Consider the following 456,025-nt stretch of genomic DNA (forward strand, 5'->3'; position numbering starts at 1 on the left):
TCGTTTACCAGGTGCGCGAGCACGTCGTGCACCGTCCACCCCGTGCAGAGGGAGGGGGTCGCCCATGCGGTGTCGTCGAGCCGCTCGAGGTCCGCGATGAGCGCCTCGCGCTCCGCGTGCACGACGCTCCAGGGTGCTCCCGATCGACTCACGTGCACGACGCTACCGCCTCGGCGAGCTCCCGGCGAGCCGCAGATGCGGCTGGGAAGTCAACCCCGCGCGGCGCAGAGGCGCCGGTCCGTAGCCTCGGGGCGAACCCCAGGGATCTCCGGGCGCCCGCTCGAGGCAGGCGCCCGTTCTCCCGCGAAGAGAGGAATCCTCATGCGCGCACTCACCTGGCAGTCGACCGGCAAGGTCACCGTCGAGACGGTCCCGAAGCCCCTGATCCAAGAGACGGGGGACGCGATCATCCGCGTCACCTCGGCCGCGATCTGCGGCTCCGACCTGCACCTGTACAGCGTCTTCGGACCGTTCCTCGCGAAGGGCGACATCCTCGGCCACGAGACGATGGGCATCGTCGAGGAGGTCGGCGACGGGGTGACGAAGCTCAGCGTCGGCGACCGGGTGGTCGTGCCGTTCGTGATCGCCTGCGGCGACTGCGTCGCCTGTCATTCCGGCCTCTCCACCCAGTGCGAGGTGACGCAGAACACCGATCAGGGCACCGGTGCCGAGCTGTACGGCTACACGGAGCTCTACGGATCGGTGCCAGGCGGGCAGGCGGAGTACCTGCGCGTGCGCCTCGCCGACAACAACGCCATCAAGGTCGGCCACGAGCTGTCCGACGAACGGTACCTGTTCCTCAGCGACATCCTCCCCACGGCCTGGCAGGGCGTCCAGTACGCGAACGTCCCGGCGGGCGGAACCCTCGCGGTCCTCGGGCTCGGACCGGTTGGCCAGTTCGCGGCACGCATCGGGAAGCACCTCGGCTACCGGGTGCTGGGGGTCGACCCGGTGCCCGAGCGTCGCGCGCTCGCGGAGCGCTACGGGGTCGAGGTCTTCGACTACGACTCGCAGACCGCTGAGGCCCTCCGCGCCGCGACCGAGGGGCGAGGACCGGACTCGGTGGTGGATGCGGTCGGGCTCGAGGCGCACGGTGCCGGTGACGGCAGCGGGATCGCAGAGATCGCGCAGAAGGGCGCCGGGCTGCTCCCGGATGCGCTCGCCAAGAAGGTCATCGAGACGGTCGGCGTCGACCGACTCTCCGCCGTCATGCTGGCCATCGACGCGGTGCGCCGCGGCGGGACGGTCTCGCTCAGCGGCGTGTACGCGGGAACGGCCGACCCGATGCCGCTCATGACGATGTTCGACAAGCAGCTGACGCTGCGCATGGGCCAGTGCAACGTGCAGCGGTGGATCCCCGAGCTGCTTCCGCTCGTCGAGGACCGCAGCGATCCGCTCGGCACCGAGGACCTCGTCACGCACCGCATGCCGCTCGAGGACGCGCCCCGCATGTACGAGGTGTTCCAGAAGAAGACGGATGGGTGCATCAAGATCGTCCTGAAGCCCCGAGGCTGACGCGCGACGGCTGAACCCGTGCGGCTGATGCACCGAGGCTGATGCACCACGGCTGGCGGATGACGGGCTGGCAGATCATGGGCTGGCAGAGATCATGGGCTGCCAGCCGTTGCGCGTCTCGCAGGGCCGACCAGGCGTCCCATGCGGGCGCCTGGTCGGCACGCGGAAGATCTCCCTCGCGCGCTGCAGCGCTTGACCTGTCAGCGAGCGACGTGCCTGGCGAGGTTCTCGAGAGCCTGGGTCCAGCCGTCGTAGACGTTGTCATCACCCGGCTCGCCCGCGATGCCTCGCACTTGCAGCGCGACCTCGGTCTCGTCGCCGCTCGCGGTGACGTCGACGGTCACGACAGGGGACTCCGCGGGGTCGTCGTCGGGGGAGCCCCACGTGAAGACGAGCCGGTCGGGTTCCGAGACGAGGAGGTAGGTGCCCGCCGTCGGATACTCCTCACCATCCACGTCGTTCACCATCGTGTACCGGTAGGTGCCGCCCTCGCGCACGTCGACGGCGATGGAGTCCCGCGGCGTCGAGACCCCGGCCGGGTGATGCCAGAGGGTGAGCTCGTCTGGGTCGGTCCACGCACGCCAGACCCGCTCGCGGGGAGCCCCGACGCTGCGGTGCAGGGTGAATTCGGGTTGGGCGACGGCTTCCGGACTGGTCATGGCGTCTCTCCTCTGCCTCTGTCGACTCGAGGGCAGCTGCAGTTTCGTCAGCGTGCGAGCCGAGCTGGCAGCAGGCTAGGTGCCACGGTTTGGAGTCGCCTCGGAGCATCCGGAGCATCCGGAGCATCCGGAGCATCCGGAGCATCCGGAGCGTCCGGAGTGCCCGGGTCGGTCAGGTCGTCCGGGCCGGTCGGAGCGGCTGCAGGGTGCGATCAGAAGAGCGGCCAGGGGGCGGCGGGCATGTCGCCTTCAGGGGCGGGGAACTCACCGTCCTGAACCAGTCGGTCGACGCGCGCTGCGAGCTCGTGGAGCTCGACGTCGGACAGCAGCTCGGACAACCGCGCCCCGAGCCCGGAGTCGCCGTTGTCGTCGAGTGCCGCCCGGAGCTTCCGGACGCTTGCCAGCTCCTCGCCCGTGAACCCCTCGCCGACCCAGCCCCAGAGCACGGTGCGCAGTTTCGGTTCGGCGTGGAAGGAGAGGCCGTGGTCGACGCCGTAGCGGTGGCCGTCGGCCATGGCGAGGACGTGTCCGCCCTTGCGGTCGGCGTTGTTGACGATGGCGTCGAAGATCGCCATGTGGCGCATGGTCTGGGAGTCCTCGTGCACGAGGACGACCTCGCGACCGGTCTCGTCCTCGCCCGTGAGCACGGTCCGCCATCCGGTGTCGGGCACCTCGGAGGCGTCGACGAGGTCGACGGCATCCTGAGATTCGTCGATGTCCTGCCACAGCTGCAGCATGCCTGGCCCGAACTGGCCGTCGCCGAGCCAGGTGCGGGGCACGATGTTCCAGCCGAGGCACTCGGAGACGAGGTAGGCGGCGACCTCTCGCTTGGCGAGGTCGTTGTTCGGGAAGTCCCACAGCGGGCGTTCGCCCTGTGAGGGCTTGTAGACGACTTCGACGGGTTCCTCACCGGGCACCGTGTAGTTCCCGACGAAGGAGGCGTTGGAGGCGCCCATCAGCCTCGCGGTGAGCTCGAGGGTCGGCCCGTTCGGCGTCTCGACCGACGAGGTCCCGTCGTCGGGTGTGTCATCGTGCGCCACGTCAGTGTTCGGTTCTGTGTTCGGTGCTGGGTCGGTCACAGGCCGTCGTCGGCCGGGCAGTCGTGGCCTTCGGGGTCCTTGGGGAGGCCGCAGCGCGGGCAGAGCGATCGGCCGGCGCCCACGATCTCGAGGGTGCGCTTCGCGAAAGCTCGGGCCGAGCCGACGGGGATGCGGACGCGCAGCAGCTCTTCCGGCTCGACGGCTTCGACGAGCTCGTCGAGGCCCGCCATGCGGGCGAGCTCGGCCTCGAGGGCCTCGGTGTCCGCATCCGCGTCGATCTCGAGTTCGACTTCGACCACGGGGATCACCTCGAGGATGACCTGCGCGGTCGCCGGCTCCCAGCCGAGGCCGATGGTTCCCACGCGGAAGCGCCCGTCGACGGGCGTGTCGAGCGGTTCCTCGTCGATGAGCTCGATGGGGGTCGAGCTGGGCACGCTGTAGCGGTTCCCGTCCTCGAGCATCAGCTGGTCGAGGATCTCGTCGACCTTCTCGGCGAGCAGGGCCGACTGCTCCTTCTCGAGGATGACGCTGATGACGCGGGCGCCGTCGCGGGCTTGCAGGTAGAAGGTGCGCTCGCCGGGCTTGCCGAGCGTGCCGACGATGAATCGGTCCGGCCAGTCGAATTCGTGCACGAGGGTCGTCATGGTCTCAAGCCTATGCTCAGGACGCTCTGCCCGCGCCGCCGCCGACGGTCGCGTCGCCCGAGTGGGACGCGCCATCCGGGGAAGTCTGGGCCGGGACGAGCCAGTCGAGGTCGCCAGCATCGGAGTTGATGATGGGGACGCTCGGGCGCGCCTTGCCGTAGCTGATGATCGAGGTGGAGGCGGGGCCGACTGCGAGGCGCTGGAACAGGTCGAGGTGCATGCCGAGGGCGTCGGCGAGGATCGACTTGATGATGTCGCCGTGGCTCACGGCGACCCACACGGCGCCGGGTCCGAACTCGCGCTCGACCTCCGCGTCGTGGCGGCGAACGGCGGCGACTGCCCGGGACTGCATGGTCGCCATCGACTCCCCGTCGGGGAAGGTGACGGCGGAGGGCTGCGTCTGCACGCTCGCCCACAGCTCCTCCTTGGCGAGATCGGCGAGCTTCCGGTTCTGCCAGGCCCCGTAGCCGCACTCGGTGAGGTCGTCGTCGACGAGGTCGAGGGCCGGCTCCAGGTGCGCATCCGCGAACGGTGCGGTCGGCTGCTGGGCGCGAATGGCTGCAGCTGTCTCGAGGCAGCGCTCGAGGGGGCTCGTGACGAGCCGTGCTAGGGGCACCGCGGCGAGGCGAGCCCCGGTCGCTGCGGCCTGTGCGCGGCCGGTCTCGTCGAGGAGGACTCCTGGGGTGCGTCCCGCGAGCAGCCCGCTCGCGTTCGCAGTGGTGCGTCCGTGTCGGACGAGGATGACGGTGGCCATGCGGCACAGCCTAGGACGTGCGCAGCGGCGGGAGCCGTGCGGGCGTCCAGGTCCGAGCCGTGCGCGTCGGGAGGCTCTGTCGTCGGGAGGCTCTGCTGTCGGAGGCTCCTGCGTTCGGAGGCTCCCGGGTGCGCGGCCGCGACGGTCACCGTTCCGTGAGCTGACCGCCCTCGACGTGCCAGGCGCGGTTCAGCTGCACGGTCTCGAGCATCCGCCGGTCGTGCGTGACGAGGAGGAGGGTGCCCTCGTAGCTCTCGAGGGCCTGCTCGAGCTGCTCGATGGCGACGAGGTCGAGGTGGTTGGTCGGCTCGTCGAGCACCAGCAGGTTGACGCCCCGGGCTTGGAGGAGCGCGAGCCCTGCCCGGGTTCGTTCGCCGGGGGAGAGCTCGTCGGCGCGGCGTCGCACGTGGTCCGCCTTGAGGCCGAATTTGGCGAGCAGGGTGCGCACCTCGGCGGTTGGCCAGTCGGGCACCTGGGCTTCGAACTGCTCCGCGAGCGGCGCTGGCCCGGTGAGGGCGGCCCGTGCCTGGTCGATCTCACCGAGGGCGACGCTGGAGCCGAGGCTCGCGGTTCCCGAGTCCGGCTGGATGTGCCCGAGCAGTAGGCGGAGGAGCGTCGACTTTCCTGCGCCGTTCGGGCCGGTGATGCCGATGCGGTCACCGGCGTCGACCTGCACGGAGACGGGCCCGAACGTGAAGGTCCCGAGGTGCAGTTCGGCGCGGGACAGCGTCGAGACCACGGAGCTGGAACGTGGAGCCGTGCCGATCGTGAACTGCAGCTGCCACTCCTTGCGCGGCTCCTCGACCTCGTCGAGGCGCGCGATCCGGCTCTCCATCTGACGCACCTTCTGCGCCTGCTTCTCGCTCGACTCCGTGGCCGCTTTCCGCCGGATCTTGTCGTTGTCCGGGGCTTTGCGCATGGCGTTGCGCACGCCCTGGCTCGACCATTCGCGCTGCGTCCTGGCTCGCCCGACGAGGTCCGCCTTCTTGTCCGCGAACTCCTCGTACTCCTCGCGCGCGTGGCGTTTCGCGGTTGCCCGCTCCTCGAGGAACGCCTCGTACCCGCCGCCGTACACGTGGTTGCTGTGCTGGGCGAGGTCGAGTTCCAGCACGCGGGTGACGCTCCTGGCGAGGAACTCGCGGTCGTGGCTCACGAGGACGACGCCACCGCGGAGGCCCTGGATGAAGGCCTCGAGCCGTTCGAGCCCATCGAGGTCGAGGTCGTTGGTCGGCTCGTCGAGAAGCACGATGTCGAAACGGGAGAGCAGGAGGGCGGCGAGGCCGACTCGCGCTGCCTGCCCGCCGGAGAGCGAGGTCATGAGGGCGTCGGCGTTCAGCTCGAGTCCGAGCTCTGCGAGGACGACCGGGAGGCGCTCTTCGAGGTCGGCAGCTCCGCTCGCGAGCCAGCGCTCGAGGGCGACGGCGTACACGTCGCCGGGGTCCGGGGCGCCTGGCTTCGCCTCCTCGGCGAGGGCCTCGGCTGCCGCATCCATCTCCGCGGTGGCCTCGGTGGTGCCGGTGCGGCGGCCGACGTACTGGGCCACGGTCTCTCCGTCGACGCGCTCGTGCTCCTGGGGGAGCCAGCCGATGAAGGCATCGGCCGGCGCGAGCGACACGCTGCCCTCCATGGGCTCGTCGATGCCGGCGAGGAGGCGCAGCAGCGTCGACTTGCCCGCGCCGTTCGCGCCCACGACGCCGACCACGTCGCCGGGGGCGACGACGAGGTCGAGGGACGAGAAGAGCGTGCGGTGGTCGTGGCCACCCGCGAGGTCCTTGGCGACGAGGGTTGCGGTCATTGCTCTATGTTCGCGCACTCTGGGAGCCCGTGCAGACGGCTCGCGGGCTCACGCACCTCCGTTGCGTTTGGCAGTGACTACTTGACCGGGTGCGGGGCCGGGTCGACACTGAACTCGCAGCCGACATACCTTCGCTGGCTGCGTTGCCGCTCGTCTCCGGATGCTTCCGGCTCGCGGGCCGTGGAAGAAGGTTCGGGAGAGGACAGCCAGTGGCAGAGACGCCGTCGAACCCGCCGCAGGAGCCTCCGCGGCGATGGGTGCTGAGGTCTCCTGACCTGGGCGGCGCAGCGTCACGCTCACGCTCACGCTCACGCTCACGCTCACGCTCACGCTCGCGCTCACCGAGGCGAGTCGTCGCGTTCGTCGTGACGGGGGCGCTCGCGGTCGCCGCGGTTCTCCTCGGTGCCGAGGTGCTGCGGGTGAGCGGCGACACCATCGAGCAGGGGAATCTCGCTGCGTTCTACGTGCAGCCGGACGGGGACGTCCCCTCAGAGCCAGGGACGCTGGTGCGCAGCGAGCAGCTGCTCGGGACCCCGATCGGCTCGCAGGCGTGGCGCATCCTGTACTCGTCGACCGACCTCGACGGGGCTCCGGTGCTCGTGTCCGGGGTCGTCATCGTCCCGGACGGCGAAGCCCCCGCAGACGGGCGGACGGTACTCGCGTGGGGTCATCCGACGACCGGCACGGATCCATCGTGTGCGCCGTCTCGGGCCTTCGATCCGTTCATCGGCATCGAGGGGATGCGCCTCATGCTCGACCGGGGCTACGCGGTCGTCGCTACCGACTACCTCGGCATGGGGGTCACCACTGCGGACGGAGCGCAGGCGGGGCAGGACTCCTACCTCGTGGGGGAGACGGCAGCGCGCAGCATGCTCGACTCGGTGCGAGCCGCTCAACAGATCGACCCAGTGCAGGCAGGCGACGACGTCGTGCTCTGGGGGCACTCGCAGGGCGGTCAGGCTGCGCTCTTCGCGGCGCAGGAGGCGCCGAGCTATGCGCCGGAGCTCACGATCGCCGCGGTGGCCGTCGCGGCACCCGCCGCTGACCTCACGAGGCTCATGGGGTCGCACCTGGACGACATCTCCGGGGTCACGATCGGCTCGTACGCGTTCCCGGCGTTCGCCGAGGTGTACGCGAGTGTGCCGGGCGCGGAGCTGTCGAGCATCCTCACCCCGGCCGCGATCGACAGGGCTCCGCAGATGAACTCGCTGTGCCTGATGAGCAGCCTCACCGAGCTGCACGACATCGGGCAGCCGCTCGTCGGCGAGTTCACGCTGAGCGACCCCACTACGGCGGAGCCGTGGGCAACTCTCCTGCGCGACAACTCGGCCGGGAGCAAGGGAATCGATGCGCCTCTCTTCGTCGCGCAGGGAAGCGCCGACGAGCTTGTGCTCCCGGCCGACACGGCTGCGTTCGTCGCCCACGAGGAATCGATCGGGATCGAAGTTCACGCCGTGACCGTGCCCGGAGCGAGCCACGGAACTATCGCCTACGAGGCGCTCCCCGAGCTCGAGCGCTGGCTCGAGTGGCACGTGCCCACCAACGGAGGTCCCTGATGCTCGAGTTCCCACGCCCCGCATCCGTCGGTCTTGCGTTCGCCGCGACAATCGGGCTTGCTGTCGCCGTGAGCGGATGTTCGACGCAACCCACAGCGACGTGTACTGCCCGTGGTCCGCGAAGATCACCGAGATCGAGGTGCTCGAGGAGCGGCCATAAGGGGGCGGCACGCCCAGATGGTGGCGTCCCCGGGTGGGTGGCGGGGTTTCGAGCGGTGTTGACTGACTCGCCGGGCGGATTGACCGGCCCCGTCTGATGGGCCCGCCGGTGCTGTCGTGGCACCTGGCCGGTTGCGCGGATCCGGGGCGAGTCCACGTCTCGCGTGCACGCCGTTCGGAGCCTCGAGTGCTTCCCTGGGGTGAGTGGGGCGGCAGTCAGTCGCCCGCGAGGATCCGAGCGCAGTGAGGCGGCGAAGATCATGGGAGTCACCAACATCGAAGAGGGAGTTCCCGAGGGCGAGGAGAGGTGGCGAGACGAAGGCGGCTCCGGTGAGAGCACGCACTTCCACGCACACGGCTGGCGTCCCGACCCCGTGGTGCCGAACTCGGCGCCGTCAGCGGTGGCGGCACCCGATGGAGTGACGCCGCCCGCCCCGGTGCCGACCGGATCGGACGAACAGGCCCGCTAGCTCAGGGCCGCTCGCTGACAGTGGGACTCGAGGTCGCGCAGGAGGAGACGTGTCCGAGATCGCGTCCGGCACGACGCTGAGCGGGGCAGCCCTGGACTGGAGCGCTCGGTATGACGCAGCCGCACGGGGCAGCCCAGCTGGGTGCGCCGGTTTTGCGGCTGGGCCGCTAGCCGGACGCACCTGAAATCCTGATGCGCCCGCTTGCGGCTGGGCCCGCCATCCGGACGCACCGCTGTGCAGATGAGCCCGCTGTCCGGATGCACCCACTGTGCAGATGTGCCCGCTCTGCAGCTGGTCAGGCCATCTGGCTGGTTCCGCTATCCGGCTGTGCGGGCGTTGGCGGGCGCGCGGCGTCCGGTCCGGCGGCGCCGGGGACGTGCCGCCGCGACGTCCGTCTGGTCGTGCTCGACGGGGAAGAGCGCCTCGGAGAGGGCTTCCTGGGCTTCGTCGAGCGTCCCGTAGTCGCCGATGCTCTGTCCCTGGGGGCCCTGGAGGGTGTGCAGTCCGGTGTCTGCGATCGTGATGAAGCCAGCGAACTCGTCGCTGATGGTTGCCGCGTACACGTCGTCGTCGGCTTGTCGCCAAGAGACTCGAGGTGCGGGCAGGGTGAATGGTATTGCGAGTGTGATGCGATTCTTCGTTTCGTTGCGGCGCAACCCGCCAGCGTTGGCGGGGCGCGTTCTTTCAAGCATGTGTGCGCCGCTGTGGGCGCCTGCTGGTCAGCCGACTCGTGCTCGTGAGCAGGGTGGGCGTCTCGGACTTGGGTCCTGGTGGCCACGGATCCGGTGGCGCGGATGGCGACAGGCAGGATCTGGAATGTCCGCGAGAAGCGGGGTGACCATGCGTCGACTCAACCACTATACGGCACGAAGCCTGAATGAGAGGGTTTTCTCATAAGCGATGACATCGACGGCAGCGTCTGCGGGCCGCCTCTTTCGCTGACCGTGCTGCTAGTCGGTGGCGACCGGGTCGAGCGTCGGGTACTTCGGCGTGCGCGAGTCACCTGACGACTTGCCGGTGAGCCGACGGCCGATCCAGGGAAGCACGTACTCACGCCAGTACTCGGAGTTGCGGGGTCGCTGGATGCTGGGGGTCTGGGGCCCGAAGTCAGGTGCTGGCACGTCGAGGGCGGTGAGGACGTTCGCGGCGACCCTCCGGTGGCCGCTCACCCCCATGTGGAGGCGGTCGCGCGACCAGTAGCCGAGGTGGCGCAGCTCAGGGTCCGCCCAGTTGTCGACGAAGGTGATGCCGGGTTGCGGCGGCATCTTGGCGTGCACCGCGGCGGCGAGCGCGTCTCCGCGCGCGGCGATGCGCTTACCCATGGGGAGGTGGTCCGAGGGGTTCGCGCCCGAGAGGAGGATGACGTGGATGCCGGCGTCGAGTGCCTGCTTGGCGCCGTCGACGAGCCGCTGGGCGACGTCATCGATGGAGACGCGGGGGCGGAGGATGTCGTTGCCGCCGCCGTTGAGGCTCATGAGCTGCGGCTTGAGGGCAATTGCGGCGGGGAGCTGCTCTTCGAGGATCGCGTCGAGAAGTCGCCCCCGGATGGCGAGGTTCGCGTAGGTGACCGGCTCCGGTGACGAGACAGCGAGACCCTGCGCGACGAGGTCGGCCCAGCCGCGCACCCGGCCATCCGGCAGCTCATCGCCCACGCCCTCGGTGAAGCTGTCACCTACGGCGACGAAACTCGTGAATCCCATGGGGAGAGTCCATCACACCGGAGCACCCGCGCCGCTCAGGAGCGGAGACGCGCGCCGGGGCCAACTCGCGCTCTTCCTGCAGACTCGGCGGCGGGGGAGTTCAGAGCAGAGCTGCTGTGCGGGACGCAGCCCTGCTCTGCTCTGCTCTGCCCTGCTCTGCTCAGATCAGGCAGGCGTCGCCCTCGCAGGCGATGCCTGCGTCCCCCAGCATCGTGAAGCCGCCTGCCTGAACGGAGCCCGGAGCGGCGTCCGAGTTTGCGTCCACTGCAGCTGGCGTCACGCCTGAAGCGCTCAGAGTGCCCGTGCTCACGCTCGAAGTGCCAGTGCCAGTGCCAGTGCCAGTGCCAGTGCCCGTGCCCGAGCCCGCAGTCGCGGCCGCATCCGCAGTTGCACCTGGAGTCGCCGTCGCCGTCTCCGGAGCCGCCGCAGCTGGATCCACGGCCGCAGCAGTAGTGGGGGCGTCGGTCGTGGCGGTGGCGGACTCGTTCACGCCGTCGGTCAAGTGGTCGGTCACGCGGTCGTGTTGTCGCGGTCGGTGGTGACCTTGTTCAGGACATCCGCGAAGGTCGCCGCCTCCTGGGCCCCGGAGACGCCGTACTTGCCGTCGATGACGAAGAACGGGACGCCTTGGATGCCGTACGCCTGCGCCTGCTGCTGGTCGGCGAGGACATCGTCGTGGTGGACTCGCTCTTCGAGCGCGTGCACGGCAGCGGCGCGGTCGAGGCCGAGCTCTTCGGCGAGGTCGGCGAGCACTGCGATGTCGCTGAGGTCGCGTCCTTCGACGAAGTAGGCCTTGAGGAGGCGCTCCTTCGCGTCGAGCTGGCGACCGTTGGCCTTCGCGAAGTGGATGAGCTCGTGCGCGCGCACGGTGTTGACATGCTGGACGGAGTCGAAGTCGTAGTCGAGGCCGACGTCCTTCGCGATGCCGGTGACGCGGTCGAGCATCTGCTCGACCTGCACGACGGGGAGCCCCTTGCGCTCGGCGAGGTACTCGGTGGTCGAGCCGTGGAAGTCGATGGGCGTATCGGGGGACAGCTCGTAGCTGTGGTATTCGATCTCCACGGCCGGGGCGTCACCCGACGCGGAGAACTGCTCGATGCCGCTCTCCAGTTTCCGCTTGCCGATGTAGCACCAGGGGCAGGCGATGTCCGACCAGATGTCGATGCGAATCGGAGCCTGGGTCGATGCGGCCTGAGATGTGTTCTGCGCTGCTGTCGTCACACGCAATGCAACAGGGCCCCTTTCTCGCCTATTCCCGGGTAAAGCCGGCGGGCCGACGGCCCAGGCGGCACGCCGACGGACCCCTTCCTCAACCCTCGAGTGGAGTCGAGTCAGAACGGTGGCTCCGCAGGGGCACTGGGTGCCGCGGGCGGGGGATCCTCGTCTCGTTCGCGGGGCGGTTTGCCGCCTCGCCGCCAGGGCAGTTGGTCGGTGGGTGTGAAGGTGGGGCCGTGGGGTTCGGGGTGGTCTGTGTAGGTTTTTCCGCTTGGGGTGGTCCATTCGAGGGTGCCGCCGTCGTGTTGGGTGACGGTCCAGGCGGTGTGGTGCTTGATGATGTGGTGGTTTTTGCAGAAGTCGCTGAGGTTCCAGGTGGCGGTTGTGCCGCCGTATTGGTGGTCGATGGTGTGGTCGAGTTCGCAGTTCGTGGCGGGTTGGCGGCAGCCGATGAAGCGGCAGTGGATGTCGCGGGCTTTCAGGAAGGCGCGCATGGCCGCGGTGGGGGTGTAGGAGTCGACGGTTTGGAGTGCTCCGGTGATGGGGTGGGTGAGGAGGCGGATGAAGGCGGGTGCGGTCGCGGCGAGGTGTTTCGCGTCTTCGATGGGCATAGGGGACATGCCCTCGAGCAGCGCCGGGGCGCGTGCAGGCCTGGCCGGGTCGGGGAGGAGTGTCGTGATGGGGATGCTGAGCTGCACGGTGGCTTGAATGCCCTTCGCGGCGCTCGAGACGGTGGGGTCGCTGGTGAGGAGCAGGTCGGCGATCACGTCGGACATGACCTGGTCGAGGGTGCGCTCGTCGAGCGCTGCCGCGTCTCCGATCTCGCTGCTCTCGGGGGTCTGCATGCTGGGCTTTGGGCGGGCTCTGATGATGGCTTTGCTCTGCTTGCGCGCGCGGTCGCGGATCGCGTGCGCGACGAACGAGCTCATGAGTACCCGCAGGATGCTCATGCCGTCGCCGAGGTCCTCGACGCTCACGCGGCGCCGTTGCTTGGCGCGTTCGTGGCGTTGCTCGATGGACTCCCCGGTGAGCTCTTCCGCGACGCGCTCGGCCGCGTGCTGCAGCGCTGCCGGCGGGAGCGGCTCGCGGCGCACGCGCTGCAGCATGACCTGGACGAACTCGCCCCGCCGGTGGGTCTGCTCGGCCGGGTCGTCGTGGTTGATCTTCAGGCCGGTCTCGACGAGCTTGTGCACCTGCGCGGGCGTCGCAGCATTGCTCTCGAGCGCGAGGGCGAGGGCCGGGAACTCGCGCAGCGTCACCGATGCTGACGCGAGGTGTCCCTGGGCGGTGCCGGCGGCGAGCTTCACGAGCAGGCCGACCTCGTTCGCGATCGATCGCACGTGCATGGCCGATTCCGCGCATCCCTCGGCGACATCGAGGGCGTGCCCGAAGTCGTAGGCGGCGGCGTGGGCTCGCAGTTGCAGGGCGGTGCCGGCCGCGAGCATCGCCGCGGCTGCTTCCTCCATCGCGAGGATCTCCGAGCGTCGAGCCGCGACAGAAGCCGGGTCCGAAGGGTCGAACCCCGGATCCGGAACCGGGCTCGGCCCTGTGCCCAACCCCTCGTGTCTGTCGCGCTGCTGCATGCCCAAAGTCTACGAACGACCACCGGCATTCGAGAGGGTGGTGGATAACTTTCTCGGAGCACTTGGGGTGCGGCTGGCGGTTCAGTGAGTCTGTCCCCAGATACGACGCGCACTTCATTCAGCAGTTGTTGGTACATGTGTTCTATCCAGCGAGCTAAAAACAAGAATTCACGTTAACCGAGAACTGCGCTACTCACTCCGCCTTGACGACCGCCAGCTCGTCCCAGTGGGTGGTTGCGCGGGGTGAGACCATGTCGCGGCGCATGGTCCAGCTCCGCCCGCTACGGAGGCCGGCGATGCCGAGCCCAAGCGATTCCTGGCCGAACTTCGCGGCGACGGCGTCGAGGGCCTCGCCCACGCGCCTGTCTTCGCCGCGCTCGTCGAAGATGTCGAGCGCCGCGTACGAGTCTCGCGCGACGAACTCGAAGAGCGAGACGCCGACGCGCACGTACTTCAGCTCGGCTCGCAGCTGCGGGCCGAGGGCGGTGGCGGCTGCGCGGAAGAGCACGACCGGGTCGTCGGTGGGTTCCGGGAAGGCGACGGACACGGCGTGCGACTCGTGCCCTTCGCGGAAGGGGGAGGTCGCCGCGTAGCAGCTCATGGCCCGCGTGAGCGAGCCTTGCGCGCGGAGCCGGGCGGAGGCGCGCTGCGTGTACACGGAGAGCACCTCCTCGAGCTCCTGCACCGTCGAGATGGGCACTGCGAAGGAGCGGGAGAACTGGATCTGCTCGCGCTCCGACGGGACCTCGTCGATGGGGAGGCAGTCGATGCCGCGCAGCTCCTGGACGACGCGCTCCTGGACGACGCCGTAGCGGCGGCGGATGGCGGTGGGCGAGGACTCGCGGAGGTCGAGGGCGGTGCGGATGCCGAGGCCCACGTATTTCGCGGCCATCTTGCGCCCGACGCCCCAGACGTCGCCGATGTCGATGGTGCTGAGGATCCCGCTGAGCTGCTCGCGCCCGTAGGCGCCGAGATGGCAGACGCCGCCGAGCGATGGTTCGGATTTGGAGCCGCGGTTGGCGAGCTTGGCGAGCGTCTTGCTCGGGGCGATCCCGATGCTGACGGGAATGCCGATGAGCTTCCGCATCGCCACCCTGATCTCGCGGGCGACGGCGAGGGCCTCCCGGCGGTCGCCTGGCAGCCGGATGAAGCTCTCGTCGATCGAGTACACCTCCTGCGATGGCGTGTAGCGGCCGAGGAGCTCGATGGTGCGGGCGTTGATGTCGCCGTAGAGCTCGTAGTTGCTGGAGCGGGCGACGACGCCCTTCATCGCGGCTTCCGGGGCGATGGCCTGCCAGGGGGCGCCCATCGGGATGCCGACGGCTTTCGCCTCCTCGGAGCGCGCGATGACGCATCCGTCGTTGTTGGAGAGCACGACGATGGGCTTGCCTTCGAGGCTGGGGTCGAAGATGCGCTCGCAGGATGCGTAGAAGTTGTTGGCGTCGACGATGGCGATCGCGGGCTGCCGGAGCGCCAGCGGCGAGGCCTGGGTCGAGTCGCGCGTCGCGTCCGTCATCTCAGACACGGTGGAGGCATCTCGTGACGACGCCCCACACGGTGAGCTCGCTGAGCTCTTCGAGCACGATGTCGGCGTACGCGGGGTTCTCGGGCGCGAGGCGCACGCGGCCGTGCTCGAAGCGCAGGCGCTTGACGGTGAGCTCGCCGTCGACGACGGCGATGACGACGTTGCCGTCGTGCGGTTCGAGGGAGCGGTCGACGATGATCTCGTCGCCGTCGAAGATGCCGGCCCCGATCATGCTGTCGCCGCTGACGCGGACGATGAAGGTCGCGGCGGGGTCGTTGATGAGGTGCCGGTTGAGGTCGACGGGGCCGGAGTAGTAGCCCTGGGCGGGTGAGGGGAAGCCGGCTGGGACTGCTTCGTCCGCGCGTTCCGGGAGCTGCGCATTGGGCGTGCTGCCGGATTCGACCTCTTCCGGGTGCCCGAGGGGAGCGAGGATCTCGACGCCTGCATCGCTCACGGTCGGCACCCTGTCCTTCGTCTCGGCGGAGAGAGCGGGGTGTGGTCCCGCTCGATCACGCGTGTGTTCGAGCCCCAATTGTCGCGGATGAACCTTCGGGATGCGTGACGGGTGCATCCGCCGAGTGGTGGCGACCGATGGGCACCATGAGCGGCCGGCCGGAGACGGGGTCCTGCACCACTAGGCTCTCGAGTCCGAAGACGGCGCGCACCGTGTCGACCGTGAGGACGTCGCCGGGCTCGCCCGCTGCGTGCAGTCCGCCGTCGGCGAGCGCGATGAGGTGGTCGGCGTAGCGCGCTGCGAGGTTGAGGTCGTGGAGCACCATGACGATGGTCGTGCCGCGGGCATGGTTGAGGTCGGTGAGGAGGTCGAGCACCTCGATCTGGTGGCTGACGTCGAGGAAGGTCGTCGGCTCGTCGAGCAGCAGCAGGTCGGTCTGCTGGGCGAGGGCCATCGCGATCCACACTCGCTGCCGCTGCCCGCCGGAGAGTTCGTCGACGTGGCGGTCGGCGAGAGCCGTCGTCTCGGTCGCTTCGAGGGCGGCGGCGACGGCGAGGTCGTCGTCGTGGCTCCACCTGGAGAGGATGCTCTGGTGCGGGTGGCGACCGCGGCCGACGAGGTCGGCGACCGTGATGCCCTCGGGGGCGATCGGGGATTGGGGGAGGAGCCCGAGGATGCGAGCGAGCTGCTTCGCGGGTGTCCTGTGCACCTCCTTGCCGTCGAGGAGGACGTGCCCGTCGCGAGGCGTGAGGAGCCGCGACATGGAGCGCAGCAGCGTGGACTTGCCGCACGCGTTCGCACCGACGATCGCCGTGACCTTGCCTGGCGGCACAAGGAGGTCGAGCTCGTCGATGACGACTCGGTCGCCGTAGCCCAGGCTGAGCTGCTCGACGATGAGGGTGTGGTCTGCGGTCATAGCGAGCCTCCCGCGCGGTTCGTGCGGATGATCAGGTAGATGAGGAACGGCGCACCGAGCACGCCGGTCACGACGCCGACGGGGTAGCGGGTGCCGAGGAGGAACTGGCCGACGAGGTCGGCGACGAGCACGAGGAGGGCTCCGACGAGGCCGGCGGGGATGAGGAGTGATCCGCCTCCGCCGAAGAGCCGGGCGGCGATGGGTCCGGCGAGGAACGCGACGAAGGCGATGGGGCCCGCGGCGGCTGTCGCGAACGAGAGCACGCCGACGGCGGTGACGATGACGATGAGCCTCGTGCGGTTGACGCGCACCCCGAGGGCCGCTGCGGTGTCGTCGCCGAGCTGCGTTGCCGAGAGGCTGCGGCTCTGGGCGAGGAGGATCGGGACGAGCGCGACGATCGAGATCGCGACCGGGAGGATGGCGTTCCAGGATGCGCCGTTGAGGCTGCCGTTGAGCCAGCGCAGCGCTTCCTGGAGGTCCCACTGGGCGGCCTGCGAGAGCACGTAGTTGGTGATGCTGTCGAGCATGGCGGCGATGCCGATGCCGATCAGGATGAGGCGCGTTCCCGTGACGCCGCCCTTGAACGACAGGACGTAGATGAGGATGGCGACGCCGAGGCCGACGAAGATCGCGAAGAAGGACACCTCGCTCGCGCCAAGCGAGAGCGTGACGATGCCGAAGGCCGCGGCCGCGCTGGCGCCGGAGGAGATGCCGATGATGTCGGGGCTCGCGAGCGGGTTGCGCAGCATCGTCTGGAAGGTGACGCCGGCGAGGCCGAACGCGAGGCCGGCGAGGATCGCGAGTACGGCACGCGGGAGTCGGAGCCGCCCGACCGTGAAGGTCGCGCCCTGCACGTCCTGGCCGAGGACGACGGCGATGACCTGGTCGAGGCCGTAGAAGGTCTGTCCGACCATGAGCGAGACGACGAAGACGACGAGGATGAGAGCGACGAGCACCAGCATCAGCAGTCGGCGTCGCGCGCTGCGTCGGCCGCGGCTGCGCGCGACGGCGCGGGCTGTCGCCTCGATGACGGAGTTCGGGGAGGCCGGGGCGAGCGAGGTCGGCGAGGAGGCTGGCGCGGCAGAGCCCGAAGGGCGGGTCGCGGTCATAGGGCGCGCACTTTCGAGCGGCGGACGATCCAGATGAAGATGGGGGCTCCGATGATGGCCGTGATGATGCCCACGTCGATCTCGGACGGGCGGGTGAGGATGCGGCCGAGCACATCCGCCCCCGTCAGCAGGGAGGCGCCGACGACGGCGGAGAAGGGCAGCACCCAGCGGTGGTCGACGCCGAACATGAGGCGGCAGGCGTGCGGCACGACGAGGCCGACGAACGCGATGGGGCCCGTGACGGCGGTGGCGGCGCCGCAGAGCACGACGGCGCCGAGGGCCGCCGCGCCGCGCGTCAGCGCGACGCGTTCGCCGAGCCCAGCGGCGAGATCGTCGCCCAGGGCAAGCGAGTTGAGGCCCTTCGCGGAGGCGAGGCTGACGAGGAAGCCGACGATGAGGAACGGCAGGACCTGCGAGATGCTGTCCCAGGTGCCTCCGCCGACGCCGCCGATCTGCCACGACCTGGCGCTCTGACTGATGTCGCCCCGGGGCAGGATGATGGCGGTCACGAACGACGCGAGCGCGGCCGACGTCGCCGCGCCGGCGAGGGCGAGCTTGAGCGGCGTCGCCCCGCCCCGCCCGAGCGAGCCGACGACGTACACGAAGACGGCCGCGAGGGCCGCGCCGGAGATGGCGACCCAGATGAAGCTCGACGCGGAGGACAGGCCGAAGTAGGCGATTCCCGTCACGACGGCGAGGGATGCGCCCATGTTGACGCCGAGGATGCCCGGGTCTGCGAGCGGGTTCCTGGTGACGCCCTGCATGACGGCGCCCGAGACGCCGAGGGCGGCCCCGACGGCGACGGCGAGGAAGGTGCGGGGGATGCGCTTCGCGACGGCCGCCTCGTCGAAGCCGTTCGTCGATCCGCCGAGGGCTGCCACCGCATCCGCCCAGCTCACGTCGCGCGATCCGATCATGACGGACACCACGATGAGCGCGCCGAGCGAGGAGATCGCGAGGAGGAACCACAACGCCCGCAGCCGCCGGGGGCGTCGCACGATGGCGACACCCCCGGCGGCTACGGGAGGAGCGGTCTGGGTCACTTGACCTGTTCTGCTGCCTGCGAGAGGAGCGCGACGTAGTCGTCGAGGATCCACGAGATGGACAGCGGCGTGGGGTTCGCGGCCGTGCCGAGTGGCTCCGTGCCTGGCAGGTTGACGATCGAGCCGTTGGCGACGGCGGGGATCTGCGAGAGCACGGGGTCGCCCTGGAGGGTCTGGACGAGCTCCTCGCCACCGTAGGTGACGATGATCTCGACGTCGGCGAGCGTGTCGCTCTGCTCGGCGCTGATGGTCTGCGAGAACTGGTCGGTCGATGCCGACGCGTCGACGAGGCTCTGCGGGAACGTCATGCCGAGGTCCTCGAAGAAGGCACTGCGGGTGTCGTGCGTCGTGTAAAAGCTGACCTGGCTGAGGTCGGTCTCGTCGACGTGGGTGAGGAACATGGTCTTCTTGCCCTGAATGGCCGGGTACTTGGCCGCCGTCGCCTCGATCTCACCCTCGAGCTCGGTGATGAGTGCGTCGCCTTCGGCCTCGAGGCCCATGCCCTGGCTGTTGAGGCGGATCATGTCGCGCCACGAGGTCGCCCAGGCCGTCTCCGGGTAGGCGACGACCGGTGCGATCTCGGAGAGGGTGTCGTAGTCCTCCTGCGTCAGGCCCGAGTAGGCGGCGAGGATGACGTCGGGGTTCGTGTCCGCGACGGCCTCGAAGTCGACGCCGTCGGTCTCGTCGAAGAGCACTGGGGTCTCGCCGCCGAGCTCTTCGAGCTTCTCGCTCACCCAGGGGAGGATGCCGTCGCCGTTGTCGTCCCCGAAGTCGGCCCTGGCCATGCCGACGGGCACGACGCCGAGGGCGAGGGGCACTTCCTGGTTGGCCCAGTTGACCGTGGCGATGCGCTCGGGCTTCTCGGTGATCTCCGTCGTGCCGAGGGCGTGCTCGATGGTGATCGGCGTGAAGTCGCCGTTCGCTGCGCCCGGCTCCGCGTTCGTGCCGGCGGAGGGGGTGGTCGAGCAGGCGGCGAGGCCTGCCGTGAGCAGCGCTGTCGCGGCGAGGGCGACGAGCTTGGAAGCGCGGGGCATGGTGTCCTTTCGAGGGGGGAGCTGAGCCTTTTGCGCACGCCGATGAACGCCGTCTGGCGGTGGAGAGGCGGGGTGCGGTGTCGAAGTCAGCGGCAGCCGTGCAGGGCCGAGAGCTTGCCCTGTTAGGAGTGCCTTACCAAAGCTAAGCGACGCGCGTCGCGTTTGCAATCGAGGCGAACCGACACATTTCTTTGCGAAACGGACACCGTGTGGTGCGTGTGGTCGCGATCGGCGGCTGCTTCAGCCCGCCAGGGCTACTGAGCCCGGAACCGCCCCGGACTCATCCCCGTGACCCGCCGGAACGCGGTGCCGAAGGCGCTCGCCGACCGGAACCCCGTGGCGACCGCAACGTCGTCGATGCTCTCTCCGTCAGTGAGGAGCACGATGGCGCGCTGGATGCGAGCCGTTGCGACCCAGCGGCTGAAGCCCAGGCCGGTCTCCGACTGGAACTGCCGTGTGATCGTGCGGGCGCTCACACCCAGCTCGACCGACCACTCCTCGAGTGTGCCAGCGTCGCGGACATCCGCCCTGACCGCGTCGACGATGGGAGCGAGCAGGGGAGAGTCGGGGATGCGCAGCAGCAGTTCATGCGGGGAGGGGGCGAGCACGTCGAGCACCATCGCCTCGGTCGTCGCCCTGGACGCGTCGTCGAGTCCGGGCTCCGCGAGACGGTCGAGCAGCAGGCGCAGCAGGTCGGTGACGTCGACCGCGACAGGTTCGTCGGCGATGGGGGCCGTCGTTTGCACGCTGAACATCGCCGTCCGGTACCAGGTGCCGGCCGGCGTCCACGCCGTGTGCCTGACCCCGGCGGGGATCCAGAGGCCGACGGCCGGCGTGATCGTCCACGTGCGTGGGCCGACGGTCAGCGAGGACGCGCCGCGCGTGTTCCAGATGAGCTCGTGCGTGGGGTGGGAGTGCTCCTCCCAGAACGTGTTGCGCTCGATCGCCTCGTTCATGCCGTCGATGACATACGGCACGTCGATGGAGCCTGCCTCATAGAGGGGCAGGCTCCTCCGGTCGACCTCCGGAGCGCCGAACGTGCTCATGGCACCAGCCTACGGAGCCGAGCGGATGTCGCCCGCACGGCGGTCGTCGTTCAGCTGTGCTCGGCCTTCAGCCAGTCACCGGACGTCGGCGTCCACCCGTAGGCGTCCCGCGCGTACTGCCCGGTCGCGGCCTGGTCCTGCAGGAGCGCGTCGGCGAAGGGGGCGCCGAGCCGCTCGCGGCTCGCATCCGGTGTCTCCTCGACGAGCTCGACCGTGCCGTGCCCCGACGAGGCGATCTCGCGAACCGTGGGGTTCTCTCCGCTGGCCGCGATCACGTAGCCGACGGCGGCACCCTTCTCGAGGACCCGGACGTACAGCTCGGCGAGGTCGTCGACGTGGACGAGTGTCCACCGCTGCCTGCCGTCGCCGACGAGGGACACGGGGCCGGACCCGTCACCAGCGAGGAGCTGGGTGACGCCGCCCTGCCCGCCGTAGACCACCGCGGGTGCGATGATCGCGGTGTTGACGTTGCTGTTGATGACCTGGCGGTCGATGGGGACGCGCCACGACACGATCTCGGGTGCGTCGGGTTCGGACTCCTCCGTGATGGACGAGTTGTCGCCGAACAGCCAGATGCCGCTCGTGTGCACGAACTGCGTCGGGGAGTGCACCAGCTCGTTGAGCACGTTGGGCACGAAGCTGGGGTCGACGTCTTGCGCCGATGCGGTGTGGATGACGCCCTCCGCCTGGCGGAGCAGCGGGGCGAGCGCCGCTCGGTCGGTGAGGTCGACGACAACCGCCTTCGCGCCGGTCTCTCGAACGAGCGCCGCCTTCTCCTCGCTGCGCACCGCGGCGGTCACGGCGTGGCCGTTCGCGAGGAGCGCGCGCAGGACTGCCGAGCCGATGTAGCCGGTCGCTCCGGTCAGGAACACCTTCATGTTGTCGCCTTCCGCTGTGTCGAACTGGACACTGGGGTGCAACCGAGGCGGGGTCGGAGTCATTCCGGGCGGTTGCACCCGCCGACCGGATACTCAGCTTTCGTCCGGCCCCGACGTGCGGGCGCGGGTGCCCTGCTCGACGGGCGTCGGGTTGTGCTCGTAGGAGTGCTCGTCGAGTGAGCCACCGGACTTCAGCACCCGCAGCTCCTCGGTCTGCACCCGGAGTGCGGGGGCGGCCGCCAGGTTCGACGGCTGCTCCGGGGTGCCGGGGAGCCACACGTTGAAGAAGAGGTTCAGGACCACCGAGACGATCGCCGCCGCGCTGATGCCCGAGTCGAAGATCGTCACGAACCAGTCGGGGAACGCGTGCCAGAACTGCGTCGAGACGACCGGGATGAGCCCGAAGGCCAGCGACGAGGCAACGATGATCATGTTGTTGTTGCCGGTGTAGTCGACCTTCGAGAGGGTGCGCACGCCGCTGGCCGCGACGCTGCCGAAGAGCACGATGCCCACGCCGCCCAGCACGGGGCTCGGGATGACGCTGAAGACGGCGGCGGCCATGGGGGAGAGGCCGAGGAGGACCAGCAGCCCGCCTCCGGCCGCGACGGCGAAGCGGCTCTTGATGCCGGTCAGTGCGACGAGTCCGACGTTCTGCGCGAAGGCGGTCGCGGGGAACGAGTTGAAGACGGGGGCGATGAGCGAGGACAGCATGTCGGCGCGCAGCCCGTCGCCGACGCGGCGCGAGTCGACTTTCGTTCCGACGACCTCTCCGACGGCCAGCACGTCTGCCGTCGTCTCGACCATGATGACGAGGATCACGATCGTCATGGAGACGATGGCGCCGATCTCGAAGATCGGCATGCCGAAGGCGAAGGGCTGCGGGAACGCGAAGATCGACGCGGACCCGACGGCGTCGAAGTCGGCCTGGCCGAGGATGAGCGCGAAGACCGTGCCGATCGCGAGGCCCAGCAGCACGGCGAGCCGGGAGAGGGCGCGGATCTTGCTCAGGATGAGCACCACCGCGAAGGTGAGCAGGGCGAGGCCGATCTTGTCGGCGGATGCGAATCCCTCGGCGGTCGGGTCGGAGCCCGTCACCCAGCGTCCCGCGACCGGCATCAGGGAGAGGCCGATGACGGTGATGATCGATCCGGTCACGACGGGAGGGAAGAACCGCACGATCCTGGCAAAGAACGGGGCCACGATGAGGCCGATGGCGCTCGCGACGATGACGGCGCCGAACACGGTCTGGAGTCCGGTCTCCCCGTTGCTGCCGATGATGGCGAGCATGGTCGAGACGGCCGCGAACGAGATGCCCTGCACGAGGGGGAGCCTCGAGCCGAAGTACGGCACCCCGATGGTCTGCAGCACGGTCGCCGCGCCGCTGACGAAGAGCGCGCAGGCGACGAGCAGCGCCTTCTGGCCGACGTCGAGGCCGGCGGCGCCACCCACGATGAGGGGAACGGCGATGACGCCGCCGAACATCGCGAGGATGTGCTGGACGCCGTAGCCGACGGTCTTGCCCGGGCTGAGCCGTTCGTCCTCCGGGCGAGCATCCGGTGACGGTGATGCGGACGCTGACGGAGGAGTCGAGGGCGCTTGGCTTCTGCGGGAATCGGGAGACATGAGCTGACCTCTCTTGGGGTCGTCAAGCAGCGCTGCCACGCGGGAGCTGGGCGGAGCGCTGAGCTGAGGGTGTGCGGAGAACGCCGGCTCGCTGGCCGGCAGGACCCTAGATGAACCCGGGCGTGTCTGCCCAGGCCTCGGGCGCCGGTGCGACGCCGTCTCGGATGACGGTTCCCTCGATGAGGCCGTAGGGGCGGTCGGCTGCGAAGAACACCTCGCCGGGGTTGTCGAGGTCGAACGGGGAGAGGTCGACGAGGAAATGGTGCTTGTTCGGCATCGCGAAGCGGACCTCCGCGATCTCGGGGAACTGCTCGATCGCGGCCTTGCCCATCTGCCACAGGGTCTGCTGCAGTGCGAGGGAGTGGACGGTCGCGAAGGTCGAGATCAGGACCGCGGAGATCGCCTCGTAGAGGGCGTTGTAGTCGGGCTCCGCATCCACGGCCTCTGGCGTGTAGCGCCAGCGCGCCGTGACGGAGGTCGCGAGGATGCGGTCGGTCGCCTCCGCGAGGGTCGTGTACTTGTCTCGCGGGAAGCCGTGGAACTCGCTGCCCGTCGATTTGAGCACCGTCAGGTCCTTGAGCCCGGCCGTGACGTGGGTCGCGCCGTCGATCTTCTGCACGGTCGCGAGCCGGGTCGCCTGGCCTTTGCGCACGAAAGCATGGTCGTGCTCGGCGCCGTCCACGCGGATGCGCTCCCACTCGAACTGCTCGGCCTGCCACAGGCCGCCCTCGATCCACTCGAACGCCTCGACGAAGTGCGAGCCGAGCTTGAGGAGGAAGCTCTCGGGGGAGCCGACGCCGTGTTCGCGGGCGAACGCGAAAATCGTGTTCTTCTGCGTGTCGGTGGCGACGACGAGCGAGTTGTCGCCGTCCAGGTAGGACCCGGCGAGGGCCGCTCCGCGCAGCTGGCTGGTGATGTTGAGGTCTTCGATCTCGTGGCGATCGGTGTCGCGGGTGATCCTGACGAGGCGGTTCTCCGCCTTGCCGTACTTATTCGCGCCGAGACTCACGGTGACGTCGGTCATGGTCAGGTCCCCCTGTAGGTCGAGTAGGCGAATGGGCTCAGCAGCAGTGGCACGTGGCAATGCGGCGGGTCGCCGTCGCCGGGCGTGCCTGGTGCGCTCGCGACGGTGAACGCCACCGTGATGTGCGGGTAGAAGGTCGCGACGCCGCGCTCGGCGAAGTACGCGCCCGTCTCGAAGACGAGCTCGTAGGAGCCGGCGGGGAGGGCCTCCGGGCCGAGGTCGGTGACGCGGCCGTCCGCATCCGTGACCGCCTGCGCCAGCTCCCGGCCGTCGAGTGTCCGGAGGCGGATGCGCACACCCGCGGCGGCCAGTCCGACAGAGCTGTCGAGCACGTGGCTCGTGATGTGGCTGGTCATTCGGTCACCGATTCGTCGAGGCGGAGGAGGGTGATGTCGCGGAGTTCCGAGGCGACGACGGCGAGCTCCGCGTCGTCGTCGTTCTCGAGGCGCGCCTCGAGCTGCTCCAGGATCTCGGCGGGGGAGCGGCCCGCCGCCCTGACGAGGAAGATGCGGTCGAAGCGCGCCTCGTAGCGGCGGTTGCCTTCGGCGATGCGCTCGCGGAGCTCATCGCCCGCGGTGGCGACTGCCCCCTGCTCCCTGGCGGAGTGCCCGGCGCCCGGTTCGGCGGCGCTGGCCCGCTCGCCGATGCGCGGGTGGCCGGACAGCGCGAGCTGCACCTCAGCCTGGCTCCAGGCGGACGCCGCCTCGGCGGCGCGCTCTCGCATGGCGGCCTTCGAGGCGAACGGTCGCGATCGAACCATCGTGGTCGTGAAGGTGGGTATTGCGACGAGCGTCGCGGCGAAGTCGGCTGCATCGGCGTCGCTGAGCCGATTGAAGTCGCTGATGAGCACAGGCAGATCCCTCCGTGGCGGATAACCGTAAAGCTATCCCTTCACGCCCCGTGGGAGATTTCAGCGAGGTAAAAGAGAGGTTTCGATGCGTTTCGAGAACACCGCCGACGAGCTCACCTCAGCGCCGACGAGCCCGCCTCAGCGGAGGGGTGAGCTGCCGTCAGCTGCGCGCGGTGTGCGACTCGGAGAACAGCGGATCGCTCGGGTCGGAGTGCGGGGCCCTTGCGATGACCCAGTTCGCGACGCACGGCTCCGGCGAGCGGTTGCTCACACGGTGCGGTGTCTCCGAGGAGTACGTGATGGAATCGCCGGCACGCAGGGTCACGGTGTCGCCATGCACCTCGACGGTGAGCTCGCCGGAGATGACGACCCCTGACTCGACGCCCGTGTGGGTCGCGAACGAGCTCGCGTCGCCCGCAGAGGCGGAGGTCATGGGCGGGAAGGTCGACTCGAAATGGTCGATGCCGGAGGTGCGCGAACCGGAGAGGCGGCGGTAGATCACGCCGTTCTCGAGCACCACGGGAGCGATCTCGCCCTGCCGGAGCAGGCTGTAGCTGCCGAAGCTCGAACGCTCGGCATGCGCGCCAGTGCCGCCCGCGAAGACATCCGTGATGGAGGCACCCAGCTCGCCGACGATCGCGATCAGCCGATTCACGCTCGGCCGCATGACGCCACGCTCGATCTGGGAGACGGCGCTGGCGGAGATGTCGAGGCGCCTCGCCAGCTCTCTGAGGGAGAGGCCCGCCTCCTCACGGAGCACCCGGAGTCGGGCACCCAGCTCGGCGGCGTCGCCCGCCTGATCGGCGAGCGTCGAAGCAACGGCGATCTCCGCGTCGGACCTGGGGGTGACGGTCTCTGGTTCTGGCACTGGTCACGCGCCTCTCGGCTCTGGGAACCCACAGAGTAGCAAGCGCGAGCTTCACACCGCCGGTAGCCGAAGCTCCGGCGGTGTGAAGGACAAGCTACGCCGTCGTCGGTCCCAGGTCCGGGTCGGTGGCCTCCGCGGCGGGCGCAGGCGCGACGACGTCGCTCTTCGGCACGCCGTCGGTGTCAGCCGAGCTGCCCGCACGGTCGGTGGAGTCCGGGCCGCGGCGCTCGACGCCGACCGTCACCTGCGTCACGAGCGCTGCGATCGCACCCACCGCGACGAGCACCGGGGCGAGCGCCGCGGCGACGACGGTGACGGCGAGGCCAGCGGTCAGGGGGATCTCGAGGAGTGTCGTGCCGTCGTCGTTCTTGATGAACACGCGACGCACGTTGCCCTCGTGGATGAGCTCCTTGACCTTGCCGAGGAGGTTCTCCCCGGAGACCTTGAACTCTTCGTATCCGCTCTTCTTTTCCGTCATGTGGTGCATCCCTTTCGTCGGTGATCTTGCGTTTCGGTGGAACTGGGTCAGGCCATCTTGGAGGAGTCGGGCAGCTCCTGGATGGACCAGGAATTGCCGTCAGGGTCGGCGAAGGAGATGAAGCGCCCCCACGCCTGCTCGTCGATGTCGCTCACGGCGACGCCTCGGCTCTCGAGGTCGGCGTGCGCCTCCTCGATGGACGCGACGACGCACTGGAGCGCGCGCAGGGAACCTGCAGGCATGTCGCTGATGCCCATGCCGAACGCGATCGAGCATGCGGAGCCCGGAGGAGTCACCTGCACGAACCGGATCTCGTCGCTCACCACCTGGTCGTGGTCGACCGGCCACCCCAGCGTCTCGCCGTAGAAGGCGCGCGAGCGGTCGACGTCGGCGACGGGAACGCCGACGAGTTCGATGCGGTACTCAACCATGATGATGCCCCTGGTTCCCCTCGTGTGCCGTTCGGCCGCGACCGGTGGATGCCGGTCCGTCGACGGCGCAACGTGCGGGCAATCTAGCACCGGCCGCCGACAGTTCCCGGAGGTGCTTTGGACGGGTCGCCCTCGGGTGTCAGCGAACCTCGCGCCAGGCGGCGAGGGCGGCTTCCCGCCCTTCCTTCAGCCCCACGATGGGTTCCGGGTACTCGTCGCTGCCGGCCTCGGGGACCCATCGCTGCACGTACGCCCCGTGCGGGTCGAAGCGCTCGGCCTGGCGCTCCGGGTTGAAGACCCGGAAGTAGGGCGCGGCATCCACACCGGAGCCTGCGACCCACTGCCAGTTGAAGGGGTTGGAAGCCTGATCGGCGTCGACGAGCGTGTCCCAGAACCACTCCTCGCCACGACGCCAGTCGGTGAGCAGGTGCTTGGTGAGGAAGGAGGCGGTGACCATGCGGATGCGGTTGTGCATGCTGCCCGTGCGCCAGAGCTCGCGCATGCCGGCATCCACGATGGGGACCCCGGTGCTGCCGCGCTGCCACGCGTCGAGCGCATCGCGGTCGAGCTCGGGCCACGGGAAGTCCTCGTAGGCGGCTCGCCAGGGCCGCGTGTGCAGCTCAGGGAAGCTGTAGAGCGTGTGCCAGGCGAACTCCCGCCAGAGCAGCTCGCGACGGAAGGTCGCCGCCCCCTCGCCCGTGCGGCCCTCGAGGGCGTGCCAGGCCTGGGCGGAGGAGATCTCGCCCCAGCGCAGGTGCGGGCTGAGCCGGCTCGTGCCCTCGAGGTCTGGCCGGTCGCGATCGGCCTTGTAGTCGCCGACGACCCCGTCGAGGAACGCCTCGAGACGCTCGTGGGCGCCGTGCTCACCGGGGGTCCACTCCTCGCGGAGGCCCTCGGCCCAGTCAGGTCGTGTGGGGAGCAGCTCCCAGGAGTCGAGGGGGTCGGAGTCGAGCGAGCTCGCCTTCGAGCCGCGGGGCAGCGCATCCGGGGCCTCGAGCGGCACGCGGGGCGGCTCGTGCTGGAAGCGGCTCTGGCAGGCGTTCGCGAAGGGCGTGTACACGCGGTAGGCCTCACCCTGGCCGGTCTGGATCTGCCAGGGCTCCGTGAGGAGCGACCCGGGGAGGCTATGCGCCTCGATCCCACCGTCGACGAGGCCCTGCTTGATGCGAGCGTCGATCTCGCGCTCTGCCCCGCCGTAGCGCCGGTTCCAGACGACGAGCTCGGCGCCCGCGTCCTCGGCGACTGCTGGCACGATCTCCTCGGCCTGGCCGCGGCGCAGCACGAGCGCCCCGCCGATCTCCTCGAGGCGCTCGCGCAGGGCGAGCAGGCTGTGGTGCAGCCACCACTTCGCGGCGCCCCCGAGCGCGCGCACGCCTGGGGATTCCTCGTCGAGCACGAACAGGGCGATGACGGGCCCACCGCGCTCGAGCGCGACGTGGAGGGCCGGGTGATCGTGGATGCGCAGGTCGTCACGGAACCAGACGAGCGTTGGGGAGGCCATGCGGCAAGGCTATTGGGCGAACCTCGTTCGCTGGCTGGACGTGAGGCTCGCCCGTGTCATCCCAGAGGAGCATGCGGCCGCGACCTGGGGTGGACGCGACCCAGCGGGGCGCGTCCGTAGCGTCGATGACATGAACACCACACCCCCACTTGTCGCGAGCGTCGTCGACGTTCGGAAGATCTACGGCACCCACGGCAGCGTCGCCGCCCTCGACGGCGTGAGCCTCGGCATCAGAAGCGGTGAGTTCACGGCCATCATGGGCCCGAGCGGCTCTGGCAAGTCGACGCTCATGCACGTCATGGCAGGCCTCGACGGTGCCTCGTCCGGGCGCGTGTTCCTCGGCGACACCGAGATCACGGGCATGAACGACGGCGAGCTGACGGTGCTGCGGCGCCGAGCGGTCGGCTTCATCTTCCAGGCCTTCAACCTCGTGCCCACACTGGATGTGCGCGGCAACATCATGCTGCCGTTCGACCTCGATGGCCGGACCGTCTCGCGCGACGAGGAAGCCTGGATCTCGCACCTCATCCAGACGCTCGGGCTCTCGCAGCGTCTCGCCCACCGCCCGTACGAGCTGTCCGGCGGGCAGCAGCAGCGGGTCGCCATCGCCCGGGCCCTCGGGACCCGGCCGAAGCTCATCTTCGCCGACGAGCCCACGGGAAACCTCGACTCCAAGACCGGCCGCGAGGTCCTCTCGCTGCTCTCGACGGCGAGCAGCCAGTACGGGCAGTCGATCGCCATGGTGACGCACGACCCGATCGCCGCGAGCCACGCCGACCGCGTCGTGTTCCTCGCCGACGGCAAGGTGGTCGCCGATCGTCCGCGCACGAGCGCCGCCGAGATCGCGAACCTCATGCTCTCCATGGAGACGGCAGCATGAGTGCCACGAGCACCGCACCTGCGGCGCAGGCCAGCAGCGCCGCCAAGGCGCAGCGCGCCCCTGAGTCCCAGCAGAGCAGCGGAGGCGCTGCCGTCGTGCTCGTCTCCGCCCTCTCGGCGGCCTTCGGCACGGTGCTGATCATGATCGTCGCCGACCTGGCCGCGTACTTCGACGCGATGGGCCTCAGCGAGATCGGCGCCCTCGCCAGCGTGCTCGGCACGGTTGCCGCCCTGTTCTTCGCGATCGCGCTCTTCGTGGGCGCCGTCGTCACGTCGAACTCGGTCGCCACCGTCATCGCCGGACGCACCAAGGAGATCGCGCTGCTGCGCCTGATCGGCGCGTCTGGTCGGTCGCTGCGCCGGCGCACCGTCCGCGAAGGGCTCGTCCAGGGCGCCTCGGGTGCCGTTGCTGGGGCCTCCCTCGGTGTCGGGCTGACGGCCCTCGGCGCGCAGCTCGCCATCACGAACGGTGCGCTCGACCCGTTCCCGTTCCCGATCGTGCACCCCGCGATCCTGGCACCCGTCATCGCCGTCACGGCGGCGACCATCATCGCGTCCTGGGTCGGCTCGCGACGGGTGCTCACGGTCTCGCCGATCGCGGCGACCTCGTCCAGCGCAGAGCCCACGATGCAGGAGCTTCGCGCCGGTCGCGGGCGCAGCGTCACGGCGACGATCCTCATCGCCCTCGGCATCGCCATGCTCATCGGTGGCGTGTTCTTCGGCCTGCAGAGCCCGAGCGGCGTGCTCGTGAGCCTCGGCGGTGGCATGCTCTCGTTCGTCGGCGTCATCATCGGCGCTCCCGTCATCCTCCCGCCCCTCATGAGCCTCGTGGGCAGCGCCCTCGGTCGCGGCCCGGTGCCGCGCCTCGCCGCCGCCAACGCCGTGCGCAACCCCGCGCGAAGCAGCCGCGCCGTCATCGGCCTCGTGATCGGCATCACGCTCGTCACGATGTTCGCGGTCGCCAGCGAGACCTTCCGCGCCATCACCCTCCAGTTCGGGCAGATGGAGCCCGAGATGTACGCCGCCTTCGAGCAGGTCATCGACGTCACGACCGCCATCATGAGCGTGCTCCTCGGCTTCTCCGTGCTGCTCGCCGCCGTCGGCATGGTCAACACGCTCTCCCTGAGCGTCATGCAGCGCCGGCGGGAGCTCGGGCTGCTGCGAGCGCTCGGCTTCACCGTCGGCCAGGTGCGGCGGATGATCGTGACCGAGGCGGTCGCCATGATCGCCTCATCCGCGCTCTTCGGTCTGCTTCTCGGGGTGTTCTACGGGTGGGTCGGCGCCCAGGCCACCTTCGGGTCGCTCGTCGGTCAGCTCGTCCCGCCCAGCATTCCGTGGGTGACCGTCGCCGCCGTGCTCCTCGTGACGCTGCTCATCACCGTCGCCTCCTCACTGCTGCCGGCTCGTCGAGCCACCCGAGTCTCGCCCGTCGCGGCGCTCGCCGTCGACTGAGGCGCTGGCGCCGGTTGCGAGGAGCCGGCGCTGTGCACCGCGGGCACGGCCGCCCGCCCGCAGAGTTGTGGCCCGGTGCTGCTCCCGAGATCGGGAGCAGCACCGGGCCACAACTCTGCACTCAAGCAGGCTCAAGCAGGCTCAAGCAGGCTCAAGCAGGCTCAAGCAGGCTCAAGCAGGCTCAAGCAGGCTCGGGAGCGTGCCGACGCTACGGCAGCGTGTGGCCGGCCGCAGTGAAGATGCGGTAGTACTCCTCGCGCGTCAGGTGCACGTCCGAGCCCGCGGCCGACTCGGCGACGCGCGACGGGGTCGTCGTGCCGAGCACCACCTGGATGTTCGCGGGGTGACGCGTGATCCAGGCCGTCGCGATGCCCATCGGCGTGACGCCGTACTTGTCGGCAAGCGCCTCCAGCACGTCGTTGAGCTCGGCGAAGTGCTCGCGGTCGCCGAGGAAGACGCCGTCGAAGAACCCCTTCTGGAACGGCGACCACGCCTGCAGGGTGATGCCGTTGAGGCGCGCGTAGTCCAGCATGCCGTTGTCGCGGTCGATGGACTGGTCGAGGCCGACCATGTTGGCCGCGATCCCTGACGCAATGATCGGAGCGTGGGTGATGCTGAGCTGCACCTGGTTGATGATGAGGGGCTGCGCGACCACCGACTTCAGCAGCTCGACCTGACCGGGCGTGTGGTTGGAGACGCCGAAGTGGCGGACCTTGCCGCGGCTGTGGAGCTCGTTGAACGCCGTCGCCACCTCCTCCGGCTCGACGAGGGTGTCGGGACGGTGCAGCAGGAGCACGTCGAGGTACTCGGTGCCGAGGGCCTCGAGCGACTCGTCGACCGTGCGCAGGATGTGCTCGGCCGAGAAGTCGAAGTAGCCCTCGCGGATGCCCACCTTCGACTGGATCAGCACCTGCTCGCGCTCGGCAGGTGACAGGCGGATGGCCTCGCCGAAGCGACGCTCGCAGGCGTGGCGCTCGCCGCCGTAGATGTCGGCGTGGTCGAGGACGCTGACGCCAGCGTCGAGGGCCGTGCCCACGAGGGTGCGCAGCTGCTCGTCGTCGAGGTCCATGATGCGCATGAGACCGAGGACGATGCTCGAGGCACGCACGTCGGTCTGGGGGAGAGTGAAGGTCTTCATGCTGGCATCATCTCAAGCCACCTCCCGCCGAACCTGGTCGTCGCGGAGCGTCACAGTCGTTCCCCTTTGGGCCGCACGCGCCTACCCTTTCGGCACAGCATCCGCTGCCACCCCGGGGCTGGCTTCGCTTGAAGCCGTCGCCGAGGTCACCCCCGGAAGACGGAGCATCATGTCGGCACAGACTCGCATCGACCCACGCGGGCCGCGGTTCGGGGCAGCGATCACGGCTGTCCTGCTCCTCGTCACCGTCTTCCTCGGCCTCGTCGCCCCGGCGGCGGAAACGCTGGCGGGCAGGCTCGTGCAGCCCGGCTTCCTCCTCCTTGCCGCCCTGACGGCGCTCTTCGCGTGGGGCGCGTTCGCGGGCATCCAGCGGCACCCCTACGGGCGATTCTTCGCCGCGGTGATCCGTCCGCGGCTCGCGCCACCCGCCGAGACGGAGGAGGCGGCGCCGCCGACGTTCGCTCAGGGAGTCGGGTTCGCGGTGACCCTCATCGGCGTCGTGCTGCACGTGCTCGGTGTTCCGCTCGCCGTGCCTGTGGCCGCGGGGGCGGCCTTCATCGCGGCCTTCCTGAACGCCGCCTTCGGCTACTGCCTCGGCTGCCAGCTGTACGTCGTGCTCCTTCGGGTCGGCGTCATCCGCCCGCGCGGCGTGCAGGCCTGAGGGAGTCGCCCGTGGATGCTTCGCTCGCCGTCATGGTGCTCGTGGGACTCGTCGTCGTCGCCAGCGTGATCGGCGTCGTTCTGCAGCGGACGAACGGTCGCCTGAAGGCCTCGCGTGACCCAGCCGGTGCAGCAGCGGAGGCTACGGACCTGCACCTCCTCGGGGCCGGCGTCGAGCCGGGGGACAGCGCCACGATCATCCTCTTCTCCACGGAGTTCTGCGCGAGGTGCCCCGCCACGAAGCGGATGCTCGACCAGCTCGCCTCGACGGCCCCCGGCGTCGTCGTGGCCGAGGTCGACCTCACCGACCGTCAGGACCTGGCCAGGAGCTACGACGTGCGGCAGACGCCGACCGTGCTGGTGCTCGATGCCGACGGCAAGCGGGTCGCACGCATCGGCGGCCCTCCGAGACGAGCTGAGCTCGAGGCGCAGCTCCTGCAGCTCAGCTCGTGACGCGAACGCCCGCGGACCTGACCTCCGAACCCCCGAGTATGGGAGGCTGAGCGCGTGGACGGATCAGTGGTGTTGCTCGTGATCATGGCGCTTGTGCTCATCGTCGCCGTCGTCGGGTGGGTCGCGCGACGAGGGGTGAGCCGCTTCGACGGCGAAGGCGAGCCCGAGCCCGAGCAGTCCGAGATCGACCTCGAGCTCCTGCCCGAGGACGTGCTGCCCGGCCGCCGCGCGACGATCGTGCTCTTCACCGCCCCCGACAGCGCGGAGTGCGCCGCCACGAGGTGGATGCTGCAGGACGTCGCGGCGACCTCGGCGGGGGTTGTGCTCGCGGAAGTCGACACGAGCATCCGGCCCGAACTCGTGCTGCCCTACGACATCGTGGTGACCCCCACGGTGCTGCTCCTCGACGCCGACGGGAACCGCGCCGGTCGCTTCGACGGGTCCCCGCTGCGTGAGTCGGTCGAGGCGCAGCTCATCGAGCTCAGCGTGCGCTGACGGCGGTCTTGGTGGCAACCCGCGCCGGCACCGGCGCCGTCAGGTGTTGAACGGCCAGAAGTCGAAGCTCGCCGAATGCGCGAGCGCGTCTCTGAGCAGGAAGAAGCCGACGATGGCGATGATCCAGGCTGTGTTCTCCGCGGCGTTGCGGCTCAGCCAGTCGGCGAGCCGACGCAGGCGCGGCTCGACCGCGCGTCGAGCGGCGACGCGGCCGAGGAGCAGCAGCAGCGCCGGCGCGACCATGACCACGCAGTAGGCGGCGAGGAGCGGAGCCGAACCGGCGATGCCGAGCCCCGAGCCCGTGAGGAGGCCGACCGCCGCCAGGTACGGGATCATCGTCGCGAGCTCGATGAGCCCCGCCGCCAGCGCGAGCGCGATGACGGTCACGGGTGGGCCATCTCCGAGGGCGCGGTCGCGCCAGCGGGAGAGCCTGCCCTTGGCGGGCTTCGCCGGCTCCCCGGGGCGTGCCGGCAGCGCTCTCCCGTCCTGGGCGGCCCCGGCCCCGGCCGCGACCCGGTCCCGCTTCTTGGTCGGCATGCAGATGCCCACAACAAGCAGTCCGCCGCCGACCACCAGCTGAACGGCGTAGGCCGCAGGGGTCTCGAGCACGGCAGCCGCGTTCTCCAGGAAGGCGGATGCGCCGGCCGTGAGGGCGAGCCCGACGAGGAAGTAGAAGCCGGCGATCGTCCCCAGGTAGGTGAGGATGCGTCCGAAGCGGACGCGGCCGGTCGCGAGCAGGAAGAAGATCGGGATGAGGAGCGTGCCCGCGCTCAGGCTGTCGACGAGCGCGAGACCGAGGAGCGAGAGCAGGAGTTCAGTGGACATGCCGCAACCCTCCTGCGCGCCGGCTCCCGGCCGCATCCGCTGAAAGATGCCAGCCGCGGTGCTCGCGTACATCGTTCGGGTGACCGCGCGTTGGCGTCCGTGTGCTGGGATGGTGCCATGACCGAACCGCAGAGCGCCGTCGCGCCGGGAACCCGGCACCTCCGCGCCGGTTGGCGGCCCGACGAGGACGCGACGACCACGCTCTTCGCGATCGCGGCTGCCGTCCTGCTGGCGCTCTTCGACTCGCCCCAGCACATCGCGCTGAGCCTCGGTGCGGTTGCGCTCGGCGGGCTGGCGCTCACTCAGAAGCGGCGCTTCCCCGTGCTGGTGCTGCTCATCTGCGTGACCATTTCGGTGTCCGCCTTCGTGCTCGTCGGCGTCATCGGCGGGGCCGTTCTGGTGCTGGATGCCCTCTATATCGTCGGCCGGTACAGCCCGCCGGCGGCGCTGCGAGCGGTGCAGGTGCTCGTCGCGGTGGCCGTGGTGGCGGCTTTCGCCGTGCCCGTGCTGCTTGGCGAGGCGCTGCGGCAGGGCGTGTTCTTCGGACTGCAGGCCCTCGCGATCTTCGGCACGCCGCTCTGGTGGGCGAGTTCGGTGCGTCAGAGCGCGGAACTCGCGCGAGTGCAGGAAGCGCGCGCGGACGACGCCGAGCGTCTGCTCGTGCTGGAGCGGGAGGAGGCGGTGCGCGACGAGCGGGAGCGCATGGCCCGCGACCTCCATGACGTTGTAGCGGCCAACCTCTCGGCGATCGCCATCACCTCGGAGGCGGCCCTCGCGGGGTCCGGGGTTCGAGGCCGGGAGGCGGGGGCGCTGCAGGCGATCCGCGACTCGGCCCTCGACGGGCTCGACGAGATGCGGTCGATGATCCTCATCCTCCGAAGCGGTGCCGGCGACGGGGAGGTCGCGGCGCCGCCGAGGCTGGCTCAGGTCGCGGAGCTCGTGGCCTCGGCGGAGTCGGTCGAGGCGAGGATCGTCGGGGAGGTGCCGAGTGCATCTGCCGCCACTGAGCAGGCCCTCGCCCGTGTGGTGGCCGAGGCCGTCTCGAACGCCGGGCGGCACTCGCCGGGTGCGGTCGTCGAGGTGCGCTTCGAGGAGCGGGCGGACTGGCTCTCCGTCGTCGTGACCTCGACGGGCGGCACCCGGATGGAGGCAGCGCCGGGCACCGGCAACGGGCTCGGTCTCATCCGCGAGCGGGCGGAGCGCCTCGGCGGACGCCTCGAAGCCGGGCCGACGCCAGAGAGCGCTGGGTGGCGAGTCGCAGCGACGGTGCCGCGCACCGCGGGCTCGAGGGCGCAGACCACTGAACGACCCGAGGGGAGCGCATCGTGACCGAGGAGATCGACGGCCCCATCCGTGTGCTCGTCGCCGACGACCACGCCGCGATCCGGGCCGGGCTGCGGCTGCTGCTCGAGGCCCACGGCGTCGAGGTCGTGGGCGAGGCCGGCGACGGGGCCGCGGCGATCAGGAACGCGCGCGCCCTGCGACCCGACGTCGTGCTCATGGACGTCCGCATGCCGGGGACCGACGGCATCGAGGCCACGCGAGCCATCGTCGCCGACTCGCTCGCGCAGGTGCTGGTGCTCACCACCTTCGACCTCGACGAGTACGTGTTCGGCGCCGTGCGGGCAGGGGCCGCCGGGTTCCTGCTGAAGACGACGTCGGGGCCGGCCCTCCAGGCCGCAGTCGAGGCGGTGGCTCGGGGCGAGGGAGCCCTGTCGCCGGAGGTGACACGGCGTCTCCTTGATCGCTTCGCGCAGACGGGTGACGGCGCTCCGACGCCGACTCCGGAGGTGCCCGGACTCGCCGAGCTCACGGCGCGAGAGCGGGAGGTGCTCTCCGCACTGGGCGAGGGGCTGTCGAACTCCGGCATCGGCCAGCGGATGCACATCAGCGCCTCCACGGCGAAGACCCACGTCTCGCGGGTGCTCGCGAAGCTCGGCGTCGTGTCCAGGATGGAGGCCGCCGTGCTCGCGCGTCGGGCCGGGCTCAGCGACTGACGCGCGCCCGCATCCGCGAGACGCGGCTCACCCGGCGACGTCGAAGGACTGCTCCGTCTTGCCATTCGAGAAGGACTCCTGCTCGACGCGCGGAGCCCTCGCGGTGCGCGCGGCGCCCGGCTAGGGTTTTTCCGTGACGACTGAACGGGTGCGGTGGGGAATTCTCGGGGCTGGCAACATCGCGAGGACCTTCGTGGGCGACCTCGTGGCGCAGGGCCTTGAGGTGGCGGCAGTCGCCTCTCGGGAGGCGACGCGCGCCGCCGAGTTCGCCGCCGAGCTGTCGATTCCGACCTCCTACGGCAGCTATGAGGCCCTGGTCGCCGACCCCGGCGTCGACGTCATCTACATCGCGACGCCGCAGGCGTTCCACGCCGAGCAGGCGCTGCTCGCGATCGACGGCGGGAAGCCGGTGCTCGTGGAGAAGTCGTTCACGAACGACGCCCCAGAAGCCGAGCGGGTCGTCGCGGCGGCCCGCGCCAAGGGCGTGTTCGCGATGGAGGCCATGTGGACGCGCTTCCTGCCGACGGCCGACGCGATCGGCGACGTCCTCGAGCGCGGCTCGATCGGCGAGCTCGTGAGCGTCTCGAGCTCGCACTTCCAGAACCTCGACGTGGCTCCGACGAGCCGCCACGGGAACCCACAGCTCGGCGGCGGCGTCATGGCCGACCTCGGCGTCTACGGCATCTCGTTCGCCTCGAGGTACCTCGGCGAGCCCACCTCGATGCTCGTCGACGGCGAGGCCTCGGAGCTCGGGGTCGACCTCTCGGCCTCCGTGCTCCTGCGTCATGGTGCCGGCCGCACCTCGGCGACCCTCACGCGCATGGATGCGCCCGGCTCGAACCGCGCGGCCATCGTCGGCTCGGACGGCTGGATCGACATCGACTCGGTCTTCTACGCGTCGACCTCGTTCACGGTCTACGACGGCGGACGAGGGCAGCGGGAGCTCTTGCGCTTCGACAAGCCGCAGCACGTGGGTCGGGGCATGCAGTTCCAGGCGCTCGAGGTCGAACGGTGCCTCAGCGCCGGCGAGCTCGAGAGCCCGCGCATGCCGCTCGACGAGTCGATCGCCATCATGCGAACGCTCGACGAGGTGCGGGCGCGCATCGCGGCCGCTCGTTCCAGCTCGGTCTCGCGCTAGGAGCTCGACCAGACCCCGAGCTCGTTGCCCGCCGGGTCGGTGAAGTGGAAGCGGCGGCCACCGGGGAACTCGTAGGGCCCGCTCACGACCTCGCCGCCGGCCGCGCGCACCTGCGCGACGCTCGCCTCGAGGTCGTCGGAGTAGAGCAGCACGAGCGCCCCGCCTGGCGTGACCTGGGGGTCGAGTCGGAAGCCGCCCACCTCGTCGGTCGCGTCACCGCCGGGTCGCCGGATGCCGACGTAGTTGGGGCCGGGGCCGTAGTCGTTGAAACTCCACCCGAAGGCATCGCCGTAGAACTGCTTGGCCACGGCGAGGTCGGTGACTCCGAACTCGAGGTAGTCGATGGAATGGTGGGCGCGGGCTGCTGGTTCCGTCATGCCAACCAGTCTGCCCGCAGCCACCGACATTTCACCGTCGCCTGGCAGGAGATCAGCTTGCCGCGGCGAGCTCCGCGAGCACCTCGCCAGCGGCGATGGGGCTCCCCGCCTCGGCGCGCTGGCGGAGGACGCCAGCGGCCGTGACCTGAACGGGCGTCTCCATCTTCATGGCCTCGACGACGGCGACGGCGGTCCCCGCCTCGACCTCGGCGCCGTCCTCCACGAGCCAGCGCAGGAGCGTGCCGGCCATCGGTGCGGTGACCGACGAAGCTGACGCGCCGCCCGCATCCGCCGACTCGACCCCACCCGCCGCGTCGAGCGGTGACGCCCCGGGGCCAGAGCCTCCGGCGGCGAAGAGCGTCGCAGGGAGCCGGAGGGCGACGCGGCGGCCGTCGAGCTCGACCCACGTCGAGACCACGGAGGGGTCGCTCGGCTCGACGGCGAGCGCCTGCTCGGGGACCCGCTCGGCGAAGGTCGTCTCGATCCACTGCGTGTGCACGCCGAAGCCGCGGACGCCCTCGGCGCTCTCGCTGCCGACGAAGTCCGGGTCGTCGAGCACCGCACGGTGGAAGGGCAGCACCGTCGGCACGCCTTCGACCTCGAACTCGGCGAGGGCGCGGCGCGCGCGGCGCAGCGCCTCCTCGCGGGTCGCGCCGGTGACGATGAGCTTCGCGAGCATGGAGTCGAACTGGCCGGAGACCACGGAGCCGGTCTCGACGCCCGAGTCGACGCGGACGCCCGGTCCGGACGGTGCGCGGAACAGCGAGATGGTGCCCGGCCCCGGGAGGAAGCCGCGCGCCGGATCCTCGGCGTTGATGCGGAACTCGAGCGAGTGCCCGCGGGGCGTGAACTCGGCTGCCTCGAGCGTGAGCCCGTCGGCGATGCGGAGCTGCTCGACGACGAGGTCGACACCAGCGGTCTCCTCGGTGACGGGGTGCTCGACCTGCAGGCGCGTGTTGACCTCGAGGAACGAGATGACGCCGTTCGCGTCGAGGAGGAACTCGACGGTGCCAGCGCTGCGGTAGCCGGCGGCCGCGCAGATGTCGCGGGCCGAGGTGTGGATGCGCTCCCGCTGCTCCGCGGTCAGGAAGGGGGCAGGTGCCTCCTCGACGAGCTTCTGGTTGCGGCGCTGCAGCGAGCAGTCGCGGGTGCCGACGACGACGACGTTGCCGTGCTCGTCGGCGAGCACCTGCGCCTCGATGTGGCGCGGCGACTCGAGGAACTGCTCGACGAAGCACTCGCCCCGGCCGAAGGCGGCGACGGCTTCTCGCCCGGCGGCGGCGAAGAGCTCCTCGACTTCGTCGAGGCGGCGCGCGACGCGGAGGCCGCGGCCACCGCCCCCGAACGCGGCCTTGATCGCGATGGGGAGGCCGTGCTCCTCCGCGAAGGCGCTCGCCTCTGCGGGGGAGTCGACGGGGCCGCTGGTTCCGGCGACGAGCGGCGCGCCGACCTGCTCGGCGAGGCGGCGGGCCGAGATCTTGTCGCCGAGCAGTTCGATCGCCTCGGGTGACGGGCCGATCCAGACGAGCCCCGCCCCCTCGACGGCGCGCGCGAACTCGGCGTTCTCGGAGAGGAAGCCGTAGCCCGGGTGCACGGCGTCGGCGCCCGTCGACGTCGCGGCAGCAATCAGCTTCTCGGCATCGAGGTATGTGTCCCGCGAGGTCGTGCCGTCGAGCGGCACCGCCTCGCCGGCGAGGCGCACGTGGAGCGCATCGGCGTCGCCGTCGGCGTACACGGCGACGGAGGCGACCCCGTAGTCGGCGCAGGCGCGGGCGACGCGCACGGCGATCTCGCCGCGGTTCGCGATGAGGACCTTGGCGATGCGGGTCATCGGAGTTCTCCTGGAGTCTGGGTGCGTGGGGTGTGGGTGCGTGGTGCCACGATGCGGAATCGCACGGCGGCGCCGACGGGCAGCTGGCCCGCGAGGGGCAGGTCATCGGTGATGACGGCCCCGAGCACGGGGTAGCCGCCAGTGAGGGGGTGGTCGGCGAGGAAGAGCACCGGCTGCCCGTTCGGGGGCATCTGGATCGCCCCGCTGACGCAGCCCTCGCTGGGCAGCTCGCCGCTCTTCGCTCGGGTGAGGGCGTCGCCGTCGAGTCGCACGCCGACCCGGTTCGATTGTGGCGTCACGTGCCAGTCCTGGCTCGTGAAACGCTCGATCTCCTCGGCGGAGAACCAGTCGTCGCGGGGGCCGAGCACGATGCGCAGCTCGACGGTGTCGCCGCCGGCCCGGGGAAGCTCGCGCGGCTGGGCATCCGCGACGGGGCTCGCAGCGACGAGGGTGGCGTGCGGCGCGAGAACGCCGAGCACGTCGCCGGCTTGCAGCGCGTCGGGGCCGAGCCCCGCGAGGAGGTCGGTCGCGAGGCTCTCGAGCACCGGGGGCGCGTCGAACCCGCCGCGCACCGCGAGGTAGCTGCGTACTCCGGCGGCAGGGGAGCCGAGCTGCAGCTCGTCTCCGTCGTCCAGCGCGAACGCCGCTCCGAACGGGGCGGTGCGGGGAAGGGTGCCGGAGACGGTCAGGGGCACCTCGGCACCCGTCACCGCCACGACCTGCGGGCCGCGCGCCCGCAGCACGAGCCCGCCGTAGGCGACCTCGAGGGTGGGGGCTGCCGCAGCGTTCCCGACGAGGCGGTTCGCCTGGCGGTGGGCTGGCGCATCCAGTGCCCCGGAGGCGGAGACGCCCATGCCGGCGTAGCCGTCGCGTCCGAGGTCCTGGAACAGGGTCTGCAGGCCTGGGGAGACCACCTCGAGGGCGGACCCGCGGTCGGCGTTGCCCCTGGGATGCTCGACTTCAGCCTCCCGGGGCGCGTTCGCCCTGGCAGCGCTCAGGGTCGAGCGCGCCCGCTCGGTCGCGGCGGTGACGCTGAACGTGACGAGGTCTCCCGGCGCCATGAACGCGGCCGGGTCGCGGTCGAGATCCCACATGGGCACCTCGGTGGTGCCGATGAGCTGCCACCCGCCGGGGCTCTCGCGCGGGTAGACGCCGCTGTACGTGCCTGCCAGCGCGACGGAGCCCGCGGGGATGCGCGTGCGGGGCGTCGACCGGCGCGGCACGTCGAGCACGGGGTCGTCGCCCGTCAGGTACGCGAAGCCGGGCGCGAAGCCCACGAACCCGACCGTGAAGGTCGAGCTCGTGTGGCGGCGCACGACCTCGTCGGCGGAGATGCCGAGGAGCTCGGCGACCTCCGCGAGGTCCTCACCGTCGTACCGCGTCGGGATCTCGAGGCGCCTCGGCTCTCCCGTGCGCACGCCGCTGAGGTCGGCTGCCGCCGCGGCGGCCTCGATCTCCTCGGCGGTGACCCGGGCTGGCCGGAACGGGACGAGCAGGGTGCGCGCACCCGGCACCATCTCGCCGACACCGGGGATGCGCAGTGCGGTCAGGGCGTCGAAGAGCGCGATCGTCTCGTCGAGGCTGCTGCACTCGATGAGGACCGCATCGTCGCGGGCGGTGAGGACTCTCATGGGGTCAGGCCAGCTTTCCGGCGGCTGCCGGCGCGGCTGCGAACGGGCGCAGCTCGACGCCGGCCTCCGTGAGCGCGAGCCGCACCTGCTTCGCCATGTCGGTGGCCCCAGGGCTGTCGCCGTGCACGCAGATCGAGTCGGCCCGCAGCTCGAGCGTGCTGCCGTCGATCGCCTCCAGCAGGCCCTCGGTCGCGAGGCGCACCATGCGCTTCGCGACCTCGTCGACGTCGTGCAGCACGGCGCCGGGCTCCCGGCGGGAGACGAGCGTGCCCTGCGGCGTGTAGGCGCGGTCGGCGAACGCCTCCATCGCGGTGGGGATGCCTGCCTCGGTGGCGAGGCGGAGCACGGCCGAGCCCGGCATGCCGAGGAGCACGAGGCTCGGGTCGACGAGGCGAACGGCCTCGACGACGTCCGCCGCCTGCCGCTCGTCGTGCACGATCGTGTTGTAGAGGGCGCCGTGCGGCTTGACGTAGCGCACGCTGGTCCCCTCGGCGGCGGCGAGTGCCTGCAGGGCGCCGATCTGGTAGACCACATCGGCGACGAGGTCGTCGGAGGCGACGTCGATGTTGCGACGACCGAAGCCGGCCAGGTCGCGGTAGCCGACGTGCGCGCCGATCGCGACCCCCGCATCCGCTGCTCCCTTGACGGTGGCGCGGATGGCGCGCGGGTCGCCGGCGTGGAAGCCGCAGGCGACGTTCGCGCTCGTGACGATGCCGAGCATCTCCTGGTCGTCGCCGAGGGTCCAGCGGCCGAAGCCCTCGCCGAGGTCGCTGTTGAGGTCGATGGAGCGTGCGTTCATGTGGTCAGCCTTTCGCTCGGGATACGGATCAGGTGTTGAGGAGGTCGAAGATCGGTCCGACCGCGTTGACGGCCATGTACCAGGTGATGAGCGTCGCGAGCGTGCCGATGATGAGCAGCCACTTCGGGTACTTCGCGCCGCCCAGCTTCGACGGGCGGAACCAGCCGATGTACATGAACAGGGTGAGGCCGATCGGCAGGATGAGGCCGTTGAAGCCGCCGACGAACACGAGGAGCGTCGCGGGCGGGGTGCCGATCGACAGGTAGATGGCCAGCGAGAAGAGGATGAAGCCGACGGTCCAGAAGTCGGCGGTGCGACCGGCGATGCGCTTCGAGAAGACCGGCAGGAACGACACCGAGGTGTAGGCGGCGCCGATGATGCTCGTGAGGGCGGCGAGCCAGAAGATGGCGCCGAAGATACGGAAGCCAGCCTCGCCGGCTGCTGCCTGGAAGGCGTCTGCTGCCGGGTTGAGGGTCGTGTCGAGCACGACGCCGCTCGCGACGACGCCGAGGATGGCGAGGAACAGCACGTAGCGCATGATGCCCGTGATGAGGATGCCGGTCACGGCCGCGCGGTTGACTTCCTTGATGTGCTCAGGTCCGGCGTTGCCGGAGTCGAGCAGCTTGTGCGCCCCCGAGTAGACGATGTACCCGCCGACGGTGCCGCCGACGATCGTCGTGATGGTCGCGAAGTCGATGGTGTCGGGGAGGACGGTCTGGCGGAGTGCGTCGCCGATGGGCGGCTGCGCGACGATGGCGACGATGACGGTGAGCAGGATCATCGCGACGCCGGCCACGATGACGACCCGGTCCATGACGATGCCGGCGCGCTTGATGAGGAAGATGGCGATCGCGATGGCGGCGCTGATGACGGCGCCGACCTTGACGTCGAGGCCGAGCAGCACGTTCAGGCCGAGCCCGGCGCCGCCGATGTTGCCGATGTTGAAGACGAGGCCGCCGATGACGATGAGCACGGCGAGCACATAGCCGCTGCCGGGGAGGGCGTCGTTGGCGAGGGCGCTCGCGCGCTTCCCGGAGAGCGTGATCATGCGCCAGATGTTGAGCTGGACGGCGAGGTCGATGAGTACCGAGATGAGGATGCCGAAGGCGAACGCGGCGCCGAGCTGCTGGGTGAAGGTCGCCGTCTGGGTGATGAAGCCGGGGCCGATGGCCGAGGTGGCCATGAGGAAGAGCGCGCCGACCAGCGAGGTGCGACGGGCTTTGGCGTACTGCTTGAGCTTCTCGGGGGTGCTCGCCTCGTCGGCGGCAGAAGAGCCGGACGCTGGGGACGCCGGGGAAGCGGGAGGAGGTGTGGAGGTCATGACTCGTTCCAGTTCGGTAGGGGAGCAGCGAGTGATTGCGGCAACCCTACGGTTGTTCAACGCTGAGCAACAGATTGTTCAACGATAGACGCGTAAATGTCTTGTTACAAGATGTATCGGGGGTATTTCGCGGAACGGGTCGACGCGGAGTGCCGCCGGTAGAGTGCGAAGCGTGAACGCAGCCGACGAGACCCTCGACAGGGCGGAACGGGCGGCCTCGAGCCTCCGCCAGATGATCGTCACGGGCGAGATCGTGCCAGGGCAGCGCCTCTCGGAGAGCGCCATGACCGAGCGACTCGACGTCTCGCGCAACACCCTCCGCGAGGCCTTCCGCATGCTCACGGCGGAGCGACTGCTCACCCGGCGCCCCAACGCGGGCGTCTTCGTCGCCATCCCCTCACTGGCCTCGATCCTCGACATCTACCGGGTCCGACGCATGATCGAGGTGCAGGCCCTGCGCGCCGCCCCGGGGCGGCACCCGGCCGGGGCGCGGATGCGCGAGGCCGTCGAGCACGCCATCCGAGGGCGAGAGGCCGGCGACTGGGCGGCGGTCGGCACCGCCAATATGGCGTTCCACACGGCGATCGTCGCGCTCGCGGACAGCGAGCGCCTCGACCGCGTCTACGCGAACGTCTCGGCGGAGCTGCGGCTCGCGTTCGGCTTCCTCGAGGATCTCGAGTACCTGCACGCGCCCTACATCGAGCTCAATCAGCGCGTGTTGGAGCTCCACCTCGCCGGAGACACGGACGAGGCGGCGGCGGCGCTCGACGAGTACCTCGTGCGCTCCGAGCGCACCGTGCTCGCCGCCTACGCGCGCCTCGCCCCGGCGCCGACGCTCTGACCCGACGCGCTGACTCAACGCCCTGCCCCGACGCCCGACTCGTCGCCTCGAGTCGCACCCAACCCCAAGGAGCCCGCCGTGTCCCTCACCGCTCTGGTCGTCCGCCACGTCGTCTTCGAGGACCTCGGGCTGCTTCGTGACGTGCTCACGGAGCGCGGCTACAACATCCGCTACCTCGAGGCCGGGCAGGACGAGATCACTGCCGAGCTGCTCGTCGATGCCGACCTCGTCGTGGTGCTCGGCGGGCCGATCGGGGTGGGGGATGCGGAGCGGTACCCGTTCCTGACCCCCGAGATCGCCGCCATCAGGGCTCGCGTCGAAAGAGACCGGCCCACGCTGGGCGTCTGCCTCGGGGCCCAGCTCATGGCGGCAGCCATGGGGGCGGCGGTCGCGCCGACGGGGCGCGTGGAGATCGGCTTCTCGCCGCTCACGTTCACCCCGGATGGGGCAGCTTCGGTGCTGGGCGGCCTCGCCGACGTGCCGGTGCTGCACTGGCACGGCGACCAGTTCGAGATCCCCGCAGGAGCCGAGCGACTCGCCGAGACCCCCGGCTTCCCGAACCAGGCGTTCGCCGCGGGCCGGAACCTGCTCGGCCTGCAGTTCCACCTCGAGGTCGACCCGCGGATGGTCGAGACCTGGCTCATCGCGAACGCCTACGAGCTGGCCATCCACGAGCTCGACCCGCGGGAGATCCGCGCGGATGCGCTCGCGATCACGCCACGACTCACGGCCGCCGCGAGGACCGTCGTCGGTGGCTGGCTCGACGCGCTCGATCCCCTCGACGCCAGCGTGACTGAATCCGGCGGGAACGACGCCAGCGGGAACTAGGCGGGGGAGCCCCCGGCCGCCCGTGAGCTCTCCGTCGAGCGAGGGTAGGGCATCCCGCGCGGCACGACGAGCGGCCCGCCCGTGATGGGGTCCTCGATGACGACGTTCGGCAGGCCGTAGATCTCCTCGACCCGTTCGCTCGTCACGACGTCGCGGGGTGTGCCGGAGGCGAGGATGCGCCCGTCGCGCATCGCGATGATGTGATCGGCGTAGCGCGCGGCGTGGTTGAGGTCGTGCAGCACGGCGACGACCGTGCGGCCCTGCCGGTTGAGGTGCGCGAAGAGCTCCATGAGCTCGACCTGGTGCGCGATGTCGAGGAACGTCGTCGGCTCGTCGAGCAGGAGGAGCTCGGTCTCCTGCGCGAGGACCATCGCGACCCAGACCCGCTGGCGCTGGCCGCCGGAGAGCTCGTCGACGCGTCTCGACGCCAACGGCAGGGTGCCCGTCGCGTCGAGGGCATCGCGGACCGCTCGCTCGTCGGACTCGGACCATTGGCGCAGGAGACGCTGGTGCGCGAACCTGCCGCGGCCGACGAGGTCGGCGACGGTGATGCCATCCGGGGCCAGGGCCGACTGCGGCAGCAGGCCGAGGCGACGGGCGACGTCCTTCGCCCGCATGCTCGTGATGGCCTTCCCGTCCAGCACGACCCGGCCGGCGTCCGGCGCGAGCAGGCGGGACAGGCCGCGCAGCAGGGTGGACTTGCCGCACGCGTTCGGGCCGATGATGACAGTGAAGGAGCCGTCGGGGATCTCGGCGCTCAGGTGCTCGATGATCCGTCTGCCGTCGTAGCCGAGGGTGATGTCCTCGGCGACGAGGCGCGACGAGGCGGGGAGCTTGGCACGCTCTCGGGTCGTGCGGGCGGTGGGTGGTGGCTGGTGCTCAGGCACGGCGGCGGATCTCCTGGACGATGGTGACGACGAGGTAGAGGCCGCCGACGGAGACCGTCACGACCCCAACCGGCAGTGTGACGGGAAGGACGTGCTGGGCGATGAGGTCGGAGGCGAGGAGGAGCAGGGCCCCGACCAGCGCTGCGAGCGGCAGCGACAGGTACGGGGTGCGCGCGATGCGGCGCGCGATCTGGGGAGCCGCCAGGGCGATGAAGGCGACGGGGCCGATGACGGCGGTCGAGATCGACACGAGGCCGACCGCGGCGAGCAGGACAAGCGCGCGCACGAGCTGCGGCCTGGCGCCGGTCGCGGCGGCCACGTCGTCGCCGAGGTCGAGCTGACGCAGCTGCGGGGCGAGGAAGAGCAGCACGGCGAACAGCGGGATGCCGCAGGCGATCGCGCCGGCGAGGGGCGGGCCGGTCACGCCGTTGAGGGTGCCGGCGCCCCACGCGGAGGCGAACATGGCGGTCTCGAGCTCGACCTCGAGCAGCATCCACGTGTTCGCGGAGGCGAGCATGGCCGAGACGCCGATGCCGATCACGATGAGGCGGAACCCCTGCGCGCCACCGCGATGCGCGAACGCCCAGATCACGAGGGCCGTGAGGAGGCCGCCGATCACCGCGCCGGCGGTCATGAGCGGCCAGGAGGCGGAGAACACGACGACGCTCACGAGCATGCCCGTGAAGGCGCCGTTGGAGAGGCCGAGGATGTCGGGGCTCGCGAGCGGGTTCCTCGTGACCGTCTGGAAGAGGGCGCCGGCAACGGCGAGGAAGGCGCCGAGGGTGATGGCCGCGATGACCCGAGCGAGTCGCCACTCGTAGACGACGGTGCGGTCGAGTGCGTCCCCGCCGCCGAGCAGGGCGCGGACGACGGCATCGGGGCTGAGCGGATACGTGCCGAGCCCCAGGCCCAGGATTCCGAGGACCAGCACGGCCGCGGCCACGGCCGCACCGACGATGGCGCTGCGCAGGCGGACGGAGACGGCGATGGGGCCGGCCCCGAGGCGGAGCTGCCGGTAGCCGAGGTCGACGGGCTCGAGGCGGTCCTCGGTGGGGGTCGGGGTGCGGGTCGCTGTCATGAGAGGGTGCTCGCCTTCCGCTGTCTGGCGAGGGCGATCAGGATCGGGGCTCCGACGAACGCCGTGACGATCCCGACGGGGATCTCGGCGGGCGCGATGAGCACGCGGCCGAGCACGTCCGAGAGGAGCACGATGACGGGGGCGAGGACCACGGAGATGACGAGGATGACCCGCTGGTCGACGCCGAACAGCCACCGTGCGACGTGCGGCACCATGAGGCCGATGAACGAGATGGGGCCGGCCAGTGCGGTCGCGGTTCCCGCGAGCACGGTGACGGCGAGGATGACGCCGACTCGGATCGCGCCCACGTTGGCACCCTGGGAGCGGGCAACGTCCTCCCCGAGGGCGAGGGCGTTGAGGCCGGGGGCGAGCAGGAGCGCCCCGAGCACTGCGAGCGCGATGAAGGGGAGCACGGGCAGCAGGACGTCGAAGCCGCGGCCGAGCAGCGAGCCGGCGTTCCAGGACCGCATCCGCTCGAAGGCATCCGGGTTGCTGAGGGTCATGCCGGTGGTCATCCCCGAGAACACGGCGCCGAGGGCCACCCCGGCCAGGGTGAGGCGGATGGGGTCGGCGGGGCCGCGGCCGGAGGAGCCGATGAGGTACACGGCGACGGTCACGATGAGGGCGCCGAGGAACCCCAGCCACACGAACGACGAGATGTCTCGCAGCCCGAGGAACGCCACTCCGATGGCGATCGCGAATGCGGCCCCGGCGTTGACGCCGAGGATGCCGGGGTCGGCGAGCGGGTTGCGGGTGAAGGCCTGGATGAGGGATCCGGCGACGCCGAGGGCGACGCCGACGACGATGCCCGTGACCGTGCGCGGCACCCGGAGCTCGGCGACGACGTAGCGCGCTTCGGAGGAGCCGCCGCCCCGCAGCACGTCGAGCACGACGTGCGGCGGGAGCGCGTTGGAGCCGAGCATGAGGGAGAGTGCCACTGCGGTCACGAGCAGGGCGAGGAGCACGAGGGCGCCGATGGTTGCGCGCGCTCGTGACCCCGCCCTGAGTCGAGCCGGGGTGCGATCGGTGTGGAGGAGCGTCACCGCTGGGTTTCGAGGAAGCGCTCGATGTCGTCGAGCACGAGCGCGCCGCCCTTGGGGCCGACGCCGGACACCCAGTAGCTGGTGTCGACGAGGGTCACCGAGGGGAACTCGGCGGCGTTCTGGGTGATCGCGGCGGGGACGGTCGATGCGTCGTCGACGTCGGCGGTCGTCACGAACACGTAGTCGGCCTTGGCGTCGAGGATGTTCTCGGGGGAGAGGTCGGCCTGGAGTCCGTCTTCCCATTCCTGCTCGGGGATGGTGAGGCCGGCGCATTCGAGCGCGCCGCCGGCGAACGAGGTCGGACCGTAGAGGCTGAGCGTGGTCTCGTCGCGGGGGCGGATGAGGTTGGCGGTCTTGCCGTCGACGCCCAACTCGGTCTTGATCTCCTCGCAGCGGTCGTTGAAGCCGGTCAGCAGCTCCTGTGCCTCGTCCTGCTGCCCGAGGGCTTCGCCGATGAGGAGGACGTTCTCCTGCCACGGGTCGGCCTGGCTCGCCATGAAGACGGTGGGGGCGATGGCTCCGAGCTGCTCGTAGAGCTTCGAGTGCCGCGACTCCGTTCCGAGGATGAGGTCGGGCTTGAGGGCGGCGATGGCCTCGAGGTCGGGCTCCGGCACCGTTCCGACGGGTTCGACGCCCTCGACGCCCAGGTACTCGGGCACGCCGGCGACGTTGCTCGCGACTGCTGCCCCCACTGGGGTGACGCCGAGGGCCACGGCAGTGTCGAGCTCCACGGGTTCGAGGACGACGACGCGCTGGGGGTCGGTCGGGACCTCAGCCGTGCCGCGGGCGTGCTCGACGGACCGGGTCCCGGATGCGGTGCCGTCCGCGTCTCCCGCGGTCGGGGCGTCCGCGGCTCCGGCCGAGCATCCGGCGAGCAGCAGGCCCGTGAGGGCTGCGGAGGCGATGAGCGTTGCGGCTCTGCGTGTGGTGCGTGTGTGCATGGTGAACGACTTCCGTGGGGTGGGATGGGGAGGGGGATGCGCTGCGGCGAGTGCTTACCGGTAGTAGACGGCGAGCGGGTAGTCGCCGTCGTGGCGCACCTGGATGGGGGTGCCGAAGACCTGCTCGAGCGTCTCGGTGGTCATGAGCTCGCTCGGGCTGCCGGAGTGCGCGAGCTGGCCGTCGGTGAGGGCGACGATGTTGTCGGCGTAGGCGGCCGCGAAGTTGATGTCGTGGATGACGATGACGAACGTCTTCCCGAGCTCGTCGGCGGCGCGGCGAAGCTGGCCCATCATGGCGACGGCGTGCTTCATGTCGAGGTTGTTGAGGGGCTCGTCGAGGAGGATGTAGTCGGTGTCCTGGGCGAGCACCATGGCGACGTAGGCGCGCTGGCGCTGCCCGCCGGAGAGCTGGTCGAGGTAGCGGTCCTCGAGTGCCGCCAGGTCGAGGAACTCGATGGCCCGGTCGATGTGCACCTTGTCGTCGGCGGTGAGGCGCCCCTGCGAGTGGGGGAAGCGGCCGAAGCCGACGAGCTCGCGCACCGTGAGCCGGGTGACGAAGTGGTTCTCCTGGCGGAGGATCGAGACGACCTTCGCGAGGTCGCGGCTCTTGGCCTTCGTGACGTCGTGTCCGCCAACGGTGACGGTGCCGGTGCTCGCATCCGTCAGCCTGCCGACGATCGTGAGGAGCGTCGACTTGCCTGCGCCGTTCGGCCCGACGAGCGCCGTGATGCCGCCAGCCGGGATGTCGAGGGTCACGGGGCCGAGCACGGTGGTCTTGCCGTAGGTCTTGGTGACGTTCGAGAGCGAGATCACAGTGCACCCTTTCGGAGGAGGTAGCCAGTCGGAGTCACAGTGCACCTTTGCGGAGCAGGTAGACGATGAAGAACAGGCCACCGACGAACTCGATGATGATCGAGAGGGACCCGGCCGCGTAGAACACGTGGCGCAGCACGAAGTAGCCGCCGAGCAGCGTCAGCATGCCGAGCAGCATCGCGAACGGGATGACGTGCTTGTGCAGGGAGGAGCCCGTCAGCTGGTAGGCGAGGGTCGCGACGATGAACCCGAAGAACGTCATGGGGCCGACGAGGGTGGTCGAGATGGAGATGAGCACGGCCGTCAGGATGAGGAGCACCGTGACCTTGCGCTTGTAGGCGACGCCGAGGTTGACGGCGGTGTCGCGGCCGAGGGCGAGCACGTCGAGGGTGTTCCGGGTGCGCCAGATGAAGGCGAGCACGACCGCGATGATGAGCGCAGCCCACGGCAGGTACTCGGGGTTCGAGTTGCTGAGGTTGCCGAAGAGCTTCGCGGAGAGCACGTCGAACTCGCTCGGGGTGAGGAGGCGCTGCATGAAGGTGGAGAGCGAGCCGAAGCCCACCCCGAAGACGACGCCGATGAGCAGCATGATGTGCAGGTTGCCGCGTTTGCCGGAGAACAGCCACGTGTAGAGCAGCGTCGCGAAGCCCACCATGAGGAAGCTCTGCAGGAACACCTTGGGCAGGCCGTCGGTGGAGGCGAGGGCGGCGCCGCCGAGGAAGAACACGAGCGCGGTCTGGAAGACGACGTAGATCGCGTCGAACCCCATGATCGAGGGGGTGAGGATGCGGTTGCCGGTCGCGGTGTGGAACAGCACGGTCGCGACGGCCTGGCAGGCGGCGACGACGATGACGGTCGCGACGGTCACGACGCGCAGGTTCACGGCGAGCCAGAAGCCGCGGCTGCCGGGCTCCATGGCGATGTCGTAGGTGAGGACGCCGACGGCGGCGAGGATGACGAGGGCGCCGAGGATGCTGAAGCGCAGCCACAGTCGGGGAGCCTTCGCGGGGCGGCTGGCGTCGCTGACCTGGTCGCCGATGCGACGGGACGTGGATCTCGGGGAGCGGGGCACGGTCTCAGCCATTGCGGCGCATCCGGAGCAGGAGGGTGATGAAGACGGCGGCGCCGACCATGCCGAGGATCATGGAGACGGGCAGCTCGAAGGGCATGCGGATGACGCGGCCGATGATGTCGCAGACGATGATGATGCCGACGCCGAGCACGCACACCCAGGGCAGGTTCGATCTGAGGTTGTCGCCGCGCGCCATGGAGACGAGGTTCGGCACGATGAGCCCGAGGAAGGGCAGGAAGCCGACCACGACGGTGGTGACGCCGGTGGCGATGGCGACCAGGGCCGTGCCGATGAACATGACGAGGGTGTAGTTGAGCCCGAAGTTCGTGGCGATGTCCTTGCCGAGGCCCGCGACGGTGAAGCGGTCGGCGACGAAGTACGCGATGACGACGATGACGGCGACGATCCACAGCACCTCGTAGCGGCCGCGGACGACGCTCGTGAAGCTGCCCATGAACCAGGTGCCGAGCATCTGCAGGTAGTTCGTCTCGATGGCGAGCCAGGTCGTGAAGGCGGAGACGACGGCGCCGAGCATGATGCCGATGAGGGGCACGATGAGGGCGGAGCGGAGGGCGACGCGGCGCAGCACGGCGAGGAACACCATGGTGCCGATGAAGGCGGACACGCTGGCCATGACCATTCGGGTCGTGAGGCCGGCCGCCGGGGCGACGATGTAGCTCACGAGCAGGCCGAGGGCCGACCACTCGGTGGTGCCGGTCGTCGTGGGCTCCACGAAGCGGTTCTGGGTGAGCAGCTGCAGGATGAGGCCGGAGACGCTCATCGCGCAGCCCGCGAGCACGAGCGAGACGGTGCGGGGAACCCGGGAGATCCAGATCATCTCGCCGCCGAACTCGTTGCCGGCGATGTCGTAGGCGCCGACGAAGAGCGACAGGACGGCGAGACCGGCGACGGTGACGATGCCGATGGGGAGCGCCCCTCGCCGGTTGAGGAGCGGCACGTGCGGCTTCGGCGCGGCTCGGGACGCCGGCGCTGCTGGGGGTGGGGCTGTTGCTGTCATTCGCTCGCTGTCGTGGGTGACGTGCGGAGGGGTGCCGTGCGGAAGGGGGCCGTGCGGAGGAATGCCGTGCGGCAGTCGCGGCTTGCGCGGCTGTCGCGGCGGGAGACCCCGGGAAGCCCGGGGCCGGTTCGTGCCCCGTCGCTCGGGTGCCGCGGGGGCACCAGGGGAGCGGCGGGGCACGAGGCCCGGAGCGTGGCTAGCTGCTCGCGCCGGAGAACGCCGCTGCGACGTCCGTGTACAGGCCCGTGTAGGCCTGGATGCCCTCGTCGAGGTAGAAGGACGGGTCGAGGTAGACGATCTGGTTCTTCTGCACGGCTGGCACGTTCTGCAGGGCCTCGGCGCCGGCGATCAGCTCGGCTGCTGCCGTCGCGCCCTCTTCGCCGGTGCCGGCGTCGCGGTCGAGCACGATCATCCACTCGGGGTTGGCCTGGGCGATGGCCTCGACGCTGATGTCGTCGCCGTGGGAGGCGTCTTCAGCGGCCTGGTCGATGGCGGGGGTGAGGCCGATCGTGGGGAAGAGCTGGCCGACACCGCGTCCCTCGCCGGGTGCCGCGTAGGCGATCTCGCCGCCGGAGGTGATGAGCCCGACGACCGTGTCGGTGCCGTTGTAGGCGCTCTTGGCGTCGGCGATGGCGGTGTCGAACGCGGCGACCGTCTCGGCGGCTTCCGCTTCCTTGTCGAAGATCTGGCCGAGGATCTCGACCTGGCGCTTCAGCTCGCTCGTGGCCTCTTCGCCGTCGCGGGGGTTGATCTCGATGGTCTTGGGCTGGATGCCCTTGAGGTCCTCGTAGTAGTCCTGGAAGCGGTAGCCGCCGATGATGAGGTCGGGCTCGGCTTCGATGACGGCCTCGAGGTCTGGCTCGCGGTGGAGGCCGACGTCGAGCACCTCGTCGCCGCCAGCGAGGTCGGGCCAGACGCTCTCCATGAGCGGCTTGGGGGCTGCGACGACGTTGATGCCCCAGTCGCTGAGGGTCTGGAACGTCGTGTTGTCGAGGGCGATCACGCGCTCGGGGTTGACGGGAACCTCGATCTCACCGTGGTTGTCGGTGATGGTGACGGTTCCGGATGCAGCGGCGGTCTCTTCGGGCGCGGCGCCGGTGGCCGCTGGGGCGCATCCGGCGAGGAGGAGCGCGGAGATGGCGAGCAGGCCGGCACCCTGGATGCGGGCGGCCGTGCGCCGCGTGGAAGTCGTGAGCGTTTCGGGCATGGCGGATCCTCGGTTCGGGGATGTGCTGTGCTGCGCGCACAGAGAGTGGAGCCGTTGCAGGGGCCGCACGGGCGCTTTGGTGGCGGACGGGCCAAGCCTGCGCGTCGCGCTGAACGTCCAACGCGACTCGGCTTTGAGTAAGGCGAGCCTATCTTAAGTTCGGGGACGTGGTCAGGGGTGGCAGACGGGGAGAAGTCCCCAGGGCGGGGAGATAATGGCGCAATGCCTTTTTCCCGACACGAGCTGATTCCTGGCTGGCGCGACCTCGTGACGATGGGGCCCTACCGACGTGACCACTGGGTGGCGCTGCGGGTTGCGCTGGCGATCGGCGCGCCACTGGTGCTCCTGTGGGCGACCGGATCCATGCAGCTGGCGATCTTCGCCGTGTTCGGCGCATTCACGAGCGTCTACGGTCGCGGGCTGGACGTCTTCGCTCGCCTCCGGCTGCAGTCGATCGCCGCGGGGGCGCTGCTCGTCTCCGTCGGGGTGGGTGCGCTCATCTCCTTGTCGCCCGAGCGCGGCCTGCTCGTGCTGCCCATCGCCGCCGCATGGGCGTTCCTCATGTCCCTCCTCGGCGACCGGGTGCGGTGGGCGCCTCCCGGCCCCATGTTCCAGATCTTCGCCCTCGCCGCGATCGCGGCGCTCGCGGTGGACGGGGCGGTGCTGCTGCGTGGTCTCGGCGTGGCCGTCGTGACGGCCGTGTGGTCGCTGCTCCTCGGGCTCGCGTTCGGCGGGGTCGGTGAGCTCGTGGACAGGGGCCGCGCGGCGCGAGCTGCGGCCGGCGGGGCCGGTGCTCCTGCTCAGGCTCCGGGGCCAGCCGCAGCGGGGGCCTCCGCTACGGGTGCACCCGCCTCGGGGGCCGCCGCCTCGGGTTCGCTGTCGACGGGGTCGATCAGGTCGGTTCGCCCGGCGAGGTCGACGCCGCTGGGGCGTGCGTGGATGTTCGCGGTCGGCACGCTGGTGGCTGGGGCGATTCCGCTGCTGATCGGCATCGGGCATCCGTACTGGGCGATGGTGTCCGCGATCGCCGGTCTGTCGGCGGCGACGGGGTTCCATCGAGTGCTGCGGGCGACGCATCGGCTTGTGGGGACGGTGCTCGGCCTCGGGGCGGCGGCCGTGCTGATGGCGTTCGAGCCGAGCGGCCTGGTCGTGGTGCTGCTGGTGATCGCCCTGCAAGGTGGGGTCGAGCTGTTCATCGTGCGCAACTACACGCTGGGGCTGCTGTTCCTGACGCCGCTTGTGCTGGTCATGGGGCGCCTCGCGGGGGATGTCTCGGCCGGCCAGCTGCTGCTCGAGCGGGGTGTGGAGACGCTCATCGGGGTGGCTGTCGCGGTGGCAATCGCGGTGGTTCTCGAGCGCCTGCCTGCCTCTTCCAAGTTATAAATCACCAGGGGGCTTGCCGCAAGGCCCCGTCGAGGCACCAGAATGAGCGATCGTGACATCTTCTGCTGAAGTCTTTGCCCTCCCGCCCCACCTTTCTTTCAAGTCCGACCCGGAACTGGTGGGTGCTGATGCTGAGCAGTTCGCTGCGGTCGCTGAGGCGCTGGCCCTGCAGAAGGGCGAGCTCGCGGCGCGGCTCGCCGAGCTGCGGCTGACGGAGGGCGGCGCGGGGCAGCAGGCGCTTGATCGGGATACGGAGATCCATCGCCTGTCGCGTCAGCTGCGTGGCCTGGAGCGCTTCGGGGTCGATGCGTGCTTGGGGCGCATGACGCCGGCGGATGGTTCGCCCGACGTGTACGTCGGCCGGTTCGGTCTCGCCGACGAGGCCGGGCGTCGACTGCTCATCGACTGGCGTGTGCCGGCGGCTGAGCCCTTCTTCGCGGCGACGCACGCGAATCCGCTCGGCCTGGCGAGTCGCCGCCGGTACCGCTGGAACGTGGAGCGGGTCGTCGACTACTGGGATGAGGTGTTCGTGCCCGGAGATCTCGTCGGCCGTGTGGCGCTGGACGACCAGTCGTCGTTCATCGCGAGTCTCGGGTCGGCGAGGTCGGGGGAGATGCGGGACGTGCTCGGCACGATCCAGGCCGATCAGGACGCGATCATCCGTGCCCCTTCGCGGGGCGCGCTGGTCGTGGATGGCGGGCCCGGCACCGGCAAGACGGTTGTGGCGCTGCACCGCACGGCGTTCCTGCTGTACTCGGACCCCCGCTTCAAGCAGGGGCGCGGCGGGGTGCTGTTCGTGGGCCCGAGCCGCCCGTACCTGAACTATGTGGCGAACGTGCTGCCGAGCCTCGGCGAGGACAGCGTGCAGCTGTGCACGCTCCGCGACCTGCTCCCGGAAGGGGCCGACGCGCGGGAGGAGACCGATGCATCCGTCGCCCGGCTGAAGTCGTCGCTCGACCTGGTGCGGGCCGTCGGCAAGGCGGTGCGGTACCACCAGCGTCCACCGCGGGTGCCGTTCTCGGTGACGACGACGGACTCGCAGGAGCTGACCCTGGACGCCCGCGACTGGGCGGAGGCGTTCGTGGCGTACGAGCCTGGGCTCACGCACAACGAGGCTCGTGAGCAGGTGTGGGAGGAGGTGCTGCGGCTCCTCGTCGACAAGCGCTCGCCGCAGGCTTCGGAGCACGCGGTGCGGGCGTCGCTGGTGCGTGACGAGCGGTTGCGGGCCGCGTTCGCGAAGGCGTGGCCGCTGCTCGACCCGGCTTCCGTGATCGCCGACCTCTGGTCGGTGCCGGCGTACCTGCAGTGGTGCGCTCCTGAGCTGAGCGCTGAACAGGTGCGGGCGCTGCAGCGGGCGGATGCTCGCTCGTGGACCGTCTCGGATCTCCCGCTCATCGACGCGGCGAGGCGACTCACGGGCGACCCGAACGAGTTCCGGCAGCGGGCCCGGCGGGCCGAGGCACTGGTGTCGCAGCAGGAGAACATGTCGCACGTGGTCGACAACCTCGTCGAGGGCGACGACGACGGCGAGGGTGTCGTCACGATGCTCCGGGTCGAGGATGCGCAGCACTCGCTCATCGACGAGGATTCCCTGCCCCCGGTCGACTTCGACGAGCTGGCTGGCCCCTTCGCGCACGTGGTGATCGACGAGGCGCAGGAGCTCACCGATGCCGAGTGGGCGATGCTGCTTGCGCGGTGCCCCTCGCGCAGCTTCACGGTCGTCGGCGACCGGGCGCAGGCGAGGCACGGCTTCCGCGAGACGTGGGAGGAGCGTCTGCGAGGCATCGGCCTGCCGAAGGTAGAGGTGGCGCAGCTCACGATCAACTACCGCACGCCGGAGGAGGTCATGGCTGAGGCTGCGCCCGTCATCCTGGCGGCGCTGCCGGATGCCAACGTTCCGGTGTCGGTGCGCAGCAGCGGGCTGCCCGTCGTGCACGGATCGGTCGCTGACCTCCAGCAGGTGCTGGATGCGTGGCTGGACGAGAACCTCGAGGGAATCGCCTGCGTCATCACGGCCGTCGGGAGCGAGAGCGGTGGCGGTGATGGCCCGAGCGGAGTCGAGTTCGACAACCGAGGCCGGGTGCGCTCGCTCACTCCGGAGACGGCGAAGGGCCTCGAGTTCGACCTGGTCGTGCTCGTGGATCCCGAGCAGTTCGGGACCGGGATCGAGGGTGCCGTCGACCGGTACGTCGCCATGACCCGGGCCACGCAGCGCCTCGTGGTGCTGACCACCGACTGACTCGGCGGACCGTGTCGCCGCTGCGGTTGCTGTGGCTGCCGCGGTTCGTCTCGCCGCCACGGTTCGTGTGACCTCTGTCGACAGCCTCGGAGGGAGCGTGAGCATCGGTCACGCCGCCACGGCGAAGTACTCGGCCTTGTCGAAGTGGCGCACGCCCTCGCGCGACGCGAGGAGCTGCGCGCGCACGGAGAGCTCGCGCACCTCGCACGCGATGCCGAGCGCGGCTGCCCACAGCCGCTCGTCTGGCGTGGAGTCGCCAGGGCCTGGCCGCTCCCACGTGAGGATGATGCTCGCGGCCCGCAGCTCGGCGACCATCTCGGCGATGGCGCCCGCGATCTTCTCGAGGTGCGGATACGTGGGCCTGTTCGGGTAGGCCTCGATCGGCATGAGCACTGGGAGGGCGAGGTCGTCGGCGTCGAGGAACATGAGCCAGAGCTGGCGCCGATAGGCCTCTCCGACGAGGCCGGTCACGTGACGGAGCACCTCCTCGTCGGTGATGATGGGCTCGGTCATCGGGGCTGGGATCGCTGTCATGCGACGAGTGTGCGCGCGACGAACGGGCCGTTACCGCGCTGCCCTCGCGCCTGTGGAAGGGATGCGTCCACAGGCCGCGCGTCTGCGGAGTCGCCTCTCGCCCGCACGGTCCATGCGAGAGCATCTGTTACGCCCGTCTGGCTGGGCTCTTGGCAGCGGAGCCGCGCCGTGTGAAGCTGGCGGGGTGACGACTTCCCCCGCCGGCAACCAGGTTTCGCGCCGCCTGCTGCATGGGCCGCGCGATCCCGGCGACGCGTGGGTGTACTCCGAGACCGGACAGCGCTACTGGGGCAGGTTCGGTGCCGCAGGGCTTGTGGCCGTCGACCCGCAGCGCGGCATCCTGCTCCAGCATCGCGCCGAGTGGAGCCATCACGGCGGCACGTGGGGCATCCCGGGCGGGGCGCTGCACGAGGGCGAATCCCCGGCCGTCGGCGCCCTCCGCGAGGCCGCAGAGGAAGCGGGTGTGCCGTGCGGCTCCGTCTCGCCGCTCTTCACGAGCGTGCTGGAGCTGGGCTTCTGGCGGTACACGACGCTCGTCGCTCGCGTCGTCGAGCCGTTCGATCCCGTCATCGCCGACGCGGAGAGCCTCGAGCTGCGCTGGGTTCCCATCGACGAGGTGGACACGCTGCCGCTGCACCACGGCTTCGCAGCCTCCTGGCCTGCGCTGCGGGCCGCCCTCGAGGTGCGTCCGGCGGTTGTCGTCGACGCGGCGAACGTGGTCGGCTCGGTCCCCGACGGTTGGTGGCGGGACCGTGCGGGCGCAGCTGAGCGGCTGCTGTCGAAGGTCGAGGCCTTCGCTCGAGCCGGAGCGGCCTCGCCTGTGTCGTCCGGATCCACGTCGGTGACGTCCGGCGTCTCGGCCGAAGATCTGGGGCTGGGTGGCACGAGCTGGTTCCCGGAGTTCGCGGTTGTCGTCGAGGGCGCCGCGCGGGAGATCCGCGGCCCGTCGGACGACGAGGCACAGCACGCCCAGGTTCGAGTGGTGCGCGCGAGTGCGTCAGGGGACGACGCGATCGTCGATGAGGCACGTCGCCGGGTCGATGGGGGCGAGACCGTGACGGTCGCCACGAGCGATCGCGAGCTCAGCGAACGCGTCGCGGCGGTCGGCGCGACCGTGAAGGGTGTCGGCTGGCTGCGCGAGCTGATCGGCTACGGCGCTCGCCGCTAGAGCACACGCCTTTCGTCTCGCTCCCAGGCGCCGCGCCGGGAGTGCACGGCGGGCATCCGGGAGACACGAGGGGGATTCGGAGGCCCCGTGCGTACGTTCGCCGGGTCCCGTCAGCGGGAGCGCCCGACGACGGGCGCGACGACGCGCACGATCTGATCCCCCGAGGAGCAACACATGACCGACCACACGACGCACGACGGCCACGGAACCCACTCGAACGCTTCGCATGCCGACGAGGTTGCGAAGATCGCGAAGCTCGTCAAGGAGTTCCGCTTCGCCATGCTCACGACGATCGAGGGCTCGGGGTCGCTGGTCGCGCATCCGCTCACGATTCAGGAGGCGGAGTTCGACGGCGACCTGTGGTTCCTCATCCAGAAGGACTCGACGACGGTCCGCAACCTCGCAGCGGATGCTCGCGCCGGGGTCTCACTGAGCTCGAACGACTCGTGGGTCTCGCTCTCCGGGACGGCGGGGGTCGTGGATGCGCCGGAGAAGCTGCGCGAGCTCTGGAACCCTGCGGCCGAGGCGTGGTTCCCTGACGGCCCCGAGGACCCGAACGTGGGCGTCCTGAAGTTCACGGCGAGCGGTGGCGAGTACTGGGACACCCCGGGCGGCCGCATCGCGACGGTCTTCAGCTTCATCAAGTCGAAGGTCTCCGGCGAGCCCATCGAGGGGGACAGCGGCAAGGTCCAGCTCTAAGCGGCGCGGAGTCGGCTCGGAGCCGGACTCCTCTGACGCCCTCGACCATGAGCACCACGCGGTGCGGTTCATGGTCGGGGGCGTTTGCCGTGGCCGCGACGCATCGATCGCCTCTGGCACGTGAGAGTGTCAACATCCACGCCGCATTCAGTTAGATCGTTTAGCTTCTTTGCATGTCCTCCGATCTTCTCCGCCGTCTGTTCGTGACCGTCTCCGGAATCCTCTGCGTCGTCGGGACCCTCTACGGGGTGGGTCTCTTCGGCGGCACTGAGGTCAATCAATCGTCGAGCGGCAACCTCTCCGCCGACGCAACGCTCATCGCCCCGGCCGGCACGGCCTTCTCGATCTGGTCGGTCATCTACCTCGGCCTGTTCGCCTACGTCGTCTGGCAGTGGCTGCCGAAGCAGGCCACGTCGGCCAAGGCTCGCTCCACGGGCTGGCTGGCCGCGCTGTCGATGCTCCTGAACGCCGGATGGCTCCTTGTCACTCAGTTCGGCCTGATCTGGGTGAGCGTCGTCGTCATCGTCGCGCTGCTCGCCGTGTGCATCGCGCTGGTGAGCCGCATCGCCGCGCGCCCTGCCGAGAACTGGGGCGAGCGCCTCGCGGTCGACACGACCTTCGGCCTCTACCTCGGCTGGGTGTCGGTTGCGACCCTCGCGAACCTCGGGGCGGCCATCGTCTCGATCGGGGTGGCTGCGGAGAGCACGCTCGGCGAGATCTCGACCACCGCGGCCCTCGTCGCCGTCCTCGGACTCGCGACGTTCTACGTGTGGCGATGGAAGAACCTCGCCGTGTCGGCGGCCATCATCTGGGGTGTCGCCTGGGTTGGCTTCGGGCGGCTCGCGGATGCACCCGAGTCGACGCTCGTCGGCGTCGTCGCCCTTGCGGTCGCGATCCTCATCGCCGTCACGGGGGTGCTCGCCAAGTCGATCGACTCGCGCAACGCGAGCAACCAGCAGGCCGCCCTGGCCTAGGTCCCTGCCTCGAATGGCCCAGTCACCGCTTCCGCGGTGGCTGGGCCATTCTGCATGCCATGTGCTGCGCTCCCGCGGGACACGATGTCGCTAGCATTCGAGTATGGAAGCTACCGATGGAGCCCTTCTTCGAGACGAGACGTGTGCTCCAGCCCGCGGCGAGCGCTGGATGCGAGTCCCACGATGAGGGTCGCGCTCCACTCGGAGATCAAGCCGGGATCGATCGAGGGGTACCGCGCGACCCACGCCGTCGTGCCTGACGAGCTCATGGCCGCGTTCGACCGGGTCGGCATCCGTAGCTGGACGATATTCCGCTCCGGGCATCGGCTCTTCCACGACGTGATCTGCGATGACTGGGATGCGGCCATCGCCGCGCTCGACGTCGATCCCGCGAATGTGAGCTGGCAGGAGGACATCGGACGCTTCGTCGAGTTGTATCGAGACTCCGATGGTGAGGAGGGCTTCTCCCCGCTCGAGCTCGTATGGGATCTCGAGGCGCAGAAACACGGCGGCTGACGCGCGGAATGCGCCGGTTCTCTCATCCGTTCTCGGCGTTTCCAACTTGCTCCCGGAACGATCATGGGCTTACACTCGAATCCTTGGGGGATGCGTTCTTGAGACGCCTTGTCTGGTGCAATTCCAGAGTCCTCCACCAATCTTTTCTGGTGAGTTTTCCTCTCACTGGATCTAGGCTCTGGCCATGAGCGGTATCGAAGGCGATTCCCCAACTGCCGGGCCATCCCTTGAGCGCGGTCTCAGCAACCGACACATTCAGCTGATCGCTATCGGCGGTGCGATCGGAACGGGACTCTTCCTGGGTTCCGGCATCGGCATCCATAAGGCTGGCCCGTCGATTCTGCTCGTGTATGTCGTCGTCGGGGCGATGCTGTTCGTGATGATGCGGGCGATGGGGGAGCTGCTGCTCTCGAATCTCGGCTATCGCACCTTCCAGGACTTCGCCGCCGACTATCTCGGTGAATGGGCGCGCTTCTTCATCGGCTGGACGTATTGGCTGTGTCTCATCTCGATCGCGACGGCTGACATGGTGGGAGTGCAGACGTATGCGAGGTTCTGGTGGCCGGATCTTCCCGGTTGGGTGCCGATGATCATCGCGGTCGCGTTTGTGCTGGCGTTGAATCTCATCGCCGTGAAGGCGTTCGGAGAGGCCGAGTTCTGGTTCGCGCTCATCAAGGTGGTCACGATTCTCGGGCTGATCGTGGTCGGCATCTTCCTCATCGCGACGGCGTTCACGGCTCCGAACGGGGATACGGCGAGCGTCACGCATCTGTGGGACGACGGCGGCTTCTTCCCGAACGGTCTCATCGGGTTCCTTGGCGGCTTCCAGATCGCGATCTTCGCGTTCGCGGGTATCGAGCTCGTCGGCACGACGGCGGCCGAGGCGAAGGATCCTGAGAAGAACCTGCCGAAGGCGATCAACCAGGTGCCGATGCGCATCCTCTTCTTCTACGTGCTCGCGCTCGGCGTCATCATGTGCGTGACGCCGTGGAGCGAGATCGACCCGAGCGAGAGCCCATTCGTGGCGCTCTTCCTGCTCATCGGTCTCGGTGGGGCGGCAGCCCTCATCAACGCCGTGGTGATGACGTCGGCGGTGTCAGCCGCGAACAGCGGCTTCTTCTCCTCGAGTCGTATGGCCTACGGCCTCGCGACGAGGAGGCAGGCTCCCGCGATGTTCGGGAAGCTGACACGGTCAGCCGTGCCTGGCCGTGCCCTGCTGCTGTCGTGTGGGGTCGTGCTGCTGGGCGGATCGCTCGGGTTGATCTTCGACGACGCGTTCCAGCTCGTCACGGCGGTTTCGTCGATTCTCTTCATCTTCGTGTGGTCGATGATCCTCGCGTCGTACCTCGTGTACCGGCGCCGCCGTCCCGAGCTGCATGCCGCATCCGCCTACCGGCTGCGTTTCGGGGTGCCGCTCTCGTGGGTGGTGCTCGGGTTCTTCGTCTTCATGCTCGTGGTCCTCGGCATGTTCGACGACACTCGGGGGCCACTGCTGCTGACCCCGGTGTGGTTCGTCGTTCTCGGCATCGCGTGGATGCTCGTGAGGCGTCGGGTGGGGCGGGTTGCGGAAGCGCGTGACGCTGAGGGGTCGGCCCGCCCCTAGCTGTCGCTCGTGAGCGTGGTGGCCGAAGGCTGGCGGGAGCTCGTTCAGGTGCCGGTGGAGAGTCCGAGCACGGGGTAGAGCACGTCGAAGCCCTCGGTGAGGCCGCCGCTGACGGCGTCGCCGCCGTGGTCGGCGCCCTGCACGAGGAACAGGGTTGTGGCGATGCCGACTGCCTCGGCGGCTTGCGAGACGGCCGTTGCCGCCGCGGCGAACGTGGGGTCTTCGCTGCCGGCGGTGAAGATCGCGGTCATACCGGAGTAGCTGCCGGCGGGGGCAGCCTTCATGATGTTGATGGGCTTGGAGGCTTCGAAAGCGGTCGTGTCACCGCCGTAGATGTCGGCGGTCGCAGCATCCGCGCCCTCGGAACCGGGGAACTCCTCGCCCGAGACGCTGATGACGTTCTTGAAGAGGTCGGGGTGCTTTGCGCCGTATTTCGCGGCGCATCCGCCGCCGTTCGAGTAGCCGGCGATGGTCCAGTACTTGGGGTCTTTGATGACGTTGAGGTTCGTGTTCGCCCAGTTGACGACGTCCGTCGTGATGTAGGTCTCGGCGTTCCCGTATATTGCGGAGTCGGCGCAGGCCGGGTCCTGGACGCCGGCGGCGCCGAGTTGGTCGGCGATGATGACGATCGGCGCGAGGCCGTTGTTCTTGGCGGCGAACTCGTCGAGCACGTCGCTGATGATGGTGCCGTCGGGGTTTCCCGGGTATCCCATCATCATGATGACCACGGGGAGAGCGGGGGCGTTGTCGACCAGAGCAGCCGGGGGCAGGTAGATGCCCGCGTCTCGCGCCACGAAGCCGGATTCGGTCCCGGGGATGGGGGCCGAGCCGCGCTCGCCGACGGAGGGCATGTTGCTTGGCGCCTGCCAGGTTGCCGCGAGGGGCTGAGCGGGTGCGGCCCGGTTGTCTGGGTTGGAGTCCGGGAGTGAGATCTGCGCTTCTTCGACGTCGCCGAAGACGGAGCCGAGGGTGGGGTTGAGGCCGTAGAACGCGTTGATGCCGGCTGCCCCCGCGAGGAGGTAGGCGAGGATGGCGACGCTCGCGACGACCTTGCGCCACGGCTTCGCGTCCGGGAAGGAGGCGATGGCGAGGCCTACGCCCGCGAACATGGCGGTCGTCCACACGCCCACCATGAGGGGCAGGTTCACGCCGAAGAGGTCGAGCAGGTTGCCGGCGAAGTAGATGCCCATGCCGAGCAGCGCTCCCGCGACGGCGCCGATGGAGGCGCGCACGAACCACTTCGGGTCGGGGTCCCGCACGAGCAGCGTGATCGTGAGGGCAACTGCGACGAGGTAGATGATCCACATCGCGGGTGAGTTGACGATGGGCAGCTCGAGAATGGCGCTCATGCGCGCGCGGGGAACGACATCTGGTGCTCCTTCGTACGAAGCGCTACGGGGATTCTGGTGAATCTCGGGTGCCGGTGGACTCAACTTCTCACACGGGGTGAGAGAAAGCTACACGCGAAGGCGGAGCGAATTGCTGGGTGGCGATGGGTGGATGCGGGGCTGAGATCACGCACAAGCGCTCGGCCGGGACCGCGGGTCGCCGCGGAGGCTTCCGAGTCGGCGGCATCGGCGCTACGTTTCGTAGGGTGAGCACCCCAAGAGAGGTCGATGAGCCCGCCGACGAGCGCCAGCGCGACGTGCCGCTCGGCGTCGTCATGGTGGGCATGGCGGCGGTCGCCTGGTGGCCGGCGTTCACTCTCGGAGCGTGGGGAGAGGTGTTCTTCGACGACATCCTCGGGTTCTGGGCGGCATCGACAGCCGCGTTCGTGTTCGTGCTCCTCGAACGGCGGAGGGTGTGGGGCAGGCTGTGGCGCGCGGGGCTGCTGCTCGTGCCGACGATGTGGCTGGTCCTCAACTTCCTCGTCGACGACGACTCGGGCAACCTCGGTGTCGCCTTCGTAGACCTCGCCGCGATCCTCGTCGTGCTCGTGTGCGTGCCCTTCACCCTCTGGGTGCTGCTGCGCATCGTGTGGCCCGACTTCGTCGACCGCACCTCACGGCGTCGGCGTTGGTTGATCGTCGCCGTGGTCTGCGGCATCGTCGTGGTGGCCTACGCGCTCGGCCTCAACCAGGCGCACTTCCTCACCTGCGACGACTTCGCCATCAGCGGGAACTCGCTGCCACCGGGGTGCGTGCAGGGTAGCTGACTTGTTTTCCCGCCCTCACGCGAGGACCAGTCGCCTCTATGGTTGGAAGCTGATCGCTGCGCGGGGGAGAAACTTGATGACGTCGATCTATGTCAACCGTCAGCGCAGTATCGAAGCTGACCCGCAGGCACGAAAAGCCCTCGAGACGTTCGTCAGGCGGATGCTCGAATTCGGTGCGGATTCCGCGCCCGGGTTTGAGCGTGTTCCCGGGGCAACAGACTCGCGGGCGCGACTGGTGGCTCTCGATGGCGGATATTCGGCGCTGGTCTTCGTGCTCGAGGTGTCGCCGGCTTCGAGCGCCGCGGTAATCGCCGGGATATGGCCTGCAGTTATCGCCCGAGAGAAGGCACGCACTTTGGTGCTGCAGCTGAACCCGGTCAACGGTCTGCCTGAACTCGAGCAGGCGGCGAGCGCCGAGGCCGCAATCGAACGCCGCGCTGAGATGCAGCGCATGATGCGTTCGGACGCTGAGCGGTGTTCTGAGCACTTTGCGCCATTGAGCGAAGAGGAACAATCGGAGCCGGGGAACGCCCCAGAGCTCACAGACAAATCTGAAGCCTCGGACGACGCTGACGCTCAGTGGAGGGCAGCCACCGAACGAGTGATGGTGGAAGCTGCAGCCAAGGGGGATCCAATTGATGAGGCCCTTGGGGAGTGGATCGGTTCGCGAACGCAGAGCGGCGAGGTGACGGCCGTGTTCGTGACGTTCGAGCAGATGCGTGCCTTCGAGCGGGGGCAGCAAGACCAGAATGTGGATGGCTTCGAAGGTATCCATGGTCGTTTCCCGCCCATGGACGTCGAGCGGCGAATCGGTTTGCCTCGAGAACTCTTCGCGCGTGCATGGGATGCACGGACCCAGAGCGCCTTCGACGCGGTTGTCGACTCCTGCGAGAACGAATGGCAACGTCTCGTGTTGACTCGCATGCTTGTGCAGCCGACGGTCGACGACGTTCTGGCCGAGTTCTCTCTCGAGATTCAGGTGGTGCCGTCGGACCCGGAGCCCACGGCAGAGCAGTGGGATTCTTACTTGGGAGCTGTCGAAGCTACCCGAGAGCGCTGGGACGCGGGCCAATTCGTCGACGAGCCTGAGGTGCCGGGGCCGCCGAACCTCGTGGAGCTCGGTCTCCCCGCATCAGACGCTGAGATCATTGCGTCCTTCGAGCATCCGACTGCTCGACTGCAGTTTCAACGCTCTTGCTCTTGAGCCGCTGTTGGTTCGAGGCTCGGTGACGATTTGGCTATTCGCAGCCGATGCCGTCACCGTCACGGTCGAGGTGTGGGCCGTAACCAGGATCCCCGGAGTAGACGGGTGCTGCGCCTGCGTCGCGGGCCGCGGTGCAGTTCTTGTAGTAAACGTTTGACGGCTGCTCGACGGGTTCCGCGGCGAGCGGCACTGGCGCCGTTTCGGGTTCAGGTGCGGGCTCCGGCGCCGCGGGCGCCGCTTCGGGAACGCTGAATTCTTCAGCTGGGACGACAACTTCAGGGGTCGCTGTGACGGTGACTGTCACCGTCTCGACGGGAAGCGTGGCCGTCGCCGTGACGGTGACCGTTGGGGCTGGCTCGGCGACTGGCTCGCTCGCGGACGCGCATCCACTGAGCACTCCGAACGCGACGATCGAAAGGGCCGCTGCCGCAGCCAAGAGGGTGTGGCGGGGCAGGCGCGACTTAGGGGCGCGAGGGGAGTGCACGATGAGGGGCTCCAGAGATGGGGGAGAGCGAGGAAGACCGGGCGAGCATATGCGACCAGAGTTCATGTCGTGAAATGCCCGGGTGCTGGGGAATTGGGTGCTCAGCTCTGAGCGGAGAGGGAGAACGCGCGTGTGGCTTGAACTCGACGCACCCGCGAGCTTTTCCTCGTGCACGGCTATCGCTAGTCTAGAAACGTGGATTTCCCCTGGCCCATACGCATCGGTGAGACCCTTCGGCGACGCCGAATCCACGAGATGCTGGGCGGGCAACAACAGCAGGGAATATCGACTCCCCGTGGAAACCCGAATATCCTCATCTTCACGGACCCCAAGAAGGGGCAGCGATATGGGTACGACCTCCACGAAGGCCTCCGCGCCGACGGAATTTACGCGTATACGGGTGAAGGAACCCTCGGTAATCAGCAGTTTCTTCGCGGAAACGCAGCCATCATGTCCTCTGTGCAAGATGGTCGACTGATCAGGCTCTTCACAGTGCGGGGAGTTGATGCCACCTACGTCGGCGCTTTCACTCTTGCTGACCCGGCGTTCGAGTACCAGGAGATACCGGACGTAGAGGGGGGATCCCGGCGCGGCATCATCTTCCTACTCGCTCCGGTCGACGCGGACGTGGCGCGGCTCATGCCGAGTGGCGCACCCGAGGCTGAACAAGTCGTCGTCGCTGATTGGGTCATGCCCGAATGGGGAGGCTTCACTGTCGAGCTGCAGCCTCGCGAACTGGAGATATCGAGGGTCGAATTCAATCTCCAGGCAGCATTCGGAACCTGGCTGAAGTCAAAGAACCATGTGGTTCAGTCCATGTCGCTGACAGTCGGAAACACTCGGATCCGTCCAGACTTCTACGACAGCACTGCGGGCGAAGTCATCGAGGCGAAGAAATCCACCGCTCGCTCGTACGTTCGCACGGCCATTGGGCAGTCGCTCGACTACGCGCACAATGCGCGGCGAGCCGGCTACCCCGTGAAACCGGCGATCCTCATGCCAGGTCGCATGGAAGACGACCTCTCAGAGCTCTGTCGCGAGCTCAACGTTCGGGTCCACACGCGCGTGGGAGAGGGTTTCGTCGAAAGCGACTGGTGAACGGGGCGTTCCGGCTCAGTCGACGCTCCGTATGAGTGCCCCCACAGTTGGAAGATCTGGTTTCGCCCATTCGAGAGCCGCGAGCTGGCTAATCGGGACCCAGCGCAGAAGATCGTGGTCCGTGCTGCTGCTGGGCTCAGTTTCAAGAGCCTCGACGAAATAGCAGCTGAGGTCGATGGTCACATCTTGCAGCGTCGTCCTCGAACGATCGACGAGTTCTAGAACGTTGACCTGGATGGAAAGTTCCTCCGAAATCTCCCGAGCAAGCGCCACCTCGTGTGTCTCGCCAGGTTCCACTTTGCCACCGGGGAACTCCCATGATCCGGCCCCACTTTTGTCCGAGCCTCGTCTGCAAGCGAGCACGTTTCCATCTTGAAGAAAAACGCCCGCGACGACTGTAATCGTTGTCTCGTGTCCCATAGCCACGCCAGACAGTCTGGTCCAAGCTACGCGCGACGGCTAGTTGTAATGCTCAGGCAGTTGGTTGGTGGGTGACGATTCGCTGTAGGCAAGGAATGAGAGTGAGGACCTCTCGGTGCTTCGTGCCGCTGCTACCACTCCGCGCTGCACCAGAGAGGTCCTTGCTCGCTTGAATCGGCCCTCGCATGTTGATGTTCGGACAGTGGAACCAGTCCGCCGCTACGAGCCCGACCGTCCGAGCGCGGAGATCCACGACGGTGAGAAAGTCGCCACGGCGCTTGGGGTGCGAAAACGAAACCACGCGTCGTTCATGACTGCCGGACTGCATCCTCGCATACGGTCATCACCGGCTCGATACCGGAGTTGGGATCGAGAGAGACAAGAGGACGGCTGTGAGTGCATCCCGCGAACGAGCGCTCAGGGGCTTTGCGGGCGCCCTCACGGTCGCCGCAGCAATGATGCCGCGGAGCACGAGTACTTCTTTGTGCACGCTCCAGGCGAGGCCGGGTTGCACACCCAAGAGAATCAGTGGCAGCAGGGACGCGAAACCGCGGCGTGCTTCGAGATGATTTCCAGCGTTCCACGCATCAAGGACAGGTCTGAGGACATCGACGAATTCGCTCGCAGGCATGGTGCCCGTCGCGCCACGAGCGTATTCCTCGAGGCAGAGCTGTGCGTTGTTCCCACCCAGAACGGTGAACTCGGGTGTAGCGCAGCTCGCGGCGACAGTGTCGATCTTCTCTGCCGTCGGCGGTGCCTCGACTTTCACCGATGAGATAGCCGTGACTCGGCTCAGCTCCACGATGGTGTCGACTGGGAACTGCACTCCGGTCGGGCCGGGAGCATCCTGCAGCATGACCTCGGAACCCAACTCGCTGCAGGTGTTCGCGACTTCGCCGTAGAAGTCGAGAAGTTGCGGTGGGGTGGGTTTCACCATGAACGGCGGAAGGACCATCAGTACATCGGCGCCCTGCTCGGAGGAGTCTCTCGCCTGTTCGACGGCAGTAACTGTCGACATGGCGTTCACTCCCGCTACGACAGGAACGGCGCCGTCAGTCACGGCGCGAACTTCTTCGAGAACCAAGCGCCGCTCCGATGCTGTGAGCGCGAAGGCCTCGCTCGCGTTGCCGTTGACAGCGACTCCGTCGACTCCGCTTTCCAAGCAGAACTCAGTAAGTCTGCGGAGGCTGGGGAGATCGAGCGTGCCGTCGGGATTGAACGGCGTCGCGAGAATGGGAATGAGGCCTTGGGGGGCTGGCATCAGCTGTGTTCCTTTGCGAGTTGGCGGATGTGTGGTTCGTCGATGTCGATTCCCAGGCCGGGGCCGTTCGGTATCCGGAAGCTCGCCCCGTCCGGGAGGAGCGAGGTGGTCAGGATTGATTGGCCGATCTCGGTGCTCGTCGGCTGGTATTCGAAAGCGAGAAGGTCGGGGATTGCGGCGCTGAAGTGGATGCCAGCGGCAAGGAGCACGCCGAGGCCCACTGAATGGTGGGGCGCGGTCGGCAAGTGGCGGGCTGAGCAGACTTCGGCGATGCTGAGAGCCTCGGTGAGGCCCGTGCGCCCGACGTCAGGTTGCGCGAGGTCGAGTGCACGCTGTGCGGTCCAGCGTTCGAACTCGAATCGGTTGCGTAGCGTTTCTCCGACGGCGATGGGGATGGGGCTGCGCCGAACAAGCTCGCGATGGGCTTGCTCGTCCTCGGGAACAAGCGGAGCTTCGAGGAACCAGCCGCCGAGTGCGCTGAGCCCTTCCGCGAGGCGCAGGCCGTCGTGGGGCGAATAAGCCCAATGGGCGTCGACGGCGATCCGCAGCTGAGGCGCTGCCTCGTGGACTGCCGCGACGGTCGCCAGATCGTGGTCAACACCCAGGCCGAGGTGCAGTTTTACGGACCTCATGCCCGCGTCCTGCCATTCGCGGGCGAGTAGCGCGCGGTCGGCGTCGGTTGAGCGTGGGAGGCCGGAGACGTACACGGGAACTTCTTCGCGGAAGGCTCCACCGAGCAGCTCGACGAGCGGAACGTCGTGGAGACGGGCTGCGAGGTCCCAGAGGGCTATGTCTATCGCTGCGAGCGCGTCAGCCTGGTGGCCCACGAGGTGTCCTCGCTCACGCATGAGAGAAGTCGTGCGGTTCCAGGCTGGTCGTGGTGCGACGGCACTCATGCCTATGAGTTGCGGCGCAATGAGCCGCCGAATGATCATGGCCAGAATCTCCGGGCCAACTGGTGCGAGCCCTTCTCCCCATCCGGCTGTGCCGTCATTGGCGGTGATCTTGACGAGCACTGTCTCGAAAAGTGGGGAGTACAGGCTCCGCCACGGTTCACGAACGTGGTAGCCAGCGGGCACGCTGGCTCCACCCTGCAAGGCCCCGAGGTAGTTCTCCCGGTGCTGCAGCTTGAGGACGAAGACCTCTACGGACGCAATTCGCATGCATATATCCAATCAGTGGTTGCAGTCATGCACTGTGCGGATTACGCTATCCATTATTGTCGAGGTTGTCTAGCGATGGGAGAAGTCATGGCAGCAGATGGAGCCAATCAGGGGCTTGAGCGGGCTGCATCCGTTCTAGAAGCGATAACCCGCTGCGGGCCTTCCCGGGTCGCGGACATCGTGACGGAGACAGGATTGGGACAGTCCACGGTTTCCCGGCTCCTGACCTCGCTCGAGCTGCTCGACTACGTCGTGCGCGATCCGGAATCCGGCACGTATCGTCTCGGGTTGATCTTCCTGGCGATGGCCGGTGCCGCGCTCAACGAGCAGTCCGTTTTTCGGCACGCGAGGCAACCCGGTCAGCACCTCGCGGCGTCGCTGGGGCTAGGCGTGAACGTCGCCATCCGTCGGGGTGGGGAGCTCTACTACCTCTCGAATTTCGAGGGTGCGCTCGCGCCGAAGAGCTTCACACTCATGGGGCATCGCAGTCCTCTGCATTCGACGGCTCTCGGAAAATGCTTGCTCGCAGGGCTATCCGGCGACGAGCGCCGTGCATTGCTGCCTGATCTCGAACCGTTCACCGTGCACACCATCGTCGACCATGAGCGTCTTGATGAGGCAGTCGCGTCCGTGCACCGCAGCGGCTACTCGACGGAACGCGAGGAGTTGGCCCTGGGGCGATCCTGCGTTGCCGCCCCCATCCGCAACTCCGAAGGAGGCATTGTGGCCGCGATTTCGATTTCAGGACCCCTCAGCGCGCTTGACCTGACTACTCGCGAGTCGGAGATCGCCCAGCGGGCAATCGAGGTTGCCGATTCCATCAGCACAGCGATGGGCTATCTGGGTCCCCGCGCTTCGACCCAACACCCGCACCGCGCATAGCTGGCTCAGCAATCATCCCCACCTCAGCACACAAGGAAGTGTCGCAGCATGCAACGAACCCGAAGAAACAGCATCCTCTCCCTCACAGCGATCACCGTTCTCGGACTGACCGCCTGCGGCTCCGGTGACACCCCGGATGCCACGGGGTCGATCACCCTGGAGTTCCCGAGTTGGCAGGCCGAAGACCCTGCATTCGGCGCTTGGTGGAGCGAGGTGATCACCGAATACGAAGCCCAACACTCCGACGTTGACATCGACTTCTACCAGGTCCCGTTCGGCAGCTACGTTGACCAGTTGACGACTCGGTTCGCCGCGAACGACCAACCGGAGATTGTGCACCTGCCTGCGCGCAACGCGTCTGAGTTTGCGAGCCGGGGTTGGCTCGCTCCGTTGGATGCGCACCTTGACGGCACCGACATCCCGGAAACGTGGACGCCGCTGCAAACGGAGATGGAGTGGGAAGACCAGTCGTACGGAGTGCTGCTCCTGGGCTATGGCTACACGCTCTACTACAACGCGGATCTGTTGGAGCAGGCCGGCCTACCCGTACCGACTACGGGCGAAGAGGTTGTCGCCGCCGCGGAAGCGATAACTGGCAACGGCGTCTACGGATTCGGTGCAACAACCCAGCAGAGTCCAGACAACTACACCGAGCTGATGTCGTTCATCACCGGCAACGGGGGTGCGCTCGCAAACGGGAGCGTGTTTACGGTCGACACTCCTGAGGCTATCGCCGGAATGGAGCAGTATAGGGCCGCGCTGGCGCAGGCACCGGCGGGTATCCAGACGCAGCAGCGCAACGAGCTGTTTCTCAACGGCAACATCGCGATGCTGTTGGACGGGCCCTTTTTTGTTGCAGAGCTCGACGGAGCCGCAGAGAGTGTCGCTGGTTCGCTGAAGACGGCGGCTGCGCCATTCGAGACCATCCCAGGCGGGGTGAGCAACAGCATCCACTTGCCGGCGGGCTTGGATGAGCGGACCGAGCAGGCGGCGTGGGAGTTCATCGAGCTCGCGTCGAGCGCTGAGTGGCAGGAACGCTACACGGAGCTCGCGGCGGTGCCTGCACCGCGCACTGGTTCGATCACCGAAGAAGCCCTAACCGACCGGCCGGAGTTGGAGCTCTTCCAGGAGCTCGCGGATGAGGCTGTGAGCATCTACCCGCAGGATGCGCAGCAGCGTGAAGAGTTCACAAGGCTCAGTCAGATCGTGTCGGAGGCGGCCATCACGCTCACGACCACAGACACACCCACGCCTGAGGTCGCAGCTTCCCTGCAGGAACAGTTGGTGCGCGAATTCGGGAGCGGCTCGTGACTGATGTACGCGAACGGGAGAGCGTGAACGTAGCTTCTGACCGGCAACCGCGGTCGCGACCCGCGACGAAGACTGGTCGGCAGGCTTCTCCGACTCGTCGACGGGATGGACTGTTTGCTTACTCGACGCTGACGCCAACGCTGGTCGTGGTTGGCCTGCTTATGGCGTATCCGTTCTACGTCGCCATCGACCTGTCGTTCAGGGGCGGCCGCGTGCAGTCGTTGGATGAGGTCGGCTCCTTGCCGTTGACGTTCGATAATTACGTGCAGATCCTTACCGATCCTCAACTGCTCGGCGACCTCGGACGGTCCGTCGTCTACACGCTTGGAGTGCTCATCCCGGCGTTCCTCATCGGACTCGCATTGGCGCTCCTGTTGAATCGCAGTTTCCCGGGGCGCAGGATCTTCCGGCCGCTCGTGCTGCTGCCGTGGGCCGTGCCTGGCATCGCAGTCAGCGCGGCATTCGCATGGATGCTGGACGCGTCGTACGGCATCGTGAACGCTATCCTCCGCAATCTGGGCATCATTCAGGAGAACATTGCCTGGTTGGCCGACCCGGATTCGGCAATGCTGGCGGTTATCATTCCGACTGTCTGGAAGTACTACCCGTTCTTCACTCTCGTGTTGCTGGCCGCGCTGCAGAGCGTGCCGGGTGAGCTGTACGAGGCTGCGCAACTCGATGGTGCGAAGGCCAGGCAGCAATTTCGCTACGTCACTTGGCCTGCCGTGCGCACTGCGTCGGCGCTTTCCATCGTCATCACGGCTATCGGCATCTTCCGGGAGTTCGATTTCATCTACCCGCTGACCGGGGGCGGGCCGAACAACGCCACGCAGACGTTGGCGATACGCATCTACAACGAGGCATTTCAGTACTTCCAGCTCGGGCTCGCTGCGGCCCTTGGGGTCATCACGATGCTCATCGCTACGGCAGTGCTCGCATTCTTCATGCGCTCGCTGCGCACTCAGAGTTAGGAACGAAGCATGCGTCAACTTTCACGCCCTCAGCAGTACGGGCTGCTTGCGATCGCTCTCGTCGCGAGCGGGATCCTACTGTTTCCCATCTACTGGATGGTCATGACGTCCCTCGTGCCGTCTCGAAGTCTCCTGACGGAGAACCCGCCACTTTTCCCTGCGTTGGACGAGGTCTCGTTCGACGCGTATACGGAGGTCATCACGGGCCGCCCGATCTTGACGTGGCTCGGGAACTCCGCGCTGTCGACGCTCGGCGCCGCCGTCGTGTCCACCGTCGTGAGCACGCTGGGCGGATACAGCCTGTCGCGATTCCGCACGCGAGGGCAGCAGGCTATGGGGTTCAGTCTTCTCGTGAGCCGGGTGCTGCCGGGCACCCTGCTTATTATTCCGTTGTTCATGGTTTTCGCCACGACACATCTCATCAACAACCTGTGGTCGGTCATCCTCGTGAATATCGCGGCGACGGTGCCATTCACGACTTGGCTTATGAAGGGCTTCATCGATTCGGTCCCGGTTGAAATCGAGCAGGCTGCCATGATCGACGGATGCTCGAGGCTCGAAGCGCTCCGGCTCGTCGTCCTTCCCGTGCTCCTGCCCGGCATCGCCGCAACATTCACCTACGCCGCAATCCTGACCTGGGGCGACTTCTTGTTCGCGCGCACATTGATGTCAAACCCTGACGGATGGACCATCACAGTCGGTATCGCTTCATTCATCGGCGAGTTCAGCGTCGACTGGTCCGGCCTCATGGCAACTGGCCTTCTGTCGACAATCCCGATGGTCATCCTCTTTCTCTTCCTCGAACCCTTCCTCGCGAAAGGTATGACAGCCGGAGCCGTCAAGGGCTAGATGGCTTCGCAACTTATGTGACGGTGACGGAGGCGACGTGCTCAAATGTGTTTTCACCCACGGACGCTTCCCGCAAAGTGTGGCGCGGGTGTGGGCACGTCGGGCCAACGCAGCAACGGCATTGTGGGCGGGAGGATCGGGGCGCACTCGATGAAACTGCCGGTGCACGCGGGTACTCGTCAATTCGAGTGGCGCTCGGGAGCAGGGGCTGAAACCGTGATGAGTGAAAGCGTCCTAGCTGTGCTGCGACAGCGGGAACGTCTGATCCGCCCCACTCCAGGTCGTTGACCTCCTCGACGGAAGCCCACCGAAAGGGATCGTGGGACGGTGCTGCTTTGCCGATCTACGTCCTGAGCCGTGACCAGGTCACAGGCGAGATCGATGGCGACATCGTCAAACGCGGTCTTCGAGCCATCGACCAGCTCCGCTGCGTCTGTGCGAGTTGCGCGCTGCCATAGCTAGCTTTCGGACAACCGAGAGCTAGGACTTTCCCGATCTACTCCTCACGCCCCGAGGTTCACCCGCGACAGGAACTCCACCGTCTCGGGCCGCTGCGGGTTGGTGAAGAACTGCTCAGGCGCGGCGCGTTCGATGAGCACGCCGTCCTTGAGGAACACGATCTGGTCGGCGACGCGGCGCGCGAAGCTCATCTCGTGCGTCGCCATCAGAATCGTCGCGCCCTGCTCCTTCAACTCGAGCACCACATCCAGCACCTCGCCCACCAACTGCGGGTCGAGCGCGCTCGTGATCTCATCCAGCAGCAGCACCTTGGGCTCCGTCATGATGGCCCGCGCGATCGCCACCCGCTGCTGCTGACCACCAGACAGGCGATCCGGGTAACTCGTCGCATGCGCACCCAGGCCCACGCGCTCCAGGATGGCCGTGCCCCGCGCCGCCGCCTCAGCCCGCGGCGTCTTGTGCACCTTCCGGGCAGCGAGCGTCACGTTGTCGAGCACCGTCATGTGCGGGAACAGGTTGAAATGCTGAAACACCACACCGATGCGGCTCCGCACCGCGTCCGCATTCGCGCGCGGGTCGGAGATGTCCTCGCCATCGAGGAAGATCTGCCCGTCATCGACCCGCTCGATCAGGTTGATCGTCTTCAGCAGCGTCGACTTGCCCGAACCGCTCGACCCCACCAGCACGATCACCTGATGCGGCAGCACGGAAAGATCGATGCCGCGCAGCACCTGCACGTCACCGAACTGCTTGTGCACGCCCTGAACCTCCAGGACCGGCTTCAGGTCACCGGTGGTGCCAGCGGATGCAGCAGCGCCCGCGGCGGCAGGCTCGTCGTCGTACGCGTACACGTCGCTCATACCGTGCCCCCGATCTGCTCGCGCTTCTGCGCCCGAGCCGTGTACCAATCCGTGAGACGGATCATCGGCAGGCTGATCAGCACGAACAGCAGACCCGCGACCACGTACGGCGTGTAGTTGTAGGTGAGCGCCGTCTCGATCTGCGCTGCCCGCACCGCATCCACCGCACCCAGGATCGAGATGAGACCGACGTCCTTCTGCATGGAGATGAAGTCGTTCATGAGGGCCGGCGTCACCTTCCGCACACCCTGCGGCATCACCACCAGGCGCAACGTGGCAGCGTGCGAGAGGCCAAGCGAACGTGCGGCCACGCGCTGCGTCGGATGCACCGACTCCATACCCGCCCGCAGCACCTCGGCGACATACGCCGAGTACACGAGCACAAGCGCGAGGGTGCCCCAGACGGCCGCATCCACGCGAGGGAAGATGCCCAATGCCGGAACGCCGATACCCACGAGGTAGAGCACGATGATGATCGGCATGCCCCGGAACAGGTCCGTGTACACCGTCGCGACGGCACGCAACGGGAAGAAGACCGGTCCGCGCAGCGTGCGGATGACTGCCAGCAGCGTCGCGAAGATCGCGACCCCCACCACGGCGACGGCCAGCACGCGGATGTTCAACCACAGACCCTCGAGCACCGTCGGCAGCACCTCGATCGCGTAGTCGAGATCGAAGAACGTCTCCGACACCGCCGCCCAGCCAGGCGTGTTGATGAGCGTCGCCCAGACGATGACCGCGAACGCGAGCGTCGAGACGAGCGCCACCAGCACCGAACGCTGCGACTGGCGTCGCCGGAACGCGCGCCGCTCGAGCTCGATCGCACTCGGCGACCACGGCTCGGCGGCCGCGGCGCTCGCCGACACGTCGGCGGGAGGGGGAGGGACCTGCGACACGAGCTACTTCAGCGTCGGAACGTCAACCGACGTCTCGAGCCACTCGGTCTCGAGCTCGCCGAGCTTGCCGTTGTCACGCAGCGCATCCACGGCGGCCGCGACCGGCGCCGTCAGCGCCGAGTCCTTCGGCAGCACGATGCCGAACTCGTCGCCACCCTCGGTCGAGTCGAACTGGCCGATGATCTTGCCATCCTCGAGCTCCACCCCGGTGAGGTAGAACGCCGTCGGCAGGTCGGTGACCAGTGCGTCGATCTGGCCGCTCTTCAGCGCCAGCACGGTGTCCTCGTTCGAGTTGAAGACCTCAGGATCCTTGCCGAGGGCATCCTTCGCGACCGAGTAGCTCGTCGACGCCGCGGCGACACCCACCTTGGCGTCCGCGAAATCGGCGATCGACGCAGCGCCGGCGACGCTCGACCCCTCGGTCGTGATGATCGCCTGCGTCGTCGTGTAGTACGGCGACGAGAAGTCGACGGCGTTCTTCCGCTCCTCGGAGATCGTGAACTGCTGCAGGTTCAGATCGAAGTCCTTCGGCCCCGGCGCGACGGCGCTGTCGAAGGTCGTGCGCACCCACTCCACATCCTCCGGCGCGTACCCCAGCTCCTCGGCAACCGCCAACGCGACGGCGGCTTCGAAGCCCTCGCCCGTCTCCGGAGCGTTGTCGATGACCCACGGGTAGTACGCCGGCTCGCCGGTCGCGATCGTCAGCTTGCCCGGCGTGAGCGTCTGCAGCCCGTCACCCTCGGCAGCCGGCTCAGTCGTGGACGTGCCGGAGCACGCGGAAAGCGCGAACAGCGCGGCGATGACGCCAGCGGCGGCAGCGCCCTTGCGGATGCGGGAGGAGAGAGTCATGACAAGCCTTTCGTTCACTGCTGAAGATAAGGGAAGGCGCACGCAGGCATGCGCCCATTACGCCTGGTTGCAGGCAAGGCAGGCTCACGCCTCGTGATCGTCGACCAGCGTGAAATCGTCGAAGCTGAAACCGGGGGAGACGAGGCAGCTCACGAGCACCTCGTCCTTGCCCGGCAGCGTGCGCTGCCAGTGCCCGGCGGGGACAAGGGCCTGCGCGTGCCGGAGGTCGAGCGTGACAGGCTCGCTGGCATCCGGCGCAGATCCGTTGCCGCCCAGCTGCAGCTCGAGCGAGCCGGGGCCGTGCCACATCCAGATCTCGTCGCTCGTCACGAGGTGCCAGGCCGACGACTCGCCTGGTGGGAGCAGGAAGTGGATGAGCGTGGCCGCGGGCCGCTCGCCGTTCGGGGTCTGCAGGCGGTCGCCCGACGTCCACGTGCGGCGATACCAGCCGCCCTCGGGGTGCGGCTGGAGGCCCAGCTCCCTGGCGCGCGCGGGGATGGCGGACGGCTCGCGCGCATCCGCATCATGACGCCCCTGCGTAACTGCCCCTTCGGCTGCAGTCGCCTGCGTCTCGCCCTGCTGCTGCTCTGCGTTCTCCTGCTCAGCCACGTGAAACCTCCAGCTCAGTGGTGTCGGCGGCCCAGACGAGCTCGCCGCCGATCATGGTCGCGGACGCACGGCCTGCCCCCGCCTCGGCGAGCGCGACGATACCGTCAGCCACCGACACCACGGGCACGTCGAAGAACGCCAGGTCGGCGCGCGCGCCCACGGCGAGGTACCCGGTGCGGTCGGGACCGAGGTCGAGGCCCATCGCGTGCGCCCCGCCGAGCGTCGCCGCCGACAGGATCCGCTCGTGCAGGTCGTCGCCCCGATACCCTTGCGAGCGCGCCACCTCGACGAGCGTCGCGACATCGTGCATGAGGTCGAGCGAGGGACTCGACGACAGCGAGTCAGTGCCGATCGCGATCGGGCTGCCCTCCACGAGGTACTCCGCGACCGGCGGCGCATCGAGGCCGATGACCTCGTTCGACCGCGGGCACAGGGCGACGCTCGTGCCCCGCTTGCGAAGCAGCGCCCGGTCCGATGCCGTCATGTACACGCCGTGCGCGACGTGGCAGTCGGGGCCGAGCACGCCGAGCTGGTCGACGAACTCGGTCGCGCTCATCCCGAAGCCCGCCGAGCGCATCGCCCGGAAGCTCTCGAGCTTCACCATCTGCCAGGGCTCGCCGTCGACGCCGCTGCCATCGCGCTCACCCTCGAACGCGGCCTCGCCGAGGTGCAGGTGCGTGCGCAGCCCGCGCTGTCGCACGATGTCGGGGATATCGAGCAAGGGAATCGCGTCGAGCGAATACGGCGCGTGCGGGGAGAGCCCGGCGCCGGGCGTGGTGGGGATGCGATCGAGCTCCTCCACGATGAGCTGACGGCCCCGCTCCTGCCAGTCCTCGTTGGTCCAGCTCATCACCTCCCAGTAGGTGATGCCGTGCAGGCCCGACTCGTGCAGCACGGGGATCGCCGTCGGGTCGGTGACGATATCGGCGACGCTGGTCGTGCCCGCGCGCAACAGGCTCTGCGCGCCCGCCATGGCGTCGGCGTACCAGTCGTGAGGGAGCACGTAGTCGCGGTTGAAGGCCTCGGCCCAGTCCTCGAACCCGTTGTACTGGCGCTGCCCGACCGCGGCCATGCCCGTGTACTGCAGGTGCGAGTGCGCGTTGACGAGCCCTGGCATCAGGATGCCGTCGTGGTGCACCTCCCGCGCCACGACGCCTTGCTCGGCAAGCGACTCCGTCACCCAGGCGCGCTCGCCGACGTGCACGATCTTGCCGCCGCGCACCGCGACCGCGCCGCCCAGGATCGGGGGCGCGGTGATCGGAATGACCAGCGTCGCCGTGTAGACCGTGACGTCGTTCGTCGAGGTCGTCGCTGCGTTCTGCACGGGCGCTCCAGTCATGCGTTCGGGAATCTGGTGGGATGCCAGGCGGGCCTCTGGCTCTGGCCCTCGGTCTGGCTCTTGCGCGGGTTCCGGGCCGTCGGCTCGGGCCGGGTTTCGAACTCGGCCTCGGGCTCGGCCTCCGCGAGTTCCGGACTTCTCTGCCCGACGTCGGCACCGAGCATCCCGGCCGCGATGACCTCGTCGGCGCTTGGGGGCAGCGGATGCACGCCCGGCTCCCGCACGTCGCCGCGCGCCAGCATGCCGGCCGCCGTGAGCTGCGCCGCGAACGAGAGGTCCATGATCTGCACCGGGTTGCCCTCCGCGGCGGTGATGTTGATGCAGCCGCCACGATCGAGGACCAGTGCGGGGGAGTCGCCGGAGACGGAGCTGGCCGCGGAGCCGGAGCCGGACGCGGATGTCGCTGCCGCGTCGTCGCCCGCCCGGTCGCCGTGCTCGGCCCCAGGCCAGAGCACCGCGTCGACCTTCCACGCCCGCGATTCCAGACGCGCACCCCGCGACTGCGCGTCGTCGAGCGTGATCTCGTCGAGCACGCCGCCCGCGACGGCAAACGCCGTGCCGGGGCCGGCCGCGCGCAGGTGGGTGGCGGTGATCGTCTGCGGCTCACCGGTCGCGGAGACGACGACGTCGGCGGTGCCCACCGTGTCCTCGAGGGGCGCCGTGTCGTAGCCGGCGTACCGCGCCTCGAGCGCCCGCACCGGGTCGAGCTCGCACACCGTGACCACAGCCCCAAGCGCGGACGCGTGCTGCGCGACCCCCACCCCGACCGGGCCGAACCCGACCACCGCGACGCGTGCATCCGCGAAGCCCCTGCCGAGCTGGTCGAGGAGGTCGGCGATCGCGAACACGCACGACTGGCCCGTGCCGTACCGGTTGTCGAAGCGGGTCTTGACGCGGGCGTCGTTGACGGCGAGGACGGGGATGCGCAGCGCCTCGCCCATGGCGTGCAGCGGGCGGAGGCCGCTCGTGGTCTCCTCGGCGGCACCGAGCAGCTCGACACCGTCGTGGGCCGCGAGGCGGATGAGGTGCGAGCCGTCGTCGAGCAGGAACTCGTGGCCCTCGGCGAGATACGCGCGCGCGTTCGCGAGCTGGCCGTCGGCGTCCGCACCAGAACCAGCGTGCACGGCGAAGCCGCGAGCCCTCAGTGCATCGGCGACGGCGTCATCGGTCTCGTCGCTGTGCGCGTAGAGCGACACCTGCGCCCCGGCCTCGGCGAGCAGCAGCGAGAGCACGGCCGTCTTCGGCTCGAGCACCATGCTCACCCCGAAGCGACGCCCCCGCAGCACTCCCTCTGCCGCGAGCGACGCGGCCACCCTCGAGGAGGCTGGCATGAACCGGCGAGCCCAGTCGAGGCGCAGGTCGGCGTCCCGGGCGGCCGCGTCGGAGCCAGGTTCGAGCGCCTCGGCCCGGCGGCGAGTGGAGTCGAGTCGCGCAGCGACGGGGTCGAGGCGCAGGGCTGTGGGGTCGAGCCGGAGCACGTCGAGGCCGCGGCCGTCGGCGAGGCGATAGCGGCGCGAGGGCAGTCGCGTCGCGAGCTCTGCGAGGCCGAGTGCCTCCAGTGCGGTTGCGAGAGCCCCGTCGTGGCTCGCGTCGACCACGATCGCCCCGTCGCGGAACGGCAGCTCGTCCGCTGCAGCAGCCGACGGATTGGCCCCGTCGGCGGTCAGGAAGACGTAGTCGGCTCGCTCGGACTCGCTCGAGACCCCGCCGAGTGCGCGCAGCAGGCTGCGGAGCGCGCCGGCCAGCTCGCCCGCACCAGCGACGTGGATGCGCTGCCCGGCGATCACCAGGTTCGTGGCGGCAGCGAAGGCGCGCACAAGCCGCTCGGCAGTCCAGAAGGCGTCATTCACGGCGCAAGTCTAGAGACAGCGGGCGACCGACTCGGGACACACGACCGGATTTCGTCACCGTCCGACATCGCATGCCCGTCCGTCGCTCGTGCTAGCCTCCATCCCACGTTCACGAGCTGCAGCGTCAAGTACCTGGCTAGCTGCACGGCAACCCTCCACCTGAGTGGGGTGCCCCAGGGGAAGAACGGGTCGGCACCGCCCGGTGCGCGACAAGTCAGTTCACGCACCAGCCGGTGCCGAGCGGGGCAACCCGCGCGTGCATCCGCCGAACGCGTGGCGTACCCGCGAGGAGCGCACCCATGCCCGAAACACCAACCCCAGGTGGCGACACCACCCGCAACCGGCGTGGCATCCACCTCATTCACGCGAGGCGCGACTGGGACGCGGAACTCGACCAGGACGCCCTGGCCGCGTTCCGAGGGCTGCCCCACGAGCTCCGCCGCGAGTGGCTACTCGCCGTCCTGCGCTGGCCGCCCCACTCGCACGGCACGCCGACCTTCGCCATGGCGTTCCTGTCCGGCATGTTCCGCAAGGGGCAGGTGGACACCAAACCCGACTGGCAGGAGTTCGCGGGGCGCTGGCACCAGCTCGGCTTCTCGCCGATGCTGTTCCTGCTGCTCAACGTGACGGCGCAGAGCCGCGCGCGGTTCCTGCTCGAAGCCCACGAGAAGGCGCCGAACGGGGCATCGCCCGCGTCGCTGCTCGAGCGCGCCGGGTTCGAGCAGGGGCGCATCGGCTACCGGGCAGGTCACCTGCGTCCCAGCGACTGGAAGGAAATCCCCGCCGCCTACGAGAACGGCGACTTCGCCAGTGCGGTCGGCGTCTGGCTCACGAGAGCGGGGGAGGCTCAGGGCGGATGCGCGAGCTGCGTCGCCCGCAGGCTCGAACGGCGCGCCTTCCGCGATGAGGGTCCGCGCGGCGACGGCCGGCTGCGCGACACGAACCTCGAGCACCTGAGCCGGAAGTCCAGCGAGCGAGACTGAGGGGCGGCGTTCTCTCGAAGCCACCGAACAGCGGGCGCTGGACGCCGTGCAGTGGTTTCGAGAGAAAGGTCATGCCCTCGCCGGCTGCCCTCGAGCGGGCGTCGGACAGGAGGAGCAGGGACGCCTACGCGTCGACGACCCCCGTGAAGCGGGTCCCGATGCCATACGAGAACTCCCGGGTCGTTCCGGCGGCGGGCTCCGGCAACTCGTCGAGGTCATGGTTGTCGCACGACACGTACGTGAACTCCGGCCACCACTTCTTGGGCCGCACCTTCTCCACCGTCCCGCACACCTCGCACGTCAGCGTCGCCCACACGGGGCGCTTGCCCGTGCGGTTCGCCCGCGACTGCGCCAGCCACGCCGGCGGGTTCGCGTCCAGCTCCGCCAACGCCTCCTCGGCGATGTACGGGGGCAGGCCGTTCCGCTTCGCCATCTCCAGAGGGATGTCGAGGCGGATCGCTGCATCATGTCGGCTGAGCTTCATCCCGCCAGCCTAGAGCGCAGCCGCACCGGCGGAGTCCGCGGCCGTGTTCGCAGCCGGCAGCGGAGCGAGGTACCTGGCCAGGCTGTCGTCGAGCTCATCCACCCACTTCGTGTGGTGCGTGGATGCGATCGTGCCCGTCATCACGGAACGGTAGGCGCGGTCGCGGTACCCCATGATGTCCTCCGCCTTGTCGTGCTTCCACTCGAGGAAGATCTCCACGACCTCATCGAGGTCGAACATGGGGTAGTCGGTGGCCTCGATGAGGTCACGCACGTAGTCGGCCTGGAAGCGGATCTCATCCGCTGCCCCGCCGATCGCGTGGAAGCGCTCGAGCCACGCCTCGATGTCGGCCCGGCGCGCATCCACGCTCGGCAGCACGACGTCGCCCAGGATCACGTCGCGCACGAACCAGGCCTGCGCGTCGAACATGTTGAACGTGAACCACTGGTCCTGCGCGCCCAGGTAGAAGAGGTGCGGGTTCTGCTCCCACACCACGCCCTTGTAGAGGCCCTCCGGGTACACGTTGTTGGGGGAGTCGAGCGCCAGCTCGCTCGGGAGGAACGGGTACTTGTGCAGGTAGCCCGTGCACAGGACAACCGCGTCGAAGTCCTTCTCCGTGCCGTCCGCGAAGTGCGCGGTCGAGCCGTCGAACCGCGTCACGAGCGGGCGCTCCTCGAAGCCGAGCGGCCAGTCGTAGCCCATCGGCGCCGTCCGGTAGCTCGCGGTCACCGAGGTCGCACCCATCTTGTGGGCCTGGCTGCCGATGTCCTCCGCCGAATAGCTCGAGCCGATGACCAGCACGTCCTTGCCCCGCAGGTTCTCCGCGCCGCGGAACTCGTGCGCGTGGCTCACCTGGCCGGGGAACGTCTCCAGGCCCTCGAACGTCGGCATCTTCGGGAACGAGAAGTGCCCGGATCCCACGACGATGCGGTCGAACACCTCACGGCTCGTCTTCTTCGACTCCAGGTCCTCGCTCACGAGCGTGAACTGCTGCGTCGCCTCGTCGAAGTCGACCCAGCGCACCACCGTGTTGAAGCGCACGTGCTTGCGCACCCCTGCGCGCTCGACGCGGCCCGAGATGTAATCCCACAGGGCCGGCCGCGGCGGGTACGAGGAGATGGGGCGGCCGAAGTGCTCGTCGAAGCTGTAGTCAGCGAACTCGAGGGCCTCCTTCGGGCCGTTCGACCAGAGGTTGCGATACATGCTCGAGTGGACGGGCTCGCCGTGCTCGTCGAGGCCGGTCATCCACGTGTAGTTCCACTGGCCGCCCCAATCCGCCTGCTTCTCGAAGCAGACGATCTCCGGGATCTCCCGCCCCTGCTCTGCCGCCGACTCGAACGCTCGAAGCTGTGCCATGCCGCTCGGGCCCGCACCGATGATCGCAATTCTCATGTTCTGTTGTTCCCTGGTTCTGTATGTCTGGTCGAGTTACGTATGACGCTGTACTGACCACCAGGTTAACAAGTCGCGTTCTCGTCGCCGCCGACGGCGACGCGGATGCGCCGCTCAGGGCATGCAGACAGCGCTGTCCTCTTCGAGGTCGGTGCCCGACGAGTCATAGCCGCCGGTCTGTACCGAGCCGGCGACGATGGCCGTCCCCATCGTCGAGAACGTGTACGTCGTCGTGACGAGCGGGGTCGGCTTCGCGGGCGCCTCCGTGTCGAGTCCGTAGACCGCGCCGAAGTCGGGCAGGTCGGGGAGCTCCAGCTTCTCGGTGTCCGTCTTCAGCGTCAGCTCGTGCTCGTCGGCGAACGCCTGCATGGAGGACGCAGTCCAGCCCTCCTGGCTGCGGGTCGCATCCAGCGCCGGCTTCAGCTCGGTCTGGCACCGCTCAGCGAGCGTCGAACGGAAGACGAGCGTGCCCCCGAAGATCGTGGCCGCGATCGCCAGCAGGCAGAACACGACGCCGCCGAACCTGATGTAGCCGAGGTACGCGTCGCTCCAGTTCGGCTCGCGGTCGCGGAACATCCACCGCTGGCCCGTCGATGCGGCAGCCGCCGGCCAGCCGGCCTGCCACACCCCGAGCACGGCGAAGAGTGCGGCGACGGCGAAGATCGGGAAGAAGTCCATGAGGGCTGATGCTAGACCCGACGCGGGGTGTCACGCGCGCTCCGTGAACGCCAGGTCACCGCGTCGTCGCACCTCGCTCAGCAGGCGCAGGTCATGCTCGCGAACTGGTTCAGCCCGACGACCGCGAAGACGACGCCGGTGATGAGGAACACGGGCGCCCCCAGGATGCCGCACCAGAAACTCGGCGCCTGCTTCTCGCTCGGCAGGAAGAAGGTGACGATCGCCACCGCGATCGCCCACAGCGATACCGGGGCCAGGAACGGCTGCTCGAACACCCAGATCATCGGCACCCAGTGCAGGCCCACGATGAGCAGCATGACGGGCGCCATGAGCTCGCCCTTCTTCTTCCGCAACAGGATGATCGCGGCAATGAGGCCGCCGACGACCTCGACCGCCACCATGGCGATGTAGACCGCGAACGGCACGGAGTCGACCCGCAGGGCCGTCGCGCTCGTCCAGTTCCTGATCGCCGTCGGCAGCGTGATGCCGATAAGTGCGACGCCGGCGAGGCTCAGCACCCCGAAGACGATGCGCCAGGCCCAATGTCGGGGCCGCTCCTGCGCCCACCCCGCCCAGACGAACGTCGCGAAGCCGAACAGGGACGCAGTGAAGATGACATCTCTCGGGAATTCGACGGACAGCATGCGCACCCCTTCATCGTTCATCGATGTGCGGCTCAGCCTAGGGGAGCGAGCCGCCCCGGGGCGGGGGAGAAGTGCCCCGACTCCTCGTCAGATCAGGTCGCGGATCGCCCCGTAGCTCGCATCCACGTCGTGCAGCCAGAACGGGTGGCCGACCTCGGGAAGCTGACGCACCTGCCACCCGAGAGCCTCGAGCTCGGCGGGCATCGGGGCGGGAACCACGGCCTTCCCCTCGGCGGAGAGCACGATCGTGGATGGCACGACCGGGACGGCAGGCGTGTACGGAGCATGCGCGACCTGATCGAAGATGCCCACCGTCATCTTCCCGTCGAAGCGCTTCTTCGCCCGAGCGTTCAGCTCCCGCGTCTCTGCCGAGTACCGCTTGGTGTCATTCGTGCCCGATGCGGCGCCCGCCAGGATCACAAGCGGCAGCGTCACTCCGGACAGCGCCCAGAACACGCGCGCTCCGACTCCCTCGCTTGGCAGTCCGAGCTTGAACCCCGGATCGAGGTAGATGGCCCGTTCGGGGCGAAGCCGGGGCACCGCCCGCACGAGCAGGGCACCGCCCAGCGAATGCCCGACCGCGCTGTGCAGATCGTGCGGAAGCGTCTCGATCAGGTCATCGACGAACTCGTCGAGTCGGTAGCTCTCGGCCCGCGGGCTCTCGCCGTGGCCGCGCAGGTCGACGGCGATGGCCGTGTACTCGCCCGACTCGGCGATGCGCCCGGCCAGCGAGCCCCACAGGTCGGCGCTCGCGCCGATGCCGTGCACCAGCGCCACCTTCCGCGGGCCGTCGCCGGTGGTGATCGTGTGCAGCTTCATGCATCCGCTCCAGTGCTCGTGTCCGAATCGCCGCCCACGCTACGCGTGCCCGCTGTTACTCTGAGCGCGTGTCGGAACCCGGGGTCTTCCTCATACCGGCCCTCGCAGTGCTGGCCCCCCTCTTCACGCGCAGCATCTCGCGCTGGGTGAAGGTGCCCATCGTCGTGTTCGAGCTCCTCCTGGGCATCGCCGTCGGGCCGAGCTTCCTCGGCTGGGTCGACAAATCGGACCTGCTCGACTGGCTTTCCGAGTTCGGCCTCGCCGCCCTCTTCTTCGTCGCCGGCAACGAGATCCGCTTCCGCAGCCTCGGCGGCGGCCCACTCGCCCGCGCATCGCTGGCCTGGGTTGCGAGCCTCGTCATGGGGCTCGCCGCCGGGTTCCTCATCGCGCCGGGAGAGGCGGCCGTCATCATCGCGATCGCCCTCAGCTCGACCGCGCTCGGCACGCTCATCCCCATCCTCCGGGACGCGGGGGAGCTCAGCTCGCCCTTCGGCAAGGCGACGACCGCGATGGGAGCGGTCGGCGAGTTCGGGCCCCTCGTCGCGATCTCCATCTTCCTCGGCACCCGCTCCCCGGGCGTCTCCACGCTCGTGCTCGCGCTGTTCGTCGTCATCACCGGCGTCGCGATCTTCGTCGCGGTGCGCATGCAGCACGGGCACCTGCATCGACTCGTGAGCGCGAGCCTCCACACCTCAGGTCAGTTCGCGGTGCGCGTCGTCATCTTCACGCTCGCCTGCCTCGTGGCCCTCAGCGCGATGCTCGACCTCGACATCCTCCTCGGCGCCTTCGCCGCCGGCGTCATGTGGCAGATCATCATGCGCAGCGCGCCGGAGGCCGACCGCGAGCAGGTCGAGAGCAAGATCGAGGCGATCGCCTTCGGCTTCCTCGTGCCCCTCTTCTTCATCTACACGGGCGTCACCTTCAACCTCGATGCGCTCCTCGGCAGCCAGCTCGCGCTCATCCTGCTGCCGGTGTTCCTCATCCTGCTGCTGGCGATCAGAGGCCTGCCCGCCCAGCTCGTCGCACCGCGTGGCGCGGGCAACCGCGAACGGGCGGGTATCGGCCTCCTCAGCGCGACAGCCCTGCCCATCATCGTCGCCGTGACCGCGATCGGGGTCGACCAGAAGGTCCTCGACCCCGGCCTCGCATCGTCGCTCGTCGGAGCGGGAATGCTCTCCGTGCTGCTCTTCCCCATCCTCGGCATGGCACTGCGGCCAGCGGACGCGAAGCGGCACGAGAGCGCCAACGTCTGACGCAGCGGGATTGCTGCAGGGACGCGGCGAGATTGCTGACGGGACACGGGGCTTCGACCGAACAGTCTGGGATGGCGGCCGTCAGGTGCGGCGACCGTCAGAGACGGCGCTCGTGTGGAGAGGTCAGCGCGGCGCTCGGAAGGCCGTGATGTTCGCGGAGTTCCAGCGCAGCGCATCCCACTCGCCGTGGAACGTCAGAACGGTGATCCCCGAAGTGGGGTAGCCGTGCCGGATCTCCCGCGCCAACTCCGAGTCCTTGTCGGCGGCCAGCGCGATCGCAGTGCCCGAGACGGTCGGCTCGTGGCCGATGACGAGCAGCGTCTGCACCTCGGCGTCGGTCTCCTTGACCTGCTCGAGGTAGTCGTCCTCGCCGCCCATGTAGAGGGTGCTCGGGAACTCGGCGGGAGCGAGGATCTCGGCGGTCTCGAGCGTCTGCCGCGTGCGGGCAGCCGGCGAGCAGAGCACCTTGTCGACCTTCGGCGCGTTCGCGCGCAGCCAGTCGCCGGCCTCCGCGGCCTCCTGCACGCCCCGGTCGGCGAGCGATCGCTGGCGGTCGTCGATCGTCATCGGATGCTCGGCCTTGGCATGGCGGAGAAGGATCAGAGTGCGGGGCATGGGGCCAGCCTAGAGAACGAGATGGGCAACACGTCGAAGGCTGACCGCGTCGGTCGCTTTCGCGAGCTGCATGGGTCCGCAGCGACTGTTTCGCCACGCGATCGCGCCCCGCGCATCCGCTTTATATCTTTGATATCTGCGGAGGCGCGGGGCGCGACGTCGTGCGGACTGCTCGGTCTGTCAGGCCTTGACGAACTTCAGGAGCGCCGCGTTGACTTCCTCGGTGTGGGTCCACAGGAGTCCGTGCGGGGCGCCGTCGACCTCGACGTACTCGGCCTCAGGGAACGCCGCGTGGAACGGGCGCCCCGTCGCGTCGATCGGCAGGATGTTGTCGCTCGTGCCGTGCAGGATGAGCGACGGCTTGCCGCTCGCGCGCACCGCCGCGACGTCCTCGCGGAAGTCCTCGATCCACGTGGGCACAACGGCATAGGCGGCGACCGGCGCCGACTGGGTTGCCGTCGTCCAGTTCGCGTCGACGACCTCCTGGCTGATGCGCGAGCCCAGGTTCTCGTCGAGGTTGTAGAAGTCCTTGTAGAAGTTCGTGAACCAGGCGAAACGGTCGGCCTTCGCGTTGTCGGAGATGCCGTCGAAGACCTCCTGCGGAACGCCCGTGGGGTTGTCGTCGCGCTGCACGAGAAACGGCTCGAGCGAGGCGAGGAAAGCCAGCTTCGCAACACGGTCATGACCGTGCTTGCCCACGTACCGCGCCAGCTCGCCGGTGCCCATCGAGAAGCCGACCAGGATCACGTCGCGCAGGTCGAGGGTCTCGAGGACCACGTTCAGGTCGTTCGCGAACGTGTCGTAGTCGTAGCCCTCGGTCACCTTGCTCGACTCACCGAAGCCGCGGCGGTCGTACGTGATGACGCGGTAGCCAGCGGCCAGCAGTTCTCGCGTCTGCCGCTCCCAGCTCGCCCCATTCAGGGGGTACCCGTGGATGAGGACCACCGGCTGCCCCGCGCCGTGGTCCTCGTAGTAGAGCTCGATGTCCGTGCTGTTCTGCGTCCCGACCTTGATGTAGCCCATGGCGGTGCTCCCTTCATCGTGGCGAATGCGACCGGCCCCGCGACGAGATCGTGCGGCGAGGCGTCGCGGAGACAATCCAAGGACACGCGCCTGACCGCGAACCGAGACTGTGACGCCGGAAGGCTCCGAGCGTCGCCGTCTTGAGTGCGGAGGCGAGAGCCTCAGCGGGCGGGGCGAGGACTGGTGGGGGCCGTGGTCGAGGTGAGTCAGGTCGTCTGGACTGCGCGGAGGTCACCTGCTGGTGGGAACGGCAGCAGGTACTCGTTGTGCGGCACGGTCATGTCGCCCCAGTCCTCGCGCTTCACGCGGATGCGGATCGCCGACACCTCCGTGATGCGCACCCGAGTCCAGTGGCCGTCCTCGAGGCGCAGCTCGTAGGCGTCGGCGAGGTAGCCGATGCCGGTCTCCTCCAGGAGGGTCTCGGCCTCCAGCCAGTCGATGGCATCCGAGCGCTCCCGCCCGAGCAGGTCGATGACGACGAAGCCGTCGCCTCGAGGGCACATCCACCCGAGAAGCTCGCCGTCTCCTCGTCGGTGCTCGATCCATTCGCTGGGTGCAGTCATGCGTCGATGCTAGCCAGCCGCCGGAGACGGTTGGCGAGGTGTGGATAACTTCTGCGCGAATTCTCGGAGGCCACTACGTTGACGCCCATGCGTTCAGGGGAGAGAAGCAGGCGTGCCGTCAGGGCCGCGCTGCTCGTCATGCTCAGCGTCGGGTCGGCCATCGGGGTGAGCGGATGCGCGCCCCGGGAACCGGCCCCAGGGCCAACCCCCAGTCCAACGCTCAGCGCGCCGCCCGGCACCGCGCCCGTGCTGCCGACCAACGAAGAAGCCCTCGCGATCGTGGAGGAGCTCGTGCCCGCTGCGATCGCGGCTGAGGTCCGCGCAGGAACCACCGGCGACTTTGCGGAACTTGAGACTTTGGCGGGCCCCGACTATGTAACTGAAGCACGTACCGGGGCGGAAAACATGGCGGCAGAGTCGCTCCACATAACAGGTCAAATCCACGTGGATTCGTTCGCGGTTCAGAGCGTGAGCGTCGATCACGGGCTTGTAGTCATTCGCACTTACGGGTGCTATGACATTTCGTCGACTCAACTTGTGGACGCGACCGGCACAAATGTTAGAGGTTCAGAAGTGCCGGTGCGCGTACCTGTGGTGTTCCGCGTGCAAACTGACCCGTTGGACTTCAAGCTAATGGAGACTTCGCCGTGGCCAAGTTCCACGTCCTGTTAGTGGCCTCGGTTCTGGCCGCGGGCATCCTGGTTGAAACACCTGATCTCCTGCCTACGTGCACGGTCTTCGCCTTCCAGGGTGGCAGCTGCGGAGGCGCATCGAATGGTGGCGACAGCGTCAACATTCAGGTGGAAGAGACGTACTCGGACGAGTCCACATCTCCGGACCTCTCCGACGGCGGCGGGGGCGGGTGGGACGACGGAGAGAGCGGCGGAGATGGTGGCGATGCAGCTGCCCCGGGCGGCCCGCCTCCGTTCACGCCCAGCGTGAGGGCTCTGGCGTCGCCGATGAGCTCGCTCCTCACGCCGGTGCAGTGCCGAGGCTGCGGCGGCGGGGGAGGCGCACGACCGACCGTGCCGGCCCCGCCCAGGAGCTTCACGATCAGCGACGTGCTCACGCTCGCACCGGCCTCGGTGACGCTCACGGCGGAGCCGTCCACGTGGAGCATCGTCGGGTCCCACACGAACTTCTTCACCACTGCGACTAAGCACGCCGCTGCAGGCACCGTCCTCGGGCACCCCATCACCGTGACCTTCACGCCCGTGTCCTACCGATGGAATTCCGGCGACGGCACCACGAGGGAGACGACCACGCCCGGGGCGAGCTGGGCGGCACTCGGCCAAGAGGACTTCACCGCAACGGCAACCAGCCACGTCTACCGCGAAAAGGCCACCGTGCAAGCTTCCGTGACCGTCGTCTACACGGCGAGCGTGACCCTCGCGAACGGTACGAGCATCCCCGTCACCGGCACCCTCGACCGAGCCTCCGCGGCTGTGCCGATCGAGCTCTTCACCGCCGACACCGTCATCACCGTCGGCGACTGCAGCGAGCACCCGCAACAGCCCCGCTGCTGACCAGCCCCAGACAACGACCGTCGCGAGCGAAGGCGAGCAATCGCGAACGCGAACTCGAACCCAGCTCGAGGCCGGCTACTCCTGCCCGGCCTGATCGAAGACGACGGAACCGTCAGGCAGCACCGCCCAGCCCGGGTTGTGCGCCACCTCCCAGACGACGCCATTCGGGTCCTCGACGAGCCCATGGAAGACCCCGCCGAACTCACCCTCCTGCGGCACTTTCAACATCACCCCGCCACCGGAAGCCATCGCCGACACCACCGCGACGACCTCCTCCCGGCTGCCCACGTTGTGCGCCAGCGTCACACCGGACACCGTCGACCGCTGCTCGCCCGTGCCCAGGTCACGGTCGAACTTCTCCGCATCGAAGAAACCCAGCACCTGACCGGCCCCGATCTGGAAGAACAGCACCTCGCCCACCACATCCAGCAACGGCTCCCACCCCAGCGCCTCCGAGTAGAAGCGCCGCGCCTCGTCCAGATCACGAGTCGCGAACGTCACGAAGTTCACCTGCTGCTTCACGAGCGACCCACAAACGCCGACAGGTTCTCCAGCGACGACGACATACCGTCGACGTGGTCCGCCTGAGCGATGCCGCTCGGCACGTCGTACGCCGAAACCGTCACCAAGGTCCCGCCAGGGAACTCCGCCAGCTCCCACACCATCGTCATCGTTCCAGCGAACGCGGGGTCTTGCGACTCGAACACGACCTGCTGCGAGACCCGCTCGTCGGGGACGAGCTCCACGAGTACAGACGCCGAGACATCCCGAGACTCGGACGTCTTCCCGCCACCCGCCGGCACCTCCGCGTAGGTGAGCTCGAGCACGCTGCGCCCGCCCACCCAGGGCTCGAAGCTCAGGTACCTCCCCGACATGCCCTGCGGCGGCAACCAGGACTCAAGCGCCCGCTGGTCCAGCAAAGCCCCATAGACATGGGATGCGCTCGCTGGCAGCACCCGGGAGACCCGGTCGACGCGTGGTTCGAAATCGCTTGTCATGACCGGAAGGTAACAACCCGAGGTGGGGATGCGCCGACCGGCCTGCAGAAGAAAATCCAAAGAAGTTTCCGACGTGTGTCGATTCCGCCGGCTCCCGTTCGACGCAATAGTAGAAGGGTGCTGACCGGCACCCTGAAACCGGCCCCGAATGGGTCGCAGACAAGGAGAACCATCATGAAGTTCATGCTCATCATGCGCGCCACCGACGAAGCCAAGGCCTCGTACGAGAACACCGACTTCACCGAGATCATCAACGCCATGGGCAAGTACAACGAGTCGATGATGGAGGCCGGTGTCCTGCTCGCAGGCGAAGGCCTCGCCGACGACCTCAGCACGGCGTTTGTCGTCGACTTCACCGGCGAGCAGCCCGTCGTCACCGACGGCCCATACGGCGAGACGCATGAGCTCTTCAACGGCTTCTGGATCATCGAGACCGCAACCCGCGACGAAGCCATCCAGTGGGCGTCCCGCGCCCCGCTCCAGGGTCCAGGGTCGAAGCTCGAAGTTCGCCGCGTCACCGACATGAGCGATTTCGAAGGCCACGAGGACAACGAGTACCTCCGCAAGGAAGAGGGCTGGCGCGAGGAACAGGCGGGCGCCTGAGACCCGGCACGTCTCGAGTCCTCACCTCGCCACCGGCCATGACCGCCTCCGAGCACGGCCACGAACCTGAGACGCGCGGCGGCTCCGCCGGGGGTGCTGCCGCTTCCGCTGCCGTTGGTGTCGAGGTCGACGTCGACGTCGACGCCAGCAAAGCTCCGCGTGCGAGCGTGGCGGCTATCGATGCGGTCTGGCGCATCGAGAGCGCGAGAATCGTCGCCACCTTGACGAGGATGGTCGGCGACGTCTCCCTCGCAGAGGACCTCGCGCAGGAAGCGGTCGCCGACGCGCTGACGCAGTGGCCAGCGTCGGGCGTCCCGCTCAACCCGGGTGCCTGGCTCACGGCCGTCGCCAAGCGCAAGGCCATCGACGGATGGCGGCGGCGCGAGCGACTCGACGAGCGCTACAGCGCCATCGCGCGCGACCTCAGCGAAGCGGATGCATCTGCGAGCGACGAGTGGGAGCCGATCGGCGACGACGTCCTTCGGCTCATGTTCGTCGCCTGCCACCCGGCGCTCTCCCGCGAAGCCCAGGTGGCCCTCACTCTGCGCATCGTCGGTGGCCTGACGACTGGCGAGATCGCGCGCCTCTTCCTGCTGCCGGTCGCGACCGTGCAGCAGCGCATCGTGCGCGCCAAGAGGAGCCTCGGCGCCGCCAAGGTGCCCTTCGAGACGCCCGACCCCAGCGAATGGACCGCCCGCATCAAGGGGGTCCTCGCCGTGATCTACCTCATCTTCACGGAGGGGTACGCGGCGACTTCCGGCGACCGCTGGCTGAGATCCGACCTCGCGGCCGAGGCGCTGCGCCTCGGCCGCGCCCTGAGCAGCATGCTGCCGCGCGAGCCCGAGGTGCTCGGGCTCGTCGCGCTCATGGAACTGCAGTCCTCGCGCTTCGCGGCGCGCGAAGCAGCGGACGGCACCCCGATCCTCCTCGCAGACCAGGACCGTCGCCGCTGGGACCGATCTGCGATCCTCCGCGGTCGCACCCTCCTGGCGCGAGCGGATGCGCTGGGCAAGGGGCGAGGCACCTACTGTCTGCAGGCCGCCATCGCCGAGCGTCATGCGGTCGCACCATCCGTTGCGAACACCGACTGGCCGCAGATCGTCCTGCTCTACGAGGTCCTCGGACGCATCGCGCCGAGCCCCATCGTCGAGCTCAACCGTGCGGTGGCCGTGTCGATGGCGACGGGACCCGCCAGCGCGTTGGCGATCGTCGACCGGCTGGGTGCATCCGGTGCTCTCGCCGGCGGTCCGCTGCTCGCGAGCGTCCGCGGGGAGCTGCTGGTGCAGCTCGGGAGGGTGGATGAGGCTCGCTCGGAGCTGCTGGTCGCCATCCAGCTGAGCGGCAACGAACGGCAGCGCCGGGTGCTGCAAGGCAAGCTCGACGCGCTCGGGGCCTGAAACCGGGGTCGCGCTGAAGCCGCGTCACGCAGAAACGACCAACTTGCGTGACAGGCGGGCTGCCCGGGCCAAGTTCTGGCCGGATGCACCGGTTCTGTCACGCAAGTTGGTCAGCGGATGGAGTGTGAGGACGGGCGTGTGGGGCGGCTTGGGGACGAAGCCCAGGCCGGAGGTGTCGGCTGGGTGATGAAGGCTAGGCGCGCTCGAGCACCAGGAGGAACTCGACGTCGCCAGTGGGCTCGACGGAGACGAACCCGAGGTTCGGCGCCTCGACACCGTAGTCGGCGAAGGTCACGGGGATGCTGCCTGCGACCTGCACGGTCTCGCCGTCGAGGCCGGCCGTGATGTCGATGCTCACCTGCTGGCTGACGCCGTTGAGCGTGAGCGTGCCCGTCGCCGGGATGGTCTCCTGCGTGCCTTCGGCGAGGCCATCGAGTGCTGCGACGGGCTCGTCGAGCGTGAAGGTCGCTTCCGGGTTCGTGGTCGTGTCCATGGCTTCGGTGCGGAAGTACTCGTCGCGGCGCTGCTCGTCGGTCGCGATGGACGCCACGTCGACCGTGATGTCGGCGGCCGTGAGCTCGGTGTCGGTGGTCGTGAGGGTGCCGGAGACGGTCTCGGTGCGTCCGGTGACGGTCACATCCGTGCCGTTGAGGACCTCGTCGACGCGGTAGCCCGCGTAGGAGCCAGCGGCGACGGTCCAGGAGCCGGCGAGCGATCCGACATCCGCGCTGCTCGGGGTCGTGGATTCGATCTCGAGGGCAGGAGCTTCAGCTGCGGGGGCGGCGATGACATCGCGGTAGATCATGGGGCCGAACACTGCGGCCGCGATGCCGATCACCACGACGACAGCCGCGATGACGATGCCGATGGTGGCTTTCTTCGATGGCTTCTTCATAGTTGTAGCTTGAAGCACTTTTCTATGGACGAGCTATGGGTTTGGCGTCACCTTCGTCTGAGAAGAGGACTGGTGCTTTCATCCGCGACCCGTCTATGGCACGGCCCTGACCGACGCACGGCTCCAGCACAACCGCCCCGTCATAAGGTTCGAGTGCACCGCTGTGCGCGCAGCCGTGATCGTCGAAGGGACCCCGGTGAACGACGCCAACGAGACCAGCAAGACTTCCGCCCTCGCATCCCGGCCATGGCTGGCCGCCTACGCGGAGGACGTGCCCCACGACATCCCGGAGGTTCGCGAATCGCTCGTGGACCTGCTCGACAACGCGGTCAAGCGGTTCGGGTCTCGACCCGCGCTCGAGTTCTTCGGGGCGGAGACCAGCTATGGCGAGCTCGGCGAGCAGGTTGCTCGGGCTGCTGAGGGGCTCCGCAAGCTCGGAGTCGGGGCCGGAGACCGGGTGGCGCTCGTGCTCCCCAACTGCCCGCAGCACGTCGTCGCCTTCTACGCCGCGCTCCGTCTCGGTGCCATCGTCATCGAGCACAACCCGCTCTACACGGCCCGGGAGCTGCGGCACCAGTTCGAAGACCACGGCGCGAAGCTCGCGATCGTCTGGGACAAGGTCGCGGACCTCATCTCCGAGCTGCCGAGCGATGTGGTGCCGGAGACGATCGTCGCCGTCAACATGTCCTCGGCGCTCCCGTTCGGGAAGCGACTCGCCCTGCGCCTGCCCATCGCCAAGGCCCGCGAGTCGCGCGAGGCCATGACGGCAGCGCCCTCGGACCGCAGGGTGCTCAAGTGGGAGCGCATCGCGAACGCCAAGCGCATCTCGAAGCGAGTGCCGCATCCCGGCATCGATGACGTCGCGCTGCTGCAGTACACGAGCGGAACGACCGGCAACCCCAAGGGGGCGATCCTGACGCACCGCAACCTGCGCGCGAACGCGGCGCAGGGACGCGCCTGGGTGCCGGGCCTCACCGAGGGGCGCGAGACCTTCTACGGCGTCCTTCCGCTCTTCCATGCGTACGGTATGACGCTGTGCCTGACCTTCGCCATGAGCCTCGGCGCCAAGCTCGTTCTCTTCCCGAAATTCGACGTCGATCTCGTGGTCGCGGCGGCGAAGGCGTCGCCGCCGACGTTCCTGCCCGCGGTTCCGCCCATCTACGATGCGCTCTCGCGGGCGTCCTCCCGCAAGGGCGTCAGCTTCACGAGCATCCGCTTCGCGATCTCCGGGGCCATGAGCCTGCCCGTGAAGACCGTCGAACGGTGGGAGGAGGTCACCGGCGGACTCCTCGTCGAGGGGTACGGCATGACCGAGACCTCACCGGTCGCGCTCGGCAACCCGGTCGGTCCGAGCCGCCGCCCCGGCACGGTTGGGGTGCCGTTCCCAAGCACGCACATCCGCGTCGTCGACCCCGAGGATCCGAGTGTGGAGCGTGCCTTCGGTGAACCGGGCGAGCTGCTCATCCGCGGCCCCCAGGTCTTCCAGGGCTACTGGAAGCGCCCCGACGAGACGCGGGAGGTGCTGCTCGCGGGCGGCTGGCTTCGCACGGGTGACATCGTCACCGTCTCGGACGACGGGTTCGTGACGGTCGTCGACCGCATGAAGGAGCTCATCATCACGGGGGGCTTCAACGTGAGCCCCTCAGAGGTCGAGGAGGCGCTCACGGCGCATCCCGACGTGGAGGGGGCGGCAGTCGTCGGCCTGCCCCGCAGCTCCGGTGGCGAGGATGTGACTGCCGCCGTTGTCCTCCGGGAGGGCGCCGCGTTCGATGCAGATGCCCTTCGTGACTTCTGCCGCTCCCGCCTCGCCTCCTACAAGGTGCCGAAGCGGGTCGTGCAGGTCGACGAGCTCCCGAAGTCGCTCATCGGCAAGGTGCTCCGTCGACAGGTGCGGGACGGGCTCGTCGCGAAGCGCAGCGAGTAGCGCCGAGAGGCTAGCGAACGAGGCGCGCATCGAGCCAATCGAGGAGCACCTCGTTGACCGCGGTGCGAGCGAGCGGCTCGCAGTGTGCGTCGGCGCCGTTGACGGCGGTGAAGCGGACGAGCTCTGCTTCGGGGACAAGCGACGCGAGTTCCTCGGATTGTCCTGGCCAGAACTGCTCGTTCTCCGGTGCCGTGATGAGCAGTGGCGTCGTGATCGAGCTGGCGAGCTCAGCCGTGAGGCGATACTTCTCGACCTCCCGGTAGACGGCGAAGTAGCCGGTGCTGGCGTACGGCTTCGCGCGGAAGCTCCACACTGCGCGCTCCGCAGCGCTGTGGCCGAGACCCAGCTTCATGTACTGGTCGAAGTGCTTCGAATCGCCCTTCGCGAGTTCGTGGCGCAGGGGAGCGGGCAGGTGCGAGAGCCATGAGGTCGACACATCCGTCACCCCGGGGTCGACGATGGCCGCGGCCACGCGGTGCTCGAACGCGAGCGCTCGTGGCACCCAGTAGCCGGCCTGGCTGACGCCGTAGACCGCGACTCGTGAGGCATCCACGCCTGAGAGTCCGAGCGCCGTGTCGACGACCGGCGTCAGCACAGCCTCGAAGTCGGGCCTGAAGTGCGACCCGGCGACGAGCTGGCTCTGCTGGCCGGGGCCGTCGAAGTACAGCACGGCGTAGCCCCGGGCGGCGGCAGATGCTCCCATCGTGGAGTAGAGGTCGGTGAGTGTTCCGTCGCTGCCGTTCACGAGCACCAGGAGCGGAGACGGCCCGTCCGCGGCACCGACCTCGGGACGCTGCAGGTAGCCGGGGAGGCCGCCCTTTCCGAAGCGGATCGAGAGTCGCTCCAGCGGCACTCGCCGGATGTCCGCGAAGCGGTCCCAGGCAGCGCGGTGCAGCGCGAAGGCGTTCGTGTAACCGCCATCGTCGCCGATCGCAGCGATCGCGTTCAAGGCATGGCCGTAGTAGGCGGATGCGCGAAGCCACTGGGCGGCGGCCGTCGCTGTTCGCCCATTGTCCGTCGAGACCTCGGCAAGCTGCCGCGTGACCTGGGCTCGGGCGAACCATGCCCTGATCCACGACTCCCGCTTCCCGTCCTCGATGGCGGCGAGCGTTGCGAAGATCTCGCCCAGATCGCCGGCACCCGCACCGACGGATCCGAGGACGACCTTGGCCTCGAAGTTCTGGTCTGCGTCGTGGAACAGCGGCCGCGACAGTGCTGGATGGTGCGACATAGCCTCATCTTCCTCCTGCTCTGGCGGGCCCGGTCCGATCCGCAGGCATTTGGAAGGAAGGTCGGGTCGTTAGGATGCCAGCACGGTTCTCCGGCCAGAGGCGAGCCCAGGGAGGGTGCATCCATGTCGTTCCAGTCGTACCTCGACAACATCGAGGAGAAGACGGGCCTCACGCCGCGTCAGTTCATCGCGATCGCGAAGGAGAAGGGTCTCGATGCCGAGGCCACGAAGGCCGGGGAGATCCTCGCCTGGCTCAAGGAGGACTACGACCTCGGTCGAGGCCACGGGATGGCGCTGGTGCACGTCATCAAGAAGGGGCCGAAGATCAGCGACAAGCACGTCGGAAAGGCGGGCCCGCACGGCGACGAGTCGGACACCCTGTGGCTGGATGGCAAGGCCACCAAGCCTTCGGCGGCGAGCGAATGAGCGAGGCAACGGCAGCGTCCCACGACGCGGCGCCGGGCACGGAGACCCAGCCCGAGACCCAGTCTCGGGCGGAGCCCTGTCCGTGCGGAAGCGGGGCCACGTACGCCGAGTGCTGCGGCGTCTTCCACGCAGGCGCCCCAGCTCCGACAGCTGAGGCGCTCATGCGATCCCGGTACTCGGCGTTCGCTCGCCGGTTGCCGGACTATCTCAACGCGACCTGGGACGCGGAGACCCGCCCAGCTGACCTCGAGCTCGAAGACGGCACGGTGTGGCGGCGTCTGCAGATCGTCGACAAGTTCGACGGCGCAGAGGGCGACTCGACGGGGGTCGTCGAGTTCCGGGCGTCGTACCGTGACGCCGACGGTGCAGGTCTCCTCCACGAGCGCGCCCGCTTCAGGCGAAGCGACGGGCGCTGGGTCTACGTCGACGGCAGGGTCATCCGCGACTGAGGCGCGCACCTGGGAGGGACTTGCCCTTTCGTGTCTCCACCAGCCAGCCGGGCCACAACGACGAAGAGGCCGCCATCCCCGCGGGGATGACGACCTCTCGCTGCGTCGGCGACACGAGTCGCCGGCGGCGTCAGCCGGTGTTCTGGAGACCGGCGGCGACGCCGTTCACGGAGAGCAGCAGGAGTCGCTGGAGCTCGGCGGCCTCATCCCCGTCCGGCTTCCTGGCGTCGTCACGCAGCCTGCGGAGCGCGCGCAGCTGCAGGAGCGAGAGCGCGTCCACGTAGGGGCTGCGCATCTTCACGGCGCGCTGCAGCACGGGCTTGCGCTCGAGCAGCTCGGCGCCACCCGTGATCCGGGTGACCCAGCTCGCCGTGAGATCGAGCTCGCTCGTCACCAGCTCGGCGAGCTCCGGGCGGTCGCCGAGCTCCAGGTAGCGGCGGGCGATGCGTCCGTCCGTCTTCGCGAGACTCATCGCGACGTTGTCGATCATCGACCTGAAGAGCGGCCATTCGGCGTAGGCGGCCTGCAGCTGGTCGAGGTCGCCGACCGCGTCGAGCGCCGTGCCGAGGCCGAACCAGCCGGTCAGGTTGATGCGCGCCTGCGTCCACGCGAACACCCACGGGATGGCGCGCAGGTCTTCCAGGGACTCAACGGAGAGGCCGCGGCGGGCGGGGCGCGACCCGAGGGCGAGCATCCCGACCTCCTCCATGGGGGTCACTCTGGCGAACCACGGTGCGAACCCGGGGGCCTTCACGAGCGCGAAGAACCGCTCGCGTGACGCGGAGTCCATGGTCGCGGCGACCCCTGCGTACTTCTCGGCGGCATCCGCGTTGCGGGTCTCCGTCGACGGGGCCGAGGCGAGGAGCGTCGCCGAGATGACCTGGTCGATGTGCCTGGCCGCGATGTCCGGGTCGCCGTACCTGGCGAAGATGACCTCACCCTGCTCGGTCAGCTTGAAGCGACCGTCGACGGAGTGCGGCGGCTGGGCCAGGATCGCGACGTTCGCGGGGCCGCCGCCGCGGCCGAGCGCACCGCCGCGGCCGTGGAAGAGGGTGAGCTCGATGCCGTTCTCGCGGGCCCAGGCGGCGATCTGGCTCTGCGCCTCGTACAGCGCGAGCGTCGCAGCCACTGGCCCGACGTCTTTCGAGGAGTCGGAGTAGCCGAGCATGACCTCGAGCCTGCGCCCGTTGCCGGCGAGCAGCTCGACGACCTCGGGCTGCTCGAGCATCTCGGCGAGGATGCGAGGAGCCGCCTGCAGGTCGGCGAACGTCTCGAAGAGGGGGATCACGTTGAGCGCGGGGGGAGTCGCCCCGGGGCCCGTCGCCGCGACGGCGAGCTTGTAGACGTTGGCGATGTCCTCGGACGACTGCGTGAAGGACACGATGTAGCGGCCTGCCGCGCGCGGGCCGTGGCGCTCCTGGATGAACGCGATCGAGCGGAACACGTCGAGCACCTCGGCGGTCAGCTCGCTGGGCTCCGCGCCCGCCTCCTGCTCGGCGAGTTCGGCGAGCACCTTGCGGTGCACCTGCGAGTGCTGGCGCACCTCGAGCTCGGTGAGGTGGAAGCCGAACGTCTCGACCTGCCAGATGAGGTGCTGCAGCTCGCCGGAGGCGTGCCGGCCAGCGCCAGCGGCGACGAGCGATGCCTGCAGGATGCGCAGCTCCCGCAGCAGCTCGTCCGGCACCTTGTAGGCGAGGTCCGCGTTGCGTCTCCGGGTGGCTTCGATGCGGCGGGCGATGAGCAGCAGGATGCGGCGGTGCGGCTCTCCGGGCGAGCGCTGGGCAATCTCGGCCGCGGCACTCTCGTCGCCGCTGCCGAGGCGCGCGAGTAGGGTCGCGGCGGCCGCGTCGAGGGGCGTGGTGTCGGCGCCGAGCGTGAGCGTGCGCCCGATTCGAGCCGAGGCGCGCTCGAGGCCGAGGAGGACGTGCTCGGATGCGATGACGGCGGCCTGACGGCTGACCTTCGCGGTCACGAACGGGTTGCCGTCTCGGTCGCCGCCGATCCAGGAGCCGACGCGCACGAAGGGTTCGGCGATGGGCTTCGACGTTCCAGAGAGCGCACCCTGCAGGGCCTCATCGACTCGGCGGTAGACGCGGGGGACCGTCGTGAAGAGGGTCTCGTCGAAGACGGCCATGACGGTGCGCACCTCGTCGACGGGCGTCGGCTTGTCGCTGCGCAGCGGCGAGGTGCGCCACAGCAGGTCGATCTCCTCGAGCAGGCGACGGGTCAGCTCCTGAGCGGCGGGGCTGCCCTCGGATGCGCCACCCGAGAGCCGCTGCTCGTCGCGTTCCTCGAGCAGGTCGCTGATGCGACGGATCGCGGAGGAGACAGCCCGTCGGCGGGCCTCGGTCGGGTGCGCCGTGAAGACGGGGTGGAAACGCAGGGCGCGGACCCGCACCGACGCGGCCTCCGCACCGATCTCGTCGCTCAGGCGCGCGAACGCCTGCGAGATCGTGTCTTCCTGCTGCTTCGATGGTGAGGTGCCGCGGGCGCGAAGCACGCGCACGCGGTGGTGCTCCTCGGCGAGGTTCACGAGGTGGAAATAGCAGGTGAACGCCCGCGCGACCTCGTCTGCTCGTGCCGGTGAGAGCGCATCCACGAGCTCCTCGGCGGAGGCGAACGAGTCGTTCGCGGCCGCGCCGTCGTGCTCGTAGGCCGAGATCGTGAGGCGACGCAGTCGCTCGACGTCGTCGAGGAGCTCGGGGCCTCCCGTCTCTGTCAGGACCTGGCCGAGCAGGGTGCCGAGGAGGTGCACGTCAGAGCGCAGCTCATCTGGCAGTTCAGCGCCAGCCTCAGTGCGGCTGGCGGGGGAGTTCGTTGGGGCTTCGAGCATGAGCCCAGGCTACCGATGCTGTGTATCGACAATGTGACACGGCATCCATCATGACCGGGAATGACATCCGCTCGGGTGATGCGAGGACAAGTGGGGATCGCGCGGTCGGTCAGGCCTCTGCAGAGGGGGCATCCAGGTAGTCCTCGAAGACGGGCGTCTCGAGGCCGTCCTTGGCCGCCAGCATCAGATCGAGGTAGTAGTTCCAGCCTGCCCGGATATCCGAGAGCATCGCCACGGGCACCTCGAAGTGCTCGAAGACGAGCCGAGTGGCCTCGCCCCGCACCCCGGACTCCGCCAGCGAGACACGCAGGTGCCACGATCCGGCTGCATCCTCGGTCGTGACCTCCAACAGGCTCGGGGCCTCGCAGCGCCGGATCGTCGCCGCGCTTGCCCGGGCACCCTCCTCGGCCACGAGCTGCAGCCCGATCCGGCCGCGCTGCTCGTCAGTGAAGTGCCACGGGCCGATCCACTTGGCCGTCTTCTCGCTCGCCGTGAACCACAGCCACAAATCCTCCCGAGCGGCGTCCACGCTCCGCTCGAGACGAATGGTCTCGGTGGCGACTGCTTCGGAGGGTTCTTCGGGCATGCGGGTATCTCAGCACACCGGGTCGAGAACCAGGTCGAATTCGGCGAATCCGTGCCGGACACCGTTGACCTGCAGCTCGATGGCATGCACGCCGGGATGGTAGCGGCGCGTGGTGATGGGTCTGACGGCGTGCCGTTTGCTGATGCTGAGCGTGGCGCCCGGTGCGAGTGTCGTCGTCGAGATCTTGAACGTCTTCGGGGTGCGGCTGCCGTCCGCCTTGACGTGGTGCACGACGTAGTCGACGACGAGATCCGCCGCGACCTCACCACGATTCGTGATGCTGGCGGTGATGAGCAGTTCCTCGCCGAGCACCATGCTCGCGCGATCGAGCGTGGGCCCCTCCACGACGACCTCCGCCGAGCTGAAGCCGAGGAGCGCCAAGGCGTCGAGGTCTCCCCGTTTCACGAGCGTCCTGAGAGCGTGGCGAACGAGTCTCGGCGTGTGCTCGTCACCGTCGGCGAGCCACGCGGCGGCCGTCTCGCAGACCAGGGTCGCGTCGTGCCTGCTGATGTCGTTCAGGTGGTTGGCGACCGAACGGCGAACGACCTCGCTGTCGTCGCGGTAGAGCGCATCCAGAATCGGGATGCACAGGCGCGCATCGCGGGTGATCTCGGCGACCCGAGTGCCCCACGGCAGGTACGGCCGTGTCCCCTCAGACGCGAGCCGACGCACATGCTCGTTGTCGCTCCTGGTCCACTCGAGCATGATCTCGAGTGCCCGCTCGAGCCTCGCCCGCAGCATGGGCCGCACCGCCCACTCGCAGGTCAGCCGAGGGGTGAGTTCCGCGAGGAGCTGCATGCCGTCGTCGAACGCCGCAGCGCCGCCATCGACGATGGCGGCAGCGGAAACCGCATTCGAGATCGGCCACACCATCCACCCTTCGAGGGCGGACGACTCCAGCGCACGGCGGATGATCGCGGCGAACTCGGGGTAGCCGACCGGGAGGTCCTCCAAGATGGATGCAGCGAGGTGGGAGCTCCGCGCGCCGAGGGCGAGCCCGTCGAGGCCATCAGCGGTCGCCCGCGTCGCGGAGAGCTGATGGCCTCCGGCCGCCGATTGCAGCAGCTGCACCATCGCGGAAGCCTGTTGGGCTCCGAGGAGCTCATCAGCGAAGGGCATGCTGAGCCTCCTCCGCGCGCGACGTGCTCAGCGCGTCGTCAGTCATCTCGGAGACGCCGGTGGTCTGGTAGTCGCCGAAGGCCGAGTCCACGAGCTTCTCGACGCGCTCGGCGCTCTCGGGCGTCGTGAGGCCGAGCAGGATCATCCGCCAGTGCACGCCGATACGCTCCACGAGGTCCTGCCGGTCGGTCAGCGCCCCAGAGAGCAGCTGCGTGCCCGTGAAGGACGAGACGAAGAGCGAGCTGACGTGGTCGGCGCTGAAGTCGCCGCGGATGCTGCCCTCTCGCTGGCAGATCCGAATGACGGGACGGATGCGCGCGAGCCAGTCGAGATAGGAGCCGTGCGACAGGAAGCTCGAGCCGATCTCCGACGTCACGATGACGCCTGCGAGGACCACGACATCGCTCTGCAGGAGCTTCGCGAACGCGACGGACACCTTCAGGAGCGCGTCGATGCCGCTTGCCGCCGACCTCGTGGCCTCGGCCACCGCATTCGATGCCCGCGCCGCGTACTCGCCGAGGACCGCCTCGGCGACCGCCTCGCGGGTCGCGAAGTGGTGGTAGAAGGCCCCGTTCGTGACTCCCGAGTTCGCCCGAATGCGCGACAGGGTCGAGCTGGCGAAGCCGTACTCCACGAAGGTGGTGGCCGCTGCGAGCACCAGGCGACTCCGAGTCTGGATGCTGCGCTGCTGCTGGGGTCCGCCGGCCGATCGGGCGAGGGCATTCATAGCCAGTGAGTGTAGTGACGATCGGGGCAGTACCGCACCCCGTTCGGGGTGTGGCGAGGATGGCGGTATCGGCCATATGTGAAGACGAATTCGTCGCGAACGCGCCGACACTGCTCCGTCAGCATGCTACGTTGCGCGGAGATTTTCAGTGCGGAGCAACACCGCTCGTGAGTTTGGAGAGCCGTGGGAGTACTCGTACATCCGGACCAGGACGTGCATCCTGACGTCCGATTGGCGATCGTTGAAGAGCGTCTTCGAGTTGTCGCCGACCACGGCTCGGGTGCACCGTGGCTGCTCGCGCGACCATTGGAGCGGGCGCTCACCGAGGTCCGAACGAGGCACCTCGACCTCATCTTCCTCACTCGCCTCTCCAGCGAGCCGGCGACGTCCGTCGTGCTGCGGGCCCAAGGGCGACGATTCCTGGACGAGCTCGACGATCTCCCGGAGCTGCTCGTGCCATCCGCGATCATGATCGCCAAGGACCGGGCCGGGGCGCTGCGGGTCCAAGGCGCACGCCCCGGAGAACGAGGGGAGAGCAGACCGGTGTGGCTGGAGGAAGGCACGTCGGCGTTCATCAGCGACGACCCCCGACTTCTCGAGGAGGTCTTCTCGCCCCGCTCTGCGCACCTCGACCGGGACGCCTGGCAGTCGATCAAGACCGTCCCGGCGGGCGCCTGGCTGCACACCCAAGCGGGCAGGAGCCCGCGAGTGCGAGCGATCACGGACGACCAGGCCTCTTCACCGTCCCAGGCCTCTTCACCGTCCCAGGGCGCGCGCACCGGGGCTGGCGCCACCAGGAGCTGAGCGTCGCGTTGCTCGGCGGACGCCCCCCCCAACTGCCCTGAGGCCGGGCCACCTGGCATCCTTGGGGTATGAAGCTCTCGCATCGCGCCCAGACGGTCGAGCCGTTCCACGCCATGGCATTCGGGCAGCGTGCCGCCGCCCTCGAAGCGGAGGGCAAGCGCGTCGTCAAGCTCTCGTTGGGGGAACCCGACTTCGGGGCGCCGCCTGAGGTTCGCGAGGCGATGCGCGATGCCATGGATGGTCGGCCGCTCCCGTACACCGTCGCGCTCGGGCTCCCAGCGCTCCGCGAAGCGATCAGCGAGTTCTACCGCATCCGTCACGACGTCGAGGTCGACCCGGCCCGCATCCTCGTGACCTCGGGCGCCTCGGCGGCCCTCCTGGTCGTCGTGGCCGCCACCACCGACCCCGGTGACGATGTGGTCATGGCCGATCCGTCGTACCCCTGCAATCGGCAGTTGGTCGAGAGCTTCGGCGGACGGGTGGTCGGCGTGCCCACGAGCATCGAGTCCCGCTACCAGCTCGACGTGCCCAGCGCCGAAGCGGTCTGGGGTGAGCGGACGTCCTCGATCATGGTCGCGACGCCGTCGAACCCGACCGGCACCTCCGTGCCCTTCGAGGAGCTCGGTGCCCTCTGCGCGTTCGCCCGAGAGCGGGGCGCGTGGCGAATCGTCGACGAGATCTACCTGAACCTCTCCGACCCGGGCGAGGACGGCACCCCTCCGCGGAGCGTCCTGAGCGTCGACCCGGAAGCGATCGTCATCAACAGCTTCTCCAAGTACTTCGGCATGACCGGCTGGCGACTCGGCTGGGCCGTGCTCCCTGAGGCTCTCGTCCCGGCCGTCGAGAAGCTCGCGACGAACTACTTCCTGTCGGCGTCGGCACCGGCGCAGCTTGCCGCTCTCGCCGCGTTCACCCCCGAGTCGCTGTCGATCTGCGAGGAGCGCCGGGTCGAGCTCGCCAATCGTCGCGAACTCGTGCTCGAGGGCCTGCAGCGCATCGGTCTCCCGGTTCCAGTCCTGCCCGACGGAGCCTTCTACGTGTACTTCGACGTGTCCCGGACCGGTCTGTCCTCGTGGGATTTCTGCGGACGGGCGCTCGAGGAGGCCCAGGTCGCGCTGACACCTGGCCGCGACTTCGGAGCGCACACGGGCGAGACCCACGTCAGACTCTCCTATGCCGCCTCGCGAGCGGAGCTCGTCGAAGGGCTGCGCCGCCTCGAAGCGTTCGTCGAGGGGCTGCGGCCGTGAGCGGGTCCGGCCCTGGGGGACGTGATCGCGGTCCTGGTCGAGCGGAGGATGGCTGCGTGCCAGTCGTCCGCGTCGAGGGTCTCTCGGTGAAGCGCGGGGGCACGCGGGTGCTCTCCGATGTCGATCTCGCGGTGCCGGCCGGATCGGTGCTGTGCCTGACGGGGGCGAACGGCTCAGGGAAGACGACGCTGCTCCGCGCGCTGGCCGGGCTCGTCACGCCGAGCGAGGGCCGAATCCTCCTCGACGACCGGCCGGTGGATGAACGGAGTCCGCGGTTCCGGCGCAGCCTCGCGGCTCTGCTCGGGTCGGTCCCCTTCTCGCTCACCCTGAGTGCACGAGAGCATCTGACGGCCGTCGCAGCATCGTGGGGGACCACCACGCTCGAGGGGGAGCGTTCCGCAGATACGGTGCTGGCGCGCCTCGGCATCGAGCATCTGGCCACGCGGTTCCCGCATGAGCTCTCGTCCGGGCAGTTCCAGCTGCTCTCACTGGCCACCGTTCTGGCGCGTCCGTTCGACGTGCTCGTGCTCGACGAACCCGAGCAGCGTCTCGACGAGGAGCGACGTGAGCTGCTTGCCCGCATCCTCGTGGAAGAGCGAGACAGGGGCGCGGCGATCATCGTCGCGACCCACAGCCGAGCGCTCATCGAGGCGCTGGGTGCGGACGAGTTGCGGCTTGCCGGCGAACGCGAACGCGATGGCGACGACCAGGGCGGTGGGCGTGCGGCGGCGTGAGGGTGCGTACCGCGCCTACCTCGCGGGAGCGGTGGTGCTCGTCGCGGTCGCGCCACTGGCGCGGATGCTGTTCATCGCGCTCCTGGAACCTGCCTCGATCGCCTGGCTTACGTCTCCGGCGTTCGCAGAGCAGCTTCGGATCGTGGCTGCCGCGGTGGTACCCCTCGGTCTGCTGGTGGGGACGACTCGTGGTCCGGCCCTGCTTGATCCCTTCGCTACGGTCACCCTCGGTTCCAATGACGTGCCGAGGCGCGTCTCGTTGCGGCGGCCGTTCCGGCGGAGTGCACTCGCAGCCTCGGCGGGGACGGGGCTATTGGCCTGTCTCCTGGGGGCCGCGTTGGTCGTGGGCGTCGGGGCCCCTCTGGTGCCAGTGGCGTGCTTCGTGGCGGCGTCCGTCGCCCTGGCGTGCCTCGGCGTGATCGCGGCGCTCGTAGGCCAGGTCATCGGCAGCCTGCGCGCGTGGGTGGCGGCGATCGCTCTCGGTCTTCTCGGGGTGTCGCCCCTTGGGGTCGGGGCATGGTTCGGGTCGATCTGGACCGGCGTCGTCGGCCTGAGCGGCGGGAACGGTCGAGGGCTCCACTCGGCCCTCGAGGGCTGGCTTGGGCATGACGCGGGCCTGAGTCTCGTTCTCGTCGGTGCACTGGTGCTCCTCGGGGTCCTTGCGGTTGCGCTCGCCTCCGTGCCTCGGCTGCTGGATCGACTGCGGGGTGACGAGCTCCTCCGGCAGGCACGGCGCCGTGAGGCTGCCGCCTTCGCCGCAGCGGCAGGGGAGTTGGCGGGCGCATCGGCGGCGTACCGCGAGGTGCCCTCGATGGGGAGGGGGCTTCGAGCCGTCGTCGGCGGGCCGCGCGTGCTGTCCATGCTGGTCCGCGATGGGGTCGGTGCGTTGCGGACACCGCAGCGGACCGTGTTCGGGCTCGTCGGGGTTGTGGCCGCGGCCCTGCTCCTGGGGTTGGCCGTCAGCCCGTCGGCGGTCGCCGCGCTGGCCGCGCTCGGTGGCTCCATTCTGATGTTCCTCGCCCTGGCCCCGTTCACCGAGGGGTTCCGGCATGCGGCCGACGCTGCCGCAGGGGCCGCCGTCTTCGGAACGCCGACGGGCGAGCAGTTCCTCCTACACGCCGCGTTCCCGCTGGTCGTCGTCGTCCTTGTCGTCGGAGTCACGCTCCTCGTCTCGGGTGGCGGTGGTGGTGCCGCGCCCCTGCTCGCAAGCCTCGCCATGGTCGCCGTGCGCGCCTACGAAGCGGGCCGCGGGCACCTCCCTCCGCTGCTCCTGACGCCCATGCCGAGCGAGGTCGGCGACGTGTCCGTGCTCGCGAGGCTCGTCTGGCAGCTCGACTCGGTCATCATCTCGGGGCTCCTCGGGCTGGCCGCGACGATGCTCTGGGCTGTGGGCCTTCCAGTCGTCTCGATCGTGCTTCTGGTCGCGGGCGCGCTTGTGCTCGCTCTGGCGACGAGGTCACGCCTTCGTCACCTCCGCGGGTAGCTCACCTCGTAGCGCGCTTCCACGAACTGTCCCCGCGCGTGCGCGGAGGTCAGGCGCAGTGCATCCGCTTCAATGCGGCGGGGGAGCACCGGAGCTCCGGAGGGGAGGGTCACCGGCGCGATGGAGAGGCGGACCTCAGTCAGGTGGCCTGAGTCGTAGAACTGGCCGGCGAGGTCTCCGCCACCCACGACCCAGATATCGCGGTCGCCGGCGGCCGCTGCAATGGCGCCGATGTGGTCGGCGATGGCACCCCGCACGAGGTGGATGTCGAGTCCCTCAGGGACGGGCAGGTCGCGGCTCGTGAACACGAACGTCGGACGGTCGGCGTAGGAGGCTCGCCACTTCTCGGGATGCTCGTCGAGACCCTCGTGGTCGTAGACCCACTGGTAGGTGGTCGATCCCATCACGAGCGCCCCGACGCTCGCCAGGAACGAGCCGAAGCTGTCGTCGTCGGGCTGGTCGACGACGAACAGCCAGTCGAGAGCGTCGTTGTCGTCGGCGATGAAGCCGGAGAGGGTCGTGGCGGTGTTGTAGATCACGTTCGTCATGCGAGGAAGGTAACCCCGACCTCCGACAATCGGGAGAAGGCGACACGCGAGCGGTCTCGGGAATGCGACATGCATCCCAGACGCTGTGCTCAGCATGCGCAAGAAAATCGGCTTCCTCTCGTTCGGGCACTGGCACCCGTCTCCGCAATCGGGCACGCGAACGGGCGGTGATGCGCTCGTGCAGTCCATCGAACTCGCGGTCGCGGCGGAAGAGCTCGGCATCGATGGCGCCTACTACCGCGTGCATCACTTCGCGCGACAGCTCGCTGCCCCATTTCCGCTCCTGGCAGCCGTCGGGGCTCGGACCAGCCGCATCGAGATCGGCACCGGCGTCATCGACATGCGCTACGAGAACCCCCTGTACATGGCGGAGGAGGCTGCCGCTGCCGACCTCATCAGCGCACACGCCGGTGGCGAGGGGAGGCTCCAGCTCGGTCTGAGCCGAGGCTCACCCGAGCCCGCCCAGGACGGCGCACACGCGTTCGGCTTCACTCCGCCTGAGGGCAAGACCGATGACGAGCTGGCCCGCGCGAAGACGGAGCTGTTCCGCGCGGCGATCACCGGTGCGGGGCTCGTTGCCGGTAACCCCCAGATGACAGGCTCGACGGCGCCGCTCCCCATCCAGCCGCAGTCCGCCGGCCTGGACGACCGCATCTGGTGGGGCTCCGGAAGCCGAGCCAGTGCCGTGTGGGTTGCGGAGCAGGGCATGAACCTCATGAGCTCGACGCTGCTCACGGAAGACACGGGCGTTCCGTTCGATGAGCTGCAGGCCGAGCAGATCCAGGGGTACCGGGACGCGTGGGCGGCCGCCGGACACCGTCGAGAGCCCCGGGTCTCGGTGAGCCGCAGCGTCATCCCCATCACGACCGACGAGGACGTGACCTATTTCGGCGGGCGAGGCGGCGGGGAGGGCGATCAGGTCGGTGTACTCGACGGGATGCGCTCACGCTTCGGTCGTACCTACCAGGGCACTCCCGATCGTCTCGCGGAGGAGCTCGCGGCGGATGCTGCCGTCCAGGCGGCGGACACCCTGCTGCTGACCGTGCCGAACCAGCTCGGTGTCGCCTACAACACGCGGATGCTCGCCACCATCGCCGAGCACATCGCTCCGGCGATCGGCTGGTCGCGCGAGGGGTAGTCGACAGCGCGGGTCAGCGCAGGACGCGGTATCGGAGATGCACGACGCCCGACTCGAAGGTTCGCGAGTCGAGCAGCTCGAGGTTCGTGCGGCGGTCGTTCTGTGAGAAGAACGGCGTGCCGCCTCCGACGAGGACGGGACATATGCGCAGCAGGTACTCGTCGACCAGGTCGAGATCAGCAACCTGATGCGCCAGCTCTGCTCCACCGATCGCGATCGGTCCTTCTCCCGGTTCGGCCTTCAGGCGCTCGATCTCCTCGGCGAGCCCGTCCTCGGCGATCCTGGTATTGCCTTGCACCTCGGTGATCGTGTTCGAGAACACGATCTTCGGCAGGGCGCGCCAGAGCTCGGCGAACTCCGTCTCGAGCTCCCCATATTCCCGGGCTTCGTCGGTCGGCTCCCAGTAGACCATCGTCTCGTACAGGCGGCGACCCATCAGGTGGAAGTCGGCCGCTCGCACCTCCTCGGTCGCCAAGCGGAACACCTCCTCGCTGGGGTCTCCCCAGTCGAAGCTGCCGTCTGAGTCCTTGATGTACCCGTCGAGGGTGAGGGCCAGCGAGTAGGTGACCTTGCGCATCAGCGAACCTCCTTGTTCGTGCCTTTCAAGCTACCACCGGCCGGGGGCCGGTCGTCTCCCTGCTTCCCGGAAACTCGCCGTTTGATCTGGGGTTTCGCTGAACGGTGAGCCCCCGGGGGCCAATTGTCGGTGGTCCGGTCCAAGATTCGGGTATGACTTCGAACGATGATGTGACGCCGACCGGGCTGGGGTGCGATCCCCGCGATCCGGGGTCGGTCGCTGCGCGTCGTCGGCTGCTCCTGGCGAGGGAGACGGGGCTGATGGCAGCGGCGGCTGTGGTCTCGGCGGCGCAGGTGCGAGTTCGGGCTGAGCTGGCGGAGATCGCGGCGGCCTTGGATGCGGCTGAGGGCTCGGTGGAACACGGTCTGCATGTGCGGTCATTGGCAGCCGAGGTGGCGCTGGTCGAACAGGTTGGGCAGTCGGTCGCGGAGGGACTCCTGCAGGAGGCGGTGACCGCGGTGCGTGAGTTCCCGGGGCTCGTGGACGCACTGGGGGCGGGCGCGGTGAGCGAGGCGCAACTGCGGGTGTTGACCGAGGCAGGCCTGTCGGTGTCGCACGTGAATGCGGGGGAGCAGACAGCACGCCGGGCTGCGTTCGTCCGCGTGATGCTCGCGGAGGTTGTTGCGCGGGTGCTGCCGCCCCGCGCGTTGCGGGTGGCGGCGGCGAGGGTCGCGGAGTCGTTGACGCAGGAGTCGGTGTGCGAGCGGTTCGCGCGGGCGCGGAAGACGCGGTACGTGTCGGTGACCGAGGCGGAGAACGGCATGTGCCTGCTGCGAGCTCGGTTGCCGCTCATCGAGGGCAAGGCGATCGCGGACCGCCTGCGCAAGCAGGCGAAGGCCGTGATCCGGGCGAGGCCTGCACCCGCCGGCATCACGGGCAGGGCCGGGACTGCCGGGAGGGCCGGGGACACCCAGAGCGCCGAGAACACCCAGAGGACCGAGAACACCGAGAACGCCCAGAGGACCGAGAACACCGAGAACACCGAGAACGCCCAGAGCACCCAGAGCACCGGGGGTACTGGGATCAGCGAGAGCGCCGCGAGCGGGGCCCGCGCCGAGGGGGCGGACGCGACTCGGGATGAGGGGCCGGGCGTGATGCCGGGCGAGATGACGGACGAGGCTCCGGATGAGCGAACGGTCGACCAGGTCAAGGCCGACCTGTTCGCAGACGTGCTCCTCACCTCGACGCCCACCTCCAACGGCGCGGCTGCGGGGATAGAGGCGAGCGTGCAGTTCACGATCCCGATCCTCACGCTCCTCGGCCCTGACCGCGCTGTCGCCCCGGACACTGATCGCCTGACTCCGGCGCCCGCGCTGCTGAACGGCATGTCACCCATTCCGCTCGAGGAAGCGAAACGACTCGCGGCGAACGCTCCCTCATTCCAGCGGATCCTCACCCACCCCATCACGGGCGCGGTCGCGGCCGTCGATACCTACCGTCCCACCGCGGCGATGCGGGCCTTCCTCACCGCGAGAGATATTCACTGCCGCTGGCCCGGCTGCCGGCAACCCGCCGCGCGCTGCGACCTCGACCACACCCACGCCTGGGAACACGGCGGCACCACCAGCATCGACAACCTCTGCGGACTGTGCAGAGAGCACCACGTCATGAAACACGCCACCGCATGGACCGTGAGACAACTCGGCGGTGGCGTCCTCGAATGGCGCACCCCCAGTGGCAAGACGTACACCGACCAGCCCGAACACCACGACACCCACGCCAACACCAACATCGAATTCAGGCCGAGCGATGAGGCGCGCGACGGCCGCGCCGCGACAGGCATGGCGATGCCGCGGCCAACGTCTCAGCAGAACAGCAACGTTGAGGCGCCAGCCCCAGATGAGCCGGAGCAGCGGGGGAGCGCAGACGAATTGCCGCCCTTCTATGCTCGGTGCCGCGCGATGTCAAGAAGGTTGCCGTTGCTGTTGCCGCTGCCGCTGGATTTCACCCGAACCCTGTCAGAGAAGTCGGCAAGAGCTCGGCCTGCCTGCCTGCTTACCCGCCTGCGTGCGTGCGTGCGTACCTGCCTGCCTGCCTGCCTGTTGGTTTGTTGGCTCATCTGTCTGGCAGGCGAGCACGCAGCCGGTCGGCCAACAAGCGAGCGAACCAACAAGCCAGCGAGCCAGCCACCCAGCCAGCGCTAGCGGCGCTTGCGCTTGCCGCCCGATCCGCCCGCCTTTGCGCGCTTCGCGGCGAGCTGGGCGCCGCGGCTCGTCCCGGAGGAGGTGCCGATTCGCTTCGCGGTCGCCCGCTTCTTCTGCTGCTCCTTCACGCGGCGCTCGGCCTCCGCCAGCGCCTGCTGCTCTTCCCGCTGCAGCGCGGCAGACTTTGCGCCGGTGCGTCCCCTCGAGCTCCCCGCGGTGCGCCCGCGGACGATGCCGACGAACTCCTCGGTGTCGAGACGGTCATCGGCGACCGCCCAAACCACAGAAACGGGAACCCGAGGGAGGTCGCTGATGACCCGATACGTGACGTCCTTGCGGGCGTGCTGCCTCGCGACCGACTGAGGGACGATCGCCACCCCGGCCCCGCCCGCTACAAGCTCCATCGCGTCCGCCGGATCGGTCGTCATGGCCGCCTCGCCCGAGTCGAGCCCCAGGCGCTCTGCCGCCTCCGCCCAATCGGGGGTCCAAGCGGCCAGCACCAGCTGCCAGTCGTCGAGCTCCTCCAACCGCAACGGTTCATCGATGTCGAGATCCGACTCGACAGCGACCACAGCGACCACATCTTCGGCGAACAGGTCGATCGCGTTCAACCCCTCACGTTCGAAGGGATGCCGCACGAAGGCGACCTGCGCGCCATCGTCGAGAACGAGCTGCCTGGCCTCGGCCGAGTGCAGGGTCGCGAACTCCAGCGGCGTCTCTGCTCTCCGCTCCTCCCACACTCGAGACCACTTCCGTGGGTTGATGCCGGGGGCGAGAGCGACCGTGAGGTGCGTCGGAGTCTCCATGCCCGCAAGGCTACTGGGTACGATGCTCAGATGAGCGAATCAGAAGGCAACTCGGCCGAGAGCCACACCGCGGCCGACCGCGGGTCAGACCAGACCATGAAGCCGGCGACCGCCGCCAAGAAGCTCGGCATCTACCTGCCGGCAACCCCAGAAGCATTCCAGGAGGCCCCGCTCACCCGCAGCGAGTTCCTCGAGCTGCAGGAGACCCCACCCGAATGGCTGCAGGAGCTGCGCCGCACCGGTCCCCACCCGCGCGACATCGTCGCCCGCAAGCTCGGCATTACCAACTCCGGCCTCGCCCGTGGCGGCGTCACCGAAGCGCTCACAACTGAAGAGATCCAGGCTCTCCTCGAAAGCGCCCCATCGTGGCTCTCCCACGAGCGAGGCGTCCAGGCGAAGGTCCGCGCCGAGAACGCCCGAGTCGCCGAACTGCACGCGAAGCGAAAGAACTGAGCCGACCTTGGCTCAGCTGCTCGCCGTCTGCGCCGTAGCGCAGCTCCGCCGGGACCCGGGTGCCGTCGGCGTGACCGCGATCGACAAGCGGACCCTCGAGGGGCCCGTCAAGGTGGGGCGCTACGGGGTCTACGGCGACGTGCAGGCCGATCGGAAGCACCACGGCGGCCTCGACCAGGCGGTCTACGCCTACTCGCAGGTTGACGCCGACCACTGGGCCGAGGAACTCGGCCGCCAGCTCCCTCCGGGGTTCTTCGGCGAGAACCTCCGCATCGACGGGCTCGACGTCAACGACCTCCACATCGGTGACACCCTCCGCATCGGAGACCTCACCGCCGCGGGCTCATCCCGCGTCGTCGAACTCGTCGTGACCGCCCCGCGCGTCCCATGCCAGACCTTCGCCAGGTGGGTCGGGGGAGACGACGAACGTGGCTGGGTGAAGCGATTCAGCGCAGCCGCCCGCGTCGGCGCCTACCTGCGCGTCGCGAAGAACGGCAAGATCGCGGCGGGCGACATCGTCGAAGTCCTCGAGACTGCTGATGAGGGTGCGCCGACAGTTCGTCAGGTCTTCTCCGGCGACCACGGCGGCTGAGACAAGCGAAGTCGAAGCCGGTGCCGGTGTCGGTGTCGGTGGCAAAGTCAGAACCGGTGCCGAAGTCAAAGTCGGAGCCGTCGCCGAAGCAGAATTCAGAGCAAGAGCGAGACCTGGGTCGGAGCGAGTACCGAAGCGAGCGCGAGTGCCAGAGCCGAGGCCCAACCTGGAATGCACACTGCCTCGCACATGCCGGGTTCCCGCCCGTCAGGTGACACGGAGCCGACGCTCGGTGATGCCAAGCCGCCGGGCTGCTGATGCCGAGCCGCCGGGCTGCTGATGCCGAGCCGCCGGGCTGGTGATGCCGAGCCTGCGGTCTGGTGATGCCGAGCCGCCGGTCTGGTGACGCCGAGTGGCCGGTCGGCTGACGCCGAGCCTGCGGTCTGGTGATGCCGAGCCGCCGGTCTGCTGACGCCCAACCACCCGCCCGCAGCAGCACCCGGCACCAGCACCTCGCGCCAATACCCCGTACCGGCGGGAGGGGCTCGCAGAACCCGCTCGCGCCCTCCGCCGGTGGGCGTGCGCTTGAGTCGCCTGCTACTGCGGACACCCGTATCCCTCGAGCAGTCGCAGCCAGAGCTCGCTGATCGTCGGGAACGACGGAACCGCATGCCACAGCCGTGACAGTGGCACCTCGCCGACGACCGCGATCGTCGCCGCGTGCAGCAGCTCGCCCACGTCGGGGCCCACCATGGTGAACCCGACGACAACCTGGCGATCCTCGTCCACGACCATCCGGGCCGTTCCCTCGTAGCCCTCCGCGTGCAGCGAAGCCCCAGACACGTTGCCGATGGGCACGTCGACGGCGCGCACCCGAAGGCCCTGCTTCTCGGCGGCACCAGCCGTGAGCCCGACAGCGGCGACCTCAGGGTCCGAGTAGACGAGCTGAGGCACCGCGGCGTGATCAGCCGTCGCGACGTGCGTGCCCCAGGGTCCATCGTCGAGGGTGCGCCCCGCGGCGCGCGCCGCGATCGCATCACCCGCCGCCCGCGCCTGGTACTTGCCCTGGTGCGTCAGCAGGGCGCGATGGTTGACGTCGCCCGCCGCGTACAGCCAGTCGCTGCCGCGGACGAGCATCGTGTCGTCGACATCGATCCAGGCCCCGGACTCGAGCCCGGCCGTCTCGAGACCGACATCGCCCGTGCGCGGGACCCGGCCCGTCGCCACGAGCAGCTCACTGCTCTCGAGTGTGCGGCCGTCGTCGAGCGTCACCGTGACCCGACCGGACGCATCCCGGACGACACCAGCTGGCGCCGCACCCGTGATGATCGTCGCCCCACGCGAACGCAGGGCCGCCACGACCGCCTCACCGGCGAACGCCTCGAAGCTGCCGAGCACCGTGCTCCGTGCGACCAGCGTCACCTGGGAGCCGAGATCGGTGTAGGCCGTCGCGATCTCGACCGCCACGACGCCGCCGCCGATGATCGTGATCGACTCGGGGATGCGCTCGAGGGACGTCGCCTCTCGGCTCGTCCACGGTTCCGCGTCAGCGAGCCCCGGAATGTCGGGCAGCAGTGCCGCCGACCCGGTCGCGACGACGACGGCGACACGCGCCGAGTACGTCGTCTCGCCGACCGTCACCTCACGCTCACCCGCCAGGCGGGCATGCCCGCGCACGAGCTCGATGCCAGCGTCCGCGAGCCAGGCCACCTGGCCCTCGTCGCTCCACTCGGACACGTACGAGTCGCGACGAGCGAGGACCGCCGACACGTCGAGGTCTCCCGTCGCCGCCTCGCGGCTGCCCGGCACGGCACGCGCCGCGCGCAGAGCAGCCCCGCTCCGAAGGAGCGCCTTCGAGGGAATGCACGCCCAGTACGAGCACTCACCGCCGACGAGCTCCTTCTCGACGATGAGGGTGCTCAGGCCACCCTGAACGGTGCGGTCGGCGACGTTCTCCCCGACGGGGCCCGCGCCGATGACGATGACGTCGAACGTCGTAGCACCCGTGGGAGGCACGTTCGCCTCGGACGAGGCCTGAGACTCAGTGGCCACGCGCGATCCATTCTTCGAGGTGCGGCGCTTCCGCCCCGATCGTCGTCGAGTCCCCGTGACCCGTGAAGACCTTGGTCTCGGCCGGCAGCGTCAGCAGGCGCTCCGAGATCGACGCGATGATGGTCCCGAAATCGCTGTAGCTCCGACCCGTGGCCCCGGGCCCGCCACTGAAGAGCGTGTCTCCGCTGAACAGCGCCCCGAGGGCCGGGGCGTAGAAGCAGACCGACCCGGGCGAATGGCCCGGCGTGTGCAGCACCTGCAGGTCGACCTCATCGATCACGATGCGGTCGTCGTCCGCCAGTTCGATGTCGGGAGCCGAGTCGGGGTAGACGGCATCCCAGAGCATCCGGTCGCCGTCGTGCAGGGCGACGGGCGCGTCCACGAGCGTCGCGAACTCCTGCGCCGCCGCGATGTGATCGTCGTGCCCGTGCGTCAGGAGCACCCGGCGCACCCGGCGGTCGCCGACCGCATCGCGCACCGCCTGGGCGTCGTGGGCCGGGTCGATCACGACGACGTCCTCGTCGTCGCCGACGAGGTACACGTTGTTGTCGACGTCCCACGTGCCCCCGTCGAGGGAGAACGTGCCGCTCGTGACGACGCGGTCGATGCGCACCTTGCCGTGGCCGCTCACAGCTCCACCACCGAACGCAGAACCGTGCCGTCCTTCATGCGGCCGAACGACGCCTCGATGTCGTCGATGCCGATGCGCTCCGAGACGAAGGCGTCCAGGTCGAGCCTGCCGAGGCGGTACTGCTCGACGAGCATCGGGAAGTCGCGGCTCGGGAGGCAGTCTCCGTACCAGGACGACTTCAGAGCGCCGCCGCGGCCGAAGACGTCGAGCAACGGGAGCTCGAGTGTCATCTCAGGCGTCGGCACCCCGACGAGCACAACCCGACCGGCGAGGTCGCGAGCGTAGAACGCCTGCTTGTACGTCTCGGGGCGACCCACGGCCTCGATGACCACGTCGGCTCCGAAGCCGCCCGTGAGGGCCCTGACGCCTTCGACGACGTCCTCCTCGCGGGAGTTGATGGTGTGCGTCGCCCCGAAGTGGGCGGCACGCTCGAGCTTCGCTGGGTCGATGTCGACGGCGATGATCGTCGTCGCCCCGGCGAGGGCGGCCCCGGCGATCGCCGCCATGCCCACCCCGCCGCAGCCGATGACCGCGACCGACTCGCCGCGCTTCACCTCGCCCGTGTTGATGGCGGCACCGATACCGGCCATGACACCGCAGCCCAGCAGGCCGACGGCAGCCGCATCCGATTCCTCGTCGACCTTCGTGCACTGACCGGCGGCGACGAGCGTCTTCTCGATGAACGCGCCGATGCCGAGTGCCGGGGAGAGCTCCGTGCCGTCCTCCAGCGTCATCTTCTGCGTCGCGTTGTGGGTGTTGAAGCAGTACTGAGGCTGCCCCTTCGCGCAGGCACGGCACTCGCCGCACACCGCGCGCCAGTTCAGGATGACCCGGTCGCCGACCGCGACCTCCGTCACGCCCTCGCCGACCGCCGACACGCGGCCGGTGGCCTCATGGCCGAGCAGGAACGGGAAGTCATCGCTGATCCCGCCCTGCTGATAGTGGAGATCGGTGTGGCAGACACCGCTCGTGATGATGTCGACCACGGCTTCGCCTGGCCCGGGATCGGGGACCAGCACCGTCTCGATCGACACCGGTTCGTTCTTGCCACGGACAACTGCACCTTTGACACGGGAGACCATGTGGCAAGGGTAGTCGTAGTCTCTCTGGATGGTCATCCTGATCGATCCGCCCGTCTGGCCCGCGCACGGCACGACGTTCTCGCACCTCGTGTCCGACGCCTCCGTCGACGAGCTGCACGCCTTCGCCCGGAGGGCGGGCATCCGCGACCGCGCGTTCGACGTCGACCACTACGACGTCCCGGCCGAGCAGTACGACGCCCTCGTCGCGCTCGGGGCCGAACCCGTCGGGGGCTCCGAGCTCGTGCGCCGACTCGTGGCGGGAGGCGTGCGCGTGCCCGCCCGCGACAGGCCCAAGCGAGCCCGGCTCACCCTCATCCGACGTTGGGCCGAGCTCGAGCTGCCCGTGACTGCTGACCGGCGGCCGGCGACGGATGCACTCCGCGACGAGCTCCTGGACGCCTGGTCGGCTCCCTCCCGTCACTACCACGACGCGACGCACCTGCTCTCGGTGCTGGACGCCATCGACATCATGCGCCTCCGCGCGGCCGGGACCCGGGCGCCCCTGGCCGAGCGCGAACTGCTGACCGCCAGGCTCGCCGCCTGGTTCCACGACGCGGTCTACGAGGGCGCCGCCGGCGACGACGAACGCGCCAGCGCCGACCTCGCCGTCGAGCGGCTCACGGCCCTCGGCGTCGACCCCGCCCTCGTCGGCGACGTCGAGCGCCTCGTGCTCGCGACCATCGTCCACGCGGTGGCGGAGAGCGACACGGCCGGCCAGGTCCTCATGGACGCCGACCTCGCCGTCCTCGCCCGCTCGGAGGACGGCTACGCGCGCTACGTCGAACTGGTCAGACGCGACTACGCGCACGTCACCGATGAGCAGTGGCGCGCCGGCCGCGCGTCCGTGCTCGAGACGCTGCTCGCGACGCCCCGCCTCTTCGTGTCACCCGCGGCCCCAGAGGACTGGGAGGAACGCGCGAGACGAAACCTCGAGGGCGAGCTCGAAGCGATTCGCAGCTAGGCGCCCACGTAGCTCGCGAGGTGCTTGCCGGTGAGGGTCGACGAATCGGCCACGAGCTGCGCCGGCGTCCCCTCGAACACCACCGAGCCGCCATCGTGACCAGCGCCGGGGCCGATGTCGATGATCCAGTCGGCGTGCGCCATGACCGCCTGATGATGCTCGATGACGATGACCGACTTGCCCGAGTCCACGAGCCGATCGAGGAGCGAGAGCAGCTGCCGCACATCCGCGAGGTGCAGGCCCGTCGTCGGCTCGTCGAGCACGTACACGCCACCCTTCTCGGCCATGTGGATCGCGAGCTTGAGCCGCTGGCGCTCGCCACCCGAGAGCGTCGTAAGCGGCTGCCCGAGCCCAAGGTAGCCGAGCCCGACGTCGACGAGGCGCCCCAGCACCTTGTTGGCTGGACCGGTCGCGAAGAACTCGTGCGCCTCCGCGATCGACATCGACAGCACCTCGCTGATGTTTTTGCCGTCGAGCGTGTAGGCGAGCACCTCAGCTTGGAAGCGCTTGCCCTCGCATTCCTCGCACACCGTCGACACCGCCGCCATCATGGCGAGGTCGGTGAAGATGACCCCGAGGCCGTTGCACTTCGGGCAGGCACCGGAGGAGTTCGCACTGAAGAGGCCCGGCTTGACGCCGTTGGCCTTCGCGAAGGCCGCCCGGATCGCGTCGAGGACCCCCGTATACGTGGCCGGTGTGCTCCGCCTGGAGCCGCGGATGGCGGTCTGGTCGACGACGACCACGTTGGCCGACTTCGGGATCGACCCGTGGATGAGGGAGCTCTTCCCCGAGCCTGCGACCCCCGTCACGACCGTCAGCACGCCAAGGGGGATATCGACGTCCACGTCCTTGAGGTTGTGACGCGTCGCCCCACGGATCTCGAGGCTCGTCTTCGAACTCCGCGGCTCCTCCTTGAGCGAGACCCTGTCGTCGAGGTGCTTGCCCGTGAGGGTCCCCGACGCGCGCAGGCCCTCGACGGTGCCCGCGAACTGCAGCTCCCCACCATCGGAGCCCGCACGGGGACCGAGGTCGACGACGTGGTCGGCGATCGCGATCGTCTCGGGCTTGTGCTCCACGACCAGCACCGTGTTCCCCTTGTCGCGCAGGCGCAGCAGGAGCTCGTTCATGCGCTGGATGTCGTGCGGGTGGAGCCCGACCGTCGGCTCGTCGAACACGTAGGTGACGTCGGTGAGGCTCGAGCCCAGATGCCGCACCATCTTCACGCGCTGCGCCTCGCCACCCGAGAGGCTCCCCGACTCCCGGTCGAGGCTCAGGTAGCCGAGCCCGATGTTCACGAGGGAGTCGAGCGTCTCCTGCAGGGTCGCGATGACCGGGGCGACCTGCCGGTCCTGCACGCCCTTCATGAACGCCGCGAGGTCGCTGATCTGCATCGCCGAGCAGTCCGCGATGTTCCTGCCCTGGATGCGGCTCGCGAGGGCCGTCTGGTTCAGGCGCGCCCCTCGGCACTCCGGGCAGGCGGTGAACGTGACCGCTCGGTCCATGAAGGCGCGGATCGCGGGCTGCACCGCCTCCGGGTCCTTCGACAGGATCGACTTCTGGATGCGGGGGATGAGCCCCTCGTAGGTGAGGTTCATGTTGAGAGCCGGCATGTTGACCTTCGTCGGCTCCTTGTACAGGAAGTCCTGCAGCTCGGCCTCGGAGAAGTCGGCGATCTTCTTGTCGCCGTCGAGGAACGGCGCGTCCGAGTATCCGCGCACCATCCACCCATCGACCTTGTAGCCGGGAATCGTGATCGCGCCCTCGTTCAGCGACTTCGTTCGATCGACGACCTCGTCGATGTCGAGGTCGGTGACGCGTCCGATGCCCTCGCAGCGAGGGCACATGCCCTCGGCGAGGTTGAAGCTGAAGTGGCCGGCTGGTCCAGCTGACGGAGCCCCGAGGCGGGAGAAGATGATGCGGAGCATGGTGTGCGCGTCGGTCGCCGTGCCGACCGTGGAGCGGGCGTTTGCCCCCATGCGCTCCTGGTCGACCACGATGGACGCGCTCAGCCCTTCGAGCACCTCGACGTCCGGCCGGGCGAGGCTCGGCATGAACGACTGCACGAAGGCCGTGTACGTCTCGTTGATGAGTCGCTGGGACTCGGCCGCGATCGTCCCAAACACGAGCGAGCTCTTGCCTGATCCGGAGACGCCCGTGAAGACCGTGAGCTTGCGTTTCGGGATGTCGACGTCGATTCCCTTGAGGTTGTTCTCACGAGCGCCGCGCACGCGGATGGTTTCATGCATGCCGCGATCGTAGCGACCCGCCGAGGCGCGAGCCACGATCCCGAGGGCAGGGTGTGCTTCGATGCCCCCATGCCTCCGATCCACTCCCTCGACGATCTCGTCGAACTCGTCTCGACCGAACTCGCTCGCGGAGACCTGAGCGCCGCCGCGACCGCCCTGGCGAGCGCGCCGCTCCCGGACCTTGCGGTGCTGCTCGAGCGCCTCCCGGCCCGGGATGCCGGGGTCGCGTTCCGGCTGCTGCCGAAGGACGAGGCCATGACCGTGTTCGAGCGGATGGACGCCCCAGCTCAGCGCGAGGTCGTCACGCAGCTCTCCGATGCCGACGTGGCCCGGGTCTTCGCGGAGCTCGACGCCGACGACCGCGTCGCCCTCATGGACGAGCTCCCGGCGAAGATCGCGAAGCGCCTCGTGCAGGAGCTGCCGGCGGATGAACGCGGCGAGACGGCGATCATCCTCGGCTACCCGGTCGGGTCCGTCGGCAGGCGCATGACCCCCGACTACGTGCACGTCTACGCGCACGAGCTCGTGGGAGTGGCGCTCGAGCGCATCCAGCAGCGAGGCGGGGACGCCGAGACGATCTACACGATCCCCGTCGTCGACGACGGTCGACGCCTCCTCGGGGTCGTGAGTCTCCGTGAGCTGTTCTTCGCGTCGCCGCACGACGCCGTCGAGGCGCACATGGCGACCGCCCTCTACGCGCACGCCGATGACGACGCCGAGGTGACGGCCCGGACGCTCGTCGACCGTGGGGTCCTGGCGATGCCCATCGTCGACCGCGAGGAGCGCCTCCTCGGTCTCCTCACGGGCGACGACGCACACCGCATGGTCGAGGCCGCCCGCGACGAGGACGAGGCGCACGCCGGCGCCTCCGAGCCGCTGAGGCGCCCCTACCTGACCACTCCGGTCTTCGCGGTCGTGCGCTCGCGCGTGGTCTGGCTGTTCGTGCTCGCGATCTCCGCCATCCTGACCGTGAGCGTCCTCGAGCTCTTCGAGGCGACCCTGGAGCAGCAGGTTGCCCTCGCCTTGTTCATCCCTCTCCTCACCGGCATCGGCGGCAATACGGGATCGCAGGCCGCGACAACCGTGACGAGGGCCCTGGCGATGGGGGAGGTCCGACCGAGGAACGCCTGGCCCGTCGCCCTCAAGGAGCTGCGCACGGGCATCGTGCTCGGCATCTCGCTGGGAGCGGTGGCCTTAGCCGTCGCGACGTTCTTCTACGGGGTCGGCATCGGCACCGTCATCGGCCTGACCCTGCTCTCCGTCTGCACCATCTCGGCGACCGTCGGCGGCGTCATGCCGCTCGTCGCGAAGTCCATCCGGGTCGATCCGGCCGTCTTCTCGACGCCCTTCATCTCCACCTTCTGCGACGCGACGGGACTCATCGTCTACTTCTCGATCGCCAAATCCGTGCTCGGCATCTGACGGAAGCGACCCTGCTGCTCCACCCGAGGCGGGGCGCGCCCGAGCTGAAACGGAGTTCGTGCGTCGCATCGAGTGGACGCCGTTGGACAGCGCTGGACCGTATACGACGCGTGTATCTCCGAAACCGTATCGTGGGGCCGAGGCGTGGCGAAGGAGGACGATCTCCGAGACCACGCAGGACTCTGGGGGGAGTCCGCAGCGCGCAGCGCTGGGAATCAGCAGGAGAGAACACGCATGTCCAGCAGCACGCTCACTGATGCATCTCGGGCCGCAGAGCCTTGGCACACGCTCGAACGCGACCGGCTCTCCGAGCTCGCGCTCGCCGAACAACGCCTCACCCTCATCGTCGGCATGCCGGGCGGCGGTCGAACCACGCTCCTCAGGCAGATGCAGGGCAAGCTCGGCGCGGCCGGCTCCACGGTCCTCTGGTGCCACTCTCGGGCCGAGCTGATTCGCATCCTCGACGAGCTGGACTCCGGGGCGCACACGGGTCGCCCCGCGGTCATGCTCGACGACGTCATCGTGGCGCAGGACGACGAACTGTGGCAGGACATCAGGCGGTTCGTGGCTGGCCCCGACCGCGAGCGGGGCGTGCGGTTCCTCGTCGCATCCCTCTCCATGCCGGACTGGGCCTCCTCGCTCGGCTCCGACGGGGTTGTGCTCCATCCGAGCGAGCTCGCCTTCGACATCTCCGAGCTCGACGGGCTGCTGGCGCTCAACGAGCCGGGGGCACCGCCAGGGCTTCGGATGCGGCTCCTCGATGCGTTCGCCGGCCACCCCCTCACAACCCGCATAGCCCTGCAGCGGTATCGTTCCGACGCGAATGCGGAAGGATGGTCCGTCGTCAGCGGTGCGTCGAGCGCCGCCATGACCCTGCAGGAGCTCCGCCGCTTCGACCCCGCCGAACTCGCCCGCGTCGACGCGGTCCGCATGATGCGAGCCGTGAGCGTCCTGCGCCGCTTCTCGAGGGGCGACCTCCACCTGCTCGCCCCCGAGATCGCCGGTGATCACTGGTTCGACCAGCTCGCCTCCTCGCCGTACGGCACCACCGAGGTGAACCGCATCACGCTCGACGTCGAGTTCGTCTGGCACTCCGACACCTTCCGGCACCTCAACGCAGACCGCTCCCCACACGAGGCGCGGGCGTCCGCCGCCGCGGCCGTCGCATCCTTCCCGGGTGAGCAGAACGTCATGCAGCGGCTCTTCCTCGCCCTGAGAGCTCGCTCATGGGGTGAGGTCGAGTCGATCGCGCAACGCCACTTCAGGACCATCTACGAGTACGCGCCCCGCGAGACCGTCGAGGAGATGGTGCACGTCCCGACGAGCGTGCTCGCTCGCCTCCTGAGCACGCGCCTGCTGGTCGCGCTCTTCAAGTGGCGGCGCTTCGGGGCGACACGCGGCGTCCTGCTCAGCCTCCGCGAGTCGAGCCTCGCGACGACGAGGATCGCCCCGAGCGACCCCATCGGGCTCTTCGCCCAGATCACCAGGCACGCGCTTGCGACCTCCTTCGGGGGCGACCGTGCGGCTGCCCGGCGGGGTCTCCGTGACGCGAAGGCCCTCCTCCGCGACGGCGACGAGACCCTGCTCGCCGCGCTCGCCGCCTCTCCCGTCGCTCGGGGCCGGTTCGCGGCCGACTGCCTCGTCCTCGAGTGGGCCGCGATCCTCTCCGACGACCTGCCGTTCGCACTCGAGCTCGCCGCGCTCGCCGCCGAGCAGGGCGAGAGCTTCAACCGAACCGACGCGGATGCGCTGCGGCACGTCGAGATCATCGGCATCATCTGCGGCGTCCGCCAGGCCGACACGGAGAAGCTCAGCGGGCGGAGCCTCCCGGGCTTCGCCGAGTGCTTCGAGCTGCTCGACAACGGCGATGAAGCGGGAGCGCTCGACCTGGCCAGGCAGCTCCGAGACCTGCCGCGAGCGGTCCTGCCGCAGGACACGGCGGCCAGCGTCCGGATCCTCATCGAAGCGCTCGTCGGCGACGAGGACCCGATCGCCGAGGTCGATGAACTCCTCGAGCTCAGCGCGAAGGCCTGGCGCGATGGGCGACCCTCCACCCTGCTAACGTTCGCCGCGACGACCTTCTTCCTCACGCGCGGCCAGAGCGCCCGCGCGCAGCTGGCCGCCGACTACGAAGGTGCGCAGGGCGACTGCTACATCAGCCTCGCCCGGAGCCTCGTCGAGCTCGCCAACGGCCGGCACAGGGAAGCCCTCGCGCACGCCGAGGCGGCCTTGGCCGACACCCGGATCGCCCCGAGGTTCGCATCGATCGGGCGAACGATCACGGCGCTGTGCCTGCTGCGGATGGGCAACCTGGCCGCCGCCGCCAACCGCATCGCGACGATCGCCACCCAGTGCCTCGACGACCGCAACGCCCGGTTCGCGCTGCGCTTCGCGACGGATAGCGACGCTGCCCTCATGGCGTCCATCAGCGACAGGCTCCCGAGCCGCATCGCCGCCCTGCTCGTCGTCGCCGCGGACGACTCCCGCCCGCTGTCAGCCTTCACGGTCGGCGAGGAGCTCTCGAGCGCCGAGATCGAGGTGCTCAGGCTCGTGGGCCAGAACTGGACCAACGCGCAGATCGCCGCCCAGCGCTTCGTCTCCGTGCACACCGTGCGCGCTCAGCTGCGCAGCGTGTTCCGCAAGCTCGGGATAGGCGACCGGCGGTCCGCGGTGGCCGCCGCCGAACGGCGGGGCCTGCTCGACTAGGCACGGTGTGACACGAGCTAGCGTCGCGCTTGGCCCGATCCCGGGTTGGAACCCGCGGTGTGATCCGCGAGGCGCTGCAGCCCCTCGTCCAGCGAAACAGCCGGCGCCCAGTCGAGATCGGCGCGCGTGCGTCGCTGATCGAACCAGTGCGCCGTCGAGAGCTGCTCGGCGAGGAATCGTGTCATCGGCGGCTCATCCTGCCCCGGTCGGATGCGCCACACACCCTCGATGAGGGAGCCGGCGGCCCGAGCGATGACGGCAGGCACCCGGAGGCGGGGCGGCGGAGCCCCACCCGCGAGGCAGATCCCCTCCATGAGCTCCGCGACGGTCCGCGGCTCCCCGTTCGTGATGACGTAGCTGTTCCCGTGGGCGACCGGCGCTCGCCGCAACGCCGCTGCGATACCCGACGCGGCATTGTCGACGTAGCAGGAGTCGATGAGGGCCGCACCGCGCCCGAGGAGCGGCAGCGTGCCCCTCGAGGCCCGATCGAGGATGCGCGCCACGAGCTGCGTGTCGCCGGGGCCCCACACCAGGTGGGGGCGCACCGCGACCACGGCGAAGTCGGGGGAGTCGGCGGCGAGAGCCCGCAGCTCCGCTTCCGCCTTCGTCCGGGCGTAGCTGCCGTGGGCGAGGTCGGGCCTGGCCGCATCAGCACCCGCGCCGTGGATGGCCGCACCGAAGTGGGCCACGGAGGGGGAGGAGACCATGACGAAGCGGGTCGCGCCCGCAGTCTTCGCGTGCTCGACGAGACGCTCGGTCCCGGCGATGTTGACGGCCTCGAACTCGGCCTCCGATCCGCTCAGCGACACCTTGGCGGCGAGGTGGACAACCCCCTCCATCCCGGTGACGGCACGCGCCACGGCTGCATCGTCGGTGATCGAGCCGAGCGCATCCGTCACGCCGTCGATGCCGCTCGCACTGCGCTGCATCGTCGTGACCTCGTGGCCCTCGTCGCGCAGCTGCGTCGCGACGGCACGTCCCAGCATGCCGCTCGCCCCAGTGACGAGCACCCTCACGGGGCCGACACCCGCTCCCCGGAGAGCGCGCGCTCGGCCCAGCTGGCGAGCGCTGTCCGGTCGATCTTCGAGTTGTGTCTGATGTCGGTGGGCAGCTCGGGAACGATGAGCGCGGCAGCGAGCGGCTGCGTCGTGGAGGCGCGAAGCGCGTCGGCGAGCTCCGCCTCGGCCACGCGGACCCCGCGAGAGGGCTCCCTGGTCTCGAGCACGGCCACCGCCTGCGCCGTTCCGGCCGGTCCGACGCCGACGACCGCGGCGCGCCGCACCCACGGCAGCGTCTCGAGGTCCTGCTCGGTGCCGACCGGCGCGAGTGGACCGTCGACCGTCACGAAGACGTGGGGGAGGCGGCCTTCGATCCAGAGGCGCCCCTCCGCGTCGAGGTGGCCGACGTCGCCGGTGCGGTGCCAGCGGCCCAGGTCATCCTGGTCGGGATGTGCGTGATCTGAGTGTCCCTGGCCGGCGGGCTCTGCGCCGCGGTGGGGCAGATCGCGCACGGCGGCCCGATCGGTCATGGCGAGGCGGTCGTAGCGCTCCCTGAGGTGGGGGGCGCTGATGATGACCTCGCCAAGCACACCAGCCTCGTCTGAGGGGGCGCCGGTCGCGGCACCCGTCTCGTCGAGAGCGCTGATGCGGACGACGTTGCGCCCGATCGGCGTGCCGACGCAGACGCCGTGGTCAGCGGCGAGCGCGGCAGCGGAGATGCCCTCGCGGTCGATGTCGGTGACGAGCAGGCACTCGGTCATTCCGTACGGGGTGTGCGCCTCCGCGTTCGGCATGAGGGCGCAGGCGTCGTCGAGCAGTCGAGCCCCGATGGGCGCCCCCGTCGAGAGGAACGTGTCGACGCTCCCGAGGGCCTCCCGCTGCGCCGCATCGAGGTCGTCTCGCGTCGCGACGACGTTGAGGATCGCGGCCGGCGAGAGGAACACGATGCGAGCATCCGCCGCCATGACCGCATCGGCCACCGCGGTGGCCGTGAGGGTTCGGGGGGAGGTGACGTCCATATCCGGCGTCACCGACCGGGTTCCGAGGGCCGGGCCGAGCAAGGCGAAGGGCGCGAAGCCCGTGACGAGGCCCGATTCGGCCGTCACCCCGTAGGTGTCGCGGAGCGTGTCCCGCACGGCCTGCAGCTGACGGTGCGTGTAGACGACGCCCTTCGCGGGTCCGGTCGAGCCCGAGGTGAACAGCACCGCTGCGAGGTCCTCGGGACCGGGAGGAGTGGGCAGCGCCGCGCCGCGCCCGAGCTCGGCCACCTCGGCGAGCGAGTGCGCGACACCGAGGGTGGCTCGAGCGCTGGCGGGGATGCTCGTGGCGCTGATGCGCAGGCCAGGCCAGCCGAGCGCCTTGGCCGCCGTCAAGCCGGGGACCTGGCCGATGATGACGTCGGGCCAGGCGCCGCGGACGGCGCGGGAGAGGCCCTTGACGCCGAGCCCGGCATCCGCGACGACGACGACGGCGCCGATGCGCAGGCAGGCGTAGACGATGGCGGTGAGGGTGACGCCAGGCTGCACGAGCAGGGAGACGCGGTCGCCCCGGCGCACCCCGACGGCGCTCAGGCCGGCCGCGATCTCGTCGACTCGGCGCGCAAGCTGTCGCCAGGAGACCCGCAGGGGGGCCCCGTTCGCCCCGCGCCCCATCTCGAGGGCGGCGATGCTCGGGTCGTCACGGTGCTCGTCCAACGCAGCCCACATGGGCGCGGATGCATCGTCGGGGCTCGCCTCCGGAGCGTGCTGGCCTCGGCGGCGAGCGGTTCCCGCGGCGACGTCGTCGAGCCAGGCGAGGAGATGCGTCGCGTACGGGGTGTCTTCCGCGATGAGGTGACCCGCGCCTTCGAAGCGGTGCACTTCGGCGTGGGGGAGGCGACGCATGAGGTCGCCCAGGTACAGGTCGGTGAAGATCGGGTCGCGAGGGCCCCAGAGCAGTAGCGCTGGCACGTCGAGCGCCGCGACGCCAGCCGAGACCGCCTGCAGCGCCGCGTGGCTCTGGGTGGATTCGTCGACCGGTATGTCGGCCACGAACTGCTCGATGCCGAGCCGCGAGGCCCGGTCGAGGTACGGCGCCGAGTAGGCGGCCTTCACCTGGGGGGTGAGCGGCGGATTCGCGAGGGCGAGCGTCGTTGCCAGGAAGGCCGGGCTCGTCGACGTGGATGCGCGCAGCACGGGGCCGAAGCGGGCGAGGCGCAGGGCGGCCGGGATGGGCAGCTCGCTCGGCTGGTCGACGGCGGTGTTGAGGGAGGCGACCGCGGTGAGCAGCTCCGGGTGGCGGACCGCCCAGCCGAGCGCGACGACCCCGCCCCAGTCGTGGCCGAGGGACACGACGTCGCCGCTGAGCTGGAGCTCGTCGGTCAGCGCGCCGAGGTCGAGGATGCGCTGCTCGAGCGTGCGACGCACCTCGGTGCGCTCGGAGAAGCCCATCTCGAGCTGGTCGACCGCGATGACGCGCCACGCGGATGCCCCGGACTCGGCGGCCGAGATCGATTCGCTCACCAGCGAGCGCCAGAGGTACGACCACGTGGGGTTGCCGTGCACGGCGAGGACCGTGCCGACGGGTTCGATCCCCAGCTCATGGAGGATCGGCCCCGTGTCGAGGAGGTGCCAGGTGCGGCGCGAGCCGGTGTCCTCGCCGACGCCCGTCGTCTCGACGAGGCGGCTGAATCGTTCCTGGAGTCCGGGCAGGCCGGCGGGCGGGCGAGAGGCCGACCTCACCACTTGAGCTCCATCATCGCCGTGTTGAGGCCGGACCCGACCCCCATGAGCAGGACCCGGTCGTCGCGCTTCAGGCTCTTCGACTGCAGGTCGAGGGTGATGGGGATGGACGCGGGACCGACGTTCCCGAGCGTCGGGTAGGTGGTCGGCACGCGCTTCGCGTCGAGGCCGACGGCCTTGACGATCGCGTTGGTGTGGACGCGCGACACCTGGTGGGTGATGTAGTGGTCCATCGACGACCAGTTCCAGTCGGTCTGCGCCTCTTTCCAGGCCGACACGACGAGGTCGAGGCCGCCGCGCAGCAGCGCCTTGGCATCCGTGAACATGCCCTGCACGCTGCCGACGCACAGCTCGTGGAACTGGGTCGCGGCTCGCGTCACGCCGCCGAGGATCTGGTGCCCCTCCGGGTGCTCATCCGTGCGTCCGAGCACGGCCGCCGCCGCACCGGAGCCGAGCGTGAGGCTCGCGAACTCGCTCATGAAGTCCTCGCGCCCGATGTCGTCGCGGAGCAGCCGGTTGATGGTGTTCACCTGGATCTCGTCGGCGTCCTCGCCGTTGACGATGATGGCGTAGCGGATCTGGCCAGCCTCGATCATCTGCGCCGCGAGCGTCATGCCGTTCACGAAGCCGAGGCACGCGTTCGCGATGTCGAAGTTCACAGCCGAGCTCGGCATACCCAGGCCGTGGTGCATGCGCACGGCCACCGATGGCTCGAGATGGGTGCGGGTCACGGACGTGTTGATGAGCAGGCCCACCTGGCTCGCGTCCACACCCGCGCGGCGGAGCGCCTCGTGGCCGGCGGCGACGGTCGCCTCGGTGAACGATTCCCCCTCAGCCCAGTTGCGTCGCTCGGTCACGCCGGCGACGCGCTCGAGGAGGTTGCCGGGGAGCCTGAGCCGCTTCAGGCCGGCGGAGAGCTTGCCTTCGATGTCTGCCGAAGCCGTTGCCTTCGAAGGAAGGCTGCTCGCGACCGACAGCAGCGAGACGTTGTGGAAGCGAGTAGTCGCGTTACCTGTCATAGATGTGATTTGCGTCCTGAGCCGTGCAGAGAGTAGGGAGGGGCGTAACCACGTCAGTCTAGGTGCTCGCCGATGACCGAACTCTCAGGCCCGATCATTAGCGTGCAGAGATGTTGCCAAGTGATATTCCTAGCCATGAAGATCTGCTTGAACTGACCGAGTACCGGGGCGAGGGCAGCGTGAGCATCGCCATCCCGGCCTCGAGCGCCCCGAGCGAGTCGGAGGCCCTGCGACTGGAGTTGCGGGCCGCCGTGAGCCAGGCGGCGAAGGAGCTCGAGACCCTCGGTCTGGATCGGACGCGCATCGCGAAGATCCTCGATCCAGCGAAGCAGCTCGAGTCCGATCCCGAGTTCTGGCGGGCGCAATCCCGCTCCCTCGTCATCCTCGCGTCCAGTGACCGTTTCCGTACCTTCCGCCTCGCCAACCGCCTCGGCCAGCACGTCGCGGTGGGCGACCGCTTCGACGTCGGCGCACTGCTGCGCGCGACCACGTTCCCGAACTGCGGCTTCGTGCTCGGGCTCTCCCGAGGCGAGGTGACGCTCTTCGAGGTGCTCGCCGACGCGAAGCCGCGCCAGCTGCCCATCGAGGGGCTCCCCGACGATCTCGCGACGGTGCTCGAGCACACGACCACCGGCGGCCGCTTCGACCGGCAGCGCGCGCAGGGAACGACGGGCGACCGGATCGGGCACGAGCGCTTCGCGCGCATCGTGCAGGAGCAGGTCATCCCGATCCTCCGAGACTCGGGTGCCCCGCTCATCCTCGCCGCAACCGGCGACTTCGACACCGCCTACCGGGCCGTGAACGAGTACCCGGGGCTCCTCGAGCAGCGCATCGGCGCCCACCCGGGTTCGCTCGCGCCTGGGGAGCTCGACGCGAAGGCGCGCGGCATCCTCGACGACCACTACCGGGGAGAGATCAACGACTGGCGCGAGGAGTTCGGCACGAAGCGGAGCAACGGCCACGCGACCACCTCCATCAACGAGGTCGCCAAGGCGGCCTCGCAGGGCGCCGTCGCCGAGCTCTACTTCGACATGGACTCGACCCTGGAGGGCGAGCTGGACGAGGACGGCAAGCTCACGCGCGCCGAGACGCCCGGCCCGCACACCTACGCCATCGTGGACGAGATCGCCGCCCGCGCCCTCAAGCACGGCGCCAAGGTCAGGGCCGTCCGGCGTGGCGACCTCGTCGACGGCGCCGAGGTGGCCGCGACGCTGCGGTATCCACTGAACGCCACGGCGTAGCCGCACCGACAGCGCTCACGGCAACGGCCGACGGGTGCTCGAGCGACATGGCGGGGTGCGGGCTCAGGACGAGCCCGCACCCCGCCGTCGTGTGTGAGGGAGTCGCATCGGGCGGCGCCGAACTCGCGTCGGGCGCCGCGCGAACTCGCGTTTGGCCCGCCTCCCACACTCGCGTCAGGCGCCGCCGAAGCGGAGGGCCTCGGCATCGAGGCGGTGCTGCGCCTGCTCGATGGTCCGAGACGAGTAGCTCCCCGACGACCTCGCGTCGAGCAGCGCCAGCTGAGCGTTGTCGAGCAGGATGCGTGTGAGCTCCCGCCGCTGCACGTGCGTGTCCTGCGCGTCCTCGTCGAGGTCGACGGGCTTGGAGAGCAGCCGGCTCATCCGGGAGGCGACGGCCTGCACCTGCTCGAGCAGCTCAGCGTCGTACGCTCCGCCATCAGCACGCCGAAGCTCCGGGTTCGCGAGCGACTCGCGCGCGACGTCGAACACCTCGTCGGCGAGGCTCGCGAGCTCCCGGGCGTCCGCGTCGGCGTCCGTGCCGGTGACCCCGAGCTTCCTGATGAGAAGCGGGAGGGTGCCGCCCTGCACGACGAGCGTCACGATCGCCACCGTGAAGGCGATCAGCACGAGCTGCGGCCGGTACGGGAAATCCGCGGGCAGCGACTGCGCCGCCGCGAGCGTGACGACCCCGCGCATCCCGGACCACGCCAGGACGGCCCCGCCTCGCCAGCCGAGCCCCTCGTCGCGATAGAACGCGATGTCGGCGCTCGCGCGCTTGGCCCGGTCGACGAGGCGCGGCCGCGTGCTCGCGAGTCCGGGGGCGGTCACCCGCTTGAGGAACTGCTCGACGCGAGGCGCGACGAGCTCGGCTCGGCGCTGCTCCCTGCGGAGCATCAGCACGAGCGGGATGACGAACAGCACCCGGATGACGACCAGCGCGATCGTCGCGAGCAGGCCGATGCCGACAGCGTGCAGCAGCCCGATGCCGTCCTCGTCGCCGTCCACGGACTCGATGAGCGCCGACAGCTCGAAGCCCATGAGGAGGAAGACGCCGTTCTCCAGCAGGAGCTGCGCCGTGCGCCAGTTCGTGCGCTCGCTGATGCGATCCTGCGGGCTGAACCGGCTCGCACTGGCGTGCCCCGTGATGAGTCCCGCGACCACGACCGCGAGCACACCGGAGCCACCGACCTCCTCCGTCGGCACGTAGGCCAGGAACGGCACCGTGAACGAGATCGCCGTCGTCAGCACGGCGCTGTCGAGCTTGGAGCGCACGTACACGGTGACCGCGCCGACCACGGCGCCGAGGACGACGGCCAGGGTCACGGCGAGCACGAAGTCACCGACAGCTCCCCAGAACGACAGCGCTCCCGCCGTCGCCGCGATCGCGCTGCGGAGCATGACAAGCGCCGTCGCGTCGTTCACGAGGCCCTCGCCCTCGAGCACCGTCACGAGGCGCGGAGGAAGGCCGAGCCGCTTGCCGACCGCCGTCGCGGCCACCGCATCCGGCGGGCTGATGACGGCCCCGAGCGCGATCGCGGCGGCGAGGTTCAGGTCGGGGAGGAGCGCGTAGAGGAGCAGCCCGCTGCCGAACGCCGAGATGATGACGAGCAGCACCGACAGTCCCGTGATGGAACGCAGGTTGCGGCGGAAATCCGCCAGCGGAACGTTCACGGCGGCCGAGTAGAGGATGGGCGGCAGCACGATCGTGAGGATCAGCTCAGGGGGGAACTCGAAGTCAGGGACCCCGGGCAGATAGCCGACCCCGATGCCGACGAGCACCAGCAGGATGGGCGCCGCGACCCCCAGCTTGGGCGCGATGGCGGCCACGGCGACGATGATGAGGACCGCCGCCACACCGAAGACTGCGAGTTCGAGCTCCATGGAACAGCAGACTAATCGGCCACGGCCGTGATCCCGGTCGCTCGCGCGCGTCGCAATGTTGCACTCCATTTCGGCGGGTGACGCACCCGGACTCCCGGCTGTGACGCGCGGAACTACGATCGGGCAACCCAGAACACCGCGGCTGCTGCGCTCCGCGGTGCTCGGACACCGGATCCCGTGAGAGAGGCATCATGTCGAGACGACCAAGCCCCGGACGATTCACGGTCGGGCTCGCGCTCCAGGGCGCAGGCTGGCACCCAGCCGCGTGGACGGTGCTGCCACGCGGTGACGGGACTCGGCTCACGGAGCTCGGCTACTGGCGCGAACTCGTCCAGCACGCCGAGCGCGCCGGCATCGACTACGTCACCTTCGAGGACGCCTACCAGATCGAGGGGAGCGCCCCGGACTGGGAGGCATCTCGCGATCTCGCCGAGGTGTCGCTCGACGCGACCCTTCTCGCGGCCGCCCTCGCCCCGCACACCAAGCGGATCGGGCTCGTCCCCACCATCGGCCTCACGCACGCGGAGCCGTTCCACGCTGCCACGAGCATCCAGACCCTCGACTTCGTGTCGCTCGGCCGCGCGGGCCTCCGGGCCAAGCTCAGCGCGAGTGCCGCGGAGGCGGCGAGCTTCGGACGCAAGAGCTCACTCGGCCTCGACGCGATCTTCGCCGAAGGGGCGGACTCGGTCGAGGTCATCCGGCGGCTCTGGGACAGCTGGGAAGACGACGCCGTCATCCGCGACGAGCCGACGGGCCGATTCATCGACGCGGACCGCCTGCACTACGCGGACTTCGAGGGCGAGCACTTCAGCGTGAAGGGGCCCTCCATCGTGCCGCGCTCGCCGCAGGGGCAGCCGCCGGTCTTCGCGCTCGCGCAGACGCAGGACGCGTTCGAGTTCGCGGCGCGGCAGGCCGACGTCGTGTTCGTCACGCCCGGCCGAGCCACGGTCGCCGAGCTCCTCGCAGCGATCCGGGAGGCAGAGCAGCGCGTTGGCCGCACGGGCGAGCCCCTCCGCGTCGTCGCCGACCTGGAGATCTTCCTCGGCGACGAGGACGGGTCGACCGAGGAGCACTTCCGAGCGCTCGACGAGCGCGTCCGCGCAGACTCCGGATACCGCAGCGACACCAGAGTCGTGGTCAGATCCAACGTGACGACCGCCGAGCTCATCGCCAAGTACGCGGACGCCGGCCTCGACGGCGTGCGCGTCCGCCCCCTGACCCACGGCGACGTCGCCGAGTTCGTCGACAGGGTGCGCCCCATGCTCGAGGCTCGAGGCATCGTCTCGCCCCCGAACCCCCGCGAGAAGTCACCGAGCCTGCGCAAGACGCTCGGGCTCGAACCGCGCCCCGCGAACCGCTTCGCCGCAGCCCATGCAGACCGCCAAGCGGCTCGCGGCCGCGGCGCCCTCGTCAACGATGGAAAGGCACAGCGCGCATGAGCGGCACGCCCCTCAAGCAGGTCCACCTCGCGGCGCACTTCCCCGGGGTCAACAACACGACCATCTGGACCGACCCGGATGCAGGAAGCCAGATCGACCTCGCCTCCTTCCGGGCCTTCGCGGAGACCGCCGAGCGCGGCAGGTTCGACTACCTGTTCCTCGCCGAGGGGCTTCGGCTTCGCGAGCACAAGGGGCGCATCCACGAGCTCGACGTCGTCGGGCGCCCCAACACGCTCGTGATCCTCGCCGCACTCGCCAGTCTCACCGAGCACATCGGACTCGTCGGCACGCTCTCCTCGACCTTCAACGAGCCGGCAGATCTCGCGAGGCAGCTCGCGACCCTCGACCACCTCTCCGAAGGACGAGCCGGCTGGAACGTCGTCACGTCGAGCGACGCCTTCCACGGCCAGAACTTCCGCCGTGGCGGGTTCCTGGAGTACTCGGAGCGCTACGAGCGGGCCGAGGAGTTCGTGCGGCTCTCGAAGCGTCTCTGGGACGCGTGGGAGGCCGACGCGATCGCCGCCAACCCCGGCCGTGGTGAGTACCTGCGCCCCGGCGGGGTCAGCCGCATCAACCACGTCGGCAAGCACTTCGACGTCGAGACGATCCCGAACGTGCCACGCAGTCCCCAGCGCTACCCGGTCATCGTGCAGGCCGGCGACTCCCCGGCTGGGCGAGACTTCGCATCGGCGAACGCCGAGATCATCTTCTCCCTGCACGCCGCCTTCGAAGACGGCAAGCGGTTCTACGACGACGTCAAGGGCCGCCTGCCCGCAGCTGGCCGCTCACGCGACTCCCTCCTGATCATGCCGGCCGCGACATTCGTGATCGGCGATTCTGAGGCGGATGCCCGCGAGCGGTCCCGCGAGGAAGCCCTCGCCCAGGTCAGCCCGCAGACGGCGATCGCGATGCTCGAGCAGGTGTGGGGGAGGGACCTGTCTGGCGTCGACCCGGACGGCCCGCTGCCCGACCTCGAGCCTGGCGACGAGCGCATCCGCGCCGGTCAGGCGAACGACCTCTCCAAGCAGCGCGCCCAGATCTCCAGGTTCAGGGAGATCGCGGAGCGGGACTCGCTCACCGTGCGCGAGCTGATGGTGAAGCTCAACACGCGGCACACCTTCGTCGGGACCGCGTCGCACATCGCCGACGAGATCTCCCGCTACGTCCAGGGCGGCGCCTCCGACGGGTTCGTCATCGTGCCCTCGCTGATCCCCAACGGGCTCGACCGCTTCGTCGACGGCGTCATCCCAGAGCTGCAGGAGCGCGGCGTGTACCGCGAGGAGTACACGCCTGGGGCCACCCTCCGCGAGACGCTCGGACTGCCGGCGGAGCCGCCATCGGCGGATGCGCCCAGCGGTCAGCTGCTCGGCGCGGGCGGTGCCTCCGCCAGTGCCGCCGGGGCGTGACGATCCAGGAACTCGTACACCTCCACCTCGTCGACGCCGGGGAACGCCCCGGTCGGCATCGCCGCATGCAGTGAGGTGTGGAGGCGGGCGTTCGGGAACGACGCGCCCGCCCACCTCGCCGACAGCTGCTCAGAGGGGCGACGACAGCAGTCGCCGATCGGGCAGGTGGAGGTGTGCCTGCGCGTCGTCTCGCGCCCCGCGAACCATTTCGCGTGCTCGAAGGCCGTGCCGACGCTGACCGAGAAGGTGCCAAGGGGCGTGTTCTGGATGCGCGAGGTGCACCAGTAGGTGCCGACCGGCTTGTCCGTGTACTGGTGGTAGGGGCTGAAGCGGTCCTCGACGTCGAACACCCGCCGCGCGCTCCACTGCCTGCACACGAACTGGCCCTCCACGGCGCCGAGCGCGTCGGTGGGGAAGCTGACGCTGTCGTTCTCGTAGGCCTTCGAGATGACCCCGGACTCGCTGACCTTCAGGAAGTGGACCGGGATGCCGAGGTGATGCGTGCTGAGGTTCGTGAACCGGTGGGCTGCGGTCTCGTAGCTCACCCCGTACGCGTCCCGGAGGTCCTCGACCGACAGCGCCCGACGTTGCTGGGCCGCACCCATGAGCTTCGCGGCCCCCAGCTCCGGGATCAGGAGCGCCCCGGTGAAGTAGTTCGTCTCGACGCGCTGCAGGAGGAACTCGGCGTAGTCGCGCGGTGCCTCGTGGCCGAGCACGTAGCTCGAGATGGTCTGCAGGATGATCGATCGTGGGTCGGCATCCGCCGACTGGGCCAGGGGCACATAGATGCGACCGTGTCTCCGATCGACGACCGAACGGGTCGAGACGGGCAGGTCGCGCACGTAGTGCAGCGTCAGCCCGAGGTGAGCCGCGATGTCGGCCGCGGTGCGCTGCGAGAGCGGCCCATCCTCGTGCCCGACGCTCGTGAGCAGCGCAGAGGCCTGCTCCTCGAGTTCCGCGTAGTAGTTGTCCCGCTCGCGCATGGCGCGCCGCAGCTCGGTGTTGGCTCGTCGAGCCTCCTCGGGGGTCGCCGCCCGCTCTGAGTCGATTCTGGCGAGCTCCCGGTAGAGAGCGAGGATCGTCTCGATGGCCTCATCGCTCAGCGAGCGGCGGATGGGAAGCGGATCGAGGCCGAGCGCGAGGGCGATCCGGCCCGCCTGCGCGCGTTCGAGCTCGACTTCGAGGGACGCGCGCTTCGAGAGCGGGGCGTCGGAGAGCAGCTCGTCGACGCTCACCCCGAAGAGGCGCGCGAAGGCCTGCAGCTCGGTCAGTCGAACCTCGCGCTTCCCGGTCTCGATGGCGGAGATCTGCGAGGGTGCGCGCTTGATGGCGGTGCCGAGCGCCTCGAGGGTGAGGCCCCGCTCCTGCCGTATCGAGCGGATGCGTCGGCCGAGCGTCAGAACGTCGATGTCCATGTGCGCAACCGTGCCACACGCAGCCTTCTGCGCGCTAGAAGAACGGGCAGATTTCTAGTGAGACTTTTCGTCTCGAGCGTTCAGGGCGGCGCAGGATCGACACAACACCAGTTCTTCGAGCAAAGGAGCTCATCATGGACCAGACGACGCCTCATGGAACCGAGTCGGTGCAGGCGAAGGCCGCGAGCATCGAGACGGCCTGGAAGACGGAAGCCCGCTGGAGCGGCATCACACGCGACTTCTCCGCCGAGGACGTCGTCGCGCTGCGGGGGAGTGTCGTCGAGGAGCAGACGCTCGCACGCCGAGGAGCGGAGCGCCTCTGGGACCTCGTGAACGACGACGACGGCAGCTGGGTCGCCGCCCTCGGGGCGCTCACCGGCAACCAGGCCGTGCAGCAGGTGCGCGCCGGCCTCAAGGCCATCTACCTCTCCGGGTGGCAGGTCGCCGCCGACGCGAACCTCTCCGGCCAGACCTACCCGGACCAGAGCCTCTACCCGGCGAACTCCGTACCGGCCGTGGTCCGCCGCATCAACAATGCCCTCCTCCGTGCCGACCAGATCGAGACCGCCGAGGACGGGGCGCCGAGCCGCGACTGGCTCGCGCCCATCGTCGCCGATGCCGAAGCCGGCTTCGGCGGCCCGCTCAACGCCTACGAGCTCATGGCCTCCATGATCCAGGCAGGAGCCGCGGGCGTGCACTGGGAAGACCAGCTCGCGAGCGAGAAGAAGTGCGGTCACATGGGCGGCAAGGTCCTCGTGCCGACCCAGCAGCACATCCGCACCCTCAACGCGGCCCGCCTCGCCGCCGACGTCGCCGGCGTGCCCAGCGTCATCATCGCCCGCACCGACTCCCTCGCCGCGAACCTCATCACGAGCGACGTCGACGAGCGCGACCGACCGTTCCTGACGGGCGACCGGACCGCTGAAGGGTTCTACGAGACGAAGCCAGGCATCGAGACAGTGCTCGCCCGCGGGCACGCGTACGCCCCGTACGCGGACCTCCTCTGGGTCGAGAGCGGCGAACCCGACCTCGAGCTGGCCCGAACCTTCGCCGAGAGCATCCACGCCGAGTTCCCCGACAAGAAGCTCGCCTACAACTGCTCGCCGTCCTTCAACTGGAAGCGCCACCTCGACGACGAGCAGATCGCCGCGTTCCAGCGTGAGCTCGCTGCCATGGGCTACACCTTCCAGTTCATCACCCTCGCCGGATTCCACGCGCTCAACCACTCCATGTACACGCTCGCCCGCGACTACAGCGCCCGCCACATGAGCGCCTACGTCGACCTCCAGGAGGCCGAGTTCGCAAGCGAGGCCGACGGCTACACGGCGACGAAGCACCAGCGCGAGGTCGGCACCGGCTACTTCGACCGCCTGTCCTCGAGCCTCAACCCCGCCAGCTCCACACTCGCCCTCGTCGGCTCCACCGAGTCCGAGCAGTTCCACTGAACCGCGCGACGTCACGCTCTCCCTCCACTTCCCTGACCACGACGACCCCCCTGACCCATCGACGCAGAAAGCAGCCATGACCATGAACAGCACACCAGAACCGCGCCTGAAGGTGACGGGGCCGATCGGCGATCGCTTCGACGAGATCCTCACCCGCGAAGCCCTCGAGTTCGTCCTGCGCCTCCACGACCAGTTCGCGGGCAGGCGCCACGAACGTCTGCTCGCCAGGATGGACGGCCGGAAGGCCGTCGAGAACGGCCGCGACTTCCGCTTCCTGAGTGAGACCGCCGCCGTGCGGGAGGACCCGAACTGGCGAGTCGCCGGCGCCGGCCCCGGCCTCGAGGACCGCCGCATCGAGATCACCGGCCCCACCGATCGCAAGATGACCATCAACGCCCTCAACTCCGGAGCGAACGCCTGGCTGGCCGACCTCGAGGACGCGACGAGCCCGACCTGGCAGAACATCGTCGGCGGGCAGGTCTCGCTCCTGGATGCGGTCAGGGAGCGCATCGAGTACACGAGTCCGGAAGGAAAGGAGTACTCGGTCACCGCCGACAAGACGCCGACCATCATCGTCAGGCCCCGCGGCTGGCACCTCGTCGAGAAGCACCTGAGCTACACCGACCGCTCGGGCCAGCAGCGGCCCGCATCCGGTTCGCTCGTGGACTTCGGGCTCTACTTCTTCCACAACGCCACGGAGCTGCTGGAGCGCGGCCGCGGTCCCTACTTCTACCTGCCCAAGCTCGAGAACCACCTCGAGGCGCGCCTCTGGGACGACGTCTTCACCTTCTCGGAACGGGCCATCGGCATCGAGCACGGCACGATCCGGGCGACCGTGCTCATCGAGACGCTCCCCGCGGCCTTCGAGATGGACGAGATCCTCTACGAGCTGCGCGAGCACTGCGCGGGCCTCAACGCGGGACGATGGGACTACATCTTCAGCTTCATCAAGCACTACCGCTCGCGCGGACCCCAGTACGTCTTCCCCAACCGCGACCGGATCACGATGACGGTCCCGTTCATGCGCGCGTACACGGAGCTGCTCGTGCGGACCTGCCACGCGCGGGGCGCCCACGCGATCGGCGGCATGAGCGCCTTCATCCCGAACTCCCGCGAGCCCGAGGTCACGGCGCGTGCCCTCGAGAAGGTGCGCGCCGACAAGGCGAGGGAGGCTGCAGACGGATTCGACGGGTCCTGGGTCGCGCATCCGGGACTCATCGACGTCGCGCGTGCAGAATTCGACGCCGTGCTCGGCGGGGCACCCAACCAGCTCGGACGAGACCGCTCTGAGATCGACGTCACGGCGGCGCAGCTCCTGGACGTGCGCTCGCTGGAGAAGCACGTCACCGACGAGGGGGTGCGCGCCAACGTCTCCGTCGCGCTGCGTTACATCGAGAGCTGGCTGCGCGGGGTGGGTGCCGTCGCGATCGACGACCTCATGGAGGATGCGGCGACGGCCGAGATCTCACGCTCCCAGCTGTGGCAGTGGATCGCCCAGCAGACGGTGACCGACTCCGGCACGGTGGTGACGCGTGAGCTGGTCGAGTCGCTGCTCGACGGCGCCCTCGGCGACGCGCATCGCTTCGAGGGCGACCGCTTCGAGGCCGCCGCGCGGATCCTGCGACGGGTCTCGTTGGACGACGAGTTCCCGACGTTCCTGACGATCCCCGCCTACGCGCACCATCTCTGCGAGCGGCCGGTCGCGCGGAGCATCGAGCGTGAGGCGCACCTCGCCGCAGCCTGAGCGGGAGGCAGCCCGTCGCTCGCCGATGTGCGGCACGCGAGCAGCGCTGGTGGTTCGGGGGTCTCCGCCTGCCTCCCTGCGCGGACCGTCAGCGCTGCAGCGGCGCGAGACCGCGCGCCTCGAGGGCACCCTCGAGGATGCCGACGGCGCGGGGGCCGACGCCGTGCAGGGAGAGCAGGTGCTCGCGGCTCGCACCGGCGACGTCGCCGAGCAGGGTCTGCCCGTCGCCGGCGAGCGCACGGGTCGCGGGAGCCCCGATGCCCAATCGGGCGATCGGCTCGGAGTCCGAGCCCGACGGCTCCGTCGCGGTCCGGTGGACGCCGAAGCGGTCCTCGGGGTCGATCCGGTCGAGCAGCTTCTGGGAGATCCTGCCGAGCGTGCTGAACTCCTCGGGGGTGAGGGCATCCACGATGAGCTCCCGCACCTTGCCGACGTGGCCGGGCGCGGTCTCCTCGAGGAACAGCATGCCGCTGTCGCTGAGCTTCGCGATCTTCGCCCTGCGGTCGCCAGGGTGGCTCGTGCGCTCGACGTGGCCGCGCTGCTCCAGGCCGAGGACGACACGGGAGAGGCGAGGGAGCGTGGCGTTGGTGCGCGTCGCGAGGTCGGTCATGCGCAGGCTCCGGCCCGGCGACTCCGAGAGGACCGCCATCACGAGATACTCGTAGTGCGTGATGCCGGCGTCGTTGCCAAGCTGCGTGTCGAGCGCACCCGGGAGCAGCTCGACGACCCCGATGAAGTGCAGCCACGAGTGCTGCTCGTCCGCGGAGAGCCATCTGGGTTCGGTCATGCCCTCATCCTCGCGCCTTTTACTTGTAGATGCAAGTTCTTGAGTGCTACGGTTCGTGCCATGACGACAACAGATGGCGACAAGCTCGACGCAGGCACCGGGATGGGCCTCGTCTCACTCCACGTCGGCGACCTCGCCGCGCAATCCGAGTACTACCGCACGGCGCTCGCCCTCGAGCCGATCGCGGAGACCGACGGCGAGATCACGCTCGGTCGAGGAGCCGCCCCGCTCGTGCGCCTCCGGCACACCCCCGGACTCCCGGTCGCGCCGCGCCGTGCCGCCGGGCTCTTCCACACCGCCCTCCTGTTCGACACGCCGAGCGACCTCGCCGCGACCGTCTACCGGGCGGCCCAGCACCCGCGCTCCCAGTTCGTCGGCTCCTCCGACCACCACGTCAGCGAGGCCTTCTACTTCACCGACCCGGAGGGCAACGGCATCGAGCTCTACACCGACCGTCCACGTGACACGTGGCTCGACGCCGCCGGGCGCATCGCCATGTCCACCGAGTTCCTCGATCCCAACGCCTACCTGCGAGCCAACCTCGTCGAAGACACCGCGGATGCGCCCCAGAAGGCCGCAGCGGACGTCGGCCACGTGCACCTGCAGGTCGGCGACGTCGACACCGCGAAGAGCTTCTACGTCGACACCCTCGGCTTCGAGACGACGACCACCTATCCAGGAGCGCTCTTCGTGAGCGCGGGCGGCTACCACCACCACATCGCCCTCAACGTCTGGAACAGTGCGGGCGCCGGACCCCGGGCCGCGACCCTGGGCCTCGGCCAGCTCACGATCGAGGTTCCCGAACGGACCGAGCTCGACGCGGTCGCCGACCGGCTCCGCGGCGCCGGCCTCCAGTTCGCCGACGACGGCGCGACCATCACCGTGCTGGATCCCTGGCGCTCCGAGGTCGTGCTCCGCACGCGTGCGCAGGCGGTCGCGGCATGAGCGGGCTCGCGATCAGCACGGCGCTCTCGTCGATCGACGCCTCGAGCAAGCGACCGATCCTCCTGCTCATGCACGGCTACGGATCACACGAGGACGATCTCACGAGCCTCCTGCCGTCCCTCGGCGACGGCTTCGACTGGGCCTCCCTGCGCGCGCCCCTCGTCCTCCGCGAGGAGACGCCCGCCGAGGTCGGCTCCTACGCCTGGGTGCCCATCGACCGCCCGGGCCTGCCCGACCCGGCCAAGGCCTCAGCGGCCACGGACGCCGTGCTCGCCTGGCTCGACCAGAACACGGCACCGGCCGCGAACGTCATCCCGATCGGCTTCTCGCAGGGCGGGCTCATGGTGACCCAGCTGCTGCGCCGGGAGCCGCAGCGCTTCGAGCGCGGGGCAGTCCTCTCCGGCTTCTCCCTGCAGGGCGAGCAACCGGGCGACGAGGAGCTCACCAGCATCCGTCCACCCGTGTTCTTCGGGCGCGGGGACCGGGACCAGATCATCAGCGACGCCACCTTCGATCGGACCACCGCGTGGCTGTCCGGTCACGCGACGGCCAGCGAGCGCACCTACCCGGGCCTCGCGCACGGCATCTCGCCGCAGGAGCTGGAAGACCTCGCCGGGTTCCTCCGCGCAATGTGACCCTGCGTGTCCTCCTGGTACCTGAGATTTCGGCCGTCCACCTGAGTGGGCGGCCGTCTTCCTAGTCTCTGGACATCCCCGTACCTGGGACGGATCCCGCACTCGGGGTACGTTCCGCTGAGAAGGAGTCCAGATGACCCGCTCGACCAGACCGCTTTCCGCCGCCGCCCTCGCCGCGGTCGGGATGATGGCGCTCGCCTCGTGCGCGTCGCAGTCTGGAGCGGTTGCGGCGGCCGACGCAGAGCCTGTTCAGGGCGGCAACCTGCGCGTCGGCATCCTCAGCGACATCGGATGCATCGACCCGGCCCAGGTCGGCAACAACAACAACGTCAACATCGCCCGCCAGACCGTCGCGTCGCTCACGACGCAGGACGTCGAGACCGGCGAGGTGCTTCCGTGGCTCGCCGAGTCCTGGGAGATCTCGGACGACGCGAGGGAGTTCACCTTCAGGCTCGCCGAGGGGCCGACCTTCGCCGACGGCACGCCCATCGACGCCGAAGCCGTCAAGGCCAACGCGGAGGGCGTCCAGGCGCTCGGCGCGAAGTCGGCGCTCGGCAATCTGTACCTCGCCGGCCTCGAGTCGGTCACCGTCGTGGACCCGCAGACGGTCACCTACACCTTCGCCGAGCCGTCCGCGCAGTTCCTGCAGGCGACCTCCACCTTCACGCTCGGGCTCGTCTCCACCGAGAGCACGAAGCTCAGCCAGGAAGCGCGCTGCGCCGGCGACTTCATCGGCTCGGGGCCCTTCTCCGTCGAGAGCTACACCCCCAACGCCGAGACGGTCCTCGCCGCCCGCGAGGACTACACGTGGGGTGCCTCGACGACCGGCAACACCGAGCGTCCCTACCTCGACACGATCACGTACTCCGTCATCCCGGAGGCATCGACGCTCACCGGGTCGCTCCAGTCCGGCCAGCTCGACGTCTCGACCGACGTCTCCTTCGTCGACCTCGACGCACTCAAGGGCGCCGGCGCGAACGTGCAGAACCGTGCCAACCCCGGTGTCGTCTACAACCTCATCCCGAATGCCTCGCACCCGATCCTCTCCGACAAGAACGTGCGCCTCGCCGTGCAGAAGAGCATCAACCGCGAGGAGCTCCTCGCCCTCCTGACGCCAGAGGACAGCCCGGCCACGAGCGTGCTCGCCACGTCGACGCCCTACTACAGCGACCAGAGCGACATCCTCGAGTACAACGTCGAGGACGCCGCGAAGCTGCTCGACGAAGCCGGCTGGGTCGAAGGCGCGGACGGCATCCGCGAGAAGGACGGCCAGAAGCTGAGCTTCGAGCTCGCCTACTGGCAGCCGACCACCAACGTCCTCGAGCAGGTGCAGGTCCAGCTCGCCGCCGTCGGCATCGACCTCCAGCTCCGCGAGGCCCCCATCGCCGACGTGACCGCGATCAACGACGGCACGCAGCCGTTCACCTGGGCGAACATCACCCGCGCCGACCCGGACGCGCTCCGCGTGTTCTTCTCGGCTGAGGGCGGCAACAAGTACAACTACCGCGAGGTCGGCCCGATCGACGAGGTGCTCAACTCGCAGGCCGCCATCGTCGATGCGGATGCGCGCCAGACCGAGGTCGACGCGGCTGTCACCCAGCTGCTCGAGGAGGGCTACGCCGTCCCCGTCATCCAGCTCTCCACGAACCTCGTCCAGGCGCCCGGCGTCCAGGGAGTGCAGTTCGAGGCGTCCAGCAGGCTCGACTTCTCGGCAGCCTGGAAGGCCGCGGAGTAACCGTATGGCTCGCTACTTCGCGTGGAGGCTCGCCCTGGGGATCCTGGTCCTCTGGGCGGCCTTCACCCTGTCGTTCCTCCTCCTCTACCTCCTCCCGGGCGACGCGGCGGCCGTGGCCGCGGCCGGCGGCGGAGAGGGGGCCGCCGACCCGGCCGCCATCGAGGCGCTGAGAGCGGAGCTCGGGCTCGACGCTCCGTTCCACGAGCAGTACCTGGCCGCCCTCGGGGGAGCCCTGGTCCTCGACTTCGGCAGCTCCGTGCAGAACGGCATCCCCGCCACCGAGGTGCTCGCCCGCGCGCTCCCGTCGACGGCAACCCTCGCCGGGGCGGCCCTCGTGCTGTCCGTCATCGGCGGCATCGGACTCGCGCTCGTCAGCAACCTCATCCGATCCTCCTGGCTGCGCGGCATCCTCCAATCGCTGCCCTCCCTCGCCATCGCGGTTCCGACGTTCTGGCTCGGGCTCCTGCTCCTGCAGGTCTTCTCCTTCCAGCTCGGCTGGGTGCCAGCCTTCGGCAGCACGGGGTTCGTGGGGCTCATCCTCCCGGCGCTGACGCTCTCGATCCCAACCGGCGCCTACCTTGCCCAGGTGCTCACCCGCAGCCTGCACGAGACCCTCGCCCGGCCCTTCATCGAGCAGGCCAGGGCGAAGGGGGCCGGCGACACACGCATCCTCGTGCGCCACGCGCTCAGGAACGCGGCCCTGCCGACCCTCACGATCGGCGGGGTGCTCGTCGGCCAGCTCCTCGCGGGAACCGTCGTCACCGAGACCGTCTTCTCCCGCGACGGCGTCGGCCGCATGATCGTGACCGCCGTCGCCAACCGCGACATCCCCCTCGTCATGATCGCGGTCGTCTTCGCCGCCGCGATCTTCGTCGTCACCAACCTCATCGTCGACGCGCTCTACCCGCTCGTCGACCCCCGCCTCTCGCACTCCACGAAGCAGCGCCCCGCGACCAAGGGGCGTCCGACACCCCCATCGGCGCCCGGCGCAGCTTCCACGGAGCCCGGCAGGACACGAGCGAACGAGGTCGCAGCATGAACCAGCCCCTCCTCACACCGCCGTCGGACCTCGCTGTGCTGAGTCGCACCGAGCGGTACGTTGCCCCGGGCAGTGCCGGCGGCGCCGCCGCCGAGCGGACCCCGCAGCCCGTGCCTGCCGCCGTGAAGTCGTCGTCGTTCGCGCGCTTCCGCAGCCTCCTGCGCCTGCCGTCCCTCATCCTGGCGGTCGCCGTGCTCGCCACCGTCGTCGCTTGGGCTATCGCGCCGTCGATCTTCACGCCGTACGACGCCATCAACGGCACCCTCCTCGACCGCCTCCAGCCGCCGAGCCCCGCGCACCCCTTCGGCACCGACAACCTGGGCCGAGACACCCTCGCGCGCTTCATCCACGGCTCGCAGACCACCCTCCTCGCGTCCGGCCTCGCCGTCGTCATCGCGCTCGGCACCGGGGCGCTCCTCGGGCTCCTCGCCGGATACCTCCGGGGATTCGTCGACGAGGCGATCATGCGCTTCATGGACGTCATCCTCGCGATCCCCGCCCTGCTGCTCTCGCTCACCATCATCACGGGACTCGGCTTCGGGACGCTCAACATCGCGATCGCGGTCGGCCTCGCGTCCACCGCAGCCTTCGCGCGCATCATGCGCTCGCAGGTCCTCTCGGTTGCCACCGCCGGCTACATCGAGGCGGCGAAGCTCTCGGGCGCTCGCTGGCCGAGCATCATCTTCCGCCAGGTCCTCCCCGCCGCGATCACCCCGGTCCTCGCGCTCGCCGCCATCGAGTTCGGCGCCGCAGTGCTCGCCATCTCCGCCCTCAGCTTCCTCGGCTTCGGAGCCCCGCCGCCCCAGCCGGAGTGGGGCGCCCTCATCTCCGAGGGCCGCGACTACCTGCAGGCCGCCTGGTGGCTCACCACCCTGCCCGGACTCGTGATCGTCGCGGTCGTGCTCTCCACGGCGCGCATCTCGCGCTGGCTCCAAGAACGAGGAGACCGCTCATGACCTCCACACCCCTGACGCAGCAGGCAGGCGGCGAACCGCAGCCGCTCCTGTCCGTCCGCGACCTCCAGCTCGCCTACAAGGGAGCCACGACGCTCGCCGTCGCCGGCGTCTCCTTCGACGTGTACCCGGGGGAGCAAGTCGCCATCGTCGGCGAGTCCGGCTCGGGCAAGACCAGCGTCGCCAAGTCGATCGTCGACCTCCTCCCCGCGAGCACCGCGGTGACCGCGAACGCCCTCCGCTACGACGGCCTCGACCTCACCGCCCTGACGCCGCTCGAATGGCGTGCCGTCCGCGGTGCACGCATCGGCCTCATCCCGCAGGACCCATCGGCGTCTCTGAACCCGCTGCAGACCGTCGGAGCGCAGGTCGCCGAGGTGCTCCTCATCCACGGCCTCGCCACCAAGAAGGACGCACGCGCGCGAGCCGTCGAACTCCTCCAGGACGCAGGCATCCCGGATGCGGCGAAGCGTGCGGCGCAGTACCCCCACCAGTTCTCCGGCGGCATGCGGCAGCGGGTCCTCATCGCGGCCGCGCTCGCAGCCTCGCCCGGCCTCATCATCGCCGACGAGCCGACGAGCGCCCTCGACGTGACCGTCCAACGCCAGATCCTCGACCTCATCGCGGAACGGGCCGCCGTCGCATCCACGGCCGTGCTCTTCATCACCCACGACCTCGGGGTGGCAGCCGACCGGGCCGACCGCATCCTCGTCATGCAGCACGGAGCGATCGTCGAGGCTGGCCCGGCCGCCCAGGTCCTCGAGGACCCGCAGCACCCGTACACGAAGCGACTCGTCGCGGCCGCACCCACCAGGACCTCGACGCGGCTCGCGCCGGCCACCGGCACCCTCGGCATCGACCGCAGCCGCCCGGTGCTGGAGGTCAGGGGACTGAGCAAGACGTTCCGTCTGCCGGGAGGCGCACGGGTCGACGCGACCAAGGACGTCGCCTTTTCGATCGCCCGCGGCGAGAGTTACGCGCTCGTCGGCGAGTCGGGGTCCGGCAAGAGCACGACCGCCCGCCTCGCCCTGCTCCTCGAACGACCGGACCAGGGGAGCATCCGCCTCGACGGCCTCGAAGTCGCCGGCGCCAGAGGCAGCGCCCTGAGAGCCTTCCGCCGCAGGACCGGGCTCGTGCACCAGGACCCCTACTCATCGCTCGACCCGCGCTTCACCGTCGCGGACTCCATCGAGCAGCCGCTGCGGGCCTTCGGGATCGGCGACAAGCAGTCGCGCCGCGCGCGGGTGCTCGAGCTGCTGGAGGACGTCGCGCTCCCCGCCGATTTCGCGCACCGGCGCTCGACGCAGCTCTCCGGAGGGCAGCGGCAGCGCGTCGCCATCGCACGAGCACTCGCCCTGAAGCCAGAGCTCATCGTCCTCGACGAAGCCGTCTCCGCCCTCGACGTCTCCGTCCAGGCGCAGATCCTCCAGCTCCTCGTCGACCTCCAGGCCGAGCACTCGCTGAGCTACCTGTTCATCACCCACGACCTCGGGGTCGTCCGCCAGATCGCCGATCGCGTCGGCGTGCTCCGCGGCGGCGAGCTGCTCGAGGAAGGCACCGTCGACGAGGTCTTCGAGCGCAGCACCAACGCATACACCCGAGCGCTCGTCGACGCCATCCCCGGGGGCAAGCCCACCGAGCGCGTCCTGGAGGCGATCGCATGACATCCGCGGCCAGGCTCATCGACATCGACAGCACCAGGGGAGCCAGGTGCATCGCGGTCCTCGGCGCCGGACCTCGCGGAGCTGGGCTCCTCGAGCGCATCGTCGCCAACTACGACGGGGACACCACGGGCCCGCTTGTCGTGCACCTCATCGACCCGCACCCGCCTGGAGCCGGACGCATCTGGCGAGACGCCCAGTCCGGGCTCCTGAAGCTCAACTCGCTGGCGGCCGACGTCACCATGTTCACCGACGAGACGAGCACCATCGAGGGCCCGGTCAGGCAGGGCCCCTCCCTCGTCGAATGGGCTGAGCTCGCGAGCCGCGGCGAGCTGGACGGGTACGACCTCGACGCGGAGGACCAGCAGGTGGCCGACGAGGTGCGCTCACTCGGTCCGGCGAGCTTCCCCACGAGGCGCCTGCAGAGCAGGTACCTGGGCTGGTTCTTCGAGCAGGCGGCGGACTCGGCGCCGGAGGGCCTGACGGTCCTCGTCCATGCCGCGGAGGTGACGGGCGTCACGACGATCGACAACGGCGCGCAGCGCGTCGAGCTCGACACGGGCGACAGCCTCACCGTCGACGTCGTCGTGTACGCGCTCGGCCATTCCGGAACCCTGGTCCACGAAGGGACGAGAACCGCCGAGCTGAGCGAGTTCGCGGCCCGCCACGACCTCGCCTACGTGCCGCCCTCGTTCACGGCAGACGCAGACTTCAGTGCAGTGGAAGCCGGGGAGCCCGTCATCGTCCGCGGTCTCGGCCTCGCCGCCGTCGACCTGCTCGTGCTGCTCACCGAAGGGCGCGGGGGAGCGTTCCTGCCAGGAGACGAGCCGGGACGCCTCAAGTACCGTCCCTCCGGCCGCGAGCCGCGCATCCTCGTCGGCTCCAGGCGGGGCGTTCCCTACCACTCCAAGGTCACGAGCGTGCTCCAGGGGGAGCCGTTCGAGACCCGCTACTTCACCGCGGACATCGCCCGCGAGATCGTCGCCGAGCACGAGATCCTGGACTTCCGGACGCACTTCTGGCCGCTCCTCGCCAAGGAGATGCTGCACGGCTATTACCGCGAGCTCTTCACGGGGCACCCCGACCGAGTCCGCGTGTCCTGGGTCGAGTTCCGAGCCGAGCTCGACCGATTCGCCGCGCAGTCACCCGAACTCCACGAGGCGGTGCTCGCCGCGCTCGTCGACCCGAGCGACGAGCTCGACATCGAGACTTTCGACCACCCCCTGCGCGGGGCCGCGGCAACCGACGTCGGCTCGGTCTCGGTCGCCCTCCACGAGTACATCCGGGAAGACCTCCGCAGGAGGAACAGCCAGCAGCACAGCGAGAACCAGGGGCTCTTCCTCGCCCTCCTCTTCTCCTTCATGACCTTCGTCGAGTTCCAGGATGCCCCCAACTGGTCGCCGGCCTCGCTCGCCGGAGACGTTCGCGTCTGGTGGAAGGGCTTCTTCAGCTACGTCGCGTCCGGCCCGCCAGGACACCGTCTCGACGAGCTCCTCGCGCTCAGCGAGGCCGGTGTCGTGCACTTCCTGGGCGGCGAGCTGCGCGTCTGGGAGGACGAGGAGGCAGGCCTCTTCCGGGCCAAGGGCACGACGCTCGAGCGACAGGTGTCGGCCCGCGCGCTCATCGACGCCTGGCTTCCCGACGCCGACGTCGCCCACACCGACAACCTGGCGCTCAGGCAGCTCATCGAGTCGGGCGAGGGGCGCGAGCGCATCGCCGCCACCCCGGAGGGCAGCCTCGCCACCGGCGTCATCGAGGTGCGTCGCGAGGACTCGAGGATCGTGCAGGCAGACGGGACGACGCATCCCCGTCGGTTCGCCATCGGCCCGTACACGTCCAATCCATTCGTCGGGGCGTTCTCCCGCCCCCGGACCAACGCCGTCTCGTTCCGCGAGAACGACGCCGTCGCCCTGAGTACGTTGAGACTCGTCGGCGAGATCAGCAGAGAGAACGAGGAGAGGGAACAGCATGAGCACGCAGCAGAGCACCACTACCGGAGACCACTTCAGCGCACGCTGGGCGGTCTGGCACGAAAGTCGTGAGCGCGCGGTCCGTGCCCCGTACGGGCCGGCGGCCCTCGTCGCGACCAACTGGCTCGCCGACGGCGTCGAGCTCGAACTCGAGGGCGTCGCGGGAACCTGGAGCATCGTCGACGGCGCCGTCGTGGGCAGCGGGCTCGCTGAGAGCGGGTACGTGGACGCCTCCGGCTCCGGAGTCGGCGACCGCGTGGCCCTGAAGACGGGCGAGGAGCTCCGCGACGGTGCGCGCATCCTCCGGGCGTTCGCGCGCGACGATCAGCGCGCCCTCCGAGTGCTCGACCCCGAGGCGTCGGGGCGAGCCGCGCTCCTCGGCATCGACAGCTACCAGCCCGACGACGACTACGTCGTGTCCGCGAGCTTCCGTCCCTCGACCGAGCAGGTCGACGTGCTCCAGGCGGACGGCTACGTGTCCAGGAAGGACCTCGGCGGAAAGCTCGACTTCGAGCTCGGCGGCTCGGCGTTCTCGATCGACGCCGACCACACCGAGGCAGGACTCCAAGTCGTGTTCGCCGACACGACGAGCGGTGTCGAGAGCTACCGTTTCCGGTTCCTGACCGTCCCAGCCCCCGAGGCCGACGGGGCGACGACGATCGACTTCAATCGCGCCTACCTGCCGCCGTGCGCCTTCAGCGACCACTTCGTCTGCCCGACGCCTGCCGCCGACAACCGACTCAGCGTGCCGGTCAGAGCTGGCGAGCGGAACGCCATCAAAGCCTGACGCCAACGTCCAGTCGCTGACGACGATCGCGAACCGCGCCCCACGGAACCCAACTCGGAGCGCGGTTCGCGATCACTCGTCCGGGTCGATCACTCGTCCGGGTCGAGCAGGGGCCGTTCGTCGCGGCCGCGGATGCGATCGATCTCTCGACGCTCCCGTTTCGTCGGACGCCCGGCCCCACGGTCGCGGTACGCGATGGGGGCGGCGAACTCCCGAGGGGGAGGCGGAGGGGAGTTGTCGATGAGGGCCTTCGCCGCGATCGGCGCGCCGACGCGCTTCTTGAGGAGCTCCTGCGCGACGAGGACCCGGTCGCGGTCGGTCCGCACCCGAACCTCGTCGCCGACGTGGATGCGCTGCGCTGGCTTGGCCCGATCGCCGTCGATCTTGACGTGCCCGGCCTTGCACGCCGCGGTCGCGGCGCTGCGCGTCTTGTAGATGCGGACCGCCCAGAGCCACACGTCGACCCGCACGGACGCGGGTCCTGGCTGGTGGTAGCCGTGCTCGTCTCGGTCCATCCGATGATCGTATCGAGTTCGCGCGGCTGCGCCCAGCGGTCGTGCACAGACGCGCGAGGCGTGCCACTGCGACAATGACGTCATGGCAGGCGACCGGCATGAGAGCCCGATGCGGTGGGCGACGCTGCCCAACGCCATCTCGGTGGCACGACTGCTGGTCTTCGTGCCCCTCACCATCTGGCTTGCCGCCGACGGCCGGGAGCTGGCCGCCACCCTGAGCCTCGCTGCGTTCGGGGCCACCGACTGGATCGACGGCTTCCTCGCGCGCCGCCTCGGGCAGGTCTCCCGAGTGGGGGAGGTCCTCGACCCGGTCGCCGACCGGCTCGGCATCATCGTCATCGGCTTCGGCCTTGCACTCCTCGGCTACTTCCCGTGGTTCGTGCTGGTTACGATCTTCCTCTGCGACCTGGCGCTGCTCGTCATCGGGCTGGCGCGGCTCGAGCGGGTCCGCGAGGGGCGCGTGAACCTGCTCGGCAAGGCCAGGTCGGCGTTCATCATGGTCGCCATGCCGCTCCACCTGCTGTCGTACGCCGAGCAGGTCCCCGCCGAGCCGCTGCGCACCATCACGTGGTGGATGCTGCTGATCGGGACGGTCCTGCACGTCGCAGCAGGAGCCGTCTACGCGGTCAGGTACCTGCGCCGCCGGGCTCTGTGACGAAGTCGATGAGCTCCTCCACCCGGCCGAGCAGCGACGGCTCCAGGTCCCGGTAGTCGCGGACGCGCTCCAGGATGCGCTGCCAGGCCCTTGCCGTGTCCGCCTGCTCCTCTGCGGGCCAGCCGAGCGCTCTGCAGATGCCCTTCTTCCAGTCCTGCCCTCGGGGAATGACGGGCCAGGCCTTGAGTCCGAGGCGCTCGGGCTTCACCGACTGCCACACGTCGACGTACGGGTGGCCGACGACCCGCACGTGCGAGGCGCCGAAGCGCCGCGTGATGTCGTCGGCGATGCGCTGCTCCTTCGAGCCCTTGACGAGGTGATCGAGCAGCACTCCGACGCGGCGCGTCGGGCTCGGTCCGAACACCGTCAGCACCTCGGCGAGGTGGTCGGCACCCTGCAGGAACTCGACGACGACCCCGTCGATGCGCAGGTCGTGGCCCCAGACCTTCTCGACGAGCTCGGCGTCGTGCTTGCCCTCCACGAAGATTCGCCCGGCCCTCGCGGTCCTCGCCTTGGCATCGGCGACGTGGAAGGAGCCGGACGCGCTGCGTGCGCGCCCAGACTGCTGCTTGGCCGCCGGGGGCCCGAGCAGGACGGCCTCGTCCTCGAGCAGGAAGATCGAATCGGCGGGGAACGCCTTGCGCTGGCCGTCGAAGTCCTGCAGCGTCACCGTCTGCTTGTTCGCCGACGCGAGGCGGCCGTAGAAGCCGCTGGCCGCATCCTCGAGCCACATGCCGCTCGCCATGGGCACCTTGCGCGTGAGCGGCGCGGACTTGCGTTCTCGCATGCGGGCGATGGGGTCGCCCGCATAGCGGTCATCGGACCCAGCGCGGCCGTCGAAACTCGCGCGATCGCCGGAGGAGGAGACGTCTAGCACCCCGAAAGTGTACGCCGAGGGTGAAAATGGGGTTCGATTTCCCCGCTCGTTTCGACAACACTCAGTCGTCTGACGCACAATGGCAGGCGGTGCTGCTGCAATTAACCGACCGGAATTCGGGCACCCCCGATTCCGCTACGCTTGAGCATCGACTCGAGGAGGCAAATATGGCTGGTTCTGACGCTGAGGCGCGGACCCCTGAAGGCGACGGCGTCGTCGATGAGCAGACGCAGTCTTCGACGATGTCGTTCACCGGTGATTTCAGCGCGCAGCTCGCTGCGCTGATCGCAGGTGGCGTGTCGAAGGAGGAGATGGAGTCCATCAGCGCGCTCCCCTCCGGATCCGCGCTCCTGATCGTCCGTCGCGGTTCCAACGTGGGAGCCAGGTTCCTGCTCGATACCGACCTCCAGGTCGCTGGCAGGCACCCGAACGCGGAGATCTTCCTCGACGACGTCACGGTGTCCCGTCGTCATGCCGAGTTCACGCGGCACGGCCGCGAGTTCCACATGCGCGATCTCGGTTCGCTCAACGGCACGTACTACAACGGCGAGCGCATCAACTCCGCCGTCCTGACCAACGGCGGTGAAGTGCAGGTCGGCAAATTCCGCCTCACTTTCTACAGCTCCCCGCTTGACACCAGCCTGACTTCCGCGTCTGCCGGGAACTGATCGTGGCCGCTATGGCGGCGGCGGCTTCTGCGCGGGGACCCGGTCGGACGCTCAGCATCGGTCAGGTGCTGCAGCGGCTGAACGTCGAGTTCCCGGAGCTGAGCCCCTCCAAGCTCCGCTTCCTCGAGGACAAGGGCCTCGTGCACCCCGAGCGAACGCCGAAGGGGTATCGCAAGTTCTCCGCGGCCGACGTCGCTCGCCTGCGCGAGGTGCTCACCATGCAGCGCGACCTCTACCTGCCGCTCAAGGTGATCGCCGAGTACTTCGACGACCTCGACCGCGGCCTCGAGCCTGAGCTTCCGGGATCGCGGGCACCGCAGCGGCAGACGATGCTCGCGGCTGGCACGGTCCTCGATCGTGCGCAGCTTCTCGAGCGGTCTGGGGCGAAGCCCGCGCTGCTCGAGCAGGCTGTGAGCGCCGGACTCATCCCAGCGGCGAGTCGGTACCAGGAAGACGAGCTCACCATGCTGAGCACGCTCGTGGAGCTCGAGCGAGTGGGCATCGAGCCCCGCCACCTGCGCCCCTTCCGCGCTGCCGCTCACCACGAGTTCGGGCTGATCGAGCAGGCGCTCTCGACGAACGCGCGGCGAGCACGCTCGCAGGGTGAGGCCGTCGAGCGTGCCAACGAGCTCGCCGAGCACCTCGGGTCGGTTCGCCGGTCCCTCATCCGCCAAGCGGTTCGCGGTCGCAGGTAGGTTCATCCTCCACTTGAACGTGAAGTGGATTCTCGAGCCACGATCTCGTGCCACGACACGCCGCAGGCCTGCCGTGGAGGCCTGAAATCCGGGGCAAGTCGGGTCAGGATCACATCGTTGTCGTTCGGAAGTAGCCGAGCGGCATGCACTCCAATAGAATCGACCCAGACGGCTCGGGACTTACCTCAAGTTCCCTTGTGGTACAAGGCTTCCCCAGGGCGCATCTGCTCCCCGGAGCGCAGGGCTTGCTCCAGGAGTACGGGGCGCTGAGTTGGTCGAAAACGTGTGAAAGGTGCAGGCATGAGCGAGCAGGGACAGGGCGACGCGCCAACCGGCGGCGAGTTGGTCTTCACCGACGGCATTCCGGACCTCGATCCGGGCTCCGGGTACCGTGGCGCCGTTGCCGCTCGTGCCGCGGGCATCACCTATCGGCAGCTCGACTACTGGGCTCGCACCGGTCTGGTCGAGCCGACGGTTCGCGGGGCGAAGGGTTCTGGCTCCCAGCGTCTCTACTCGTTCCGCGACATCCTCGTCCTCAAGCTCGTGAAGCGACTGCTCGAGACGGGCATCTCGCTCCAGCAGATCCGCACGGCGGTCGACCAGCTCGCCGAGACCGGCGTCGTCGACCTCGCGCAGACGACGCTCATGTCTGACGGTGCAAGCGTCTACCTGTGCACCTCGAACGACCAGGTCATCGACCTCGTGCACCGCGGGCAGGGCGTGTTCGGCATCTTCGTCGGCCAGGTGCTCCGCGAGGTCGAGTCGACACTCGTCGACTTCGAGCAGCAGACGCTCGACCCTGTCGACGAGCTCGCAGCTCGCCGCGCCAGCCGCGCGAGCTGAACCCGCAGGCGGCCCCGTTGCCGAGGCCGCCGGTTCTCAGGAGCTCGCTACCTGTTCGACCGGCCCCGTTGACGCCCGCGCGTCACCGGGGCTTCGTCGTCTCCGGTGGCGGGGGCTTCCGCGTAGGTGCCCAGCCGGCCGGCCCGCATGATGCGGTCGAGCAGCTTGTCGAAGTTCGCCGCCATCTCCTCGGCTGAGCTTCCCGGCCAGAGGTGCACGGGCTTGGCCGCTCCCTGCGCCTGCTGCAGGGAGGTGCGCTCCGGGAGCGCGGGGGAGAGCACGAGGGGCCCGAACATGTCCCGGAGCTCACCGAGGCGGAACTGGTGCTCGAGGGACTGGTGCTTCGCACGGTTGACGATGATGCCGAGCGGCTGGAGCCGCGGCGACAGCTCGCGCCTGATCTCGTCGACGGCCCGGAGCGCGCGGTCGGCGGCGGCGACCGAGAAGAGCCCGGGCTCGGTGACGACCGCGACACGGTCCGAGGCGGCCCAGGCCGTGCGCGTGAGCGCGTTCAGCGAGGGCGGGCAGTCGATGAGGACGAGGTCGTAGTCCTCCTCGACGACGGCAAGTGCCTCCTCGAGGCGCCAGATCTCTCGGATCGAGGGATTCGGGGTATCGAAGCTCAGCGCTGCTGGACTGCCCACCATGAGGTCGATGACGCCGCGGCTGCCTTCGCCCCACGCCGAGCGGGCGATCGCGGCGCGAACCGTGCTGGGCTTCGGCGAGCGGAGGACGTCGGAGATCGTGGCGCCATCCTGCGCGCGGGCATCGAGCCCGGTGGAGACGTCGGACTGGGGATCCAGGTCGACGACGAGGGTTCTGAGCCCGCGGGCCCAGGCGGCGGAAGCGAGGCCAAGGGTCACCGTGGTCTTGCCGACGCCGCCCTTGAGAGAACTGATGCTGAGGACGAACACCAGCCCAGGCTACATTCACTAGGCTTGAGGTCACGTTGCTGCATGCCCCTGTCGTGTTGTCGGAAGGTGGAACACCGGTGTTCAAGAAGATCCTGGTCGCGAATCGAGGCGAGATCGCGATCCGCGCATTCCGCGCCGCAGTCGAGCTCGGAGCGCGGACGGTCGCGGTGTACCCGTACGAGGACCGCAACTCCCTGCACCGCCTGAAAGCTGACGAGGCGTACCAGATCGGCACCGTCGGACAGCCCGTCCGCGCCTACCTCGATGTCGCCGAGATCCTCCGCGTCGCGAAGGAGTCGGGGGCTGACGCCGTCTACCCCGGCTACGGCTTCCTGAGTGAGAACCCGGAACTGGCGCGCGCTGCCCAGGAGGCCGGCATCGCGTTCATCGGTCCGCCGCCGCGTGTCCTCGAGTCCGCGGGCAACAAGGTCACGGCGAAGAACCAGGCCATCGCCGCCGGCGTGCCGGTGCTCGCCTCGAGCCAGCCCTCGACGGATCTCGACGAGCTCTGCGCGGCCGCCGACGAGATCGGCTTCCCGATCTTCGCGAAGGCCGTCGCCGGAGGCGGCGGACGCGGCATGCGTCGCGTCGAGCGCCCCGAAGACCTTCGCGAGGCGCTCGAGTCTGCGATGAAGGAGGCGGAGAGCGCCTTCGGCGACCCGACGATGTTCGTGGAGCAGGCGGTGCTGCGGCCTCGCCACATCGAGGTGCAGATCCTCGCGGATGAGCACGGCAACGTCGTGCACCTGTTCGAGCGCGACTGCAGCGTCCAGCGTCGACACCAGAAGGTCGTCGAGATCGCTCCCGCTCCGAACCTCCCGCAGGAGGTCAGGGACAAGCTCTACGCGGATGCCGTGGCCTTCGCGAAGTCCATCGACTACGTCAACGCCGGCACCGTGGAGTTCCTCCTGGACACAGCCGGGCCGCGCGCAGGTCAGCACGTCTTCATCGAGATGAACCCCCGCATCCAGGTCGAGCACACCGTGACGGAAGAGGTCACGGATGTCGACCTCGTCCAGGCGCAGATGCGTGTGGCCTCGGGCGAGCGCCTCGACGATATGGGCCTCCAGCAGCACCAGCTGGAACTCCACGGCTTCGCGCTGCAGTGCCGCATCACGACCGAGGACCCCTCCCAGGGCTTCCGTCCCGACACCGGCGTCATCACGACGTACCGCTCCGCGGGCGGCTCCGGCATCCGCATCGACGGCGGCACCATCGCAACGGGCGCGGAGGTCCTGCCGCACTTCGACTCGATGCTCATGAAGCTCACGGCTCGCGGACGCGACTTCCCCGCAGCCGTCCGGCGGGCCCGTCGAGCGCTCTCCGAGTTCCGCATCCGCGGCGTCGCCACGAACATCCCCTTCCTCCTCGGCGTGCTCGACGACCCCGACTTCCAGCGTGGCGACGTCGCGACCGACTTCATCGAGAAGCGTCCAGGGCTGCTCGAGTACCGCCGACCCGGCGACCGGGGGACCAAGATCGTCAACTGGCTCGCCGACGTCACGGTCAACGCCCCGCACGGCGCTCGGCCGACCTCCGTCGAGCCCCGCTCGAAGCTCCCTGAGCTCGACACCGCCCTCCCGCTGCCCGGCGGGCGCCGACAGGAGCTGCTCGAGCTCGGGCCGACGGCCTTCGCGGCGCAGCTGCGTTCGGAGCGGCGACTCGCCGTGACCGACACCACGTTCCGCGACGCGCACCAATCGCTCCTCGCGACCCGCGTCCGCACGCGGGATCTCGTCACAGCGGCGCCCTACCTCGCGCGCCTCACGCCGGAGCTACTCTCCATCGAAGCCTGGGGAGGGGCGACGTACGACGTCGCGCTCCGCTTCCTCGGTGAGGAGCCCTGGGAGCGCCTCGCGAGCCTCCGCGAGGCTGTCCCGAACATCCCGCTGCAAATGCTGCTGCGCGGGCGGAACACCGTCGGCTACACGCCGTACCCCGAGGCCGTGACCAAGGCGTTCGTGCACGAGGCGACCGCGACGGGCGTCGACATCTTCCGCATCTTCGACGCGCTGAACGACGTTTCGCAGATGAAGCCCGCCATCGACGCAGTGCTCGAGACCGGCACCGCCGTCGCCGAGGTCGCCCTCTGCTACACCGGCAACCTCGCCGACCCCGCTGAGCCGTTCTACACGCTCGACTACTACCTGCGCCTCGCGGAGCAGATCGTGGAGGCGGGCGCGCACATCATCGCGATCAAGGACATGGCGGGTCTCCTGCGCCCGCAGGCGGCCTCGATCCTCGTCACGGCCCTGCGCGAGCGCTTCGACCTGCCGGTCCACCTGCATACGCACGACACCGCTGGTGGGCAGCTGGCGACACTCCTGGCGGCAAGCGAGGCGGGCGTCGACGCTGTCGACGTCGCCAGCGCTCCGATGTCGGGCACGACGAGCCAGGCGAGTCTCTCGGCGCTGGTCGCGTCGCTCGAGCACACGGAGCGAGACACCGGCATCAGCCTCACGAACGTCACCGATCTCGAGCCCTACTGGGAGGCAGTCCGCCTCGTCTACCGCCCCTTCGAGTCGGGTCTCCCCGGCCCGACCGGTCGCGTGTACAAGCACGAGATCCCCGGAGGCCAGCTGTCGAACCTCCGCCAGCAGGCCATCGCACTCGGACTCGCGGACCAGTTCGAGCGCATCGAGGACATGTACGACGCGGCCGACAAGATTCTCGGCCGCATCCCCAAGGTGACTCCCTCATCGAAGGTCGTCGGAGACCTCGCCCTGCACCTCGTCGCGGTGGGAGCCGACCCGGCCGACTTCGCCGAGAACCCAGGCAAGTTCGACATCCCGGACTCGGTCATCGGCTTCATGGCGGGCGAACTCGGCGAGCTGCCCAACGGATGGCCGGAGCCCTTCCGCAGCAAGGTGCTCGAGGGCCGCGACGTGAAGATCGAGATCACGCCGCTCTCCGCGGCCGACGAAGCCGGCCTCGCCGGCGACAGCCTCGAGCGCAGGCGCACCCTCAACAGGCTCCTGTTCCCGCAGCCGACCGCGAGCTACGAGGACACGGTCCGGCTCTTCGGCGACCTGTCCGTGCTCGACACCCTCGACTACCTGTACGGGCTCGAGCCTGGCGAAGAGCACGTCATCCACATCGGCAAGGGCGTGCAGCTCTTCGTCGGGCTCGAGGCCATCGGCGAACCGGATGCGGACGGCATGCGCACCGTCATGGCCACCCTGAACGGTCAGCTGCGGCCGGTCTTCGTGCGCGACCGCAGCATCAAGGTCGACACGATCGAACGCGAGAAGGCCGACAGCGGAAATCCCGGTCACGTGGCAGCGCCGTTCTCCGGCGTCGTCACGCTGCGTGTGGACGTCGGCGAACGCGTCGCCCAGGGGCAGACCGTCGCGACGATCGAGGCGATGAAGATGGAGGCCGGGATCACCGCACCCGTCGCTGGAGTCGTCGAGCGCCTCGCGATCTCCTCACCGCTCGAGGTCGGCAACGGGGACCTCCTCGTCGTCGTGCGTCCGGGTGCCGAGAGCGCCGATGCCTGAGCGCACCGACGCCGAGCACTTCGGCCTCATCATCATCGGCGCAGGCTCGGGGAATTCCCTCCCCCCAGGCGACGAGAGCGGGCCGAAAACCGCGATCATCGACGACGGCCCGCACTTCGGCGGAACCTGCCTCAACGTCGGCTGCATCCCGACGAAGATGTACGTCCACGTGGCGGACATCGTGCGGGTCGCGCGCGACGCCGACCGCCTTGGCATCCACGACGTCCGGCTGCGCCCGTCGTGGCCGGAGGTGCGCGACCGCGTGTTCGGCCGCATCGACCACATCAGCGAGAGCGGGGAGCACTACCGGGAGAGCGGCAACCCTCGGGTCACGCTCGTCCGAGAGCGAGTCGAGATGCTCGGCGACCGCGAGGTGCTCACGGCTTCCGGGAGGCGCCTCACGGCCGACACGCTGGTCATCGCCGCGGGCAGTCGCGCGCGCCACCACGACGTCGTTCCGCTCAGCTCGCCGCTCGTCCACACCTCCGACACGATCATGCGCATCGATGACGCGCCTCGTCGCCTGGCGATCATCGGCGGCGGCTCCATCGCCTCTGAGTTCGCGCACGTCTTCAGCGCCTTCGGCTCCGAGGTGACGCAGCTGGTGCGCGGGCGCGTGCTCTCCTCGCTCGATGCCGACGTCGCCGAGACCTTCGCGGACGCGGCACGGGAGCGCTGGCGCCTTGAGACCGGCACCTCCGTCGTCGGCTTCTCCGACGACGGCGGCGTCGCGACACTCACGACCGACTCGGGAGAGCGCATCGAGGTCGACGCTGTGCTCGTCGCGATCGGACGCATCCCGAACACCGACACGCTCGGGACCTTCGAGGTCGGCTTCGACCACCACGACGACGGCCGGCTGCGCGTGGACGCCTACCAGCGCGTCCTCCGCGACGGCCACCAGGTGCCCGGCGTCTTCGCCCTCGGCGACATCGACTCGGAGCACCAGCTCAAGCACGTCGCCAACCACGAGGCGCGGGTCGTCGCCCACAACATCGCCGTCGAGCCCGGCCGTCGCCTAATGAAGAACACCCTCGGTCCGGTCCCCGACGTGGTGTTCACCGAGCCCCAGATCGCCAGCTTCGGAGCAACCCTCGAGCGGGCCGAGCAGCTCGGCTACGACGCGTTCGAGGTCGTGCACGAGTACGGGTCCACCGCCTGGGGGTGGGCGCTCGAAGACCAGCGCAGCTTCTGTAAACTCGTCATAGCGCGTGGAAGCGCGACCATCCTCGGGGCGCACATCGTGGGCCCAGACGCGGCGGTCCTGCTCCAGCCCCTCGTCCTCGCGGCGAGCTTCGGGCACTCCATCCGGGGTCTCGCGCGCGGCCAGTACTGGCCCCACCCCGCGGCTAGCGAGGTGGTCGAGAACGCGCTGCTGCGCGCTGAGGAGGAACTGTGACCGTTCGCCCCATCCGCTTCTACGGAGATCCGGTGCTGCGCACGCCCGCCGAGCAGATCACTGTCGTCGACGACCGCATCCGCAGTCTTGTCACCGACCTGCTCGACACGACGGCGCTCGACGGCCGTGCCGGGGTGGCTGCCCCGCAGATCGGGGTCGGGCTCGCCGCGTTCTCGTACAACATCGACGGGCAGACCGGCTACGTGCTCAACCCGGTCCTCGAGAGCACCTGGGGAGAGGTCGAGGAGATCGACGAGGGCTGCCTCTCCGTCCCCGGCCTCTGGAACAAGACGCCACGGTACGAGCACGCTCGGGTCACCGGAATCGACCTGGACGGCGAGCCCGTCGTCCTCGAGGGCTCCGGCCTCATGGCTCAGATGCTGCAGCACGAGACCGACCACCTCAGGGGGGTCGTGTACATCGACACGCTCGCGCCCGAGCACCGCAAGGAAGCCATGCGGGAGATCCGGGGCAGCGAGTGGTTCGCGCCCGCGACCCCCTCTGCTGGATCCGCGAAGGCCAGCGCCTTCGGCCGCACGTCGCTCTGACGACGCTGACCGGAGGCGCTGGCCGCGAGGGTCCAGCTCTCCGAGCTCGAGCTACTTGAGCGTGATGCCCTGCGTCGCGGGTGCGGCGTTGTAGATGCCCTCGATGATTCCTCGGTACTTCTCGAGGATCACGTGGCGCTTGATCGACATCTTCGGCGTGAGCGTGCCGTCCGCTTCCGTGAACTCGCCGTCGAGCACGACGAACTTGCGGATCGACTCGGCCCGGGAGACGCGCGTGTTCGCGAGGTCGACGGCATGCTGGATCTCGGCCAGCACCTTCGGGTGCTCCGCGGCCTGGGCGACCGAGATGCTCGGGTCCTCGCCGTTGTTGGAGAGCCAGGTCTTGAGCATCTCGGGATCGAGCGTGACGAGCGCGGAGATGAACGGGCGCTGATCTCCGACGACGACGATCTGGCCGACGAGCGGGTTGGCTCGGATCGGGTCCTCGAGCGCCGCGGGGGAGACGTTCTTCCCGCCGGAGGTCACGATGATCTCCTTGATTCGCCCGGTGACGGTGATGTAGCCGTCGTCGTCGATCGAGCCGAGATCTCCCGTCTTGAACCATTCGCCGTCGAAGGCCGCGGCCGTGGCCTCTGGGTTCTTCCAGTACTCGCGGAACACGTTGATGCCCTTGACCTGGAGCTCGCCGCTGTCATCGGTGCGCACGGCGACGCCGGGCAGCGCCGGCCCGACGGTGCCGATCTTCGATTTCTCCGCGAGGTTCACGGACGCAGGGGCCGTGGTCTCGGTGAGGCCGTAGCCCTCGAGGATGTTCACGCCGATGGCCCGGTAGAAGTGGCCGAGACGCGCGCCGAGTGGCGCGGAACCCGAGACGGCGTGCTTGACCCGGCCGCCCATGACCTCGCGCAGCTTCGAGTAGACGAGCTTGTCGAACAGCTTGTACTGGAGGCCGAGGACAAGCGGCGTCCGGCCCGCGTCCTGCGATTCCGAGTAGCGGACCGCGACGTCTGCCGCCTTGCGGAAGATCTTGCCCCGGCCGCCGGTCTCCGCCTTCTGCTCCGCCGAGTTGTAGACCTTCTCGAACACGCGGGGCACCGCGAGGAGGAAGGTCGGGTGGAAGGTGCCGAGCGACTCCACGAGCTTCGTGGTGTCGTGCTGGTGGCCCACCTTGACTCCGCCGTAGATGCAGAGCACTGAGATGAAGCGGGCGAAGACATGCGCGAGCGTGATGAAGAGCACCGTTGATGCGCCGGGGTAGATGAGCGCGCCGAGCGGGTCCTTCACGTTGCGGCACAGCTCGACGAAGTTCGAGTGCGTGATGACGCACCCCTTGGGGCGTCCCGTCGATCCCGAGGTGTAGATGAGCGTCGCGATGTCAGCGCCGTTCGCGATCCCACGACGGCGCTCGATCTCTGCGTCCTCGACGCCGGCCCCGAGCCGGATGAGCTCCTCGATCGCGCCGGCGTGCAGCGCGTAGCGCACGCGCAGCGCCTCGACAGTGTCCGAGATCTCGTCGAGCTTGTCGTCGTGCTCCGGGAGCTCGGAGATGATGCCGACGGCCTCCGAGTCCTCGAGCATCCACTCGATCTGCGCTGACGAGCTGGTCTCGTAGACCGGCACCATGACCGCACCGGCGTACCAGAGCGCGAAGTCGACGAGCGTCCACTCGTAGTTCGTCTTCGCGACGAACGCGATGCGCTCCCCGGGCTCGATGCCAGCGGCGACGAAGCCCTTGGCGAGGGTGTGCACCTTCGCGTGGAACTCCTTGACCGGCACGTCGCGCCAGGTGCTGCCTTCCGGCAGGGCGAAGAGGGCGAGATCCGGCGATTCTCGAAGTCGGTACTCGAGCAGATCTGTGGTGTTCCAGCTCGGCTCCGGGCTGACGACGGCGGGGGTCTCGGATAGCTTCATTGCAACTCCTGAGTGTGGTCCTGGTCGTGAGCCGCCTGAACGCCCATCGTCCGGACCGATTCGACTTCACGTTCCGTGGCTTCCAACCCTACCGTTTCGGAAACGGGGAGCGGCGCAACGGGGCCGGGCATGTCCCGAGTACACTGATGTGCCATCGCCTATCGGGAGGCCACGCATGTTGTATTGGGTGCTCAAGCATCTCTTCGCAGGTCCCTTGGTGCGCGGAACGTTCCGCCCTTGGGTGCGCGGCGTCGAGAACATACCGGCGAAGGGGCCGGTCATTCTGGCGTCGAACCACTTGTCGGTCATCGATTCGTTCTTCATGCCGTTGTCGATCGACCGCCGCGTCTACTTCCTCGCGAAGAAGGAGTACTTCACCGGCACGGGGATCAAGGGCTATCTGACGGCGCAGTTCTTCAAGTCGACGGGCATGCTCCCGATCGACCGGGGTGGCGGAGCAGCGAGCGAGGCGTCCTTGCAGACGGGCCTGCGCGTGCTCGGCGAGGGCAAGGTGCTCGGCATCTATCCGGAGGGCACCCGCAGCCCCGACGCACGGATGTTCCGTGGGCGCACGGGAATCGCGCGCATGATCATGCAGGCGGACAAGCCCGTCACGGTCGTCCCCGTGGTCATGGTCGACACGGAGCGCGTCCTGCCCATCGGAGCGAAGGTTCCTCGTCTCCGCAAGGTCGGCATGGTCTTCGGCGAGCCGCTCACCTTCACGCGGTACGAGGGCATGGCCGCCGACCGCTTCGTGCTCCGCTCCATCACGGACGAGATCATGAGCGAGCTGCACGCCCTCAGCAACCAGGACTATCGCGACATCTATGCCTCGTCCATCCGAACCAAGATGGACGCAGAGGCCAAGGCGCTCGCCGCCGCGCAGAAGCACTGAATCGCCGAGCAGGTCCGAGCGTTCGAGAAGCCCTGAGCGATCAACAGAGCAGAGCGCCGCGGCCCCGAGTATCGTCGGGGCCGTTCGGCGTGAGATCCAGCAACACACCAGCGCTGCAGCGCCCAAGCTGCCAGCATGAGATCAGAGACATGAGATCAGAGAAGCGAGCATGAGCCAATTCACCTCCACCCACACAGAGTCGATCCCGACGCCCCCCGGCGTGCTCGAGGGGCTCGACGCCTGGCGCGAGCTGCCGATCCGGCAGCAGCCGCAGTGGGGCGACGCGACCAAGGTCGCGAGCGTCTCAGGTGAGCTCGCGTCGCTGCCGCCACTCGTCTTCGCCGGCGAGGTCGACCGCCTGCGCGACCGTATCGCGACGGCCGCTGCCGGGCAGGCGTTCGTCCTGCAGGGTGGCGACTGCGCCGAGACCTTCGCGGGCGCGACGGCAGACAAGATCCGTGCGCGGGTGCGCACGATCCTGCAGATGGCCGTCGTGCTGACGTACGGCGCGTCGATGCCGGTCGTCAAGATGGGCCGCATGGCCGGTCAGTTCGCGAAGCCCAGGTCGAGCGACAACGAGACGCGCGGCGACGTGACGCTGCCCGCGTACCGCGGAGACATCGTCAACGACTTCGATTTCACCGAGGAGGGCCGCACCCCGGACCCGGAGCGCATGCTCCGCGGCTACCACACGGCCGCTTCCACGCTGAACCTCGTCCGGGCATTCACGACGGGCGGCTTCGCCGACCTCCGCGAGGTGCACTCCTGGAACCAGGGCTTCGCCGCCAACCCCGCCAACGCGCGCTACGAGCAGCTCGCGGCTGAGATCGATCGTGCCGTCCGCTTCATGGCGGCCGCTGGAGCTGACTTCTACGCACTCCGTGACGTCGAGTTCTTCGTCGGCCATGAGGGGCTCCTCATGGACTACGAGCGACCCATGACCCGCATCGACTCCCGCACCGGTCTGCCGTACGACACGTCCGGCCACTTCATCTGGATCGGGGAGCGCACGCGCGACCTGGACGAGGCGCACGTCGACTTCTTCAGCCGCGTGAAGAACCCCATCGGCGTGAAGCTCGGGCCATCGACGACGCCCGACACCATGCTGCGGCTCATCGACAAGATCGACCCGAACCGCGAACCTGGTCGGCTCACGTTCATCACCCGCATGGGCGCAGGCAAGATCCGCGACGCGCTTCCGCCCCTGCTCGAGGCGATCAAGAGCAGCGATGCGCAGCCGCTGTGGATCACCGACCCGATGCACGGAAACGGGATCACGACGCCGAACGGCTACAAGACGCGTCGCTTCGACGACGTCGTGGACGAGGTCAAGGGCTTCTTCGAGGCGCACCGCGCCGCGGGGACGCACCCGGGTGGCATTCACGTCGAGCTCACGGGTGATGACGTCACCGAGTGCCTCGGCGGTTCCGAGCACATCGACGAGAAGACCCTCGAGACCCGCTACGAGTCGCTGTGCGACCCGCGTCTCAACCACATGCAGTCGCTCGAGCTCGCGTTCCTCGTGGCCGAGGAGCTGCGCGCGGGCAAGCACTAGAGGGACTCGGTCGTGACCTCGAAGGCGCTTCGGGTCGTGTGACGTGACGAGGCCTCCTGGCATGGTGGAGCTGTCGAGCTCTGCCGTCGCCAGGAGGCCTCTCTCGGCGTTTGGGAGCACGAAGCCCGAACTCCGCCGCCGCATCGCTCGTGAAAGGATGAGCGCATGAGCGCCGACAGCGTCCGCCGAGTCGATTTCCTCCCATGGGAGTACGATCCCCACTCCGCCGACGGAGCCGCCCAAGCTGAGCGACTGCGCGAATTGGCAGCGTCGGGTGCCGAGATCGGCGACCGGGTGTTCGTCTCGGCGAGCGCCGCCGTCTTCTGCGATCGGCTGTCGATCGGCGACCGCAGCTACATCGCCGCCAACGCCTACGTGACCGACAACGTCGCCATCGGCGCGGACTGCTCCGTCAACCCCTTCGCAGTGGTCCGCGGCGACGTGCACATGGGCGACGGCGTCCGAATCGGCGCACACACCTCGATCCTCGGCTTCAACCACGAGATGGAGCCGGACGCTCCGGTCTTCACCCAGGGGCTGTCGAGCCGAGGGATCGTCCTCGGAGACGATGTCTGGATCGGCTCGCAGGTGACGATCCTCGACGGGGTGGTGGTCGGCGACCACGTCGTGATCGGCGCGGGCTCGGTGGTCACGAAGAGCGTCCCTGACCACGCGGTCGCAGCGGGCAATCCTGCGCGCGTCCTCCGCGACCGCCGGGCGCCGGCACGCGAAGCCGGGCTCAGGGAGGGGCTCCGACGCTTCGGGGACACGGCTCGGGCTGAGATCACGGCGGTGCTCGCGCGCTGCTTCGAGGGCGGCCGCTTCGTCGATCGCCCAGGCACGGCTGCGGCGCCCACCCTCCGACCTTGGGCCGACGCCGTCGAGCTCGCCGACCTGCTGCTGGACGCGCCGCCGCCCGGCTTCGACGCCGCGGACCTGCTCCGGAGGCTGACGGCGAGGCAGGATCCCGCGACGGGCCTGGTCGCCGACGGCGATCTCTCGGACGCCGGCCTCGAGCGAGCGCAGACGTCGCCGGATCCGCAGTCGTCGGAACGGCTTTCGGCCTTCGAGGGGCCGGCGAGCTACCACGTCCTCAGCGCCAGCTACGCCGTGCGGCTGCTGGGCGGGCGGATGCCCCACCCGATCCGCGCCGTGCACGGGCTCACGGGAACCGACGTGACGGCGGCACTCGACGCCCGTGACTGGGCTGCTGGCGCCTGGGGCTCCGGTGCCGCGGTCGACGCGGTCGCGACGGCGTGCGCCGCGAACATGCTGGATCATTCCGACGCCCTCGACGACGGGGGAGTCGGGCCGCTCCTCACCGTGCTCGGCTGGGCGGTCGCGCGCGCGGACCCGCGAACAGGCCTGTGGGGGGAAGAGCTGCCCGGCGCGGAGTCGCCAAGGCTGCAGGCCGTGAACGGCTTCTATCGGCTCACCCGCGGACTCTTCGCGCAGTTCGGACTGCCGCTGCCGTATCCGGTCGCGACGATCGACACCGTGCTGCTGCACGCAGCGGACCCCCACCTCTCCACGCCAGATGGCTGGACGGCGTGCAACGTGCTCGATAGCGCGCATCCGCTCTGGCTCGCTTCGCAGCAGACCAAGCACCGCTGCGGGGAGATCGCGGAGTGGGCGCGCGGGGCGCTCGAACAGGCGCTCGGCCAGTGGGTTCCTGGCGAAGGGATGGCGTTCGCGCCGCGCTCCTCGGGGGAGGATGGCGAACCAGGGTTGCAGGGGACCGAGATGTGGCTGAGCATCATCTGGCTGCTCGCGGACCTGCTTCACGCATCGGATTCGCTGGGCTACCGCATGCGCGGGGTGCATCGTCCTGAGCCCATCGCGGCACTTCGGTCGGCGTCACGCTCCTAGCGCTCGGTCGCGGGAGGCGAGAGCCCGGGCCACGCCCCAGCGGCAGAGCGCCTAAAGCGTTGCGGTGGCCGTGAGCGTGACGTTCGACCCGGCCGGTACCTCGACCCCGGCGGCGGGCGACTGCGTCGAGACGACGAACTTGATGACCGGGTTCGGGTCGTTGACGATGCCGGGTGGAACGTTGTGGCCGACCGTCAGCCCGAGTCCCTCGAGCGTCGCGATGGCTTCTCCGATGGGTGCGCCGACGACGTTGGGGAGGACGACGGGGGCTGGCCCCTTCGAGACCGAGATGTTGATGGTGTCGCCCGGAACGACCGGATCGGTGGTGGTCGAGGAGGCGATGACGGTACCGCTGGCGACCGAGGCCGAGAATTCCCGGCTCGACACGTTGACGACGAGACCGGCTTCCTCGATGAGCTTCGTCGCGTTCGCTTCCGTCTCACCGGCGACGTCCGGCAGGATTCCGGCCGAGGCCACGAGGCGGATGGGCTGCCCCTCGGCGAGCGTGGAGGGGAGTGGAGCGCCGGTGGTGTCCGTCGCTGCGATCACGATGTCGGCTTCCTCGTCGGAGAACTGGCGCAGGGTCGTGGCCTGGTCGTAGGTGAAGCCTGCCTCGGTGATGGCGGATTCCGCCGCCTCGAGGGTCAGCCCCTCCAGGGCCGGCACCGTGAGCATCTCCGGCCCGGCGGAGACGACGAGGGAGATCGGAGTCTCCGGGGCGAGCGACGTGCCGGCCTGCGGGTCCATGTCCATGACGGTGCCGGCAGCGACCTCGAGCGAGAACTCCTGCGTGACATCGCCGACGGTGAAGCCGGCTGCGGTGATCGCCGACTCCGCGTCGGCCTGCGTGAGGGAGACCGCCTCGGGGACGGTGTTGTAGGAACCAGGTCCGAGTCCGAACCACCAGCCGATACCACCGGCCGCTGCGACGAGCGCGATGACCAGGATGGCGATGACCGCCCCGAAGGTGCGTCGCTTGCGGGCGCCCTGCTCGGCCGTCGAGGTGGCTTGCGGGAGCGATGGCTCGAGCTCCGCGGCGCTTGGCTCCGGGAAGATCGGGGCCCCGACCACGGTGGGGGCGTCTCCGGGTCTGAAGGGCTCGACGTGTCCTTCGGAGAACTCCGGAGGTGAGGACGCGGACGACACCTGGCTCGTGATGAGGGCGAGCTCCGTCGGGTCGGTGTCCTCGACGTCGCTCTGGCTCGCGGTGGACAGCACCGCCGTCGGGTCGATGGGCCGGGCCGACTGGCCGAGTTCGGCTTCTGCGCGACGCAGCGCTTCGAGCATCACGCCGGCGTCCGCTGGCCGAAGCTCGGGATCGCGTTCCGTCGACCAGGCGACGAGCTCGTCGAGTTCGTGCGGAACGCTGGCGTTGACCTCGCTGGGGGCGGGAACCGTCTCGTTGGCGTGGCGGTACGCGATGTTGACCGGCTGGTCGCCTCGGTATGGCTGCTCGCCCGTCAGCATCTCGAAGAGCATGATGCCCAGCGAGTAGATGTCGCTGCGCACGTCGGCCGTGCCCTTGGTCACGAGTTCGGGACTCAGGTAGGCGATGGTGCCGAGCAGGACCTGCCCGGTCGCCGTGTTCGCGCTCGCCGCACGGGCGAGACCGAAGTCGCTGAGCTTGATGCGGCCGTCGTCGGCGAGCAGGACGTTCTCGGGCTTGAGGTCGCGATGCACGATGCCGAGCTTGTGCGCTGCCTGGAGGCCCGCGAGCACGGCGTCCATGACGTCGATCGACTGCTCCGGGGTGAGTCGGTGATGGTCGTGGAGCAGGTCTCGGAGCGTGATGCCCGGGATGTACTCCATCACCATGTAGGCGAAGACCTCGTCGTCACCCTGGTCGTAGACGTTCACGACGTTCGGGTGGGTGATCTTCGCCGCAGAGCGCGCCTCGCGGATGAACCGCTCGCGGAAGCGCTCGTCGGCGGCGAGGTGGTCGTGCATCACCTTGACCGCCACCCTGCGCTCGAGGCGCAGATCAGTGGCGACATAGACCGTAGCCATGCCGCCCTTGGCGATCAGAGAGCGCACTTGATATCGGCCGTCGATCAGACGGCCGATCATGTCGTCGGGACCAACGGGACTCACGTCGTGCAGGATAGCCCGACAAGGCACGCGCCTCCGGGATGAAACACCGCACGGCATCGAGGAATCACTCGGGCTCGCATCGATGCGCCGAGTCTGCGACCATGTGAGGCGTGAGCGACGTCTTCAGTACCCGTGAGTGGTACACGATTCCCCAGGCAGCATCCGAGCTCGGTGTCTCGACGGGGCGCGTGTCGACCCTGATCGAGGACAAGCAGCTGCTGTCGTTCCGCATCGAGCGAGAGCCGCGGATCCCGCAGGAGTTCATCAAGGACGGCGAGCCGCTGGCGGGTCTCCGGGGAACGCTCTTCCTGCTCGGCGACGCGGGGCTCAGTGCCCACGACCAGATGGTGTGGCTCCTGAGCGTCGATGAGACGCTCGGTGTCGCGCCCCTCGACGCGCTCGTGCAGGGACGGAAGACGCAGGTGCGTCACGCCGTCCAGCTGCTCGCCATCTAGTCGACCAGCGCGGCTCGCCGCCGGCCAGCCGGCTGCTGGCACCGAGCGGGTTGCCAGCTGGTCAGTGCTCCCGGTGCGCCGTGCGCTCCGCGAGCTGCTCGAGCAGTCGCCGCGACCCGGGGTCGAGCTCGAGGCCCTGCAGTCCGGCGAGCGCCTCGACGAGCGAGGAGCTGATCAGCTCCTCCACGCGCTGCAATCCGCCGGACTCCGCGATGAGCGCCTGCATCCAGGCGATCTGCGTCTCATCGAGCCCCTGGTCTCCGAGGAGCTCGTCGAGCCGCGCCGAGTCCGAAGGCGACGCGAGCTCCTGGGCTGCGGCGATCATGAGGGTTCTCTTGCCCTCTCGGAGGTCGTCTCCGCTGGGCTTGCCGGTGACCGCCTCGTCCCCGAACACGCCGAGGACGTCATCCCGGAGCTGGAAGGCGAGGCCGAGGGGCAGCCCGAACGCGCGAATCTGCTGCACGAGGGCATCGGAGGCACCTCCGAGGAGCGCTCCGAGCACAAGAGGCTCCTCGACGCTGTACCTGGCGGACTTCGAGATCGCGATCGTCGTCGCCCGGGACGCGCGTGCGTCGATGGGCACGACCGGCCACGCCACCTCCTCGACGAGGTCGAGGTACTGGCCGATCGTCACCTCGCTGCGCATCTTGCTGAACTCGGCTCGTGCGCGAACGGCGTCCGCTGGGGGTACGAGGGCGCAGGCCTCCACGAAGAGCTGGTCGCTCCAGACGAGCAGCAGGTCGCCGAGCAGGATGGCGGCGCTGAGACCGAAGTGCTCCTCGTCGCCAGCCCAGCCGGAGGCGTGGTGGTGCTTCGAGAAGGCGCGGTGTGTGGAGGGTGCACCCCTGCGCGTGTCGGAGCGATCGATGATGTCGTCGTGGACCAGGGCCGCGGCGTGGAAGAGCTCGATCGAGGCCGCAGCGAGGATCACCGCCTCACTCTGCTCGGGCGTGCCGGCGGCGCTGCTGTATCCGGCGGCGCAGAACGACGCTCGGAGGCGCTTGCCGCCCGTCGTGAAGGCCCCGGCCTGCTCCAGGAAGGCGGGCACATCGACGCCGATCGGCCCCAGAACCTGAAGATTCTCGGCAATTGTGGCGTCCAGACGACGCTGGACTTTGGAGGACAGCGTAGAACTCTCAGACACGACACCACTCTACCCAGGTGCGCGCGCCTACAATGGGCGCAATACTTCGGAGCGGGGCTCCGATCGCCCCCTGAGCACGAGGTCAACATGGCACTATCTGAGCAAGAGCAGCGGCTGCTTGATGAGATGGAGCGCAGCTTCTACCAGAACGATGCGGACGTGGTGTCCACATCGCCGAGAAGCGGCGCTGCGGTCACCACGCGAGCCGTCGTGGTCGCGTTCCTTTCCGTCGCGGTCGGCATCGGCGTCGTCGTCGCCGGCGTCGCCACCAACATCCCGGTCCTGGGTGTCGTCGGGTTCGTCCTGATGCTGGCGGGAGTCGTCTACGCGTTCGCCGCCCCGAAGGGCGCGGCTTCGCAGTCCGACCCACTGCCGACCGGTCGCCCCTCACCGAAGAGCGGCGAGTCGTCCGACGGTTCGTTCATGGACAAGCTCGGCAACCGCTGGGACAAGCGGCAGCAAGGGGAGTAGCAACGGGGGAGTCCTCCCACTGCCCTCCACTTCGCACCTTCCCCCACCCACCTCACTTCCTCACCTCGGGACCGGCCACCTGGCCGGTCCCCTTTTTTGTGCGCTTGTGAGGTGAAAACAGCTCCACTTCCCTCCACCGTTGAGAGGCCAGTAATTTACTGGCCTCTTTCTGCATTCACAGGCGAGAAAAGGCGCGTTTGCGTAGATGTGTGGTGGGTTGTGGAGTAAAGTGGAGCATGTGGGGATTCAGCGACAGGGAGGGAGGCGTGCATGTTCCTTGGCACGTACTCGCCCAAGCTCGACGAGAAAGGCCGGCTCATCCTTCCGGCCAAGTTCCGCGACGAGCTCGAAGAGGGTGTCGTGCTGACCCGAGGGCAGGACCGCTGCGTCTACGTCTTCTCCACGAGCGAGTTCGAGGAGCTCCACAACCGCATCCGCCAGGCCCCCGTCACCAGCAAGCAGGCCCGTGATTACCTGCGCCTCTTGCTCTCCGGAGCCCACGCGGAGACGCCTGACCGGCAGAACCGCGTGACCATCCCGCAGCAGCTCAGGCAGTACGCGGGGCTCGACCGCGAGCTCGCCGTGATCGGTGCGGGCAGTCGCGCCGAGATCTGGGATGCAGAGGCCTGGAACACCTACGTCGCGGCCAACGAGGCCGCCTTCTCCGAGACCGCGGAGGAGGTGATCCCGGGACTCTTCTGACCCTGACCGCCGATTCTCAGCCGTTCCGCTCTGAAGCGCCTTCCCTCGCAGCAGAGCTCAGCAGCACCGCGGAGCCCCATCTGAAGCCACTTCCCCGGCGGCAGAAGGAATCTCCACTTCGCTCCCCTCGCGCATCGCCGCGGGGAGAGAGAACGGATGGGAATCAGTGATCAGGGAGGAACCCGCATCGTCATGACAGAGAACAGCCAGAACACACAGCCGGAGAACGGCAGCGAACGCGACCCGGCATCGCTGCACACGCCAGTGCTCCTCGAGCGCTGCGTGGAGCTCCTCGCGCCTGCGCTGCAGGCCCCAGGCAGCATCTACGTCGACGCGACGCTCGGCATGGGCGGCCACAGCGAGGCGGTCCTCGACCGCTGCCCGAACGCCCGCCTGGTCGGATTCGATCGCGATTCGGAGGCGCTCGGCCTCGCCGGTCGGCGCCTCGCTCGCTTCGGCGATCGGGTCACGCTCGTGCACGCCGTCTACGACGAGTTCGAGTCGTCGCTCGTCGAGCTCGGGATCGACACCGTCGACGCCGTCCTGTTCGACCTCGGCGTCTCGTCGCTCCAGCTCGACGAAGCGAGCCGAGGCTTCTCCTACAGCCAGGACGCGCCCCTCGACATGCGCATGGACGCCACGAAGGGCGTCACAGCGGCAGAGATCGTCGCCACGTACGGTGAAGAGGAGCTCAAGCAGCTCTTCTACCGGTACGGCGACGAGAAGCTCGCTCCTCGCTACGCGAGCTGGATCGTGCGCGAGCGGGCCCAGGCCCCGATCGCGACGACCGGACAGCTCGTCGACGTGCTCCAGCGAGCCACGCCAGCCGCGAAGCGCGATGCCGGTCACCCTGCGAAGCGCGTCTTCCAGGCCCTCCGCATCGAGGTCAACGCCGAGCTTGGCGCGCTCGAGCGTGCCCTCCCGCAGGCCCTCGATCGAGTCGCCCTCGGCGGGCGCGTCGTCGTCGAGGCCTACCAGTCCCTCGAGGACCGCTTCGTGAAGCGGCTGTTCGAGGCGAAGACCACTTCGACCGCGCCGAGCGGCCTCCCGGTCGAGCTGCCAGAGCACAAGCCCGAGTTCGAACGTCTCGTCCGCGGAGCTGAGCGGGCCGGCGCCGACGAGGGCGAGATCAATCCACGAGCACTTCCCGTGCGCTTGCGCGCGGTGGCGAGAGTTAGGAGCCCACGGGCATGACTGCAGCAACAAGCCTCCTCCGCGGGTCCACCTCCACGCGTCGCCAGAAGTCGGCCCCAAGGGAGGCGACATCGTCGCCGCGGTTGCGACTCGTCGAGGCGCCTGGCGCCCGGCGGCTCCCGAGCCTCCGCTCGATGCTCATCTCCCTCGTCGTCCTCGCCGGGGTCTTCGTCACGCAGCTCGCCCTGAGCATCGCGATCTCCCAGGGCGCCTACGAGGTGAGCGGGCTCGAGCAGACGCAGACGGAGCTCGCCCGCACCGAGTCAGCGGCGCTCGAGGAGCTCAGCGCCATGTCGTCGGCGCAGAACCTCGCCGTCGAGGCCACGAAGCTCGGCATGGTGCCGACCGACTCGCAGGCGTTCCTGCAGGTCGGCAGCGGCTCGCTCGCCACCGATGCGGCCTCCACCGGCACCGCCGCTCCCATCAACACGGGTCTCGTGACGAACGAGGTCACGCAGCCAGCGGCACCGGTCGCCGACCCCAACGGAGTTTCAGCGGAGCAGGCCGCCGCGCCTGCCGTACCCTCGGTCACCGAGCTGCGTTCTCCCTCCACGAGGTAGACCCACCAAGAGCAACGCCAGAGGGGGAGGACCACCGTGTCACCGAAAGTGTCCAGGCGCAGGGCAGGCCTCGTCATCATCCTGGTGACCGCGGTGCTCGTCGCCTTCGGAGTGCGTCTCATCGACGTGCAGCTGGTCTCCGCGTCGACCATCAACGCCGACGCCGAATCGAAGCGCGGCGTCTCCAGCACCATCTTCAGCGAGCGCGGCTCGATCATCGACCGCAACGGCGAGATCCTCGCCGACTCCGCCGACCGATTCGACCTGACGGTCGCCCCAGCGAATGTCGCAGAGTTCGATCGCACGGGCGACGACGGCAAGACCGCCACGGTCTCCAGGGACCAGGCGCTCGGCGAGATCGCAGCCATCACCGGGCAGCAGCAGGCCGAGCTCATCGGCGTCATCGACGGGGCGCTTGCCATCGACCCCGACAGCAACTTCGCGTACCTCAGCCGGGGGCTCGAGCTCGCCGCGTATCAGAAGGTGCGCGCGCTCGAGATCCCATGGATCTACCCGAAGCGGGAAGCGGCGCGCGTCTACCCCAACGGGCAGGTGGCCGGGAACCTCACCGGCTTCCTCGGCGCCGACGGCGAGCCCCTTGCGGGACTCGAGCTGTCGGAGAACAAGTGCCTCGCGGGCGTCGACGGCGAGGAGACCTACGAGCGAAGCGCGGACAACGTGCGCATCCCAGGCACCGAGGTCACGCTGACCGAGGCGAAGCAGGGTGGCACGCTCAAGCTCACGGTCGACGCCGACCTGCAGTACTACGCACTCCAGGTTCTCGCGCAGCAGGTCACGGCGATGGGTGGCCAATGGGGGCACATCATCGTCCAGGAGGTCGGCACCGGCAAGATCCTCGCCGCGGCGGACTTCCCGTCCGTCGACCCAAACGACCCTGGCGCCACGGCGACGGAGGACCGCGGCTCGCGCGCCTTCACAGCACCGTACGAGCCCGGCTCGACGATGAAGGCACTCACCGCAGCGATGGTCTTCGACAAGGGCCTCTCCACGCCCGCTGAGCAGTTCACGGTGCCCGGCCGCTTCGAGCAGACCGACGTCAGCTTCGGCGACGACTGGGCGCACGGCGACGAACGCTGGACCGCTGCTGGCATCATGACGCGCTCCTCCAACATCGGCATCGCCTTGATGGGGCAGCGATTGAGCGCGGGCGAGCGCTACGACTACATGCTCGACTTCGGCCTGAACGCCGACACCGAGGCCGACTTCCTCGGAGAGGAGGCCGGAACGGTCCGCCCGTACGACGAGTGGGACCCGCAGACCAACTACGCCACGATGTTCGGCCAGGGCCTGCAGGTCACGGCCCCGCAGATGGCGAGCGCCTACCAGACCATCGCCAACGGCGGTCAGCGGCTTCCCGTCCAGCTCGTCGAGGGCTGCGAGACCGAGGACGGCTTCGTGCCGAGCGAACCCGGTGAGCCGCGCCAGGTCGTCTCCGCGCAGGCCGCAACCGACACGCTGACGCTGCTCGAGGCCACGGCGCAGAGCGGGAGCCTCGCGAACGAGGTGGCGATCCCCGGCTACCGTGTCGGCATCAAGACGGGCACCGCCGAGGTCTCTGACGGGCAGGGCCAGTACGTCGACGGCAGCTTCATGACCTCGATGGCGGGAGTCGCTCCGATCGACGACCCCAAGTACGTCGTGACGGTCTCGATCATGAACCCAACTACGATGAGGGGCAGCGCCGCCACCGCGCCAGCATGGCACGATGTCATGGCCTACGTCCTCCAATCCAACCGGGTGGCACCATCGCCGAGCCCGTGGCCGACGATCCCGACCACGTTCTGATCCGCACTACTGCACAGGAAGTCATGCCCGCAGCAAGCATTCGTCCATCCCACCCAGTGCCGCGCTCGCTCTCCGAGCTGTGCGCGCACTTCGGACTCGACGCCCCAGAAGGCGTCGACCAGGTCGAGGTGACCGGCGTCTCCATCTCATCACTGGACGTCGAAGCCGGAGACCTGTACGTGGGGCTCCCCGGTGCTCGCGTGCACGGAGCCAGCTACGCCGCGAACGCGGCCGAGGCCGGCGCCGTCGCTGTCCTCACCGACGCCGCCGGGGCCGAGCTGGCCGGCGACCTCGGAGTACCGGTCCTCGTGACCGAGGAGCCGCGTCTCGCGCTCGGCGACGTCTCCGCGTGGATCTACCGCACCGACCCGGACCAGCCGAAGCTCTTCGGCGTCACGGGAACCAACGGGAAGACGTCCGTCGTCTACATCCTCGACGGCCTCCTGCTGCAGCTGGGGGTCGTCACCGGCCTCACCACGACGGTCGAGCGCCGCATCGGCGAAGAGCGCATCGAGGCGAGCCTGACGACGCCAGAAGCCAGCGAGCTGCACGCGCTGCTCGCCCGCATGCGCGAGGTCGGCGTCCACGCGGCCAGCATCGAGGTCTCCGCGCAGGCCATCACGAGGCACCGGGTCGACGGCATCGAGTTCGACGTCGTCGGCTTCATCAACCTCTCGCACGACCACCTCGACGACTACGTCGACTTCGACGCCTACTTCGGCGAGAAGCTCAAGCTCTTCACACCGGAGCGCGCTCGACGCGGCGTCGTGTCGCTCGACTCCGAGTGGGGCGCGCGCGTCGTCGAGGACTCCCGCATCCCCGTCACGACCATCTCCTCCAAGCCCGGGACCGACGCCGACTGGAACCTGGTCGTCACCGACTCCAGCGGAGGCAGCACGAGCTTCACGCTCACGAGCCCAGATGACCGGGTCCTGCACACGAGCATCCCGATGCCCGGCTGGTTCTCTGCGGCTAACGCGGGACTCGCGATCGCGATGCTCGTCGAGTCCGGCTACGACCTCGGCGAGATCGCCGAGGTGCTCGAGCGTGACGGCGGCATCGACGCCTTCGTGCCTGGGCGCCTCGAACTGGTCTCCGGTGAGCGAGGCCCTCGCCTGTACGTCGACTACGGGCACACCCCGGACGCGTTCGAGCAGACTCTCGGCGCGCTTCGCGCGATGACGACGGGACGCCTCTTCATGGTCTTCGGTGCCGACGGCGACCGCGACCGGACGAAGCGGCCCGAGATGGCGCGAGTCGCCGCCGCAGGCAGCGACGTCGTCATCATCACCGACTACAACCCCCGCACCGAGGACCCGGACGAGATCCGACGCGTCCTCGTCGAGAGCGCCAGGTCGAGCCACCCCGAACGCGAGCTCTACGAGATCGCCGACGCGAGCCTCGGTCTGCGCAAGGCGGTTTCGCTTGCGGGCGCAGAGGACACTATCCTCGTTGCCGGTCCGGGCCACGAGAGCTACACCGAGGTCGCGGGCAAGAAGATCCAGTATTCGGCACGAGAAGAGGCCAGAGCGGCGCTCAGGGAAGCAGGGTGGTGAGCGGATGATCGAACTCCGACTTCGCGAGATCGCAGAGATCACCGGGGGAGAAGCCCGACCGGCGGCAGGCGACACCCTCGAGAGCGTCTTCTCCGGGACCGTCGACACCGACTCTCGGCTCATCCGAACCGGCGATATCTTCGTCGCCAAGCCGGGCGAGTTCACCGACGGACACCTCTTCGCGCCGAAGGCGGTCGAGAACGGAGCCGCTCTCCTGCTCGTCGAGCGCATCCTCGACCTCCCCGTCACCCAGGTCGTCGTCGATGACGCCGTCCTCGCGCTCGGGCGTCTCGCCACAGCGGTCGTGACCCGCGTCAAGGCCCGCGGCGAGCTCACGACGATCGCCGTGACCGGATCCAACGGCAAGACGACGACCAAGAACCTCCTCCGCGAGATCTTCTCGGCTCGAGGGGAGACCGTCGCCCCCGTCGCCAGCTTCAACAACGAGGTCGGAGCCCCGCTCACCTTCCTCAAGCTGACCGAGGGCACGCAGACCCTCATCGCCGAGATGGGTGCGAGCGCACCCGGCGAGATCAGCCGGCTCATCGCGATGGCCAAGCCCGACGTCGGGATCGTGCTCACGGTCGGCCTCGCCCACGCCGGCGAGTTCGGCGGCATCGAGGTGACGCTGACCTCGAAGACCGAGATGGTGCAGGGCCTCGTCGCCGGCGACACCGCCGTGCTGAACGCCGACGACGGCCGGGTCGCCTCGATGGCCGACAAGACCGAGGCCGACGTCCTCTGGTTCGGCAGGGGAGCTCGAGCGGATGTGCGTGCGAGCGACGTCTCGACGAGCCTCGCCGGCACCCAGTTCACCTTGCACCTGCCCGAAGAGGACGCCGTCCTGGTGCGCTTCGGGGTCATCGGGGAGCATCACGTCACCAACGCGCTCGCCGCGGCAGCCGCAGCCCACACGCAGGGAGTTCCGGCGACCGAGATCCGCGACGCGCTCGAGCGCGTCACCCGCGCTGAACAGTGGCGCATGGAGCTCCAGCACTCTGGCCAGGTCAACCTGATCAACGACGCGTACAACGCGAGCCCGGACTCCATGGCCGCTGCGCTGAAGACCATCGCGCAGATCGCGCCGACGGGGTCGCGCACGGTCGCGGTGCTCGGCGCCATGAGCGAGCTCGGCGACGCGTCGATCGAGGAGCACGACCGCCTCGGACTCCTCGCGGTCCGCCTCGGCATCGATCAGCTCATCGTCGTCGGCCGTGACGCGCGCGCGCTCCACCTCGGCGCCATCGCCCAGGGTTCCTGGGACGGCGAGTCCATCTTCGTCGAGTCCATGGACGAGGCCTACGAGCTCCTCGTGCGGGAGACCCGCCCTGGTGACCTCGTGCTCGTCAAGTCTTCGAACTCAGCGGGCCTCCGACACCTTGGGGACCGTTTCGCCGAGCACCTCAGGGGGCACTTCGCGTGATAGCGATCCTTATTGCCGGGGGCGTCGGGCTGGCGTTCACGCTCTTCATGACGCCGCTCTTCATCCGGCTCTTCCATCGCCTCGAGTGGGGTCAGTTCATCCGAGAGGACGGGCCCCAGGCCCACCACTCGAAGCGGGGCACCGCGACGATGGGCGGCATCGTCTTCATCGTGGGGTCGGTGCTCGCGTACTTCGCGGCGACGCTCGCGACGGGCGACCAGGTCACGGCCGCGGGACTCCTCATCCTCGGCATGATGGTCGGCCTCGGCGTCATCGGCTTCATCGACGATTTCCTCAAGGTGCGCAAGCAGCAGTCGCTCGGCCTCGGCGGATGGTCGAAGATCGCCGGCCAGGTCGTCGTCGCCGGGCTCTTCGCGGTGGTCGGCCTCCAGTTCCGCAACAACGACGGCGTGCCGGTCATCTCCACGCACATCTCGTTCATCCGCGACCTGCCCATCGACTTCATGGCGCTCGGCGCCGTCGCGGGAACGATCGCGCTCATCATCTGGATCGTCGTCATCACGACGAGCACATCGAACGCCGTCAACGTGACGGACGGCCTCGACGGCCTCGCCACGGGGGCCTCGATCATCTCGATCGGCTCGTACGGCATCATCGCCTACTGGCAGTTCAACCAGGCCTGCGGGACCGAGCGTCTCGCGGAGTCGCTCGAGTCGGCGTGCTACACGGCGTACGCGCCCCTCGACGTCGCGATCGTCGCGGCCGGCATCGCGGGAGCCCTCATCGGCTTCCTCTGGTGGAACACCTCGCCTGCGCAGATCTTCATGGGCGACACCGGCTCGCTCGGCTTGGGTGGTGCCATCGCCGCCTTCGCCATCATCACCCGGACCGAGCTGCTCCTCGTCCTCATCGGCGGGCTGTTCGTCATGACGACCGGATCCGTCATCGTGCAGCGCATCTACTTCAAGCTCACCAAGGGGAAGCGCATCTTCCTCATGAGCCCGATCCACCACCACTTCGAGTTGAAGGGCTGGGCTGAGACGACGGTGGTCGTCAGGTTCTGGATCATCGCGGGGCTGTGCGCCGCGCTCGGCATCGGCCTCTTCTACGCGGAGTGGGGGGTCACGACGTGACCCGCGACATCGAGGCGCTGCGAAGCTGGCACGACGACTGGAACGGCGTCGCCGTCGCAGTGCTCGGACTCGGCAAGACCGGGTTCTCGGTCGCCGACACCCTCACCGAACTCGGTGCGAGGCCGCACGTCATCGCCCAGTCCCACGACGAGGAGCGCGAGCGCATCCTCGACGTCCTCGACGTCCCCGTCACGATCGCCGAGAGCGACGACGTCGCGGTCGAGGCGCTGCGGGGCCTCGGCGCCGACCTCGTGGTCGCGTCTCCCGGCTTCGCGCCGAGCCACCCGCTCATCGCGGCGGCTGAATCGCTCGGCGTTCCGCTCTGGGGGGACGTGGAGCTCGCCTGGCGGCTTCGCGACAAGTTCGGGGAGGCGGCGCCGTGGCTCGCCGTCACCGGCACGAACGGCAAGACGACGACCACCCAGCTCGCAGCGCACATGGGGCTCGCCGCTGGCATCCGCACCGCGCCGTGCGGCAACATCGGCGTGCCGGTCCTCGACGTGCTCAGGGACCCGGCAGAGTTCCAGCTGCTCGTCGTCGAGCTCTCGAGCTTCCAGCTGCACTCGCTGCACTCGATGTCGGCGCACGCGGCCGTTGTCCTCAACATCGCGGACGATCATCTCGACTGGCACGGCGGAGCCGAGGCCTATCGAGCAGCGAAGGGGCGCGTCTACGAGCGTGCCCAGATCGCCTGCGTCTACAACAAGGGCGACGAGGCCACGCTGGATCTCGTCGAGGCGGCCGACGTCATCGAGGGATGCCGTGCGATCGGCTTCGGCACGGATGTGCCCGGTCCCAGCGATTTCGGTGTCGTCGACGGCATCCTCGTCGACCGCGCGTTCCTCGATGATCGAGCGCGCACCGCGCTCGAGCTGACGACGCTGGATGAGCTGCGCCTGCGCGGGCTCTCCTCGAAGCACCTCGTCGAAGACGTGCTGGCGGCCGCCGCTCTCGTCCGCGCGGTCGGTGTTCCCGTCTCCGCCATCTCGGCTGCGCTCTCGACGTTCTCCGTCGACCGGCACCGCCACGAGGTCCTCGCCGAGCGCTCTGGCGTCCTGTGGGTCGATGATTCCAAGGCCACGAACGTGCACGCGGCCGATGCCTCCCTCGCCGCTCACCGCAGCGTCGTCTGGCTGGTCGGCGGGCTCCTGAAGGGTGTCGACATCGCACCCCTCGTCGCGAAGCATGCAGGGCGGCTGCGGGGCGCCGTCGTGCTCGGAGCCTCGCGCTCCGAGGTCGTCGACGCGTTCGCGCAACACGCGCCCCAGGTCACCTTCATCGAGATCGACGTGAGCGAAACTGACTCCATCATGAGTCGTGCCGTGGCGGAAGCCGCTCGGCTCGCGCAGGACGGGGACACCGTGCTGCTCGCACCGGCGGCCGCCTCCATGGATCAGTTCGTGAGTTACAGCGACCGTGGTCAGCGATTCGCGCTGGCCGTCGCGTCGCATCTTGAAGGGGGCCTGCATGCCGAGACAGAAGGCTCCCCGGACCGCACCCCCGAGTAGTCCTGGCGGCTCGAGCGCCCGCACCGCGCCCGCCCGCAAGAGCTCCTCGACCGCCGTCGTCGTCTCCCTCGGCAAGCGCATCCGCGGCGTCAACAGGAACTTCGTGCTCCTGCTGTCCATCACGCTGTTCCTCGTCGGCTTCGGCATCGTCATGGTGCTCTCGAGCTCCTCGGTCGAGGAATTCGCGGGAGGGAACGCGGTCTCGTCACGGTTCGTGAGCCAGGCGACGTTCGCGGCGCTCGGCATCCCGCTCATGCTCTTCGCATCCCGGATGCCCCTCAGCTTCTGGAAGAGGTCGGCGTGGGCCGCGCTCGCCGTCGCCATCATCCTCCAGGCGCTCGTCTTCACGCCCATCGGCGTGGACATCAACGGCAACCGGGCCTGGATCAACCTCGGCTTCACGACGATGCAGCCGGCGGAGGTCGTCAAGGTCGCCCTTGTGCTCTGGCTCGGTCTCATCATCGGCCGCAAGCAGGGCAAGCTCCACATCGGCAAGGAGGTCGCGGTCCCGATCGTGCCCGTCCTGCTCCTCTGCTTCGGGATCATGCTCCTGAGCAAGGACCTCGGCACCATCATCGTGGTCGGGGCGCTTGTGCTCGGTGCGCTGTACTTCGGGGGAGTTGCAACCAGATACCTCCTGCTGGCTCTCGCCGTCGCCGTGGCCGGGGCGGTGCTGATGTCGGTCTTCAGCGACAACCGCATGGCCCGCATCACCAACTTCTTCGGCGGCGACGTCGACTACGAGTCGTGGGGGTGGCAGAGCGCCCACGGCCTCTATGCGCTGGCCGCCGGTGGCCTCTTCGGCTCCGGCCTCGGGAACTCGAAGGCCAAGTGGTCGTGGCTGCCTGAGGCCGACAACGACTTCATCTTCGCGATCATCGGCGAAGAGCTCGGGCTCGTCGGCGCGATCGTGGTGATCGGGCTCTTCGTCCTGCTCGCCGTCGTGCTCGTGCGCATCTACCACGAGGCGAGCGACTGGACCGCGAAGACGATCGTCGGCGGAGTGCTGACCTGGATCGTCTTCCAGGCCTTCGTGAATATCGCCGTGGTCATCGGCTTCCTCCCCGTGCTCGGCGTGCCGCTCCCGCTCGTCTCCTCCGGTGGTTCCGCGCTCATCACGACACTCTTCGCGATTGGCATAGTCTTGTCGATCGCCCGCAACCCGAAGAGATCGGAGTCACGCACGTGACCAACTACCTGCTCGCCGGAGGCGGCACGGCCGGCCACGTCAACCCACTCCTCGCAGTCGCAGATGCGCTGCGCGCCCGTGACCCGGAATCCAAGATCTTCGTCCTCGGCACGAAGGAAGGGCTCGAAGCGCGCCTCGTGCCAGCCCGCGGATACGAGCTCCTGACCATCCCGAAGCTGCCGTTCCCGCGACGCCCGAACGCGCAGGTGCTCACGTTCCTGCCGCGGCTTCGCGAAACCGTCTCCTCCGTCCGGCGCATGCTCGTCGAGCACGACATCGATGCGGTCGCAGGGTTCGGCGGCTACGCGGCCGCTCCCGCCTACCTGGCCGCCCGGGGGCGAGTGCCGATCGTCGTGCACGAGGCGAACGCGCTCCCCGGCATGGCGAACAAGCTCGGCGCGCGCTGGGCGAAGCGGGTCGGCGTGGCTTTCGACGGCACCCCGCTCCGTGGGGCCGTGACCGTCGGCATGCCCCTGCGCGCCGAGATCGAGCGCCTCGATCGTGCGGCGAAGCGGAGCGAGGCCGTCGAATTCTTCGGACTCGACCCGGCACGCCGCACCCTCCTCGTCACCGGAGGCTCGCTCGGTGCGAGGCGCGTCAACGAGACGGTGAGGGCCGTGGTCCCCGAGCTGATCGCGGAGGGGTGGCAGGTCCTTCACCTCGTCGGCGGGCTATCCAAGTTCGAGCACGACGAGCTCGACGGCTACCACGTCCTCGAGTACTGCGACCGAATGGATCTGGCCTTCGCGGCCGCCGACCTGGTCGTGGCTCGCGCTGGCGCGTCGACGGTCAGCGAACTCGGCGTCGTCGGACTCCCAGCCGTCTACGTGCCGTACCCCGCGGCCACGGGTGATCACCAGACGATCAACATCCGCTCGGTGCTCGCTGCCGGCGGCGCCCTCCGCGTGACCGACGGCGACTTCTCCCCGGAGTGGGCGTCGAAAGAGCTCCTCGCGCTCGCTCGCGACGACGAGCGCCGCGCTCGCATGGAGGCCGCGACCCTCGCGTCCGCGCAGCGGGACGGCGCTGCTCGCGTCGTCACGCTCCTCGACGAGGCGCTGCGGAGCCCTCAGGGGCGCTAGATTTCCCACCTCGGTCAGGCGGAGTACCCTCGACCATCGACGTGGCATACGCCGCGCAGCTCGAAGACCGAGCGAACCCAGGAGCAGAGATGATCAATCCAGACGCCACCGCGCAGATCCCCGATGAGATCGGCGCGGTGCACTTCATCGGCATCGGCGGCTCGGGCATGAGCGGCATTGCACGCATGATGCTCGACCGTGGCCTCACCGTCTCCGGCAGCGATCGCACCGAGAACTACGCGACCAGGGAGCTTCGCGAACGCGGAGCCCGGGTGGAGATCGGGCACGCCGCCGAGCACCTCGGCGACGCCGACACCATCGTCGTGACGAGCGCCCTCTGGCCAGACAACCCGGAGCTCGTCCTGGCGAAGCAGCGCGGACTCAACGTCCTGCACCGCTCGCAGGCACTCGTCTGGCTGACGCGCGGAAGCCGTCTCGTCTCGGTCGCAGGCGCACACGGGAAGACCACGTCGACCGGCATGGTCGTCACGGCGTTGGACGCGCTCGATGCCTCCCCGAGCTTCGTGAACGGCGGCATCATCTCGGCGCTCGGCACGAGCTCCGCGGTGGGCTCCGGTGAGGCGTTCGTCGTCGAGGCGGACGAGTCCGACGGGTCCTTCCTGTTCTACGACACGGCGATCGCGCTCATCACGAACGTCGACAACGACCACCTCGACCATTACGGCACCGTCGAGGCCTTCGAGGCCGCGTTCGTCCAGTTCGCAGACGCCGCCACCGAGGCCGTCGTCATCTCGAGCGACGACCCGCTCGCCGTCGAGCTGACCGGGAAGCTCTCCCACGACCGCATCCTGACCTTCGGCCAGGCTCCGTCGGCCGACGCGCGCGTCTCCGACATCGCGTCCGAGGGCGGGGAGACCCGGTTCACCGTCACCTGGCAGGGCGTCGACTACCCGGCCCTCCTGCACGTGCCCGGCGTCCACAACGCGCTGAACGCGACCGGCGCGTTCGTCGTCCTCGTGCAGCTCGGCTTCGAGCCCGCCGCCGTCCTCGACGCGCTCTCGAAGTTCGGAGGCACCAAGCGCCGTTTCGAGCTGCACGGCACGGTGAACGGTGTCAGCGTCTACGACGACTACGCCCACCACCCGGCCGAAGTCGAGGCAGCGCTCTCCGCGGCTCGCACCGTCGTCGGCTCCGGCCGCCTCATCGCCGTCCACCAGCCCCACCTCTACTCGCGCACGCTGGCGATGAGCGACGTGTTCGCCGAGGTCTACGAGCGCCTCGCCGACGAGACCGTCGTGCTCGACGTGTGCGGAGCTCGGGAGGACCCGATCGAGGGCGTCACCGGGGCCCTGGTGGAGAACGCCTTCGTCGACCAGAGCAAGGTCGCCTATCGCCCCGACTGGCAGGATGCTGCCGACACTGTGGCCCAGATCTCCCGCGACGGCGACTTCGTGATCACCTTCGGCTGCGGCGACGTCAACCTCATCGTGCCCCAGCTCCTCGACGCGCTCGGCGCGAAGGAGCAAGGCCAGTCGTGAGCGTGCTCGGCGACGAGGCGCGCCGATTCACCTGGCGCGCGCGACGGCGTCGTCGCATCCTGCTCTGGATCGCGGCGGCCCTCGCCGCCCTCGTGGCGTTCGTGGCGGTCGCCGTCTACAGCCCCATCATGTCCGTGCGGGAGATCGTGGTGTTCGGCGCCGAGCGCGTCGACAAGGCGCAGGTCGACGCATCCCTCGCCGATCTCAACGGCCAGCCGCTCGCCCTCGTCACGAACGAGGACGTTGAGACCCGGTTGCAGTCCTACGTGCTGGTGCAGAGCTACTCGATTCGAGTCGAACCTCCGAGCAGGCTCGTCGTGACGATCGTCGAGCGCTCCCCGATCGGTACCGTCCAGGTGCCGGCAGGCTACGACGTCATGGACGCAGCGGGAGTCGTGCTGTGGACGCAGCCGGAACCCGCCGCCGACATTCCCACCCTCGAGCTCGACGGGCAGGGAGTCGACTCCGAGGCGTTCGCGTCGGCAGCCGCGGTCTCGCTCGCGCTTCCCGTCGAGTTCCGCTCCGGAGTGGCTGCGGTCACGGCCAAGAGCATCGACGACGTCCGCCTCACGATGCGAAGCGGCGCGGAGGTCGTCTGGGGGAGCGCCGAGGAGTCCGACCGCAAGGCCGAGGTGCTCGCGGCTCTCGTCGCGGCGACAGCCGAGCAGTCCATCTCGAGCTACGACGTGTCGAGTCCGGAGACACCCGTCACCCGCTGATGCGAGCCCGCGGTGGCGGTCACGGGGAAACCTTCAAGTGGGGGTTGAAGCGACTCACGGTCATTCGCCGCGCAAAACGCAACACACCTGCGGACTGCACGGATCGTGCGGGCTTCGCGACCTAGCGTCGAAGCAAGCAATCAGGAAACCGCATATCTCTGAGCTTCAAGTAGAGGTTGAAGCTCTCGGGCTTCTCGCCGAGGTGTGCACTCCGTACTTCATCCACACCACACGCCAACGAGGGGCCGGACACGTGTCGAACACCAACAACTACCTCGCCGTCATCAAGGTCGTCGGCATCGGCGGCGGCGGCGTCAATGCAGTCAACCGCATGATCGAGCTCGGCCTTCGTGGCGTCGAGTTCATCGCGATCAACACCGATGCTCAGGCGCTGCTCATGAGCGACGCCGACGTCAAGCTGGACGTGGGCCGCGAGCTCACCCGTGGGCTCGGAGCGGGAGCCGACCCAGAGGTCGGACGCCGTGCCGCCGAGGACCACGCCGAGGAGATCGAGCAGGCGCTCGCCGGCGCCGACATGGTCTTCGTGACCGCGGGAGAAGGCGGAGGCACCGGAACGGGTGGCGCTCCGGTCGTCGCCCGCATAGCCAAGTCCATCGGCGCCCTCACGATCGGTGTCGTCACGAAGCCCTTCAGCTTCGAGGGTCGCCGCCGCATGCAGCAGGCCGAGCAGGGCGTTGCGACCCTGAAGGAAGAGGTCGACACCCTCATCGTCGTGCCCAACGACCGTCTCCTGGAGATCAGCGACCGCGGAATCTCGATGATCGAGGCGTTCTCCACGGCAGACCAGGTGCTGCTCGCCGGTGTGCAGGGCATCACCGACCTCATCACGACTCCTGGCCTCATCAACCTCGACTTCGCCGACGTGAAGTCGGTCATGCAGGGTGCCGGCTCCGCCCTCATGGGCATCGGCTCCTCCCGAGGCGCGGACCGTGCCATCAAGGCCGCAGAGCTCGCCGTGGCCTCACCTCTGCTCGAGGCGAGCATCGAGGGTGCCCACGGCGTCCTGCTGTCGATCCAGGGTGGCTCCAACCTCGGCATCTTCGAGATCAACGACGCCGCCAAGCTCGTGCAGGAGGCCGTCCACCAGGAGGCCAACATCATCTTCGGTGCCGTCATCGACGACACCCTCGGCGATGAGGTGCGCGTGACGGTCATCGCCGCAGGCTTCGCCGGTGGCGAGCCCAAGACGATCCAGGAGCAGCAGGTGGCCCCGGCGGTCGCCGCGGCTCCCGTGCAGCAGGCGAATACCGGAGCGATCGGGCTCGGCGCTGCTGCTGCCGCAGTCGCATCGGCCCCCGCGGCGCCCATCGAACGGGAGCCCGTCCAGGCCCCGGTCCCCGTAGCGCAGGCCCCGTCCTGGTCGACGGCTGAGGCTCCCACGATCGCTCCGCGCCGCGAGCCAGAGGCGGCGTACGACGACGCCGAGGACATCCTCGACGTCCCGGACTTCCTCAAGTAGGGCGCACATGCCAGAGCACGCAGTGGAGGCGCTCGGCCAGGGTCATTCGACGCTGGCCGAGCGCCTCTCGGCGATCCAGGCGGCCATCGGCGAGAGCTGCAGTGCCGCGGGCCGGGACGTCGCCGAGGTCACCCTCATCCCGGTCACCAAGTTCCACGGTCCAGAGCTCGTGGCCCAGCTCATCGACCTCGGACTGCGCCGCTTCGCGGAGAGCAGGCATCCGGAGGCGAGAGACAAGGCCGAGGCGCTCGCCGGCCGCGCCGAGCTCGAGTGGCACTTCGTCGGTCAGATCCAGACGAAGAAGGCCAGGCAGATCGCCCAGTACGCGGATGCCGTGCACTCGATCGACCGCGCGGGCCTCGTCGACGCCCTGTCGACGATCGAGCGCGAGCGGCCGCTGCCCGTCTTCGTGCAGGTCAACATGACGCCAGACGCCACCCGGGGTGGCGTCCAGCCCGACGAGCTCGACGCGCTCGTCGAGCACGTGCTCCGCACTCCGACCCTCGAGCTGCAGGGCCTCATGTGCGTCGCCCCGCTGGGGGAGGAGCCGCGCGCATCCTTCGGCGAGCTCAGGGAGCTGGGCCAGCGCATCCAGGCGCTCGCGCCAGCTGCCACCGCACTCTCGATGGGCATGTCGAACGATTTCAGGGAAGCCATCGAAAACGGTGCGACACACCTAAGGATCGGCGCGGCAATCACGGGAAAGCGCCCCGACCGGACGTAGCGTGGACGCACGCCGAACACACGGAGGAGCACAATGGCCAACCCGCTGCGCAATGCCATGGTCTACCTGGGCCTTGCTGACGAAGACGAGCAGAATCTGCACGACGCGACGCCCCAGGCGCAGCAGCAGCAGAGGCAGTCGCCCACGGCGGCCCCCTCGCCGCAGCTCTCCCCGGTGGTCACCGAGCGCCCCAAGCCGGCGCCAGTGACTCCGATCACCAAAGCTCCCAAGCACACTTCGACCCCGGCGATGGCGGAAATGAACGAGATCCTCACGGTCCACCCGAAGGCCTACAACAAAGACGCGCAGGTCATCGCCGAGAACTTCCGCGATGGCGTCCCGGTCATCATGAACCTCTCGGAGATGGACGAGGCTGAAGCCCGTCGCCTCATCGACTTCGCGAGCGGACTTTCTCAGGGCCTGTATGGCAAGATCGAGCGCGTGACGAGCCGGGTCTTCCTGCTCTCTCCGCAGCACATCGCCGTCCACGGCGAGTCGAGCAAGCTCGAGGCGGAGAAGGAAGCCTCGTTCTTCCAGTAGCCCCATCCAGTCAGGCTCTGCCGCCAGGCGGACCGGCCCGCATTCGCGCGAACGGTGAGACGGTGCATCCAGTGGGTGCACCGTCGCCGTGTCTGCGCGACAACATCTCAGGAAACGAATGAACATCCTCGGCGCGATCCTCGGCTTCATCATCGGCCTCTACATCATGGTGATGTGGGGGCGGCTGATCCTCGACTACGCGCGCATGTTCGCCCCGCGCTGGAAGCCGAAGGGCTTCGTCCTCGTGCTCTGCGAAGGCGTGTACTCGCTGACCGACCCGCCCCTCCGTGCGGTTCGGAAGGTCGTCCCGCCGCTCCGCATCGGCAACATCGCGCTCGACCTCGCCTGGATCATCGTGATGTTCGCCCTCGTCATCACGTCGAATCTCGTCCGTCTCCTCTGAGCGCGGCTGCCGTCCGGTCCCGGTTCTGCCCCGTGGATGGCCGGAATCGGCGTATTCCACGAGGTCAATGCCGACTTTCCCGGCAGAATGTGACGCGCGGGACCCAAGTGCCGTAATGTGACCTATGTGCTGTGCAGCACAGCAACGTTCTGCGCGCACACCTGTGCAACGCTAGTGTTGTCAAGTCAGACCCAGTGTCTTGAAGCAAGATCCAATGTCTTGAAGTCAGGCCCAGAGTCTTGAAGTAAAACTCAGTGTCTATACCAGATACAGACCAATCGCAGAGAGAGTCGAAAGGTGGCCGACATGGCACTCACTCCTGAGGACGTCATCAACAAACGCTTCCAGCAGACCAAGTTCCGCGAGGGGTACGACCAAGATGAGGTCGACGACTTCCTCGACGAGGTCGTTGCAGAGATGCGCCGCCTCGTGGGGGAGAACGAGCAGCTTCGTCAGCAGCTCGAAGAGGCACAGGCCCGCGCCGATCACGCGCCGGCCGCAGCCGCTCCCGCCCCGGTCGAGGAGCCCAGCGTCGAGGTCGAGGCAGCGCCCGAGCCCGAGCCGGAGCCCATCGCTCCGCTCGCTCAGCCCGCAGCTCCCGCACCCGTCGTCGCGCAGGGCGAAGACGAGGCCGAGACGAGCAGCTCGCTCATCGCGCTCGCCCGTCGCCTCCACGACGAGCACGTCGAAGAGGGAACCCGCAAGCGCGACGAGATCATCGCAACGGGCGAGACCCGTGCACGAGAGATCGTCGCCGAGTCCGAGACCCGCGCCCGTCAGATCGAGGGCGACAGCGAGAAGCGTGCCCGCGAGATCACGGCCGAGTCCGAGGGTCGTGCCCGCACGATCGTCACCGAGGCCGAGGCCAAGGAACGCGAGACCCTCGGTCGCCTCGAGGAGACCAAGACGAAGCTCGAGGCTCGCATCGAGGAACTCCGCATCTTCGAGCGCGAGTACCGCAACAACCTGCGCTCCTACATCGAGGGACAGCTCAACGACCTGAACCGTCAGGCCAGCGACGTCCTCGAAGGCTCCGCACCAGCGGGCCAGTAGCAACCGGAACGTGGAGGACACACCTCTGCAGACCACCGAACGGCGATCGCGACCGAGCATCCGCATTCTTGCGATGCTCGCCGCGGTCGCCGTCGGCGCGTTTGCGCTCGACCAGATCAGCAAGGCCGCCGTCGTCGGATCGATGACCGAGGGCCAGACCATCGAAGTGCTCGGGGGATTCCTCCAATGGCATTTCGTCAGGAACCCCGGCGCGGCCTTCTCCTTCGCCGCAGGCTCGACGTGGATCTTCACGGGCGTCTCGACCATCATGGTGATCGTCATCGTCGTCGTGGCCAGGAAGCTGGGTTCGAAGCTGTGGGCCGCCGTCTTCGGGCTCGTGCTCGGCGGGGCGCTCGGCAACCTCTGGGACCGGCTCTTCCGCGAGCCGGGCTTCGGTGTCGGTCACGTCATCGACTTCATCTACACGCCCTGGATGCTGCCGGCGATCTACAACGTCGCGGACATGTGCATCGTCGTGGGGATGTCGGCGTTCGTGCTGCTCACCCTGTTCGACATCGGATTCGACGGCAAGCGCCGACCAAAGGCGAAGAAGGACGCGTGATGCAATCCAGGACGATCCCGATCCCAGACGGCCTCGAGGGGGCCCGCGTCGACGCGGGAGTCTCGAAGCTGCTCGGGCTCAGCAGGACGCAGGTGGCCGACATCGCCGCAGCCGGCGGCATCACGATCGACGGCAAGCAGGTCGGCAAGTCCGACCGGATGATGGCGGGTTCCGTCATCTCCGTCGAATGGCAGCAGGCTGGGCCGGTCGAAGTCGTGCCCATCGCGGTGCCCGACCTCAAGATCGTGCACGATGAGGACGACTTCGTCGTGATCGACAAGCCCGTCGGCGTGGCAGCCCATCCATCGATCGGATGGGATGGGCCGACGGTCCTTGGTGCGCTCGCAGCGGCGGGCTTCACGATCTCGACGTCCGGGCAATCCGAGCGCCAGGGCATCGTGCATCGCCTCGACGCGGGCACCAGCGGACTCATGGTCGTCGCGAAGAGCGAGCTGGCATACGCGCAGCTCAAGAAGGCCTTCCACGACCGCGAGGTCGACAAGGTCTACCACGCGGTCGTCCAGGGCCACCCTGATCCGCTCTCCGGAACGATCGATGCCCCCATCGGGCGCCACCCAGGGTCCTCGTGGAAGTTCGCCGTGACGAGCGAGGGCAAGCCCTCCGTCACGCACTACGAGACCACGGAGGCGTTCCGTCGTGGAGCCCTCCTCGAGGTGCACCTCGAGACGGGGCGCACACATCAGATCCGCGTGCACATGGCCGCACAGCGCCATCCCTGCATCGGCGACCCGCTCTACGGATCCGACCCGATCCTCGCCGCGAAGCTCGGCCTCAAGCGCCAGTGGCTGCACGCGAAGGAGCTCGGGTTCGCGCACCCCAGAACAGGTGAGCCCGTGCGGTTCACGACCGAGTACCCCGACGACCTGGCGCACTCGCTCGAGGTGCTGCGCGAGGGCGAGCTGTAGTCCACAGGCACGCTCGCGGACCCGCTCCGGCGATCTAAGATGGGTGCGCCGATCCACCCTTCTTCCCGGAGAGACATTGCCTTCAGCAGACTCGTTCGCCCACCTCCACGTCCACAGCGAGTACTCGATGCTCGACGGGGCAGCCCGGATCGGCGAGCTCATGAAGGCCGCTGTCGAGCAGGGCATGCCCGCGGTGGCGATGACCGACCACGGCAACGTGTTCGGCGCCTACGAGTTCGCGAAGGCAGCCAAGGAGCACGGCATCAAGCCGATCATCGGCACGGAGGCCTATCTGACGCCGGGGACGCACCGCGGCGACCGGACTCGGGTGAAGTGGGGCAACGGCGGGGGAGACGACGTCTCCGGTTCCGGTGCCTACACGCACATCACGATGCTCAGCGAGACGACGCAGGGCATGCACAACCTCTTCCGGCTCTCGAGCCGCGCGTCCATGGAGGGGTACTACTTCAAGCCGCGCATGGACCGCGAGCTGCTCAACACGTACTCGAAGGGCCTCATCGCGACGACCGGATGCCCCTCCGGCGAGGTGCAGACGAGGCTGCGTCTCGGGCAGTACAACGAAGCTCGCGCCGCAGCCGCGGAGTTCCGAGACATCTTCGGCGCGGAGAACTACTTCTGCGAGATCATGGACCACGGCATCGACATCGAGCGCCGTGTCATGCCCGACCTGCTCAAGCTCGCGAAGGACCTCGGCCTTCCGCTGGTCGCGACGAACGACCTCCACTACACGCACTCGCACGATGCCGACAGCCACTCTGCGCTCCTCTGCGTCCAGTCCGGGTCGACCATGGACGACCCGAACCGCTTCCAGTTCTCCGGCACGGGGTACTACCTCAAGTCGGCCGCCGAGATGCGCGCCATCTTCCGCGACCACCCTGAGGCGTGCGACAACACGCTGCTCATCGCCGAGCGCTGCTCCGCGGAGTTCGACGAGAGCGCCAACTACATGCCGCGCTTCCCCGTGCCAGAGGGCGAGACGGAGAGCAGCTGGTTCATCAAGGAGGTCGACACCGGCCTCGGCAAGCGCTACCCGGGTGGGATCCCGAGCGACGTGCGCAAGCAGGCCGACTACGAGATCGGCGTCATCAACCAGATGGGCTTCCCCGGCTACTTCCTCGTCGTCGCCGACTTCATCAACTGGGCGAAGGACAACGGCATCCGCGTCGGCCCCGGCCGTGGATCCGGTGCTGGGTCCATGGCCGCCTACGCTATGGGCATCACCGACCTCGACCCGCTGCGCCACGGCCTCATCTTCGAGCGCTTCCTCAACCCTGACCGCGTCTCCATGCCCGACTTCGACGTCGACTTCGATGATCGCCGCAGGTCCGAGGTCATCAAGTACGTCACCGAGAAGTACGGCTCGGAGCGCGTCGCGCAGATCGTGACGTACGGCACCATCAAGGCGAAGCAGGCCCTGAAGGACGCGTCGCGCGTGCTCGGCTACCCGTTCTCCATGGGCGACCAGCTCACGAAGGCGATGCCGGCGGCCGTCATGGGCAAGGACATCCCGCTCAGCGGCATCTTCGACAAGGAGCACAAGCGCTACTCGGAGGCTTCCGAGATGCGCGCCTTCATCGAGAGCAACCCGGACGCGAAGAAGGTCTTCGACACGGCGAGTGGCCTCGAGAACCTCAAGCGCCAGTGGGGCGTGCACGCGGCTGGCGTGATCATGTCGAGCGATCCGCTGATCGACATCATCCCGATCATGAAGCGGGAGCAGGACGGCCAGATCGTCACGCAGTTCGACTACCCGGCGAGCGAGTCCCTCGGTCTGATCAAGATGGACTTCCTCGGCCTGCGCAACCTCACGATCGTGAGCGACGCGCTGGTCAACATCAAGGCGAACCGCGACATCGACCTCGTTCTGGAAGATCTCGAACTCGACGACGTCGGCGCCTACGAGCTGCTGACCCGCGGAGACACGCTCGGCGTGTTCCAGCTCGACGGTGGCCCGATGCGATCGCTCCTGCGTCTGCTCAAGCCCGACAACTTCGAGGACATCTCGGCCGTCATCGCGCTGTACCGCCCGGGCCCCATGGGCGCGAACTCGCACATCAACTACGCGCTGCGCAAGAACGGCGAGCAGGAGATCACGCCGATCCACCCGCAGCTCGAGGAGCCCCTCAAGGAGATCCTCTCCACCAGCTACGGCCTGATCATCTATCAGGAGCAGGTCATGGCCATCGCGCAGAAGGTCGCGGGGTTCTCCCTCGGCCAGGCAGACATCCTGCGTCGAGCGATGGGCAAGAAGAAGAAGTCGGAGCTGGACAAGCAGTTCGCTGGCTTCCAGGGCGGCATGCACGCGAACGGCTTCTCCGACGAAGCGGTCAAGATGCTCTGGGACATCCTGCTGCCCTTCTCCGACTACGCCTTCAACAAGGCGCACTCCGCGGCCTACGGGGTGGTCTCCTATTGGACCGCCTACCTCAAGGCGCACTACCCGGCTGAGTACATGGCCGCCCTCCTCACCAGCGTCGGCGACTCCCGCGACAAGCTCGCCATGTACCTCAACGAATGCCGCCGCATGGGCATCACCGTGCTCGCACCGGACGTCAACGAGTCCTTCGTCAACTTCTCGGCGGTCGGCGAGGACATCCGCTTCGGCCTCGGCGCCGTCCGCAACGTGGGCGCGAACGTGGTCGAGGAGATCCAGAAGGCCAGGGAGTCGAAGACGGCGTTCACGTCCTTCCACGACTTCCTGAAGAAGGTGCCGACGACGGTGGCGAACAAGCGCACCGTCGAGTCGCTCATCAAGGCGGGCGCGTTCGACTCGCTCGGCAACACCCGCCGCGCGCTCGTCGAGGTCCACGAGAACGCCATCGACGTCGCGGTCTCGCGGAAGCGGAACGAGGCGCACGGCCAGGTCGACCTGTTCGCGGGACTCGACGAGTTCGAGGCGGAGGAGGACGACGTTCCCGTCCGCCCCGAGTTCAACCGCAGAGACAAGCTCGCCTTCGAGCGCGACATGCTCGGGCTCTACGTGTCCGACCATCCGCTCGCGGGTCTCGAGCGCGACCTCGCGAAGCTCGCGACGACGAGCATCCTCGACCTCACGCAGGCCGAGAACCTCGAAGACGGCTCCCAGGTGACGATCGCTGGCCTCATCACGAGCGTGCAGCACCGGGTCGCCCGCAACTCGGGCAACCCATACGGCATGATCGAGGTCGAGGACTTCGGCGGCACCATGACCGTGATGTTCATGGGCAAGACCTACCAGGAGTTCCAGACGCAGCTCCAGGGAGACGTGATCGTGGCCGTCAAGGGCCGTGTCTCGAAGAGAGACGACGGCATGAACCTCCACGCGCAGGGGCTGACCCTGCCGAAGATCTCCGCGGCCGAGGATGCCGGCACGCTGACGCTCACGATCCCGGACACGCGCGCCACCGAGCCCGTCGTGGATGCACTCGGAAAGGTGCTGCGGCGGCACTCGGGCGAGAGCGAGGTGCGGCTCAGGCTTCGGACTCCCGGTGTCATCCGCCGCTTCGAGCTGCCGCACCGCGTGCGCATCACGCAGGACCTCTACGGGGAGCTCAAGGCGCTCCTCGGGCCGAGCTGCCTGGAGTAGAGCCCACCTCGGCCGTTGCTCTCGCGACGGCACTCCCTCCTGCCTGACTACGATGGAGAAACCATGATGCAACTCATCGATCTGCGTGGTTCTGCGCTCAGCGCCTCCGAGCTTCGGAACATCCTCCCTCGTGCCGAGCTCGACGTGACGCGCGCCCTCGGCACGGCAGCGGAGCTCATCTCCGTGGTCCGTGACGAAGGCGGGGCCGCCCTCCGGGAGCAGGCCCTTCGACTCGACGGCGTCGAGCCACCCCATCTGCGGGTACCTCAGGAGGCCATCGACGAAGCGACGGCTGGCCTCGACCCTCGGGTTCGCGCTGGCCTGGAAGCCATGATCGAGCGGGTTCGAGCCGGATCCGCGGCCCAGGTCCCCGCGCCGCGTGTGACGACGCTCGGCGACGGCGCCATCGTCGAGCTCCGCTGGCACCCCGTCGCCCGAGTGGGCCTGTACGTGCCAGGCGGCAAGGCCGTGTATCCGTCGAGCGTCGTCATGAACGTCTGCGCGGCCGCGGCCGCCGGGGTGAGATCCATCGCCATCGCGTCGCCGCCTCAGCGCGAATTCGGCGGGAGCGTCCACCCGACGATCCTCGGTGCGGCTGGCCTGCTCGGCATCACGGAGGTCTACGCCATGGGCGGGGCCGGCGCGATCGGTGCGCTGGCACACGGCGTCCCGGACATCGGCCTCGAGCCCGTCGAGGTCATCACGGGCCCTGGCAACGTCTACGTGGCGGCTGCGAAGCGCATCGTGCAGTCGTTCGTGGGCATCGACTCCGAGGCCGGACCCACCGAGATCCTCGTGCTCGCGGACGACTCGGCGGATCCCGACCACGTCGCCGCCGACCTCGTCAGCCAGGCCGAGCACGACGAACTCGCCTCGGCCCTCCTCGTCACGCCGGACCCCGAGTGGGCCGAACGAGTGCTCGAGCGTGTCGCCGCCAGAGCCGCGTCCACGAAGCACGCCGAACGGGTCCGCACCTCGCTCGGCGGACGCCAGTCCGCGCTCATCCTCGTCGACGACCTCGCCGCGGGGGCCGTGGTCTCGAACGCGTACGCACCCGAGCACCTCGAAGTGCAGACCCGTGAGCCGGAGGCCGTGCTTGCGACGCTCCACAACGCCGGTGCGATCTTCATGGGGGCGAACTCGCCCGTGAGCCTCGGCGACTACCTCGCTGGGTCGAACCACGTGCTCCCGACGGGAGGGCAGGCCGCCCACACGCCCGGCCTCGGGGCACACACGTTCCTGCGGCCGCAGCAGGTCATCCGCTATGACCGAGAGGCTCTGCGGACGGTGAGCGGCCACGTCGTGGCGCTCGCCGAAGCTGAGGACCTGCCCGCGCACGGCGAAGCAGTGACGGCGAGGTTCAGCTGATGCATTGCCCATTCTGCCGGCACCCCGACTCGAGGGTCATCGACTCGCGGACCAGCGACGACGGCTTCGCGATCCGTCGCAGGCGGCAGTGCCCCGAATGCGGTCGCCGTTTCTCGACGACCGAGACGGCGAGCCTCGCGGTGATCAAGCGCAATGGCGTCGTCGAGTCCTTCTCGAGAGACAAGGTTGTCGCCGGCGTGCGCAAGGCATGCCAGGGGAGGCCCGTCACCGACACCGATCTCGCTCTGCTGGCCCAGCGGGTCGAGGAGAGCATCAGGTCGACGGGGGCATCCCAGATCGAGGCCAACGACATCGGGCTCGCGATCCTGCCACCGCTGCGCGAGCTCGACGATGTCGCGTACCTGAGGTTCGCGAGCGTCTACCAGGGCTTCGCTAGCCTCGATGACTTCCGAGCCGCCATCGAGCAGATGCACGAGGACGGCATCAGGGCGCAGTACGCCACGGAGTCTGCCGACGGCGAGTCCACCATCGAGGAAGAGGTCAGATGAACGCCGCGTACCGCCTGCTCTTCACCCACGTGCTGTCGAAGATGGACACGGAGCGTGCCCACGCCCTCGCGTCGGGCGTCATCAGGACTCTCGGGCGTCGCATCCCGGCCAGGGTGACGTCGACGTTCACGGCCCCCGGCGAGTCGCTGGCGGTCGAGACGATGGGACTTCGCTTCGCATCGCCGTTCGGTCTCGCAGCAGGATTCGACAAGGACGCGGAAGACATCGACGGGCTTGCGGCCCTCGGTTTCGGGCACGTCGAGGTCGGCACGGTCACGCCGCGCCCACAGCCGGGGAATCCCGGCCCGCGCCTCTTCAGGCTCGTCGCAGATGGCGCGCTCATCAACCGCATGGGCTTCAACAACCGGGGCGCCGAGCTCGCGGCGGCGAACATCGCGGCTCGCCGAAACCGCACCGTCATCGTCGGCGTCAACATCGGCAAGAACAAGACCACCGAAGCAGAGGATGCGCACCTCGACTACGCCGCAGCCGCATCGGCGGTGAAGGACGTCGCCGACTACCTGGTCGTCAACGTCTCATCGCCGAACACGCCAGGCCTGCGCAGCCTGCAGTCGCTCGAGTCCCTCACGCCCATCCTGCGGGCAGCCCGTGAGGCTGCGCCAGACGTGCCGCTGCTGGTCAAGATCGCACCGGACCTCACGGACGGCGAGATCCGCGAAGTGACGCAGCTGGCCATCGACGAGGGGCTCGCTGGCGTCATCGCCGCGAACACGACGATCTCGAGGTCGGGGCTGCGCACATCCTCGCGGGTCGTCGAGGCGTTCGGCGCAGGAGGCCTCTCTGGACGCCCGCTCACGGAACGCTCCTTCGAGGTGCTGCGCACCGTCAAGGAGACGGCGGGGGACCGCCTCTGCATCATCTCCGTCGGAGGTGTCGCCGACGCCGCCGAAGTGCAGCGGCGTCTCGACGCCGGCGCGACGCTCGTGCAGGGGTACACGGAGTTCCTCTATGCCGGCCCCGGCTGGGCAGCCAGCATCAACAGGGGGCTCGCGCGCCTGAGGCGCTGAGCCCGGGCCTCGCTGCTCGCAGATCGTGCCGTCTTCGCGATTCTCAGGCAGCTGACACCTGCTGGGCCCCGAGCAGGTCTAGATTGTGAAACAGCGAAGGCCCGAGCGGAATACCGTTCGGGCCTTCGAGTTTTTTGCGGTGTCGAGTTCCTGTGGTTTCTGAGTCCTGCAGACGAGCAGGCCCGTCCCGGCGAGGGCTACTTGCCCGTGAACTCGATCTTCGCGCCGCGCTTGACCTGCGACTTCGGCATGCGCATGACGCGAAGCTGCAGGCTCCGGGCGATCGTGCCGATCATGATGCCCTTCTCGACCTTGTCCTTGCCGACGACCGCGGCGATGCGTCGCTTGATGATGTTCGCGATCATGACGGCCTCGAGCACGCAGACGGCGAGGAAGGCCCAGATGAAGCTCATGGCCCAGATGCCGACGGACTGGCTCGGGATGAAGGTGGCGAAGATGACGAGGAACATCATCGGGAGCAGGAGCTCGCCGATCGAGTACCGCGCATCGATGTAGTTGCGCATGAAGCGCTTCTGCGGGCCGCGCTCGGTGGGACGGAGGTAGCGGTCGTCGCCCTTGGCGAGCCCCTCACGTGCCTTGGCCTGCTCGATGCGCACCTTCGCCTGCATCTCGCGCTTGGCCTGTTTGCGGTCTTCGGGGACGAGGGGACGCAGGTTCTGCGCCTCGCGCTCGCGCCTCGTGGGGGTCGGCTGCTGCTTCTTGGCCGGACTCTTCGCGGGAAGCGACACTGTCTCGGCGCTCTTGGACTCGTGCTTCGACATGATGCCTCTCAAGAACTCTGGGTGATTTAGCCTAACCGCTATGACACTCTCCGATGCCCCACTCGATGCACATGACCAGGAACAGGCCCTCCTCCGAGCTGTGGAGGACCGCTTTCCGACCACGATCGCGCGGCTCGCCGGGCTCGTCCGCATTCCATCGGTGTCCTGGGATGCGTTCGATCGAGTCCACGTGCGACGCAGTGCCGAGCGCACCGCCGAGCTGCTCCGCGAGACGGGGGTGTTCGAATCCGTGGACATCGACGGCGTCGAGACCGCCGACGGTTATGCAGGGCAGCCCGCGGTGATCGCAACGCGGGCGGCGGAGCCCGGCCAGCCGACGGTTCTCCTCTACGCGCACCACGACGTGCAGCCGCAGGGCAGCGCCGACGACTGGCGGACCCCGCCGTTCGAGCCCACGCTGCGGGACGGCCGCCTCTACGGCCGTGGCGCAAGCGACGACAAGGCAGGGGTCATGGCCCACATCGCGGCTGTCGAGGCGCTCAGCGCGGCGACAGCCGGCCGACCCAAGATCGGCATCTCGGTGTTCATCGAGGGCGAGGAGGAGAACGGCTCGCGGAGCTTCGCCGACTTCCTCGAGAAGCACAAGGCGGCTCTCGGCGCTGACGCCATCATCGTCGCGGACAGCGACAACCCGTCCACGAGCATCCCCGGCCTGACCGTCTCGCTGCGCGGCAACGTGACGATGAAGGTGACCGTGAGAACGCTCGGCCACGCCTCGCACTCCGGCATGCTGGGGGGAGCGGTGCCGGATGCGATGCTCGCGACCGTCCGGCTCCTCGACTCCCTCTGGGACGAGCGCGGAGCCGTCGCGGTCACCGGGCTCGGCTCGCGTGCCGACGGACCCTCCGGGGGCGATGAGGCCGACGTGCGCCGTGACGCGGAACTGCTCGAGGGCGTCACCACGATCGGCACCGGCACGGTCCACGACCGGCTCTGGAACCAGGCAGCGATCACGATCACGGGCATCGACGCGCCGAGCGTCGACGAGGCCTCGAACACGCTCCTCCCAGCGGTCTCGGTGCGCCTGTCCGCCCGCATCGCGCCTGGGGACGACGCCGCGCGCGCGTTCGAGGCCATCGAGAGCCACCTTCGCGAGCATGCGCCGTTCGGGGCGCACATCGAGATCACCCAGCCGGACCTGGGGCAGCCGTTCCTCGTCGACACGGCCGGACCAGCCGTCGGTCTCATGAAGACCGCGATGGAGGACGGATGGGGCGCCCAGCCGGCGGAGACGGGGATCGGGGGATCGATCCCCTTCATCGCCGCGCTCGCCGAGGTGTACCCGGAGGCGGAGATCCTGGTGACCGGAGTCGAGGATCCGGCGACGATGGCGCACAGCCCGAACGAGTCGCAGGACCTCGGGGTGCTCCGCCGGGCGATCTCGGCTGAGGCGCTGTTCCTGCACCGCTTCGCGCGCCCTGACGCGGACATCCGGTGATGCGATTCGTGCGTGGGAGGAATATCCTTGGCTCACACGCCGTTATCGACGTGAAGAGCGCGGGAGCACGTCGTCCCGCCGAGCAGCACGAGGAGAATCAATGAGCGCAGTTCTTGAAGGCATCACCGTGAGCGAGGCCACGCACTCCGTGACCCTCACGCAGGCGGCCCTCGACAAGATCAAGAACCTCATCGGCCAGGAGAGCGAGGGCGGACTCCGCCTCCGCATCGCCGTGCAGCCTGGTGGCTGCTCCGGGCTGATCTACCAGCTGTTCTTCGACGAGCGCATCCTCGACGGCGACGCGACCGTCGACTTCGACGGAGTGGAAGTCATCGTCGATCCGATGAGCGTCCCCTACCTTGACAGCGCGAAGATCGACTTCGAAGACACGATCCAGAAGCAGGGCTTCACGATCGATAACCCGAGCGCGCAGGGATCCTGTGCCTGTGGCGATTCGTTCCACTGACCCGACACGCGGGGCAGCGCCCCGCGACACACCCGAAACGGCGTGGTCTTTGACCGCGCCGTTTCGTCGTCTCCGCGCGCCCCGAGTCGTTCGCCCGCGAGATTCCCACTAGACTGACAGCAACCTGTATGCGTCACCTCGAAAGGTTTGCCGTGCGAGACACCCGCCGCGTGAAGTGGTTCGCCGCTCCGATTGCAGCAGCCCTGATTCTGATTCTGGCTGGCTGCACGTCGCAAGAACTACGGGGCTACATGCCCGGTGACCCCGGCGTCACCAACCATTCCGACGCCTTTACGAACTTCTGGGTCAACTCCTGGATCATTCTGCTTGTCGTGGGCGGCATCACGTGGGGGCTCATCATCTGGGCATCCGTGATGTACCGCCGCCGCAAGGGCGAAAAGGGCCTGCCAGCTCAGCTGCGCTACCACATGCCCATCGAGATCCTCTTCACCGTGGTCCCGATCATCCTCGTCGCCGGCTTCTTCGCCTTCACGGTGCGAGAAGAGGCTCCTGTCGTCTCGAACTTCGCCGAAGAAGAGCAGGACGTGAAGATCGAGGTCTACGGCAAGCAGTGGGCATGGGACTTCAACTACCTGCCGACCAGCAACACCGCGTATGACTCGGGCGTCTACTACGAGGGCATCCAGGCGCAGGAAGACCGCGAGCCGTCTGTCGACGGAGAGCGCGGAGCTGCGACCGGAACCATCGACGAGGCAGCGCTGCCCAAGCTCGTCCTCCCGGTCGGCGCGAACGTCACGCTCGACATCAAGTCGCGCGACGTCATCCATTCCTTCTGGGTCGTCGACTTCCACTACAAGATCGACAACATCCCCGGCCACACCAACACCATGTCGTTCGTGCCAGAACGTGAAGGCACCTACATGGGCAAGTGCGCCGAGCTGTGCGGCGAGTACCACTCGATGATGCTCTTCCAGGTCGAGGTCGTCTCGCAGGCCGAGTACAACGCCTACATCGCCGAGCTGCGCGCGGCGGGCAACGTCGGCGCCCACGGCGACGACTACAACCGCAACCAGAACCTTCCGGGCACTGATGTTCCCGAGTTCAACCACGAGTCGGAATAGGGGCGACGAAAATGACGTCAACGCTGAACCGTCCAGGCATCACCCCGGTCTCTGAGGCGACCACGGCTCCGAGCCGCTCTGTCGAGCGCAAGGGCAACGTCCTCGTCACCTGGATCACCTCGACGGACCACAAGACCATCGGGTACATGTACCTGATCTCGAGCTTTGTCTGGTTCTGCATCGGCGGAGTCATGGCACTGGTCATCCGCACCCAGCTCTTCGAGCCGGGCATGGAGATCATCGACACCAAAGAGCAGTACAACCAGCTGTTCACGATGCACGGCACGATCATGCTGCTCATGTTCGGAACGCCGCTCTTCTCCGGCTTCGCGAACGTGCTCGTGCCCCTGCAGATCGGCACGGCCGACGTCGCGTTCCCGCGACTGAACGCGTTCGCCTTCTGGCTCTTCACCTTCGGCGCGCTCATCGCGGTCGGTGGCTTCCTCACGCCGGGAGGTGCGGCATCCTTCGGCTGGACGGCCTACGTCCCCTTGTCGACGATGACCTACTCTCCGGGAGTCGGAGGCAACCTCTGGGTTGCCGGGCTCGCGGCGACAGGATTCGCGACGATCTTCGGCGCCGTGAACTTCATCACGACGATCATCACGATGCGCGCACCTGGCATGACGATGTGGCGCATGCCGATCTTCACCTGGAACGCGATGATCACGTCGATCCTCGTGCTGTTCGCGTTCCCCGTTCTCGCGGCTGCCTGGTTCGGCCTGCTCATGGACCGCGTGTTCCTGACGCACATCTACGACGTCGAGGCCGGGGGAGCGATCCTCTACCAGCACCTGTTCTGGTTCTTCGGCCACCCGGAGGTCTACGTCCTCGCACTGCCGTTCTTCGGGATCGTGTCCGAGATCTTCCCGGCCTTCAGCCGAAAACCGATCTTCGGCTACAAGACCCTCGTGTACGCGACGATCGCCATCGCGGCGCTCTCCGCCTCCGTGTGGGCTCACCACATGTACGTGACGGGCACCGTGCTCCTCCCGTTCTTCGCGCTCATGACGATGCTCATCGCGGTGCCGACCGGTGTGAAGATCTTCAACTGGCTGGGAACGCTCTGGCGTGGCTCGGTCACGTTCGAGACGCCCATGCTGTTCTCGCTCGGCTTCCTCGTCACCTTCGTCTTCGGTGGCTTGACGGGTGTCATCCTGGCCTCGCCGATGCTCGACTTCCACGTGTCTGACACGTACTTCGTCGTGGCTCACTTCCACTACGTCATCTTCGGAACGATCGTCTTCGCCATGTTCGCCGGCTTCTTCTTCTGGTGGCCGAAGTGGACGGGGAAGATGCTCAACGAGCGCCTCGGCAAGATCCAGTTCTGGTTGCTGTTCATCGGCTTCCACATGACGTTCCTCATCCAGCACTGGCTCGGCGTCATGGGCATGCCGCGTCGTTACGCGACGTACCAGCCCGAAGACAACTTCACGTGGATGAACCAGCTCTCGACGTTCGGCGCCTTCGTGCTCGCGATCTCGCTGCTGCCGTTCTTCCTGAACGTCTTCATCACGGCCCGCAACGCACCGAAGGTGACCGTCGACGACCCGTGGGGCTACGGCTCCTCGCTCGAGTGGGCGACCAGCTGCCCGCCGCCGCGTCACAACTTCACGTCCATCCCGCGCATCCGCTCGGAGCGTCCGGCGTTCGACCTCAACCACCCCGAGGTCGCACCGCACGGCTACCGCGACCTGACGCCAGTCAACGACAAGATCGGAGAACGAGAGTGAAGACCTCAGCACGCCTCCTCTGGGTCCTCGCCGTCTTCTACGCGGTCGTGACCGTCGTCTACACCCTCTGGACTCATGCGGCCCTCGGCCACTACGAGTGGGTTGGCATCGTCGCACTGGCGCTGTCCGGCATCTTCGTGGCCTTCGTCGCGTTCTATCTCGGCAGCTCGGCGAAGCCGTTCCGAGTGCACGTCCTTCCCGAGGACAGGCTCGACGGCGAGATCGCTGACGCTGATCCTGAGCTCGGCTTCTTCCCGCCGCAGAGCTGGTGGCCGTTCGTGCTGGCCCTTGCCGTCGGGCTGATCTTCCTCGGCCTGTCGATCGGCGGATGGTGGTTCGCGTACTTCGCGGCGCCGCTGTTCATCATCGCCATCGTCGGCTGGGTGTTCGAGTACTACCGCGGACGCTACGCCCACTAGGCGTCGTCTGCAGGCTTCCGGCCCGTCCCTCGCAAGAGGGGCGGGCCTTTTGCGGTCTCCGCCGACGAGGTCGGCGCCACTCTGGTAGCCCCCACGTGCCCCTGTGGCGCTCCTGAGTCGAGGGTGCGTGTTCGTGCACCCGGAGAGGACATGAGGGTCCCAGAGCGCGCTGAGGGAGCACGCGCGCCTCGGGCCGTGAGGACTCTGCCTCTGCCTCTACCGGATGCCCGCACGTTCGGAGCCCGCTCGGACGCGGGCGGAGCAAGAGCGCTGCTTTCTTGAGTCCGACCCCTCCTCGCCTGCATTCGGTGCGCGCGAAGCGTGGGCAGTGCAGTGGAAACGGCGAGCTCCCTCCCGTCTCACGTCCATGGGGCCGCGACAGTGGCTGTGGAGCCCGTGCGGGAGTCTCTGTGCCGTTGGCGCCGTGACCGGACTCCACGTCGACTGGTGGTGGACCTCGCGGGGATCGGCAACGCTGCCGCCCCCTGCTCGTGCCGGTGGCTCCTGGGGTCTCTGTGCCCTCGCGCGACTCCGCGTGCCGGCCAATCACGTGTGGGCTGCCGAGGGCGAGAAGCCGCTGCGCTCGGCGAGATCCCGTCTCGGCCGAGCGTCCTCGGCAGGCGGGCTGGCGGGCTGGCGGGCTGGGGGTCTGGGGGACTGGCTGCGCGGTCTCCGCTCCTGACTCCACGGGGAGCCGGTCGCCGCTGCCCCCGCCCCCTCGCAGGAGGGACCGCCGACGACAAGAGGGGCTGTCAGTCCGCTGATGCGGAATGACAGCCCCTCTTGTGTGCCCGAAGGCTCAGGGAGTTGCTACGGCCTAGTGGTGGCCGTGGTGTGCCTGTTCGATCTCCGTCTTCGTGACGGGCTCGACGCGGTCCTCGAAGAACCAGCGCGACAGAGCGGCGCGCAGGCGCATGGGAGCCGTGATCTTTCCGTCCTCGTTCGGACGGAGCATGATCGGCGCCTGCTCGTTGTAGGAGACGAGCTCCCATCGGTCGTACTTGTCGAGCGGAACCTCGACCTCGACGAACTCGCCGTGGGGGAGTCGAAGAACACGTCCCGACTCGACACCGTGCAGCGCAAGCGAACGATCGCGCTTCTGGAGCCCGAGGCAGATCCGCTTCGTTGCGATGTACGCGATGACCGGTCCGAGGATCAGCATCACCTGCAGGAAGTGGATGACGTGCTCCATGGCGAGGTGGAAGTGCGTTGCCATGAGGTCGGAGCTTGCTGCAGCCCACATGACGGCGTAGAACGTGACGCCGGCTGCGCCGATCGCGGTGCGGGTGGGGGCGTTGCGTGGGCGGTCGAGCAGGTGGTGCTCGCGCTTGTCACCCGTGATCCACGCCTCGATGAAGGGGTAGACGACAACCAGCACGATGAAGATTCCGATGAGGATCAGCGGGGTCAGGATCGCGAACGACCACGTGTGGTTGAACCAGTACACCTCCCAGCCGGGCGGGATGAGTCGCAGCATGCCGTCGGCGAAGCCGATGTACCAGTCGGGCTGGGTTCCTGCGGAGACGGGGGAGGGGTCGTACGGGCCGTAGTTCCAGACCGGGTTGATCGAGAAGAACGACGCGATGAGGAAGATGAGGCCGAAGATCAGGAAGAAGAATCCGCCTGCCTTGCCGGCGAACACCGGGAGGACCGGGTTTCCCACGACGTTGCCGTTCGTGCGGCCGGGTCCGGGCCACTGCGTGTGCTTGTTGATCACCATGAGCGCCAGGTGCAACGCGATGAACAGGATGACCATCGCGGGCAGGATCATGATGTGCAGCGAGTAGAGGCGCCCGACGATCTCGGTACCGGGGAACTCGCCGCCGAAGAACAGGAAGGAGACCCAGGTTCCGACGAGCGGGATGCCCTTCATGATTCCGTCGATGATGCGCAGGCCGTTGCCGGAGAGCAGGTCATCGGGGAGCGAGTAGCCGGTGAAGCCCTCTGCCATCGCGAGGATGAAGAGCACGAAGCCGACGACCCAGTTGAGCTCGCGGGGCTTGCGGAACGCTCCGGTGAAGAAGACGCGCAGCATGTGGAGCCCGATGGACGCCACGAACAGCAGTGCTGCCCAGTGGTGCACCTGGCGCATGAGCAGTCCGCCGCGGATGTCGAAGGAGATGTCGAGCGTCGACGCCATAGCGGCCGACATGCCCATGCCCTTGAGCGGGAGGTAGGAGCCTTCGTACTCGACGTGGGCCATCGACGGGTCGAAGAAGAACGTCAGGAAGGTTCCGGAGAGCAGGATGACGACGAAGCTGTAGAGCGCGATCTCACCGAGCATGAAGGACCAGTGGTCCGGGAAGATCTTGCGTCCGAACTCCTTGACCGCACCGGAGATGGTGGTGCGCTCGTCGAGGTAGTTGGCGGCGCCGGCGATGAACCCGCCCTCGCGTACCGGAGCTTTATACGTTGTAGTCATGGCGTCGCTCCCAGAAGCTCGGTCCGACAGGTTCGGTGAAGTCGCTCTGCGCGATGAGGTAGCCCTCGTCGTCGACAGCGATCGGCAGCTGCGGGAGCGGGCGTCCCGCCGGTCCGAAGATGACCTCGCAGTGGTTCTTGACGTCGAACTGCGACTGGTGGCACGGGCAGAGCAGGTGGTGCGTCTGCTGCTCGTAGAGAGCGACCGGGCAGCCGACGTGCGTGCAGACCTTGGAGTAGGCGACGATTCCGTCGTAGGACCATCCGGCACGGTCCTCGCGCTCGTTGAGCTGGTCAGCGGGCAAGCGCATGAGCAGGACAACTGCCTTGGCCTTCTCCTCGAGCAGGTGGTGCTCGAGGTCTATCAGGCCGTCGGGGATGACGTGGAAGGCAGAACCGTAGGTGACGTCCGCGGCGCGGATCGGCGTTCCCGTGGGGTCGCGGACGAGACGAGTTCCCTCATCCCACATGGTGTGGGAGAGCGACTCGACCGGGTCCGGGTTGTTGCCGTTGTAGAGGTCGCGGAAGAGCACGATGCCGGGAAGCGGCATGGCGACGAGGGCTCCGATGAGGGAGTTGCGGAACAGCTTGCGGCGGCTGAATCCCGACTCCTCGTTCGCCTGCGCGAAGACCTCGACCGCTCGCGAACGAGTGGCGGGCGAGCCCTTGCCCGGGTGGCGGGCCTCGGCCATCTCGTGGTCGGCCATGAGGTACTTGGACCAGGCGACCGTGCCGATGCCGATGGCGAGCATCGCGAGCGCGATGCCGATGCCGAGGAACATGTTGTTCAGGCGGACGGTCGAGATGTCCTCGCGGCTGATCGGCCACACGAAGTAGGCCACGACAGCGAAGATGCTGGCGAGTGCCGAGAACACGAACAGCGCGACGAGGAGGCGCTCAGTGCGCTTCGCCTGCGCGGGGTCCGCGTCCGTGATCCGGTCGCGGTGCGCCGGCATGCCAGGGTTCTCGAAGCCGTCCTTGGGAAGGATCGCGGTCCCGATGTGAGGCGCCCGCTCCGACGAAGGAGCAGTGCGAAGCTCTCCGCCGTGTTCGCCATCAGCCATGGTGATCCCTTTCTGGGTGTGTCTGTTCAGCTGCAGTAAGTCGTTTGGACCCGGGCCGGGTTGCTTCCGGCACTAGTTCGGTCGAGTGGCGATCCAGACCGCCATCGCGACGCCTGCGCCGATTCCGAAGATCCAGATGAAGAGGCCCTCGGAGACCGGACCGAGCGATCCGAGGCTGTTGCCGCCGATCGTGCCGGTGACCTCGGTCTGCCAGCGAATCGCCGTGATGATGTCGGCCTTGTCCTGGGGGGTGAGGTTCGCGTCGTTGAAGACGGGCATGTTCTGCGGGCCCGTGATCATCGCCTCGTAGAGGTGGACGGGTTCGACCGTCATGAGCTCGGGTGCGAACTTCCCTTCGGTGAGGGCGCCGCCCGCACCTGCGACGTTGTGGCACATGGCGCAGTTGATGCGGAACAGCTCTGCTCCACGTGCTGCGTCGCCATCGGCCTGCAGGTACTTCTCGTCGGGGACGGCGGGACCGGGGGCCAGCGAAGCGATGTAGTCGCCGAGGTCCGAGATGCCCTGCTCGTCGAACTGGACGGGCTTGGCGGGGGCCTGGGCGGCGTTGGCCTGCATGGGCATGCGGCCGGTGCCGACCTGGAAGTCGACGGCAGCGGCACCGACGCCGATGAGGCTCGGGCCGTTCTCGGTGCCCGCTGCGTTCATGCCGTGGCAGGTGGCGCAGTTGGCGCCGAAGAGCGCGGCGCCGTTCTCGATGTCTGCGGCGCTGGCGGGGGCCACGTCCTCGGCTGCAGCAGCCGTGGTTGCGGTGTCGATCGCGGTGTACGCGCCGCCGGTCAGCAGGAGGCCTGCGCCGAGGAGAGCCGCGGTGGCGAGGGGGGTGCGGCGGCGAGCCGTCTTGCGGGTCGCCGTCTTCGCAGTCCGTGGTTTGGTCGTTCGGAACATTGGTGTGTTCTCCAGGATCGGGCTACGAGAAGTAGGGCAGCAGGTAGATGACGAAGAAGAGCGCAACCCAGACCACGTCGACGAAGTGCCAGTAGTAGGAGATGCCCAGCGCGCTGCTGACCTCGCGAGTTCCCATGCGGCGGGCAGAGTACATGCGGCCGATCACGAGGAGGAACGTGACGAGTCCGCCGGTCACGTGCAGGCCGTGGAAGCCGGTCGTCATGTAGAAGGCGCTCGTGAACGCGTTCAGGTTGAGGACATAGCCCTCGCTGACGAACGTGGCGTACTCCCAGACCTGGCCGGCGACGAAGATGCCTCCGAGCAGGACGGTGAGGTAGAACCACTCGATCGCGCCCCAGTTCTTGGGGCTCTTGCCGGTGGCGCGGGCCTGCTCGCGCTCAGCCGCGAACGTGCCGAACTGGCACGTGAACGACGAGCTGACGAGGATCAGCGTGTTGATGGTGGCGAAGGGCACGTTCAGCGCACTGTGGCCTTCGGCGAACTGCTCTGGCGCCATAGAGCGCAGAGTGAAGAAGATCGCGAAGAGCCCAGCGAAGAACATCACCTCACTACCGAGCCAAACGATGACGCCGATGGCAGTCGTATTGGGGCGATGGACCGTGTGCACGGCCTGAGCGGTGGTTGCAGCAGTCACCTGACCATTATGACCGATTTCCCAGGTTCCCGAGACAACGCACGGCTGACCGGCGGGTCGCGTCCGATTAGGTGTGCCTGGGTGGTGGACGGCTATCGTTTCCTGCATGACATCGACCGAGACCTGGCCCGGATTGCTCGAGAAGCTCCTTGGCGGTGATGACCTCAGCGTCGCGCAGGCCACGTGGGCCATGCGCCAGGTCATGAGCGGCGACGTCAGCGAAGCACGTCTGGCTGCCTTCCTGGTCGCCCTCCGCGCGAAGGGCGAGACGGTCGAGGAGGTTGTCGGGTTCCGCGACGCGATCCTCGAGCACGCCGTGCCGCTCGAGGTGCCGCCGCTGGCGCTGGACATCGTCGGTACCGGCGGCGACATGGTCGGGACCGTGAACGTCTCGACGATGGCGTCGATGGTCTGCGCCGGTGCGGGGGTCCCCGTCGTGAAGCACGGGGGCGGGGCGTCGAGCGCGAAGTCCGGATCCAGCGACGTTCTCTCGGCTCTTGGCGCAGTCCACACGGCCGACCCTGTTCGAGTGGGACGCATCTTCGAGGAAGTCGGACTCACCTTCGTCTACGCCGCGCAGTTCCACCCGGGGTTCCGCCACGCCAAGAAGGTGCGCGGTGAGCTCGGGGTTCCCACGGTCTTCAACCTGCTCGGCCCCCTCACGAATCCCGCTCGCCCCGAGGCATCGGCCGTCGGGGTCGCCCGCCAGGCCGCCATTCCGCTGATCACCGGGGTCTTCCGCACCCGTGGTGCCACCGCTCTGGTCTTCCGGGGTGACGACGGGCTCGACGAGCTGAGCGTCACCGGCTACAGCCACATCTGGGAGGTGTCGAACGGTGCGATCACCGAACACGATCTCCACCCACGGGATGTGGGCCTCGGCACCTACGACATGCAGGAGCTCCTCGGCGGTCTGCCGGAGGAGAACGCGGCCATCGCCCGCGCCGTGCTGTCCGGGAAGCAGCATGGCGCCGTTCGAGACATCGTGCTGCTCAACGCGGCCGCAGGCCTCGTCGCCTACGACCTCGCTGTGACCCCGGAAGCGGCAGAGCGACCCCTCCGAGAGCGCCTCGCGGCGCGCATCGCTGACGCAGCGTCCAGCATCGACTCCGGCCGCGCGATCGAGACGCTGGATGCGTGGGTGGCAGCGACTCGTTCGGCGTGAAGCCAGTCGCCGATCGGCGCAGCGGGACGGCAGAGTGAGCAACGCGACGACGCCGCACCAGGACAGACCGAGGCCCTCAGCAGCAAGCTGTTGAGGGCCTCGGTCGTCGGGAAGCGCGCAGCGCGCTACTTGACGTCCTCGTCAACCCAGTCGAGGGTCTTCGAGACGGCCTTCTTCCAGTTCCGGTAGAGACGCTCGCGCTCTTCCTCCGGCATCTGCGGCGTCCAGCGCTTGTCCTCCTGCCAGTTGGCGGACACCTCGTCCAGGTCCTTCCAGAATCCGACTGCGAGCCCGGCGGCGTAGGCCGCACCGAGCGCGGTCGTCTCCGTGACGACGGGGCGCACCACGTCCGTGTTCAGGATGTCTGCCTGGAACTGCATGAGCGTGTCGTTCGCGACCATGCCGCCATCGACCTTCAGCTCCGCGAGGGGCACGCCGGAGTCCGCGTTGGATGCCTCGAGGACATCGCGGGTCTGGTATGCCGTGGATTCGAGGGCCGCACGAGCGATGTGGTTCTTGTTGACGAAGCGCGTGAGGCCGACGATGGCGCCGCGTGCATCCGGTCGCCAATACGGGGCGAAGAGCCCGGAGAAGGCCGGGACGATGTAGGTGCCTCCGTTGTCCTCGACCTTGCTGGCCAGCTCTTCGATCTCCGGAGCCGAGTTGATGAGGCCCAGGTTGTCGCGCAGCCACTGCACGAGCGACCCGGTCACGGCGATCGAGCCCTCGAGCGCGTAGACGGGAGCCGCGTCGCCGAGCTTGTAGCAGAGCGTCGTGAGGAGTCCGTTCTCGGACTTCACGATCTTCTCGCCGGTGTTGTAGATGAGGAACGATCCCGTGCCGTACGTGTTCTTCGCCTCGCCCGAGGAGAAGGCCGTCTGGCCGAAGGTGGCCGCCTGCTGGTCGCCGAGGATGCCGGAGATAGGCACCTCGCGCAGCAGTGACTGCGTGCTGGCGTGGCCGTACACCTCGGAGGAGGACTTGATCTCCGGGAGCATCGATGCCGGCACCCCGAACGCGTCGAGGATCGACTGATCCCAGGCGAGCGTCTCGAGGTCCATGAAGAGCGTGCGGGAGGCATTCGTGACGTCGGTGACATGGACGCCTCCGTCGACGCCGCCGGTGAGGTTCCAGAGCACCCAGCTGTCAGTCGTGCCGAAGATGAGATCGCCGGCCTCGGCGCGCTCCCGCGCACCCTCGACGTTCTCCAGGATCCAGACGATCTTCGTTCCGGAGAAGTAGGTGGCGAGGGGAAGCCCGACGGTGTCCTTGAAGCGCTCGACGCCGCCATCGGCCGCGAGCCGGTCGACGATGGGCTGCGTGCGCGTGTCCTGCCACACGATGGCGTTGTAGACGGGTTCCCCGGTGGTCTTGTCCCAGACGACGGCGGTCTCGCGCTGGTTCGTGATGCCGATCGTCGCGATGTCGTGCCTGGTGATGTTCGCCTTCGAGAGTGCCTGGCCGATGACCTCTCGCGTGTTGTTCCAGATCTCCTTGGGGTCGTGCTCGACCCAGCCGGCCTTGGGGAAGATCTGCTCGTGCTCGAGCTGCCCGGTCGACACGATCGACCCGGAGTGGTCGAAGACGATGGCTCGCGAGGAGGTGGTTCCCTGGTCGATGGCGATGACGTACTTGCTCACGGAGTGACTCCCTTGTCAGAGGTGCTGATGTGCCAGCGGTGAAAAACGCGATGCTGGACTGGCGCGAGCATCGCTGGTGGTGTCCTGCAGACAGTTTCGGGGCCGGAACTGTGAAGACTCCGGCCCTGAAAGCGTCGAGTTCGCCCTGCGGGTGCTAGGCGCCGAAGGCGGAAGCTGCGGCGGGCAGGATCGCCGTGCCGACGAGGCCGGCGAGGACACCGCCGATGATCGGTCCGACGATCGGAACCCAGGAGTAGCTCCAGTCGCTGCCGCCCTTGCCCTTGATGGGGAGGAAGGCGTGCGCGAGGCGCGGTCCGAGGTCACGGGCTGGGTTGATGGCGTAGCCGGTCGGCCCACCGAGGCTCGCGCCGATGGCCACCACGACGATCGCGACGGCGAGCGGCGCGAGGTTTCCGAGGCTGCCCATGTCGGGCGCGGTCGAGTCCGTGTTCGCCATCGAGAAGGCCGGGAAGTTCTGGAACGCGATGACGGCAAGCACCAGGACGAACGTCGCGATGATCTCGGTCACGGTGTTCCAGCCGAGGCTGCGCTTGGCCGGACCCGTCGCGAAGACCGCGAGCTTCGAACCCGCATCCGGTTCGTCGTCGAAGTGGAGCTTGTAGGCGAGCCAGACGACGACGGCACCGAGGATGGCGCCGATGAGCTGAGCGACGATGCGCAGCCCCACCTCGGCGACGTCCACAGAGCCGCCGGTGACGACGGTGTTGGCCGCGAGTCCCAGCGTCACTGCTGGGTTGAGGTGGCCGCCTGACGCCGCTGACGAGAGCACGCCGATGAAGACGGCGAAGCCCCAGCCGAAGTTGATGAGCAGCCAGCCGCCGCCGTTGCCCTTCGTGTCCTTGAGGACGACGTTGGCGACGACACCGCAACCGAGGAGGACGAGCACTGCGGTGCCCACCAGCTCGGCCAAGAAGATCGATCCTAGATCCACGGGATTGCCTTTCTGGGAAGTTCGATACGGGGCGAGCCCGTGCCGCGATTGAGCGGTTCCTCACCATAGGCACAGGAACAACTCCGACGCGCGTGTTACGAGCGAGTTTCCCGAATTGTGACCCGCCATCGGCACTAGGCTGAGCGTGGCTGCAATGCTGCTGCCGAAATCTCGTCGAGAGGATGATCGTGAAGAAGCTGATCAACGATCCGAAGGACGTTGTCAAGGAAGCGCTCGAGGGTATGGCGCTCGCCCATGCGGATATTCTCCGGGTCGCCCCGGAGCCCGCATTCCTCGTGCGAAACGATGCACCGGTGGAGGGCAAGGTCGGGATCGTCTCCGGCGGCGGCTCAGGGCACGAACCCATGCACGGCGGGCTGGTCGGCTACGGGATGCTCGACGCGGCAGTCCCAGGGCCGGTCTTCACCTCACCGACGCCTGACCCCATCCTCGAGGCCACGAAGGCCGTGGACGCCGGTCGGGGTGTGCTCCACATCGTCAAGAACTACACCGGCGACGTCCTCAACTTCGAGACGGCCTCCGACCTTGCGCTGGCTGAGGACATCGAGGTGCGAACGGTGCTCGTCGACGACGACGTCGCCGTGAAGGACTCGCTCTACACGGCCGGTCGGCGGGGAGTTGCCGGCACGGTGCTCGTGGAGAAGATCGCCGGAGCAGCGGCAGAGCGTGGAGACGACCTCGACGCCGTCGCCGAACTCGCGACCAGGGTCAACGCGAACACGAGGTCCATGGGCGTCGCCCTCTCGGCCTGCACCGTGCCGCACGCTGGCGAGCCGAGTTTCGATCTCGCCGAGGACGAGATCGAGATCGGGATCGGCATTCACGGAGAGCCGGGTCGCGCGCGAATCGCGATCGAGCCTGCTGATGCGATTGTCGACCGGCTGCTCACCCCGATTCTCGAGGATCTGCCATTTGCCTCCGGCGATAATGTGCTGCTGTTTGTCAATGGAATGGGCGGCACCCCCGAAATCGAGCTCTACATCGTGTTCCGTCGCGCCGCGCAGGTGCTGAAGGAACACGGAATTACAGTAACCAGGCACCTCGTCGGGAATTTCACGACATCGCTCGAGATGCAGGGCTGCTCGATCACCGTTCTCAGGCTCGACGACGAACTCACGGCATTGTGGGATGCACCGGTGCACACAGCGGCACTTCGGTGGGGAAGGTAGAACATGACACTCGACGGAAACTGGGCGAGGCGCTGGGTGGAGCTCTCTGCCACCTCGATGGCCGAGAACCGCACTGAGCTCATCCACCTGGATCGCAACATCGGCGATGGCGACCACGGGGAGAACATGGATCGCGGATTCCAGGCCGCGCTCGGGAAGCTCTCCTCACTGGAGGCTGATGCGACGCCGGCCGACGTGCTGAAGCTGCTCGCGACGACGTTGATCTCCACGGTCGGCGGAGCGGCGGGCCCGCTGTATGGGACGGCGTTCCTGAAGGGCGCCGTCGCGCTCAAGGGCAAGCCCGAGCTGGAGCCCGCGGACGTGGCGGCCTTCGTGGAGGCGGCCTCGGCAGGGCTGCAGCAGCGTGGCAAGGCGCAGCCGGGCGACAAGACCATGGTCGACGCCTGGGCTCCCGCGGCTTCCGCCGCGAGCAAGGCGGCCGCCGCTGGCGACGACGGCGCCGCTGTGCTCCGGGCCGCGGCGTTCGCGGCAGTGGAGGGCGCGGCTGCGACGGAGCCGCTCATCGCCAGGAAGGGCCGAGCGAGCTACCTGGGCGAGCGCAGCGCCGGGCACCGGGATCCGGGCGCGCAGTCGACCGCCTACCTCCTTGGTGCCGCTGTCGAGGCGGCTTCATGACGGTCGGCATCGTCGTCGTATCGCACTCTGCACGGATCGCGGAGGGTCTCGTCGAGCTCGCGGGTCAGATGGCGGAGGACGTGACGATCGTCCCTGCTGGCGGCACCGAGGACGGCCGAATCGGCACGAGCTTCGAGCTCATCGAGCGCGCCGTCGCGACGGCGCAGTCCGGCGAGGGAGTCGCCGTCTTCACCGACCTCGGGTCCGCCGTCCTCACTGCCGAGACCGTGCTCGAGATGCTCGACGATGACGCCGGGGACGTGCGCCTCGTGGACGCGCCGCTCGTCGAGGGCACGGTGGCTGCCGCTGTCGCGGCGGCCGGAGGGGCGTCGCTGGACGCTGTGTCACGGGCGGGGGAGTCGGCGTGGCACAGGGACGGCGCCGCGCAGGACGCGTCAGGAGCCGAGCAGTCGGCAGCGTCGGCACCGTCGGCAGCGGATGAGGCCGCGGCTCCCCGCGCGAGCACCAAGGTCGAGATCGTCAACGAGCAGGGGCTGCACGCACGGCCGGCGGCCCAGCTGGTCTCGGTGGCAGGCAAGTTCGATGCGCAGATCACGATCGGCGGGGCCGACGCGGAGAGCCTGCTCCGGATCATCTCCCTCGGGGCCTCGAAGGGGCAGGAGATCGAGGTCTCGGCAACGGGCGCGGAGGCCGAGCAGGCCGTCACCGAGATCGCGGCGCTCATCAGCTCCGGCTTCGGAGAAGCCTGATCTCCGTCAGAATTCAGGCTGAGGCGCCGCCGCGCCGGAGAGGTCTCCGCGCCGCGGTGTCTCAGCCTTCGGTAGAATCAACGCGAGGCGGCGGGACACCCCGCCGCACGCGGCCACCAGGGAGCTCACCGTCATGACCGTCTTCATCATCATCGGAGCGATCGGCCTGGGGCTTCTGGTCTTCTCGCTCTTCTTCGGGGAAGTCCTCGACGTCGATGCTGGCGGGCTGCTCTCCGTTCCCGGCCTGGCCGTCGCGCTCGTCGTCTTCGGCGCCTCGGGTGCCATCACCGACAGCATGGGCCTGCCGCAGTTCTGGGCCTACATCGTCGCGATCGTCATCGGCCTCATCGCCTACGTCGGTTCGTCGCTGCTCGTGCGCAACCTGTCGAGAAGCAGCGACGGCGTGCCGCGGGACGTCACGGGAGACACCGGCACGGCGATGTCCAAGATCACGATCTCAAGCGGAGAGGTCGCGCTCGATGGGTCCCACGAGATCGAGCGGCGCCTCGCGTTCGCCGACGGTGAGATCGAGCAGGGCGCGCGCATCCGCGTCGTGCAGCACCTCGGCTCGCGCGTCAAAGTCGAACGCGAATCCATCTGATCGGGAGACGCCCAGCTGGCCGACTCCCTGCGCCGTCGGGCGCTTCATGACCACAGCATGACCACCCACGACCTCCACGACAGGAAATCGACCATATGGACTTGATAACTGCCAACGTCACTGTGATCGGCGTCATCGCGATCATCATCGCGCTGCTCGCCCTCGGAGTGTTCATCGCGTCGCGCATCCGACGCGTCCCGCCGAACGAGGCGCTCATCATCGTCGGTCGCGGCGCCGGCCAGAAGGCGCAGAGCGACATGACGGGGCAGCGCGTCGTCATCGGCGGCCGCACCTTCGTGTGGCCCATCCTCCAGCAGGGCTTCGCCCTCTCGCTCGAGCAGCGTCAGATCGGCATCCAGGTCGAGGGTGTCGACAAGAACCGCATCAAGATCGCCATCAAGGCCTCCATCAACTTCAAGGTGTCCGGCACCGAGGAAGGCGTTCGCCGCGCGGCCCAGCGCTTCCTCGACCAGCAGGAGGCCCTCACGGATATCATCCGCGAGTCGCTCGAGGGCTCGCTGCGCTCCATCGTCGGAGACATGACGATCGAGCAGATCATCTCCGACCGCAAGAGCCTCTCCGACCGAGTCGTGTCGGAGACGAAGGCCGACCTCATCGAGCAGGGCCTGCAGGTCGACCTCCTCAACATCTCCGACATCTCGACCCCAGGCAGCGACTACCTGCAGAACCTCGGGCGTTCCGAGTCCGCTCGTGCGCGCCAGGTCGCTGAGGTCAGCGAGGCGGAGGCCGCTCGGGTCTCCGAGTTCGCCAAGATCGAGGCGTCCGAGCGCATCGCGGAACGCGAGAAGGAACTCCGACTGCGCCAGGCATCGATCAAGGCCGAGACCGACCGAGCGAACGCAGAGGCTGAAGCGGCCGGTCAGTTCGCCCGCGCCGAGCAGGACCGACTCGTCGCCCAGCAGGAGCGCGAGGCGCTCATCGAACAGGCCCTCGTGACCCAGGAGCGACTCGACATCGAGATCCGCAAGCCTGCCGAGGCCGACGCCTACGCGAAGGTCCAGCAGGCCAACGCCATCCGCGACACCGAGAACGCGGCGACCGACGCCGAGGTCTACAAGCGCACGCGCACGGCAGAGGCCAACAAGGTCGCCGCCGTCCAGGACGCCGAGGCAGCCGCCGCTGCCGTGCGGTACTCCGGTGAAGCCGACCGTGACCGCCAGATCGCGCTCGCAGCAGGTATCCGCGCCGAGGGTGACGCTCGCGCCGCTGCGATCCAGGCTGAGGGTCTCGCCGAGGCTGCAGCGACCGACGCCAAGGCGCAGGCGCTCCAGAAGTACGGCGAGGCTGCCATCGCGCAGGAGATCATCTCCCGCCTCCCGGAGATCGTCCGCGCCGCGGCCGACCCCATCAGCAACATCGAGAAGCTCACCGTCATCTCGACGGACGGCGCCAGCGCCGTCACGAAGACGGTCGGCTCCGTGCTTGGCGAAGGCACCGAGGTGCTCAAGACCCTCACGGGCATCGACCTGCAGCAGCTGGTCGGCTCGTTCTCGAAGCAGGGCGGCATGAACCCGACCGGCGCGACGAGCGACACGACTCCCGGGGTCTGATCGACCGCGAGACACGCAGCACCGTTCCCGAGACGGGGCGGCCCCGACGGGCCGCCCCGTCTCGTCGTCTGCGGCGGATACACTGACCCGCGTGAGCGCCGCCCCCCTCGAAGATTCCCCGTCGATCTCCCTCGCCGCGTTCCGGCCCAGCCAGCGCGAGGTGCTCAGCCGACTCGTCCCGACCCTCGGGGCTGTTGGCCTCGTCATGTTCTTCGGCTATGCGCTGCTGACCGAGGTCGGTCGAGTGCAGCTCGATCAGCGCGGCTTCCTGCCGCTGCTCCTCGGCTGGCTGGCGATGCTCCTGCTGTGCATCCTGGGTGCAGTCGCGGCGCTCGCCGCTGAGCGGGGAGTGTCGACCGGGCTGCGTTCGTACACGCGCCGGAGGGTGCTGCCGCTCGCGATCGGCCATTCGATCCTCGCCGCAGCCGGTGCGACGTTCTGCAGCTTCTGGATCTCCGGTGGCGCCTACGACCTGCTCACGGTCATGACCTGCACCTTCGTGCTCACGCTCCTGTTCACGGCGTCCGTGCTGGTGCCCGCATACCTGACCGGCTTCGCGAAGGCGGAGGCCGACCGCTCCTAGAGCAGCACCTGCGGGGAGATCTCGACCGTCTGCTCGGGGGGAAGCCCGAACTGCGCGGCAGGCGAAGAGGCTCCGCGGGACATGAGCACGAAGAGCTTGGCGCGCCACGGGGCCATGCCGCTCGCGTGCCCCGGCCTGAGGGCTATCCGCGACAGGAAGAAGATCGCGCTCTCGTTGTCGAACTGCGACACGGTGCCGGCGAGCCGCGCGTCGCGGAGGGAGAGGGGGACATCGCGCCGGTCGAGGAACCCGTAGGTCAGCGTGATGTGCACGAGGCCCTCCGGGGCCGGCCCGATGTCGTCGATGGTGCAGCGCCGGCGCTCCGGGATGTGGGGCACGTCGGCGGTCGCGACTCGCACGAGCAGCACGTGCTCATGGAGGGCGTGGTTGACGCGGGTGTTGAGCCGAAGCGCCAGGGGAGCCGTGCGCGCCCCGCCGTGCGGATAGACGGCCCATCCCGGCACGCGGGTCGGCTGGTCCAGGAGCAGGCGGCGCATGAGCTCCTGCAGGGTCCCCTCGAGGCGCTCCCGTCGTCCGGTGACGATCTCGCGACCGCGTTTCCAGGTGAGCATGGTCAAGATGAGGGCGCCGGCAAGGACGAGCGGCAACCAGCCGCCTGCGAAGAACTTCACGAGCCCCGACACGAAGAAGGCGAGCTCGAGGACGACGATGGGGACCGTCACGAGGAGCACTCGGTACCAGGGCCACTCCCACACGAGGCGCAGGTACACGATGAACAGCGAGGAGGTGAGCAGGAACGTCGTGGTGACCGCCAGGCCGTAGGCGGCCGCCAGGTTCTCCGAGTTCCGGAACCCGAGGACGACGCCGATGATCAGCACGAGCAGGAGCAGTGAGACGACCGGGATGTAGATCTGGCCGATGGACGCTCGGGACGTGTGCTTGACCGTGAGATTCGGGAGGAAGCCGAGCCGCATGGCCTGCCTCGCCACCGAGAAGGTGCCGGAGATGACGGACTGCGACGCGATGACCGTCGCGAGCGTCGCGAGGCCGATGAGCGGGAACACGGCCCAGGTGGGCGCCATCCGGAAGAACGGGTTGTCGATGGCCGACGGATCCTCGATCACGAGGGCGCCCTGCCCGAGATAGCAGATCGTCAGGGCCGGGAAGACGACGAAGAGCCAGGCCTTCGAGATGGGGGAGCGGCCGAAGTGGCCGAGGTCCGCGTACAGCGCCTCCGCTCCGGTGACGGCCAGCACGACAGCGCCGAGGGCGACGCCGGCGATGAGCGGTTCGCCGATGATGAAGGCGATGGCGTGGTGCGGGGAGAACGCCGCCAGGATCTCGGGATGCGCCAGGATGTGGGGGATGCCGAGGCACGCGAGGGTGATGAACCAGATCAGCATGATCGGCCCGAAGAGGCGACCGATGCCGCCCGTGCCGAACCGCTGCAGCGCGAAGAGCCCGACGAGCACGACGAGCGCGATGGGAACGACGAGCGCCTCGGTGCCGGGAAGCGCGATCTCGAGTCCTTCGACTGCGGAGAGGACAGAGACGGCCGGGGTGATGACGCTGTCCCCGAAGAACAGGGCGGCGCCGATGATGCCGACGAGGGTCGTCGCGGCCATGGCTCGCCTGGACCCACGGAGCCGGCGCCCGATCAGGGTCGAGAGGGCGAGGATGCCGCCCTCGCCCTCGTGATCGGCCCGGAGCACGAAGAGCACGTACTTGACGGTCACGAGCAGCGTCACGGCCCAGATGATGAGCGAGATGAGTCCGTACACGTGCGCGATGCTGGGCTGCACGACGCCATCGTGCTCCGAGAACACCGCCCGCAGTGCGTACAGGGGGCTCGTGCCGATGTCGCCGAAGACGATGCCGATGGCGGCGACGCCGACCGCCGAGCGGGCGAGGAGGGTGCCGCTTGTGCGGGGGTGAGAGGCGGCGGCGGCCTCGGGTCGCGCAGTGCGCAGATCGTGCATGCGACCAATGTAGACCCGGGAGTCGAGCTTCCTGAGCCACCACTAGAATTCGTGGGTTCGGCATCGACCAGTATCGAGGGGGTTCCGGTGACCAGCAGGGCTATCCAGACCGAAGCGCAGCATCCACGTGGCGATGAGACGGGCGACGGCGGCCTCCGGCGTGGGCTCAAGTCCCGCCACCTGCAGCTGCTCGCCATCGGCGGGGCGATCGGAACGGGGCTCTTCCTCGGCTCGGGGACGACGATCAGTCTCGCGGGCCCCTCGATCATCTTCGTGTACGCGATCGTCGGGTTCGCGCTCTTCTTCGTGATGCGCGCGCTGGGGGAGCTGCTGCTCTCCAACCTCGGCTACAAGACCTTCGGGGATGTCGCGGCTGACCTCATCGGGCCCTGGGCCGGGTACGTGGTCGCCTGGACGTACTGGCTGGCGTGGGTCATCACGGTCATCGCGGACATCGTGGCGATCACCGGGTACGTGGCGTTCTTCAACGACGGCATCCCCGCCTGGGTGCCGGCGATCGCGACGGCCATCGGCCTGCTCCTCCTCAACCTGCAGCCCGTGAAGGCGTTCGGCGAGACGGAGTTCTGGTTCGCGATCATCAAAGTCGTCGCGATCCTCGCCCTGATCGCCGTCGGCATCGTCCTGCTCGTGACCGGGTTCACGAGCGCGGACGGTGTGACGGCGTCCGTCTCCCACCTCTGGGATCAGGGCGGCATGTTCCCGTTCGGGATCAGCGGCTTCATCCTGGGGTTCCAGATGGGGGTCTTCGCCTTCGTCGGCATCGAGCTCGTCGGAACGGCGTCAGCCGAGGCTGAGGACCCGGAGAAGAACCTGCCGAAGGCCATCAACTCGGTGGTCGTTCGCATCCTCGTCTTCTACGTCGGCGCCCTGGTCATCATCATGTCGGTCACTCCGTGGAACCTGATCGAGCCCGGGGTGAGTCCCTTCACCTCCATGTTCGAGCTCATCGGCTTCCCGGCCGCGGCGATCGTCGTGAACCTGGTGGTGCTCACGTCTGCCGCCTCGAGCGCCAACTCCGGCTTCTACTCGTCCACGCGGATGCTCTACGGCCTCGCGAAGGACGGCCAGGCCACGAGGCGCTTCGGGCTCCTGAACGCACGCGGCGTGCCGACGCAGGGCGTCTTCTTCACGACGGCGTTCCTGTTCGCGGCCCTCCCGGTGCTGGCTCTCGGCGACAACGTCATGGCGGCGTTCACCGTGGTGACCTCGGTGAGCTCGCTGAACTTCATCGCGACCTGGACGTTCATCCTGGTCAGCTACCTCATGTTCCGGAAGAAGCGTCCCGAGCTCCATGAGGCCTCGAAGTTCAAGATGCCGGGTGGACGCTTCATGCCGTGGGTCGTGCTGGCCTTCTTCGTCTTCATCCTGGTCGCGCTGTTCCTGGGGGAGGACACACGTGCGGGCCTCATCGTCCTGCCCTTCTGGTTCCTCGGCCTCGGGCTGATGTGGCGGTTCGTGATCAGCAAGCGGGTCGAGCGCGCCAGAGTCGAGGAGCGCTCACCGTCTCAGTCGGAGAAGGCCTGACCGCGCGCGCCGACGATGGACCTCAGCATCGAGCGGAGGATCCCGAAGAACCCGAGGAGGCCGATCACGGCGCCGAGCAGGTTGAAGAGCTCCAGGCCAGGAGCCAGGGTCGGGCCGCCTCCGGCGACCACGAGCACGATCGCGAGGATCACCGCAGTCAGCGCGACCGCGGTATCGATTCCCCGGCTCACCAGCCCGCCGAGCCAGCTGCGGTCCTGGCGGTCGGAGAACGGACTCACTCGCACGCTCAACTCGCCGTCCTCGAGCTTAGAGACGATCGTGTCGATGCGGTTCGGCATGCGCGCCGCGTACGCGGCAGCGACCGCGGCCTTCGCCTGAGCGGTGCCGATGACCCGCTTGAGGGCGAGCAGCTGCTTCAGCAGCTCCGGCACGAACGGCAGCGCCCGCTGCACGAAGTCGAAGTCGGGCTCGATCACTCGAAGGCACCCCTCGAGCGTCGCGAAGCTGCGGAAGGCGGATGCCAGAGTGGAGGGGAGCGCCAGGTGGTGCTTCCGGATGACGTCGAGCATCATCGTGAAGATCGACCCCTCTCCGCGCGGCCAGTGCTGGACCGAGGTGAGCGCTATCCCGATGTCGTGACGGAACGCGTCGACGTCGAGGTCCTCCGGCGCGTCCACGATGAGCAGGAGCGCATCGGCCGCGGAGACGTCGTCGTCGCTCGCCGCGGAGAGGAGGAACGCCGCAAGATGTTCGCGCTGGCTTCGCTGGACGATCCCGATCGCCCCGAAGTCGATCAGGCCGAGCGAGCCGTCGTCCCGGATGAACACGTTCCCAGGATGCAGATCCGCGTGGAACACGCCGTAGACGAGGATCTGCTCGATCACCGTCTCCATGAGCGTCTGCGCGAGGCCGTGTCGTGCTTCCGGGCCGAGCGCTCCGAGGCGCTCGTCCGCCGAGCTCAGCGGGCTGCCGTCCATGACATCCATCGTCAGCACCCTGCGGGTGCTCGCCGCGGAGTAGACGGACGGGATGGCGATCTTCTGGAGCCTCGGCGACCCCGCGTGGATGTCGCGCATCGTGCTCTCGATCATGTGCACGTTGCGGGCCTCGACCCGGTAGTCCAGCTCCTCCGCGAGCGTGGTCGTGAAGCCGGCGGCCATCGCGGAGAGGCGCATCTCCCTGCCGAGTGCCGTGTGGGTCTCCGCCCGGTCCGCGAGGCGCCCGATGATGTCGACGTCGGCCTCGACCTGCGCCCGCGCGTCAGGTCGCTGGACCTTGACGACCACGGGTGTGCCGTCGACCAGCCGGGCGCGGTGCACCTGGGCGACCGAGGCCGCGGCCAGGGGAGTGGAGTCGATCTCCCCGAACACGGTCTCCAGCGGCACCCCGAGCTCGCTCTTGAGCACCGCTTTGATCTCGGGCCATGGCACGGTCGTGGCGTTCGACTGCAGCCGTGCGAGGGCGGACAGGTAGGGCTCGGGCACGAGGTCTCGCCTCGTCGAGAGCACCTGGCCGAGCTTGACGAAGGTGACGCCGGCGTTGTTGATCGTCGTGACCAGCGCATCCGCTCGCTGCTGGGCGGTCGTGCGCCCCTCGTTGGCAGGGCTCCGGCGTCCGTGCAGGAGCCACCCTGCGCCGTCGCGCGAGGCGATCGTGAGGATCTGCAAGTATCGCCTCGTGCGGCTCCGGCGGCGAATCGCGGAGCGCACGAGCTCGATCGGGTTGGGGAAGGCCCTCGTCGGGATCGTCGCCTCGAGGGCCACGAGGATCAGCACGCCGAGCGCGAAGATCCACGAGACGGCGAGGAGGACGACGACGACCACGACCGTGAAGTTGGTCTCCCCGTCTTCGAGCTGGTCGACGCCCGTCTCGCGGATGATCCAGTTGCCGAACGGGATCGAGGCGACCACGACGAGCGCGCCGACGATGATCGAGCGGATGTAGCCGATCGGCACACCGAGCACCCGGCGGGCGACGAGCCCAACGAGGATGGCGGCGAGGATGGCGACGGCGATCAGCAGGGCGTTGGCGAACACGGCGCTCCTCGTGGTGTGGGGTCCCGCCCAGGCTAGCGGCAAGGCCGATCGCCGGGCCACGCCCGGGCCCGACCCGAGCCTCTCCTGCCGCTCGGCCGCAACGCCGTAGTGCCCAGGCAGGGACTCCCGTCAGCGCAGGTAGGGGAGGTGGGGCGCGGCGTCCTCCGCGAACTGACGCAGGATGCGCCGCTGCGTCTCGGCCGGGTAGTCGAAGGGGAGTGCGATGACCAGCTCGTCGGCCGCGTGGATGCCGGCATCGTCGATGAGCGCCTCGGCGATCTGCTCGCCAGATCCGTGCGCGACCCGCCCGAATTGGAAGGGCAGCGGCCCCTCGCCGACACTCGCTGCGCGCTCGGCGTCGCGCTCGAGCAGCCACTCCAGCTCAGCACGTTCGGTCGCCGAGTCGAAGGGCGCGATGGCGCGACTCACGGATGCGAAGGAGGGGGAGGCGGGGGATGAGCGCACCTTGGCGTGTTCGTCGCGGTACGTGCGAATCGACTGGGCCTGGGTGTTCTCGAAGCCGAGCTCGCCGATTTCCGTGTTGAGCGTCGACAGCTGGAGCCGGAGGCCGCGGGCGCCGGCCTTCTGCGCGCTGGTGCCGCCACCGGCGCCGTAGGCCACGCGGTCTCGCAGGCCCGGGCTGTGCGGCTGCACGGTGAGCTCGGCACCCGCCTTGGCAAACGAGAGATCCGACTCGGCCGTCGCGACCGTGCGCCCCTCGAGCGCTGCGAGGAAGCTCGAGAGTCGAGCGTCGACGAGCGCCCTGATGTCATCGCCCTCGATCTCACCGAATGCCTGCGAGAACGTCGACTCCGTGGCCGCGTATCCGGAACTCAGCCCCAGCTCGAGCCGGCCCTCCGAGAGCAGGTCGAGCGTCGCCGCGTCCTCGGCGAGCCTTATTGGCTGCTCGAATCGCAGGGGAGTGACGCTCGTTCCGATCCTGATGCGCTTCGCACGCTGCGAGACCGCCGCGAGGAACGTGAACGGCGAGGAGAGGTACGTCTCGAGGTGACGGTGGCGCACGTAGCCGGTGTCGTAGCCGAGGTCTTCCGCGTACTCGAAGAGCTCGAGGCCCTCCTGTAGTCCGAGCGAGGCGTTCGAGGACACTCGTGTGTGCTCGACGAAGGCCAGGAAGGAGAGGCGCTTGCGGGTGGTGGCTACGGGGTGGGTGTCTGGCTCGCTCATGATGTCCTCAGCATCCCGCTGGCCGGGGAGCTCGAATGGCGCCTGGGTCACGCGGCGTAAAGACCGGTAAAGCGGCGAAAGGCCTCGTCTCGCGGGCGCAGGGCACCAGCAGGAGCCCGGCGTCTGCTCATAATGTCATAATGTGCATTATCGGATGTCGTGAAACTCGGCCGGGACTGCGCGGGTTCTGCCTCGGTGATCAAGTAGGCTGTGAGTGCACGGTGAGTACTTTGCCGTGGCAGACTTCGTGGCCTGAGCCACATCGAGATCCTGGGAGCCGACACTCGTGAGCGTTCTGATTGCCATCGGTTGCATCATCATCTTCGGCGCCGGACTCTGGTGCTACGGCCTGGCGTTCCAGGTCGACGGCGACACGCTTCGCCTTCTCGTGTTCCTCGCCGGCATCCTGCTGAACTCGCTGGCGCTCTTCATTCCGTGGCAGCTCGTGGGACAAAGCCGCAAGTAGCGACCGAAGCCTCCCGCGCGGTGTTCACCCCCAGCATCGACATCAGCGTCCGGATCAAGGCTCCAGCTGAGCTCATCTGGCAGGCGCTGGTCGATGAAGACCTGCGCGAGCTCTGGTGGGCCGATTCTGAGTTCAAGATCAAGCGCGGTGCGAAGATCACGGCTCGATCGCTCCGGCCAGGCAAGAAGAAACCCCGTATCACCACGGGAAACATTACCAAGATCGACGCGCCAGAGGAACTCCACTTCACGTGGAAGACGAAATCCGGCGAGTTCGAGACCGATGTTGTGCTCGTCGTCGTCCAGCAGAACGACAAGAAGAGCAAGGTGCGAGTCCTCGAGCAGGGGTTCCCCCGCGGTGACTACGCCGAGATCCACGTGGCCAAGTACCGCGATGGCTGGCGTGAGCACCTCCTCCAGCTCCAGGAGCTGTTCGAGGATGGACCCGGCCGGAAGCTCGCGACGAACTCGCTCAAGAACGCCTGACGTCGCCGTTGATCGCCGAACATCGGCGGTGCTCACGACGACGCTGGTCAGAACGACGATGCCCGGACCACCTGGTCCGGGCATCGTCGTTCGCGACAGCAGAATCCCCGCGTCTAGGCCTCGGCGGCGAAGCCCGACGTGTCGCCGATGAGGCGGATGTTGTCGGCAGGAACCGGCTCGACGACGGCCTTCGTCACCTCGGCCGCGAACTCCTGCACGTTGTAGAGCTTGCCGGCCTCTTCTCGACGGGCGGCGATCGCGCCCGGGTTGAGGCGGTCGAGCAGCGTCGCGGTGATCGTGCCCTCGATCATGTCGCCGGAGACGACGACGAACTCGATGCCGCGCTCGGCGAGCTCCGGAACTCGCTCGAGGAGCGCGTCCTCCCCCGCCCGCTTCGAGCTGGCGACTGCCTCGTACTCGGGCATCGTGGGCGTCGTGCGGATGAAGTGCGCCTGGTGGCTCGTCACGAAGACGACACGGCCCCCGTCACGCATGAGCTTAAGCGCGCCAGTGAGCGTCTCGACCTGCGCGTCGCGGTTGAGCTTCAGCGCGTAGTCCTCTCCGAGGCCCGACTCCATTCCGCCGGAGGCATTGAGGACAAGCACGTCGAGGCCCCCATACTCGCGCTCGATGGTCGAGAAGAGCTCCTGGCGGCTCCCGGCGTCGGTGAGGTCGGCACCAACGGCGATCGCGGTACCACCGTCGGCCGCGATCGCGTCGACGAGCTTGACGGCCCGCGCTTCCTTGTTGCGGTAGTTCACGACGACCTTGGCGCCAGCCTGCGCGAGGAACTTGACGGTGTCCGCGCCGATGCCGCGGGAAGAACCCGTGACAAGCGCACGCTTGCCCTCGAGTGCTCCGGCGGCCAGCGGGTTGAGAATCTGTTCAGCCATGTGCTCGATTCTATTGGGCGTGACGAGAGCCGGGCGCACTACCGTTGGACGCATGCAGCACCCGTACCTGGATGGCGCTCCCCCACGTGTCCTCGCCCACCGCGGGCTCGCGCTGCGGGCCACGGAGAACACCACCGAGGCCTTTCGCGCCGCCCTCGACGTCGGTGCCACCCACATCGAGACGGATGCCCGTGCATCCAGGGACGGGCGCGCGGTGCTCTGGCACGACGCGACCCTCCAGGGCTTCGACGGGAGCGATCGGAGCCTCGCCGGCTCCCCCATCGCCGAGCTGACGCGGCTGACGTCGACCGGGCGCACTCCTGGCGCGCTGCTGCTCCCCCTCGACGAGGCGCTCGACGCCTTCCCGCAGGCTCGATTCAACATCGACGTCAAATCAGCGGATGCCGTCGACGCCGTCGCTGCCGCCGTTCGACGGACGAACGCGCAGCGACGAGTGCTGGTCACGTCGTTCTCAGCTCGTCGTCTGCAGCTGACCGCGACTCTCATTCCAGAGGCAGCCCGCGGGGCCGCGAGCTCCGCCATCGCGGCCGCGCTCGTCGGCGTGTCGCTGCGGTCGCGTGGGATGCTGCATCGGGCGCTCCGGGGCGTCTCAGCGGTGCAGATTCCCGAGCGGGCCGCGCGGATCGACCTGCTCTCCCCCACGAGGCTGCGAGCCTTCCACCGCCACGTGCCGGAAGTGCACGTCTGGACGATCAATGACCCGTCGAAGATGGCGGAGCTGCTCGAGCGAGGCGTCGACGGTCTCGTGACGGACCGCGCGGATCTTGCCGTCGAGGTCGTTCGAAGCCGCGGGAATGTGTGAGTTTCGAAGGAAAAGGGCGAACGCGCGGGAATACCGCGGCACAATAGGACGTTGGGACGATAGAAGTAGAACCGCACTGACGAGGAGAGGAGGTCAGCAATGGCTGATCGGAGTCTGCGCGGAATGCGGCTCGGCGCACAGAGCCTGCAGAGTGACGAGGGCGTTGTCCTTGTCGACCGCCAGGTGCGAACGTACGAGACGACCCTGGGTGAGCGCTTCGCCGTCACCTTCGCCGCTGAAGCGGAGGTGCCCGAGGTCTGGGCATCGCCGAAGAGCGGCAACGAGGGTCGTCTGCTCGACGAGGGCGGCGAGCAGGTCGCCTACGAGGCGCCGGAGCAGAAGCACCAGCGCACTCACTGGGACATGCTGCTCGAGCGTCGTACGCGGGAGGAGCTCGAAGAGGTCCTCCAGGAGCGGCTCACGTTCCTGCGCTCACGGCGCGGAACCAAGGGCGCGAAAGACGTCTGACCCCCGCAGGTCGCTCAGCGAGCGACCGTGACTGTCGAAAGGGACGAGGCCTTCTGGCTTCGTCCCTTTCGTGTGTCCGGTCGCTGCGCCACCGCCGGGTCCGTCTCGGACTGGGCCGGCTCGGCTAGCGTCGAGGGATGCGCACGGTCGCGGTGTTCATCCGCCGCGTCTTGGAGCTTCCTGCGCCGATGAGCAGGCCCAGCCCGAGCGCAGCGAGCGTGACCTCGATGCCGCGCCCGAAGAGCACCGCAGGGGTGAGGCCGTCGGCAAGCGGGACATCCACGATCATGACACCGGGCTCGTACCAGGGCAGCTCGGCGAGCACTCTGCCCTCTGGAGAGTAGACGGCGCTCAGGCCGACGGTCGACGCCTGCACGATGGAGCGGCCCGTCTCCATCGAGCGCAGCCGTGCGAACGCAAGCTGCTGGGCGGGCTCGTCGGTCTTCCCGAAGTCGGCGTTGTTGCTCGGAGCGAACAGTACGGTGGCCCCCTCGAGGACCGCGTCGCGGATCAGCACGTCATCGACGATGTCGTAGCAGATGTAGGTGCCAGCCCTGATGTCGCCGACCTCGAGGATGCTGTCCCGCTCCCCCGGCGAGTAGCCGCGCCCGATCAGGCCGATCAGGTCAGGGGCAAGCGAGTACCAGAACTCACGATCCGGGACGTACTCGCCGAACGGAATCGGGTGCTTCTTGTCGTACTGATCGCCCCAGCCGCTCTCCGCGTCCCAGACGAACTGCGAATTGAAGAACCGGTCGTCGTCGGCGCTCGCGCCCTCCTCGACCGTCACGGCGTTCGCCACGATCGGGGCACCGTACTGCTCGCTCAGCTGGTCGAGCGTGCGGCGCACCCCGGTCGACGTCTTCGGGTCGAGATCGATCGAGCCCTCCGGCCACAGGATGGCGTCGACGTCGGCGTCATCCGGGATGGTGAGGGTCGCGTCGACATGGCCGAGGAAGACGTCTCCTGGGTCTCCGTCGACGAAGTAGGCGGCCTCCGGGGTGTCGCCCTGGACCGCGGCGATCCGGGCGGAACCGATCTCGTTCGTCGGGTAGATGGGAACGACCGCGACCACGAGCACGGCCGCAGCCGCCGTAACCCAGGTCTGGGGTCTGACTCGGGCGCGGCCCAGCTCGAGGGTCAGCGCCACGAGGAAGACCATGACGAAGCCCATGCCCGAGAGTCCCAGCCAGGACACGAGCTCCGCGAACGGACTCGCTGACTGCGACTGCGCGACTCTCCCCCAGGCGAAGCCGCCGTACGGCCACGCCGAGTAGATCGCTTCGCGCAGCGTCCACAGTCCCGCGATCGCCGCCGCGACGAAGATCACGCGTCTCGCGCCGCTCTCCCAGCGTGCCGTGAGGCGACGGTAGGCGAGCGCTATGAGCACCGCTCCCCCGGCCCAGAACAGTGACGAGAGGACGCTCAGCGCACTCCACGGTACGGGGCCGAGGAACAGCGAGGCCCAGGCGATGAGCGGGAAGTAGTAGGCGAGTCCGGAGGCGAGGCCCACGAGGAACGCCCCTCCGGCGGAACGGTGCATGAGGGAGCAGAGCACCAGCCCGATGCCGACGAAGGCGAGCGGCCACAGCGCGGGTCCTGGGAAGGCGGCCCTCAGCAGCAGGCCGCCGGCAACGGCAGCGAGCAGGGAGAGCCAGAAGGACCTCACCCCACCCCCGAATACGCCACGATGCCCCGACGCACGCTGCTGGATGCCTGCCGCGCGGTCGTCGCGAACTTGCCCTCTGCGACCTTCTCGATCTGGTCGAGCACGTCGAGCACCTGCTTGCACCAGCGCACGAAGTCGCCGGCGGCGAGGTTCGACTCCTCGAGGACACGCTCGAGCTCCGCGCCGTGCGCCCAGTGGAAGATGGCGGGGGCGAGGTTCGTCGCCAGGCGTGACGAGCGCGGTACACGGTACTTCTCGGCCAGCTCGTCGAGCGACTGCCAGTGCTTCTCGGTGGTCTGCATGGCACCGCGGAAGGCCCCGCGAGGCAGCTGGTACTCCTCGAGGGTCTCCTCTTCGCGGCGCGGCTCGTACACGAGGACGGCAGCCATGGCGGCGAGCTGCTGCGGGTTCAGCTCGTTCCACACCTGTCTGCGCAGGCACTCGGCGATGAGCAGGTCACGCTCGCCGTAGATGCGCGCGAGCGTGCGCCCGTGGTCGGTCACGGCGAGGTCCTTGTCACCGCTGTCTGCGGGGGCGAGGTAGCCGAGATCGAGCAGGAGCTCGGTGATCCGGTCGAAGACCTGGGCGACGGCCCCGGTCCTCGACTCGATCTGCCGGGTCAGCTTGTCGTTGTCGTGCTTTAGCTTCCAGTAGCGCTCACCCCAGCGAGCGTGCTGCTCCCGGTCCGGGCAGACATGGCACGGGTGACGCTTGAGGGCGGTCTGGAGCTGAGTCAGCTTCGCCTGCCTGCGCTCGCGCGCGGCGTGCTGGTGCGCCTCGTCGTGGGGGATGCGCTTGCGCTCGAGATCGTTGAGCTCGCGGCGGATGCGCGAGTACTCGAAGAAGTCGCCGAGGTGGCAGTTCATGCCCTCCTCGTAACCCGCGAGGGCCTCCTCCTGCTGACGCACTCGCTTCGCGAGGTCGACGACGGCTCTGTCCGCCTGAAACTGCGCGAATGACGACTCGAGCACGGAGCGCGTGCGCGCGCGGCCGAACCGGTCGATGAGGTTGACCGCCATGTTGAAGGTCGGTTTGAAGCTCGAGTTCATCGGGTAGGAGCGACGCGAGGCGAGCGAGGCGATCGCCTGGGGATGCATCCCGCCGACCCATTGCACGACGGCGTGGCCCTCGACATCGATGCCACGTCGGCCCGCTCGACCGGTCAGCTGCGTGTACTCGCCTGGGGTGATGGGCACTCGCGATTCGCCGTTGAACTTCTCCAGCTTCTCCAGCACGACGGTGCGAGCCGGCATGTTGATGCCGAGCGCCAGCGTCTCGGTCGCGAAGACGAGCTTCACGAGCTTGCGCTGGAAGAGCTCCTCGACGACTTCCTTGAACGCGGGCAGCAGCCCCGCATGGTGGGCTGCGATGCCGCGCTCGAGGCCTTCTGTCCACTCGTAGTAGCCGAGGACCGCGAGATCCTGATCGAGGAGGTTGCGGCAACGGTCCTCGACGATCCAGCGGATCTCGTCGCGTTCCTCGCGAGTCGTGAGCGAGACGCCGGCGCGAAGCACCTGGGAGACGGCCTGGTCGCAGCCCTTGCGGCTGAAGATGAAGTTGATGGCGGGCAGCATGTCGGCATCGTCGAGCATGCGCGTCAGGCCAGCTCGATCGGCCCGGGCCGTCTGGAATCGCTGCTCCTTCCAGCTGCTCCCCCGGCCCCTGCGCCCGACGCGGTCGCGGTCGCGGCCGTCTTCGCGCCGCCCGCCGCCACCCTGCGTGGCCCGGACGAGGTCGGGGTTCACGCGGTCGGCGATGTCTCCGTCACGGGTCTCGAAGAGGTCGTAGAGGCGCTGGCCGACGAGCACGTGCTGGAACAGCGGCGTTGGGCGCTCTTCGGAGACGATGACGTCGGTGTCGCCGCGCACGGTCTGCAGCCAGTCGCCGAACTCCTCGGCGTTCGAGACCGTCGCCGACAGCGAGATGAGTCGCACCTCGCTGGGAAGGTGGATGATCACCTCTTCCCAGACGGCGCCCCTGAACCGGTCTGCGAGGTAGTGGACCTCGTCCATGATGACGTACGCGAGGTCGTCGAGCAGATCGCTGCCCGCATAGAGCATGTTCCGCAGCACTTCGGTGGTCATGACGACGATCCGCGCGCGCGGGTTGATGTTGACGTCTCCCGTGAGGAGGCCGACTTCGCTCTCGCCGTAGCGGCGCACGAACTCGCTGAACTTCTGGTTGCTCAGCGCCTTGATCGGCGCCGTGTAGAAGATCTTGGCATTCGGCTGGCGCATGGCCAGGAAGACGCCGAACTCGGCGACGACGGTCTTGCCAGCGCCCGTCGGCGCCGCGACGAGCACGCTCTTGCCGGCCTCGACGCTCGCGCACGACGCGATCTGGAACTCGTCGAGGTCGAAGCTGAGTTCGCGACGGAACAGCTCGAACTGCTGCAGCTGAGCGCGGGACCTGCTGGCCGCGAAGCGCTCGGACGGGCTCGGGGTCATGCAGCCGACGCTTCGGCTGCCGCCAGCTCGGCCTCGAACTTCTTGTGCTTCTTCGCGCGCCGTCGGTCGTTGATCATGGCGATGCCGACAGCGAGGAAGTACAGGCCGAGCATCGGGGCCATCAGGAAGAACATGGAGAGGACGTCAGCCGATGGCGTCGCCATCGCCGCGAAGAGCGCAACGAGCAGCACGGCAGTTCGCCATCCCTTGAGAATCGCGGAACCCGTGATGACGCCCGCGAAGTTCAGCATGACGAGGATGACCGGGAGTACGAAGGCGATGCCCACCGCGATGCAGAGCGTCATGATGAGCTTGTAGTAGTCGCCCGCGTTGATGAGGCTCGAGCTGTCCGAGGGCGCGAAGCTCACCATGACCTCGACGATGCGGGGCATCAGCAGCCACGCGACCCAGACGCCCGCGAGGAACAGCGGGATCGCCGTCCCGACGAAGCCGATGGCGTACCAGCGCTCGTTCTTCTTGAGCCCGGGGACGACGAACATCCAGATCTGGTAGAGCCAGACAGGCGAGGACAGGATCACACCGAGAGCGAGGGAGATCTGCAGCCGTAGGTCGAAGGCGCCCGTGATGCTCTGGAAGTTCAGGTCCGCCGTTCGACCCTGCGACACGGCGATGTCGTGGATCGGCGCGGACATCAGGTTGAAGACCCAGTCCGTGAGCAGGAAGCCACCCACCATGCCGAGCACGATGCCGATCGCGGAGATGATGAGCCGGTTGCGGAACTCGATGAGGTGCTCGGCGAGGCGCATGCGCCCGTCAGGATCGCGCTTGCGGTCCTTCTTCGCTCTCTTCGGCGTCGTCTTCGGCACTCCTGCCGGAGACGGCCCCTCGCTTGGCTGGAGGGTCACGTCAGTTGGAAGGACCAGCGGTGCCCCTGGCATCGGAGCTCGGTGCCGCGGGGGCCTCAGGAGCCGGCGCTGCCGGAGCGGAGTTCTGGACGGGAGGCGTGACGGGTGCCTGCGGGGCTGCGGGTGCCTGCGGCGCAGCGGCGGCAGGTTGCGAGTACACGTCCGTGGACGGCGTGGCGTCGACCTCGTCGTCCTTCTTCATGTTCTTGACCTCGCCGCGGAAGATGCGCATCGACTGTCCGATGCTCTTCGCGAGGCCCGGGAGCTTCGGGGCGCCGAAGAGCAACAGGACGATCACCAGGATGATGATGAGGTGTGGGCCAGTCAGATTCGGCATGGTGTCAGTTGCCTTTCACAAGGTGTTCATATTGAAACGGGTCTGCGGTCGTCAGCTCACGGCCACGCTCCAGGCGCTGCTCGTGACGCTGCTCTTTGGTTTCGTCGAGCGCTTCTTTCAGCGCACCTCGCTCGACTTGGACCTCGCGGAGACCGCGAACGATCGCATTGCTCCGTGGAGGCGTGAACGAGACGAGCGTTTGCGCACGCTTCTCGAACGCCTCGAGGAGAACCTCGAGGCCCGCCAGCTCGCCCTGCAGCAGGACGACCTTCTTGAAGAGCCAGTAGCCCAGTGCACCGAGCACGCCAAGCAGGATGAGCACGAGGCCCACCCAGATGAGAACCCAACTCCACCACGGCATAGTGACTCCAACGATACCTGGTCTGAGCTGAATCGCCAGTCACCCGCCGTTGGCTCGCCGTCGAGCTTCAGCGCTCGTCGTGCTCGCGGAGCGCGGTGGCGGCCCAATCGGCGACGGCGGCACGCGCGGACGCGGGTGCCAGGACGCGCATCTCCCCCGCATTACCGGCGACAAGACGGGAAAGATGCCGCATCGAGGCCATCCGGACCTGCACGGTGGCGCGTCCACGGTCGTCGACAGTCGGCGCGGGCTGCCCCGGCGGTAGGTAATCGCGCAGGAGCGGCAGGACGGCGGCCTCAGCCTCGATCGTCACCAGGACGTGTTCCTCGCTCGGCGTGAAGATCGGGCGGGATGTCGCGGCCGCAGGATGAGACTCGGCAGAAACATCCGTGACCACCGCCTCGCGCATCCGGTCGAGCCGGAACACGCGCTCGGCGTCGCGCTCCAGGCACCATCCGCGTAGGAACAGGTCCCCGCCCAGGGTCTCGAGCGTGAAGGGATCCACGTGGCGCACGCTCTCGTCGCCGTCTTCGCGCCGGTAGCGGAAGCGCAAGCGCCGCCTCGTGGCGAGAGCGGCTGTGACCGCGTCGCGGGCGGCCGGAGCCTCCGCTATCGAGCCGAAGGCGAAGTGGGGCGCCGCGCCGCTCGCGCCGAGCTTCCGGAGGAGATCGTCGATGCGGTTCTCATCGACGAGTCGAGGGAGGCTGCGCAGGAACCCGAGGCCGGCGATCACGGCTGCCGCTTCTCGATTCGACATGCGCGGTGCTTCCTCTAGGGCGACGAAGTGGGTCACCTCGATGAGGTCCTGCGCTTCGAAGGCATCCCAGTTGATGTCGAAGAGGTCGAGGTGGCTGTAGACCCCCGCATCGCCGGGAGTGCCGGACACGGCGATGAGTCGGACCGCATCCCGGACCTGCGTCGCGCTCACGCCGAAGTGGCTTGCTGCGGTCTCGACGGGCACCGCTGCTTCCTGTTGGCGCAGGTACGGCACGAGCGACACGAGGAGCGCGAGACGGTCGGCGGAGACGAAGGGGCTCACGGGGCGACCTCGCTGTGGTCGGAGACGACCTCGGTCAGGCGCGCCTCGACGAGCCTGGCGAGCTGTTCCGGCTCGAGCACACGGACCTCCGAGCCGAAGGACGCGAGGCGATTCGCGAGGAGGTCCACATCGGTGTAGCCGAGCTCGATCTCACGCCAGGGGGTGTCAGCTGTGGACGCGACGGAGCGGAGCCTGACCTCGGCGTCCGAGCCCTCACGGACCTCGAGTCTCGCGCGCTGCCTGCGTGCGAGTTCCGCCAGCGTGTCGAGCGCTCGTGCTGCGTGCTGCTCTGGGGTCACCCCCGGGTAGCGCGTCGTGTCGACGGCGCCGAGCGGCCTCGGCGTCGAGACGATGCGTGCCAGGAGGAACATGCGCTCGCTGGCTCGGTCGAGATCGTAGGAGACGAGCAGCCAGTTCGCGTCGGCGAACACCAGAGCAAGCGGTTCGACCCGGCGAACCCGCGCAGCTTCCTCGCCGGGCTTCGCGTACGAGAATGAGACGAGTCGACCCTCCTCGATGGCTGTCGAGAGGGGCTCGAAGGCCGCGTCACGCGCCCGGAGACGCGGTGCGACGCCGACGAGATCCTCGCTGGTGCTCTCCCCCAGCGCCTTCAGCTTCATGAGGCCGCGCCTCGACTCCTGCGAGACGGAGCCCTCGCGCCAGACCTGGGAGGCCAGTGCGAGCAGGGCCGTCTCCTCGGCATCGAATTCCAGTCCTGCTGGCATGGAGAACCCGCCTCGAGGCACCCGGTAGCGAGCGAGCTGGTTGTTGCCGGGCGCCGACGGGTCGTCGATGACCTCGACGGGAACACCGAGGTCTCTCAGCTCGGTCTTGTCGCGCTCGAATCGCTTCTCGCGCGCGGTAGCCGCACTCCCGCCGCTGTCGCCCGAGTACCCGTGGACGGTCTCGAAGATGTCGCTCTTCGTGAGTCCTCGCTCGGTCGTCAGGAGCGCGAGGACCAGCGAGAACTGGCGCTCCGCAGCGGAGGGCGCCTTGGCTCGGGGTGTTCGCTCGCTTGCCACGCCTCGATGTTAGATCGTGCCGAGGATGTCGACGACGAAGACCAGGGTTGATCCCGCGGGAATCGCCTCGCTCGCCTGGTCGCCATAGCCGAGGGCTGGCGGGATGACGGCGATGACCTGCGAGCCCACCGTCTGTCCGACCAGAGCCTGCGCGAAGCCGTCGACGACGCCGGTGGTGGAGAACTGGGCGGGGGTGCCGCGGTCCCAGGAGCTGTCGAACGTCTCCCCCGTCGCGAAGAGGACGCCGGTGTACTGGACGACGACGGAGCTGCCCTCTGCCACGACTGGGCCGGTGCCGAGCTTGCGTGTCTCGAGGACCAGCTCGTCCGGCGCAGTCGCACCTTCGACGATCGTGACCTGCGGGGCGCCCTCGGCCGCATCCGTGACCGTGACGAGCGACTGCGTGGACGCCTGCTCGGCTCCGGTTGCCCGCGTCTCGGGCACCTCGATCACGTCGGCGACGACAAGCGCGGGAGGCGTGTCCGTTGCTCCCGCGTTGGCGGTTCCCTCCAGGAGCAGGGCCGCGGGGATGAGGGCGACGACGCGCGAACCGGAGGTCACGCCGTCGAAGAGCCCCGTGAGGTAGCCCGGGATGCCCTCGGCGTCGAGGTCGAGGACCTGCCCGAGCGGTGCGTACGGGCTCTCCTCGGCCTTCGTGCCAGCGTCGTACACCGTCAGGTTCGCGGCGACCGTGGAATCGAGGGTGATCTCCTCGCCGTCACCCTCGATCTCGACGCGGCGCTCCATCTCCTCGCCGAGACCTGCGACATCGCCGATCTCGACGGTCGGTGCTGCGCCGTACTCGCCGCTGACCTCGACGCCGTTGAGCGCGTCTCCGCTCGCTGCGGGGGTCGAGCTGCCGGCGCACGAGGCCAGGCCGAGCGAGAGGAGGAGGGCCGCGGCGATCGCGGGGAGACGTCGTTGCATTGATCCGCCTTGCGTGGAATCGAGAGGGAGGTGGGAAGTCAGCCTGGTCGCTACTCGGCGGCCAGGATGTCGATCACGAAGACCAGCGTGCGTCCCTGCGTGGCCGTTGCGTTCAACGGCCCTGGCTGGGACGCGAGACGCTCGGGGGGAAGCACGACGACGAGCTGCGAGCCCACGGGGGTGCCCACGATCTCCTGGCTCAGACCGAAGAGGCCGTCGGTGGGTGCCATGGTGAGCTGGAGCACGTTGTTGCCGGGGGTCCACGTGGATGCGACCTGCTCACCGGTCGTCCAGTCGAAGGCAGAGAGCTGCATCGTCACGGCCTGGCCTTCGGCGACCGGGGCACCGTAGCCGTCGATGCGCACGTGTCGCTTCGGGGCTGCGGGCGGGTCCTGGGCTGGCATGGTGACACCAGGGGTGCCGTTCGGTGCCGTGACGACGGCCGGGATGCCGTCTTCGGGGGCGGCGATGCGCCCACCGGCACTCGATGGGTACACGTCGAGCACATCGGCGATGGCGACGATCGTCATGGCCGGGTCGACCCCCGTCGATGCCGCCGCCTCGCCGAACAGGACGCTCGCGGGCATGACGGCGACGACGCGCTCGCCGGTCTGCGAGCACTCGATGGCCTCCGCGAGTCCGGGGAAGGTGTTCGCGATCGTCGCCACGCTCGTCGGCGCGGAGGCACCGGACTCATCCGCGACCGTCGGGCTGTAGGGCACGAGGACCTCGCCGCCGGCGCCGTCGAGCAGCTCGAAGTTCGCGCGCACGACTCCGGACGGCGTGACCGGGTCGCCGGTTCCGACGCCGTCACGCGTGGTCTCGAGAGCAGTCACCGAGAGGGGATGCGGCAGGGTCGCGCCGCTGAGCTCGCCGAACGCGCCGTCGGCAGTGATGCTCGTCGAAGCGGTGCCCTCGACGCCGGGCAGCTCGCACGCCGCGACGTCGAGCTCGCTCTCCGGCCAGGTGACGCAGCCCGTGAGGGCGATCGCGACGGCGGACGCGGTCATCGCGGCCCCCACGAGTCGGATTCCTGTGCGATTCATTCGCTCTCTCCCTCTGGTCCGGTGCTCTGCGCGTCGGTGTCGTCCTGCTGCGTTTCGGAGGGCTCCGGCTCGCTGCCCTGTCCTGAGGTGATGGCGGCGCCGCGCTGCGCGAGTCTGGCGCGCTTGCGGAGCACCTTGTCGCTCACCTGTCGGTCGCCCAGCGATCCCGGCGTCCAGATCTCCACGTCCTCGTCGCTGAAGTCAGATTTCGAGGCTCGGCGCTTGAGGTTCGGCAGGACGGCGCCGTCCGCGAGGCGGCGGGCCGTGAGCAGGAAGCCGGTGTGGCCGATCATGCGGTGGTCGGGACGCACAGCGAGGCCCTCGACGTGCCACCCGCGGACCATCGTCTCGTCGGCGTTCGGATCGGTGAAGAGGCCGGTCGCGCGGATGGCCTCGGCGACGCGGGACAGCTGGGTGACAGTGGCCACGTAGCAGAGGAGCACTCCGCCGGGCTTGAGGGCGTCCGCGACGACCTCGAGGCACTCCCAGGGGGCGAGCATGTCGAGCACGGCCCGGTCGGCGGTCCCGTCGGCGTGCTGCTCGGGCAGCGCTTCGGCGAGGTCGCCGAGCACGAGGTTCCAGTTGTCCGGCTTCTCGCCCATGACGCTGATGACGTTGCCCTCCGCGACCTGGGCGAATTCCTCCCGGCGTTCGAAGGACGTGAGCGAGCCCGTCCCCCCGAGCATGCGCAGGATCCACAGCGAGAGCGCGCCTGAGCCGACGCCGGCTTCGATGACGCGTGCACCGGGGCGGATATCGGCCTTCGCGAGGATCGCCGCGGCATCCTTCGGGTAGATGATGGCGGCACCGCGCGGCATGGACATGACGATGTCCTCGAGCAGCGGACGCAGCGCGAGGTACTGGCCGCCGTCGGTCGCGGCGATGACCGAGCCCTCGTCGACGCCGATGATCGTGTCGTGGTCGATCATGCCCTTGTGCATGAAGTAGCGCTTGCCCGGCTCCAGGTAGAGGGTGCTGACGCGTCCCTTCGGGCCGGTCAGCTGCACGCGGTCTCCAGCGCGGAAGGGTCCGCCGATGTCGGTCTGGGTCATAGCTGTGCTTCGCTTTCTCGGTTGGCGGCGTCGTGTGCCGTCTGTGCGTCCTGTCCCGTCGCCGTCGCCGTCGCCGTCGCCGTTGCGCTTGCGACGCGCTCGACGAGTTCGCCGAGTTCATCGAGGGTGATGCCCTCGAGTGTGTGCGTCACGAGATGCGCGTGGTGCGCCTCGAGCGTCTGGCCGTGCGGGATGCCGATCGTCGCGCATCCGGCGGCCCGAGCGGCCTCGAGGCCGCGGCGTGAGTCCTCGACCGCGATGCAGCTCTCCGGGGCGACGCCCAGCTGCTCTGCCGCGCGGAGATACGGTTCGGGGTGCGGCTTGCCGTTGTCGACCTCGTCGCCTGCGATCACGATCGTGAACAGCGGGGCGTCGAGCGTCGAGACGACTGCGTCGGCGAGGATGCGCGTCGAGTTCGTCACGAGCGCGTTCGGGATGCCTGCAGCGTGCAGGTCCGTCAGCAGCTCCAGAGCGCCGGGCCGCCAGTCGAGCTCCCTGAGGATGCTCGCCATGACCGTCGAGTTCATGTGGTCCACGATCTCCTGCGGCTCGAGCCTGACGCCGAGGCGAGCGAAGAACTCGGACGCGTCGGCCATGCTCGAGCCGACCATCCCCAGCTCCTGCTCTTCGGTGAGCGGGGGCAGGCCGTGGTCGCTGAGGAGGTTCAGCTGAGCGGTCTGCCAGTACTGCTCGGTGTCGACGATGGTGCCGTCCATGTCCCACAGGACGGCGGCGGGAAGTTTCGAAGGAGCCACGGGGCGACAGTCTACGGGGCGGCAGGGCGGCTGCCGACGCCCCGCCGCGTATCCTTGGACGACAGTCCATCCATGGCGAGGAGCACGGTGACGGATCACAGCGAGGCCACCACACCATTTGCGCGAGGCAGACTGCTGGTGGTCGCCCTGCTCGGCTGGAACGACGCGGGCGACGCGGCATCGAGCGCCGTCCGATCGCTGCAGGAGGCTATCGGCGCGGACCGCCTCATCGAGGACATCGACGACGAGTCCTTCTTCGACTACTCGATCCACCGCCCGGTCATGAAGGCTGGTGTGGAGGGGATCCGGAAGATCCAATGGCCGAGCGTCGCCTTCAGCGGCATCCCGCTGCGTGAGGCCTCGGCGACGGACGCCCCGGCCGAGACCACCGAGCTCGCAGCAGATGCGGGGCTCTCAGTGAGCTCCGACAACGGTGAGAACGTCTTCGTGCTCATCGGGCCCGAGCCGACGCTGCGGTGGCGGAGCTTCACGAAGCACGTCGTCGACCTGTGCGAGCGGGAGGGCATCACGCGCGTCGTGCTCGTCGGGGCGCTCCTCGCTGACGTGCCGCACACCAGACCCATCACGATCTTCATGTCGAGCGACGACGCGGCGGTCCGCGAGGAGCTCGACATCGACCGCAGCGAGTACGAGGGTCCGACGGGAGTGCTGTCGGCGATCGGCGAGGAAGCGCGTTCGCGCGGCATGCTGGTGCTCTCGCTCTGGGCTTCCGTTCCCCACTACGCGCACCACTCGCCCTCGCCGAAGGCCACGCTCGCCCTCGTCGACCGTCTCACCGAGATCGTCGATGTCTCGATTCCCCACGGCGAACTCGTCACCGAGTCCGCGGAATGGGAGGCGGAGGTGACGGAGGCGACTGCGCAGGACGAGGAGATCGCGCAGTACGTCGGCTACCTCGAGCGCACGCGCGACATGGTCGAGGCGCCTGAGGCGTCCGGTGAGGCGATCGCGCAGGAGTTCGAGCGCTTCCTCGAGCAGGCGGCCGGGAAGAAGCCGCAGCCGGGGCCAGGAGCGTTCCCGACGGATCTCTCCGGGACCGCGCAGCGGCCCATGGGAGGCGATCGCCGAGTGGCGCCCGAGGGTGACGATCAGGATGCGGACGCCGCCGAGTCGGAGTCTCCTGCCGCGGAGGAGACCGAGGCACCCGAGGACTCCGAGGACTGACCCAGCCAAGCAGCTGGTCCCGGGCCGGGACCCGCTCGGAGCTACTCGCTGGTGAGGCGCACACCCAGGAGGGCGTCGACGAGCCTGACGACGTCGCCGTCTCCGGCGGCCGGAGGCGCCTGCACCCACTCGTCGACGATCTCGACGACCGCTGGGGTGTTCAGATCCTCGGCGATCGCCGCCCGCATCCGCGTGACGAAGCTGCTCTGCTCGGACGGGATTCCTCCGGCGATCGATCGCCGTGCTCGCTCACTCCAGGCAGACAGGCGCTCACTCGAGCGCTCGAGTTCCGCGTCGGTCCACTCCCAGTCGCTCCGGTAGTGGTGGGAGAGCATCGCGAGCCTGATCGCCATGGGATCGACCCCATCGGCGGTGAGCCTCGAGACGAGCACGAGGTTGCCGAGGGACTTCGACATCTTGGTTCCGTCGTAGGCGATGAGGCCAGCATGCGCGTACGCGCGGGCGAAGTCGTCGGCCGAGCCGTTCGAGTCAGCCGAGGTCAGCGAGATGGCGTGCGCGGCCGAGAGCTCGTGGTGGGGGAAGCGAAGGTCGCGGCCGCCGCCCTGCACCGAGATCGGGGCCCCGAGCGTGCGCGTCGCGATGACGGAGCACTCGATGTGCCAACCGGGACGACCGAGTCCCACGGCGCTCTCGAAGGCGGGCTCGCCGTCGCGCGCGCTGCGCCAGAGCAGCGGATCGAAGGGGCCGTGCTTGCCCTCACGGTCCGGGTCTCCCCCGAACTCGAGGAAGGCGGCTTCCATCTCGGCTGGGGTGTACCCGGAGACGTCGCCCATCGTCCAGCTGCTGGCTGTCTCGGCGGCTGCGACGTCGTAGTACACGTCGCCGAGCTCGGTGACGGCAGCGGGAGCCGCGTCGCTCGCGACGGTGACCCGGTAGGCGAGTCCCGCGTCGATCAGTTTCGCGATGGCCTCGCCCGTCTCGGCGATGCTGTCCTGCACCCGCACGTACGCGTCGGGCGGCAGCACACGAAGCGCGGCCATGTCCGAGCGGAAGAGGTCGGTCTGCGAGGTCGCGATCTCCTGCCAGTCGCGCCCCGTCTTGGCGGCGCGCTCGAGGAGCGGGTCGTCGACGTCCGTGATGTTCTGCGCGTACCTGACCTCGAGACCCGCATCGCGCCAGGCGCGTCCGAGGGTGTCGAACGCGAGATACGTGGCCGCGTGGCCGAGGTGCGTCGCGTCGTATGGGGTGATCCCGCAGACGTAGAGGGTCGCGATCCCATCGGGGGTGACGGTGTCCTGCACACGTCCGCTCGCCGAGTCGAAGACCCTGATCGGACCACCGCCGTTGCCGGCTACCGAGGGGACTGCAGGGATGGGCCACGAGGGAACGGTTCGCACCGGGACATCCTATGTCGCGCCCCAGCCTTCACCGTCGAGTGGGACTCCCCACCGCGTGTCAGCGTCAGGCGGCACCGCTCGTCGGGTCCATGAGCCCGAACGACAGCAGGATGATGATGAGCGTGCCGAGTGCGATGCGGTACACCACGAATGGCAGGAAGCTGCCCTTGTTGAGGTACGCCATGAGGTACTTGATGACCACGAGGCCGACCACGAACGAGATGATCGTCGCGATGATCGTTCCGACGACGGGCGCCTGCGCGCCCTCCGTCTCCCCGAACGCGGAGACGAGCTCGTAGAAGCCGGAGCCGAAGACGGCTGGCACGGCCAGGAGGAAGCTGTAGCGGGCGGCCGACGGGCGGTCGTAGCCCATGATGCGTCCGGCCGTGATCGTGCCGCCAGAGCGGGAGACGCCGGGGATGAGGGCGAGCGCCTGAGCGAACCCGTAGACGATGCCGTCCCTCGTGTTGAGGTCCTGCAGCGCCTTCGCGCGCTTCCCGAAGATGTCGGCGAGGCCGAGGATGACGCCGAAGATGATGAGCGTGAACGCCACGATCCAGAGCGACCTGAACTGGTCCCGGATCAGGCTCTGCAGCAGGAAGCCGAGGACGACGATCGGGATCGAGCCGAAGATGATGAGCCAGCCCATGCGCGCATCTGGGTCGCTCCGCGGAACGCTGCCGCGAAGCGAGCCGAACCAGCGCGAGATGATGCGCTTGATGTCGCCCCAGAAGTAGACCAGGACGGCGGCCTCGGTGCCCAGCTGGATGATGGCGGTGAACGTCGCCCCAGGGTCCTGCACGCCGATCCACTCGCCGACGATGCGGATGTGCGCGCTCGAGGAGATCGGGAGGAACTCAGTGAGCGCCTGCACGAGTCCGAGGATGACGGCGTCAAACCAGTTCATTGCCACTGCCTTTTCGAGAGAGATTTCCTGCTGCGGCCGCGGTCGAGGTCACGTCGGGCCCGGCGCACGCTAACACGAATCCGGCAGTCAGGCGCGGATGGCACCCCGGAGCCGAATGGATGCGGACAGTGGGCGTGCCCGGATCGAGCACGCCCACCGAGCGCTCAGTAGCTGCGCAGGAAGTCCCCGAGCACCTTGCGTCCGAAGACCAGCGACTCGAGCGGCACGCGCTCGTCGACGCCGTGGAACATCGCGGGGAAGTCGATGCCCTCAGGGAGGCGGAGCGGGGCGAAGCCGTAGCCCTCGATGCCGAGCGTCGCGAGCGCCTTGTTGTCGGTTCCGCCGGAGAGGAAGTACGGCACGACGACGGCTTCGGGGTCGTGCCGCTGCAGGGCCGCCGTCGCCGCGTCGACGATCGGGCCCGAGACGGGAGCCTGCGTGCCGATGCCTCGGAACACGGTCTCGATCTCGATGTCGTCGCCGATGATGGCCTGGATCTCCGCGAGGAGCTCGTCCTCGGCTCCGGGGAAGGGCCGCGCGTCGATGGCGACGCTCGCCGACTCCGGGATGACGTTGTGCTTGTAGCCGGCGTTCAGCATCGTTGGGTTCGTCGTCGAGCGGAGGCTGGCCGTGAGGAACCCGGACGCGCTGCCGGTCGCGAGGACGATTGCACCCGGCGTGGTCTCCTGCGGGTCGACCTCGAGGAGGCGAGCGAGCTCCGTGATCATCGAGGAGGTCGTGTCGTTGAGGAGCACGGGCCACTCGTGGGACCCGAGCTTCGCGATGGCCTGGGCCAGGCGCGTCACGGCGTTCTCCTCAGCAGGGATGACCCGTGAGCCGTGAGCCGCCCTCCCCTTGGCGTGGAGCCGCAGCCACAGGAGCGCCTTCTCCCCCGTCTGCAGCAGGTAGGCGCGCTTGCCGCCGACCGTGATCGAATAGCCGCCGACCTCGGAGATCGCCTGCGTCGCGCCAGCGAAGAGCTCCGGATGGTCGCGGGCGATGGGCTCGGATCCGAACTGGCCGCCGTTCTCCTCGTCGGCGAAGAACGCGAGGATCAGCTCGCGCTCCGGCAGCTCGCCCGCGCCGAGGATCTCCTCGACGGCGGTCAGGATCATGGCGTCCATGTTCTTCATGTCGACGGCACCGCGCCCCCACAGGAGGCCGTCCTTGATGACGCCGGCGAATGGGTCGACGCTCCAGTTGCCAGCTTCCGCCGGGACGACATCGGTGTGGCCGTGCACGACGAGCGCCGGCTTCTCCGGGTTGCGCCCCGGGATGCGCGTGAAGATGCTCGGGCGTCCTGGGGCCGCCTCGATCGTCGTGACGTCCAGACCGAGAGCCTGGAGCCGCGCCTCCAGGTACTGCGCAGCCTCGGTCTCGCCCTTGGAGCGGCCTTCGCCGTAGTTCGTGGTGTCGAGGCGGATGAGGTCCTGGGTCGTCGTGACGGTCGGATCGAGTTCGAGGGAGTCAGCCATGCCCCCAACGCTACCGCCGCGGAGTCCCCCAGATAGTTCCTGCGACGCGCCCGGGATGCACGCTTTTCGGCCTCGATTAGCGTTTCGCCGGAATCCTGGTAATGTTTCTCCTCGTGCTCAACAGCACAACCTGCGCGGGTGGCGGAAATGGCAGACGCGCTAGCTTGAGGTGCTAGTGCCCGTATTAGGGCGTGGGGGTTCAAGTCCCCCCTCGCGCACAGGTTGAAAGGCCCGGGAGTTTTCTCCCGGGCCTTTCGTGTTCCCTGGCGCAGCTTCCTGTTTCGTCCCTCAGGTCATCTGCGATTCGCTTCCTGACGCACTGCGTAGTGAGACGGCGCGGAGGGAAACACTCGGCAACGTTGGCTTGCCAGGACACGCTCTGCGGGTGACGCTCGAGGAGGCCCATCCACCGTCATCCCTGGAGTGCACCAGTGCCTGCTGAAACCACGTCGCTCGCGAACCACACGCAGATCGATCAGACCGAGCTCTCCGAGAGCTTCCGCTCGCTGTTCCGCCAGCACCCCTCGGGTGTCGCGGTGCTCACGGCTGAGAGCGAAGCCGGTCCGGTCGCGATGACGATCACGTCGCTCACGTCGGTCAACGCCTCCCCCGCGCTTGTCGCCTTCTCGCTGTCGAAGGCCTCGTCCGCGACGCCCGGAATCCTGGGATCGTCCAGCGTGCTCGTGCACTTCATCGACGAGGCGTCGCTCGCGGTGGCACAGGTGGCCGCCACGAGCGGTATCGACCGCTTCGCAGACCGAGACAGCTGGGGCTATCTCCCGAGCGGAGAACCGCACTACAGGGCCGTCACGCGCTGGGCGCGTGGCAGCGTCCGCAGCACGCTCGACGTGGACGGCGCGGTTCTCGTCGTCCTGGACATCGTCGAGGCCAGGGACGGGAGTGCTGGCGCCCCGCTGGAGGACGACGGGGTCGTCTACCGCAACCGCGTGTGGCGAAAGCTCGGCGCCCCGCACAGCTGAGAGGGACTCGTGGGGCGGTCGGGTAGTTTGGGGGCGCAGCACTGTGACGAGCGATTGGCGCATGAACTGCCTCCACGCCCCCAGACCGAGAAGGACCTCCTCGAACCATGCCCGGCCTCGCCACGACACTCCTCTACGCCGCAAGCTCAGGGGGGAGCGCCGTCGATGAGGCGACCGGCGGCATCTTCGGGGTCATCTCCGATTGGGCGATCGAGATCATGGGAACCATCGGAGCTCCCGGCGCCGGCATCGCCGTCGCGCTGGAGAACCTCTTCCCGCCTATCCCGTCCGAGATCATCCTGCCGCTGGCAGGCTTGGCAGCGCACCAGGGCAAGTTCTCCGTGCTCGAGGCGATCATCTGGACCACGATCGGCTCGGTGGTCGGTGCCTATGCCCTGTACTGGCTCGGTCGCTGGCTCGGACACAACCGCATGGTGTGGCTCGCTCGGAAGATCCCGCTCGTCGACGCGGCCGACGTCGTCAAGACGACCAACTGGTTCAAGAAGCACGGCAAGAAGGCCGTCTTCTTCGGCCGGTTCCTGCCGATCTTCCGGAGTCTGATCTCGATACCGGCCGGCATCGAGCGGATGCCCGCACTCCAGTTCGGCCTGCTGACGCTCGCCGGCTCCGCGATCTGGAACACCGTGTTCGTGATGGCCGGCTACCTGCTCGGCGACTCCTGGGAGCAGATCCTCATCTACGCAGACGCGCTCAAGTACCTCGTGTACGCCCTCGTGGGAGGCGCGATCATCTGGTTCCTGGTCGTGAAGATCCGCGGGCGGGTGCACCGCGGCGGCCACTCGGCCTGAAGGCGCGCGCGCTCAGGTCGGCTGACGGCTCAGGAGCGCATGCGCCGCCGGAGCACGTCGATACGCGCCTGGATCTGCGACACGGTCGCCTGTCCCACCGCTGGCCCCCCGCAGCTGCGTCGCAGCTCCGCGTGCACGATGCCGTGCGGCTCCCCCGACTGCTTCGCGTAGACCGAGACGAGGCTGTTAAGCAGCGTTCGCTGCTCCTTCAGGGTTCGGTGGAGCGCCTGGGGTGGCGCGGGAGCCGGTGGGCCTGCCTTCACGCGCGACTCCTGGATGCGCCCCTGCTTCGCCTGGCGCTGGGACAGCACCGACCGCACCTGGTCGGCGTCGAGGATCCCGGGCAGCCCGAGGAACTCCAGCTCCTCTTCGCTGCCGACTTCGGCCGCGTAGCCGAAATCGCCGCCGTCGTAGAGGACCTTGTCGAACAGCGCCTCGCTCGAGATCGCCTCGAACGTGAACTTCCCGAGCTCGTCCGAGGTCTTGTCCGGCCGCTCGGCGGCGGCCATCATGTCTTCTTCCGGAGCGCGGGAGTCGTCGGCGTCAGCGAGCCGATCGAGCGCGTGGTTGCGCTCCATCTCCAGCGCGTGCGCGAGCTTCGTGAGCTGCGGCACGCTCGGCACGAAGACCGTCGCGGTCTCGCCCTTCTTGCGGGCGCGCACAAAGCGGCCGATGGCCTGTGCGAAGAACATCGGCGTCGACGCGTTGGTTGCGTAGACGCCCACAGCGAGCCGAGGCACGTCGACGCCCTCCGACACCATGCGGACGGCGACCATCCACCGCTCGTCGCTCGCGGAGAACTCGGTGATGCGGTCGGACGCGCCCTTGTCGTCGGAGAGGATGAGCGCGGGCTTGGTTCCCGTGATGGTCTTCAGGATCGCCGCGTAGCCCTTTGCCGCCGCGTGGTCGGTGGCGATGACGAGGCCGCCGGCATCCGGGACTTCCTGGCGGACCTCGCTGAGGCGCTGGTCGGCCGCCTGCAGGACCTGGGGGATCCACTGCCCTTCGTGGTCGAGGGCGGTGCGCCACGCCTGGGAGACGATGTCCTTCGTGTTGTCCTCCGCGAGGCCCGCTGACATCTCCTCCCCCTGCGTGTCCCGCCACCGCACGTTGCCGGCGTAGGACATGAAGAGCACTGGGCGCACGACGCCGTCCTCGAGCGCACGGCCGTACCCGTAGGAGTAGTCGGTGAGGGATGTGCGGATGCCGTCCTCATTCGGGGCGTAGGTGACGAACGGGATCGGCGCGGAGTCGGAGCGGAAGGGCGTTCCCGTGAGCGAGAGTCGGCGGTCGGCGTGTCCGAAGGCCTCGCGGATCGCGTCTCCCCAGCTCAGCGCGTCTCCGCCATGGTGCACCTCGTCGAGGATGACGAGCGTGCGTCCGGAGGCCGTCAGGTGGCTGTGCACGCTCGGCTTCATCGCGACCTGCGCGTAGGTCACGGCCACGCCGTGGAACTGACGTGAGTGGATGCCCTGGTTGTTGCCGTAGCGCGGGTCGATGCGGAGGCCGACTCGAGCGGCAGCCTCCGCCCACTGCGTCTTGAGGTGGTCGGTCGGCGCGACGATCGTGATGCGATCGACGGAGCGGCGCTGGAGGAGCTCGGTGGCGAGTCGCAGAGCGAAGGTCGTCTTGCCAGCGCCTGGCGTCGCAGAGGCGAGGAAGTCTCGAGGCTCGGACTCGAAGTAGACGTCGAGCGCCTCAGCCTGCCAGGCACGCAGCCTCCCGGCGGTGCCCCACGGCGCTCGCTGCGGGAACGACGGGGAGAGGTGCTCGGCAGCGAAGGTGCCGACCTGGTGACCGTAGCGTGAGCCGTCGTGGCTGGAGGGATGAGCTTCCTGGACGGCTTCGCGTTCGGTCATGGCTGCGTCGAGTTCCTCTCAGGGCAGTCGCCCGGTCAGCGCCGTGCGGGTGGGTCTTGGATTGGTCCGAGTCGGTGGCTGGCGTGCAGCCGGCGCACGGCTCGCTCGTTCGACGGGTGCAAACCGCCTGCGAGCACGTCCCGCAGCAGTCGCGCGAGCTCATGTCCGGAACGGTAGCCGCTGCCGCCGACAATCCCGAGCGCGTCCTGCGTCGTGGTCGCCGCGGCGGCCACCGCCTCGTACTTCGCCATCGTCAGGCGCGCGAACCAGGCGTCGCCGTGAGGCGCCCCCTCGTCGACATCGCGAGCGATGGACTCAACGAGGGTACGCGCTGCGAGCTGTCGAATGCTCATCCTGGCGATTTCCTCTCGAACCTGCACGTCGTCGGCGAGACGGATCCCGCCCTGCGTCGAGCTCGTCCGGTGCTCGGCGGCCTCGATCGCCAGCTCGAGCGCGCGGTCGCCGATCCCGACGTAGCACGAGGCGACGAGGAGGAGGAAGTTCGAGTGAACGGCGAAGATGTGCGGTTCGCTGCTCGGTCCGACCGGGAGCCGAGCGATGACGCGCTCGGCGGGGATACGGGCACCGTCCAGGGAGGTGGAGCAGCTCTGCGTCGCCCGCATGCCGAGCGTGTCCCAGTCATCGTGGATGCGCACGCCGTCGTCGCCGCGTCGCAGCACCCCGTGGACGAGAGCCGGCTCCGCTCCGTTGTCGTCCCGGCCGAAGGTCACGAGGCTCGTCCAGACGGGAGAGAGCGAGGTGAAGATCTTCATGCCGTGCAGCCGGTAGCCCCCGTCGGCCTCCGGCTCGGCCCGGACATTCGAGTCGTAGAGGACGGCGTCGTTGCCGATCTCGGAGATGGCGAGCGCGTAGGTCTCCCCCGCGACGATCTCGCGCAGCATCCAGTCGAGGGCCCCTTCGCCCGCCTCGTGCCTCGCGCGGGCGATGCCGGCGACCACGTGGTGCATGTTCACGGCGAGGGCCGTCGCTGGAGCCGCGGCCGCGAGACGTGCCTGGCATCGCACGGCCTGCTCGAGGGATGCCCCCGTGCCGCCGAAGTCGCGGGGAACCAGCAGCCGCAGGTAGCCGATCTCGCGGAGCGCCTCGAGGTCGTCCGCGGGGAAGGAGTTCTCCGCGTCGTGGCGGCTCGCGCGCTGATTGAGCACCTCGAGCAGGTCATCGGCCAAAATGGATCTCGGGTCTGAAGCTGGCATGTCCACCACGGTACTCGTCACGGCTTCGACCTCGATGACCACGACAGCGTCTGTGACGGTCTAGTCTTCAGTTCCGATCGAGGAGAGAAACGGCGAGATGTCAGAACCCGAACTCATACCCTGGAGCCGCTACGTGGCGATCGGCGATTCCTTCACCGAGGGCGTCGGCGACCCGGAGCCGACCGCTCCAGGCGGTCTCCGCGGCTGGGCCGATCGTGTGGCAGAGGAACTCGCCGCACACCGCTCCGACTTCGCCTACGCGAACCTGGCCATCCGCGGCCGACTGCTGGATCAGATCGCGGAGGAGCAGCTCGGGCCGGCGCTCGAGCTGAAGCCCGACCTCGTGACGGTCTCCGCTGGTGGCAACGACATCATCCGCCCGGGCGCGGACCCGGACGCGATCGCCGCGCGGTTCTCGCGACTCGTCGGCTCGCTGCGTGCCAGCGGCGCCACCGTCGTGGTGTTCACCGGGGTCGACACGAAGTTCGCGCCGGTATTCTCATCGATGCGCGGCAAGATCGCCATCTACAACGAGCACATCCGCGGGATCGCCGAGTACCACGATTGCATCGTCGCCGACCAGTGGGCTCTTCGCTCCATCCAGCGCCCCAGCATGTGGGTCAGCGACCGCCTGCACCTCAACGCCTACGGGCACCACGAGGTGGCTCGCATGGTGCTCGCCGCGTTGAACGTCGAGAACGAGCTCGTGGCCATGCAGCCTGCACCGGCCCGTCCCTCGCGGTGGCGCGAGGCCCGCGCCCAGGACATGGTGTGGGCGAGGCAGCACCTCGTTCCGTGGGTGCTGCGGCGCCTCAGGAACGAGTCATCGGGCGACAACGTGATCGCGAAGCGTCCGTTCGCCGAGCCCTTCTCCTTCGGCACCGACATCGACTCCCCTCTCGGGTGAGCGCGCAGAGCCCTACCCGGTGAGCGCGTAGAGCGCGACGGCACTCGCGGCAGCGACGTTGAGCGAGTCGACGCCGTGGAGCATCGGAATCGTGACGGTCGTCGTCGCAGCGCTGAGGGCGCCGCGACTCAGGCCGTCCCCCTCCGTGCCGAGCAGGATCGCGACGCGCTCGGGACGGTCCGCGGCGTAGTCCCGGAGCGAGACGGCGTCGTCGTCCAGGGCGAGCGCTGCGACGTCGAAGCCGGCGTCTGCGAACAGCGTGGCTGCCTCCCGCCACACCGGCAGCCGGGTCCACGGCACCTGGAAGACGGTGCCCATGCTGACGCGCACACTGCGCCGGTAGAGGGGATCGGCGCATTCCTGGGTGACGAGCACCGCGTCGGCCCCGAGACCGGCAGCAGCCCGGAACACCGCGCCGACGTTCGTGTGATCCACGAGATCCTCGAGCACCACGACGGTTTTCGCCGTCGCGAGCAGGTCTGCGGGGTCGAGCAGCGGGGGCCTGTGCATCGAGGCCAGGGCTCCCCGGTGCATGCGGAAGCCGGTCAGCTGCTCGAGCTGCTCGCTGGAACCGACGTACACGGGCACGTCGGGGAACGCCTCGAGCAGTGGCTCGACGGTCGGGAGCCACTGCTCCATGAGGAGGAGGGAACGGGGCGTGTGGCCGGCTCGCAGCGCCCGCTCGATGACCTTCGGCGACTCGGCGAGGTAGAGGCCACCTTCCGGCTCGAGGCGACGGCGGAGGGCCACGTCGGTCAGGCGGGAATAGTCGTCGAGTCCAGACTGTTCGAGTGAACGGACGGATGGGGCCGCACGTGGCCAATCGGTCGATTGGAGAGGGGTCAGGCGCATGGAGGCAATCCTGTCAGAAGCGGGCGGTGCCATGGCGGAGCGGTCGCGAGCTGAGGGTCTTGCACGTGCCGCGGATGTGCTGGCGGATCGGGCGTTCGCGGTGCTCACCGGAGCCGGGCTCTCGACGGACTCTGGCATCCCCGACTACCGCGGGGACGGCAAGGCGCCGAGGATCTCGCCCATGACGATCCAGCAGTTCATGTCCGACGAGGCGACGCGCAGGCGCTACTGGGCCGGCGCCGCGCTCGGTGCGGCACGGTTCTCCGGAGCGGAGCCCAACGCGGGCCACCTGGCACTCGCCGAGCTCGAGCGACACGGCGCCGCGACGGGGGTCGCCACGCAGAACGTGGATGGCCTCCACCTCCGCGCAGGCAGCCGCAACGTCGTCGAGCTCCACGGCAGCATGCGCACCGCGAGCTGCACGCAGTGCGGGCACGAGGTCTCACGGGCCTCGCTGCTCGCCGACATCATCGCGTCCTCCCCCGGCATCGCCGAGCTGGCGGCCGACGCGAGCAGCCGCCCAGACGGTGACGCCGAGGCGAGCGGCGCGGAGATCGAGGAGCTCCCGAGCTGCCCGGTCTGCGGGGGCATCCTGCAACCGGACGTCGTGATGTTCGGTGACGTCGTTCGTCCCGAGGTCGCCGAGCGTGCCCGCAACCTCGTCGACGAGTCCGACGCGCTCCTGGTCGCCGGTACGTCCTTGGTCGTCAACACTGGACGCAGGCTCGTGCATCGCGCCGTGGCAGCTGGCAAGCCGGTCGTGCTGTTCAACCGCGGCGGGGCCGCGATCGAGCACCTGGCCTACGTCTACGTCGACGGCGGCACCTCCGAGTCGCTCGCCGACCTCGCGGCCCGGCTCACGTCGGATTCCTAGGCCGACCCAGAACCCCGAGGCCGGCCGGAAGCCGTCAGCGCTGTCGCTGCTCTGCCACCTCTTGGCAGGCGCTGAGCAGCGCGGCGGCGGATCGCTCCCACGCGTACTCGGCGGCCCTGGCCACGCCAGCAGCTGAGGCGGAAGCCCACGCCTGCGCGCTGCCGTGGAGCTGCCTCGCCTTCGTCGCGAGCAGCGCCGCGTCATCGGCCGGGAAGTACCCGGCTGCAGCTCCCCCGACCTCGCGGAAGATCGGGGTGTCGCTCACGAGAACGGGTGTGCCTGCGGACATGGCTTCCACGAGCGGCAGCCCGAAGCCCTCGCTCTTCGACGCGGTCACGAGGGCGGTGGCGTTGGCGAGCAGCGCACGGTACGCGTCGTCGCTCACGCCCTGGTGGGCGACGATCGAACCCGTGGGGGCGAGATCCTCGAGCGCCGCCAGGGTGCGCGCATCCGCCTTCGAGCAGAGGTGGAGTCGCCAGCCAGGCAGGTCGCGCATGGCGCGCGCCAGCGTCTCGACGTTCTTGTATGGCATGAAGGAGCCCATGTAGACGAGATTGGGCTCGCTCGGCGGCTCGGTCCTCGCCGGCGCAGCGAACGCCGGATCTGGCGCGTTGGGCACGAGCGGGATGGGGCGGCGGGTGAGCTTCTTGGACTCGAGCAGCCCGCGGGTCGTCGCCGAGACCACCGCGACCTGGTCCGCACCGGCGAGGAGGAGCCGCTGGGGCCAGAAGGACAGGTGGTAGACCCGCCACAGCGCGCGCACGTACCAGGGGAGGAACTGCGGGGGCTTCGGGTGCTCGTAGTAGATGAGGTCGTGGATGGTGAGGATGAGCCCGTAGTGCCGCCCGAGCGAGCCCATCGTCTGCATGGGGCTCACGACCACGTCGGGGCGCAGCGCGTTGATCTGGCGAGCGACGAACGGCTCCGCTGGCGACGTCGGCGCGCTGATGAGCGCGTGCGGAAGGTCCGGCAGCATGGGCAGCTGGCGTTCGTCGGAGATGAGCATGGTGACCGGGTGCAGTTCGGAGAGCGCACGCACGAGCTCAGCCGAGTACCGCGAGATGCCGTCGTGGCGGTCGATCCGAACGTACCTGCAGTCGAAGAGGAGTTTCACCGGCTGCGCTCCGGATCGTCGGGTGTGGAGTTCCCGTCGATGAACTCGGAGAGCAGGCGGGCGGCTGCGATCGGCGTCTCGTAGTGCACGAGGTGACCCGTGCCGGCGATCACGTGCAGCGGCAGCTCGGCGAGCCTCGCGAGTTCGAGCTGCGCTTCGAGCGGCGCGATGTCGTCGAGCGCGCCAGCGATGAGCGCGGTGGACGCTGGCAGTTCGTGTGCATGGGCGAGCACCGAGTCGGAGACGGATGCACGGAACGCGGCGAGGAGCGTGTCGCGGTCGGAGAAGTCCGAGAAGTGCCGTTCATGCTCGGCGTGGATCCAGGCTCGGAGCGGCTTCGAGGTGGTCTTGGCCATGACCTCGCTCATGACGCGTGTGATGAGCGGATGCGAGAGCAGCACCCTGCCCGCCGACTCTGGCAGCTTCGAGCCGAGCCAGTAGTAGAAGATCGCGAGCTTCGTGAGGATCGCCTGCTGACCTTCCAGGGCGGGCGCGGCGATGGGGTTGACGAGCACGAGGCGCCGATCGCCGATCGCGGTGGGGCGCCGGGCGATCACGAGCGAGCCGAACGAGTGGCCGAGGACGATGGCGGCCCCGTTCGGGTCGACCTCATGGAGGAACGCCTCGAGCCAGGCTGAGTAGTCGTCGAGCGTGTGTCCGCTTGCGAGTGGCCGCGACTCCCCGAAACCCGGCAGGTCGGGTGCGAGGAAGCGAACGTTCGGGAGCCGTTCCACGACGGGGAGCAGCCCGTGGTGGGTGCCGCGGAAGCCATGGACCAGCACAACCGTCGCGCGGGCGTCGCCGGCCGATGGGCCGATCTCCCACCAGGCGCATTCGGAGCCCAGGACATGCGCTGTGCGGGCGAGCGACGGGGACTCGGGAGTGGCTGCGAGAGCGGAGGAAGGCATCGTGCAAGAGTGTACCGAGCAGGGCGGGAAGCCGTGCTCAGGCGCTCCCGTGCGACGCGCGGTGGAGGTGCCTGCAAGAGGACGTCGAGGCGGGATGAGGAAGCAATGACCGAGTGGACGAAGCGGATCGCGGTGTTCGATCTCGAGACGACCGGCATCGATGTCGAGAACGACCGGATCGTGACGGCGTTCGTCGGGCTCATCGATGGCGATGGCACGATCGAGCGCGGCACGGACTGGCTGGCGGACCCGGGCGTCCCCATCCCCGAGCGCGCGGCGGCCGTGCACGGCATCACCACGGAGATCGCCCAGTCCGAGGGGCGGCCGGCAGGCGAGGTCGTCGGGGAGCTTCGGGCTGCGCTCGACTGGATCGCCCGGCACCGTGTTCCGCTGGTCATCTACAACGCGCCGTACGATCTCACCCTGTTCGCTCGGGAGTGCGCGCGTCACGGCCTGGAGCAGATTGTCTTCGCCGAGCAGGTCGTCGACCCGCTCGTCATCGACCGGGCGCTCGACAAGTACCGCAAGGGCAAGCGCACGCTCACCGACACCGCCCTCTTCTATGGCGTGGAACTGATCGACGCGCACTCCGCGGGTGACGACGCCGTCGCCGCGGGCCAGCTTGCGCTCGCACTGGCGGCCAAGTATCCCGCGGAACTCGGGCTGCCGCTCCAGGAGCTGCACACGAAGCAGGTCACGTGGGCGGCGGACCAGGCCAGGGACTTCGAGGCGTACATGCGCGCCAATCGAGACCCGGACTTCACCGCCGACGGCGCGTGGCCGGTGCGCAGCGCTCCCTGACCGGCGACGGGCTTCGGTGAGGCACCCAGCAGACGCGCGAAAGGGCGGCACCGAAACGGTGCCGCCCTTTCGTGGAGCAATGGACTACTTGCTGCCGCCGCCGAACTTGGCGTAGCGGTTCTTGAACTTCTCAACACGACCTGCGGAGTCCATGATGCGCTGCTTGCCCGTGTAGAACGGGTGCGAGGCGCTGGAGATCTCGACGTCGATGACTGGGTACGTGTTGCCGTCTTCCCATTCGATCGTCTTGGCGCTCGAGACCGTGGAACGGGTGAGGAACTTCTCCCCCGATGCGAGGTCGTTGAACACCACCGTGTTGTAGGTGGGGTGGACGTCAGCCTTCATAAGGGTTCCTTCAACGAGTTTGGTGAGCAGAATCGGACCACGGGTCCTGAGCCAAAGGACAACTTTAGCAGATAGGAGCCCGTGGGTGTCAGTTCGACGCGCGGGCGGCGTACCGGCCCTGGGCGTTGGTGACGTGGAGGGGAAGTCCGAAGGTCGTCTCGAGGTTCGAGCTCGTGAGCACCTCGGAGATCGGGCCAGCCGCGACGACCTTGCCTTCGCGCAGCAGGAGCACGTGGGTGATCCCCACTGGGATCTCCTCGACGTGGTGCGTGACCATGACGATCGCGGGCGCGAACTCGCTCTGCGCGAAGCTGGAGAGCGCAGCGAGGAGGTTCTCGCGAGCTCCGAGATCGAGGGACGCGCTGGGCTCGTCCAGGAGGAGCAGCTCGGGGTCGGTCATGATCGCCCGTGCGATGAGCGTTCGCTTCTGCTCGCCGTCGCTGAGCGTGCCGAAGTCGCGCTCAGCGAACTCGCCGAGGTTCCATTCCTCGAGGACACGCTGCGCCCGGCGCTCGTCGATCTCCTCGTAGGCCTCGTTCCATCGGCCCGTGACCGCGTAGGAGGCGGTCAGCGCGACGTCGATGACTCGCTCGTCTTCGGGGATGCGCCTCGCCATCGCGCTCGACGCGACGCCGATGCGAGGACGAAGGTCGAAGACGTTGGTCCGGCCGAGGCGCTCCCCGAGCACGTCGACCTCTCCTGACGTGGGGTGCTGCGTCGCCGAGGCGAGCGAGAGGAGCGTCGATTTCCCGGCGCCGTTCGGGCCGAGCACCGCCCAGCGCTGCGTCTCGTCGACGGACCAGGTGACATGGTCGAGGATCGGACGACCGTTGCGAACGACCGTAGCGTCGTTGAATTCGAGAACCGTTGCCATATGCCCCAGCCTAGACGCGGCTCGTGCGCTGGCTTCGGCGGCGCACCGCGTCAGCCAACGAGCTGCTCGTAGATGGAGATCGTCTCGTCGCTGATGCGGCGCCAGGTGAACTCGCGCTCGGCGCGCTCGCGCCCCGCCTTGCCGTAGCGAGCGGCCGTCTCGGGGTCGCTGACGACCTCGGTGAGCACTCGTGCGAGGTCGGCGACGAACTTGTCTGGGTCGAGCGGGGTTCCCGTGCCGTCGGTTGCCTGCTCGATCGGCACGAGGCGTCCGGTCACCCCGTCGTCGACGACCTCGGGGATGCCGCCGGTCGCCGTGCCGACCACGGCTGTGCCGCAGGCCATGGCCTCGAGGTTCACGATGCCGAGCGGCTCGTAGATCGAGGGGCACGCGAAGACCGTCGATGCCGAGAGCGCGGTCATGATCTCGCGCTTGCTGAGGTGGCGCGCGAGCCAGAGGACGCCATCGCGCTCGGTCTGCAGCTGCTCGACGAGACCTGCGACCTCTGCCTCGATCTCGGGGGTGTCCGGGGCGCCGGCGCACAGGATGACCTGCACCTCAGGTGGCAGCTCGCGCACGGCGCGCAGGAAGTACGGGAGACCCTTCTGCCGAGTGATGCGGCCGACGAAGACGACAGCGGGGCGGTCGGGGTCGATGCCGAGGGCACGTGCGGCCTCAGGGTCCTCGACGCGCTGCCAGGTCTCGAGGTCGATGCCGTTGTAGACGACCTCGACCTTCTCCGGGTCGAGGTTCGGGTAGGCGCGGAGGATGTCGGCGCGCATCCCGTGGCTCACGGCGATGATGCGGTCGGCGTGCTCGTAGGAGACCTGCTCGATCCAGCTGGAGAGGCGGTAGCCGCCTCCGAGCTGTTCTGCCTTCCAGGGGCGGAGCGGCTCGAGGCTGTGCGCCGTGATGACGTGCGGGATGCCGTGCAGCAGCTTCGCGACGTGGCCCGCGGCGTTCGCGTACCAGGTGTGCGAGTGCACGAGGTCGGCACCCGCGATGTCGTTCGCGATCTCGAGGTCGGTGCCGAGGAAGCCGAGAGCCGGGTTCGCGGATCGGAGGGCAGGGGGCGTGTTGTACGCATAGGTCTGCTGCTCGTCGCGCGCCTCTCCGAAGCAGCGGACGTTGACGTCGATGTCGCGTCTCATCGCCTTGACGAGCTCGGTGACGTGGACTCCGGCCCCGCCGTAGACGGCCGGTGGATACTCGCGTGTTACCAGATCAACTCTCACGGTCTCCACGGTAGTACAGCGGGGCTGGGAACCCCTAAGCTCGAGTCATGTCACAGGCAAAGGTGTTCGGCATCGTTCTCGCTGGTGGTGAGGGGAAGCGGCTCATGCCGCTCACCGCAGACCGGGCAAAGCCCGCTGTGCCCTTCGCAGGCCAGTATCGACTCATCGACTTCGCGCTTTCGAACCTGGTGAATTCCGGGCTCCACAAGATCGTCGTCCTGACGCAGTACAAGTCCCACTCTCTCGACCGTCACGTGTCGCACACGTGGCGTCTCCCCGCGATGCTCAACTCCTACGTCGCCTCCGTGCCAGCGCAGCAGCGACTCGGCAAGCGGTGGTTCTCCGGCTCGGCAGATGCCATCCGGCAGAGCCTGAACCTCATCAACGACGAGTCCCCGGACATCGTGGTCGTCGTCGGCGCGGACCACGTCTACCGCATGGACTTCTCCCAAATGATCGAGGCGCACATCGCCTCCGGGCGCAGCGCGACGGTCGCCGCGATCCGCCAGCCGATCTCGCTCTCGGACCAGTTCGGCGTGATCGACGTCGACCCGGACGACCGAACGCTGATCCGCGAGTTCCTCGAGAAGCCGGAAGACGCTCAGGGGCTGCCGGACAGCCCGGGCGAGATCCTCGCCTCGATGGGAAACTACGTCTTCACGGCCGACAAGCTGGTCGAAGCCGTCATCCGCGACTCGACGCTCGAGGACTCCAAGCACGACATGGGTGGAGACATCATCCCGAGCTTCGTCGATCAGGGCGACTGCGGGGTCTACGACCTCAAGGACAACATCGTCCCAGGGTCGACGGAACGCGATCGCGACTACTGGCGCGACGTGGGAACGATCGACTCGTTCTACGACGCTCACATGGACCTCATCTCCACGCTGCCGATCTTCAACCTCTACAACGAGAAGTGGCCGATCTTCGCGCAGCAGCTGAACTCTCCCCCGGCCAAGTTCGTGCGGGACAGCCGTGGGTCCACGGGCACGATGATCGACTCGATCATCTCGCTCGGCTCGGTGATCTCCGGTGCGCACATCGAGCGGAGCGTGCTCGGTCCGTGGGACAACGTCGAGTCCGGAGCCGCAGTCGTCGACTCCATCCTCTTCGACCGAGTCAACGTGCAGGCTGGTGCTGTCGTGCGTCGCGCGATCCTGGACAAGAACGTCATCGTCAAGGAAGGCGCCTCAGTCGGCGTCGACCGTGAGCACGACCTCCGACGCGGCTTCACGGTCACCGACTCTGGCCTCACGGTCGTGGAGAAGTTCGGGATCGTCGAGCCGTGACCTCGGGCACGTCCCCCCGGTCTCCATTCCTGGTCGTCCTCGACGTCGACTCGACCCTCATCGAAGACGAGGTCATCGAGCTGATCGCCGACTACGCCGGGGTGACCGATGAGGTTGCCGAGGTCACCGGGCGAGCCATGGCGGGTGAGCTGAACTTCGAGGAGAGCCTGCGCCACCGCGTTGCGCTCCTCGAGGGTGTCTCCTCGACGGATGTCGCGTCGGTGGTGGATCGGGTCGTCGTCACGAACGGCGTCCCAGAGCTCATCGACGGCGTGCACGCGGCCGGCGGTTCCATCGCGGCCGTGTCGGGAGGCTTCCACGAGATCCTCGACGAGCTCGCAGAGCGGCTCGGCCTCGACCGCTGGCGCGCGAACCGCTTCGAGGTCGTCGACGGCAAGCTCACGGGCAAGGTGTCCGGGCCCATCATCGGGAGCGAGGCGAAGCGCGAGACGCTGCTCGAGTGGGCTCACGAGCTCGGCATCGACCCGTCCCGCACGGTCGCGATCGGCGACGGCGCCAACGATCTCGGCATGATGTCGGCTGCTGGTCTCTCGATCGCGTTCGACGCGAAGCCGGTTGTCCGGGAACAGGCGCACGTCAGCCTCCCCGATCGCGACATGCGGCAGGTGCTCGCAGCCCTTGGCCTCGAGGGCTGACGACCGAACAGGGCGACTACCGAGTGCAGAGACTCACGAGCAAAGCGGATATGCATCCGCTCGGCCCGCTCTGCTCGTTGATTTCTGTGCGTCGGGCCGACGACGTGCCGCTAGTGCCCCATGCCGAGGCCGCCATCGACCGGGATGACGGCGCCTGAGATGTACCCGGCGTCATCGCTGGCGAGCCAGGCGGCGGTCTTGGCGATCTCGTCGACGCTTCCGTAACGGGCCGCCGGGATCTGAGACAGGTATTCCTTCTTGGTCTCCTCGGGAAGCACCGCCGTCATCTCGGTCTCGATGAACCCCGGGGCGATGACGTTCGCGGTGATGCCCCGCGAGCCGAGCTCGCGGGTGAGGGAGCGGGCCATGCCGACAAGGCCGGCCTTCGCGGACGAGTAGTTGATCTGGCCGGGCGAGCCGAAGAGCCCGACGACGCTCGAGATGAAGACGACCCTGCCGAAGCGAGCCTTGAGCATCCCCTTCGAGGAGCGCTTGAGGACGCGGAAGACGCCGGTCAGGTTCGTGTCGATGACCTGCTGGAAGTCGTCCTCCGACATGCGGAGCAGGAGATTGTCCTTCGTGATGCCGGCGTTCGCGATGAGCACCTCGACGGCCCCGAGCTGCTCCTCCACCGCTTTGAAGGCCGCGTCGACGCTCGCAGCGTCGGTGACGTCCGCCCGAACGGTGAGAGCGCCCTCAGGGCCGCCCTCCCCCGAGCGCGAGGTCACCGCGACGCGGTGGCCCAGGCTGACGAAGTGTGCGGCGATGGCGTAGCCGATGCCGCGGTTTCCTCCCGTGACGAGGACGGTTCTTTGGGTCATGCTGCTCCCTTGAGACGGTTCGCTCCAGTCTAGGGGCGAGGAGTAAGCTGAGCAGATCGCCGAGAGGAGCACCTGCCACCGTGCGATCACACACCACGAACGTCACCTCCATGGGGGACAGCGAGTACGACGAGCGCGCTGCCCGCATGAGGAAGTACACCATCATGATGCTCATCAGGGTGGCCTGCTTCGTCGCGCTCATCTGGGTGCGCGGACCGTGGATGTTCGTCTTCGCGGCCGGAGCGATCTTCCTCCCCTACTTCGCTGTCGTCATCGCGAACGCTGCCACGCAGCGGCGCACGCGGAAGGTGGAACGGCCGAGCTTCCTGCAGCGACGAGGCAAGCCGGATGCGTGAGGGATTCGACCTGCTCGGCGCGCTCCAGAACGGCGGGCTCGATGCCGCGGAAGCCGAGCCGCGATGCTCGCGGGCCGGGTGCAGCTCCGACGCGACGACCCGGATCGTGTGGCGGAATCCGCGCATCCACGACGAGGCGCGTCGCAAGATCTGGCTCGCCTGCGACGAGCACGCCGGCTACCTCGCAGACTTCCTCCGCCAGCGTGACTTCCCGGTGACAGCCACGGCCATCTCGGCCGGGCAGCTCGACGACGATGTGGACGGGCGCGCGTGAGCGGCGAGCGTCGCTGGCGCTTCGCCTTCTCGAAGCGCTGGCTCGGCTACCTCGGCCTGCTGATCGTCTTCGCGATCGCGTGCGGCTTCCTGAGCCACTGGCAGTTCGAGCGGCGCGACGAGCGGGTCTCTGAGAACGCGCGGATCACCGGCAACTTCGACCGGGAGCCGGTTCCCCTCGAGAGCGAGATCACGGCGCTCGACGACTTCTCGATCGACCAGGAGTGGACTCCCGTGCTCCTGCAGGGCCGGTACCTCACCGACGAGCAGCTGCTCGCGAGGTCGCGGCCCCACAACGGGTTGCCGGGATTCGAGATCCTCACGCCATTCGAGACCGACGACGGGCGGGTGTTCATCGTCAACCGCGGCTGGATTCCGACGGGTGACGCGCAGGACTCCCCCGACCACATCCCGGCTGCCCCCGAAGGCGAGGCGACGATCGTCGCTCGCCTCAAGCCCGGCGAACCCGAGATCCCCGGACGAACGGCGCCCGCGGGACAGATCGCGACCATCCACCTGCCGCAATTCGCCGACGAGCTCGGCACCGACCGCGTCTACACGGGCGCGTACGGACTCCTCTCGGCGGAGCGGCCCAACGCTGAGACGGGCGCGCTCACGACGAAGCCCGCGCTGAGCGAGGGCAACCACCTCTCGTACGCGTTCCAGTGGATCATCTTCGCCATCATCGCGCTCCTCGGCCTCATCTTCGGCCTGCGGGCCGAGTACCGCGACCGCAACCCGGACGACCCGAAGGTGCGCGAGGCCATCTCGCGCGAGCGAGAGCGCGCTGGACGACGCCGCAAGACCGACGCCGAGATCGAGGACGAGATCCTCGATCGCGCCGGCGGCTGATCGCCGAAGCACCCGCAAACACGAAGAGCGCATGCCCCCGGCTGGGAGCATGCGCTCTTCCTTGCAGCGAGCGACCCTGCTGCTGGGACGCCCTGCCTAGTTCATCGTGATGAGGTCGAAGTAATCGGGCGTCCAGTGGTCCTCCACGCCGTCCGGCATGATGAGCACGCGCTCGGGGTTGAGCGCCTCGACGGCCCCCTCGTCGTGACTGACCAGCACGACAGAGCCTTCGTAGTGTGCGAGCGCGTCGAGGATCTGCTCGCGGCTGAGCGGGTCGAGGTTGTTCGTGGGCTCGTCGAGCAGCAGCACGTTGGCGCTCGACACGACCAGCATCGCAAGCGCGAGGCGGGTCTTCTCGCCGCCGGAGAGCACACCGGCTGGCTTGTGCACGTCGTCACCCGAGAACAGGAACGAGCCGAGCACCTTGCGTGCCTCGGTCTCGGTGAGATGGCTGGACACGCTCACCATGTTCTGCAGCACGCTGCGCGCGACGTCGAGGGTCTCGTGCTCCTGCGCGTAGTAGCCGATCTTGAGGCCGTGCCCGGGCTCGAGCGCGCCGGTGTCGGGCTCGTCGACGCCGGCGAGCATCCGCAGCAGCGTCGTCTTGCCTGCACCGTTGAGGCCGAGGATGACAACACGGGACCCGCGGTCGATAGCCAGGTCGACGGCGGTGAAGATCTCGAGCGAGCCGTACGACTTCGAGAGGTTGGATGCGCGGAGCGGCGTCTTTCCGCACGCCGCGGGCGTCGGGAAGCGCAGCTTCGCGACGCGATCCGCGACTCGGACCTCCTCGAGACCCGAGAGCATCTTCTCGGCGCGCCTGGCCATCTGATGCGCCGCTGTGGCCTTCGTCGCCTTGGCGCCGAACTTCGCCGCCTGCTGCTGCAGGACGGAGGCCTTCTTCTCGATGTTCGCGCGCTCTTTCTTGCGGCGCTCCTGGTCTGCCTCGCGCTGGCGGAGGTAGTGCTTCCAGCCCATGTTGTAGACGTCGATGACCTGGCGGTTCGCGTCGAGGTAGAAGACCCGGTTGACGGTGTCCCCCACGAGCTCCACGTCGTGGGAGATGACGATGAGTCCGCCCGCGTACCCCTTGAGGAACTCGCGCAGCCAGATGACGGAGTCGATGTCGAGGTGGTTCGTGGGCTCGTCGAGCAGCATGGTCTCGGCACCCGAGAAGAGGATGCGGGCGAGCTCGATGCGTCGGCGCTGTCCTCCGGAGAGCGTCTGCAGCTCCTGGTCGAGGATCCGGTCAGGCAGCTTGAGGTTGCTGGCGATGGCCGCCGCCTCGGCTTCTGCGGCATAGCCGCCGAGCGCCAGGAAGCGGTCATCGAGGCGCGAGTACTTCTTCATCGCGGACTCCTGCTCAGCAGGGGTGCCCTCGGCCATCGCCATGGTCGCCTCGTCGATGCCGAGACGCAGCTCGCCGAGCCCGCGGGCGTCCAGGATGCGGGTGCGGGCAGTCTGCGTGGGGTCGCCGCTCCGCGGGTCCTGCGGCAGGTAGCCGATCTCGCCGCGACGCTCGATCCGACCGGCCGTCGGGAGCGTGTCGCCGGCAAGGATCTTCGTCAGCGTCGTCTTGCCCGCGCCGTTGCGGCCGACGAGGCCGATCTTGTCGCCAGCGGCAACACGAAAGTCGACTCCCGACATGAGGGTGCGGGCACCCATGGTGATTTCGAGGTCATGTACGGCGAGCAAGAAGTGATTCCATTCGGTGAAGTGCGGGCGTTCGGGGTGAGTCGTGTGGTCTGTCGGGAAACGGTGCGGGGCCAGGTCGCGGCATGAACCGAGCCTGGCCCCATAGCCGACAACCTGCCCAGTCTAGACGAGGCGCGAAAGAGCCCCGCCGGGGCGGGGCTCTTCACTGCGGGACCGAGCTCAGATGTTGAACCCGAGCGCGCGCATCATGTCGCGGCCGTCGTCCGTGATCTTCTCAGGACCCCACGGCGGCATCCAGACCCAGTTGATGACGAAGCGCTCGACAGCACCCTCGAGTGCCTCGGCGGTCTCGGACTCGATGACGTCGGTCAGCGGGCAGCCCGCCGAGGTGAGCGTCATCGAGATCACGAGCGCGTCGGAGTCGTCGTCCCAGTTGAGGTCGTAGATGAGCCCGAGGTCGACGATGTTGACGCCGAGCTCCGGGTCAACGACCTCCTTGAGCGCTTCCTCGATCTCGTCGTAGCGTGTCGCTTCGAGTGTCGTCAGTGCCATGGCGAGATCCTACGCCTCGACCTGCTGGGCGAGGTAGCGGTCGTAGCCCTCGTTCTCCAGGCGATCGGCGAGCTCGGGTCCACCCTGGTCTGCGACCTTGCCCGCGACGAAGACGTGCACGAAGTCAGGCTTGATGTAGCGCAGGATGCGCGTGTAGTGCGTGATGAGCAGCACACCGAGGCCGGTGTTCTCCTTGACGCGGTTGACACCCTCCGACACGATGCGGAGCGCGTCCACGTCGAGGCCAGAGTCGGTCTCGTCGAGCACGGCGAACTTGGGCTTGAGGAGCTCGAGCTGGAGGATCTCGTTGCGCTTCTTCTCTCCACCGGAGAAGCCCTCGTTGACGTTGCGCTCGGAGAACACGGGGTCCATGCGGAGCGCCGCCATGGAGGCCTTGACCTCCTTGAGCCACGGGCGCAGGGGCGGAGCCTCGCCGGCGACCGCGGTCTTGGCGGTACGCAGGAAGTTCGCGACCGTCACGCCGGGGATCTCCACCGGGTACTGCATCGCGAGGAAGAGGCCAGCCTTGGCACGCTCGTCGACGGACATCTCGAGGACGTCCTCGCCGTCGAGCGTGATCGAGCCGCTGGTCACCTCGTACTTGGGGTGGCCCGCGATCGTGTAGGCGAGGGTCGACTTGCCAGAGCCGTTCGGCCCCATGATGGCGTGGATCTCGCCCTTGTTGATCGTCAGGTCGACACCGCGGAGGATTTCCTTGGTGCCCTGGTCGGTCTCGACCGTGACGTGGAGGTCGGATATCTGCAGCGTGGACATGTGCTAGCTCTTCTCCTCGAAGATTGGAGTGGGGTCGATGTAGATGTCGCCCGCTTGCACCTGGATGCGGTACACGGGCACTGGTTCGTAGGCGGGGAGGGTGCGTGGCCAGCCGGTTTTGAGCGAGAACTGGGAGCCGTGCGCCCAGCACTCGATCGAGTCGTCCTCCACGAAGCCCTCGGCGAGCGAGATGTCTCCGTGCGAGCAACGGTCGCCGAGAGCGAAGAGCTCACCGGCCGAGTCTCGGACCAGGCAGATGGCCTGGCCCTCGATCTCAAAGCGCTGCGGCGACTCGACCTTCACGTCATCTGCCGCGCAGAGACGCACCGAGGTCATCGCTCGGCGACGAGCAGGGGGCTTGCGCCCTCGTTGAGCTCGCGTTCGAGCGCATCCCGCAGGTGGGTGGCGATCTCCTCGTTGCCGATCTGCTGGACGATCTCGTTGAGGAAGCCGTGGACCACGAGGCGGCGGCTCATGGCTTCGGAGACGCCTCGGCTCATCAGGTAGAAGAGCTGCTCGTCGTCGAAGCGTCCGGTAGCCGAAGCGTGGCCGGCGCCCTCGATGTCGCCTGTCTCGATCTCGAGGTTCGGGACCGAGTCGGCGCGTGTGCCCTCGGAGAGGACGAGGTTGCGGTTCTGCTCGTAGGAGTCGGTGCCCGGTGCGTTCCGGCGGATGAGGACGTCGCCGATCCACACGGCACGCGCGCCTTCGCCCTGCAGTGCGCCCTTGTAGTTGACGCGGCTGCGCGTGTGCGGCGCGTTGTGGTCGACGAACACCTGGTGCTCGAGATGCTGGCCCGCGTCCGAGTAGTAGAGGCCGTACAGTTCGCCGTCAGCGCCCTGCGCGTTGAGCTGCAGCGTCGGGTTGAGGCGGACGATGCCGCCGCCGAGCGAGACCACGATGTGCTTGATGAAGGCGTCGCGCCCGACAGACAGGAAGTGCGACGAGAGGTGCTGCGCCGAGTCCTCCCACTCCTGCATGGAGACGACCGTGACGTTCGCCCCGTCGCCGACGAGGATCTCCACGTTCTCCGCGACCGTCGCCGCGCCGGTGTGGCGCAGGATGATGAGGCCCCTGGCGTGCGGCTTGATGTCGACCACGACGTGGGCGGCGACAGCAGCACTGCCGAAGCCCTTGCGGTCCAGGACGAACTGCTTGTCGTCTTCACCGGAGACCTCGACGAGCAGCGCCTCCTCGAAGTTCGACCAGGCGTTCGCCGAGGCGCGGTCCTCCGGCTTACCCGCGGATCCGATCCGCGCATCCGAGCGAGGGATCCAGCTGACTGCGACCCCCTCGGTCTCCGAGAACTCGAGCTCGGAACGTGAGCCCGTGAGCTCGCCGTTGATGAGACCATCGAGCTTCGCGACGGGGGTGTACTTCCACTCGATCTCGCGACCACTCAGCGGTGCGAAGTCGGCGAAGTCGAAGGAGGTGAACCGCTCCGACCTCGTCTGCACCGGCACCTCGGACCCAGGCCCGTGGCTGTGCTTGTTGAGACCGAGCGGGTTGATCTGCTCGCTCGTCACCTGCGTCGTCATCTAGCCGACCGATCCTTCCATGCTCATCTCGATGAGCTTGTTGAGTTCCAGCGCGTACTCCATCGGCAGCTCGCGCGCGATGGGCTCGATGAAGCCGCGCACGATCATGGCCATCGCCTCGGTCTCCGGGAGCCCGCGGCTCATGAGGTAGAACAGCTGCTCCTCGGACACCTTCGTGACCGTCGCCTCGTGGCCGAGCTGCACGTCGTCGACGCGGATGTCGATCGCGGGGTACGTGTCGGAGCGCGACTGCGTGTCGACGAGCAGCGCGTCGCAGACGACGCTGTTCGAGGAATGGTGCGCCTTCGCGTCGATGCGCACCTCGCCGCGGTAGCCGGCTCGACCGCCGCCCCTCGCGATGGACTTCGACGTGATCGACGACTGCGTGTACGGAGCCATGTGGATCATCTTCGCGCCGGCATCCTGGTGCTGGCCGGGACCTGCGAACGCGACGGACATGGTCTCGCCCTTGGCGTGCTCGCCGACGAGGTAGATCGACGGGTACTTCATCGTGACCTTGGACCCGATGTTGCCGTCGACCCACTCCATGGTGGCGCCCTCTTCGGCGATCGCGCGCTTCGTGACGAGGTTGTAGACGTTGTTCGACCAGTTCTGGATGGTCGTGTAGCGAACTCGCGCGTTCTTCTTGACGATGATCTCGACGACCGCGGAGTGCAGCGAGTCGGACTTGTAGATGGGAGCCGTGCAGCCCTCGATGTAGTGCACGTAGCTGCCCTCGTCGGCGATGATGAGCGTCCGCTCGAACTGGCCCATGTTCTCCGTGTTGATGCGGAAGTAGGCCTGCAGCGGGATCTCGACGTGGACGCCCTTGGGGACGTACACGAAGGAGCCACCCGACCACACGGCGGTGTTGAGCGCGGCGAACTTGTTGTCGCCAGAGGGGATGACGGTGCCGAAGTACTCCTCGAAGAACTCCGGGTGCTCGCGAAGCGCCGTGTCGGTGTCCATGAAGATGACACCCTGCTTCTCGAGCTCCTCGTTGATCTGGTGGTACACGACCTCGGACTCGTACTGCGCGGCGACGCCCGCGACGAGGCGCTGGCGCTCTGCGTCGGGGATGCCGAGCTTCTCGTACGTGTTCTTGATGTCGTCCGGGAGGTCTTCCCAGGTCTGCGCCTGCTTCTCCGTCGAGCGCACGAAGTACTTGATGTTGTCGAAGTCGATGCCGGAGAGGTCAGCTCCCCAGTTCGGCATCGGCTTGCGCTCGAACATCTTGTAGCCCTTGAGACGCGTCTTGAGCATCCATTCGGGTTCGCCTTTCAGCTGCGAGATGTCGGCCACGACGGCATCGCTGATGCCTCGCTTCGCGGACGATCCCGCAACATCGGAGTCGGACCAGCCGAACTCATAGCGGCCGAGGCCCTCGAGTTCTGGGCGATCGATCAGGACATCTGACATGTCTGCCTCGTCTCTCTCATCTCTGAAGTCGTTCTCCACACGCGGCTGCTTCTGGGGCCTGTCGCCGTCGATCGTCTCGCGTGTGGGGTCTTCGGCCGGTGGGCCCGCGGTCGCTCGGGCAGACGGCGTGCGTCTACCTCTCGTAGAATGGAACCCGCGAGGGGCCTCCATTGTTCCCTGCGCCGCGATTCGGGCGCACGTCCCGAGCGAAGACAACAACTTCTATCCTACGCCAGACATGCCAGGCGTCTGAAAGGAACTCGTGACCGCGCAAGTCGCTCCCGTCCGTCCCTCACGAGCGGATGACCTCCGCGCGCGATTGCTGCCGACCAGCATCACCCGGTACACGCGCTTCCTGGCGTGGGCGAGCCTGGTCGCGAACATCGCCATCGTCGGCACGGGCGGACTCGTGCGACTCACCGGCTCCGGCCTCGGCTGCCCGACCTGGCCGTACTGCACGGAGGGGTCGCTCATCAACACGCCCGAGATGGGCATCCACGGCGTCATCGAGTTCGGCAACCGCCTGCTGACGGGCATCCTCTGCATCATCGCCCTGCTGCTGTTCCTCGCCGTGCTGCGCGTGCGCCCCCGCGGCATGCGCCTCGCCGTCCCCGCGTTCTCGATCGGTCTCCTCATCATCCTGCAGGCGATCGTGGGCGGCATCACGGTGCTCACGGGGCTCAACCCCGACATCGTCGGCCTCCACTTCCTCATCTCCGGCCTCATCTGCGCCATCGCAGCGGTGCTGCTGTTCCGCGTGCGAAGCGGCGAGCCCGTCCCCGAGGTGGGGACCCGGCTCGATGTCAGCCGCGCCGGCCTCGTGCTCACGATCAGCGTCGTCGTCAACGTGTGGGTGTGGGTGACGGTCTTCGTCGGCGCACTCACGACTGGCTCTGGGCCCCACGCCGGAGACTCGGCCGCCTCGCGGAACGGCCTCGATCCGGTCATCATGCAGCACGTGCACTCCTGGCCGGCCTACATCCTGCTCGCCTGCTCGCTCATCTTCGTCGTGGTCGCCTCGGTTCGGGGCTTCGCGGCGACGCGGCGAGTCTCGATCGGCCTGCTGTGCCTCATCGTCGCGCAAGCGGCCGTCGGCATCTGGCAGGCGCGCACCGGACTTCCCATCACGCTCGTCATCGTCCACATGGTGCTCTCGGTCACGACCATCGCGGTCGCCACGACCGCCGTCGCCACGATCCGTCGCGAAGGACGTCCAGCGCGCGTCTGATCGGGATCGGCTGATGCAGCGGCCCCGGCGAGCACTGCTCGCCGGGGCCGCTGCATGTCCCTGCCGCCCGCAAGCTGCCCGCCGCGCCGTGCCGTGCACCTCGCGGGCGCGCCTCCAAACCCGGCGAGTGCGCGCAGAGTTGTGGCGAAACGCGGTCGGGGCAAGTGGCAACAACACCTGGCCACAACCCTGCGCCAGGGCGCGCGCCCGCGCCCGCGCCCGCGCCCGGGCCCGCGCCCCAGCAGTCCGCCGAGAGCTGAGTTGTGGTTGCTTTGAGCGAGTCTTCACGACCACAACTCCGCTTTGGGCGAGCGGATGAAGGGCGGTAGGGCGGTAGGGCGGGGAGGCGCAGTTGCCTGAAGAGGGGTGGGGCGAGGGCGAGGCTCGTTGGACGAGGAGCGAGGGCGACCAGTTCCCACCGGCGGTGGGGAGACTCCAAGCCGGGCGCCTGCTGGAATCGATCTGATGCACCACGGTGTTGCGACCACCGCGAGAACCCGGCCCGCTCGCCGTGGTCGCTTCCTGCGCGATCGCACGCGGTCGCGAGCGATCTGAGTGTTGACCTCGGGCTGGGTGTTGACCTCGCGGGCAACCGTGATCTAGGAGATCAGCGGGTCGATTCCGACCGCGACGAAGACGAGCGTCAGGTACGTGATCGAAAGGTGGAAGACCTTCATGGGCTTGCCGCCCTTGCCGGTGATCGTGCGGTAGTAGAGCACGTGAGCCTCGTAGAGGAACCAGCCGCCCGACAGCAGCGCGACCGAGGTGTAGAGCCAGCCCATCCCCGCGACCGGCACGAGCAGGAGCGAGCAGATGACCGTCGCCCATGCGTAGAGGACGGTCTGCAGCGAGACCGAGAGCTCGCCCTCCGTGACGGACAGCATCGGCACGCTCGCCTTGGCGTAGTCGTCTCGGTACTTCACCGAGAGCGGCCAGTAGTGGGCCGGAGTCCACAGGAAGATGATCGCGAAGAGCACGAACGGCGCCCAGCTGAGCGAGTTGGTGACGCCGGCCCAGCCGATGAGGACGGGCATGCAGCCAGCCACGCCACCCCAGATGATGTTCTGCTCCGTGCGGCGCTTGAGCACGATCGTGTAGAAGACGACGTAGAGCAGGATCGCGCCGAGCGAGAGCGCTGCAGTCAGCGGGTTCGCGACGAGCCAGAGCACGACAATCGACAGGATGCCGAGGGCGAACGAGAAGACGAGAGCCTCTCGGTCTGAGAGCTCGCCCGTGACGAGCGGACGCTTGGCGGTGCGCTTCATCAGGCGGTCGATATCGCGGTCGATGTAGCAGTTGAAGGCGCTCGCGCTGCCCGCGGACATCGCTCCGCCGAGGACCACGCCGAGGACGAGCCACAGGTTCGGGACGCCACCGTGGGCGAGGAACATCGTCGGGACCGTCGTGATGAGGAGCAGCTCGATGATTCGAGGTTTCGTCAGCGCCACGTAGGCCCGTACCTTGCGCCCGAAAGGCTTCCGCTCCGGGGGTGCCACGGCCACTAGTTCATCGACAGACAAAGCCACCAATTCCTCTTCGCTCGAAATCTGCTGGCAATTCTATCTGCTCTTGCCCAGAAGCCGTCCCGTTTCCTGGGTGCGGCCAGCCTCACACCCGGCTGAAAGCGCTGTGAGGCTCGTCGCACGGAGAAACATGACCGGGAACTGAACGACGTTCCCCCCGCGCGGACCCGTCGTGGCGATAAGCTGTGAGGCGGCCCTTTCCCAACGACGACGGGACGCAGTGTGACGAATTTTGAGTGGTCCGAGCTCGATCGACGTGCAGTCGACACAGCAAGGATCTTGGCGGCAGACGCAGTTGAGAAGGCGAAGGGTGGACACCCCGGCACGGCGATGAGCCTTGCTCCCCTCGCGACGCTGCTCTACCAGCACGTGATGCGGGTCGATCCGAAGGACCCGCACTGGATCGGTCGAGACCGCTTCATCCTGTCCGCAGGGCATTCCTCGCTGACGCAGTACTGCCAGCTGTACCTGGGCGGCTTCGGCCTCGAGCTCGATGACCTCAAGCAGCTTCGCCAGTTCGGCTCGAAGACGCCTGGGCACCCCGAGTTCGGGCACACCGACCACGTCGAGATGACGACCGGCCCACTCGGCCAGGGACTCGCGTCCGCCGTCGGGTTCGCCTACGCGCAGCGCTTCGAGCGCGGCCTGTTCGACCCAGAGACCGCGGTCGGGGAGAGCCCGTTCGATCACCGCGTCTACGTCATCGCGAGCGACGGCGACCTCCAGGAAGGTGTCACGAGCGAGGCATCCTCGCTTGCCGGACACCAGGAGCTCGGCAACCTCATCGTGTTCTACGACGCGAACCAGATCTCCATCGAGGACGACACCGACATCGCCTTCACCGAGGACGTCGCGAAGCGCTACGAGGCCTACGGCTGGCACGTGCAGACGGTCGACTGGACCGCTGGAGAGCAGTACCACGAGGACCTCGCGGCTCTCCACGACGCGACGCTCGCGGCGCAGGCCGAGACGGGCCGCCCCTCGATCATCGTGCTCCGGACCATCATCGGCTGGCCGAGCCCGACCAAGCAGAACACGGGCGGCATCCACGGCTCCGCGCTCGGTGAGACCGAGCTCGAGGCCGTCAAGAGCCTCGTCGGGTTCGACCCGAAGCAGAGCTTCGAGGTCGCCGACGACGTGCTGGCCTACACCCGCGGTCTCGCCGACCGCGTCGCGCCCGTTCGCGCGGAGTGGCAGCAGAGCTTCGACGCTTGGAAGAGCGCCAACCCGGAGCGCGCGCAGCTCCTCGAGCGCCTCGAGGCCGATGAGCTGCCAGAGGGCATCGCGGATGCGCTCCCCGACTTCGCGGGCGTCGCCAAGGTCTCGACCCGCAAGGCCTCCGGTGAGGCGATCAACGCGCTTGCGGCACACCTGCCGGAGCTGTGGGGTGGCTCTGCCGACCTCGCCGGCTCGAACAACACGACCATCAGCAAGGCCGCGTCGTTCATCCCCGAGAAGTTCTCGACGTCCAGCTGGACGGGCAACCCGTACGGCCGCGTGCTGCACTTCGGCATCCGCGAGCACGCCATGGGCGCGATCCTCAACGGGATCACCCTGCACGGCAAGACGCGCGCCTTCGGCGGCACCTTCCTCATGTTCAGCGACTACATGCGCCCCTCGGTGCGTCTCGCCGCGCTCATGAACATCCCGTCGATCTTCGTCTGGACGCACGACTCGATCGCCCTCGGCGGCGACGGGCCGACGCACCAGCCTGTGGAGTCGCTGACCGCGCTCCGCGCGATCCCGAACCTCGCGGTCGTTCGCCCAGCCGACGGCCCGGAGACGGCTGCCGCCTGGCTCGAGGTCGTGAGCCGTCGAGGCGGCCCGACCGGCCTCATCCTCTCGCGTCAGGACCTCCCCGTCATCGCACGCGGTTCCGGCGACGCCAACGAGCAGGAGTTCGGCTCGGCTGCTGGCACGAAGCGCGGCGCCTACGTGCTCGCGGAGGCTGCCGGCGGAGCGCCTGAGGTCATCGTGCTCGCCACCGGTTCCGAGGTGCAGTACGCACTCGAGGCCCGCGAGACCCTGCAGGCTCAGGGACACCCGACGCGAGTCGTATCCGTCCCGAGCTTCGAGTGGTTCGCCGAGCAAGACGACGCCTACCGGGAGCACGTGCTGCCGTCGGCCGTCGAGGCTCGCGTGAGCATCGAAGCAGGCCTCGCACTCCCCTGGCTCCAGTTCGTCGGCCCCAAGGGCCGCAGCGTCTCCATCGAGACGTTCGGCGCATCCGCTGACCAGCCCGAGCTCTACAAGGCCTACGGCATCACGGCGGACGCCGTCGTCGACGCAGCGCTCGAGTCGCTCGCGCGCTAGCCGTCCACGGGCGGCACACCGTTCGCCCACGCAGCGGCACCCAGCACTTCTTCACCAGCAACGCGAAGGAACACCAGCAATGACTTCAACACCAACAGCAGCACTCGCCGAGGCCGGCGTCAGCATCTGGCTCGACGACCTCTCCCGCTCCAGCCTCGAGTCGGGCGCCCTCGAGCGTCTCATCGCCGAGCGGGGCATCGTCGGCGTGACCACGAACCCGACGATCTTCGCCGGCGCGCTCAGCAAGGGCGAGGCATACGACGCGCAGGTCGCCGAGCTCCAGGCCCGCGGTGCCAGCGTCGACGAGGCGATCTTCGACATCACGACCGACGATGTGCGCTCGGCCTGCGACCTCTTCCTGCCGATCTACGAGGCGAGCAACGGACTCGACGGGCGCGTCTCGATCGAGGTCTCCCCCGAGCTCGCTCGCGACACCGACGCGACCATCGACGAGGCCAAGCGACTCTGGGCCACGGTCGACCGCAAGAACGCCATGATCAAGATCCCGGCCACCGTCGAGGGCCTGCCCGCGATCACCGAGGTCATCGCCTCGGGCATCAGCGTCAACGTCACCCTCATCTTCAGCCTGAGCCGGTACCGGGAGGTCGTCAACGCGTACCTCTCCGGGCTCGAGCAGGCGCGTGAGCGTGGACACGACCTGTCGACGATCCGGTCCGTCGCCTCCTTCTTCGTGTCGCGTGTCGACGCCGAGATCGACAAGCGTCTCGTCGCGATCGGCACCGACGACGCGATCGCGCTCAAGAGCCTCGCGGCTCTCGCGAACGCACGCCTTGCCTACGCGGCCTTCGAGGAGGAATTCTCGAGCGAGCGCGCGAAGCTCCTGCTCGAGGAAGGTGCGCACAAGCAGCGCCCGCTCTGGGCCTCCACCGGTGTCAAGGACCCCGCGCTGCCCGACACCCTCTACGTCACGGAGCTCGTCGCGGCCGACACCGTCAACACCATGCCGGAGAAGACCCTCGAGGCTGTCGCCGACCACGGCGTCATCACCGGTGACACCGTCGCCGGCACCGCGCACGCAGCGAACACGACGCTGGACGCGCTCGAGGCGATCGGCGTGAGCTACGTCGAGGTGACCGAGCAGCTCGAGACCGAGGGCGTCGACAAGTTCATCGTCTCCTGGCAGGAGCTCAAGGCAACCGTCGACTCGCAGCTCCAGGCTGCAGCGGCGAAGGCGTAGGTCCGGGCCGTGGGCATCAAGGTCAGCACCTCGGGCGCGGCCTCCGCTGCCGCCGCCGAGAAGGTCGGCGCCCTCGTCGGCGATCGCTTCGCCTCCCGCCTGTTCGCGCAGGACGCGACCCTGTGGGGAGCCGCTGCTGAGGCCGAATCCGCGATTCGACTCGGCTGGACTCGCGCGCACGAGGTCTCCCGAGACCTCGTTGAGGGCATCCTGGCTCTCAAGGCCGAGTTCGCGGACGCCGGCGTGACGCGGTTCGTGCTCTGCGGAATGGGCGGATCGTCGCTCGCTCCGGAGGTCATCACGCGCACCGCCGGCGTCGAGCTCGTGGTCCTCGATTCGACCGACCCGGCTCAGGTCCGGGCCGCCGTCGAGGATGGCCTCGAGAAGACGGCCATCATCGTCTCCTCGAAGTCCGGCTCGACGGTCGAGACCGACTCGCAGCGCCGGACGTTCGCCCACGCCTTCGAGGCGGCGGGCATCGACCCGGCCAGCCGCATCGTGATCGTGACCGACCCGGGCTCGCCCATGGAAGCCGCCTCACGTGAGGCCGGCTACCGGGTGTTCCTGGCCGACCCTCACGTCGGTGGCCGCTTCTCGGCACTCACCGCGTTCGGCCTGGTCCCCTCCGGGCTCGCGGGCGTCGACATCGCCGGCCTCCTGGACGACGCAGGCGTCGCGGCGACCGTCGTCTCGGTCGACGACGAGAGCAACCCCGCGCTCGTCCTCGGCGCGGCGATCGCCGCCAAGCGATTCCTCGGCGTCCTCGACGACGGCACGTCCATCGTCGGCTTCGGCGACTGGGTCGAGCAGCTCATCGCCGAGTCGACGGGGAAAGACGACCTCGGGATCCTCCCCGTGGTCCTCACCTCCCGCGCGCCGGAAGTCGCCGCGCGCCCCGCTGACCTGCAGCTCGTTCGGGTCGTCGACGACGCCGAGGCGACCCCGGCTGGCGGCGACGACATCGCCGTCTCCGGCACCCTCGGCGGCCAGTTCGTCCTGTGGGAGACGGCAGTCGCCGTCGCGGGAGCCGTCATCGGCATCAACCCGTACGACCAGCCCGATGTCGAATCGGCCAAGGTCGCAGCACGCGGTCTGCTCGAGGCGACACCGGAGCCGACTCCGGCGGCCTTCGCGGTCGACGGCGTCGAGGTGCGCGGCACCCAGTCCGTCGTCGAGGGGCAGAGCACGCTGAGCGGCGCCATCGACGCCCTCGTGGAGCTCATCCCGTCGGACGGCTACCTGTCGGTTCAGGCCTACGTCGACCGGAACCGCTTCGGGGCACTCGAGGCGCTCCGGGACGAGCTCGCGCAGCGTTCAGGCCGCCCCGTGACCTTCGGCTGGGGCCCTCGCTTCCTGCACTCCACCGGCCAGTTCCACAAGGGCGGCCCGAAGGTCGGGGCGTTCCTCCAGATCACCTCGGCTGAGCCGCAGGACCTGGAGATCCCAGAGCGCCCCTTCACCTTCGGGACGCTCATCTCCGCGCAGGCTGCCGGCGACGCCTCCGTGCTCGAGTCGCACTCGCAGCCAGTCCTGCGGATCGACCTCGGGCAAGGCGGACACGGGCTCGACGCGCTCCTCGGAGCCATCTCGCGCTGATCGATCATCGGGGCGGGGATGCGAGACCCCTCGCGTCCCCGCCCCGTCTCCGGGTCTCCCCGGAGAACAGAACACTCGTGCCTACACAAAAAAGGAGGCGACGCTGTGACGCCAGTCGACATCAGCGCTGACAACAACCCCCTCAGGTCCATCGACGACGGGCGACTCCGCCGCATCGCGGGACCGTCGAGCCTCGTCATCTTCGGAGTAACGGGCGACCTGTCCCGCAAGAAGCTCCTGCCAGCGGTCTACGACCTGGCCAACCGCGGACTCCTCTCCCCCTCGTTCGGACTCGTCGGCTTCGCGCGCCGGCCCTGGTCGGACGACGAGTTCCGTGCGTTCGTCAAGGAGAACGTCGAGCAGCACGCGAGGACCCCGTTCAACGAGGAGGTCTGGACGCAGCTCGCGAAGGGCATGCGCTTCGTCTCGGGTGAGTTCGACAACGATGAGTCCTTCGACTCGCTGAAGTCAGTGCTCGACGAGCTCGACGAGGACCAGGGCACGCGAGGCAACCACGCCTTCTACCTGTCGATCCCGCCGCGATCCTTCCCCGAGGTCACGACCCAGCTGCGACGCTCGGGACTCGCGGATGAGCGAGAGGACTCCTGGCGCCGAGTCATCATCGAGAAGCCGTTCGGGCACGATCTCGCGTCGGCTCGCGAGCTGAACAGCATCGTCGAGTCGGTCTTCTCGAGCGACGCCATCTTCCGCATCGACCACTACCTCGGCAAGGAGACGGTGCAGAACATCCTCGCGCTGCGCTTCGCGAACTCGATGTTCGAGCCGCTCTGGAACGCCAACACGGTCGATCACGTGCAGATCACCATGGCGGAGGACATCGGCGTGTCCGGTCGCGCCGGCTACTACGACGGAGTGGGCGCTGCACGCGACGTCATCCAGAACCACCTCCTGCAGCTGCTCGCGCTCACCGCGATGGAAGAGCCGCTCTCCTTCAACGCCAAGGACCTCCGCCAGGAGAAGGAGAAGGCGCTCGCAGCGGTCCGGCTCCCCCGCGACCTGTCGCTCGCCTCCGCCCGAGGCCAGTACGGCTCCGGATGGCAGGGTGGCGAGTTCGTGCGTGGCTTCCTCGAGGAAGACGGCATGAACCCGCAGTCGACCACGGAGACCTACGCCGCCCTTCGCGTGGAGCTCGACTCCCGCCGCTGGGCTGGGGTGCCGTTCTACCTTCGGACGGGCAAGCGCCTTGGCCGCCGCGTGACGGAGATCGCCGTCACCTTCAAGCAGGGTCCGCTGTACCTGTTCGAGGAGGCGCAGCGGACGTCGCTCGGGCCGAATGCCCTCGTGATCCGCGTGCAGCCGGACGAAGGCGTCACCATCCGCTTCGGCTCGAAGATTCCGGGGTCCGGCATGCACGTCCGCGATGTGACCATGGACTTCGGGTACGGCCACGCGTTCACCGAGTCAAGCCCGGAAGCCTACGAGCGACTCATCCTCGACGTGCTGCTCGGCGACCCGCCCCTCTTCCCGCGCCACGAGGAGGTCGAGCTCTCCTGGAAGATCCTCGACCCCGTCGAGGAGTACTGGGCGACGCAGGGACAACCCGAACTCTACAAACCCGGCAGCTGGGGTCCGGCCTCGGCCACAGCCCTCCTCGCCCGCGATGGCCGCACCTGGAGGCGCCCGTGATCATCGAACTCGGCAACACCACGACCTCAGCCGTCTCGAAGCGGCTCGTGTCGATGCGAGAAGAAGGCGGAGCAGTCGCGCTCGGGCGCGTGCTCACGCTCGTCATCTCGACCGGCGAGCGGCGAGGCGAGGCCGCGATCGCCGCAGCCAACTCCGCCTCAGGCGAGCACCCCATGCGCGTCATCGTCATCCACGTCGTCGACCGCACCGCGAAGACCTCCAACATGGACGCGGAGATCCGAGTCGGCGGAGACGCCGGGGCGAGTGAGGTCATCGTGCTGCACGTCTCCGGACCCGCGGCGGACGATCCCGAGACCCTGGTGCAGGCACTGCTTCTGCCGGACGCCCCGGTGGTCGCCTGGTGGCCCGACTCCGCGCTCGGCGCCCCGAGCGCCTCGTCGCTCGGTCGCATCGCCCAGCTGCGCATCGTCGACTCCGGCAGCGCCAGCAACGGCGGTGAGACCGTCACGAAGCTCGCGGAGGGCTTCTGCGACGGCGACAGCGACCTCGCGTGGACCAGGCTCACGAGCTGGCGCGCGCAGATCGCCGCGGTGCTCGACCAGCCCCCGTACGAGCCCATCCAGGAAGTCGAGGTGATCGGGCGTCCCTCGCACACGTCGACCCTCCTGATGGCGGCCTGGCTGCAGCTGGCGCTGCAGGTTCCGGTCCGGCTCGCCCAGGCGACGGAGCGAGAGCTCGGCCGAGCTCAGCTCCGTGCGATCAAGCTCACCCGCCCGAGCGGCGTGGTCACGTTCGAGCGGGTCAGTGACTCCGCCGTCGTGCTCACGCAGCCGGGTCAGCCGGAGCAGAAGATCCCGATGCCCGTGAGGGACCTCCCGGATGTCCTTGCAGAGGAGCTCCGCTCGCTCGGTCCCGACCGCGTCTTCGGCGAGGTGCTCGCCGAGGCCGCCGAGACGGAAGCCCGGGAGCTCGCGGTTGCAGAGACCGCTTCCACGACGGACGAATCGGCGGAGAACGAGGGAGTGCAGGCATGACACAGGCCGCTCGAAGCAGGCACGTCGAGCCCTCCGTCTCGGCGGTTGCCGAGCACACGGCGCAGCGCTTCGCGCGGCTGCTGGGTTCCACGACGGCGGAGCTCCACATCGCCGTGAGCGGCGGCTCCGTCGCGACGAAAGTGCTCCCCGCTTTCGTCGCCGCGGTGGAGCGCGCGGGCCTCGACTGGTCGCGCGTGCACGTCTGGTTCGCCGACGAGCGATTCGTTCCGACGGGCCACGACGAGCGGAACGTCGTCGCGGTCGCCGAGGCGCTGAAGGGTGCGGCCGGCTTCGAGCAGGCACGCCTGCACGCGACGCTCGCGAGCGACAGCGGAGAGTCCCTCGAGGATGCCGCCGCAGCCTACGAGGCTGAGCTGCGTGCACTCGTCCCGCCGGCCGACGGGGTCCCCGGCGGCATCCCGTCGCTCGACCTCGTGCTGCTCGGTGCTGGCGGAGACGGACACACCGCGTCGCTCTTCCCCGGAACGGAGGGACTCGAGGAGACCTCGGCGCTTGTCGACAGTATCCGTGACTCGCCGAAGCCGCCTCCCGAGCGGGTGACGCTCACCCTCCCGGCCATCCGCGAATCCGCGCGTGTCTGGGCCGTGGTCACCGGTGCCGAGAAGGCAGACGCCGTTCGCCTCGCCGCCACCGAGGGAGTCACCGCGAAGGAATCACCACTCGGCGCCGCGACCGGTCGCCTCGAGACGCTGCTGCTGCTTGATGCCGCAGCCGCAGAGGCACTCGGCTAGGCGCCAGTTCGGCGCACGAACAACGGCCCCGGTCGAGAGGAGACTCTCGGACGGGGCCGTTGTTCGTTGCTCAGCAGTGTGAAGCTGCGGTGCTCAGGACTTCGAAGTCGTCTTGCCGCGACGCTCGCGCAGCTTCGACAGCGCCTCCTCGAGGAGGCGTTCCGCTTCCTCGGCCGTGCGTCGTTCCTTGACGTACGCCAGGTGCGTCTTGTACGGCGCGACCTTTACGGCTGCCGGCGGGTTCTCCCGGTCACGTCCGGCCGGAAGGCCGGAGATCGGGCAGTCGATGAGGTCGGGGATGTCGTCCTCCGCGATCTCCGCGGAGTAGTGCCTGACGGTCTCGTTGCCGTGCGCGTCCCAGTACGAGATCGACACGCGCGCAGCGTGCACCCCGTGATCTGTCTCCCCCATAGGACCGGCACCGACACGCGATCCCCTGATCGCAGATCCCCCCTGGGCCATTAGCTCACCACAACCGTTTGAATGCGGGTGATGATGCCCATAGCGACGATAGCGAGCAGCCAGATGACCGCGAGGGTCACCGTGATGCGGTTCAGGTTCTTCTCCGCGACGCCGGAAGCGCCCAGATTGGAGCCCATGCCGCCACCGAACATGTCGGAGAGTCCGCCGCCTCGTCCGCGGTGCAACAGAATGAACAGGATCAGCAGGACGCTGGTGATGGCCAGCACGACCTGCAGGATGACGAGGAGAATATCCACGGAATCCCTCTCAGATGAACGGACTCGGACGTGGCCTGAGTGAACAGGCCACGTCCGAGTATAGATGGTTCGCGTTTGCGACTAGGAACCGACGTGCTGACGGAACCGCGCGATGGCGCTGAACTCGTCGACCTTGAGGCTCGCGCCGCCGATGAGTGCGCCGTCGACGTCGGGCTCGCGCATGAAGCCGGCGATGTTGTCGGACTTGACCGAGCCGCCGTAGAGGATGCGCGTGGCTGACGCCACGGACTCGCCCAGGAGCTCTTCGAGCGCGACGCGAAGAGCGTTCGCGACGGTCTGCGCCTGCTCGGGCGTTGCCGCCTGGCCGGAACCGATCGCCCAGACCGGCTCGTAGGCGACGACGAGGTCAGGTGTTCCCTCGACGCCCTCCAACGCTGCCTTGAGCTGAGCCACGGGAACGGCGCTCGCGCCGAACTTCTCGAGGTCCTCGGACGTCTCGCCGACGCACAGGACTGGCACGAGACCGTGCTTGATCGCCGCCTTGACCTTGCTGCCGACGACCTCATCGGTCTCCGCGTGCAGGGTGCGTCGCTCGGAGTGACCGATGATGACGTACTTGCAGGCGAGAGCGCTCAGGAAAGCTCCCGAGATCTCCCCCGTGTAGGCACCGGAGTCGTGCGCCGAGACATCCTGTGCACCGTAGCTGAGCGACAGCTTGTCGGCGTCCACGAGCGTCTGGACGCTTCGGAGGTCGGTGTAGGGCGGGAAGACAGCGACCTCGACGTCGTCGAAGTCGTGCTTCGCGTCCTTCAGCGCCCAAGCGAGCTTCTGCGTGAACGCGATGGCCTGGAGGTGGTCCAGGTTCATCTTCCAGTTGCCCGCCATGAGCGGGGTGCGAGTCGTTACCATCCGAGAACCTGCAATCCGGGCAGCTGCTTGCCTTCGAGGAACTCGAGGCTCGCACCACCACCAGTAGAGATGTGGCCAAATTCGTCATCAGCGAAGCCGAGCGTGCGCACGGCTGCCGCGGAGTCACCGCCGCCAACGACCGAGAGGCCGTCAACCTTGGTGAGTGCCTCAGCGACGGTGCGAGTGCCTTCCGCGAATGCGGGGAACTCGAACACGCCCATGGGGCCGTTCCAGAACACGGTGCTCGACTCGCGGATGGCCGCGGCGAATGCCGTGGCCGTCTCCGGGCCGATGTCGAGCCCGATTCCGTCTGCGCCGAACGCGCTGCCCTCGATGCCATCGGCGGGGACGACCTCGTGATCGGCATCCGCCGAGAACGAGGCGGCGACCACGATGTCCGTCGGGAGGACGATCGAGACGCCACGCTCCTGGGCGTCCGCCAGATACCGACGGACAGTGTCGAGCTGGTCGACCTCGAGCAGGGAGGCGCCGACCTTGTGTCCCTGAGCGGCGAGGAACGTGAAGAGCATTCCCCCGCCGATCAGGATCGAGTCGACCCTCGGCAGGAGGTGCTCGATGACGCCGAGCTTGTCGGACACCTTCGAGCCGCCGAGCACGACCGCGTAGGGGCGCTCGACCGCGGAAGTGAGCCGCTCGAGGACCTCGAGCTCGTTCGCCACGAGGAGTCCCGCGGCACTCGGCACGATCTGTGGGAGGTCGTAGACGGAAGCCTGCTTGCGATGCACGACCCCGAAGCCATCGGAGACGAATGCGTCCGCGAAGTTCGCGAGCTGCTCTGCGAAGGCGCGGCGCTCAGCGTCGTCCTTGCTCGTCTCCCCCGGGTTGAAACGCAGATTCTCGAGGACGACGAGCTGGCCGTTCTCGAGCCCGGCAACACGGCGTTCTGCATCCTCGCCGACGGTGTCGGCTGCAAGCGGGGCATCGATCTCGAGCAGCTCGCCGAGCCTGGCAGCTGCCGGCGCGAGCGAGTACTGCGGTTCTGGTGCCCCCTTGGGCCGACCAAGGTGCGAGATCACGATGACCTGCGCACCCTGGTCGAGGAGGAGGCGGAGCGTACCGAGGGAGGCGCGAATCCGACCATCGTCGGTGATCACGCCCTCCTTGAGCGGCACGTTCAGGTCGCAGCGAACGATGACCTTCTTTCCCGTGAGGGAGCCAAGGGTCTCGATTGTGCGAAGCGCCATGTTGGCGTTCCTTCCTCTTTTGCCGAAGTGGTTAGAGCTTGCTTGCGACGTACTCGGTCAGGTCGACGAGACGGACCGTGTAGCCCCACTCGTTGTCGTACCAGGACGACAGCTTCACCTGGTTGCCGATGACCTTCGTGAGCGGTGCGTCGAAGATCGAGGAGTGGTTCTCCCCGACGATGTCGCGCGACACGATGTCTTCCTCGTTGTACATGAGGAGGCCCTTGAACTCGCCTTCAGCAGCTTCCTTGTACGCGGCGTTGACCTCTTCGACGGTCACAGGCGTCTTGGAGACGACGGTGAGGTCGGTGATCGAGCCAGTCTCGGTGGGGACGCGCAGAGCGAAGCCGTCGAGCTTGCCCGCCAGCTCGGGGATGACGAGGCCGATGGCCTTCGCCGCACCCGTCGAGGTGGGGATGATGCTGAGCGCTGCTGCGCGCGCACGGCGGAGGTCCTTGTGGGGGCCGTCCTGCAGGTTCTGGTCGGACGTGTAGGCGTGAACCGTGGTCATGAGACCCGACTCGATGCCGAACTTGTCGTTGAAGACCTTCACGAGCGGCGCGAGGCAGTTCGTGGTGCAGGATGCGTTCGAGATGACGTCGTCATTCTCGGGGTCGTACTCGGTGTGGTTGACGCCGAAGACGAAGGTCGGTGCCGGTCCGGAGGCCGGAGCCGAGAGGATGACCTTCTTGGCGCCTGCGCTGATGTGCGCACGAGCCTTGTCGGGGTCCGTGAAGTGACCCGTGCTCTCGATGACGATCTCGACACCGAGCTCGGCCCACGGCAGGTTCGCGGGGTCGCGCTCTGCGGTCGCCGTGATCTTCTTGCCGTCGACGTAGATGGCGTCTTCGTCGAACGAGATGTCGTTCTTCAGCTTGCCACCCGTGGAGTCGTACTTGAGGAGGTGTGCAAGCGTCTTGTTGTCGGTGAGGTCGTTGATTGCAACGAGCTCGAGGTTGTTGTCATCCTGCAGCAGTGCGCGTGCGTAGCTGCGTCCGATGCGTCCGAAACCGTTGATGGCGATTTTCGTCACGTGATGCTCCTTTTTCCTGTTGTTTCTCCGATTTGACAGGACTGTGTGGCCTTGGAGGGCCGGGTGCACCATCGCACCGAGTTCGGGGGAACGGTCTGCTCGGCGAGCCCGTTCAACATCGTCAGCCTAGTCCCATGGGCGTGCGCCCAGGTGACCAAATGGGGTGAGCTGTTCGGCGTGGGGATCAGAGCTCGTCGAGGACGGGCAGATTGGACTCCGTGCCCGGGATGCCACGGTCAGAGGCCTGCTTGTCGGCGAGAGCCAGCAGGCGACGGATGCGCCCAGCGACCGCATCCTTCGTCATGGGCGGGTCCGCGTAGCGGCCGAGCTCGTCGAGTGAGGCTTCCCGGTGCGCGAGGCGAAGCTGCCCGGCGTACTTGAGGTGGTCGGGCGCACCCTCTCCGAGGATCTCGAGCGCACGCTCGACGCGGGTGCAGGCCGTGACAGCGGCCTGGGCGGAACGACGCAGGTTCGCGTCGTCGAAGTTGACGAGACGGTTGGCGGTGGCACGGGTCTCACGGCGCTGGCGGAGGCTCTCCCAGCTCTCCACGGTCGCGTGGGCACCGATGACGGTGAGCATCGCGCTGATGGCGTCGCCGTCTCGGATGACGACACGGTGCACGCCGCGGACCTCACGGGCCTTGGAGGACACCCCGAGGCGTCCGGCCGCTCCGACGAGGGCCATCGCGGTCTCCGAGTTCGGCGTGATGATGTCGAGCGACGCGGACCGGCCCGGGTCGGTCAGGGAGCCGGCGGCGAGGAACGCACCACGCCAGACGGCGGTGAGGTCGTCCTGGCTGCCCGTCGTCAGACGGTTCGGGAGACCGCGGACGGTTCGCCGGCGCGCATCCATGAGGCCAGTCTGGCGGGCGAGCGTCTCGCCGTTCTCGAGCACGCGGAGGAGGTAGCTCTCCCCCGGGCGGGCCCCAGAGCCGGCGACGATGGAGATCTTCGCCCGGACGCCGTAGAGCTCGAGGAGCTCGCGGCCCAGACGACGCGCGAGCATCTCCGAATCGAGCTGAGCCTCGACCGCGATGCGTCCGGAGATCAATTGCAGACCGCCCGCGAAGCGCAGGAGCGACGCGACCTCGGCAGCACGAGCTTGGGTTGTGGCCGCGCGAGTGCGCAGAAGCTCGTGCTTGACATCGGCGGTGAGCGTCACCGGGGTACCTCCAGGGATCAGAGTGAGTGGGCGCGACGAATCGTCGTCGCGAGTGCGAGATGGAACGAGCGTCACTCGCGACCGAGGTCGCGGTGCCGGACGCTGATGATCGTGTCATCGCGTTCGCGGAGCAGGCTCGCGATGCGCTCGGTCATGGGGACCGAGCGGTGCTTGCCGCCGGTGCATCCGACGGCGAGCGTCACGTGCCGCTTGTTCTCCCGCTCGTAGCCCCGCAGGACGGGGTCAAGCATCTCAATGTAGTGGGTCAGGAACTCGTCCGCACCTTCTTGGTCGAAGACGTAGTCGGAGACCCGCTTGTCGCGACCGTTGAACGCGCGCAGTTCCGGCTCCCAGAACGGGTTCGGGAGGAAGCGCATGTCGACGACAAGATCTGCGTCTGTCGGGATGCCGTACTTGAAGCCGAAGCTCTGGACGGTCACGGCGACCTTGTTCTGGTCGGCTTCGCCGAATCGCTTCACGATCCGGGTCACGAGCTGGTGGCCGTTCAGCTCAGAGGTGTCGATGACGATGTCGCTCGCCTCGCGGATGTCCTGCAGGCGGCTGCGCTCTCGAGCGATTCCGTCGAGGATCGTCCCGTTGCCCTGCAGCGGGTGCGGGCGCCGCACTGCCTCGAACCGCCGGACGAGGGTGCCGTCTGTCGCATCGAGGAAGAGCACGTCGACCTCGTGCGTCTCGCGGAGTCCGCCGACGAGAGCCGTGAACTCCTCGAGCAGGTGACCGCCGCGCACATCGACCGAGACGGCGAGCTTCGGGAGGGAGTCCCGAGCCTTGCCGGCAACCTCGATGAGGGGCCGGATCATCTGCGGGGGAAGGTTGTCGACCACGAACCAGTCGAGGTCTTCGAACGCCTTGCAAGCTGTCGATCGCCCTGCACCGGACATGCCCGTGACGATCATGATGTGCTGGCGTCCTTCGCCGTCGATCTCCGCCGAACTCATGCGCAGGTCACCTCCCATGGACTAAAACACCAGCCTACATAGCCCGAGCGTGCGTCTCTCACGCTTCTGTCGATTGATCGAGTGCGAACCGCTCCGAAATCGCACTGGCCGTCGCCTCGCCGATGCCCTGCACGGTCGTGAGCTCCTCGACGGTCGCCGCGCGCAGCCGCTTGACGGAGCCGAACTTCTTGAGCAGTGCGGCGACCCGGGTCGGCCCGAGGCCGGGGATGTCCGCAAGCACCGTGCCGATGTCTGCCTTGCGCTTCGAGCGCTGGTGGCGGATCGCGAACCTGTGCGCCTCGTCGCGGAGTCGCTGCACCAGGAACAGCGCCTCAGAGCCGCGCGGGAGGATGACCGGGAAGTCGTCGTCTGGCAGCCACAGCTCTTCGAGGCGCTTGGCGATGCCGACGACGGCGATGCCGCGAACCCCCGACTCCTCGAGGGCCCGCTGCGCGGCGTTGACCTGCGGGACGCCGCCGTCGATGAGCAGGAGCTGAGGCCGGTAGGCGAACTTGGCTCGAGTGGACTCCTGGGCGGCCGCCTTCACGGGGCCCGCGGAGAGGGCAGTGTCTTCCACGATCTCGGCGGGACTGGCGTCGTCGCGGAGGTAGGCCAGTCGGCGCGTGAGCACCTGGTGGATGGAATCGGTGTCGTCGGTCGACGAGGCGATGTTGAAGCGACGGTAGTGCGACTTGCGTGCGAGTCCGTCCTCGAAGACCACCATGGAGCCGACGATGCCGGTGCCCTGGAGGTGGGAGATGTCGTAGCACTCGATTCGCAGGGGGGCCTCGCCGAGACCGAGCGCGTTCTGCAGCTCGGTCAGCGCGTCGGATCTCGCGACGTAGTCGCTGCTGCGCTTGAGCTTGTACTGCGCGAGTGCTCCCATGGCGTTAATCGTCGCGGTCTTGAGCAGTTCCGATTTCGGGCCCCGCACCGCGGTGCGCAGCTTGACTCTGGCCTGCCGTGTGGACTCGAGCCACTCGGAGAGCGCGTCCGCGTCTTCTGGCAGAGCCGGCACGATGATCTCGCCTGGCGGGAAGAGCCCATCCTTGCCGTACACGCGCTGCATCGTCTGGTCGATGATCGTGCCGATGTCGGTGTCGAGTTCCTTGTCGAGCACCCAGTTGCGGACTCCGCGAATGCGTCCGCCCCGCACGGTGAACTGCTGCACGGAGGCGCTCAGCTCATCCTCGGCGATGCCGAACAGGTCGAGGTCGACGTTGTCCGGCAGCACGACGGCGCTCTTCTCGAGCACGTTCTCGAGCGCGCCGATTCGGTCACGGAGCTTCGCCGCGTCCTCGAACCTCATCTCGGTGGCCGCGAGCTTCATCTCGTCCTGCAGGGTCGTCAGGAGGCTGCGGTCGTAGCTCTCCATGAAGCGGACGAACTCGTTGACGATGACACGGTGCTCCTCGATCGTGACGCGTCCGCTGCAGGGTCCCCCGCAGCGGCCGATCTGCCCGGGGAAGCACGGTCGGCCGCTCTGCATGGCTCGCTTGTAGTTCGAGTCGTTGCAGGTGCGGATCGGGAAGGCCTTGACCATGAGGTCGATGGTCTCGTTCACCGCCCAGACCTTGGGATACGGCCCGAAGTAGCGCGCCCCGCGGATGCGGGGGTTGCGAGTCACGAGCACGCGGGGCGCTTCGTCGCCGAGCGTCACCGCCATGAACGGGTAGCTCTTGTCGTCCTTGAACTTCACGTTGAAGGGCGGCGAGAACTCCTGGATCCAGGTGTACTCGAGCTGCAGGGCCTCGGTCTCCGTGCGGACGACGGTCCACTCGACGCGGGTCGCCGTCGTCACCATGTGCCGTGTTCGCTCGTGCAGGCGCTCGAGCGGCGCGAAGTAGTTGCTGAGCCTCGCGCGGAGGTTCTTCGCCTTCCCGACATAGAGCACGCGGTCGTCGTCCCCGAGGAATCTGTAGACCCCGGGGCTCGTGGGGATGTCGCCCGTCGCGGGGCGATATGGCAGGACGTTCGCCATCAGCGCGCAGCTGCCTCCCGCTCGAAGATCTCCTTCAGGTACTGGCCCGTGTGGCTGTCGGAGATACCGGCGATCTTCTCCGGGGTACCGACGCCGACGACGGTTCCTCCGCCGGAGCCGCCTTCCGGGCCCATGTCGATCAGCCAGTCCGCGGACTTGATGACATCCAGGTTGTGCTCGATGACGATGACGGTGTTGCCCTTGTCGACGAGGCCGCCGAGGACCTTGAGCAGCTTGCGGACGTCTTCGAAGTGGAGGCCCGTGGTCGGCTCGTCGAGCACGTAGACGCTGCGCCCGTTGGAGCGCCGCTGCAGCTCGGTCGCGAGTTTCACTCGCTGCGCCTCACCACCGGAGAGCGTCGTGGCGGACTGCCCGAGCCGCACGTAGCCGAGGCCGACCTCCACGAGGGTCGAGAGGTAGCGGTGGATGGCCGTGATGGGCTCGAAGAAGTCAGCCGCCTCCGAGATGGGCATCTGCAGGACCTCTGCGATGTTCTTGCCCTTGTAGTGCACGCTGAGCGTCTCCCGGTTGTAGCGGGACCCGCCGCACACCTCGCAGAGGACGTACACGTCGGGGAGGAAGTTCATCTCGATCTTGAGCGTGCCGTCGCCAGAGCAGGCCTCGCACCTGCCGCCCTTGACGTTGAAGCTGAAGCGGCCGGGGAGGTAGCCGCGCGCCTTGGCCTCGCTCGTCTCGGCGAAGAGGGTGCGGATGCGGTCGAAGACGCCCGTGTAGGTCGCGGGGTTCGATCGCGGGGTGCGGCCGATCGGGTTCTGGTCGACGTGGATGACCTTGTCGAGCTGGTCGACCCCGGTGATGCGCGTGTGCTTGCCCGCGACGGCGCGTGCGCCGTTGAGCTTGGCGGCAAGCACGCGGTAGAGGATGTCGTTCACGAGGGACGACTTGCCGGAGCCGCTGACGCCAGTGACTGCGGTGAGGATGCCGAGCGGGAAGCTCACCTGGACGTTCTTGAGGTTGTTGGCCCTGGCGCCCACGACCGTCAGCTCGCGCTTCTTGTCGTACTTGCGACGCTTCTTGGGCGTGGTGATGCCCATGCGTCCCGAGAGGTAGTCGCCGGTGATCGATCTGGTGTTCTTCTCGAGGTCGGCGACGGATCCGCTGTGGACGACCTCTCCCCCGTGCTCGCCCGCGCCTGGCCCGATGTCGACGATCCAGTCCGAGGTGCGGATGGTGTCTTCGTCGTGCTCGACCACGATGAGCGTGTTGCCGAGGTCTCGCAGCTTCACGAGCGTCTCGATGAGCCTGCGGTTGTCTCGCTGGTGGAGCCCGATCGAGGGCTCGTCCAGCACGTAGAGCACTCCGGTGAGCCCGGACCCGATCTGCGTCGCGAGTCGGATGCGCTGCGCCTCGCCGCCGGACAGCGTGCCAGCCGCGCGTGCGAGGTCGAGGTAGCTGAGGCCGACCTCGATGAGGAAGTCGAGCCGAGCCCGGATCTCGCGCAGCACCTGCGCGGCGATCTTCGCCTCGCGGTCGGTGAGCTCGACGGTGTTCATGAAGTCGAGGCAGTCGGCGAGGCTGAGCGTCGTCGCGTCGGCGATCGAGCGACCGTGCACCTTGACGGCGAGCACTTCCGGGCGCAGACGCGCGCCGTTGCAGGCCGAGCAGGGGATCTCGCGCAGGTACTGGGCCCAGCGTGCCCGCGTCGCGTCGGTCTCGGCCTCGGCGTACTGCCGCTCGATGTACGGCATGACGCCCTCGAAGCCGGAGCTGTAGGTCATCTGGCGGCCGAAGCGGTTGCGGTACTTGACCCTGACCTCGTATTCGCGCCCCTCGAGGATGGCCTCGCGCACCTCTTCCGGGAGCTTCTTCCACGGCGTCGTGAGCTTGAACTCGATCTGCTCGGACAGGCCGAGCAGCAGCCGCTCGTAGTACTGGTAGAGGCTCTTGCCCTGCGAGCTCCACGGCAGGATGACCCCGTCGGCGATCGAGGCGAGCGGGTCTCCGATCAGGAGCTCACGGTCGACGGACATGCGCGTGCCGAGGCCGTCGCAGGTCTGGCAGGCGCCGAACGGGGCGTTGAACGAGAACGTCCTCGGCTCGATCTCCGTGAGCGCGATCGGGTGGTTGTTGGGGCAGGAGAGCTGCTCGGAGAAGGTGGTCCAGGCGTCGTCTCCCTCCGCATCCACGAAGTTGATCTGCACAAGACCATCGGCGAGGCGCAGGGCGGTCTCGAGCGAGTCGGTGAGTCGACCGAGCACGTCCTCGGCCGCGACCAGACGGTCGACGATGACCGAGATGTCGTGCTTGAACGACTTCTTGAGCTTCGGCGGTTCGGTGAGCTGGACGCGCTCCCCGTCGACCATCGCCCGAGCGTAGCCCTGTCCGGACAGCGACTGGAAGAGGTCGACGAACTCGCCCTTCTTCTGCTGCACGACGGGCGCGAGCACCTGGTACCTCGTGCCCTCCTCGAGCTCCATGAGGTGGTCGGCGATCTGCTGGACCGTCTGTCGCTGGATGACCTCGCCGCAGACGGGGCAATGGGGGACGCCGATGCGTGCCCAGAGCAGTCGCAGGTAGTCGTAGATCTCGGTGATCGTGCCGACGGTGGACCGCGGATTGCGGTTGGTCGACTTCTGGTCGATGGAGACCGCAGGGCTCAGGCCCTCGATGAAGTCGACGTCCGGCCGGTCGACCTGACCGAGGAACTGGCGCGCGTACGCGGAAAGGGACTCGACGTAGCGTCGCTGTCCCTCGGCGAAGATCGTGTCGAAGGCGAGCGAGGACTTTCCCGAACCGGAGAGGCCCGTGAACACGACAAGGCTGTTGCGCGGGATCTCGAGGTCGACGTTCTTGAGGTTGTGCACGCGTGCGCCTTGAACGCGCAGCTGCGAAGTGGGAGGAAGGACGGCCATAGCTCTTTCGGGTTCTCTCTTCGTGTGGATGCTCTGTGCGCCCGTCATCGGCGGGCGGCCGTGCTCAGCCCTTGGTGACGTGGCCGGCACGTTCCATGGTTCGCAGGTCCTGCTTCAGCGCTGAGAGCTCGTCGCGCAGACGCGCGGCGAGCTCGAACTTGAGCTCTGAGGCCGCGTCGAGCATCTGCGCGTTGAGGTCCGAGATGAGGTTCTCGAGCTCCCGGGCGCCGGAGGCGGCCAGGCCCTCGCGCTTGAGTTTAGGTGTCGTCTGACGCTTGTTGTCTCCCTTGCCGCGGGAGGCGAGGAGCTTCTCGGTGTCCTGCCCCTCGCGCATGAGGGATTCGGTGATGTCGGCGATCTTCTTGCGAAGCGGCGTCGGATCGATGCCGTGCTCCGCGTTGTAGGCGAGCTGCCGGTCTCGGCGCCTGTCGGTCTCCTCGATCGCCTTCGCCATGCTGTCGGTGATGCGGTCGGCGTACATGTGCACTTCGCCCGTCACGTTTCGGGCGGCGCGGCCGATGGTCTGGATGAGGGACGTGCTGGAGCGCAGGAACCCCTCCTTGTCTGCATCGAGGATCGCGACGAGCGACACCTCTGGCAGGTCGAGTCCCTCACGCAGCAGGTTGATGCCGACGAGGACGTCGTAGAGCCCTGCGCGCAGCTCCGAGAGCAGCTCGACTCGTCGCAGCGTGTCGACGTCTGCGTGCAGGTAGCGCACGCGAACGCCGTTCTCGCCGAGGAAGTCGGTGAGCTCCTCTGCCATCTTCTTCGTCAGGGTCGTGACGAGGACACGCTCGTCGCGATCCGCGCGGAGTCGGATCTCCTCGAGGAGGTCGTCGATCTGCCCCTTCGAGGGCTTCACGACGATCTGCGGGTCGACGAGGCCCGTCGGGCGGATGATCTGCTCGACGAAGCCATCCGCCTGAGCGAGCTCGTACTTGCCGGGAGTCGCCGAGAGGTAGACGGTCTGGCCGACCCGGTCGCTGAACTCGTCCCAGCGCAGGGGGCGGTTGTCGAGAGCGCTCGGCAGGCGGAAGCCGTGGTCGACGAGGGTGCGCTTGCGCGAGGCGTCGCCCTCGTACATCGCGCCGATCTGCGGCACAGTGACGTGGGACTCGTCGATCACCGTGATGAAGTCGTCGGGGAAGTAGTCGATGAGGCAGTGGGGAGCCTCACCCGGCGCCCTGCCATCCATATGGCGCGAGTAGTTCTCGATGCCGGAGCAGAAGCCGATCTGCTCCATCATCTCGAGGTCGAATGAGGTGCGCATGCGGAGCCGCTGCGCCTCGAGGAGCTTCTGCTCGCGCTCGAAGACGCCCAGACGGTCATCCAGCTCGTCGCGGATCTGGCCCATCGCCCGCTGCATGGCGTCGGCTCCTGCGACGTAGTGCGAACCCGGGAAGACGCTCACGGAGTCCATGGACCTGACGACGTCACCCGTGAGGGGGTTGAGCGCTGTCAGGGCTTCGATCTCGTCGCCGAACATCTCGATCCGGATCGCGAGCTCCTCGTAGACGGGGATGATCTCGATCGTGTCGCCGCGGACGCGGAAGGTGCCGCGCTGGAACGCGACGTCGTTGCGCTGGTACTGCATCGTCACGAAGCGGCGGATCAGCTCTTGCCGCGGGATACGGTCGCCGACGTGCAGGGCGAGCATGGAGTTGAAGTACTCCTCCGGCTTGCCGAGTCCGTAGATGCAGGAGACCGTCGAGACGACGATGACGTCGCGTCGGCTCAGCAGCGAGTTGGTGGTCGAGTGGCGCAGGCGCTCGACTTCCTCGTTGACGGAGCTGTCCTTCTCGATGAAGGTGTCGGTCTGGGGGACGTAGGCCTCCGGCTGGTAGTAGTCGTAGTACGAGACGAAGTACTCGACCGCATTGTTCGGCATGAGCTCGCGGAATTCGGTGGCGAGCTGCGCGGCGAGCGTCTTGTTGTGGGCCAGGACGAGCGCGGGGCGCTGGAGCTTCTCGATGAGCCAGGCCGTCGTTGCCGATTTTCCGGTTCCCGTGGCGCCGAGGAGCACGACGTCGGGCTCGCCCGCGTTGATGCGGCTGGCAAGCTCTGCGATCGCCTTCGGCTGGTCGCCGCTTGGGGTGTACTCGCTGACGACTTCGAAGGGACGTACGCTGCGTGTTGCTTGCATAGAACAAGTGTACGTGGCGGCTGCGACATTTCGGGGCCTCCGTGATGCGCTCTGCGCGATCACGGAGGCCCCGAAGCGAGGTGCAGCCGGCGCGGACTAGTCCTCGCTCGAGAGCACGCCCTGCGTGTTCTCGAGGTGTGCCCGGATGAACCACTGGAACTTCTCGAGCTCGGAGACCTGGCCGATGACGAGGTCCTGCGTCACGAGGTCGAGGTCGTCCAGCCGCTTGATCGCCTCGCGATGGTCGGTGATGACGCCGACGTAGACGTGGTCGAGTGCCTCGAGGTGCTGGCGCGTGCCGGCCCTGAAGACCTCGTAGTCGCCCCAGGTGCGGGCCTCGACGAGTGCTCCGGGGAGCCCGTTCGGGGGTACGCCCAGAGCTGCCATGCGCTCTGCGAGTTCGTCAGCGTAGCCGCGGACCAGCTCGATCTGGGGGTCGAGCATCTCGTGCACGCCGATGAAGTCGCGCCCGATGACGTTCCAGTGCGCGTGCTTGAGCGTCAGGTGCAGGTCGTTCAGCGCGTGGAGGCGGAGCTGGAGCAGCTCGCCGATCTCGTGTCCCTTGTCGAGCGAGAGTCCGGGAACCGTGTACTCGCCGTTCTCGGTGTGCTGGCTTGAGGCTGTCGTGGTCATGTCAGTCCTCTCTTGGGAGCGCGTCGCGCGTCTCCCGATCAGTGAGTCCCGTTCGTTGCGGGATGACCAACACTGTCAGCCCGGTCTGAACGTTTGGTCGGAAGACGTGCAGGTCGGCGAGGGGACGGACGTAGACTGCCCCGATGCGCCGCGAAGAGTCCGAGGGCACCCAGCTGCACGAGCGGGGTCCCGCGACTGCACCGAGCTACGGGGTCCTCGCTGCACGGACTCCCATCGACCACGAGATCGAGATCCGTCGGTCCAGGTTCATCTGCCGCCTCGAGCGCGTCGAGAGCGAAGAGCAAGCCAGGCAGGTCATCGCCGACCGTCGCTCCGCGCATCGTCTTGCCCGCCACCACTGCAGCGCTTTTGTGCTCGGTGCCCGCCGGGGCGTGCAGCGATCCAACGACGACGGTGAGCCCTCGGGAACAGCGGGCGTCCCCATGCTCGAAGCCCTCGTGCTCCACGAGCGAGTGCGCGGCGAGGTCGAGTCAGCGGACCTGAGTGACGTCGTGGCTGTCGTCACGCGGTACTTCGGAGGTGTGCTGCTGGGGGCGGGCGGGCTCGTCCGCGCCTACTCGGAGTCCGTGTCCTCCACGCTCCAGCTGGCTCGGCTCGCGAAGCGCGAGTCGAGGGCGATCTTCGGGCTCGAGGCGCCGCACGCCACCGCTGGCCGGTGGGAGAACGAGCTCCGAACTCGCGGAGTGCTCGTCACGGGAATGGAGTATGCGGGGTCGACGGCACTGCTGAGCCTCGCCGTTCCCGACGCGGCGGATGCGAGACGCGGCCTCGCCTCTGAGGTCGCTTCGATCACCGCTGGTGAGGGCACGCTCGTCCCGCTCGGCACCGAATGGGTCGACCTGAGCTGAGGCACCGACGACGGGGGCATCCGGGACCGCATCCCGCCCTGTCTCGTCAGCGCATCAGACCCCGTAGGTCTGCGTCTCCGGTGCGCGCAGCGCGACGGCGGCGAGGCGTCTCCACTCCTCGTCGACCTGCTCGAGCGTCTGATCGAGCGGCGCACTCGTGTCGATGAGCACGTCGGCGATCTTCCGCCGCTCCTCGTCGCTCGCCTGCGAGGCGATGCGCGCCCTGGCTTCGGCAAGGGACATCCCCCTGCTCTCGACCAGCCGCTCCTCTCGAACAGCCGCGGGGGCATCCGCGACCCAGATCTCCTCGTAGTCGTAGTTGCTCGTCGACTCAACGAGCAGTGGGATGACGTGGACGACCAGAGCGGCGGGGTCATCGCGCAGCACCTCCTCGAGTCGCTCGCCGGTGAGGCGACGGACCTCCGGGTGCACGATGTCGTTGAGGGCGCCGCGGGCCTCGTCGTCGCCGAAGACGAGCGCGCCGAGGGCAGGGCGGTCGAGGGCACCATCGTCGAGGATGACACCGTGTCCGAAGCGAGCCTCGATCTGTCGGAGCGCCGGCGAGCCGATCGCCACGGCTTCCCTCGCGAACACGTCCGCATCGAGGATCACGCCGCCGAGCTCCTCGAGGCGCTTGGCGATGGTCGTCTTTCCCGAGCCGATGCCTCCGGTCAGAGCGATGGTGACCATGATGTGCCGTCCTCTCATCTGCGGATACCCGCTGCGGGCATCGCCGTGAAGCCAACGCTACTGCGCTGAGGCAGCGAGCGCAGTGCGCTCTCCCCAAGCCGCGCTCGACCCATCCGCATGCCAGACTGAGGGCCAGGAGGCACTCACATCATGCTTGAAATTCTGACCGGTCTCGGGCTCGCGACGGCCAGCGGACTGAACGCGTTCATCCCGCTCCTGGGAATCGGGCTCCTCGCCCGATTCACCGACCTCATCGCGCTGCCGGCGGGCTGGGCGTGGCTCAGCAATGACTGGGTGCTCATCATCGTGGGCGTGCTCCTGGTGCTGGAGCTCGTCGCCGACAAGGTCCCGGCACTCGACCACGTCAACGACTGGATCCAGACGGTCATCCGCCCCACCTCCGGCGGGATCGTCTTCGGTGCAGGCACTGCGAGCTCCACCGCTGCCATCCAGGACCCGGAATCGTTCTTCACGAGCAATGCGTGGGTTCCCGTGGTCATCGGCATCGGGGTGGCGCTGGTGACACATCTCACGAAGAGCGGCACGAGAGCCGCTGCGAATGTCGTCACCGCGGGAGCCGCCGCACCGGTGCTCAGCGTCGGCGAGGACGCCCTCAGCGTCGGGCTGCTGTTCTCCGCGATCCTCGTGCCGCTGTTCGTCGTGGTCATGCTCGCCTTGATCGGCGTGCTGGCCTGGGTGCTCTTCCGCAGCTTCAAACGAGTCCGGGATGCGCGCGCCGCGCGGACCAGGCCAGCCGCTCCCCCAGTTCCCCCGGCCCCTGGCCTCTCTGCCTGACGCTCGCACAGACCTCTGGCCCGGCTGGAGAACCAGCCGGGCCAGAGGTCTCTGCGCAGCACGACGAAGCCGACGTCGCGGCGCCGCCGGAACGGCCGAAGGCCGGCCCCAGAGATGGGACCGGCCTTCGGTGCAGTGAGGCTGCTGGGAACTAGTTCCCTGCGAGCTTCTCGCGGAGGGCTGCAAGCGACTCGTCGTCGGCAAGCGTTCCTGCGCCAGCTGCTTCGCTCGTGAACGAGTTCGAGGAGCTCGACGGCGCGACTGCGCTGACGTTCTGCTCGATCTCGGCTGCCGAGGCGACCTGCTTCTTGTGCGCTTCCCAGCGAGTCTGGGCGAGAGCGTACTCCTGCTCCCAGGCTTCGCGCTGCGTGTCGAAGCCTTCCTTCCACTCGTTGGTCTCGGGGTCGAAGCCCTCGGGGTACGTGTAGTTCCCCTCGGCGTCGTACTCGGAGACCATGCCGTAGAGCGCAGCATCGAATTCGGTGCCCTCGGGGTCGACGCCATCGTTCGCCTGCTTGAGCGAGAGCGAGATGCGGCGACGGTCGAGGTCGATGTCGATGATCTTGACGAACAGCTCCTGGCCGACCGACACGACCTGCTCGGCGAGCTCGACGTGTCCGCTGGAGAGCTCCGAGATGTGCACGAGGCCCTCGATGCCGTCTGCGACGCGGACGAACGCGCCGAACGGAACGAGCTTCGTGACCTTGCCCGGTGCGATCTGGCCGATGGCGTGCGTGCGAGCAAGCACCTGCCACGGGTCTTCCTGCGTTGCCTTCAGCGACAGCGAGACACGCTCGCGGTCGAGGTCGACTTCGAGGATCTCGACGGTGACCTCCTGGCCAACCTCGACGACCTCGGAAGCGTGCTCGATGTGCTTCCAGCTGAGCTCGGAGACGTGCACGAGGCCGTCAACGCCACCCAGGTCGACGAACGCACCGAAGTTGACGATCGAGGAGACCACACCCTTGCGGACCTGGCCCTTCTGGAGGTTGTTGAGGAAGTTCGAGCGGGTCTCGGACTGCGTCTGCTCGAGGAGAGCGCGACGCGACAGGACGACGTTGTTGCGGTTCTTGTCGAGCTCGAGGACCTTGGCCTCGAGTTCCTGACCGAGGTACGGCGTGAGGTCGCGGACACGGCGGAGCTCGATGAGCGAGGCCGGGAGGAAGCCGCGGAGGCCGATGTCGACGATGAGACCGCCCTTGACGACCTCGATGACGGTGCCGGTGACGACGCCGTCTTCTTCCTTGATCTTCTCCACGTCGCCCCAAGCGCGCTCGTACTGAGCACGCTTCTTGGACAGGATCAGACGGCCTTCCTTGTCCTCCTTCTGGAGAACGAGTGCCTCAACGGTGTCGCCGACCTGAACGACCTCGGTGGGGTCGACGTCGTGCTTGATCGAAAGCTCGCGCGAGGGGATGACACCCTCGGTCTTGTAACCGACGTCGAGGAGGACCTCGTCGCGGTCGATGCGAACGACGGTGCCCTCGATGAGGTCCCCGTCGTTGAAGAACTTCAGCGTCTCTTCGACCGCGGCAAGAAAGTCCTCAGCAGATCCGATGTCGTTGATGGCGACCTGCTTGGTTGCCTTTTCGGTCGTGGTGGTGGTCATGTAGGTAATGCTCCAGGTGGGCTATAAGTCGGCCCGGATGCGCTGCTCGGGGCGTGAAGCCAAGGGCAACGGGGTTCATCCGGGAATACGGATACGTGCACACAGAAAAGTGCTCTGTCAGCCTAGTCGGCAAGGTCAAGCGGAGGCAAGTGCCGCGCGCGGCGAGTTCCCCCGAGTTTCGCGGCGAGTCGCCGCCTGTGCTCCCTGGTGAGTTCGGATCAGGACGCCGCCAGCGAGGTCGCGTCGCTGCCGTCCTCGTTCATGAGCTGGGACCGGATGAGGAACCTCTTGCCCTCCGGTGCCTCGAGCGAGAAGCCTGAGCCCCGTCCTGGGACGATGTCGATCGTCAGGCGCGTGTGCCGCCAGTAGCTGAACTGCTCTCGCGACATCCAGAACTCCACGTTGCCCGCATCCGGGATCTCGGTCGTGCCGAGGAGCACGTCGGCGTCGCCCGTGAGGAAGTCGCCCGCCGGGTAGCACATCGGCGATGAGCCGTCGCAGCAGCCGCCGGACTGGTGGAACATGAGCGGACCGTGGCGGCGCCCGAGCGAAGAGATCATGTCGACCGCGTCCTGGGTGAATGCGACCCTCGAGAAGGTCTCGCCAGGCACTGTCGGCTCTGCGATGAGCCCGGCTCCCCTGGCTTCGGGTCTCGGCTCGGTCTGCACTTCCTTGTGCATGTCAGTTCCCTCCTTCAGAGTGCGGCGCCCGGAGCGTGCCCGGACCTCGCTGGTTCCGTGACCGTACGTCGTGAGACTGTGGTCAAGGTGTGTTCGCGAGAATCTGAGCCGCTCCGGGGGCAGCGCCTATGCCACGACGCGGATGCCGAGGGTGTCCGTCGGCACGCTCTTCGTCTCCTTCGCGGTGAGCGCCGAGATCGCGGCGATGAGGCAGATGGCGCCGGTGAACGCCGAGATCACGACCCAGCCGCCCTCCTGCACGCCGCCGAGGGCCGCGACGATCGAGGGGGCGAAGCCGGCCATCAGGAAGCCGAGCTGGGTGCCGATCGCCATGCCAGAGAAGCGGACGCGGGCGCTGAACATCTCGCCGTAGAACGAGGGCCAGACGGCGTTGGCCGCTGCGTAGCCGAACGAGAACACGAGGATGGCGAGCCCGAAGGTGAGCAGGGTGTTCCCCGACGACATGGAGAGCATGTAGAACGGCATGACCACGGCGGACGAGATCGCGCCGTAGACGAAGACGGGCTTGCGTCCGATCCGGTCGGCGAGGATCGCGAAGAGCGGTTGCGTGCCCAGCGCCACGATGTTGGCGACCACCACCAGCCAGAGCGTCAGGTTCTCCGCCAGCCCGACTTCCTTGCCGTAGGCGAGCGCGAGGTTGCCGAACACGGTCGAGACGGCGGCGATGAACGCGCAGAAGATGACGCGCAGGACGTCGCGCCAGTGGTCGCGCATGAGCGGGATGAGCGGGATCCGGGCGATCTCGCCCTGCGCCTTCGCATCCTGGAACGTCGGCGTCTCATGGAGGGTGCGACGGATGAAGAACGCGACGATGACGACGACGGCGCTCAGCCAGAACGGGACGCGCCAGCCCCAGCTGTACTTGATCTCGTCGGGGAGGCTCAGGACCGGGATGAACACGAGGGCGGCGAGGATCTGCCCACCCTGGGTTCCGGTGAGCGTCCACGACGTGAAGAACGAGCGGCGGTTGTCGGGAGCGTGCTCGAGTGAAAGCGACGCAGCGCCGGCCTGCTCGCCAGCGGCGGAGAGCCCCTGCACGAGGCGGCAGAGCACCAGCAGGGCTGGCGCGAACCAGCCGATCTGGTCGAAGGTCGGCAGGCAGCCGATGATGAACGTCGACAGGCCCATGAGCACGAGCGTGAACATGAGGACCCGCTGGCGTCCTATCCGGTCACCGAAGTGGCCGAGCACCACGGCGCCGATCGGGCGCGCGATGTAGGCGAAGCCGAACGTGGCGAGCGACATCACGAGTGCGGCGTTGTCGTCGTCCGGGAAGAAGATGATCGGGAAGATCAGCGCGGCCGCGGATCCGAAGATGAAGAAGTCGTAGTACTCGACGGCACTGCCCATGAAGCTGGCCGCGGCAGCTTTCACGGGGGTCCGCTTGGCGGTCGTGGTTTCGGTCATTTCTGAGACCTCCATGTCTCGGATCGTGCCTCTTCGTCGTTGACGAGGCTCTGGAAGTGCTGGTGCATCCGGGTGGCGTCTGCATCCCTGCCCGTCACGAGGCGGAAGGTGTCGACCGCCTGGCCGACGGCCATAGCGCCGCCGTCGAGCGTGCGGCACCCGAGTGCGCGCGCCGCGAGGATCAGCTGCGTCTCGAGCGGGCGGTAGACGATGTCGGCCACCCAGAGCTCGGGTCGGAGCAGCTCGGCGGGGAAGGGGATCCCGGGGTGGTCGTGCATCCCGACGGGTGTGCAGTGCACGACTCCATCTGCCGTCGAGAGCAGCTCTGGCAGTGCGCCCATGCTCCCGCCTCGGATGCGGGGTCCGCCTGCTGCAGTCGCGTGCCGTTCGGCGAGGTCCTGCGCGAGCTGCTCAGCGCGCTGCGCATCGAGGTCGACGATCGTGAGCAGGCGTGTGCCGACTCGGATGAGCGCATCGGCGACTGCCGAGCCCGCTCCGCCCGCGCCCAGGAGGACAACCGAGTTCGTCTGCACTCCCCCGAGGCCGCCGCGGAAGGCGCCCTCGAAGCCTGTCGTGTCGGTGTTGTAGCCCACGCGTCCGTCCGGGGTGAGGAGGACGGTGTTGACCGCGCCCAGCGCTCGCGCGAGCGGGTCGATCCGGTCGAGCAGCGGGATGACGCTCTGCTTGCACGGGTGGGTGATGTTGAGCGCGTCGAAGCCGAGGCGCTCGGCCCAGTCGAGGATCTCGGGGAGTCGCTCGGGCTCGAGGTCGAGGGTCGTCAGGTCGAGCGGGCGGAAGAGCAGGTCCATGCCCTGCGCGCGTGCCTCCGCCATGTGCATGGGCGGCGTCAGCGACGGGGTCACTCCCGTCCCGACGAGTCCCATGAGGGTGGCGCGATGGTTGATCAAGGTACTCCTTTGTCCCAGACCGCCTAATGTACTAAACGGTGAGTACATCGTTTACGTTGTCGCACACGCCTGTCAAGTGCGCTGCAGAGTGTCTGGTGACTTAATTAACCATTTGGTACATTGCGGTATGCGTACTTCCATAGCCACCGTCTGTCTGGCCGGAACTCTCGTCGAGAAGCTGCACGCCTGCGCCGAAGCAGGCTTCGACGGCATCGAGATCATGGATGCAGACCTCACCGCCGCCTACGAATCGCCCGAGGAGATCCGCGCGCTCTGCGACCGCCTCGGCCTGACCATCGATCTGTTCCAACCACTGCGCGACTTCGAGGGCGTCGACGATGCGACCCTCGCGGACAACCTCCGGCGCGCGAAGGCCAAGTTCGAGGTCATGCGACGCCTCGGAGCTTCCATGATTCTGCTCTGCAGCAACGTCGGCACCGCGACCATCTCGGACCGCACCACCACCGCCAACCAGCTCGGAATGCTCGCAGATCTCGCCGCCGAGTACAGCATCGACATCGCCTATGAGGCGCTTGCCTGGGGCCGCTACGTCGACGACTACCGAGACGCGTGGGAACTCGTGCGCCTCGCGGATCGACCGAACCTCGGCGTCTGCCTTGACAGCTTCCACGTGCTGTCGCGAGGACACGATCCGGCCGCTATCGAGCGCATCGATGCAGACAAGCTCTTCTTCCTGCAGCTCGCCGATGCACCGGACATGGACCTCGACGTCCTGTCCTGGAGCCGCCACCACCGGCTCTTCCCAGGCGAGGGCGACTTCGACCTCACCCGGTTCCTCTCGCACATGCTCCGCGCCGGGTACCGCGGCCCCCTCTCCCTCGAGGTCTTCAACGACACGTTCCGCCAGACGGATGCCAAGCGCACCGCCGCTCATGCGCTCAGGTCGCTCCGGTGGCTGTTCGACCGCTCGGCGGCGCTCAACGGCTGGGACGACCAGCAGCTCGCCCCACCCCAGCCTCCACGGGCCATCGACTTCGTCGAGATCGCCGGTGAGGACCTCTCCGCGGTCGAGGCGACCCTCCAGCAGCTGGGCTTCGCCTTCGGAGGCAGACACCGCACCAAGCCCGTGCGACTCTGGCAGGCGGGTGCCGCGCGCATCATCCTCAACGAGCAGCGGCGGACGAAGGACGCGCGGCTCTCGGGACTCGGCGTCGAGGTCGCAGACGCCGGTGCGGCAGCCGGGCGCGCCCACGCCATCGGCGCGCCTGCCGTCTTCCGACGCAGCTCCGCCGGCGAGTACGAGCTGCGCGGTGTGGAGGCCCCCGACGGGACCGAGGTCGCCTGGAACTCACGGTCGGCGGGCGACTCCTGGCTGCCGGAATTCGTGGGCGGCGCCGAAGACGACAGCACGGCCTCGTCCCTGCACGGGGTCGTCGACCATCTCAACATCGCCTACCCGTGGCAGGAGTTCGATGAGGCAGTGCTCTTCTTCCGGAGCGTCCTCGCGCTCGACGCGGAGCCCGTCGCGGAGCTTCCTGGCCCACGGGGTCTCGTGCGCAGTCAGGTCATGCGCACACCGGACGGGGCAGTTCGCCTCGCCATGAACCTGGCCCCGCCGACTGCGCCCCTCCAGCCCCGACACATCGCGATCCGCGTCGACGACGCCGTCGCCGCTGCCAGAGCTGCGCGGGGGCGCGGCCTGCCCTTCCTGCCCATACCCAGCAACTACTACGACGACCTCCAGGCGCGCTTCGGCCTCGAGCACGTGGCCCTCGACGAGCTGCGATCACTCGACCTCCTCTACGACCGCGATGAGCAGGGCGCGTTCGTCCACTTCTACACCCCCACCATCGACGGGCTCTTCTTCGAGATCGTCGAGCGCCGCGGCGCCTACGACGGATACGGCGCAGCCAGTACCCCGGTCCGGTTTGCGGCTCAGCTGCACCACGCGGGAAGATACACAGATGACCGAGAACAGGGTGAAGCAGCGAGACGCTGAGCGAACCCGGGCCGAGCTGCTCGCTGAAGCGACATCGGCGTTCGCGGAGACGGGCTACTCGGGCACGAGCGTCGACGAGATCGCGAAGCGCAGCAGCACGACCAAGCGGATGATCTACTACTACTTCGGCAGCAAGGAGCAGCTCTACCTTGCGGTGCTCGAGGAGGCCTACCGTGGCATCCGCGTGGCCGAGCAGAAGCTGCAGGTCGATGGACTCGCCCCCTTGGAAGCGGTGCGGAAGCTCGCCGAGATCACCTACGACCACCACCGAGAGCACGCGGACTTCATCCGCCTCGTCGCGATCGAGAACATCCACCGGGGTCGGTTCATCCGGCAGCTCGACTCGCTGCGAGAGCTCGGCACCCCCGCCCTCACGCTCCTGGACGGGCTGCTGGAACGGGGGCGGGAGGCGCAGGTGTTCCGGGCAGACGTCGACGCGCTCGACGTGCACCTGCTCATCAGCTCGTACTGCGTCTTCCTGCTCGCGAACCAGTACACGTTCGGGTACCTCTTCGACGTGCAGCTGCAGGACCCGTCGCGTCAGGACCACCAGCGGGGCCTGATCGGCGACGTCATCGTCGCATGGCTGACCCGCGAGGAGTGATCCCCGCGGGTCAGCGCTCTGCGCATGCTGTCTGAGTCAGGCGCGCGGCATCAGCGCGCGGCGAATCAGAAGAAGCCCAGCTTGTCCTCGCTGTAGCTCACCAGCAGGTTCTTCGTCTGCTGGTAGTGATCGAGCATCATGAGGTGGTTCTCGCGGCCGATGCCGGAGGACTTGTACCCGCCGAACGCGGAGTGCGCCGGGTAGGCGTGGTACTGGTTCACCCAGACTCGTCCGGCCTGGATGTCGCGGCCGGCGCGGTAGGCGGTGTTCCCCATGCGCGACCAGACGCCGGCGCCGAGCCCGTAGAGGGTGTCGTTCGCGATCGAGATCGCATCGTCGTAGTCGGAGAACTTGGTGACGGCCACAACCGGGCCGAAGATCTCCTCCTGGAAGATGCGCATGCTGTTCTGGCCCTCGAAGATCGTCGGCTGCACGTAGTAGCCGCCGGCCAGGTCGCCCTCGAGTTCGGCCCGAGCGCCGCCGATGCGCACCTTCGCACCTTCCTGGCGGCCGATCTCGAGGTAGCTGAGGATCTTCTCGAGCTGGTCGTTCGACGCCTGAGCCCCGACCTGGGTATCGGTGTCGAGCGGGTTGCCCTGGACGATCTTGCGCGTGCGCTCCGTCACGTCCTCGAGAAAGCGGTCGTAGATGGAGTCCTGGATGAGGGCACGCGAGGGGCAGGTGCAGACCTCACCCTGGTTGAGGGCGAACAGCGTGAAGCCCTCCTGCGCCTTGTCGTAGTAGGCATCGTCGCGGAGCGCGATGTCCTCGAAGAAGATGTTCGGGCTCTTGCCGCCCAGCTCGAGCGTGACGGGGATGATGTTCTGCGAGGCGTACTGCATGATGAGGCGCCCAGTCGTGGTCTCCCCCGTGAACGCGATCTTGCGGATGCGGGAGCTCGAGGCGAGCGGCTTGCCCGCCTCCGCGCCGAAGCCGTTGACGATGTTGACGACTCCGGGGGGCAGGAGGTCTCCGATGAGCTCGAAGAGCACGAGGATCGAGGTCGGCGTCTGCTCAGCGGGCTTGAGGACGATCGCGTTGCCGGCGGCGAGCGCGGGGGCCAGCTTCCAGACCGCCATGAGGATCGGGAAGTTCCACGGGATGATCTGGCCGACGACGCCGAGCGGCTCGTGGAAATGGTAGGACGTGGTGTTCTCGTCGAGCTGGCTCAGCGTGCCCTCCTGGGCCCGGATAGCGCCGGCGAAGTACCGGAAGTGGTCGATGGCGAGCGGGATGTCGGCTGCCAGGCATTCGCGGATCGGCTTCCCGTTGTCCCAGGTCTCGGCGACGGCGATGTACTCGAGGTTCTCCTCGATGCGGTCGGCGATCTTGTTCAGGATGATGGCACGTTCCGCAGGGCTGGTCTTGCCCCAGCCAGGGGCCGCCGCGTGGGCCGCATCCAGTGCAGCCTCGATGTCCTCGGCGGTTCCCCGCCCCACTTCGGTGAACGGCTGACCCGTGACCGGTGTGATGTTCTCGAAGTACTCGCCCTTGACAGGCGGCACCCACTCTCCGCCGATGTAGTGCTCGTAGCGGGGCTTGAACGAGACGAGGGACCCGTCTGTGCCCGGCTTCGCGTAAACAGTCATGAGGACTCCTTTGTCCGAGGGAACTCTTCCCTGGAAGCGTAGGAGCCCCGACGTTGCAATCGGGTTGCACTCGAGGCGGCCGCGATTCCGCGCAGGGCACTCAGGACTCGAGGGCCTCGATCTTCGCCACGAGCCTCGACCGGGCGGGCGCGTGGGGTGGGAGGACCGTGAGCGCCGTGCGGAAGGCCTGCGCGTCCTGCGCGACTTCCGGCAGCTCGAGATACCTGAGGAGCGTGGCCGGCTCCGCGGAGCTGAGGACCTGATCTCGGAGGGTCGCCGAGAGCTCCGCGCGCAGCTCGCGGATACCGGGGGCCTCCGACGTGGGCAGCAGCTCCCCGCGGTAGGACTCGACGGCCGCGGCCACGTCACCTGCCTCCAGCAGGTCCAGCACGTCGACGGCATCGCTCGCGAGGCCCTGCGCCACCCGGTAGGGGCGGGGCACGAGGTCGAGACCGCGCTCAGCGAGCACCGGCCGCAGCCGCGCGATCTCCGCCCTGAGAGTGACCTCCTTGGCGCTCTCGCCGTAGATTCGGAGCGCGAGCTCGCCCGAGGTGAGACCCGAGGGCCGTGCGGCGAGGAGCGTCAGGATCTCAGCGTGCCGACCGCTCAGTTCGACCGGTGCACCATCGACGGTGGTGAGCCTGGCGCGGTGGACGCCGAGCGTGCTGATCCTGCCCGCCGCGACGGTGCTCGCCGTCGCGGGTGTCTCTGGGTGAACTCCCGGCTGCGTCGAGTGGCGCGAGAGCAGCACGGCGAGCCGCATCTCCGCCTCCGCGGCCGCGACGGCGGCGCGCATGAGGGCAAGCGAGTGCGGGCCGACGGCTCGTTCATCACCGGTGAGGTCGATGGCACCGACCGCGATGCCGGAGAACGGGTCGCGGATGGGCACTGCGGTGCAGCTGAGCAGCTGCACGGCTGGCGCGAAGTGCTCAGCGCCTGCGATCTGGACGTCCCGACCCGAGGCGAGCGCTGTCCCTGGGGCGCTCGTCCCGACGGCGGCCTCCGACCAGTCGGCGCCCTCGACGAAGTCCATGCGCTCGGCCCGACGGAGTGTGGCGCTGTCACCCCGCACCCAGAGCAGTCGCCCCTGCTCGTTCGTGATCGCGACGATCAAGCCAGTGTCTCGCGCCGGCTCCACGAGGAGACGATCGAGCACGGGCAGGACACGCTGCAGGGGGCTGCGCTCCCGCGCCGCCGCAAGCGGCTCGAACTGGTCGAGATCCCGGGCCCGTGCGTTCGCAGGGCTGCCGAGCAGCTGCAGCGATCTCAGCCAGGAGTCGCGGACCACGCTGCGGAGTCCGGCGACCGCCGAGCGGAGCTCAGCGGAGGCGCCCAGACTGCCATGCGCGTCGATCAGGGTGTGTGCGGATGCTGCGGCAGCCTGGTCAAGGCCGGCTATCTCGCCACTCTGCGGATGCACCTCGCAGCCTCCTCGGATTCGCGGCAGCGAGTGCGTCGATGCACCCGCTGCCGCGAGCCTAGGCGACTCCGCCTGAGTTCTCCCGTGGCAAGCAGCGGCCGGCCGAAGGGAGCTCCGATCAGTCGGTGCTCAGCACCTCGCGAAGCGTGTCGAGGCCGAGTCCACCGAGGTCGAGGGCACGCGAATGCCACGCCTTGAGGTCGAAGTCGTCACCGGCACGAGCCTCGGCATCTGCACGGAGCTCCTCCCAGATCCGCTGCCCGATCTTGTAGGACGGCGCCTGGCCCGGCCAGCCGAAGTAGCGGTTCACCTCGAACTTCACGAAGCCGTCAGGCATGTTCACGTGCTGACGCATGAAATCGAGCGCGTACTCGTAGTCCCAGACCTTGTCGCCCTCCGGCACCGTCTTGCCGAGGTGCACTCCGATGTCGAGGACGACACGAGCCGCGCGCATCCGCTGCCCGTCGAGCATGCCGAGGCGGTCTGCCGGCTCGTCGAGGTACCCGAGCTGCTCCATGAGGCGCTCGGCGTAGAGCGCCCAGCCCTCGCCGTGCCCGGAGGTCCAGTTGTTGCGACGCCAGGTGTTGAGCTGGTCGCGGTTGAGGGTCGCACGGGCGATCTGCAGGTGGTGACCCGGGACGCCCTCGTGGTAGACCGTCGTGAGCTCGCGCCACGTGTCGAACTCCGTCACGCCGGGGGTGACCGACCACCACATGCGTCCCGGACGCGTGAAGTCCTCGGATGGGCCCGTGTAGTAGATGCCGCCCTCTTCGGTCGGGGCGATCATGCACTCGAGTCGACGCATCGGCTCGGGGATGTCGAAGTGGCTCTCGGCCAGCTCGGCGACCGCGCGGTCGCTCGTCTCCTGCATCCACGCCTGCAGGGCGGGCGTGCCGTGCAGCTTGCGGGCGGGGTCGAGCTCGAGGTGGGCGATGGCCTCTGCGACCGTCGCACCAGGAAGGATCTCGTTGGCGATGGCCTCCTGCTCGGCCTTCATGCGCGCCAGCTCGGCGAGACCCCACTCGTAGGTCTCGTCGAGGTCGACTGCCGCGCCGAGGAAGCCTCGCGAGGCGAGCGCGTAGTGCTCGCGTCCGACGGCGTCCGTGTTGCTCGCAGCGGGGAGGAGCTCCTCGTGGAGGAACGTCGTGAACGTGCCGTACGCCGCGGAAGCGAGCTGCGCACCGTGACGAAGCTGCTGGCGGAGCTCGTCCGAGACCTCGCCGGTCGCCGGGCTCGATGCCGCGAGCTGCTCGAAGAAGTTGCCGCTGGCCGCGTACTCGCCTGTCTGCATCGCAACTTCGCGGACCTGGCGCTTCGCTGGCACGACGCCGGCGTCGATGCCCGCGCTGAGACGCTCTGTGTAGCCCTCGATCGCGGCGGGGAGGTTCTCGAAGCGCCGCGCGATGTCCTCGAAGTCGCTCACGGTCTCGCGCGGCATGAGGTCGAACACCATGCGGATGTCCTGTGCCGGAGACGCGATGTTCGAGAGCTCGCGCAGGTGGAGTTTGGCATCGATCATCTCGATCTCGAGGCCAAGGCTGCGGCGGAGCTCGAGCGCGGTGACCCGGTCGACCTCGTCGGCTTCGGTCAGCGTGTCGAGCTTGCTGAGCACATCGACGATCGCGGCGCGCTTGCGGGGCGCCGCGGCCGAGGAGTAGTCGCCGTACTCGGCCTTGTCGCCGTCTGCGCCGAGTTCCACGCGACGCTCGGGAGAGAGCTCGATCTCTGTGGCGACCCAGGCCTCCGCGAGCCGGTCGATGTCGGTCTGCGGTCGTGTCTGACTGGTGTTCTGGTGGTGCTGAGCGGAAGTCGTCATCCCCCAAGCCTAAGCTCGCCCCTCGGAAGAATCACCGAGAGGCGAGCCCCGTGTGCCTGCTACAGGGAGCCGCGGATGGGGCGGACGGTGACGGCTAGTGGCCGGCCTCGTCCCAGTTCGGTCCCCGGCCTATCTGCACCTCGAGCGGCACGGTGAGGTCGGCTGCGCCGGCCATCTCCTCGCGCACGATCGCCTCCAACGTCTCCCCCTCACCAGCGGCAACCTCGAACACGAGCTCGTCGTGCACCTGGAGGAGCATCCGCGATGAGAGCTTCTCGGCGCCGATGCGCTCCTCGATGGAGTTCATCGCCCGCTTGATGATGTCTGCGGCCGACCCCTGGATGGGCGAGTTGAGCGCCTGACGCTCGGCGTTCTCGCGGGCGATGCGGTTCGTCGAGTGCAGGTCGGGGAACGGGCGCCTGCGGCCGAAGATCGTCTCGGTGTAGCCGTCCTCCTTCGCCTGCACGACGACGTTGCGGAGGTAATCGCGCACCTTGCCGAAGCGTTCGAAGTAGTCGATCATCAGCTTCTTGGCCTCGGCGACCTCGATCTGGAGCTGCTTCGAGAGGCCGAACGCCGACAGTCCGTAGGCGAGGCCGTACGACATCGCCTTCACCTTGGAGCGCATGGCTGGCGTGACGTCGGCCGGCTCCACGCCGAACACGCGAGAGCCGACGAAGCGGTGGAGGTCCTCCCCCGCGTTGAACGCCTCGATGAGCGCGGCGTCGCCGGAGAGGTGCGCCATGATGCGCATCTCGATCTGCGAGTAGTCGGCGGTGAGGAGCGACTCGAACTCGGGCCCGTGCACGAACGCGCGACGGATGCGGCGTCCCTCGTCGGACCGGATCGGGATGTTCTGCAGGTTGGGGTCGTTCGACGAGAGACGGCCGGTCGCCGAGCCGATCTGGTGGTAGCTCGTGTGGATGCGCGAGCTGTCGTCGACCGCCTTGAGCAGCGACTCCATGATCTGCCGCAGCTTGACCGAGTCGCGGTGCTTGCGGAGCGCGCCGAGGAAGGGGTGCGGACTGTTCCGCTCGAGATCGGCGAGCGACTCGGCGTCGGTGGAGAAGCCGGTCTTCGTCTTGCGGGTCTTCGGCATCTCGAGGGTCTCGAACAGCACGACCTGCAGCTGCTTGGGCGATCCGAGGTTGATCTCGGTGCCGCCGATGGCGTCGAACGCCTCCTGCTCGTACGTGCGGATGCGCTCGGACAGGTCGTCGGCGAGGCCCTGGAGGAACTCCCGGTCGATGGCGACGCCCTGCAGCTCCATGCTGGAGAGAGTCGCGAGCAGCGGCGTCTCGATACTCGTGAACACGGCGAGGGTGCCCGGTTCGAGCATCTCGAGCGCTGCGGTCGTCGCGCGCTGCGTGTACCAGGCGTCGCTGGCGACCAGCGAGGACTCGTCCTCGAGCTGGAGCTGGTTCGGGTCGGACTCGGGCAGCTGCTCGTCGAGACGCATCTGCACGAGCTCGGCGAGACGCTTCGGCGCGTTCTGCGGGCGGTAGAGCCAGGCGGCGAGCTGGCCGTCCTTGACCTGGCCGCCGACGTCGAGCCCCGCGATGGTGAGCGCCTTCAGCTGCGGCTTGGCGTCGAACATCAGCTTGGGGGCGTCGCCTGCGAGCCACGCCTCGAAGGGGGCGTAGTCGAGGCGCTCCGGGATCCAGCGGAGCTCGGTCGCCTCGGCGGCGGTGGAGATGCCGACCGCGACGACGGTGCCGTCGGTGCCGTGGGAGACCGTGAGTCCGAGACCCTCCGGAGTCGCCTCGACCGCCTTCGCGAGCCACTGCTCGAGTTCCTCATCGAGGAGCTCGGGGCGCACGGGCGCCGCGACGGCCTCCGCTGGCGTGATGTCGTCGCCAGCCTCGTCGGCGAGCTTCAGGACGCGGTCTTGGAGCGTGCGGAACTGGAGCTTCGTGAAGATCTCGCGAACCGCATCCGCGTCGATCGCCCCGCGGGACAGCTGCTCGGGGGCGACGGGCAGCTCGACGTCGTCGACGAGGCGGTTGAGCTTCCGGTTGCGCACCGCGTTCTCCCGGTGCTCGCGGAAGGACTCGCCGACCTTGCCGCCGATCTCGTCCGCGTGGTCGAGGATGCCCTGAAGGGAGCCGTACTGGGCGAGCCACTTGGCCGCGGTCTTCTCGCCGACCTTCGGCACGCCGGGCAGGTTGTCGCTCTTCTCGCCGACGAGGGCCGCCACGTCTGGATACTGCTCCGGGCGGACGCTGTAGCGCTCCTCGACCTTGGCCGGGTCGTAGCGCGTGAGCTTGGTCACGCCCTGCGTGGACGGGTAGAGCAGCGTGACGTCGTCGGTGACGAGCTGGATCGAGTCGCGGTCGCCAGAGACGACGAGGACCTTGAAGCCCTGCTCGCGCCCCTGCCTGGCGAGGGTCGCGAGGATGTCGTCGGCCTCGAAGTCCTCCTTCACGATCGTCGTGATGCCCATGGCGTGCAGCGCGTCGCGGAGCAGCGGGACCTGACCCTTGAACTCGACGGGAGTCGCTTCCCGACCCGCCTTGTACTCCGGGTACTCGCGGGTGCGGAACGAGCTGCGGGAGATGTCGAACGCCACGGCGATGTGGCTCGGATTCTCGTTCTGCAGCAGGTTGAGGAGCATCGAGACGAAGCCGTGGATGGCATTCGTGTGCTGCCCCTCGGCGTTCACGAAGCTGTCGACCGGCAGGGCGAAGAACGCCCTGAAGGCAAGCGAGTGGCCGTCGATGACCATGAGGGTAGGCTGATTTTGCGCTGACACACGGTCAGCCTACTTGCCGCCCCAGACACTGCGCCGATGCGCGCGTGTTGTGGGGCGTTCTTCGAGGAGGAAGCCTGATGACGCACCTGGAAACGCCGACGACGGTCAACGGGCTCAGCATCCCCGACCAGCACGAGGTCACCTACGGCCGAGGCTTCGGGGCGCTCGCCGAGCGCATGGGCATCCTCTGCGTCGAGCTGAGCCCCGAGCGTGCCGTGGCCGTCATGCCGGTCGAGGGGAACACGCAGCCGATCGGCCTCCTGCACGGTGGCGCCTACTGCGTGCTCGGCGAGTCGCTCGGGTCCATGGCCGCGAACGTGCACGCCGGTCCGGGAAGGTTCGCGGTCGGCATCGACATCAACGCGACCCACACGGGCTCCGCCGTGAGCGGCTGGGTCACGGGCGAGTGCACGGCGGTGCACCTCGGCGGGTCGATGACGGTGCACGAGATCGTCATCACCGACGAGGCGGGCAAGCGCTGCTCGACGGTCCGCATCACGAACCTCATCCGCACCGCCAAGTAGCGTCAGGCGAATGCGAAGAAGCCCTCACCGCGTCAACGCGGTGAGGGCTTCTGCTGATCGGGGCTCGGCTACTTCTTCGCCGAGAGCTGCTGGATGACCGCCTGCGCGACCTCCTGCATCGTGAGGCGACGGTCCATGGATGCCTTCTGGATCCAGCGGAACGCCTCTGGCTCGCTGAGGCCCATCTTCTGCGTGAGGAGGCCCTTGGCGCGGTCGACCTGCTTGCGCGTCTCGAAGCGCTCGTTGAGGTCGGAGATCTCGGCTTCGAGCGCGATGAGCTGCGCGTGGCGAGCCAGTGCGATCTCGATGGCCGGGAGCAGATCGTTCTGCGTGAACGGCTTCACGACGTAGGCGAGGGCGCCCGCCTCCGTCGCGCGCTCGACCAGTTCCTTCTGGCTGAACGCGGTGAGGAGCACAACCGGGGCGATGCTGTCCTTCGACAGCTGCTCGGCGGCAGAGATGCCGTCGAGCTGCGGCATCTTGACGTCCATGATGACGAGGTCGGGGCGAAGCTCCTTCGCGAGGGCGACCGCGGTCTCACCGTCGCCGGCCTCTCCGACAACGTCGAAGCCGTTGTCGCGAAGGATCTCCACGATGTCGAGCCGGATGAGCGACTCGTCTTCGGCGACGACAACACGTCGCGGGGCTTGAGAGGTTTCCTGTTCAGTCACGTAGTGAGCTTACGATACTGTGTCCGAGGTGAAGCGCCGGCTTGGCGGAATGGCAGACGCGGTGCACTCAAAATGCTCTGTCCGAGAGGGCGTGTGGGTTCGAATCCCACAGCCGGCACGGTTCTGAAGGCCCCCACTTCCCAGTGATTCACTGGCAACTGGGGGCCTTCGTCATTCCCCGGATGCGTGCTCTGCCCACACTTTGCCCACAGTCGCAGAGATGTGAGCGAGGTTCAGCGGAGAGCGCGGCCCCGAGCGTTTGCACATCCGCACTAGTCTTTGCGGACCCCCGCCCTCTGTCGACGGAGACACATGAAGAAGCTCTCTGCCCTCCTCTGCGCCTGCCTCGCCGCGCTGCTGTTCTCTGTGGTCTTGCTGCCAGCCCTTCCGGCGGCTGCGGACCAAGGCAACGAGTTCGACATCAGACCCGAACTCATATCCGCCGAGCTCGTCACGCCCACGACTGTCGGAGGCGGGGCCGGGATCCGGATCAACTGGAGCGTGCGCCATCCCCACGACATCGGAATAGGCGGCATCGCTCTTGAGACCGGGGAGGGGACTTCGTCTCGGGAAAGTAAGTCATGTGGACAGTTCGATGCTGTCGTCGCGGTGCGAGACGGAGACATCGTCAGCGGCACGACAACGTGCACGACTGGCGGTTCAGAGTGGGCGGCAGGCGAATGGCGGGTAAGCGAACTCTATTTCTTTGATGTGCTGGGCGTATTCGGATACGCGTCCGAGGACTTCAGTCCCATCATTCAGGCCCTGCCCAGGCTCCAGATCGACGTCGGCACGGACGGGGACCAGGAATCCCCCGAGCTCGTCGCCCTCGAGGTGGTCGCGCCGGACGAAGTCCGCCAGAGCGACGTCATCTGGTTCAACTGGACGATGCGTGAATCGAGCCGAGTCGTCAGGCTGATAATGACCATCGTCGGCCCCGACGGGCGCGAATACGAGGCTCGAGGTTTCGACCGAAACACCACTTCCAGGGACGGAGACCTCGTCTCCGGGTCGCTGCGACTCACCGTCAACAACTCCACCTGGGCGCTTGGGGAGTACCGCGTGCTCAGCGTGTTCTCGGAAGACGAGCATGGGAGCGCCAGCCCTGTCGCCACGGCGGCCAACAGCGACGCACTGGCTTCTGCGGCGAGTTTCACGGTTGTCGACGCTGGCGGACCAGACGTCACTGCACCGGAGCTGCTCTCGGCTGGATTCGAGCAGTCAACAATCCGAATGGGCGACGAGGTCGAGCTCATCAACTGGACGATCCGCGATGAGAGCGCGCTCGTGGACGCCACGTTCTACCTGGACGCCGAGTGGGGAAAGCGCTATGAGATCGCTGGCAACGACCGCGACCGGCTGGGCGACATCATCTACGGGTCCGCCGGTGCGAAGGTGTATCAGCCTATGCCTCCCCTCAGTCCCGGGTCTCCTGCGTGGTCGACAGGCGAGTACCGAGTTGTCGGAGCTTCGTTCACGGACGAGTCCGGCAACGTCACGACGCTGTCATCAGACCATCCCATCATTGCCGGGCTGCCACCGATGATCGTCCTCGACCAGAGCGCACCCATTCCAACGCGGTCACCCTCGCCGACGGTGACCGCGCCCCCGTCGCCGACCGCTACGCCGACTGCGACCGCGACGCCGACTGCGAGCGCGACCCCCACTGCGACCGCGACCGCGACCGCGATCCCGACTGCGACCCCGCCGACCGCGACCGCGACGCCCTCACCAACGGAGAGCGCGGCGCCTTCTCCGACGGCGAGCCCGTCACCGACGGAGACCGGCACATCGACACCTGCGCCGACAGCCTCGTCCACGGCCGGACCCACCGATCCTTCAACTGGGCTGCCTGTCCCCACGCAGTCCGTCGCACCGTCCACGCAGGCCCCAACACCGACTCCAACGTCCACGACATCGCCGGCGCCCTCAGCCACACCGCCGATGTCCTCTCCAGGCGCGACAGACGCGCCGCCGCAGACGCCGGTCGGAACCCCCACCGTGGTCACCGTCGAAGACGGCACTCCGCCCGAGGCCGGAGATCAGGGAAAGCTGGCGTCGACGGGTTCCGACACCCTCGGGCCGGGTCTTCTCGGCGCGACGGCACTCCTCGGGCTGGGAGCCATGCTGCTCCTCATGCGGAGGCGCAGCCACGGCGAGTGATCGCGTCGTCCGGGCTCGATTCTCGGGCCGTATCCGGCCGGTGATCGAGTCTCGGTGACGGCGCGTCGCCGAGACGAGCCGGCAACCGTCCTTCGACGGGAGTCCGAAGTCCGCAGTCCGTGCACAGAGGGAAGCCCCGGTTCGGCCAGTGATTCACTGGCCGAACCGGGGCTTCGCGCGCGTGTGTCGTGTTCGGCGCTAGCCGATGTCGGTGACCGTCGCCTCAGCATCCGCGGCGCTTGCACCGGATCCGGACCAGGTCGCGGTCGCGTCCCACAGGTTCAGCGTGTCGTCGACGAGCACGTCGACCTCGACTTCGCCCTCCGGGATCGTGATGCCGTCGGCGGCAGCGGCCTCCACGAGGCGCTGCACGAGCCTGTCGGTGACCTCCGCGAGGGTGTCCTCGCCGGCGTCGGCCTCCGCGGAGGCAGTTCGCATGTATGTCTTGACGTCGCTCATGCCTCCATCATCTCAGCCGGAGAACGAGGACGCGGATGCAGGGGCGGACGTGGGCAGCCGGAGCCACCCGTCCGAGTGCCGCGGCCGCGAAATCCGTCGATCAATCATCGGCGCGTGGCCTTGCGTCAGCTTTAGGCAACCCTTACCGTACGTATACCGCTATGCCGCTGGGAACCCCGCACCGCACCAAGTGACGACTCCCGCAGACGAAACCTTCAATGTTGCAGTGTTCGCGTCGCCTTTCCCCTCGCTGCTGTCCCTTGGAGGCATCTTCGTGTCGCAAAAAACCGTTGGTCTGTACCGTCCCGAGCTCGAGAAGAGCGACTGCGGCGTCGGCTTCATCACGCGCAAGGACGGCGTGCAGCACCATGATGTGATCCGGCTCGGAAACGAGGCGCTCTGCGCGATCCCCCACCGCGGAGGCATGTCCGCCGAGGGTGTCGGCGACGGCGCCGGCATCAACGTCGACCTGTCGGTCGAGTTCTTCAGCTCGCTCGTCGGGCGCGAGCTCGAGTCGGGCCTCTTCGGCGTGGGCAACTTCTTCATGCCGAGCGACGTCGAACAGCTCGACGTGGCGCACGAGCTCATCTCCAGCACGCTGCGCGCGCACGGCATCGAGCCGATCCTCATCCGCGACGTGCCCGTCGACGCCACCGTCGCGCGCCCCGCCGCGGCGCACTACCAGCTGCCGATCGTCCAGTGGATCTTCCTCGCGGCCGAGGGCTGGAGCCGCGCCGAGATGGACGCCGCGGCCAACGCCGCGCTCCTCGACATCGAGGGCATCGCCTACTCCAACGCCGCACTCCAGGGGCTCTACCCCCTGTCGCTGAGCGCCCGCACGCAGACGCTCAAGGGCCGCCTCAACTCGAACGAGGTCATCCCGTACTTCACCGACCTGCTCGACGAGCGCCAGTCGGTTCGCACGCTCTTCTTCCACACGCGCTTCTCGACCAACACGGAGCCGCACCCGAGCATGGCGCAGCCGTTCCGCATGCTCGCGCACAACGGTGAGCTCAACACCGACCGCAAGAACCGCCTCTCCGAGAACGCGCTCGCGACCGCGCGGGGACGCGTCATCGTGCATCCACCTGGGCAGTCGGACAGCAGCCGCTTCGACCAGACCCTGCAGAGCCGCGTCTTCGACGACGGGCTCGAGCTCGTCGAGGCCGTCGTCTCGACCATGCCGCCGGCGTGGGAGAACGACCGCACGCTCACCCCGGAGGTCCGGGACATGCTCGAGTTCTTCTCCCTCTACGAGGAGAAGAACGACGGACCGGCAGCACTCGTCTTCAGCAACGGCGACATCATCGGCGCGCGCCTCGACCGCCTCGGGCTGCGCCCGTTGCGCACCGTCGAGACCGACGACTACCTCGTCGTGAGCTCAGAGGCCGGGCAGATCCAGTTCGCACCGGGCAGCATCGTGCGCCGCGGGCGCATCGAAGCGGGCGGGATGCTCTACTTCGACCACACGCAGGGGCGCAGCTTCCGCACGTGGGAGGCGCTCGAGCAGCTCGCCCTCCGCCGCGACTACAGCGCGGACCTCGAAGCCGCGCGCGTCAACATCGAGGACATCGAGCTGCCCGAGATCGACCGGGGAAGCAACACGCTCGGCTACGACGGGGACCTCTCCCCCGCCGGCAGGTACGTCGCGTACTCGCTGAACCAGGAGAGCTTCAAGTTCATGATGGACCCGATGCTCGCCAACGGCACCGAGCGCATCTCCGCCATGGGCTACGGCAACGCCATCAACGCGCTCTCCGACCAGGAAGGCGGGCTCGCGAAGTACTTCTCGCAGCGCTTCGCGCAGGTCACGAACCCGCCGCTCGACAGCATCCGGGAGGCCGACGGCATGACGCTGCGCGTCGCACTCGGCGCCAAGCCCGACGGCGGCAACCAGACGCGGCAGATCGTCGTGCCCTCGCCCATCCTCAGCCACCTCAATATGGTCGCGCTCCGCGAGCAGCGCCTCGCGCCGCTCGAGCGCTTCGAGATCCTCTACGCGCCCGTGCAGGGCGACGCCCCCGCCAACGCCGCCTCGCTGCGCGACGCCGTCGAGCGCGTGTGCGACGCCGTGACCTCGTTCGCGCGCGCCCAGGGCGGCATCGCCGTGCTCACCGACCGCAACGTGTCGCGCGAGCTGGCCGCGATCCCCCTCATCCTGGTCATCGCGGCCGTCAACCAGCGGCTCATCCGCGAGGGCCTGCGCCTGCGGGTGTCGATCATCGCGGAGAGCGGCCAGCTGCCCTCCTCGCACCACATCGCCGCCGCGCTCGGCTTCGGCGCCGCCGCGGTCTACCCGCTCTGCGTGCGCCTGCGCGCCGAGGAGCGCTACCCGAGCGGCGCCGCCTCGATCGACACGATCACGGACACGGACCTCGCCGTGGCCCGCTTCGCGAAGGCCGCCGAGAAGTCGCTCATGAAGACCATGGGCCGTGTCGGCCTGTGCACCGTCGAGAGCTACATCGGCGGCGAGTTCTTCGAGCCCAACTACCTCGACACGAAGGACCCGGTCCTCGCCGACTACTTCCCCCACCTCGCCGCCCCAGTCGGTGGCGTGCGCTTCGAGCGCATCGCCCTCGCGGTCGCCGAGTGGCACGAGCGGGCCGTCGCGGTCGCCGACGAGAAGCAGATCCCCCTCCTCGGCCTCTTCAAGGAGCGCCAGGAAGGCGCCGGCCACTCGTTCGGCACCACCGCGGTGCGCGGGTTCATCGACATGACCGAGGAGCCGCGCATCCTCGAGACCACGAAGGCGCCGGAAGCGCCCGCCGCGAGCGACGAACCGCACCCAGGGCACGACTCGCTGCGACTCCTCACCCTCGGCCAGCTCGGCGACGCGTTCGGACTCGACGACAAGGCGTACACGTACAGCGGATACGGCGCGCTCACGCCGGAGCAGATCGACGCGTTCGAGATCACCCCCGGCTACCGGGACTTCGTCACGAACACCATCCAGGAGCGCACGCGGCGCCCCTCGGCGCTCCGCGACGTGCTCTCGCTGCCCGCAGACGTCCGCCTCGCCTCGACGCCCTCCGAGTTCGCGCGGGAGCTCAGCCGCTTCTCGCTCGAGGGCAACAGCGACGTCCGCGTGCGCGGCCTCGAGATCGAGCACACGGAGAACTCCACCTACGAGCTGAAGCTCACCGGGCCCCTCGACGACGAATCGACGCGATACGACGCGCTCGCGCAGGTCCTCACGGCCCTCGACGGCGACGCCATCACCGAGACGACCGCGACGGATTCGAAGCTCGAGGTGCGCGTCGCCCCGGGCGCACCGAGCATCCTGAGCCTGCTCAGGACGGCCCCGGACAGCATCTCGCTCGACGAGGTGCAGCCCGCTCACGAGATCGCCCGCACCCTCGCATCCGGCGCCATGAGCCACGGGGCGCTCGTCGCGACCGCCCACGAGTCCGTCGCGCACGGCACGAACATGGTCGGCGGCATGTCGAACTGCGGCGAGGGCGGCGAGCACATCACCCGCTACAACACGATCCGGGGCTCGCGCATCAAGCAGTTCGCGTCCGGCCGCTTCGGCATCTGGGCCGGCTACCTCGCCGACCCGATGCTGCAGGAGCTCGAGATCAAGATCGGGCAGGGCGCGAAGCCCGGCGAAGGCGGCCAGCTGCCGGCGCCGAAGGTCACGGTCGACATCGCCGCGGCCCGAGGCGGGACCCCAGGCGTCGAGCTCGTCTCGCCGCCGCCGCACCACGACACCTACTCCATCGAGGACCTCGCGCAGCTCATCCACGACTGCAAGGCCGCCCGGGTGCGGGTCGTCGTGAAGCTCGTCTCGTCGGAGGGCATCGGCACGATCGCCGTCGGCGTCGCCAAGGCGGGCGCCGACGTGATCAACGTCGCCGGCAACACGGGAGGCACGGGGGCGGCCGCCGTCACGAGCCTCAAGTACGCGGGACGCTCGGCGGAGATCGGCGTCGCTGAAGTCCACCAGGCGCTCCTCGCGAACGGACTCAGGCAGAAGGTCGTCCTGCGCTGCTCCGGTGCCCACCAGATGGCAAGCGACGTCGTGACCTCCGCGCTCCTCGGCGGGGACAGCTTCGAATTCGGCACGACAGCGCTCATGATGCTCGGCTGCGTCATGGCGAAGAACTGCAACATCAAGTGCCCCGCAGGACTCACGACCAACCCCGAGGTGTTCGACGGCGACCCGCGCGCCCTCGCCCAGTACCTCCTCAACATCTCGCACGAGGTGCGGGAGATCCTCGCCTCGCTGGGGCTGCGCTCGCTCGGGGAGGCACGAGGGCGCGGCGACCTGCTGCAGCTCCTCGCGCACCCCGCGAGCGTCGGCGACCTCGACGTTCGCGACATGCTCGCGAAGGTTCCCGAGAAGATCGTCGCCAACCCCATCTACCTCGAGAAGGACTTCAGCATCGACGACTCCCTCGTCGAGCAGATCCGGGCCGCCCTCGTCGACCGAGCAGAGCCGTCGATCCTCATCGAAGGCGTCGAGATGGGCAACCGCTTCAAGTCGGTCGGCGGTCAGCTGTCGATCGACATCGAGCGGATGCTCAACTACGAGCTCGATGCCGAGACGGTCGCAGGGCTCCCCGCAGTCGTCGAGGACGAGCGAGGCAGGCGCTCGCTCGTGGACGGCAGCATCATCGTCACGACGCAGGGATCCGCCGGACAGTCCTACGGGGCCTTCAGCAACGACGGCATGCGCCTCGTGCACACGGGAACCGCGAACGACGGCGTCGGCAAGAGCCAGGGCGGCGGAACCATCGTCGTGCTCTCCCCCGGCGGCGGCGGCTCGGAGCCCGGCGAGAACGTGCTCATCGGCAACTTCGCGCTCTTCGGTGCGACGGGCGGACGCACGTTCGTGCAGGGCGAGGCGGGCGACCGCTTCGCGGTGCGCAACTCCGGCGCAACAGCGGTCGTCGAGGGCATCGGCGACTTCGGCTGCGAGTACATGACCAACGGGGCCGTCCTCAATCTCGGCAGCGCGGGCAAGGGCCTCGGCAACGGCATGAGCGGCGGGTTCGTCTACCAGTACGACGCCGACGGCTCGACGCGCGAGAACGTGAGCGCCGACTCCCTGCTCGTGTTCCCCATCACCGATACCAGCCACGGCGACTTCCACGAGGCCGCGGTCAAGCTCCTCCTGCAGTGGCACCTCGACGCGACCGGTTCACCCCTCGCTGCGCAGATCCTCCGCGACTGGGAGTCCGAGCGCAGCAGGTTCTTCTGCGGTATGCCGCGGGCGCTCCTGCTCTACCAGGACGCCGACAAGATCCTCGCCGCGAAGGGACGCAAGGAGCTGCTGGACGAGCTCTCCACCTCCATCGCAACCCAGCGCATCCGCCTCTTCAAGGAGGCCTACCGCGGCGGTCACCCGGTGATCGGCGGGCGCACCCCCGGCGGCTCGGAGTCCGACCGTGACGACAGGTTCGCTCTGCTCGCCTCCTACGCGGTGCTCAACATCTCGCAGGACATCGCGCTCACCCGAGTGCCAGACGCCAGCGGGCCCGACGACCCCAGGGTGGTCGACGCGGTCCGGAAGCTCATCCTCACCGAGGACTTCTTCGTCATGCAGCGCGTCAACAAGTACCTGCGCGGTGAACTCGACCGGTTCGAGGACGCCGAGCTCGCTGCTCTCATCGCCGCGAAGCGCCTCGAGGACTACAAGGACGCCCTCCGCCTGCGCAACGTGCGCAGCATCGACGCGCCAGGAACGACGGGGTGGATCATGCACCAGAACGTGAAGAACCGCCGGCTCCTCCAGTCGGTGGGTACGGACGAGATCCTCGCGACCGCGGCGATGGTCGACATCGCCCGCGAGCTCGTCGTCACCGAGAAGCGCCAGCAGCCGACGGCCGCGACGGCGGGTGGCCTCGCATGAGCGCGCCGTTCATCCCCGTCGACGCCCCCTTCACCCGGGAGCAGCAGGCATGGCTCTCCGGGTTCATGGCGGGACTCGCCGCGATCCCCACCGCCGACAAGGAGGTGCAGGCCGCGACGCTGACGCTCGAGATCCTCATCGGCACGCAGACCGGGAACTGCGAGTTCGTGGCCGAGGACCTCGCGGCGGCGGCCCGAGCCGCAGGCCTCGCGGCGACGCTCGCCCCGCTCGACTCGGTCTCCCCCGAGGCGTTGAACGGCGAACGCAACATCGTCGTCGTCACGTCCACGTACGGCGAGGGCGAGATGCCGGACAACGCCGAGCTGTTCTGGGAGGAGCTGTCCGCTGACGGTGCTCCGCGCCTCGAGTCAGCGAAGTTCGCGGTCCTCGCGCTCGGAGACAGCAGCTACGACGACTACTGCCAGGCCGGGAAGCTCATCGACACGCGCCTCGAGCAGCTCGGGGCGACGCGTGTCGTGCCGCGCGTGGACTGCGACGTCGACTACGAGGATGCGGCCGCCGGGTGGATCGCGGAAGTGGTCGAGCACTTCGCGGCCCTCCAGCCGAACACCGCCGCTCCGGCACCAGCCGCTGCCGCCGCACCGGCTCGAGTGCGCTCGCCGTGGAACAAGAAGACGCCGTACCCGTCGCGCCTCGCCGTCAACCGCGTCCTCTCCGGGCCACGAAGCTCGAAGGAGATCCGCCACTACGAGTTCGATCTCGGCGACAGCGGCATCACGTACGCGGCGGGCGACGCCCTCGCGGTCGTGCCGGTCAACGAGCCCGGTCTCGTCGACGAGCTGCTCGGGCACCTCGGCTTCTCCGGTGACGAAGCGCTCGAGAGCGGCTCGACGCTGCGCACGGCGTTCGAGCGAGAGCTCGACATCACGGCCCCCTCGAAGGACCTGCTCGCGGAGCTTTCCGCTCGGGAGCCGAGCGGAGCCGTCGCGGAGCTCGTGCAGCGCGGCGACAAGGCTCAGCTGGACAGCTGGCTGTGGGGCCGGGACACGCTCGACGTGCTCCGGGCTGCGCAGGGAGTGAGCTTCACCGCAGATGAGTTCGCGTCGCTGCTGCGGCCCATGCAGCACCGCGCCTACTCGATCTCGTCGAGCCCGCTCGCCAGCCCGGACCGCATCCACCTCACCGTGGCCTCGGTGCGGTACGGAACCGAGGCCCGCCGGTACGGCGGCGTGTGCTCAACGTTCCTCGCGGACCGTGTCGGCGACCTCGACCCCGTGCACCTGTTCCTGCAGCCGAACGCGGCGTTCCGCGTGCCTGAGGATGACGACGCCCCCATGATCATGGTCGGCCCAGGCACGGGGATCGCCCCGTTCCGCGGCTTCCTGCACGAGCGTGAGGCGCGCGGCGCATCCGGACGCAACTGGCTGCTCTTCGGCGACCAGCACCGCGACAGCGACTTCATCTACGAGGAGGAACTCGCGGGGCTCACCGAGCGCGGTGTCCTCGACCGCCTCGACCTGGCGTTCTCGCGCGACCAGGCGGAGAAGATCTATGTGCAGACGCGGATGCTCGAGCACAGCGCCGAGCTCTACGCCTGGCTCGAGGAGGGTGGGCACTTCTACGTCTGCGGTGACGCATCGCGCATGGCGAGAGACGTCGACGACGCCCTCCACGCGGTGGTCGCGCAGGAGCGAGGAGTGACGGCTGAAGGCGCGGCAGAGTACGTTGCCGCGTTGAAGCGCCAGAAGCGCTACGTGAGGGACGTGTACTGAGCCATGCTGCCGGAGGACACCGCGGGCCGGGATGAGGTCTGCGGGGCGAGCGGGGACTGCCCGTGCGCGCGGCGTCGTGGCGGTGGGCTCCAGGGTCTCGGGCGCGATGGCGCAGTCGGCGCGGCCCACTCCCGGCAGGTGAGCGCGCTCAACGCTGGGACGCTCGATCGGCTGCTGTCGTCGCCGCACACAATGCTCCGCAAGGTGAAGCTGTCGCCGGGGGCCCTCGCCTACGGTCTTGTCGGGTTCGGCACGGCGACGGCGACCACCAGCAATGGCGCGTGCACGATCCACCAGATCGGCAGCTACGACCTGCCGACGGCGTGTGGTCGGGCGCTGCGCGCGCCGTCCGCCTGGATCACGTTGCGGGTTCGTCCGGCGTCGCTCGGCGTCGCGGTGATCGCCCACGAGGAGGGCGTGCAGGGCGCGCTCCCCAGTCTGTACGTCTATTCCATCGACGGTCGCCTCGTGCACCGGGTGCTTGTCCACTCTGCCCAGGACGCCGGGCTGCTCGCGAGCCTCGGACGTTCTCGGCTGCCGAGCGAGGCGCAGCTGCGCATCCTGCAGCTGGCTGGGGAGGCCGCGGCGGACTGGCGCGACGGCGATCAGCTCGCGCAGCTGGATGCGATCCTCGATGCGGGTGGGTCCGATCGACACGCCGCGCTGGTGCGCGGGAACGCTGCTCGCTCTGGCTGGGGTGTCGGTGGCGTCGGCAACAGCCGCGCCGTGGATCCCTCGCTGCTCCCCGCGGTGTTCGAGCACCTGAGCTCGGTCGGGTTGCCGGTCTGCGTGGGTGTTCCGTCGAGTGCTGTGCTGCAGCTGGGCGCGGGGTTGGTGCACCTCGTGGAACGTGTCGGCGCGCTCCTGGTCGTCTCGCTCGGGGACGGCGTCATCGAGCTCGATCTCGGCGCGGTGCGCTCGTGTCTGCTCGTGGCGGCCTGCGGGCCGCTGGGTCGCACGTCGACGCTGGAACTCTACGATGAGCGCGCTCGCTGCGTCGCCGTGGTGACGCAGCTCGGGCTGGTCTCGGCCGATGTGCATCGTGCCTGGGAGCACATGCTGGAGTCGTTGCCCGCTGCGTGAGGTCGTCGACAGGGACTCGGGAGACTTGGCCCGGTCGCGCTGGGGGTCTGACACCAGGACGTCGTTGACACAGCGGTGGGGGCGACGTCCGCGCGATCACGATGCTCACGCTCTGCCGCTGGAGACGTATTCCTCGACCACGACACCCGACTCGAAGGAGCGGGTTCCGGTCAAGGTGAACGCACGCGGCTCGTAGAGGGCACTCCCGAAGATGGGGATGCCGGAGCCGAAGATGACGGGATTGCGCTTCAAGACGAGGCGGTCGATCTCCGGGAGGAGTGCGCCGGCGAGCTCCCCACCACCGCAGAGCCAGACGTCCAAGCCGTCTTCCCGTTTCAGGCCGCGGATCGTGGCGAGCGGATCGTGAGTGACGGTGATCTCCGGGTCGAGGTCGTGTGCCCGGCGGCTCGCAACGATCTGACGCAGATGGGGGTAGGGACGGTCGATTCCGATATCGAGCGCGGGGGCCAGCGTGTTCCACCCCATGATCACCGTGTCGAATCGCGTCTTGGGCGGTTCGATTCCCAGTGCGGCCTGCACGTGCGCGGGCAGCGCGTCCGCATACTCACCGAACACCACAGATGCGTGGTCGCCATCGACGAGGAACGCATCGAACCCGCCGGTTGGGTCAGCAATGTACCCGTCGATGCTGACGGCGACGTAGTAGACGAGGTTCCTCACAGCATCTCCAATCACGACAAGTGTCGTAGTTAAAGTACAACAGGAGTTGTGGTCTAGCTACCATGGGCGGCATGGCCCGCAACGAAGAACGACGCACAGCACTTGCCGACGCCGGGATTCGCGTGTTGGCAGAAGAAGGCGCCCGTGGTCTCACCCACCGCGCCGTGGACGCCGCCGCAGGCACGCCCCGCGGTACAGCCTCGAACTACTTCCCGACCCGGGACGATCTCATCTCCGCGCTCGTCGACCGCATCGGAGAGAGGCTGACACCCGATCCCGAGGCTGTTTCCTCGCGTACCGCTCGGCCACCCGACCGGGAGCTCTTCGCCGACTACCTGCGTGACGTCGTCAGGCGCCTCGGCATTGACCCACATGTGTCGCTCGCCCTCTTCGAGCTGCGGCTAGAAGCCGGACGACGTCCTGCTGTGGCCAAGGCGCTCGGAGCGTGGCGGCAGGGAGCCTTCCGGGAGGATGTCTCGTTCAACGAAGACTCTGGCCTGCCAGGAGGGCAGACGGAGATCGCCCTGTTCCACTACGCCATCGACGGATTGATGCTCGACCACCTCACCGCACCGATCGATACTGGATTGTCCGTCGATGCCGCTATAGACGAGTTCGTCGACCGCATTCTCCGGTAGTCCCGTCCCCAGAGTCGCCATGCCGCGTCAGCAGTATTCTCTCCAGCCGGTACGTCGGCGTGTGTGAACGCGTTCACTGAACTTGTTCGAGGTAGCCTTCGGGCATGTCGACACCACGCGTAGAGGTCAAGCGGCTCACGCACTCCCGCGTGGTCGATGTGGCCGCACACCTCTTCGTCGAGAAGGGGTTCGCTGGCACGAGCATCCGCGGAATCGCGCAGGCGGCGGGCGTGAGCGTCGGCACGGTCATGTCCGTGGGCGACAAGAGCGCGCTGCTGGTGCGGGTCTTCGATCTCCTCGTCGAGGCGGAAGTTGCCGAGCGGTCTGCTGCCGTCGATCAGGCTCGTCCCGCAGGAACTCAGCGCCCCGCGTTCGCCGATATCGCCGGGACGGACGCTGGGGGCAATTGCCCGGACAGGCTCGTGGGTCTCACGGCACCGCTCGTCGCGCTGTTCACGCGCCACGACGAGCTTGCGCGCGCCTACGCGTCCATCCTCATCTCGGGCGGGCGTGAAGCGGGACTCTTCTCGGATCTGGCGACCGGCCTCACCGAGAGGTTCCGCACCGTGATCACCGAGCGCGGATGCACCGCCGAGGAAGACGCCGCCGCGCGAGCGGGGGCGCTGTACTTCGCGTTCGTCGGGCTGCTCTTCACGGCGGCCGCGGGTGGCACCTCCGACCCCGAAGCGCTCTCCGCCGACGTCCGAGGTGCCTTCGGCGCGATCTGCGCCTGCCCGGAGTAGCTACGCGGAGGTCCGCTTCGAACCTGGCTCGCGTCGCTCGTCGCTCGGGCAGAGGATGCTGCTCGGCTGATTGGCGCCGATGCCTCGCCTGATCTCGTGCTCGGAGTACGGGTGTCCGCAGTCCCGGCAGGACGCGGGTGCTCGGACGGGATCCGTTCGCGCGACTCCCCCGGTGCCCACCTGTGCCGGCCCCATGAACGGGAACAGCAGCTGGTTGAGCCGATTCCACCATCCGGGCTGACCCTTGTAGGGGTTCGGGAGTCTGTCGCTGGCCATGATCGTTAGTGTACTAACTATTCGTGGTCTGTGTGCGCGACTAGTCTGGACCCGTGGATCTCCTCGCACTCGACAAGCAGCTCTGCTTCGCCCTGGCCGCGGCCAGCCGGAGCGTCATCTCGCTCTACCGACCCATCCTCGAGCCGCTCGGTCTCACGCATCCGCAGTATCTGGTGATGCTCGGGCTCTGGGAGAACGACGGGCAGACACTCGGCCAGCTCGCGAGGGCCCTGCATCTTGAACCCGCCACGCTCAGCCCGCTCGTGAAACGACTCGAGACCTCTGGCCTGGTCACCCGCAGCCGGCGACCAGACGACGAGAGAGCCGTCGAGATTCGACTCACTCCCCCGGGCCTCGAGCTGCGGGCCAAGGCCGAGGAGGTGCCGGTCAAGGTCGTCGCGGAGCTCGGATGGACCCTCCCGGAACTCGAGGCGCTCAAAGACACGCTCACCCGGCTCCTCGACGACTCGACCACAGCCAGGGCCGAGGGGGCGCGCGGGCCCCGCAGCTAGCTCGACACCTCAGACACGGCCGAGGAGCACCGGCCGGGGACACGCATCGACGCGATGGTTGACCTTGCACCTAGGTCAATGTCTACAGTCGAATGCCATGACCATTTCACTGATTGACAGCGCCTCTGCGATGGCGCGGGTTCTGGATGAGACCCCTCATAAGCGTGCGGACCTCGTGCGCGAGATGTGGGCGCCGATGGCGGGCATGTACCACTTCATTCCCGACCAACTGGATATGGTGTCGATTCACCGTCAGAACTTCGGCTTCGACTGGGAGAAGTCCTCGGACCAGCTGCGTGAGGGATTGCAGATGCTGGTGGATGCTGCTGCGTGGACCCGTGTGGCCGAGGCCCTGGAAGCGGGAGCAGCCGCGCTGAAGGCCGCGGACCCGAGCGTGTTCGTGCCGGATCTCACGGTGCTGCTCCTGCTCGGCGATCCCACCAGCGAGCATTTCCTCAACGAGGTTCAGGGCTTATCAGGGTTCGGCGGGATCAGCGGCTTCATAGCTATCACCGTGTGGCCCACTCAGCGTGTCCTCGACCGACTCGAAGCCATCGCCGTCCATGAGCTCCATCACAATATCCGCTACTCGCCAGGCGGTATTGCCTGGAACCCTGCCACGGTGACGGTAGGAGAGCACGTCATCTCCGAAGGACTCGCGGACACCTTCGCGACGGAACTCTACGGCGGCGCTGGACACACCCATTTCGTCACCGACGCGACTCGCTCTGATGACCAAGTGCTCGCAAAGGTCGCGACCGGGCTTGAAATCACCGGAATGCAGGAGTTTGCCGGTTGGGTTCTCGGTGATGCCACGGCGAGACTGATGGGGGGTTCCCCGGTGGGTCTGCCCACTGGAGCGGGCTACGCCGCTGGAGCACGAATCGTTGCAGCGTACGTCGAGGCCACAGGCACGACGGCGGCGCAGAACGTGCGGACCCCTGCGGCGGAGATCTTGCTGCGGGCTCTGCCTCGCCTCGGTCTTGCAGGTTCCGAGCGGAGCTGACGGTCGAGAGACTCTGAGGAGTGCGTATGGAATGGACGGTCAACGAGCTCGCCGAGAGAGCGGGCATAAGCGGCGCTGCATTGCGCCACTACCATCGCATCGGGTTGCTCCATCCGGACCGCGTCGGGTCGAACGGCTACCGCTACTACGGGCCCACTTCGGTCGCTCGACTGCAACGTCTCCTTCTGCTTCGCGAGACGGGGATGGCCTTGACTGAGATCGCTGCAGTGCTGGATGCGCCCGAGACACCGCTCGCAGAGCGAGAAGCGCTGCAGACTCACCTGCAGCAGCTGAATGCGGACAAGGCGACGCTTGAGCGGCGCATTGCCGCGGTTCAGCACACGTTGGCGATGCGCCAGGAAGGCCGTGAGCCTCGCATGGACGTCATGCTTCAGGGCTTCAACGACGCCTACGAAGCCGAGGTCGTCGAGCGCTGGGGGCGCGACGCGTTCGACGCCTCTCATCAGTGGTGGCACGGCAAGTCCGTTCGCGAACAACGCGCGTGGAAAGCTGACACGGAGGCTCTTCTGGCGCGCTGGCGAGAACTGCAGGAAGCAGGTCACGAGCCCGATTCCGCAGCGGCCCGGACGCAGGCGACCGCTCACCTGGACTGGTTCGCCCAGATCCCTGGAACACCAACGCATGCTGGCGACACGGAGAGGTCTACCGCAATGGTGCTCGGCATCGCGGACCAGTACGAGTCGAATCCGGATTTTCACGTGAGTTTCGGAAGCGAGGAAGCCGCACGATTCGCCGCCGAAGTGCTTCGTACTCACGTGCGTCGCCTCCCGTGACGCCCTTGGCTCGGACGGTCAATGGATGCATGCGAGCACTCGGGGCGTTGGCGTACCGACCTCCGCCGCCACGTCGGCGCGGATGAAGAACGGAACGGCGTGATGCGGGTCAGCGCCGCTAGCAGTACAGCTAGCCCATGGTCGCGCGCCAGTACTGGGGCGCGACGAGACCGACTTGCCCGTCTCCCAGCTGCACCGCGGCGTGCACCGGCCAGTTCGGGTTGGCGAGCGCGGCTCGGCCGATCGTGATCCCGTCGGCATCGCCGCCCACCAGGATCGCCTCGGCGTGGCGCGCTTCCGTGATCTGGCCGACCGCCGTCACAAATGCGGTCTCCGCGGGGAGCGCCTCGCGGACCGCCCGGGCGAGCGACACCTGGTAGCCGGGGCCGACCGGGCCGGTGAAGGCGCCGATGCCGCCGCTGGAGAGGTCGAACACGGTGACGCCCAGCTCGTGCACGAGCTTCGCGAGGTCGACGGTCTCGGCGATGGTCCAGCCGCCCTCCACCCAGTCCTCGCCGGAGAAGCGGATCGCGAGAGGCTTCTCGGCTGGCCAGTTGCGCCGCACCTCGGCGACGACCTCGAGGACGAAGCGAGTGCGGTTCTCGAACGAGCCGCCGTACTCGTCGGTCCGCTCGTTCGAGAGCGGTGAGAGGAACTCGTGCAGCAGGTAGCCGTGAGCCGCGTGGATCTGCAGTGCGTCGAAACCCGCGTCGTCGGAGCGGCGGGCCGCCCTGCCCCAGTCGGTCACGAGGTCCGAGATCTGCGTGACGGTGAGTTCGGCAGGCGCCGCGAGCCCGAAGACATCGGTGCTCGACGGGGCCTGCGCACTCCAACCGCCCTCGTCCGCGGGAACGGTGCCTCGTGCCGTCTCCGGCAGAGCCGGGTAGGCGGATGCCTTGCCGCCGGCATGGCCGAGCTGGATGCCGGCAGCAGCGCCCTGCTCATGCAGGAAGTCGACGATGGGGCGCCACGCCTCCGTGTGCTCGTCGCTCCAGATTCCCGTGTCCTCCGGCGAGATGCGGCCCTCGGGGACGATCGCTGTCGCCTCCGTCCAGACCAGCCCGAACCCGCCGCTCGCGCGCGCACCCAGGTGCACGAGCTGCCAGGACGTGGGAAGACCGTCCCGGCGCGTCACCGAGTACTGGCACATCGGTGCGAGGAACGTGGCGTTGCGCAACGGCAGGCCGCCACCTTCCATGCTCGGCAGGGTGACGGGTGACAGAAGACGGCTCATGCTGACCTTTCGACGTTGGGGCACACGCGGTCCAACAGCGATTCGGCCGCTGTTGTTCCCGCTGCGGATCAGTGGAGGTACGCCTTGAGCCACCGAGTCATGGCCGCGAACGCCTCAGCCCGCACCGGCGGGGCGGAGAGCAGCACGTCGTGCAGCGCGCCGTCCAGGCGACGAACCGTGACCGTGTCGCCGAGATTGAGCGAGCGCCGCGCGATGTCGTCGACGCGCAGCACGGAATCGGAGGTGCGCATCGACTCATGCCAGATCGGCGACAGTGTGCTCCGCGATGACAGGAGCGTCAGGACGGGGGCCCGGATGTCGAGCCCCACGGCGACTGCCGCGTGGCCGGCGAGGATCGCGTGGAGCCAGCCAGCTCGCACGGTGAAGCTCGGCGTCGGCCGCCAGCGGTCGTCGAACTCCCACTCGCCACCCAGCTCCTTCTTCACCGCCCGCGTGTAGAAGCCGAAGTCGATGTTGTTGAACGTGTCCGTGGGGCGCAGCTGGGCCGCGAGCGTCATGAGCGGGGTCAGCGCCGTGCGCACTGCGGCCCTGGTCTGCAGCTCGAGCCACGGGCTGTTCAGGATGAGCGCATCCACGCGACCGGGGTTCCGGTCCGCCCAGAGACTCAGCGTGAGGCCACCCGTGGAGTGGCCGATCAGGATGAGCGGATGCCTGCCCCGGCGGTGCCCACCTGGCCCATGCCCCATGACCTCGAGGGCGCGTTCCAGCTCCTCGTCGTAGGTCGCGAGGTCGGTGACGAATCCGGGGGTCTGGTAGTCGCGGAGGCTGCGCCCGTACTTGCGCAGGTCGAGCGCGAAGAAGCGTGCGCCCTCGTTCGCCCAGTAGTGCGCGTGGTGCTTCTGGAAGAAGTAGTCGGACCAGCCGTGCACGTAGAGGATGTCAGCTCCACGTGCTGGGCCCCGCGCGAAGCGGTCCGCCCGCGGCCCGCGAACGAGCGTCGCGACGACCTGGCCCTCATGGTCGGGCTTGAGCGGCAGGTCGAGGGCCGAGAAGCCGGAACCGAGGATATCCGGTCGCCATTCCGTGGCGGCGACAAGCGCATCTCTGACGTCCAGCGCGGTGGACCCCTGCACCGGACTCACGACTCGCTCCGCGCCTCGACGATCGACATGGTGAAACGATACCCAACGTGGGGCCGCCGCGGGTTCTCACCGACGACAAGAGGCCGGTGAGAACCGTTGGGTCCTCACCGGCCTCTCGGCGGCGTGCGGCTAGCGGGTGTGCTTGCCCTCGTACGCGGGGACGACGCGGTCGTCATCGACGCCCACGCGGTGCACGCGGAGGTCGTTGGTGGTGCCAGCGCGGCCCGGGGGCATGCCGGCGACGACCACGACGACGTCGCCCGCCTGGGCGAGGCCGTTCTCCATGAGGTACTTGTCGACCTGCCCGATCATCTCGTCGGTGTGCGTGACGCGCTCCACGATGGCGGCCTTGACGCCCCAGTAGAGGTTCATGCGACGAGCGATGTGCGGCGACGGGGTGAACCCGAGCACGGGGATCTCGGTGCGCAGGCGCGCCATGCGCCGCACCGAGTCACCGGACTCCGTGAACACGCAGTAGTACTTCGCCTTGAGGAACTCGCCCACTTCGGACGCGGCGAGGGTGATCGCGCCGCCCTGCGTGAAGGGCTTCGTGCCCAGCGGCGGGATGCGGTCCAGGCCGTGCGTCTCGGTCGACTCGATGATGCGCGCCATGGTGCGCACCGCCTCGATCGGGAACGCGCCGACGCTGGTCTCGCCGGAGAGCATGAGCGCGTCGGCGCCGTCGAGGACGGCGTTGGCGCAGTCGGATGCCTCTGCGCGGGTGGGGCGCGGGTTCTCGATCATCGTCTCGAGCATCTGCGTCGCGACGATCACGGGCTTCGCCCAGCGGCGAGCCTGCTGGATCGCGTTCTTCTGCACGATCGGGACCTGCTCGAGCGGAAGCTCCACGCCGAGGTCGCCGCGGGCGACCATGATGCCGTCGAACGCGTCGACGATCTCGTTGAGGTTCTCGACGGCCTGCGGCTTCTCGATCTTCGCGATCACGGGAAGGCGGATGCCCTCCTCGTCCATGATCGCGTGGACGCGGTTGATGTCCTCCGCCGAGCGCACGAACGACAGGGCGATGATGTCGGCGCCGATGCGCAGACCCCAGCGCAGGTCGTCCTCGTCCTTCTCGGAGAGGGCTGGCACGTTCACGGCGACGCCGGGCAGGTTGATGCCCTTGTTGTTCGAGACCTTTCCTGGCACCTCGACGCGGGTCGTGACGGTCACGCCGTCGGTCTCCACGACGCGCACGAGTACCTTGCCGTCATCGATGAGCAGCGGGTCGCCCGGCTTCACGTCGGTGGGCAGGCCCTTGTAGGTCGTGCCGACGAGGTCCTTCGTGCCGGGTACGTCCTGGGAGGTGATCTTGAAGATGTCCCCGACCGCGAGGTGGTGGGGGCCGTCCTCGAACTTCTCGAGACGGATCTTCGGTCCCTGCAGGTCGACCAGGATCGCGACGGGAACGCCGAGCTCCTCGGCGGCGTCCCGGACGAGGGTGTAGTTCTCGGTGTGCACGGCGTGGTCGCCGTGGCTGAGGTTGAAGCGCGTGACGTTGACGCCGGCGCCGATGAGGGCGCGGATCCCTTCAGGGGTGTTGACGGCTGGACCGAGGGTGGCGACGATCTTCGCTCTACGGCTCATGCATTAACTCCGGTTCGTCGAAACTGTGGTGCGCCGAGAGGCGCGTGGTGGCGGATTCAGAGGGAGATCGCGCGCTCGGTGGCGAGGATCGGCTCCGGAAGCTCCGTCGACTGTTCAAGATACCGGTCGACGGAGGCGGCTGCCGCACGTCCCTCGGCGATCGCCCAGACGATGAGCGACTGGCCGCGGCCCGCGTCGCCCGCGACGAACACTCCAGGGAGCTCCGTCTCGTACTCGGCAGTGCGGTCGAGGGCCCCCCGTGAGGTGAACGGGAGCTGCAGCTGAGGTTCGATCGTGTGCCGCTCCGGGCCCGTGAAGCCCATGGCCAGCAGCACCAGGTCGGCGGGAAGCTCGCGCTCCGTGCCCGCCTTCGGGCCGCGCGAGCCGTCGGCGCGGAACTCGGTCTCGGCGAGCCGGATCGCGCGGACCCGACCGGACTCGTCGCCGATGAACTCGACCGTGGACGCCTGGAAGGCGCGCTCTCCGCCCTCCTCGTGCGAGGTCGAGACCTCGAAGAGGGTCGGCGTCGTCGGCCACGGCTGATGCGCGGGACGCTCGGTCGGCGGCTCCTTGCCGATGGCGAGGTTCGTGACCGAGGCCGCGCCCTGGCGGTGCGACGTGCCGATGCAGTCTGCACCGGTGTCTCCACCGCCGATGACGATGACGTGCTTGTCCTCGGCGTGGATCTGCGAGGCGAGGTCGTCGCCCGCGACCACGCGGTTCGACTGCGTCAGGAAGTCCATCGCGTAGTGGACGCCCTTGAGCTCGCGGCCCGGCACGGGGAGATCGCGCGGGACCAGCGCTCCGGTGGCGACCACGACGGCGTCGTAGCGCTGGCGGAGGTTGTCCCACGTGATGTCGCGACCGATCTCGATGCCGGTGCGGAAGCGAGTGCCCTCGGCGCGCATCTGCGAGAGACGAGCATCGAGTACGGACTTCTCCATCTTGAAGTCCGGGATGCCGTAGCGCAGCAGCCCGCCGATGCGGTCGTCACGCTCGAACACCGCGACCGTGTGGCCGGCGCGGGTCAGCTGCTGGGCGGCGGCGAGGCCCGCTGGCCCCGATCCGACGACGGCGACCGTCTTGCCCGTGAGGCGCTCGGGCGGGTGCGGACGGACGTTGCCCTCGGCGAAGGCGGTGTCCGCGATGGACTGCTCGACGCGCTTGATCGTGACGGCCGGCTGGTTGATGCCGAGCACGCACGACGACTCGCACGGGGCCGGGCACAGGCGTCCCGTGAACTCCGGGAAGTTGTTCGTGGCGTGCAGGCGCTCGCTCGCGCCCGCCATGTCACCGCGGAACGTCAGGTCGTTCCACTCGGGGATGATGTTGCCGAGCGGGCAGCCCTGGTGACAGAACGGAACACCGCAGTCCATGCAGCGTCCGGCCTGCCGGCGCAGCTGGGTGGGCTCCTGCGGGTCGTAGACCTCGCTGAAGTCCATGATGCGCACGGGAACGGGCCGACGCTTGGGGAGCTCTCGTTCGCGATTGGTGAGGAATCCTCTCGGGTCAGCCACGGGTTGCCTCCAGAATCTCGTGCCAGGTCGTGCTGTCATCGGGGTCGCCACCGCGTTCGATGGCGGCGTTGCGGATCTCGGTGACCTTGGCGTAGTCACGCGGGAGCACCTTCGTGAACTCCTTCGACACCGCGTCGAAGTCCTCGAGCATCTCGCGAGCGAGCTGCGAGTCGGTCTCCGCGTAGTGGCGTTCGAGGATGTCGCGCAGGATGTCGGCATCGGCGCTGGTCAGCGTCGTCAGGCCGAGCTCCCCCGTCGAGACCATGTCGGGGTTGACGAGCTTCGGGTCGAGCTTGTGCACGTAGGCGATGCCACCGGACATGCCCGCACCGAAGTTCTTGCCCGTCTCCCCCAGGATCACGGCGAGTCCGCCGGTCATGTACTCGAGCGCGTGGTCGCCGACGGCCTCCGCCACCGCAGTGGCGCCGGAGTTGCGGACGAGGAAGCGCTCGCCGACGACGCCGCTCAGGAACATGGTTCCGCTCGTCGCGCCGTAGCCGATGACGTTGCCCGCGATGACGTTCTCGTGCGACTTGAACGGCGCACGCTCGTCGGGCCTGAGGATGATCTCGCCACCGCTGAGTCCCTTGCCGACGTAGTCGTTCGAGTCGCCGACGAGCCGGATGCGGATGCCGTTCGGCAGGAACGCGCCAAGCGACTGCCCCGCGGTCCCCCGCAGTTCGATGTCGATCGTGCCTGCTGGCAGGCCGTGCTCACCGTGCTTGAGGGTCACGTGGTGCCCGAGCATCGTGCCGACGGCGCGATCGGTGTTGATGACGTCCATCGACACCTTGACGGACTCGCCGCGCTCGAGCGCCTGCTCGGCGAGCGTGAGCAGCTGCTGGTCGAAGTGCTGGTCGAGCTCGTGCTCCTGGGTGACAAGGCTCCGAGTCGGCGCATCGCCGAACTCGTGGCCGGTGAGCACGCGCGAGAGGTCGAGCCCCTCGGTCTTCCAGTGATGCATCGCCTCGTCGACTTCGAGGAGCTCGCGCTTCCCGATGATCTCGTCCAGTGAGCGCACGCCGAGCTCCGCGAGGTACTCGCGGACCTCCTGCGCGACGAACTCGAAGAAGTTCACGACGTGGTCGGCCTGGCCCGTGTAGCGGGCGCGCAGCTCAGGGTTCTGCGTGGCGACGCCGACCGGGCACGTGTCGAGGTGGCAGACGCGCATCATGATGCAGCCGGAGACGACGAGCGCCGCGGTCGCGAAGCCGAACTCCTCGGCGCCGAGCAGGGCGCCGACGATGACGTCGCGGCCCGTCTTGAGCTGACCATCCACCTGCACGACCACGCGGTCGCGCAGGCCGTTGAGCATGAGCGTCTGCTGCGTCTCGGCAAGACCGAGCTCCCACGGAGTTCCCGCGTGCTTCAGGGAGTTGAGCGGCGAGGCGCCCGTGCCGCCGTCGTGGCCCGAGACCAGGACGACGTCGGCAAGCGCCTTCGTCACACCGGCGGCAACCGCGCCGATGCCGTTCTCGCTCACGAGCTTCACGTGGATGCGCGCCGACGGGTTCGCGCGCTTGAGGTCGAAGATCAGCTGCTTGAGATCCTCGATGGAGTAGATGTCGTGGTGAGGGGGCGGGGAGATCAGTCCGACGCCGGGTGTCGCGTGGCGCGTCCGAGCCACCCAGGGGTAGACCTTCGTCGGAGGCAGCTGCCCGCCCTCGCCCGGCTTCGCGCCCTGCGCCAGCTTGATCTGGATGTCATCCGCGTGGGTCAGGTACATGCTCGTGACGCCGAACCGGCCCGAGGCGACCTGCTTGATGGCGCTGCGTCGCTCGGGATCGAGGAGGCGCTCGACGTCCTCGCCACCCTCGCCCGTGTTCGACTTGCCGCCGATGCGGTTCATCGCGATGGCGAGCGTCTCGTGCGCTTCCTTCGAGATGGAGCCGTAGCTCATGGCACCGGTCTGGAAGCGCTTGAGAATCTCGGAAGCCGGCTCGACCTCGTCGATCGGGATCGGAGTCCGGTCGCCCACCTTGAGCTTGAAGAGCCCACGCAGCGTCATCGTCTCCGCGGCCTGGTCGTCGACGAGCTTCGTGTACTCCTTGAAGATGTCGTAGCGGCCCTCGCGCGTCGAGTGCTGCAGACGGAAGATCGTGTTCGGGTTGAAGAGGTGCGGTGGCCCCTCACGGCGCCACTGGTACTCGCCGCCGATGTCGAGGGGGCGGTGCGACGCGGGAGCAGCCTGGGCCGGGTACGCGTGGCGGTGGCGGAGCTGGTTCTCGCGGGCGATGCCCTCGAGCCCCATTCCGGAGATCTTGCTCGCCGTGCCCGTGAAGTACTCGCTGACGAGCTCGTTGGAGAGACCGACGGCCTCGAAGCACTGCGCGCCCGCGTAGGAGGAGACCGCTGAGATGCCCATCTTCGACATGATCTTCAGGACGCCCTTGCCGAGCGCCTTGATGAGGTTGGCGACCGCCTTCTCCTCGGAGACTCCGGTGAGCTTGCCCTGACGGACCATGTCCTCGCAGGATTCCATCGCCAGGTACGGGTTGACGGCGGAAGCGCCGTAGCCGAGCAGCACTGCGACGTGGTGCACCTCGCGGACGTCGCCCGCCTCGATGACCAGGCCGACGCGCATCCTGCGCTCCGTGCGGATCAGGTGGTGGTGCACGGCACTCGTCATGAGCAGCGAGGGGATGGGCGCGTAGTCGCGGTTCGAGTCGCGGTCGGAGAGCACGATGAAGCCGGCGCCGGCGTCGATCGCGCGGTCGGCCTCCTCGCACAGCTCCTCGAGCCGCTTGCGCAGCCCCTCGACGCCGTCGTCGACCCGGTAGCAGCCGCGGAGCGTCTCCGCCGCGTCGATACCGGGGCGCTGCTCGATGTGCTGGATCTTCGCGAGCTGGTCGTTGTCGATGACCGGGAAGTCCAGCACGACCTGACGCGCGTGCTCAGGGCCGGCGCTGAGGAGGTTCTCCTGCGGCCCGATGCTCGTCGTGAGGCTCGTCACGACCTCCTCGCGGATCGAGTCGAGCGGCGGGTTCGTCACCTGCGCGAAGTTCTGCGTGAAGTAGTCGAAGACGAGCCGCGGTCGGTCCGTGAGGATTGCGATGGGCGTGTCCGTGCCCATGGCTCCGATCGGCTCAGCACCGTTCTTCGCCATCGGAGCGAGCAGGATGCGCAGCTCCTCCTCGGTGTAGCCGAAGGTGCGCTGGCGGCGCTCGACGGAGGCCGGAGTGTGCGTGACGTGCTCGCGCTCCGGGAGCTCGGCGAGGTTGATGCGACCCTCATCGAGCCAGTCCCCCCACGGCTGCAGCTCCGCGAGGTCGTGCTTGACCTCATCGTCTTCGATGAGGCGGCCGACCTCGGTGTCCACGAGGAGCACCTGTCCTGGGCGCAGACGCCCCTTGCGGATGACGGTCGCGGGGTCGAGGCTGGCGACCCCGACCTCGGAGCCCAGCACGATGAGGCCGTCGGCTGTCTGCACGAAGCGGCCGGGGCGAAGTCCGTTCCGGTCGAGCGTCGCGCACACGTAGCGGCCGTCGGTGAAGGCCATCGCCGCGGGCCCGTCCCACGGCTCCATGATGAGCGAGTGGTACTCGTAGAAGTCACGCACCTCGGCGCTCAGATCCTCTGCGGTCTCCCACGCTGCCGGCACCATCATGTGCACGGCGTGCGCGAGGGAGCGGCCCGAGAGGGTGAGCAGCTCCAGCACCTCGTCGAAGGATGCCGAGTCGCTGGCGCCCTCGGTCACGATCGGGAACAGGTCTGCGACGTCGCCGAGGATCTCGGAGCGCAGCTGCGACTGCCGGGCGCGCATCCAGTTGCGGTTGCCGCGAACCGTGTTGATCTCGCCGTTGTGCGCCATCATGCGCATCGGCTGCGCGAGCTGCCACGACGGGAACGTGTTCGTCGAGTAGCGCGAGTGCACGATCGCGAGCTTGGAGGCGAAGCGCTCATCGCTCAGGTCCGGGTAGAACGGCTCCAGCTGCAGGGTCGTGACCATGCCCTTGTAGGTGATCGAGCGGCACGAGAGCGACATGAAGTACACGCCGAGCGAATGCTCGGCGCGCTTGCGCATCCGGTAGCACTGCCGGTCGAGGGACGCGCCCTTGCGTGGGTTCCCTCGGAAGTTCTGGCGCTCGCTGCGCACGAAGAGCTGCTCGATGACGGGCATCGCGGCCCGAGCCAGCTTGCCGAGCTCGTCGGGCTGCACGGGAACCTCGCGCCAGCCGATGACGCGGAGGTCCTCTTCTGCCGCGAGCTTGGCGATGCCAGCCTTGACCCTGGCCCGCTCGTCGGCGTCCACGGGAAGGTAGGCGTTGCCGACCGCGTAGCGGCCATCGGCAGGCAGGTCGAAGCCACTGACCGCGCGGAAGAAGTCGTCCGGGATCGCCGTCAAGATGCCAGCGCCGTCTCCGGTGCCCGCATCCGAGCCGACAGCGCCGCGGTGCTCCATGTGGCGGAGCGCGTCGAGCGCGTGGTCGATGATGTCGTGACCCGGCGTGCCACGCAGGGTGGCGACCATCGCGAGCCCACAGGCATCGCGTTCGTTGGCAGGGTCGTACAGACCGGCTGCTGCTGGGTAGCCATTCGTTGGAAAGGCGGCGGAGGTCATAACTCGTCCCCTCGTCGGTGGTGCCATGGGTCGCTTGGCGGACTCGACAGAAGACTGATGTTGACGGAGCCCGTTCGGGGCGGGTGCCTACAGGCGTCCGTCGGTCCATTCAGCAGATTACGACCGCTGTGTTACTTCTGTGTTTCGAGGTGCACGTGCAAGGCCCGAGAGGGGTGGGGTGTTTCGCCTCAGCTCTTCGAGGGCGTGGAGACTTCTTCGCTCTCATCAGGGGTATTTTCCACGTCGCCCGAGTTAGGCTTGGCTTCGGAAGTTTCCTCGTCGTGAACCGAAGATTGCGTGGAGGTTTCCTCCTCGGCGTCGAGCTCGTCGTCGCCGTCGAGTTCGTCGGCCTCAGCACCATCAGCGCCCTCAGTGGCCCTGGCTGTCTCGGACTCCGGATCGCGCCCGGGAAGGTAGATGCTCGTGCTCAGCTGCGAGACCGGCAGGCGTGAGACGTAGATGAAGAGCGCGACGCCGACGATGACGAGGCACAGGGCCCCGAAGACGTTCGAGCGCATCCCGAGGATCACCTCGGAGTAGTCGACGCGAATGGACTCGATCCAGATGCGTCCCGTTCCGTACCAGATGAGGTAGGCGGCGAGCGTCTTGCCCGTGCGCCACCGGAACATGCGCTCGAGGAGCACGATGAGGGCGATGCCCGCGAGGTTCCAGAGCATCTCGTACAGGAACGTCGGGTGGAAGAGCGTGCCCTCAGGCAAGCCGACGGGGAAGGCTGGATTGCTCGCCTCGATCTGCAGGCCCCACGGCAGGTCGGTGGGCCAGCCGTAGAGCTCATGGTTGAAGTAGTTGCCGAGGCGCCCGACGGCCTGTGCCAGGAGGAGGCCGGGGATGAGCGCGTCCGAGAACGCGAGCATGCGGATGCCCGTCATCCGGCTCGCGATGAAGATCCCGATCGCTCCGCCGATGAGGGAGCCGATGATGGCGTTGCCGCCCTCCCAGATGAAGAAGATGCGCCAGAAGTTGGCGCCCTCGAAGAAGTAGTCGGCGGGATGCGTGAAGACGTGGTACAGACGCGCGCCGAGCAGCCCGAGCAGCACGGCCCAGATGGCGAAGTCGACCGTGATCCACTTCTCACCGCCACGCGCGGTGAGCCGTCGGTCCGTCCACAGCACGGCGAGGATCATGCCCGCCACGATGAAGAGCGCGTAGAGGTGCACCGTGAGCGGCCCGACCTCGAAGCTCGCCCACTCGAGGGGCGGGCTGGGGATTCCGGTCAGTGGCGTCATGCCTGTTCCTTCGAAGATGAAGCGTCGAGAGCGGTTCCGGTCGCGAGCTGGGCGGCGACCTCGGCGACAGCGGGCACGCCGCCGGAGGCGAGGGCCTTGACCAGCGCGGATCCGACGATGGCGCCCTCCGCATACGCGAGCACCTCGCGGACCTGCTCTGCGGTCGAGATGCCGAGGCCGACGCAGGCTCGTGTGCAGCCGTGCGCGTGGAGTCGGTCCGCGAGCGAGCGAGCGGCCTGGTCGACGTCCGCCCGGGCTCCCGTGATGCCCATGGTCGAGACCGTGTACACGAAGCCGCTGCTGGAGTTGATGACCAGGTCGAGGCGCGCGTCGCTCGAGCTGGGGGCCGCGAGGAAGACGCGGTCGAGTTCGTGCGCCTGCGAGGCGGCGATCCACTCGCCACCCTCGTCGGGAACGAGGTCGGGGGTGATGAGTCCGTTGCCACCCGCTGCCGCGAGGTCGCGGGCGAACGCGTCGACGCCGTACTGCATGACGAGGTTCCAGTAGGTCATGACCACGATCGGCGCGTCCACCTCGGCGCGGATCTGGCGGATGGCCTCGAAGACGTGCTCCGTGCGGAAGCCGCCCTCGAGCGCCTGAACAGCTGCAGCCTGGATGACGGGGCCGTCCATGACCGGGTCCGAGTACGGCATGCCGAGCTCGATGACATCGACGCCCGCCTTGACGACGGCGATGGCTGCGGCCACGGACGTGTCGAAGTCGGGGAATCCGACGGGCAGGTAGGCGACGAGCGCGCCCCTGCGGTCCCGATTCGCCGTGTCGATGACCTGCTCGAGGGCGGAGGTCGCGGACGGGATCGGGGAAGCCGCGGTGGTCGATGCTGAGGTCACTTGACTTCTCCCTCGGTGCGGTCCGGGTTGCCGAGGCCGAAGTACTCGGCCGCGGTCTCCATGTCCTTGTCGCCGCGCCCCGAGAGCGAGACGAGGATCGTCGCGTCCGGACCGAGCTCCTTGCCGAGCTCGAGCGCGCCGGCGAGGCCGTGGCTGGACTCGATGGCCGGGATGATGCCTTCGGTGCGCGAGAGCAGCCGGAAGGCCTCCATCGCCGCCGCATCCGTCACCGGGAGGTACGTTGCGCGGCCGATGGCGGCGAGGTGGGCGTGCTCTGGTCCGACGCCCGGATAGTCGAGGCCGGCCGAGATCGAGTGCGACTCGATGGTCTGTCCGTCGACGTCCTGCAGGAGCAGGGTGCGAGCACCGTGGAGCACACCAGGGCGACCGGCGCCGATCGTCGCGGCATGCCGTGGTGTGTCGACACCGTCGCCAGCGGCTTCATAGCCGTAGAGCGCTACCGAGGGGTCGTCGAGGAAGGCACTGAAGATGCCGATCGCGTTGGACCCGCCGCCGACGCACGCGACGACGGCGTCGGGCAGGGCACCGGTCAGGTCGAGCACCTGCTGGCGCGCCTCCTCGCCGATGATGGCCTGCAGGTCGCGCACCAGCGCGGGGAACGGGTGCGGGCCCGCGGCAGTGCCGAACACGTAATTGGTCGTGTCGACGGACGCGACCCAGTCGCGCATGGCGTCGTTGATCGCATCCTTGAGCGTCGCCGAACCGGACTCGACGGCCACGACCTCTGCCCCCAGGAGTCGCATCCGAGCGACGTTGAGCGCCTGACGCGCCGTGTCGACGGCACCCATGTAGATCGTGCAGTCGAGCCCGAAGAGCGCCGCCGCGGTCGCAGTCGCGACGCCGTGCTGGCCTGCGCCGGTCTCGGCGATGACTCGCGTCTTTCCGATGCGCTTCGTCAGCAGGGCCTGACCGAGCACGTTGTTGATCTTGTGCGAACCCGTGTGGTTGAGGTCTTCGCGCTTGAGGATGATGCGGGCGCCGCCAGCGTGCGCTGCGAACCGCGGCGCCTCGGTGATGATCGAGGGGCGACCGGAGTAGTCGCGGTGCAGTCGGGAGAGCTCAGCCCAGAATTCATCGTCGGCTTTCGCCGCTTCCCAGGCGCTCGACAGCTCGTCAAGAGCCGCCATGAGGCTCTCCGGGACGAAGCGGCCGCCGAACTCCCCGTAGTAGGGGCCAGAGGCGTTCCGCAGCGATGTGGTGTCTGGGGGCAAGGTGCTCATGCGAGGTGGAAGGTCTCCAAAGTAGATTCCGGGTTGCCGCCCGTCACGAGCGCCTCCCCGATGAGAACGGCGTCTGCGCCGGCGTCGCGGTAGCGACGCACGTGAGCTGGCTCGAGGACCGCCGATTCGGCGACCTTGACGACATCGTTCGGGTAGAGGGGAGCAAGCTCCCCGAAGAGCTCCGGGTGGAGCTCGAAGGTCGCGAGGTTGCGAGCATTGACGCCGAGGATCCTTGCGCCGGCGTCGAGACCGCGCAGCAGCTCGTCCTTCGAATGCGCTTCGATGAGCGCCGTCATGCCGAGCTGCTCCGTGAACTCGGCGAGGCGGACGAGCGTCGACTGGTCGAGCCCCGCGACGATGAGCAAGGCCAGGTCGGCCCCGCACGCGCGGGCCTCCAGCAGCTGGTACTCCTCTGCGATGAACTCCTTGCGGAGCACGGGCACGGCGACCGTGTCGCGCACCGCGCGGAGGTCGTCGAGCGAGCCGAGGAACTTGCGCTGCTCGGTGAGCACGGAGATCGCGGCTGCTCCCCCACGTTCGTAAGACGCCGCCAGCACAGCGGGGTCGGGGATGTCGGCGAGGCGACCCCGAGAGGGGCTGGCTCGCTTGACCTCCGCGATGATGTTGACGCGCTCCGAGCGGGCGAGCGCCCCGTACGCATCGAGCGCAGGGGCGACGTCGGAGATTCGAGCCTCGAGGACGCCCGAGGGAGTGCGCTCCCGCCGTTCAGCCGCGTCCTCGAGAGCGCCGTGGTACAGCGACTCGAGCAAGCTAGTGCGCCTTCGGACCGAAGCCGAGACGAGCGAGCAGCGGCCACGCGATGGCCCCGATCACGATCGCGACGACGCCGACCCAGGTGACGATGTTCTGGTCGAACCAGATGCCGAGCGTGCCGACGGTGAAGCCGACGAGCATGATGAGGACTCCGGTCCACGCGGCAACCGAGTGGCCGTGGCTCTCGTGAGGCTCCTGCAGCGGCGCCTCCTGGACCTCTTCGGCCTCTTCGATGCTCGTGGGTTCGTGGGACGTCTTCGCGGCCAGTTCAGTCATGAGGGTGCTCCTTGTCACGTGCGCTGGGATAAGTCTAGCTGGATGCTCGCGAGCCACCCGCGTCGGTGGGGTCGTCGCCGTGGCTCAGCGCATCCCATTGCTCGACACGCTGATCGCTGCCCGCCGGGGCGTCCGCGCGAACGTCACCCGCCGGTTGTCCATTCTCGGGCATCTCGTCGGCCGCTTCCAGTGAAGTCGTCGAGAAGCGCCGTCCACTCGTCGGCCACCGGCGGGCCGTGACGATCGCGAGCACGCCGGCGAAGGCGAGGACGGCGCCGGCGACGACGGCCAGCCATGGCCAGAATCCGACGGAGACCGCTCCGGCGGCGACCGCATCCGCGATCGTCTGCTCGCCCGCGAGTCCCGATGCTGCCGTCACCTCCGGTGCGATGGCCGGGGCCGGGTTGCCGACCGCGACGAAGGACTGCAGCACCAGGACCGCGCCGACGAGCGTGAGCAGCCCGCCGAGCACGTATCTGAACACGACTCCCGCCAGGGCCAGCGCCGCGAGGACGGCGAGGGCAGCCAGAGCGAGCGCCATGACGGCCGGGGCTGCGACGTCTCCGCGGACCTCGCCCGCGAACGTCTGCGCCCCGAGGGACACCTCGAACGAGAACCACACCTGCGACCAGGCGAGGATCGCCAGACCCGCGCCGACGACGATCGCGAGGAGCGTGCCGCGCTTGCCGCGCTTGCCCGCAGCGTCAGGCGACGTCATGGGCCGGGAACTCGAGCGCGAGGTCGTCGCCGTCGAAGCAGGTTCGGGTACCGGTGTGGCAGGCAGGGCCGTGCTGGTCGACGCCCAGGAGGATCGTGTCGGCGTCGCAGTCGAGCGCGAAGCTCACGAGGCGCTGCGTATTGCCGGAGGTGTCGCCCTTGCGCCACAGCTCCGAACGAGAGCGCGACCAGTAGACGACCCGCCCCTCGGTCAGGGTCATGCGCAGTGACTCCGCGTTCAACCAGGCGAGCATGAGCACCTCGCGGGTGTCGTGCTGGGTCACGACTGCCGGAACCAGGCCGCGGTCGTCGAACGAGACGCGCGAGAGGATCTCGTCGATCTGCCGCGCGGCAACGGGGAACGTGGATGCCGTCATCGGACGCTCCGCCTGACGGTGACTCCTGCTTCGGCCAGGGAGTCCTTCACCTGGCCGATCGTGAACTGCCGGTGGTGGAAGACGCTCGCGGCCAGCACGGCGTCCGCGCCGGCCTCGACGGCGGGAGCGAAGTGCTCGAGCGCACCCGCTCCGCCGGACGCGATGACGGGGACCGTCGCCAGCTCGCGGACGAGGCGGGTCAGCTCCAGATCGAAGCCGGCCTTCGTGCCATCAGCGTCCATGGAGTTGACGAGGAGCTCCCCCGCGCCGCGCTCGATGGCCTCGCGGGCCCAGCTGAGCGCGTCGATCCCAGTGTCTGTTCGCCCACCGTGGGACGTCACGACGAACCCGGACTCGGTCGATGCCGAGCGCTTCACATCCAGCGAGAGGACGAGGACCTGGTTGCCGAACGTCGACGAGATCTCATCGAGCAGCGCCGGCCGTGCGATCGCCGCAGAGTTCACGCCGACCTTGTCGGCGCCGCACGCGAGCAGCACGCGAACGTCCTCGACGCTGCGCACCCCACCGCCGACGGTGAGCGGGATGAAGACCTGCTCCGCCGTCCGCGTGACGAGGTCGTAGGTGGTCCCCCGTCCCTCGCTCGAGGCGGTCACATCGAGGAAGGTGAGCTCATCCGCACCCTGCTCGGCGTAGAGCGCCGCGAGCTCGACGGGGTCGCCCGCATCCTGCAGATCCAGGAAGTTGACGCCCTTGACGACACGCCCCTCGGCCACATCGAGGCAGGGGATGACGCGCGTTGCGAGCCCCGTGGACTTCTGGGCGGATGAGGAGACGGTCATCATCACACCCGGACGGCTTGCAGCGCCGTCACGATGATGGCCTTGGCCCCAGCATCCTGGAGCTGGTCCATGACCTGGTTGAGCTCGTTCTGCGGCACCATGGAGCGCACCGCGACCCAGTCCGAGTCGCGCAACGGGGAGATCGTCGGCGACTGGAAGCCGGGTGTGATCGCCAGAGCCGCGTCGAGCTTCGACGACTCGATGTCGTAGTCCATGATCGCGTAGCGTCGCGCGACGAGCACACCGTCGAGGCGGCCGAGGAGGCGACGCGCAGCGTGCTCCTTCTCCGGCGTCGAGATGAGGACCGCCGTGGATTCGAGGATGACCGGACCGAAGACCTCGAGGCCGGCCTTGCGCAGCGTGCCACCCGTGGAGACGACGTCGGCCACGGCATCCGCGACGCCGAGCCTGATGGCCGACTCGACCGCTCCCTCCAGGGGTACCAGCTCAGCTTCGATGCCCGCCCGGGCGAACCAGGAGCCGAGCAGGCCCGTGTAGCTCGTCGCCACGCGCTTGCCCTGCAACTGGCTGACATCGGTGAACTCGCCGGCGGGGCCCGCGAATCGGAAGGTCGAGTCGCCGAAGTCCAGCGCACGGACCTCCTTGGCGGCCGACTCGGTGTTCAAGAGAAAGTCGCGGCCCGTGATGCCAGCGTCGAGGACACCCGAGCCCACGTAGGTCGCGATGTCACGAGGCCGAAGGTAGAAGAACTCGACATCGTTGATCGGGTCGATGGCGACGAGCTCACGGCTGTCGCCGCGGCCGCGGTAGCCGGCCTCCTGCAGCATTTCGTTGGCCGTCTCGGCGAGCATGCCCTTGTTTGGCACGGCGATGCGAAGCATTGTTGGAACGTCCTTGGTTCTGGGAGTCATGAATCGGGGTGGGTGCGCGCTGCCCGGTGACGTCACCGGCGTCTGCGCACGTCTCGCGCGGGCCGGTCGAGAGCGGAGAGCTCGTGCCTGCTAGAGGTTGCGGTAGACGTCGTCGAGCGTGAGGCCCTTGGCGAGCATGAGGACCTGCAGATGGTAGAGCAGCTGCGAGATCTCCTCAGCCGTCTCCTCGTCGCTCTCGTATTCGGCGGCCATCCAGACCTCAGCGGCCTCCTCGACGATCTTCTTCCCGATCGTATGCACGCCCGCGTCGAACTCTCGGACCGTGCCTGAACCCTCTGGTCGGGAGGCGATCTTCTCGGAGAGCTCTGCGAACAGCGTGTCGAAGGATTTCACAGGCACAGCGTAGTCGCTTGGCGCCTAGTGCGCGTGCCGGGCATCCGCTGCAGCGGCGCGCAGCGCCGCGATCTGCTCACCGGGATCACCGCGGAACACGGCCGATCCGGCGACGAAGGTATCGGCGCCGTTCGCTGCCGCGAGCTCGATCGTGTCGAGCGAGATCCCGCCGTCGACCTGGAGCCAGGTCTCGAGGCCGTGCGACTTCCTGAGCCTGTCGGCCCTCGCCAGCTTCGGCATCATGTCCGCCATGAAGGACTGACCGCCGAAGCCGGGCTCCACGGTCATGATGAGCAGCTGGTCGAAGTGGGGCAGGATCTCCTCGACGGCGCTGAGGGGCGTCGCCGGGTTGATGGCGATGCCAGCGCGCGCGCCTCGCTCCTTCAACCGCTTGGCGAGGGTCACGGGACTCGTCGCGGCCTCCGCATGGAAGGTCACCGAGAACACGCCCATCTCCGCGAACTGGGGAGCCCAGCGGTCCGGGTCCTCGATCATGAGGTGCAGGTCGAGCGGCACGGGGCTGATCTCCTGCAGACGCTCCACCATCGGCTGCCCGAACGTGAGGTTCGGCACGAAGTGGTTGTCCATGACGTCGACGTGGGCCGCATCGGCTGAGGCGATGCGTCCGAGATCTCGCTCGAAGTTGGCGAAGTCGGCGGCCAGGATGCTGGGGTTGATGCGCGCGTTCACGGGGCGATCCTACGGGGTCGGGGTCTCCTGCTGAGCGGGTGCTCGGCGCAGGAGAGCGAGGAACATGGCGTCGGTGCCGTGGCGGTGGGGCCAGAGCTGCACGAGCGTGCCGTCGCCGAGGGGGCGTTCGCCGAGGTCCAGTTCACCGGTCGTCGAGGCGCGGCTCACGATCGCGGCCGCGTCCAGCACCTCAGCGCCAGACAGCCGAACCGCGCGGCGCACGACACCGGTCGTCTCGGCCTGGTGGGGCGAGCAGGTGACGTAGGCCACGATGCCGCCTGGCTTCACGGTGGCGAGCGCCGCCTCGAGCAGCTGCTCCTGCAGCTGGACGAGCTCGCTCACGTCGCTGCTCTGTTTCCGCCAGCGAGCCTCCGGCCTGCGCCGCAGCGCGCCGAGGCCCGTGCAGGGGGCGTCGAGGAGGACTCGATCGAACTCCCCAGGGTGGCTCTCGGCGAATGAGCGTCCGTCCTCGTTGGTGACGGAGACGGGAGCCGCGAGCGGGGCGAGCGCCGTGCGGACGAGCCCGGCGCGAGCCGGCACGAGCTCGTTGGCGGTGAGCTTGGCGCCGAGCTCGGTAGCGCTGGCAGCGAGCAGCGCAGCCTTGCCCCCGGGGCCGGCGCACATGTCGAGCCAGCGCTCGCCGGCGAGGACCGGCGCCGCCTCGAGCAGCGCGAGCGTGACCAGCTGCGAGCCCTCGTCCTGGACGCGTGCCCTGCCCGCCTTGACCTGAGGGACCCAGGACGGGTCGCCAGAGGCGAGCGTCAGCCCGCGAGGCGAGACTCGGCCTGGCCCGAGGAGATCGGGGTTCGTCTCGATGAGCTCGCCGGGCGTGTCGAAGCCGGGGAGGGACACGATGCTGACGGCTGGCGACACATTGTCGGCGGCGAGTGTCGCGGCGAGCTCGTCGCCGCGCTCTTCCGCCGCGAGCGAGTCGCGCAGTGCGCGCACGATCCAGTCCGGATGCGAGTGGCGCACCGCGAGAGCCTGCTCCTCGCTCTGCCCCGTCGCGATCTCGTCGAGCCACTCGTCGAGTCCGGTGCGCGAGATCTTCCGAAGGATGGCGTTGACGAACCCGGAGGCGCCTCGGGACGCGATGCGGGCGGCCTGCTCGACCGACTCGTTGACCGCAGCGTGACTCGGCGTGCGCATACTGAGCAGCTGGTGCGCGCCCAGCCGGAGGACATCGAGGATCGGCGGGTCGATATCGCGGACGTCGCGTCCGGAGGCCTCGGCGATGATCGCGTCGTACGTGCCTCGACGACGCAGCGTGCCGTAGGTCAGCTCGGTCGCAAGGCCCGCATCCGACGGGGAGAGCCGTGCCGCCGAGATCCGGTGCGGAAGCAGGAGGTTGGCGTAGGCGTCGTCCTCGTCGACAGCTCTGAGAACCTCGAACGCCACCTGGCGTGAGCGAGTGACCGAGCGACCGGCGGTCGGCTGATCAGGGCGCCGCCTGCCCTCCGAGGGGCGGTTCCCGCGGCGTCCCCCTGCATCGGCCGGGCTCATGCGAGCACCAGCGTCTCGGCATCGCGCCTGCCGCGGAGCCAGTCTCGCGCTGGCATCGGCTTCTTCCCGGCGGGCTGGACCGTGACGAGCTGGAGGGGCTGCGTGCCCGTGCCGACGAAGACGTCCTGGCCGACGACGGCGAGCTGCCCCGGTGCAAGCGGCGGCACGTCGATGGCCTCGCTCGGGCGTGCGATGCGCAGGATGCGCAACGGCTGTCCGTCGACGTGCGCCACCGCGCCCGGCTCTGGAGTCACGCCGCGGATGTGCGCGTCCACGCTCACGAGCGGAGCCGCCCAGTCGACCGCGGAATCCTGTTTCCGCAGCTTCGCCGCGGTGGTGGGTTCGCCGACCTGCGGTTTGGCGATCAGCGCGTCTTCGCTGATCCCCTGCACCGTCTCCGCGAGGAAGGCCGCTCCCTCCCCCGCGAGGCGCTCGAGGAGCTCCCCCGAGGTCTCGGTCTCGCCGATCGGCGAAGCTTGGGTCGCGAAGACCGGCCCCTCGTCGAGGCCGACCGTCAGCTGGAAGATGGTCATACCCGTCGACGAGTCGCCACGCATGACGGCACGCTGGGCCGGGGCGGCGCCGCGCAGGTCGGGGAGCAGCGAGAAGTGCAGGTTGATCCAGCCGCGCCCGGGCACATCGAGCGTCGCGGCGTCGATGAGCGCCCCGTAGGCGACGATGACGCCGAGCTCGGCATCGAGGCTCGCGAGCTCAGCGGTCACGTCCGGGGACATGCGGTTGCTCTTGATCACCCGAAGGCCGAGCTCCGCCGCGCGGGCCGCCACGGGGGATGGCGTGAGCGCCCTCGCACGACCCACCTTGGCATCGTCGCGCGTGAGGACCGCCGCGATCTCGTGACCGTCGTCCACGAGCGCCTCAAGGCTGGGGACGGCGGTGGATGGGGTGCCGGCGAAGACGAGCCGCATAGCTGGTGCCTCTCGAGGTTGGTGCGAGTGTGGTGCTGGAGCGCGGGTCAGAAGATGCCCGGCGGGTCAAATCGTACGCGCAGGGTCGAGGCGTGCCCGCCGCCGCGACCCGCGACGCGCGGGCGCCGGCTTGTTGCTGCTCGGACGAGCTCGCTCTTCAGCAGCTTCGCCAGCGGGGCGCCGAGCGAGTAGCTGAACTTGAGAACTGCTCGGCTTCCGACCTCCTGGGGCGTCGGTCCGAGGATCTGCATGGCCCCAGCCTGCTTGAGCTCGGCGGAGGCCTCGACGGTCGCGATGGCGTGGCGGACTTCCTCGTCGCTCCCGGAGATGGCGGCGACGCGAATCGCCGGTGGGAAGTGGAGATCGCGCCGCTCCTCGAGCTCGCGCGTCGAGAAGGCTGGCTGCTGCCAGGTGCGGAGCGCGTGCGCTGCCGGATTGTCGGCTCCGACGATGACGACCTTGGCGCCGCCCGACGCCAGCGCCGCGGCGTTCGACCATCCGCGGAGCGCGTCGACGCCAGCGTCGAGGCGCTCCTGAGCGAGCGAGCGCTCCGTGTCGAGCAGGACGATGCCGGCGTAGCCGGAGCTCGGAACCGGCTCGGCGCCGCGCGTTGCCACGACGAGACAGGGGCGGTCGTCGATCGTCACGGTCTCTGAGGCTCCATCGGCCACGACGACACGAGTGCCGGGGAAGGCGCGTCCGAGCTCCTCTGCGGTTCGCTCCGCGCCGAGTGACGTGTTCCGGAGGCGCCGGTCGCCGCACTCGGGGCACTGCCACTCGGGGTGGAGGGCGTCGCACACCCTGCAGGAAGGGGGCGCTCCCGGACGCGAGTACTCGAGGGCTCCGCCGCAGACCGTGCAGCGAGCTGGTGTGCGACACCTGGCGCAGCTGAGGCTCGGGATGTAGCCGGCACGCACGACCTGGAGCAGCACCGGCCCGTGCTCGAGCGCGCGCCTCGCCTCCTGCCAGGCGAGCGCTGGGATGCGCGCGTGCGCCGCCGGCGTCTCCTCGGCGAGAGCCTGGCTGCCCGAGATGACCTTGGGAGCCTCCGGTCGCGCGAGCGGCACCGGAGTGAGCCACCGCATGCCCACGAGGCGGGCGACCTCCAGGCTCGGGGTGTGCGCCGCGAAGATGAGCGTGAGCGACTCGCGCTCAGCGCGGAGCAGGGCGACATCGCGGGTGCTGGCGTATGGCGCGAGCTGCTCGGTGAAGCTCTCGTCGCCGTCGTCCCAGACGAGTACGGCCCCGAGGTTCGAGGCTGGAGCGTAGATGACGCTCCTCGTGCCGACGACGACACCCGGTGTCTCGTCGAGGCAGGCGAGGAACGCCGCGTAGCGGTCAGCGGGCTTGGCGCGGGTGTCGAGTCGGCGGACCCGCCCGGCATCGAGGAACCTGCCGAGCGCGCGGAGGGCCAGCTCGACGTCGCGGTAGTCGGGGACCGCCAGGATGACGGACTGCCCGGCGGCGACGCGAACCGCTGAGATCGCTGCGAGGGCGAGGAGCGAGCGGGGAACTCCCCCGTCGACGCCGACCGGGGCGTCGACCGCGAACCTCGCCGCCGGACCCCGTCCGAGCAGTTCGGCTGCCTCTGCCCCGTACATGGGAACGAGCGTCGCCTCCGGGGCATCGCGGACCTCGTCCGCTGTGGACGCGGTCTCGTCGGCATCGCTCGACGGCGCGTCCTCGCCGCCAAGAGCTCCGGCCGTCGCTGGAGCTGCCTGGGCGCGTGCCTCCAGCCACCGCTGCTCGACGCGCACGGACCTCGCCGGGATGGCGAGGCGCAGCACGTCCGCCGCGCATCCGGCCTGCCGGTCGGCGACGGCCCGGGCGAGGCCGGCGATCTCGGGCGTGAGTACCCTGGCAGTCGAGACGAGCTCGATGATCGGCGCGAGCTTGCCCGTGTACTCGGCGACTCGCTCGACGGCCACGACGAACCCCTGCAACTGGCGGTTCGAGGTGCGAAGCGGAACCGCAACCCGCATTCCGACGCCGATGCTCCCGCGCAGCTCGACGGGGATCTCGTACTCGAGCTCCCGGTCGAGTTGCGGAAGCGGGGAGGCGACGACGACGCGCGCGACCCTCGGCAGGGTGTCGTCCACAGCTGGCTCTGCGATCAGAGACCAGCGGCTCGGCGGAGCTCCTCGGCCCGGTCGGTGCGCTCCCACGTGAAGTCGGGCAGCTCGCGACCGAAGTGGCCGTAGGCGGAGGTCTGGGCGTAGATCGGGCGACGCAGGTCGAGGTCCTCGACGAGCGCACCTGGGCGGAGATCGAACGTCGAGAGGATCGCCTCGATGATCGTGGCGTCCGCCACCGTGCCGGTGCCGAAGCTCTCGACGTAGAGGCCGACCGGCTCAGCCTTGCCGATGGCGTACGCGATCTGCACTTCGAGGCGATCGGCGAGTCCAGCCGCGACGGCGTTCTTCGCCACCCATCGCATGGCGTACGCGGCCGAGCGGTCGACCTTCGAGGGGTCCTTGCCGCTGAAGGCGCCGCCACCGTGGCGCGCCATGCCGCCGTACGTGTCGACGATGATCTTGCGTCCGGTCAGGCCAGCGTCGGCGCGGGGCCCTCCGTCGATGAAGCTGCCTGACGGGTTGACGAGGAAGGTGGGCTCGGCGTCAGCGAAGCCGTTGCGCTCCAGTACCGGGCGGACGACGTGCCTGATGACGTCTTCGCGGATCTGCGCCTGCTCGAGACCAGGGTCGTGCTGCGTGGAGACCACGACGGTCTCGATGGAGCGGGGCACGCTCCCCTCGTAGCCGACGGTGACCTGCGTCTTGCCGTCTGGGCGCAGGTAGGCGACCTCGCCGGACTTCCGGACGGCCGCGAGCTGCTGCGCGAGCTGGTGCGCGAGGTGGATCGGCAACGGCATGAGGGCTTCGGTCTCTCGGGTCGCGTAGCCGAACATGATGCCCTGGTCTCCCGCGCCCTGCTTGGCGATCGCGTCTTCCGAGCTCTCGGAGCGGTGCTCCAACGAGGTCGTCACGCCCTCGCCGATCTCGGGAGACTGCTCTCCGACCGAGATCGAGACGCCGCACGAGGAGCCGTCGAAGCCGACGTCGCTCGACGTGTAGCCGATCTCGCTGATGGTGCGTCGGACGATGCCGGCGATGTCGGAGTACGCCTTGGTCGTGACCTCACCGGCGACGTGCACCTGGCCCGTCGTCACGAGCGTCTCGACGGCGACGCGGGACGCCGGGTCCTGGGTCAGGAGGTCGTCGAGGATGCGGTCGGAGATCTGGTCGCAGATCTTGTCGGGGTGACCCTCGGTGACCGACTCAGAGGTGAACAGGCGAAGAGAAGACAAGAAGAACCCCTTGCGGTGAGTGTTGCGGCTGCTGGTTGGCGACGCCGGCGTGACTAGACGTTGGCGAGCAGGTCCAGGATGACATCGGCCACCGACATCTTGTCGCCAGTGTGACGCGAGACAACGTCGCCAGACGCTGCGAGGATGAAGACCGAGTTGTCGTCCGACTGGAAGCCGAGGCTCCAGCCGACCCTGTTGACGACGAGGTAGTCGCATCCCTTCCTCGCGATCTTGGCCCGACCGAGCTCGAGGAGCGCAGCGTCGTCGGTCTCGGTCTCGGCCGCGAAGCCGATGATGACCTGATCGGCACCACGTGACGCGGACAGATCCTGCAGGATGTCGGGATTGCGGGTGAAGGTGAGCGTCAGCTCCTCGCCCGCCTGCTCCTTCTTGATCTTGCCCTCGGCGACGGTCAGTGGCCGGTAGTCCGCGACCGCCGCGGCCATGATGACGACATCGTGACGTGGGGCGATCTCGGCGCAGGCCTGCGCCAGCTGCTGCGCGCTCGAGACGGTGACGAGCTTGACCCCGTCGGGTGGCCGGACCTCCGCGTTGGCGGCGACGAGGGTGACCTCAGCGCCACGCGCGAGGGCACGCTCAGCGAGAGCGAAGCCCTGCCTCCCGCTCGATCGGTTGCCGATGAACCGCACGGGGTCGAGCGGCTCGCGGGTGCCTCCTGCAGTGATGAGGACGCGCCTCCCGCGGAGGTCGCTCACCAGTTCCGCCTCGCGGCGGCGTCGACGTTCGCCGCGTCCGGCGCTCAGGATCGTCGCAACGATCTCGGAGGGCTCCGCCAGGCGACCTGGCCCGGAGTCGTTGCCGGTCAGCTGTCCGTCGGCCGGACCGACGAGCACCACTCCACGTGCGTCGAGACGGGCCGCGTTGGCCTGCGTCGCCGGGTTGAGCCACATCTCCGTGTGCATGGCTGGCGCGAGGATGAGCGGGGCCGTCGACGCCAGGATCGTCGTGCCGAGCAGATCGTCGGAGAGACCGGCGGCGATCTTCGCCATGGAGTTCGCGGTCGTCGGCACGACGGCGATGACATCAGCCTGCTGGCCGAGCGCGACGTGCCGAACCTCCGCGACGTCGTCGAAGACGTCGGTTCGAACGGGATTGCGCGAGATGGCCTCGAACGTCGGACGGCCCACGAACCGCAGCGCGGACTCCGTGGGCACGACGTCGACGTGATGGCCGAGGAGAACGAGATCGCGGATGACCTGCACCGCCTTGTAGGCGGCGATGCCGCCCGTCACGCCGATGACGACGCGCATCGGCTGCCCGTCAGACGCATCGGTCTGGTGGGCGGCAGCCGGATGCGCGCCAGCGATCTCGCTCACGGTCGTGCTAGGCCTGCGGTGCGTCGTCTTCGAAGTTGATCTCGTCGTCGAAGACGATGACGTCGTCCGGCGTCTCGAGCGGACGCGCCTCGACCATGACGATCTTCTGCTCGTTGATCTCGTGCAGCGCGATCGAGAGCGGCTTGTCGTCGATCGAGGAGTCGATCAGCGGGCCGACGTTCTGGTAGATCGCACCGTCGTGCAGGTCGGAGTAGTAGTCGTTGATCTGACGCGCGCGACGCGATGCGAAGATGACCAGCTGGTACTTGTTGTCGACGCGCTGCAGCAGCTCGTCCATGGGCGGGTCAATGATGCCCTTGGGCTTCTCAATCATGCGTGCTCCTTGTTCAGTCCCAGATGTTCGACTACGCGTGCCGCAGCCTCAGGCACGGAGTCGTTGACGACCAGTGCATCGAACTCGTCCTGGGCGGCGAGTTCGATCTTCGCGGTTTCGAGGCGCCGAGCCTGTTCTTCGGGTGATTCCGTGCCGCGCCCCACGAGGCGCCGCACGAGCTCGTCCCAGCTCGGAGGCAACAAAAATACCAGTCTAGCCTCAGGCATGCGCGATCTGACCTGTCTGGCGCCCTGAATGTCGATTTCGAGGAGGACGGACCGGCCGGAGGAGATGGCTTCGTCGATGGGGCCGCGCGGAGTGCCGTACCTGAAGGCGTTGTGGACGGTCGCGTACTCGAGCAGCTGCTCCTGATCGACGAGCCGGTCGAAGCCGGCGTCGTCGGTGAAGTGGTAGTTGACGCCGTCGACCTCGCCGGGCCGGGGCGAGCGGGTCGTGGCGGAGACGGAGAGCTCCACTTCTGGGTAGTGCTCGCGGATGTAGTTGGCGACCGTGCCCTTGCCGACTGCCGTGGGGCCAGCCAGGACCACGAGGCGATTCCCGGTGCTCTGCGCACCGAGTCGTTCCTCCAGGAAGGCGCGGAGGCGGATGCGCTGGTTGCGGCCGAGCCCACCGAGGCGCTTGGACGGCGAGATGGCCAGCTCCTCGAGGATGCGGGCCTGCTTGGTGGCTCCGATGTGCGGGATGCTCAGCAGGAACTGGGTCACGCGCAGCGAGTGCTCGGCTGCGTGTTCCGGGGACTGGCTCGCGTCGAGCACCGAGATGGGGCTGCGAGCTCCGGTGGCGAGCGCTCGCTTGACCTCGGCCCGGGCCTGGCGGGCGAGGACCGCGGCCCTGGAAGCGGCGACGCGGTCGACGGGGGGTGGCACCTGGGTCATGAGAGGGCGTTCTCCAGCTCTGCGGTCTGCTGGTCGATGGCGCCGGCGATGCCATCGGGTCCTGCAGCCAGGACGCTCCGGGAGACGTTCACGATGAGTGATTCGGTGGCTGCACCGAACGTACTTCTGATCTGCGCGAACTCGGCCCCCTGGTGGCCGAAGCCCGGAGCGAGGATCGGGGTACGGGGTGCGCCGCCGAGGGCGGGGAGGTCGACGCCGAGGGTGTCGAAGTCGACGGTGCCGCCGAGGACGACCCCGACCGAGCCGAGGTCACCGCTCGCGTGCTGCGCGTTCCAGGCGACCGCACGACTTGCGATGCCTCCCGCGACGGTCTCACCGCGCTGCGTTCCACGATCACGGCGAGCCGTCTGGATCGAGGTCGACTCTGGGTTCGACGTCGCAGCGAGCACGAACAGCCCCTTGCCGAGCCGCTCGGCGAGCTCGAGCGCCGCGGCGAGCGAGTCGAAGCCCTGGTAGGGGTTCACCGTCATCGCGTCGGCCTCGAGCGGAGACCCCGCTTCGAGCCAGGCCTTCGCGTAGGCCTCGAGGGTCGTGCCGACGTCGCCGCGCTTGACGTCGGCGATCACGAGCAGGCCCGCGTCCCGAGCCGCCGCGAGGACGGACTCGAGCGCCGAGAACCCCGCAGAGCCGTAGCGCTCGAAGAAGGCGATTTGCGGTTTGACGACGCCGACGCGCCCGGCAGCGGCCTCGACGACGCGAAGGCCGAACTCCTCGGCTCCGGTCGCGGTGTCGGGCAGCCCCCACGAGGCGAGCAGGAACTCATGCGGATCGATGCCGACGCAGAGTCGGCCCCGCTCCTCCACGGCGTGCTGGAGTCGCGGGCCGAACCCGCCCACTCCAGCACGCGACGCCATCGCTGCAGTCAACTAGCTTTCCCCCCTCTGGGTGTTGTACTCCTGCAGGCTCGTGACGGTGAATCCGCTGCGGAGAGCAGAGAGGGAGCCGACGGCGGCGGAGAGCTCCGAGATCGTCGTGAAGATCGGCAGGTCGGCGGAAACCGCAGCCATGCGGATCTCGTAGCCATCGGCTCGAGACGCCCGGCCGGATGGGGTGTTGATGACCATGTCGACCTCTCCCCCGTGGATCATGTCCACGATGTTGCGGTCCTGGCCCGGCGTCGTTCCATCCGGAGAGTCCGGGGTGAACTTGCCGACGACCTTCGCCGAGATGCCGTGGCGGGCGAGGACCGCTGCGGTGCCCTCGGTGGCGGCGATCGAGAACCCGAGTTCCACGAACTTCGCGACGGGCAGGACGATGGCGCGCTTGTCGCGGTCGGAGACGGACACGAAGACCGTGCCCGACTTCGGGAGGCCACCGTAGGCGGCGAGCTGGCTCTTCGCGAAGGCGGTCGGGAAGTCCGTGTCGATGCCCATGACCTCGCCGGTCGAGCGCATCTCCGGGGAGAGCAGCGAGTCGACGATGCGGCCGTCCTTCGTACGGAAGCGCTTGAACGGGAGCACTGCTTCCTTCACCGCGACGGGACTCGACGCAGGCTGGTGCGTGCCGTCCTGCTCGCGCAGGAGGCCTTCCGCCTTGAGCTCCGCGATGCTCACGCCGGTCATGACGCGTGCGGCGGCCTTGGCGAGCTGGGTTCCAAGCGCCTTGGAGACGAAGGGCACGGTCCGGGAGGCACGCGGGTTGGCCTCGAGCACGTAGAGCTTTCCTCCGGAGAGGGCGAACTGGACGTTGAGCAGGCCGCGCACCCCGACGCCCTCCGCGATGGCCAGTGTCGCGTCGCGGACGTTGTTGAGGACGGCGCTCGAGAGCGTGACGGGAGGCAGCGTGCAGGCCGAGTCGCCCGAGTGGATGCCCGCCTCCTCGATGTGCTCCATGATGCCGCCGATGTACAGCTCGTCGCCGTCGAACAGCGCGTCGACGTCGATCTCGGTCGCCTCGTCGAGGAAGCGGTCGACGAGCAGCGGGTGGGCGGGGCCGACGATCGCCTGGCCCTCGATGCGGGAGAAGTAGTCACGCATCTGCTCGGCGTCGTAGACGATCTCCATGCCTCGGCCACCCAGGACGAAGCTCGGGCGGACGAGGACCGGGTAGCCGATGCCGGTGGCCACTTCGAGCGCGCCGTCGAGGTCGGTCGCTGTGCCGTTCTCCGGGGAGATCAGGCCAGCGCGGTCGAGGACACCCGAGAACAGGCCGCGTTCCTCCGCGAGGTCGATGGCGGCGGGGCTGGTGCCGAGGATCGGCACGCCAGCGGCCTCGAGGCCCTTCGCGAGGCCGAGTGCCGTCTGACCGCCGAGCTGCACGACGACGCCGAGCAGCTCGCCTGCTCCGCGCTCGACCTCGACGATCTCCAGCACGTCCTCGAGCGTGAGCGGCTCGAAGTACAGCCGGTCGCTCGTGTCGTAGTCGGTCGAGACCGTCTCCGGGTTGCAGTTGATCATGATGGTCTCGAAGCCGGCGTCCGAGAGTGCAAACGACGCGTGCACACACGAGTAGTCGAACTCGATGCCCTGGCCGATCCGGTTCGGGCCGGAGCCGAGGATGATGACCTTCCGACGGTCGCTCGGGGTGACCTCCGACTCCTGGTCGTAGCTGGAGTAGTGGTACGGCGTGAACGCGGGGAACTCGCCGGCGCACGTGTCGACCGTCTTGAAGACCGGGCGCACGCCGAAGTTGTGGCGGATGGCGCGGACCTCGTCCTCGCTGAGCCCGCGAAGCTCGGCGATCTGCGCGTCCGAGAACCCGTGTCGCTTGGCGTTGCGGAGGAGCCGCGCGTCGACGACGTCGGCGGAGGCGATCTGATCGGCCACCTCGTTGATGAGCACGATCTGGTCGATGAACCAGGGGTCGATCGCCGTGGACTCGAAGACCTGCTCCGGCGTCGCACCCTTCCAGAGCGCGCGCTGGACGTTGACGATTCGGCCGTCGGTCGGGACCTTGATGATCTCGAGCAGTTCCTCGACCGAAGCCTCGTCGGCAGCCCAGGTGAAGGAGGACCCTCGCTTCTCCAGCGACCGCAGCGCCTTCTGCAGCGCCGTCGAGAAGTTGCGGCCGATGGCCATGGCCTCGCCGACCGACTTCATGGTCGTCGTCAGCGTCGTGTCGGCGGCGGGGAACTTCTCGAAGTTGAAGCGCGGCACCTTGACGACCACGTAGTCGAGCGTCGGCTCGAAGCTGGCGGGCGTCACCTTCGTGATGTCGTTCGGGATCTCGTCGAGGCGGTAGCCGATCGCCAGCTTGGCGGCGATCTTCGCGATCGGGAAGCCCGTGGCCTTCGAGGCGAGCGCCGACGAGCGGGAGACGCGCGGGTTCATCTCGATGACGATGATGCGGCCGTTGGAGGGGTCGATGGCGAACTGGATGTTGCATCCGCCCGTGTCGACGCCGACGAGGCGGATGATCGCGATACCGATGTCGCGAAGGCGCTGGTACTCGCGGTCGGTGAGCGTGAGGGCCGGGGCGACCGTGATGGAGTCGCCCGTGTGAACGCCCACGGGGTCGACGTTCTCGATGGAGCAGACGACGACCGTGTTGTCGGCAGTGTCTCGCATGAGCTCGAGCTCGTATTCCTTCCAGCCGAGGATCGACTCCTCGAGGAGCACCTCGCCGGTCGGGCTCGACTGGACTCCGTCGGCGACGAAGCGGATCAGGTCCTCTTCGTTGTAGGCGAAGCCCGAACCGAGGCCGCCCATCGTGAAGGACGGCCGCACGACGAGCGGGTAGCCGAGGTCCTCGGCGAAGCCGATGGCCTGCTCGACGCTCGTCGCGATGTGCGAGCGCGCGACCTCTGCGCCGGCCTCGATGACGAGGTCCTTGAAGATCTGGCGGTCCTCGCCGCGGCGGATGGCCTCGACCTTGGCGCCGATGAGCTCGACGCCGTGGCGCTCGAGGATGCCCTGCTCGTGGAGGGCGATGGCGGCGTTGAGCGCCGTCTGTCCGCCGAGGGTGGGGAGGATCGCGTCGGGGCGTTCCTTGATGATGATCGACTCGATGATGTCGGGGGTGATCGGCTCGACGTAGGTGGCGTCTGCGAAGTCCGGGTCGGTCATGATCGTCGCGGGGTTCGAGTTCACGAGGATGACGCGGACGCCCTCCTCGCGGAGCACTCGGCAGGCCTGCGTGCCCGAGTAGTCGAACTCGGCAGCCTGGCCGATGACGATGGGGCCGGAGCCGATGACGAGGACGCTTGAGATATCTGAGCGCTTTGGCATGCTTACGCGTTCTCCTGGCCGTTGGTGTGGGTGGATGGGGAGGCGAGGTGCTCGAGCACCATCTCCCTGAACTGGTCGAAGAGCGGCGCGGAGTCATGGGGGCCCGCCGCCGCCTCTGGGTGGAACTGCACGCTGAACGCCGGGATGTCGAGGCAGCGGAGGCCTTCGACGACCTGGTCGTTCAGTCCGATGTGGCTCACCTGGGCGCGCCCGAAGCCTGCTGGCGTCTCGACGGGCCCGTCGAGGGGCGCCTGGACCGCGAAGCCGTGGTTCTGCGCGGTGATCTCGATGCGTCCCGAGAACGTGTCGACGACGGGCTGGTTGATGCCGCGGTGCCCGAAGGGGAGCTTGTAGGTGTCGAACCCGAGTGCGCGGCCGAGCAGCTGGTTGCCGAAGCAGATGCCGAAGAAGGGCGTCCCGTCGCGGAGGACGTTGCGGAGCAGCTCGACGTGGGCCTCGCTCGAGGCAGGGTCTCCCGGTCCGTTCGAGTAGAAGACGGCGGTCGGTGCGAGCTCGCGGAGCTGCTCGATCGTCGTGGCGTGCGGGAGCACGTGCACGTCGAAGCCGCGTTCGGCGAGCGCCTTGATCGTCGCGGTCTTGATGCCGAGGTCGATGATCGCGACGGATCCGATGCGCTCGGCTCCCGTGGAGGGGTGCACGACGGCCTCCGGCGTGGAGACGAGGTCGCTGAGGTTGCGTCCCGCCATGGTCGGCTGGGAGCGTACCTTCTCGAGCAGGGTGTCGTCGTCGGCCGCGGCCGCGTCTCCCGAGAAGATGCCGCCCCGCATCGAGCCTTCGCTGCGGATGCGGCGCGTGAGCGCCCGCGTGTCGACACCGGAGATGCCGACGATGCTGGTCGACGTCAGCGCGTTCTCGAGGGTGTCCTCAGCGCGCCAGTTGGAGACGACGCGGGAGGGGTCGCGCACGACGTAGCCGTCGACCCAGATCTGGCGCGACTCCATGTCTTCGTCGTTGACGCCGGTGTTGCCGATGTGCGGGGCCGTCTGCACGACGATCTGGCCCGCGTAGCTCGGGTCGGTCAGGGTCTCCTGGTAGCCGGTCATGCCTGTCGAGAAGACGACCTCGCCAAGCCTCTCGCCGACGGCGCCGTAGGCGTCGCCCTCGTATCGCGTGCCGTCCTCCAGAACGAGCACGGCGGGAATTGGTGGCGTCATGAGGACTCCTCGGTCGTGGGGGCTGGTGTCAGCTGCAGCGAGTGCAGCGCGGTCTTGAGCTGTTCGCGCGCAGTGGCGTCGACAACTCGGAGTGAAGTCTCGACGCTCACGCGCGGGTTCGCGTGCTCGTCGGCGGGCAGGAGCCAGCGGATGATCGTGAGGCCGCCGTTCTCGACCACGCGGTCGATCGTCACGGTGCCGTCGATCGTCGCCTCGATGTCTCCCGCTGGGATGAAGAAGGCGCGTTCTCCGGCGATCCGGACGACTGGCCCCTCACGGAGCACGGTGACCTCCGCTCGTCCTCGGAAGCCGAGCGGGGGCACGACGATCCGGTCAAGCGCATCGCCAGTGCGGCTTGTCGAGACGTAGTGGACGTCGTGCCAGTGTCCGAGCGGCTGCTGGGTCGAGTGCGGCGCCTCGAGGGGCGACGAGATTCCGGCCTGCCCTCGCACGCGGCGTCGCCAGCCGAGCCACATGAGCACGACGATGATGAGGAAGGCGACGATCGTCAGTGTCGCTGGGAGTACGCGATCGTCCATCAGGCGAGGTCCTTCGCTCTGGCCTTGGCGGCGTCAGCGGCACCCTCGGCGGACAGCAGCGCGCCATCGTCCAAGGTGCGTGTGCCCCGGTAGACCGTGTGCACGACCCGGCCGGGCAGCGGCATGCCGAGGAAGGGCGAGTTGATGCTCTTCCCGCCGAGCGAGTCCGTCGTGAAGTCGGCGGTGGGAGCGGGGTCGTAGAAGACGAGGTTGGCGAGCTCGCCGGCCGCGACGGGGCGGCCTGAGATGGCATCGCCGCCGATTCGGGCTGGGGTCTCCGACATGATCCGGGCGACGTCCGCCCACGTGAGCGCGCCGGTGTCGACCATGGTGTGCTGCACGACGCGCAGGGCTGACTCGAGGCCCACCATGCCCATCGCAGCCTGATCCCACTCGGTCTCCTTGGCGTCAACCGGGTGCGGTGCGTGGTCGGTTGCGACGATGTCGATCGTGCCGTCGGCGAGCGCCTCGCGCACGGCGATCACGTCATCCTGGGTGCGCAGCGGCGGGTTGACCTTGAACCTCGCGTCGTAGCCGCGGACGAGCTCCTCGGTCAGCAGGAGGTGGTGAGGCGTGACCTCCGCAGTGATGTCGATGCCTCGCGACTTGGCCCAGCGGACGACGTCGACGCCCTCCCTGGTCGAGACGTGGCAGACGTGGAGGCGCGACCCGACGTGGTCGGCGAGGAGCGCGTCGCGCGCGATGATCGACGATTCGGCGACGGCGGGCCACCCGCCGAGACCGAGCTCTGCGGAGAGGGCGCCCTCGTTCATCTGCGCGCCGGCCGTGAGGCGCGGGTCCTGCGCGTGCTGTGCGACGACGCCGCCGAAGGCCTTCACGTATTCGAGTGCGCGGCGCATGATCAGGGGGTCGAAGACGCACTTGCCGTCATCCGAGAACACCCGGACCTCGGCGTTCGACTGAGCCATCGCCCCGATCTCCGAGAGCTGCTCTCCCCCGAGCCCGACCGTGACGGCGCCGATCGGTCGCACGTCGGCGTAGCCGGCGGATCGGCCGAGCGCCGCTACCGCCTCGACGACGCCGGCGGTGTCCTGCACCGGTGAGGTGTTCGCCATTGCGAACACCGTCGTGTAGCCGCCGAAGGCCGCTGCGCGTGTGCCGGTCAGGACGGTCTCGCTCGACTCGAAGCCCGGCTCGCGCAGGTGGGTGTGGAGGTCGACGAGCCCGGGGAGCAGGACGAGTCCCTCGACATCGATCACGCTCTCCACGCTCTCGACGCCGATCGTGCCGGCCGGCGCGACCTCGGTGATCGTCGTCCCGCTGACGAGGACGTCGACGGGGTCGACGCCAAGCAGCTGGGCGCCTCGGTACAGCGTGGTCATGGTGCCTCTCTCGTTTCCTTGGCCCTGGTTCACGAGCCGCTCCCCGCACGTTCGCCTGAGCAGAGCACGTAGAGCGCTGCCATGCGGACGGCGACGCCGTTCGCGACCTGCTCGAGCACTGTCGACTGCGGTGAGTCGGCGGCGATGGAGGATATCTCCAGGCCTCGGTTCATCGGGCCCGGATGCATGACCATCGTAGTCTCGGGCAGGCCTCGGAAGCGGGCCTCGCCGAGGCCCCAGTTCTTCGCGTACTCCCTGGTGTTCGGGAAGAACGCGTCGTGCATCCGCTCAGCCTGGATGCGCAGGAGCATGACCGCGGTGGGTTTGGTCGCGAGCGCGCCGTCGAGGTCGCTCGTGATGGTCGCTGGCCAGGCCTCCGTGCGGACCGGGACGAGCGTCGGGGGTCCGACGAGCGTGACCTCGGCGCCGAGCGTGGTCAGGAGCCAGACATTCGACCTGGCGACACGGGAGTGCAGGATGTCGCCGACGATCACGACGTGGCAGCCGTCGAGGCCCTTGCCGCGTGCCGCAGCGCGCCCGTGGACACGTCGGCGCAGCGTGAAGGCGTCGAGCAGGGCCTGCGTCGGATGCTCGTGCATGCCGTCGCCGGCGTTGAGGATGGGGGCGTCGATCCAGTCGCGCTCGGCCAGCAGCTGCGGGGCCCCGCTCGAGGGGTGCCGGATGACGACGGCGTCGGCGCCGATGGCCTTGAGGGTCTGGGCCGTGTCCTTGAGCGATTCTCCCTTCGAGACGCTCGAGCCCTTGGCCCCGAAGTTGATGACGTCGGCGGACAGGCGCTTCTCGGCTGCCTCGAAGGAGATCCGCGTGCGCGTCGAGTCCTCGTAGAACAGGTTGACGACGGTGATACCGCGCAGGGCGGGGAGCTTCTTCACCTCGCGGTCGCCGACGTCGGACATGTCCTCGGCCATGTCGAGGAGCATGATGGCGTCGTCGCGCGACATGCCCTTCGTGGAGAGCAGGTGCTTCATGCGCGAGCTCCGTCCGTGATGACCACGCGGTCGCCGCCGTCGAGCTCGGTGAGCTCCACGCCGATTCGCTCGCTCCGTGCGGATGGCAGGTTCTTGCCCACGTAGTCGGCGCGGATGGGCAGCTCCCGGTGGCCTCGGTCGACGAGCACGGCCAGCTGCACCGCGCGCGGGCGGCCGGTGTCGCTCAGCGCGTCGAGCGCAGCGCGCACGGTCCGACCCGAGAAGAGCACGTCGTCGACGAGCACGATCGTCTTGCCGTCGATGCCGCCGACGGGGATGTGCGTCGGCTGCGAGACGCGAGCCGGGCCCCTCCGCAGGTCATCGCGGTACATCGTGACGTCGAGAGCACCGGCGATATCGCCGGCTTCGACGTGGGTTCCGTTCGAGGCCTCGAAGCCAGCGATGAGGCTGGCGAGGCGCTTCGCGAGGGGAACTCCGCGGCTCGGGATGCCGAGCAGGAGCAGGTCCTTCGACCCGCGGTTCTGCTCGAGGATCTGGTGCGCGATGCGCACGAGGGCTCTGTGAACGTCGTCGTGATTCAGCACGGTTCGCTGGGACACGTCGACCTCCTTCCCCGCCTCACTGGACGGTGTTAAAGGATGTCTGGACTGGAGCCGCCGGGACTGCAGGCGAGCTGCAGGGGATCCGGTCGGCCGGAACCCGACTGGGGCCTGGGCCTCCACCGCTCTCGCGGCATCGACCCAGGCCACCAGCCTAGCACCGGGCTACTGCTCGCTGATGCGGCCGAGCACTCCGTGGATGAACTTGCCCGAGGCATCCGTCGAGTACTCGCCAGCTGCGCTGACCGCCTCGGTGATGGCGACCGCAGCGGGGATCTCGTCGTTGTACTTGAGCTCCCAGATGGCGACCCTGAGGATCGACCTGTCGAGGGCCGGCATGCGCTCGAGCGTCCAGTCGCGGGCCGTCTCGACGATGTAGCCGTCGATCTCGTCGGCGTGCTCGATGACGCCGAGCACGATCTCCCTGGCGTAGCGCCAGCTCGCGGCGCGGTCGGGCTCATCTGCTGCCCGTTCTGCTTCCTGTCCGAGGAGCTCCGGAATCGGGGTCCCCCGCACATCCGATGCGAACAGGATGTCCATGGCGCGCTTGCGCGCCTTCGTGCGCGCGCTCACTAGTCGTTGACGCGGCCCAGGTAGTCGCCCGTGCGGGTGTCGATCTTGACCTTGGTGCCGGCGTTCAGGAAGAGCGGGACCTGGATCTCGGCACCCGTCTCGACGGTCGCAGGCTTGGTGCCGGCGTTCGAGCGGTCGCCCTGGAGGCCCGGCTCCGTGTACGTGATCTCGAGGACCACGGACGGCGGGAGCTCGATGTAGAGCGGCTCGCCCTCGTTCAGCGCGATCTGGACGCTCTGCTGCTCGAGCATGTACTTCGCGGCGTCGCCGACGATCTTCTCGTCGAGCGTGATCTGGTCGTAGTCGCTCTGGTCCATGAAGACGTAGCCGTCTCCGTCGCGGTAGAGGTACTGGAAGTCACGCCGGTCGACGGTCGCGGTCTCGATCTTGGCGCCAGCGTTGAACGTGCGGTCGACGGTCTTGCCGCTGACGACCTGCTTGAGCTTGGTGCGCACGAACGCACCGCCCTTGCCGGGCTTCACGTGCTGGAAGTCGATGACCTGCCAGAGCTGTTTCTCGATGAGGAGTACAACGCCGTTCTTGATGTCTGCCGTAGTTGCCATGGAAGTTTCTCCGTGTCCATCCCGCGGTGCTGCGGGATTCTTCAGTTATTGGCACCTGGTTGAGGTACGCGCGAGCTGTCGGCGCGAGGCGTTTGCCCCAGCGGCCCCGGAGAAGTCTAGTGCAGGGTCTCTGGAGAGGGCCTCGTCGCCTCGCTCATCGCCCGAATGGCCTCGAGCGCGGCGAGGTACGAACCTGCGCCGAGCCCTGCGACGACGCCGGTCGCGACCGGCGAGATGACACTCGTGTGACGGAAGACCTCACGAGCATGGGGGTTCGAGAGGTGCACCTCGATGAGCGGGGTGCCGGTCTCCGTCACGATGGAGACCGCATCGCGCAACGCGATCGAGTAGTGCGTGAGGGCTGCGGGATTCAGGATGACCGGGGTGCGTGCGTCGGCCGCCTCGTGCAGCCACTCGACGAGCTGCCCCTCGAAGTTCGACTGGCGGGCATCGATCTCGACGCCGCTCCCCGCTCGCTCGCGGAGGAGTTCGATGATGTCGTCCAGGGTCTGGGTGCCGTAGGTCTTGGGCTCGCGGGTGCCGAGCCGGTTGAGGTTCGGGCCGCCGAGGACGAGGATGCGCATGCCGGCCAGTCTAGCGATCGGCCTCAGGCGTACGCGGCGGTCGGCGCCACCGATGCGTCTGCGGTGATCAGGCCGTTGCTGACGAACGCGTTCCACACCCCGTTGTCGTCGACGCCCGTCGTGACCTGGTCAGCGTGGGCCTTGATGGCGTCCGGGGCGTTGCCCATGGCGATGCCGATGCCCGTGACCTGGAGCATCTCGACGTCGTTGATGCTGTCGCCGATGCCGATCGTGTCAGCCGGGTCCAGATCCAGGATCCCGCAGACCTCGAGAATCGCGCTCCCCTTGTTGACGCCGAGCTGCAGGAGCTCCCCGCTTTGGGGACCGAGAACCGGCACGGTGGCGTTGATGACGTCGAAGCGCCCCGCGAACGCGGCGCGGATCTCGGCGATCGACGTGGCCGCGCTCAGGAAGCACATCTTGCCGATGTCGTCGCGCAGCACATCGCCTCCATCGTCGAAGAACTTCTCGAACTGCAGCTCGCCGTCAGACTCGACGCGGTTCGAGTCGGCGACCTCGGCCGCGAGGAGTTGGCGCAGATGCGCGCGGAACCCCGGGCTGGCGACGACGGCGGCGTCGCTCTGCACGTAGAAGTCGATGCCGGCGCCCGTGAAGAAGTCGATGGCGAACGCGGCGTCCTCGAGGGACATGGTCCGCGAGACGCGGGTCTCGCCGTCGAGCCAGACGAAGCTCCCGCCGGCGCTCACGATCCCATCGAAGCCGAGGTCGAGGATCTGCGGGTAGATCTCGCCGCGGGACCGGCCGGTGCAGATGAAGAGCAGGTGTCCCGCGTCCCGGGCTCGGGACACGGCTTCGACGGTCGAGGGCTGGATGTGCTCCCGCTCGTCGATGAGCGTGCCGTCGATGTCGAGGAAGACGATGCGCCTGGTCAACTGTGGATCCTCTTGCTCGATGGATGCGGTCACTGCGTCTGCGTCCCGCGCGAGCGAGGCATGCCGTCAGGTCCGCCGTCCAGGCTAGACGATGTCGCGAGCGGTCCCGGCCGAGCATGCTGGCGCGGCTGCTCGCCTGCCCGTAGCCTCGAATCCATGACCGCGGAACCTGGACCAGCCACCGAGGAGCCGGCGCTGCTGCCGACGGTCGGGCAGGCCACCTCCGCGCTGATGGCGAGCTGGCCCGCTCTGGATGAGCGGCGAATCGGCGGATGGCGCCTCGGATTCGCAGAGGGATTCACGAGGCGCGCGAACAGCGTGTGGATGCTCGGCCCCGCCGGGGAGACGCAGCTCGCGCTCGGCGCCGTCGAGGAGGCATACCGCGTTCGTGGCCTCCCCAGCCAGTTCCTCGCGACGGGGTCGGCGGATCCCCGCGACGTCGCCGCCCTCGAGGCGTTCGGCTACTCCCCCACGCTGACGGGCAGGATCCTCTGCCGCTCGCTTCGCGGTGGAGAACCGGCAGCTCTCGAGGGCGAGTCGGGCGGCGGCGAGTCGACCGGCGACCTCGTCGCGGTCACGCAGGCTGGTCCCGAACTCCCCCCGGACTGGCTCGACGCCTGGCTCAGCTGGAGCGACCGCAGACTGGCGCGCGACCGGCGCCTCGCCCCGCGCATCCTCAGCTCAGGAGGGTCGAGCTTCCTCGGCGTCCGGCAGGAGAGAACGCTTGTGGCGCTCGCTCGGGTCACCGTGGTCGACGGCACCGGGGTCATCGACTGCCTGGTCACCCAGAGCGCACACCGAGGGCGAGGCCACGGTCGGCTGCTCCTGCGCCATGCCCAGCAGGAAGCGGCTCAGCGCGGTGCGACCTCCTGCCTCGCGATGGTGGTCGAGAGCAACGCCGTCTCCCGGCGGCTGTTCCACCGAGCAGGCTTCACGGCGCTGAGCTCGTTCACCTACCTGCAGGCGCCGGAGCGCGTGAGCTGCTGCTGACCGGCGGCCGGCGCAGACCTAGCTCGCGATCTCCTGGTACGCGGCGAACAGCAGGCTCTCGTCCGGCGCCTGCATGATCGTGGGACGGCCGAGCCCGTCGAGCACGACGAAGCGCAGCATGGCTCCGCGAGCCTTCTTGTCCCGACGCATCGTCGCGAGGAGCGTCTTCCAGCGGCCTGCCGGGTAGCTCGTGGGCAGGCCGAGCAATTCGAGGATGGACTTGTGTCGATCCGCCGTGGCGTCGTCGAGGCGCCCCGAGAGGCGGGCCAGCTCGGCGACGAACGCCATGCCGATGGAGATGGCGGCGCCATGACGCCATTGGTACCGTTCCGCGTTCTCGATGGCGTGGCCGAGCGTGTGCCCGTAGTTGAGGATCTCGCGCAGGCCCTGCTCGGTGAAGTCCTCGCCGACGACCCTCGCCTTGACGCGGATCGCGAGCTCGAGCACCCGCAGGAACTCGGGCGTGGTCGGGTCGGTCGCGCGCTCCGGGTCGCGCTCGATGATGTCGAGGATCTCGGGCTCGGCGATGAAGCCGGCCTTCACGACCTCGGCGAAGCCGGCCAGCAGCTCGTTGCGAGGGAGTCCGGCCAGGATCTCCGGGTCGATGACGACCCCCGCCGGCGGGTGGAAGGAGCCGACGAGGTTCTTGCCCTCGTTGGTGTTGAGGCCCGTCTTGCCGCCGATGGCCGCGTCGACCATGGCGAGCACCGTCGTCGGCATGTGCACGACCTTGACACCCCGGAGCCACGTCGCGGCGATGAAGCCGCCGATGTCGCTCGTCGCTCCCCCGCCGATCGTGATGACCGCGTCGGACCTCGTGAAGTCGGCCTGGCCCAGGATCTGCCAGCAGAACGCCGCGACCTCGATGCGCTTCGCTCCCTCGGCATCCGGGATCTCCGCGATGAGCACCTGGTTGACCTCGCCGACAAGCTGCTCGCGCACCCGCTCGGCGACATCCGCCAGGTGGGGCGCGTGCACGATCAGGACCTTGGCGACGCCCTCCCCGAGGAGGCCGGGGATGACCGCAGCCGCCTCGCGGAACTGACCAGCCCCGATGATGATGTCGCCGTGGGCGCCGGGAACCTCGATGATCTCAGGCAACGTCGCTTGGTCCTTCCTTGGTCTGCTGCTCCAGCCACTCCGCGATGTCTTCGACGACGCGGACCATGGGCCGGAATGAAGTGTCGAACGTCGCATCCGCGAGACGTTCGTAGGTCTCGCGGCGTGCTTCGTAGATCTGGGTCCAGCTCTCGATGCCCGTGATGAGCGGGCGCTTCGCGTTGCCGGTGATGCGCTCGGCGATAGCGGCGGGAGTCGCCGTCAGGAGGATGACGGTGTGCCCGCCGAGGCGGGACTGGGTCTGCGCATCCATCACGGCACCACCACCGAGCGACAGGACCTCGGTGGTCTCGAGGTGCTCGGCGATGACGTCCCGCTCGAGACGCCGGAACTCGGCCTCCCCGTGCTCGACGAAGATTTCGGGGATCGCGCCGTGGCGCGCGACGATCACCTTGTCGGTGTCGACGTAGCTCACGTCCAGCACCTTGGCCAGGCGTCGGCCCGCCCTCGACTTGCCCGCGGCAGGCGGGCCGATGAGCACGACGCTCATACGCGCCACTCGCTGAGCGAGTCCCCCATCGGCGTCTCGTCGACGGGACCGGCCTGCAGCTCGGCCTCGGAGACGGACTCGCTCGACGTGCGCAGCAGCGGCGGGATGCTCGCGAGGTAGCTCTCGATGTTCCGCTTCGTCTCGCCGACGGAGTCGCCCCCGAACTTCTCGAGGATGGAGTCGGCGATCGTGAGGGCCACCATCGCCTCGACGACGACACCGGACGCTGGGACCGCGCAGACGTCGGAGCGCTGGTGGTGCGCAGCCGCATCCGCGCCCGTCGCCACGTCGACGGTGTGGAGGGCCTTCGGGACGGTCGCGATCGGCTTCATGCCGGCCCGGACTCGGAGCACCGTGCCGGTCGCCATGCCGCCCTCGATGCCACCCGCACGGTCGCTTGAGCGCACGATGGAGCCGTCGCGGACGTACAGCGGGTCGTGCGCCGCGGTGCCTGGACGACGTGTGGTCTCGAAGCCGTCGCCGACCTCAACCCCCTTGATCGCCTGAACGCTCATGAGCGCCTTCGCGAGTCGCGCGTCGAGGCGGCGATCCCAGTGCACGTAGGAGCCGATGCCTGGCGGCAGGCCCCAGACGAGCACCTCGGTCACGCCGCCGAGCGTGTCGCCGCTCTTGCGGACCTCATCGATGAGGGCGACTGCAGCAGCGGAGGTCTCCTCGTCGAACACGCGAACCGGATCCGCGTCGATGGCGGCCAGGTCGCCGTAGGCGGGCAGCGGCGCGTCCTCCGGCACACGGACCGTCCCGATGGCGAGCGTGTGGCTCAACGTCGTGATCCCGAGCTCCGAGAGGAAGCGCTTCGCGATCGCGCCGAGCGCGACACGCGCCGCCGTCTCGCGTGCACTCGCGCGCTCGAGGACCGGGCGCGCCTCGTCGAAGCCGTGCTTCTGCATGCCGATGAGGTCGGCGTGCCCCGGTCGCGGGCGCGTGAGCTTCGCACCGCGTCCCGTGTCGAACACAGCCGCGTCGACCGGCTCGGGGCTCATGACCTCGACCCACTTGGGCCACTCGGTGTTGCCGATGCGGATGCCGATCGGCGACCCCATCGTGAAACCGTGCCTGACGCCGGCGGACAGCGTGAGCTCGTCCTGCTCGAACTTCATTCGTGCGCCTCTGCCGTGGCCGAGCTTTCGGCGGGCGAGGTCGGTGCGGAGATCGTCGAGGGAAAGCGGGACGCCAGCTGGGAGTCCCTCGAGGATCGCAAGGAGTTCTGGGCCGTGGGATTCCCCGGCCGTGAGCCATCGAAGCATTGGACTATTCTGACACGCGCAGCGCGGCGGTTCGCATCGCCGAGCGAACCTCGGCCTCCCTGGGGAGGACTTCCGACTCATCGCGGCCGGTGAAGAGCCGAACCTGCACGAGTGCCTGGGCCAGGAGGAGCTCGAGTCCCGAGACCACCTGACCACCGGCGGACTGCCAGCGCGTCGCGAGCTTCGTGGGCCACGGGTCGTAGAGCACGTCGAAGAGCACCGCCCCCTGCACCCACGATGCGTCGATGCCGACGTGGTCCCGGTCCCCCGGCACGGTGTTGACGACGAGCTCCGCGGCGCGCGCCTCGGGGGGAAGCGCGTCGAATTCAGCGAAGGTCAGCACCTCGACCTCGACCCCCAGCGAGCGCGCGAGCGCCGCCATGCCCTGCGCTCGTTCCGGCGCTCGGACGACGATGGAGAGCTCGGTCGCTGCCAGCGAGGGCAGCGCTGCGATGACGGCGGCCGCCGTGCCGCCAGCGCCGAGCAGCCGCACCCGAGGAGCCGAGAGGACACCCGCCTCGTTGAGCGCCGCGACGAAGCCCGTCACATCCGTGTTCCACCCTCGAGCCGGGGCGCCCGCGTCCGCAGCGTCGAAGACCAGCGTGTTGACGGCGCCGATCTCCGATGCGGCGGGCGCGAGCGTCGAGGCGAACGCGCGAGCCTCGTGCTTCAGGGGCATGGTCACGGAGAACCCGCGCCATCCCTGCCCCCTCGACGCGAGGAAACCCGCCAGCCCACCCTGCGGCACGTCGAAGCGCTCGTAGCTCCAGTCGAGACCGAGGACCTCGTACGCTGCCGAGTGGATCGCTGGAGACTTCGAGTGCCCGATGGGAGACCCCAGGACGGCGAGCCTCGTCGAAGCCTCACCCATATTCGGGGTGCTCGGCCATCCACGCCAGCCACTTGGCGACCGCGACCTCGTGCTCCTCGAACGTCTCGGAGAAGATGGTCTCCCCCGTGTCGAGGTTCCAGGTCACGAAGTACACCCAGGGGCCGTCCGCAGGGTTCACCGCCGCGTCGATCGCGATGTCGCCGGGGTTCGAGATGGGGCCGACCACCATCCCGGGATGCACATAGGTGTTGTAGGCGTTCGCCGCGTCGGCGCGCTCGGCATCGCTCGTCGAGACCCGGTGCGTGTTGCCCGTTCCGTAGGCCACCGTGGCGTCCGACTGGAGGAGCATGCCCATGTCGAGTCGGTTCAGGAAGACCCTCGAGACCTTGTAGTAGTCCTCTCTGAGCCCGGCTTCCTTCTGGATGAGCGAGGCGAGGCGCACCGTGTCCCAGCGGGCTTCCGGAGCGACTCCGTGCTCGTCGAGCGACTGGAACATGCGGTCCACCAGGGTCTTGAGCACCGTCGTGGCATCGACGCCCGGATCGAAGCTGTAGGTCGCCGGGAACAGGAAACCCTCGAGGGTCGTGGCTTCGGCAGGGAGGCCGAAGTTCGCGGGAACCGCGGCGGCCTCGAGGTCGGCGACGGGGATGCCGACGCCGCCCTCGATGAGGGCGTAGACGTCCTGGAGGGCGGTCCCCTCCGGGATCACGACCGTCGACTCCTGACGGTTCGCGGGGTCGAGGAGCGACACGAGCGCTGATTCCGCGCTCATCTCCGCCTGCATGCCGTAGCTGCCCGGGATGAACACCGGGTCCTCGGGCTGAGCCAGCACCTCATCCACGAAGGCACCGGAGGTCTTCACGATGCCCACGTCGGCGAGGCGCTCTCCGATCGAGGTCCCGGTGTCGCCGGACTCGATCGTGAAGGCGAGCTCCGTGCCGTTTCCCGACCCCTCGAAGTCGGCGGAGGCGGCGCCGCCGCCGAAGATGCTGCGCAGCTGCGAGCCGAACCCGAACCACACGACCGCCGCGCTCACGGCGACGACGACCACGAGCACGAGGATGACGAGCAGACTCCGCTTGCCACGGCGTGCCGCGGTCGACTCGCGGCGTCGGCTGCCGCCTGCCCTCCGCGGGCTGGCAGCACCGGCATCCGTTGCCGGGGCCGCCTCGTCGGAGAAGAGATCGCCGAATGGGTCGTCAGGTGTGAAGCGCTTTCGTCCGTCGTGGCTACTGGGGGTCTGGTTGTCCGACAGAGTCCTGATCCTTTCGGGAGAGGAGCTCACCCGGTGCACGTCCGGATTGGCGCTCCGCGTCGAGCGAGGTTTGCAAGATGACCACCGCGGCCATCTGATCGATGATGTGCCGAGACCTGGAGGCCTTCCGGCCGACGTCTCGGAGCTGGCGGCTTGCACTCACCGTCGTCAGACGCTCGTCCACCAACCTGAGTGGCACCGGAGAGCTCGACGCGATCTGCTCTGCGACCGCCCTCGCGTCGGCGGTCGAGGCGGTCTCCGCACCCGACAGCGACAGGGGCAGTCCGACGACGATCTCGATGGCGTCGTACTCGGCGACGAGTTCCGCGATGCGCCTGGCGTGCGCGTCGCCCTTGGCGCCGTCGCGCGGCACGGTCTCGAGAGGGGTGGCGAGCATGCCGTGCGGATCACTCCGGCTGACGCCGACGCGGGCCTTGCCCACGTCGACGCCGAGTCGGGTGCCGATCCGGAACTCAGTCATTCGCCAGTGCTGAGCGGATGGCGGCAAGCGCGTCGTCGAGCCGTTCGACGTCGGTGCCGCCGCCCTGGGCGACATCCGGCTTGCCGCCGCCGCCGCCACCGAGGATCGGGGCGGCGATACGGACCAGAGCGCCTGCCGCTGCACCGGTGTCCCGGGCGGCGGCGTTGGTCGCGACGAGCACGATCGGCTTGCCGTTCGAGGCGGCCCCGAGGGCGACGACGGCCGGGCGCTCACCGAGCTGCTCGCGGACGGCGAGCGCCAGCGAGCGGAGCTCATCGGCACTCCGAACCTCACCGAGGTGCTTCGCGACGAGCACGACGCCCCCCGCGGTGCTCGCCTCGGCGGCAAGAGCCGGTACGCGCTGCATGGCTTCCGCCGCCTCGAGCTCCGCGATGCGCTTCTGCGCGGTCTTGAGGCTCGCGGCGAGGTCCTGCACGCGATCGGCAAGCTGCTCCCGCGGCGCCTTCAGGCTGCTCGTGAGCTGCGAGACGATGGCGCGCTCGACGGCGAAGTCCGCGAAGGCATCGCGGCCCACAAGCGATTCGATGCGTCGGTTGCTGGAGCCGACGGACGACTCACCGACGAGGTTGACGATCCCCACCTCGGAAGAGCTGCCCACGTGGGTGCCGCCGCAGAGCTCGCGCGACCACGGTCCGCCGATATCCACCATCCGCACGCGGCTGCCGTACTTCTCGCCGAACAGGGCGCGAGCCCCGAGGGATTTCGCCTCGTCGAGGTCCATCTCCCGGGTCGAGACGACATGGTTGGCGCGGATGGCGTCGTTCACGATGCCCTCGAGCTCGGCTCTCGTGTCGACCGTGAGCGCCTGGCTCCAGGAGAAGTCGAGCCGCAGGTAGCCGGCCTTGTTGTAGGAGCCGGACTGGTGGGCGTCTGGCCCGAGGACGTCGCGCAGCGCGGCGTGCAGCAGGTGCGTCGCCGTGTGAGCCTGGTTGGCGCTGCGTCGGTAGGCGGGGTCGACGATCGTCTCCACTCGGTCGCCGACAGCGACCTCGCCGGAGACGACGGTGACGGTGTGGCTGACGAGTCCGGCGATGGGACGCTGGACGTCGACGACGTCGGCAACGAGTCCGCGGGCTGCGGAGGTGATCTGGCCGGAGTCGGCCTCCTGTCCCCCGGACTCCGCGTAGAGCGCGGTGCTCGCGAGGATGATCTCCACCTGCTGACCGGCGCCTGCGCTGGCGGCGGGGACGCCGTTGACGATGAGACCGAGGACCTCGCTCTCGTGGGCGAGATCGGTGTAGCCCACGAACGTCGTCTCGCCGAGCGAGCGGAACTCGCTGTAGACCGAGACGTCGGCGAGGGCCGAGCGCTTGGACTTGGCATCCGCCTTCGCCCGCGTGCGCTGCTCGCTCATGAGGCGCTCGAAGGCCTCGCGGTTGACGCTGACCCCTGCCTCCTCGGCGATCTCGACGGTCAGGTCGATGGGGAAGCCGAAGGTGTCGTGCAGCTTGAACGCGGTCTCACCGGAGAGGTGCTGCACGCCGCTGGCCCGCGTCTCGGTGACCGCGGTGTCGAGGATCGCGGTGCCGGCCGTGAGCGTCCGGAGGAAGGTCTCCTCCTCGGCGTACGCGAGGCGCGAGATGCGCGGGAACTCATCGACGAGCTCCGGGTAGGCGTCCTGCATGGCGTCCTTGGACGCTGGGAGCAGCTGCGGCAGGCTCGCCCCCTCGAACCCGAGGAGGCGCATGGCGCGAACGACTCGACGGAGCAGGCGACGCAGGATGTAGCCACGTCCTTCGTTGCCCGGCTCCACGCGGTCGGCCATGAGCATGAGCGACGAGCGCACGTGGTCGGCGACGACGCGCATCCGCACATCGTCGGTGTGCACCGCGCCGTAGCGCTTGCCGGAGATCTCGGCGGCCTTGTCGAGCACGGGCCGAACCTGGTCGATCTCGTACATGTTGTCGACGCCCTGCTTGATGAACGCGATGCGCTCGAGACCCATGCCCGTGTCGATGTTCTGTTTGGGGAGGTCGGCGACGATCTCGTAGTCGTCCTTGGTCGTGCCTGCGCCTCGCTCGTACTGCATGAAGACGAGGTTCCAGATCTCGACGTAGCGGTCGTCATCGGTTGCGGGGCCGCCGTCGACGCCGTACTCGGGGCCACGGTCGAAGAAGATCTCCGAGCAGGGGCCAGCGGGGCTGCCTGGGCCTCCGGCCGACCAGAAGTTGTCCTTCATCCCGAGGCCCTGGATGCGGTCGTCGCTGAAGCCCGTCACCTCGCGCCAGATGCCGCGAGCGACGTCGTCCTTCTCGTACACCGTGATCCAGAGGTCTTCCGGCTTGAAGCCGAGACCGCCGGAGCTCTCCGGGGAGGTGAGGAGCTCCCAGGCGAACTCGATCGCGCCCTGCTTGAAGTAGTCGCCGAACGAGAAGTTGCCGCACATCTGGAAGAAGGTTCCGTGCCGAGGCGTCTTCCCGACCTCTTCGATGTCGTTGGTCCTGATGCACTTCTGCACGCTGACGGCGCGATCGAACGGAGGCGGCACGATCCCGGTGAAGTACGGGATGAACGGCACCATGCCGGCGATCGTGAACATGATCGTCGGGTCGTCGCTGACGAGGGGCGCGGAAGGGACGACGGTGTGCCCGCGCTTCTCGAAGAAGTCGAGGTAGCGGCGACGGATCTCAGCGGTTTGCATCGTGCGGTGTGGCTCTTTCTCTGGCGACGGGCGACGAAGGTCGCCCAGGCGACGGGGGATGTGCTGGTCGCGCTACTTGATGTCGGCGATGGCCGCGGAGAGGTCCTGCGTGCGGGCCCGGTAGCCCTCGGCGACGGCCTCGGTGAACTCGTCGACGCGACCGTTCACGCCGGCGAAGAACTTGCGCCCTGCCGGAGTCGAGTTGACGAGGTGAGCGAGGGCGAACCCTGCGGCGATGCCGCCGATGATGCTGAGTGCTGTGCGCATGCGAACTCCTGTGAAGAGGGGTGAGGGGGTCGGACTGGTCAGCGCGTAGCGCGCGGCTTCGGCTTCTTCGGGGTGCTCTTCGGCGTGGACTTGACCTTGGACTTGGTCGGCCCGTCGCTCTTGAAGCTCGAGATGCCGGCGCGGACTGCCGCGGAGAACCCGGCGAGCTTGATGAGGGGGCCGCCGACGCTGGCGGCGGTGAGCGCGACGAGGCTGGAGACGTTGCTCGTCGTCTCGGACACGTGGGTGGTGATGCTGTCGATCTTCGCGAGCTGCTTGTTGGCCTCGAGGACGGTGACCTGCGTCTCGGCGAGCGTCGGGGTGATCGCATCGACGGACTCGCGGATGCCGCTGCGCACCTCGTCGAGGACGCCGCCGAGCTTCAGCAGAGGTACCGCGAGCAGAAGGACGAGGACGAGGAAGACTCCGGCCGCGATGAGGCCGGCGATGTCGCCACCAGACATGGTGCTCCTTACTGAGTGCAGCGAGCTGCCGCACGGATAGACGAACGGGGCTGCCGCACGCGTAGACGAGCGGCACAGTGCCGCAGGACAGACAAAGGGGCGGGCCATCTTGCGATGACCCGCCCCTATGCTAGTTGGCTCTCGCGGCTCGGACTGTCCCGAACTGCCAGTTCCGGCGAACCGGAGCGCCTGCTTGGCTAGCGAGCAGCGTAGTACTCGACGACGAGCTGGACTTCACACGTCACCGGGACCTCGACGCGCTTCGGACGGCGCACGAGGCGCGCCTGGAGCGTTGCGAGGTCGACATCGAGGTACGCGGGGACCTTGGGGAGGACGTCCGCGTGGCCACCGGCTGCGGCGACCTGGAAGACCTCGAGGGCCTCCGAGCGCTGCTTGACCTGGACGAGCTGTCCCGGCTTCACGCGGAAGCTGGGGCGGTCGACGAGCTTGCCGTCGACGAGGATGTGGCGGTGCACGACGAGCTGACGAGCCTGTGCCGTGGTGCGGGCGAAGCCCGAACGCAGGACAAGCGCGTCGAGGCGCATCTCGAGCAGCTCGACGAGGTTCTCACCCGTCAGGCCTGCCGCGCGACGCGACTCTTCGAAGACGATGCGAAGCTGCTTCTCGCGGAGCCCGTACTGGGCGCGCAGACGCTGCTTCTCGCGCAGACGGACGGCGTAGTCGCTGTCGGTCTTGCGACGCGTGCGGCCGTGCTCTCCCGGTGCGTACGGGCGCTTCTCGAGCGCGCGCTCTGCCTTCGGGGTGAGTGCGATGCCGAGTGCGCGGCTGAGGCGCACCTTGCTGCGTGAACGTGAGGTCTTGGACACAATTGCCTTTCGAGCGAAGTTTGGCGCGCGTGAGCGCGCAGAAATGAAGTTGCTCTCCGCCAAGGCCATGCCCCGGCGTCAAACTTGAGCAGTGTCGCGCGTGCGTCGGCTACAGACTGCACGCCTTGCTCTCGGACGCGCAGCCGCACGCAACCCCGGGAGGTAGACCGAGAAAGACTAGCACAGCCGCAGCCGCACTCAGAGTCCTGGCTTCGTGATGGCCCGCAGCTTCTCGAGCCTCGCGGCGATCTCCCGCTCTTCTCCGAACCGGGTCGGCGAGTAGTACTCGCGCTGGCTCAGCTCGTCGGGGAGGTACTGCTGCTCGGAGACCCCCCGTGCGTCGTCGTGCGGATACCGGTAGCCCTTGCCGTGGCCGAGGCGCTTCGCCCCGGCGTAGTGCGCGTCCCTGAGGTGCTTCGGCACGCGGCCGATGCCGCCCGCCTTGACGTCGGCGATCGCCGCGTTGATCCCCGAGTAGGCAGCGTTCGACTTCGGGGCAGTCGCCAGGAAGACGGTCGCCTGCGCGAGCGGGATGCGTCCCTCCGGCATGCCGATGAGCTGGACGGCGTCGGCCGCGGCCACGGCCATCTCGAGCCCCCGCGGCTCTGCGAGGCCGATATCCTCGCTCGCGAGCACGATGAGCCTGCGGGCGATGAAACGCGGGTCCTCCCCCGCGACGATCATGCGAGCCAGGTAATGGAGTGCCGCATCTGGATCGCTGCCTCGCACCGACTTGATGAAGGCGCTGATGACGTCGTAGTGCTCATCGCCGTCCCGGTCGTAGCGGAGCAGCGCCTGGTCAGAGGCACTCGAGACGATCTCGGCATCGATCGTCGTCTGCTCGGAGGCCTGAGCGGCGGCCGCCGCCGCTTCCAAGGTCGTGAGCGCTCGTCGTGCGTCGCCGGAGGAGAACTGCACGATCGCGCGCTTGGCGTCATCCGCCACCTCGAAGGCGCCGCCGAGGCCGCGCTTGTCAGTGGTCGCGCGGTCGAGCAGCTCGATGAGGTCTGCCTCGTCGAGCGGCTGCAGGGTGAGCAGCAGGCTCCTGGAGAGCAGCGGACTGATGACCGAGAACGAGGGGTTCTCCGTGGTCGCCGCGACGAGCGTGACCCAGCCGTTCTCCACGCCGGGAAGCAGCGCATCCTGCTGCGCCTTGGTGAACCTGTGGATCTCGTCGAGGAACAGCACCGACTGGATGCCGTACAGGTCACGTTGGGTGAGGGCCTCATCCATCACCTGCCGCACGTCCTTCACGCCGGCGGAGATGGCGGAGAGCTGCGTGAATCGCTTGCCGGAGGTGTGCGCGATGGCCTGGGCGAGGGTCGTCTTGCCCGTGCCGGGTGGCCCCCAGAGGATCACGGACGTTCCCGCACGCGTGTCCTGCTCGGGTGAGGCGAGGGCGCGCAGGGGTGAGCCGGGGCGCAGCAGGTGCCGCTGACCCACGACCTCGTCGAGGGATCTCGGGCGCATCCGCACCGCGAGGGGCGCAGTTGTGCCCGCAAGGCTTGGCGCGTCACCTGTCATGAAGCCCGATGTTAGTAAACTCCCCTCTGGTGCCTGCACGGCATGCTGAAGACAAGCGAATGAGGCACAGTGGCAACTTCGGACAAGAACTCCCGCGAACAGCGTCGGCGGACCCGCGAGTACGAGGCGCGCGTCGCCGTCCACGAGCGCGGCGTCCGGCGCCGCAGCCGAGACAACCGCACGTGGACGATCGCTCTTGTCGTGGTCGCCCTCGTCGTCGGCGCACTGCAGGTCTTCTACTTCACGGGCGGTCCAGGAGCGCCAGCCCCCGCCGCGGACGAGACGACGTCCCCGGCGGCCACGCCGTCCGGCGAGGTACCGGCCCCGGCCCTGGCCGAGGGACGCACCTGGACGGGCGAGATGACCTTCAACGGCGACCTCACGCTGGGCATCGAGCTCGATGGCGCAGCCGCCCCGCAGGCAGTGGCGAACATGGTCTCGCTCAACGGCCAGAACTACTTCACCGACACCTCCTGCCACCGACTCACGACCGAGGGACTCTTCGTCCTGCAGTGCGGCGACCCGACAGGAACGGGGACCGGCGGACCCGGCTACAGCTGGGGTCCCATTGAGAATGCGCCGGAAGACGGCGTCTACCCCGCAGGCACGATCGCCATGGCTCGCCAGGGCGGCAACGCCGAGAGCATGGGCAGCCAGTTCTTCATCGTCTACGAGGACACCATCCTCCCGGGCGATGCCGCGGGCGGCTACACCGTCATGGGAAAGGTCACGGGCGGCCTGGACGAGTTCGTCGCGGGGATCGTCGAGCCGGGTGTCGACCCGGCTTCCGGCGGCGGCGACGGCGCTCCCGTGGCGCCCGCCGTCATCACCTCCCTCTCCCTGCAGTAGCGGATCGAGCGGGCCGCCTGCCGGAGCGGGACGGCGAGACTGGGCATGCCCTGGTGAACGAAGCGCCCGCAGTGTCCTAGCATGGGGAGTCAGTCGCGCAAGCTGCGCAAACGCCTACCGTGAGGGAATACTCGCCATGTCTGCACTCCCCCAGAATCCGTGGGGCCGCGTCGAAGAAGACGGCACCGTGTACGTGATCGAAGATGGAACTGAGCGCAAGGTCGGCCAGTACCCCGATGGCACGACAGAGGAAGCCCTCGCGTACTTCGTTCGCAAGTTCTCCGACCTCGAAGGCCAGGTGTCTCTCCTCGAGCAGCGCGTCAAGAACGGAGCCCCGGCCTCTGACATCGCCAAGTCCGCCAAGCACCTCAGCGCACAGCTGAGCGACGCGAACGCGGTCGGCGACCTCGCCGCCCTCCGTTCGCGCCTCGAAGCGCTCGGCGGCACCGTCAGCGAGCTCACCGAGCAGCAGCGCGAGGCTCAGCAGGAAGAGATCGCCGGGGCGCTCCAGGACCGCGAGGCGATCGTGGTCGAGGCTGAGCGCCTCGCCGCCCAGCCTCCTGCTTCCATCCAGTGGAAGCAGACGACGGCCAGCATCGACGAGCTCTTCGCGAAGTGGAAGACCCACCAGCAGGACGGCCCCCGGCTCCCGAAGGCCGAGGCCAACGCGCTCTGGAAGCGATTCCGTGGCGCGCGCAGCACGCTCGAGCGCGAGCGCCGAGCCTTCTTCGCGGAGCTCGACGCGAGCCACAAGACGGCTCGCGATGCCAAGACGAAGATCCTGGAGCGGGCTGAGGCGCTTGCCCCCCGCGGCGCCGACGGTGTCGCTGAGTACCGCAGGCTCCTCGACGAGTGGAAGGCAGCGGGCCGTGCGGGCCGCAAGTACGACGACGCGCTCTGGAACCAGTTCAAGGCAGCCGGAGATGTGCTCTTCCAGGCCAAGGGCGAGGTCGACGCAGCAGAAAGCGTCGAGTACTCCGCCAACTACGAGGCCAAGGCTGCTCTTCTCGAAGAGGCGACCCCGATCCTCCAGCTGACCGACCGCCGGGCGGCGCGAGAGAAGCTCGCCGACATCCAGCGTCGGTGGGATGAGATCGGGCGTGTGCCCCGCGAGAACTTCAAGGCCACGGAAGACCGCCTTCGTGCCATCGAGCAGCATGTGCGCAAGCTCGACGACGATCACTGGCAGAAGTCCAACCCCGAGCGTCAGGCCCGGAGCCAGGGCATGCACAGCCAGCTGACCGAGGCCATCGAGAAGCTCGAGGCCGAGCGCGCCGACGCTGAGGCGCGGGGAGACAAGCGGGCGGTCAAGGAGGCCGAAGAGGCCCTCGAAGCCCGCCGCGTCTGGCTCGCGGCCATCGGCAGCTGAGTCTGAGCGTCACTCCACAGCAGTCGAGACCGTCTGCCGTGTGAGCCATGAAGTGGGGCAGGATGCGAGCGTGCATCCTGCCCCACTTCGTCTTCTGCCCTTCGCCGAGCTCCAGGTCATGGAGCGGGACGGTGAGATCTTCCGCTTCGGCCACGCGTGTGCCGTGGGGTACGCGTCGATCGCCGGGCAGCTCACGGCGGAGGACCGGGCTTCCACGCTCGCGCGCCTCGTGACCGGCAGCTGCGCCGTGGGTGGCGCGTCAGCGATCTGGGTGCATGCGGGCGGCCCTGCGCCGCAGCAGGTCACGTTGGCGTCCCCGCGTGGTGCGCGACCGCCGAGGCGGCAACGTGCGGGTGTGAGGTACAGGTCCACTGCCCCGCCGCCGGAGGCCGTTGTGCTCGTCGGTGGCGTCCGGGTCGTCCGAGCCGATCTGGCGCTCCTGGATCTCCTGCACGACCCGGAGAGCAGCCAGGCGTTGATCGATCACGCGGTGCGGCTGCTCGCCAGGGACCCGGTGGAGCTCCTCGCGGACTATCCCAGCCACCGGAGGCCGTTCGTCTCCCTGGCGAGGGACCGCGCGACGCTGGCCCGCTGTGCGAGCGCTACTGAGTCTTGACCCGGTACACGTCGTAGACGCCGTCGATCCTGCGGACGGCGTTGAGCACGCGGTCGAGGTGCGTGGTGTCGCCCATCTGGAACGAGAACTTGCTGATGGCGAGGCGAGCCTTCGAGGTGTGCACGGTTGCGGAGAGGATGTTGACGTGGTGCTCGCTCAGCACGCGCGTCACGTCGCTGAGCAGACCGGAGCGGTCGAGCGCCTCCACCTGGATGTTCACGAGGAACACGCTCGAGGAGCTGGGGGCCCACTGGACCTCGATCATGCGCTCGGGCTCGCGCCGGAGGCTCGCGACGTTGTTGCAGTCAGCGCGGTGCACGGAGACGCCCTGGCCGCGCGTGACGAAGCCGAGGATGTCGTCACCGGGCACGGGAGTGCAGCACTTCGCGACCTTGACGAGGATGTCAGGCGCACCCCGGACCAGGACGCCGGAGTCGCTTGTGGTCGGGATCGTCGTGCCGGGGGTGAACTGCGGCGCCTCATCCGCGGCGGGGACGTCCTGCTCCTGCCGCAGGGCGGCCTGCAGCTTCTCCATGACCGACTGAGTCGAGACGTGCCCGTCGCCGACTGCGGCGTAGAGGGCGGTCACGTCGAGGTAGCGGAGGTTCGACGCGACCGAGGAGAACGCCTCCTGAACGTGGTCCTTGTTCAGCGGGAGACCGGCCTTCCGCAGCGCCTTGGCGACGGAGTCCTTCCCCTGCTCGATGGCCTCGTCTCGGCGCTCCTTCGAGAACCACTGCCTGATCTTGTTCTTGGCTCGGGCGCTGGCGACGAAGGTCAGCCAGTCCTGCTTCGGTCCGGCATCCGGGTTCTTCGAGGTGAAGACCTCGACGACGTCGCCGTTCTGCAGCTTCGAGTCGAGGGGCAGGAGACGCCCGTTGACCTTCGCGCCCATGGTCCGGTGACCGACGTCGGTGTGGATCGAGTACGCGAAGTCGACGGGAGTGGCCCCAGCGCTCAATCCGATGACCTTGCCCTGGGGCGTGAAGACGTAGACCTCCTTCGCGCCGAGGTCGAAGCGGAGGGAGTCGAGGAACTCTCCAGGGTCGGTGGTCTCCTGCTGCCAGTCGCTCAGGTGCTTGAGCCACGCCATCTCGGTGCGGGTCTCGTCAGCCTTGTCCTGCTTGCCGGACTGGGCGTTCTGCTTGTACATCCAGTGCGCCGCGACGCCGAACTCTGCGCGGCGGTGCATCTCGATCGTGCGGATCTGGATCTCGACAGGTTTGCCGTCCGGTCCGATCACCGTGGTGTGCAGCGACTGGTAGAGGTTGAACTTGGGTGTCGCGATGTAGTCCTTGAATCGCCCTGGCATGGGTGTCCACCTGGCATGGATGGCTCCGAGGACGCCGTAGCAGTCGCGCACCGAGTCGACGATGAGGCGGATCGCCGTGAGGTCGTAGATCTCGTCGAAGTCGCGGCCCCGCACGATCATCTTCTGGTAGATCGAGTACAGCTCCTTGGGGCGCCCGTAGACGTCGCCCCGCATCTTCAACTGCCGGAGGTCCGACTGCACCTCGGCGATGACCCGCTGTACGTACTTCTCGCGCTCGGGCTGCCGGTGGGCGACGAGGTTCTTGATCTCGGAATAGATCTTTGGATTGATGACGGCGAAGGAGAGATCCTCGAGCTCGTTCTTCATCGCCTGGATACCCATGCGGTGCGCCAGGGGCGCGTAGATCTCCAGCGTCTCCTTCGCCTTGCTCTTCGCCTTCTCCGGGGACATGAAGCCCCACGTTCGAGCGTTGTGCAGACGGTCGGCGAGCTTGATGACGAGGACGCGGATGTCCTTCGACATCGCCACGACCATCTTGCGGACGGTCTCGGCCTGCGCGTTGTCGCCGTACTTGACCTTGTCGAGCTTCGTCACGCCGTCGACGAGCATCGCGATCTCGTCGCCGAAGTCGGATCGAAGCTCGTCGAGCGTGTAGTCGGTGTCTTCGACGGTGTCGTGGAGGAGCGCGGCCGCCACGGTGATCGAGCCGATGCCGAGATCGGCGAGGATCTTCGCGACGGCGACCGGGTGCGTGATGTAGGGCTCGCCGCTGCGGCGGAACTGCCCCTCGTGGGCGTCCTTCGCCACCTCGTAGGCCCGCTGCACGAGTGCCGTGTTCGCTCGAGGATCGTGCTTTCTGAGCGACTTGAGAATCGGCTCGAGGACGTGCACCGGCTGCTTCGCGAACATTCGCGGCATTCGCCAGCGCAACGAGGAGACTTCACTCATGCAGCACCTCCATATGCATCATCACCCTGGCCTGCGTGGGTACGCGGACCAGGGTGATGACAAGTTATCACCGTGCGGGGTGTCCTCAGGACGCGGAGGCCTTGGGCGCCGGCTCGGACTCCGAGGCGGCTGCCGCTTCGTCGTCTTCGGCGTCAGCATCGGCCTCGTCGCGCTCCTTGAGCGTGCGCGCGCGAGCCGCGAGGATGCGCTTGTCCGTGCGGGCGATCTCCGGCTCGCGTGAGCGCAGCGCCGCGTAGAGCGGGCCCGCGACGAAGATCGTGGAGAGCGCTCCGACGAAGATTCCGATGAACAGTGCGAGGGCGATGTCCCGCAGCGTGCCCGCGCCCATCAGGAAGGCGCCGATGAACAGGATCGCTCCGACCGGGAGCAGCGCCACGACTGAGGTGTTGATCGAGCGCACGAGGGTCTGGTTGATGGCCAGGTTCACGAGCTCGCCGAAGGTCCGGGAGGATTCCGCGTTGTAGTCCTCGGCGTTCTCACGGATCTTGTCGAAGACCACGACGGTGTCGTAGAGGGAGTAGCCGAGGATGGTGAGGAAGCCGATGACGGCCGCGGGGGTGACCTCGACGCCGGTGACGGCGTAGACGCCCGCCGTCACGACGAGATCGTGGGCGAGGGCGACGAGCGCCGCGATCGACATCTTCCAGGTGCGGAAGTACAGCGACATCAGGATGGCGGCGATCGCCACGAAGACACCGAGGCCGATCACCATCTGACGGGTGATGTCCTGCCCCCACGATGGCCCGATCGTGGACAGGTTGACGTCCTCGACAGGCACGGAGTACGCCTCGGCGAGCTGCGCGCGCAACTCCGTGTTGGCGTCCTCGGAGAGGGCGTCGGTCTGCACGCGGATTCCGCCGTCGCCGAGGACGGCGACCTTCGCGGGGGTTGCCGTGAACTCGGCGGCGGCCGCGATGGCCGGCTCCTGCTCGTCGGTCGCCGGCTGCGAGACCAGGAACTCGGAGCCACCGGTGAACTCGATGCCGAGCTCGAGGCCTCCGCGGAGGATCGGCACGAGGATCGAGATGAGGACTGCGATTCCCGCGATGGAGAACCAGATCTTCCGTCTGCCGACGAAGTTGAACGAGCGCTCCCCCGTGTACAGGTCGTTGCCCAGGGTCTGGAACTTGCTCATCAGGCTTTCTCCCCATTGCTCGTGGTCGACGTCTGATCGGCATTGGCCGATCCGGCCGCCACGAGGTCATCGCCGCCGGCCTTCTTGGCGGCTTCTGCCTTGCGCTCGGCGAGCGTCTGTCGGCGCTCGGCCTCGCGTGTTGCGCCGCGCTTCTTCTGCTCCGGGGTGCGGAACGTGCCGCGGCCGCGATACACCGCGCCGAGCGATCTGGGATCGAGGCCCGAAGCGGGGTGTCCGTCCGCGAAGAACGGGGTCCGAGCGAGCAGGCGCATGAGGGGGTGGGTGAAGAGGGTGACCACGATGATGTCGATGATCGTCGTGATGCCGAGTGTCAGCGCGAAGCCGCGCACGTTGCCGACGGCCACGAACAGGAGCACGATGGCCACGAGGAAGTTGACGGCGTCGGATGCGAGGATCGTTCGGATGGCGCGTGTCCAGCCGCCCTCGACGGCCGAGACCAGCCCCTTGCCGTCTCTCAGCTCATCCTTGATGCGCTCGAAGTAGACGATGAACGAGTCGGCCGTGATGCCGATGGCGACGATGAGGCCTGCGACACCCGCCAGCGAGAGCCTGTACCCCTCTTGGTTGGAGAGATACGTCACGACGATGTAGGTCAGAGCCGCGGCGATGACCAGCGACGCGACGGTCACGAGTCCGAGCGTGCGGTACTGGAACAGCGAGTAGACGACGACGGCCGCGAGCCCGATGAGACCGGCGATGAGGCCGTTCACAAGCTGTGAGCTGCCCAGGGTCGCCGAGATGGTGGAGGTCGACTGCGCGACGAAGTTGAAGGGCAGCGCGCCGAACTTCAGCTGGTCGGCGAGGGCCTTGGCGCTCTCCTCGTTGAAGTTTCCGGAGATCTGCGGCTTGCCGTCGGTGATCGCCGCGTTGGTGGTCGGGGCCACGATGACCTGGTTGTCGAGCGTGACGGCGAAGCGGTTCTGGTTCTCCGTCAGCCCGACGAGTCGCTCGGTCACGGCGGCGAACTCCTGCGTGCCCTGCGCATCGAACTCGATGTTCACAGCCCACTGGTTGGTGGTCGCGCCGGTGCTCGTGGTCGTGAGACCGCTGGTGGCGTCGGCGATTCGCTCACCGGTCACCTCGACCGGCCCCAGGACGTACTTCTCCGTCCCGCTGTCGTCGCAGGTGATGAGCGGCTGGGTCGGGTCGATGTCCGCAGCGGGTGCGAGGTCGGCGCAGTTGAACTGCAGGAAGTCGACGTACATCTGCTCGGTGACCCAGTTGAGGTCGCTCGCGTTCGTCGGCTCCGCGGTGGGCGTCGTCGAGAGCTCCTCCGGCAGCTGGTCGGCCGGGATGGCCTGGCTGTTCGCCGCCTGGTCGGCGACGAGCACGGCACGGAACTCGAGCTTGGCCGAGTTCTCGATGCGGTCCCGCGTGAGCTGGTCCATCTCCCCTGGGACGGAGACGACGATGTTCCGTCCGCCCTGGGTGGTGATCTCCGCCTCGGAGACGCCGGACGCGTCGATGCGCTGGCGGATGATCGAGACCGCCTGCTGCATCTGCTCGGACGACGGGTCTGCCTGGCCCTCCGGCAGCTGTGCCGCGAGCACAACCTGGGTGCCGCCCTCGAGATCGAGCGCGAGGCGAGGCGTCCACTGACCGCCTTGCGTGGCGACGGCCAGCCAGTTGAGGCCCACGAGGGCAAGGATGAGGATCAAGAGCCACGTGAGCGTGCGCCAGGCGCGCTGGACGATGCCAGCACCCCGACCACGACGCGCCGATGACGTTGTCGACTTCGCCAAGAGAGTTCTGCCTTCTGACCTCAAGACGAGGCCCGTGCGTGAGAGGTGAGGGAGTCGCCTACGCCTTGTTGATGTTCGGTCCGGACTCGGAGCCGTTGTCGCTGTCGCGACGCTCGGACTCAGCCTCGGCCTCGAGCTCGGGACGCTCTTCGACGGCCTCGTGCTCGGAGAGCGCGGAAGCGTCGTCCGGGACGGCCGGCGTGAGGATGTTCGCGACGGTCATCGAGTGGACGCGAAGGCGAGTACCCGGCTCCGACTCGATCGTCGTGATGTTGTTCTCCTCGTCGATGTCGACGATCGTGCCGTAGACGCCGCTCTGCGTCATGACATCCGCGCCGATGACCGCGCTGCTGCGCATCTCCTGCTGCTGCTGGGACCTCTTCTTGTTGCTGCGCCACATGAAGAAGATCATGACGCCGAGGAGGACGAGGGGAAGGAGAAGCGTGAGATCCATTGTGGGTGCCTTTCTGGCAGTCCGTACTACGACTATGCACGCCCGGAACGACGGCAAACGCATCTAGTGTACGTCGCGGTCGTCCGGATGTCGCTCAGCAAGAGCTGGAGGGGTGAAGCTGGTTCCTAGATGTCGAGAGCTGACCGCTGGGGTGCTCCCCCGCCAGGGAGGGTGCGCCCGAGGTGCGCGTAGGCCTGCTGCGTTGCGACGCGGCCCCTCTGCGTGCGGGTGACGAGGCCGGTCCGGACGAGGAAGGGTTCGACCACGCTCTCGACGGTCTCCGCCTCCTCGCCGACGGAGACGGCCAGCGATCTCACGCCGACCGGTCCCCCGGCGAAGCGATCGATGAGCGCTTGCAGGACGGCGCGGTCGAGGCGGTCGAGGCCGAGCGCGTCCACGTCGTAGACCAGGAGTGCGTGCTGCACGGCCTGCTCGTTGGCGTCGGTCTCGTGGACGAGGGCGTAGTCGCGCACTCGCCGGAGGAGTCGGTTCGCGATTCGCGGTGTGCCCCGGCTCCGGGTCGCGATCTCGGCGAGCGCCGCGTCGTCGACGCGGAGGTCGAGCAGGCGGGCCGCACGGGCGAGGACCCGTTCCAGCTCGGCGTCCTCGTAGAACTCGAGGTGCGCGGTGAAGCCGAAGCGGTCGCGAAGCGGGTTCGGGAGGAGGCCCGCCCGGGTGGTGGCGCCGATGACGGTGAAGGGGGCCAGCTCGAGCGGAACGCTCGTGGCGCCAGCGCCCTTGCCGACCATGATGTCGATGCGGTAGTCCTCCATGGCGAGGTACAGCATCTCCTCGGCCGTGCGCGCCATGCGGTGGATCTCGTCGATGAACAGCAGTTCACCCGGCACCAGACTGGAGAGGACGGCCGCCAGGTCGCCCGCGTGCTGCAGCGCCGGACCGCTCGTGAGACGAATGGGCTGCCCCGTCTCCTCGGCGACGATGAGAGCCAGCGTCGTCTTTCCGAGGCCAGGGGGGCCCGCGAGCAGGATGTGGTCTGGGGTGCGACTCTGCAGGGCGGCTGCTTTGAGGAGCAGCTCCAGCTGCACTCGCACCTTCGCCTGGCCGACGAACTCTGCGAGGTTCGCTGGTCTGAGGGCTCCCTCGAAGGCGATTTCCGCCTCGGACTCGGGTGCTTCCGGGATGTGCGAGGCGTCGGTCACGATCGGCTCCCAGCCGGCCCGAGCAGCTTGAGTGTGGCCCGCAGCAGCTTCGCGACGTCCTGCTCTTCACCCTCGAGCGCCTTCGCGGCGTCCTCGACCGCAGGTGAAGCCTGCCGTTCTGCGTAGCCGAGGCCGAGCAGCGCTTCGACCACGTCGCGGCGCACCGCCGCCGCTCCGCTGTCGGAGGACGGCTCCCCCGTGGTCGTGCCCGGGGCAGGCGCGAGAGCGATCTTGCCCGCGAGCGAGAGGATGATGAGCTTGGCGGTCTTGGGGCCGATGCCGCTCACTGCCGTGAAGGCCTTGACGTCCTCTTCGCTGACCGCGCGGGCGACCTGTTCCGGCTCGAGATGTGCGAGCACGCCGAGCGCGGACTTGGGACCGACCCCGGTGACCGTGATGAGGTGCTCGAAGATCTCGAGCTCCTCGGGTCGCTGGAACCCGTACAGGGTCCAGGCGTCTTCGCGGACGACGAGGTGCGTGCGCAGCAGCACCTCGGTGTCGAGGCGGAGCTGCAGGGCATGGGCTGGGGTCACGAAGACCTGGTAGCCGACACCCGCGGCCTCGATCGTGACCGTTGTGGCGGTCCGGTACAGCACCTGGCCGCGGAGGGAAGCAATCACCGGTCTACCGTACGCGGCGGCCGCGGGATTTCGCGGCACGCTCGGCGGCGAGCCACGCGCTCTGCGCGGTTGTCGGCGCGTCCGCAGGCCGCCCGGCTGACGCGACGGCTCGCTGCGCTGGCGTCTGGCCCCTCGCGGGAGTGAGGGCGTCGAGCGGGGATTTCCAAGCCGAGCAGATAGCGAGCGCCAACGCGTCGGCGGCGTCGGCCGGCTTGGGGATGTCATCGAGTCGGAGGATGCGCTGCACCATCGTGCCGACCTGCTTCTTCTCGGCTGAGCCGTAGCCGGTGACGGCGGCCTTGACCTCCGACGGGGTGTGCAGGACAGCGGCGATGCCCCGACGTTCCGCCGCGACGAGGATCACCCCAGAGATCTGGGCGACCCCCATGACGCTCGGGAGGTTCTGCTGGGCGAAGACGCGCTCCAGGGCGATGGCATCCGGCTTGAACTCGTCGAGCACGGCCTCGATGCCGTCTGCGAGGAGTCGGAGGCGCCGCTGCAACTCATCTCCGGGAGCTGATGTGACCACCGAGACGTGCACGAACTCGACACGCTGTCGGCCGTGCGCGTCGACGATGCCGAGGCCGCAGCGCGTGAGGCCGGGGTCGATGCCCAGGATTCGCCGCGGCACTCGGACTACTCGTCGTCTTCGGAGAGCTGCTGCTGCACCTCGGCGGAGACGTCGATGTTCGTGAAGATGTTCTGCACGTCGTCGCTGTCCTCGAGTGCGTCGATGAGGCGGAACACCTTGCGAGCGGTGTCGGCGTCGGCCTCGACCTTGACGTTCGGCACGAACTCGGCGTCGGCGGAGTCGTAGTCGATGCCAGCGGCCTGCAGGGCCGTGCGTGCGCCGACCATCTCGCTGGCCTCCGTGCGGATCTCGAACACGTGCCCGTGGTCGATGACCTCCTCGGCGCCGGCGTCGAGGACGACCTCGAGCACGTCGTCCTCGGTGGGGGTCTCCTCGTGAGGGACGACGATGACGCCCTTGCGCTCGAAGTTGAACGCAACTGAGCCCGGGTCCGCCATGTTGCCGCCGTTGCGGCTCATTGCCGTCCGTACCTCGGCCGCCGCGCGGTTCTTGTTGTCGGTGAGGCACTCGATGAGCAGCGCGATGCCACCGGGGCCGTATCCCTCGTACATGATCGTCGTGTAGTCGATCGACTCGCCCGTAAGGCCCGCGCCGCGCTTGACGGCACGGTTGATGTTGTCGATCGGGACGCTGGTCTTCTTCGCCTTCTGGATGGCGTCAGCCAGCGTGGGGTTGCCAGCGATGTCGGCGCCGCCGATCTTCGCCGCGACCTCGATGTTCTTGATGAGCTTGGCGAACGACTTCGCGCGACGCGAGTCGATGATGGCCTTCTTGTGCTTGGTCGTCGCCCACTTGGAGTGTCCGGACATCTGTTCTCCGTTGTTCTAGCGCGTCTCACCTGCGGTGGGCGCCTGCTGCTGTTCGTATGCACGCTGACACCGTGGCCCGAGAAGTGGACGCCACTGGTCGCCGTCGGCGAGCGGTCTCTTCGTCTAGTTTACGCGTGCTCCGGCCAAGCACCCGCGAGGAACACAGCAAGTGCGCGTTCGAGGGCCTCGATGTCGGCGATCGCGGCCAGCTCGCGGGCCGAGTGCATGGAGAGGATGGGGATGCCGACGTCGACGGTCGAGATGCCGAGCTCGGTGGACGCGATCGGGCCGATCGTCGAACCGCACGGCAGCGAGTTGCTCGACACGAAGGCCTGCACGGCCACGCCGGCGTTCTGGCAGACGCCGGTCCAGAGTGCGCTCCCGCGCGCATCCGTCGCGTAGCGCTGGTTCGCGTTCAGCTTGAGGAGGGTCCCTCGGCCCGCGATGGGCCGGGTCTCGTCGTCGTGCTTCTCCGGGTAGTTCGGGTGCACGCTGTGGCCCAGGTCGCTCGAGACGAGCCATGACGCGGCGAGCGCGCGACGCTGCTGGGCAGGTCCCGCACCGAGGCCCTCCTGGATGCGAGCGAGCACGTCGCCGAGGAACGGGCCGGCCGCGCCTGAACGGCTCGCGGAACCCACCTCTTCGTGGTCGAAGGCCGCGATGACGGGGATCACGCCACTCGGCACGGTCTCGACGAGTGCCGTCGTCGCGGCGTGGACGCTGACGAGGTTGTCGAGGCGAGCCCCGGCGAACAGCGCCTCGCCGTGTCCGAAGAGCTGGGCGTCCTGGGCATCTGCGAGGAAGAGGTCGAAGCCCGTGATCGAATCCGGGTCGACCCCGGCGTCGGATGCGAGCGCCGCCACGACGCCTCCCGCCGCCTCGAGACCGAGGACGGGGTGGGTGTGGCGCTGCGGGTCGAGGACGAGTCCGCGCTCGCTGACGCCACGGTCGAGATGGATCGCAAGCTGCGGGATGCGCGCGATGGGTCCTGAGGCGGCGAGCACGGTGGTGCCGTCAGCGAGGGCGAGACGGCCCGCGACGCGCAGCTCGCGGTCGAGCCAGGAGTTCAGCAGTGGCCCGCCGTAGACCTCGACCTCGAGGCGCTGCCAGCCCTGCGATGTCGACTCCGGGTTCGGCTTGAGCTTGAACCCAGGCGAGTCGGTGTGCGCTCCGACGATCGCGAACGGCGTGATCGGCGACGTGGACTCCGGCACTCGCCACGCGATGACCGCTCCGTCGCGGACGACGACGTAGCCGCCGGCCTCCTGCGGCCACTCATCGCGCTCGTCGAGTGACGTGAACCCGGCATCCTCGAGCCGCCGTGCGACCTCAGCTGCCGCGTGGTAGGAGGAGGGGGCTTCGCGGATGAAGGCCGCGAGGGAATCGCTGACCTGCTTGCTCCTGGCTGCCTTGCTCGGACGGCGTCTCGCCATGTTCTGCTCCTGGTTCTCTGTCGAATCGGTCGGTGCGTGGCGTCGTTCAGCCGGCGTGCTCGGCGACCCGGTCGAGGAAGTACCTGTGGAACCGGGTCTCGCCGTTCATCTCCGGGTGGAACGACGTCCCGAGGAGGTTGCCCTGCGCGACGGCGACCACTCGACCGTCCGGGAGTGCCGCCATGACGCGGGCGCGGCTCCCGACGGCATCCACGACGGGGCCGCGGATGAAGGTGGCGTGAACGGCCGGCCCGCCCAGCTCCGGAACCTCGATCTGCGTCTCGAACGACTGGTTCTGCGAGCCGAAGGCGTTGCGCCGCACCGACACCTTAAGGCCGCCGAAGCTCTGCTGACCCCTGATCGCGTCGACGACGGTGTCGGCGAGCATGATCAAGCCGGCGCATGTGCCGAAGACCGGCATCCCTGCTGCGATTCGATCCTGGATGGGCTGGGCGATGTCGAAGATCCGAGACAGCTTGTCGATGACACTCGATTCGCCTCCGGGGATCACCAGCCCCGAGACCGCCTCGAGCTGCGCCGGGGTCCGCACGAGCACCACCTCGGCGCCGAGGTCCGTGAGCACCTGCTGGTGCTCACGGACGTCGCCCTGCAGGGCGAGGACGCCGACTACGGGAGTCGCCAACGCCTCGCTACCAGCCGCGTTCAGCGAGACGGTGCGGGGCCGCGAGGTCGGAGACGTTGATGCCGACCATGGCCTCGCCGAGTCCGCGCGATGCGGCAGCGATCACAGCAGGGTCGTCGAACGCGGTGGTCGCCTTCACGATGGCGGCGGCGCGCTGGGCCGGGTTGCCCGACTTGAAGATGCCGGAGCCGACGAAGACACCGTCTGCGCCGAGCTGCATCATCATCGCGGCGTCGGCAGGGGTCGCGACGCCACCCGCGGTGAAGAGCACGACGGGCAGCTTGCCGGTCTCGGCGATCTCGCGCACGAGCTCGTAGGGGGCCTGGAGCTCCTTCGCGGCGACGTAGAGCTCGTCGCGGGTCATGGAGGTGAGGGCGGCGACCTCGCCGCGGATCTTGCGGATGTGCTTGGTCGCCTCTGACACGTCGCCCGTGCCGGCCTCGCCCTTCGAGCGGATCATGGCGGCGCCCTCGTTGATGCGGCGCAGCGCCTCACCGAGGTTCGTGGCGCCGCAGACGAACGGCGTCGTGAACTGCCACTTGTCGATGTGGTTGACGTAGTCGGCGGGGCTCAGCACCTCGGACTCGTCGATGTAGTCGACGTCGAGCGCCTGCAGCACCTGCGCCTCGACGAAGTGCCCGATGCGAGCCTTCGCCATGACGGGGATGGAGACCTCGGCGATGATGCTCTCGATGAGGTCGGGGTCGCTCATGCGGGCGACGCCGCCCTGCGCCCGGATGTCGGCCGGGACGCGCTCGAGGGCCATGACGGCGACAGCGCCGGCGTCTTCGGCGATGCGCGCCTGCTCTGCGGTGACGACGTCCATGATCACGCCGCCCTTGAGCATCTCCGCGAGGCCGCGCTTGACCCGGTTGGAGCCTACGGTCCCGTCGGCGGCGACGAGGGGGGCAGTGCTTTCGCTCATGATGTCCTTACTTTCCGCGTGCAGAGAGTGCATGGCGGTTCGGAGGTGAATTGGCTCAAGTGTAGACGCGCGTGCGTCCCGGCTTGATTGGGCGACTGCCCAATCAAATCGCGGTCGATCAGGCCTTCGGCCAGGCGTCGGCGAGGGCCTGGCGGGTCTCGCCGAGCAGCGTTGGGAACGCCTTCGTCTTCGCGATGATCGGGAAGAAGTTGGCGTCGAACTGCCAGCGAGGCACGATGTGCTGATGCAGATGCCCGGCGATGCCAGCTCCGGCCAGACGACCCTGGTTCATCCCGATGTTGAAGCCGTCGACGTTCGAGACGGCGCGGAGTACACGCATCGCGGTCTGCGTCAGATGCGCGATCTCGAGCACCTCGGCCTCGGAGGCCTCGTCGTACATCGCTACGTGCCGGTACGGGCACACGAGCAGGTGACCGGAGTTGTACGGATAGAGGTTCATGACCACGAACGCGTGCTCGCCCCGGGCCACGATGAGCGACTTCTCGTCGTCCATCGTGGGCCCGACGCAGAACGGGCAGGCATCCTGAGCGGGGTCCTGACCATCCTGGATGTACGCCATCCGGTGCGGCGTCCAGAGCCGCTGGAAGGAGTCGGGCACCCCGGCGAAGTCAGCCGAGCGCTCGATGTCGAGGCCGTCGAGCTCGCCTTCGGGGAACCCGAGCGCGCTCATGCCAGGTCTTCTGCCGTGTTCACGAGCAGGTGCTCGTCGACGGCGCCGCGGACGAGGCGGATCGCGTCCTCGATCGGAACGCCGTTGCGCTGGGTTCCATCGCGGAAGCGGAAGGAGACCGTCTTCGCGGCGCGGTCGTCCTCGCCGGCGATGAGCTGGAACGGCACCTTCGCCTTGGTGTGGTTGCGGATCTTCTTCGGCATGCGGTCGTCGGACGCGTCGAGCTCGGCTCGCACGCCGTGGGATCGCAGCTCGTCGACGATGCCCTGGAGGTAGTCGCCGTACTGCTCCGCAACCGGGATGGCGACGAGTTGCACGGGCGACAGCCAGACCGGGAAGGCACCGGCGTAGTGCTCGACGAGCACGCCGAAGAAGCGCTCGATCGAGCCGAAGAGGGCGCGGTGGATCATGACGGGACGCTGGCGCGTGCCATCCGGAGCCGCGTACTCCATGTCGAAGAGCTCAGGCAGGTTGAAGTCGAGCTGGATGGTCGACATCTGCCAGGTGCGGCCGATCGCGTCGCGCGCCTGCACGGAGATCTTCGGACCGTAGAACGCGGCTCCGCCCGGATCGGGGACCAGGTCGAGACCGGACTCGGTGGCGACCTCCTCGAGCGTGCGCGTCGCCTCCTCCCACGTTGCGTCGTCGCCGACGAACTTCTCGGGGTTCTTCGTCGACAGCTCGAGGTAGAAGTCGTCGAGGCCGTAGTCCTTGAGCAGCGAGAGCACGAACTTGAGGGTGCGGGTCAGCTCGTCCCGCATCTGGTCGCGCGTGCAGTAGATGTGGGCATCGTCCTGGGTGAAGCCGCGTGCGCGGGTCAGGCCGTGCACGACGCCGGACTTCTCCATGCGGTAGACCGTGCCGAACTCGAACATCCGCAGTGGCAGCTCACGGTAGGAGTGCGCGCCCTGGTTGTAGATCAGGTTGTGCATCGGGCAGTTCATGGGCTTCAGGTAGTAGTCCTGGCCCTGCTTGGTGACGTTGCCCGCCTCGTCCACTTCCTCGTCGATGCGCATCGGCGGATACATGCCGTCTCGGTACCAGTCGAGGTGCCCGGAGATCTCGTAGAGACGCCCCTTCGTGATGTGCGGGGTCGAGACGAAGCTGTACCCCTCCTGCACGTGGCGCTTTCGCGAGTGCTCTTCCATCTCGAGCTTGATGATCCCGCCCCTGGGATGGAACACCGGCAGCCCGGATCCGAGCTCGTCCGGGAAGCTGAACAGGTCGAGCTCGCGGCCGAGGCGACGGTGGTCGCGCTTCATGGCCTCCTCGATGCGCTCCTTGTAGGCCCGCAGCTCGTCCTTCGTCGGCCAGGCCGTTCCGTAGATGCGCTGGAGCTGCGGGTTCTTCTCGGACCCGCGCCAGTAGGCGGCCGCAGAGCGAAGGATCGAGAAGCCATTGCTGAGCATCCGGGTCGAGGGGATGTGTGGCCCCCGGCAGAGGTCCTTCCAGTAGACCTCTCCCGTCTTCGCGTCGACGTTGTCGTAGATAGTGAGCTCACCAGCGCCCACCTCGACCGACTCGTTGTCGGCGTTCGCGCCACTGCCCTTGAGTCCGATCAGCTCGAGCTTGTAGGGCTCGTCGGCGAGTTCGGCCCGTGCCTCATCGTCGGTCACGACCCGACGCACGAAGCGCTGCCCCTGTCGCTGGATGCGCTGGGCTTCCTTCTCGATGGCCTTGAGGTCTTCCGGCGTGAACGGGGTCTCGACGTCGAAGTCGTAGTAGAAGCCGTCGGTGATAGGCGGTCCGATGCCGAGCCGCGCATCCGGGTTGATCTTCTGCACGGCCTGCGCGATGACGTGCGCGGCCGAGTGGCGGAGGATGCTGAGTCCGTCGGCGCTGTCGATCGTCACCGGTTCCGCGATCGCCCCGTCCGGCACCACGGTGGCGAGGTCGACGAGCACACCGTCGAGCTTCATCGCGACGACGGAGCGGTCTGTGAAGAGCTCGAATCCGGTGGTCGTCGCGCCGCCGTTCTCGTGCGGGCGGGTTTCGGTCTCGAGGTCAACGGGATCGCTGGTCACGATGCTCCTTGTCGTTAGGCATGAACAAGCGACCACTTTATCGCGCGACTGCCTCCGCACGGCGCACGGAGCCCGCTCCCTGAGGAGCGGGACGCCTAGTTCTTCCGACGCCCTTCGCGGGGCGTGAACGTGCCGATGTCCTCGGGCGCGTCAGAATCGGGGGGTGTCGCCGAGGGGCGGGGGTCTCCGCTTGCCGACTTCGCGTCACCGGCGCCGGCTGAGGCCTTGGCTTCCGACTCGGCCTTGTCATCCTTGCCGAGCGTGTCGACCAGGCTGTTCAGGGCCAGGAGCGCCAGGCGGATCTTCTGGTGGTGTCGGCCCTCGGTCTTGACGTCGAGCTTCTCGGCAAGCTTCACCGCCTGATTCTTGATGACGCTCTCTCGTCCGGTCACGACCTTCTTCAGGCCTGTGTGGACGGCCTGGACGCGCGCGCCAGAGTTCGCAGACTCCCGCATCCGCTCACCCCTCGCTGAGCCCGTGGTGTCGCCTGCGCCGCTGCCCGTCGAAGCCATGATTCCTCCAAGTGCGCCGACCGGCGCGATCCGTGATTGCATCAAGATACGCGCAATCGCGATACATCGCGTGTGAAGACGCTGGGTGACGACTCGCACAGATACACAGCCAACAAGGCAGCTCCTCCCGCTAGCCTGAAGTCAGCGATCGGCGCACTGCCTTTGGCGAACGAAACAACCAAAGGTTGCCGACCGAGGGGATCCTCACATTACGACTTCATCTTCTGCGCTCCCCCAGGGCATCGGCCGGATCCGTACCACCAAGCCCCGCACCCCGGGAGCGAAATCCGTCACGCAGAGCTACAGCGCCGTGTCGAAGGTCATCCGCGAGATGGGCCTCCTCAAGCGCACTCGCTGGTTCTACGGGATGCTGGCCGCTGGTCTCCTCCTCGCACTGGGCGGAGCGATCACCGGGTTCATCCTGCTCGGCGACAGCTGGTTCCAGCTGCTCATCGCTGCCGCCCTCGGCGTCATCTTCACGCAGTTCGCCTTCATCGCCCACGAGGCGTCGCACCGACAGGTGCTCGAGTCCGGCCCGGGAAATGACCGCCTCGGTCGTTTCCTCGCTGCTGGTGTCGTCGGCATGAGCTACAGCTGGTGGATGACGAAGCACACGAAGCACCACGTGAACCCGAACAAGATGGGCAAAGACCCTGACATCGACTTCGACACGATCTCCTTCACGGAGGAGGACGCTCGGAAGCAGACCGGCCTCCTCGCACTGATCACGCGGAAGCAGGGCTACCTGTTCTTCCCGCTGCTCACCTTCGAGGGCTACAACCTGCATTTCCGCTCGATCAAGTCGCTCTTCACTCGCCAGCCCATCAAGGGACGCTGGATCGAGTTCACGATGATCACGGTCCGCTTCGCGATCTACCTCGGAGCCATCTTCTGGCTGCTCCCCCTCGGCATGGCGTTCGCCTTCATCGCCGTGCAGATGGCCGTCTTCGGCGTCTACATGGGCGCATCGTTCGCCCCGAACCACAAGGGCATGCCGATCATCCCGGCCGACGTGAAGATGGACTTCTTCAGCAAGCAGGTCCTCACCTCGCGGAACGTGAGCGGCGGCTGGTGGGCGAGCGCGCTCATGGGCGGCCTCAACTACCAGGTCGAGCACCACCTCTTCCCGAGCATGCCGCGCCCGCACCTCGCCAGGGCTCGCGAGATCATTCGCGAGCACTGCCAGAACCTCGAGGTCCCGTACACCGAGACGACGCTCATCAAGTCGTACGGCATCGTGATCGACTACCTCAACAGGGTCGGCCTCCAGGCTCGCGACCCCTTCGACTGCCCGCTGGTCAATCAGTTCCGCCGCGTCTGATCTGACGCGTGCGCAAAGGCCCACCCGGTTCATCCGGGTGGGCCTTTCTGCGTGTTGCCTGCGTCTCCCGGAGAGAGCTATTCGTAAATCTACGAATAGCTGGTACGGTCGAAGCATGAGCATCCACTTCCAAGCACAGATGCCTTCCGGCTGGAAGGCCACAAGCGCCATCCGAGTCCTGCGATTTCCCGGAGGCGAGATGACCCTCGTCGTCCCCGCGGATCTCGAAGAGAAGCCCGCCTACGCGACCGTCACGGGCGCCGATCCGAGCGACCTCATCACCCTTGGGCTCTGGGCCGACTACGCGCGTCGGCTCGGACAGCGGGCAGTCGCGGTCCTCCCCTATCTCCCGGCGGCTCGTGCCGACCGGGGCGTCCCCTTCGGGGCGAAGGTCTACGCCGAGCTGATCAACAGCTTCGGGCTCGATCAGGTGATCGTCTTCGACCCCCACTCCTCGGTCGCTCCCGGCCTGATCGACAACGTCAAGATCGTCGGCTCGGCGCCCTACGTGCGGCGAGCGACGATCGGACGCGTCGGATCCGCGCACGACTACGTCGGTGTCATCGCACCGGATGCAGGTGCCGTCGGCCGAGCACAGGCCGCTGCGTCCGCACTGCACCTCCCGCTCTTCCGCGCCGAGAAGCACCGTGACTTCGAGACCGGGAAGCTCTCCGGCTTCAGCTGCGAGGCGCTCCCCCGCCACGGGCGCCTCCTCGTGGTCGACGACATCTGCGACGGTGGCGGCACCTTCAGGGGCTTGGCAGAGGCCACTGGACTGCCCAAGGAGCGCCTGACGCTCTTCGTGAGCCACGGGGTTTTCTCGGGCGACGCCCCCGCCCTCAGACAGCACTTCGGCGAGATCATCACCACCGACTCGCACCCCGGTTCCGCACGCGAGGGCGTCGCGACCAAGGTGCTCTCGATCCGGAACATCCTCGCCCCCTACGTCGAGTACTGAGTCGCGGCAGACGCGACCTCGACGCTACAAGCTCCCCCGAAAGGAAAGACCATGGACTACACACCTGTTGCTCCCCTCTTCCAGACCGATGCCTACAAGCTCGGCCACCTCCAGCAGTACGGCCTCGCCGGCGACGTCACCGGCGTCTACTCCAACTACACCAACCGCGGTTCCCGCATCCCGGACATCGGCGCGGTCGTGCACTTCGGACTCCAGGCGTTCCTCGAGCGATACGCGGATAGCTTCCGCGTCTTCTTCGAGGCCGACGAGGATCAGGTCTGCCAGGCCTACGAGGCTCGTCTCGCGAGCATCCTCGGGCCGAACACGATCGGCAGCGCCCACATCCGCGCGCTGCACCGCCTCGGCTTCCTCCCCCTGCGGTTCTGTGCCGTCCCGGAGGGCACAGCAGTGCCGCTTCGCGTTCCGAGCTTCACGATCGAGAACACGCACCCCGACTTCTTCTGGCTCACCAACTACATCGAGACGGTGCTGAGCGCGGAGATCTGGCAGGCATCGACGACCGCGACGATCGCCAAGGCGATGCGCGAGACGCTCGAGACCGCGGCGAGGAGAACGGGGACGCCCCTGGCTGCTGTCGACTGGCAGGGGCACGACTTCTCCTACCGAGGGATGTCCTCCAACGAGACCGCCGCGATGAGCGGCGCCGCGCACCTGCTCAGCTTCACAGGCACCGACTCACTCGTCTCCATCGACTGGATCGAGCGTCACTACGGCGGAGCGTTCGTCGCTGGCAGCGTGCCAGCCACGGAGCACTCGGTCATGTGCGCGGGTATCGCGACGGTCGGCGAGCGTGAGCTCTTCGAGGGGCTGCTCGGCCTCTACCCGAGCGGCATCGTCTCCGTCGTCTCCGACACCTTCGATCTCTGGCGAGTGCTCACCGAGTACCTGCCGGCGCTCCGAGAAGAGGTGCTCGCTCGGGATGGGAAGCTGGTCATTCGGCCAGACTCCGGGAACCCCGTCGACATCCTCTGTGGAGTGGAGGAGGGAGCCCCGGACGCTGGCGCGGCTGAGCGGAAGGGCGTCATCGAACTGCTCTGGGACACGTTCGGCGGGACGGTGAACGAGGCCGGCTACAAGGAGCTCGACTCACACATCGGGGCCATCTACGGTGACTCCATCACCCGCGAGCGGGCGGTGCTGATCACCGAGCGGCTGGCCGCGAAGGGCTTCGCTTCTGGCAACGTCGTCTTCGGCATGGGAAGCTTCGGGTACCAGTACCAGACCAGGGACACGTTCATGTCGGCGATCAAGGCGACGTGGATCCAGGTCGATGGTCGCGGCGTCGACATCCGGAAGGACCCTGTGACGGACAGCGGAACGAAGAAGAGCGCGACTGGCCGCCTAGCGGTGGTGACGGACGCCGATGGCCGCATGCGCCTGATCGAGCGGGCCACGCCTGCCGAGGAGGCGGAGTCCCTGCTGCAGCCCATCTGGGAGGACGGCGCCTTCGTGCGGCGGCAGACGTTCCTGGAGGTTCGGGCGGTGCTCGCGAGGCAGACGGTGCTGCGTTGACCGAGTCCTACGACCAGCCGCTCGTCGCGATGGATGCACTCGCTGTGCGCTATCGCGACGAGCGGCTGGAGTTCGGCGTCGCGGTGCGCGAGAACGCGCCGCACGCCGGGGTGGAGGCCATCCCCGGCGTCCTGCTGCTGTCCGGGGAGCACGGGGCCGGCCCCGTGCTGCGTGCGATGCGGACGAAGGCTGGGATACCGGACGATGATGTGCGACTGACGCGCCAGCTCGGCTGGTTCGACGGCACGATGCGCGACCCACGCAGCGCCACGATCTCGCTCGCCAGCCTCGTCTTCCTGCGCGCCGAGGCGCGCGACGGGCAACTGCGCTGGCATCCGCTCGACAGCGTGCCCCACCTCCCCTTCGACCACGCGCAGATCGTCGAGGCGGCTCGTGTGCGGCTCGGTGAGGTCCTCTGGCGCGACTGGGCCGTCACCCGAGCCCTGCTCGGCGAGAAGTTCACGTCGGGGATGGCTCTGGCGCTCGGGGCGGCGCTCGGTGCTGAGCCCTTCGATCGACCGAACTTCCGCCGGTGGCTGGAGGGCACGGGGGTCGTGCGTGTCACCACTGACACCACTGGGGTGAAGATCCGAGGTCGGACGACGGTCTGGGAGTGGAAGGACTGAGGTTCGGCCGCACTCGAGGGGCCGTCGGGGACGAAGCGATGACCGCCACCCGGCTCGCTTCACGCGGACTGAACCACCGTGGTCACGATCAGGCGCGTGTCGAGAGCGGCGAGATCGCCTTCTCGAAGACCCAGATGGCTTTCGTCTCCGGGAACCACGGGGTGCCGTCCTGCTCGAGCACGGACCAGGCGGCCAGGTGCTGTCGGTACCCCGGCTGCACCCAGGCCTCCCGGTGCACCAGCGTCAGGCCGGCACCAAGCGCTTCGACGACGTCGACGAGCTCGTCCAGCTCGAACTGACAGTACTGCTCCTGTGTCTCGCGCGGCAGCGACTCGGCGCCCCAGTTCACGGTCAGCAGCGCCTCAGCCACCACGCGAGCTGAGCCGACGAAGCGGTGCTGGCCGAGGCTCTCGAGGCGCCTCAGCTCGGGGAGGGGAACGCGCTCCAAGTAGGCGCTGAGAAGCTCGTCGCCATCGTGGCCGGGGGTGACGAGCGTCGTCAGGCGATCCGGTCGAGCGGGTGTCACGAAGTCACGGATGACGAGGACTCCGCCTGGGCTGAGCGCCTTCGCGATGATCGTGAGGTTCGCCATGACGGCCTGACGCCCGTTCTCCGGCCCGTTCGGGCCGTACGACGCGATCTCGTGCAGGACCGAGCTCATCACGATGCCGTCCAGGTCACGCAGGCCGAGCACCTCCAGTTGGTCCGCGGAGCCTGAGCGCACCGTGATGCAGGGCATCTGCTCGAGATGCGCGATCGCATCGGCTGAGTCGTCGAGTGCGATGGTCTCTTCGATGTCAGGGAGCACTGCGATTCTCGCCGCGAGCTCTCCTCCCCCGGCACCGATGTCGAGGACCCGACCGCCGCGCAGCCAGTCCGTGAGCTGAGTTTTCTCGTCAACGGCGGCAGCCATGCGGCGGAAGTAGCGTTCTTCGAGTTCGGGGCGGGCAGTGCTGGTGCCGGCCGCCGAGAGCACCCGGGTCTCTCCGTGTTCGGGATTCGTCACGGGCCTCACGCCTTCCGATCAGGACTTCGACGAGACACGAAGAAGGCCCCTGATTTCTCAGGGGCCTTCTCCTCAATGGTGGGCGATACTGGGATCGAACCAGTGACCTCTTCCGTGTCAGGGAAGCGCGCTACCGCTGCGCCAATCGCCCATTGCGAGGTGACGACGGGATTCGAACCCGTGTGGACGGCTTTGCAGGCCGCTGCCTCGCCTCTCGGCCACGTCACCGTGTTGTGGGTTGAAACCCGTGCAAACTCCTTCTGGTGTTTACCACCAGATTGAGTCACACTCGAGCGGATGACGAGATTCGAACTCGCGACCCTCACCTTGGCAAGGTGATGCGCTACCACTGCGCCACATCCGCATCGCGCTTGTCTCGGGAACTTCCGTTCCGGCTTGACCAGCGCGAGAATGACTCTATAGGAACTCGGGCCGCGATACAAAATCCACCGGTGTAATTCGAGGAAAGACCTGGTCAGAACGGCAGGTCGCGATCGCGAAAACAGAGCGATGCCCACTCTCGAGCTGCCTGCACGATGGGGCGAACGCCGTCGTGAGGCGTCACGAGCCTGCCGTGCGGGTCAGGGCCTGCCGGAGTGGCGACACACAACACCCTCGCGCACGTCGGTGATCATCCACAGCCCGAATCTGTGGCATGATTAGTCCTCGTCGCGGGTGATTGGCGCAGTTGGTAGCGCGCTTCCTTCACACGGAAGAGGTCGTGGGTTCGAGTCCCGCATCACCCACCGCGAGAAACCCCCGGTCAGGAAGACATTCGCTCTTTCTGCTTCGGGGGTTTTTGCTACCCAGATGGCGACAAATGCCGGTCAAATGCCGGTGGAGCCACCGGGTGCGGTGCTTGTGGTGGGATCGGCAAGCACAAGCAACGGTCCGCAACGGAACGGTGTCGCCTCGGCGCAGCGGGCGGGGCTCTCTCGTGGCGCGTGCCGGTGGAATGCCGGTCTTGACCGGCACGGTCCGCAACGGTCCGGGCGCCCTTCTTCGCTCTTCCTCGCGAGTTCGCGCATAGGGAGTGACATGAGCACTCAGAACGCATCGTCCACGTCCACCCGCAGCCGCAAGGTCGCTGGCGCCCCTCAGCCCGTCGAGCTCGGTGCCGGGGCACCCCTCGGTCGCCTCTACTCGATGGAGGATCTGGCCGAACTCACTGGCCTCCCTAAGAGCACGCTCTACCACTTCAACTCAGAAGGGAAGGGCCCGAAGAACCCGCTCAAGATGGGGAAGCAGATCCGCTTCTTCGAATCAGAGGTCCGAGCTTGGCTCAAGACGTTCCTATCCGGTTCCAACGAGAGCGCAGCATGATCACGACGCTCGGGAACGGCAAGCATCGAGTTCGGATCTACACGGGCGGGGTCGAGGTCGCTTCGAAGGTCTTCGAGCCCAACCAGCAGAGCCAGGCTCGCGAATGGGAGGTGACGCAGAAGATCGCGCTGCGGGAGCAGACATTCATCAAGCCGGTCAAGGGTCGGACGAAGTTCGCGACCGTCGCCGTCGCGTTCCTCGAGGCGAAAGATGGTGTCATGAACCCGCAATCGCTCGACGCGATCCGTTTCGCGACGGAGACCTACTTTCCAGAGCGGTTGGCGAAACTGCCGATCGGCCGCATCACCTCCCCCATGATCGCCCAGTGGTACGACGAGCTCCTCGCCGCCGGCTACCAACGTTCCAGCGTCGTTCGGTGGCGAACGGCAGTGAAATCTGTGTTCACCTGGGCGATCTCGCAGGAACTCGTGGGTGCCGATCCGATCTCGAAAACGTCCGTGCCCACGGCCGTCGCGACATCCCCGGAATCGATCAGGGCCATGACCTACGAGCAGAGCGCATCCGTCGTGGCTGGCGCTGCGAAAAGGCATGGACCGTACGCTGAGATCCTCGAGTTCTTCCTCGAGACCGGCCTGCGCTGGGGCGAACTGGCTGACCTCCGAGTTTCACGCTACGAAGCGATCCCCAGGCCATACATCACCGTGTCCAGTAGCGCCTCAGACGGCTACGAGCCGAAGTCAACGAAGAGCGGTCGGGTGCGTCGAGTACCTCTTTCACCGCGGGCGCGGGACATCATCGAGCGTCACATCAGTGGCAAGACATCCGACGCTCTGATCTTCACATCCCGTGTCGGCGGGCGACTCAACGGCACCAATTTCAAACGCTTCCTCGACTGGAAGACACTCGGCATCGGCTTCCGCATCCATGATCTCCGCCACACCGCTGCAACCCGTTGGCTCTCGGCAGGGATCGATGTCGCCACCGTCTCCAGCTGGCTCGGGCACAGCAGCGCCACGGTGACCATGAACATCTACAGCCACTATCTCGGCGGCGCCAGCGATCAAATCGCACTCGAGCGACTCGCCGCGCACCGTGCATCGGTCGAGCGTGTCCACGCCGAGGCTGTTGAACCGGTAGAGATGCGGGCTCGCGTCCAACTCTCGGCCGCCGCGCTCGAACTCCTCTCGAAGGGATAGCTCGGCCGGGTGGGCAGTCGCAGGGGCTTGCCCGCATAGATGGAGCATGAGCACTCACGCCCCGCACCCGTCCCTCCTCGCCTGCATCGATCTGGAGACCACCGGTCTCGACGAGCAGACCGGCCTCGTCCTCGAGGTCGCCGCCCGCGTCGTCACGAACGACCTCTCCCCCGTCGACGACGGGATCTCCCTCGTCGTCGCCCAGCAGAGCCCCCGGGAGTCGATCTTCCCCGTCTTCCCGTGGCGTGGCCGCATGAACGACTTCGTCGTGGACATGCACACCAAGAGCGGCCTCATCGCCGACGTCGACCACGCCAGCCTGAGCGTCGCAGACGTGGACGCGCGCATCGCCGCGTACCTCGAGTCGCACGCAGACGGCGTCCCGCTGCTGCTCGTCGGCAACTCGGTCACTCTTGACCGCAACTTCCTGCGCGAGCACTTGCCGCTGACGTTCGCGAAGCTCCACCACCGCAGCATCGACCTCACCAGCGTCGAACTCTTCCTCGCCCGCTACTCCGGTTTCGACATCGACCGGGTCGCGCCATCCACCGGTCACCGGGCGATGGACGACGTCGACGCGTGCCTGGCGACCGGCCGGAGCATCGGTGGCCAGCTTCACCAGGCGATCGAGCTCCTGGGACGGTGACCGGGATGCTGGACCAAACCCGGCGAACCGCGCCTGCCAAGAGTGAAGCGCAGACGCCTGCGGGCGTTCTGTCCCAGACGACGGCGGAACCGCGGTACGTCGCCGTCAGAGTCGGCCCGCAGACCACATCGGATGGATGCGTGCGTCTCGACCGCGGGCCCCACCGCCCGCCACCCGGTGATCGGGGACGAGCATGACCCGCGATCCATGCTCCCTCGGGGGCGAGCAACCGGCGGCGCGCGTGATCCGACAAGCGCCGGATGTGCCTATTGAACACGTCGCGAAAGTCCTCCACGCCCTCGCTGATCTGACCCACCAGCGGCACATGCTCGGCCCCGAGGTCGCCTCCCTCGGCTCCCCCGGCGGGGTCGAGTTCGGCGGTGAGTTCGCGCACTCCCTCCGACGCTACTTCCACGGGCTCGGCGACGAACTCAACCGTCGCCTGCGCCAGATCGAGCGGCGCTTCCGCATCCTCATCACTGGATCACGCGACTGGGAGAGCCGAGAGCTGATCGGAGCTGCGATCACGAAGGCCAGCGCGTTCCTCAACCCCGACGACTTCCCCGTCGTCATCGTGCACGGCGGATGCCCCACTGGCGCCGACCTGATCGCTGACGGTATTGCATAAGCGAATGAGTGGGATGTCAAGCGGCACGCGGCGCGGTGGGCCCGGGAGGGCGGTAAGCGCGCGGGCCCGGTGCGCAATCAGCGCATGGCACCGCTCGGTGCCGACGTCCGCCTTGCGTTTCCGCGCCCGGGATCTCGCGGCACGCAATCGGTGATCGCAGCCGCCCAGAAGAACGGGATCCCGACCTTCGTCACGACCGAAGCAGACGGGGTCACCTGGGATGTCTAGCGGCAAGTTGCCGCGACCGTTAGTCAGTCAGGTCCTCGTTCGAACTTGAATCGAGTCCGTCTTGGCCCAGATCCGGTCCTCCGGAGCTTCTGATTTCGTCCACGATACTGATCGTTTCGTCGTCTGCCTCGTCCGCGGCCAGGCCTGGGTGAATGTCGGTGTCAACTGATTCGAGCTGCGGATACTTCTCTAGGAGGAATCTCCGGCGATACGCCACATCCGCCGCGTCCACGATGCCTTCAAGCGTTGCCCAGTTGAAGACGCCGCCGAGCGCAATACCAGCGAGTGGCACGAATTTGCCTAGGGATTGCTTCGTCACGCGGACTTTGAAAGCTGTGGCGAAGCGTTTGGCCACTTGTGAGACCACCGATTTGTCGAGGATCGCCCAAGTCTGGCCGCGGTAGAGAGCTTGCGTCAGTCTCGAGATATCGGCCAAGGCGGCGGTCTTCGCGCCCGCAGACAAGGCCGTGCCTGAGTTGATGACCGACATCACGAACAATCGCTCTCCTGGCTCTTCCGGGTCGTATCCGTAAGTCAGCGCAACGTGGCCTACGGATCGCGAAGCGAGGGCTAGGACGGCGGCCGCATCAAGAGTTACTGCTGATGCAATGGCGCCGATGGAGGGCGCGGCGGCTGCGCCCGCGGTTGCGGGAACCGCAAACTCGCTCCCTGAGATCACGAAGCCGGCGCTCATGCCTGAAGCGGCCGCCAAGGCCGGGTAGGACATGTTCGCGCCTCGTCCGCGAACCGCATCGACCTGTTCAAGATCCAGGGACCTGAGCTCGAAGAGTTTCGACACGCTGTGGCCATGCTTCTGGTGCTGCCTGATTACCTGATCAGGAGAGAGTCCTGTTCGCGCGATACGCCCGACGGTGCGCTGCGCAGCGCCGAAAGCCTCTCCGGCCCAGCTAGCTACGCTCTCTGGAATCCCCTCTCGCACACGGCCAGCGGTCCGTGCGAGTCTCTCTGATCCTCTTGAAGTCGCTTCACGTCCCGTGTCGACGAATCTGCGTGCCTTCGGGTGCGTTTCGAGCGCCTCTGTCGCTCGCGCGGCCAGGCTCTCCGCCCCCTGGGCGACTCTGCTTCCCACGCCTCGCACCACTCGTGTCAGTGGCCGGCCCTTGTGCCTCTGAAGATCGTTCCAGGCGGCAAGTTCGTAGGCGGTGGGCGAGCTCATGCGGCAAGCGTAGTGGCGGCTCAGAGCTGTGGAGATCGTACTGGGGCGAGTTGCCCGATGCTGGGGTCCTTCGTACCCGGGGCGAGCGCACCGGCGATAGCAGTGATGATGCCCTCGCGGTTGCCTTCGAGCCACGCTTCGACTGCGTCCTCACCCGCGGACTTCGACTTTGACGCCGACCACGTGGTGTTCTCTGCAGTCGGTGTGGAGAACGTGATGAAGTTGACAGTGACCAGGACAGGCTCGCTGCCGACCGGGACCTTGACCTCGTCCTCGTCGCCGCGAACTGCGGTCTTGAGGAGTGCGCTTTCGGCGTCTTCACTCACACGCTTGCGTGCGAGCACCAGCTCCGGCTTGTGCTCGGCGAGGTACGCGATCGCTTCGTGGATGCGCTCCGGGTCGATCTCCAGGTAGTCCTCGATCGTGTCTGGCGCGTTCTCTGTTGCCCAGGCGAGGTGCTTGTCGGCGTCCGAGATGGACGGCTTCGATGTGCCCGGGGACTTGTAGGAGAGCCCCCCGAGCGGGGTCTCGAAGACGCTCGCCTCCTTGAGGGCTTTGTTGTAGGCGGCGGCAGTCTTGAACTCAGAGCGGACAATCCGAGCGCGGCGCAGACGCATCGCGATCAGCGTCTTCTTCCGGTCGGCGGCGATCGGCGCCTCGAGGACCTTCTTGATCGTCTCGAGGACGGTGACGCGGCGCGCCGCGATCGCGCCATTCTCGATGGCGACCTCAACTTCGCGGGCTGCCTCGATCGGGTTCGTCGCAGGGACAGTGATGATGACGGCCTCGGCCGTGGCTTCTGAAGTGCTCATGCCCCGTCTATGCGGGCATGTGCGAAATCTTGTTTCAGGAACCTTCTACCGGCAGAGGTCTTGTCGGGAACGCCCACGTCGACGTCGATGAGACACCGGGCACGGGCCCCGGCGCGGTCACGCGATCCCCAGCAGCCTCGGCATCGCTGACGCTTATATTCAGGGCCAAGAGCTGCGCCAAGTCGTCGACGTCATCGGCGAACCCGTACAGGTCTCGAACCGAGGCCTCCAACTTGTCGTGGATCGTCCGCAAACTCGAACGACCCGGATGCCGAAGCACGTCGTACTGCTTCGCAAGCGTCACTCCGTCCGCGAGAGCCGCGGCTCTCAGCTCCACGAGCTCGGCCGCGAAGTCAGCTACCTGTTGCGCCTTGGCAGGGTCCGGAGTCTGCGGCCACGGGAAGCAGTCAGCGACTGTCGTTGACGTGTACCTGGGGTCCACACGCATGGATGAGCACCGCGCGCGGAACCAGAGCTCGTGCAATCGGCTTTGCAGTATCCCAAACGAATAGTCGTCCGCGAAGGGGAAAGCGACCGTGCTGTCGTCGACGAGGGTGCCCCCGTCCACGAAGGTGTAGACGGGGATTCGTCCGTCCGCGGCAACCCGGGTCAGGGCGATAAAGCGAGGCAGGCCAGTGAGCGACCTGATCATGTGTGGGCGCCGGCGCCACGTGAGCCACCAGGTCTGCAGGTACTTTGTCCGCTCTGCTGGCTTTCCCTTCTTTCGAAGTTCCTCGTCGGCCTTCGCTTGAGCGGCGGGCAGCGACGTAGCCTGCAGGTGCTCCATCACTGAAGGGAACTTCCGCCAGGCCTCGCTGGCGTCATCCGTTGCGAGGTCAATCGTCCAGCTGTCTGTGGCCGACTGCTTGAGGAACTTTTCACCTCCCAGGAACGGGTGCAGGATTTCCGCGGCCCCCGGGGCCTGGCTTATGAACTGCGCAGCCTGTGAAGGGGTGAGGCGGAATGCGGCCATGTTGCCGGCGGTCACTCCTTGGAAGACGGATCCCTTGTTGGCACGAATGATCTTCGCTGCGCGGAGGTCGATGTCAGTCGAGAGCGCCGAGGTGATCGTGTCGACAACCAGGGGCGCCGCGCCCGCGACCGCCCAGAGCTTCTTCTGGGCCGGTTGTTCACCTCCCTTTTGCCAGCAGACGATCGCTACCTCGACCACAGCATCCCCAGTCCATGGAACGGAAGGGTGCGCGTCGAAGATGACTCCTCCGTGGTCGACCACGTAGTCCAGCGATGCTCTGCGGCCACTCACCTCACGGATGGATTTGGTCGCCACGAACCCGGCGCGGCCGCCGTCGGGGAGGTGGTCGTGCGCGAGCGGGATCCAGTACGTCACGAAGTCCGCAAGGCCTCGCGTGCCGTACTTCCGATCGATCGCGTCGCAGTAGGCGTCTCCCAGCTCGGCCCGCATCTTGCCTCGACCGATAAATGGAGGGTTGCCGATGATGGCGTCTGCGGCAGGCCACGGGTCGAAGAGCGCATCCGCGCGAACGATCGACGACGAGAGGTTGTCGAGCGGAAGGACGTTCTCGTGCTCACCGAGCTCGTCAAGAGCCAGTTTCTTGCCGAGTTGCAGCGTGACCTTCGCGATCTCGACAGCGAACCCATTCGTGTCGAGGCCGTGGAACTGCTCGAGCGAGATGACCGAAAAGCTTGCTTGACCGGCAATGTTCCCGGACCTGCGGCGTTCTCTGATGCGTTCCTGGACTTCATGCTCGAGTCTGCGAAGTTCGCGAAACGCGATGTAGAGGAAGTTGCCGGATCCGCAGGCTGGGTCGAGCACCTGGAACTGGCTGAGGTCGCTGAGTACCCGCTCGAGCTCTGGGATGCTGTTCGCCTCGTCGATGCGCTTCTGCCAGGGTTCGACGATCACCGGTGTCACCACCATGGCTATCTCAGCGGGAGAGGTGAAGTGAGCCCCAGTCGCGTGGCGCTCACCGGCGTCCATGGAGCCCTCAAAGAGCGTGCCGAAGATTTCGGGACGCACGCCGCTCCAGTTCTCGCGAGCCGCGTCGCGGAGCAGTTCGACTTCGCCCTCGTCGAGCTCGATCGGCGTGATCGTCGCGAACAGGCCTCCATTGAAGTACGGGGTGCCCTTGAACCTGCCGCCGCCGGTGCTTCCTGGCGTGTTCATCTCGCGGAAGAGCCCGCCGAGCAGGTCGTACGCGCTGGCACCGGCGAGAGCATCGTCGAGGGCCTCGCTGAAGAAGTGCCGAGGCAGGAGACCGATGTCCTCGGAGAACATTGCCATCACGCACTGGAGGACAAAACGTTGAGCTTCCTCGGTGTCCACGTCACGGGTCTTGAGCGAAGTGAACAGCTTCGCGACCTTAGCTGCGGCCGCACGAGTGACTTCAACGAGGTCATTCTCGAATCGCGGCGTGGGGTTGTCGGGAAGCAGAAAGGCGAGCGCTTCCCAGCGGTGAGGAAGGTCCTCGAGCTTCACCCGATCCATGGGCGCATCGACCTGGTGGTCGAAGTCGTAGATCCAGAACTCGTCGAAGTTGCAGAGCACGGCGTAGCGGGGTCGGCTCGGCACAGCGCGAGTCCAGTAGTCGAAGATCTGCCGGTAGTGGCGGGCGAGTGATGAGCCGCGCTTCTTCATCTCGATGAGGACGACCGGCTTCCACATCAGGTCCGCGAACACGACACCCCCGCGCTCCTTCTTGATGCGGTCCTCGAATGTCGCACCCGCTTCGCGAACGCCTTCGTGACCGAACGCCTGGAAGAGCCGCTCAAGGTAGAGCTGCGCTTCGCCCTTCTCATCTCCGGAGAGGTTGCCCTGAACCCAGGAGACGTAAGCCCGGAGGCGGGATTGGAGGTCAGCGGTCGTCGACGGCGGCGTCAGCGTATCGGTCACTCGAGCATCGTATGCGGGATCGCGGTGCTGGCTCACCCACTCGACGCGCACCTTGTGCCAGGTTCCGCTGAAGCACAGCTACTGGCTCTGCGGAGCCCTTCCCGAGCGGGTTGGTCGTCACGTCAGCGATCTGGGGCGAGGTGATCAGGTACTCCGCGCCGATCTTTCCGAGGTGCGCGGCGTGCGGGATCTGGAACCGGGTGATCGCGAAGTCTCGGTAGGGCTCGCGCACGTCCGGATGCTCGTCGTAGGTCAGGACCCACGGGGTCGTGCACCGTTCGAGCGCAGTCGCGAGCCGCAGGTGCAGCTGGGCGTCCATGCCGGCGGCGTAGAGAGCGTTGCCGACGCCGACGTAGGGCGGATCGACGAAGAGGAAGCTCTCGTGCTCGACTCCGGACCCGGGCAGCAGCTCGATGAGGTCGATGCCGTCGCCGCCGAGCAGCTGGAGGCGCCCGCTGCGGCCGAGGCCAGCGACGGTCCGGAGCCTGGCGGCGAGCCGGTCCGCGGTGAAGCGGCTCCCCACTCGCCACTCTTCTGACTGGGCCTTCCCGCCCATTGGACCAACGTTGGCGGTGAGGATGCCGGATCGGGAGCACCGGTTGACGACGAACGCCGCGTAGCCGAGCTTGTCGACGGGGATTTGTTCGCCGGCGAGCGCCGCAGCCACGAGGTCGCGGCTCTCGAAGTACAGGTCCAATGTCGGCACAGTCACGGCGACCCGATCGGCAAGGTCGCTATTGCAGAGCGCGGAGGTCCAGAATGCGTGCAGGGCAGGGTTGAGCTCGGCAGCCCACACCTCCGGCACGTCATGGCCGAGGAGGGCCGTGAGGGCGGCGCCGAGCCCGCCGGCGAACGGCTCGATCCAGACTTCGGTCTCCAGGAGCTGCCGTGTCTCCCCCATCCGATCGGCGAGCCATGTGGACATGCGGGCCTTGCCGCCGGGGTAACGGAGCGGGCTGGCATGTCGGGTGGTCATGACCGTTCTATGCGGGGTGAAGAAGGTGACCGCGGGTGCCCCGGCGCGTCCCCGCATAGGAGCGGAGTCAGCTCGTCCTAGCCTGGAAGGCACGCATGTCTCTCTCCTCCACTCTCCGCACCGTCACCGCCGGGGCGTTCCTCGCACTCGTCACCACCACCACCGCCGTCGCCTCTCCCGCGTTCGCTTCTCCCGTGGCGACGCAGGCCCCGATCACGCTGGACATGGCGAAGAGCAACGTCGCGCCGCTCATCGACGCGGGATTCGCAACTCAGGTGGACGGCGCCTGGTACGTCGACGGCGCCGCGGTCGCGGCCGCTGCAGAGGGGCTTCGGACGGTGAACTCGTCGCAGACGGGCTATGACCGCGACCTGTTCAAGCACTGGTCCGACCCGGACGGCAGCGGCTGCGACGCCCGCAACGACACGCTCCGGCGTGACCTCATCAACGTCGTCCTCCGCGACGGCAGCGACTGCATCGTCGAGCGCGGCACCCTCAACGACCCGTACACGGGCGAGGCGATCCCCTTCACTCGCGGCGTCGCGACGTCCGGTGCTGTCCAGATCGACCACATCATCCCGCTCGCAGCGGCTTGGACCGGTGGCGCGAACGAGTGGGACGCTGGCAAGCGTGAAGCGTTCGCCAACGACCCGATGAACCTGCAGGCCGCCGAGGGGCGGGCCAACTCAGCCAAGGGCATGCGGCTCGCCTCTGAGTGGATGCCGACCAACACCGCCTTCCACTGCACGTACCTGGCCCAGACGACGAACGTCCTCAAGACCTACGACCTCGCCGTCACCCCGATCGATCAGGACGCGATCATAAACGGCGGCACCATCAACGGCGTCCCGTTCGCTGGCGTGAGCTCGTGTGCTCTGCCGGCGGGCGCGGTCGTGACCGTGCCATCGGCCACGCCCGTCGAGATGGTCCAGGTTACCGCCGCCCCTGAAGCGACCAGCACTACAGTTCCGGTCGGGGCTGAGACACCCGCCGCCGTCGCGCCCACCGAGGCCGCGCCCGAGGTCGAGGCTGAGTCCCCCGTCCTTGCGACCACCGGCGATGCGGCACTGCCCTGGACGCTGGGGCTGGCCGGCGCAGCGCTCGTCGCGCTGACCGCGCTCGTGCTCCAGCACCGCCGCAAGGCGTAGCAAGCCGAGATCGGCGGCTCTTCGAACCCCGTCACGCATCCCGCGTGGCGGGGTTCGTTCGTGGTCCCCGCATAGGTAGGTGACACCACCCCGCCGAACCATGGAGCCACACATGACCACTACGACGCACACCATCCCGGCAGCCCCAGCTCCGATCGAGCTCATTCCGATCATCGAGCGCGGTCCCGCCGTCGATCGCGGCTCTTCCGAGTCGGTCAACACCATGCGCGGCGTCCTCATGGGTCTGGCCGTCGTAGCCCCTTTCTGGGCCGCCGTGTTCGGGGCTGTTGCATTCCTCGCCCACTGACCCGCCTGCACGACGAAGCCGGCCTCCCGAACGATCAGGGAGGCCGGCTTCGTCGTGCCTGAGCAGGTGTCAGTCTTCGGTCGGCACCGCCGCGACCGTGAACGCCCCCTCGCCCGCGGGATCGAAACCGAGGCCGTATTGTGCAGCGAGTGCGCTCAACTGTCGACGGGTCTCGTTGAGCTCGACGACGGTGGAGACGCGGTGCCCACGCGGGCCACCGACGGTCGCCTTGTAACGGGTCTCCGCCGCGCGCAGCTCCGCGACCTTCCCGTTGACAACATCGCGGTCTTCGCGGTCGAGCTGGTCGAGGACCTGGCCTCGGTACTTGTCGAGGTGCTGGTGCGCGTATCGCTGCTCTGCGGGGAGGCCTTCGAAGTCGGTGTCGCGGTTGATCGCGGCCGTCTTGACGGTCCAGTTGGATGGGCCGGTGGATGCCGGGTTGAACACGTCGATCTTGGTCGACTCGAGTTCGTTTAGGTCGGCGTACCCGTACTCGCCGTCGCCGTGCCCGGTGATGCGGGCGTAGCCGAACACCTGGCGGGTCTCGGGGTCGTATTCGCAGACCCAGTAGTCGTAGCCGGGGCCGGAGTAGTGGGCGACGAACTGCTTCCCGCCGAGCCCGGACCCCTGCCCTTCTGTGCCGTAGAGGCCGGGCCATTCGGCGGCGCTGGCGGGAACGAAATCGTGATCGCGCACGTTTCGGTTCGTGCCCGGCCAGGCCGCAGACGGCTCAGCGGCGGGCGGTGTGTGGTCCTGAAACCCGAACTGGCCCCCGGTCGTGCCGTTGCCGCGGGCGGATTCACGGCGTGATGCTGCTGCAGTCGTCATGGCGAGTTGCTCCTCTTATATTCGTGGAACTTCGGCGAGTGTGGTCAACGGGCTCGGGCGGCGATGTTGTCGGGGTGCCAGCGGTGCGCGCGCCACGCCTTCCGGTGCGCCGGCATCCGCGCCAGCACCTGGTCGTGCCAGAGCTTCGGGAACCGCACCTGCAGCTCCGTCTTCTCCCCCACCTCGCACCTCGGCGCCCGATCGCAGACCATGCATCCGCCGAGGCCGATGTTCCGGCTGGAGGCGAACACGAACACAAACACGACGACATAGAAGATCCCGAACAGCACAGCGGGCGCCGTCACAGCCGCGGCGACGACGACCCAGAACGACGGCCAGTCGAGAGTGGCAAGCAGCTCAGGCATCGAACAGGGGGACGCTCGTCGGGTCGGAGCTGGGGTCCCACAGCGGCATCTTCCCGAACGTGCCGTTCGATGCCGGCAGTCCCTTGGACGTGTGCTGCGGGTCGATCCCGAAGGTGGCGGCGTCGCGGGCGAGCTTCGACATCTGACGCAGGTTCGCGTCGTCCGTCTTCGCGTTCAGATCGTAGAGCCCCTGCTCTGCGAACTCCACGAGCTCGTCGACGTCGTCGCTGTCGCCACCGGTCGCGTAGTCGTAGATGACATCGCCGTCGCGGTCGAAGACGCGGTTGACGGTGATGTTCTCCTGTTCCTCCTCGAACGCGTCAGCGTCGCGAGTGTGGACTTCCACGTGGCCCACCTGGTCGAGCCGGTAGTCCTCGGCGTAGGCGGCGAGGTCCTGTCGGTACAGGTCGATGGTGGCGTGCGCTTCTGCGCGGGCTCGGTCCATTGCCTCGAAGTGGAGATCCTTCGCTTTATCGACGGAGAGGTCCACCTTCGAGATGGTCAGCTGGTACTCGCGGTCGAAGTCCGCCGACATGGCCTGGTACTCCATCGCGGAGAGCGCGATCGCCGCATGCTCCCGCAGCCGGTCCCGGTCGGTCTCGAGGGTGGTGAGCTTGTTCTGCTCCGCCTTCGTGAGCTTGCGATGCTCTCCCGCGGCGGTGTCTTTGATCTGTTCGATGTCGTCGTCGAGCTTCTCCACCAGGTCGACGTGGTCCTTGTCGAAGATCGCTAGGTCCCGAACTCGCACGACGTCCGGATCTTCCACGGGCTCGTCGTAGCGGCCGATGCGATCGGCGAAGGTCACGTCTGCGCGAACAGCGGTCGGGAACAGGGCGAGGAGCTGCTTGCCGGCGTAGACCTGACCGGTGGAGATGAGGTTGTCCCGAGCCTTCGTGTAGGCGGCGATCTGCTCGTCCATCTGCTTCACCCGATCGACCGGCAGGAACATGCCCGGCGCCGAATGGGTCTGGAGGCCGAACTGACCGGCGGATGCGACACCGTTGCCTCGGGCAGCTTCGCGTCGAGCGGTTGCAGTCGTCATGGGTGTCGCCTCCGAAGTCGGGTGTTCGTCACCGGCACTGTGTGCGGCGACAACTCGATACCTCCTCTATGCGGGGAATGGCCAATAGCGGCTGCCGCCCGAGCGCTCCCCCGGAGAGGCGTCGACCTGGCCAGGACGATCCGGGGGCGACAGGCGCGAACCTCGCGGCTCGGGGTGTCCGTAAGCCGAACGTCATTTGCAACCAGCGGGAGTCGTGACGGCATGCGCGGATTTGCTCGGCCCCGAGTGTGCGTAAGACCTGTGCGTAGGGACTCGCAGTGACGGGGTCCTATACGCCACACTGGAGCGTGACCTCGCTCAAAATTGGGTACGCCCGCGTCTCCACCGTCGATCAGGACCTCACCGCGCAGACCGACGCACTCGAGCGTCTCGGCGTGACTGCGGACCGCATGTACCTCGACCACGGCATGACGGGCGCCAACCGATCGCGACCCGGCCTCGAGAAAGCCTTGGCCGTCTGCCGCTCGGGAGACATGCTCGTCGTCACCAAACTCGACCGCCTTGCCAGGTCCGTGAGGGATGCGAGCGACATCGTCGACGAGCTCATGGCGAAAGAGGTGACCTTGAGCATCGGTGGCGCCATCTACGATCCGACCGACCCGGTCGGCCGGCTCATGTTCAACGTGCTCTCCATGGTCGCCGAGTTCGAACGTGACCTGATCCGGCAGCGCACGCGAGAGGGCATGGCGGTCGCGAAAGCGAAGGGCAGGCTCAAGGGAAAGCAGCCGAAGCTCTCCGCCTCGAAGCAGCGCCACCTGGTGGAGCTCCAGGTCGAGGGCCGCATGAGCATCGGAGAAATCGCGTCACTTTTCGACGTGTCGAGGGCGACTGTGTATCGCACGGTGAAGCGGGCGGACGCCGCGTCAGCCACTGCCGACGCCGAGGCCTAAGCCGCGCGCGGCACCTACACTGCGAACGAACGCAGGGCGACGGCGCTGGCCTCGTTGACGTCGCGGATCCAGTTGGCGATGAACTGCTGCATGCTCGCGCGGTGCGCCGGGGTGAGGACTCCTCCTGGTCGGGCGACGTCCCCGTCGACGTGGATGCTCGCGTCGCTCCGGGAGGTGGCGGTGACGTGCAGGACAGGCGTGAAGCCCCAGGCGCTTTCCACGAACCGGGTGAGGTCGGTGGCGAGGAGTCTCGTGAGGGTGTCGCCGGCAGTGGCGGTCTTGCGCGGGAGAGCGGCGGTGCGGTTCACGGGTGGCTCCTTCGGCCAAGGGGTGGTGTGTACCTCTTCTATGCGGGGCAACACCTGACCGAGAGCACGGTGGTCGAACCTTTGGCGCTTACGTAGGAAATCCCCGCCACGACTTGCGTGGCGGGGATCGCTTCGACCGAACCTAGACTGACTTCGTAGACTCCCACCCGCCCATGGCGCAGTCGAATGCAGAGCCGACGATGCCCGGCCCTCCGCACCACATCTTCGCCTCAGCTTTGACCGCCTTGACGGGGCTGTAGATCATCGGTGTCCACGCGGAATCGCCGTTGGAGAGCTTCGCGGTTGTGAGCTCCAGAGACTGACTGTATCCACCGTCCTGCACAGCCCGAATCGCCATCGGCGAACAGTTCATGCACAGGCCGGTCGGGTATTTGGTCCAGCGAGCCCAGTTCGTCTCGCAAGATGGGGACCACCTAACTTCGATGATTCCGCCCCCGAGCTCGGTTTCCAAGCTTGTGACCGTGTAGGCGTCCCCGGAGCAGCCAGCCTCGATCGGGTCGAGACCCGAGCAGGCATCACCCTCGCAACCGGGCGCCGTCTGCGAGACAGCTCTGGGAGTCGGTCTTGCGGCTGCGGGTGAGGCAACCAGAGTGAGTGAGGCCAGCAGCCCCGCTGCGATCGCCAGGTATTTGAGAACTTTCGACATTGTGTCCTCCTCCAGAAGTGATGCCCAGGTGCATCATCGATTTGAGCCTATGCGCTCGGCCATTCCGTAGATAGCATCGCTTGGGACGAATGCAGGGCTGATGTCTTCCAATATTGACAGGAGCGTGTGGTGGCCAACAGAACTGAATCCTCCTGGACGGGTTTCGCGCCTTGGCTGGTGAGTGCCATGGACGGGCAGGGCGTCGGAAACGCTTCGCTGGCCTTGGAACTGCAGTCTTACGAAGTCTCTGAGAACACCATCGCCAAGTGGCGACGAGGGGACACTCGTCCACAGGTACGGTTTCTACCCGCGATAGCCCGCGCCTTGGGACGTGACCCTGTCGAACTTGCCATCGTGATTGAGGCGCTACCGCCGTCATATGCGGCACGATCGCAAGTCGAGATGGCGGTACGCATGTCGTCCCTACAGGCGGAGCTGGCGGACCTCTATGCAGTTCGAGGTGACGAACGGCACCGCAGCCGCCTTTCAGATCTCGCGCTAGCCGTGTCCCAGACACCGGGTTGGTCACTTTCTGTGAGTGGTGCCTTTTCTGGCCCCCCTGCTGACCCTTTGCATCTATCCACCCGACTGTCCTTCGCTCATTCCGACCTCGAGAACATCACCCACGACGCAGCTCTTGACGTGTTCGGGGCGCTCCTACAGAAACTTGACGCATCTCGAGCGGAGTCCAAGTTGGGGTCGGTTGCATTCTCGTCACCGGTCTATGCACGCCCGTCTGCGCCTGTCGGGGCCACGCATCCACAGTGCACAGGGGTTGTGGTGCTCAGCACAACGATCAAGTCTTTTGTGCCGGTTTTCTCCCGCCGCCTCGCAGACAGATTGTCGTATGGGCTGACGAGTGCCTTGGATCTCGCTGCAAATGTTGCTGGGAAGAGTATCGACGAGGTCCTGTCCCCCGAGCGGGCCGTCCAGACCTTTATGCTCCTGCGAAGCCCGCCCGAACGATACGTTTCTTACCACTACGAGGCTACCGAGATCCGAGACTCTCTCACGGTCGAGGCACTGTCCACACTGCCGTTCGATGGGGCTGTGGCTGTGTGGTTGAGAGAGTCACGGCAACTCCTCCAACATGCCGTGCTGCATCGATCCGAAACAGACCAGTCGAGCATCGCTCACGATCTCGACGAAGCTCTCTCCCACAGAGCTGCAGTAGACGAGGAGATCGAAAACCTGGGCGAACGAGCCATCGTGGTGAAGGTGGACTTACCTCCAGATGTTGACCCGACCATCTCGCCGAGCACCATCAGAGATTCACGAGTCGTTGCGGCGCTGGAAGCGGCAGATGTAGTGGCCGACCAACTCTTCGCCTCAGGCCTCTGCACCAGACTCGAAGAAAACGTCTATCCCCCAGTAGTCACCCGGAACTGACCGCTGCGCGTTTGTGGCCTGATTGCCTACTCAACCGGATATACGTCCGGCCAGGTCAGGTCGGTGCCGGGGATGCGCTCCCCCGCGAGGTCCTCGGTCATCTCGCGGAACTCCTTATCTTTCCGCCAGCGGCCGGCGAACTCGGCCACCACCTCGTCCGGGGTCTTGCCTTGCTTCGCGGCGATCGCGTCGACAAGCCGGCCGAAGTCGGCGCCGTGCCCTTCCGAGTGGGCGAGCATCTTCGTCCGGTGCTCGGGCGAGCAGTCGACCTTCCCGGCGATGTAGAGGACGGTACCGACCTCCCGCAGCTGTGACTTCGCTTCCGTCATCGCGGCTCGTTCGGTCTTGATCGTCTGCGGCCACCTCGATGCCCACGCGCCGATCTTGAGCGGCTCCCCGTTTGGGGCGGCGATGGCTTTCGCGGCGGCCGAGAGCTTCTTTTCGTCCCGCTCATGCGTCTGCACCTGTCGGGCTTCGCGCGCCTGGCGTTCCTCCGGCAGCTCCATCTTCGTCGGCCGGTCGACGGGCGCTGAGGGGAAGCAGACGGTGCAGGCTCGGTCGCCTGCGTCCTCGACGAGCTCGGTCTCGGCCCTGTCCGAGTACTCCGGCAGCAGCTGGAACCGAGTCGTCGGATAGCAGGTGGAACAGCCGAGGGACGAGTGGACGTGCCCTTGCGGGACGACGAACGCGCGCGGCCACCGACCACGACGGGCGTGCTCCTCGTCGATCAAGTTCATCTGCGCGCGCAGCGGTTCGATGATAGCGCGGGCTTCCTCGACCTTGACCTGCGCCTGCTCAAGACGCTGAACTCGGGTCATGCCGTAGCGGAAACGTTCGTCGGCGTGCTGGAGGACGTCGACCTGACGCAGCGCGACCGCCTTCATCTGCTCCGCGGCCGACAGCCGGTCGAGGACCTCGTTGAGTTCGGTGTCGACGCCAAACGGCGTCATCGCCTCGTACGGGTAGACCGTCTCGAGCTCCCCCACCGGCGCCGAGTGCTGCTGGTGGCCGAACTGGCCGCCGACGGTGCCGTTGCCGCGGGCCTGCTCTCGTCGTGCTCGCGCGTCCGAGCTGAGCTGCGTCATCAGTTGCGTCCGTTCAGGCGTGCGGTGGCGGTGACGTTCGTGGCGCGGTCGGGGTCGAGTATAAGCCGTTCGAGCACGGCGCGTGGAGTCGTCGGGTTGGCGGCCACCGAGTGGCGCACGCGTGCGAGCGAGTGCTGGCTGAGCGCGTCGGCATCTTCCTCGGTGAGCGTGCCGTTGCTGGCCGCGGCGGCAAGCACCCGAGGGTCTTCATCGACGAGCAGCCGTTCCCGCACAGCCTCCGGCAGGGGCCGGTCGGCCCACGCGGCGACCTGGAAGCGCTCGTCCGCGTCGGGGCTGGTGGCACCCGCCTCAAGCACATGGTCGGGGCAAGACCGGTGCGCGAGGACGTGCTTGCGGCGGAACGGGTCCTGGCTCGTCCACATGACCTCGGACGCGATCACGGGCAGCTCGTCTCGGCGGGCGGCGGCGATCGTCATGGCCGCGGTCTCGTCGCTCTCGATGAGGTCGGTGACGAGATCCTCGGGGGTGGCGGAGTTTTCGATGAGCGCCTGATTGATGTCGTCGTTGCCGAGCGCTGCGAGCTCGAGGATGCGCGCCCGCTCCTCGGTGGCGCCGGCCTCGTCACGGAGCTTGTCGATGACCTCGGCCGCGGTGTCGTAGCTGTCGACCTGGGTGGCGAACGCGGACTCATCGAGCGCGGGGGCCGAGTGTCCCTGGAAGCCGAACTGTCCGGGCTGGGTGCCGTGGCCGCGGTGCTGCTCGCGGGCCTTGTCGGCGTCGAAGTTGGTCACGGGGGCTCCTGTCGGCGGGTGTGGGGTGCTCTTCCCGCACTGTGTGCGGCGGAACTCACAACTAGGCCGCCACCGCAGAAGTCGCGGTGACGGCCTGGTCCGGATGCTCGATCGGCTAGCTGCCGGGGGCGATATCGATGCCGAGGTCAGCGGCCGTCTGCGCGAAGATCGGCGACTCCGCCTCGGAGGTCTCGCTGGCTTCGACCGCGGGCTCCGCGTCGACGGCGGATACTGTCTCCTCGACGACGTCCACTTCCGCTGTCTCGACGAACACCTCAGCGTCTGCCTCGACCGGCTCGGCTACCTCGCTGGCGTAGTCCGGCTTCGCTTCGGCAGGCCCCGATTCGGCGTCCAGGGTCGGCGGCAGCCAGAAGCTCAGGTCCTCCCCCTCGTCCACGGCCGGCGCGGGCACGTACGCCGCCTCGGTTTCCGTCGTGAGTTGTGCTGGGGCGGGTGTGTCAATGGTCGTCATGTCGGTTCCTGTCGGCGTCGGGGTTGCGGTGGACTGCGTGCGCGCGGTGATCCCGTTCGTCGGCGTCGTCTCCTGGAGCGACGGGACCGCCGTGGGAGCGGGCACGAGCGGGATGACGACGCCCTCGCCGGTCGTGTACGAGTCACCGCACGGCACCCACGACGCGGAACCCGCGCCACCGGTGTTGACGACGGCGAAGTTGATCACGAGGCACGTGGACAGATCGAGCGGACCACCGTAGGACTGGCCAGCCCCCGTCTGGTAGAGGATGTCGCGGTCGGCGGCGTTCTCCCACCACGTATTCGCGGCGGCCGTGCCAAGGCTCTCGAGCGGGCCCGCGTTCGTGCTGAGCCACGTCGCCTCGTTGGACGGAACAACCTGACCGGCGTGCGGGTCCGCGGGCATGGTGCCGAGGCTGAGCTCGACTGCCTGCTCCCCCGGCTTGAACGAGAACGCGTCCGTGCCGACGAGGAAGCGATCGGCGGGGAGCGCGGACAGGCCGTTCTCCGCGCGGATGGCGTTGTACTGCTCGATGAACGCCGTGAGCATGTCTTGCGTCACGTCCGCCTCGTGGAGCCCCGCGATGACCGGGTTCTCCGGCGTCTCGGGGTCCGTCGGGTCGGTGGGGTCGGTCGGGTCCGTGGGGTCGGTCGGCGTTGTGCCTCCGTCGCCGGAGCCGGGGTTCGTTCCGCCACCGCCGGGGTTCGTGCCCCCGTCGCCGGGCGTGCCGGGGGTTGCACCGCCGCCGCTGTCGCCACCAGTGCCACCGCCGACGGGGTTCGTGATGACCCCGCCGACGGGCGGCGCGAAGTTCGGAAGCTCCGGTGACGCTTCAACGCTCGTGTTGCCGTTGCCGTTGCCGCCGGCTGGCGGGATGAGGGTGTTCGGGTTCACGACGACGTACGTGTCATCGCGGTCGCCGTTCGTGGTCGGCGACGGGGATGGGGAGGTGAGCGGCGGCGCATCGCTGACGGCCTGAGGCACGGTCGGACGCGGGGTCGCTGGGGCGGTCGAAGACGGCACGGAGGAGCCCTGCGTCTTCGTCGGATCGGGGGTGCTGTCGGCGACGTTCGAGGTCGGAGCGCACGCGGCAAGTGCGATCAGCGCGACGGAGCCGACGCCGAGCGCGGTCACCGTCCGTCGCTGGCGAGTGAAGGTGGAAGCGGACATGGGAGCCTTTCGCGAAGAGCGTGCGGGTGGTCGTCAACTCCTCCGGCGCAGAGTCGTATCCCTTCCCCTATGCGCGAGCCGGTGTCCGACACGGATCCTCGGTCCACTTAAGCCACGCGGTGAAGTCCGCGATGAAGATGCGGGCGACTTCCGTGTCCTGGTCGTTGAACGCCAGCACCCACTCGCCAGGTTCGGGAGTGGTGCTCATCATCCACGCGCGCACCGACACTCGGTCGCCTTCGAGGGTGTCGATGAGCAGCTCCCGCTTGCCGGGCACGCTTGGGCCGACCTGCATGACCTGGCCCACGACACCGTTCGGAGCATGCTCGTTCACGAACGCCGCCCACCGGCGCGCGCCCTCGTCGCGCCTCTCGATGCTGATCCGCGCGTGCCGGTAGCCAAGAGCGTCCATGAGGCCGCCGACGGTGACGTTGCGGAGGAACAGCACTCCATAGGTGGGGAGCGCGACGATGATCGGCATGAGCCACGGTTTCTCGGACGAGAGGACGAAGAACTCGACGATGGGCGTCCACCTGAACCAGGTGAGGAGCAGCATCAGGGCAAGCATCAGGACCGTCAGGATCGGCATCGCGATCTGGAACACCGACCAGCGCGGGGACACCAGCGTGGGCAGGGCGAGGATCGTCGCCCACACGGCCAGGAGCGTCGTCTTGTGCGAGACGACCGAGATGTCGGCAGGCCAGAACGCCCAGTCGCCGTGCATGAGCGCGAACACCGGGACGACGACCATGAGCACGTTCAGTACGATCGCAGCGATCCACCACCCGGACTTCCCGGGACGCTGATCCTTCGGGAGCCGCGTCGGCGCTTCCATCGGCCCGTCGCATTGTGTCAGGTCCAGGCGAGGTGACGCCGGCGCAGTCTTCTGAGCCGACCTACTGGCGGACGAGCTCGAGGAGGCGCGCGGCTGATTCCGCTCGCGCGTTTGGCGCAGGTCCGCGTTGTAGAGGTGTCGGGAGTCGGGCTTGGAGAGCACGTCGAACGCTTCGGTGATGAGCGCCGCCCGGGCAGGGTCGTTGCCGCCCATGTCGGGGTGGACTTCGCGGATGAGGCCGCGGAAGGCGCGCTTGATGTCGGCCTCGGACGCGTCTTCTGCAACGGCGAGCACCTCGTAGTGGGTGGCGTTGCCGGTCATGGTCGCGCCCTTTCCTGATCTGATGAGTGGTTGGTCGCCTGGCTATGCGGGCACGAGCGACCGGAACCGCTCACGCACGAGCGGGATGTGGTCCGCGCTCTGCTCGATCAGCAGCGTCTCGTGGCCGAGGCCCACCCGTTCGGCAGCCTCGGCAGTCGCGCCGGTGCCGGCGAACAGGTCGAGGATCTTCATGCCGGGGACTGGACAGGCGAGCTTTACGAGCCATTCCATGAGCGCGACGGGCTTGACCGTGTGGTGGCGGACGCCGTCGACGATGGGCCGTTCCCGGCCGGATGCCCGCCCGGAGTAGTGGAACTGCGGGAAGTACCGCGACGACCCGCGCTTCTGCAGCTCGAGCTTTGCGGCCGGGCATCCGATCTCGCAGGGGCCGCCTTCGACGCAGTCGGGGCCGTGGATGAGGAGCATGTTCGTCGGCCACCGTCCGCCCGGATGGCTCGAGGACGGCGCCGACCCGCGGGACATGTTCAGCACATCCCCCGCGATCGCTTTCCCGGGTGGGCGGGAGCGGTCATCGTCAGTCGGGACCCGGCACGCGTCGATGCCGAGCCCGCCGACGCCGTGCCGGATGATGTTGTCGACCAGGTCCCCGTCGAGCGGTTTCCTGGCGATGAGGATGGGTTCGTGTGCGGGCTTCATGATGTTCTGCGCCCCCGCGAACCGCTCCGCGAGGTCCGGGTGGCCGCGCTTCACGAGGAGCTCTTGCAGCTCCAGCCGCTTCGGGAACCCGTACGACTTCACCCACGCCACCATGCCATCGCGCACCTCCCAGCCGGCGTTCTCCACCGCCGTCACCAGCCGATGGTGCGTGCGCGGTGCACCGAAGGCGATGAGGTTCCCACCGGGTTTCACCGTCCGCATCGCTTCCGCCCAGACGTCGACGGAGAACGCAATCCCCGTCGCGTCCCACGACTGGTTCACCTGCCGTGCGAAGTCCAACTCGTAGGGCGGGTCGGTGACGATCGCGTCGAAGGTGTTGTCCGGGATCCCGCGGAGTGCGTGCTCGGAACGGGCGTGCAGGAGGGATGAGTGGGCGGAGAGGCGCTCGGCGCTCGGGAAGGTCATGCCCTTTCTATGCGCGAGCGCGGGTAGTGCAGCGATCGGCGTGTCCGCTACGCGGTGCTACAGTCGCATCACCAGCACCCTCGCGGCCTCTCTCGTGCGCACGATGACGCCCCCTGCGGGGGTCCTTTTGGTTTCGGGCTAGGTTCGTTGAATCGGGACCTCCCGACCTTGCTCGTCGGCGAGCGGAGGATGTTCGAGGTGCCAGTGTTGGGCCGCGGCGCCTCCCGCACGACGGCGAACCTCGTCACCTGCGTCGCTCGGCCGCGCCATCGGGACCGCCGGGGCCGGAAGATCGCCGCGAGCTTGGTCCGCCAGATCGGCCCCGAGGAAGAGTCCATGCCGCCTCTATGCGGTCACGTCTCCACCGGCGCTGTCACAGTTGCGCTTCCCCCAAGGCGCTCCCGTTCGACCCCAAAGTCGCCGTCCTGCAGCTCGCTCAGATCGACCCCGCACGTCACTTCGCGAAAACCGCCTCGGCCCTGAGGGACGAGGCGGTTTAGTCCGAGCCAGATTTACAACGCGTAGCGTGGAACCCCAACCTTGCTGTCGGGAGACTTGAAGACGTCTCGCCTGTCGTCATTGGGACGTTGCACGGGCGCCTCGCGCCGCACAGCGAACCGGGTGACCTGCGTCGGTTTTGTGGACCACAGCCCGACACGCTTGGTCTCAGGCTTCTCGTTCTTGGGCATCTTGACCTCCTCGACACCCTCACTCTATGCGTGGGTTGGTCTCGGGACAATCAGTACTTGCCGAGACGCGCCGATCTGGTCAGGAACCAGATGAAGGCCACGAGCGTCTGCACTAGGAACAGCAACCACCCGACCGAGGCCGCCAGAGCGAGGAACCACCAAGCAAATTCCAGAGACGTGCCCGTGGCAATCAGAACCGGCGACGCCGCAAATATAAAGAACAGCAAAGCGCACAGACCGACGGTGACCCTGAAGGGCATCGCGAGGTTGTCGGCGAGCGTCGAGCCGTGTCGAGCGGCAGAGATTCCGAACAACAGAGCGGGGAAGGAGAGGAGAACACTGACCGCACTCCCGCCGCTCGATGCGAGGCCAATGGGATCACCCCATGCGGCGAACGCCAGGAGCACCGACGCAGTGAACGTAAGGAAGAGGCCAGCCTGTAGATGAGCTGGTGACCCGAGACTAGTGAGTTCGACTAACCCATCCCTGGCGGGAGCCGAAAGAAATTTCGCGTGCACGTGCGCGGACGTGTCGTTGCGCTGCAAAGCCGCATGTCGTCCATCACTGTCGGATCCTTTGGGGAGAGTCAGCACAGTGCATGCAACCCCGGATGGCACCACGAACTCAAGGTGATACGACTCCGCGTCGCTGGGAGCCGTCAACGGAAGGTAAAGCTGGTGGGCGGAAGCTAGCAGTTGCAGCCACTTGATGCCCCCGGTTGAGTTGGTCGACCACAAGTAGGAGACCTTGACCAGCGAACGTGCCCCTAGCTTTGTCGCGGGAAGAAGTAGGTACATGATGAAACCCGTACTCAGATCCCTGGTGAATGTGGCCAGCTTCGAACCAATGAGCCGGTGATCGATGACGTCGTGCTCGCCGTACAGGCCGTGCTCAGTTAGAGCGACAGCAACCTCGTGTGCGTTGTCCGAGTTCCCCACGATGTGTTTCAGCGCGTCGATGAGCAGAGGGTCGAGATCGCGCACTGCGACCCCGAGGGTTCTCGCGTACGCCAGCGAGAGTATCGCCACCGTCAATCGCTCGTTCTCGCGTCGAGTCAGTGTTGGAACAGACTTGGTTCCCACAACGTCAACGTCGAACTCGTGGAGCGGTTTTTTCTCCACGATGGCGATCGGAGCTAGCACCTGACCCTTCACGTCCCCACTGGACTTGAGGCCTCGCTGGCTCGGGTCATACGCGAAATGAGGATCTGACGGCAAAGTCATGTCGATCGAATGCTTCAGGCGCCCACGGTTGCCGTCTGTCGGCTCGTACCTGTCGATGCGACGATGGCACCACCTCGGCCAAGAACCGACCGCATCCAGCATCGAGCTGACGAGCCTTTCGTCCGACAGCTCATACTTATCGTCTTCACCCGGGGCCCTCGACGGCATCTTCGAGGGCTTTCTGCTCCCCCTAGAAACGAAGTTCGCTACCTTCGTGATCAGCGACCAGGACATGGCTGACTACAGAGCGCGTCATCGTTATGCATTCTCTGAGGGTAACGCTTGAACGGTGCGACCAGTTCTTACACGCTTACATGCTCTGGGGATGGCGCAGTTCACGTGTAGATCATGCTGCACCACTTCTAGGCGTGGGTGCTCTAGCCCTGATAGCTGCCCCTCGGCGGCGTCCAGAATCGGTCCCCGCATAGTGTCCCTGCAGCACCCTTCCTGCGGAGGCGAGGGTGCGGCCGACCACGCCCACTCCACCTCATCCCGATTGCGAGCACACCCCTTTTGACTCCCATCCCGTCACGTCGTTCCTGGGTCACCGAACCCGGTGAATCCCTCGTCGACCTCGCCTCTGCCCCCACCCACCCCTTCATCCTCATGGCCCGTTTCGCGGGCTTCCTCGACGAGACGGGTCTGCCAGCGGACGCGATCGTGTCTCCGGACTCGATCGCGTTCCCGCTCGCGCCTCGCTGGCCGGATGAGGACCCCTATCCGAGCATGAGCGGCGGCTTGCTCTGGCATCCGCTGTTCTGGCTCCCGCTCGAGGTGTCCCTCCCGTCCGTCTCCAAGCACCCGGTGACGGGCGAGCTGTCGATGGAGGGCACCGACGAGTTCGGTCTGCGCGTCGCGCTCGAGATGGAAGGGTCTGGCCTCTACGACGCTGAGACCGGCACCTGGCTCGACGTGCTCATGACCTTCGCTGGTCTCGACGCGGACGACCCTGCCGTGCAGCAGCGCGTGCTCGCGTTCTTCGCAGGCGCCGAGGATCCGGAGCTCGCGAGCATTGATCTGCAGCCGATCCTCGCGACCCCCGACGACGCCGCGTCGAACCCGAACTGGGCGTCCGACGTCGCCGCGGAGCTCGCTGTCGACCACGCCCGCGTCCGCACCCTCATGGGTCTCGTCACGTTCGGCGAGATCATCGCCAACGAGGGTCGCGGGTTCGTCACCCCCGGTGACGACTCCCCCGCTGAGCCGAAGCTCCTCGCGGAGTCTCTCGCGCCTGCTCTCGCGGCGTTGCACCTGCCGGACCTCATCGCCATCGAAGGTGGCGCGCAGGTGGCGGCGGAGCAGTACTTCGGGCAGACCGGGGACTACCTGGAGCAGCACGAGGCTTCCGGCGACGCCGACTACTCCGTCATCCTCGACGGGCTGGGCCGCGTCATCGAGATGGTGACCGCAGGTCTGGACGCGGAACTCGAGGCGATCGCCGCCAAGCACCAGGAGGCGGACGCCGACAGCGAGTAGTCCGCGCGCGCTCCACTTCGAAGGCCCCTGCGACCCTGTTTCGCTGGGGCCTTTGGCGTGCCCGCATAGACGGGGTGACCAGACACCGCCGAATCAGAGGACGCCCCACCATGTGGCCCTTCCGCCGTCGCACCACGACCACCGACGCGACCGACACCGCCGAGGTGTTCGCGCGCCCACCGATGCTCGCGCGCGTCGATGACGACGTTGCCGAGGACTCGTTCTGGACCGAGAGCCCGGCGTCGCCGCAGCGCCCGGAGTACCTCGACTTCGCGGACTCGATCCCCGCCTCACGTCACCCGGCCATGCCGCTCGCCACGATCCTCCTCGACCGGCCCGCGCCCGTCCGTCGGGAGCTCCCGCCGACCTACCTCGACGCGGCTGTGCACGACATCCTCAACGACCTCGTCGGACCCGCCGGCCGCTACCGCTTGGTCCCGCGCACGCCCGGCGAGTCTGACGGGGACGAGATCTTCACCAAGCTCATCGTGCAGGAGGTCGCGGACCGCATCGGCATCAGCATCGACGAGGCGTTCGACCCGCAGGAACTGGAAGCGCCGACGGCACCGGTCTTCGCGATCGACCCGCACCGAGCCCGGGGCGGGTAGCTGGGCCGTTCAATCTAGACGCGTATTCAATGAAACTGAACTGGCCTCTAGGTTGAACGCAGGCGGAGGCCGCTACCTGGTACCGAACGAGATCGCCGACTACGGGCCTGCAGCGCTTTAAGTGTTCGCGCCGCGGGAGCACGAAGAACTTCACTGCGACCGGAGAGCCCACCCGCAGGCAGCAGACGCGTGAGAGCAAGTTCGAGTCCGGTCAACTCCACGACCTGTTCGAGGTTCTCGCCGACACCTGCGCTGATCCGTGTCGTTAACGTCGAGCTTTGTGTCGGGGGCGACGCCGAAATCTCTTCAGGGTCGACGGGCTCGGAGCGCCTCACCTGCGACGAATCGAATGAGCTTGTCGTGATCCGCCGCCAGTACATTGAGCACGTCCGTTGGTACATCTGGGTTGAAGACGACCAGCAGTGCGAGGTCTGCGTCCTGCGAGGCGAGCCCAAGGAGAACGTCGGTGGAAGCAGCAGGGTTGAGAACGACCGCCTGACGGACTTCCTGGCGGTCGTCCTCAGCGAGCAAGCGAAGAAGGGCCTCGCTCGTGTTGGGGTTCCCGGCGGCGACGCAACGGACCTTGTAGCTCCGCGGGTCGCCGGCGAGCGCAGTGAGTATCCCCAAGCTCGCTGCGTCGTCGTATCCCGCCTCCTGGCGGTCTTGAGCCTTGGTGCTAGATGCCAGCGCGATCAGCCGTCGTTGTTGGTCTGAGCCCTCGAGCTCATGGCTTCCAACTCCAGGCGCTGTCTCGAGTTCGTTCGAGTCGCTCGCGGGTGGCGTTTCCGGGGTAGCTGGGTTCCGCGTCGCAGCGAGTCGAACGGCGTAGTGGTCATCCCGCCTGAGCGCACGTAGGGCATCGTCCGACAGGCGGGTATCGCTCGCGGTCGCTGCCCTGACTGCCCAATGGGGATCCTGGGCCAGGCGGTGCAGCGACACTAGTGAGTTCCGTCCCGATGCTGCTGCAGCCGCTCGCACTACCTCCTGAGAGTCTTTGCCCAGCATCTCGACGATGTCGACCGGGGTTCGAGGATGCTTCGCCACCTGGGCGCGCACGTCCTCACGCGAGTGGCGTGCGAGCAGGGTCAGGCTTTCCTCGCTCGTGCAGTGGTGCTCGGAAGCCAGCCATGGCCCGTCTGCGTCCGACGACTGCCGCTTCGACACGACGTCCAGAGCCGCGGCGACGATGGCGCGATGCGGTGAGAGCTCGGGGCGCCGTTGCAGCAGTACGAGGACCTGGAAGGAAAGCTCGTGCAGTCGGAGGCTCAGGAGTTCCTCCGCGACCTCGACACCGCGAACGAGGGGTAGGTTAGCGTTTTCCAGGCATGCGAGCTTCAGGAACGCGTCCGTCGACCCGCTCAGAGTGTCCAGGACGGTTGCGGGAGCGGACGGGTTGCAGGCGAGCGCGGTTCGGACTTCGGAACTGGCCACAGCGGCCAGGTCGCGGAGGATCGGTTCGGGCGTGTGAGGTGATTCTGCGAAGAAGACCCGGTCGTCGCGGCGGCGGCTCGTGAGAAGTTTCCGGCCGAGCTCCGTGCGGAAGTCGTCGCTCAGTCGCGGATGCACAGCGAGCTGCTGCCGCCTGGCCCTGGTCGCCCCCTCAGCGAGTTCCATCAGGGCTTCCACGGGAGTCGCCGCGTGGCTGATCGCCAACTCGAGCACGTCGGCGGCTGCCTCGCGTCCACCGAAGAGCAGACGCGCGTCGTACGAGGCGACGAGGTTCTCCAGGATGGGGTGGAGAGCCGCGTGGTCATGTGGGCGGGAGCGCTTCAGTGCGTCCACGCGAACTCCTGGGTCGGGGTCGCCGAAGAGGGCCAGGCATTCTTTGTGGTCCTCGACGGACTTCCACCGTGCGGCGATCCGGCGGAGCCAGCTCGGCTGTTCCGGGCTGAAGAACTCGTCGAGGACCTCTTGCGGAACGCTACGCTGGAGCCACTCCGGCACACGATTCGCGCGCCCGCGCTTCCACTCCCACCGCATCGTCTCGATTGGGAGCAGCCCGCCCTCAAAGACGCTTGCGTTCTGAGACGTCATGAGCCAGAGAACCTGGTGGACCCAATGTGACGGTCCCATCTCCGGACGCCTCAGCTGAAGTTGAGCAAGTTCAGCGAGCGTTCTGCGGGTGTCCAGGGCGGACTCTGCGACGACCGTCTCGGGTACCGCCACGCCCTCGCTCACGTCCCGGGCCGAGCTCACCGCCGCACTCGGTCGCTTCCCGATCTGCACTCGAGGCGCTCGTGGATGCCGTTCTGCCGCTTCCCGGACGAGGCAGCTCCGATCCTCCCGGAGCACGGCGATGACGTCGGCGGCTGTGTCTGGGTTCAGCGCCACTCCCTCCCGGACGGTCCAGTGCCGGTCCGCGCTGAGTCGACGCAGGGTAATCGGGTCAGTGCTGGTGTTGCGCGCGATCCGACGGCGCACACGTTCGCTGTCGTCATCAGCGAGGTAGTCGAGCGGTGCTGGGCGTGTCAGAGGATTCTCGGCGACCACGATCTTGAGTCGGGCTTCGCTCGGCTCGTCGTAGTCCCGTTCGCTGCGGTCGCGGCGAACGGCCTCCGCGAGTCCTCTGCGCAGTTCGGGTAGGAGCACCTCTGGATCGCCGCCGATGAGACGTGCAACCGGCCAGGCCTGTGTCATTGCCTGGCGCGGGAACCACAGCCCGACCTCGCGAATGCGGTGCTCGTCGCCCAGGTCGAGCAGCACGTAGGCGAGGAGATGGAGGAGGAACTCGCGGAGGTCGGATGACCTCAGCGTCGAGTAGGCCTTGCAGTCGTACAGCGTCCCGTTGACGATCCAGTCGCCATCGGCGCCACCGACAAGCCGACCACCGGCGAAAGTCGGACCAGGCACGTATTCGCCGCCGTCCGAAATGACCGCTTGCCACCGTGCCAGCGGCTGCTCGTTCGCTAACATCATCGACCGGATGTCCGCGATCGCGAGCGGGTCCAGTTGCGCCGCGAGTTCCTCGCCGTCCTGCACTTGGTCACAGGCCTTCCCGATTGAGCCCGCGAGAACTCCTGTGCCGCCGCGATAGATCTGCTCGCACTGCGCGAGCAGCAGCGCAGCAAGGTCGAGGTCCTCCTCATCCGACGGCGCGGACAGGAGCCGTTCGGCGACCTCGAAAGAGCCCTGCAGCACGGCGGCTCTGTGCTGCCCGTTCGTGACGGCCGGGGCGAGACCGGGAAGCGCGGCCGCGCCGGCCAGCGCAGTTGACCGCAGCAGGTCGAAGTCGCCGAGCGCCATGCGCATGCGCAGATCAATGGCTGTACCGGCACGAGGACCGTCCACCTGCGGGAGCTTCGGCGATACCGTCCGCGTCTTCAAGAGGCGGGTGAGCCCCCATGCGTCGGCACGAAGACGTTCTACGGCCTCGAATTCCTCGACTTCGCCGAGCTCCGGCGAAACATGCTCCAGGTAAATGCGTAGGGGTGAACGCAGATCCTTGAGGTGCTCGGTCAGGGACATGCGTTGGCCTTCCGTCGGTGAGCGCAGCACGAGCGATCCGCGGCGGCTGCAGCAGCAGTTTCTGCGCCTCGCCGGTCACGTTTCTCGCCAGCATATGCGCGGGCCCCACCGGGCGTGCTCGGACCGCGGCCGGCCCGCACCGCTTCGGTCAGTTGAGTGCGGTGAGTGGCACACTCATCGACTGGGGTGCGCGCGGCGGCTTCCCGTCGCTGTCGAGGAAGACGTAGTAGAACCGCGTCGTCAGCTGGATGCGCTCGGTGTCTGGCGCGTCTGTGGTCGTGCTGAGGGCATCAGCCGTGAACACGTGCGGCGACCATTCGTCGCCGAGTGCCGCCCGGACCCACACTGTGGCGTCGCCCTCGTCGACCGGGAGCCGGGTCCCCAGGAGTCGATGGTGTGCCGCCACGGAGATGGTCACGACGAAGCCGTCCAGTTCCGGATCGTGGCAGTGCGCGGCTTGGCTGGTGACCTGGCCGACGATCGTCAGGTTGGCGTGCGGGTTTGTCGTCGAGCGAACCGGCCCCAAGCCTGGCAGCTTCGGGGCGGTCTCCTGGGTCACCGGCACATTCGACTGGAGCCAGTCGGGCGAGTCGGATGTGCGGAGTTCGCTGCGGAACCTTCTGAGGTCAAACTCATGGCGGCGCGTGAGCGTGCGAATGCTGGTCATGCGTGCAAGGTACGCACGGCCACCGACATTTCCTGCGTGGAGAGTTCTGAACACACACTCCACGTGGAGGGACGTCTCGTTCCGCATCTGTTGCGGCATGAGAGGTCTCGAGACCTCACGCCCGCATACATCCGACATGACGATCAACCACTGCCCCGACGCGAAGCGCGGATGCACCGAATCCTTCGAAGCGCACCTCCTGAAAACTCAGGCGTTCGCGTACACCCGCGGTGGGCTTCCGCGGCAGAGGATCGCTCCGGGATTCTCGCCCGAAGAGTGCCACTTCGGACAGTGGCTCCGCTCCGTGATCGCGAAGCGACGTGTCCAGTCGAGAACCCTGACGGAGGAGCAGTCGTGGCTGGTCCACATGCTCATGACCGACCATCCGCAGCAGTGGGAGCGACGCGAATCGAGAGAACTCGACGCCCCCGACACAGACGAGGAGCGACTCCTCGCAGTCCTCGGATACCTGCAAGCGCACAGCAGGCTCCCCCGCCTGTTCCGTCCGGACGGCACTCGCGAAGAAGAGATCGCCGGCAACGCGCTCAGCGAATTCCGGACCCGGATCAGGGGAACTCGCCAGAACGGGCGCCAGGACCTCGACGAACGCATTGTCGCCACACTCGAGTACCTCTGCCCGGAATGGCGAGGACCACGAGCGCTTGACCCGAAGCGCATCATCGTGAAGCGACCAAGACGAGCTGCGTAATGCGTTGGGCCCACCGCAGCTCCGAGAACACCACGGGCCCCAGTACATCGACGCAGAACGCGACATGCTGGGGCCGGTGGTGGGAAGGGGGTGGCTACTGGTCACGGGCATCGCGAGTTCAACAGATGCGGGTCCGCGTACTGCAGTTTCTCGCTCCTCCTGGGGCACTTTCATCGCCAAGGATCTGCTGTTTGTGTTCCTTGGGCTCGAAGATGCTGTGCAAGTGCAGCGCTGGAAAAAGCGTTCTCGTTCGCGTATTCGATGGATCGACGGTCGCAAAGCCTGGCTCCGTGCGCGCCCTCAGACTCGAGTGAATGCGGCGCACCGCTATGCTTCGCTGCATGCGCCCAAGCGAACTCGACGGCATGCTGCGTCTTGTTGCGGTACTCAAGCCGCACAATTCCGGAACTGGCGCCTTCCTCGCGCTGGCCGACGACCACAGGCAGTACTGGGTTAAACCCCCGGGGAATCCTCAAGGGTCTCGAACGCTCGTGGCTGAGTACGTTGTCTCAGGCATCGGTTCCCTAATCGGCGCGCCCGTTAGAGAAACTCGACTCCTGGAGATCCCACGCCACGTCCGCTTCGAGTATGCTCCGGGCCATTTTCTGCGACCGTCGATCGCGCATGCATCATTGAATTTGGAACGCGCAACGATCATCGACGATTGGTCGGAGTTCACAGCCTATGACCACAATCGGTCGCGGCAGGCTGCCATCTTGGGCCTCTGGGACCTCTGTCTCGGCGGCGATCCACAGTGGCTACACGCGGCCGACGATGACTACTCGATCTGGTCCTTCGATCACGGATTCTGGTTGGCAGGTGAAGCGGACTGGACAGTCGCCTCGATCGAACGGGTCGGGGATCGAGCCTGGCTGCAGGAGCTCGACGCGCGCCGCCTGTCTCGGGCCAGCCTGCTGAGTACGGCAGAAGCCATCCGTGGGCTGCAGATCGACAGCGTCGAAGCAGTCGTCCGCGGAGTTCCCCTATCATGGGACACCAGCCAGCATGAAATGTCAGAACTGGCACGCGTCTTGTGCGGACGCGCCCCCGCAGTAGCCGATCGCCTTGATCAGCTAGCGATGCTTAGCCCGCACCCCTAGGAGGTGCCCGTGCTCTACCGATACTGGATCATCCGATTCGTGCCCAACGTGGCGCGCGGGGAGTTCACAAACATCGGCATCGTTTGCGGTCGCGATGGCGGCGACTGGCACGCGCGTTTCGAAACTCGAGGAGCGCGCGCTACGGGCGTCACCCAGGCTGACCTCCAGACTGTCGGTCCCTGGCTGCGCTGGTTCCAGCACAACATCGAAAACGGTGTCAGCGACCTCGATGCCACAACCAGTGAATGGCTAGAACAGCTTCGCGTACGACAAGCGAACACTCTGCAGCTGGCGCAGCCTCTCCCCATAGATGTCACCTCTGCCGTCGAGGGAGTCGATCTCCTTTTCCCGCATCTTGTCGAGCGCGCTGACACTCGTGTGCGGGACAGCCCTACCCGCCCCCAAATCCGCCGCCGACTCAAGGATGCGCTTGTCGCGAGGCGCGGGTACACCCTCAACCGAGATCTTTTCCAAAGTCCTGAGACCCGCATCGGGCGCCAGCGGGTGAACTTCGACCTGCTACGGGAGTCGGCGCAGGGCAACATCCTCACGGATGTTTGGTCGTTCAACGTGAAGAACTTCGACCGGCTCGAGCAGGAGATCCGGTCGTCGAACTTCATGATTTCGACCCTCCGCGACCACGGTGCATCCTTTGAAGTTCAGCCGGAAAAGTTTGAGCCCGTCGGGCCGGAGAGTCTCATTGAGGTCATCTACGACCCACCTAAGAGTGAATCTCCGCAGGCGGTTGATGTCTTCGAGGCAGCGCGCGAAGCGTGGGCAAGCCAGGGTGTGGAAATGCTCACACTCTCAGCTACCAACGCCCAGCTGGCACGACCGAACGAGTATCCGGGATCCTCGCTAACGCTTGAAGCCAGCAGAACCTGGGACAGCAACGTGCTTCAACGTGTGGACGGACCACGCGCGCTTCAGTAGAACGGCGCATTTCACAGCTGACAGGCATGGAGACCTTGCTCGGACAGGCGACCTCCCTCATGAACCGATTGCGTTAGTCATTGTGGCCTTCCTAACCTCCTGTGTGGCATCGCCTTAGCCTCGAGATGTCGTGAGCACGCGAGCTCCACCCCTCGTGGAGGTCAGTCGTTAGATCGAGGCGGAGAGCAGGCGCGAGTGGCTGCTCCACGAGCGAGAGATGCACAACCAGCCACCATCGCTCTGGGAACCAACTTCGTTTGTTCTCAAGATCATAGGATCCAACGTATGACAGAGGACGAAGAGACGGATCCGGACGCTGAGCTCGAGGACGTAAAAGGGCTCATAGCGTCGCTGGTCATCAAGGGCATAGCTCGAAGCATGGTGATCCAAGGGGAAGTTGACCTGGACGCAGTCTCAGGGCAGGATCTGTTGGACCTAGCAAAGCGGCGTCTCGTGGAGCTCGTTCGTTCGGGTGACGTTGACTTCACCATGATCCTGGACCACACAGAGAACATTCTCACCGATGCCCGTACCCACGCCGAAAACGGCAAAGACGAGTACGCGTTCGTCTTCTATGCTCTCTACTACGAGCACATTCTCAACCGTGCCATCAGGGAACGTGCGATCCAGCTTGACTTGTCCGAGAAAGAGGGGCTGGAACTCATGCGTCGCGGCATGCCCGAAAAGCTGGGACTCACGTGGAAGCTGCTCTTCGGTGCCAAATTCCCGGAGGAACTCCGAGCTGACATATTGGCGACTTCACGACGACGGAACTCTTTCATCCACTACAAATGGCATGCGGACCCCACCCTCGAGAGCAACCTAGAAGCGGAAGAGGCGCGTCGTTCAAAATCGCTGGCTGCTGCCGAGCGTGCCGCGGTTGATCTGACCGATCACCTGAACCGCCTGTTGGTCTCTCCGGACGGGGACATCGGAAAGTGGCTCCATTCCTCGCGGCTCACCCCCGATCCTGACTCGGAGTCAGATGGCCGCGAAATCGACTGAGCGGGATCAGCACGGGTCACCGTTCTGCCTCGAGATGGACCAGAGAATCTTCGGCGCGCACCCCCTCATCGCCTCCAGGTCCAGGCCCGGATCACGATCGGCCCCAGCACAACGACGTAGAACGCGACATGTTCGGGCAGGTGGTGAGAGGGGCGGCGAGCCGCGAACTGAACGAAGTGAACTCTGCACGAATGGCCACTCTCGCAAATGAACGGGCCCCAAGCCGCTAGATCGAAACGGAACCCCGATCGAGTTCACGCGCCGGGCGTCGGTTCCGCGCTGCCGACTACCGAAGTGGTCAGCATGACTTCAAGGATGGCGAGCCGCTCTTCATCAGGCAACTGACTGCTCCTGTATCGGAGATCGCGGAGGGCCGCTTCGACTCCCACGGATAGAGCCATGTGTTTGAAAACTCTTGGGAGCACAGCTTCTATGAGTTTCAGCTGACTGACGGGGCTCTCTGCGTGCAGACCGGCTATCGCTAGGGCGACCTGTGATGGATCGAGCCAGTCGGCTGTGAGGAAACGATGCATGAGAAGTCCCAGCAGTTCCGTAAGTCCGTTCATGTCATTCGCAAGCGTCGCGACATACCTGGTCGAGCTGGCACTCCAGGCTCCCAGCTGCTCCGGATCAGCGACGAGGCGCTTCGCGGAAGCCATATAGAAGTCGACCTTTTCGTTTGCCTGACCTGGGCCTGAGCGCTCAAGGGCCGCAAGAACTGGTGAGGGTCTCTTCTGTTCTGGGTCGATCGCCAGAGAGTATGTCGTGGTGTCGAACGGTACGTCAATGATCCACTGGCCCAGGAGGTGGCTTAGAAGCAGCTGAGCTTCGGCGTACGTGATCCACTGACGAATTTGCGCTTCAACGATAAGCTCGACGGTACTGAACGAGCGAATGCCGCTTGATTCGAGGAGCTGTCGTGTCATTCGGTCGTCACACCAGAGCGGTAGTCCTGTCTCCAGAGCAATCTGGGCGCCAAGCGTCCAGGAGTCGGAGGCGAAGCGTGGCGGGATGTCGCCGAGGTGAGGCTGGTTCCTGGAAGATGAGACCGCGCGAGCCTGTTGCATCAAGAGCACCAGCCGGTGTGCGGTTGCCCGCGTTTTTTCGCGGGAAATGGGATCAGTCGAGACGAACTTCGCGCTTGAGGCGGCGTCGGCACGAATCAAGTAGCCCACGCTGTTCAGTGCGAATGACCGCTCGGCTGCCTGAGCGTCCTGCAAATGGCGATGGTGTCTGGTCACTGCAAAGAGCTGACTCAGAGAGTCGGCAAGTTGAGGTGGCAGGGCGGCAAGCGTCGCAGCTGCGGTCAAGTCGAGGGCGACTTCATCGCCTCGGGCCGGTATACCCACCTCTTGCCCTGCGTCCGGTTCGCAGCAGGTTGTGCGCGGTATTCCTTCTGAATCGACGAGGAGTTCCGCGGCGTTTCGACCTACCAACCCGGCATAGATTCCGAGAGGAATCGAGCCTTCCATTACTTTCGCATCAAGTTCGCTTTGCGGTCTAGGGCCTCCAGTTGCCTGCACGAGCTTCTCGAGGATATGTTCACCGTCCAGCCCAGCAACATCGATCAGCGTCACGGGGCTGCTACCAGGCTCAAGAGCCTCAAACTCGAGATGCAGAGACGCGAGGTTGAAGTGTTCATTGGTCGAATCGCTAGGCGCTTGTGCCATTACGGTCACTGCCTGTTGCCGGATCTCGGGGTGTCTTGCGTACCTAACCACTATGCTCTGGAATGCATCAACCGCGCCGACTGCCCTCCCGTAAGACTCGAAGAGGACAAGCCATGCGAGTGCCTGCGCCGGGTCATTTGGGACCATCTCGCTGTCTGATCCAACGAGAGCCTCTAACGCTTCGGCGCCGTTGCCCGCTTCGAGGCAGGCCTGGACAAGTAACCAGCGCGAGTGCACATTCTTGTCGTCGACGCGAAGCAAGCGTCGCGCAGTAGTAACTGCGAGACTAGGATCCCCTTGCTGCGCGGCGGCCCGCACTTGCAAATCCAACGCTTGACTCAGCCCTGGCCACGTATCCCCGGCCAAAACGGCCCTCGAAGTGGCGGCCAGTACCCCTGGCGAGTCGTTGAGATGGGCGCACAGTTCAGCTACTGCTAGCCAGTCGTCGGGCGCATCCCAGCGGTTGGCCGCCTTCTCGAAAGCCGCACGAGCCTCGTGCGGTCGGTCTTTGCGGCGCAGGAAACTCGCATAGTGGAACGCAACTCGTCGGTCCCTTGCTGCTAACCCACGTGCCAGCGATTCTGCACCGGGCTCGCCTGAGTAGAGGCCGGCAATGACCTTTAGCTCCTCGGCAATATCGCCGTTGTCGGTCGCGAGCTCCGCAACCCAAGCGTGGAGAACACCTTGACGCGCAAGGACCATGGCGATTTCGAGCTTTTCGTCCGCAGCGGCGGTGCTCTCTAGCGCAGTTGAAAGTGCCTCGTTGGCCTGCTGCGTCAGGTCCTTCGCATGCAGCGAGGCAGCCTCCGTCAGGGCGCGTATGAATGGACTCGAGTTGGACGAGACACGCTGCTCGGCCTCAGCGACGTCTCCGCGATCTAAAAGCACATGTATGCCCAGATCCCTGACGGCTGGATCTGCGGCCTCTTCCAGAGTTGCATCGCCATCTGGTGGCGGCTGCGACAAGCGCCATGCCGAACGAAAGTCCCGCCGTGGCATGCACGCGCGGATTGCCAGCGCAGCGCCCAACACAGAACTCAGGCCATACCCTCGTGCTCCGTCGCGGATCTGCAAGCCCAGTTCGTACGCCCGCACGAGGTAGTCCGGCTGATTTATACCGTTCGAGACGGCGGCGCTGTGGATGAGATAGTCACCTGCGCTCAAGCCGGCAGCATGGTTCTCATTCTTCGCGAGAGCTTCCTCGCCGAGTTGGATGGCCCCCGCGACATCACCGGCTTGGAAGCTAAGCTGCACGATCATCAACTCTTGGAGCGCGCGTTGAGATGCGCTCTCGGGCGCCCAAGCCTTGCTGGCTTCGAGCCTCTCCTGCATCGGGAGCCCCGGCAGGACCGCTCTGGCTATGGGATGTTCAGACTCGCCGGAGAGTAGGCTCGTAAGTCCGTCTTCGACGTCCGCTGGCGTGGTGTGTGCGAGCCAGTAGAGCCAGTAGGCTCTCGGTCGCGCGCCTTGCTCCATGGCTTGCTCGATCCAGGATCGAGAGCATGCTTTCGCGCCGACCTGCGCGGATGCTTCGCCCAACCATCCCAGGACCCGCCAGTCGTCGCTCAGCCACTTGGGGGGATGCCGGGACCATTCCTCCAAGATGCTTCGCCGCCTCGCCACATCCTCGAGATCACTTGCCAGCCGCTCAGCTTGCTCGACAGATAGATTCCGGAGTTCTCTGAGATCATCTCTGATCCGCTTCGAGAAGCTCCTGAGTTGAGCTTCGAACTGCGCGGCGTTGGGTGCATGCGCACGCGATGCGTCTAGGTTCCGGTCAAGTTGTTGTCGGATCTGATCAAGCTGTTGTCCAGGGCCGAGTCGCTGGAATACGGCCGATCTGGCGGCGTCCACGATCACGTCAAGGGCTTCGTCACTCGCCATCTCAGAGAGGAGATGAACGCTGCGCAGACGTGCTCGAGCTGAAACAAGAGCATCCGCATCCGGCGAGATCAGCTCTTGTGCCAGGTGTCCACCCTCCAGCGCGAGAAGCAGTTCTCGCTCATCGAAGTCGATGCCGAGTCGCGCCAGCTTTCCGTGAACCTCCCCCGCGATGGCACGTGGCTCTAGCTTCTTGAGGATCTTGCCAGCTGTGAAGTCCGCCGCTGCGCCGACAACCCAGCCACCCAGTGCATCTGTCATGGTGCCATCTAAGCGGAGACGAGGGCCCTTGGACAGGCCCGTGCGGCTGAGCGGACCTTCCGGTCGCCATAACCCCTCAGGGTGGGCACGGAGTAACAAGCTCGGATCATTAGGGGCGCTTGAGCCTGGTGCCGTCCTACCGGTCAAAGGCGTTGTCAGCCCAGTCATTTAGACGGAACCGAACCGCGAGGTCCTTGAACGTGAGCCGTTCCTCGGACTGGGGCACGGGCATCGCCAGCAGCTGCTCCTTGACGTCCGGGTCCTTGAGTATCCCGCGGAGCCGCACCATCTGGAAAACGCGCGCATACGTGCGCGTTTTGAGGGGCGAGATACTGGGGCCGCCCGGCCACCGCTCGTTGAGTTTCCTCACCGCGTACGCGTCTGCGTAGTCGTCCTTGCGGGTCCTCAGCTCTGCTTCGACCTCGTCCGCGGATGCTGCGCGGAACCAGGCCACTACGTCGTCGTCGTTCTCGAACGCGAGGAGGCCCTCGCGGTGGAGCGTGTCGAAGTCGCGGTTGCGCGCTGTGAGGTAGCAGCTGTTGACTCGAGCAAGGGTTTCGTCGTCGATGGGCTGTGTGACGAAGAAGGCATGGAACTCTTCGAGGGTGCCGTTGAACGATTCGGGGTCAGGGAAGCGAAAACTGCCCCGTGGGTCGGCTGGTGGGAATGACATGTGTACGACCTCCGCGGGTCTCTGGTGCTGTTGCGCACCAAATCTACCCAGGTCGTCGCGTGCCGATTCGCGCCGCTCGATCTCACTTTCGTCGCTCAACGCGCGTGCTGCCGACATGTCCTCATCCTCACTTCTCGTCGAAAACGGCCGGGTCGGGCCCGACGCTTGGTGCGCTCGTTCGCTGCTCAGCGTTTCCAGCACCTGTCGCATTGGCTACGCCGGCCGCCTTGGCCTCGGCCTGCTTTTGTTTCTCAGCTTCGGCGACCGCGAACTTCGCGGCAACGCTCGCTGCGATGCGATCTTCGGAGGCGGCTGCCTTCTGATCGGCCTTGTCTTCGGCTGCTGCCCTGGCTTCGCCGTCTTCCTTCCGCTTGGCCTCTGCGGTGTGCACTCCCCGGTACGCCTGGAGACGGTCCGCCTGGTGCTCACCCTTCCGGGTTGCGGCGAGGTAGCTGCGGGACTTGCCGATCCCCTTGTGTGCGGCGAAGGCGGCGATGGGTGCTGCGGCGAGTCCGCCGGTGAGGCCGATCGCTGCTGCTCCGGCGCCGACCTTCGCTGCGGTCTTCACGCGGCTCATCGTCTTCGGGTTGTTGTACGCCTTCACTGCTCCGGCGGCGACCTTGGCTGGGGCGGCCAGTGCTGCGCTCTTCATCCGAGCTGGTGCGGCCTTGACGGCGGCCTTAGAGTCGGCGATCGCTTTCGCGCCTCGGGCCTTCGCTGCTGCGTTGACCATGCGCGCTGGCGTGGAGTCGTTGCGGAGCTCCTGCAGCTGCGAGCGGGTCGCGGTGGCGAGGTTGATGCCACGGCTGGCGACGAGCGACTGGAATCGCTGCTCGCGGGCTCGGTCGAGGGCTGCGCCGACCCCGGTGGTGCGCTTGAGGACCATCTGGCCTTGTGCGTTGCGCGCCTGGCGCCACTGTGGCGCGGCCTTCTTTGCTGCCGCGAGGGTGCCAGCCTTGCCGCGGTTCAGTGCAGCTGCTCCTGCCGTCTTGTACCCGCCGCCGGCGCGGATCGCCTGGTGCCCAGCGAACGCTTTCTTGCCGGCCGCACCGATGCCTCGTCCGAGGAGTCCGGCCCCGGCCACGGCGGGGAGGACGGTGGCCCCTGCGAGCCCGCCCCTACCTTCGGCCTTGGCGTGGCGGAGCGCTGCGACGTGCTCCGCGACGGTGCCCGTGGCTGCGGGGGCGCCGATCGGGACGGTCACGGTCTCGCCGCCAGCTGCTCCAGCGGCGCCTGCGGCCGCTCCCACGGCCGCACCGGCTACTGCGGCACCACCGGAGACTGCTCCTGCGCCGGCCGCGTCTCCTGCGGCCGCGTTGGCGAGCTTGGTGCGGCGCTTACCGCCGCCCATCGCACCTTCGCGCTTGTTCGGGTCCTGGGGCGTGCCGAACTTCTGGAGCTGTTCTTTCGCTGCTCGTCCGAGACGTCGTGATCCGCCTTCGATGGGGTCGCCGTCGCCGCGGCCTATGCCGCCGAGCATGGATCCTGCGAGGCCGCCGCCTCCGGCTGCTGCGGCGTTGGCCCACAGCTGCCCGCCCTTGATGGACATGGGGCTGGGGAGGCGGAAGACCTTCTTGAAGATGAGGTTGAATCCGATGAGCGCCATGGCGGGGGCGAGCCCCATCCACGCGAGTGCCCAGATGGATCCTCGGTCGAAGAGGGAGGCTCCGACGGACATGAGGAGGTTGGTGAAGATCACGATGAAGGTGAGGATGAGGACGGCGCCGGCGGCGAAGATCTGGGAGCCGATCATCTGGAACGTCGTCTGCTTGACCTTGTTCCAGCCGTTGGCGGTGAAGAGGCCAGCGATGAGGACGAGCATGAGCGCGAGGACGTAGAACAGTCCGAGGAGCTTCGCGATGATCGTGCCGACGCAGACGATGCCGAGGGCGATGATCGTCGCGAGGGACCCGAGGAGGTAGATCAGCGCGGAGCCGGAGCCGCCGCCGCCGGTCCATCCGCCGTTGAGCGTGAGGAGGTAGTCGCGGATCGCCTGGACGTCCTCGGGGTTGCTTCCCTCGCCCGTTGCGGAGACGGCCTTTTCGATGCCTGCCGGGGTGCCGTCGACGTCGAAGATGTCGGGGATGTCGGCGGGATCGCTGCCGTTGGTGCCGTTCCACCACTGCTCGCAGTCCGTCTGCTGAATCGCCTTGTCGTCCTTGGTGTACTCCTTTGACCAGGCCGGGTCGACGGTCCAGGTCGCGCCCCAGTCGGTGGTCTTGCACGCGGCCCAGGCGGTCATGCCGGCCATGCGGTTCGAGTTGTTATCGAACGAAAGGAGGTTCATCGGTGCTGCGCCCTTGTCAGAGCTGCCGCCCTGCGGTCGGGTGACGCGGTTGAGCTCGGCGCCGTTGTACCCGTCCGCTCCCTTTTCGGCGACAGTGCGCCCAGCGTCCATGCGAGTGAGCTGGACCCCGATTGGGGTCGACGCGTTGGTTTCGAGCATGCGGCAGTAGACCTTGTCGGCGTAGACGTTGGAGCCGAACTGGACGGTCTTGTATGACTCGAGCCCAGAGGTCGACCACAGGTCGGAGAGGAGGAAGCTGAGCTGGACGCGGCTCTGCGTCAGCTGGTTCGATGAAGACCCTACGACCCTGGAGGCGTCCGCACGCATGCCCTGGACGTATTCCTCGCAGGTCATCTTGCCGAGATCCACCGGTGCCTGGTTTCGCCACTCGAGGTCGGCGGAGTCGCGGACGAAGTCGCTCTGCACGATGCCGGCGAGCCCGGACGCGAGCGTGTTGATGCCGCCGTTGGTTGTTGAAATGACCCAGCCGGGCGAGAGTACCCCGGGCTTGTAGTCGTCGCCCGTGCCGGTGGATGCGGCGGCGCCATTACCTGCGATCCCGATGGCGGCGAACAGGACGAGGACGCCGGCGATGCGTTTGATGCCGCTCTGTCCGCCCATGCGGGTCGCGCGGACAGCGCTGAACACGGCGATGACGACCACGATGACGATGGCGATGATGCCGACCGGGCCGAGGGCGATCTTCGCGAGGCCTGCGGTGAAGCTGTCGAGCCCCGCACCGAACCCGTTGATGGGCTCGAAAGCGAGCGCAAAGTCGTAGAGGCCCTGGAGGAGCATCCACAGCACGGCGCCGCCTTGCATCATCCAGCTCGTGCCGGTCGAGCGGGACAGGTTCGTGATCATCGCGCCGATGTCGAACGAGTTGGAGTTGTGCAGGGTCCCGGTCGCGTTGCCCCACTCACGCAGGAGCGAGTACGCGAAGTAGAAGTCGAGGTTGGGTTCGGCCTCGTCCGCCATCATCATCACGCCTCCGTCGGCTCCGATCGACACGGGCACGGCTGCGACCGCGGCGGCCGCGGGGGTGGCGAAGAGGGCGAGGAGCGCGACGGCGCCCACCCAGGAGGCGAGCGTGCGGATGCGGGTGCGTGGCATGCGGGGTTCCTGAATCTCAGTCGTCGAGGACGGCGGTCGCGGAGCGGCGTGGGGCAGTCGGGTCGGTCGGGGCCTTGTGCCCGCGCGGGGCCCGCCGCAGCGGGGGCTCTTCGGGTTCTGGCATCTCTCCGGGCATGAGGCCGAGCGGGCGGGGCTTTGTCTGCACGGGACTGTCGATGCCGATCACAGACGGGACGAAGTCGATGATTTCGGGGCGGACGAGCTCTTCACCGTTGACGAGGATCCGGTTCGTGCGCCGAGCGGACCCTTCACCGGCCCGCATGAGCAGCAGATCTGTGAGGGTCCGGCCCCGCTTCGCGCCGATGGATGCGTCGAGGGCTTTCAGCCGGGACACCCGCAGCGCCTGCCGCTTGGCAGAGCGCGTGCCGACGAGTACGAGGGTGATCCCGATGGCTAGGACGGGGATGGTGAGGCCGACCCAGCCGAGGCCGGTGATGCTGAGGAACGCGATGGCGGGGAGCGCGACCGGGAGAGTCGCACCGAGCACGATGAGCACCAGGTAGGTGGTGCGACGGTCGGTTTCGACGGTCATGAAGATCATGCGTCGCCCGCGGTTGCGTTTCTTTCCGGTGACCTCGGTGAGGTCGTACATCGCCGGCATCGTCGCCTATCCGCCCATGTTCGCGCCGAACCAGGTCAGCGCGCTTGTGATGAGCGTGAGAATGCCCTGGAGGATCGCGAGCACGAGGGGAACGAGAATCTCGAGGGCGGCAAAGAAGAGGCCAGCCAGGAGACCCATCACGGGGAAACCACCCGCGCCGCCGGAGCGGCGCTTGTAAAGCCAGGACGCGATCATCCAGACGATCAGGGCAACGCCGAAGATGGTGAGGAAGCGCATGATGCCGCGGCCCGTGCCGCCGGAGAGGTCGAGGAGGCCGTTCCATCCACCGACCATGCCGACGAACATCCCTGGTGTGTACGCGGCGCCGGTAAGTGTGGCCGGAAGGACGTCACCGGCGAGGACGAGGAGGGTGGTTGCGAGTGCCATGCTGTGGCCTTTCGAATGCAGAAGGGTGGCGGTGCTTCTGTGTGGGGCGTGTCCCCTGCCCTATGCGCGAGCGGGCGAGGAACACGACAGGGTGCGCTTAGTCGGTCTCGGGTTCGGGCATCCGGGCGGTGCCGAGCGCGGATGCGTAGAGGCGGTCGGCGTACTTCGGCTGGGCGATGAACGCGGACGCGATGGTCCGCAGCTCGCGCAGCGTCTTGGACTTCGTGCCACCGAAGGGCGCGTAGAACGCGTCGGTGGCGGCTTCCGACGCGGACCCGTCGTTGATGGCGAGCGCGAGTCCCGCCGCTCCCCCGTCGTACTGCTGGACGACAACGCCGGACGCCTTCGCCTGCTCGTGCGGGAGCGACTGGGCGGTGACGGTCGGCGCGCCCGTGTGCTCGGCGAGGGTGTTCCACGCGTTGTCGGGGGTGAGACCGAAGTCGGCGGCGACGGGCTTCTTGTGCCCGGTCTTGCGCTCGAGCAGTTCGTACCCGCCCTGCGCCGCCTCGAACTCCTCCACCTGGAGCAGCGGGTTCGTGTCCTGCGCGAACGCCTGCGGAGCGGCGAACGCGCGCGCCTCCATGAGCTCGCCCATCTCGAACCCGACCCCGTCCGGGGAGGTGCCGACGAGCTGGTTCGTGGACACGTTCGTCTGCCGCTTGTGGAACTCGAGCGTCGGCTTCTTGTCGCCGAACTCCTCCTCGCGGATGCGCATGGCTTCGCGGTTGCGTTCGCCGTTGTTCATCAACCGGCCGTGCAGCTCCTGGAACTTCACGTCCGATTGCTGGAGGAGCGCGGTCGCCTTGATGTCGCGGTGGTCGATCTTCTGCTCGCCGAACATGACGTCCTGGCTGGAGCGCGGGATCATCTGCAGCAGCATGCCGCCGTGCTCGCGCAGCGCCCGGTGCAGGTGCAGCGGCGTCTGGTTGGTCGGTTCCCGCTTGAGCTGGTCGGTCCACAGGCGGTTCGCGAAGTGCACGAGCGCTTCCTGGGCGATGTCGTCGACGTCTTCCTTGGACCACTTGCGCGACCCGGCACGCTTCATGACCGCGCCCTTGAATGTGTTCAGCACCTCCCGCATCTCCTCGGAGGTCACCGAGTCGTCGAACAGCGGGCTCGTGGGCGCCGAGTGTGGCTGATGCCCGAACTGGCCTGCCTGGGCGACGCCGTTGCCCCGGTGTGCTTCACGCCTCGATGCGTGCGCGTCCTGTCGTAGTGCTGCTGCCCCCATGTTTGGGCCCTGCCTTCCCGCTCTGGTCCGTCTCGCAGGCACTGTGTGCGGCGAAAAACGCGGACTCCGTCGGGGTTCCTATGCGCGCGAAGGACGCGAGCGGACGATCACGGCGCGGTGGCGGTGGCGGTTGGCATGCTCATTCAGGGCGGCGGCGCGACGCTCCCCGCATAGAGGTGGCATGACACTTGCATCGCCGTCCGCCCTCCGCCCCGCCCCACACGTCCCGGTCTCGTACGTCCCGTCCCCGATCGAGGACCTGGTGCGCGAGCACGGGTTCACGGCCGTCCCGACCCTCGCGTCCGCTGACGCCGACATCGGAGCCTTCGGCGCCCTCGCCGTCGAGCACGGCCCCGAGTCGACGCCTGGACAGGTGGTAACGCTCGCTTCCGCGATCGCTCAGCACACGGGCATGGTCGCGAAGATCCGGATCCTCGACGGCGACCGCTCCCGCACCATCACGGCGACCCCGACGACCGTTCGGGAGCGCTGATGGCCGCGAAGAAGAAGGTCCTGCACCCCCGCCCAGTCCTCGAGCCGGGCGCCCGCGTCGTCGGCATCGACCTGTCTCTGAACAGCACCGGTGTTGCGGTGATCGGCCCGGACGGCACGTTCGAGCACGTCGGCACGGTCCTGGGTACAGCGCCGCATGCGGGTGACCTGGTGAGGCTCTACGAACGCCTCGACGCGCTCTTCGAGGGCATCGAAGCCCTCGTCGGCGGGTTCCGGGCCAGCGACCTCGTCGTCATCGAAAAGGCCCTCAGCCACCACTCCGGCCCGTTCGGGGAGATGCTCGCAAACTGGCACAACGTCGCCGGCAACCTCACCCGCCGCGGCATCGCCGTCATCCCCATCACCCCCGGCACCCGAGCGGTGTACGGTTCCGGCGGCGGCAAGAGCGACAAGTCACAGGTCGTCCTGCAGGTCGAACGCCGCTTCCCCACCGCCAAGGTCGCCAACAACGACGAAGCCGACGCCGTGGTCCTCGCCGCCATCGGTCGTCACCTCGCCGGGTGCAGCATCGAACCAGCGCCGCTGCCGGCCACGCACTTGTCGGTGGACAAGCTTTTCGAGCCGCTCCCGGTGGCAGAGCGGGTGGTCGGGTAGTTGCCGACCCCCGCGGCGACCATCGCTGCACTTCCTCCACGAAATTTTCGGAATCGCGTTCGGTGCGTTCGTTTTCCAGTCGGGTCTGGCCGCGTGCTCCCGAAGATGAATGGCCGCCGCATACATTGCTTTCGTGCCGGCCGGGGCGTGGACCCATGTCGCACCTGAGATCTCAGACCGACTATCTGGAGCACGAATGAACTCTCACAACACCCCTGCTTCGTCCCCCGACAGCTCACCCTCGAGGCGAGCCTTGGTCGCCGGGGCAGCCTGGTCGATCCCCGTGATCGCCGCCGCCGCCGCAACGCCCATGGCAGCGGCTTCGCAGTGCGCGCCCGGAACAGTCACCCGTGGGCCCGGCACGCACACTGTGGTTGTCCCCGCCTGTGCGCGCACCCTCACTTTCAACGTGTTGGGCTCTGGCGGTTCAGGAGCAAACACCAGCGGCGCACATGCCGGTGCGCGGGTACAGGGCACCATCGCCCTCCCCGCTTCCACGTCGGAGCGCACGTTCACGCTGATCGTGGCGTCTGGCGCGTCGGGTGGCACACCGGGAGTGGGCTTCGGTAACGGCGGCGGCGGAAGCACTACCTGGGCTGGGGGTGCTGGTAGTGCGCTCCGCCAAGGAACGACGCTATTCGTTGCAGCCGGAGGTGGAGGCGGTCGGAGCGTCGTCGTCTCGGGCGGCCCTTACACAATCCAAGACACGTACGGCACGGTGCAGGGCGTTGCTGCAAGCACCAGTGCGGCGGGCGCGAACGGCATGACTCGCGCCGGCGTCAACGCTGGCGCTGTGCGATTCGTCGCAGGACCGGGTCGTCCGGCGGTCGGGGCAACTGGCGGTTCCGGTGTGGTCGGCACGTACATCTCGGTCGGGTACACCGCGACCACCCGCGTAGGAAATCCCGGTGGAAACACCGGCACAGGAAACAACGGCGGAGGTAACGGCGGAAACGCGGTCACCAACGCGGCGAACGGCACGGCGCAAACGGGCCCAGGTGGCGGCGGCTACGCCGGTGGCGCAAGCGGCGGCGAAATCGTCAAGACCGCTCCCGCGGACGGCACCTGGATCGGTGGTGGCGGCGGCGGCGGCGGCTCGAGCTTTGGCGGCGGCCCCGGAGTCACCGTGACTTCGTCAGGCTCCAGCGCGCTCGCTCCAGGTCACGCCGGTTCCATTGTGATCAGCTGGTCTTAGTCCAAGTCCAAGTCCAAGTCCAGTGGCAGCGGCGGCCTGCGCCTCACTTAGCCCGGCCGCCGCGAGTCCGGCAAGCGCAGGTCGAACCTGCAGGAAATCCCTACGGCGGGAGGGCGCACGAGGGCCCACTGCCTCCTCGCAATTACTTCCGGATCATGACTGGACCAGTTCCAATCCGACGAACTGCATCCGGTTCTCACCGTAGAAGCACGACTGGAGCGCGAGCTCTCCCTGCAGGCCCACGAGCTCGTCGGTGGTGACCCAGTGCTTTTCCGTGTTGCGGACTTCCACGACTTCGTAGGTGCCGGGGCGCCCGTCGATGGTGAGCTGTGTGCCGACGGTCCAGTTCAGGACGACGTCGCCGCCGCAGTTGTTGTGCGCGGCGTAGACCGGTGGCACGTTCTCCGCGGACTGGTACGAGACCATTTCGATGAAGGTGCCATCGCACCAGTCGAGCTCGTCCTGCCCGCCCTGCACGCCGAGCGCCACGGACGGGAGCACTCCCTGGGCTTCCGAGACGGATGCGGACACGTCGTTGACGGCGCCGCGGACGTGCCCGTACCCCTGCTCGATCGTCTGCGGGGCGGTGAGCGTCAGAACGAGCATGCCGGCGCCGACGGTCATGAGCAGGCTTCCGAGGACGTTCCCGATGATCCGGCGGACCTTGCGGCCGCGGGGCGCAGGCTTTCGGGCGTGACGGGGAAGCTGGTCGGTCTCGGCAGTGGTGGTCATCGGGGCCTCTCGGTGCGGGGCCGGCGAAGTATGGCCGGCTCCGGTCCTATGCGCGGTTGGAGCCTAAGGCGCTCGTGAAGTCCTCTCGGACCTCTGCGATCGGGATGACACCGGTTCCGTGTTCGCCTCGGGCCCGCGCCCATGGTCACCCGCAGACCGGCGACAACGACCGCAGCTGTGAGCCGAACAGGTCTCTATCTTGGGGGACAACGCTGTCGACGATGATGACCTCGTCGTCCGTGAGCTGGGATGCGCTCCCGAACGGCCAAGCACCGAGTAGGCCTACATCTGCACTCCCTTTCGTACACCTACAGCTCAGCGCTGGCCTGGTTCGGCCTGCGCTGAGCCATGCGGGGACGCGTGCTGGCCCTAGACCCTGGCAGCCGCGACCGGCGTCTCAGTCCGTCCGATAGCGGTCCTCGCTTCGCGGAGGCGCCGGGCGGTGCGCAGCCCGGCGAGGCGAGCGACGTCGTCGAGGTCGCGGTCCGGGTTCTCGTGGATAAACGCCTCGGCGAGCTGGACGCGGGTGCGGCGGATCGCTCGGGAGGGGCTGTCACCGTTCGCCTGGAACGCGTGCTGCAGGCTCCGCTCAGATACCCCCAGCGCTTCGGCGGTGCCGGTCGCGGTCAGAGAGTCGTCGGAGGCGTGGAGGCGAATGTAGCGCATCGCTGCCTCGTAGGACGTCAGCGGCGCCTCCGCCTGGGCGTGGAGCAGCAGCATCCGCGCGATGGTCGCGGCTCCCGTGTACATCGTCGTCGCAGCTTCCTTCGATTGCGGCAGCGGCGCCTTAGAGAGGCCGTAGCTGGCGGCGTATGTGAGCGCGTTCACGCCCGGGTCGCGCAGGAAGCGGACCTCGTTGGGCTGGATGCTGCTCGCGTCCTCGATGGCGGGCACATCCACGCTGAGCAGAAGCACCTCGTTCGTATCCTCGACCATCTCGAGCGTGAGCTCGCGCGCCGCGACCGACTGCGCACTGACCTGCCCAGAGGTGAGCGTGTACGTGTTTGTGCCGACGCTCACGTTCACCTGCCCCTTGTTGACGAAGATGAACAGGCGGCGGTGCGAGGCGAGGTACAGGGATCGGTCGATCTTGATCTTCGTCTTCGGCCACACCGTATGCGCCGCGCAGAACCTCGGCCCGGCAAGGGCGCTGAACGACGTGGGGACCGACATGTCCCGTTCGAGGATCTTGACGTGGCTGCTCACGAGGCTGGAGCCGAACTCCACCAGGTCCGCCTCGCTGTCAACGCGGATTCGCGCGTACCCGAACGCCTGTTGGATTGACGACATGCGCCCTGCCTTCGACTCTGGCAGCCGCGGGCCCAGACCGCGTCACCCCATCGGGGCTCGTTCTGGGATCTGCGCGAGGAGCATGCAGGGGCTGACTCTGGCGGATGAGCTTAGGCACGACCACACACCCGCCCGCTCCCGTGCCCCGGAAAACGAACCAGCCCAGCGGAAAACCGAAGAACCCGCCGGGCTGGTGCGCACGACCTGCCTAGAAGATCTCGTCCTCGTACGCCTGCCGTGCCGTCAGGAACTCGGGCGAGGTCACGTCGTACCGGGCGACGGCTGGGGCCGAACTGCCGAGTGCCTTGAACAGGGCTCCGTTCTCGTAGACGCGGCCGCACTTCGGGCACACGGCATGATCGGCGTGCTCCGTCGATTGCTGCCGGTCCGGGTCGATCTTCCCGTCCGGGTCGGCGTCGAGCCAGTAGCCGTCGCCGACGGCCGCGTTGCCGCACACGCACTCCTGATCGTCACCGTCGTCGGAGACGGTGACTTCCCCGTCGAGCGGTTCCGAGGAGAGCGGGTACGCGTGGACCCTGGTGGTCGTCACCCCCGGGTCGAAGTCGGCGGGTGGCGTGTGCGCCTGGTGGCCGAACTGGCCGGCGTGGGCGACCCCGTTGCCTCGTGCCTGCTCACGCTGTGCGTCGCTGTGCTGCGTCATGCTCGGACCTCTCTCGGGGTGACGTCGATGGTGCACTCGCCCGGTTCGGACTCGTCGGCGGGGCGGAGGCCGCGCTGGTCCAGGTGAACGGCGGAGAGGTTGGCGGCGAGACCGTCGAGCGACTCCATTTTCCCGTACTCGCTCACATCCATCACCTGGCCGTTCACGGTCACGGACTCGATGTCGATGAACGAGCCGTTGTCGTAGCCGCCCTCGCTCAGGTGGAACGCGGTCAGGTCCGGGTCGACGGCGCGGGCGTACTGGCGGAGGCTGTCGATGGTCGTGTTCTGCAGGCGCGCTTCCGCCTCGAACGCGGCCTTGCTTTGGATCTCCACACGCTTGCTCAGTACTGGCATGAGCTCAGCCGGGTCGGTCGGGTCATCGAGTCGCGCCGGAACGTAGTCCGGGGCTGCGTGGAGCCCGTCCTCGTAGAGCGTCGCCGGGAAGTGCCACGACGTGCCACTGTCGAAGGTGAGCTCCCTTCCGCCGTCGTCCACGTAGACGTCGGTGATGAGCTGTGGAAGAGCGAACTCGGCGCGGAGCACATCCAGGTCCTCCGGGTCGAAGTCATCCTCCGCCCGCTCGATGTGCCCCTCGATCACCTGGCGCATGTCTACGCGGTCGCCCTCCCGGAGCGCGTCGATGGGGACGGCGATGCCGGCGGGCTCCAGGGGTTCGATCGAGTCGGTGAATGCGCCCGGTGCGGTGTGTGCTTGGTGGCCGAACTGGCCGGCGTGGGCGACGCCGTTGCCGCGTGCCTGCTCGCGCCGGGTGTCTGCGTGGTTGCTCATGGGTGTGCTCCCTCGGGGTGCGTCACGGGCACTGTGTGCGGCGAAGCCAGGGTCATGGGCGCAGGACTCGGACCGTCGCGGTCTTGGGCGCGATCTCGGTGAGGCCGGAGTCTACAATCGTGATGGAGTGCGCCGGGTCGCCCGGAATCGTGTGGAGGTCGGCGACGCGCAGGGCGAGAGCCGGCTCCTCCCGCCAGGTGAGGAAGGCAGCGTGCCCGGTCGAACGGAGCTCGATGAGCCAGATCATGAGTGCGTGCGCGACCTGCGCCGATGTCTTTCCGGTCGTCATCTGGACGTCGTTGCTGACAACAAGGTCCGGGCGAACGAGGTGCCCGGCCGGGATCGTGCCGAACGAGCCGCCGTCGCGTTCGAGATCGAGGCCCGCCACGCGCAGCTGTCGGATCCGTTTCGGGAAGTCGTCGTACGCCATCGGCGCGAACGCGTAGGCGGTCGCTCCCCCCGACGGTGAAGGACCGACTGGCGGGGTCGGCGGCGCTGAGCTCCGCGATGAACCGGGCGTTGGCGGGCTTCGAGATGCGCCGCACCGTCTTGGTGAACGCGCGCGACAGCCACGTCTTCCACGGGTCGGTCTCCAGGTCGGCGTGGGCGCCGCGAGGTTGGACGCGATCGCGACGGCGGCGATGGTCTCGAAGTGGGCGCCGGGCACGACGGCGATCGGCTGGACGAGGTTCAAGGCGGGAGCCTCGAAAGGCTGGGTATCGGGCACCGGAGGGCTCCTCAGATCGGTCGCTTCCCTACCGGGGATTGCACCGCAGTCTCTGCCGCCGGCACCCCCAATCGCGAGAATCCGCAAGGAGGAGACGGGAAACCGAAGGGACCTGCGCGGTGTTCACGCCACTTGCTAGCTTGCGCAGGAACGTGTACGCACTGAGAGATGAGTTGCTGTGAGCAGATCCCCTAAGACCGCTGACCTGTCCCGACGAGACGTGGTGGCCGGTGCGGCTTGGTCCGTCCCGGTTATCGCCCTTGCCGCCGCGGCTCCAGCGTCGGCCGCATCGCAGTTTGTGTGCCCGCCTGTCCCGGCGAACGCCAGCTGGGTCGCGTCAAGCACCGGCACCGGCTCGGGAAACACCCAGGGGAACCAGGGCGCATCCTGGGCGGGGACGGGCGCAACTCGTAACTTCACTTTCCAGAGGGACAACGCCAGCACCGCCAGCAACTATGTGCTCCGGCTCACCGCGCCGCTCTCGGTCGTTACCGGACGCACCTACCAGATCCGGTACGCCATTCAGACGCAGCGTGGCTGCAACGGAAGCACGACCACGGTCAACACGAACTTCGACGGATACATCGCGGGCCAGCGGGTCGGCGGACGTTCCACGAAGTCCGGGTTCGGGAACCAGCTACAGGACCCGCCAGCCTGCAACGCCGGATACACCGCAGCTCAGACCATCTCGCTCAACTACACCGCCACGTCGACCGGAACCGTGCAGCTCGAGATGCGGTTCACCGCTTTCCCCACGACCGGTGGCAACAATGACGACTACCGCATCACGCCGTCGATCGTCTGCCTGTAGTCCGTCGCGTCCTCGTCGGCTGAATCCGAGCCCCGCCGGCCTCAAACCACCGTCTCTCGGAGCCAGTTGGTCACGTCGTCCCAGTCGCGGCCGGGGAGCGTCATCGACGATTCGGCGTCGCTCGTGTGGCGGGTGGCGATGAGTCGGTCCCCGTCGCCGTAGACGCGGTATTCGGTGCCGGATGGGGCGTGGACGGGCTTCTTGCGTCCCATGAACGACGACGTGCGCAACCCTGCGGCTCGCGCGGACCGGTCAAGGACCGCGTTCATGTCGTACCGGTCGCCGTACGCGCTGAGGATCGCGGCTCCCTCGTCTTCCGAGCCGTCTAGGAGGGGCGCGAAGACCTCGTTGAACTCGGCGATGATGTCGGCGGTCTTCCGTGGTGTCTGCTCGTCGACCGGCAGGAACCGCTCCCACTCCACCGTCGGGAGCCGCCAGCGCGCGCCGATGCCGCACACGACGACGTAGTTGCGAGGGATCAGGACGGCTTCGGCGTGCTTCGTGTTGAACCAGCGCAGCATCGACAGGCGGGTCCCGTCGGGCCGGACGCCGGTGATGAGGCCGGGGTCGCTCACGAGCTCGTAGTCGTTGGCGACGAGGATCTGCTCGAGCAGGTTCATGGGCGGGGCCTTCCAGACGGCGACAGGGGCACGCCCGATCGGCCGCGCCCCTGTCCTATGCGCGCGGTGTCAGTGCTCGCGCCAGCCTTCTGGGAGCCGCACGGGCTTGTCCGAGTTCTCTGACTGGTAGACGAGACCCTCGAACTCCGCCTCGCCGTCGTAGTCGAACCCGATGGACGGGTCCTCGGGATCGATCTCGGCGTACTCGAAGCCGTCGAAGGTTGTCCAGCGCTCAGCGATGTCGACGGCGCGGATCTCGCATTCGTCCCCCGTGTAGGGGTCGATGAACGACGCGTAGGACTCTTCGTCGTTCGGGTCCGCTGGCCGGTAGCGAAGACGCGGGTACTCGGCATGCTTCACGTCGTGTTCGAACCCCTGGTATGTCGCATATCCCTCGGCGGGGTTGACCTCCAGGAGCTTCCGGAACGATTCCTGCGCCTTGTCGGCGGCGCCGTCCTTCGTGCCCTCGTGCGCGCGGGCCGCGTCGAGCTGCGCGAGCTCCTCCGACCAATCGTTGGACTTGTCCGCTCGGAGCTTCTCCGCGAGGGCTTCGGCCCAGGCGTTCAGGCTCGTCGGAGCTTCGGCGGGTGCAGCGGTCGCACCGGGGTCGAACGCCCCCGGTGCGGTGTGGGCCTGATGGCCGAATTGACCCGCCTTGGCGACGCCGTTGCCTCGCGCTTGCTCGCGGCGTGCGTCTGCGGTTGAGGTCATGCGTCATCGTCCGTTCCGGTGTCGAGTGTGAGGGCGATGTCGAGCTGATACGGGTGCTCGTCAGCGCCGCGGGATGCGAAGTCGATGTATCCGGGCTTGTCCTCGTCGGTGACGTTGCGCCAGAGCCAGTCAGGGTCTCCGCGGTCCATCTCCCCCAGGATCGCGTTGACGCCGGAGGACATCTCCTCCAGGTCGGGACGGTCCTGTAGGTCATCGAACTCGAGGAACGTGCCGTCGCGGAGCTCGAGCATCCCGAATCGGAGTTCCCCGTCGTCCTCACCGAGGCGCACATGCACGGCCTTCGCGTCCGGGACCGACATGCGCACCAGGCTCGCTGCGGTGACGGCCGCCTCCCGCTCGAGTTCCTGGCGTCGACGCCAGAACCCCTGGGAGCGGTTGTACAGCTGCTGGCGGCGGTTCTCGATCGCCTTTTCATCGGAACGGTCGAGGACCCGGGCAGGTGCCCGGTCTCGGTCGGTCGAAGCGTGACCGGGGTGGAAGTCCCAGCGTGCGCTTTTTGACTCGTCGGTGTCAGCGAACATCACGTAGACCTCGCCGTCGTTGTGTGTGACAGCGGAGACGGTGCGGGGCCCGCGCTGGAAGTTGCGCTCGAAGTCCTCCACGAGGTCGTCATCTTCCGGGTTCCGCTCGAGGTACGCGGCCGCGAGCCGGAACATGTCGAGCTGGTCGCCGGCTTCGACGTCCGCGGGGTCGATGAGCTCAGCCATGACCGGCACGGGAATTGCGTGCGCAGGCTCAGCCTCGAACGTTCCGGGAGCCGAATGGGCCTGGTGTCCGAACTGGCCGGCGTGGGCGACGCCGTTGCCGCGGGCGGCGTCTCGCTGGGCTTGAGCGGCTTGGCTGATGTTCGTCATGGTCACGCTCCTTGGGTGGTGCCGTTGGTGCGGGCGGCGGTCTCGGCGGGCAGGTGGCGGGTCCACTCGTACTTGCCGTCGGCTTCGGCCTGGTCGAACTCGCGCCCGTGGGCGTTGTTGAGCTCGATGGGGATGTGGGCGCGCCAGTGGGCGCCGTCGCGGTCGATCTTCACGAGGTGGTCGCCGCCTCGGAAGTACGCGGCCTTCTCGCGGTAGGTGATGCCGACGCCAGCGTGGCCGCGGTTGTGCATCCACTCGTGGATGCCGGCGCGGATGTTCGGGTTCTCTGCGGTCGCGATGCGCCGGTCGATTTCCGCGCCGATGTACTCGCTTCCGAACGTGCCGGGGTCGGTCTCGTTCGCGAACCGGGCGTGCAGGTTCCACGCGGTTTGGCCGACGGTTGCTTCGGAGAGCTCGGCGTCGGGGATCCTCGCGGTGAGGGACAGGCTCAGGTTCGAGTCTCCGTCTGCCTGGTACTCGAAGTCGTCCACGTCCGCGTCGAACCAGTCGGAGTAGGCGTCGGCGATGAGCAGGTCGTGCTTCTGCAGCTGCTCGTGCGTGAACCGTTTGTCCCAGTTCGGGTTCTCGCTGTAGTCGAGGACGAGCGTCGAATCCGTGTCGGCCGGGTCGTACTTCATCAGCATCATCATCGACACGCGTTCGTCGTCGAAGCCTCGCGCGTCCTCGGTGAGGTCGATCTCCCGGTTCGCGCGAGCTCTCGCGAGGAGTCCGTCTCCGGGCTCGTGGATGACGAGCGGTGCTGAGTGCTGTTGGTGTCCGAACTGGCCGCCGGTGGTGCCGTTGCCGCGGGCGGCTTCGCGGCGCTGCGTGGCGTCGTTGCTGATGGTCATGCGTTGTCCAGTTCGTAGAGGCGGGTTCGGGTGCTCAGGGAGACGTCGCTGATGTCGAGGAAGTGGGAGGCGCCGTGCTCGTCACGGAGGTCCGCGTCCGCGGCGTCTTCGTCGATGTAGGTGAGCCACTGGGGCTCTTCCCAGGGCATCTCTTGCAGGCAGGATTCGAGCCGGCGATCTCCGTCGACCCAGTCCGTGTCGACCGTTCCATCGTGGTTTCGCACGCCGACGAGCGTGTACTCCCCCGTCATGTCGTTGGTGCCGACGAGCACTTCCTTCGCGTCAGGGTGCAGCTGGAGGGCGATAAACGCCGCGGTCGCGCCGACCTGGGTCTGGTAGCGGTCGGCGTGCCTGGCGAGCTGGAGGCTTGCGTGCTCAACAGCCGCGGCGACCCGCTCGTCCCTCGCCGCGTCCGCGCCGCGGCGGGCTTCGTCGGCCTTGCGGGCGGCGATATAGGTGGTGAGCTCAGCGATGTCAGGGGTCGCTCCGACAGAGCACCGCTCGCCGACCGGCCACTTGGCGAAGCCGCGCTCGACGAACGCCTGGGCGAGCTCCTCGTCAGCACCCTCACCAGGGGCATCCCGAAGTTCCTCGACACTCGCGATCGGCCAGGAATCGAGGATCTGGCGCGTATGGTCAGGGTTGAGTCGTTCCTCGTCGCCATACCCGACGACGGTGCCGCGCTCGTTGTAGAACGTCAGGCTCGCCCACACCGTCGGTGTCGGCACGTCGGCCATGCTGTGGGTGGCCTCGCCGGCGTCGAACGCCGCTGGCGCGGAGTGCTGCTGGTGCCCGAACTGGCCGGCCTGACCGACACCTTGGCCTCGCGCCTGCTCGCGGCGGTCTTCTGCTGTGGACATGCGTGGTGCTCCTCTGGTCCGGGGTTCACCGGGACTGTGTGCGGCGGTCGCGAGTACGGTTGGGGTCATGGCTGAGCTCACGTTCGACAACTCGCCCTGGTACGAGGCGGACGGTGTGCGTTACATCGACGAGCGCGCATTCGAGCAGCTCCTCGGCCCAGTGTCGGAAGAGAACGCCGACCTGCTGGCTCGC

417 protein-coding genes, 6 tRNA genes and 1 riboswitch (2 of these 424 running past the window's edge) are annotated in these 456,025 nt (G+C 68.1%); of the genes, 173 read left to right on the top strand and 250 right to left on the bottom strand.

Annotated elements, in window-relative coordinates:
* Positions 1–152: the beginning of a maleylpyruvate isomerase family mycothiol-dependent enzyme gene (locus tag C5E06_RS07475; RefSeq protein WP_104307238.1), read on the bottom strand. Its footprint begins 466 nt before the window's first position; 152 of the gene's 618 nt are visible here — the first part of the coding sequence; it begins with the start codon at positions 150–152; its stop codon lies off the left edge, out of view.
* Between the two features lie 169 nt (positions 153–321).
* Here C5E06_RS07475 and C5E06_RS07480 point away from each other — a divergent pair, with 169 nt between their 5' ends.
* The gene (locus tag C5E06_RS07480) at positions 322–1,515 is read left to right on the top strand and encodes a zinc-dependent alcohol dehydrogenase (protein WP_104306480.1); all 1,194 of its coding nucleotides are present in this window, start codon (positions 322–324) and stop codon (positions 1,513–1,515) included.
* A gap of 200 nt (positions 1,516–1,715) precedes the next feature.
* Here C5E06_RS07480 and C5E06_RS07485 read toward each other — a convergent pair whose 3' ends face one another.
* The 5 genes from C5E06_RS07485 to C5E06_RS07505 form a co-directional block, all read right to left on the bottom strand.
* Positions 1,716–2,174: an SRPBCC domain-containing protein gene (locus C5E06_RS07485; RefSeq protein ID WP_104306481.1), complete on the bottom strand. Its 459-nt coding sequence runs from the start codon at positions 2,172–2,174 to the stop codon at positions 1,716–1,718.
* A 212-nt stretch (positions 2,175–2,386) separates the two neighbouring features.
* Entirely contained in the window at positions 2,387–3,130 is a 744-nt protein-coding gene (locus C5E06_RS07490) for an SCO1664 family protein (RefSeq protein WP_104307239.1), read from the bottom strand.
* Between the two features lie 119 nt (positions 3,131–3,249).
* The gene (locus tag C5E06_RS07495) at positions 3,250–3,858 is read right to left on the bottom strand and encodes a DUF3090 domain-containing protein (protein ID WP_104241000.1); all 609 of its coding nucleotides are present in this window, start codon (positions 3,856–3,858) and stop codon (positions 3,250–3,252) included.
* A 16-nt stretch (positions 3,859–3,874) separates the two neighbouring features.
* Positions 3,875–4,612 (bottom strand): MSMEG_4193 family putative phosphomutase, encoded by a 738-nt coding sequence (locus tag C5E06_RS07500; protein ID WP_104306482.1) that lies wholly within the window; start codon positions 4,610–4,612, stop codon positions 3,875–3,877.
* Positions 4,613–4,757: 145 nt separating this feature from the next.
* A complete protein-coding gene (locus C5E06_RS07505; RefSeq protein WP_104306483.1) occupies positions 4,758–6,407 on the bottom strand; it encodes an ABC-F family ATP-binding cassette domain-containing protein in 1,650 nt (549 codons plus the stop codon).
* A gap of 365 nt (positions 6,408–6,772) precedes the next feature.
* On the opposite strand from C5E06_RS07505, the gene C5E06_RS07510 reads away from it, so the two are divergent.
* On the top strand, positions 6,773–7,963 hold the full coding sequence (locus C5E06_RS07510; RefSeq protein ID WP_104306484.1) for an alpha/beta fold hydrolase: 1,191 nt from the start codon (positions 6,773–6,775) through the stop codon (positions 7,961–7,963).
* Positions 7,964–8,382: 419 nt separating this feature from the next.
* A complete protein-coding gene (locus C5E06_RS07515) occupies positions 8,383–8,592 on the top strand; it encodes a hypothetical protein (protein ID WP_104306485.1) in 210 nt (69 codons plus the stop codon).
* Between the two features lie 317 nt (positions 8,593–8,909).
* Here the strand turns inward: C5E06_RS07515 and C5E06_RS07520 are convergent, their stop codons facing one another.
* The 21 genes from C5E06_RS07520 to C5E06_RS07620 all read right to left on the bottom strand — a co-directional run bounded on the left by C5E06_RS07520 (position 8,910) and on the right by C5E06_RS07620 (position 27,870).
* Positions 8,910–9,155, bottom strand: a complete 246-nt coding sequence (locus tag C5E06_RS07520; RefSeq protein ID WP_104306486.1) for a hypothetical protein — start codon at positions 9,153–9,155, stop codon at positions 8,910–8,912.
* A gap of 387 nt (positions 9,156–9,542) precedes the next feature.
* Positions 9,543–10,292 (bottom strand): SGNH/GDSL hydrolase family protein, encoded by a 750-nt coding sequence (locus C5E06_RS07525; protein ID WP_104306487.1) that lies wholly within the window; start codon positions 10,290–10,292, stop codon positions 9,543–9,545.
* A gap of 160 nt (positions 10,293–10,452) precedes the next feature.
* Entirely contained in the window at positions 10,453–10,806 is a 354-nt protein-coding gene (locus tag C5E06_RS18940; RefSeq protein ID WP_146081328.1) for a hypothetical protein, read from the bottom strand.
* Positions 10,803–11,513: a DsbA family oxidoreductase gene (locus tag C5E06_RS07535; RefSeq protein ID WP_258067558.1), complete on the bottom strand. Its 711-nt coding sequence runs from the start codon at positions 11,511–11,513 to the stop codon at positions 10,803–10,805. The genes C5E06_RS18940 and C5E06_RS07535 overlap by 4 nt, the downstream gene beginning before the upstream one ends.
* 110 nt (positions 11,514–11,623) lie before the next feature.
* Complete coding sequence (locus C5E06_RS19595) at positions 11,624–13,090, bottom strand: HNH endonuclease signature motif containing protein (protein ID WP_104306490.1); 1,467 nt, start codon at positions 13,088–13,090, stop codon at positions 11,624–11,626.
* Positions 13,091–13,283: 193 nt separating this feature from the next.
* Complete coding sequence (locus C5E06_RS07545) at positions 13,284–14,606, bottom strand: Y-family DNA polymerase (RefSeq protein WP_104306491.1); 1,323 nt, start codon at positions 14,604–14,606, stop codon at positions 13,284–13,286.
* 1 nt (position 14,607) lies between these two features.
* The gene (locus tag C5E06_RS07550; protein WP_258063096.1) at positions 14,608–15,069 is read right to left on the bottom strand and encodes a LexA family transcriptional regulator; all 462 of its coding nucleotides are present in this window, start codon (positions 15,067–15,069) and stop codon (positions 14,608–14,610) included.
* Between the two features lie 55 nt (positions 15,070–15,124).
* Positions 15,125–15,985 (bottom strand): ABC transporter ATP-binding protein, encoded by an 861-nt coding sequence (locus C5E06_RS07555; protein ID WP_104306492.1) that lies wholly within the window; start codon positions 15,983–15,985, stop codon positions 15,125–15,127.
* Positions 15,982–17,094 (bottom strand): iron chelate uptake ABC transporter family permease subunit, encoded by a 1,113-nt coding sequence (locus C5E06_RS07560; RefSeq protein WP_104306493.1) that lies wholly within the window; start codon positions 17,092–17,094, stop codon positions 15,982–15,984. The genes C5E06_RS07555 and C5E06_RS07560 overlap by 4 nt, the downstream gene beginning before the upstream one ends.
* A complete protein-coding gene (locus C5E06_RS07565) occupies positions 17,091–18,137 on the bottom strand; it encodes an iron ABC transporter permease (protein WP_219820192.1) in 1,047 nt (348 codons plus the stop codon). The genes C5E06_RS07560 and C5E06_RS07565 overlap by 4 nt, the downstream gene beginning before the upstream one ends.
* Positions 18,134–19,171, bottom strand: coding sequence for an iron-siderophore ABC transporter substrate-binding protein (locus C5E06_RS07570; RefSeq protein WP_104241013.1), 1,038 nt, complete (start codon positions 19,169–19,171; stop codon positions 18,134–18,136). The genes C5E06_RS07565 and C5E06_RS07570 overlap by 4 nt, the downstream gene beginning before the upstream one ends.
* A 254-nt stretch (positions 19,172–19,425) precedes the next feature.
* Positions 19,426–20,217 carry an AraC family transcriptional regulator gene (locus C5E06_RS07575; protein WP_104241014.1) on the bottom strand — a complete coding sequence of 264 codons (792 nt, stop codon included), beginning with the start codon at positions 20,215–20,217 and terminating at the stop codon, positions 19,426–19,428.
* Positions 20,218–20,267: 50 nt separating this feature from the next.
* On the bottom strand, positions 20,268–21,095 hold the full coding sequence (locus C5E06_RS07580; protein WP_104306494.1) for an NAD-dependent epimerase/dehydratase family protein: 828 nt from the start codon (positions 21,093–21,095) through the stop codon (positions 20,268–20,270).
* Positions 21,096–21,188: 93 nt separating this feature from the next.
* A complete protein-coding gene (locus tag C5E06_RS07585) occupies positions 21,189–22,718 on the bottom strand; it encodes a nucleobase:cation symporter-2 family protein (protein WP_104306495.1) in 1,530 nt (509 codons plus the stop codon).
* A gap of 106 nt (positions 22,719–22,824) precedes the next feature.
* The gene (gene pucL, locus C5E06_RS07590; protein WP_104306496.1) at positions 22,825–23,742 is read right to left on the bottom strand and encodes a factor-independent urate hydroxylase; all 918 of its coding nucleotides are present in this window, start codon (positions 23,740–23,742) and stop codon (positions 22,825–22,827) included.
* A gap of 2 nt (positions 23,743–23,744) precedes the next feature.
* Positions 23,745–24,098, bottom strand: a complete 354-nt coding sequence (uraH, locus tag C5E06_RS07595; protein ID WP_104306497.1) for a hydroxyisourate hydrolase — start codon at positions 24,096–24,098, stop codon at positions 23,745–23,747.
* Positions 24,095–24,592 carry a 2-oxo-4-hydroxy-4-carboxy-5-ureidoimidazoline decarboxylase gene (gene uraD, locus C5E06_RS07600; protein WP_181062914.1) on the bottom strand — a complete coding sequence of 166 codons (498 nt, stop codon included), beginning with the start codon at positions 24,590–24,592 and terminating at the stop codon, positions 24,095–24,097. The genes uraH and uraD overlap by 4 nt, the downstream gene beginning before the upstream one ends.
* A 160-nt stretch (positions 24,593–24,752) precedes the next feature.
* Positions 24,753–25,460, bottom strand: a complete 708-nt coding sequence (locus tag C5E06_RS07605) for a helix-turn-helix domain-containing protein (protein ID WP_258067559.1) — start codon at positions 25,458–25,460, stop codon at positions 24,753–24,755.
* Between the two features lie 94 nt (positions 25,461–25,554).
* Positions 25,555–25,938: a DUF4342 domain-containing protein gene (locus C5E06_RS07610; RefSeq protein ID WP_104241981.1), complete on the bottom strand. Its 384-nt coding sequence runs from the start codon at positions 25,936–25,938 to the stop codon at positions 25,555–25,557.
* Between the two features lie 47 nt (positions 25,939–25,985).
* Positions 25,986–26,369: a VOC family protein gene (locus tag C5E06_RS07615; RefSeq protein ID WP_181059343.1), complete on the bottom strand. Its 384-nt coding sequence runs from the start codon at positions 26,367–26,369 to the stop codon at positions 25,986–25,988.
* A 139-nt stretch (positions 26,370–26,508) separates the two neighbouring features.
* The gene (locus tag C5E06_RS07620) at positions 26,509–27,870 is read right to left on the bottom strand and encodes a deoxyribodipyrimidine photo-lyase (RefSeq protein WP_104306499.1); all 1,362 of its coding nucleotides are present in this window, start codon (positions 27,868–27,870) and stop codon (positions 26,509–26,511) included.
* A gap of 130 nt (positions 27,871–28,000) precedes the next feature.
* Between C5E06_RS07620 and C5E06_RS07625 the strand changes: the two genes are divergently transcribed.
* Positions 28,001–28,750 (top strand): ABC transporter ATP-binding protein, encoded by a 750-nt coding sequence (locus C5E06_RS07625; protein ID WP_104307243.1) that lies wholly within the window; start codon positions 28,001–28,003, stop codon positions 28,748–28,750.
* Positions 28,747–30,201, top strand: a complete 1,455-nt coding sequence (locus tag C5E06_RS07630) for an ABC transporter permease (protein WP_258063826.1) — start codon at positions 28,747–28,749, stop codon at positions 30,199–30,201. Before C5E06_RS07625 ends, C5E06_RS07630 begins: the two co-directional genes overlap by 4 nt.
* Positions 30,202–30,409: 208 nt before the next feature.
* On the opposite strand, the gene C5E06_RS07635 is transcribed toward C5E06_RS07630, so the two are convergent.
* Positions 30,410–31,339, bottom strand: a complete 930-nt coding sequence (locus tag C5E06_RS07635; RefSeq protein ID WP_104306500.1) for an aldo/keto reductase family oxidoreductase — start codon at positions 31,337–31,339, stop codon at positions 30,410–30,412.
* Between the two features lie 169 nt (positions 31,340–31,508).
* On the opposite strand from C5E06_RS07635, the gene C5E06_RS07640 reads away from it, so the two are divergent.
* Genes C5E06_RS07640 through C5E06_RS07650 form a run of 3 tightly spaced genes read left to right on the top strand, consistent with a single transcriptional unit; the run spans position 31,509 to position 32,947 of the window.
* Entirely contained in the window at positions 31,509–32,000 is a 492-nt protein-coding gene (locus tag C5E06_RS07640) for a DUF4395 domain-containing protein (protein ID WP_104306501.1), read from the top strand.
* A gap of 11 nt (positions 32,001–32,011) precedes the next feature.
* Positions 32,012–32,452, top strand: coding sequence for a thioredoxin family protein (locus C5E06_RS07645; protein WP_104306502.1), 441 nt, complete (start codon positions 32,012–32,014; stop codon positions 32,450–32,452).
* 54 nt (positions 32,453–32,506) lie between these two features.
* Positions 32,507–32,947, top strand: a complete 441-nt coding sequence (locus C5E06_RS07650; RefSeq protein WP_146080186.1) for a thioredoxin family protein — start codon at positions 32,507–32,509, stop codon at positions 32,945–32,947.
* 39 nt (positions 32,948–32,986) lie between these two features.
* Here the strand turns inward: C5E06_RS07650 and C5E06_RS07655 are convergent, their stop codons facing one another.
* The gene (locus tag C5E06_RS07655) at positions 32,987–33,772 is read right to left on the bottom strand and encodes a GAP family protein (protein WP_104306503.1); all 786 of its coding nucleotides are present in this window, start codon (positions 33,770–33,772) and stop codon (positions 32,987–32,989) included.
* A gap of 117 nt (positions 33,773–33,889) precedes the next feature.
* On the opposite strand from C5E06_RS07655, the gene C5E06_RS07660 reads away from it, so the two are divergent.
* From C5E06_RS07660 to C5E06_RS07670, 3 genes are all read left to right on the top strand, one after another.
* Positions 33,890–35,101 carry a sensor histidine kinase gene (locus C5E06_RS07660; RefSeq protein ID WP_104306504.1) on the top strand — a complete coding sequence of 404 codons (1,212 nt, stop codon included), beginning with the start codon at positions 33,890–33,892 and terminating at the stop codon, positions 35,099–35,101.
* Entirely contained in the window at positions 35,098–35,769 is a 672-nt protein-coding gene (locus tag C5E06_RS07665) for a response regulator transcription factor (RefSeq protein ID WP_258063099.1), read from the top strand. Before C5E06_RS07660 ends, C5E06_RS07665 begins: the two co-directional genes overlap by 4 nt.
* 133 nt (positions 35,770–35,902) lie before the next feature.
* On the top strand, positions 35,903–36,907 hold the full coding sequence (locus C5E06_RS07670; RefSeq protein ID WP_104306505.1) for a Gfo/Idh/MocA family protein: 1,005 nt from the start codon (positions 35,903–35,905) through the stop codon (positions 36,905–36,907).
* On the opposite strand, the gene C5E06_RS07675 is transcribed toward C5E06_RS07670, so the two are convergent.
* The 5 genes from C5E06_RS07675 to C5E06_RS07695 are packed head-to-tail and all read right to left on the bottom strand — an operon-like array spanning position 36,904 to position 42,866.
* A complete protein-coding gene (locus C5E06_RS07675; protein ID WP_104241028.1) occupies positions 36,904–37,284 on the bottom strand; it encodes a VOC family protein in 381 nt (126 codons plus the stop codon). The two genes, C5E06_RS07670 and C5E06_RS07675, sit on opposite strands and share 4 nt — an antisense overlap.
* A 52-nt stretch (positions 37,285–37,336) precedes the next feature.
* The gene (locus C5E06_RS07680) at positions 37,337–39,115 is read right to left on the bottom strand and encodes a biotin carboxylase N-terminal domain-containing protein (protein WP_258067560.1); all 1,779 of its coding nucleotides are present in this window, start codon (positions 39,113–39,115) and stop codon (positions 37,337–37,339) included.
* Positions 39,112–40,746, bottom strand: a complete 1,635-nt coding sequence (locus tag C5E06_RS07685) for a 5-oxoprolinase/urea amidolyase family protein (protein ID WP_104306506.1) — start codon at positions 40,744–40,746, stop codon at positions 39,112–39,114. Before C5E06_RS07685 ends, C5E06_RS07680 begins: the two co-directional genes overlap by 4 nt.
* Positions 40,747–40,750: 4 nt before the next feature.
* The gene (locus C5E06_RS07690; RefSeq protein ID WP_104306507.1) at positions 40,751–41,545 is read right to left on the bottom strand and encodes a LamB/YcsF family protein; all 795 of its coding nucleotides are present in this window, start codon (positions 41,543–41,545) and stop codon (positions 40,751–40,753) included.
* 28 nt (positions 41,546–41,573) lie between these two features.
* The gene (locus tag C5E06_RS07695; protein WP_104306508.1) at positions 41,574–42,866 is read right to left on the bottom strand and encodes an NRAMP family divalent metal transporter; all 1,293 of its coding nucleotides are present in this window, start codon (positions 42,864–42,866) and stop codon (positions 41,574–41,576) included.
* 172 nt (positions 42,867–43,038) lie between these two features.
* On the opposite strand from C5E06_RS07695, the gene C5E06_RS07700 reads away from it, so the two are divergent.
* Positions 43,039–43,707: a GntR family transcriptional regulator gene (locus C5E06_RS07700; protein ID WP_104306509.1), complete on the top strand. Its 669-nt coding sequence runs from the start codon at positions 43,039–43,041 to the stop codon at positions 43,705–43,707.
* A gap of 78 nt (positions 43,708–43,785) precedes the next feature.
* Positions 43,786–44,535 carry a glutamine amidotransferase gene (locus tag C5E06_RS07705; protein WP_104306510.1) on the top strand — a complete coding sequence of 250 codons (750 nt, stop codon included), beginning with the start codon at positions 43,786–43,788 and terminating at the stop codon, positions 44,533–44,535.
* Here C5E06_RS07705 and C5E06_RS07710 read toward each other — a convergent pair.
* The 8 genes from C5E06_RS07710 to C5E06_RS07745 form a co-directional block, all read right to left on the bottom strand.
* Complete coding sequence (locus tag C5E06_RS07710; protein WP_104306511.1) at positions 44,532–45,422, bottom strand: ABC transporter ATP-binding protein; 891 nt, start codon at positions 45,420–45,422, stop codon at positions 44,532–44,534. The genes C5E06_RS07705 and C5E06_RS07710 overlap by 4 nt on opposite strands.
* On the bottom strand, positions 45,415–46,500 hold the full coding sequence (locus C5E06_RS07715) for an iron chelate uptake ABC transporter family permease subunit (RefSeq protein WP_104306512.1): 1,086 nt from the start codon (positions 46,498–46,500) through the stop codon (positions 45,415–45,417). Before C5E06_RS07715 ends, C5E06_RS07710 begins: the two co-directional genes overlap by 8 nt.
* Positions 46,497–47,543, bottom strand: coding sequence for an iron ABC transporter permease (locus C5E06_RS07720; RefSeq protein ID WP_104241035.1), 1,047 nt, complete (start codon positions 47,541–47,543; stop codon positions 46,497–46,499). The genes C5E06_RS07715 and C5E06_RS07720 overlap by 4 nt, the downstream gene beginning before the upstream one ends.
* Entirely contained in the window at positions 47,540–48,484 is a 945-nt protein-coding gene (locus C5E06_RS07725) for an ABC transporter substrate-binding protein (RefSeq protein ID WP_104306513.1), read from the bottom strand. The genes C5E06_RS07720 and C5E06_RS07725 overlap by 4 nt, the downstream gene beginning before the upstream one ends.
* A gap of 54 nt (positions 48,485–48,538) precedes the next feature.
* On the bottom strand, positions 48,539–49,297 hold the full coding sequence (locus C5E06_RS07730; protein WP_104306514.1) for an ABC transporter ATP-binding protein: 759 nt from the start codon (positions 49,295–49,297) through the stop codon (positions 48,539–48,541).
* A 34-nt stretch (positions 49,298–49,331) separates the two neighbouring features.
* Positions 49,332–50,381, bottom strand: coding sequence for an iron chelate uptake ABC transporter family permease subunit (locus C5E06_RS07735; RefSeq protein WP_104306515.1), 1,050 nt, complete (start codon positions 50,379–50,381; stop codon positions 49,332–49,334).
* Positions 50,374–51,387 (bottom strand): ABC transporter permease, encoded by a 1,014-nt coding sequence (locus C5E06_RS07740; RefSeq protein ID WP_104306516.1) that lies wholly within the window; start codon positions 51,385–51,387, stop codon positions 50,374–50,376. The genes C5E06_RS07735 and C5E06_RS07740 overlap by 8 nt, the downstream gene beginning before the upstream one ends.
* Positions 51,388–51,583: 196 nt before the next feature.
* Entirely contained in the window at positions 51,584–52,594 is a 1,011-nt protein-coding gene (locus C5E06_RS07745) for a siderophore ABC transporter substrate-binding protein (protein ID WP_104241040.1), read from the bottom strand.
* 222 nt (positions 52,595–52,816) lie between these two features.
* Between C5E06_RS07745 and C5E06_RS07750 the strand changes: the two genes are divergently transcribed.
* Both C5E06_RS07750 and helR read left to right on the top strand, forming a co-directional pair.
* Entirely contained in the window at positions 52,817–53,977 is a 1,161-nt protein-coding gene (locus C5E06_RS07750) for an FUSC family protein (protein ID WP_146081329.1), read from the top strand.
* A 49-nt stretch (positions 53,978–54,026) separates the two neighbouring features.
* Positions 54,027–56,216 (top strand): RNA polymerase recycling motor ATPase HelR, encoded by a 2,190-nt coding sequence (gene helR, locus C5E06_RS07755; RefSeq protein WP_104306518.1) that lies wholly within the window; start codon positions 54,027–54,029, stop codon positions 56,214–56,216.
* A gap of 108 nt (positions 56,217–56,324) precedes the next feature.
* Here the strand turns inward: helR and C5E06_RS07760 are convergent, their stop codons facing one another.
* On the bottom strand, positions 56,325–56,750 hold the full coding sequence (locus C5E06_RS07760) for a hypothetical protein (protein ID WP_146081330.1): 426 nt from the start codon (positions 56,748–56,750) through the stop codon (positions 56,325–56,327).
* Between the two features lie 184 nt (positions 56,751–56,934).
* On the opposite strand from C5E06_RS07760, the gene C5E06_RS07765 reads away from it, so the two are divergent.
* From C5E06_RS07765 to C5E06_RS07785, 5 genes are all read left to right on the top strand, one after another.
* Positions 56,935–57,918, top strand: a complete 984-nt coding sequence (locus C5E06_RS07765; protein WP_258063103.1) for an NUDIX domain-containing protein — start codon at positions 56,935–56,937, stop codon at positions 57,916–57,918.
* Positions 57,919–58,092: 174 nt separating this feature from the next.
* Positions 58,093–58,617, top strand: a complete 525-nt coding sequence (locus C5E06_RS07770; RefSeq protein WP_104299143.1) for a pyridoxamine 5'-phosphate oxidase family protein — start codon at positions 58,093–58,095, stop codon at positions 58,615–58,617.
* A 173-nt stretch (positions 58,618–58,790) separates the two neighbouring features.
* Positions 58,791–59,591, top strand: coding sequence for a tryptophan-rich sensory protein (locus tag C5E06_RS07775; RefSeq protein ID WP_104306520.1), 801 nt, complete (start codon positions 58,791–58,793; stop codon positions 59,589–59,591).
* Between the two features lie 183 nt (positions 59,592–59,774).
* On the top strand, positions 59,775–60,107 hold the full coding sequence (locus tag C5E06_RS07780; RefSeq protein ID WP_181062915.1) for an L-rhamnose mutarotase: 333 nt from the start codon (positions 59,775–59,777) through the stop codon (positions 60,105–60,107).
* 184 nt (positions 60,108–60,291) lie between these two features.
* The gene (locus tag C5E06_RS07785; protein WP_104306522.1) at positions 60,292–61,710 is read left to right on the top strand and encodes an amino acid permease; all 1,419 of its coding nucleotides are present in this window, start codon (positions 60,292–60,294) and stop codon (positions 61,708–61,710) included.
* Between the two features lie 44 nt (positions 61,711–61,754).
* On the opposite strand, the gene C5E06_RS07790 is transcribed toward C5E06_RS07785, so the two are convergent.
* Positions 61,755–63,059 (bottom strand): esterase family protein, encoded by a 1,305-nt coding sequence (locus C5E06_RS07790; protein ID WP_104306523.1) that lies wholly within the window; start codon positions 63,057–63,059, stop codon positions 61,755–61,757.
* 245 nt (positions 63,060–63,304) lie between these two features.
* Here C5E06_RS07790 and C5E06_RS07795 point away from each other — a divergent pair, with 245 nt between their 5' ends.
* Positions 63,305–63,865, top strand: coding sequence for a hypothetical protein (locus tag C5E06_RS07795; RefSeq protein ID WP_258067562.1), 561 nt, complete (start codon positions 63,305–63,307; stop codon positions 63,863–63,865).
* 76 nt (positions 63,866–63,941) lie between these two features.
* Positions 63,942–65,069 (top strand): hypothetical protein, encoded by a 1,128-nt coding sequence (locus C5E06_RS07800; protein ID WP_104306524.1) that lies wholly within the window; start codon positions 63,942–63,944, stop codon positions 65,067–65,069.
* A 34-nt stretch (positions 65,070–65,103) separates the two neighbouring features.
* Here the strand turns inward: C5E06_RS07800 and C5E06_RS19600 are convergent, their stop codons facing one another.
* Positions 65,104–65,553 (bottom strand): excalibur calcium-binding domain-containing protein, encoded by a 450-nt coding sequence (locus tag C5E06_RS19600; protein ID WP_258067563.1) that lies wholly within the window; start codon positions 65,551–65,553, stop codon positions 65,104–65,106.
* Positions 65,554–65,748: 195 nt separating this feature from the next.
* Between C5E06_RS19600 and C5E06_RS07810 the strand changes: the two genes are divergently transcribed.
* Entirely contained in the window at positions 65,749–66,651 is a 903-nt protein-coding gene (locus C5E06_RS07810) for a hypothetical protein (RefSeq protein ID WP_146081027.1), read from the top strand.
* Positions 66,652–66,666: 15 nt separating this feature from the next.
* On the opposite strand, the gene C5E06_RS07815 is transcribed toward C5E06_RS07810, so the two are convergent.
* The 3 genes from C5E06_RS07815 to C5E06_RS07825 form a co-directional block, all read right to left on the bottom strand.
* On the bottom strand, positions 66,667–67,071 hold the full coding sequence (locus C5E06_RS07815; protein WP_104306527.1) for a (deoxy)nucleoside triphosphate pyrophosphohydrolase: 405 nt from the start codon (positions 67,069–67,071) through the stop codon (positions 66,667–66,669).
* A gap of 343 nt (positions 67,072–67,414) precedes the next feature.
* Positions 67,415–68,332 (bottom strand): dihydrodipicolinate synthase family protein, encoded by a 918-nt coding sequence (locus C5E06_RS07820; protein ID WP_104299133.1) that lies wholly within the window; start codon positions 68,330–68,332, stop codon positions 67,415–67,417.
* Positions 68,332–69,495: a mandelate racemase/muconate lactonizing enzyme family protein gene (locus C5E06_RS07825; RefSeq protein WP_104306528.1), complete on the bottom strand. Its 1,164-nt coding sequence runs from the start codon at positions 69,493–69,495 to the stop codon at positions 68,332–68,334. Before C5E06_RS07825 ends, C5E06_RS07820 begins: the two co-directional genes overlap by 1 nt.
* A gap of 87 nt (positions 69,496–69,582) precedes the next feature.
* Here C5E06_RS07825 and C5E06_RS07830 point away from each other — a divergent pair, with 87 nt between their 5' ends.
* From C5E06_RS07830 to C5E06_RS07845, 4 genes are all read left to right on the top strand, one after another.
* Positions 69,583–70,377, top strand: a complete 795-nt coding sequence (locus C5E06_RS07830; protein ID WP_104299197.1) for an IclR family transcriptional regulator — start codon at positions 69,583–69,585, stop codon at positions 70,375–70,377.
* A gap of 48 nt (positions 70,378–70,425) precedes the next feature.
* Positions 70,426–71,688 (top strand): ABC transporter substrate-binding protein, encoded by a 1,263-nt coding sequence (locus C5E06_RS07835; protein ID WP_104306529.1) that lies wholly within the window; start codon positions 70,426–70,428, stop codon positions 71,686–71,688.
* The gene (locus C5E06_RS07840) at positions 71,685–72,659 is read left to right on the top strand and encodes a carbohydrate ABC transporter permease (RefSeq protein ID WP_146081026.1); all 975 of its coding nucleotides are present in this window, start codon (positions 71,685–71,687) and stop codon (positions 72,657–72,659) included. Before C5E06_RS07835 ends, C5E06_RS07840 begins: the two co-directional genes overlap by 4 nt.
* Positions 72,660–72,821: 162 nt before the next feature.
* Positions 72,822–73,508, top strand: coding sequence for a carbohydrate ABC transporter permease (locus C5E06_RS07845; protein ID WP_181062916.1), 687 nt, complete (start codon positions 72,822–72,824; stop codon positions 73,506–73,508).
* Between the two features lie 503 nt (positions 73,509–74,011).
* On the opposite strand, the gene C5E06_RS07850 is transcribed toward C5E06_RS07845, so the two are convergent.
* From C5E06_RS07850 to C5E06_RS07875, 6 genes are all read right to left on the bottom strand, one after another.
* Entirely contained in the window at positions 74,012–74,827 is an 816-nt protein-coding gene (locus C5E06_RS07850; protein ID WP_104306531.1) for an amino acid ABC transporter ATP-binding protein, read from the bottom strand.
* On the bottom strand, positions 74,824–75,723 hold the full coding sequence (locus tag C5E06_RS07855) for an amino acid ABC transporter permease (protein WP_374953228.1): 900 nt from the start codon (positions 75,721–75,723) through the stop codon (positions 74,824–74,826). The genes C5E06_RS07850 and C5E06_RS07855 overlap by 4 nt, the downstream gene beginning before the upstream one ends.
* Before the next feature lie 3 nt (positions 75,724–75,726).
* Positions 75,727–76,572, bottom strand: coding sequence for an ABC transporter substrate-binding protein (locus tag C5E06_RS07860; protein WP_104306532.1), 846 nt, complete (start codon positions 76,570–76,572; stop codon positions 75,727–75,729).
* 84 nt (positions 76,573–76,656) lie between these two features.
* The gene (locus C5E06_RS07865; RefSeq protein ID WP_258067564.1) at positions 76,657–77,181 is read right to left on the bottom strand and encodes a cupin domain-containing protein; all 525 of its coding nucleotides are present in this window, start codon (positions 77,179–77,181) and stop codon (positions 76,657–76,659) included.
* Positions 77,174–78,520 carry an amidohydrolase family protein gene (locus C5E06_RS07870; RefSeq protein WP_104306533.1) on the bottom strand — a complete coding sequence of 449 codons (1,347 nt, stop codon included), beginning with the start codon at positions 78,518–78,520 and terminating at the stop codon, positions 77,174–77,176. The genes C5E06_RS07865 and C5E06_RS07870 overlap by 8 nt, the downstream gene beginning before the upstream one ends.
* Positions 78,517–80,370, bottom strand: coding sequence for an adenosylhomocysteinase (locus tag C5E06_RS07875; protein WP_104306534.1), 1,854 nt, complete (start codon positions 80,368–80,370; stop codon positions 78,517–78,519). Before C5E06_RS07875 ends, C5E06_RS07870 begins: the two co-directional genes overlap by 4 nt.
* Positions 80,371–80,477: 107 nt before the next feature.
* Positions 80,478–80,592, top strand: a riboswitch (SAM riboswitch).
* 77 nt (positions 80,593–80,669) lie between these two features.
* Here C5E06_RS07875 and C5E06_RS07880 point away from each other — a divergent pair.
* The gene (locus C5E06_RS07880; protein WP_104306535.1) at positions 80,670–81,353 is read left to right on the top strand and encodes a hypothetical protein; all 684 of its coding nucleotides are present in this window, start codon (positions 80,670–80,672) and stop codon (positions 81,351–81,353) included.
* A 124-nt stretch (positions 81,354–81,477) separates the two neighbouring features.
* On the opposite strand, the gene C5E06_RS07885 is transcribed toward C5E06_RS07880, so the two are convergent.
* The 5 genes from C5E06_RS07885 to C5E06_RS07905 all read right to left on the bottom strand — a co-directional run bounded on the left by C5E06_RS07885 (position 81,478) and on the right by C5E06_RS07905 (position 85,370).
* Positions 81,478–81,837 carry a hypothetical protein gene (locus C5E06_RS07885; RefSeq protein ID WP_104241063.1) on the bottom strand — a complete coding sequence of 120 codons (360 nt, stop codon included), beginning with the start codon at positions 81,835–81,837 and terminating at the stop codon, positions 81,478–81,480.
* 9 nt (positions 81,838–81,846) lie between these two features.
* Positions 81,847–83,229 carry an FAD-dependent oxidoreductase gene (locus C5E06_RS07890; RefSeq protein ID WP_104306536.1) on the bottom strand — a complete coding sequence of 461 codons (1,383 nt, stop codon included), beginning with the start codon at positions 83,227–83,229 and terminating at the stop codon, positions 81,847–81,849.
* A gap of 114 nt (positions 83,230–83,343) precedes the next feature.
* Positions 83,344–83,907 carry a hypothetical protein gene (locus C5E06_RS07895; RefSeq protein WP_104306537.1) on the bottom strand — a complete coding sequence of 188 codons (564 nt, stop codon included), beginning with the start codon at positions 83,905–83,907 and terminating at the stop codon, positions 83,344–83,346.
* Positions 83,908–83,984: 77 nt separating this feature from the next.
* A complete protein-coding gene (locus C5E06_RS07900; protein WP_146081332.1) occupies positions 83,985–84,551 on the bottom strand; it encodes a hypothetical protein in 567 nt (188 codons plus the stop codon).
* An 87-nt stretch (positions 84,552–84,638) separates the two neighbouring features.
* Complete coding sequence (locus tag C5E06_RS07905; RefSeq protein ID WP_104306539.1) at positions 84,639–85,370, bottom strand: alpha/beta hydrolase; 732 nt, start codon at positions 85,368–85,370, stop codon at positions 84,639–84,641.
* Between the two features lie 68 nt (positions 85,371–85,438).
* On the opposite strand from C5E06_RS07905, the gene C5E06_RS07910 reads away from it, so the two are divergent.
* Entirely contained in the window at positions 85,439–86,623 is a 1,185-nt protein-coding gene (locus tag C5E06_RS07910; protein WP_181059341.1) for a cation:proton antiporter, read from the top strand.
* Positions 86,624–86,746: 123 nt separating this feature from the next.
* On the opposite strand, the gene C5E06_RS07915 is transcribed toward C5E06_RS07910, so the two are convergent.
* From C5E06_RS07915 to C5E06_RS07925, 3 genes are all read right to left on the bottom strand, one after another.
* Positions 86,747–87,238 carry a histidine phosphatase family protein gene (locus tag C5E06_RS07915; RefSeq protein WP_104241069.1) on the bottom strand — a complete coding sequence of 164 codons (492 nt, stop codon included), beginning with the start codon at positions 87,236–87,238 and terminating at the stop codon, positions 86,747–86,749.
* Between the two features lie 180 nt (positions 87,239–87,418).
* Entirely contained in the window at positions 87,419–88,261 is an 843-nt protein-coding gene (locus tag C5E06_RS07920) for an alpha/beta fold hydrolase (RefSeq protein WP_104241070.1), read from the bottom strand.
* Between the two features lie 206 nt (positions 88,262–88,467).
* Positions 88,468–88,824, bottom strand: coding sequence for a hypothetical protein (locus C5E06_RS07925; protein WP_104306541.1), 357 nt, complete (start codon positions 88,822–88,824; stop codon positions 88,468–88,470).
* A 959-nt stretch (positions 88,825–89,783) separates the two neighbouring features.
* On the opposite strand from C5E06_RS07925, the gene C5E06_RS07930 reads away from it, so the two are divergent.
* A complete protein-coding gene (locus C5E06_RS07930) occupies positions 89,784–90,350 on the top strand; it encodes a hypothetical protein (RefSeq protein ID WP_146081333.1) in 567 nt (188 codons plus the stop codon).
* 75 nt (positions 90,351–90,425) lie between these two features.
* Here the strand turns inward: C5E06_RS07930 and C5E06_RS07935 are convergent, their stop codons facing one another.
* Together C5E06_RS07935 and C5E06_RS07940 are read right to left on the bottom strand one after the other, a co-directional pair.
* Positions 90,426–90,872, bottom strand: coding sequence for a VOC family protein (locus tag C5E06_RS07935; protein WP_104241074.1), 447 nt, complete (start codon positions 90,870–90,872; stop codon positions 90,426–90,428).
* Positions 90,869–91,348, bottom strand: coding sequence for an SRPBCC domain-containing protein (locus tag C5E06_RS07940; protein WP_104307247.1), 480 nt, complete (start codon positions 91,346–91,348; stop codon positions 90,869–90,871). Before C5E06_RS07940 ends, C5E06_RS07935 begins: the two co-directional genes overlap by 4 nt.
* 174 nt (positions 91,349–91,522) lie before the next feature.
* Here C5E06_RS07940 and C5E06_RS07945 point away from each other — a divergent pair, with 174 nt between their 5' ends.
* Positions 91,523–91,951, top strand: a complete 429-nt coding sequence (locus C5E06_RS07945) for a YciI family protein (RefSeq protein WP_104241075.1) — start codon at positions 91,523–91,525, stop codon at positions 91,949–91,951.
* 38 nt (positions 91,952–91,989) lie between these two features.
* Entirely contained in the window at positions 91,990–93,348 is a 1,359-nt protein-coding gene (locus C5E06_RS07950) for an RNA polymerase sigma factor (RefSeq protein WP_104306543.1), read from the top strand.
* 193 nt (positions 93,349–93,541) lie between these two features.
* On the opposite strand, the gene C5E06_RS07955 is transcribed toward C5E06_RS07950, so the two are convergent.
* Positions 93,542–94,243: a YceI family protein gene (locus C5E06_RS07955; protein WP_104241077.1), complete on the bottom strand. Its 702-nt coding sequence runs from the start codon at positions 94,241–94,243 to the stop codon at positions 93,542–93,544.
* A gap of 196 nt (positions 94,244–94,439) precedes the next feature.
* Between C5E06_RS07955 and C5E06_RS07960 the strand changes: the two genes are divergently transcribed.
* Complete coding sequence (locus tag C5E06_RS07960; RefSeq protein WP_104307248.1) at positions 94,440–96,167, top strand: long-chain-fatty-acid--CoA ligase; 1,728 nt, start codon at positions 94,440–94,442, stop codon at positions 96,165–96,167.
* 10 nt (positions 96,168–96,177) lie between these two features.
* Here C5E06_RS07960 and C5E06_RS07965 read toward each other — a convergent pair whose 3' ends face one another.
* Positions 96,178–97,398: an alpha/beta hydrolase gene (locus tag C5E06_RS07965; RefSeq protein ID WP_104306544.1), complete on the bottom strand. Its 1,221-nt coding sequence runs from the start codon at positions 97,396–97,398 to the stop codon at positions 96,178–96,180.
* A 123-nt stretch (positions 97,399–97,521) separates the two neighbouring features.
* Here C5E06_RS07965 and C5E06_RS07970 point away from each other — a divergent pair, with 123 nt between their 5' ends.
* Positions 97,522–97,824 (top strand): DUF4287 domain-containing protein, encoded by a 303-nt coding sequence (locus C5E06_RS07970; protein ID WP_104241079.1) that lies wholly within the window; start codon positions 97,522–97,524, stop codon positions 97,822–97,824.
* On the top strand, positions 97,821–98,273 hold the full coding sequence (locus tag C5E06_RS07975; protein ID WP_104241080.1) for a YchJ family protein: 453 nt from the start codon (positions 97,821–97,823) through the stop codon (positions 98,271–98,273). Before C5E06_RS07970 ends, C5E06_RS07975 begins: the two co-directional genes overlap by 4 nt.
* A 130-nt stretch (positions 98,274–98,403) precedes the next feature.
* Here the strand turns inward: C5E06_RS07975 and C5E06_RS07980 are convergent, their stop codons facing one another.
* From C5E06_RS07980 to C5E06_RS07995, 4 genes are all read right to left on the bottom strand, one after another.
* Positions 98,404–101,106, bottom strand: a complete 2,703-nt coding sequence (locus C5E06_RS07980) for a phosphoenolpyruvate carboxylase (protein WP_104306545.1) — start codon at positions 101,104–101,106, stop codon at positions 98,404–98,406.
* A 109-nt stretch (positions 101,107–101,215) separates the two neighbouring features.
* Positions 101,216–101,692, bottom strand: a complete 477-nt coding sequence (locus tag C5E06_RS07985) for an SRPBCC domain-containing protein (RefSeq protein WP_104306546.1) — start codon at positions 101,690–101,692, stop codon at positions 101,216–101,218.
* Positions 101,693–101,701: 9 nt separating this feature from the next.
* Positions 101,702–102,811, bottom strand: coding sequence for a DNA alkylation repair protein (locus tag C5E06_RS07990; protein ID WP_104306547.1), 1,110 nt, complete (start codon positions 102,809–102,811; stop codon positions 101,702–101,704).
* Positions 102,798–103,538 (bottom strand): TetR/AcrR family transcriptional regulator, encoded by a 741-nt coding sequence (locus tag C5E06_RS07995; protein ID WP_104306548.1) that lies wholly within the window; start codon positions 103,536–103,538, stop codon positions 102,798–102,800. Before C5E06_RS07995 ends, C5E06_RS07990 begins: the two co-directional genes overlap by 14 nt.
* A gap of 183 nt (positions 103,539–103,721) precedes the next feature.
* Here C5E06_RS07995 and C5E06_RS08000 point away from each other — a divergent pair, with 183 nt between their 5' ends.
* The 4 genes from C5E06_RS08000 (at position 103,722) to C5E06_RS08015 (ending at position 107,806) form a co-directional block, all read left to right on the top strand.
* A complete protein-coding gene (locus C5E06_RS08000) occupies positions 103,722–104,342 on the top strand; it encodes a hypothetical protein (protein ID WP_146081334.1) in 621 nt (206 codons plus the stop codon).
* Positions 104,343–104,410: 68 nt separating this feature from the next.
* Positions 104,411–105,589, top strand: coding sequence for an aminotransferase class I/II-fold pyridoxal phosphate-dependent enzyme (locus C5E06_RS08005; protein ID WP_104306550.1), 1,179 nt, complete (start codon positions 104,411–104,413; stop codon positions 105,587–105,589).
* A 56-nt stretch (positions 105,590–105,645) separates the two neighbouring features.
* Positions 105,646–106,323, top strand: a complete 678-nt coding sequence (locus C5E06_RS08010) for an ABC transporter ATP-binding protein (RefSeq protein WP_258067565.1) — start codon at positions 105,646–105,648, stop codon at positions 106,321–106,323.
* Positions 106,286–107,806: a hypothetical protein gene (locus C5E06_RS08015; RefSeq protein WP_104306551.1), complete on the top strand. Its 1,521-nt coding sequence runs from the start codon at positions 106,286–106,288 to the stop codon at positions 107,804–107,806. Before C5E06_RS08010 ends, C5E06_RS08015 begins: the two co-directional genes overlap by 38 nt.
* Here the strand turns inward: C5E06_RS08015 and C5E06_RS08020 are convergent.
* On the bottom strand, positions 107,791–108,354 hold the full coding sequence (locus tag C5E06_RS08020; protein WP_104306552.1) for a dihydrofolate reductase family protein: 564 nt from the start codon (positions 108,352–108,354) through the stop codon (positions 107,791–107,793). The two genes, C5E06_RS08015 and C5E06_RS08020, sit on opposite strands and share 16 nt — an antisense overlap.
* Positions 108,355–108,448: 94 nt before the next feature.
* Here C5E06_RS08020 and C5E06_RS08025 point away from each other — a divergent pair, with 94 nt between their 5' ends.
* A complete protein-coding gene (locus C5E06_RS08025) occupies positions 108,449–109,492 on the top strand; it encodes an LLM class flavin-dependent oxidoreductase (protein ID WP_104307250.1) in 1,044 nt (347 codons plus the stop codon).
* Between the two features lie 13 nt (positions 109,493–109,505).
* On the opposite strand, the gene C5E06_RS08030 is transcribed toward C5E06_RS08025, so the two are convergent.
* On the bottom strand, positions 109,506–110,069 hold the full coding sequence (locus C5E06_RS08030; protein WP_104241089.1) for a dihydrofolate reductase family protein: 564 nt from the start codon (positions 110,067–110,069) through the stop codon (positions 109,506–109,508).
* Positions 110,070–110,221: 152 nt separating this feature from the next.
* Here C5E06_RS08030 and C5E06_RS08035 point away from each other — a divergent pair, with 152 nt between their 5' ends.
* Complete coding sequence (locus tag C5E06_RS08035; RefSeq protein WP_146081335.1) at positions 110,222–112,213, top strand: HNH endonuclease signature motif containing protein; 1,992 nt, start codon at positions 110,222–110,224, stop codon at positions 112,211–112,213.
* On the opposite strand, the gene C5E06_RS08040 is transcribed toward C5E06_RS08035, so the two are convergent.
* Positions 112,210–113,019 (bottom strand): substrate-binding domain-containing protein, encoded by an 810-nt coding sequence (locus C5E06_RS08040; RefSeq protein ID WP_104241091.1) that lies wholly within the window; start codon positions 113,017–113,019, stop codon positions 112,210–112,212. The two genes, C5E06_RS08035 and C5E06_RS08040, sit on opposite strands and share 4 nt — an antisense overlap.
* 96 nt (positions 113,020–113,115) lie before the next feature.
* On the opposite strand from C5E06_RS08040, the gene C5E06_RS08045 reads away from it, so the two are divergent.
* A complete protein-coding gene (locus tag C5E06_RS08045) occupies positions 113,116–113,472 on the top strand; it encodes a DUF5997 family protein (protein WP_219819490.1) in 357 nt (118 codons plus the stop codon).
* Between the two features lie 7 nt (positions 113,473–113,479).
* On the top strand, positions 113,480–114,064 hold the full coding sequence (locus C5E06_RS08050) for an MOSC domain-containing protein (RefSeq protein ID WP_104306554.1): 585 nt from the start codon (positions 113,480–113,482) through the stop codon (positions 114,062–114,064).
* A 537-nt stretch (positions 114,065–114,601) separates the two neighbouring features.
* On the opposite strand, the gene C5E06_RS08055 is transcribed toward C5E06_RS08050, so the two are convergent.
* Genes C5E06_RS08055 through C5E06_RS08065 form a run of 3 tightly spaced genes read right to left on the bottom strand, consistent with a single transcriptional unit; the run spans position 114,602 to position 117,769 of the window.
* The gene (locus C5E06_RS08055) at positions 114,602–116,056 is read right to left on the bottom strand and encodes an NAD(P)/FAD-dependent oxidoreductase (RefSeq protein WP_104306555.1); all 1,455 of its coding nucleotides are present in this window, start codon (positions 116,054–116,056) and stop codon (positions 114,602–114,604) included.
* Positions 116,046–116,687, bottom strand: a complete 642-nt coding sequence (locus C5E06_RS08060) for an MBL fold metallo-hydrolase (RefSeq protein WP_258064751.1) — start codon at positions 116,685–116,687, stop codon at positions 116,046–116,048. The genes C5E06_RS08055 and C5E06_RS08060 overlap by 11 nt, the downstream gene beginning before the upstream one ends.
* Positions 116,684–117,769: an S-(hydroxymethyl)mycothiol dehydrogenase gene (locus tag C5E06_RS08065; protein WP_104299094.1), complete on the bottom strand. Its 1,086-nt coding sequence runs from the start codon at positions 117,767–117,769 to the stop codon at positions 116,684–116,686. The genes C5E06_RS08060 and C5E06_RS08065 overlap by 4 nt, the downstream gene beginning before the upstream one ends.
* Before the next feature lie 28 nt (positions 117,770–117,797).
* Between C5E06_RS08065 and C5E06_RS08070 the strand changes: the two genes are divergently transcribed.
* A complete protein-coding gene (locus C5E06_RS08070) occupies positions 117,798–118,730 on the top strand; it encodes a DUF4031 domain-containing protein (RefSeq protein ID WP_104306556.1) in 933 nt (310 codons plus the stop codon).
* Here C5E06_RS08070 and C5E06_RS08075 read toward each other — a convergent pair.
* Entirely contained in the window at positions 118,727–120,976 is a 2,250-nt protein-coding gene (locus C5E06_RS08075; RefSeq protein ID WP_104307252.1) for an excinuclease ABC subunit UvrA, read from the bottom strand. The genes C5E06_RS08070 and C5E06_RS08075 overlap by 4 nt on opposite strands.
* Before the next feature lie 69 nt (positions 120,977–121,045).
* Between C5E06_RS08075 and mgtE the strand changes: the two genes are divergently transcribed.
* Both mgtE and C5E06_RS08085 read left to right on the top strand, forming a co-directional pair.
* On the top strand, positions 121,046–122,398 hold the full coding sequence (mgtE, locus tag C5E06_RS08080; protein WP_104306557.1) for a magnesium transporter: 1,353 nt from the start codon (positions 121,046–121,048) through the stop codon (positions 122,396–122,398).
* Positions 122,399–122,632: 234 nt separating this feature from the next.
* Positions 122,633–125,104, top strand: a complete 2,472-nt coding sequence (locus tag C5E06_RS08085; RefSeq protein ID WP_104306558.1) for a helix-turn-helix transcriptional regulator — start codon at positions 122,633–122,635, stop codon at positions 125,102–125,104.
* 17 nt (positions 125,105–125,121) lie between these two features.
* Here the strand turns inward: C5E06_RS08085 and C5E06_RS08090 are convergent, their stop codons facing one another.
* From C5E06_RS08090 to C5E06_RS08100, 3 genes are read right to left on the bottom strand one after another with little or no spacing between them, the layout of a single operon-like run.
* Positions 125,122–126,120: an NAD(P)-dependent oxidoreductase gene (locus tag C5E06_RS08090; RefSeq protein WP_104241099.1), complete on the bottom strand. Its 999-nt coding sequence runs from the start codon at positions 126,118–126,120 to the stop codon at positions 125,122–125,124.
* Positions 126,117–128,822 (bottom strand): alpha/beta fold hydrolase, encoded by a 2,706-nt coding sequence (locus C5E06_RS08095; RefSeq protein ID WP_308471419.1) that lies wholly within the window; start codon positions 128,820–128,822, stop codon positions 126,117–126,119. The genes C5E06_RS08090 and C5E06_RS08095 overlap by 4 nt, the downstream gene beginning before the upstream one ends.
* Positions 128,819–129,841 (bottom strand): 3-oxoacyl-ACP synthase III, encoded by a 1,023-nt coding sequence (locus tag C5E06_RS08100; RefSeq protein ID WP_104306560.1) that lies wholly within the window; start codon positions 129,839–129,841, stop codon positions 128,819–128,821. Before C5E06_RS08100 ends, C5E06_RS08095 begins: the two co-directional genes overlap by 4 nt.
* 179 nt (positions 129,842–130,020) lie before the next feature.
* On the opposite strand from C5E06_RS08100, the gene C5E06_RS08105 reads away from it, so the two are divergent.
* Positions 130,021–131,082 carry a hypothetical protein gene (locus tag C5E06_RS08105; RefSeq protein ID WP_104299088.1) on the top strand — a complete coding sequence of 354 codons (1,062 nt, stop codon included), beginning with the start codon at positions 130,021–130,023 and terminating at the stop codon, positions 131,080–131,082.
* Between the two features lie 174 nt (positions 131,083–131,256).
* Here C5E06_RS08105 and C5E06_RS08110 read toward each other — a convergent pair whose 3' ends face one another.
* The gene (locus C5E06_RS08110) at positions 131,257–132,963 is read right to left on the bottom strand and encodes a sodium:proton antiporter (RefSeq protein WP_104299087.1); all 1,707 of its coding nucleotides are present in this window, start codon (positions 132,961–132,963) and stop codon (positions 131,257–131,259) included.
* Positions 132,964–133,154: 191 nt separating this feature from the next.
* Here C5E06_RS08110 and C5E06_RS08115 point away from each other — a divergent pair, with 191 nt between their 5' ends.
* Positions 133,155–134,402 carry an LLM class flavin-dependent oxidoreductase gene (locus C5E06_RS08115; RefSeq protein WP_104306561.1) on the top strand — a complete coding sequence of 416 codons (1,248 nt, stop codon included), beginning with the start codon at positions 133,155–133,157 and terminating at the stop codon, positions 134,400–134,402.
* Positions 134,399–135,808 carry an NtaA/DmoA family FMN-dependent monooxygenase gene (locus C5E06_RS08120; RefSeq protein WP_104241105.1) on the top strand — a complete coding sequence of 470 codons (1,410 nt, stop codon included), beginning with the start codon at positions 134,399–134,401 and terminating at the stop codon, positions 135,806–135,808. The genes C5E06_RS08115 and C5E06_RS08120 overlap by 4 nt, the downstream gene beginning before the upstream one ends.
* Here C5E06_RS08120 and C5E06_RS08125 read toward each other — a convergent pair.
* Positions 135,760–137,223: an XRE family transcriptional regulator gene (locus C5E06_RS08125; RefSeq protein WP_104241106.1), complete on the bottom strand. Its 1,464-nt coding sequence runs from the start codon at positions 137,221–137,223 to the stop codon at positions 135,760–135,762. The two genes, C5E06_RS08120 and C5E06_RS08125, sit on opposite strands and share 49 nt — an antisense overlap.
* A gap of 134 nt (positions 137,224–137,357) precedes the next feature.
* On the opposite strand from C5E06_RS08125, the gene aceA reads away from it, so the two are divergent.
* Positions 137,358–138,668, top strand: coding sequence for an isocitrate lyase (gene aceA, locus C5E06_RS08130; RefSeq protein ID WP_104241107.1), 1,311 nt, complete (start codon positions 137,358–137,360; stop codon positions 138,666–138,668).
* A gap of 76 nt (positions 138,669–138,744) precedes the next feature.
* A complete protein-coding gene (aceB, locus tag C5E06_RS08135) occupies positions 138,745–140,412 on the top strand; it encodes a malate synthase A (protein WP_104306562.1) in 1,668 nt (555 codons plus the stop codon).
* An 88-nt stretch (positions 140,413–140,500) separates the two neighbouring features.
* Here the strand turns inward: aceB and C5E06_RS18945 are convergent, their stop codons facing one another.
* A complete protein-coding gene (locus C5E06_RS18945; RefSeq protein ID WP_104299082.1) occupies positions 140,501–141,199 on the bottom strand; it encodes a MarR family transcriptional regulator in 699 nt (232 codons plus the stop codon).
* 60 nt (positions 141,200–141,259) lie between these two features.
* Here C5E06_RS18945 and C5E06_RS08145 point away from each other — a divergent pair, with 60 nt between their 5' ends.
* The 8 genes from C5E06_RS08145 (at position 141,260) to C5E06_RS08180 (ending at position 150,924) form a co-directional block, all read left to right on the top strand.
* Positions 141,260–142,144: a VOC family protein gene (locus C5E06_RS08145; RefSeq protein WP_104306563.1), complete on the top strand. Its 885-nt coding sequence runs from the start codon at positions 141,260–141,262 to the stop codon at positions 142,142–142,144.
* Positions 142,141–142,779, top strand: coding sequence for an alpha/beta hydrolase (locus tag C5E06_RS08150; protein WP_104306564.1), 639 nt, complete (start codon positions 142,141–142,143; stop codon positions 142,777–142,779). Before C5E06_RS08145 ends, C5E06_RS08150 begins: the two co-directional genes overlap by 4 nt.
* Positions 142,780–142,912: 133 nt before the next feature.
* Positions 142,913–144,514 carry an ABC transporter substrate-binding protein gene (locus tag C5E06_RS08155; protein WP_104306565.1) on the top strand — a complete coding sequence of 534 codons (1,602 nt, stop codon included), beginning with the start codon at positions 142,913–142,915 and terminating at the stop codon, positions 144,512–144,514.
* Positions 144,515–144,518: 4 nt separating this feature from the next.
* Positions 144,519–145,553, top strand: coding sequence for an ABC transporter permease (locus C5E06_RS08160; protein ID WP_104241113.1), 1,035 nt, complete (start codon positions 144,519–144,521; stop codon positions 145,551–145,553).
* On the top strand, positions 145,550–146,509 hold the full coding sequence (locus C5E06_RS08165; RefSeq protein ID WP_104307254.1) for an ABC transporter permease: 960 nt from the start codon (positions 145,550–145,552) through the stop codon (positions 146,507–146,509). The genes C5E06_RS08160 and C5E06_RS08165 overlap by 4 nt, the downstream gene beginning before the upstream one ends.
* Positions 146,506–148,170, top strand: a complete 1,665-nt coding sequence (locus C5E06_RS08170) for an ABC transporter ATP-binding protein (RefSeq protein WP_181062917.1) — start codon at positions 146,506–146,508, stop codon at positions 148,168–148,170. The genes C5E06_RS08165 and C5E06_RS08170 overlap by 4 nt, the downstream gene beginning before the upstream one ends.
* Positions 148,167–150,209: an FAD/NAD(P)-binding domain-containing protein gene (locus C5E06_RS08175; RefSeq protein ID WP_219820193.1), complete on the top strand. Its 2,043-nt coding sequence runs from the start codon at positions 148,167–148,169 to the stop codon at positions 150,207–150,209. Before C5E06_RS08170 ends, C5E06_RS08175 begins: the two co-directional genes overlap by 4 nt.
* A complete protein-coding gene (locus C5E06_RS08180) occupies positions 150,136–150,924 on the top strand; it encodes a DUF1684 domain-containing protein (protein WP_104306566.1) in 789 nt (262 codons plus the stop codon). Before C5E06_RS08175 ends, C5E06_RS08180 begins: the two co-directional genes overlap by 74 nt.
* Positions 150,925–151,013: 89 nt before the next feature.
* Here the strand turns inward: C5E06_RS08180 and C5E06_RS08185 are convergent, their stop codons facing one another.
* Positions 151,014–151,439, bottom strand: coding sequence for an RNA-binding S4 domain-containing protein (locus C5E06_RS08185; RefSeq protein WP_104241115.1), 426 nt, complete (start codon positions 151,437–151,439; stop codon positions 151,014–151,016).
* Positions 151,440–151,521: 82 nt separating this feature from the next.
* Between C5E06_RS08185 and C5E06_RS08190 the strand changes: the two genes are divergently transcribed.
* Positions 151,522–152,094, top strand: coding sequence for a CDP-alcohol phosphatidyltransferase family protein (locus C5E06_RS08190; RefSeq protein ID WP_104306567.1), 573 nt, complete (start codon positions 151,522–151,524; stop codon positions 152,092–152,094).
* On the opposite strand, the gene C5E06_RS08195 is transcribed toward C5E06_RS08190, so the two are convergent.
* The gene (locus tag C5E06_RS08195; RefSeq protein WP_104299185.1) at positions 152,066–152,881 is read right to left on the bottom strand and encodes a DUF3097 family protein; all 816 of its coding nucleotides are present in this window, start codon (positions 152,879–152,881) and stop codon (positions 152,066–152,068) included. The genes C5E06_RS08190 and C5E06_RS08195 overlap by 29 nt on opposite strands.
* A 257-nt stretch (positions 152,882–153,138) precedes the next feature.
* Here C5E06_RS08195 and C5E06_RS08200 point away from each other — a divergent pair, with 257 nt between their 5' ends.
* The 3 genes from C5E06_RS08200 (at position 153,139) to C5E06_RS08210 (ending at position 155,177) form a co-directional block, all read left to right on the top strand.
* A complete protein-coding gene (locus C5E06_RS08200; protein ID WP_068478243.1) occupies positions 153,139–153,639 on the top strand; it encodes an FHA domain-containing protein in 501 nt (166 codons plus the stop codon).
* Positions 153,640–153,704: 65 nt separating this feature from the next.
* Positions 153,705–154,334 (top strand): MerR family transcriptional regulator, encoded by a 630-nt coding sequence (locus tag C5E06_RS08205; protein ID WP_308471360.1) that lies wholly within the window; start codon positions 153,705–153,707, stop codon positions 154,332–154,334.
* A gap of 300 nt (positions 154,335–154,634) precedes the next feature.
* Positions 154,635–155,177 (top strand): MerR family transcriptional regulator, encoded by a 543-nt coding sequence (locus C5E06_RS08210; RefSeq protein WP_104241118.1) that lies wholly within the window; start codon positions 154,635–154,637, stop codon positions 155,175–155,177.
* Between the two features lie 47 nt (positions 155,178–155,224).
* Here the strand turns inward: C5E06_RS08210 and C5E06_RS08215 are convergent, their stop codons facing one another.
* Positions 155,225–156,091, bottom strand: coding sequence for a ParA family protein (locus C5E06_RS08215; RefSeq protein ID WP_104306568.1), 867 nt, complete (start codon positions 156,089–156,091; stop codon positions 155,225–155,227).
* 77 nt (positions 156,092–156,168) lie between these two features.
* Between C5E06_RS08215 and C5E06_RS08220 the strand changes: the two genes are divergently transcribed.
* From C5E06_RS08220 to def, 3 genes are read left to right on the top strand one after another with little or no spacing between them, the layout of a single operon-like run.
* Positions 156,169–159,591: a pyruvate carboxylase gene (locus C5E06_RS08220; protein ID WP_104306569.1), complete on the top strand. Its 3,423-nt coding sequence runs from the start codon at positions 156,169–156,171 to the stop codon at positions 159,589–159,591.
* The gene (locus C5E06_RS08225; protein ID WP_104299073.1) at positions 159,584–160,990 is read left to right on the top strand and encodes a mycothione reductase; all 1,407 of its coding nucleotides are present in this window, start codon (positions 159,584–159,586) and stop codon (positions 160,988–160,990) included. Before C5E06_RS08220 ends, C5E06_RS08225 begins: the two co-directional genes overlap by 8 nt.
* Positions 160,987–161,538, top strand: coding sequence for a peptide deformylase (def, locus tag C5E06_RS08230; protein WP_104306570.1), 552 nt, complete (start codon positions 160,987–160,989; stop codon positions 161,536–161,538). Before C5E06_RS08225 ends, def begins: the two co-directional genes overlap by 4 nt.
* Positions 161,539–161,589: 51 nt before the next feature.
* On the opposite strand, the gene C5E06_RS08235 is transcribed toward def, so the two are convergent.
* Positions 161,590–163,410 carry a long-chain fatty acid--CoA ligase gene (locus C5E06_RS08235; RefSeq protein ID WP_104306571.1) on the bottom strand — a complete coding sequence of 607 codons (1,821 nt, stop codon included), beginning with the start codon at positions 163,408–163,410 and terminating at the stop codon, positions 161,590–161,592.
* A gap of 175 nt (positions 163,411–163,585) precedes the next feature.
* Here C5E06_RS08235 and C5E06_RS08240 point away from each other — a divergent pair, with 175 nt between their 5' ends.
* From C5E06_RS08240 to C5E06_RS08250, 3 genes are all read left to right on the top strand, one after another.
* The gene (locus tag C5E06_RS08240) at positions 163,586–164,305 is read left to right on the top strand and encodes a 1-acyl-sn-glycerol-3-phosphate acyltransferase (RefSeq protein WP_104241124.1); all 720 of its coding nucleotides are present in this window, start codon (positions 163,586–163,588) and stop codon (positions 164,303–164,305) included.
* Positions 164,306–164,474: 169 nt separating this feature from the next.
* Positions 164,475–165,860: a class II 3-deoxy-7-phosphoheptulonate synthase gene (locus C5E06_RS08245; protein ID WP_104241125.1), complete on the top strand. Its 1,386-nt coding sequence runs from the start codon at positions 164,475–164,477 to the stop codon at positions 165,858–165,860.
* 165 nt (positions 165,861–166,025) lie between these two features.
* Positions 166,026–167,729, top strand: a complete 1,704-nt coding sequence (locus tag C5E06_RS08250) for an acyltransferase (RefSeq protein ID WP_104306572.1) — start codon at positions 166,026–166,028, stop codon at positions 167,727–167,729.
* A 51-nt stretch (positions 167,730–167,780) separates the two neighbouring features.
* On the opposite strand, the gene pknB is transcribed toward C5E06_RS08250, so the two are convergent.
* On the bottom strand, positions 167,781–169,796 hold the full coding sequence (gene pknB / locus C5E06_RS08255; protein ID WP_104306573.1) for a Stk1 family PASTA domain-containing Ser/Thr kinase: 2,016 nt from the start codon (positions 169,794–169,796) through the stop codon (positions 167,781–167,783).
* 134 nt (positions 169,797–169,930) lie between these two features.
* On the opposite strand from pknB, the gene C5E06_RS08260 reads away from it, so the two are divergent.
* Complete coding sequence (locus C5E06_RS08260) at positions 169,931–170,275, top strand: Rv2175c family DNA-binding protein (RefSeq protein WP_104241128.1); 345 nt, start codon at positions 169,931–169,933, stop codon at positions 170,273–170,275.
* Between the two features lie 61 nt (positions 170,276–170,336).
* Here the strand turns inward: C5E06_RS08260 and C5E06_RS08265 are convergent, their stop codons facing one another.
* Positions 170,337–171,419 (bottom strand): polyprenyl synthetase family protein, encoded by a 1,083-nt coding sequence (locus C5E06_RS08265; RefSeq protein ID WP_104241129.1) that lies wholly within the window; start codon positions 171,417–171,419, stop codon positions 170,337–170,339.
* 87 nt (positions 171,420–171,506) lie between these two features.
* On the opposite strand from C5E06_RS08265, the gene C5E06_RS08270 reads away from it, so the two are divergent.
* The 24 genes from C5E06_RS08270 (at position 171,507) to C5E06_RS08385 (ending at position 198,401) form a co-directional block, all read left to right on the top strand.
* The gene (locus C5E06_RS08270; RefSeq protein WP_104241130.1) at positions 171,507–171,890 is read left to right on the top strand and encodes a DUF3040 domain-containing protein; all 384 of its coding nucleotides are present in this window, start codon (positions 171,507–171,509) and stop codon (positions 171,888–171,890) included.
* Between the two features lie 270 nt (positions 171,891–172,160).
* The gene (gene mraZ, locus C5E06_RS08275; RefSeq protein ID WP_104241131.1) at positions 172,161–172,592 is read left to right on the top strand and encodes a division/cell wall cluster transcriptional repressor MraZ; all 432 of its coding nucleotides are present in this window, start codon (positions 172,161–172,163) and stop codon (positions 172,590–172,592) included.
* 192 nt (positions 172,593–172,784) lie between these two features.
* Positions 172,785–173,786 (top strand): 16S rRNA (cytosine(1402)-N(4))-methyltransferase RsmH, encoded by a 1,002-nt coding sequence (gene rsmH / locus C5E06_RS08280; RefSeq protein WP_258067567.1) that lies wholly within the window; start codon positions 172,785–172,787, stop codon positions 173,784–173,786.
* On the top strand, positions 173,783–174,346 hold the full coding sequence (locus C5E06_RS08285) for a hypothetical protein (RefSeq protein WP_146081018.1): 564 nt from the start codon (positions 173,783–173,785) through the stop codon (positions 174,344–174,346). Before rsmH ends, C5E06_RS08285 begins: the two co-directional genes overlap by 4 nt.
* Positions 174,347–174,382: 36 nt before the next feature.
* Positions 174,383–176,152, top strand: a complete 1,770-nt coding sequence (locus C5E06_RS08290; RefSeq protein WP_104241134.1) for a penicillin-binding protein 2 — start codon at positions 174,383–174,385, stop codon at positions 176,150–176,152.
* A 23-nt stretch (positions 176,153–176,175) separates the two neighbouring features.
* Positions 176,176–177,708, top strand: coding sequence for a Mur ligase family protein (locus C5E06_RS08295; protein WP_104299065.1), 1,533 nt, complete (start codon positions 176,176–176,178; stop codon positions 177,706–177,708).
* Positions 177,709–177,712: 4 nt separating this feature from the next.
* Positions 177,713–179,131, top strand: coding sequence for a UDP-N-acetylmuramoyl-tripeptide--D-alanyl-D-alanine ligase (gene murF, locus C5E06_RS08300; RefSeq protein WP_104306576.1), 1,419 nt, complete (start codon positions 177,713–177,715; stop codon positions 179,129–179,131).
* The gene (mraY, locus tag C5E06_RS08305; protein WP_104306577.1) at positions 179,128–180,225 is read left to right on the top strand and encodes a phospho-N-acetylmuramoyl-pentapeptide-transferase; all 1,098 of its coding nucleotides are present in this window, start codon (positions 179,128–179,130) and stop codon (positions 180,223–180,225) included. The genes murF and mraY overlap by 4 nt, the downstream gene beginning before the upstream one ends.
* Complete coding sequence (gene murD / locus C5E06_RS08310; RefSeq protein WP_104306578.1) at positions 180,222–181,733, top strand: UDP-N-acetylmuramoyl-L-alanine--D-glutamate ligase; 1,512 nt, start codon at positions 180,222–180,224, stop codon at positions 181,731–181,733. The genes mraY and murD overlap by 4 nt, the downstream gene beginning before the upstream one ends.
* The gene (ftsW, locus tag C5E06_RS08315) at positions 181,693–182,922 is read left to right on the top strand and encodes a putative lipid II flippase FtsW (protein WP_104306579.1); all 1,230 of its coding nucleotides are present in this window, start codon (positions 181,693–181,695) and stop codon (positions 182,920–182,922) included. The genes murD and ftsW overlap by 41 nt, the downstream gene beginning before the upstream one ends.
* On the top strand, positions 182,919–184,004 hold the full coding sequence (locus C5E06_RS08320; RefSeq protein WP_104306580.1) for a glycosyltransferase: 1,086 nt from the start codon (positions 182,919–182,921) through the stop codon (positions 184,002–184,004). Before ftsW ends, C5E06_RS08320 begins: the two co-directional genes overlap by 4 nt.
* 89 nt (positions 184,005–184,093) lie before the next feature.
* Positions 184,094–185,503, top strand: coding sequence for a UDP-N-acetylmuramate--L-alanine ligase (gene murC, locus C5E06_RS08325; protein ID WP_104307256.1), 1,410 nt, complete (start codon positions 184,094–184,096; stop codon positions 185,501–185,503).
* Positions 185,500–186,222 (top strand): FtsQ-type POTRA domain-containing protein, encoded by a 723-nt coding sequence (locus C5E06_RS08330; RefSeq protein ID WP_104306581.1) that lies wholly within the window; start codon positions 185,500–185,502, stop codon positions 186,220–186,222. Before murC ends, C5E06_RS08330 begins: the two co-directional genes overlap by 4 nt.
* A 253-nt stretch (positions 186,223–186,475) precedes the next feature.
* Positions 186,476–187,702 carry a cell division protein FtsZ gene (gene ftsZ, locus C5E06_RS08335; protein ID WP_104306582.1) on the top strand — a complete coding sequence of 409 codons (1,227 nt, stop codon included), beginning with the start codon at positions 186,476–186,478 and terminating at the stop codon, positions 187,700–187,702.
* Positions 187,703–187,709: 7 nt separating this feature from the next.
* Positions 187,710–188,426, top strand: coding sequence for a YggS family pyridoxal phosphate-dependent enzyme (locus C5E06_RS08340; protein ID WP_104306583.1), 717 nt, complete (start codon positions 187,710–187,712; stop codon positions 188,424–188,426).
* A gap of 33 nt (positions 188,427–188,459) precedes the next feature.
* Positions 188,460–188,966, top strand: a complete 507-nt coding sequence (locus C5E06_RS08345; RefSeq protein ID WP_104306584.1) for a cell division protein SepF — start codon at positions 188,460–188,462, stop codon at positions 188,964–188,966.
* A 118-nt stretch (positions 188,967–189,084) separates the two neighbouring features.
* The gene (locus C5E06_RS08350) at positions 189,085–189,369 is read left to right on the top strand and encodes a YggT family protein (protein WP_104241146.1); all 285 of its coding nucleotides are present in this window, start codon (positions 189,085–189,087) and stop codon (positions 189,367–189,369) included.
* Positions 189,370–189,675: 306 nt separating this feature from the next.
* The gene (locus C5E06_RS08355; protein ID WP_104241147.1) at positions 189,676–190,422 is read left to right on the top strand and encodes a DivIVA domain-containing protein; all 747 of its coding nucleotides are present in this window, start codon (positions 189,676–189,678) and stop codon (positions 190,420–190,422) included.
* A gap of 10 nt (positions 190,423–190,432) precedes the next feature.
* Positions 190,433–190,984 (top strand): signal peptidase II, encoded by a 552-nt coding sequence (lspA, locus tag C5E06_RS08360; protein WP_258063115.1) that lies wholly within the window; start codon positions 190,433–190,435, stop codon positions 190,982–190,984.
* A complete protein-coding gene (locus tag C5E06_RS08365) occupies positions 190,984–191,910 on the top strand; it encodes an RluA family pseudouridine synthase (protein WP_104241148.1) in 927 nt (308 codons plus the stop codon). Before lspA ends, C5E06_RS08365 begins: the two co-directional genes overlap by 1 nt.
* Before the next feature lie 76 nt (positions 191,911–191,986).
* On the top strand, positions 191,987–195,496 hold the full coding sequence (dnaE, locus tag C5E06_RS08370; protein ID WP_104241149.1) for a DNA polymerase III subunit alpha: 3,510 nt from the start codon (positions 191,987–191,989) through the stop codon (positions 195,494–195,496).
* A gap of 63 nt (positions 195,497–195,559) precedes the next feature.
* Positions 195,560–196,864, top strand: a complete 1,305-nt coding sequence (hisD, locus tag C5E06_RS08375; protein WP_104306585.1) for a histidinol dehydrogenase — start codon at positions 195,560–195,562, stop codon at positions 196,862–196,864.
* Positions 196,864–197,373, top strand: a complete 510-nt coding sequence (gene nrdR, locus C5E06_RS08380) for a transcriptional regulator NrdR (RefSeq protein WP_104306586.1) — start codon at positions 196,864–196,866, stop codon at positions 197,371–197,373. The genes hisD and nrdR overlap by 1 nt, the downstream gene beginning before the upstream one ends.
* Positions 197,370–198,401: a quinone-dependent dihydroorotate dehydrogenase gene (locus C5E06_RS08385; protein ID WP_104241152.1), complete on the top strand. Its 1,032-nt coding sequence runs from the start codon at positions 197,370–197,372 to the stop codon at positions 198,399–198,401. The genes nrdR and C5E06_RS08385 overlap by 4 nt, the downstream gene beginning before the upstream one ends.
* Before the next feature lie 197 nt (positions 198,402–198,598).
* On the opposite strand, the gene C5E06_RS08390 is transcribed toward C5E06_RS08385, so the two are convergent.
* Positions 198,599–199,183 (bottom strand): DUF3043 domain-containing protein, encoded by a 585-nt coding sequence (locus C5E06_RS08390; protein WP_181059337.1) that lies wholly within the window; start codon positions 199,181–199,183, stop codon positions 198,599–198,601.
* 40 nt (positions 199,184–199,223) lie between these two features.
* Here C5E06_RS08390 and C5E06_RS08395 point away from each other — a divergent pair, with 40 nt between their 5' ends.
* The 5 genes from C5E06_RS08395 (at position 199,224) to C5E06_RS08415 (ending at position 204,342) form a co-directional block, all read left to right on the top strand.
* The gene (locus tag C5E06_RS08395; RefSeq protein ID WP_104306587.1) at positions 199,224–200,642 is read left to right on the top strand and encodes a dipeptidase; all 1,419 of its coding nucleotides are present in this window, start codon (positions 199,224–199,226) and stop codon (positions 200,640–200,642) included.
* 100 nt (positions 200,643–200,742) lie between these two features.
* Complete coding sequence (locus C5E06_RS08400) at positions 200,743–201,108, top strand: iron-sulfur cluster assembly accessory protein (protein WP_104241155.1); 366 nt, start codon at positions 200,743–200,745, stop codon at positions 201,106–201,108.
* 128 nt (positions 201,109–201,236) lie between these two features.
* A complete protein-coding gene (gene coxB, locus C5E06_RS08405; protein WP_104241156.1) occupies positions 201,237–202,190 on the top strand; it encodes a cytochrome c oxidase subunit II in 954 nt (317 codons plus the stop codon).
* Positions 202,191–202,201: 11 nt separating this feature from the next.
* Entirely contained in the window at positions 202,202–203,923 is a 1,722-nt protein-coding gene (gene ctaD, locus C5E06_RS08410; protein ID WP_104241157.1) for a cytochrome c oxidase subunit I, read from the top strand.
* On the top strand, positions 203,920–204,342 hold the full coding sequence (locus C5E06_RS08415) for a cytochrome c oxidase subunit 4 (RefSeq protein WP_104241158.1): 423 nt from the start codon (positions 203,920–203,922) through the stop codon (positions 204,340–204,342). Before ctaD ends, C5E06_RS08415 begins: the two co-directional genes overlap by 4 nt.
* Before the next feature lie 817 nt (positions 204,343–205,159).
* On the opposite strand, the gene C5E06_RS08420 is transcribed toward C5E06_RS08415, so the two are convergent.
* The 4 genes from C5E06_RS08420 to C5E06_RS08435 all read right to left on the bottom strand — a co-directional run bounded on the left by C5E06_RS08420 (position 205,160) and on the right by C5E06_RS08435 (position 209,388).
* Positions 205,160–206,764, bottom strand: coding sequence for a cytochrome bc complex cytochrome b subunit (locus C5E06_RS08420; RefSeq protein ID WP_104241160.1), 1,605 nt, complete (start codon positions 206,762–206,764; stop codon positions 205,160–205,162).
* Complete coding sequence (locus C5E06_RS08425; RefSeq protein ID WP_104306588.1) at positions 206,748–207,827, bottom strand: ubiquinol-cytochrome c reductase iron-sulfur subunit; 1,080 nt, start codon at positions 207,825–207,827, stop codon at positions 206,748–206,750. Before C5E06_RS08425 ends, C5E06_RS08420 begins: the two co-directional genes overlap by 17 nt.
* 72 nt (positions 207,828–207,899) lie before the next feature.
* Positions 207,900–208,733, bottom strand: a complete 834-nt coding sequence (locus C5E06_RS08430; RefSeq protein ID WP_104241162.1) for a c-type cytochrome — start codon at positions 208,731–208,733, stop codon at positions 207,900–207,902.
* Between the two features lie 22 nt (positions 208,734–208,755).
* Positions 208,756–209,388: a heme-copper oxidase subunit III gene (locus C5E06_RS08435; protein WP_236558405.1), complete on the bottom strand. Its 633-nt coding sequence runs from the start codon at positions 209,386–209,388 to the stop codon at positions 208,756–208,758.
* A 106-nt stretch (positions 209,389–209,494) separates the two neighbouring features.
* On the opposite strand from C5E06_RS08435, the gene trpD reads away from it, so the two are divergent.
* Positions 209,495–210,553 (top strand): anthranilate phosphoribosyltransferase, encoded by a 1,059-nt coding sequence (gene trpD, locus C5E06_RS08440; protein WP_104241164.1) that lies wholly within the window; start codon positions 209,495–209,497, stop codon positions 210,551–210,553.
* Between the two features lie 125 nt (positions 210,554–210,678).
* Here the strand turns inward: trpD and glpK are convergent, their stop codons facing one another.
* Positions 210,679–212,193: a glycerol kinase GlpK gene (gene glpK, locus C5E06_RS08445; protein ID WP_104306589.1), complete on the bottom strand. Its 1,515-nt coding sequence runs from the start codon at positions 212,191–212,193 to the stop codon at positions 210,679–210,681.
* A gap of 154 nt (positions 212,194–212,347) precedes the next feature.
* On the bottom strand, positions 212,348–213,145 hold the full coding sequence (locus C5E06_RS08450) for an MIP/aquaporin family protein (protein ID WP_104241166.1): 798 nt from the start codon (positions 213,143–213,145) through the stop codon (positions 212,348–212,350).
* A gap of 188 nt (positions 213,146–213,333) precedes the next feature.
* Between C5E06_RS08450 and dhaK the strand changes: the two genes are divergently transcribed.
* The 6 genes from dhaK to C5E06_RS08480 all read left to right on the top strand — a co-directional run bounded on the left by dhaK (position 213,334) and on the right by C5E06_RS08480 (position 218,436).
* Positions 213,334–214,335: a dihydroxyacetone kinase subunit DhaK gene (gene dhaK, locus C5E06_RS08455; RefSeq protein ID WP_104307257.1), complete on the top strand. Its 1,002-nt coding sequence runs from the start codon at positions 213,334–213,336 to the stop codon at positions 214,333–214,335.
* 3 nt (positions 214,336–214,338) lie between these two features.
* On the top strand, positions 214,339–214,971 hold the full coding sequence (dhaL, locus tag C5E06_RS08460) for a dihydroxyacetone kinase subunit DhaL (RefSeq protein ID WP_104241167.1): 633 nt from the start codon (positions 214,339–214,341) through the stop codon (positions 214,969–214,971).
* On the top strand, positions 214,968–215,681 hold the full coding sequence (dhaM, locus tag C5E06_RS08465) for a dihydroxyacetone kinase phosphoryl donor subunit DhaM (protein ID WP_104306590.1): 714 nt from the start codon (positions 214,968–214,970) through the stop codon (positions 215,679–215,681). Before dhaL ends, dhaM begins: the two co-directional genes overlap by 4 nt.
* Positions 215,682–215,814: 133 nt before the next feature.
* Positions 215,815–216,282 (top strand): NfeD family protein, encoded by a 468-nt coding sequence (locus tag C5E06_RS08470; protein WP_104241169.1) that lies wholly within the window; start codon positions 215,815–215,817, stop codon positions 216,280–216,282.
* 95 nt (positions 216,283–216,377) lie between these two features.
* Complete coding sequence (locus C5E06_RS08475) at positions 216,378–217,853, top strand: flotillin family protein (RefSeq protein WP_104241170.1); 1,476 nt, start codon at positions 216,378–216,380, stop codon at positions 217,851–217,853.
* 91 nt (positions 217,854–217,944) lie between these two features.
* The gene (locus C5E06_RS08480; RefSeq protein ID WP_104241171.1) at positions 217,945–218,436 is read left to right on the top strand and encodes a hypothetical protein; all 492 of its coding nucleotides are present in this window, start codon (positions 217,945–217,947) and stop codon (positions 218,434–218,436) included.
* On the opposite strand, the gene C5E06_RS08485 is transcribed toward C5E06_RS08480, so the two are convergent.
* Complete coding sequence (locus C5E06_RS08485) at positions 218,433–220,376, bottom strand: potassium transporter Kup (RefSeq protein WP_104306591.1); 1,944 nt, start codon at positions 220,374–220,376, stop codon at positions 218,433–218,435. The genes C5E06_RS08480 and C5E06_RS08485 overlap by 4 nt on opposite strands.
* An 87-nt stretch (positions 220,377–220,463) precedes the next feature.
* Between C5E06_RS08485 and C5E06_RS08490 the strand changes: the two genes are divergently transcribed.
* Complete coding sequence (locus C5E06_RS08490) at positions 220,464–221,921, top strand: amino acid permease (protein ID WP_258067568.1); 1,458 nt, start codon at positions 220,464–220,466, stop codon at positions 221,919–221,921.
* On the opposite strand, the gene C5E06_RS08495 is transcribed toward C5E06_RS08490, so the two are convergent.
* Together C5E06_RS08495 and C5E06_RS08500 are read right to left on the bottom strand one after the other, a co-directional pair.
* Positions 221,903–223,918: an AarF/ABC1/UbiB kinase family protein gene (locus C5E06_RS08495; RefSeq protein WP_181062918.1), complete on the bottom strand. Its 2,016-nt coding sequence runs from the start codon at positions 223,916–223,918 to the stop codon at positions 221,903–221,905. The genes C5E06_RS08490 and C5E06_RS08495 overlap by 19 nt on opposite strands.
* A gap of 129 nt (positions 223,919–224,047) precedes the next feature.
* Positions 224,048–225,154, bottom strand: a complete 1,107-nt coding sequence (locus C5E06_RS08500; protein WP_104306593.1) for an LLM class flavin-dependent oxidoreductase — start codon at positions 225,152–225,154, stop codon at positions 224,048–224,050.
* 235 nt (positions 225,155–225,389) lie between these two features.
* Between C5E06_RS08500 and C5E06_RS19220 the strand changes: the two genes are divergently transcribed.
* Together C5E06_RS19220 and C5E06_RS08505 are read left to right on the top strand one after the other, a co-directional pair.
* Complete coding sequence (locus C5E06_RS19220) at positions 225,390–225,569, top strand: hypothetical protein (RefSeq protein WP_160071711.1); 180 nt, start codon at positions 225,390–225,392, stop codon at positions 225,567–225,569.
* Positions 225,570–225,589: 20 nt separating this feature from the next.
* Positions 225,590–226,054, top strand: coding sequence for an SRPBCC domain-containing protein (locus C5E06_RS08505; RefSeq protein ID WP_181057882.1), 465 nt, complete (start codon positions 225,590–225,592; stop codon positions 226,052–226,054).
* 113 nt (positions 226,055–226,167) lie between these two features.
* Here C5E06_RS08505 and C5E06_RS08510 read toward each other — a convergent pair whose 3' ends face one another.
* Positions 226,168–226,947 carry an SDR family oxidoreductase gene (locus C5E06_RS08510; RefSeq protein WP_258067569.1) on the bottom strand — a complete coding sequence of 260 codons (780 nt, stop codon included), beginning with the start codon at positions 226,945–226,947 and terminating at the stop codon, positions 226,168–226,170.
* A 52-nt stretch (positions 226,948–226,999) separates the two neighbouring features.
* On the opposite strand from C5E06_RS08510, the gene C5E06_RS18950 reads away from it, so the two are divergent.
* Together C5E06_RS18950 and C5E06_RS08525 are read left to right on the top strand one after the other, a co-directional pair.
* Positions 227,000–227,770: a glycerophosphodiester phosphodiesterase family protein gene (locus C5E06_RS18950; RefSeq protein WP_181062919.1), complete on the top strand. Its 771-nt coding sequence runs from the start codon at positions 227,000–227,002 to the stop codon at positions 227,768–227,770.
* A gap of 99 nt (positions 227,771–227,869) precedes the next feature.
* Positions 227,870–228,238: an RNA polymerase-binding protein RbpA gene (locus tag C5E06_RS08525; protein WP_068479689.1), complete on the top strand. Its 369-nt coding sequence runs from the start codon at positions 227,870–227,872 to the stop codon at positions 228,236–228,238.
* 124 nt (positions 228,239–228,362) lie between these two features.
* Here C5E06_RS08525 and lnt read toward each other — a convergent pair whose 3' ends face one another.
* From lnt to C5E06_RS08580, 11 genes are all read right to left on the bottom strand, one after another.
* Positions 228,363–229,907: an apolipoprotein N-acyltransferase gene (gene lnt / locus C5E06_RS08530; RefSeq protein ID WP_104299048.1), complete on the bottom strand. Its 1,545-nt coding sequence runs from the start codon at positions 229,905–229,907 to the stop codon at positions 228,363–228,365.
* The gene (locus tag C5E06_RS08535; RefSeq protein ID WP_104241177.1) at positions 229,904–232,354 is read right to left on the bottom strand and encodes an RNA helicase; all 2,451 of its coding nucleotides are present in this window, start codon (positions 232,352–232,354) and stop codon (positions 229,904–229,906) included. The genes lnt and C5E06_RS08535 overlap by 4 nt, the downstream gene beginning before the upstream one ends.
* Entirely contained in the window at positions 232,351–233,220 is an 870-nt protein-coding gene (gene tatC, locus C5E06_RS08540; protein WP_308471359.1) for a twin-arginine translocase subunit TatC, read from the bottom strand. The genes C5E06_RS08535 and tatC overlap by 4 nt, the downstream gene beginning before the upstream one ends.
* A gap of 1 nt (position 233,221) precedes the next feature.
* Complete coding sequence (tatA, locus tag C5E06_RS08545) at positions 233,222–233,557, bottom strand: Sec-independent protein translocase subunit TatA (RefSeq protein WP_104299047.1); 336 nt, start codon at positions 233,555–233,557, stop codon at positions 233,222–233,224.
* A gap of 4 nt (positions 233,558–233,561) precedes the next feature.
* Complete coding sequence (locus tag C5E06_RS08550; protein WP_146080545.1) at positions 233,562–233,879, bottom strand: hypothetical protein; 318 nt, start codon at positions 233,877–233,879, stop codon at positions 233,562–233,564.
* Between the two features lie 106 nt (positions 233,880–233,985).
* Positions 233,986–234,957 (bottom strand): YafY family protein, encoded by a 972-nt coding sequence (locus C5E06_RS08555; RefSeq protein ID WP_104306595.1) that lies wholly within the window; start codon positions 234,955–234,957, stop codon positions 233,986–233,988.
* On the bottom strand, positions 234,954–235,979 hold the full coding sequence (locus C5E06_RS08560) for a YafY family protein (protein WP_104306596.1): 1,026 nt from the start codon (positions 235,977–235,979) through the stop codon (positions 234,954–234,956). The genes C5E06_RS08555 and C5E06_RS08560 overlap by 4 nt, the downstream gene beginning before the upstream one ends.
* A gap of 9 nt (positions 235,980–235,988) precedes the next feature.
* Positions 235,989–236,906, bottom strand: coding sequence for an FKBP-type peptidyl-prolyl cis-trans isomerase (locus C5E06_RS08565; protein ID WP_104241182.1), 918 nt, complete (start codon positions 236,904–236,906; stop codon positions 235,989–235,991).
* Positions 236,907–236,956: 50 nt separating this feature from the next.
* Entirely contained in the window at positions 236,957–237,952 is a 996-nt protein-coding gene (locus C5E06_RS08570; RefSeq protein WP_146080544.1) for a hypothetical protein, read from the bottom strand.
* Complete coding sequence (locus tag C5E06_RS08575) at positions 237,949–239,004, bottom strand: tRNA (adenine-N1)-methyltransferase (RefSeq protein WP_104241184.1); 1,056 nt, start codon at positions 239,002–239,004, stop codon at positions 237,949–237,951. The genes C5E06_RS08570 and C5E06_RS08575 overlap by 4 nt, the downstream gene beginning before the upstream one ends.
* Positions 239,001–239,759, bottom strand: a complete 759-nt coding sequence (locus C5E06_RS08580; protein WP_146081337.1) for an HAD family phosphatase — start codon at positions 239,757–239,759, stop codon at positions 239,001–239,003. Before C5E06_RS08580 ends, C5E06_RS08575 begins: the two co-directional genes overlap by 4 nt.
* A gap of 87 nt (positions 239,760–239,846) precedes the next feature.
* On the opposite strand from C5E06_RS08580, the gene C5E06_RS08585 reads away from it, so the two are divergent.
* Positions 239,847–240,944 (top strand): proteasome assembly chaperone family protein, encoded by a 1,098-nt coding sequence (locus C5E06_RS08585; RefSeq protein ID WP_258067570.1) that lies wholly within the window; start codon positions 239,847–239,849, stop codon positions 240,942–240,944.
* Between the two features lie 41 nt (positions 240,945–240,985).
* Here C5E06_RS08585 and mshC read toward each other — a convergent pair whose 3' ends face one another.
* The 3 genes from mshC to C5E06_RS08600 all read right to left on the bottom strand — a co-directional run bounded on the left by mshC (position 240,986) and on the right by C5E06_RS08600 (position 244,684).
* Positions 240,986–242,302 carry a cysteine--1-D-myo-inosityl 2-amino-2-deoxy-alpha-D-glucopyranoside ligase gene (gene mshC, locus C5E06_RS08590; protein WP_104306599.1) on the bottom strand — a complete coding sequence of 439 codons (1,317 nt, stop codon included), beginning with the start codon at positions 242,300–242,302 and terminating at the stop codon, positions 240,986–240,988.
* 64 nt (positions 242,303–242,366) lie between these two features.
* Entirely contained in the window at positions 242,367–243,209 is an 843-nt protein-coding gene (locus tag C5E06_RS08595; protein WP_104241188.1) for an undecaprenyl-diphosphate phosphatase, read from the bottom strand.
* Between the two features lie 164 nt (positions 243,210–243,373).
* Positions 243,374–244,684, bottom strand: a complete 1,311-nt coding sequence (locus tag C5E06_RS08600) for a M20/M25/M40 family metallo-hydrolase (protein WP_104306600.1) — start codon at positions 244,682–244,684, stop codon at positions 243,374–243,376.
* A 132-nt stretch (positions 244,685–244,816) separates the two neighbouring features.
* Between C5E06_RS08600 and C5E06_RS08605 the strand changes: the two genes are divergently transcribed.
* The 3 genes from C5E06_RS08605 (at position 244,817) to C5E06_RS08615 (ending at position 246,473) form a co-directional block, all read left to right on the top strand.
* A tRNA-Leu gene (locus C5E06_RS08605) sits at positions 244,817–244,902 on the top strand.
* A gap of 213 nt (positions 244,903–245,115) precedes the next feature.
* Positions 245,116–245,664 (top strand): flavin reductase family protein, encoded by a 549-nt coding sequence (locus C5E06_RS08610; protein WP_181059330.1) that lies wholly within the window; start codon positions 245,116–245,118, stop codon positions 245,662–245,664.
* Between the two features lie 107 nt (positions 245,665–245,771).
* Positions 245,772–246,473: a DedA family protein gene (locus tag C5E06_RS08615; RefSeq protein ID WP_104241191.1), complete on the top strand. Its 702-nt coding sequence runs from the start codon at positions 245,772–245,774 to the stop codon at positions 246,471–246,473.
* A 29-nt stretch (positions 246,474–246,502) separates the two neighbouring features.
* Here C5E06_RS08615 and C5E06_RS08620 read toward each other — a convergent pair whose 3' ends face one another.
* The gene (locus C5E06_RS08620; RefSeq protein ID WP_104241192.1) at positions 246,503–248,332 is read right to left on the bottom strand and encodes a DEAD/DEAH box helicase; all 1,830 of its coding nucleotides are present in this window, start codon (positions 248,330–248,332) and stop codon (positions 246,503–246,505) included.
* A gap of 35 nt (positions 248,333–248,367) precedes the next feature.
* On the bottom strand, positions 248,368–249,546 hold the full coding sequence (locus C5E06_RS08625; protein WP_104307260.1) for an acyl-CoA dehydrogenase family protein: 1,179 nt from the start codon (positions 249,544–249,546) through the stop codon (positions 248,368–248,370).
* 97 nt (positions 249,547–249,643) lie between these two features.
* Between C5E06_RS08625 and C5E06_RS08630 the strand changes: the two genes are divergently transcribed.
* Positions 249,644–250,453 carry an SGNH/GDSL hydrolase family protein gene (locus C5E06_RS08630; protein WP_104241193.1) on the top strand — a complete coding sequence of 270 codons (810 nt, stop codon included), beginning with the start codon at positions 249,644–249,646 and terminating at the stop codon, positions 250,451–250,453.
* Between the two features lie 12 nt (positions 250,454–250,465).
* Here the strand turns inward: C5E06_RS08630 and C5E06_RS08635 are convergent, their stop codons facing one another.
* A complete protein-coding gene (locus C5E06_RS08635; RefSeq protein ID WP_104241194.1) occupies positions 250,466–251,305 on the bottom strand; it encodes an RNA methyltransferase in 840 nt (279 codons plus the stop codon).
* On the opposite strand from C5E06_RS08635, the gene C5E06_RS08640 reads away from it, so the two are divergent.
* A complete protein-coding gene (locus C5E06_RS08640) occupies positions 251,304–252,179 on the top strand; it encodes a Sir2 family NAD-dependent protein deacetylase (RefSeq protein WP_258067571.1) in 876 nt (291 codons plus the stop codon). The two genes, C5E06_RS08635 and C5E06_RS08640, sit on opposite strands and share 2 nt — an antisense overlap.
* Before the next feature lie 34 nt (positions 252,180–252,213).
* Here the strand turns inward: C5E06_RS08640 and C5E06_RS08645 are convergent, their stop codons facing one another.
* Together C5E06_RS08645 and C5E06_RS08650 are read right to left on the bottom strand one after the other, a co-directional pair.
* Positions 252,214–253,293 (bottom strand): glycosyltransferase, encoded by a 1,080-nt coding sequence (locus C5E06_RS08645; protein WP_104306603.1) that lies wholly within the window; start codon positions 253,291–253,293, stop codon positions 252,214–252,216.
* A complete protein-coding gene (locus C5E06_RS08650; protein ID WP_104306604.1) occupies positions 253,290–254,201 on the bottom strand; it encodes an alpha/beta fold hydrolase in 912 nt (303 codons plus the stop codon). The genes C5E06_RS08645 and C5E06_RS08650 overlap by 4 nt, the downstream gene beginning before the upstream one ends.
* A gap of 105 nt (positions 254,202–254,306) precedes the next feature.
* On the opposite strand from C5E06_RS08650, the gene C5E06_RS08655 reads away from it, so the two are divergent.
* Positions 254,307–255,002, top strand: a complete 696-nt coding sequence (locus tag C5E06_RS08655; protein ID WP_104241198.1) for an exonuclease domain-containing protein — start codon at positions 254,307–254,309, stop codon at positions 255,000–255,002.
* Between the two features lie 84 nt (positions 255,003–255,086).
* Here the strand turns inward: C5E06_RS08655 and C5E06_RS08660 are convergent, their stop codons facing one another.
* From C5E06_RS08660 to glgA, 3 genes are all read right to left on the bottom strand, one after another.
* The gene (locus C5E06_RS08660; protein ID WP_068481959.1) at positions 255,087–255,347 is read right to left on the bottom strand and encodes a type B 50S ribosomal protein L31; all 261 of its coding nucleotides are present in this window, start codon (positions 255,345–255,347) and stop codon (positions 255,087–255,089) included.
* An 88-nt stretch (positions 255,348–255,435) separates the two neighbouring features.
* Positions 255,436–256,221 (bottom strand): ABC transporter ATP-binding protein, encoded by a 786-nt coding sequence (locus C5E06_RS08665; RefSeq protein ID WP_104241199.1) that lies wholly within the window; start codon positions 256,219–256,221, stop codon positions 255,436–255,438.
* A 50-nt stretch (positions 256,222–256,271) separates the two neighbouring features.
* Entirely contained in the window at positions 256,272–257,456 is a 1,185-nt protein-coding gene (glgA, locus tag C5E06_RS08670) for a glycogen synthase (protein WP_104242034.1), read from the bottom strand.
* Between the two features lie 47 nt (positions 257,457–257,503).
* Between glgA and C5E06_RS08675 the strand changes: the two genes are divergently transcribed.
* Both C5E06_RS08675 and serB read left to right on the top strand, forming a co-directional pair.
* Complete coding sequence (locus C5E06_RS08675; RefSeq protein WP_104241200.1) at positions 257,504–258,745, top strand: glucose-1-phosphate adenylyltransferase; 1,242 nt, start codon at positions 257,504–257,506, stop codon at positions 258,743–258,745.
* Positions 258,742–259,401 carry a phosphoserine phosphatase SerB gene (gene serB / locus C5E06_RS08680; RefSeq protein ID WP_104241201.1) on the top strand — a complete coding sequence of 220 codons (660 nt, stop codon included), beginning with the start codon at positions 258,742–258,744 and terminating at the stop codon, positions 259,399–259,401. The genes C5E06_RS08675 and serB overlap by 4 nt, the downstream gene beginning before the upstream one ends.
* A 110-nt stretch (positions 259,402–259,511) precedes the next feature.
* On the opposite strand, the gene C5E06_RS08685 is transcribed toward serB, so the two are convergent.
* Positions 259,512–260,222, bottom strand: coding sequence for a beta-ketoacyl-ACP reductase (locus C5E06_RS08685; RefSeq protein WP_104306605.1), 711 nt, complete (start codon positions 260,220–260,222; stop codon positions 259,512–259,514).
* Between the two features lie 80 nt (positions 260,223–260,302).
* Here C5E06_RS08685 and C5E06_RS08690 point away from each other — a divergent pair, with 80 nt between their 5' ends.
* The 3 genes from C5E06_RS08690 to C5E06_RS08700 are packed head-to-tail and all read left to right on the top strand — an operon-like array spanning position 260,303 to position 261,703.
* The gene (locus tag C5E06_RS08690) at positions 260,303–260,578 is read left to right on the top strand and encodes a DUF3099 domain-containing protein (RefSeq protein ID WP_146080201.1); all 276 of its coding nucleotides are present in this window, start codon (positions 260,303–260,305) and stop codon (positions 260,576–260,578) included.
* Positions 260,571–260,852, top strand: coding sequence for an acetone carboxylase (locus C5E06_RS08695; protein WP_228496563.1), 282 nt, complete (start codon positions 260,571–260,573; stop codon positions 260,850–260,852). The genes C5E06_RS08690 and C5E06_RS08695 overlap by 8 nt, the downstream gene beginning before the upstream one ends.
* Positions 260,849–261,703 carry an SURF1 family protein gene (locus tag C5E06_RS08700; protein ID WP_104306606.1) on the top strand — a complete coding sequence of 285 codons (855 nt, stop codon included), beginning with the start codon at positions 260,849–260,851 and terminating at the stop codon, positions 261,701–261,703. The genes C5E06_RS08695 and C5E06_RS08700 overlap by 4 nt, the downstream gene beginning before the upstream one ends.
* A gap of 96 nt (positions 261,704–261,799) precedes the next feature.
* Here C5E06_RS08700 and C5E06_RS08705 read toward each other — a convergent pair whose 3' ends face one another.
* The 6 genes from C5E06_RS08705 to sufB form a co-directional block, all read right to left on the bottom strand.
* Entirely contained in the window at positions 261,800–263,398 is a 1,599-nt protein-coding gene (locus C5E06_RS08705; RefSeq protein WP_104241205.1) for an ABC-F family ATP-binding cassette domain-containing protein, read from the bottom strand.
* Positions 263,399–263,578: 180 nt separating this feature from the next.
* A complete protein-coding gene (locus C5E06_RS08710; RefSeq protein ID WP_104241206.1) occupies positions 263,579–263,911 on the bottom strand; it encodes a metal-sulfur cluster assembly factor in 333 nt (110 codons plus the stop codon).
* A gap of 9 nt (positions 263,912–263,920) precedes the next feature.
* Entirely contained in the window at positions 263,921–264,685 is a 765-nt protein-coding gene (gene sufC / locus C5E06_RS08715; protein WP_068481926.1) for a Fe-S cluster assembly ATPase SufC, read from the bottom strand.
* A gap of 3 nt (positions 264,686–264,688) precedes the next feature.
* A complete protein-coding gene (locus C5E06_RS08720; RefSeq protein ID WP_104299032.1) occupies positions 264,689–265,021 on the bottom strand; it encodes a non-heme iron oxygenase ferredoxin subunit in 333 nt (110 codons plus the stop codon).
* Positions 265,018–266,223 (bottom strand): Fe-S cluster assembly protein SufD, encoded by a 1,206-nt coding sequence (gene sufD, locus C5E06_RS08725; RefSeq protein ID WP_104241208.1) that lies wholly within the window; start codon positions 266,221–266,223, stop codon positions 265,018–265,020. Before sufD ends, C5E06_RS08720 begins: the two co-directional genes overlap by 4 nt.
* Complete coding sequence (gene sufB, locus C5E06_RS08730; protein WP_104307262.1) at positions 266,224–267,642, bottom strand: Fe-S cluster assembly protein SufB; 1,419 nt, start codon at positions 267,640–267,642, stop codon at positions 266,224–266,226.
* Between the two features lie 262 nt (positions 267,643–267,904).
* Here sufB and C5E06_RS08735 point away from each other — a divergent pair, with 262 nt between their 5' ends.
* A complete protein-coding gene (locus C5E06_RS08735) occupies positions 267,905–268,870 on the top strand; it encodes a heme A synthase (protein WP_104241209.1) in 966 nt (321 codons plus the stop codon).
* 599 nt (positions 268,871–269,469) lie between these two features.
* On the opposite strand, the gene C5E06_RS08740 is transcribed toward C5E06_RS08735, so the two are convergent.
* Entirely contained in the window at positions 269,470–270,372 is a 903-nt protein-coding gene (locus C5E06_RS08740) for a heme o synthase (RefSeq protein WP_236558549.1), read from the bottom strand.
* Positions 270,373–270,615: 243 nt separating this feature from the next.
* On the opposite strand from C5E06_RS08740, the gene tkt reads away from it, so the two are divergent.
* The 6 genes from tkt to pgl all read left to right on the top strand — a co-directional run bounded on the left by tkt (position 270,616) and on the right by pgl (position 278,894).
* Positions 270,616–272,706, top strand: a complete 2,091-nt coding sequence (tkt, locus tag C5E06_RS08745) for a transketolase (RefSeq protein ID WP_104241211.1) — start codon at positions 270,616–270,618, stop codon at positions 272,704–272,706.
* A gap of 79 nt (positions 272,707–272,785) precedes the next feature.
* On the top strand, positions 272,786–273,904 hold the full coding sequence (gene tal, locus C5E06_RS08750) for a transaldolase (RefSeq protein WP_104306607.1): 1,119 nt from the start codon (positions 272,786–272,788) through the stop codon (positions 273,902–273,904).
* 9 nt (positions 273,905–273,913) lie between these two features.
* Positions 273,914–275,500: a glucose-6-phosphate isomerase gene (locus C5E06_RS08755; protein WP_104306608.1), complete on the top strand. Its 1,587-nt coding sequence runs from the start codon at positions 273,914–273,916 to the stop codon at positions 275,498–275,500.
* 105 nt (positions 275,501–275,605) lie between these two features.
* Complete coding sequence (gene zwf / locus C5E06_RS08760) at positions 275,606–277,147, top strand: glucose-6-phosphate dehydrogenase (RefSeq protein WP_236558410.1); 1,542 nt, start codon at positions 275,606–275,608, stop codon at positions 277,145–277,147.
* Positions 277,144–278,142, top strand: coding sequence for a glucose-6-phosphate dehydrogenase assembly protein OpcA (locus C5E06_RS08765; RefSeq protein WP_104241215.1), 999 nt, complete (start codon positions 277,144–277,146; stop codon positions 278,140–278,142). The genes zwf and C5E06_RS08765 overlap by 4 nt, the downstream gene beginning before the upstream one ends.
* Positions 278,139–278,894 carry a 6-phosphogluconolactonase gene (gene pgl / locus C5E06_RS08770; protein ID WP_104241216.1) on the top strand — a complete coding sequence of 252 codons (756 nt, stop codon included), beginning with the start codon at positions 278,139–278,141 and terminating at the stop codon, positions 278,892–278,894. Before C5E06_RS08765 ends, pgl begins: the two co-directional genes overlap by 4 nt.
* A 93-nt stretch (positions 278,895–278,987) precedes the next feature.
* On the opposite strand, the gene C5E06_RS08775 is transcribed toward pgl, so the two are convergent.
* The 11 genes from C5E06_RS08775 to C5E06_RS08825 form a co-directional block, all read right to left on the bottom strand.
* On the bottom strand, positions 278,988–279,356 hold the full coding sequence (locus tag C5E06_RS08775; RefSeq protein WP_104241217.1) for an RNA polymerase-binding protein RbpA: 369 nt from the start codon (positions 279,354–279,356) through the stop codon (positions 278,988–278,990).
* Positions 279,356–279,613, bottom strand: a complete 258-nt coding sequence (gene secG, locus C5E06_RS08780; protein ID WP_104241218.1) for a preprotein translocase subunit SecG — start codon at positions 279,611–279,613, stop codon at positions 279,356–279,358. Before secG ends, C5E06_RS08775 begins: the two co-directional genes overlap by 1 nt.
* Positions 279,614–279,694: 81 nt before the next feature.
* On the bottom strand, positions 279,695–280,483 hold the full coding sequence (gene tpiA / locus C5E06_RS08785) for a triose-phosphate isomerase (RefSeq protein WP_104241219.1): 789 nt from the start codon (positions 280,481–280,483) through the stop codon (positions 279,695–279,697).
* Positions 280,477–281,688 carry a phosphoglycerate kinase gene (locus C5E06_RS08790; protein ID WP_104306609.1) on the bottom strand — a complete coding sequence of 404 codons (1,212 nt, stop codon included), beginning with the start codon at positions 281,686–281,688 and terminating at the stop codon, positions 280,477–280,479. The genes tpiA and C5E06_RS08790 overlap by 7 nt, the downstream gene beginning before the upstream one ends.
* A gap of 31 nt (positions 281,689–281,719) precedes the next feature.
* A complete protein-coding gene (gap, locus tag C5E06_RS08795; protein WP_236558411.1) occupies positions 281,720–282,721 on the bottom strand; it encodes a type I glyceraldehyde-3-phosphate dehydrogenase in 1,002 nt (333 codons plus the stop codon).
* 184 nt (positions 282,722–282,905) lie between these two features.
* A complete protein-coding gene (gene whiA, locus C5E06_RS08800; RefSeq protein ID WP_068481866.1) occupies positions 282,906–283,883 on the bottom strand; it encodes a DNA-binding protein WhiA in 978 nt (325 codons plus the stop codon).
* Positions 283,884–283,954: 71 nt separating this feature from the next.
* Positions 283,955–284,842, bottom strand: coding sequence for an RNase adapter RapZ (gene rapZ, locus C5E06_RS08805; protein WP_219820194.1), 888 nt, complete (start codon positions 284,840–284,842; stop codon positions 283,955–283,957).
* Positions 284,843–284,900: 58 nt separating this feature from the next.
* The gene (uvrC, locus tag C5E06_RS08810) at positions 284,901–286,823 is read right to left on the bottom strand and encodes an excinuclease ABC subunit UvrC (protein WP_104299024.1); all 1,923 of its coding nucleotides are present in this window, start codon (positions 286,821–286,823) and stop codon (positions 284,901–284,903) included.
* Positions 286,823–289,696 (bottom strand): excinuclease ABC subunit UvrA, encoded by a 2,874-nt coding sequence (gene uvrA / locus C5E06_RS08815; RefSeq protein ID WP_104241223.1) that lies wholly within the window; start codon positions 289,694–289,696, stop codon positions 286,823–286,825. The genes uvrC and uvrA overlap by 1 nt, the downstream gene beginning before the upstream one ends.
* Positions 289,697–289,760: 64 nt before the next feature.
* Positions 289,761–291,839, bottom strand: a complete 2,079-nt coding sequence (uvrB, locus tag C5E06_RS08820) for an excinuclease ABC subunit UvrB (RefSeq protein ID WP_104241224.1) — start codon at positions 291,837–291,839, stop codon at positions 289,761–289,763.
* Positions 291,840–291,935: 96 nt separating this feature from the next.
* A complete protein-coding gene (locus C5E06_RS08825; protein WP_104241225.1) occupies positions 291,936–292,472 on the bottom strand; it encodes a Dps family protein in 537 nt (178 codons plus the stop codon).
* 143 nt (positions 292,473–292,615) lie between these two features.
* On the opposite strand from C5E06_RS08825, the gene C5E06_RS08830 reads away from it, so the two are divergent.
* On the top strand, positions 292,616–293,341 hold the full coding sequence (locus C5E06_RS08830; RefSeq protein ID WP_104306611.1) for a YigZ family protein: 726 nt from the start codon (positions 292,616–292,618) through the stop codon (positions 293,339–293,341).
* A gap of 54 nt (positions 293,342–293,395) precedes the next feature.
* Here C5E06_RS08830 and coaE read toward each other — a convergent pair whose 3' ends face one another.
* Positions 293,396–294,031, bottom strand: coding sequence for a dephospho-CoA kinase (gene coaE, locus C5E06_RS08835; RefSeq protein ID WP_104306612.1), 636 nt, complete (start codon positions 294,029–294,031; stop codon positions 293,396–293,398).
* 150 nt (positions 294,032–294,181) lie between these two features.
* Here coaE and C5E06_RS08840 point away from each other — a divergent pair, with 150 nt between their 5' ends.
* Positions 294,182–294,826 carry a DUF4126 domain-containing protein gene (locus C5E06_RS08840; RefSeq protein WP_104306613.1) on the top strand — a complete coding sequence of 215 codons (645 nt, stop codon included), beginning with the start codon at positions 294,182–294,184 and terminating at the stop codon, positions 294,824–294,826.
* A 151-nt stretch (positions 294,827–294,977) separates the two neighbouring features.
* Here C5E06_RS08840 and rpsA read toward each other — a convergent pair whose 3' ends face one another.
* The 4 genes from rpsA to C5E06_RS08860 form a co-directional block, all read right to left on the bottom strand.
* Positions 294,978–296,435, bottom strand: coding sequence for a 30S ribosomal protein S1 (gene rpsA, locus C5E06_RS08845; RefSeq protein ID WP_104241229.1), 1,458 nt, complete (start codon positions 296,433–296,435; stop codon positions 294,978–294,980).
* A gap of 218 nt (positions 296,436–296,653) precedes the next feature.
* Positions 296,654–297,115 (bottom strand): DUF779 domain-containing protein, encoded by a 462-nt coding sequence (locus C5E06_RS08850; protein WP_104306614.1) that lies wholly within the window; start codon positions 297,113–297,115, stop codon positions 296,654–296,656.
* Positions 297,116–297,241: 126 nt separating this feature from the next.
* Complete coding sequence (locus C5E06_RS08855; RefSeq protein WP_104306615.1) at positions 297,242–298,543, bottom strand: MFS transporter; 1,302 nt, start codon at positions 298,541–298,543, stop codon at positions 297,242–297,244.
* Complete coding sequence (locus C5E06_RS08860) at positions 298,540–299,448, bottom strand: shikimate dehydrogenase (RefSeq protein ID WP_219820206.1); 909 nt, start codon at positions 299,446–299,448, stop codon at positions 298,540–298,542. The genes C5E06_RS08855 and C5E06_RS08860 overlap by 4 nt, the downstream gene beginning before the upstream one ends.
* 130 nt (positions 299,449–299,578) lie before the next feature.
* On the opposite strand from C5E06_RS08860, the gene C5E06_RS08865 reads away from it, so the two are divergent.
* Positions 299,579–301,411: a sugar phosphate isomerase/epimerase and 4-hydroxyphenylpyruvate domain-containing protein gene (locus C5E06_RS08865; protein ID WP_104306617.1), complete on the top strand. Its 1,833-nt coding sequence runs from the start codon at positions 299,579–299,581 to the stop codon at positions 301,409–301,411.
* Positions 301,377–302,015, top strand: a complete 639-nt coding sequence (locus tag C5E06_RS08870; RefSeq protein ID WP_104299016.1) for a TetR/AcrR family transcriptional regulator — start codon at positions 301,377–301,379, stop codon at positions 302,013–302,015. Before C5E06_RS08865 ends, C5E06_RS08870 begins: the two co-directional genes overlap by 35 nt.
* 65 nt (positions 302,016–302,080) lie before the next feature.
* Here C5E06_RS08870 and C5E06_RS08875 read toward each other — a convergent pair whose 3' ends face one another.
* The 4 genes from C5E06_RS08875 to polA form a co-directional block, all read right to left on the bottom strand.
* Entirely contained in the window at positions 302,081–303,604 is a 1,524-nt protein-coding gene (locus C5E06_RS08875) for an aldehyde dehydrogenase family protein (protein WP_104306618.1), read from the bottom strand.
* A gap of 100 nt (positions 303,605–303,704) precedes the next feature.
* Positions 303,705–305,024 carry a helix-turn-helix domain-containing protein gene (locus tag C5E06_RS08880; protein ID WP_104241236.1) on the bottom strand — a complete coding sequence of 440 codons (1,320 nt, stop codon included), beginning with the start codon at positions 305,022–305,024 and terminating at the stop codon, positions 303,705–303,707.
* Between the two features lie 118 nt (positions 305,025–305,142).
* Positions 305,143–306,840 carry a DUF885 domain-containing protein gene (locus C5E06_RS08885; protein ID WP_104306619.1) on the bottom strand — a complete coding sequence of 566 codons (1,698 nt, stop codon included), beginning with the start codon at positions 306,838–306,840 and terminating at the stop codon, positions 305,143–305,145.
* A gap of 94 nt (positions 306,841–306,934) precedes the next feature.
* Positions 306,935–309,565 carry a DNA polymerase I gene (gene polA, locus C5E06_RS08890; protein ID WP_104306620.1) on the bottom strand — a complete coding sequence of 877 codons (2,631 nt, stop codon included), beginning with the start codon at positions 309,563–309,565 and terminating at the stop codon, positions 306,935–306,937.
* Positions 309,566–309,669: 104 nt separating this feature from the next.
* Between polA and C5E06_RS08895 the strand changes: the two genes are divergently transcribed.
* Positions 309,670–310,116 carry a PaaI family thioesterase gene (locus C5E06_RS08895; RefSeq protein WP_104241239.1) on the top strand — a complete coding sequence of 149 codons (447 nt, stop codon included), beginning with the start codon at positions 309,670–309,672 and terminating at the stop codon, positions 310,114–310,116.
* Between the two features lie 68 nt (positions 310,117–310,184).
* Here the strand turns inward: C5E06_RS08895 and C5E06_RS08900 are convergent, their stop codons facing one another.
* Complete coding sequence (locus C5E06_RS08900) at positions 310,185–310,787, bottom strand: ANTAR domain-containing response regulator (protein ID WP_104241240.1); 603 nt, start codon at positions 310,785–310,787, stop codon at positions 310,185–310,187.
* Positions 310,788–310,822: 35 nt separating this feature from the next.
* On the opposite strand from C5E06_RS08900, the gene C5E06_RS08905 reads away from it, so the two are divergent.
* Together C5E06_RS08905 and C5E06_RS19760 are read left to right on the top strand one after the other, a co-directional pair.
* Positions 310,823–310,905: transfer RNA gene (locus tag C5E06_RS08905), tRNA-Leu, on the top strand.
* Positions 310,906–311,498: 593 nt separating this feature from the next.
* Complete coding sequence (locus C5E06_RS19760; RefSeq protein WP_146081338.1) at positions 311,499–312,950, top strand: LPXTG cell wall anchor domain-containing protein; 1,452 nt, start codon at positions 311,499–311,501, stop codon at positions 312,948–312,950.
* A 198-nt stretch (positions 312,951–313,148) separates the two neighbouring features.
* Here C5E06_RS19760 and C5E06_RS08915 read toward each other — a convergent pair whose 3' ends face one another.
* On the bottom strand, positions 313,149–313,409 hold the full coding sequence (locus tag C5E06_RS08915) for a hypothetical protein (RefSeq protein WP_104241242.1): 261 nt from the start codon (positions 313,407–313,409) through the stop codon (positions 313,149–313,151).
* Between the two features lie 274 nt (positions 313,410–313,683).
* On the opposite strand from C5E06_RS08915, the gene C5E06_RS08920 reads away from it, so the two are divergent.
* The 3 genes from C5E06_RS08920 (at position 313,684) to C5E06_RS08930 (ending at position 322,079) form a co-directional block, all read left to right on the top strand.
* Positions 313,684–319,263: a glutamate synthase-related protein gene (locus C5E06_RS08920; RefSeq protein ID WP_258067572.1), complete on the top strand. Its 5,580-nt coding sequence runs from the start codon at positions 313,684–313,686 to the stop codon at positions 319,261–319,263.
* Positions 319,260–320,996 carry a sulfite reductase flavoprotein subunit alpha gene (locus C5E06_RS08925; protein WP_104306623.1) on the top strand — a complete coding sequence of 579 codons (1,737 nt, stop codon included), beginning with the start codon at positions 319,260–319,262 and terminating at the stop codon, positions 320,994–320,996. The genes C5E06_RS08920 and C5E06_RS08925 overlap by 4 nt, the downstream gene beginning before the upstream one ends.
* A gap of 138 nt (positions 320,997–321,134) precedes the next feature.
* A complete protein-coding gene (locus C5E06_RS08930; protein WP_104306624.1) occupies positions 321,135–322,079 on the top strand; it encodes a hypothetical protein in 945 nt (314 codons plus the stop codon).
* Positions 322,080–322,184: 105 nt separating this feature from the next.
* Here the strand turns inward: C5E06_RS08930 and C5E06_RS08935 are convergent, their stop codons facing one another.
* A complete protein-coding gene (locus C5E06_RS08935) occupies positions 322,185–322,760 on the bottom strand; it encodes a dihydrofolate reductase family protein (protein WP_104306625.1) in 576 nt (191 codons plus the stop codon).
* Positions 322,761–322,831: 71 nt separating this feature from the next.
* On the opposite strand from C5E06_RS08935, the gene C5E06_RS08940 reads away from it, so the two are divergent.
* Together C5E06_RS08940 and C5E06_RS08945 are read left to right on the top strand one after the other, a co-directional pair.
* On the top strand, positions 322,832–323,398 hold the full coding sequence (locus C5E06_RS08940; RefSeq protein WP_104307263.1) for a TetR/AcrR family transcriptional regulator: 567 nt from the start codon (positions 322,832–322,834) through the stop codon (positions 323,396–323,398).
* 104 nt (positions 323,399–323,502) lie between these two features.
* Positions 323,503–324,141, top strand: a complete 639-nt coding sequence (locus C5E06_RS08945) for a TetR/AcrR family transcriptional regulator (protein ID WP_104306626.1) — start codon at positions 323,503–323,505, stop codon at positions 324,139–324,141.
* Here C5E06_RS08945 and C5E06_RS08950 read toward each other — a convergent pair whose 3' ends face one another.
* On the bottom strand, positions 324,142–324,417 hold the full coding sequence (locus C5E06_RS08950; protein ID WP_104299006.1) for a hypothetical protein: 276 nt from the start codon (positions 324,415–324,417) through the stop codon (positions 324,142–324,144). It abuts the gene before it with no gap.
* 53 nt (positions 324,418–324,470) lie between these two features.
* Between C5E06_RS08950 and C5E06_RS08955 the strand changes: the two genes are divergently transcribed.
* The 3 genes from C5E06_RS08955 (at position 324,471) to C5E06_RS08965 (ending at position 326,729) form a co-directional block, all read left to right on the top strand.
* A complete protein-coding gene (locus C5E06_RS08955; protein WP_104306627.1) occupies positions 324,471–324,929 on the top strand; it encodes a MarR family winged helix-turn-helix transcriptional regulator in 459 nt (152 codons plus the stop codon).
* Positions 324,930–325,026: 97 nt separating this feature from the next.
* The gene (locus C5E06_RS08960; RefSeq protein WP_104306628.1) at positions 325,027–325,935 is read left to right on the top strand and encodes a DUF2268 domain-containing protein; all 909 of its coding nucleotides are present in this window, start codon (positions 325,027–325,029) and stop codon (positions 325,933–325,935) included.
* Positions 325,936–325,961: 26 nt separating this feature from the next.
* Positions 325,962–326,729 (top strand): MerR family transcriptional regulator, encoded by a 768-nt coding sequence (locus C5E06_RS08965; RefSeq protein ID WP_104306629.1) that lies wholly within the window; start codon positions 325,962–325,964, stop codon positions 326,727–326,729.
* 130 nt (positions 326,730–326,859) lie between these two features.
* Here the strand turns inward: C5E06_RS08965 and C5E06_RS08970 are convergent, their stop codons facing one another.
* The 34 genes from C5E06_RS08970 to C5E06_RS09135 form a co-directional block, all read right to left on the bottom strand.
* Positions 326,860–327,963 carry an NADH:flavin oxidoreductase/NADH oxidase gene (locus C5E06_RS08970; RefSeq protein ID WP_104306630.1) on the bottom strand — a complete coding sequence of 368 codons (1,104 nt, stop codon included), beginning with the start codon at positions 327,961–327,963 and terminating at the stop codon, positions 326,860–326,862.
* A gap of 68 nt (positions 327,964–328,031) precedes the next feature.
* Positions 328,032–329,066, bottom strand: coding sequence for an alpha/beta hydrolase (locus C5E06_RS08975; RefSeq protein ID WP_258063805.1), 1,035 nt, complete (start codon positions 329,064–329,066; stop codon positions 328,032–328,034).
* A gap of 129 nt (positions 329,067–329,195) precedes the next feature.
* Positions 329,196–330,653 carry a pyruvate kinase gene (gene pyk / locus C5E06_RS08980; protein ID WP_104241251.1) on the bottom strand — a complete coding sequence of 486 codons (1,458 nt, stop codon included), beginning with the start codon at positions 330,651–330,653 and terminating at the stop codon, positions 329,196–329,198.
* Between the two features lie 56 nt (positions 330,654–330,709).
* Complete coding sequence (locus tag C5E06_RS08985; RefSeq protein ID WP_104241252.1) at positions 330,710–332,170, bottom strand: glutamate synthase subunit beta; 1,461 nt, start codon at positions 332,168–332,170, stop codon at positions 330,710–330,712.
* A complete protein-coding gene (gltB, locus tag C5E06_RS08990; protein ID WP_219820061.1) occupies positions 332,163–336,731 on the bottom strand; it encodes a glutamate synthase large subunit in 4,569 nt (1,522 codons plus the stop codon). Before gltB ends, C5E06_RS08985 begins: the two co-directional genes overlap by 8 nt.
* Before the next feature lie 188 nt (positions 336,732–336,919).
* Positions 336,920–337,978, bottom strand: coding sequence for a prolipoprotein diacylglyceryl transferase (gene lgt, locus C5E06_RS08995; RefSeq protein ID WP_104306631.1), 1,059 nt, complete (start codon positions 337,976–337,978; stop codon positions 336,920–336,922).
* The gene (trpA, locus tag C5E06_RS09000) at positions 337,975–338,796 is read right to left on the bottom strand and encodes a tryptophan synthase subunit alpha (protein WP_104307264.1); all 822 of its coding nucleotides are present in this window, start codon (positions 338,794–338,796) and stop codon (positions 337,975–337,977) included. Before trpA ends, lgt begins: the two co-directional genes overlap by 4 nt.
* Positions 338,797–338,825: 29 nt before the next feature.
* Entirely contained in the window at positions 338,826–340,070 is a 1,245-nt protein-coding gene (gene trpB / locus C5E06_RS09005; protein ID WP_104241255.1) for a tryptophan synthase subunit beta, read from the bottom strand.
* On the bottom strand, positions 340,067–340,840 hold the full coding sequence (gene trpC / locus C5E06_RS09010; RefSeq protein WP_104306632.1) for an indole-3-glycerol phosphate synthase TrpC: 774 nt from the start codon (positions 340,838–340,840) through the stop codon (positions 340,067–340,069). Before trpC ends, trpB begins: the two co-directional genes overlap by 4 nt.
* Before the next feature lies 1 nt (position 340,841).
* Positions 340,842–341,120: an HGxxPAAW family protein gene (locus C5E06_RS09015; protein ID WP_146080203.1), complete on the bottom strand. Its 279-nt coding sequence runs from the start codon at positions 341,118–341,120 to the stop codon at positions 340,842–340,844.
* A gap of 34 nt (positions 341,121–341,154) precedes the next feature.
* On the bottom strand, positions 341,155–341,838 hold the full coding sequence (locus tag C5E06_RS09020) for a Trp biosynthesis-associated membrane protein (RefSeq protein WP_104306633.1): 684 nt from the start codon (positions 341,836–341,838) through the stop codon (positions 341,155–341,157).
* Entirely contained in the window at positions 341,825–342,214 is a 390-nt protein-coding gene (gene hisI / locus C5E06_RS09025) for a phosphoribosyl-AMP cyclohydrolase (protein WP_104306634.1), read from the bottom strand. Before hisI ends, C5E06_RS09020 begins: the two co-directional genes overlap by 14 nt.
* The gene (hisF, locus tag C5E06_RS09030; protein WP_104306635.1) at positions 342,211–343,014 is read right to left on the bottom strand and encodes an imidazole glycerol phosphate synthase subunit HisF; all 804 of its coding nucleotides are present in this window, start codon (positions 343,012–343,014) and stop codon (positions 342,211–342,213) included. The genes hisI and hisF overlap by 4 nt, the downstream gene beginning before the upstream one ends.
* 2 nt (positions 343,015–343,016) lie before the next feature.
* Positions 343,017–343,856: an ATP phosphoribosyltransferase gene (gene hisG / locus C5E06_RS09035; RefSeq protein ID WP_104306636.1), complete on the bottom strand. Its 840-nt coding sequence runs from the start codon at positions 343,854–343,856 to the stop codon at positions 343,017–343,019.
* A 120-nt stretch (positions 343,857–343,976) separates the two neighbouring features.
* The gene (locus C5E06_RS09040; protein WP_104241260.1) at positions 343,977–344,240 is read right to left on the bottom strand and encodes a phosphoribosyl-ATP diphosphatase; all 264 of its coding nucleotides are present in this window, start codon (positions 344,238–344,240) and stop codon (positions 343,977–343,979) included.
* Between the two features lie 24 nt (positions 344,241–344,264).
* Positions 344,265–344,930, bottom strand: a complete 666-nt coding sequence (gene rpe, locus C5E06_RS09045; protein WP_104241261.1) for a ribulose-phosphate 3-epimerase — start codon at positions 344,928–344,930, stop codon at positions 344,265–344,267.
* 9 nt (positions 344,931–344,939) lie between these two features.
* Positions 344,940–346,433: an RsmB/NOP family class I SAM-dependent RNA methyltransferase gene (locus C5E06_RS09050; protein ID WP_104306637.1), complete on the bottom strand. Its 1,494-nt coding sequence runs from the start codon at positions 346,431–346,433 to the stop codon at positions 344,940–344,942.
* Positions 346,430–347,359: a methionyl-tRNA formyltransferase gene (locus C5E06_RS09055; RefSeq protein WP_104306638.1), complete on the bottom strand. Its 930-nt coding sequence runs from the start codon at positions 347,357–347,359 to the stop codon at positions 346,430–346,432. Before C5E06_RS09055 ends, C5E06_RS09050 begins: the two co-directional genes overlap by 4 nt.
* Before the next feature lie 47 nt (positions 347,360–347,406).
* Positions 347,407–349,458, bottom strand: a complete 2,052-nt coding sequence (locus C5E06_RS09060; protein ID WP_104306639.1) for a hypothetical protein — start codon at positions 349,456–349,458, stop codon at positions 347,407–347,409.
* Positions 349,459–349,472: 14 nt separating this feature from the next.
* A complete protein-coding gene (gene metK, locus C5E06_RS09065) occupies positions 349,473–350,666 on the bottom strand; it encodes a methionine adenosyltransferase (RefSeq protein ID WP_104241265.1) in 1,194 nt (397 codons plus the stop codon).
* Between the two features lie 53 nt (positions 350,667–350,719).
* On the bottom strand, positions 350,720–351,937 hold the full coding sequence (coaBC, locus tag C5E06_RS09070; protein ID WP_104242053.1) for a bifunctional phosphopantothenoylcysteine decarboxylase/phosphopantothenate--cysteine ligase CoaBC: 1,218 nt from the start codon (positions 351,935–351,937) through the stop codon (positions 350,720–350,722).
* A 73-nt stretch (positions 351,938–352,010) separates the two neighbouring features.
* Positions 352,011–352,337, bottom strand: a complete 327-nt coding sequence (gene rpoZ, locus C5E06_RS09075) for a DNA-directed RNA polymerase subunit omega (RefSeq protein WP_068484449.1) — start codon at positions 352,335–352,337, stop codon at positions 352,011–352,013.
* Entirely contained in the window at positions 352,334–353,233 is a 900-nt protein-coding gene (gene gmk, locus C5E06_RS09080; RefSeq protein WP_104298784.1) for a guanylate kinase, read from the bottom strand. The genes rpoZ and gmk overlap by 4 nt, the downstream gene beginning before the upstream one ends.
* On the bottom strand, positions 353,230–354,108 hold the full coding sequence (pyrF, locus tag C5E06_RS09085; protein ID WP_104307265.1) for an orotidine-5'-phosphate decarboxylase: 879 nt from the start codon (positions 354,106–354,108) through the stop codon (positions 353,230–353,232). Before pyrF ends, gmk begins: the two co-directional genes overlap by 4 nt.
* A gap of 12 nt (positions 354,109–354,120) precedes the next feature.
* Positions 354,121–357,420, bottom strand: coding sequence for a carbamoyl-phosphate synthase large subunit (gene carB / locus C5E06_RS09090; RefSeq protein WP_104306640.1), 3,300 nt, complete (start codon positions 357,418–357,420; stop codon positions 354,121–354,123).
* Positions 357,421–357,422: 2 nt separating this feature from the next.
* Entirely contained in the window at positions 357,423–358,595 is a 1,173-nt protein-coding gene (gene carA / locus C5E06_RS09095) for a glutamine-hydrolyzing carbamoyl-phosphate synthase small subunit (protein WP_104306641.1), read from the bottom strand.
* Positions 358,592–359,134, bottom strand: coding sequence for a hypothetical protein (locus C5E06_RS09100; RefSeq protein ID WP_104241270.1), 543 nt, complete (start codon positions 359,132–359,134; stop codon positions 358,592–358,594). The genes carA and C5E06_RS09100 overlap by 4 nt, the downstream gene beginning before the upstream one ends.
* Positions 359,134–360,477: a dihydroorotase gene (locus C5E06_RS09105; RefSeq protein ID WP_104241271.1), complete on the bottom strand. Its 1,344-nt coding sequence runs from the start codon at positions 360,475–360,477 to the stop codon at positions 359,134–359,136. The genes C5E06_RS09100 and C5E06_RS09105 overlap by 1 nt, the downstream gene beginning before the upstream one ends.
* A gap of 29 nt (positions 360,478–360,506) precedes the next feature.
* On the bottom strand, positions 360,507–361,466 hold the full coding sequence (locus tag C5E06_RS09110; protein ID WP_104298781.1) for an aspartate carbamoyltransferase catalytic subunit: 960 nt from the start codon (positions 361,464–361,466) through the stop codon (positions 360,507–360,509).
* Positions 361,463–362,026, bottom strand: a complete 564-nt coding sequence (pyrR, locus tag C5E06_RS09115) for a bifunctional pyr operon transcriptional regulator/uracil phosphoribosyltransferase PyrR (protein ID WP_104241273.1) — start codon at positions 362,024–362,026, stop codon at positions 361,463–361,465. Before pyrR ends, C5E06_RS09110 begins: the two co-directional genes overlap by 4 nt.
* Positions 362,027–362,191: 165 nt before the next feature.
* Positions 362,192–362,599, bottom strand: coding sequence for a transcription antitermination factor NusB (gene nusB, locus C5E06_RS09120; protein WP_068484434.1), 408 nt, complete (start codon positions 362,597–362,599; stop codon positions 362,192–362,194).
* Positions 362,599–363,162 (bottom strand): elongation factor P, encoded by a 564-nt coding sequence (gene efp, locus C5E06_RS09125; protein WP_104241274.1) that lies wholly within the window; start codon positions 363,160–363,162, stop codon positions 362,599–362,601. The genes nusB and efp overlap by 1 nt, the downstream gene beginning before the upstream one ends.
* Positions 363,163–363,278: 116 nt before the next feature.
* The gene (gene aroQ / locus C5E06_RS09130; RefSeq protein WP_104306642.1) at positions 363,279–363,746 is read right to left on the bottom strand and encodes a type II 3-dehydroquinate dehydratase; all 468 of its coding nucleotides are present in this window, start codon (positions 363,744–363,746) and stop codon (positions 363,279–363,281) included.
* A gap of 23 nt (positions 363,747–363,769) precedes the next feature.
* Positions 363,770–364,639 (bottom strand): HAD family hydrolase, encoded by an 870-nt coding sequence (locus C5E06_RS09135; protein WP_181062921.1) that lies wholly within the window; start codon positions 364,637–364,639, stop codon positions 363,770–363,772.
* A gap of 156 nt (positions 364,640–364,795) precedes the next feature.
* Between C5E06_RS09135 and C5E06_RS09140 the strand changes: the two genes are divergently transcribed.
* Positions 364,796–365,629 (top strand): N-acetyltransferase, encoded by an 834-nt coding sequence (locus C5E06_RS09140; RefSeq protein WP_181062922.1) that lies wholly within the window; start codon positions 364,796–364,798, stop codon positions 365,627–365,629.
* An 18-nt stretch (positions 365,630–365,647) separates the two neighbouring features.
* Here C5E06_RS09140 and aroB read toward each other — a convergent pair whose 3' ends face one another.
* The 11 genes from aroB to C5E06_RS09195 form a co-directional block, all read right to left on the bottom strand.
* Positions 365,648–366,730, bottom strand: a complete 1,083-nt coding sequence (gene aroB, locus C5E06_RS09145; RefSeq protein WP_374953229.1) for a 3-dehydroquinate synthase — start codon at positions 366,728–366,730, stop codon at positions 365,648–365,650.
* Positions 366,723–367,238 (bottom strand): shikimate kinase, encoded by a 516-nt coding sequence (locus tag C5E06_RS09150; RefSeq protein WP_104241279.1) that lies wholly within the window; start codon positions 367,236–367,238, stop codon positions 366,723–366,725. The genes aroB and C5E06_RS09150 overlap by 8 nt, the downstream gene beginning before the upstream one ends.
* Positions 367,235–368,506 (bottom strand): chorismate synthase, encoded by a 1,272-nt coding sequence (gene aroC / locus C5E06_RS09155; RefSeq protein WP_104241280.1) that lies wholly within the window; start codon positions 368,504–368,506, stop codon positions 367,235–367,237. The genes C5E06_RS09150 and aroC overlap by 4 nt, the downstream gene beginning before the upstream one ends.
* A 4-nt stretch (positions 368,507–368,510) precedes the next feature.
* Positions 368,511–369,377 (bottom strand): shikimate dehydrogenase, encoded by an 867-nt coding sequence (locus C5E06_RS09160; RefSeq protein ID WP_104306646.1) that lies wholly within the window; start codon positions 369,375–369,377, stop codon positions 368,511–368,513.
* Positions 369,370–370,623: an endolytic transglycosylase MltG gene (mltG, locus tag C5E06_RS09165; protein WP_181062990.1), complete on the bottom strand. Its 1,254-nt coding sequence runs from the start codon at positions 370,621–370,623 to the stop codon at positions 369,370–369,372. The genes C5E06_RS09160 and mltG overlap by 8 nt, the downstream gene beginning before the upstream one ends.
* Positions 370,568–371,074 carry a Holliday junction resolvase RuvX gene (gene ruvX, locus C5E06_RS09170; RefSeq protein WP_104241282.1) on the bottom strand — a complete coding sequence of 169 codons (507 nt, stop codon included), beginning with the start codon at positions 371,072–371,074 and terminating at the stop codon, positions 370,568–370,570. Before ruvX ends, mltG begins: the two co-directional genes overlap by 56 nt.
* Positions 371,067–373,736: an alanine--tRNA ligase gene (gene alaS / locus C5E06_RS09175; protein ID WP_104306647.1), complete on the bottom strand. Its 2,670-nt coding sequence runs from the start codon at positions 373,734–373,736 to the stop codon at positions 371,067–371,069. Before alaS ends, ruvX begins: the two co-directional genes overlap by 8 nt.
* Before the next feature lie 72 nt (positions 373,737–373,808).
* Positions 373,809–374,003, bottom strand: coding sequence for a Na+ dependent nucleoside transporter N-terminal domain-containing protein (locus C5E06_RS09180; RefSeq protein WP_104241284.1), 195 nt, complete (start codon positions 374,001–374,003; stop codon positions 373,809–373,811).
* A gap of 38 nt (positions 374,004–374,041) precedes the next feature.
* Entirely contained in the window at positions 374,042–374,467 is a 426-nt protein-coding gene (locus tag C5E06_RS09185) for a DUF948 domain-containing protein (protein ID WP_104241285.1), read from the bottom strand.
* Between the two features lie 197 nt (positions 374,468–374,664).
* Positions 374,665–375,294: a 30S ribosomal protein S4 gene (gene rpsD / locus C5E06_RS09190; RefSeq protein WP_104241286.1), complete on the bottom strand. Its 630-nt coding sequence runs from the start codon at positions 375,292–375,294 to the stop codon at positions 374,665–374,667.
* 198 nt (positions 375,295–375,492) lie between these two features.
* Entirely contained in the window at positions 375,493–376,818 is a 1,326-nt protein-coding gene (locus tag C5E06_RS09195) for a replication-associated recombination protein A (RefSeq protein ID WP_104241287.1), read from the bottom strand.
* 69 nt (positions 376,819–376,887) lie between these two features.
* Here C5E06_RS09195 and C5E06_RS09200 point away from each other — a divergent pair, with 69 nt between their 5' ends.
* From C5E06_RS09200 to C5E06_RS09210, 3 genes are all read left to right on the top strand, one after another.
* The gene (locus tag C5E06_RS09200) at positions 376,888–377,667 is read left to right on the top strand and encodes a peptidylprolyl isomerase (RefSeq protein ID WP_104306648.1); all 780 of its coding nucleotides are present in this window, start codon (positions 376,888–376,890) and stop codon (positions 377,665–377,667) included.
* Positions 377,668–377,803: 136 nt separating this feature from the next.
* Positions 377,804–379,036 carry a DUF349 domain-containing protein gene (locus C5E06_RS09205; RefSeq protein WP_104306649.1) on the top strand — a complete coding sequence of 411 codons (1,233 nt, stop codon included), beginning with the start codon at positions 377,804–377,806 and terminating at the stop codon, positions 379,034–379,036.
* A 40-nt stretch (positions 379,037–379,076) separates the two neighbouring features.
* Positions 379,077–379,652, top strand: coding sequence for a hypothetical protein (locus tag C5E06_RS09210; protein ID WP_146081339.1), 576 nt, complete (start codon positions 379,077–379,079; stop codon positions 379,650–379,652).
* Here the strand turns inward: C5E06_RS09210 and C5E06_RS09215 are convergent.
* From C5E06_RS09215 to C5E06_RS09280, 14 genes are all read right to left on the bottom strand, one after another.
* Positions 379,639–381,873 carry a bifunctional (p)ppGpp synthetase/guanosine-3',5'-bis(diphosphate) 3'-pyrophosphohydrolase gene (locus tag C5E06_RS09215; RefSeq protein ID WP_104241291.1) on the bottom strand — a complete coding sequence of 745 codons (2,235 nt, stop codon included), beginning with the start codon at positions 381,871–381,873 and terminating at the stop codon, positions 379,639–379,641. The genes C5E06_RS09210 and C5E06_RS09215 overlap by 14 nt on opposite strands.
* An 85-nt stretch (positions 381,874–381,958) precedes the next feature.
* Entirely contained in the window at positions 381,959–383,029 is a 1,071-nt protein-coding gene (gene secF / locus C5E06_RS09220) for a protein translocase subunit SecF (RefSeq protein WP_104241292.1), read from the bottom strand.
* Positions 383,029–384,792 carry a protein translocase subunit SecD gene (gene secD / locus C5E06_RS09225; RefSeq protein WP_228496575.1) on the bottom strand — a complete coding sequence of 588 codons (1,764 nt, stop codon included), beginning with the start codon at positions 384,790–384,792 and terminating at the stop codon, positions 383,029–383,031. Before secD ends, secF begins: the two co-directional genes overlap by 1 nt.
* A gap of 58 nt (positions 384,793–384,850) precedes the next feature.
* On the bottom strand, positions 384,851–385,246 hold the full coding sequence (gene yajC, locus C5E06_RS09230) for a preprotein translocase subunit YajC (protein WP_181057836.1): 396 nt from the start codon (positions 385,244–385,246) through the stop codon (positions 384,851–384,853).
* A 125-nt stretch (positions 385,247–385,371) separates the two neighbouring features.
* Positions 385,372–386,406: a Holliday junction branch migration DNA helicase RuvB gene (ruvB, locus tag C5E06_RS09235; protein ID WP_104298771.1), complete on the bottom strand. Its 1,035-nt coding sequence runs from the start codon at positions 386,404–386,406 to the stop codon at positions 385,372–385,374.
* Positions 386,403–387,026, bottom strand: coding sequence for a Holliday junction branch migration protein RuvA (gene ruvA / locus C5E06_RS09240; protein WP_104298770.1), 624 nt, complete (start codon positions 387,024–387,026; stop codon positions 386,403–386,405). Before ruvA ends, ruvB begins: the two co-directional genes overlap by 4 nt.
* Before the next feature lie 4 nt (positions 387,027–387,030).
* Positions 387,031–387,657 carry a crossover junction endodeoxyribonuclease RuvC gene (ruvC, locus tag C5E06_RS09245; RefSeq protein WP_104306651.1) on the bottom strand — a complete coding sequence of 209 codons (627 nt, stop codon included), beginning with the start codon at positions 387,655–387,657 and terminating at the stop codon, positions 387,031–387,033.
* A 5-nt stretch (positions 387,658–387,662) separates the two neighbouring features.
* Positions 387,663–388,427 (bottom strand): YebC/PmpR family DNA-binding transcriptional regulator, encoded by a 765-nt coding sequence (locus tag C5E06_RS09250; RefSeq protein WP_104241297.1) that lies wholly within the window; start codon positions 388,425–388,427, stop codon positions 387,663–387,665.
* A 128-nt stretch (positions 388,428–388,555) separates the two neighbouring features.
* Positions 388,556–389,860 (bottom strand): M18 family aminopeptidase, encoded by a 1,305-nt coding sequence (locus C5E06_RS09255; RefSeq protein ID WP_104306652.1) that lies wholly within the window; start codon positions 389,858–389,860, stop codon positions 388,556–388,558.
* A gap of 46 nt (positions 389,861–389,906) precedes the next feature.
* On the bottom strand, positions 389,907–390,503 hold the full coding sequence (gene pdxT / locus C5E06_RS09260) for a pyridoxal 5'-phosphate synthase glutaminase subunit PdxT (protein ID WP_104306653.1): 597 nt from the start codon (positions 390,501–390,503) through the stop codon (positions 389,907–389,909).
* Positions 390,504–390,510: 7 nt separating this feature from the next.
* Positions 390,511–391,428, bottom strand: coding sequence for a pyridoxal 5'-phosphate synthase lyase subunit PdxS (gene pdxS, locus C5E06_RS09265; protein ID WP_104241300.1), 918 nt, complete (start codon positions 391,426–391,428; stop codon positions 390,511–390,513).
* A gap of 118 nt (positions 391,429–391,546) precedes the next feature.
* A complete protein-coding gene (locus C5E06_RS09270; protein WP_104298766.1) occupies positions 391,547–392,119 on the bottom strand; it encodes an HIT domain-containing protein in 573 nt (190 codons plus the stop codon).
* On the bottom strand, positions 392,116–394,038 hold the full coding sequence (thrS, locus tag C5E06_RS09275; protein WP_104242059.1) for a threonine--tRNA ligase: 1,923 nt from the start codon (positions 394,036–394,038) through the stop codon (positions 392,116–392,118). The genes C5E06_RS09270 and thrS overlap by 4 nt, the downstream gene beginning before the upstream one ends.
* A gap of 200 nt (positions 394,039–394,238) precedes the next feature.
* Entirely contained in the window at positions 394,239–394,655 is a 417-nt protein-coding gene (locus tag C5E06_RS09280) for a hypothetical protein (RefSeq protein WP_104306654.1), read from the bottom strand.
* Positions 394,656–394,896: 241 nt separating this feature from the next.
* On the opposite strand from C5E06_RS09280, the gene C5E06_RS09285 reads away from it, so the two are divergent.
* From C5E06_RS09285 to C5E06_RS09300, 4 genes are all read left to right on the top strand, one after another.
* Positions 394,897–395,976, top strand: coding sequence for an acyl-CoA desaturase (locus C5E06_RS09285; RefSeq protein WP_258063165.1), 1,080 nt, complete (start codon positions 394,897–394,899; stop codon positions 395,974–395,976).
* 115 nt (positions 395,977–396,091) lie between these two features.
* The gene (locus C5E06_RS09290) at positions 396,092–396,934 is read left to right on the top strand and encodes a phosphoribosyltransferase family protein (protein ID WP_104306655.1); all 843 of its coding nucleotides are present in this window, start codon (positions 396,092–396,094) and stop codon (positions 396,932–396,934) included.
* A 51-nt stretch (positions 396,935–396,985) separates the two neighbouring features.
* Complete coding sequence (locus C5E06_RS09295; RefSeq protein ID WP_104306656.1) at positions 396,986–398,467, top strand: nicotinate phosphoribosyltransferase; 1,482 nt, start codon at positions 396,986–396,988, stop codon at positions 398,465–398,467.
* Entirely contained in the window at positions 398,464–399,093 is a 630-nt protein-coding gene (locus C5E06_RS09300) for an NUDIX hydrolase (RefSeq protein WP_104306657.1), read from the top strand. The genes C5E06_RS09295 and C5E06_RS09300 overlap by 4 nt, the downstream gene beginning before the upstream one ends.
* Before the next feature lie 88 nt (positions 399,094–399,181).
* On the opposite strand, the gene C5E06_RS09305 is transcribed toward C5E06_RS09300, so the two are convergent.
* From C5E06_RS09305 to C5E06_RS09320, 4 genes are all read right to left on the bottom strand, one after another.
* Positions 399,182–400,099 (bottom strand): methyltransferase domain-containing protein, encoded by a 918-nt coding sequence (locus C5E06_RS09305; RefSeq protein ID WP_146081340.1) that lies wholly within the window; start codon positions 400,097–400,099, stop codon positions 399,182–399,184.
* A 76-nt stretch (positions 400,100–400,175) separates the two neighbouring features.
* Positions 400,176–400,250, bottom strand: a tRNA-Val gene (locus C5E06_RS09310).
* 6 nt (positions 400,251–400,256) lie between these two features.
* Positions 400,257–400,327 (bottom strand) — tRNA-Cys (locus C5E06_RS09315).
* A gap of 64 nt (positions 400,328–400,391) precedes the next feature.
* Positions 400,392–400,463, bottom strand: a tRNA-Gly gene (locus C5E06_RS09320).
* A gap of 309 nt (positions 400,464–400,772) precedes the next feature.
* Between C5E06_RS09320 and C5E06_RS09325 the strand changes: the two genes are divergently transcribed.
* From C5E06_RS09325 to C5E06_RS19485, 5 genes are all read left to right on the top strand, one after another.
* A tRNA-Val gene (locus C5E06_RS09325) sits at positions 400,773–400,845 on the top strand.
* A gap of 292 nt (positions 400,846–401,137) precedes the next feature.
* Positions 401,138–401,422 (top strand): AlpA family transcriptional regulator, encoded by a 285-nt coding sequence (locus C5E06_RS19225; protein WP_181062923.1) that lies wholly within the window; start codon positions 401,138–401,140, stop codon positions 401,420–401,422.
* Complete coding sequence (locus C5E06_RS09335; protein ID WP_104306660.1) at positions 401,419–402,579, top strand: site-specific integrase; 1,161 nt, start codon at positions 401,419–401,421, stop codon at positions 402,577–402,579. The genes C5E06_RS19225 and C5E06_RS09335 overlap by 4 nt, the downstream gene beginning before the upstream one ends.
* 46 nt (positions 402,580–402,625) lie before the next feature.
* Positions 402,626–403,225: an exonuclease domain-containing protein gene (locus tag C5E06_RS09340; protein ID WP_104306661.1), complete on the top strand. Its 600-nt coding sequence runs from the start codon at positions 402,626–402,628 to the stop codon at positions 403,223–403,225.
* Between the two features lie 262 nt (positions 403,226–403,487).
* The gene (locus tag C5E06_RS19485; RefSeq protein ID WP_219820195.1) at positions 403,488–403,853 is read left to right on the top strand and encodes an SLOG family protein; all 366 of its coding nucleotides are present in this window, start codon (positions 403,488–403,490) and stop codon (positions 403,851–403,853) included.
* 247 nt (positions 403,854–404,100) lie between these two features.
* Here C5E06_RS19485 and C5E06_RS09350 read toward each other — a convergent pair whose 3' ends face one another.
* The 4 genes from C5E06_RS09350 to C5E06_RS09365 form a co-directional block, all read right to left on the bottom strand.
* On the bottom strand, positions 404,101–404,880 hold the full coding sequence (locus C5E06_RS09350; protein ID WP_258067573.1) for an EcsC family protein: 780 nt from the start codon (positions 404,878–404,880) through the stop codon (positions 404,101–404,103).
* A 398-nt stretch (positions 404,881–405,278) separates the two neighbouring features.
* The gene (locus C5E06_RS09355; protein ID WP_104306663.1) at positions 405,279–406,070 is read right to left on the bottom strand and encodes a hypothetical protein; all 792 of its coding nucleotides are present in this window, start codon (positions 406,068–406,070) and stop codon (positions 405,279–405,281) included.
* 34 nt (positions 406,071–406,104) lie between these two features.
* The gene (locus C5E06_RS09360; RefSeq protein WP_104306664.1) at positions 406,105–408,942 is read right to left on the bottom strand and encodes a DNA methyltransferase; all 2,838 of its coding nucleotides are present in this window, start codon (positions 408,940–408,942) and stop codon (positions 406,105–406,107) included.
* Complete coding sequence (locus C5E06_RS09365) at positions 408,905–409,918, bottom strand: DNA adenine methylase (RefSeq protein WP_104306665.1); 1,014 nt, start codon at positions 409,916–409,918, stop codon at positions 408,905–408,907. The genes C5E06_RS09360 and C5E06_RS09365 overlap by 38 nt, the downstream gene beginning before the upstream one ends.
* A 95-nt stretch (positions 409,919–410,013) precedes the next feature.
* On the opposite strand from C5E06_RS09365, the gene C5E06_RS09370 reads away from it, so the two are divergent.
* Together C5E06_RS09370 and C5E06_RS09375 are read left to right on the top strand one after the other, a co-directional pair.
* On the top strand, positions 410,014–411,066 hold the full coding sequence (locus C5E06_RS09370) for an HNH endonuclease family protein (RefSeq protein ID WP_104306666.1): 1,053 nt from the start codon (positions 410,014–410,016) through the stop codon (positions 411,064–411,066).
* A 112-nt stretch (positions 411,067–411,178) separates the two neighbouring features.
* Entirely contained in the window at positions 411,179–411,373 is a 195-nt protein-coding gene (locus C5E06_RS09375) for a hypothetical protein (RefSeq protein WP_104306667.1), read from the top strand.
* Positions 411,374–411,442: 69 nt separating this feature from the next.
* Here the strand turns inward: C5E06_RS09375 and C5E06_RS09380 are convergent, their stop codons facing one another.
* The 3 genes from C5E06_RS09380 to C5E06_RS09390 are packed head-to-tail and all read right to left on the bottom strand — an operon-like array spanning position 411,443 to position 413,608.
* Positions 411,443–412,201, bottom strand: coding sequence for a hypothetical protein (locus C5E06_RS09380; protein ID WP_104306668.1), 759 nt, complete (start codon positions 412,199–412,201; stop codon positions 411,443–411,445).
* A gap of 44 nt (positions 412,202–412,245) precedes the next feature.
* Positions 412,246–412,566, bottom strand: a complete 321-nt coding sequence (locus C5E06_RS09385; protein WP_104306669.1) for a hypothetical protein — start codon at positions 412,564–412,566, stop codon at positions 412,246–412,248.
* Positions 412,559–413,608, bottom strand: coding sequence for a hypothetical protein (locus C5E06_RS09390; RefSeq protein WP_104306670.1), 1,050 nt, complete (start codon positions 413,606–413,608; stop codon positions 412,559–412,561). Before C5E06_RS09390 ends, C5E06_RS09385 begins: the two co-directional genes overlap by 8 nt.
* 308 nt (positions 413,609–413,916) lie before the next feature.
* Between C5E06_RS09390 and C5E06_RS09395 the strand changes: the two genes are divergently transcribed.
* On the top strand, positions 413,917–414,519 hold the full coding sequence (locus C5E06_RS09395; protein ID WP_104306671.1) for a recombinase family protein: 603 nt from the start codon (positions 413,917–413,919) through the stop codon (positions 414,517–414,519).
* A gap of 14 nt (positions 414,520–414,533) precedes the next feature.
* On the opposite strand, the gene C5E06_RS09400 is transcribed toward C5E06_RS09395, so the two are convergent.
* Positions 414,534–414,827 (bottom strand): hypothetical protein, encoded by a 294-nt coding sequence (locus tag C5E06_RS09400; protein WP_104306672.1) that lies wholly within the window; start codon positions 414,825–414,827, stop codon positions 414,534–414,536.
* Between the two features lie 142 nt (positions 414,828–414,969).
* Positions 414,970–415,494, bottom strand: coding sequence for a DUF2690 domain-containing protein (locus C5E06_RS09405; protein ID WP_104306673.1), 525 nt, complete (start codon positions 415,492–415,494; stop codon positions 414,970–414,972).
* A gap of 780 nt (positions 415,495–416,274) precedes the next feature.
* On the opposite strand from C5E06_RS09405, the gene C5E06_RS18955 reads away from it, so the two are divergent.
* Positions 416,275–416,883, top strand: coding sequence for a hypothetical protein (locus tag C5E06_RS18955; RefSeq protein ID WP_146081341.1), 609 nt, complete (start codon positions 416,275–416,277; stop codon positions 416,881–416,883).
* 26 nt (positions 416,884–416,909) lie between these two features.
* Here the strand turns inward: C5E06_RS18955 and C5E06_RS09410 are convergent, their stop codons facing one another.
* From C5E06_RS09410 to C5E06_RS09435, 6 genes are all read right to left on the bottom strand, one after another.
* Complete coding sequence (locus C5E06_RS09410; RefSeq protein WP_104306674.1) at positions 416,910–417,968, bottom strand: hypothetical protein; 1,059 nt, start codon at positions 417,966–417,968, stop codon at positions 416,910–416,912.
* Entirely contained in the window at positions 417,968–418,720 is a 753-nt protein-coding gene (locus tag C5E06_RS09415; protein WP_104306675.1) for a hypothetical protein, read from the bottom strand. The genes C5E06_RS09410 and C5E06_RS09415 overlap by 1 nt, the downstream gene beginning before the upstream one ends.
* Before the next feature lie 115 nt (positions 418,721–418,835).
* A complete protein-coding gene (locus tag C5E06_RS09420) occupies positions 418,836–420,362 on the bottom strand; it encodes a hypothetical protein (RefSeq protein ID WP_104306676.1) in 1,527 nt (508 codons plus the stop codon).
* Between the two features lie 67 nt (positions 420,363–420,429).
* Positions 420,430–421,518 carry a J domain-containing protein gene (locus C5E06_RS09425; protein WP_104306677.1) on the bottom strand — a complete coding sequence of 363 codons (1,089 nt, stop codon included), beginning with the start codon at positions 421,516–421,518 and terminating at the stop codon, positions 420,430–420,432.
* Positions 421,519–421,560: 42 nt separating this feature from the next.
* Positions 421,561–422,601: a DNA methyltransferase gene (locus C5E06_RS09430; RefSeq protein ID WP_104306678.1), complete on the bottom strand. Its 1,041-nt coding sequence runs from the start codon at positions 422,599–422,601 to the stop codon at positions 421,561–421,563.
* Positions 422,602–423,340: 739 nt separating this feature from the next.
* A complete protein-coding gene (locus C5E06_RS09435) occupies positions 423,341–424,747 on the bottom strand; it encodes a hypothetical protein (protein WP_104306679.1) in 1,407 nt (468 codons plus the stop codon).
* 279 nt (positions 424,748–425,026) lie between these two features.
* Between C5E06_RS09435 and C5E06_RS09440 the strand changes: the two genes are divergently transcribed.
* Positions 425,027–425,989, top strand: a complete 963-nt coding sequence (locus C5E06_RS09440) for a hypothetical protein (RefSeq protein WP_104306680.1) — start codon at positions 425,027–425,029, stop codon at positions 425,987–425,989.
* Between the two features lie 110 nt (positions 425,990–426,099).
* Positions 426,100–426,597, top strand: coding sequence for a hypothetical protein (locus C5E06_RS09445; RefSeq protein ID WP_104306681.1), 498 nt, complete (start codon positions 426,100–426,102; stop codon positions 426,595–426,597).
* A 306-nt stretch (positions 426,598–426,903) separates the two neighbouring features.
* Here the strand turns inward: C5E06_RS09445 and C5E06_RS09450 are convergent, their stop codons facing one another.
* Positions 426,904–429,846 (bottom strand): hypothetical protein, encoded by a 2,943-nt coding sequence (locus C5E06_RS09450; protein ID WP_104306682.1) that lies wholly within the window; start codon positions 429,844–429,846, stop codon positions 426,904–426,906.
* 364 nt (positions 429,847–430,210) lie between these two features.
* Positions 430,211–430,729, bottom strand: a complete 519-nt coding sequence (locus C5E06_RS09455; protein WP_104306683.1) for a hypothetical protein — start codon at positions 430,727–430,729, stop codon at positions 430,211–430,213.
* Between the two features lie 136 nt (positions 430,730–430,865).
* On the opposite strand from C5E06_RS09455, the gene C5E06_RS09460 reads away from it, so the two are divergent.
* From C5E06_RS09460 to C5E06_RS09475, 4 genes are all read left to right on the top strand, one after another.
* Entirely contained in the window at positions 430,866–431,438 is a 573-nt protein-coding gene (locus C5E06_RS09460; RefSeq protein ID WP_104306684.1) for a hypothetical protein, read from the top strand.
* 341 nt (positions 431,439–431,779) lie between these two features.
* Positions 431,780–432,538 (top strand): hypothetical protein, encoded by a 759-nt coding sequence (locus C5E06_RS18960; protein WP_146081342.1) that lies wholly within the window; start codon positions 431,780–431,782, stop codon positions 432,536–432,538.
* A 9-nt stretch (positions 432,539–432,547) separates the two neighbouring features.
* Positions 432,548–433,471 carry a DUF3037 domain-containing protein gene (locus tag C5E06_RS09470; RefSeq protein ID WP_181062924.1) on the top strand — a complete coding sequence of 308 codons (924 nt, stop codon included), beginning with the start codon at positions 432,548–432,550 and terminating at the stop codon, positions 433,469–433,471.
* Between the two features lie 285 nt (positions 433,472–433,756).
* Positions 433,757–434,476 carry a hypothetical protein gene (locus tag C5E06_RS09475; RefSeq protein WP_104306687.1) on the top strand — a complete coding sequence of 240 codons (720 nt, stop codon included), beginning with the start codon at positions 433,757–433,759 and terminating at the stop codon, positions 434,474–434,476.
* 254 nt (positions 434,477–434,730) lie between these two features.
* On the opposite strand, the gene C5E06_RS18965 is transcribed toward C5E06_RS09475, so the two are convergent.
* The 6 genes from C5E06_RS18965 to C5E06_RS09510 all read right to left on the bottom strand — a co-directional run bounded on the left by C5E06_RS18965 (position 434,731) and on the right by C5E06_RS09510 (position 444,601).
* Positions 434,731–438,288: a hypothetical protein gene (locus C5E06_RS18965; protein WP_146081343.1), complete on the bottom strand. Its 3,558-nt coding sequence runs from the start codon at positions 438,286–438,288 to the stop codon at positions 434,731–434,733.
* A 136-nt stretch (positions 438,289–438,424) separates the two neighbouring features.
* Complete coding sequence (locus C5E06_RS09490; protein WP_104306690.1) at positions 438,425–439,078, bottom strand: hypothetical protein; 654 nt, start codon at positions 439,076–439,078, stop codon at positions 438,425–438,427.
* Positions 439,079–439,088: 10 nt separating this feature from the next.
* A complete protein-coding gene (locus tag C5E06_RS09495) occupies positions 439,089–442,361 on the bottom strand; it encodes a hypothetical protein (protein WP_104306691.1) in 3,273 nt (1,090 codons plus the stop codon).
* Between the two features lie 16 nt (positions 442,362–442,377).
* Complete coding sequence (locus C5E06_RS09500; RefSeq protein WP_104306692.1) at positions 442,378–442,974, bottom strand: hypothetical protein; 597 nt, start codon at positions 442,972–442,974, stop codon at positions 442,378–442,380.
* A 15-nt stretch (positions 442,975–442,989) separates the two neighbouring features.
* Positions 442,990–443,370, bottom strand: coding sequence for a hypothetical protein (locus tag C5E06_RS09505; protein WP_104306693.1), 381 nt, complete (start codon positions 443,368–443,370; stop codon positions 442,990–442,992).
* A 97-nt stretch (positions 443,371–443,467) separates the two neighbouring features.
* Entirely contained in the window at positions 443,468–444,601 is a 1,134-nt protein-coding gene (locus tag C5E06_RS09510; protein WP_146081344.1) for a hypothetical protein, read from the bottom strand.
* 181 nt (positions 444,602–444,782) lie between these two features.
* Between C5E06_RS09510 and C5E06_RS09515 the strand changes: the two genes are divergently transcribed.
* The 3 genes from C5E06_RS09515 (at position 444,783) to C5E06_RS18970 (ending at position 446,903) form a co-directional block, all read left to right on the top strand.
* A complete protein-coding gene (locus tag C5E06_RS09515) occupies positions 444,783–445,094 on the top strand; it encodes a hypothetical protein (RefSeq protein WP_104306695.1) in 312 nt (103 codons plus the stop codon).
* The gene (locus C5E06_RS09520; RefSeq protein ID WP_104306696.1) at positions 445,094–445,708 is read left to right on the top strand and encodes a hypothetical protein; all 615 of its coding nucleotides are present in this window, start codon (positions 445,094–445,096) and stop codon (positions 445,706–445,708) included. Before C5E06_RS09515 ends, C5E06_RS09520 begins: the two co-directional genes overlap by 1 nt.
* A 793-nt stretch (positions 445,709–446,501) precedes the next feature.
* Complete coding sequence (locus tag C5E06_RS18970) at positions 446,502–446,903, top strand: hypothetical protein (protein ID WP_146081345.1); 402 nt, start codon at positions 446,502–446,504, stop codon at positions 446,901–446,903.
* A 153-nt stretch (positions 446,904–447,056) separates the two neighbouring features.
* Here C5E06_RS18970 and C5E06_RS09525 read toward each other — a convergent pair whose 3' ends face one another.
* The 5 genes from C5E06_RS09525 to C5E06_RS09545 all read right to left on the bottom strand — a co-directional run bounded on the left by C5E06_RS09525 (position 447,057) and on the right by C5E06_RS09545 (position 450,807).
* Positions 447,057–447,635: a hypothetical protein gene (locus tag C5E06_RS09525; protein ID WP_104306697.1), complete on the bottom strand. Its 579-nt coding sequence runs from the start codon at positions 447,633–447,635 to the stop codon at positions 447,057–447,059.
* A 369-nt stretch (positions 447,636–448,004) separates the two neighbouring features.
* Positions 448,005–448,925 (bottom strand): helix-turn-helix domain-containing protein, encoded by a 921-nt coding sequence (locus tag C5E06_RS09530; RefSeq protein WP_104306698.1) that lies wholly within the window; start codon positions 448,923–448,925, stop codon positions 448,005–448,007.
* Between the two features lie 208 nt (positions 448,926–449,133).
* Positions 449,134–449,586 (bottom strand): hypothetical protein, encoded by a 453-nt coding sequence (locus C5E06_RS09535; RefSeq protein ID WP_104306699.1) that lies wholly within the window; start codon positions 449,584–449,586, stop codon positions 449,134–449,136.
* The gene (locus C5E06_RS09540) at positions 449,583–450,377 is read right to left on the bottom strand and encodes a hypothetical protein (RefSeq protein ID WP_104306700.1); all 795 of its coding nucleotides are present in this window, start codon (positions 450,375–450,377) and stop codon (positions 449,583–449,585) included. Before C5E06_RS09540 ends, C5E06_RS09535 begins: the two co-directional genes overlap by 4 nt.
* A gap of 52 nt (positions 450,378–450,429) precedes the next feature.
* Positions 450,430–450,807 (bottom strand): peptidyl-tRNA hydrolase, encoded by a 378-nt coding sequence (locus C5E06_RS09545; protein WP_104306701.1) that lies wholly within the window; start codon positions 450,805–450,807, stop codon positions 450,430–450,432.
* A 754-nt stretch (positions 450,808–451,561) separates the two neighbouring features.
* Between C5E06_RS09545 and C5E06_RS19230 the strand changes: the two genes are divergently transcribed.
* Positions 451,562–451,915, top strand: coding sequence for a hypothetical protein (locus C5E06_RS19230; protein WP_181062925.1), 354 nt, complete (start codon positions 451,562–451,564; stop codon positions 451,913–451,915).
* Between the two features lie 41 nt (positions 451,916–451,956).
* On the opposite strand, the gene C5E06_RS09555 is transcribed toward C5E06_RS19230, so the two are convergent.
* The 5 genes from C5E06_RS09555 to C5E06_RS09575 form a co-directional block, all read right to left on the bottom strand.
* Positions 451,957–452,535 carry a hypothetical protein gene (locus tag C5E06_RS09555; protein WP_104306703.1) on the bottom strand — a complete coding sequence of 193 codons (579 nt, stop codon included), beginning with the start codon at positions 452,533–452,535 and terminating at the stop codon, positions 451,957–451,959.
* 69 nt (positions 452,536–452,604) lie between these two features.
* A complete protein-coding gene (locus C5E06_RS09560; RefSeq protein ID WP_104306704.1) occupies positions 452,605–453,246 on the bottom strand; it encodes a hypothetical protein in 642 nt (213 codons plus the stop codon).
* Positions 453,243–454,121 (bottom strand): hypothetical protein, encoded by an 879-nt coding sequence (locus C5E06_RS09565; RefSeq protein WP_104306705.1) that lies wholly within the window; start codon positions 454,119–454,121, stop codon positions 453,243–453,245. Before C5E06_RS09565 ends, C5E06_RS09560 begins: the two co-directional genes overlap by 4 nt.
* A 2-nt stretch (positions 454,122–454,123) precedes the next feature.
* Positions 454,124–454,972 (bottom strand): hypothetical protein, encoded by an 849-nt coding sequence (locus C5E06_RS09570; protein ID WP_104306706.1) that lies wholly within the window; start codon positions 454,970–454,972, stop codon positions 454,124–454,126.
* Positions 454,969–455,832 (bottom strand): hypothetical protein, encoded by an 864-nt coding sequence (locus tag C5E06_RS09575; protein WP_104306707.1) that lies wholly within the window; start codon positions 455,830–455,832, stop codon positions 454,969–454,971. The genes C5E06_RS09570 and C5E06_RS09575 overlap by 4 nt, the downstream gene beginning before the upstream one ends.
* Before the next feature lie 67 nt (positions 455,833–455,899).
* Between C5E06_RS09575 and C5E06_RS19235 the strand changes: the two genes are divergently transcribed.
* Positions 455,900–456,025, top strand: the 5' portion of a protein-coding gene (locus C5E06_RS19235) for a hypothetical protein (RefSeq protein ID WP_181062926.1). 15 nt of this gene lie beyond the right edge of the window; only the first 126 of its 141 coding nucleotides appear in the window; it begins with the start codon at positions 455,900–455,902; the stop codon falls past the right edge of the window.

The organism is Pseudoclavibacter sp. RFBI5 (assembly GCF_002931395.1).
Classification (GTDB): Bacteria; Actinomycetota; Actinomycetes; order Actinomycetales; family Microbacteriaceae; genus Pseudoclavibacter.

What these genes read in the sequence shown, in the direction of transcription:
- C5E06_RS07480 (WP_104306480.1), top strand. Translation starts at nt 322, where the DNA reads ATGCGCGCACTCACCTGGCAGTCGACCGGCAAGGTCACCGTCGAGACG.
- C5E06_RS07485 (WP_104306481.1), bottom strand. Translation starts at nt 2,174, where the DNA reads ATGACCAGTCCGGAAGCCGTCGCCCAACCCGAATTCACCCTGCACCGC.
- C5E06_RS07490 (WP_104307239.1), bottom strand. Translation starts at nt 3,130, where the DNA reads ATGGGCGCCTCCAACGCCTCCTTCGTCGGGAACTACACGGTGCCCGGT.
- C5E06_RS07495 (WP_104241000.1), bottom strand. Translation starts at nt 3,858, where the DNA reads ATGACGACCCTCGTGCACGAATTCGACTGGCCGGACCGATTCATCGTC.
- C5E06_RS07500 (WP_104306482.1), bottom strand. Translation starts at nt 4,612, where the DNA reads ATGGCCACCGTCATCCTCGTCCGACACGGACGCACCACTGCGAACGCG.
- C5E06_RS07505 (WP_104306483.1), bottom strand. Translation starts at nt 6,407, where the DNA reads ATGACCGCAACCCTCGTCGCCAAGGACCTCGCGGGTGGCCACGACCAC.
- C5E06_RS07515 (WP_104306485.1), top strand. Translation starts at nt 8,383, where the DNA reads ATGGGAGTCACCAACATCGAAGAGGGAGTTCCCGAGGGCGAGGAGAGG.
- C5E06_RS07525 (WP_104306487.1), bottom strand. Translation starts at nt 10,292, where the DNA reads ATGGGATTCACGAGTTTCGTCGCCGTAGGTGACAGCTTCACCGAGGGC.
- C5E06_RS19595 (WP_104306490.1), bottom strand. Translation starts at nt 13,090, where the DNA reads ATGCAGCAGCGCGACAGACACGAGGGGTTGGGCACAGGGCCGAGCCCG.
- C5E06_RS07545 (WP_104306491.1), bottom strand. Translation starts at nt 14,606, where the DNA reads ATGACGGACGCGACGCGCGACTCGACCCAGGCCTCGCCGCTGGCGCTC.
- C5E06_RS07555 (WP_104306492.1), bottom strand. Translation starts at nt 15,985, where the DNA reads ATGACCGCAGACCACACCCTCATCGTCGAGCAGCTCAGCCTGGGCTAC.
- C5E06_RS07560 (WP_104306493.1), bottom strand. Translation starts at nt 17,094, where the DNA reads ATGACCGCGACCCGCCCTTCGGGCTCTGCCGCGCCAGCCTCCTCGCCG.
- C5E06_RS07570 (WP_104241013.1), bottom strand. Translation starts at nt 19,171, where the DNA reads ATGCCCCGCGCTTCCAAGCTCGTCGCCCTCGCCGCGACAGCGCTGCTC.
- C5E06_RS07575 (WP_104241014.1), bottom strand. Translation starts at nt 20,217, where the DNA reads ATGAGCACGTTCGGCGCTCCGGAGGTCGACCGGAGGAGCCTGCCCCTC.
- C5E06_RS07580 (WP_104306494.1), bottom strand. Translation starts at nt 21,095, where the DNA reads ATGAAGGTGTTCCTGACCGGAGCGACCGGCTACATCGGCTCGGCAGTC.
- C5E06_RS07585 (WP_104306495.1), bottom strand. Translation starts at nt 22,718, where the DNA reads ATGTCTCCCGATTCCCGCAGAAGCCAAGCGCCCTCGACTCCTCCGTCA.
- pucL (WP_104306496.1), bottom strand. Translation starts at nt 23,742, where the DNA reads ATGACCGACGTCACCGTGAGTCTCGGCGCGAATAAGTACGGCAAGGCG.
- uraH (WP_104306497.1), bottom strand. Translation starts at nt 24,098, where the DNA reads ATGACCAGCCACATCACGAGCCACGTGCTCGACAGCTCTGTCGGACTG.
- C5E06_RS07610 (WP_104241981.1), bottom strand. Translation starts at nt 25,938, where the DNA reads ATGACGGAAAAGAAGAGCGGATACGAAGAGTTCAAGGTCTCCGGGGAG.
- C5E06_RS07615 (WP_181059343.1), bottom strand. Translation starts at nt 26,369, where the DNA reads ATGGTTGAGTACCGCATCGAACTCGTCGGCGTTCCCGTCGCCGACGTC.
- C5E06_RS07620 (WP_104306499.1), bottom strand. Translation starts at nt 27,870, where the DNA reads ATGGCCTCCCCAACGCTCGTCTGGTTCCGTGACGACCTGCGCATCCAC.
- C5E06_RS07625 (WP_104307243.1), top strand. Translation starts at nt 28,001, where the DNA reads ATGAACACCACACCCCCACTTGTCGCGAGCGTCGTCGACGTTCGGAAG.
- C5E06_RS07630 (WP_258063826.1), top strand. Translation starts at nt 28,747, where the DNA reads ATGAGTGCCACGAGCACCGCACCTGCGGCGCAGGCCAGCAGCGCCGCC.
- C5E06_RS07635 (WP_104306500.1), bottom strand. Translation starts at nt 31,339, where the DNA reads ATGAAGACCTTCACTCTCCCCCAGACCGACGTGCGTGCCTCGAGCATC.
- C5E06_RS07640 (WP_104306501.1), top strand. Translation starts at nt 31,509, where the DNA reads ATGTCGGCACAGACTCGCATCGACCCACGCGGGCCGCGGTTCGGGGCA.
- C5E06_RS07655 (WP_104306503.1), bottom strand. Translation starts at nt 33,772, where the DNA reads ATGTCCACTGAACTCCTGCTCTCGCTCCTCGGTCTCGCGCTCGTCGAC.
- C5E06_RS07660 (WP_104306504.1), top strand. Translation starts at nt 33,890, where the DNA reads ATGACCGAACCGCAGAGCGCCGTCGCGCCGGGAACCCGGCACCTCCGC.
- C5E06_RS07675 (WP_104241028.1), bottom strand. Translation starts at nt 37,284, where the DNA reads ATGACGGAACCAGCAGCCCGCGCCCACCATTCCATCGACTACCTCGAG.
- C5E06_RS07680 (WP_258067560.1), bottom strand. Translation starts at nt 39,115, where the DNA reads ATGACCCGCATCGCCAAGGTCCTCATCGCGAACCGCGGCGAGATCGCC.
- C5E06_RS07685 (WP_104306506.1), bottom strand. Translation starts at nt 40,746, where the DNA reads ATGAGAGTCCTCACCGCCCGCGACGATGCGGTCCTCATCGAGTGCAGC.
- C5E06_RS07690 (WP_104306507.1), bottom strand. Translation starts at nt 41,545, where the DNA reads ATGAACGCACGCTCCATCGACCTCAACAGCGACCTCGGCGAGGGCTTC.
- C5E06_RS07695 (WP_104306508.1), bottom strand. Translation starts at nt 42,866, where the DNA reads ATGACCTCCACACCTCCTCCCGCTTCCCCGGCGTCCCCAGCGTCCGGC.
- C5E06_RS07715 (WP_104306512.1), bottom strand. Translation starts at nt 46,500, where the DNA reads ATGACAGCGACCCGCACCCCGACCCCCACCGAGGACCGCCTCGAGCCC.
- C5E06_RS07725 (WP_104306513.1), bottom strand. Translation starts at nt 48,484, where the DNA reads ATGCACACACGCACCACACGCAGAGCCGCAACGCTCATCGCCTCCGCA.
- C5E06_RS07735 (WP_104306515.1), bottom strand. Translation starts at nt 50,381, where the DNA reads ATGGCTGAGACCGTGCCCCGCTCCCCGAGATCCACGTCCCGTCGCATC.
- C5E06_RS07740 (WP_104306516.1), bottom strand. Translation starts at nt 51,387, where the DNA reads ATGACAGCAACAGCCCCACCCCCAGCAGCGCCGGCGTCCCGAGCCGCG.
- C5E06_RS07745 (WP_104241040.1), bottom strand. Translation starts at nt 52,594, where the DNA reads ATGCCCGAAACGCTCACGACTTCCACGCGGCGCACGGCCGCCCGCATC.
- C5E06_RS07750 (WP_146081329.1), top strand. Translation starts at nt 52,817, where the DNA reads ATGCCTTTTTCCCGACACGAGCTGATTCCTGGCTGGCGCGACCTCGTG.
- C5E06_RS07760 (WP_146081330.1), bottom strand. Translation starts at nt 56,750, where the DNA reads ATGACAGCGATCCCAGCCCCGATGACCGAGCCCATCATCACCGACGAG.
- C5E06_RS07770 (WP_104299143.1), top strand. Translation starts at nt 58,093, where the DNA reads ATGACCGACCACACGACGCACGACGGCCACGGAACCCACTCGAACGCT.
- C5E06_RS07775 (WP_104306520.1), top strand. Translation starts at nt 58,791, where the DNA reads ATGTCCTCCGATCTTCTCCGCCGTCTGTTCGTGACCGTCTCCGGAATC.
- C5E06_RS07780 (WP_181062915.1), top strand. Translation starts at nt 59,775, where the DNA reads ATGAGGGTCGCGCTCCACTCGGAGATCAAGCCGGGATCGATCGAGGGG.
- C5E06_RS07785 (WP_104306522.1), top strand. Translation starts at nt 60,292, where the DNA reads ATGAGCGGTATCGAAGGCGATTCCCCAACTGCCGGGCCATCCCTTGAG.
- C5E06_RS07790 (WP_104306523.1), bottom strand. Translation starts at nt 63,059, where the DNA reads ATGAGCGCCATTCTCGAGCTGCCCATCGTCAACTCACCCGCGATGTGG.
- C5E06_RS07800 (WP_104306524.1), top strand. Translation starts at nt 63,942, where the DNA reads ATGACGTCGATCTATGTCAACCGTCAGCGCAGTATCGAAGCTGACCCG.
- C5E06_RS07815 (WP_104306527.1), bottom strand. Translation starts at nt 67,071, where the DNA reads ATGGGACACGAGACAACGATTACAGTCGTCGCGGGCGTTTTTCTTCAA.
- C5E06_RS07820 (WP_104299133.1), bottom strand. Translation starts at nt 68,332, where the DNA reads ATGCCAGCCCCCCAAGGCCTCATTCCCATTCTCGCGACGCCGTTCAAT.
- C5E06_RS07825 (WP_104306528.1), bottom strand. Translation starts at nt 69,495, where the DNA reads ATGCGAATTGCGTCCGTAGAGGTCTTCGTCCTCAAGCTGCAGCACCGG.
- C5E06_RS07830 (WP_104299197.1), top strand. Translation starts at nt 69,583, where the DNA reads ATGGCAGCAGATGGAGCCAATCAGGGGCTTGAGCGGGCTGCATCCGTT.
- C5E06_RS07835 (WP_104306529.1), top strand. Translation starts at nt 70,426, where the DNA reads ATGCAACGAACCCGAAGAAACAGCATCCTCTCCCTCACAGCGATCACC.
- C5E06_RS07850 (WP_104306531.1), bottom strand. Translation starts at nt 74,827, where the DNA reads ATGAGCGACGTGTACGCGTACGACGACGAGCCTGCCGCCGCGGGCGCT.
- C5E06_RS07860 (WP_104306532.1), bottom strand. Translation starts at nt 76,572, where the DNA reads ATGACTCTCTCCTCCCGCATCCGCAAGGGCGCTGCCGCCGCTGGCGTC.
- C5E06_RS07870 (WP_104306533.1), bottom strand. Translation starts at nt 78,520, where the DNA reads ATGACTGGAGCGCCCGTGCAGAACGCAGCGACGACCTCGACGAACGAC.
- C5E06_RS07880 (WP_104306535.1), top strand. Translation starts at nt 80,670, where the DNA reads ATGCCCGAAACACCAACCCCAGGTGGCGACACCACCCGCAACCGGCGT.
- C5E06_RS07885 (WP_104241063.1), bottom strand. Translation starts at nt 81,837, where the DNA reads ATGAAGCTCAGCCGACATGATGCAGCGATCCGCCTCGACATCCCTCTG.
- C5E06_RS07890 (WP_104306536.1), bottom strand. Translation starts at nt 83,229, where the DNA reads ATGAGAATTGCGATCATCGGTGCGGGCCCGAGCGGCATGGCACAGCTT.
- C5E06_RS07895 (WP_104306537.1), bottom strand. Translation starts at nt 83,907, where the DNA reads ATGGACTTCTTCCCGATCTTCGCCGTCGCCGCACTCTTCGCCGTGCTC.
- C5E06_RS07900 (WP_146081332.1), bottom strand. Translation starts at nt 84,551, where the DNA reads ATGCTGTCCGTCGAATTCCCGAGAGATGTCATCTTCACTGCGTCCCTG.
- C5E06_RS07905 (WP_104306539.1), bottom strand. Translation starts at nt 85,370, where the DNA reads ATGAAGCTGCACACGATCACCACCGGCGACGGCCCGCGGAAGGTGGCG.
- C5E06_RS07915 (WP_104241069.1), bottom strand. Translation starts at nt 87,238, where the DNA reads ATGCCCCGCACTCTGATCCTTCTCCGCCATGCCAAGGCCGAGCATCCG.
- C5E06_RS07920 (WP_104241070.1), bottom strand. Translation starts at nt 88,261, where the DNA reads ATGGGCTACATCAAGGTCGGGACGCAGAACAGCACGGACATCGAGCTC.
- C5E06_RS07925 (WP_104306541.1), bottom strand. Translation starts at nt 88,824, where the DNA reads ATGACTGCACCCAGCGAATGGATCGAGCACCGACGAGGAGACGGCGAG.
- C5E06_RS07930 (WP_146081333.1), top strand. Translation starts at nt 89,784, where the DNA reads ATGAGCTCGCTCCTCACGCCGGTGCAGTGCCGAGGCTGCGGCGGCGGG.
- C5E06_RS07940 (WP_104307247.1), bottom strand. Translation starts at nt 91,348, where the DNA reads ATGACAAGCGATTTCGAACCACGCGTCGACCGGGTCTCCCGGGTGCTG.
- C5E06_RS07945 (WP_104241075.1), top strand. Translation starts at nt 91,523, where the DNA reads ATGAAGTTCATGCTCATCATGCGCGCCACCGACGAAGCCAAGGCCTCG.
- C5E06_RS07950 (WP_104306543.1), top strand. Translation starts at nt 91,990, where the DNA reads ATGACCGCCTCCGAGCACGGCCACGAACCTGAGACGCGCGGCGGCTCC.
- C5E06_RS07955 (WP_104241077.1), bottom strand. Translation starts at nt 94,243, where the DNA reads ATGAAGAAGCCATCGAAGAAAGCCACCATCGGCATCGTCATCGCGGCT.
- C5E06_RS07965 (WP_104306544.1), bottom strand. Translation starts at nt 97,398, where the DNA reads ATGTCGCACCATCCAGCACTGTCGCGGCCGCTGTTCCACGACGCAGAC.
- C5E06_RS07970 (WP_104241079.1), top strand. Translation starts at nt 97,522, where the DNA reads ATGTCGTTCCAGTCGTACCTCGACAACATCGAGGAGAAGACGGGCCTC.
- C5E06_RS07975 (WP_104241080.1), top strand. Translation starts at nt 97,821, where the DNA reads ATGAGCGAGGCAACGGCAGCGTCCCACGACGCGGCGCCGGGCACGGAG.
- C5E06_RS07980 (WP_104306545.1), bottom strand. Translation starts at nt 101,106, where the DNA reads ATGCTCGAAGCCCCAACGAACTCCCCCGCCAGCCGCACTGAGGCTGGC.
- C5E06_RS07985 (WP_104306546.1), bottom strand. Translation starts at nt 101,692, where the DNA reads ATGCCCGAAGAACCCTCCGAAGCAGTCGCCACCGAGACCATTCGTCTC.
- C5E06_RS07990 (WP_104306547.1), bottom strand. Translation starts at nt 102,811, where the DNA reads ATGCCCTTCGCTGATGAGCTCCTCGGAGCCCAACAGGCTTCCGCGATG.
- C5E06_RS07995 (WP_104306548.1), bottom strand. Translation starts at nt 103,538, where the DNA reads ATGAATGCCCTCGCCCGATCGGCCGGCGGACCCCAGCAGCAGCGCAGC.
- C5E06_RS08005 (WP_104306550.1), top strand. Translation starts at nt 104,411, where the DNA reads ATGAAGCTCTCGCATCGCGCCCAGACGGTCGAGCCGTTCCACGCCATG.
- C5E06_RS08015 (WP_104306551.1), top strand. Translation starts at nt 106,286, where the DNA reads ATGGCGACGACCAGGGCGGTGGGCGTGCGGCGGCGTGAGGGTGCGTAC.
- C5E06_RS08020 (WP_104306552.1), bottom strand. Translation starts at nt 108,354, where the DNA reads ATGACGAACGTGATCTACAACACCGCCACGACCCTCTCCGGCTTCATC.
- C5E06_RS08025 (WP_104307250.1), top strand. Translation starts at nt 108,449, where the DNA reads ATGCGCAAGAAAATCGGCTTCCTCTCGTTCGGGCACTGGCACCCGTCT.
- C5E06_RS08030 (WP_104241089.1), bottom strand. Translation starts at nt 110,069, where the DNA reads ATGCGCAAGGTCACCTACTCGCTGGCCCTCACCCTCGACGGGTACATC.
- C5E06_RS08035 (WP_146081335.1), top strand. Translation starts at nt 110,222, where the DNA reads ATGACTTCGAACGATGATGTGACGCCGACCGGGCTGGGGTGCGATCCC.
- C5E06_RS08040 (WP_104241091.1), bottom strand. Translation starts at nt 113,019, where the DNA reads ATGGAGACTCCGACGCACCTCACGGTCGCTCTCGCCCCCGGCATCAAC.
- C5E06_RS08045 (WP_219819490.1), top strand. Translation starts at nt 113,116, where the DNA reads ATGAAGCCGGCGACCGCCGCCAAGAAGCTCGGCATCTACCTGCCGGCA.
- C5E06_RS08065 (WP_104299094.1), bottom strand. Translation starts at nt 117,769, where the DNA reads ATGGTCTCCCGTGTCAAAGGTGCAGTTGTCCGTGGCAAGAACGAACCG.
- C5E06_RS08070 (WP_104306556.1), top strand. Translation starts at nt 117,798, where the DNA reads ATGGTCATCCTGATCGATCCGCCCGTCTGGCCCGCGCACGGCACGACG.
- C5E06_RS08075 (WP_104307252.1), bottom strand. Translation starts at nt 120,976, where the DNA reads ATGCATGAAACCATCCGCGTGCGCGGCGCTCGTGAGAACAACCTCAAG.
- mgtE (WP_104306557.1), top strand. Translation starts at nt 121,046, where the DNA reads ATGCCTCCGATCCACTCCCTCGACGATCTCGTCGAACTCGTCTCGACC.
- C5E06_RS08085 (WP_104306558.1), top strand. Translation starts at nt 122,633, where the DNA reads ATGTCCAGCAGCACGCTCACTGATGCATCTCGGGCCGCAGAGCCTTGG.
- C5E06_RS08100 (WP_104306560.1), bottom strand. Translation starts at nt 129,841, where the DNA reads ATGACAGGTAACGCGACTACTCGCTTCCACAACGTCTCGCTGCTGTCG.
- C5E06_RS08110 (WP_104299087.1), bottom strand. Translation starts at nt 132,963, where the DNA reads ATGGAGCTCGAACTCGCAGTCTTCGGTGTGGCGGCGGTCCTCATCATC.
- C5E06_RS08115 (WP_104306561.1), top strand. Translation starts at nt 133,155, where the DNA reads ATGTCGAGACGACCAAGCCCCGGACGATTCACGGTCGGGCTCGCGCTC.
- C5E06_RS08120 (WP_104241105.1), top strand. Translation starts at nt 134,399, where the DNA reads ATGAGCGGCACGCCCCTCAAGCAGGTCCACCTCGCGGCGCACTTCCCC.
- C5E06_RS08125 (WP_104241106.1), bottom strand. Translation starts at nt 137,223, where the DNA reads ATGGACATCGACGTTCTGACGCTCGGCCGACGCATCCGCTCGATACGG.
- aceA (WP_104241107.1), top strand. Translation starts at nt 137,358, where the DNA reads ATGGACCAGACGACGCCTCATGGAACCGAGTCGGTGCAGGCGAAGGCC.
- aceB (WP_104306562.1), top strand. Translation starts at nt 138,745, where the DNA reads ATGACCATGAACAGCACACCAGAACCGCGCCTGAAGGTGACGGGGCCG.
- C5E06_RS18945 (WP_104299082.1), bottom strand. Translation starts at nt 141,199, where the DNA reads ATGACCGAACCCAGATGGCTCTCCGCGGACGAGCAGCACTCGTGGCTG.
- C5E06_RS08145 (WP_104306563.1), top strand. Translation starts at nt 141,260, where the DNA reads ATGACGACAACAGATGGCGACAAGCTCGACGCAGGCACCGGGATGGGC.
- C5E06_RS08150 (WP_104306564.1), top strand. Translation starts at nt 142,141, where the DNA reads ATGAGCGGGCTCGCGATCAGCACGGCGCTCTCGTCGATCGACGCCTCG.
- C5E06_RS08155 (WP_104306565.1), top strand. Translation starts at nt 142,913, where the DNA reads ATGACCCGCTCGACCAGACCGCTTTCCGCCGCCGCCCTCGCCGCGGTC.
- C5E06_RS08160 (WP_104241113.1), top strand. Translation starts at nt 144,519, where the DNA reads ATGGCTCGCTACTTCGCGTGGAGGCTCGCCCTGGGGATCCTGGTCCTC.
- C5E06_RS08165 (WP_104307254.1), top strand. Translation starts at nt 145,550, where the DNA reads ATGAACCAGCCCCTCCTCACACCGCCGTCGGACCTCGCTGTGCTGAGT.
- C5E06_RS08170 (WP_181062917.1), top strand. Translation starts at nt 146,506, where the DNA reads ATGACCTCCACACCCCTGACGCAGCAGGCAGGCGGCGAACCGCAGCCG.
- C5E06_RS08175 (WP_219820193.1), top strand. Translation starts at nt 148,167, where the DNA reads ATGACATCCGCGGCCAGGCTCATCGACATCGACAGCACCAGGGGAGCC.
- C5E06_RS08180 (WP_104306566.1), top strand. Translation starts at nt 150,136, where the DNA reads ATGAGCACGCAGCAGAGCACCACTACCGGAGACCACTTCAGCGCACGC.
- C5E06_RS08185 (WP_104241115.1), bottom strand. Translation starts at nt 151,439, where the DNA reads ATGGACCGAGACGAGCACGGCTACCACCAGCCAGGACCCGCGTCCGTG.
- C5E06_RS08190 (WP_104306567.1), top strand. Translation starts at nt 151,522, where the DNA reads ATGGCAGGCGACCGGCATGAGAGCCCGATGCGGTGGGCGACGCTGCCC.
- C5E06_RS08195 (WP_104299185.1), bottom strand. Translation starts at nt 152,881, where the DNA reads ATGCGAGAACGCAAGTCCGCGCCGCTCACGCGCAAGGTGCCCATGGCG.
- C5E06_RS08200 (WP_068478243.1), top strand. Translation starts at nt 153,139, where the DNA reads ATGGCTGGTTCTGACGCTGAGGCGCGGACCCCTGAAGGCGACGGCGTC.
- C5E06_RS08210 (WP_104241118.1), top strand. Translation starts at nt 154,635, where the DNA reads ATGAGCGAGCAGGGACAGGGCGACGCGCCAACCGGCGGCGAGTTGGTC.
- C5E06_RS08225 (WP_104299073.1), top strand. Translation starts at nt 159,584, where the DNA reads ATGCCTGAGCGCACCGACGCCGAGCACTTCGGCCTCATCATCATCGGC.
- C5E06_RS08235 (WP_104306571.1), bottom strand. Translation starts at nt 163,410, where the DNA reads ATGAAGCTATCCGAGACCCCCGCCGTCGTCAGCCCGGAGCCGAGCTGG.
- C5E06_RS08240 (WP_104241124.1), top strand. Translation starts at nt 163,586, where the DNA reads ATGTTGTATTGGGTGCTCAAGCATCTCTTCGCAGGTCCCTTGGTGCGC.
- C5E06_RS08245 (WP_104241125.1), top strand. Translation starts at nt 164,475, where the DNA reads ATGAGCCAATTCACCTCCACCCACACAGAGTCGATCCCGACGCCCCCC.
- C5E06_RS08250 (WP_104306572.1), top strand. Translation starts at nt 166,026, where the DNA reads ATGAGCGCCGACAGCGTCCGCCGAGTCGATTTCCTCCCATGGGAGTAC.
- pknB (WP_104306573.1), bottom strand. Translation starts at nt 169,796, where the DNA reads ATGATCGGCCGTCTGATCGACGGCCGATATCAAGTGCGCTCTCTGATC.
- C5E06_RS08270 (WP_104241130.1), top strand. Translation starts at nt 171,507, where the DNA reads ATGGCACTATCTGAGCAAGAGCAGCGGCTGCTTGATGAGATGGAGCGC.
- mraZ (WP_104241131.1), top strand. Translation starts at nt 172,161, where the DNA reads ATGTTCCTTGGCACGTACTCGCCCAAGCTCGACGAGAAAGGCCGGCTC.
- rsmH (WP_258067567.1), top strand. Translation starts at nt 172,785, where the DNA reads ATGACAGAGAACAGCCAGAACACACAGCCGGAGAACGGCAGCGAACGC.
- C5E06_RS08285 (WP_146081018.1), top strand. Translation starts at nt 173,783, where the DNA reads ATGACTGCAGCAACAAGCCTCCTCCGCGGGTCCACCTCCACGCGTCGC.
- C5E06_RS08295 (WP_104299065.1), top strand. Translation starts at nt 176,176, where the DNA reads ATGCCCGCAGCAAGCATTCGTCCATCCCACCCAGTGCCGCGCTCGCTC.
- murF (WP_104306576.1), top strand. Translation starts at nt 177,713, where the DNA reads ATGATCGAACTCCGACTTCGCGAGATCGCAGAGATCACCGGGGGAGAA.
- ftsW (WP_104306579.1), top strand. Translation starts at nt 181,693, where the DNA reads ATGCCGAGACAGAAGGCTCCCCGGACCGCACCCCCGAGTAGTCCTGGC.
- murC (WP_104307256.1), top strand. Translation starts at nt 184,094, where the DNA reads ATGATCAATCCAGACGCCACCGCGCAGATCCCCGATGAGATCGGCGCG.
- C5E06_RS08340 (WP_104306583.1), top strand. Translation starts at nt 187,710, where the DNA reads ATGCCAGAGCACGCAGTGGAGGCGCTCGGCCAGGGTCATTCGACGCTG.
- C5E06_RS08345 (WP_104306584.1), top strand. Translation starts at nt 188,460, where the DNA reads ATGGCCAACCCGCTGCGCAATGCCATGGTCTACCTGGGCCTTGCTGAC.
- C5E06_RS08350 (WP_104241146.1), top strand. Translation starts at nt 189,085, where the DNA reads ATGAACATCCTCGGCGCGATCCTCGGCTTCATCATCGGCCTCTACATC.
- C5E06_RS08355 (WP_104241147.1), top strand. Translation starts at nt 189,676, where the DNA reads ATGGCACTCACTCCTGAGGACGTCATCAACAAACGCTTCCAGCAGACC.
- C5E06_RS08365 (WP_104241148.1), top strand. Translation starts at nt 190,984, where the DNA reads ATGCAATCCAGGACGATCCCGATCCCAGACGGCCTCGAGGGGGCCCGC.
- hisD (WP_104306585.1), top strand. Translation starts at nt 195,560, where the DNA reads ATGATGCAACTCATCGATCTGCGTGGTTCTGCGCTCAGCGCCTCCGAG.
- nrdR (WP_104306586.1), top strand. Translation starts at nt 196,864, where the DNA reads ATGCATTGCCCATTCTGCCGGCACCCCGACTCGAGGGTCATCGACTCG.
- C5E06_RS08385 (WP_104241152.1), top strand. Translation starts at nt 197,370, where the DNA reads ATGAACGCCGCGTACCGCCTGCTCTTCACCCACGTGCTGTCGAAGATG.
- C5E06_RS08390 (WP_181059337.1), bottom strand. Translation starts at nt 199,183, where the DNA reads ATGTCGAAGCACGAGTCCAAGAGCGCCGAGACAGTGTCGCTTCCCGCG.
- C5E06_RS08395 (WP_104306587.1), top strand. Translation starts at nt 199,224, where the DNA reads ATGACACTCTCCGATGCCCCACTCGATGCACATGACCAGGAACAGGCC.
- C5E06_RS08400 (WP_104241155.1), top strand. Translation starts at nt 200,743, where the DNA reads ATGAGCGCAGTTCTTGAAGGCATCACCGTGAGCGAGGCCACGCACTCC.
- coxB (WP_104241156.1), top strand. Translation starts at nt 201,237, where the DNA reads ATGCGTCACCTCGAAAGGTTTGCCGTGCGAGACACCCGCCGCGTGAAG.
- ctaD (WP_104241157.1), top strand. Translation starts at nt 202,202, where the DNA reads ATGACGTCAACGCTGAACCGTCCAGGCATCACCCCGGTCTCTGAGGCG.
- C5E06_RS08420 (WP_104241160.1), bottom strand. Translation starts at nt 206,764, where the DNA reads ATGACTACAACGTATAAAGCTCCGGTACGCGAGGGCGGGTTCATCGCC.
- C5E06_RS08425 (WP_104306588.1), bottom strand. Translation starts at nt 207,827, where the DNA reads ATGGCTGATGGCGAACACGGCGGAGAGCTTCGCACTGCTCCTTCGTCG.
- C5E06_RS08430 (WP_104241162.1), bottom strand. Translation starts at nt 208,733, where the DNA reads ATGTTCCGAACGACCAAACCACGGACTGCGAAGACGGCGACCCGCAAG.
- trpD (WP_104241164.1), top strand. Translation starts at nt 209,495, where the DNA reads ATGACATCGACCGAGACCTGGCCCGGATTGCTCGAGAAGCTCCTTGGC.
- dhaL (WP_104241167.1), top strand. Translation starts at nt 214,339, where the DNA reads ATGACACTCGACGGAAACTGGGCGAGGCGCTGGGTGGAGCTCTCTGCC.
- dhaM (WP_104306590.1), top strand. Translation starts at nt 214,968, where the DNA reads ATGACGGTCGGCATCGTCGTCGTATCGCACTCTGCACGGATCGCGGAG.
- C5E06_RS08470 (WP_104241169.1), top strand. Translation starts at nt 215,815, where the DNA reads ATGACCGTCTTCATCATCATCGGAGCGATCGGCCTGGGGCTTCTGGTC.
- C5E06_RS08475 (WP_104241170.1), top strand. Translation starts at nt 216,378, where the DNA reads ATGGACTTGATAACTGCCAACGTCACTGTGATCGGCGTCATCGCGATC.
- C5E06_RS08485 (WP_104306591.1), bottom strand. Translation starts at nt 220,376, where the DNA reads ATGCACGATCTGCGCACTGCGCGACCCGAGGCCGCCGCCGCCTCTCAC.
- C5E06_RS08510 (WP_258067569.1), bottom strand. Translation starts at nt 226,947, where the DNA reads ATGGCTGAACAGATTCTCAACCCGCTGGCCGCCGGAGCACTCGAGGGC.
- C5E06_RS18950 (WP_181062919.1), top strand. Translation starts at nt 227,000, where the DNA reads ATGCAGCACCCGTACCTGGATGGCGCTCCCCCACGTGTCCTCGCCCAC.
- C5E06_RS08525 (WP_068479689.1), top strand. Translation starts at nt 227,870, where the DNA reads ATGGCTGATCGGAGTCTGCGCGGAATGCGGCTCGGCGCACAGAGCCTG.
- C5E06_RS08535 (WP_104241177.1), bottom strand. Translation starts at nt 232,354, where the DNA reads ATGACCCCGAGCCCGTCCGAGCGCTTCGCGGCCAGCAGGTCCCGCGCT.
- tatA (WP_104299047.1), bottom strand. Translation starts at nt 233,557, where the DNA reads ATGCCGAATCTGACTGGCCCACACCTCATCATCATCCTGGTGATCGTC.
- C5E06_RS08565 (WP_104241182.1), bottom strand. Translation starts at nt 236,906, where the DNA reads ATGCAACGACGTCTCCCCGCGATCGCCGCGGCCCTCCTCCTCTCGCTC.
- C5E06_RS08570 (WP_146080544.1), bottom strand. Translation starts at nt 237,952, where the DNA reads ATGAATCGCACAGGAATCCGACTCGTGGGGGCCGCGATGACCGCGTCC.
- C5E06_RS08575 (WP_104241184.1), bottom strand. Translation starts at nt 239,004, where the DNA reads ATGACCCAGACCGACATCGGCGGACCCTTCCGCGCTGGAGACCGCGTG.
- C5E06_RS08595 (WP_104241188.1), bottom strand. Translation starts at nt 243,209, where the DNA reads ATGAACTGGTTTGACGCCGTCATCCTCGGACTCGTGCAGGCGCTCACT.
- C5E06_RS08600 (WP_104306600.1), bottom strand. Translation starts at nt 244,684, where the DNA reads ATGGCTGACTCCCTCGAACTCGATCCGACCGTCACGACGACCCAGGAC.
- C5E06_RS08615 (WP_104241191.1), top strand. Translation starts at nt 245,772, where the DNA reads ATGCCCGGCCTCGCCACGACACTCCTCTACGCCGCAAGCTCAGGGGGG.
- C5E06_RS08620 (WP_104241192.1), bottom strand. Translation starts at nt 248,332, where the DNA reads ATGACCGAACGCGAAGCCGTCCAGGAAGCTCATCCCTCCAGCCACGAC.
- C5E06_RS08625 (WP_104307260.1), bottom strand. Translation starts at nt 249,546, where the DNA reads ATGCCAGCTTCAGACCCGAGATCCATTTTGGCCGATGACCTGCTCGAG.
- C5E06_RS08630 (WP_104241193.1), top strand. Translation starts at nt 249,644, where the DNA reads ATGTCAGAACCCGAACTCATACCCTGGAGCCGCTACGTGGCGATCGGC.
- C5E06_RS08640 (WP_258067571.1), top strand. Translation starts at nt 251,304, where the DNA reads ATGGAGGCAATCCTGTCAGAAGCGGGCGGTGCCATGGCGGAGCGGTCG.
- C5E06_RS08635 (WP_104241194.1), bottom strand. Translation starts at nt 251,305, where the DNA reads ATGCGCCTGACCCCTCTCCAATCGACCGATTGGCCACGTGCGGCCCCA.
- C5E06_RS08650 (WP_104306604.1), bottom strand. Translation starts at nt 254,201, where the DNA reads ATGCCTTCCTCCGCTCTCGCAGCCACTCCCGAGTCCCCGTCGCTCGCC.
- C5E06_RS08655 (WP_104241198.1), top strand. Translation starts at nt 254,307, where the DNA reads ATGACCGAGTGGACGAAGCGGATCGCGGTGTTCGATCTCGAGACGACC.
- C5E06_RS08660 (WP_068481959.1), bottom strand. Translation starts at nt 255,347, where the DNA reads ATGAAGGCTGACGTCCACCCCACCTACAACACGGTGGTGTTCAACGAC.
- C5E06_RS08665 (WP_104241199.1), bottom strand. Translation starts at nt 256,221, where the DNA reads ATGGCAACGGTTCTCGAATTCAACGACGCTACGGTCGTTCGCAACGGT.
- C5E06_RS08675 (WP_104241200.1), top strand. Translation starts at nt 257,504, where the DNA reads ATGTCACAGGCAAAGGTGTTCGGCATCGTTCTCGCTGGTGGTGAGGGG.
- C5E06_RS08685 (WP_104306605.1), bottom strand. Translation starts at nt 260,222, where the DNA reads ATGACCCAAAGAACCGTCCTCGTCACGGGAGGAAACCGCGGCATCGGC.
- C5E06_RS08695 (WP_228496563.1), top strand. Translation starts at nt 260,571, where the DNA reads ATGCGTGAGGGATTCGACCTGCTCGGCGCGCTCCAGAACGGCGGGCTC.
- C5E06_RS08710 (WP_104241206.1), bottom strand. Translation starts at nt 263,911, where the DNA reads ATGGCACTGACGACACTCGAAGCGACACGCTACGACGAGATCGAGGAA.
- sufC (WP_068481926.1), bottom strand. Translation starts at nt 264,685, where the DNA reads ATGTCCACGCTGCAGATATCCGACCTCCACGTCACGGTCGAGACCGAC.
- C5E06_RS08720 (WP_104299032.1), bottom strand. Translation starts at nt 265,021, where the DNA reads ATGACCTCGGTGCGTCTCTGCGCGGCAGATGACGTGAAGGTCGAGTCG.
- sufD (WP_104241208.1), bottom strand. Translation starts at nt 266,223, where the DNA reads ATGACGACGCAGGTGACGAGCGAGCAGATCAACCCGCTCGGTCTCAAC.
- sufB (WP_104307262.1), bottom strand. Translation starts at nt 267,642, where the DNA reads ATGTCAGATGTCCTGATCGATCGCCCAGAACTCGAGGGCCTCGGCCGC.
- tal (WP_104306607.1), top strand. Translation starts at nt 272,786, where the DNA reads ATGACTTCAACACCAACAGCAGCACTCGCCGAGGCCGGCGTCAGCATC.
- pgl (WP_104241216.1), top strand. Translation starts at nt 278,139, where the DNA reads ATGACACAGGCCGCTCGAAGCAGGCACGTCGAGCCCTCCGTCTCGGCG.
- C5E06_RS08775 (WP_104241217.1), bottom strand. Translation starts at nt 279,356, where the DNA reads ATGGCCCAGGGGGGATCTGCGATCAGGGGATCGCGTGTCGGTGCCGGT.
- tpiA (WP_104241219.1), bottom strand. Translation starts at nt 280,483, where the DNA reads ATGGTAACGACTCGCACCCCGCTCATGGCGGGCAACTGGAAGATGAAC.
- C5E06_RS08790 (WP_104306609.1), bottom strand. Translation starts at nt 281,688, where the DNA reads ATGGCGCTTCGCACAATCGAGACCCTTGGCTCCCTCACGGGAAAGAAG.
- rapZ (WP_219820194.1), bottom strand. Translation starts at nt 284,842, where the DNA reads ATGAGTTCGGCGGAGATCGACGGCGAAGGACGCCAGCACATCATGATC.
- uvrC (WP_104299024.1), bottom strand. Translation starts at nt 286,823, where the DNA reads ATGGCGAACGTCCTGCCATATCGCCCCGCGACGGGCGACATCCCCACG.
- uvrA (WP_104241223.1), bottom strand. Translation starts at nt 289,696, where the DNA reads ATGGCCGTCCTTCCTCCCACTTCGCAGCTGCGCGTTCAAGGCGCACGC.
- uvrB (WP_104241224.1), bottom strand. Translation starts at nt 291,839, where the DNA reads ATGCAAGCAACACGCAGCGTACGTCCCTTCGAAGTCGTCAGCGAGTAC.
- C5E06_RS08825 (WP_104241225.1), bottom strand. Translation starts at nt 292,472, where the DNA reads ATGACCACGACAGCCTCAAGCCAGCACACCGAGAACGGCGAGTACACG.
- C5E06_RS08830 (WP_104306611.1), top strand. Translation starts at nt 292,616, where the DNA reads ATGCGCCGCGAAGAGTCCGAGGGCACCCAGCTGCACGAGCGGGGTCCC.
- coaE (WP_104306612.1), bottom strand. Translation starts at nt 294,031, where the DNA reads ATGGTCACCATCGCTCTGACCGGAGGCATCGGCTCGGGAAAGACGACC.
- C5E06_RS08840 (WP_104306613.1), top strand. Translation starts at nt 294,182, where the DNA reads ATGCTTGAAATTCTGACCGGTCTCGGGCTCGCGACGGCCAGCGGACTG.
- rpsA (WP_104241229.1), bottom strand. Translation starts at nt 296,435, where the DNA reads ATGACCACCACCACGACCGAAAAGGCAACCAAGCAGGTCGCCATCAAC.
- C5E06_RS08850 (WP_104306614.1), bottom strand. Translation starts at nt 297,115, where the DNA reads ATGCACAAGGAAGTGCAGACCGAGCCGAGACCCGAAGCCAGGGGAGCC.
- C5E06_RS08855 (WP_104306615.1), bottom strand. Translation starts at nt 298,543, where the DNA reads ATGACCGAAACCACGACCGCCAAGCGGACCCCCGTGAAAGCTGCCGCG.
- C5E06_RS08865 (WP_104306617.1), top strand. Translation starts at nt 299,579, where the DNA reads ATGCGTACTTCCATAGCCACCGTCTGTCTGGCCGGAACTCTCGTCGAG.
- C5E06_RS08870 (WP_104299016.1), top strand. Translation starts at nt 301,377, where the DNA reads ATGACCGAGAACAGGGTGAAGCAGCGAGACGCTGAGCGAACCCGGGCC.
- C5E06_RS08875 (WP_104306618.1), bottom strand. Translation starts at nt 303,604, where the DNA reads ATGACTGTTTACGCGAAGCCGGGCACAGACGGGTCCCTCGTCTCGTTC.
- C5E06_RS08885 (WP_104306619.1), bottom strand. Translation starts at nt 306,840, where the DNA reads ATGACGACTTCCGCTCAGCACCACCAGAACACCAGTCAGACACGACCG.
- polA (WP_104306620.1), bottom strand. Translation starts at nt 309,565, where the DNA reads ATGGTCATCGACGGCCACTCGCTTGCCTTCAGGGCGTTCTTCGCCCTG.
- C5E06_RS08895 (WP_104241239.1), top strand. Translation starts at nt 309,670, where the DNA reads ATGACGCACCTGGAAACGCCGACGACGGTCAACGGGCTCAGCATCCCC.
- C5E06_RS08915 (WP_104241242.1), bottom strand. Translation starts at nt 313,409, where the DNA reads ATGAGCGACGTCAAGACATACATGCGAACTGCCTCCGCGGAGGCCGAC.
- C5E06_RS08925 (WP_104306623.1), top strand. Translation starts at nt 319,260, where the DNA reads ATGAGCGCGCCGTTCATCCCCGTCGACGCCCCCTTCACCCGGGAGCAG.
- C5E06_RS08940 (WP_104307263.1), top strand. Translation starts at nt 322,832, where the DNA reads ATGGCCCGCAACGAAGAACGACGCACAGCACTTGCCGACGCCGGGATT.
- C5E06_RS08945 (WP_104306626.1), top strand. Translation starts at nt 323,503, where the DNA reads ATGTCGACACCACGCGTAGAGGTCAAGCGGCTCACGCACTCCCGCGTG.
- C5E06_RS08950 (WP_104299006.1), bottom strand. Translation starts at nt 324,417, where the DNA reads ATGGCCAGCGACAGACTCCCGAACCCCTACAAGGGTCAGCCCGGATGG.
- C5E06_RS08960 (WP_104306628.1), top strand. Translation starts at nt 325,027, where the DNA reads ATGACCATTTCACTGATTGACAGCGCCTCTGCGATGGCGCGGGTTCTG.
- C5E06_RS08965 (WP_104306629.1), top strand. Translation starts at nt 325,962, where the DNA reads ATGGAATGGACGGTCAACGAGCTCGCCGAGAGAGCGGGCATAAGCGGC.
- C5E06_RS08970 (WP_104306630.1), bottom strand. Translation starts at nt 327,963, where the DNA reads ATGAGCCGTCTTCTGTCACCCGTCACCCTGCCGAGCATGGAAGGTGGC.
- pyk (WP_104241251.1), bottom strand. Translation starts at nt 330,653, where the DNA reads ATGAGCCGTAGAGCGAAGATCGTCGCCACCCTCGGTCCAGCCGTCAAC.
- gltB (WP_219820061.1), bottom strand. Translation starts at nt 336,731, where the DNA reads ATGACCTCCGCCGCCTTTCCAACGAATGGCTACCCAGCAGCAGCCGGT.
- lgt (WP_104306631.1), bottom strand. Translation starts at nt 337,978, where the DNA reads ATGACGCCACTGACCGGAATCCCCAGCCCGCCCCTCGAGTGGGCGAGC.
- trpB (WP_104241255.1), bottom strand. Translation starts at nt 340,070, where the DNA reads ATGAGCACCTTGCCCCCAGACACCACATCGCTGCGGAACGCCTCTGGC.
- C5E06_RS09015 (WP_146080203.1), bottom strand. Translation starts at nt 341,120, where the DNA reads ATGACTGAACTGGCCGCGAAGACGTCCCACGAACCCACGAGCATCGAA.
- C5E06_RS09020 (WP_104306633.1), bottom strand. Translation starts at nt 341,838, where the DNA reads ATGACGTCGCCTGACGCTGCGGGCAAGCGCGGCAAGCGCGGCACGCTC.
- hisI (WP_104306634.1), bottom strand. Translation starts at nt 342,214, where the DNA reads ATGACGGCATCCACGTTCCCCGTTGCCGCGCGGCAGATCGACGAGATC.
- hisF (WP_104306635.1), bottom strand. Translation starts at nt 343,014, where the DNA reads ATGACCGTCTCCTCATCCGCCCAGAAGTCCACGGGGCTCGCAACGCGC.
- hisG (WP_104306636.1), bottom strand. Translation starts at nt 343,856, where the DNA reads ATGCTTCGCATCGCCGTGCCAAACAAGGGCATGCTCGCCGAGACGGCC.
- C5E06_RS09050 (WP_104306637.1), bottom strand. Translation starts at nt 346,433, where the DNA reads ATGAGCCCGGCCGATGCAGGGGGACGCCGCGGGAACCGCCCCTCGGAG.
- C5E06_RS09055 (WP_104306638.1), bottom strand. Translation starts at nt 347,359, where the DNA reads ATGCGGCTCGTCTTCGCCGGCACCCCATCCACCGCCGTCCCCAGCCTT.
- coaBC (WP_104242053.1), bottom strand. Translation starts at nt 351,937, where the DNA reads ATGCGCGTCGTCATCGGCGTGACGGGCGGCATCGCCGCCTACAAGGCG.
- rpoZ (WP_068484449.1), bottom strand. Translation starts at nt 352,337, where the DNA reads ATGATTGAGAAGCCCAAGGGCATCATTGACCCGCCCATGGACGAGCTG.
- gmk (WP_104298784.1), bottom strand. Translation starts at nt 353,233, where the DNA reads ATGACCCAGGTGCCACCCCCCGTCGACCGCGTCGCCGCTTCCAGGGCC.
- pyrF (WP_104307265.1), bottom strand. Translation starts at nt 354,108, where the DNA reads ATGGCGTCGCGTGCTGGAGTGGGCGGGTTCGGCCCGCGACTCCAGCAC.
- carB (WP_104306640.1), bottom strand. Translation starts at nt 357,420, where the DNA reads ATGCCAAAGCGCTCAGATATCTCAAGCGTCCTCGTCATCGGCTCCGGC.
- carA (WP_104306641.1), bottom strand. Translation starts at nt 358,595, where the DNA reads ATGACGCCACCAATTCCCGCCGTGCTCGTTCTGGAGGACGGCACGCGA.
- C5E06_RS09100 (WP_104241270.1), bottom strand. Translation starts at nt 359,134, where the DNA reads ATGGACGATCGCGTACTCCCAGCGACACTGACGATCGTCGCCTTCCTC.
- C5E06_RS09105 (WP_104241271.1), bottom strand. Translation starts at nt 360,477, where the DNA reads ATGACCACGCTGTACCGAGGCGCCCAGCTGCTTGGCGTCGACCCCGTC.
- C5E06_RS09110 (WP_104298781.1), bottom strand. Translation starts at nt 361,466, where the DNA reads ATGAAGCACCTGCTCTCCACGAAGGGCATGTCGCGCGACGACGCCATC.
- efp (WP_104241274.1), bottom strand. Translation starts at nt 363,162, where the DNA reads ATGGCAACTACGGCAGACATCAAGAACGGCGTTGTACTCCTCATCGAG.
- aroQ (WP_104306642.1), bottom strand. Translation starts at nt 363,746, where the DNA reads ATGCGCATCCTCGTCCTCGGCGGCCCGAACCTCAACCGGCTCGGCACC.
- C5E06_RS09140 (WP_181062922.1), top strand. Translation starts at nt 364,796, where the DNA reads ATGACCGCGGAACCTGGACCAGCCACCGAGGAGCCGGCGCTGCTGCCG.
- C5E06_RS09150 (WP_104241279.1), bottom strand. Translation starts at nt 367,238, where the DNA reads ATGAGCGTCGTGCTCATCGGCCCGCCTGCCGCGGGCAAGTCGAGGGCG.
- aroC (WP_104241280.1), bottom strand. Translation starts at nt 368,506, where the DNA reads ATGCTTCGATGGCTCACGGCCGGGGAATCCCACGGCCCAGAACTCCTT.
- C5E06_RS09160 (WP_104306646.1), bottom strand. Translation starts at nt 369,377, where the DNA reads ATGGGTGAGGCTTCGACGAGGCTCGCCGTCCTGGGGTCTCCCATCGGG.
- ruvX (WP_104241282.1), bottom strand. Translation starts at nt 371,074, where the DNA reads ATGACTGAGTTCCGGATCGGCACCCGACTCGGCGTCGACGTGGGCAAG.
- alaS (WP_104306647.1), bottom strand. Translation starts at nt 373,736, where the DNA reads ATGCAAACCGCTGAGATCCGTCGCCGCTACCTCGACTTCTTCGAGAAG.
- C5E06_RS09180 (WP_104241284.1), bottom strand. Translation starts at nt 374,003, where the DNA reads ATGCGCACAGCACTCAGCATCATCGGCGGCATCGCCGCAGGGTTCGCC.
- C5E06_RS09185 (WP_104241285.1), bottom strand. Translation starts at nt 374,467, where the DNA reads ATGTCTGGTGGCGACATCGCCGGCCTCATCGCGGCCGGAGTCTTCCTC.
- C5E06_RS09195 (WP_104241287.1), bottom strand. Translation starts at nt 376,818, where the DNA reads ATGACAGGTGACGCGCCAAGCCTTGCGGGCACAACTGCGCCCCTCGCG.
- C5E06_RS09205 (WP_104306649.1), top strand. Translation starts at nt 377,804, where the DNA reads ATGTCTGCACTCCCCCAGAATCCGTGGGGCCGCGTCGAAGAAGACGGC.
- C5E06_RS09215 (WP_104241291.1), bottom strand. Translation starts at nt 381,873, where the DNA reads ATGAGTGAAGTCTCCTCGTTGCGCTGGCGAATGCCGCGAATGTTCGCG.
- secF (WP_104241292.1), bottom strand. Translation starts at nt 383,029, where the DNA reads ATGAGCAAGTTCCAGACCCTGGGCAACGACCTGTACACGGGGGAGCGC.
- yajC (WP_181057836.1), bottom strand. Translation starts at nt 385,246, where the DNA reads ATGGATCTCACGCTTCTCCTTCCCCTCGTCCTCCTCGGCGTCATGATC.
- C5E06_RS09250 (WP_104241297.1), bottom strand. Translation starts at nt 388,427, where the DNA reads ATGTCCGGACACTCCAAGTGGGCGACGACCAAGCACAAGAAGGCCATC.
- C5E06_RS09255 (WP_104306652.1), bottom strand. Translation starts at nt 389,860, where the DNA reads ATGGCGAGACGCCGTCCGAGCAAGGCAGCCAGGAGCAAGCAGGTCAGC.
- pdxS (WP_104241300.1), bottom strand. Translation starts at nt 391,428, where the DNA reads ATGAGCGAAAGCACTGCCCCCCTCGTCGCCGCCGACGGGACCGTAGGC.
- C5E06_RS09270 (WP_104298766.1), bottom strand. Translation starts at nt 392,119, where the DNA reads ATGAGCGCGCTCGGGTTCCCCGAAGGCGAGCTCGACGGCCTCGACATC.
- thrS (WP_104242059.1), bottom strand. Translation starts at nt 394,038, where the DNA reads ATGAAGCTCGACGGTGTGCTCGTCGACCTCGCCACCGTGGTGCCGGAC.
- C5E06_RS09280 (WP_104306654.1), bottom strand. Translation starts at nt 394,655, where the DNA reads ATGGCTTCGACGGGCAGCGGCGCAGGCGACACCACGGGCTCAGCGAGG.
- C5E06_RS09290 (WP_104306655.1), top strand. Translation starts at nt 396,092, where the DNA reads ATGAGCATCCACTTCCAAGCACAGATGCCTTCCGGCTGGAAGGCCACA.
- C5E06_RS09295 (WP_104306656.1), top strand. Translation starts at nt 396,986, where the DNA reads ATGGACTACACACCTGTTGCTCCCCTCTTCCAGACCGATGCCTACAAG.
- C5E06_RS19225 (WP_181062923.1), top strand. Translation starts at nt 401,138, where the DNA reads ATGAGCACTCAGAACGCATCGTCCACGTCCACCCGCAGCCGCAAGGTC.
- C5E06_RS09335 (WP_104306660.1), top strand. Translation starts at nt 401,419, where the DNA reads ATGATCACGACGCTCGGGAACGGCAAGCATCGAGTTCGGATCTACACG.
- C5E06_RS09340 (WP_104306661.1), top strand. Translation starts at nt 402,626, where the DNA reads ATGAGCACTCACGCCCCGCACCCGTCCCTCCTCGCCTGCATCGATCTG.
- C5E06_RS09355 (WP_104306663.1), bottom strand. Translation starts at nt 406,070, where the DNA reads ATGAGCACTTCAGAAGCCACGGCCGAGGCCGTCATCATCACTGTCCCT.
- C5E06_RS09365 (WP_104306665.1), bottom strand. Translation starts at nt 409,918, where the DNA reads ATGACCACCCGACATGCCAGCCCGCTCCGTTACCCCGGCGGCAAGGCC.
- C5E06_RS09370 (WP_104306666.1), top strand. Translation starts at nt 410,014, where the DNA reads ATGTCTCTCTCCTCCACTCTCCGCACCGTCACCGCCGGGGCGTTCCTC.
- C5E06_RS09375 (WP_104306667.1), top strand. Translation starts at nt 411,179, where the DNA reads ATGACCACTACGACGCACACCATCCCGGCAGCCCCAGCTCCGATCGAG.
- C5E06_RS09380 (WP_104306668.1), bottom strand. Translation starts at nt 412,201, where the DNA reads ATGACGACTGCAGCAGCATCACGCCGTGAATCCGCCCGCGGCAACGGC.
- C5E06_RS09385 (WP_104306669.1), bottom strand. Translation starts at nt 412,566, where the DNA reads ATGCCTGAGCTGCTTGCCACTCTCGACTGGCCGTCGTTCTGGGTCGTC.
- C5E06_RS09390 (WP_104306670.1), bottom strand. Translation starts at nt 413,608, where the DNA reads ATGACGACTGCAACCGCTCGACGCGAAGCTGCCCGAGGCAACGGTGTC.
- C5E06_RS09405 (WP_104306673.1), bottom strand. Translation starts at nt 415,494, where the DNA reads ATGTCGAAAGTTCTCAAATACCTGGCGATCGCAGCGGGGCTGCTGGCC.
- C5E06_RS09410 (WP_104306674.1), bottom strand. Translation starts at nt 417,968, where the DNA reads ATGACGCAGCTCAGCTCGGACGCGCGAGCACGACGAGAGCAGGCCCGC.
- C5E06_RS09420 (WP_104306676.1), bottom strand. Translation starts at nt 420,362, where the DNA reads ATGTCCGCTTCCACCTTCACTCGCCAGCGACGGACGGTGACCGCGCTC.
- C5E06_RS09425 (WP_104306677.1), bottom strand. Translation starts at nt 421,518, where the DNA reads ATGACCGGCAACGCCACCCACTACGAGGTGCTCGCCGTTGCAGAAGAC.
- C5E06_RS09430 (WP_104306678.1), bottom strand. Translation starts at nt 422,601, where the DNA reads ATGACCTTCCCGAGCGCCGAGCGCCTCTCCGCCCACTCATCCCTCCTG.
- C5E06_RS09435 (WP_104306679.1), bottom strand. Translation starts at nt 424,747, where the DNA reads ATGTCCTGGTCGCTGATCACGAAGGTAGCGAACTTCGTTTCTAGGGGG.
- C5E06_RS09445 (WP_104306681.1), top strand. Translation starts at nt 426,100, where the DNA reads ATGTGGCCCTTCCGCCGTCGCACCACGACCACCGACGCGACCGACACC.
- C5E06_RS09450 (WP_104306682.1), bottom strand. Translation starts at nt 429,846, where the DNA reads ATGCGCATGGCGCTCGGCGACTTCGACCTGCTGCGGTCAACTGCGCTG.
- C5E06_RS09455 (WP_104306683.1), bottom strand. Translation starts at nt 430,729, where the DNA reads ATGACCAGCATTCGCACGCTCACGCGCCGCCATGAGTTTGACCTCAGA.
- C5E06_RS09460 (WP_104306684.1), top strand. Translation starts at nt 430,866, where the DNA reads ATGACGATCAACCACTGCCCCGACGCGAAGCGCGGATGCACCGAATCC.
- C5E06_RS18960 (WP_146081342.1), top strand. Translation starts at nt 431,780, where the DNA reads ATGCGCCCAAGCGAACTCGACGGCATGCTGCGTCTTGTTGCGGTACTC.
- C5E06_RS09475 (WP_104306687.1), top strand. Translation starts at nt 433,757, where the DNA reads ATGACAGAGGACGAAGAGACGGATCCGGACGCTGAGCTCGAGGACGTA.
- C5E06_RS18965 (WP_146081343.1), bottom strand. Translation starts at nt 438,288, where the DNA reads ATGACAGATGCACTGGGTGGCTGGGTTGTCGGCGCAGCGGCGGACTTC.
- C5E06_RS09490 (WP_104306690.1), bottom strand. Translation starts at nt 439,078, where the DNA reads ATGTCGGCAGCACGCGCGTTGAGCGACGAAAGTGAGATCGAGCGGCGC.
- C5E06_RS09495 (WP_104306691.1), bottom strand. Translation starts at nt 442,361, where the DNA reads ATGCCACGCACCCGCATCCGCACGCTCGCCTCCTGGGTGGGCGCCGTC.
- C5E06_RS09500 (WP_104306692.1), bottom strand. Translation starts at nt 442,974, where the DNA reads ATGTACGACCTCACCGAGGTCACCGGAAAGAAACGCAACCGCGGGCGA.
- C5E06_RS09505 (WP_104306693.1), bottom strand. Translation starts at nt 443,370, where the DNA reads ATGGCACTCGCAACCACCCTCCTCGTCCTCGCCGGTGACGTCCTTCCG.
- C5E06_RS09510 (WP_146081344.1), bottom strand. Translation starts at nt 444,601, where the DNA reads ATGGGGGCAGCAGCACTACGACAGGACGCGCACGCATCGAGGCGTGAA.
- C5E06_RS09515 (WP_104306695.1), top strand. Translation starts at nt 444,783, where the DNA reads ATGACACTTGCATCGCCGTCCGCCCTCCGCCCCGCCCCACACGTCCCG.
- C5E06_RS09520 (WP_104306696.1), top strand. Translation starts at nt 445,094, where the DNA reads ATGGCCGCGAAGAAGAAGGTCCTGCACCCCCGCCCAGTCCTCGAGCCG.
- C5E06_RS09525 (WP_104306697.1), bottom strand. Translation starts at nt 447,635, where the DNA reads ATGACCACCACTGCCGAGACCGACCAGCTTCCCCGTCACGCCCGAAAG.
- C5E06_RS09530 (WP_104306698.1), bottom strand. Translation starts at nt 448,925, where the DNA reads ATGTCGTCAATCCAACAGGCGTTCGGGTACGCGCGAATCCGCGTTGAC.
- C5E06_RS09535 (WP_104306699.1), bottom strand. Translation starts at nt 449,586, where the DNA reads ATGACGCAGCACAGCGACGCACAGCGTGAGCAGGCACGAGGCAACGGG.
- C5E06_RS09540 (WP_104306700.1), bottom strand. Translation starts at nt 450,377, where the DNA reads ATGAGCAACCACGCAGACACCCGGCGCGAGCAGGCACGCGGCAACGGC.
- C5E06_RS09545 (WP_104306701.1), bottom strand. Translation starts at nt 450,807, where the DNA reads ATGGCGTACGACGACTTCCCGAAACGGATCCGACAGCTGCGCGTGGCG.
- C5E06_RS09555 (WP_104306703.1), bottom strand. Translation starts at nt 452,535, where the DNA reads ATGAACCTGCTCGAGCAGATCCTCGTCGCCAACGACTACGAGCTCGTG.
- C5E06_RS09560 (WP_104306704.1), bottom strand. Translation starts at nt 453,246, where the DNA reads ATGACCTCAACCGCAGACGCACGCCGCGAGCAAGCGCGAGGCAACGGC.
- C5E06_RS09565 (WP_104306705.1), bottom strand. Translation starts at nt 454,121, where the DNA reads ATGACGAACATCAGCCAAGCCGCTCAAGCCCAGCGAGACGCCGCCCGC.
- C5E06_RS09570 (WP_104306706.1), bottom strand. Translation starts at nt 454,972, where the DNA reads ATGACCATCAGCAACGACGCCACGCAGCGCCGCGAAGCCGCCCGCGGC.
- C5E06_RS09575 (WP_104306707.1), bottom strand. Translation starts at nt 455,832, where the DNA reads ATGTCCACAGCAGAAGACCGCCGCGAGCAGGCGCGAGGCCAAGGTGTC.